At 66.7% G+C, this 461373-nt stretch carries 348 protein-coding genes, 8 tRNA genes and 4 pseudogenes (1 of these 360 running past the window's edge); 144 read left to right on the top strand and 216 right to left on the bottom strand.

The genetic code is table 11. From position 1 onward, the window contains the following. Positions 1-1431 (top strand): hypothetical protein (locus tag ABEA50_RS02030; RefSeq protein WP_425577503.1); only part of this gene is annotated, 1431 nt, incomplete at its 5' end. Between the two features lie 51 nt (positions 1432-1482). Here the strand turns inward: ABEA50_RS02030 and ABEA50_RS02035 are convergent. From ABEA50_RS02035 to ABEA50_RS02045, 3 genes are all read right to left on the bottom strand, one after another. Continuing rightward, the gene (locus tag ABEA50_RS02035; RefSeq protein ID WP_345493256.1) at positions 1483-3561 is read right to left on the bottom strand and encodes an NB-ARC domain-containing protein; all 2079 of its coding nucleotides are present in this window, start codon (positions 3559-3561) and stop codon (positions 1483-1485) included. Between the two features lie 163 nt (positions 3562-3724). Further along, on the bottom strand, positions 3725-4912 hold the full coding sequence (locus tag ABEA50_RS02040) for an aminoglycoside phosphotransferase family protein (protein WP_345493257.1): 1188 nt from the start codon (positions 4910-4912) through the stop codon (positions 3725-3727). 166 nt (positions 4913-5078) lie between these two features. Beyond that, the gene (locus ABEA50_RS02045; protein WP_345493258.1) at positions 5079-6332 is read right to left on the bottom strand and encodes a cytochrome P450 family protein; all 1254 of its coding nucleotides are present in this window, start codon (positions 6330-6332) and stop codon (positions 5079-5081) included. A gap of 374 nt (positions 6333-6706) precedes the next feature. Between ABEA50_RS02045 and ABEA50_RS02050 the strand changes: the two genes are divergently transcribed. From ABEA50_RS02050 to ABEA50_RS02065, 4 genes are all read left to right on the top strand, one after another. Further along, complete coding sequence (locus tag ABEA50_RS02050) at positions 6707-7771, top strand: threonine aldolase family protein (protein WP_345493259.1); 1065 nt, start codon at positions 6707-6709, stop codon at positions 7769-7771. 135 nt (positions 7772-7906) lie between these two features. Continuing rightward, positions 7907-9385 (top strand): ABC transporter substrate-binding protein/permease, encoded by a 1479-nt coding sequence (locus tag ABEA50_RS02055; protein ID WP_345493260.1) that lies wholly within the window; start codon positions 7907-7909, stop codon positions 9383-9385. Next, positions 9382-10167, top strand: a complete 786-nt coding sequence (locus ABEA50_RS02060; RefSeq protein WP_345493261.1) for an amino acid ABC transporter ATP-binding protein — start codon at positions 9382-9384, stop codon at positions 10165-10167. The genes ABEA50_RS02055 and ABEA50_RS02060 overlap by 4 nt, the downstream gene beginning before the upstream one ends. 109 nt (positions 10168-10276) lie before the next feature. Continuing rightward, positions 10277-11404, top strand: a complete 1128-nt coding sequence (locus ABEA50_RS02065) for an NADH:flavin oxidoreductase (protein WP_345493262.1) — start codon at positions 10277-10279, stop codon at positions 11402-11404. A 101-nt stretch (positions 11405-11505) separates the two neighbouring features. Here ABEA50_RS02065 and ABEA50_RS02070 read toward each other — a convergent pair whose 3' ends face one another. After that, positions 11506-12276: an AraC family transcriptional regulator gene (locus tag ABEA50_RS02070; RefSeq protein ID WP_345493263.1), complete on the bottom strand. Its 771-nt coding sequence runs from the start codon at positions 12274-12276 to the stop codon at positions 11506-11508. A gap of 66 nt (positions 12277-12342) precedes the next feature. Here ABEA50_RS02070 and ABEA50_RS02075 point away from each other — a divergent pair, with 66 nt between their 5' ends. Further along, the gene (locus tag ABEA50_RS02075) at positions 12343-13203 is read left to right on the top strand and encodes an alpha/beta fold hydrolase (RefSeq protein WP_345493264.1); all 861 of its coding nucleotides are present in this window, start codon (positions 12343-12345) and stop codon (positions 13201-13203) included. Positions 13204-13370: 167 nt separating this feature from the next. Here the strand turns inward: ABEA50_RS02075 and ABEA50_RS02080 are convergent, their stop codons facing one another. Then, on the bottom strand, positions 13371-14015 hold the full coding sequence (locus ABEA50_RS02080; protein ID WP_345493265.1) for a TetR/AcrR family transcriptional regulator: 645 nt from the start codon (positions 14013-14015) through the stop codon (positions 13371-13373). Between the two features lie 87 nt (positions 14016-14102). Between ABEA50_RS02080 and ABEA50_RS02085 the strand changes: the two genes are divergently transcribed. Beyond that, on the top strand, positions 14103-15209 hold the full coding sequence (locus tag ABEA50_RS02085) for an epoxide hydrolase family protein (RefSeq protein ID WP_345493266.1): 1107 nt from the start codon (positions 14103-14105) through the stop codon (positions 15207-15209). A 1039-nt stretch (positions 15210-16248) separates the two neighbouring features. Here the strand turns inward: ABEA50_RS02085 and ABEA50_RS02090 are convergent. The 11 genes from ABEA50_RS02090 to ABEA50_RS02140 form a co-directional block, all read right to left on the bottom strand. Further along, positions 16249-17541, bottom strand: a complete 1293-nt coding sequence (locus tag ABEA50_RS02090) for a M24 family metallopeptidase (protein ID WP_345493267.1) — start codon at positions 17539-17541, stop codon at positions 16249-16251. Positions 17542-17615: 74 nt separating this feature from the next. After that, positions 17616-18182, bottom strand: coding sequence for a TetR/AcrR family transcriptional regulator (locus ABEA50_RS02095; protein ID WP_345493268.1), 567 nt, complete (start codon positions 18180-18182; stop codon positions 17616-17618). Continuing rightward, entirely contained in the window at positions 18179-19162 is a 984-nt protein-coding gene (locus ABEA50_RS02100) for an SDR family NAD(P)-dependent oxidoreductase (RefSeq protein ID WP_345493269.1), read from the bottom strand. The genes ABEA50_RS02095 and ABEA50_RS02100 overlap by 4 nt, the downstream gene beginning before the upstream one ends. Before the next feature lie 234 nt (positions 19163-19396). After that, positions 19397-19470, bottom strand: a tRNA-Leu gene (locus ABEA50_RS02105). 174 nt (positions 19471-19644) lie between these two features. Beyond that, a complete protein-coding gene (locus tag ABEA50_RS02110; protein ID WP_345493270.1) occupies positions 19645-20568 on the bottom strand; it encodes a ribonuclease Z in 924 nt (307 codons plus the stop codon). A 28-nt stretch (positions 20569-20596) separates the two neighbouring features. Then, on the bottom strand, positions 20597-22042 hold the full coding sequence (locus ABEA50_RS02115; RefSeq protein WP_345494612.1) for an amino acid permease: 1446 nt from the start codon (positions 22040-22042) through the stop codon (positions 20597-20599). A gap of 211 nt (positions 22043-22253) precedes the next feature. Further along, a complete protein-coding gene (locus ABEA50_RS02120; RefSeq protein ID WP_345493271.1) occupies positions 22254-23201 on the bottom strand; it encodes a Ppx/GppA phosphatase family protein in 948 nt (315 codons plus the stop codon). After that, positions 23198-23731 (bottom strand): DUF501 domain-containing protein, encoded by a 534-nt coding sequence (locus ABEA50_RS02125; protein WP_345493272.1) that lies wholly within the window; start codon positions 23729-23731, stop codon positions 23198-23200. Before ABEA50_RS02125 ends, ABEA50_RS02120 begins: the two co-directional genes overlap by 4 nt. Continuing rightward, on the bottom strand, positions 23728-24396 hold the full coding sequence (locus ABEA50_RS02130; RefSeq protein ID WP_345493273.1) for an FtsB family cell division protein: 669 nt from the start codon (positions 24394-24396) through the stop codon (positions 23728-23730). The genes ABEA50_RS02125 and ABEA50_RS02130 overlap by 4 nt, the downstream gene beginning before the upstream one ends. A gap of 28 nt (positions 24397-24424) precedes the next feature. After that, a complete protein-coding gene (gene eno / locus ABEA50_RS02135) occupies positions 24425-25711 on the bottom strand; it encodes a phosphopyruvate hydratase (RefSeq protein WP_345493274.1) in 1287 nt (428 codons plus the stop codon). Between the two features lie 137 nt (positions 25712-25848). Further along, positions 25849-26571, bottom strand: a complete 723-nt coding sequence (locus ABEA50_RS02140) for a lytic transglycosylase domain-containing protein (RefSeq protein WP_345493275.1) — start codon at positions 26569-26571, stop codon at positions 25849-25851. 669 nt (positions 26572-27240) lie between these two features. Between ABEA50_RS02140 and ABEA50_RS02145 the strand changes: the two genes are divergently transcribed. Genes ABEA50_RS02145 through ABEA50_RS02165 form a run of 5 tightly spaced genes read left to right on the top strand, consistent with a single transcriptional unit; the run spans position 27241 to position 33309 of the window. Further along, positions 27241-28452 carry a TauD/TfdA family dioxygenase gene (locus ABEA50_RS02145; RefSeq protein WP_345493276.1) on the top strand — a complete coding sequence of 404 codons (1212 nt, stop codon included), beginning with the start codon at positions 27241-27243 and terminating at the stop codon, positions 28450-28452. Next, complete coding sequence (locus ABEA50_RS02150) at positions 28424-29434, top strand: ornithine cyclodeaminase family protein (RefSeq protein WP_345493277.1); 1011 nt, start codon at positions 28424-28426, stop codon at positions 29432-29434. Before ABEA50_RS02145 ends, ABEA50_RS02150 begins: the two co-directional genes overlap by 29 nt. Further along, positions 29425-30837, top strand: coding sequence for an alanine racemase (locus ABEA50_RS02155; protein WP_345493279.1), 1413 nt, complete (start codon positions 29425-29427; stop codon positions 30835-30837). Before ABEA50_RS02150 ends, ABEA50_RS02155 begins: the two co-directional genes overlap by 10 nt. A 34-nt stretch (positions 30838-30871) precedes the next feature. After that, positions 30872-31909, top strand: a complete 1038-nt coding sequence (locus ABEA50_RS02160; protein WP_345493280.1) for a PLP-dependent cysteine synthase family protein — start codon at positions 30872-30874, stop codon at positions 31907-31909. Further along, positions 31906-33309 (top strand): MATE family efflux transporter, encoded by a 1404-nt coding sequence (locus ABEA50_RS02165; protein ID WP_345493281.1) that lies wholly within the window; start codon positions 31906-31908, stop codon positions 33307-33309. The genes ABEA50_RS02160 and ABEA50_RS02165 overlap by 4 nt, the downstream gene beginning before the upstream one ends. 19 nt (positions 33310-33328) lie before the next feature. Here the strand turns inward: ABEA50_RS02165 and ABEA50_RS02170 are convergent, their stop codons facing one another. The 6 genes from ABEA50_RS02170 to ABEA50_RS02195 form a co-directional block, all read right to left on the bottom strand. Beyond that, positions 33329-33904 (bottom strand): TerD family protein, encoded by a 576-nt coding sequence (locus ABEA50_RS02170; RefSeq protein WP_345493282.1) that lies wholly within the window; start codon positions 33902-33904, stop codon positions 33329-33331. An 84-nt stretch (positions 33905-33988) separates the two neighbouring features. Next, positions 33989-34468 carry a hypothetical protein gene (locus ABEA50_RS02175; RefSeq protein ID WP_345493283.1) on the bottom strand — a complete coding sequence of 160 codons (480 nt, stop codon included), beginning with the start codon at positions 34466-34468 and terminating at the stop codon, positions 33989-33991. 175 nt (positions 34469-34643) lie between these two features. Continuing rightward, positions 34644-35384 carry a nucleoside triphosphate pyrophosphohydrolase gene (locus ABEA50_RS02180; RefSeq protein WP_425577504.1) on the bottom strand — a complete coding sequence of 247 codons (741 nt, stop codon included), beginning with the start codon at positions 35382-35384 and terminating at the stop codon, positions 34644-34646. Then, positions 35381-39004, bottom strand: coding sequence for a transcription-repair coupling factor (gene mfd / locus ABEA50_RS02185; protein WP_345493284.1), 3624 nt, complete (start codon positions 39002-39004; stop codon positions 35381-35383). Before mfd ends, ABEA50_RS02180 begins: the two co-directional genes overlap by 4 nt. 181 nt (positions 39005-39185) lie before the next feature. Beyond that, a complete protein-coding gene (locus tag ABEA50_RS02190) occupies positions 39186-39833 on the bottom strand; it encodes a TetR/AcrR family transcriptional regulator (RefSeq protein WP_345493285.1) in 648 nt (215 codons plus the stop codon). A 182-nt stretch (positions 39834-40015) separates the two neighbouring features. Further along, complete coding sequence (locus tag ABEA50_RS02195; RefSeq protein WP_345494614.1) at positions 40016-40630, bottom strand: TetR/AcrR family transcriptional regulator; 615 nt, start codon at positions 40628-40630, stop codon at positions 40016-40018. A 310-nt stretch (positions 40631-40940) separates the two neighbouring features. On the opposite strand from ABEA50_RS02195, the gene ABEA50_RS02200 reads away from it, so the two are divergent. The 6 genes from ABEA50_RS02200 to ABEA50_RS02225 all read left to right on the top strand — a co-directional run bounded on the left by ABEA50_RS02200 (position 40941) and on the right by ABEA50_RS02225 (position 45696). Continuing rightward, positions 40941-41014, top strand: a tRNA-Gln gene (locus tag ABEA50_RS02200). A 91-nt stretch (positions 41015-41105) separates the two neighbouring features. Further along, positions 41106-42626: a bifunctional UDP-N-acetylglucosamine diphosphorylase/glucosamine-1-phosphate N-acetyltransferase GlmU gene (gene glmU / locus ABEA50_RS02205; RefSeq protein WP_345493286.1), complete on the top strand. Its 1521-nt coding sequence runs from the start codon at positions 41106-41108 to the stop codon at positions 42624-42626. A gap of 2 nt (positions 42627-42628) precedes the next feature. Further along, entirely contained in the window at positions 42629-43609 is a 981-nt protein-coding gene (locus ABEA50_RS02210) for a ribose-phosphate diphosphokinase (RefSeq protein ID WP_345493287.1), read from the top strand. A 100-nt stretch (positions 43610-43709) separates the two neighbouring features. Then, the gene (locus tag ABEA50_RS02215; RefSeq protein ID WP_345493288.1) at positions 43710-44033 is read left to right on the top strand and encodes a hypothetical protein; all 324 of its coding nucleotides are present in this window, start codon (positions 43710-43712) and stop codon (positions 44031-44033) included. Positions 44034-44262: 229 nt separating this feature from the next. Beyond that, positions 44263-45030, top strand: coding sequence for a hypothetical protein (locus ABEA50_RS02220; protein WP_345493289.1), 768 nt, complete (start codon positions 44263-44265; stop codon positions 45028-45030). 18 nt (positions 45031-45048) lie between these two features. Beyond that, a complete protein-coding gene (locus ABEA50_RS02225) occupies positions 45049-45696 on the top strand; it encodes a DUF2461 domain-containing protein (protein WP_345493290.1) in 648 nt (215 codons plus the stop codon). A gap of 52 nt (positions 45697-45748) precedes the next feature. Here ABEA50_RS02225 and egtD read toward each other — a convergent pair whose 3' ends face one another. The 4 genes from egtD to egtA form a co-directional block, all read right to left on the bottom strand. Further along, complete coding sequence (gene egtD, locus ABEA50_RS02230) at positions 45749-46717, bottom strand: L-histidine N(alpha)-methyltransferase (RefSeq protein WP_345493291.1); 969 nt, start codon at positions 46715-46717, stop codon at positions 45749-45751. Positions 46718-46820: 103 nt separating this feature from the next. Further along, positions 46821-47645, bottom strand: a complete 825-nt coding sequence (gene egtC / locus ABEA50_RS02235; RefSeq protein ID WP_345493292.1) for an ergothioneine biosynthesis protein EgtC — start codon at positions 47643-47645, stop codon at positions 46821-46823. A 30-nt stretch (positions 47646-47675) separates the two neighbouring features. Beyond that, the gene (egtB, locus tag ABEA50_RS02240) at positions 47676-49007 is read right to left on the bottom strand and encodes an ergothioneine biosynthesis protein EgtB (protein WP_345493293.1); all 1332 of its coding nucleotides are present in this window, start codon (positions 49005-49007) and stop codon (positions 47676-47678) included. 69 nt (positions 49008-49076) lie between these two features. Then, positions 49077-50390, bottom strand: coding sequence for an ergothioneine biosynthesis glutamate--cysteine ligase EgtA (gene egtA / locus ABEA50_RS02245; protein WP_345493294.1), 1314 nt, complete (start codon positions 50388-50390; stop codon positions 49077-49079). 234 nt (positions 50391-50624) lie between these two features. Between egtA and ABEA50_RS02250 the strand changes: the two genes are divergently transcribed. Beyond that, positions 50625-51809: an aminotransferase class V-fold PLP-dependent enzyme gene (locus ABEA50_RS02250; RefSeq protein WP_345493295.1), complete on the top strand. Its 1185-nt coding sequence runs from the start codon at positions 50625-50627 to the stop codon at positions 51807-51809. 439 nt (positions 51810-52248) lie between these two features. Beyond that, positions 52249-53901, top strand: a complete 1653-nt coding sequence (locus ABEA50_RS02255; protein ID WP_345493296.1) for a fatty acyl-AMP ligase — start codon at positions 52249-52251, stop codon at positions 53899-53901. A gap of 239 nt (positions 53902-54140) precedes the next feature. On the opposite strand, the gene pth is transcribed toward ABEA50_RS02255, so the two are convergent. After that, complete coding sequence (gene pth / locus ABEA50_RS02260) at positions 54141-54722, bottom strand: aminoacyl-tRNA hydrolase (protein WP_345493297.1); 582 nt, start codon at positions 54720-54722, stop codon at positions 54141-54143. Positions 54723-54751: 29 nt separating this feature from the next. Beyond that, positions 54752-55351, bottom strand: coding sequence for a 50S ribosomal protein L25/general stress protein Ctc (locus ABEA50_RS02265; protein ID WP_345493298.1), 600 nt, complete (start codon positions 55349-55351; stop codon positions 54752-54754). A gap of 369 nt (positions 55352-55720) precedes the next feature. Here ABEA50_RS02265 and ABEA50_RS02270 point away from each other — a divergent pair, with 369 nt between their 5' ends. After that, a complete protein-coding gene (locus ABEA50_RS02270) occupies positions 55721-57307 on the top strand; it encodes a peptide chain release factor 3 (protein ID WP_425577560.1) in 1587 nt (528 codons plus the stop codon). Positions 57308-57316: 9 nt separating this feature from the next. Here the strand turns inward: ABEA50_RS02270 and ABEA50_RS02275 are convergent, their stop codons facing one another. Next, positions 57317-57874 (bottom strand): nuclear transport factor 2 family protein, encoded by a 558-nt coding sequence (locus ABEA50_RS02275; RefSeq protein ID WP_345494615.1) that lies wholly within the window; start codon positions 57872-57874, stop codon positions 57317-57319. A gap of 353 nt (positions 57875-58227) precedes the next feature. Then, positions 58228-59103 carry an Abi-alpha family protein gene (locus tag ABEA50_RS02280; protein ID WP_345493300.1) on the bottom strand — a complete coding sequence of 292 codons (876 nt, stop codon included), beginning with the start codon at positions 59101-59103 and terminating at the stop codon, positions 58228-58230. Between the two features lie 174 nt (positions 59104-59277). Here ABEA50_RS02280 and ABEA50_RS02285 point away from each other — a divergent pair, with 174 nt between their 5' ends. Together ABEA50_RS02285 and ABEA50_RS02290 are read left to right on the top strand one after the other, a co-directional pair. Then, complete coding sequence (locus ABEA50_RS02285) at positions 59278-60600, top strand: hypothetical protein (RefSeq protein ID WP_345493301.1); 1323 nt, start codon at positions 59278-59280, stop codon at positions 60598-60600. After that, positions 60591-61466 (top strand): Abi-alpha family protein, encoded by an 876-nt coding sequence (locus tag ABEA50_RS02290; RefSeq protein ID WP_345493303.1) that lies wholly within the window; start codon positions 60591-60593, stop codon positions 61464-61466. The genes ABEA50_RS02285 and ABEA50_RS02290 overlap by 10 nt, the downstream gene beginning before the upstream one ends. Here the strand turns inward: ABEA50_RS02290 and ABEA50_RS02295 are convergent. The 3 genes from ABEA50_RS02295 to ABEA50_RS02305 all read right to left on the bottom strand — a co-directional run bounded on the left by ABEA50_RS02295 (position 61463) and on the right by ABEA50_RS02305 (position 64686). Next, a complete protein-coding gene (locus ABEA50_RS02295; RefSeq protein ID WP_345493304.1) occupies positions 61463-63280 on the bottom strand; it encodes an ABC-F family ATP-binding cassette domain-containing protein in 1818 nt (605 codons plus the stop codon). The genes ABEA50_RS02290 and ABEA50_RS02295 overlap by 4 nt on opposite strands. A gap of 306 nt (positions 63281-63586) precedes the next feature. Then, entirely contained in the window at positions 63587-64480 is an 894-nt protein-coding gene (locus ABEA50_RS02300; protein ID WP_345493305.1) for a hypothetical protein, read from the bottom strand. Next, positions 64480-64686 carry a heavy-metal-associated domain-containing protein gene (locus ABEA50_RS02305; RefSeq protein WP_345493306.1) on the bottom strand — a complete coding sequence of 69 codons (207 nt, stop codon included), beginning with the start codon at positions 64684-64686 and terminating at the stop codon, positions 64480-64482. The genes ABEA50_RS02300 and ABEA50_RS02305 overlap by 1 nt, the downstream gene beginning before the upstream one ends. 472 nt (positions 64687-65158) lie before the next feature. Between ABEA50_RS02305 and ABEA50_RS02310 the strand changes: the two genes are divergently transcribed. After that, a complete protein-coding gene (locus tag ABEA50_RS02310) occupies positions 65159-66115 on the top strand; it encodes a 4-(cytidine 5'-diphospho)-2-C-methyl-D-erythritol kinase (protein WP_345493307.1) in 957 nt (318 codons plus the stop codon). 252 nt (positions 66116-66367) lie between these two features. On the opposite strand, the gene rsmA is transcribed toward ABEA50_RS02310, so the two are convergent. The 3 genes from rsmA to ABEA50_RS02325 form a co-directional block, all read right to left on the bottom strand. Then, positions 66368-67249 (bottom strand): 16S rRNA (adenine(1518)-N(6)/adenine(1519)-N(6))-dimethyltransferase RsmA, encoded by an 882-nt coding sequence (rsmA, locus tag ABEA50_RS02315; RefSeq protein ID WP_345493308.1) that lies wholly within the window; start codon positions 67247-67249, stop codon positions 66368-66370. 42 nt (positions 67250-67291) lie between these two features. Continuing rightward, on the bottom strand, positions 67292-68380 hold the full coding sequence (locus ABEA50_RS02320) for a transglycosylase family protein (RefSeq protein ID WP_425577506.1): 1089 nt from the start codon (positions 68378-68380) through the stop codon (positions 67292-67294). Between the two features lie 234 nt (positions 68381-68614). Continuing rightward, positions 68615-69442, bottom strand: coding sequence for a TatD family hydrolase (locus ABEA50_RS02325; protein WP_345493311.1), 828 nt, complete (start codon positions 69440-69442; stop codon positions 68615-68617). A 26-nt stretch (positions 69443-69468) separates the two neighbouring features. On the opposite strand from ABEA50_RS02325, the gene metG reads away from it, so the two are divergent. Together metG and ABEA50_RS02335 are read left to right on the top strand one after the other, a co-directional pair. Further along, the gene (gene metG, locus ABEA50_RS02330; RefSeq protein ID WP_345493312.1) at positions 69469-71067 is read left to right on the top strand and encodes a methionine--tRNA ligase; all 1599 of its coding nucleotides are present in this window, start codon (positions 69469-69471) and stop codon (positions 71065-71067) included. Between the two features lie 117 nt (positions 71068-71184). Then, positions 71185-71865: a TetR/AcrR family transcriptional regulator gene (locus tag ABEA50_RS02335; RefSeq protein ID WP_345493313.1), complete on the top strand. Its 681-nt coding sequence runs from the start codon at positions 71185-71187 to the stop codon at positions 71863-71865. A 238-nt stretch (positions 71866-72103) separates the two neighbouring features. Here ABEA50_RS02335 and ABEA50_RS02340 read toward each other — a convergent pair whose 3' ends face one another. Next, a complete protein-coding gene (locus ABEA50_RS02340; protein WP_345493314.1) occupies positions 72104-72856 on the bottom strand; it encodes an isocitrate lyase/PEP mutase family protein in 753 nt (250 codons plus the stop codon). 225 nt (positions 72857-73081) lie between these two features. Next, a complete protein-coding gene (gene rsmI / locus ABEA50_RS02345) occupies positions 73082-73891 on the bottom strand; it encodes a 16S rRNA (cytidine(1402)-2'-O)-methyltransferase (protein WP_425577561.1) in 810 nt (269 codons plus the stop codon). 210 nt (positions 73892-74101) lie between these two features. Here rsmI and ABEA50_RS02350 point away from each other — a divergent pair, with 210 nt between their 5' ends. Next, entirely contained in the window at positions 74102-75757 is a 1656-nt protein-coding gene (locus ABEA50_RS02350) for a dolichyl-phosphate-mannose--protein mannosyltransferase (RefSeq protein WP_425577507.1), read from the top strand. Between the two features lies 1 nt (position 75758). Here the strand turns inward: ABEA50_RS02350 and ABEA50_RS02355 are convergent, their stop codons facing one another. Both ABEA50_RS02355 and ABEA50_RS02360 read right to left on the bottom strand, forming a co-directional pair. Beyond that, entirely contained in the window at positions 75759-76118 is a 360-nt protein-coding gene (locus ABEA50_RS02355) for a GntR family transcriptional regulator (RefSeq protein ID WP_345494617.1), read from the bottom strand. 2 nt (positions 76119-76120) lie between these two features. Next, the gene (locus ABEA50_RS02360; protein WP_345493316.1) at positions 76121-77380 is read right to left on the bottom strand and encodes an arginine deiminase; all 1260 of its coding nucleotides are present in this window, start codon (positions 77378-77380) and stop codon (positions 76121-76123) included. 128 nt (positions 77381-77508) lie between these two features. On the opposite strand from ABEA50_RS02360, the gene soxR reads away from it, so the two are divergent. Next, positions 77509-77994, top strand: coding sequence for a redox-sensitive transcriptional activator SoxR (gene soxR / locus ABEA50_RS02365; RefSeq protein WP_345493317.1), 486 nt, complete (start codon positions 77509-77511; stop codon positions 77992-77994). Here the strand turns inward: soxR and ABEA50_RS02370 are convergent. The 7 genes from ABEA50_RS02370 to ABEA50_RS02400 all read right to left on the bottom strand — a co-directional run bounded on the left by ABEA50_RS02370 (position 77963) and on the right by ABEA50_RS02400 (position 86225). Beyond that, on the bottom strand, positions 77963-78844 hold the full coding sequence (locus tag ABEA50_RS02370) for an SDR family oxidoreductase (protein WP_425577508.1): 882 nt from the start codon (positions 78842-78844) through the stop codon (positions 77963-77965). The genes soxR and ABEA50_RS02370 overlap by 32 nt on opposite strands. A gap of 216 nt (positions 78845-79060) precedes the next feature. After that, positions 79061-80188: a glycosyltransferase gene (locus tag ABEA50_RS02375; RefSeq protein ID WP_345493318.1), complete on the bottom strand. Its 1128-nt coding sequence runs from the start codon at positions 80186-80188 to the stop codon at positions 79061-79063. Positions 80189-80290: 102 nt separating this feature from the next. Next, positions 80291-82132 carry a putative bifunctional diguanylate cyclase/phosphodiesterase gene (locus ABEA50_RS02380; RefSeq protein WP_345493319.1) on the bottom strand — a complete coding sequence of 614 codons (1842 nt, stop codon included), beginning with the start codon at positions 82130-82132 and terminating at the stop codon, positions 80291-80293. A 43-nt stretch (positions 82133-82175) separates the two neighbouring features. After that, positions 82176-84326, bottom strand: coding sequence for an Rv1355c family protein (locus tag ABEA50_RS02385; RefSeq protein ID WP_345493320.1), 2151 nt, complete (start codon positions 84324-84326; stop codon positions 82176-82178). Further along, the gene (locus ABEA50_RS02390; RefSeq protein ID WP_345493321.1) at positions 84319-85089 is read right to left on the bottom strand and encodes a hypothetical protein; all 771 of its coding nucleotides are present in this window, start codon (positions 85087-85089) and stop codon (positions 84319-84321) included. Before ABEA50_RS02390 ends, ABEA50_RS02385 begins: the two co-directional genes overlap by 8 nt. A gap of 261 nt (positions 85090-85350) precedes the next feature. Next, positions 85351-85785, bottom strand: a complete 435-nt coding sequence (locus ABEA50_RS02395) for an effector binding domain-containing protein (protein WP_345493322.1) — start codon at positions 85783-85785, stop codon at positions 85351-85353. Beyond that, complete coding sequence (locus ABEA50_RS02400) at positions 85782-86225, bottom strand: GyrI-like domain-containing protein (RefSeq protein ID WP_345493323.1); 444 nt, start codon at positions 86223-86225, stop codon at positions 85782-85784. The genes ABEA50_RS02395 and ABEA50_RS02400 overlap by 4 nt, the downstream gene beginning before the upstream one ends. A 271-nt stretch (positions 86226-86496) precedes the next feature. Between ABEA50_RS02400 and ABEA50_RS02405 the strand changes: the two genes are divergently transcribed. Then, on the top strand, positions 86497-87237 hold the full coding sequence (locus ABEA50_RS02405; protein ID WP_425577562.1) for a uracil-DNA glycosylase: 741 nt from the start codon (positions 86497-86499) through the stop codon (positions 87235-87237). A 116-nt stretch (positions 87238-87353) separates the two neighbouring features. On the opposite strand, the gene ABEA50_RS02410 is transcribed toward ABEA50_RS02405, so the two are convergent. Then, positions 87354-87719 carry a DUF4345 family protein gene (locus ABEA50_RS02410; protein ID WP_345494620.1) on the bottom strand — a complete coding sequence of 122 codons (366 nt, stop codon included), beginning with the start codon at positions 87717-87719 and terminating at the stop codon, positions 87354-87356. Positions 87720-88344: 625 nt separating this feature from the next. Here ABEA50_RS02410 and ABEA50_RS02415 point away from each other — a divergent pair. The 7 genes from ABEA50_RS02415 to ABEA50_RS02445 all read left to right on the top strand — a co-directional run bounded on the left by ABEA50_RS02415 (position 88345) and on the right by ABEA50_RS02445 (position 102447). Continuing rightward, positions 88345-88758: a YbaB/EbfC family nucleoid-associated protein gene (locus ABEA50_RS02415; RefSeq protein ID WP_345493325.1), complete on the top strand. Its 414-nt coding sequence runs from the start codon at positions 88345-88347 to the stop codon at positions 88756-88758. A 98-nt stretch (positions 88759-88856) separates the two neighbouring features. After that, positions 88857-90512, top strand: coding sequence for a hypothetical protein (locus ABEA50_RS02420; protein ID WP_345493326.1), 1656 nt, complete (start codon positions 88857-88859; stop codon positions 90510-90512). A 16-nt stretch (positions 90513-90528) separates the two neighbouring features. Next, a complete protein-coding gene (locus ABEA50_RS02425) occupies positions 90529-96936 on the top strand; it encodes an MFS transporter (protein WP_345493327.1) in 6408 nt (2135 codons plus the stop codon). A 142-nt stretch (positions 96937-97078) separates the two neighbouring features. Next, complete coding sequence (locus tag ABEA50_RS02430; RefSeq protein ID WP_345493328.1) at positions 97079-97468, top strand: hypothetical protein; 390 nt, start codon at positions 97079-97081, stop codon at positions 97466-97468. Positions 97469-97496: 28 nt separating this feature from the next. Continuing rightward, positions 97497-99386, top strand: a complete 1890-nt coding sequence (locus tag ABEA50_RS02435; protein ID WP_345493329.1) for a type VII secretion target — start codon at positions 97497-97499, stop codon at positions 99384-99386. 11 nt (positions 99387-99397) lie between these two features. Continuing rightward, on the top strand, positions 99398-101350 hold the full coding sequence (locus ABEA50_RS02440; RefSeq protein ID WP_345493330.1) for a hypothetical protein: 1953 nt from the start codon (positions 99398-99400) through the stop codon (positions 101348-101350). 2 nt (positions 101351-101352) lie between these two features. Continuing rightward, complete coding sequence (locus ABEA50_RS02445) at positions 101353-102447, top strand: hypothetical protein (protein WP_345493332.1); 1095 nt, start codon at positions 101353-101355, stop codon at positions 102445-102447. Here ABEA50_RS02445 and ABEA50_RS02450 read toward each other — a convergent pair. From ABEA50_RS02450 to ABEA50_RS02460, 3 genes are all read right to left on the bottom strand, one after another. Then, positions 102389-103453, bottom strand: coding sequence for a hypothetical protein (locus ABEA50_RS02450; protein ID WP_345493334.1), 1065 nt, complete (start codon positions 103451-103453; stop codon positions 102389-102391). The two genes, ABEA50_RS02445 and ABEA50_RS02450, sit on opposite strands and share 59 nt — an antisense overlap. A 37-nt stretch (positions 103454-103490) precedes the next feature. Beyond that, the gene (locus ABEA50_RS02455; RefSeq protein ID WP_345493335.1) at positions 103491-104252 is read right to left on the bottom strand and encodes a bestrophin-like domain; all 762 of its coding nucleotides are present in this window, start codon (positions 104250-104252) and stop codon (positions 103491-103493) included. A 453-nt stretch (positions 104253-104705) separates the two neighbouring features. Continuing rightward, entirely contained in the window at positions 104706-105728 is a 1023-nt protein-coding gene (locus ABEA50_RS02460) for an Lrp/AsnC family transcriptional regulator (RefSeq protein ID WP_345493336.1), read from the bottom strand. Positions 105729-105826: 98 nt separating this feature from the next. Here ABEA50_RS02460 and ABEA50_RS02465 point away from each other — a divergent pair, with 98 nt between their 5' ends. The 3 genes from ABEA50_RS02465 (at position 105827) to ABEA50_RS02475 (ending at position 108152) form a co-directional block, all read left to right on the top strand. Further along, entirely contained in the window at positions 105827-107233 is a 1407-nt protein-coding gene (locus ABEA50_RS02465; protein WP_345493337.1) for an MFS transporter, read from the top strand. 91 nt (positions 107234-107324) lie between these two features. Beyond that, positions 107325-107480, top strand: a complete 156-nt coding sequence (locus ABEA50_RS02470; RefSeq protein WP_345493338.1) for a hypothetical protein — start codon at positions 107325-107327, stop codon at positions 107478-107480. Positions 107481-107519: 39 nt separating this feature from the next. After that, positions 107520-108152: a hypothetical protein gene (locus ABEA50_RS02475; RefSeq protein WP_345493339.1), complete on the top strand. Its 633-nt coding sequence runs from the start codon at positions 107520-107522 to the stop codon at positions 108150-108152. Between the two features lie 244 nt (positions 108153-108396). Here ABEA50_RS02475 and ABEA50_RS02480 read toward each other — a convergent pair whose 3' ends face one another. Continuing rightward, positions 108397-108948 (bottom strand): helix-turn-helix domain-containing protein, encoded by a 552-nt coding sequence (locus ABEA50_RS02480; protein WP_345493341.1) that lies wholly within the window; start codon positions 108946-108948, stop codon positions 108397-108399. A 176-nt stretch (positions 108949-109124) separates the two neighbouring features. Between ABEA50_RS02480 and ABEA50_RS02485 the strand changes: the two genes are divergently transcribed. After that, the gene (locus ABEA50_RS02485) at positions 109125-110384 is read left to right on the top strand and encodes an MFS transporter (RefSeq protein ID WP_345493342.1); all 1260 of its coding nucleotides are present in this window, start codon (positions 109125-109127) and stop codon (positions 110382-110384) included. Between the two features lie 417 nt (positions 110385-110801). On the opposite strand, the gene ABEA50_RS02490 is transcribed toward ABEA50_RS02485, so the two are convergent. From ABEA50_RS02490 to ABEA50_RS02510, 5 genes are all read right to left on the bottom strand, one after another. Further along, positions 110802-110874, bottom strand: a tRNA-Ala gene (locus ABEA50_RS02490). 99 nt (positions 110875-110973) lie between these two features. Next, entirely contained in the window at positions 110974-112143 is a 1170-nt protein-coding gene (sepX, locus tag ABEA50_RS02495; RefSeq protein ID WP_345493343.1) for a divisome protein SepX/GlpR, read from the bottom strand. Between the two features lie 269 nt (positions 112144-112412). Beyond that, positions 112413-113063, bottom strand: a complete 651-nt coding sequence (locus ABEA50_RS02500) for a GNAT family N-acetyltransferase (RefSeq protein WP_345493344.1) — start codon at positions 113061-113063, stop codon at positions 112413-112415. Between the two features lie 22 nt (positions 113064-113085). After that, positions 113086-114345, bottom strand: coding sequence for a molybdotransferase-like divisome protein Glp (gene glp, locus ABEA50_RS02505; RefSeq protein WP_345493345.1), 1260 nt, complete (start codon positions 114343-114345; stop codon positions 113086-113088). 159 nt (positions 114346-114504) lie between these two features. After that, a complete protein-coding gene (locus tag ABEA50_RS02510) occupies positions 114505-115461 on the bottom strand; it encodes a UTP--glucose-1-phosphate uridylyltransferase (protein ID WP_345493346.1) in 957 nt (318 codons plus the stop codon). A gap of 81 nt (positions 115462-115542) precedes the next feature. Between ABEA50_RS02510 and ABEA50_RS02515 the strand changes: the two genes are divergently transcribed. The 3 genes from ABEA50_RS02515 (at position 115543) to ABEA50_RS02525 (ending at position 117317) form a co-directional block, all read left to right on the top strand. After that, complete coding sequence (locus tag ABEA50_RS02515) at positions 115543-116130, top strand: 5-formyltetrahydrofolate cyclo-ligase (protein ID WP_345493347.1); 588 nt, start codon at positions 115543-115545, stop codon at positions 116128-116130. 70 nt (positions 116131-116200) lie between these two features. Beyond that, positions 116201-116551, top strand: coding sequence for an FmdB family zinc ribbon protein (locus ABEA50_RS02520; protein WP_345493348.1), 351 nt, complete (start codon positions 116201-116203; stop codon positions 116549-116551). Positions 116552-116648: 97 nt separating this feature from the next. Next, entirely contained in the window at positions 116649-117317 is a 669-nt protein-coding gene (locus tag ABEA50_RS02525) for an SAF domain-containing protein (protein WP_345493349.1), read from the top strand. A 177-nt stretch (positions 117318-117494) separates the two neighbouring features. Here the strand turns inward: ABEA50_RS02525 and ABEA50_RS02530 are convergent, their stop codons facing one another. The 6 genes from ABEA50_RS02530 to ABEA50_RS02555 form a co-directional block, all read right to left on the bottom strand. Continuing rightward, the gene (locus ABEA50_RS02530) at positions 117495-118166 is read right to left on the bottom strand and encodes an MspA family porin (RefSeq protein WP_345493350.1); all 672 of its coding nucleotides are present in this window, start codon (positions 118164-118166) and stop codon (positions 117495-117497) included. Between the two features lie 64 nt (positions 118167-118230). Next, a complete protein-coding gene (locus ABEA50_RS02535; RefSeq protein WP_345493351.1) occupies positions 118231-118905 on the bottom strand; it encodes an MspA family porin in 675 nt (224 codons plus the stop codon). A 764-nt stretch (positions 118906-119669) separates the two neighbouring features. After that, positions 119670-120164, bottom strand: a complete 495-nt coding sequence (locus ABEA50_RS02540) for a MogA/MoaB family molybdenum cofactor biosynthesis protein (RefSeq protein WP_345494621.1) — start codon at positions 120162-120164, stop codon at positions 119670-119672. Between the two features lie 86 nt (positions 120165-120250). After that, entirely contained in the window at positions 120251-121621 is a 1371-nt protein-coding gene (locus tag ABEA50_RS02545; RefSeq protein ID WP_345494622.1) for a S1C family serine protease, read from the bottom strand. A 634-nt stretch (positions 121622-122255) separates the two neighbouring features. Next, positions 122256-123734: a HAMP domain-containing sensor histidine kinase gene (locus tag ABEA50_RS02550; RefSeq protein WP_345493352.1), complete on the bottom strand. Its 1479-nt coding sequence runs from the start codon at positions 123732-123734 to the stop codon at positions 122256-122258. A gap of 13 nt (positions 123735-123747) precedes the next feature. Continuing rightward, positions 123748-124434: a response regulator transcription factor gene (locus ABEA50_RS02555; RefSeq protein ID WP_345493353.1), complete on the bottom strand. Its 687-nt coding sequence runs from the start codon at positions 124432-124434 to the stop codon at positions 123748-123750. 360 nt (positions 124435-124794) lie between these two features. Here ABEA50_RS02555 and ABEA50_RS02560 point away from each other — a divergent pair, with 360 nt between their 5' ends. The 6 genes and pseudogenes from ABEA50_RS02560 to ABEA50_RS02585 all read left to right on the top strand — a co-directional run bounded on the left by ABEA50_RS02560 (position 124795) and on the right by ABEA50_RS02585 (position 130579). Continuing rightward, entirely contained in the window at positions 124795-127692 is a 2898-nt protein-coding gene (locus ABEA50_RS02560; protein WP_345493354.1) for an ATP-binding protein, read from the top strand. Next, complete coding sequence (locus ABEA50_RS02565; RefSeq protein ID WP_345493355.1) at positions 127689-128096, top strand: roadblock/LC7 domain-containing protein; 408 nt, start codon at positions 127689-127691, stop codon at positions 128094-128096. Before ABEA50_RS02560 ends, ABEA50_RS02565 begins: the two co-directional genes overlap by 4 nt. Positions 128097-128103: 7 nt before the next feature. Continuing rightward, positions 128104-128475, top strand: a complete 372-nt coding sequence (locus tag ABEA50_RS02570) for a DUF742 domain-containing protein (RefSeq protein ID WP_345493356.1) — start codon at positions 128104-128106, stop codon at positions 128473-128475. A 112-nt stretch (positions 128476-128587) separates the two neighbouring features. Further along, a pseudogene (locus ABEA50_RS02575) lies at positions 128588-129148 on the top strand (GTP-binding protein); the annotation flags it as partial. 160 nt (positions 129149-129308) lie between these two features. Beyond that, positions 129309-130109 (top strand): MHYT domain-containing protein, encoded by an 801-nt coding sequence (locus ABEA50_RS02580; protein ID WP_345493357.1) that lies wholly within the window; start codon positions 129309-129311, stop codon positions 130107-130109. 71 nt (positions 130110-130180) lie between these two features. Further along, entirely contained in the window at positions 130181-130579 is a 399-nt protein-coding gene (locus tag ABEA50_RS02585; protein WP_345493358.1) for a hypothetical protein, read from the top strand. Between the two features lie 412 nt (positions 130580-130991). Here ABEA50_RS02585 and rpmF read toward each other — a convergent pair whose 3' ends face one another. Genes rpmF through mrf form a run of 3 tightly spaced genes read right to left on the bottom strand, consistent with a single transcriptional unit; the run spans position 130992 to position 132770 of the window. Then, positions 130992-131165 carry a 50S ribosomal protein L32 gene (gene rpmF, locus ABEA50_RS02590; RefSeq protein WP_345493359.1) on the bottom strand — a complete coding sequence of 58 codons (174 nt, stop codon included), beginning with the start codon at positions 131163-131165 and terminating at the stop codon, positions 130992-130994. 1 nt (position 131166) lies between these two features. Continuing rightward, complete coding sequence (locus tag ABEA50_RS02595; RefSeq protein WP_345493360.1) at positions 131167-131430, bottom strand: type B 50S ribosomal protein L31; 264 nt, start codon at positions 131428-131430, stop codon at positions 131167-131169. After that, positions 131427-132770: a ribosome hibernation factor-recruiting GTPase MRF gene (gene mrf, locus ABEA50_RS02600; RefSeq protein WP_425577509.1), complete on the bottom strand. Its 1344-nt coding sequence runs from the start codon at positions 132768-132770 to the stop codon at positions 131427-131429. Before mrf ends, ABEA50_RS02595 begins: the two co-directional genes overlap by 4 nt. A gap of 100 nt (positions 132771-132870) precedes the next feature. Here mrf and rpmB point away from each other — a divergent pair, with 100 nt between their 5' ends. From rpmB to ABEA50_RS02625, 5 genes are all read left to right on the top strand, one after another. Beyond that, positions 132871-133107 carry a 50S ribosomal protein L28 gene (rpmB, locus tag ABEA50_RS02605; protein WP_345493362.1) on the top strand — a complete coding sequence of 79 codons (237 nt, stop codon included), beginning with the start codon at positions 132871-132873 and terminating at the stop codon, positions 133105-133107. Positions 133108-133134: 27 nt separating this feature from the next. After that, complete coding sequence (gene rpmG, locus ABEA50_RS02610; RefSeq protein WP_011211511.1) at positions 133135-133305, top strand: 50S ribosomal protein L33; 171 nt, start codon at positions 133135-133137, stop codon at positions 133303-133305. 9 nt (positions 133306-133314) lie between these two features. Further along, the gene (rpsN, locus tag ABEA50_RS02615; protein WP_345493363.1) at positions 133315-133620 is read left to right on the top strand and encodes a 30S ribosomal protein S14; all 306 of its coding nucleotides are present in this window, start codon (positions 133315-133317) and stop codon (positions 133618-133620) included. A 34-nt stretch (positions 133621-133654) separates the two neighbouring features. Next, on the top strand, positions 133655-133909 hold the full coding sequence (rpsR, locus tag ABEA50_RS02620) for a 30S ribosomal protein S18 (protein WP_345493364.1): 255 nt from the start codon (positions 133655-133657) through the stop codon (positions 133907-133909). 127 nt (positions 133910-134036) lie between these two features. Continuing rightward, positions 134037-134498, top strand: a complete 462-nt coding sequence (locus ABEA50_RS02625; protein WP_345493365.1) for a hypothetical protein — start codon at positions 134037-134039, stop codon at positions 134496-134498. A gap of 406 nt (positions 134499-134904) precedes the next feature. On the opposite strand, the gene purH is transcribed toward ABEA50_RS02625, so the two are convergent. From purH to sucC, 6 genes are all read right to left on the bottom strand, one after another. Further along, positions 134905-136491 carry a bifunctional phosphoribosylaminoimidazolecarboxamide formyltransferase/IMP cyclohydrolase gene (gene purH / locus ABEA50_RS02630; RefSeq protein ID WP_345493366.1) on the bottom strand — a complete coding sequence of 529 codons (1587 nt, stop codon included), beginning with the start codon at positions 136489-136491 and terminating at the stop codon, positions 134905-134907. Then, positions 136488-137144: a phosphoribosylglycinamide formyltransferase gene (gene purN, locus ABEA50_RS02635; protein WP_345493367.1), complete on the bottom strand. Its 657-nt coding sequence runs from the start codon at positions 137142-137144 to the stop codon at positions 136488-136490. Before purN ends, purH begins: the two co-directional genes overlap by 4 nt. A 60-nt stretch (positions 137145-137204) precedes the next feature. Beyond that, positions 137205-138815, bottom strand: coding sequence for a cell division protein PerM (locus tag ABEA50_RS02640; RefSeq protein ID WP_345493368.1), 1611 nt, complete (start codon positions 138813-138815; stop codon positions 137205-137207). Between the two features lie 99 nt (positions 138816-138914). Beyond that, entirely contained in the window at positions 138915-140057 is a 1143-nt protein-coding gene (locus tag ABEA50_RS02645; protein WP_345493369.1) for a DUF5336 domain-containing protein, read from the bottom strand. A 207-nt stretch (positions 140058-140264) separates the two neighbouring features. Further along, complete coding sequence (sucD, locus tag ABEA50_RS02650) at positions 140265-141179, bottom strand: succinate--CoA ligase subunit alpha (RefSeq protein WP_345493370.1); 915 nt, start codon at positions 141177-141179, stop codon at positions 140265-140267. A gap of 12 nt (positions 141180-141191) precedes the next feature. Beyond that, the gene (gene sucC, locus ABEA50_RS02655) at positions 141192-142358 is read right to left on the bottom strand and encodes an ADP-forming succinate--CoA ligase subunit beta (RefSeq protein WP_345493371.1); all 1167 of its coding nucleotides are present in this window, start codon (positions 142356-142358) and stop codon (positions 141192-141194) included. A gap of 584 nt (positions 142359-142942) precedes the next feature. Here sucC and ABEA50_RS02660 point away from each other — a divergent pair. Next, positions 142943-144154, top strand: coding sequence for a M23 family metallopeptidase (locus tag ABEA50_RS02660; protein ID WP_345493372.1), 1212 nt, complete (start codon positions 142943-142945; stop codon positions 144152-144154). A 206-nt stretch (positions 144155-144360) separates the two neighbouring features. Here the strand turns inward: ABEA50_RS02660 and ABEA50_RS02665 are convergent, their stop codons facing one another. Then, entirely contained in the window at positions 144361-146925 is a 2565-nt protein-coding gene (locus ABEA50_RS02665; RefSeq protein ID WP_425577510.1) for a UvrD-helicase domain-containing protein, read from the bottom strand. Between the two features lie 346 nt (positions 146926-147271). Here ABEA50_RS02665 and ABEA50_RS02670 point away from each other — a divergent pair, with 346 nt between their 5' ends. Beyond that, positions 147272-147571, top strand: coding sequence for a chorismate mutase (locus tag ABEA50_RS02670; protein ID WP_345493374.1), 300 nt, complete (start codon positions 147272-147274; stop codon positions 147569-147571). A gap of 163 nt (positions 147572-147734) precedes the next feature. On the opposite strand, the gene ABEA50_RS02675 is transcribed toward ABEA50_RS02670, so the two are convergent. Then, on the bottom strand, positions 147735-149189 hold the full coding sequence (locus ABEA50_RS02675; RefSeq protein ID WP_345493375.1) for an NAD-dependent succinate-semialdehyde dehydrogenase: 1455 nt from the start codon (positions 149187-149189) through the stop codon (positions 147735-147737). Positions 149190-149318: 129 nt separating this feature from the next. Between ABEA50_RS02675 and pgi the strand changes: the two genes are divergently transcribed. Then, complete coding sequence (gene pgi / locus ABEA50_RS02680; RefSeq protein ID WP_345493376.1) at positions 149319-150956, top strand: glucose-6-phosphate isomerase; 1638 nt, start codon at positions 149319-149321, stop codon at positions 150954-150956. A 4-nt stretch (positions 150957-150960) separates the two neighbouring features. Here the strand turns inward: pgi and ABEA50_RS02685 are convergent, their stop codons facing one another. The 4 genes from ABEA50_RS02685 to ABEA50_RS02700 form a co-directional block, all read right to left on the bottom strand. Continuing rightward, entirely contained in the window at positions 150961-151476 is a 516-nt protein-coding gene (locus ABEA50_RS02685) for a potassium channel family protein (RefSeq protein WP_345493377.1), read from the bottom strand. Positions 151477-151523: 47 nt separating this feature from the next. Beyond that, positions 151524-152261, bottom strand: coding sequence for a nucleoside/nucleotide kinase family protein (locus tag ABEA50_RS02690; RefSeq protein ID WP_345493378.1), 738 nt, complete (start codon positions 152259-152261; stop codon positions 151524-151526). A 119-nt stretch (positions 152262-152380) separates the two neighbouring features. Beyond that, entirely contained in the window at positions 152381-154000 is a 1620-nt protein-coding gene (locus tag ABEA50_RS02695; protein WP_345493379.1) for an acyl-CoA dehydrogenase family protein, read from the bottom strand. Further along, positions 153987-154610, bottom strand: a complete 624-nt coding sequence (locus ABEA50_RS02700) for a TetR/AcrR family transcriptional regulator (protein WP_345493380.1) — start codon at positions 154608-154610, stop codon at positions 153987-153989. The genes ABEA50_RS02695 and ABEA50_RS02700 overlap by 14 nt, the downstream gene beginning before the upstream one ends. Positions 154611-154664: 54 nt before the next feature. Between ABEA50_RS02700 and ABEA50_RS02705 the strand changes: the two genes are divergently transcribed. Together ABEA50_RS02705 and ABEA50_RS02710 are read left to right on the top strand one after the other, a co-directional pair. Next, positions 154665-155429: a crotonase/enoyl-CoA hydratase family protein gene (locus tag ABEA50_RS02705; RefSeq protein ID WP_345493381.1), complete on the top strand. Its 765-nt coding sequence runs from the start codon at positions 154665-154667 to the stop codon at positions 155427-155429. After that, positions 155426-157141, top strand: a complete 1716-nt coding sequence (locus tag ABEA50_RS02710) for a hypothetical protein (protein WP_345493382.1) — start codon at positions 155426-155428, stop codon at positions 157139-157141. The genes ABEA50_RS02705 and ABEA50_RS02710 overlap by 4 nt, the downstream gene beginning before the upstream one ends. An 18-nt stretch (positions 157142-157159) precedes the next feature. Here ABEA50_RS02710 and ABEA50_RS02715 read toward each other — a convergent pair whose 3' ends face one another. Continuing rightward, the gene (locus ABEA50_RS02715) at positions 157160-157837 is read right to left on the bottom strand and encodes a pyridoxamine 5'-phosphate oxidase family protein (RefSeq protein WP_345493383.1); all 678 of its coding nucleotides are present in this window, start codon (positions 157835-157837) and stop codon (positions 157160-157162) included. Between the two features lie 90 nt (positions 157838-157927). On the opposite strand from ABEA50_RS02715, the gene pdxR reads away from it, so the two are divergent. Together pdxR and ABEA50_RS02725 are read left to right on the top strand one after the other, a co-directional pair. Continuing rightward, entirely contained in the window at positions 157928-159313 is a 1386-nt protein-coding gene (gene pdxR, locus ABEA50_RS02720) for a MocR-like pyridoxine biosynthesis transcription factor PdxR (RefSeq protein WP_345493384.1), read from the top strand. Between the two features lie 5 nt (positions 159314-159318). Further along, positions 159319-159564 (top strand): DUF2630 family protein, encoded by a 246-nt coding sequence (locus ABEA50_RS02725; protein WP_345493385.1) that lies wholly within the window; start codon positions 159319-159321, stop codon positions 159562-159564. 88 nt (positions 159565-159652) lie between these two features. Here ABEA50_RS02725 and ABEA50_RS02730 read toward each other — a convergent pair whose 3' ends face one another. Genes ABEA50_RS02730 through ABEA50_RS02740 form a run of 3 tightly spaced genes read right to left on the bottom strand, consistent with a single transcriptional unit; the run spans position 159653 to position 166370 of the window. Continuing rightward, positions 159653-164074, bottom strand: coding sequence for an amino acid adenylation domain-containing protein (locus ABEA50_RS02730; protein WP_425577511.1), 4422 nt, complete (start codon positions 164072-164074; stop codon positions 159653-159655). Further along, on the bottom strand, positions 164074-165015 hold the full coding sequence (locus ABEA50_RS02735; protein WP_345493387.1) for a methionyl-tRNA formyltransferase: 942 nt from the start codon (positions 165013-165015) through the stop codon (positions 164074-164076). The genes ABEA50_RS02730 and ABEA50_RS02735 overlap by 1 nt, the downstream gene beginning before the upstream one ends. A 59-nt stretch (positions 165016-165074) precedes the next feature. Further along, positions 165075-166370, bottom strand: a complete 1296-nt coding sequence (locus ABEA50_RS02740; RefSeq protein ID WP_345493388.1) for a SidA/IucD/PvdA family monooxygenase — start codon at positions 166368-166370, stop codon at positions 165075-165077. Positions 166371-166525: 155 nt separating this feature from the next. On the opposite strand from ABEA50_RS02740, the gene ABEA50_RS02745 reads away from it, so the two are divergent. From ABEA50_RS02745 to ABEA50_RS02760, 4 genes are all read left to right on the top strand, one after another. Beyond that, positions 166526-167455, top strand: coding sequence for an RluA family pseudouridine synthase (locus ABEA50_RS02745; RefSeq protein ID WP_345493389.1), 930 nt, complete (start codon positions 166526-166528; stop codon positions 167453-167455). A gap of 58 nt (positions 167456-167513) precedes the next feature. Then, the gene (locus ABEA50_RS02750; protein WP_345493390.1) at positions 167514-168257 is read left to right on the top strand and encodes a CPBP family intramembrane glutamic endopeptidase; all 744 of its coding nucleotides are present in this window, start codon (positions 167514-167516) and stop codon (positions 168255-168257) included. 217 nt (positions 168258-168474) lie between these two features. Further along, positions 168475-171276, top strand: coding sequence for a hypothetical protein (locus tag ABEA50_RS02755; RefSeq protein ID WP_345493391.1), 2802 nt, complete (start codon positions 168475-168477; stop codon positions 171274-171276). A gap of 396 nt (positions 171277-171672) precedes the next feature. Beyond that, a complete protein-coding gene (locus ABEA50_RS02760; RefSeq protein ID WP_345493392.1) occupies positions 171673-172110 on the top strand; it encodes a hypothetical protein in 438 nt (145 codons plus the stop codon). A 622-nt stretch (positions 172111-172732) separates the two neighbouring features. Here ABEA50_RS02760 and rpsQ read toward each other — a convergent pair. Genes rpsQ through rpsJ form a run of 11 tightly spaced genes read right to left on the bottom strand, consistent with a single transcriptional unit; the run spans position 172733 to position 178015 of the window. Further along, positions 172733-173017, bottom strand: a complete 285-nt coding sequence (rpsQ, locus tag ABEA50_RS02765) for a 30S ribosomal protein S17 (protein ID WP_345493393.1) — start codon at positions 173015-173017, stop codon at positions 172733-172735. Further along, entirely contained in the window at positions 173014-173253 is a 240-nt protein-coding gene (gene rpmC / locus ABEA50_RS02770) for a 50S ribosomal protein L29 (protein WP_345493394.1), read from the bottom strand. The genes rpsQ and rpmC overlap by 4 nt, the downstream gene beginning before the upstream one ends. Beyond that, positions 173253-173669, bottom strand: a complete 417-nt coding sequence (gene rplP, locus ABEA50_RS02775) for a 50S ribosomal protein L16 (RefSeq protein WP_345493395.1) — start codon at positions 173667-173669, stop codon at positions 173253-173255. The genes rpmC and rplP overlap by 1 nt, the downstream gene beginning before the upstream one ends. A gap of 3 nt (positions 173670-173672) precedes the next feature. After that, positions 173673-174467, bottom strand: a complete 795-nt coding sequence (rpsC, locus tag ABEA50_RS02780; protein ID WP_345493397.1) for a 30S ribosomal protein S3 — start codon at positions 174465-174467, stop codon at positions 173673-173675. Beyond that, positions 174468-174878 (bottom strand): 50S ribosomal protein L22, encoded by a 411-nt coding sequence (gene rplV, locus ABEA50_RS02785; protein ID WP_345493399.1) that lies wholly within the window; start codon positions 174876-174878, stop codon positions 174468-174470. It abuts the gene before it with no gap. Continuing rightward, entirely contained in the window at positions 174875-175156 is a 282-nt protein-coding gene (gene rpsS / locus ABEA50_RS02790; protein WP_345493400.1) for a 30S ribosomal protein S19, read from the bottom strand. The genes rplV and rpsS overlap by 4 nt, the downstream gene beginning before the upstream one ends. Positions 175157-175171: 15 nt before the next feature. Continuing rightward, positions 175172-176011 (bottom strand): 50S ribosomal protein L2, encoded by an 840-nt coding sequence (gene rplB, locus ABEA50_RS02795; RefSeq protein WP_345493401.1) that lies wholly within the window; start codon positions 176009-176011, stop codon positions 175172-175174. A 33-nt stretch (positions 176012-176044) separates the two neighbouring features. Next, positions 176045-176350: a 50S ribosomal protein L23 gene (gene rplW, locus ABEA50_RS02800; RefSeq protein WP_345493402.1), complete on the bottom strand. Its 306-nt coding sequence runs from the start codon at positions 176348-176350 to the stop codon at positions 176045-176047. Next, positions 176347-177033: a 50S ribosomal protein L4 gene (gene rplD / locus ABEA50_RS02805; RefSeq protein ID WP_345493403.1), complete on the bottom strand. Its 687-nt coding sequence runs from the start codon at positions 177031-177033 to the stop codon at positions 176347-176349. Before rplD ends, rplW begins: the two co-directional genes overlap by 4 nt. After that, the gene (rplC, locus tag ABEA50_RS02810; RefSeq protein WP_345493404.1) at positions 177030-177695 is read right to left on the bottom strand and encodes a 50S ribosomal protein L3; all 666 of its coding nucleotides are present in this window, start codon (positions 177693-177695) and stop codon (positions 177030-177032) included. The genes rplD and rplC overlap by 4 nt, the downstream gene beginning before the upstream one ends. 14 nt (positions 177696-177709) lie before the next feature. Continuing rightward, entirely contained in the window at positions 177710-178015 is a 306-nt protein-coding gene (rpsJ, locus tag ABEA50_RS02815; RefSeq protein WP_003938093.1) for a 30S ribosomal protein S10, read from the bottom strand. Between the two features lie 527 nt (positions 178016-178542). Between rpsJ and ABEA50_RS02820 the strand changes: the two genes are divergently transcribed. After that, a complete protein-coding gene (locus tag ABEA50_RS02820) occupies positions 178543-179019 on the top strand; it encodes a hotdog fold domain-containing protein (protein ID WP_345493405.1) in 477 nt (158 codons plus the stop codon). Positions 179020-179053: 34 nt separating this feature from the next. Here ABEA50_RS02820 and ABEA50_RS02825 read toward each other — a convergent pair whose 3' ends face one another. Continuing rightward, entirely contained in the window at positions 179054-179914 is an 861-nt protein-coding gene (locus ABEA50_RS02825) for an esterase/lipase family protein (RefSeq protein WP_345493406.1), read from the bottom strand. Positions 179915-179980: 66 nt separating this feature from the next. Beyond that, positions 179981-181009: an alpha/beta hydrolase gene (locus ABEA50_RS02830; protein ID WP_425577512.1), complete on the bottom strand. Its 1029-nt coding sequence runs from the start codon at positions 181007-181009 to the stop codon at positions 179981-179983. Positions 181010-181218: 209 nt separating this feature from the next. On the opposite strand from ABEA50_RS02830, the gene ABEA50_RS02835 reads away from it, so the two are divergent. After that, complete coding sequence (locus tag ABEA50_RS02835) at positions 181219-182451, top strand: lycopene cyclase family protein (RefSeq protein WP_345493408.1); 1233 nt, start codon at positions 181219-181221, stop codon at positions 182449-182451. Positions 182452-182545: 94 nt separating this feature from the next. Here the strand turns inward: ABEA50_RS02835 and ABEA50_RS02840 are convergent, their stop codons facing one another. Genes ABEA50_RS02840 through ABEA50_RS02850 form a run of 3 tightly spaced genes read right to left on the bottom strand, consistent with a single transcriptional unit; the run spans position 182546 to position 185219 of the window. Continuing rightward, positions 182546-183409: an ABC transporter permease gene (locus tag ABEA50_RS02840; protein WP_425577513.1), complete on the bottom strand. Its 864-nt coding sequence runs from the start codon at positions 183407-183409 to the stop codon at positions 182546-182548. Continuing rightward, positions 183406-184239, bottom strand: a complete 834-nt coding sequence (locus tag ABEA50_RS02845; RefSeq protein ID WP_425577514.1) for an ABC transporter permease — start codon at positions 184237-184239, stop codon at positions 183406-183408. The genes ABEA50_RS02840 and ABEA50_RS02845 overlap by 4 nt, the downstream gene beginning before the upstream one ends. Beyond that, complete coding sequence (locus ABEA50_RS02850) at positions 184236-185219, bottom strand: ATP-binding cassette domain-containing protein (RefSeq protein WP_345493409.1); 984 nt, start codon at positions 185217-185219, stop codon at positions 184236-184238. Before ABEA50_RS02850 ends, ABEA50_RS02845 begins: the two co-directional genes overlap by 4 nt. A 362-nt stretch (positions 185220-185581) precedes the next feature. Here ABEA50_RS02850 and ABEA50_RS02855 point away from each other — a divergent pair, with 362 nt between their 5' ends. Then, the gene (locus ABEA50_RS02855; protein WP_345493410.1) at positions 185582-187108 is read left to right on the top strand and encodes an aldehyde dehydrogenase family protein; all 1527 of its coding nucleotides are present in this window, start codon (positions 185582-185584) and stop codon (positions 187106-187108) included. A gap of 260 nt (positions 187109-187368) precedes the next feature. Here the strand turns inward: ABEA50_RS02855 and ABEA50_RS02860 are convergent, their stop codons facing one another. Next, positions 187369-188598 (bottom strand): TetR/AcrR family transcriptional regulator, encoded by a 1230-nt coding sequence (locus ABEA50_RS02860; RefSeq protein ID WP_345494626.1) that lies wholly within the window; start codon positions 188596-188598, stop codon positions 187369-187371. Between the two features lie 422 nt (positions 188599-189020). Between ABEA50_RS02860 and ABEA50_RS02865 the strand changes: the two genes are divergently transcribed. Then, positions 189021-189842, top strand: a complete 822-nt coding sequence (locus tag ABEA50_RS02865) for an enoyl-CoA hydratase-related protein (RefSeq protein WP_345493411.1) — start codon at positions 189021-189023, stop codon at positions 189840-189842. Positions 189843-189914: 72 nt separating this feature from the next. On the opposite strand, the gene ABEA50_RS02870 is transcribed toward ABEA50_RS02865, so the two are convergent. The 7 genes from ABEA50_RS02870 to ABEA50_RS02900 form a co-directional block, all read right to left on the bottom strand. Further along, the gene (locus tag ABEA50_RS02870) at positions 189915-191162 is read right to left on the bottom strand and encodes an Nramp family divalent metal transporter (RefSeq protein ID WP_345493412.1); all 1248 of its coding nucleotides are present in this window, start codon (positions 191160-191162) and stop codon (positions 189915-189917) included. 117 nt (positions 191163-191279) lie between these two features. Further along, positions 191280-192269 (bottom strand): alpha/beta hydrolase, encoded by a 990-nt coding sequence (locus ABEA50_RS02875; RefSeq protein ID WP_345494627.1) that lies wholly within the window; start codon positions 192267-192269, stop codon positions 191280-191282. 234 nt (positions 192270-192503) lie between these two features. After that, positions 192504-206135, bottom strand: coding sequence for an amino acid adenylation domain-containing protein (locus ABEA50_RS02880; protein WP_345493413.1), 13632 nt, complete (start codon positions 206133-206135; stop codon positions 192504-192506). A 248-nt stretch (positions 206136-206383) separates the two neighbouring features. Next, positions 206384-218923 carry an amino acid adenylation domain-containing protein gene (locus ABEA50_RS02885; RefSeq protein WP_345493414.1) on the bottom strand — a complete coding sequence of 4180 codons (12540 nt, stop codon included), beginning with the start codon at positions 218921-218923 and terminating at the stop codon, positions 206384-206386. A gap of 178 nt (positions 218924-219101) precedes the next feature. Next, positions 219102-226442 (bottom strand): amino acid adenylation domain-containing protein, encoded by a 7341-nt coding sequence (locus ABEA50_RS02890; RefSeq protein WP_345493415.1) that lies wholly within the window; start codon positions 226440-226442, stop codon positions 219102-219104. A 319-nt stretch (positions 226443-226761) separates the two neighbouring features. Continuing rightward, positions 226762-227745 carry a LuxR C-terminal-related transcriptional regulator gene (locus ABEA50_RS02895; RefSeq protein WP_345493416.1) on the bottom strand — a complete coding sequence of 328 codons (984 nt, stop codon included), beginning with the start codon at positions 227743-227745 and terminating at the stop codon, positions 226762-226764. 187 nt (positions 227746-227932) lie between these two features. After that, complete coding sequence (locus ABEA50_RS02900; protein WP_345493417.1) at positions 227933-228814, bottom strand: M23 family metallopeptidase; 882 nt, start codon at positions 228812-228814, stop codon at positions 227933-227935. A gap of 267 nt (positions 228815-229081) precedes the next feature. Here ABEA50_RS02900 and ABEA50_RS02905 point away from each other — a divergent pair, with 267 nt between their 5' ends. Both ABEA50_RS02905 and ABEA50_RS02910 read left to right on the top strand, forming a co-directional pair. After that, a complete protein-coding gene (locus ABEA50_RS02905) occupies positions 229082-230128 on the top strand; it encodes a nitronate monooxygenase (protein ID WP_345493418.1) in 1047 nt (348 codons plus the stop codon). A gap of 79 nt (positions 230129-230207) precedes the next feature. After that, entirely contained in the window at positions 230208-230600 is a 393-nt protein-coding gene (locus ABEA50_RS02910; protein ID WP_345493419.1) for an SCO5389 family protein, read from the top strand. A 92-nt stretch (positions 230601-230692) separates the two neighbouring features. On the opposite strand, the gene ABEA50_RS02915 is transcribed toward ABEA50_RS02910, so the two are convergent. After that, on the bottom strand, positions 230693-232330 hold the full coding sequence (locus tag ABEA50_RS02915) for a long-chain fatty acid--CoA ligase (protein ID WP_345493420.1): 1638 nt from the start codon (positions 232328-232330) through the stop codon (positions 230693-230695). A 1172-nt stretch (positions 232331-233502) separates the two neighbouring features. Here ABEA50_RS02915 and ABEA50_RS02920 point away from each other — a divergent pair. Next, complete coding sequence (locus ABEA50_RS02920) at positions 233503-235014, top strand: carboxylesterase/lipase family protein (protein WP_345493421.1); 1512 nt, start codon at positions 233503-233505, stop codon at positions 235012-235014. On the opposite strand, the gene ABEA50_RS02925 is transcribed toward ABEA50_RS02920, so the two are convergent. Then, the gene (locus tag ABEA50_RS02925) at positions 235015-235884 is read right to left on the bottom strand and encodes an Fpg/Nei family DNA glycosylase (RefSeq protein WP_345493422.1); all 870 of its coding nucleotides are present in this window, start codon (positions 235882-235884) and stop codon (positions 235015-235017) included. Between the two features lie 37 nt (positions 235885-235921). Beyond that, positions 235922-236659, bottom strand: a complete 738-nt coding sequence (gene cobF / locus ABEA50_RS02930; protein WP_345493423.1) for a precorrin-6A synthase (deacetylating) — start codon at positions 236657-236659, stop codon at positions 235922-235924. A 64-nt stretch (positions 236660-236723) separates the two neighbouring features. Between cobF and ABEA50_RS02935 the strand changes: the two genes are divergently transcribed. The 7 genes from ABEA50_RS02935 to ABEA50_RS02965 all read left to right on the top strand — a co-directional run bounded on the left by ABEA50_RS02935 (position 236724) and on the right by ABEA50_RS02965 (position 242714). Beyond that, a complete protein-coding gene (locus ABEA50_RS02935; RefSeq protein WP_345494628.1) occupies positions 236724-237524 on the top strand; it encodes a thymidylate synthase in 801 nt (266 codons plus the stop codon). Positions 237525-237547: 23 nt separating this feature from the next. Continuing rightward, positions 237548-238030, top strand: a complete 483-nt coding sequence (locus ABEA50_RS02940; RefSeq protein WP_345494629.1) for a dihydrofolate reductase — start codon at positions 237548-237550, stop codon at positions 238028-238030. Positions 238031-238207: 177 nt separating this feature from the next. Then, the gene (locus ABEA50_RS02945; protein WP_345493424.1) at positions 238208-238534 is read left to right on the top strand and encodes a cupin domain-containing protein; all 327 of its coding nucleotides are present in this window, start codon (positions 238208-238210) and stop codon (positions 238532-238534) included. 84 nt (positions 238535-238618) lie between these two features. Continuing rightward, positions 238619-239671 (top strand): Dyp-type peroxidase, encoded by a 1053-nt coding sequence (locus tag ABEA50_RS02950; protein ID WP_345493425.1) that lies wholly within the window; start codon positions 238619-238621, stop codon positions 239669-239671. 2 nt (positions 239672-239673) lie between these two features. Next, positions 239674-240474, top strand: a complete 801-nt coding sequence (locus ABEA50_RS02955) for a family 1 encapsulin nanocompartment shell protein (RefSeq protein ID WP_345493426.1) — start codon at positions 239674-239676, stop codon at positions 240472-240474. A gap of 86 nt (positions 240475-240560) precedes the next feature. Continuing rightward, complete coding sequence (locus ABEA50_RS02960) at positions 240561-241094, top strand: hypothetical protein (protein ID WP_345493427.1); 534 nt, start codon at positions 240561-240563, stop codon at positions 241092-241094. A 66-nt stretch (positions 241095-241160) separates the two neighbouring features. After that, complete coding sequence (locus ABEA50_RS02965) at positions 241161-242714, top strand: TerD family protein (protein ID WP_345494631.1); 1554 nt, start codon at positions 241161-241163, stop codon at positions 242712-242714. 92 nt (positions 242715-242806) lie between these two features. Here ABEA50_RS02965 and ABEA50_RS02970 read toward each other — a convergent pair whose 3' ends face one another. From ABEA50_RS02970 to ABEA50_RS03000, 7 genes and pseudogenes are all read right to left on the bottom strand, one after another. After that, positions 242807-243382, bottom strand: a complete 576-nt coding sequence (locus tag ABEA50_RS02970; protein ID WP_345493428.1) for a Uma2 family endonuclease — start codon at positions 243380-243382, stop codon at positions 242807-242809. Between the two features lie 138 nt (positions 243383-243520). After that, positions 243521-288205 carry a non-ribosomal peptide synthase/polyketide synthase gene (locus ABEA50_RS02975; protein WP_345493430.1) on the bottom strand — a complete coding sequence of 14895 codons (44685 nt, stop codon included), beginning with the start codon at positions 288203-288205 and terminating at the stop codon, positions 243521-243523. A gap of 365 nt (positions 288206-288570) precedes the next feature. Continuing rightward, positions 288571-289320: a precorrin-4 C(11)-methyltransferase gene (cobM, locus tag ABEA50_RS02980; RefSeq protein WP_345493431.1), complete on the bottom strand. Its 750-nt coding sequence runs from the start codon at positions 289318-289320 to the stop codon at positions 288571-288573. A 90-nt stretch (positions 289321-289410) separates the two neighbouring features. Then, positions 289411-289590: pseudogene (locus tag ABEA50_RS02985) on the bottom strand (VOC family protein); the annotation flags it as partial. A 150-nt stretch (positions 289591-289740) separates the two neighbouring features. Further along, positions 289741-290166, bottom strand: coding sequence for a PPOX class F420-dependent oxidoreductase (locus ABEA50_RS02990; RefSeq protein ID WP_345493432.1), 426 nt, complete (start codon positions 290164-290166; stop codon positions 289741-289743). A 24-nt stretch (positions 290167-290190) separates the two neighbouring features. Continuing rightward, the gene (locus ABEA50_RS02995; RefSeq protein WP_345493433.1) at positions 290191-290808 is read right to left on the bottom strand and encodes a response regulator transcription factor; all 618 of its coding nucleotides are present in this window, start codon (positions 290806-290808) and stop codon (positions 290191-290193) included. A 254-nt stretch (positions 290809-291062) separates the two neighbouring features. Beyond that, positions 291063-292208, bottom strand: a pseudogene (locus ABEA50_RS03000) (sensor histidine kinase); the annotation flags it as partial. A 130-nt stretch (positions 292209-292338) separates the two neighbouring features. On the opposite strand from ABEA50_RS03000, the gene ABEA50_RS03005 reads away from it, so the two are divergent. The 5 genes from ABEA50_RS03005 to ABEA50_RS03025 all read left to right on the top strand — a co-directional run bounded on the left by ABEA50_RS03005 (position 292339) and on the right by ABEA50_RS03025 (position 296743). Then, positions 292339-293397 carry an ABC transporter permease gene (locus tag ABEA50_RS03005; RefSeq protein WP_345493434.1) on the top strand — a complete coding sequence of 353 codons (1059 nt, stop codon included), beginning with the start codon at positions 292339-292341 and terminating at the stop codon, positions 293395-293397. A gap of 38 nt (positions 293398-293435) precedes the next feature. Then, positions 293436-294182, top strand: coding sequence for an ABC transporter ATP-binding protein (locus ABEA50_RS03010; protein ID WP_345493435.1), 747 nt, complete (start codon positions 293436-293438; stop codon positions 294180-294182). Positions 294183-294643: 461 nt separating this feature from the next. Then, positions 294644-295330 carry a hypothetical protein gene (locus tag ABEA50_RS03015; protein WP_345493436.1) on the top strand — a complete coding sequence of 229 codons (687 nt, stop codon included), beginning with the start codon at positions 294644-294646 and terminating at the stop codon, positions 295328-295330. 88 nt (positions 295331-295418) lie between these two features. Then, a complete protein-coding gene (locus ABEA50_RS03020) occupies positions 295419-295991 on the top strand; it encodes a TetR/AcrR family transcriptional regulator (protein WP_345493437.1) in 573 nt (190 codons plus the stop codon). A 116-nt stretch (positions 295992-296107) separates the two neighbouring features. Next, entirely contained in the window at positions 296108-296743 is a 636-nt protein-coding gene (locus tag ABEA50_RS03025) for a type IV toxin-antitoxin system AbiEi family antitoxin domain-containing protein (RefSeq protein ID WP_345493438.1), read from the top strand. A gap of 194 nt (positions 296744-296937) precedes the next feature. Here ABEA50_RS03025 and ABEA50_RS03030 read toward each other — a convergent pair whose 3' ends face one another. Continuing rightward, complete coding sequence (locus tag ABEA50_RS03030; RefSeq protein ID WP_345493439.1) at positions 296938-297678, bottom strand: SDR family oxidoreductase; 741 nt, start codon at positions 297676-297678, stop codon at positions 296938-296940. 90 nt (positions 297679-297768) lie between these two features. On the opposite strand from ABEA50_RS03030, the gene ABEA50_RS03035 reads away from it, so the two are divergent. Continuing rightward, positions 297769-298320, top strand: coding sequence for a TetR/AcrR family transcriptional regulator (locus ABEA50_RS03035; RefSeq protein WP_345493440.1), 552 nt, complete (start codon positions 297769-297771; stop codon positions 298318-298320). A gap of 31 nt (positions 298321-298351) precedes the next feature. Here the strand turns inward: ABEA50_RS03035 and ABEA50_RS03040 are convergent, their stop codons facing one another. Continuing rightward, positions 298352-299275 carry a LysR family transcriptional regulator gene (locus ABEA50_RS03040; RefSeq protein WP_345493441.1) on the bottom strand — a complete coding sequence of 308 codons (924 nt, stop codon included), beginning with the start codon at positions 299273-299275 and terminating at the stop codon, positions 298352-298354. Positions 299276-299413: 138 nt separating this feature from the next. Between ABEA50_RS03040 and ABEA50_RS03045 the strand changes: the two genes are divergently transcribed. Further along, positions 299414-300826, top strand: coding sequence for an MFS transporter (locus ABEA50_RS03045; protein WP_345493442.1), 1413 nt, complete (start codon positions 299414-299416; stop codon positions 300824-300826). Positions 300827-301103: 277 nt separating this feature from the next. Then, positions 301104-301850 carry a 3-hydroxybutyrate dehydrogenase gene (locus ABEA50_RS03050; protein ID WP_345493443.1) on the top strand — a complete coding sequence of 249 codons (747 nt, stop codon included), beginning with the start codon at positions 301104-301106 and terminating at the stop codon, positions 301848-301850. A gap of 17 nt (positions 301851-301867) precedes the next feature. Here the strand turns inward: ABEA50_RS03050 and ABEA50_RS03055 are convergent, their stop codons facing one another. Then, the gene (locus tag ABEA50_RS03055) at positions 301868-302461 is read right to left on the bottom strand and encodes an SACE_7040 family transcriptional regulator (protein ID WP_345493444.1); all 594 of its coding nucleotides are present in this window, start codon (positions 302459-302461) and stop codon (positions 301868-301870) included. A 94-nt stretch (positions 302462-302555) separates the two neighbouring features. Between ABEA50_RS03055 and ABEA50_RS03060 the strand changes: the two genes are divergently transcribed. Both ABEA50_RS03060 and ABEA50_RS03065 read left to right on the top strand, forming a co-directional pair. After that, positions 302556-304160: a carboxyl transferase domain-containing protein gene (locus ABEA50_RS03060; RefSeq protein ID WP_345493445.1), complete on the top strand. Its 1605-nt coding sequence runs from the start codon at positions 302556-302558 to the stop codon at positions 304158-304160. A gap of 5 nt (positions 304161-304165) precedes the next feature. Next, positions 304166-306277 carry an ATP-binding protein gene (locus ABEA50_RS03065; protein ID WP_345493446.1) on the top strand — a complete coding sequence of 704 codons (2112 nt, stop codon included), beginning with the start codon at positions 304166-304168 and terminating at the stop codon, positions 306275-306277. On the opposite strand, the gene ABEA50_RS03070 is transcribed toward ABEA50_RS03065, so the two are convergent. Further along, positions 306222-307418 carry an RNA-guided endonuclease InsQ/TnpB family protein gene (locus ABEA50_RS03070; protein WP_345493447.1) on the bottom strand — a complete coding sequence of 399 codons (1197 nt, stop codon included), beginning with the start codon at positions 307416-307418 and terminating at the stop codon, positions 306222-306224. The genes ABEA50_RS03065 and ABEA50_RS03070 overlap by 56 nt on opposite strands. Before the next feature lie 10 nt (positions 307419-307428). Here ABEA50_RS03070 and ABEA50_RS03075 point away from each other — a divergent pair. The 7 genes and pseudogenes from ABEA50_RS03075 to ABEA50_RS03105 all read left to right on the top strand — a co-directional run. Beyond that, positions 307429-307621, top strand: a pseudogene (locus tag ABEA50_RS03075) (IS200/IS605 family transposase); the annotation flags it as partial. A 51-nt stretch (positions 307622-307672) separates the two neighbouring features. After that, positions 307673-308833 carry an acyl-CoA dehydrogenase family protein gene (locus tag ABEA50_RS03080; protein WP_345493448.1) on the top strand — a complete coding sequence of 387 codons (1161 nt, stop codon included), beginning with the start codon at positions 307673-307675 and terminating at the stop codon, positions 308831-308833. Beyond that, positions 308830-309330 (top strand): MaoC family dehydratase, encoded by a 501-nt coding sequence (locus ABEA50_RS03085; protein ID WP_345493449.1) that lies wholly within the window; start codon positions 308830-308832, stop codon positions 309328-309330. Before ABEA50_RS03080 ends, ABEA50_RS03085 begins: the two co-directional genes overlap by 4 nt. Then, entirely contained in the window at positions 309327-310139 is an 813-nt protein-coding gene (locus tag ABEA50_RS03090; protein WP_345493450.1) for an HpcH/HpaI aldolase/citrate lyase family protein, read from the top strand. Before ABEA50_RS03085 ends, ABEA50_RS03090 begins: the two co-directional genes overlap by 4 nt. A gap of 33 nt (positions 310140-310172) precedes the next feature. Further along, positions 310173-312158, top strand: a complete 1986-nt coding sequence (locus tag ABEA50_RS03095; RefSeq protein WP_345493451.1) for an acetoacetate--CoA ligase — start codon at positions 310173-310175, stop codon at positions 312156-312158. 89 nt (positions 312159-312247) lie between these two features. Next, positions 312248-313597 carry a cytochrome P450 gene (locus ABEA50_RS03100; RefSeq protein WP_345493452.1) on the top strand — a complete coding sequence of 450 codons (1350 nt, stop codon included), beginning with the start codon at positions 312248-312250 and terminating at the stop codon, positions 313595-313597. A gap of 59 nt (positions 313598-313656) precedes the next feature. Beyond that, complete coding sequence (locus tag ABEA50_RS03105) at positions 313657-314892, top strand: TetR/AcrR family transcriptional regulator (RefSeq protein ID WP_345493453.1); 1236 nt, start codon at positions 313657-313659, stop codon at positions 314890-314892. A gap of 4 nt (positions 314893-314896) precedes the next feature. On the opposite strand, the gene ABEA50_RS30875 is transcribed toward ABEA50_RS03105, so the two are convergent. From ABEA50_RS30875 to mftA, 5 genes are all read right to left on the bottom strand, one after another. Then, positions 314897-315208, bottom strand: coding sequence for an MbtH family protein (locus ABEA50_RS30875; RefSeq protein WP_425577516.1), 312 nt, complete (start codon positions 315206-315208; stop codon positions 314897-314899). A gap of 859 nt (positions 315209-316067) precedes the next feature. Continuing rightward, on the bottom strand, positions 316068-317603 hold the full coding sequence (mftG, locus tag ABEA50_RS03115; protein ID WP_345493454.1) for a mycofactocin dehydrogenase MftG: 1536 nt from the start codon (positions 317601-317603) through the stop codon (positions 316068-316070). An 11-nt stretch (positions 317604-317614) separates the two neighbouring features. Beyond that, entirely contained in the window at positions 317615-319015 is a 1401-nt protein-coding gene (gene mftF / locus ABEA50_RS03120; protein ID WP_345493455.1) for a mycofactocin biosynthesis glycosyltransferase MftF, read from the bottom strand. A gap of 220 nt (positions 319016-319235) precedes the next feature. Beyond that, complete coding sequence (gene mftC, locus ABEA50_RS03125) at positions 319236-320783, bottom strand: mycofactocin radical SAM maturase (RefSeq protein WP_345494632.1); 1548 nt, start codon at positions 320781-320783, stop codon at positions 319236-319238. Between the two features lie 16 nt (positions 320784-320799). Beyond that, positions 320800-320889, bottom strand: coding sequence for a mycofactocin precursor MftA (gene mftA / locus ABEA50_RS30880; protein WP_425577563.1), 90 nt, complete (start codon positions 320887-320889; stop codon positions 320800-320802). 402 nt (positions 320890-321291) lie between these two features. Between mftA and mftR2 the strand changes: the two genes are divergently transcribed. Together mftR2 and ABEA50_RS03140 are read left to right on the top strand one after the other, a co-directional pair. Continuing rightward, a complete protein-coding gene (gene mftR2, locus ABEA50_RS03135; RefSeq protein WP_345493457.1) occupies positions 321292-321930 on the top strand; it encodes a mycofactocin system transcriptional regulator MftR2 in 639 nt (212 codons plus the stop codon). 52 nt (positions 321931-321982) lie between these two features. Next, a complete protein-coding gene (locus tag ABEA50_RS03140) occupies positions 321983-323038 on the top strand; it encodes a ferredoxin--NADP reductase (RefSeq protein ID WP_345493458.1) in 1056 nt (351 codons plus the stop codon). Positions 323039-323171: 133 nt separating this feature from the next. Here the strand turns inward: ABEA50_RS03140 and ABEA50_RS03145 are convergent, their stop codons facing one another. The 11 genes from ABEA50_RS03145 to hppD form a co-directional block, all read right to left on the bottom strand. After that, positions 323172-323927, bottom strand: coding sequence for a glutamate racemase (locus tag ABEA50_RS03145; protein WP_345493459.1), 756 nt, complete (start codon positions 323925-323927; stop codon positions 323172-323174). 13 nt (positions 323928-323940) lie between these two features. After that, entirely contained in the window at positions 323941-325173 is a 1233-nt protein-coding gene (locus tag ABEA50_RS03150; protein ID WP_345493460.1) for an NAD(P)/FAD-dependent oxidoreductase, read from the bottom strand. 103 nt (positions 325174-325276) lie between these two features. Next, positions 325277-325846 carry a Fic/DOC family protein gene (locus tag ABEA50_RS03155; protein ID WP_345493461.1) on the bottom strand — a complete coding sequence of 190 codons (570 nt, stop codon included), beginning with the start codon at positions 325844-325846 and terminating at the stop codon, positions 325277-325279. Further along, on the bottom strand, positions 325843-326205 hold the full coding sequence (locus ABEA50_RS03160) for an antitoxin VbhA family protein (protein ID WP_345493462.1): 363 nt from the start codon (positions 326203-326205) through the stop codon (positions 325843-325845). Before ABEA50_RS03160 ends, ABEA50_RS03155 begins: the two co-directional genes overlap by 4 nt. An 87-nt stretch (positions 326206-326292) precedes the next feature. Then, complete coding sequence (gene tuf / locus ABEA50_RS03165; RefSeq protein ID WP_345493463.1) at positions 326293-327483, bottom strand: elongation factor Tu; 1191 nt, start codon at positions 327481-327483, stop codon at positions 326293-326295. 83 nt (positions 327484-327566) lie between these two features. Further along, positions 327567-329669 (bottom strand): elongation factor G, encoded by a 2103-nt coding sequence (gene fusA / locus ABEA50_RS03170; protein ID WP_345493464.1) that lies wholly within the window; start codon positions 329667-329669, stop codon positions 327567-327569. 161 nt (positions 329670-329830) lie between these two features. After that, a complete protein-coding gene (gene rpsG, locus ABEA50_RS03175; RefSeq protein ID WP_033246943.1) occupies positions 329831-330301 on the bottom strand; it encodes a 30S ribosomal protein S7 in 471 nt (156 codons plus the stop codon). A 1-nt stretch (position 330302) separates the two neighbouring features. Then, complete coding sequence (gene rpsL / locus ABEA50_RS03180) at positions 330303-330677, bottom strand: 30S ribosomal protein S12 (RefSeq protein ID WP_014353064.1); 375 nt, start codon at positions 330675-330677, stop codon at positions 330303-330305. Between the two features lie 242 nt (positions 330678-330919). Further along, positions 330920-331471 (bottom strand): DUF3558 domain-containing protein, encoded by a 552-nt coding sequence (locus ABEA50_RS03185; RefSeq protein WP_345493465.1) that lies wholly within the window; start codon positions 331469-331471, stop codon positions 330920-330922. A gap of 5 nt (positions 331472-331476) precedes the next feature. Continuing rightward, a complete protein-coding gene (locus ABEA50_RS03190) occupies positions 331477-332010 on the bottom strand; it encodes a DUF3558 domain-containing protein (RefSeq protein ID WP_345493466.1) in 534 nt (177 codons plus the stop codon). Positions 332011-332075: 65 nt separating this feature from the next. Next, the gene (gene hppD, locus ABEA50_RS03195; RefSeq protein ID WP_345493467.1) at positions 332076-333317 is read right to left on the bottom strand and encodes a 4-hydroxyphenylpyruvate dioxygenase; all 1242 of its coding nucleotides are present in this window, start codon (positions 333315-333317) and stop codon (positions 332076-332078) included. Positions 333318-333477: 160 nt separating this feature from the next. On the opposite strand from hppD, the gene ABEA50_RS03200 reads away from it, so the two are divergent. Next, positions 333478-334002, top strand: a complete 525-nt coding sequence (locus tag ABEA50_RS03200) for an Lrp/AsnC family transcriptional regulator (RefSeq protein WP_345493468.1) — start codon at positions 333478-333480, stop codon at positions 334000-334002. A 116-nt stretch (positions 334003-334118) separates the two neighbouring features. Here the strand turns inward: ABEA50_RS03200 and ABEA50_RS03205 are convergent, their stop codons facing one another. Beyond that, complete coding sequence (locus ABEA50_RS03205) at positions 334119-335093, bottom strand: NADPH:quinone oxidoreductase family protein (RefSeq protein WP_345493469.1); 975 nt, start codon at positions 335091-335093, stop codon at positions 334119-334121. A 141-nt stretch (positions 335094-335234) separates the two neighbouring features. Here ABEA50_RS03205 and ABEA50_RS03210 point away from each other — a divergent pair, with 141 nt between their 5' ends. The 3 genes from ABEA50_RS03210 to ABEA50_RS03220 all read left to right on the top strand — a co-directional run bounded on the left by ABEA50_RS03210 (position 335235) and on the right by ABEA50_RS03220 (position 337668). Beyond that, positions 335235-335576, top strand: coding sequence for a type VII secretion target (locus ABEA50_RS03210; protein WP_345493470.1), 342 nt, complete (start codon positions 335235-335237; stop codon positions 335574-335576). Next, positions 335573-336712 (top strand): transglycosylase SLT domain-containing protein, encoded by a 1140-nt coding sequence (locus ABEA50_RS03215; RefSeq protein WP_345493471.1) that lies wholly within the window; start codon positions 335573-335575, stop codon positions 336710-336712. Before ABEA50_RS03210 ends, ABEA50_RS03215 begins: the two co-directional genes overlap by 4 nt. Before the next feature lie 152 nt (positions 336713-336864). Beyond that, complete coding sequence (locus ABEA50_RS03220; protein ID WP_345493472.1) at positions 336865-337668, top strand: acyl-[acyl-carrier-protein] thioesterase; 804 nt, start codon at positions 336865-336867, stop codon at positions 337666-337668. A 99-nt stretch (positions 337669-337767) separates the two neighbouring features. Here the strand turns inward: ABEA50_RS03220 and ABEA50_RS03225 are convergent, their stop codons facing one another. Further along, on the bottom strand, positions 337768-339438 hold the full coding sequence (locus ABEA50_RS03225; RefSeq protein ID WP_345493473.1) for an FAD-dependent oxidoreductase: 1671 nt from the start codon (positions 339436-339438) through the stop codon (positions 337768-337770). A 148-nt stretch (positions 339439-339586) separates the two neighbouring features. On the opposite strand from ABEA50_RS03225, the gene ABEA50_RS03230 reads away from it, so the two are divergent. Continuing rightward, complete coding sequence (locus ABEA50_RS03230) at positions 339587-340078, top strand: SixA phosphatase family protein (RefSeq protein ID WP_345493474.1); 492 nt, start codon at positions 339587-339589, stop codon at positions 340076-340078. An 11-nt stretch (positions 340079-340089) separates the two neighbouring features. Here the strand turns inward: ABEA50_RS03230 and ABEA50_RS03235 are convergent, their stop codons facing one another. Beyond that, a complete protein-coding gene (locus ABEA50_RS03235) occupies positions 340090-340293 on the bottom strand; it encodes a hypothetical protein (protein WP_345493475.1) in 204 nt (67 codons plus the stop codon). Positions 340294-340351: 58 nt separating this feature from the next. Between ABEA50_RS03235 and ABEA50_RS03240 the strand changes: the two genes are divergently transcribed. From ABEA50_RS03240 to ABEA50_RS03255, 4 genes are all read left to right on the top strand, one after another. Next, on the top strand, positions 340352-340720 hold the full coding sequence (locus tag ABEA50_RS03240) for a glyoxalase superfamily protein (protein ID WP_345493476.1): 369 nt from the start codon (positions 340352-340354) through the stop codon (positions 340718-340720). A gap of 124 nt (positions 340721-340844) precedes the next feature. Continuing rightward, positions 340845-341354, top strand: a complete 510-nt coding sequence (locus tag ABEA50_RS03245) for a MerR family transcriptional regulator (protein WP_345493477.1) — start codon at positions 340845-340847, stop codon at positions 341352-341354. A 511-nt stretch (positions 341355-341865) separates the two neighbouring features. After that, positions 341866-342186 (top strand): GNAT family N-acetyltransferase, encoded by a 321-nt coding sequence (locus tag ABEA50_RS03250; protein WP_345493478.1) that lies wholly within the window; start codon positions 341866-341868, stop codon positions 342184-342186. Beyond that, entirely contained in the window at positions 342179-343168 is a 990-nt protein-coding gene (locus ABEA50_RS03255) for a pirin family protein (protein WP_345493479.1), read from the top strand. The genes ABEA50_RS03250 and ABEA50_RS03255 overlap by 8 nt, the downstream gene beginning before the upstream one ends. A gap of 69 nt (positions 343169-343237) precedes the next feature. On the opposite strand, the gene ABEA50_RS03260 is transcribed toward ABEA50_RS03255, so the two are convergent. From ABEA50_RS03260 to ABEA50_RS03275, 4 genes are all read right to left on the bottom strand, one after another. After that, complete coding sequence (locus tag ABEA50_RS03260) at positions 343238-343720, bottom strand: SRPBCC family protein (protein ID WP_345493481.1); 483 nt, start codon at positions 343718-343720, stop codon at positions 343238-343240. Then, positions 343698-344048, bottom strand: coding sequence for an ArsR/SmtB family transcription factor (locus tag ABEA50_RS03265; RefSeq protein ID WP_345493482.1), 351 nt, complete (start codon positions 344046-344048; stop codon positions 343698-343700). The genes ABEA50_RS03260 and ABEA50_RS03265 overlap by 23 nt, the downstream gene beginning before the upstream one ends. Before the next feature lie 273 nt (positions 344049-344321). After that, positions 344322-344504 carry a hypothetical protein gene (locus ABEA50_RS03270; RefSeq protein WP_345493483.1) on the bottom strand — a complete coding sequence of 61 codons (183 nt, stop codon included), beginning with the start codon at positions 344502-344504 and terminating at the stop codon, positions 344322-344324. A 348-nt stretch (positions 344505-344852) separates the two neighbouring features. Beyond that, on the bottom strand, positions 344853-345698 hold the full coding sequence (locus ABEA50_RS03275) for a helix-turn-helix transcriptional regulator (RefSeq protein WP_345493484.1): 846 nt from the start codon (positions 345696-345698) through the stop codon (positions 344853-344855). A 101-nt stretch (positions 345699-345799) separates the two neighbouring features. Here ABEA50_RS03275 and ABEA50_RS03280 point away from each other — a divergent pair, with 101 nt between their 5' ends. After that, positions 345800-346810, top strand: coding sequence for an aldo/keto reductase (locus ABEA50_RS03280; RefSeq protein ID WP_345493485.1), 1011 nt, complete (start codon positions 345800-345802; stop codon positions 346808-346810). 223 nt (positions 346811-347033) lie between these two features. Here the strand turns inward: ABEA50_RS03280 and ABEA50_RS03285 are convergent, their stop codons facing one another. Then, positions 347034-348092 (bottom strand): glycerophosphodiester phosphodiesterase family protein, encoded by a 1059-nt coding sequence (locus ABEA50_RS03285; RefSeq protein WP_345493487.1) that lies wholly within the window; start codon positions 348090-348092, stop codon positions 347034-347036. 102 nt (positions 348093-348194) lie between these two features. Here ABEA50_RS03285 and ABEA50_RS30885 point away from each other — a divergent pair, with 102 nt between their 5' ends. Then, a complete protein-coding gene (locus tag ABEA50_RS30885; RefSeq protein ID WP_425577564.1) occupies positions 348195-348512 on the top strand; it encodes an LpqN/LpqT family lipoprotein in 318 nt (105 codons plus the stop codon). Between the two features lie 245 nt (positions 348513-348757). Here the strand turns inward: ABEA50_RS30885 and ABEA50_RS03290 are convergent, their stop codons facing one another. The 26 genes from ABEA50_RS03290 to ABEA50_RS03415 all read right to left on the bottom strand — a co-directional run bounded on the left by ABEA50_RS03290 (position 348758) and on the right by ABEA50_RS03415 (position 376380). Continuing rightward, complete coding sequence (locus ABEA50_RS03290) at positions 348758-352711, bottom strand: DNA-directed RNA polymerase subunit beta' (protein ID WP_345493488.1); 3954 nt, start codon at positions 352709-352711, stop codon at positions 348758-348760. 105 nt (positions 352712-352816) lie between these two features. Next, entirely contained in the window at positions 352817-356323 is a 3507-nt protein-coding gene (gene rpoB, locus ABEA50_RS03295; RefSeq protein WP_345493489.1) for a DNA-directed RNA polymerase subunit beta, read from the bottom strand. 541 nt (positions 356324-356864) lie between these two features. Further along, a complete protein-coding gene (locus tag ABEA50_RS03300) occupies positions 356865-357335 on the bottom strand; it encodes a hypothetical protein (protein ID WP_345493490.1) in 471 nt (156 codons plus the stop codon). Positions 357336-357718: 383 nt separating this feature from the next. Further along, positions 357719-358549 (bottom strand): hypothetical protein, encoded by an 831-nt coding sequence (locus ABEA50_RS03305; RefSeq protein ID WP_345493491.1) that lies wholly within the window; start codon positions 358547-358549, stop codon positions 357719-357721. A gap of 29 nt (positions 358550-358578) precedes the next feature. Continuing rightward, positions 358579-359820, bottom strand: a complete 1242-nt coding sequence (locus ABEA50_RS03310) for an MCE family protein (protein WP_345493492.1) — start codon at positions 359818-359820, stop codon at positions 358579-358581. After that, positions 359817-361088, bottom strand: coding sequence for an MCE family protein (locus ABEA50_RS03315; RefSeq protein WP_345493493.1), 1272 nt, complete (start codon positions 361086-361088; stop codon positions 359817-359819). The genes ABEA50_RS03310 and ABEA50_RS03315 overlap by 4 nt, the downstream gene beginning before the upstream one ends. Next, positions 361085-362605, bottom strand: a complete 1521-nt coding sequence (locus tag ABEA50_RS03320) for an MCE family protein (RefSeq protein WP_345493495.1) — start codon at positions 362603-362605, stop codon at positions 361085-361087. Before ABEA50_RS03320 ends, ABEA50_RS03315 begins: the two co-directional genes overlap by 4 nt. A 1-nt stretch (position 362606) precedes the next feature. Beyond that, the gene (locus ABEA50_RS03325; RefSeq protein ID WP_345493496.1) at positions 362607-363617 is read right to left on the bottom strand and encodes an MCE family protein; all 1011 of its coding nucleotides are present in this window, start codon (positions 363615-363617) and stop codon (positions 362607-362609) included. Then, the gene (locus ABEA50_RS03330) at positions 363617-364693 is read right to left on the bottom strand and encodes an MCE family protein (RefSeq protein WP_345493497.1); all 1077 of its coding nucleotides are present in this window, start codon (positions 364691-364693) and stop codon (positions 363617-363619) included. The genes ABEA50_RS03325 and ABEA50_RS03330 overlap by 1 nt, the downstream gene beginning before the upstream one ends. Then, positions 364690-366042, bottom strand: a complete 1353-nt coding sequence (locus ABEA50_RS03335; protein ID WP_345493498.1) for an MCE family protein — start codon at positions 366040-366042, stop codon at positions 364690-364692. The genes ABEA50_RS03330 and ABEA50_RS03335 overlap by 4 nt, the downstream gene beginning before the upstream one ends. 22 nt (positions 366043-366064) lie before the next feature. Next, positions 366065-366931: an MlaE family ABC transporter permease gene (locus tag ABEA50_RS03340; RefSeq protein ID WP_345493499.1), complete on the bottom strand. Its 867-nt coding sequence runs from the start codon at positions 366929-366931 to the stop codon at positions 366065-366067. 4 nt (positions 366932-366935) lie between these two features. Further along, positions 366936-367730 carry an MlaE family ABC transporter permease gene (locus ABEA50_RS03345; RefSeq protein ID WP_345493500.1) on the bottom strand — a complete coding sequence of 265 codons (795 nt, stop codon included), beginning with the start codon at positions 367728-367730 and terminating at the stop codon, positions 366936-366938. 11 nt (positions 367731-367741) lie between these two features. After that, complete coding sequence (locus tag ABEA50_RS03350; RefSeq protein ID WP_345494633.1) at positions 367742-368818, bottom strand: ABC transporter ATP-binding protein; 1077 nt, start codon at positions 368816-368818, stop codon at positions 367742-367744. Between the two features lie 237 nt (positions 368819-369055). Beyond that, positions 369056-369436 (bottom strand): 50S ribosomal protein L7/L12, encoded by a 381-nt coding sequence (rplL, locus tag ABEA50_RS03355; protein WP_345493501.1) that lies wholly within the window; start codon positions 369434-369436, stop codon positions 369056-369058. Between the two features lie 65 nt (positions 369437-369501). After that, a complete protein-coding gene (gene rplJ / locus ABEA50_RS03360) occupies positions 369502-370044 on the bottom strand; it encodes a 50S ribosomal protein L10 (protein ID WP_345493503.1) in 543 nt (180 codons plus the stop codon). Positions 370045-370531: 487 nt separating this feature from the next. Further along, the gene (locus ABEA50_RS03365) at positions 370532-371068 is read right to left on the bottom strand and encodes an NADPH-dependent FMN reductase (RefSeq protein WP_345493504.1); all 537 of its coding nucleotides are present in this window, start codon (positions 371066-371068) and stop codon (positions 370532-370534) included. A 219-nt stretch (positions 371069-371287) separates the two neighbouring features. Further along, complete coding sequence (rplA, locus tag ABEA50_RS03370; protein ID WP_345493505.1) at positions 371288-372001, bottom strand: 50S ribosomal protein L1; 714 nt, start codon at positions 371999-372001, stop codon at positions 371288-371290. Between the two features lie 87 nt (positions 372002-372088). Next, positions 372089-372523: a 50S ribosomal protein L11 gene (rplK, locus tag ABEA50_RS03375; RefSeq protein ID WP_345493506.1), complete on the bottom strand. Its 435-nt coding sequence runs from the start codon at positions 372521-372523 to the stop codon at positions 372089-372091. Positions 372524-372585: 62 nt separating this feature from the next. Next, positions 372586-373455 carry a transcription termination/antitermination protein NusG gene (gene nusG, locus ABEA50_RS03380; RefSeq protein WP_345494634.1) on the bottom strand — a complete coding sequence of 290 codons (870 nt, stop codon included), beginning with the start codon at positions 373453-373455 and terminating at the stop codon, positions 372586-372588. A gap of 118 nt (positions 373456-373573) precedes the next feature. Next, on the bottom strand, positions 373574-374002 hold the full coding sequence (secE, locus tag ABEA50_RS03385) for a preprotein translocase subunit SecE (protein ID WP_345493507.1): 429 nt from the start codon (positions 374000-374002) through the stop codon (positions 373574-373576). 31 nt (positions 374003-374033) lie between these two features. Continuing rightward, positions 374034-374106 (bottom strand) — tRNA-Trp (locus ABEA50_RS03390). A gap of 242 nt (positions 374107-374348) precedes the next feature. Next, positions 374349-375425, bottom strand: coding sequence for a fused (3R)-hydroxyacyl-ACP dehydratase subunits HadA/HadB (locus tag ABEA50_RS03395; protein ID WP_345493508.1), 1077 nt, complete (start codon positions 375423-375425; stop codon positions 374349-374351). A gap of 174 nt (positions 375426-375599) precedes the next feature. After that, positions 375600-375770, bottom strand: a complete 171-nt coding sequence (rpmG, locus tag ABEA50_RS03400; protein ID WP_011211653.1) for a 50S ribosomal protein L33 — start codon at positions 375768-375770, stop codon at positions 375600-375602. A 44-nt stretch (positions 375771-375814) separates the two neighbouring features. Then, a tRNA-Met gene (locus ABEA50_RS03405) sits at positions 375815-375890 on the bottom strand. Positions 375891-375980: 90 nt separating this feature from the next. Continuing rightward, positions 375981-376053 (bottom strand) — tRNA-Thr (locus ABEA50_RS03410). 244 nt (positions 376054-376297) lie between these two features. Continuing rightward, positions 376298-376380: transfer RNA gene (locus tag ABEA50_RS03415), tRNA-Tyr, on the bottom strand. Positions 376381-376646: 266 nt separating this feature from the next. Here ABEA50_RS03415 and ABEA50_RS03420 point away from each other — a divergent pair. Further along, on the top strand, positions 376647-377138 hold the full coding sequence (locus ABEA50_RS03420) for a YajQ family cyclic di-GMP-binding protein (RefSeq protein WP_345493515.1): 492 nt from the start codon (positions 376647-376649) through the stop codon (positions 377136-377138). Here ABEA50_RS03420 and htpX read toward each other — a convergent pair. Both htpX and ABEA50_RS03430 read right to left on the bottom strand, forming a co-directional pair. Next, entirely contained in the window at positions 377129-378016 is an 888-nt protein-coding gene (gene htpX, locus ABEA50_RS03425) for a zinc metalloprotease HtpX (RefSeq protein ID WP_345493517.1), read from the bottom strand. The genes ABEA50_RS03420 and htpX overlap by 10 nt on opposite strands. A gap of 103 nt (positions 378017-378119) precedes the next feature. After that, entirely contained in the window at positions 378120-379142 is a 1023-nt protein-coding gene (locus ABEA50_RS03430) for a polyprenyl synthetase family protein (RefSeq protein ID WP_345493518.1), read from the bottom strand. Positions 379143-379337: 195 nt separating this feature from the next. On the opposite strand from ABEA50_RS03430, the gene ABEA50_RS03435 reads away from it, so the two are divergent. From ABEA50_RS03435 to ABEA50_RS03455, 5 genes are all read left to right on the top strand, one after another. Then, positions 379338-380606 (top strand): geranylgeranyl reductase family protein, encoded by a 1269-nt coding sequence (locus ABEA50_RS03435; RefSeq protein ID WP_345493519.1) that lies wholly within the window; start codon positions 379338-379340, stop codon positions 380604-380606. Between the two features lie 666 nt (positions 380607-381272). Continuing rightward, the gene (locus ABEA50_RS03440; protein ID WP_345494635.1) at positions 381273-381692 is read left to right on the top strand and encodes a DUF3592 domain-containing protein; all 420 of its coding nucleotides are present in this window, start codon (positions 381273-381275) and stop codon (positions 381690-381692) included. A 460-nt stretch (positions 381693-382152) separates the two neighbouring features. After that, positions 382153-383301, top strand: a complete 1149-nt coding sequence (locus tag ABEA50_RS03445; RefSeq protein WP_345493521.1) for a glycosyltransferase family 4 protein — start codon at positions 382153-382155, stop codon at positions 383299-383301. A gap of 60 nt (positions 383302-383361) precedes the next feature. Beyond that, the gene (locus ABEA50_RS03450; RefSeq protein WP_345493522.1) at positions 383362-384066 is read left to right on the top strand and encodes a demethylmenaquinone methyltransferase; all 705 of its coding nucleotides are present in this window, start codon (positions 383362-383364) and stop codon (positions 384064-384066) included. Positions 384067-384181: 115 nt separating this feature from the next. After that, positions 384182-388411, top strand: a complete 4230-nt coding sequence (locus ABEA50_RS03455) for a bifunctional nitrate reductase/sulfite reductase flavoprotein subunit alpha (RefSeq protein WP_345493524.1) — start codon at positions 384182-384184, stop codon at positions 388409-388411. Positions 388412-388509: 98 nt separating this feature from the next. Here the strand turns inward: ABEA50_RS03455 and ABEA50_RS03460 are convergent, their stop codons facing one another. Then, a complete protein-coding gene (locus tag ABEA50_RS03460) occupies positions 388510-389544 on the bottom strand; it encodes an aldo/keto reductase (protein WP_345493525.1) in 1035 nt (344 codons plus the stop codon). 82 nt (positions 389545-389626) lie between these two features. Between ABEA50_RS03460 and ABEA50_RS03465 the strand changes: the two genes are divergently transcribed. Together ABEA50_RS03465 and ABEA50_RS03470 are read left to right on the top strand one after the other, a co-directional pair. After that, positions 389627-390244 carry a TetR/AcrR family transcriptional regulator gene (locus ABEA50_RS03465; protein ID WP_345493526.1) on the top strand — a complete coding sequence of 206 codons (618 nt, stop codon included), beginning with the start codon at positions 389627-389629 and terminating at the stop codon, positions 390242-390244. Between the two features lie 547 nt (positions 390245-390791). Then, positions 390792-391052, top strand: coding sequence for a hypothetical protein (locus ABEA50_RS03470; RefSeq protein WP_345493528.1), 261 nt, complete (start codon positions 390792-390794; stop codon positions 391050-391052). Between the two features lie 128 nt (positions 391053-391180). Here ABEA50_RS03470 and menD read toward each other — a convergent pair whose 3' ends face one another. The 3 genes from menD to ABEA50_RS03485 form a co-directional block, all read right to left on the bottom strand. Then, the gene (gene menD / locus ABEA50_RS03475; RefSeq protein ID WP_345493529.1) at positions 391181-392815 is read right to left on the bottom strand and encodes a 2-succinyl-5-enolpyruvyl-6-hydroxy-3-cyclohexene-1-carboxylic-acid synthase; all 1635 of its coding nucleotides are present in this window, start codon (positions 392813-392815) and stop codon (positions 391181-391183) included. A gap of 139 nt (positions 392816-392954) precedes the next feature. Further along, on the bottom strand, positions 392955-393401 hold the full coding sequence (locus tag ABEA50_RS03480) for a DUF6918 family protein (RefSeq protein ID WP_345493530.1): 447 nt from the start codon (positions 393399-393401) through the stop codon (positions 392955-392957). An 84-nt stretch (positions 393402-393485) separates the two neighbouring features. Beyond that, positions 393486-394142 carry a PaaI family thioesterase gene (locus tag ABEA50_RS03485; RefSeq protein ID WP_425577517.1) on the bottom strand — a complete coding sequence of 219 codons (657 nt, stop codon included), beginning with the start codon at positions 394140-394142 and terminating at the stop codon, positions 393486-393488. Positions 394143-394197: 55 nt separating this feature from the next. Here ABEA50_RS03485 and ABEA50_RS03490 point away from each other — a divergent pair, with 55 nt between their 5' ends. The 5 genes from ABEA50_RS03490 (at position 394198) to ABEA50_RS03510 (ending at position 399463) form a co-directional block, all read left to right on the top strand. Continuing rightward, a complete protein-coding gene (locus ABEA50_RS03490) occupies positions 394198-395142 on the top strand; it encodes a 1,4-dihydroxy-2-naphthoyl-CoA synthase (protein WP_345493531.1) in 945 nt (314 codons plus the stop codon). A gap of 50 nt (positions 395143-395192) precedes the next feature. Next, entirely contained in the window at positions 395193-395585 is a 393-nt protein-coding gene (locus tag ABEA50_RS03495) for a VOC family protein (protein WP_345493532.1), read from the top strand. Positions 395586-395927: 342 nt separating this feature from the next. Next, a complete protein-coding gene (gene menE, locus ABEA50_RS03500) occupies positions 395928-397088 on the top strand; it encodes an o-succinylbenzoate--CoA ligase (RefSeq protein ID WP_345493533.1) in 1161 nt (386 codons plus the stop codon). Between the two features lie 540 nt (positions 397089-397628). After that, a complete protein-coding gene (locus tag ABEA50_RS03505) occupies positions 397629-398618 on the top strand; it encodes an ATP-binding cassette domain-containing protein (RefSeq protein WP_345493534.1) in 990 nt (329 codons plus the stop codon). Next, positions 398615-399463 carry an ABC transporter permease gene (locus ABEA50_RS03510; protein WP_345493535.1) on the top strand — a complete coding sequence of 283 codons (849 nt, stop codon included), beginning with the start codon at positions 398615-398617 and terminating at the stop codon, positions 399461-399463. Before ABEA50_RS03505 ends, ABEA50_RS03510 begins: the two co-directional genes overlap by 4 nt. 67 nt (positions 399464-399530) lie before the next feature. Here the strand turns inward: ABEA50_RS03510 and ABEA50_RS03515 are convergent, their stop codons facing one another. After that, complete coding sequence (locus tag ABEA50_RS03515; protein ID WP_345493536.1) at positions 399531-402947, bottom strand: AfsR/SARP family transcriptional regulator; 3417 nt, start codon at positions 402945-402947, stop codon at positions 399531-399533. A gap of 485 nt (positions 402948-403432) precedes the next feature. On the opposite strand from ABEA50_RS03515, the gene ABEA50_RS03520 reads away from it, so the two are divergent. Then, positions 403433-404302 carry a 1,4-dihydroxy-2-naphthoate polyprenyltransferase gene (locus tag ABEA50_RS03520; protein ID WP_345493537.1) on the top strand — a complete coding sequence of 290 codons (870 nt, stop codon included), beginning with the start codon at positions 403433-403435 and terminating at the stop codon, positions 404300-404302. A gap of 228 nt (positions 404303-404530) precedes the next feature. Here ABEA50_RS03520 and ABEA50_RS03525 read toward each other — a convergent pair whose 3' ends face one another. From ABEA50_RS03525 to ABEA50_RS03535, 3 genes are all read right to left on the bottom strand, one after another. Beyond that, the gene (locus ABEA50_RS03525; RefSeq protein ID WP_345493538.1) at positions 404531-404914 is read right to left on the bottom strand and encodes a phage holin family protein; all 384 of its coding nucleotides are present in this window, start codon (positions 404912-404914) and stop codon (positions 404531-404533) included. A gap of 209 nt (positions 404915-405123) precedes the next feature. Beyond that, entirely contained in the window at positions 405124-406209 is a 1086-nt protein-coding gene (gene cds1, locus ABEA50_RS03530) for an L-cysteine desulfhydrase Cds1 (protein WP_345493539.1), read from the bottom strand. After that, on the bottom strand, positions 406206-406670 hold the full coding sequence (locus tag ABEA50_RS03535; RefSeq protein ID WP_425577518.1) for a DUF4229 domain-containing protein: 465 nt from the start codon (positions 406668-406670) through the stop codon (positions 406206-406208). The genes cds1 and ABEA50_RS03535 overlap by 4 nt, the downstream gene beginning before the upstream one ends. Before the next feature lie 183 nt (positions 406671-406853). Here ABEA50_RS03535 and ABEA50_RS03540 point away from each other — a divergent pair, with 183 nt between their 5' ends. From ABEA50_RS03540 to ABEA50_RS03550, 3 genes are all read left to right on the top strand, one after another. Next, a complete protein-coding gene (locus ABEA50_RS03540) occupies positions 406854-407063 on the top strand; it encodes a BldC family transcriptional regulator (RefSeq protein WP_327110406.1) in 210 nt (69 codons plus the stop codon). Between the two features lie 151 nt (positions 407064-407214). Continuing rightward, positions 407215-407454, top strand: a complete 240-nt coding sequence (locus ABEA50_RS03545) for a hypothetical protein (RefSeq protein WP_345493541.1) — start codon at positions 407215-407217, stop codon at positions 407452-407454. Between the two features lie 227 nt (positions 407455-407681). After that, positions 407682-407891, top strand: a complete 210-nt coding sequence (locus tag ABEA50_RS03550) for a hypothetical protein (protein WP_345493543.1) — start codon at positions 407682-407684, stop codon at positions 407889-407891. Between the two features lie 173 nt (positions 407892-408064). Here the strand turns inward: ABEA50_RS03550 and ABEA50_RS03555 are convergent, their stop codons facing one another. After that, the gene (locus ABEA50_RS03555) at positions 408065-408796 is read right to left on the bottom strand and encodes a hypothetical protein (RefSeq protein ID WP_345493544.1); all 732 of its coding nucleotides are present in this window, start codon (positions 408794-408796) and stop codon (positions 408065-408067) included. A 338-nt stretch (positions 408797-409134) separates the two neighbouring features. On the opposite strand from ABEA50_RS03555, the gene lppU reads away from it, so the two are divergent. Beyond that, positions 409135-409797, top strand: a complete 663-nt coding sequence (gene lppU, locus ABEA50_RS03560; protein WP_345493545.1) for an LppU family putative lipoprotein — start codon at positions 409135-409137, stop codon at positions 409795-409797. Positions 409798-410126: 329 nt separating this feature from the next. Here lppU and ABEA50_RS03565 read toward each other — a convergent pair whose 3' ends face one another. Both ABEA50_RS03565 and ABEA50_RS03570 read right to left on the bottom strand, forming a co-directional pair. Next, complete coding sequence (locus ABEA50_RS03565; RefSeq protein ID WP_345493546.1) at positions 410127-410759, bottom strand: CPBP family intramembrane glutamic endopeptidase; 633 nt, start codon at positions 410757-410759, stop codon at positions 410127-410129. Continuing rightward, a complete protein-coding gene (locus ABEA50_RS03570) occupies positions 410756-412510 on the bottom strand; it encodes an alpha/beta hydrolase (protein ID WP_425577519.1) in 1755 nt (584 codons plus the stop codon). Before ABEA50_RS03570 ends, ABEA50_RS03565 begins: the two co-directional genes overlap by 4 nt. Positions 412511-412820: 310 nt before the next feature. Between ABEA50_RS03570 and ABEA50_RS03575 the strand changes: the two genes are divergently transcribed. After that, on the top strand, positions 412821-413045 hold the full coding sequence (locus ABEA50_RS03575; protein ID WP_345493547.1) for a hypothetical protein: 225 nt from the start codon (positions 412821-412823) through the stop codon (positions 413043-413045). Between the two features lie 92 nt (positions 413046-413137). Here ABEA50_RS03575 and purL read toward each other — a convergent pair whose 3' ends face one another. Further along, positions 413138-415462, bottom strand: a complete 2325-nt coding sequence (gene purL, locus ABEA50_RS03580) for a phosphoribosylformylglycinamidine synthase subunit PurL (protein WP_345493548.1) — start codon at positions 415460-415462, stop codon at positions 413138-413140. Between the two features lie 143 nt (positions 415463-415605). Here purL and ABEA50_RS03585 point away from each other — a divergent pair, with 143 nt between their 5' ends. Then, a complete protein-coding gene (locus ABEA50_RS03585) occupies positions 415606-416895 on the top strand; it encodes a glycosyltransferase 87 family protein (RefSeq protein ID WP_345493549.1) in 1290 nt (429 codons plus the stop codon). Here the strand turns inward: ABEA50_RS03585 and ABEA50_RS03590 are convergent. Genes ABEA50_RS03590 through purS form a run of 3 tightly spaced genes read right to left on the bottom strand, consistent with a single transcriptional unit; the run spans position 416844 to position 419085 of the window. Beyond that, positions 416844-418148: a M18 family aminopeptidase gene (locus tag ABEA50_RS03590; RefSeq protein WP_345493550.1), complete on the bottom strand. Its 1305-nt coding sequence runs from the start codon at positions 418146-418148 to the stop codon at positions 416844-416846. The genes ABEA50_RS03585 and ABEA50_RS03590 overlap by 52 nt on opposite strands. Before the next feature lie 23 nt (positions 418149-418171). Next, positions 418172-418852, bottom strand: coding sequence for a phosphoribosylformylglycinamidine synthase subunit PurQ (purQ, locus tag ABEA50_RS03595; protein WP_345493551.1), 681 nt, complete (start codon positions 418850-418852; stop codon positions 418172-418174). Then, the gene (gene purS / locus ABEA50_RS03600; RefSeq protein WP_345493552.1) at positions 418849-419085 is read right to left on the bottom strand and encodes a phosphoribosylformylglycinamidine synthase subunit PurS; all 237 of its coding nucleotides are present in this window, start codon (positions 419083-419085) and stop codon (positions 418849-418851) included. Before purS ends, purQ begins: the two co-directional genes overlap by 4 nt. Before the next feature lie 111 nt (positions 419086-419196). Between purS and ABEA50_RS03605 the strand changes: the two genes are divergently transcribed. Beyond that, the gene (locus tag ABEA50_RS03605; RefSeq protein WP_345493553.1) at positions 419197-419841 is read left to right on the top strand and encodes an MBL fold metallo-hydrolase; all 645 of its coding nucleotides are present in this window, start codon (positions 419197-419199) and stop codon (positions 419839-419841) included. Positions 419842-419845: 4 nt separating this feature from the next. Here the strand turns inward: ABEA50_RS03605 and ABEA50_RS03610 are convergent, their stop codons facing one another. Then, positions 419846-421201 (bottom strand): dipeptidase, encoded by a 1356-nt coding sequence (locus ABEA50_RS03610; RefSeq protein WP_345493554.1) that lies wholly within the window; start codon positions 421199-421201, stop codon positions 419846-419848. Positions 421202-421489: 288 nt separating this feature from the next. Between ABEA50_RS03610 and ABEA50_RS03615 the strand changes: the two genes are divergently transcribed. Beyond that, positions 421490-422872 (top strand): glutamate decarboxylase, encoded by a 1383-nt coding sequence (locus tag ABEA50_RS03615; RefSeq protein WP_345493555.1) that lies wholly within the window; start codon positions 421490-421492, stop codon positions 422870-422872. A 116-nt stretch (positions 422873-422988) separates the two neighbouring features. Here ABEA50_RS03615 and ABEA50_RS03620 read toward each other — a convergent pair whose 3' ends face one another. The 4 genes from ABEA50_RS03620 to ABEA50_RS03635 all read right to left on the bottom strand — a co-directional run bounded on the left by ABEA50_RS03620 (position 422989) and on the right by ABEA50_RS03635 (position 427597). Then, a complete protein-coding gene (locus tag ABEA50_RS03620) occupies positions 422989-423690 on the bottom strand; it encodes a DUF2334 domain-containing protein (RefSeq protein ID WP_345493556.1) in 702 nt (233 codons plus the stop codon). A 73-nt stretch (positions 423691-423763) separates the two neighbouring features. Next, positions 423764-425926 (bottom strand): S9 family peptidase, encoded by a 2163-nt coding sequence (locus tag ABEA50_RS03625; protein ID WP_345493557.1) that lies wholly within the window; start codon positions 425924-425926, stop codon positions 423764-423766. Between the two features lie 123 nt (positions 425927-426049). Further along, complete coding sequence (locus ABEA50_RS03630; RefSeq protein ID WP_345493558.1) at positions 426050-427024, bottom strand: alpha/beta hydrolase; 975 nt, start codon at positions 427022-427024, stop codon at positions 426050-426052. Positions 427025-427174: 150 nt separating this feature from the next. Continuing rightward, positions 427175-427597 (bottom strand): HIT family protein, encoded by a 423-nt coding sequence (locus ABEA50_RS03635; protein ID WP_345493559.1) that lies wholly within the window; start codon positions 427595-427597, stop codon positions 427175-427177. 249 nt (positions 427598-427846) lie between these two features. Between ABEA50_RS03635 and ABEA50_RS03640 the strand changes: the two genes are divergently transcribed. Continuing rightward, positions 427847-428464, top strand: coding sequence for a hypothetical protein (locus tag ABEA50_RS03640; RefSeq protein ID WP_345493560.1), 618 nt, complete (start codon positions 427847-427849; stop codon positions 428462-428464). Positions 428465-428642: 178 nt separating this feature from the next. Here the strand turns inward: ABEA50_RS03640 and purB are convergent, their stop codons facing one another. The 3 genes from purB to ABEA50_RS03655 form a co-directional block, all read right to left on the bottom strand. Next, entirely contained in the window at positions 428643-430064 is a 1422-nt protein-coding gene (gene purB, locus ABEA50_RS03645) for an adenylosuccinate lyase (protein ID WP_345493561.1), read from the bottom strand. Between the two features lie 6 nt (positions 430065-430070). Next, positions 430071-430709, bottom strand: a complete 639-nt coding sequence (locus tag ABEA50_RS03650) for a TetR/AcrR family transcriptional regulator (RefSeq protein ID WP_345493562.1) — start codon at positions 430707-430709, stop codon at positions 430071-430073. Positions 430710-430856: 147 nt separating this feature from the next. Beyond that, positions 430857-432026 (bottom strand): pyridoxal phosphate-dependent aminotransferase, encoded by a 1170-nt coding sequence (locus ABEA50_RS03655; RefSeq protein ID WP_345493563.1) that lies wholly within the window; start codon positions 432024-432026, stop codon positions 430857-430859. Between the two features lie 53 nt (positions 432027-432079). Here ABEA50_RS03655 and ABEA50_RS03660 point away from each other — a divergent pair, with 53 nt between their 5' ends. Further along, entirely contained in the window at positions 432080-433045 is a 966-nt protein-coding gene (locus ABEA50_RS03660; protein ID WP_345493565.1) for a M23 family metallopeptidase, read from the top strand. A gap of 463 nt (positions 433046-433508) precedes the next feature. On the opposite strand, the gene purD is transcribed toward ABEA50_RS03660, so the two are convergent. Continuing rightward, entirely contained in the window at positions 433509-434777 is a 1269-nt protein-coding gene (gene purD, locus ABEA50_RS03665; RefSeq protein ID WP_345493566.1) for a phosphoribosylamine--glycine ligase, read from the bottom strand. 265 nt (positions 434778-435042) lie between these two features. Here purD and ABEA50_RS03670 point away from each other — a divergent pair, with 265 nt between their 5' ends. After that, entirely contained in the window at positions 435043-435420 is a 378-nt protein-coding gene (locus ABEA50_RS03670) for a PH domain-containing protein (protein WP_345493567.1), read from the top strand. A 218-nt stretch (positions 435421-435638) separates the two neighbouring features. Continuing rightward, complete coding sequence (locus ABEA50_RS03675; RefSeq protein WP_345493568.1) at positions 435639-436064, top strand: HIT family protein; 426 nt, start codon at positions 435639-435641, stop codon at positions 436062-436064. A 35-nt stretch (positions 436065-436099) separates the two neighbouring features. Here the strand turns inward: ABEA50_RS03675 and ABEA50_RS03680 are convergent, their stop codons facing one another. Together ABEA50_RS03680 and ABEA50_RS03685 are read right to left on the bottom strand one after the other, a co-directional pair. Then, entirely contained in the window at positions 436100-436624 is a 525-nt protein-coding gene (locus ABEA50_RS03680; protein ID WP_345493569.1) for a peptidoglycan recognition protein family protein, read from the bottom strand. 32 nt (positions 436625-436656) lie between these two features. Then, entirely contained in the window at positions 436657-437289 is a 633-nt protein-coding gene (locus ABEA50_RS03685; RefSeq protein WP_345493570.1) for a DUF1906 domain-containing protein, read from the bottom strand. Between the two features lie 428 nt (positions 437290-437717). Here ABEA50_RS03685 and ABEA50_RS03690 point away from each other — a divergent pair, with 428 nt between their 5' ends. Continuing rightward, on the top strand, positions 437718-437930 hold the full coding sequence (locus ABEA50_RS03690; protein ID WP_345493571.1) for a hypothetical protein: 213 nt from the start codon (positions 437718-437720) through the stop codon (positions 437928-437930). Then, complete coding sequence (locus ABEA50_RS03695) at positions 437927-438376, top strand: hypothetical protein (RefSeq protein ID WP_345493572.1); 450 nt, start codon at positions 437927-437929, stop codon at positions 438374-438376. The genes ABEA50_RS03690 and ABEA50_RS03695 overlap by 4 nt, the downstream gene beginning before the upstream one ends. 147 nt (positions 438377-438523) lie before the next feature. On the opposite strand, the gene ABEA50_RS03700 is transcribed toward ABEA50_RS03695, so the two are convergent. Beyond that, the gene (locus tag ABEA50_RS03700; protein ID WP_345493573.1) at positions 438524-438874 is read right to left on the bottom strand and encodes a hypothetical protein; all 351 of its coding nucleotides are present in this window, start codon (positions 438872-438874) and stop codon (positions 438524-438526) included. Continuing rightward, positions 438871-439176, bottom strand: a complete 306-nt coding sequence (locus ABEA50_RS03705) for a hypothetical protein (RefSeq protein ID WP_345493574.1) — start codon at positions 439174-439176, stop codon at positions 438871-438873. The genes ABEA50_RS03700 and ABEA50_RS03705 overlap by 4 nt, the downstream gene beginning before the upstream one ends. Before the next feature lie 188 nt (positions 439177-439364). On the opposite strand from ABEA50_RS03705, the gene ABEA50_RS03710 reads away from it, so the two are divergent. Both ABEA50_RS03710 and ABEA50_RS03715 read left to right on the top strand, forming a co-directional pair. Then, complete coding sequence (locus tag ABEA50_RS03710; protein ID WP_345493575.1) at positions 439365-440594, top strand: helix-turn-helix domain-containing protein; 1230 nt, start codon at positions 439365-439367, stop codon at positions 440592-440594. Between the two features lie 273 nt (positions 440595-440867). Further along, a complete protein-coding gene (locus ABEA50_RS03715; RefSeq protein ID WP_345493576.1) occupies positions 440868-441212 on the top strand; it encodes a hypothetical protein in 345 nt (114 codons plus the stop codon). 183 nt (positions 441213-441395) lie between these two features. Here ABEA50_RS03715 and ABEA50_RS03720 read toward each other — a convergent pair whose 3' ends face one another. The 4 genes from ABEA50_RS03720 to ABEA50_RS03735 form a co-directional block, all read right to left on the bottom strand. Continuing rightward, positions 441396-442346: a DUF3800 domain-containing protein gene (locus tag ABEA50_RS03720; protein WP_345493577.1), complete on the bottom strand. Its 951-nt coding sequence runs from the start codon at positions 442344-442346 to the stop codon at positions 441396-441398. 167 nt (positions 442347-442513) lie between these two features. Beyond that, a tRNA-Thr gene (locus ABEA50_RS03725) sits at positions 442514-442585 on the bottom strand. A 120-nt stretch (positions 442586-442705) separates the two neighbouring features. Further along, on the bottom strand, positions 442706-442945 hold the full coding sequence (locus ABEA50_RS03730) for an MbtH family protein (RefSeq protein ID WP_345493578.1): 240 nt from the start codon (positions 442943-442945) through the stop codon (positions 442706-442708). A 214-nt stretch (positions 442946-443159) separates the two neighbouring features. Continuing rightward, positions 443160-443993 carry an alpha/beta fold hydrolase gene (locus ABEA50_RS03735; protein WP_345493579.1) on the bottom strand — a complete coding sequence of 278 codons (834 nt, stop codon included), beginning with the start codon at positions 443991-443993 and terminating at the stop codon, positions 443160-443162. A gap of 168 nt (positions 443994-444161) precedes the next feature. Here ABEA50_RS03735 and ABEA50_RS03740 point away from each other — a divergent pair, with 168 nt between their 5' ends. The 4 genes from ABEA50_RS03740 (at position 444162) to ABEA50_RS03755 (ending at position 448389) form a co-directional block, all read left to right on the top strand. Beyond that, on the top strand, positions 444162-444332 hold the full coding sequence (locus tag ABEA50_RS03740; protein ID WP_345493580.1) for a hypothetical protein: 171 nt from the start codon (positions 444162-444164) through the stop codon (positions 444330-444332). 155 nt (positions 444333-444487) lie between these two features. Continuing rightward, on the top strand, positions 444488-446095 hold the full coding sequence (locus ABEA50_RS03745; RefSeq protein WP_345494638.1) for an alpha,alpha-trehalose-phosphate synthase (UDP-forming): 1608 nt from the start codon (positions 444488-444490) through the stop codon (positions 446093-446095). A 78-nt stretch (positions 446096-446173) separates the two neighbouring features. Further along, positions 446174-446908, top strand: coding sequence for a response regulator transcription factor (locus ABEA50_RS03750; protein WP_345493581.1), 735 nt, complete (start codon positions 446174-446176; stop codon positions 446906-446908). Beyond that, on the top strand, positions 446905-448389 hold the full coding sequence (locus tag ABEA50_RS03755) for a sensor histidine kinase (RefSeq protein ID WP_345493582.1): 1485 nt from the start codon (positions 446905-446907) through the stop codon (positions 448387-448389). The genes ABEA50_RS03750 and ABEA50_RS03755 overlap by 4 nt, the downstream gene beginning before the upstream one ends. A gap of 6 nt (positions 448390-448395) precedes the next feature. On the opposite strand, the gene ABEA50_RS03760 is transcribed toward ABEA50_RS03755, so the two are convergent. The 12 genes from ABEA50_RS03760 to ABEA50_RS03815 form a co-directional block, all read right to left on the bottom strand. Further along, on the bottom strand, positions 448396-448899 hold the full coding sequence (locus tag ABEA50_RS03760) for a h domain protein (protein ID WP_345493583.1): 504 nt from the start codon (positions 448897-448899) through the stop codon (positions 448396-448398). Continuing rightward, positions 448896-449765, bottom strand: coding sequence for a hypothetical protein (locus ABEA50_RS03765; RefSeq protein ID WP_345493584.1), 870 nt, complete (start codon positions 449763-449765; stop codon positions 448896-448898). The genes ABEA50_RS03760 and ABEA50_RS03765 overlap by 4 nt, the downstream gene beginning before the upstream one ends. Beyond that, positions 449762-451171 (bottom strand): MlaD family protein, encoded by a 1410-nt coding sequence (locus ABEA50_RS03770; protein ID WP_345493585.1) that lies wholly within the window; start codon positions 451169-451171, stop codon positions 449762-449764. The genes ABEA50_RS03765 and ABEA50_RS03770 overlap by 4 nt, the downstream gene beginning before the upstream one ends. Beyond that, entirely contained in the window at positions 451168-452421 is a 1254-nt protein-coding gene (locus tag ABEA50_RS03775) for an MCE family protein (protein WP_425577520.1), read from the bottom strand. The genes ABEA50_RS03770 and ABEA50_RS03775 overlap by 4 nt, the downstream gene beginning before the upstream one ends. Continuing rightward, positions 452418-453728: a virulence factor Mce family protein gene (locus tag ABEA50_RS03780; RefSeq protein WP_345493586.1), complete on the bottom strand. Its 1311-nt coding sequence runs from the start codon at positions 453726-453728 to the stop codon at positions 452418-452420. Before ABEA50_RS03780 ends, ABEA50_RS03775 begins: the two co-directional genes overlap by 4 nt. Continuing rightward, the gene (locus ABEA50_RS03785; RefSeq protein ID WP_345493588.1) at positions 453725-454792 is read right to left on the bottom strand and encodes an MCE family protein; all 1068 of its coding nucleotides are present in this window, start codon (positions 454790-454792) and stop codon (positions 453725-453727) included. Before ABEA50_RS03785 ends, ABEA50_RS03780 begins: the two co-directional genes overlap by 4 nt. After that, positions 454789-455817, bottom strand: a complete 1029-nt coding sequence (locus ABEA50_RS03790) for an MCE family protein (RefSeq protein WP_345493590.1) — start codon at positions 455815-455817, stop codon at positions 454789-454791. Before ABEA50_RS03790 ends, ABEA50_RS03785 begins: the two co-directional genes overlap by 4 nt. A 3-nt stretch (positions 455818-455820) precedes the next feature. Further along, complete coding sequence (locus ABEA50_RS03795) at positions 455821-456948, bottom strand: MCE family protein (RefSeq protein WP_345494640.1); 1128 nt, start codon at positions 456946-456948, stop codon at positions 455821-455823. An 85-nt stretch (positions 456949-457033) separates the two neighbouring features. Continuing rightward, positions 457034-457885 (bottom strand): MlaE family ABC transporter permease, encoded by an 852-nt coding sequence (locus tag ABEA50_RS03800; RefSeq protein ID WP_345493591.1) that lies wholly within the window; start codon positions 457883-457885, stop codon positions 457034-457036. Positions 457886-457889: 4 nt separating this feature from the next. Continuing rightward, positions 457890-458654 (bottom strand): MlaE family ABC transporter permease, encoded by a 765-nt coding sequence (locus ABEA50_RS03805; protein WP_345493592.1) that lies wholly within the window; start codon positions 458652-458654, stop codon positions 457890-457892. Positions 458655-459035: 381 nt separating this feature from the next. After that, entirely contained in the window at positions 459036-459941 is a 906-nt protein-coding gene (locus ABEA50_RS03810) for a 3-oxoacyl-ACP reductase (RefSeq protein WP_345493593.1), read from the bottom strand. A 119-nt stretch (positions 459942-460060) separates the two neighbouring features. Next, a complete protein-coding gene (locus tag ABEA50_RS03815) occupies positions 460061-460249 on the bottom strand; it encodes a ferredoxin (RefSeq protein WP_345493594.1) in 189 nt (62 codons plus the stop codon). A gap of 205 nt (positions 460250-460454) precedes the next feature. Here ABEA50_RS03815 and ABEA50_RS03820 point away from each other — a divergent pair, with 205 nt between their 5' ends. Continuing rightward, positions 460455-461373, top strand: partial view of an acyl-CoA dehydrogenase family protein gene (locus tag ABEA50_RS03820; protein ID WP_345493595.1) — the 5' portion only. It continues 275 nt past the right edge of the window; the window shows 919 of its 1194 coding nt (coding positions 1-919); it begins with the start codon at positions 460455-460457; its stop codon lies off the right edge, out of view.

Consider the following 461373-nt stretch of genomic DNA (forward strand, 5'->3'; position numbering starts at 1 on the left):
GACCGGAGACCGGAGACCGGAGACCGGAGACCGGAGACCGGAGACCGGAGACCGGAGACCGGAGACCGGAGACCGGAGACCGGAGACCGGAGACCGGAGACCGGAGACCGGAGACCGGAGACCGGAGACCGGAGCGTATTCGGTCTCGCGCCGGAATGGTTGCTTTACAACGGGGCTCCAGTCGCCGACACACTGATCCTCGGCCACGAGAACGAGCGCACTCGTCTGGCCTACATCGCTCCCGCGGCCGCACACATCGGTGTAGTAGCGGGTGACCCCGCCTACGACCGCATGCTGCTCAGCAGACATCTGCGCATGCGATACCGGCAGGAACTCGGCGTAGCCCCCGGCCAGATTCTCGTGACCCTCTGCACCACCTGGTCGCATCGCTCTCTGTTCGGTAGCTGGCCCAGCCTGTTTCGTGAAACGCTCGCCTGCCTACCACGCGACCGATACCGAGTCGCCGGATTGATCCACCCGAACACCTCGCACGGCCACGGCGAATGGCAGGTGGGCACCTGGCACGCCGACGCACTCAGGGCCGGATTACTGCTGACCGGCCCGGCCGAAGGATGGCAGGCAACACTCATCGCTTCCGATCTCGTCATCGGCGACCACGGTGCCACCACTTGTTATGGCGCCGCCCTGGACTTACCGGTGCTACTCGCCGCATTCCCGGATACGGACGTGGCACGGGGATCGGTCGGGGCGATACTCGGCGCAACCGCACCGAGGCTCCATCGATTCGAGTCGCTGGCTACGCAAATACACCGTACCATCGCCGAATACGAGCACGGAACCTTCGACGAGTTGCGGGCGCTGATGAGTTCACACCCTGGCGAAGCGATCCTACGTCTGCGGGCCGAGTGCTACTCCCACCTCGGCCTGAGCGTTCCCGGCACTCCACCTGTCACGCCGGTGATACCGCCACATTTTCTCGGCGCCGGGCAGCGCACGCACACCCGCGAGTGCGCGGCACACACTGACTACGCGGTGTGTACCCCGCTCAGCCGTGACGCAGTGGCGATCGACCGCTACCCCGCTGGTGTAGACGTAGACCGCTCGGAGGCCACGTACCTGGATGATGCCTTCCTGGTGGCACACGAGAACCATCCGTGGCACGCGCTGACCGAACTGGCTCCCGTGGTGATCACCGACGAACCCGCCGTCGGCCAGGACGCACGCGAGCTGCTGGACGAGACGCTGCGTAGATTCCCCTCGGCGCAGGTGGTCGCCACGAATATCGGCGAAACGTGCCTTGTTCGCACACGAACGCAAATAACGATCACCATTTCGACCGCCGACGCGGGGATCGCGGCCATCGTCGTTTACAGCAGACTGATCAAAGGCCAAACGGCCCAGGGAGAAGTAGCTGTTCAGCTCGGATCAGCTCATACTTCGTTGTTCCTCAAGGGTTTTCATAGTGGCTGATGCCATAGGCTCGAAATACACTGCTGGTCAGTCTCTCTGATGATCACCGAACTAGGCGCCGGTGCCCAATGCCGACGAGCCACGCCCGCCCAACTCACCGAAAAGTGCTGCGGCCCTGGCTTTGAGCTCTCGTCCTTCTGCGCCTCGGCCGAGCCGTAGCAGCACCGCACCCAGCGCCTCGCAGCTATCGGCCAACCACGTATCCAGACCCAGCGCCTGCTCCAACTCGACAGCCTCGGACAGCAGTTCGACCGCTTCGTCGTCGTGCGACCCGCCGAGACGCGCGAGCGTACCCCCGAGGTTGGCCACCGATTTCGCGTAGTTGTGGCGCTCCGCGTCCGGACGAAAATACTCCACCGCGCTACGGCCGAGAGCAATCGCCTCGTCGTGGCGTCCGATCGCGGCCAGCATCGGCCCACTGTTCATATCGAGCATCCGATGCTCCCGCTCACGGATGCGCGCGGGGAATGCCGGATCGTCCACCAGCGCCCGTGACTTCGCAATCGCGCGGACCGCTGCCGAGTACTCGTCATGTCGCTGATGAACGAAGGCCTGCCATGCGAAAGTCTTGGCCAGACTCGCCACCGACACCTCGTCACGCAGTCCGGTCGCCAGTTCTTCGGCGTTCCGGAACTCGCGCATCGCCGCATCATGCTCACGCACCGCGAAATACGCCGTACCCAGTTCGATACACATCCGCAGCTGCGGACGCGCGTCACCGGTATCAGCAGTGATCCACTGCGCCGACGCCGATCCGACGCGGTAGGCGGCGATAGCGTCGGCGTAGAGGTCTCGCTGAAAATAGAAGGTGAACAACGCTTCACACAGCTGCCAGGCAAGCTCGTGGAAGCCCTCGTCAGCGGCGGTGCTCAATGCCCGACGCAGGTTCGCGCGCTCCAATTCGAGATCAGCGATCGCCCGTTGATAGGCCTCGGGTCCCGTGTACGCCAACGGAATCCGGCCATCGAAGAGTTCGCCGAATCGGATACGGCCGCTGAGCACTTGCTCACGCGCCACCGCGAATTCCAAGTACCACCGAACCATCCGTCGCAGTGCGGCGCGGCAATCCGCAGGATGCAGCGTCGCCGTGGCCAAACCCCTGGCGTGCAAGTGAACTAGCGAATGGAGCTCGAAACGACCGTCATCGATATCGGTCAATAGGCACGCCGACTTCAATGCGTACAGATCGTCGTCCAACTCGCCCGCGTAGTCCGGCCCGAGCAGAGCGGCCGCGACCGCGGCATCGAACTGCCTGCCGGCGTGCAGGCCGAGCAGTCGATACAGCATGCGCTGATCGTCGGAAAGCTCCTGGTAGGCAACCTCGTAAACATTTTCCACCAGCCGCTGGTTCTCGATACGGAACTCCGCGAGCCGCGACTTCGCCGCACGTAGCCGATCGACATACCCGGCGACACCTCGATGTCTGGTCAACAGATGCGCCCTCGCGATTCCGAGCGCCAAGGGCAGCCACCCACACAACTCGGCGACCTCACCCAGTGGCCGATCCTCGGCGGCGGCACGGACGGGATCCATGCCGCGACTCAACAACTCCTTCGCGTGGTCGGGAGTGAATACGCCCACCGGAAAGACGTCGAATCCCAGATGTTCGAATCCTTCCGAGTACCGACGACTTGTCGCGATCACCACACTGCGGGCAGCGCCCGGCAACAACGCGTTGAGCTGCTCCGCTGAGGCCACGTCATCGAGCAGGATCAGCGACGAGCGGTCGGCCAGCGCGGCACGATAGGCCGCGACCATACCGTCTGTGGTCGTCGGCAACGATGACACACCCAGCGCGGGTAGGAAGATCGTCATCGCGTCCTCAACCGACAACGCACGGGCTGAAGCGCCCATACTCACATGCAAGACGACATCGAACCGGGCGCCCGCCCCGACAACCTCCGTCGGTGCGGCGGGTTCGCCAGCCCCGGACAATAATTCGTGCGCGCACCACAGGGCCAACGACGTCTTGCCGACGCCGGGCATCCCCGTGAGCACGAAAACCCCCGCGGTTCGGGCAGCCCATTGCGCACCGATCCGCCCGATGATCGAGTTCCGCTCGTCGTCCCGGTCGACGAGAATCCGAGGTCGCGACGGCACCAGGCATACAGCCGTCGGTGTCTCACTCATGCAGCACCCCCCTGCGTTAGGATCGGCCCAGTCAATCCTAGCGCTACACAGTAGGGTTCGGGCCAAGCAAGATCGGTTTCGCGCCGTTTCAAGTCGTGACTTTCGGACATCTGAGCGCAGGTCGGAAACCCCGCGACACCACCGGGTGTGTCGCGGGCCGGGGTCATTCCTCGTTCAACGCGTCCAACGACTCCAGGTCGGCGACCGCCTGCATGATGCGTTCGACGTTGGCGAGGCTGATGTCGCGGGGCTGCATTTCCGGCTGCATCCGGCCCTGCCCGAGCGTGCCGATCCAGGAGAACACGCCGTGAAAAGTCTGCTGGCGGTACTGCAACCATGCCGCGTTGAAATCCGGTGCGTCGCCGCCCGCGGCCTGCAACCGGTCCAAATACAGCTCGAGCAGTTCACGCTCCCACGCCCGCCGGTCCTCGATGGTCAGACCCGACATGATCGAGTACGCGAAATCGAGTGCCCAGTTGCCGCGCAGGGTGCACTGCCAGTCGTAGAGGCCCATACGGCCGTCGCCGGTGACATACCAGTTGCCCGCGTGCACGTCCGCGTGCACCAGGGTGCTGGGTGTGCGCGCGTGCAGCTCCATCGAACGAAAGAGGCCGGGCCACAATTCGTCCCGCCGCGCGAACAACTCCGGCGGAATGACCTCTTCGCCGAGCGTGACGCCGTTGCGAAACATCTTGCCCGTATTGATCATGTTGTTCATCGTGGTGTGCCAATCCAAACCGGTGAGCAGCCAGTCGAATTCGCCGGTCAACCGTGGACTGTCCCAGAACGCACCGTGGAAGAGCGCGAGTTGGCTCACCATGTCCTCGGCCATCGCCTTGTCGAGCACCCTGGTGAGCGGATTACCGAAGGTGGCACCCTTGGTCTGCGCGACGTTCTCCAATACGAACATCGAACGGAACGACCGAGGATCGAAGACCGTGTGATAGCCGATCGGCGCTTCCATCGCCAACTCGGGTCGGATCCTGCTGTAGAAACCCGACTCGTTCTCCAACAGATGACACAGGCCACAGACGATCCGCATCGTCAGTGCCGTAGTCGATTTGGTGAACAGCTCGGTCGGCAATCCGGCCGCCGTCCCCGCCTCGTTGTACTCCACCACGAGACCGCGCCGCGACGAAGTGCCGTCACTGCCACCGGTGAGCCGCAGCGACTCCACCCTGGCGCCCGCGTGTTCCGCGCACAAGGCGGCGGTCAGCCATTCCGGCGTCAACGCGTTCGGTGCCGCGGGCACCGCGCCGACCTCGGCCCGCGCCGCACCACCGACCCGATCACGCAGATAATGTCCCGCGATTCGCGCCGTGAGCGCCGCCGCCCGCCTCTTCTCGCGCATCGACACAGCCGATCACCTTCGCCTCTCCCGCTCGAACATCGAGAATGCAGGCTACGGCCATCGCCGCGCCGAGTACTCCCACCCATGGCGACGGTCGCGCATGATCGAGCGAGTCGAAGGTTACCGCAATCCGAGGCTGAAAAATGTTGCCCTGGTTGAATGTTCGTTACAGCGGTAAGTTGATCGGCGCGGAGGGCGGAAACGATACCGGCAGCGCGGCGAGACTACGGTTGAACGGCCCCGGCCGCCAGAGCAACTCCTCGGCCGACCCGTCGAGACCGATCTCGGGCAAGGCGTCGAGCAACTGGTCGATGGCGTCCTGAGCGATCAGGTACGCGGGCGACTTCGCCGGACACGCATGCGGGCCGACGCTCCACGCGAGATGCGAACGGTTGTCGGTGTATTCGCCGACACTGATCGCCGGATCGTTGTTGCACCCGGTAATACTGATCACCACGGGTTGATGCGCGGGCAACCACGCGCCCTCGATGAGAATCGGCTGCCTCGGGAAGGTCACCGAATAATTCGCCATCGGCGGATCGGTGAACAACACCTCCTCCAGCGCGTCCCGCGTCGAAAGGCTCCCACCGAGAATGCCACTGCCGAACCGATCATCGGTGAGCATCACCCGCAAGGTGTTGACGATCAGATTCTGCGTCGGCTCGATACCCGCGCCGTAGAACAGCAGAACCTGCTGGATCAACTCCTCCTCGTCCAAGTTCGACGCATGCCCCAGTAGACGAGTCACCACGTCGTGGCCCGGCTCGGAACGCTTGAGCGCCACCAGATCCGCCATCGCCTGCCACAACATCCGATTGCCCGCATCGGCGTCGACGCCGTCGAACATCGCCGCCATCCCCGCCGCCGCGCGCTGCCCGATATCCTGCGGACAACCGAGCATCGCGTTGATCACCGTGAAGGTGAGCGGAAACGCGTACTGGCTGATCAGGTCGGCCGTGCCGGACGCGCAGAAGCTGTTGATCAGCGGAATCGCGATCTGCTCCACCGTGCCGTGCAGCGCGAACAGGTCGACCCCGTCGAGACCGGCGACCACCGCCTGCCGATACCTGGTGTGCGCCTGGCCCGTCGAACGGATCGCGGCCGGGCGCCATTCGAGCATCGGCAGGATCGGACAATCCTTCGGAATATCCTGTTGCCACACACGCGAATCCGGCGCGAAATGATCAGGATCGTTCAGAATGCGCAGCGCCGTGTGGTACCCGACCACCAACGTCGCCGGAACACCTGGCGCCAGTTCGACCGGCACCAAAGACCCGAATTCGCGGCGCATTTCGCGATAGGCGCGGTGCGGATCCGCGGCGAATTCCTCGGAATACAGCGCGACCCTCGGACCGCCGGTGTCGACCGGCGAACCATACGAGACGGGGGCAACGGTGGCGGCATGCTGTGGCGAGGTCAAAGACGGAACTCCAGTCGAGGGAACAGGAAGGATCGACGGCGGCCGGGACGAGGCGACAACCTCGCCTCATGAGCGTCGGATGGGGGGTGGCGCTGCCGACCGCACTGCCGCTGCCCGGCAGCTGATTTCGACGACAGTGGAGGAGAATGTAGCAGCTTTAGCCCGGCGTCAGGACCCGATAGCCACCAAACCTGAATCATCGCCGACAGCTATCGAAATCGGCGCCGACAAACCCACTCCGAAACAGCGCGCATCCACCGCATATCGTCGAGGCGGACCAAGCGCACCCAGACGGATCACGAGCGGCGGTAGCAAATGCACGATATCTCCCGATCGCACCCCCCAGCACCTCCCCGACCACACGGTGCGGCGGCATGACCACCGACGCGGTACGCAAACACGACCCCGCCGCGCGCGGATTCGCCAGCGACAACACCGCCGGGGTACATCCCGAGATCCTGGCCGCACTCGCCGTGGCCAACGGCGGCCACCAACCCGCCTACGGGGCAGACGAATACACCGTCCACCTCCAGCAGATCTTCGGCCGACACTTCGGCGAAAAGGCCGTCGCGTACCCGGTATTCGGCGGAACCGGCGCGAATACCGTTGCTCTGCAAGCCTTGCTGCCGAGATGGGGTGCGGTGATTCTCGCCGACACCGCGCACGTGCACGCCGACGAATGTGGTGCGCCCGAGAAGATGGCGGGAATCAAGACCTACGCCGTCCCCACCACCGACGGCAAACTCACCCCCGAACTGATCGACCGCCAAGCGTGGGGATGGGGCAACGAGCACAGGGCCCAGCCCACGGCGGTGTCGTTCGCGCAGACCACCGAACTCGGCACCTGCTATACACCGGAGGAAATCCGCGCGATCTGCGCGCACGCCCACGAACTCGGCATGCTCACCCACATCGATGGGGCCCGGCTGGCCAATGCCGCAGCCACTCTCGGGGTGTCGATGCGCGAATTCACCAGCGACGTCGGCGTGGACGTGGTGTCGTTCGGCGGCACCAAGAACGGCCTACTGTTCGGTGAGGCGGTGCTGGTGCTCGCGCCCGAAAAAGTCACCGACATCGCCTATCTGCGGATGATGTCGATGCAGCTGGCCTCGAAGATGCGGTTTCTCTCGGTGCAATTCGAAGCGCTGCTCGCCGGAGACCTCTGGTTACGCAACGCCACCCACGCCAATGCCATGGCCACCCGACTCGCCGACGCCGTCCGCGAGACCGACGGCGTACGAATCCTTCGACCCGTGCAGGCCAACGTGGTGTTCGCGGTGATCGCGCCCGACGTCACCGAACGCCTGCGGCAGCGCTACCCGTTCCACGTCTGGAACCAACGCACCGGCGAGGTCCGATGGATGTGCGCATTCGACACCACTCCCGAGGATGTGGACGGATTCGCCGCAGCGATCGCCGAGGAGATGCGCCGACACTGAACCCGAGGCAGGCGGGTCTTCACATCTTGTTGAGGGCGCAGCGCACCTGAGAACGCACGGCGAACGACCGCTCGCACTATTGTCCTTCCAGAACACCGGGTTTGCGAAGAACCGGCCATACCGAAAGGGTCGCTCATGCGACGTGTGCTCAGCGGCCTGATGCTGTTGTTGGTGTCGTTGATCGCCATCCTCGCCCAGGCGGGCGCGGCGACCGCGCAAGATGCCACACCGCCGGTCGTCCAGGTCGGCACCGAAGGCACGTATCCGCCGTTCTCCTTCCACGACCCGAAAACGCAAAGCCTCACCGGCTACGACGTCGAGGTGATCGAAGCGATCGCCGCCAAGACGGGCTGGCAGCTCGACTTCGTCGAAACCACCTGGGACGCGGTCTTTCCCGCCTTGGACGCCGGCCGCGTCGACGTCATCGCCAACCAGGTCTCCGTCAACGAGGAACGCACCGCCAAATACGGCCTGTCCGACCCCTACACCTATTCCCGCGGCGTGATCGTCCGCCGCACCGGCGACGACAGCATCAAGACCCTCGCCGACCTCAAAGGCAAGACCACCGCACAGTCCAGCACCAGCAACTGGGGCAAGATCGCCAGGGACGCCGGGGCGAAAGTCGAAGCCGTAGAAGGGTTCACGCAGGCAGCGGCGCTGCTGGCGCAGGGCAGGGTCGACGCCATCGTCAACGACAACATCGCCGTCCTCGACTACCTGAACACCACGGGGTCCGACGCCGTCGAAATCGCCGGGGAGGCCGGTGCCGAAACAAGCGAACAGGCACTCACCTTCCGTAAGGACGACCGAGCACGACTCGACCAGGCGAACAAGGCGATCGCGGAACTGCGCGCCGACGGAACCCTCACCGAGATCTCGCAGAAGTACTTCAAAGCCGACGTGTCGGTGGCCGAAGGCGGCGAGGCGGACCTGTCGGGCGGGCGTGGTCACCGCGACACCCTGACCGTGCTGCGTGAAACGGCATGGCCGATGTTCGTCGGCTTGGTGAAGGTGACCATCCCGCTCACCGCGCTGAGCTTCGCGATCGGACTCGCACTCGCACTCGTCGTCGCCCTCGCCAGAATCTCCTCCTACCGGGTGCTTTCGGGCCTGTCGCGCGCGTTCATCTCGATCATTCGCGGCACACCCCTGCTGTTGCAGTTGTTCATCGTCTTCTATGGGCTCCCGCAGATCGGGCTGAAATTCGCGCCGTTCACCGCCGCGGTGATCGCGTTCAGCCTCAATGTGGCGGGGTACGCGGCGGAGGTCGTGCGCTCGGCGATCCTGGCCGTCCCGAAGGGGCAGTCCGAGGCCGCGGCGACGGTCGGGCTCAACTACACGCAGACCCTGCGGCGAATCATCCTGCCGCAGGCCACGCGCACCGCGGTGCCGCCGTTGTCGAACACGCTGCTGTCGCTGCTCAAAGACACCTCCCTCGGTTCGGTGGTCCTGCTCACCGAACTGTTCCGCGAAGCGCAGCTCGCGGCCGCCGAAAGCAATGAATTCCTCGCCCTGTACGCCTTCGCCGGGTTGTATTACTGGGTGATCTGCGCCGCCTTGTCGGCCGTGCAGAAGAGACTCGAGACCCGACTCGACAGGTATGTGGCCAAATGACCGAAGCACACGACGCCGAACCCACCCGCATCCGCGTACGCGACCTGGCGATATCGTTCGGCGACCAGCAGGTTCTGCGCGGAATCGACTTCGAGTCCCAGCGCGGCACCTCCACCGTGCTACTCGGCCCCTCCGGATCGGGTAAGACCACGGTGCTGCGCTCACTCAATGCCCTGGAAATCCCCGACCGCGGGGTGATCGGCATCGACGACGTCGAGATCGATTTCGCCGACCTGCCGCCGAACAAGGCCGGACGCAAACAGGCGGCGCGGCTGCGGGCACAGAGCGGGATGGTGTTTCAGTCGCACAATCTGTTTCCACACCGCACCGTGCTGGAAAACATCATCGAAGGGCCGGTGATCGCGCAACAACGCCCACGCGAGGAAGCGATCGCCGACGCGAAAACCCTGCTCGACCAGGTCGGTCTCGGCGAGCGCGCCGACGCGTACCCGTTTCAGCTCTCCGGCGGTCAGCAGCAGCGTGTCGGCATCGCGCGTGCACTCGCGCTGAAACCGAGGGTGGTGTTGTTCGACGAACCGACCTCGGCGCTGGACCCCGAACTCGTTGGCGAAGTACTCGCGGTGATCACCGACCTCGCCGCGCAGGGGTGGACGATGGTGATCGTCACCCACGAGATCCGCTTCGCCGAGCAGGTCGCCGATCAAGTGCTTTTCCTGGACGAAGGCGTCATCGTCGAGCGCGGCAGCAGCGCCGAGGTGATCGGCGCGCCGAAACAGCAACGGACGCGCCGATTCCTCGAACGGATCCTTTCTCCGGGTTGATCAGGAGTTTCGCGCGGTCGGCCTCGGGTGCCGATGCGTGGCGGGGCGGGCCGGTCGGGAAAGTCACACGACGGAATAGTGATCGGCTGGGCCGGTGTTCTACCCGCTCGTGACCGATACTTCGCTGCCCGTGGACGGACTCTTCGAACCGTTCGACGTGAAATCGCTACACCTGCGCAATCGATTCGCCATGGCGCCGATGACCCGAATGTTCTCGCCCGAGGGCATCCCCGGTGCGGACGTCGCCGAGTATTACCGTCGCCGCGCGGCCGGCGGTGTCGGACTGATCATCACCGAAGGCACCTACATCCCCGACCCCGCTGCCGGGCCCGACACCTCGGTGCCGCGCCACTACGGCGACGCGAGCCTCAGCGGATGGAAGGCCGTAGTCGAGGCCGTGCACGGCGCGGGCGGTCAGATCATTCCGCAGCTGTGGCACCTCGGTGTCGGCCGCGGTGACAAGCCGACACTCAATCCGGACGTCGCCTCCGTCAGCCCATCCGGGCTGGCCCTCGACGGCACCGAATCCGGCCGCGCACTGAGCGCCCCCGATCTCGAAGCTTTGCGTGACTCGTGGGTCAGCGCCGCCGTGAACGCGAAGGCCACCGGCTTCGATGGCATCGAGTTGCACGGCGCGCACGGCTACCTGCTCGACCAATTCTTCTGGGAGCGCACCAATCTGCGCACCGACGGCTACGGCGGCTCACTCGAGGCTCGCGTGCGTTTCCCCGCCGAGGTCGTCGCGGCCATCCGCGAGGCCGTCGGCCCCGACTTCGCGATCGTGTATCGCTATTCGCAGTGGAAGGCCAGCGACTACCAAGCGCGCATCGCCTCGACCCCCAACGAACTCACCCGCATCCTCACCCCGCTGGTCGAAGCAGGCGTCGACGTATTACACCCCTCCACCCGCAGGCACTGGCAACCGGCCTTCCCCGAATTGTCCGGCACCGACGGCGAATTGGGCCTCGCGGGCTGGACCAAGAAGGTCTCCGGTCTGCCTGCCATCACCGTCGGCTCCGTCGGCCTCGACAAGGAATTCACCCCCGGCGCGGGCCGAGGCGACTCCGGCGTCGCAGGCATCGACCGCCTCCTGAAACAACACGCCAACGGCGAATTCGACGTAGTCGCAGTAGGCCGCGCCCTACTGGCCGACCCGGAATGGGTTCAAAAACTCCACGAGGGCCGCAGCACCGACCACATCCCCTTCCGCCAGGAGCACACGCAGAACCTGGTGTAAACCAGCACAGATTAATCCAGCGACCCGCTGTCGGCGGTATCCCAGTGTCGAAGGTCGTCATCACCGAACGCCGGTGCTGGAGACAGTGCACGACGTCCCGGTCAGCGGTCCATGATGTGAAGGTCGCTGCCCACCGTGGTGAAGGCGGAGGGGGTGAGGCCGAACATGCTGCGGAAGGTGTCGCTGAAATGGGAGGGTGAGGCGAAGCCCGAGTCGACGGCGGCTCGGGTGAGATCGTGGCCCGCGGCGAATTCTTTTGCTACCCGCAGCATTCGGGCCCACTGCACGTAGCGGCGGAAACTGGTGCCGGTTTGCGCGGCGAAGGTGCGCAGGAAATAGGAGGTGGAAAGTCCTGCGGCGGCGGCTCTTTCCGAAGCACGTTGTGGCAGTTCTGGTTCCGCGCGGATCGCGGCCGCGATAGCCGCGATGCGGGGGTCGCGGATGTCGGGAACCGGCATGCTCGCGAGGTCGAGCAGGCGTTCGACGTCGATCTCGGGGCCGGAGCACAGGTCGATCAATTCGCCTTCGTCACTGTGCGCGATCGCGAAGCCGTCCACTGTGCGGGTCATCGCGCCGAGTGCGCGCTGGACGCGGGTGGAGGTCGGGTCGAAGAAGCAGAACAGCATTCGCCCTTCACTGTGCACCACATGGTGAACAACCCTGGGTCGGAACAGGAAACTACGCGCGGTGATGTCCGGCGCGCCCACGGTGCGCACCCGAAAGGGCGCATCGATCCCGACACCGAGCGACGCGATAGCCGTGGAGTGCGCCGCCAACCCGAGACTCGGCCCCAGGTAGACGGCGTGCCCGAGCCGTAACCACAGCTGCGCGAGGTCGAGAGCGCACGTTTGCGGAAGTGCCGTCCGTGTCATGCGGGCGAGGATACCGGTGCGGAACGCGCTGCCGAGCGCTTCGACCACCACCACCGAGGAGACGCGATGACACCCCCTACCGCACCGGTCCCGCACCTGAAGGAAACCACGGTGGACGGCGCGACACTGCGCTACGCCGAGCGCGGCGAAGGCGACCCCCTCGTCCTGCTACACGGGTGGCCGGAAAGCCATCTGGCGTGGGAACACCAGCTCGGACCGCTGTCGGCGAACCGGCGGGTGATCGCCCCCGACCTGCTCGGCTGGGGCGCATCGGACCGCGACCTCGCACTGAGTCACGACTACGACACCGAAGTCGACCGGATCGCGCGCATGCTGGACGCGCTCGGTCTGGATCGGGTGGACTTGGCGGCGCACGACTACGGCGGATTCCTCGGCGTGGGATTCGTGCAGCGCTACCCCCATCGCGTGCGGCGCTTCGCGATTCTCAATTCCCGCGGGCACAGCGTCCTCGCCGCCCCGTACTACCAGCTGTTCGGAATCTTCACCACCGCCGCCCGCCACCGCGTGACCCGGCCGTTGCTCACCACGCCGCTGATCCACCTCGTGCACCGGCTGGGTATGCGCAAGTACGTCCGCAATGGAACCTTCGAAGCCGACCGACTCGACCACTACCTCTCGGTACTGCGCACCCGTGCGGGCCGCCGCTGGTACGCCCACTTCTGGTCCGGCTACCAGGTGCGGGTGCGCCGCGAACTCGCGGCGGGCTTACCCGCCATCACCTGCCCGACCACCGTGATCTGGGGCACCCACGACCCCGGCATCCGATTCCGGACAGCACTCGAACTCACCCGCGCCATCCCCACCGCCCAACTCGTGCGCATCGACGGCGACCACTTCATCATGGAGCAACGCCCCGACGAGGTCACCGAGGCACTATTGGACTGGCTCGACCGGCCCGCCGACTGAACCGCGCCACTCCCGTGCGCCGGGCACTTCGATCAAGGAAAGAAACACCGGAACAACGTTGGGCGCACGGATAATCGGTGCCCGCGCAGGCCGATCGTGACGCGGCGGCCGACGATGAACTCAGGAATCAGCCGCTGCGGAGATGGCCTGGTGACCGTAATGGTGGGTCAGGGGCGTTCCCAGCGCCAGGCGAATTCGCCGGGTTGTGGGGGTGGGCCGGGGAGGGGTGTGTCGGAGGTCAGGCCGGCGATCAGGAGGGCCAGGACGCGGCGGCGGAGTTCGGCGGCGCGGGTGGGGGCGGGGGAGGTGATGGCGGCGCAGGATTCGAGGATCAGGCCGATGTCGAGGTGGTTCGCTTCCTCGCGCAGGCGACCGGTGGCGTGGGCGCGGCGAACGAGCTCCTCGGTCACTACGCCGGAGTGGTCGACATCGGGCACCATCGACTCGTCGGGGGTGAAGGTACCGGCCAGGTGCACGGTGAGGGCGTGGACGTCGGCGTCGACCACGCGTTCCAGGAATCCGACGAGACCGTCCCAGCCGTCCGAATCCTCCAGTGCCGCATCGGCTTCCGCATTATATCGACGGATCCCATCGTGGCAGAGCGTGCGCAGGAGGACTTCCTTACTCGGGTAGCGCCGGTACAGCGCGCTGATCCCCACCCCGGCTTTCTCGGCGACGGCCGAGATCGGCGCGCTCGCGTCGGCCAGGAACACCGCGCGGGCGGCGTCCAGGATGATCCCGTTGTTGCGCGCGGCTTGCGCCTTGCGCCCGGATAACGGCTTCTGAGCTGGTGTTTCTGATTTCTTCGGCATGAAGACAGCCTAGCACTTGAAACGGAATGATCCGTTCTGCTACTGTTCAAACAGAACGAAACATTCCGTTTCAAAAAGGAGAACGACATGGCCGCCATCAAGCCCTTCCGGATCGACGTCCCCCAGGCCCAGCTCGACGATCTGGCCGACCGGTTGCGCCGGGCACTGTGGCCGAACGAGCTTCCCGGCGTCGGCGACACCTACGGCGTGCCGAACGGCCGGGTCCGCGAACTCGCCGAGCACTGGCTGGAGCGCTTCGACTGGCGTGCCCTCGAGGCGAAGTTGAACTCCTACCCGCAATTCACCGCCGAGATCGACGGTGAGGAGATCCACTTCTTGCACATCGAGTCGCCTCGGGCAGACGCGACTCCCGTGGTCCTCACGCACGGCTGGCCGGGGTCGATCCTGGAATATCTCGAGGTCATCACCCCGCTCACCGAGCCGGAATCGGCCGACGCACCGGCATTTCACCTGGTCATTCCGTCACTGCCCGGCTTCGGTTTCTCCGGTCCGACCCGCAGCACCGGCTGGAGCCGCTACCGCACCGCGCGGGCCTGGGTGACGCTGATGGATCAGCTCGGCTACCAGCGGTACGGCACGATCGGCAACGACGGGGGCTCGATGGTCGCGGTCGAGATGGCCAAGATCGCGCCGGAGCAGCTGATCGGAGCCCATGTGACGCAACTGTTCTCGTTCCCCTCGGGCGACCCCACCGAATTCGAAGGGCTCTCCGACGAGGACATGGCCGCCCTGCAACACCTCCAGTGGTTCCACGAGAACAAGATGTCGTTCAATATTCTGCACAGCCAGCAACCGCAGACGCTGGCCTTCGCGCTGGCCGATTCACCGGTCGGCCTGCTCGGCTGGAATGCGCAGCTGTTCGACCCGAGCCTGGACCCCGACTTCGTGGTGGGCAACGTTGCGCTCTACTGGCTCACCGGCACCGCGGGTTCTTCCCTCCGCTTCTATTACGAGGACGCACACGCGGGTGAGCAGTCGCAAGAACCGACGACCGTGCCGATCGCACTGGCGATGTTCCAGGGCGATTTCCAGTCGATCCGCCGCTTCGCCGAGCGCGACCACAAGAACATCGTGCGCTGGAACTCCTACGACGGGGGCGGACACTACGCCGCGCACGAGGCGACCGACACCCTGGTCGACGACATCGGGGCGTTCTTCACCGAGGTGAGGTAAACCGTGTCGACGGCCCGGTCCGGGCCGTCGACACCTGTTCTCCCCCAACCGCGTTCGGAATCTCCGAGCGCGGTTTACCCCTCGCGTGGGGGTTCGGCGCCCGGTCGGTTGTCGCGCCCTTCAGCGTTTGGCACCGAATCCTGCGGGGATGAGACGTCGCCGTCCCACGCCCCTGCGTCTGGCTGCCCGGCGTGCGCATGACGGGTTTCGAACCCGCTCCCTCCTGCCCGTCGACATCGCCGCAGACCGACCTGCCGTCACCGTAATGCGGCGCACGCGGTTGCGGAGCGCACCGTCCAACTCACGGAAGGATTCGACGGGAACCGATCGGCGACCAGTCACGTCCAATCAGAGTGCAGGACGATCCTGAGTTCTTCTCGACCTTGATGTCACGGCAGGAACACCGCGGTTCATCGGAACCGCTGTCCGAGCCGTCTGCTGTTTTCGTGTGCTGAATCCACCAGGAAAGGTTCACTATGCCGCAAGATCGTGTCGACAACGGTGACGAAGCGAATACGTCACAGGAGACGAAACATTCTGAGATAGCACGGAATACGACATTCCACCAACCCGATCGGGACCGCAGCGCCGATCGGCGTCGAGCCGCACGTTACCCGAGTAACACTGGGAGGTACCGCCCGAAACAATGCGCCGAGCAACTGGCTTTCCCCTTCGAAGTGCAACGGAACAGCCTCGGCCGCAAGGACTCTGAGCAACCAGAACGCCCGGTCGAGACCAATAACGGGCACCCCTGCCGCGCGCCACGGTCCTACCGACCGCACCGGGGCTAACGGGCGGCCCCTGCCGCAGTGAGCGCCGCACTGTCGCCGCTCACCATTTCGTTGATTCCTTCCTTCGGGAAGGTCGAAATACGCCGGGGAGGGCGACGAGGACACGGTACGGGTTTTCCGTACCGTCCAAGTCGCGCAACAGGTTCGGTCGCTGATCACCGACGTGAGCGCCCGTCGCGGGCGTCAACTCGCCGGTCATCGTGCTGTCCAGCGAACACGCGACGTCGCGGTGACGCACGGTGGTTCGGTTATCGGCGCAGGGGAACGCTCAGGGCAGACGGCCCATCTCCCGCCGCACGCAGTAGTCGGGTCGAGTACGGGTTGAGCTCCAGCGGCTCGTCCGCGCCGACGACCACCGTACCTCCGAGATGGACGAGGTGACGCCCGAAGGCGTAGTTCGGCTCGAAGGCGAAGCTCATGCCAGCCACCAGTTCCATGTCGGGAAGAAAGGTGGGGTGGTCGGGTACACGGGGATATTCCTCGGCGCCGCGGAGGCGACTGAAGAGCCCTCGGCCCTTGCCCACCGACAGCCCGGGGTTGAGCGAATGCACCGCGATCAAGAACGGCCAACCGTCGGCCGCATCGATCGGCTCGTGCATCGCATCGACGAGTTCGCCGAAGGTTCGACCGGGGCGCAACGCTCGCAGGCCCGCGTCGTAGGCGGCACGGGCGACCTGTGCGGCACGGTGGAAGTCCTCGTGCACGTCGCCGACGGTGATGGTCACCTGGTTTTGGGTGTGCCGCCCGCCGAAGTTGGAGAACACCTCGGCGTAGATGACGTCACCGTCGGCGAGGACGCGGGGCGCCTGCGGGCGGTAACCCCACGCCGGTGGTCCCGCCGCGACCACATCAGCCCCCGACCACAGGTGCATCGCCGGGGGAAGTGACCCGTGGCCGTACCCCTGCGCCATCCCCGCCGCGTACACCTGGCTCTCCGGAACGCCGGGAGCGGCGGTTGCCACCATGGCCGCCACCATCGCGTCACCGATGCTGGCCGAGTGCCGGAGTACGGCAATCTCTTCCGCGCCCAGGCGCATGATGAGCTGCCCGAACGCAAGATCGACTGGCCGGAAGTCGGCCGAGGGAAAGCGGGCAAGGATTTTGCTCCAGAGACCGTACGGGATGATCCCTTCGGGGTGCCATGGCATGTGCGGCCCCAGGCCGACGACGCCGATGACCGCTTCGCCCAACCCGAGCTCTTCCAGTGTCTCGGCGACCGCGCCGGAATGGCGGGAGCCGCGCAAATCGCGCGCGGGGATCCACATGTCGTCGCCCCGGCGGGAGGATTCCAGGTGGTCGGTGACGAACATGGGACCGGGAAGCAGCGAGATGGGGTCGCCGGTTCGGGGGAAGATCACCGTCGTTCCGGCGCGTCCGTTGGTGAACCAGGTGTCGTGGGCGACCGGCGCCGGGCCCGCGTCTTCGTGCTCACCGAAGACCAGCAGCGCATCGAGGCCCTCGCGCGCCATGAAGTCCTTCGCCACCCCCCACCGACGGTCGCGCTCGCCGATCGAAAAGACCGGTACCTCTGCATCATTCATATTCTCGTGCCATTCCGAATCGATAGGTGGGTGTTGGTGGACGCTGAAGGGGTACGTGCACGACGACGCGTCACCTACCGGTTGTGCAGCAGACCGATCAGCAACCGCATGCCCGACCCGATGTCAGCCCAGCCGGACTCGGACCGGAGCCTGCCACTGGCATCGGCGTCGATCAGGCCGTGCAGGGTCGCGAATATGACGATCGCGAGAGTGCCGCTGGGCGAGGCGGGCAACTCGTCGGCCGCCTGGCAGTCTTCGACGATCTCGGCGAATACGCGCAGCGCCGCGTTGGCGGCATCAGTCAGGGGGCCGCCTCGCGCGGCGATGTCGGGACTACCGAACAGCAGACGATGACGCGCCGAATGTTCCTGACTGAAACGGATCACCACGTCGAGCGCGCTGAGCAGGCGTGCGGTCGGCTCCGAAACCGATGCCCTGATCTGCTTCCACGCCTGGGCTATCGCGAGGAAATCGGCTGTGGCCACACCCGCGAGCAGGTCATCTCGACTGGCGAAGTGCTTGTAGGGCGCGTTGTGGGAGACCCCGGTGGCGGTGGCGACTCCACGGAGGGTGACCGCCGCGTCCCCACCCTCGTCGAGCAGATTCGCGGCGGCGGCGACGAGTCGGTCGGCGGTGTTCATTTCAGTTGCGCCGGTTCTTCGGTGGCGCTCAGGTGGACGAGTTGCTTCGAGTCGTCCCACAGCTTCGCCGCGCGTCGTTTGTCGTAGGACAGCCGGGCGGATCGTGTGGAAGCAAGGGTCCCGTCGTTCGCCTGGAAGTATTCGCCGGAGTGCTCCGAATAGTCCGGAGCCGTCGCGAGCGCCGCCAGGGACGCGCCGGAAAATTCGACATCCGAGGTGGTGACGCCGATGCGCTTGGACACCCACTTCATCAGTGGCGTAGCCGAGAACCACCGGATCGGCGTTGGCATCCCGCGCAGAAACCCCGTCGCCGGCACAGAACCGGGGTCGTAGGCGATCGAGACCACCGAGCTTCCCGTCCTGCGGAGTCGGCGGTCCAGCTCGTAGGCGTACATCACCGTGCACAGCTTCGAGGTGGAGTAACGCTTTCCGGCGCTCAGCGCCTTGCCGCTGTCCTTGGCCTTGTCGCTGTTCTTCCCAATGTTCGCCAGCACCAAGGCATCCGGCTCGACAACGGCTCCGACCATCTTGCCGTCGACCGAGTCCGGGTCGTGGGTGCCGCTGGCGGTGTATACGACCCTGCCTCCCTCGGCAAGACTCGGGAGCAGGAGCTCGACGAGCAGGAAATGCCCGAGGCAATTCGTCGCGAAAGTCGTCTCATACCCGTCGGGACTGTAGGAGACCGCACCATCGAAGCGGCCGCCCGCGTTGCAGACGATGGCGATGAGCGGATCGATCCCGCCGTCCTCACGCATCGCACGCAGTCGCGCGGCGGCGGCCCGGACCGAAGCGAGTGACGATGTGTCCAGCGCCAGCGTCCGCACGACCACCCCCCATTGCGCATGCAGTTGCTCCGCGACGGATTGCATGCGCTCCGGGCTGCGCCCGGCCAGCACGATGTCGATGCCCTTCGCGGCGAGTTCCCTCGTCGCCGCGAGCCCGATGCCCGAGTGTCCGCCTGTGATCAGGATCGTGGACATAGTGGAAACCTCCTGGTTGACAGTGTCAACCTAACCCTCGAGGTTGACACTGTCAACCTCGGGGGTCGAACAGGCGTAATGACATACCCTTGGACACCGAGGGCAACCCGACCCTCGATCCCACCCCCACCGGCGCCACACGCGACACCCATTACGCCGAATTGGACCGCCGTGCAAGAGAAATCATCGACCGCTTCCTCACCACGGACCGAGTGCCGGCCCGACCTCACGCTGTGCCCCCAGTCGGACTCGAACCGACACTTGACGGATTTTAAGTCCGGTGCCTCTGCCAATTGGGCTATGGGGGCGTCCGGGACAGCTTAGCGAGTCGTACGGATGTACCGGAATCCTGTGGGTCTTCGGCGTGGTCACACGGGGTGCGGGTGAGGCTGGAGTGGGGTGGCGAAGCGACGGAGGGTGGGTGGGATGTGGTCCCTGGCAAGGAGATTCGATGCCGAACGGGGTGCGCGTCCCAGTCGACGTCAGTGGTGGCGGCGGGGCGGGAGCGGGATGCGGGTGAGGTCGGTGGCTATGTGGATTTCGCCGGTGAAATATTTCTCGGCCTCGGTGAGATGGTCGTCGAGGCTGCGGTAGCGCTGGGAGAAATGGGTGAGGACGAGGGTGTGCGCGCCGGCCTTGGCGGCTACCCGGGCGGCTTGACCAGCGGTGAGGTGGCCGTATTCGGTGGCCAGGTGGGCGTCGGCGTCGAGGAAAGTGGCCTCGATGACGAGCATGTCGGCGCCGACGGCGAGCTCGTTGACACCGTCGCACAGGCGGGTGTCCATCACGAACGCGAAGCTCTGGCCGGGGCGCGGTTCGCTGACCTCGTCGAGAGTTACCGTGCGCCCGTCGATTTCGACGCTGCCGTGGTGCTGGAGCTCGGCGATGATCGGCCCGCTGAGACCGTGCTCACGCAGACGATCGGGCAGGATGCGGCGGCCGGGTGGTTCGGTGAGGCGGTAGCCGAAGGTCTCGACGGGGTGCGACAAGGCCACCGCGCGCACCTCGAACGGGGTCCCCGACACGTCCACCACCCCCGGCCCTGCGATCGGATGCGGGCGTAGTTCGGCGCGACGGTAGTAGGAAGTGGCGTTGACGAGACGGTCGTAGTACTCGAAACCCGATGCGGGAAACCACACGTCCACCGGATGCGGCACCCGATCGAGATTGATCCGCTGCACCACCCCGGCCAAACCCAGCGAGTGATCGCCGTGGAAGTGCGTGATGGCGATGCGGGTCAGATGGGTCGCCGACACTCCGGCATAGGTCATCTGACGCTGCGTCCCCTCACCGGGGTCGAACAAAACGCCCTCGTCATCCCACCGAAGCAGATAACCGTTGTGGTTGCGCTGCTTCGTCGGCACCTGACTGGCGGTACCGAGCACAACAAGTTCCCGCTGCGACACCGTGGTCACGCTACCCCCGTCGCATCCCCTATTCGGCGGGGGTGTTGCGCAGCACGGAATGGCGTCGGCTGTAGGCGAAATAGACGACGAATCCGATGGCCATCCACACGAGGAAACGCAGCCAGGTCTCGACCGAGAGGTTCACCATCAACCACAGGCACGCCAGCACCGCGAGGATCGGGATCACGGGCACGAACGGCACCCGGAAACCACGCTCCAGATCGGGCCTGGTGCGACGCAGGATGATCACCCCGATCGACACCAGCATGAATGCGAACAGCGTGCCGATATTGACCATTTCCTCCAGCGTGCCGAAATCAACGAACCCGGCGAGCAGCGCGCACACCACACCGACGATGACGGTGATCCGAACGGGGGTGCCGTTCTTGCCGGTCCGCGACAACGCACGCGGCACGAGACCGTCGCGCGACATCGCGAACAGCACCCTGGTCTGGCCCAGGTACAGCACCATCACCACGGTGGTGAGTCCGGCGAGCGCGCCGACGGAGATGATGTTCTTCACCCAGGTGTCGCCGTGCATCGCGAAAGCTGTGGCGAGCGTGGCGTTTTTGCCGGTGAGGTCGCTGTAGTGCACCATGCCGGTGAGCACGACGGTCACCGCGACATACAGGATGGTGACGATGATCAGCGAACCGAAGATGCCGCGCGGCACCGCCTTCTGTGGGTTCTTGGTCTCCTCTGCGGTGGTCGCGACGATGTCGAATCCGATGAACGCGAAGAACACCAGGCTCGCGGCGGCGAGCAGGCCGTACCAGCCGAAGCTGCTGTGCCCGGCGCCGGTGAAATACGAGAACAGCGACTGGCGCAGTCCCTCACCCGATTCGCTCGGCTGTGACGGCGGAATGTAGGGCGAGAGGTTCTCCGCCTTGAAGTACCGCGCACCCATCACCACCACCAACAAGATGACGCCAAGCTTGATCGCCACCGCTACCGCGGACACCCGCGAGGACAGCTTCGTTCCGGACACCAGGAGCACCGCGAGCACGGCGATGAGCGCGACCGCGCCCCAGTCGAAGGTGATCGGACCGAGGTCCACCGAGGCCGACTCCATCCCGAGGAGCTCGCCGAGATACTGCGACCAACCCTTGGACACCACCGCCGCCGCCAAGGCGAATTCCAGCATCAGATCCCATCCGATCACCCAGGCGATGAACTCACCGAAGGTGGCGAACGAGAACGTGTATGCGCTTCCCGCCACCGGCACCGTCGAGGCGAACTCGGCGTAACACAGGGCGGACAACCCGCAGGCGATGGCGGCGAAGACGAAGGCCAGCGACACCGCGGGTCCCGCGACATCACCCGCGGTACGCGCGGTGAGCGTGAAGATGCCCGCGCCGACAACCACCGCGACGCCGAAGATGGTCAGGTCCCACGCGGTGAGGTCTCGGCGAAGCTTGGTGTCCGGTTCGTCGGTGTCCTTGATCGACTGCTCGACGGATTTGGTGCGGAACATCCCACCCCACCGAGACCCGGATCCCTCAGTCACATCATCGGTGTCTGGCCTGGTCACTATCTTCTCCTCACCTGGTCACGGCCGTAGTTCGCCCGGCGCGCAAGGCTAGCTGCTCAGCACGATCCCATGTCGGGCTCCGATTCGTGGCCATCTACGGCGAAATCGCCGGTGATCAAAAAGAACCAGCGCGCCGACGAGACCGGTCGCGGCGTCACACGATCGAGAGCGCGATGCCGTCCAAGATGTCGTGTTCGCTGACAACGAGTTCGGATATGCCCGCACGACGAGACAATTCGTCGGCGAGTACCTCCGCGATCACCGCGCCACCGCCGATCACATCGACACGGCCGGGGTGCATGGGGCCGAGCGCGGCGCGCTCGTCGTGGTTCATCCCGATCAGTCGGTCGCACACGGCGCGCAATCGCCCGAGGCTCAATCGGCTCAGGTGTACGCGGCTGGCATCGTATTCGGGCAGGTCGGCGGCGACGGCGGCGATCGTCGTCATCGTTCCCGCGACGCCGACCCAGGTGTGGGTCTGCTCGACGGGCACCCGCGTGAACGCCTCCGCGAGTCGGGTCGAGGCGAACTCGCGTGCGGCGGCGACCTGGTCATCGGTCGGCGGGTTGCCCGGCAGGCAGCGTTCGGTGACGCGGACGCAACCGATGTCGGCCGAGAACGCGCCGTGCACACCGTCTTCGCCGCCGACCACCAGTTCGGTGGAGCCGCCGCCGAGGTCGACGACCACGAACGGCCCCTCGGCGGTGGACAATTCGCCGATCGCGCCGGTGAACGACAGGCGTGCCTCTTCGTCGCCGGTGATCACCTCCGCTTGGGCGCCCGCCACGACGGTGCCGAGTTCGGCGCGGGTCATGGCGAAGAAATCGTCGCGGTTGGCCGCGTCCCGGGTCGCCGAGGTGGCGACCATCCTGAGCTTGGTGACACCGTGCTCGCGCATTGTCGCCGCGTAGTCCGCGAGCGCGGCCCTGGTGCGTTCGATCGCCTCCGGCGCGAAGGCACCGTTCGCGTCGACACCCTGGCCGAGACGAACGATCCGCATTTCCCGGTGCAGGTCGACCAGTCGACCGTCGGCACCCACGTCGGCGATCAACAGTCGCAGGGAATTGGTCCCGCAATCGACGGCCGCGACCCGCTCGCTCATTCGCTGTGCTCCTGTTCCCGTTCGGCGGCCGCGAAGGTGGGCCAATCCGCCGGAATCGCGGTGCCGCGCAGGCGATTGCCCGCCGCCAAAGCCACCGACTCGTCGCCGAGCGGATTGACACCCGGCCCCTTCGCCAGCGCGTGCGCGATCAGCACGTGCAGGCACTTCACCCGTTCCGGCATGCCACCGCCGCTGAAATCGGTGCCGAGCGACTCGATCTCGTCACGTTCGGCGAGGTAGCTCTCGTGCGCGCGACGGTAGGCCTCGGCCAATGCCGGGTCGGTGCCGAGCCGTTCGGTCATCGCGCGCATCACGCCCGCGGATTCCTGCCTGCTCGCCTCCGCGGTGAGACGCGGGTCGGTGAGGTAGTACAGCGTGGGGAACGGCGTGCCGTCGGGCAGCCGAGGGGCGGTCTTCACCACGGCGGGAACACCGTCGGGGGTGCGGTAGGCGACGGCGAGCACCCCACGCGGTTCCCGGCCGAGTTGTGCGGCGATGATCGCGAGATCGCGCTCGTTCGGTGCGGTCACCTCGGTCCCTCCTGATCGTGCGGTGCGTTCGGGTCCTGCGGTGCCGAGGACGGTTGCGGCTGCGCGACGCTCTGCCACAGGTCGGTGTACCACGGGTCGGGTTGCTTGGATTTGGTGGGCGCCGCGGGCGGTGCGGGCGCCTCGATGCCGGGCACCTGCACGATGTAGGGCGTCTCCCCCGGCTGCACCAGCCGTAGTCGGTCGCGCGCCTCCGACCGGATGTAGGCCGGATCTTGTTGCTGCGCACGACGATCGCGCAGCGCGGCGAGATCGGACTCCAACTCTTGACGTTCCTGACCGAGCTGCGCGGCCTCGGCCCGCTGACTGAAGTACGTGCGCATCGGCACGGCCAACGTCAAGGCCAGCGCACACACCACGGCGGCGAGGATGACCGCCTTACCGGTGGACAGGCCGAAGAAGGTGCGCTCGTGCCTGTCCTCGGCGGCCCGCTGCGCCGACGCCACGTTCTCCCGCGCGGGGATGCGCCGTGGCTGCGCCTTGCGGTCGAGGGTCCTGCGTTCGGCCTCTGGCCGACGCCGCGCCGCACGCCTGGCCGCGGCGGAATCGGCGTCCGCGGCCGCCTTCGGCCGCGAACTGGCCGCACGCGACGTGCGGCGGTCACCACGTCCCGACGGACTGGTGCCACGCGCACGTCGCTCGGTCATCCTGTGGCCTTCGTCGATGGTGAGTCGGTCAGCCCTCGAACGCGAATCGAGGGAACGCGACATCGCCCGCGTAACGGGCCGAATCGCCGAGCGCGTCCTCGATGCGCAGCAGCTGGTTGTACTTGGCGACCCGCTCACTGCGAGCCGGTGCGCCGGTCTTGATCTGTCCGCTGCCGACGGCGACGGCGAGATCGGCGATGGTGGTGTCCTCGGTCTCGCCGGACCGGTGGCTCATCATCGTCTTGTAGCCGTTGCGGTGCGCGAGTTCCACCGCGTCCAAAGTCTCGGTGAGCGTGCCGATCTGGTTCACCTTCACCAGCAGCGCGTTGGCGGCGCCCTTGGCGATGCCGTCTTCGAGGCGCTCCGGGTTGGTGACGAACAGGTCGTCGCCGACGAGTTGGACGCGGTCGCCGATCAGGTCGGTGAGTTCGACCCAACCTTCCCAGTCGTCTTCGGCCAGCGGGTCCTCGATCGACACGAGCGGGTAGGCGTCGAGCAGTCCCGCGTAGAACTGGCCGAGTTCGGCGGCGCTGCGCACGCTGCCTTCGAACTTGTAACCGCTGCCGGTGGTGTAGAACTCGGTGGCCGCGACGTCGAGCGCGAGCGCGACATCGGTGCCGAGCTCGAGACCGGTCTTGGCGATCGCGGTGCTGATCAGGTCGAGTGCTTCCTTGGTGCCCGCCACGTCGGGGGCGAAGCCGCCTTCGTCACCGAGACCCGTCGCGAGTCCCTTGGACTTCAGCACGGACTTGAGCGCGTGGTACACCTCGGTGCCCCAGCGCAGCGACTCCTTGAAGGTGGTCGCGCCGATCGGCGCGACCATGAACTCCTGCACGTCAACGCCGGTGTCGGCGTGCGCACCACCATTGAGGATGTTCATCATCGGCACGGGGAGCACGTGGGCGTTGGGTCCGCCGAGGTAGCGGAACAGCTCGAGACCCGAGGACTCCGCCGCGGCACGCGCCACCGCCAGCGAGGCGCCGAGCAGTGCGTTCGCGCCGAGGCGCGACTTGTCGGGGGTGCCGTCGAGGTCGAGCAGCACCTGGTCGACGGTGCGCTGTTCCACCGCGTCCAGCCCGATGATGGCGGGGGCGATCTCGTCGAGCACGCCCTCGACGGCCTTCTGTACGCCCTTGCCGCCGTAGCGCTCGCCGCCGTCACGCAATTCGACGGCTTCATGCTCACCGGTCGACGCACCCGAGGGCACCGCCGCCCTGGTCAAGGTGCCGTCGTCGAGGGCGATCTCGACCTCGACAGTGGGGTTTCCACGAGAATCCAGGATCTCGCGAGCTCCGACCTGTTCGATGATGGCCACGAAAACGAACTCCTTCGGCTGCAAGGCAGGGTAGGGCGCACGGCATGGGCCGTGCGCTGCGAGCCTAGCGTCCGGCCCGCGCACCGGGTAACCGGCACTCCGAGGTCGCGGTCTTTGCCGCACTCGCTCCGGTCGGGTCATACCTTGCGTCCGACGCTGTAGGCGGAGGCGCGGTAACGCACGGTGTGCAGGTAATTCGTCGACTGGTTGTAGGTGAGCATGGCCTGCTGCCATCCCTGTTGCGAGGTGAGGTCACCGCCGCTGGCACAGAGATAGCGGGCTGCGGTGAGGGCGGCGTCGTCGATGTTCTGCGGGTCGACCACGCCGTCGCCGTTGGCGTCGACACCCCAGCGCCGCCAGGTTTCCGGAATGAACTGCAACGGTCCGATGGCGCGGTCGTAGACTTGGTCGCCGTCGAGCGCGCCGCCGTCGGTGTCGGTGACGTGGGCGACGCCGGGCGCGCCGTCCAACGGGATGCCGATGATGGGTGGGTCGACCGTGCCGTCCGCGCGCAGCCGCGAACCGTCGTGGGCGCCGTGTTTGCTCTCCACGCTGCCGATGCCGGCGACCGTTGTCCACGCGATGCCGCATTCGGGTCGCGATTGCCGCATCACCGCGGCGGCGTATCCGTAGGCCTCGAGTGCGGTCGCGGGGATGGCGAGCCGGTCGGATTGTTCTTCGGCCCACGGGGCGAGCTGCACGGCACTGCGGCCGGGGGCGTCCACGTCGATGGGTGGCAGGGGCGCGCCGGGACCCGGCGGGATGCCCTCGGGCACCGGGGTGCGGTCGATCCCGCCGCAACCGGCAAGCACGAGGGTCACCAGGACGGCGGCCACGGCGCCGGTTGTCTTCGCAAGCACCTTTCCATCATCCAGATTTTCGGCGAGCGTGTTCCTGGCGTTGTCGCCGTCGGCTCAGTCCTTCCCAGCGGATCAGTTCTGGAGACCGGGTCCGTCCCCGGCTGCCTACTCGGAGCCGTTGTCGCACAACGACCGTCAGTACGGCGCGAGACCGCAAGCGTGTGAGTGATCACAGAAAGACGGCCGACGTCGCCGTGCGTTCGGTGTCGCGCGCGGCGCGCGGCGCGGTACCGTCGATCCTCGCGGGTGGCGCGCAACTTTTCAGCGATGCACCCCACAGGTAGGCAGTTGGCCCGATCGTCCGCAGTTCCCGAGCTACACCGGTCACGACTTTCGCAGCGAGAGGCGGCAAAACCCTTGTGGCAGTGTGAGATTACGAGCAGCAGGACCATATCTTCGATATCCGCGAACCGATGTTTCGGCACAGTATCGGCAACTCGCGCGCGCCACAGATCGACTTCCCAGTAACAGGGGAGGCTTGCCTAATGCTCGGCTAGACTTCGTCTACCCGATCACATTTCGGCGCCTCCCCCTGGCCGCAGCCCCTGCCACCACCCATACCAGCAGGGCTTTACCCGAGTTATGCCACTCCGCTATCTTTAGCATGCGACTTAGGTAAGCCTTGCTTAAATCTTTCTGGGCAACTAGCGTGAGTTACATACCGCCACAATGCTTTTCGGCCTGATCGCGAAGAAGGGACCCTCGGTGGAAAGCGCTCTCTCCGAACGTAGGACGCTGCACACACGCGAAGTGGAACGCCGCGCCCTGCCCATCGACGCCGGTCGCGCGGTGCGCGCGCTGGCAGCCGAGATCGCGGCCACATTGGACTCGACGCTCGATGACATCGCACGCGCCGCACGCACGTTGAACGACGCGAAGCTGATCGAGCAGATCGATGCGCGCGTCGACGAATTACCCGCGGCCGTGCGCACGGCGATGCGTCCGCCCGCCACCGACGCGGGCGCCACCATCGTGCACGCGCTCCCGCTGACCGACGACGAATTCGGGCCGACCCCACCCAGCTGGCAGGAAGCCGCCGCGTGGAGCGGTGACCGGACCAGGCGCGCCAGATCGATGCACCTCGACCTGGCCATGCTGCTGCTCGCGCGTTGCGCGGGTGAGCCGTTCGGCTGGGAAGGGCAACAGAACGGACGATTGGTCAACAACATCGTGCCCGCGAGCGGCCATGAGGACGAGCAGTCCGGCGCGAGCAGCAAGACCCTGCTCACCCCGCACACCGAGGACGCCTTCCACCCCGAGCGGGCGCACCTGCTGATGCTCGGGTGCCTGCGCAACCCCGACGAGGTCGCCACCACCGTCTCCTCGGTGCACCACGTCGAACTCACCGCCCGGCAGCGGCATCTGCTCAGCAAGCCGACCCTGCCGATCCTGCCCGATGTCTCCTACGGCGATGGGCACCAACGCTTTCCCACCCCCGCATTACCCACCCTCTGGCATCATGACGACGCCGACGCCGCGTCCGCGACCCTGCGTTACGACCCGGCCTACACCCCACTCGCCGACGCCGACGCCGAGTTCCGCGCCGCATATACCCATCTGACCAGCGAATTAGCGCGTGTGCGGATGAGCGCGTCGCTGGCACCCGGCGAAATCCTCCTGGTGGACAACGACGTCGTCGTGCACGGCAGGGTCCCGTTCACCGCACGCTACGACGGCACCGATCGCTGGCTCAAACGGGTGAACATTCGCATACCCGAACGGCCTCGCCGTTCGGCGGAGACCCGCGAGAATGGCTACGGGCAACATACGGTTACCCCGTTCCGATCGGTCGGCCCGCACTTCCCCTCGACCGGCGGTAGCGTGCCGGATCGAACAGGGCAGGACGCAACACATGATCGAGGACCCCTTGGGTATCCGTGACCGCAGCACCCCCTTACGGGTGCTCAGCCGCAGCGACCTCGCCGACGTGCCGATCACGCCGGGCGATGTGGTGCGCGCCGTGGAAGACGCCTATCTCGCACTGGCAGCCGGTGATTCGGACAATCCACGCAAGCTGAGCGTCGCGAATCCCGACGGCTGGTCGGTCTCGTACGCGATGCTCGGACGCGACGGTCGCCGCAGGGTGGTGGCGATGAAATCGTCCTACAAGTTCGACCCCGGCCACGACCGCAGCACCAAGCGCTACTACACGACCATCACGCTCTACGACGACACCACCGGTTCGCCGATCGCGATGATGGACTGCGCACGGGTCGGCGCACTGCGCACCCCCGCGGTCTCCGCGCTGCTCGTCCGCGAAACCGCACGCAAAGGCGCCGACAGCGTCCTGCTGATCGGCACCGGCACCCAGGGCCGAAACGCGTTGCCGCACCTGCTCGCGGTCAACCCGCAACTGCAACGACTGATGGTCTACGGCACCCACCCGGAAGGCTTGGCCGCGGTGCACCGCTACCTCGCCGAGACCCATCCGCACGCCAAGGTGCACACCGTCGACGACCCGCGCGCCGCCGCGGCCACCGCCGACGTCGTCCTGGCCACCGCGGGGCCCGGCACCGAGGTCGCTCTCGAATCCAGCGATCTCGCACCGGGTTCGGTGGCCGTGCTCGTCGGCTACGGGCTCGCGCCCTCGACGCTGAGCCTGGCCGACCGGGTGATCGCCACCAGCGCCGAACAAATGGCGGTGACCGGCATCGACATGGCCGACGACAACGGTGACCTGCGTCCCGTCGACGCGGAGCTACCCCAGATACTGTCTCGGCGCGCCGTCGCGCGCCGTTCGGAACAGGAACGCATCTTCGTCTACAACAGCGGCCTCGTCCTCACCGACATCGCGGTCGCGCACGCACTGGCGCAGCGCGCCATCACCGAAGGTCGCGGAACGGAGGTACCGCTGTGGGACTGAACGCCGTGGGACTGGAGATTCTCGACGCCGAACCGGCGATCAGCGCGCCGCCGGTCGCGGCGCACGTCGCCGCATGGGAACGGCACGTACTCGACGACCCGAACCTGCTGGGCGACATCGCCTTCGCCGTCGACGGGCCATTTCATCTGATGTATCCGGCACGGGTGAAGGACAACATCGACAGCTTCCGCGCCGCGTTCACGCGCGCGGGTGTCGACGGCGTCGTCTACTACGGCAAGAAGGCGAACAAGTCGGCCTGTGTCACCCGCGCCTGCGCCGAACACGGCGCCGGTGTCGACGTGTCCAGCGTGGGCGAACTCACCGCCGCACTCGCCCAGGGAATTCGCGGCAGCGAACTCATGGTGACCGGACCGGCCAAACGCGACGACCTGATCTGGCTGGCGGTACGCCACGGTGCGTTGATCGCCGTCGACGACCTCGGCGAACTGGACCGCCTTGCCGCGCTCGGCACTTCGACCGAACCGGCCAGGGTGCTGCTTCGGGTGTTGCCCACCGGTTCATCGAGCCGCTTCGGCATGACCGACGACGAGATCGACTCCGCGTTGGTCCGTTTCGGGCTGCACGAGTCGGTGCGGTTGGCGGGGTTCAGTTTCCATCTCTCCGGCTACGACCCGGTCGCGCGCGCCGAGATGGCCGACGCCATGATCGAGCGGTGCCTGCACGCGCGCACGCTCGGTCATCCCGCGGCGATCATCTCCCTCGGCGGCGGTTTCGGCGTGGACTACGTGAACCACGACGCGTGGTCGGCGTTCATCGAGCAAGCCGACCCGCGATGGTTCCACGCGGACAAGACCTTCGACTCCTACTACCCGTACCACTTCCCCACGCCCGGCGCGGCGATGCTGACCGCGATCCTCGACCACCAGGTCGGCCCCTCGGAGCGCGTGGCCAAACGGCTGCGCGACAACGACATACAACTGGCCGTCGAGCCGGGGCGCGCACTGCTGGATCACGCGGGGTTCAGCGTTTTCCCGGTGCGCGGCAGCAAGGTCCGGCACGCGCACGGTCAGCCCTACCGGCTGCTCACCGTCGACGGGAGCAGCCTGAGCCTGTCCGAACAGTGGTTCGACAGCGAATACCTGCCCGACCCCGTCCTCTGGCCGACGCGGCCCGACACCACCCCGACCCCCACCAGTGTCGGGGCCTCGACCTGCTTGGACTCCGACATGCTCAGCTGGCGACGCATCCCGCTCACACGCCCCGCCGAGGTCGGCGACCTGCTGGTCTACCCGAATACCGCCGGGTACCAAATGGATTCCAACGAATCCGCCTTCCACGAACTGCCCATCCCGCCGAAAGTCGTGCTGCACGACGCACCGAGCACCCAGGACACACCCGTTGCCGCCACCGCGCGGCTGCGCTGGGCACTCGACACCGGATAACCACCGACCGAAAACCTCACCCAGGAGACCTTCGATGCCTCTCGTCACACGCGTGACGGACCTGATCGGCCGCACTCCCCTGTTCGAACTCGCGGCCACCTCGAGCGGCACCCGACTGCTGCTCAAGCTCGAAATGTTCAACCCTACCGGCACGGCCAAGATTCGGATGGCGCGCGAGATGGTGCTCGACGCCGAACGTCAGGGTTTGCTGAAAAGTGGCGGGCATATCATCGAGTCGACATCAGGTAACACCGGACTCGGCCTCGCGGTGGTAGCCGCCGAACGCGGATACCGGTTCACCGCGGTGGTCGACCACCACGCGTGCAAGGACAAACTGCGGGCCATGCGAGCAATGGGCACCGAACTGGTCTTCGTCGCCGAGGAAGGCGATGACGAACTCGCCACCTCGGCGCGCGAGGACCTCGCCGAGGCGATGGCGGCTGCCCGCCCCGACGCCTTCTTCACCGAACAGCACAACAACGACGCCAACGCCGTCGGCTACTACTGCGTCGCCGAGGAATTACTGGAAGACCTGGAGCGCGTCGACATCCTGCTCTCGGCGGTCGGCACCGGCGGCTCACTGTTCGGCACCGCTACGCGACTGCGTCAGCTCGGCCGCCCCGCGACCGTGATCGGTGTCGAACCCGTCGGATCGATCGCCTTCGGTGGGCCCGGCGGCCCGTACTGGCAGTCCGGCACCGGCACCCCGCCCGGCGCGACCATCGGCACCGCCGTCGACTACTCGCTGCTCGATGAGGGCATGAAGGTCACCGATGTGGACGCCTTCGCCACCGCCCGCGCCATCGCGGCCGAACTCGGCCTGATGATCGGCGGCTCCGCCGGTGGTTCGGTGCACGCCGCGCTCACCAGGCTCGAGGACTTTCCGCCGGGATCCACCGTGGTGACCCTCGTCTGCGACGGCGGAGAGAAGTACCTGGACACCGTCTTCGACGACGACTGGATGCGCGAACGCGACCTGCTCGACGCCACCGCGGAAACCCAGGTACGCGAATTACTGCACCGGTTCACCCCCGCCGCGCGTGGCGCCGATCTAGCGGCGGTCGGCCCGTGAATCTGCCGGTTTTTCGCGCCGACAGCAGGCAGCTCACCGCACTCGCGACACCGATCGCGCTGACCCAGCTCGCCCAGATCGCGGTGTCGACCACCAACATCGCGCTCATGGGCACGCTCGGCATGCAACAGGTGGCGGCGGGCGGCCTCGCGATCACCCTGTTCAACCAGATCCGCACCATGTGTGTCGGACTGATCACCGGAAGCGGCAACCAGATCGCCACCGCGGTGAGCGCCGCGGGCAAACAAGGCCGATCGGCCGACCGCGAGATCCGCGACCTGCTGCGGTCGAGCTTCCTCATCGCGACCGTCGCCGGTCTCGTCGGCGGCGCGCTGCTCATCGGGCTCGGGTGGGCGCTGCGCTGGCTCGGCCAAGACGACGGCGTGCTCGCCGACGCGCGCCCGCTGATGGTCGCGCTCGCACCGGGCCTGCTGCCCTGCCTGTGGTTTCAGGTACTACGTCAGTACACCGTCGGCATGCAACGACCACAGGCCTTACTCCTGGTCACGCTCGGCTCGGTGGGCCTGAATCTGCTGCTGGCGCTCGGTTTCATCTACGGCCGAGGCGGACTGCCGAAACTCGGACTCACCGGTGTCGGCGTCTCCACCTCGCTGGTCTTCCTGATCACCTTCGCGGTGTTCTGGGCGATGGTGCGCCGCAACGCCGAACTCGGTCCGACGCTGCCCATTCGGATGTGGCCGGTACGACCGGCCACGATCTTCGCCGAATTGCGCCTCGGCGGCCCGATCGCGCTCACCTACGGCTCCGAAGCGGGCATGTTCTCGGTGCTCGCCTTGGTAATGGGACACATCGGTCCCGCGGCGCTGGCCGCGCACAACGTCGTCTACCAGATCATCTACATCGTCTTCCAGATCGCCATCGGCCTGTCCAGTGGCGCATCGATCCTGGTCAGTCACGCCGTCGCGCGTGAAGAACACGAGCACGCGCGGGCGCTGGCCTGGCTGACGCTGCGCCACGCCGCCGTGGTCGCCGCCGTCACCGGCATCGTCTACGTGCTGCTGCCCTACCGGGTACTCGGCTTGTTCCTCGACGCGGGCGACACCGAGACGATGCGAATCGCACACACCCTGCTGCTGATCGGCATCGCGCTCCAGTTCTGCGACGCCGCACAGAACATCGGTACCGGACTCCTGCGTGGGCTCAAGGACACCAATGCGGGCTTCCGACTTTCCCTGGTGGGTTACTGGGTGATCGGCCTACCCACCGCGCTGGTGTTGGCGTTCCCACTCGGGCTCGGCGCCGCGGGCGTCTGGTGGGGACTCACCGCGGGCCTGGCCGGCACCGCCGGGTTGATGCTGCGGCGCTACTTCGCCCTGATCCAGACCGAGCAGCGCGCGCAGCGTCATCAACTCCGGGAAAGCCTCAGCAGCCCAGGCTGATTCGGCTGGTTCAACCGAATCAGATGTTCACACCGTAGTCGCGAGCGATACCGGCCAGGCCGGAGGCGTAACCCTGGCCGATCGCGCGGAATTTCCACTCGTTGTTGTGCCGGTACAGCTCGCCGAACACCATGGCGGTCTCGCTGGAGGCGTCTTCGGACAGGTCGTAGCGCGTCAGCTCGACACCGGTGGTGGCGTCGACCACCCGGATGTAGGCGTTGCGGATCTGACCGAACGACTGGGCTCTCGCGTCGGCATCGTGAATGGAGACGGGGAAGAAGATATTGGTGATGGTCGGCGGGGCCGCCGAGAGGTCGACGTTGATCACCTCGTCGTCACCATCACCCTCACCGGTGAGATTGTCGCCGGTGTGCTCGATCGACCCGTCGGGCGAACGCAGGTTGTTGTAGAACACGAAATGCTGATCCGACAACACCTTCAGGCTCGTCCCGGTGGCCAGCGCGCTCGCGTCCAAGTCGTAGTCGGCACCGGTGGTGGTGCGCACGTCCCAGCCGAGACCGACCGAGACCTTGGTCAGGTTCGCCGACTGCTTGGACAGCGAGACGTTGCCGCCTTTGGCCAATGTGACGCTCATGATCCCCTCTCCACGCAGCGCTGCTTCGCGCCGCCCTTATTCCTTCGTACTACCTTGCCACGACCGTCGCACCGGTCCGTGGATTCATTTGTCGGCCCAGGCGCGCAAGGTGCTCACCCGGCCTTCCAACGCGTGCAGTTCCTGTGCGTCGAGCACCGTCCGTTCGATGCCCTGCGCCACTGCGAACGCCGACTGTCTGTGGTCATCGATGGTGTCGACATCGATGCGCACCGCGGCATAATCCGACGCATCCGGCATCGATTCGGCGACGACCGTAGCCGTGCCGCGCGCACACAGCGCGACGTTACCTCCGCCGAGGATCAACAACGCGACATCAGGCTGATCACGCAGGCGCGCCAACGAACCGCGGTCGAACTTCAAGCTCAGCAACACCTGACGATCGCCAGCACGCACCGGCCACGACACCGGGATCGCGTGCGGTGCGGGATCGGTGGTGACCAAGACCGCGATCGTCTCCTGCGGCCACTCGGGGAGCACATCCAGAACAGGATGGTCTTCGGTGGAGTGGTCTTGACGTTGTGCTGGTCTCGCTCCGGCTGCCATCTTCCCTCACCTCGTGATGGTCACGCGCGACGGGCTGTGCCGCGCTTTATGGGCAAGTCTAAGACTTTGCGGCCCTTGTTCGCTGGCGCTGCGGTGATTGCACACCCAGATCTCAGCCGACTATCAGTCCAGCGCACGCGCGTGATCGGCGACAGCGCTGTCCCACCGAGGATGCTCATGTCGGCCAATGCGCACGCCACTGCGCCGCGGTGAGCGGCGCACGCGCACCACGCGCGTGTTCGGCGGCGTCTTCGGCCGCGCGGATGTCGGCGGCGAAATCCAGTGTGGCCTGACGCAATCGCTCCTCCGCGCTGTCGGGGCCACCGAGTTGGACCGATCGCAGCGCATCCGGAATCAGATCATCCGGCAGCCCGGCGCGCGCACTGCGGGAACGGATTTTCTCCGCGAGCGCGAGCGCGGGCTGCGCCATGGCGATGCCGTCAAGACACGAACGTCGAGACTTTTCCTCGGATTTACGTTGTTCCCACGCCTTTTCCTGCGCGGCGATCTTCACCGCCCGCGTCGTGCCGGCCGCGAAATCGGCATCCACCAGGTGCGGGCTGCGGTGGACGAGCTTGTCGACCAGTGCGGACGCGACGTCATGGACCGTGAATTCCCCTGCCGCCTCGGCGATCCTGGAATGGAACAACACCTGCAACAGCAGGTCGCCGAGTTCCTCCTTGATCGTCGCCGCGTCGGCGTCACCGATCGCGTCGAGCAGTTCGTAGGTCTCCTCCAGCAGGTAGGGGCGCAACGAATCGTGGGTTTGCGTCACCTCCCAGCCACCGAAATCCCAGAGCCGGTCCATCACCTCGACCGCACCGGCCAAACCCGCGGCGACCAGGGCGGTATCGGCCGCGACCGACCCCGGTTCCGCCACCGAATCCGACCCCGACCCGAACTCCGACGACGTCATCGAGCCCCGGAATGCTCGGAATGCTCGGTCGCCACCGTGAGGTCGACCGCCCCCTGCGCCTTTCCGTCCAGAGCCAGCAGCAGATCGGCGACGTACTGCAACAACACCACGTCACGCACCCGGTGCGCGCCAACACTGTCCTCCACCCTCGGCAACGGCAACTGCACCACATTGGAGGTGGGGCGATAGGTGGCACTCGGATAGATGCGCTTGAGCCGCAGCTGTTTGGAGTCGGGCAGGCGCAGTGGCGAGATCTTCAATGTCGTCCCGGTAACCGCGATCTCGGTGATCTCGTACTCGCGAGCCAGCAGCCGCAACTTCGCCACCGAGACCAACCGGCCGACCTCGACCGGCAGCGGACCATACCGGTCGACCAGCTCCTCCACCACCAGGGCCAGCGCCGAATCCTCCTGCGCGGCGGCGAGTTTGCGGTAGGCCTCCAGGCGAAGCCGATCGCTGGCGATGTAGTCAGGGGGAATATGCGCGTCGACGGGCAGGTCGATGCGCACCTCCTTGACCTCCTCGGTCACCACCGGCTTGCCGTCGGCGGCGGCGCGATAGGCCTCCACCGCCTCACCGACCAGCCGCACATACAGATCGAACCCGACCCCCGCCACGTGACCGGACTGCTCGGCACCGAGCACATTGCCCGCACCGCGAATCTCCAAGTCCTTCATCGCCACCGCCATACCGGCACCGAGATCGGAATTCTGCGCGATGGTGGCGAGCCGGTCATAGGCGGTCTCGGTGAGCGGCTTCTCCGGCGGATACAGGAAGTAGGCGTAACCACGCTCGCGGCTGCGTCCCACCCGGCCTCGCAACTGATGCAACTGCGAAAGACCAAGCGCGTCGCCGCGTTCCACGATCAAGGTGTTCGCGTTCGAGATATCCAGACCCGTCTCGATGATCGTCGTACACATCAGCACGTCGAACTCGCGCTGCCAGAAACCCTGCACCGTGGATTCCAACGCGTCCTCGTTCATCTGACCGTGCGCGACCGCGACCCGAGCCTCCGGCACCAGATCACGAATCCGCTTGGCGGCCTTGTCGATCGAGGACACCCGATTGTGCACGTAGAAGACCTGGCCGTCGCGCAACAACTCACGTCGGATCGCGGCGGTCACCTGCTTGTCGTTGTAGCCACCCACGTAGGTGAGCACGGGGTGGCGCTCCTCCGGCGGGGTGAGAATGGTCGACATCTCACGGATGCCGGCCAAACTCATCTCCAGGGTGCGCGGAATCGGCGTCGCCGACATGGTCAACACGTCGACGTGGGTGCGCAACGCCTTGATGTGTTCCTTGTGCTCCACCCCGAAACGCTGCTCCTCGTCGACGATGACCAGGCCGAGATCCTTCCAGCGCACACCGGTTTGCAGCAGCCGGTGGGTACCGACGACGATGTCGACCGAACCGTCGGCCATCCCCGCCATCACCGCGCGCGATTCGCCCGGGTCGGTGAAGCGCGACAGGCCCTTCACCGTGACAGGGAATCCGGCGACCCGCTCGGCGAAGGTTTGCAGATGTTGCTGTGCCAGCAGGGTTGTCGGCACCAAGACCACGACCTGCTTGCCGTCTTGCACCGCCTTGAACGCGGCGCGCACCGCGATCTCGGTCTTGCCGTACCCGACATCGCCGCACACCACCCGGTCCATCGGGACCGCTTTCTCCATGTCCGACTTCACCTCGGCGATGGCGGTCATCTGATCGACCGTCTCGGTGAAGGCGAACGCGTCCTCCATCTCCTGCTGCCACGGCGAGTCCGGCGCGAAGGCGTGGCCTGGCGCGGCCTGACGTGCGGCATACAGCTGCACCAGTTCGCCCGCGATCTCCCGAACCGCCTTGCGCGCCTTACGTTTTGTGTTCGACCAGTCCGAGCCGCCGAGCTTCGACAAGCTCGGCATCTCGCCACCGACATAGCGGGAGAGCTGATCCAACGATTCCATCGGCACGAACAAACGGTCGCCCGGCTGACCGCGTTTACCGGGCGCGTACTCGATCACCAGGTACTCCCGGCGCGCGCCGCCGACGGTGCGTTCGATCATCTCGACGAACTTGCCGATGCCGTGCTGGTCGTGCACCACCATGTCACCGGCGTGCAGTGCGAGCGGGTCGACCTGATTGCGGCGCTTGGCGGGCAGCCGCCTGCCCTCGGTGGGCGCGGTGACCCGGTTGCCGGTGAGGTCGGACTCGGAGACCACCACCAAACCGGCCGAATCGAAAACCAACCCGTCGTGCAGCGAACCACACAGCACGCCGACCACACCGGGACTCGGTTCGGCACCCGCCGCCAGCAACGCCGCGGGCACCTCGGCGTCGCCGAGCCGTTCCATGGTGCGTTGCGCCGTGCCGTGACCCGCGACAACGACCACCGCTTTGCCGCCGGTGGTGACGTGCGCACGCAGGGTGGCGAAGATGGTGGCGACGAGTTCGTCGGAACCACGCGCGGTCGGACCGGCCAGGATCGGGAGCACGACTTCGGCGGGGTCACCCGAGGTGAGCTGGCTCAGCGTCCACCACGGCAGATCGTTGCGGTCGGCGCTGGCACGGATCTCCGAAAGCGGCCGGTAACCCGAGGCTCCCAGGTCGAGCCCGTTGCCCCCCAAGGGTGCGTCGGCGCCGAAGGAGGCCGCCGTCCATGACGCCTCCAAGAACTCCTCGCCGGTACGGACCAGATCGGCGGCGCGGGTACGGATCTTCTCCGGATCACACAGCAGCACATGGGTTCCCGAGGGCAAAACCTCGCTGAGCATGCGCAATTGCCCCGGCCGCAGGACCGGAAGCAGCGCCTCCATACCGTCGACGGGAACTCCGGCGGCCAGCTTCTCCAACATCTCGACCAGGGACGCGTCGGCGGCATGCGTCTGCGCGACCGCCTGCGCGCGCTCGCGCACCTCGGTGGTGAGCAGCAGCTCGCGACACGGCGGCGCGACCACGACCTCGATGTTCACCTCGCCGATCGAGCGCTGATCGGCGACCGAGAACGCGCGCAACTCGCTCACCTCGTCGCCCCAGAACTCCACGCGCACCGGATGATCCGCGGTCGGCGCGAACAGGTCGAGGATGCCGCCGCGCACCGCGAACTCGCCGCGCTTACCGACCATGTCCACCCGCGTGTACGCGAATTCGACCAGGCGAGTGAGTAATTCGTCGAAGTCGTGTTCGGTGCCCACGCGCAGCACGACCGGCTCGATATCGCCGAGACCCGCCGACATCGGCTGCATCAGCGAGCGGACGGTAGTCACCACCACCCGCAGCGGGACCGGGAACACCGAGTCTTCGGGGTGCGCGAGCCTGCGCAGCACCTCCAGCCTGCGTCCGACCGTGTCCGGACCGGGCGAAAGCCGTTCGTGCGGCAACGTCTCCCACGAGGGGAATTGCGCGACCGCGGCGCCGAGTATTTCCTCCAACTCGACCGTCAGATCGTCGGCCTCACGCCCCGTCGCCGTGACCACGACCAGCGGCTTCGCCGCCGCCACCGTCGCGGCCACGAACGGACGCACCGCGGCGGGCGCCACCAACTCGACCGCCGTCTTCCCGACAAGTTCGGCAACGGTCCGCAACGCCGCGTCGGCGTCAGCCGCCGCCGCCAGCCCGGCCAGCGGTGGACGATGGGTCGACATGAACAACTCCTGAGCTGCGAACGGGGAGGCCTAGGACCGACCAACCGAGTCTAATCACGCCCCCCGACACCCAACCCCTCGCCCACCGAACCACCGCGAACCAAGATCAACCAGGACACGCCGACGGCTACCTCCCGACGATCCCCGGACCACGCCTCTGGTGACCCTCGGGGTTCGGGAGCTAGGGGACGTAGCGGCGGAGCCTGCGGGCCGCGAATTCTCGGAAGTAGCCGAGCTTTTCGGGCGGGACCAGGGAGGGGAGCAGGAAGTACCAGGCGCGTTCCATCCTGGCGGCCATTTGGTCGACGGTTTCGGTGCCGACCGCGGTGATGTGTACGCCTGCGGTCATCTCCTGCAAGAGCATTCCGATGACGTCGGCGTCCAGGTCCTCGGCGAGGTCGCCCTGGGCGATGGCGCGTTCGGCTAGGCCGTTGTAGGTCTTGCTCCATGCCGCGGCGATATTGTTGCCGTTGGCGCCGCGATAATCACCGATCTGGTAGGTCAGCTTCAGCATCGCGCCGACCATCGGATCGTTCATCGTCAGATCGGCGACCACGTAGGTGATGCCGATGCAGGCCTCCAGCGCGGGAACCCGCGAGTCGAAGAAGCCGCGACACTCACTGATCATTCGCTCGTTGCCCTGGTCGACCACGGCGCGCGCCAGCTCTTCCTTCGAGCCGAAATGAAAGTACAAGGCGCCCTTGGTCACATTGGACTGCGAGATGATCTCGCTGAGGCTCGCGTTCGCGTAGCCCAAGCGCAGAAAGACATCGGCAGCGCCCGCCAGAACGGAGTCGCGGGTGATCTCCGCGCGCGCTTGCCTAGCCATCAGATCCGCCTGTCATCCTAAAAACCAGCCATCCTGAAGTAGACCGACATCACGAAGTAGACCGACTTACCGCCCGAACAGCACCCAAAGGATGGGTGAACCGTACCACCAGGCGGGCGTCCGGCAACTAATTCGGGCAGACGCTCAGCGTCTGCGCGCAATTCACTGGTTAACAACCTGAGTCACTCCCGTGCCTCGGGTACCGCTTCGGAAGTCAGACGCGGCGTGGCATCGAGGTGACTCAACCCGTTCCAACACAGGTTCACCAGATGCGCCGCGACAACCTCTTTCGACGGCTCGCGCTCGTCCAGCCACCAGGTCGCCGCCGTCGATACCTGCCCGACCAGCGCCTGCGCGTACAGCGTGGCGAGACTGGTATCGAATCCACGCCGCTGAAAATCTCCCGCGAGGATGTGTGCCACCTGATTCACGGCCTCGTTGAGCAGGCTCGAGTACCGACCGTCGGCGGTCGCCGCCGGTTGATCGCGAATCAGGATGCGGAAACCATCGGTGCGCTCCTCGATATAGGTCAGCAGCGCGAGCGCCACACGTTCCAAACGGATGCGCGAACGATGATGGGTCAGCGAGGACGTGATCATGTCCAGCAGCATCGACATCTCACGGTCGACGACTACCGCGTACAGCCCCTCTTTACCACCGAAATGCTCGTACACCACCGGTTTCGAGACCTGAGCCCGTTGCGCGATCTCCTCGATGGAGGTCGCGTCGTACCCACGCTCGGCGAACAATGCCCGACCGATCTCGATCAACTGCTGCCTGCGTTGGGTGCCCGTCATGCGCGGCCGGGACACCCGATGTGACTCATTGGAAGACAACTCCGCCTCCTAGCCCCAGCGCCTGACTTATCACCGGCATCAACTGTTCCAGACAGCTTCACCGCGCTGCCCGCCGCCCCAGGGGCACGACATCCGATTGTCACGGACACCGCGACCGATCTCAGCGGGAACCGCGAACTTCGCCGCGCCACGCCGCACCGACTCCCGAGGAACCCCGGGGAAGAATTGGCCGAGTGGCGGATCGGTGTGCGAGTATCTTTTCCGTGCCGTGGCACAGCGGCGGGGGTTTCGCCAACCGCCGATGTGGCAATCCGCCGTGGTGTAATGGCAGCACCTCTGATTTTGGTTCAGATAGTTCAGGTTCGAGTCCTGGCGGCGGAGCCAACGGGGCACACTCACGATCGTTGGGCCCCGCGCATTTCGCCGACCGACCACGACGACAGCCACGCACGTGACAGGCAGCCGAGGGAGATCCATGCCACAGCAGACCGCGGTTGTCGTTCTCGCCGCCGGCGCCGGAACACGGATGCGGTCGAAAACACCCAAAGTCCTGCATTCGTTGGCTGGCCAGAGCATGCTCGCGCACGCGCTGCATGCGGCGAACGAGATCGACCCCACCTACCTCATCACCGTCATCGGCCACGACCGCGACCAGGTGGGATCCGCGGTCACCGAGGTCGCCGACGAACTCGGCCGCGAGATCACCCCGGCCATTCAGGAACAACAACTCGGCACCGGCCACGCGGTGCAGTGCGCTCTGCTCGCACTGCCCGCCGGTTTCAGTGGTGACCTGCTGGTCACCTCCGCCGACGTGCCACTGCTGGACGGGCACACCCTGTCCGCGCTGTTGGACGAGCACCGCAGTTACGGTGATCGCTCCGCGGTCACCGTGCTCACCTTCGTCCCCGACGACCCCAACGGCTACGGCCGCATAGTCCGCGACGAGAGCGGACAGGTCATCGAGATCGTCGAGCACGCGGACGCCACCCCGGAACAGGCGGCGATCCACGAGGTCAACTCCGGTGTGTACGCCTTCGACACCTCGGTGCTGCGCACCATGATCAGCCGGCTGTCCACCGCGAACGCCCAACACGAGTTGTATCTCACCGACGTGCTGCGCCTGGCCCGCGAAGGCGGACATCCGGTGCACGGCGCCCGACTCGTCGACGCCGCCAAGGTCACCGGCGTGAACGATCGCGTGCAACTGGCCGCGGCGACGAGCACACTCAACCGCTACATTCTCGAACGCCACATGCGCGCGGGCGTCACCATCATCGACCCCGCCACGACCTGGGTGGACGCGCAGGTGAAGATCGGCAGGGACGCGGTGCTGCGCCCCGGCGTGCAACTGCTCGGCGAGACCGTCATCGGCGAGGACGCCGAGGTCGGACCCGATTGCACACTCACCGATGTCCTGGTCGGCGACGGCGCCACGGTGGTACGCACCCACGGCGAAGGCGCGACCGTCGGGCCCGGCGCCACCATCGGACCCTTCAGTTACCTGCGACCCGGCACGGTGCTCGGGCATTCCGGCAAACTCGGCGCCTTCGTCGAGACGAAGAACGCCTCGATCGGCGCGCACTCCAAAGTGCCGCACCTGACCTATGTCGGCGACGCGACGATCGGCGAACACAGCAATATCGGCGCCTCCAGCGTTTTCGTCAACTACGACGGCGTACGCAAGCACCACACCACCGTCGGCTCGCATGTGCGGACCGGCAGCGACACCATGTTCATCGCCCCGGTGACGGTGGGTGACGGCGCCTACACGGCGGCGGGTACTGTGCTGCGCAGTAGCGTTCCGCCCGGAGCATTGGCCGTTTCCGGTGGGCCCCAGAAGAACATCGAAGATTGGGTGCAACGGCGTCGACCAGGGACGGACGCGGCTAAAGCGGCGGCGGCAGCGGCCGAGGCCAGCGAGGCCGCCATCAACAAGGACATCGCGGACGAACAAGACCTGTCCGGTCAGGCAATCGAACAAAAGGATGGCAAATAGCAGTGACCGCGTCATGGACGGACAACCAGAAGAACCTGATGCTCTTCTCGGGCCGCGCACATCCTGAGCTGTCTGAGCAGGTCGCCAAGGAACTCGACGTCCACGTCACGCCGCAGACCGCGCGCGACTTCGCCAACGGCGAGATCTTCGTCCGGTTCGAGGAGTCGGTACGCGGTTCGGATGCCTTCGTGTTGCAGAGCTTCCCCGCTCCGCTGAACACCTGGTTGATGGAACAGCTGATCATGATCGACGCGCTCAAGCGTGGGTCGGCCAAGCGGATCACCGCGGTGCTGCCGTTCTACCCGTACGCACGTCAGGACAAGAAGCACCGTGGCCGCGAGCCGATCTCCGCGCGCCTGGTCGCCGACCTGCTGAAGACCGCGGGCGCGGACCGCATCATCACCGTCGACCTGCACACCGATCAGATCCAGGGCTTCTTCGACGGCCCGGTCGATCACATGCACGCGCAGGTGCAACTCGCGGAGTACGTGCGCAACAACTACAGCCTCGAGCACATCACCGTGGTCTCGCCGGACTCCGGCCGCGTCCGCGTCGCCGAGAAGTGGGCGGACTCGCTGGGTGGCTCGCCGCTGGCGTTCATCCACAAGACCCGTGACCCGCTGGTGCCCAATCAGGTGAAGTCCAACCGGGTCGTCGGTGACGTCGAGGGCCGCACCTGCATCCTGATCGACGACATGATCGACACCGGTGGCACGATCGCGGGTGCGGTCAGCGTGCTGAAGGACGCCGGTGCCGGCGACGTGGTGATCGCCGCGACGCACGGTGTGCTGAGCGCGCCCGCCGCCGAGCGCCTCGCTTCCTGCGGCGCGAAGGAGGTCGTGGTGACCAATACGCTGCCGATCAGCGAGGACAAGAAGTTCGCGCAGCTGACCGTGCTCTCCATCGCACCGCTGCTGGCTCGCACGATTCGTGAGGTTTTCGAGAACGGCTCGGTGACCGGCCTTTTCAACGGCAACGCCTGACCGATTTCTCGCGCGGTGGCCCCGACCTGACGGTCGGGGCCACCGTTTTTTGTCTCCGGGTTCGGTGTTTGTCCGCGTGATCGCGAGGAACACTGGGTGCATGGACCGTGACCCGTGGGACTCGGAGCTGGAGTCGGAAGTGAACTCGGACGCGACCTCGGATCAGGAATCTCCCGACCCTGATACCGATCTCGGCGACGACGAGCAGGAAGACGAGATCCGCGCCTATCAGCGCACCGTCGAGGACCCGCCTGCCGACCTGCGCATCCGTTATCACGAGGACGACGATGACGGCAGACTCGGTATCTCCGAGGAACTGTCGCAGGAGTGGACACCGCACGAGCAGGCGGTCGAGGACGCCGAGGAGGACGATCGTCCGGCCGAGGCGGCTGCGGTCGATATCGTCGAAGACACCGACCTGTAGGGCGGCGATCCATGCTGGGGAGCGCGACAGCTCTCCACACCGCGCAAGTGTGGCAATCTTTTAGCTAACACACTTGCTCGTGCGCGCCACGATAGAGCTACCCGGCGTGACACGTCAGCGGTGGACAGTACTCGCGCGCGGGACCGGCGTCACAGACCCGGAACCGTCGCACACCCGGGAAACGGTCGACAACGGCAATCGGCAGGTCGATGACGGACAGGAGAGCGCGATGAGCACACCCCGAGATCCGCGATCCGATGACACTGGGCCAGACGCGCCGAAGTCGGACAATGCGGCGCCCAGCGAGCCGACCGGGGCGGACGAGAAGCGCACACCGAGGGAATCCGACGCCACCACGAACACACCGGGCCAGACGGACGCGGGGGCGGACGGAACGCCTCCCGTCACACCGTCCGCCCCAACCGACACGACAACGCCCACACCACCCTCCGGGCAACCGACACCACCCAGGGAGCGGGAGCCGCGGCCGACTGGGCAACCGGTCGGCGAATGGTGGCAGCAGGCCGAGATATCCGAGGGCATACCGCCCTACCCGAATGCTTCGCAGCCGCAAAGGCCGGGACCGTTCGGCGACCCACGATGGGACACAACACAAAACGATCCGGGTAACCAGACGCCCGGCACACCCCCACCGCAACAGTCGTATCCGCACTACCCACACAGCGGCTATCCACCGGCGGGCGCAGCACAGGGGCAAGGCTTTCCCCCGACCGGCGGGCAGCCGCCGTATGAACCGTTCGGCCCCACACCCACACCCAAACAGTCGGGCAAGGTGTATTCGATCCTCGGATTCGTCTGCGCGGTGATCGCGATCCTGTTCTGCCCCATCCTGTTCGGGCCCGCAGGGATCATCCTCGGCGTGGTCGGGCACAACAACGGCGAACCGCTCGGCAAGTGGGCGGCCATCGCCGCGGGCGTCGGCATGGTGCTCGGCTTCGTGCTCGAGTTCCTCGTGTTTCGCGGTGACCTGAACTGACCACGTAGATTCCCTGCCATGAGCGAATTCGGCGGATTTCCGTTGGCCGGCCTGGATTTCTACGAAGACCTGGAAGCCGACAACTCGAAGACCTTCTGGAATGCGCACAAGGACACCTACCAGCAGGCGGTACGCGCGCCGATGACCGCACTGGCCGCCGACCTCGAGGCAGATTTCGCCGCGGTGAAGATCTTCCGGCCGTATCGCGACGTCCGTTTCGCCAAGGACAAGACGCCCTACAAGACCGCGCAGGGCGCGGTGGCGATCGTGGCGCCCGGCGTCGGCTGGTACCTGCAGCTCGGTGCCCCCGGCCTCCACGTCGGCGGCGGCTTCTACCGAGGAACCCCCGGCCAGCTCGCCCAGTTACGCGCGACCATCGACAACAAGGTCCGTGGCGCCGAGCTCGCCGCTATTCTCGCCGACCTCACCGCCGCCGGTTACACCATCGACGGCGAGCAACTCAAAACCAAGCCGAGGGGCTACCCCGCCGACCACCCCCGCATCGAGCTCCTGCGCCACAAGTCCCTCATAGCCAACAAAGACTTCGGCACCCCGCCCTGGCTGACCACGCCCGCCGCCGCCACCCACGTCCGCACCGCGTGGGAAACCTTTCGCCCGCTGGTCGAATGGTTGGCAGCGGTACTCGCAGGCGCGGACGACACCTAGACCACGATCATCCGAACCCCGCAGCACGACCCCGGCTTACCGAACCACCGGTTCACCGCCCGGCCAACACCAACGCGAACCGCTGATCATCATCGGTCCACACCTGCTCGGTGCGGAAACCCGCCGCCGCCAACTCGCTGGCCAACCCCTCGGCACGGAATTTGGCGGAGATCTCGGTGCGCAGGTGCTCACCGCGCGCGAAGTGCACGGTGCGGCCGAGGTCGGCGACGGTGACGGTCATGTCCTCGGTCGCCGCGAGGCGCATCTCGATCCACTCGTTGGCCGCATCCCAGACCGCCAGATGTTCGAACTTCTCCGGTGCGAAGTCGGCGCGCAATCGAGAGTTGAGTACGTGCAGGACATTTCGGTTGAACTCCGCGGTGACCCCGGCCGCGTCCGCGTAGGCGGGTACGAGGGCCTCGGGATCGATCACCAGGCCGACACCGAGCAGGAGGTGCTCGCCCGGTTCGAGGACGTGGTGGATCTCGGCGAGGAATTCCGCACGGTCGGCGGGTACCAGGTTGCCGAGGGTGCCGCCGAGGAAGGCGATCATCCTGCGTCCGCCGCGTGGCAGGTTACGGAGGGTGTCGGTGAAGTCGCTGACCACACCGTGCACCGCGAGGCCGGGAAATTCGGTCGACACCTCTTCGGCGGCGCCACGCAGCGCAGAGGAGGAGACATCCTGCGGCACATAGGTTTTCAAAGGCCCTTCGGTGCTGAGCGCGCTCAACAACAGCCTGGTCTTGGCGGCGGATCCCGCGCCGAGCTCCACCAACACCTCGGCCTGCGCACTGCGCGCGATCTCGCCGACCACCCGCTCGAGCAGGGCGCGCTCGGTGCGGGTGGGGTAATACTCGGGCAGCTGGGTGATCTGTTCGAACAACTCACTGCCGCGCGCGTCGTAGAACCACTTGGGCGGCAACCATTTCGGGTCGGCGGTGAGACCGAGCTCCGCGTCGGCACGCAGTGCCGAGGTGAGGTCGTCGTCGGAGAGGTGGACTTCCAGGGTCGGAGAGTTCATCGCAGGCCTTTCGGAAGTGGCGATCGACTGGGTCGCGGCGTCATAAGGGTCTGAGCGTTATTGGGGCACAGTGTTATTGGGTAACGAGAGGTAGGAAGCAGCGTCATAGCAGGTTCTCGACCGTCAACGTTCCCGGCGCGGCGATCACCAGGCTGCGGTCGGGAATCGACTGCCAGCGCGGGTCGTTGTCGAACGGTTCGGAGGCGAGAATCGCGAAGGTTTCGGTGACCAGCGCCGACAGCGAGTGATAGCAGGTCGTCGCCCAGAGTTGGGCGCCGTCACCGAGCAGAAGGTTCAGCCTCGCCTCCGGGGAATGGGCGAGTACGGCCGAGACGAGCAGCCGCAATGCCGCGGGGGCGGCCGACCATTCGCCGTCCGGCGACCCGGTGGCGAGCAGTCCGCGCAGCAACACCCACAGCGTCGCCGCGTCGGTGGTCGACTCGGCCGCCAGCAGGCCCTCGGCATCGAACAGCCCCTCGACACCGAGTTCTGCCGCCGTATCCGCGAATTCGGCGGCGACGGCGGTGAGCGCGCGACGCCAGTCCGGCACCGAGCCGTTGTGACTGAACGCCCACCGGCCGCGGGTGAACGGCGCGCACGCCGCGCGCTCCACCGGCATCCCGACCGTCGCCGAACGCACCGAACCGAGCACACCCCACGACTCCAGTTGCGGCAGAACCTCGTCGACGGCGGGATCGGTCCAGATGGGGTCGGCGTTGCGGTAACGGCTGACGGTGATCTGCGCATCGGGGTCACCCGACCCGTCCGCGTCCCGCCACCAGGCCACCCCGAAACCGTCGGCGTTGATCGTGCCGCCACCGCGCATCTGCTCGGGCGCCCACGCCTGTGTGCGCAGCGAATGGCTGCCGAGGGTGAGCATGTCGCCGACGCGAACCCGTGGACCGAGATAACCGAGATGCCTACACATCGGCATCGCCCCCGCTCAGGTGGGAAACCCTCACTCGCCCTCGCCCTTTCGCAGATCACGCGCCAGCCGGAAACCGGCGAATATTTGTCGGCGAATCGGATGATCCCAGTTGCGGAAGGTGCCACGGCAGGCAACCTGATCGGTACCGAACGAACCACCGCGCAGCACCCGGTAGTCGCCGCCGAAGAACACCTCGGAGTACTCCCGGTACGGGAACGCGTGGAAGCCGGGGTAGGGCTCGAAACCCGAGGCGGTCCACTCCCACACGTCGCCGACGAGCTGATGCACCCCGGTCGCGGACACACCGGCGGGGTAGGCACCCACCTCGGCGGGCTCCAAATGGACCTGGCCGAGATTGGCGGTATCGGTGTCGGGTTCGCGATCGCCCCAAGGGAATCGGCGCGAAACGCCGGTATTCGGGTCGAAGCGTGCCGCCTTCTCCCACTCCGCCTCGGTGGGCAGTCGTTTGCCCGCCCAGTTCGCGTACGCCTGCGCCTCGAACCAGCACACGTGCACCACGGGTTGTCTCGGCCGCAGCGGCGTCATCACCCCGAACACCCGTCGCCACCAGCGCCCCGCCGGATCGCGTTCCCAGAATTGCGGCGCGACCAGGCCCGCTTCCTTCCGGTGCGCCCAACCGCGCTCGGACCACAGTTCCTCGCGTTCGTAGCCGCCGTCGTCGAGGAAGGCCAGGTACTGCTCGTTGGTAACGGGCGCGGCGTCGATCGCGAAGCCAGGCACCGTGACTCGGTGCGCGGGACGCTCGTTGTCGAGCGCCCACGGGTCGGTGGAGGTGCCCATGGTGAATTCGCCGGCGGCGATCACCACCTCGCCGGTCACCGGGGCCGCGACGGTGGGTGCGGCCGCGGCCGAGAGCACAGGCGCGCCGGTGCGCAGCTGGTGGGTGGCGAGCATGGTCTCGTCGTGTTGCTGCTCGTGCTGGGCGATCATCCCGAACGCGAACCCACCCTTGGTCAACGACGAGCCTTCGAATGGCGTGCGCGCCAGGACATCCCAGACCTTCTCGCGCACGGTGGCGACATAACCGCGCGCCTGCGTCGGGTCGAGCAACGGCAGCGTCGGACGGTTGGCTCGCGCGTGTTTGAAGGCGTCGTAGAGCTGGTCGATATCGGCGCGAACCGGCTCGCGGCCGCCGACGTCACGCACCAACCAGAGCTCCTCCTGATTGCCGATGTGCGCGAGGTCCCACACCAGCGGGCTCATCAGCCGGGAATGCTGGGCAACCAGCTCGGCCTCGTCGATGCCGTCGGTGAGCACACCGGTGCGTGCGCGGGAGCGGGTGAGCACGTCGGCGATGTGGTCGCGTAGCCCTTCGGGGTGTTCGGCATGCTGCATGGTCATGGGATTCTCCGAGCCTCATTCGTGGTGATCCTCCGGCGGCGGCGCCGGATCTCGTTCAGTGACTTGGGTTCACGCGACGGCACCGTGCGCCGACCGCCCGTCGTCGCGCTCCTCGGTGGGTGTGCGCCCGTCGCGGCACCGTCGCACCGCCGCCGCGATCTGGGCGGCCGCCTCCTGACTCGCCGCATGCGCGCCCGCCAACTCCAGCAGCGCGACCGCGGCACCGCGTACCTGCGGGTCGGCCAGTCCGCAGCGTGCGGCGACCAGCCAGTGGCCCGCCGTCGATGCGGCGAGCGCGGTCGCTTCCGCCACCACGGCTTCGCTCGACATGAGCGCGTCGAACACGTGGATCGGGACGGTCCACCCGTCGCCGGGCTGCGCGTCGAGGTAGCGCACCTCGAGATGACCGGAGGCGCGGACCGGGGGAAACAGCGTGGTGAGGTGATAGTCCAGGTCGACAAGATCGGGGCGCCTGCCGACCTCGTCGTCCAAGGCACCCGAGAGCCAATCCGCGAAACTGGCACCCGGCGGGGCGGCCCAGTCCGTTTCACCGCGACCATTGCGCAGGCACAGCATGGGGACGTCGAGCGCCCACCTGCTGTATGCGGCGATCGGATCGGCCCAATCCATCACCGGGGGCCTGGTTCGCGCGTGATCCAGGCGCAGCCAGGTGCGCATCCGCTGCGAGGCCCACGCGCCTTCGGGGGCGCCGCGCAGCGTCGGCGAGCAGGCGAACGCCGCGGTGAGCGCAGGGCCGACGGCATACAGCGCCGTCCACCGCGCGACCACCTGCGCCTTGTCGGCCCCGGCGTCGATGCTGACCTGCGCCGCCGCGGTATTGCACATCATCAGCTTGCCGAAGGGGCCGATACCGCCGAAGCACTGCTCCATCGCCCGATAGCGCGGCAGCTGGAGCAGCCGCTCGGGTTCGCGGTCGGTGTCGGCCGCCGCGGGAACGATGTGGATGGCGTGGGTCGCGAGCAGATCGCGTAGTCGGAGAGTGTCGTCACGCAGGCTGGTGGTGAGTTGCGTGGCATCAGCGAAGGGAGCGCTGGAGAGTTCGATTTGGCCACCGGGTTCCAGGGTGACCGTGCTGCCGCCGGGCAGTGGCTGTTGCGGCGAATCGGGAACGAGCGAACGTGGAGTGTGGACTCCGAGGGCATCCGCGAAATCGGTCAGTCGCGGACGCGGGGCGGCCGTTCGGCCTGACGGCGGACACTCCCCGCTGACGGTGAGCCACTCGAGTTCCGCGCCGATCAGCGCCGGTGGCCCGAGCTTGAAACACACGCCGCCGACATAGGCCTCCGCCGCCGCCCGCGAGGAAAAATCGCCTTGTTGGAGCGCACGACCGACCGACTCGCGCTGTTCCAGTGTGACCGCCATGCCAAAACCTCCACTGGTGAACCGAATCGCCGCCGGGTTGCCGGGCTCGCTTCGGATATCGCCGCTGTGCCGAGTGGTGTTGCTGTGCTGTTGGTGCCGAAATGTCGTTCGCGAGTGGTTCGCGCCGTCTCCTCGGGCGGCGCTGCCCCGCTTGGCGTCATTTCAGCGTAGCGAGAACCACCGACAAGAAATCGGCAAGTGAAGCAATTCCACGGACCGGATAGGGTCGCCACCATGCTGGACAACGACCTGATAAGGGCGGATACGCCCGGATGCGCGCGCGATGACGAATCTGTGACGGTCTTCCTCGACAGCGCCGGTTCCTCGCTACCGCCGCGCATCGTCACCGACACCGTCATCGCGCATCTGCTGCGCGAGTCGCAGGTCGGCGGCTACCGCGCCGCGACGGAGCGCCTCGACGACCGGGCGCGGGTGCGCACCGAGATCGCGGCATTGATCAACGCGGCACCGTCCACCCTCGCGCTCAGCGACAGCGCCTCCCGCTCGTGGGCCGATTTCTTCTATTCGGTCCCGCTCAGCGCGGGCGACCGCATCCTGATCAGCGGCTCGGACTACGCGAGCAACGCCATCGCGGCGCTGCAGCGAGCCCGCGCGACGGGGGCGAGCGTGGAACCCATCCCCAGCGACAGCTCCGGCCAGATCGATCTCGAGGCCTTGCGCGCGATGGTCGACGAGCGGGTGAAACTGGTCTCGCTGCTGCACGTCCCCACCAACGGCGGGTTGATCAACCCCGCGCGCGAAGCCACGCAGATCGCGCACTCGGTGGGCGCACTCGTGCTGCTCGACGCGTGCCAGTCCATCGGCCAGATCTCGATCGACGTCACCGAACTCGGTGTCGACGCGCTCTCGGCCACGGGGCGCAAGTGGCTGCGCGGCCCACGCGGCACCGGATTCCTCTATCTGCGTCGGGAATTGGCCGAATCGTTGGAACCGACCCGCCTGGATCTGCACGGTGCGCGGTGGTCGGGTCCTGATCGCTACCAGCTCGCCGAGGACGCGACCCGCTTCGAGTTCTGGGAGCACGACGTGGCGGCGCGCCTCGGACTCGGTGCCGCGGTGCGGTACCTGCTCGATCTCGGACCGCAGAACGTCTTCGACGCGATCGCCGAACGCGCGGCTCACCTGCGGGCCGCCTTACCGAAGCTCCCGCGAGTCACGGTGCGCGACATCGGCACTCGGCACAGCGGGATCGTCTCGTTCACCGTCGACGGCGTCGAGCCGATGGCCGTGCGCGAGCGACTGGCCGAGCAGGGCATCACCGTCACGGTCAGCCACGCCAGTTCTACGCTGCTGGACATGACCGACCGTGGCCTGCCCGCCGTCGTCCGCGCTTCACCGCACTGCTTCGTGAGCTATCCCGAACTGGACCGGTTCGTCGCGGCGGTCGCCGCACTCTGAACGACACGCGTCGGTACTCACCCGCGACAGCACCGCCCCGAAGCATCGGTGAATATCCCGCAATCGCTTGTGTGTAACACCCCGTACACCGGTACTCGGCGGTAATTCCTTCTCGCACAGTGGCGTTCGATACGCGCAGGGGCCGCGTCGGCGCTCGCTCGGGCATCCGCCACGCACCCATCGGCGTGACCAGCGACGATCGGATATCCGCCGGGTTGCGGCACCGGTCGACTACCGATCACACCGCGACGCCGACTACGATTCGACCTCGACCGCAACGCGGGGAGGTCGTCGGCGACGACACCGACCGGCGCGACAACCTCGAGGCGAGGCACGCGGGAAGCTGGTTAACGCCGCGCGACGAGAAACGACAGTGCGACGGAAGAAGTTCAAGGCGGTTCCACACACGACAGTTTGTTTGTGCAGAGGGAGTTGGACGTTGAGCAGATTCACCGACGAGATGTACGCGACCGGTCAGACCTGCGCGCGCGGGTTGATAGCCGGCGAGCCCTCGGCACCTCTGCGCCAGACCTGGATCGAGATCCATCGCCTCGCCCGCAGGATGGCGGGTGGCCTCGCCGAGGCGGGCATCGCGCACGGTGACGCGGTCGGCGTGCTCGCCGGGTTGCCCGTCGACATCGCGCCCGCCTGTCAGGCCATCTGGATGCGCGGCGCCTCGATCACCATGTTGCACCAGCCGACACCGCGCACCGACCTCGCGGTATGGGCCCGCGACACCGAGACCGTGCTGACGATGATCGAGGCGCGTGCGGTGGTGCTCGGCTCGCCGTTCGAGGCGGCGGAGTCGTTGCTGCGCGAACGCGGCATCACCGTGGTGCGCGTCGAGGAATTGGCCGAAGGCGCCGACACCGAGCCGCTGCCGACCGCCGAGGCCGATATCGCGTTGCAGCAGTTGACCTCCGGCTCCACCGGTTCACCGAAAGCCGTTCGGATCACCCACGGCAACCTGTTCACCAACGCCAACGCCATGTTCAACCGGGTGAAGTTCCAGCCAGAACACGACGTGATGGTCAGCTGGTTGCCGCTGTTTCACGACATGGGGATGGTCGGATTCCTCACCGCGCCCATGCAATTCGGTGCGGAAGTGGCGTGCGTGACCCCGATGGACTTCCTCACCCGACCATTGCTGTGGGCCGAACTGATCGACAAGTATCGTGGAACCGTCACCGCGGCACCGAATTTCGCCTACTCCCTACTGGCACGCAGACTACGCCAGGCCGATGACGCGAGCCTCGACCTCAGCAGCGTGCGCTACATGTGGAACGGCGCGGAACCGGTTGATCCGGAAACCATGGAGAAACTCGCGGACGCGGGCGAACGATTCGGCCTCAACCCCGCCGCGCTCACCCCGGTCTACGGAATGGCCGAAACCACACTCGCGGTGTCGCTTCCCGATCCGGGCAAGGGCCAGGTACTCGACATCGTCGACGCCGACCTGCTCGAAGCGATCGGCAAAGCCGTTCCCGCACTGGACGAACACGGTCATCCCGGCAAGATCCGGCGCCTGCCCACCCTCGGCCACCTGGTCGACAATCTCGAAGGCCGAGTGGTCGACGCGGAGCGCCAGCCGCTGGGATCACGCTCGGTCGGTGTCATCGAATTACGCGGTCCCGCAGTGACTTCGGGTTATGTGACGGTCGACGGTTTCCGCCAAGCACAGGACGCCGACGGCTGGTTGGACACCGGCGACATCGGCTACTTCACCGATGAGGGCCTCATCGTGGTGTGCGGGCGAATCAAGGACGTCATCATCATGGGCGGACGCAATATCTACCCCACCGATATCGAACGCGCGGCGACCAGGGTGGTCGGCGTGCGGGCGGGTAACGCGGTCGCGGTCCGACTGGACGCCGGGGACAAACGGGAGAGCTTCGCCGTGGTGGTGGAAAGCGGCAACCATGAGGACCCCGACGAGGTGAAGCGAATCGAACGCGAGATCGTGCACGCGGTGTTCTCCGAGGTAGGCGCGCGTCCGCGCACCGTCGCCGTTCTCGGACCGGGCTCGCTACCGAAGACCTCCTCGGGCAAACTGCGCCGCGCTGCCACCGCCGCGCATCTCCCGCAACGCTGATCCCCGAACAGCGGCAACGGAATTCACGCCCCACCCCGTTACACACTTACTGGATGCGGAACGGACTGGGACGACATTTCCGCGACGCCGGTGACTGGCACAGGCGGAAGACACTCGAGGCGGAGACACTTCATGCGGTGATCACTCCGGTGCGGTGATCACTCCGTGCGATGATCACTCCGTGCGATAGTCACCCCGCGCATGGCCACCCGCGCGATAGTCACCCCGCACAGATAAACTCAGTGCAGCTGGTTCTGCGCTGATTCCAACCCGACACGCAGCCACAACTCCACGGCGTCGGCGGCCTGCTCCACGATCACCGGCACTTCCTTGCGCTCCTGCGTCGCGAACGGCTTGAGCACATAGTCGGCGGGGTCTTGCCGGCCGGGCGGGCGGCCGATGCCGATCCTGGTGCGGACATAGTCCTTGGTGGTCAGCGAACTCGAGATGGACCGCAGCCCATTGTGGCCGCCTTCACCGCCGCCGATCTTGAGTTTGATACTGCCGAAAGGCAAGTCGAGTTCGTCGTGCACCACGATCACCCGGTCCGGTGCGACGGAGAAGAAGCGCGCGAGCGCGGCCACCGGGCGGCCGGACAGATTCATGAACGAACGCGGCTTGGCGAGCAACACCTGACGTCCGTCCAAGCGTGCCTGCAACAGGTCGGCGCCGGACTTCTTGTGCACGGCAAAACGGCCGCCGACGCGCTCAGCGAGCACATCGGCGACCAGAAAACCGACATTGTGCCGGGTGCGCTCGTAGCTCGGACCTGGATTTCCCAGGCCGACCACGAGCACGGGACCGGCAGCGGACTCGGTCATTTATGCACAGATTCCGCGGCGGCGGCCGATTATTCGGACGCCTCGGCCTCGGCCGCATCCTCGGCCTCGTCGTCACTCGACGGGGCGGGCGACTCGATGACGTTCACGATCAAGGTGTCCGCGTCGACGTTCAACGTGACACCGGCGGGCAGGTTCAAGTCACCCGCGGTGATCTGAGTGCCGGCCTCGACGTTCTCCACCGAGACCTCGATGGACTCGGGCAGCTTCAGCGCGTCCGCCTCGATGGAGACGGTGGTGGCGTCCTGGGTGACCAGGGTGCCCGCGGCGGGGTTGCCACTGACGATGACGTTGACGTCGGCGGTGACCTTCTCGCCGCGCTTGATCACCAGCAGGTCGGCGTGCTCGATGTAACGGCGGATCGGGTGCACCACAACGGATTTGGTCAGCGCGAGCTGCTTCTTGCCGTCGATGACGAGGTTGAGCACAGCGTTCGTGCCGTGCTCGCGGAGAATCGCGGCGAAGGCCAGCGCGTCGACCGACAGGTGCTGCGGGTCGGCCTGGTGGCCATAGAGCACCGCGGGAACGTTCCCCGCGCGACGGGTGCGGCGGGCGGCTCCCTTGCCGAACTCGGTGCGTACGGCGGCTTCGAGAACGTTGGCGTCGGACATGACTGGATCTACTCCCTACGGCTGTTCCGGGCTGGTCAACTGGTCGCCAGGGAATCCCCCTGGCTCGGTTGGTCTACTCGTCGGGCGAAGAACGAACGAGGACGGCCGGAAGCCGAGCCGCGTCGATCACGGTGAGCGCAAACTGGTCTGCGGTCACCCTCGCCGAGACAACCCGGAAACCATATCGCAGTGGTTATACGCACTGTGAATCGGGTGTCCGGAGCACGGTCGTGTCGCAGTCGTTTCGCTCCAGTACGCTGGACGGGTTATCGGTTCGTCGTCGGTCGAAAGGGTGTTTCGGTGAGCGCCTCCACAGGTGAGCGCAATGAGGGCTCCTCAGCATCCGCCACACGCGGTCTTCCCGCCGAGGTGGCCAGGAGGCGGACCTTCGCGGTGATCTCCCATCCCGACGCGGGCAAGTCGACGCTCACCGAGGCACTCGCGCTGCACGCGCGGATGATCTCCGAGGCGGGCGCCATCCACGGCAAGGCGGGACGTCGTTCCACCGTGTCGGACTGGATGGAGATGGAGAAGGCGCGCGGGATCTCGGTCAGTTCGACCGCGCTGCAATTCAACTATCGCGCCGAGGGCGCCACCAGCGACAACGTCATCAATCTTGTCGACACCCCCGGCCACTCCGATTTCTCCGAGGACACCTACCGGGTGCTCACCGCCGTCGACGCGGCCGTGATGCTCATCGACGCGGCCAAGGGCCTCGAACCACAGACCTTGAAGCTGTTCCAGGTGTGCCGCCATCGCGGTATCCCGGTCGTCACCGTGATCAACAAGTGGGACCGGCCGGGCCAGGCCCCGCTGGAATTGCTCGACGAGATCAGCGAACGCATCGGCCTCACCCCGACGCCACTGTTCATCCCGGTCGGCATCGCGGGCGATTTCCGCGGCCTGCTGCGTCGCGGCGAGAACGGCGACCCCACCGAATACATCCACTTCACCAGGACAGCGGGCGGCGCGACGATCGCACCCGAGGAGTCCCTGACTCCCGAGCAGGCGCGCGAGCGCGAGGACGAGGCGTGGACGACCGCCGTCGAAGAGAGCGAACTGCTCTCGGCGACCGGTCAGGACCACGATCAGGAAATGTTCCTCGCCGGACAGACCTCCCCGGTGATCTACGCCTCGGCGATGCTGAATTTCGGTGTCCGCCAACTTTTGGAAACCTTGGTCGCGCTGGCCCCCGCGCCAGGACCTCGCCCCGACGTCGGCGGCGCGGAACGCGAAACCACCGATCCGTTCAGCGCGGTGGTGTTCAAGGTGCAGGCGGGCATGGACACCGCCCACCGCGACCGGTTGGCGTTCATGCGGATCGTGTCCGGCGAATTCGAGCGCGGCATGGTGGTGACCCACGCGCAGACCGGTCGGCCGTTCGCCACCAAATACGCGCTCACGGTGTTCGGCCGCGAACGCGCCACCGTCGACACCGCCTACCCCGGCGACGTGGTCGGCCTGGTGAACGCGACAGCGCTGGCGCCAGGCCACACCCTGTTCGTCGACAAGAAGGTGGAGTTCGCGCCGATCCCCTCGTTCGCGCCGGAGCACTTCGCGGTGCTGCGCGCCGAGAGCGCGGGCAAATACAAGCAGTTCCGCAAGGCCATCGACCAGCTCGACTCCGAGGGGGTGGTCCAGGTGTTGCGCAACGACATCCGCGGCGACGCCTCCCCCGTGCTCGCTGCCGTCGGCCCGATGCAGTTCGAAGTGGTCACCGCGCGCATGCGGGCGGAGTTCACGGTGGAGACGAAGATCGAGCACCTCGGCTACACCCTGGCTCGCCGCACCGACCCGGAGTCGGTCGCGGAGTTGGATCGTCAGCGCGGGGTCGAGGTGTTCACCCGCAGCGACGGCGCGTTGCTCGCGTTGTTCAGCGACAAGTGGCGGCTGCAATACATCGAGAAGGAACTGCCGCAGCTGACCCTGGAACCATTGGTCGCCGCGGCCGACTGACCCCCGAAGTCATTCGGGTCGAGCGTCGGGATCCAATCCGGCGTCGGTGTCCAATTCCGCGTCGGTCTCGGTGGGCGCGGCATTGGGTTCGCGTTCGACCGAGGAGAAGGTGCCTTCGTCGTCGGCGAACAACCCCCATTTGCTGGAGGTCAGGCGCAGGCTGGGTAGGTCGCTGAGCGAGAGCACGACCTCGTAGGTGCGTTCGTAACCGGTGTGCGAGATCCGCCAGTGGCCGTCGGCGCACCGCACATAGTGGTCGGTATAGAAGGCGGCGCCGCGCAGCAGCATGTTGTTTCCGGGAATCAGGACGGTGTCGGCCAGATACCAGGTGCCGGTCGCGGTATCGCGGTCGATGTCGATCTCGGGATGCTCGCACCGATGCTCGGTGATGACGTGCGGGCCGAGCGTGTTCTGCATAAAGGCGAGGAACGCTTCGCGGGACTCGAATTGCAGGTACTCGCTGTAGGTGGCGGTGGCCTCGGGGATCATCGTGTCGGCGAACTCGTCCCACGATTTGGTGTCGAGGCTGCGCAGGTACCGGAACTTGAGGCGGCTGATCGCCGCGATGTCGTCGACCGACGAGACCGACGAGGGGGTCGGGCGCGCGTCCGGCGCGGCACTCGGCACCGAAGGCCCGGTGGCCCCCGCGGTCTCCGGCTCGGGCCCCGCACCGTCGGGCCCCGCACCGTCGGAACCCACGACGCCACCCTCGTCCGTCGAGTCGGCAGGCTCGACCGGGTCCGATGCCCCGCTCTCCCGCTGCCGCTCGTCGACACCCGGCTTAGGATCGCCGCGCCCGGTTCCCTGATCCATACCTCAACAATCCCATCCGAAGCCAGCTGTCTTCATGGATTGGGAGATTTGTATCAGATTGCTATCACCAGGTGCGGGAGATCGCACCCAAGATCAACTCGCGGCGATCAATCGTCGATCGGGAAACACGTGCGGCAGAAATCCTGGCCGAATTCGGTGAGCCGGAGACTTTTGCGCACGATCTTCGGCGCCCGGCCCGCCTCCTTCAGCGCCGCCTCGACCACCGGCTGCACCTCGAGCACCATGTAGCGGTTCAGCATCACCGGATCGTCGGAGGTGTGCATCAGGCCGAGTCGATTGAGGTTGATCAGATATGACCGTGCGCGCTCGACGTAGCGCACACTCGCCTGCTCCGGCACCGAGGTGAGATCGCCACGCACCAGAACCGACCCGATTCCCAACGGGCGATTCGTGCGCACATCCACCAGCGGTTGCGGCCCCTCCTGCGCCATGAAACGCAGGATGCGCGCCTCGTCGGCGGAGAGCTGATCGAGGATGTGGTCGTAGGCGGGATGCACGTCCTCGGTGAAATTCACATCCGCCGACCGGCGCAGCAACGCCTTGCCTCGCCGTTGCAGATCGGCGACCGTCACCGACGGCACGTAGGGGGCGCCGTACTGGGCGTGGTTCCCGGTCCCGTTCGAGCCGGGGGCGTAACTGACTATCTCGCGCACCGACCCCTCGGTGACACCCAGCGCACTACGGGCGATGGACCGCAACGCATTTCCGGTCCGCTCGGCGATATCGGCCGAGGACTCCCCCTCCAACGCGGCGGTGGTGATCTCCCTCGTCACCTCGTAGGTGGTGCCGACGGCCCACTGTCCACTGCGCACCACGCTGCCCGCCGCGAGGCCGGCCGCGCGGAAGACGCCGCGAATCATCCTCGCCTCGTTGCTGATCTGCCGCTGTTCGACATCCGAGCTGCGCTCAACGGCGCGGGAACCGGCTCGGGTGATGTCCTTTCCGGCCCTGTCGTCTGCCACGTATTACTCCGATATCGCCAGGTGAAGGGGTCGCCCCATAGATTACTTCCGAAGTCGCCCGACGCACTGGCGAGCAGGACCGGTTTCCCCGCTCACAATAGGGCGCGGCGGGCGCGAGGTGCTACTTTGGGGGCCCGGTGGGGCGACGATCACCGTGTGTCGGCAGGAGGTGTCGTGTTAGAGAGTGGTTTCGGAATCCACCCCACCATTCTGCTGGAATTGCTGACCATACCCCTTTTCACAGGCATTATCGGGTATATCACCAACTGGACCGGCATCCTCATGCTGTTTCGTCCCATCGCCTTCCACGGCATCCGCATGCCGGGTCTGCGCACGGTATACCCGTTCCTGCCCAGGCGAATTCAGGTCTTGCCGCTGCTGAGCTACGACGGCAGGATCGGCTGGCAGGGCATCGTCCCCTCCCGCGCGGACAAGATGGCGAGCATCGCCGTCGACAAGGGCCTTTCCAAGCTCGGTAGCGTCAGCGACTTCTATCGCGAACTGGAACCGGAGAAGCTCGCCGAGCACCTTGCCAGCATCGCCGACGCACAGATCAGAGACATCGTCGAAGACATTCTGCGCCGCGACCATCCGCAACTCTGGTACAACCTGCCCGCCCAGGTGCGCGAGATGGTGCACGCGCGGGTGCGCCAGCAGTTGCCCGAGATCCTGCACGAACTCACCCAGGAACTCGGCGACAACATCGAACAGCTGCTCGACGTGAAGCAGATGATGATCCGCTACTTCCAGGCTCGTCCGCACCTGCTGAACACACTGTTCCAGACCCTCGGCGCCAAGGAACTGCGGTTCATGCAGAACTTCGGTTTCTACTTCGGTGCGCCGATGGGCGTCGTCCTGGTCGCCATCCTGCACCTGACCGGCCTGTCCACCCTCCTCGTGCTGCCGCTGGGCGGGATCGCCATCGGCTGGGTGGTGAACTGGGTCGGACTCAATATGATCTTCGCGCCCGCATACCCCAAGTGGTGGTGCCCGTGGCGGCAGGGTCTGCTCATCAAACGCCAGTCCGAAATCACCGACGGCTACGCCGAATTGGTCTCCCGCGAGGTGATCACACTCGCCAATATCGGTGACGAGTTGCTCAACGGACCGCGCTCGGACCGCACGATGCAGATACTGGAAGACACCCTGCGTCCCGCCGCCGACCGCGCGTTCGGTCCGGCACGCTCGGCGGTGAAGTTCGTGCTCGGCAGCCGCGAATACGACTCGTTGCAGGACACTTTCACCAACGAGGCGATGACGATCGCACCGATCGCCTTCGCCGACCCCGAGTTCAACGCGCGCCAGGGCAGGCGGATCCACAACTACATCGCCAAACAGATGTCCGCGCTGCGGCCCCCGGATCTGGTCGAAATGCTACGCGCGGCAATCAAACAGGACGAGTGGCTTCTTTTTCTGCATGGCGGCGTATTGGGATTGTTCGCCGGATACGCTCATATCCTGATCTTCGGAACGGGAGTAGCGACGACATGGCTGTAGTGGAATCCGGTCCCGGTGACGACGGCGAAACCTCCGCCGAAGCGGTAGCCGACGCGACGGTGGCCCGGCGGCCGGACGCACAGGTGGTGCGCGCGAAGCGGGTTCCCGCTCCGCTGGCCACGGTGCGGGCGGCGAGCGGGGTGGCGCGGGTCGCGTGGAGCGCGGTCTCGGAGGTGACCTCGTGGAGTGTCGGCACCGCCGTCGAGGTGACCTCCACCGTGGTGCAACGCAGCATCGAAGGCACGCCCCCGCGAGAAGTGCTGGCGGAGGCCGAAACCGAGGTGCGCGCCGCGCTGCGTCGTGCGCTCGGCATGCCGGTGCCGCGCACCACGGATACCGAGGCCGCGCCGGGAACGCTGCGGGAGCGTGGCGCCGCGCTGCTTCGCATGTCGGCGAGCAGCGCGCACGACGACGATCAGGACCATCCCGCCTTCGCTGGCATGCTCGCCGAACTGACCCCCGACGAGGCGCGGATCCTGCGGTTCCTGCACCTGGACGGCCCGCAACCGTCGATCGATATTCGTACCGGTCGCCCGCGGGCCCTGGGGTCCGAACGGCTCGGCGCCATGCTCACCATGATCGGCGAGCACGCCGGATTGCGATTCCCGAACCGGATCCAGCAGTACCTCACCAACCTGCGCAGGCTCGGGCTGATCGAGCACACCCGCGAACCGGTCGGCAACCCGAACCGGTATCAGGTGCTGGAGGCGCAGAGCTCCGTGCGAGAGGTGTTGAAGCGCTCGGGATTCGGCACCAAGGTGATCTATCGCAGTGTCGTACTCACCGGCTTCGGCGCCGAGTTCGTGCTGCGGTGCCTTTCGGTCGCCCTCGATGCCGAGGACGGCCGCGCGGCGGGCAGCAGCTAGACCTCCTCGGCCAACTCCAGCCACCGCAGCTCGGCGGTCTCCTTCTCCGCGAGTACCTGTTTGAGTTCCGCGCCGAGGCTCACCAGCTTGTCCGGTTCGGTGGCGGCGTCGGCGAGCGCGGTGTGCAGGCGTTGCTCGCGGTCGGTGAGCTTGTCGACAGTGCGCTCGAGCCGCGACAGTTCCTTACGCGCCGCGCGGTGGGCGGCGGCGTCGGTCGGCGGCTTGGCGTCGGATTTCCTGGCGTCGGATTTCCTGGCTTCCGTTGCGGTAGCGCCGCTTCGGGCCGCGCGCTGACGCAGGTATTCCTCGATGCCACCGGGCAGGTTGGTGAGCTTGCCGTCACCGAACAGCGCCCAGGTCGAGTCGCAGACTCGCTCGATCAGGTAGCGATCGTGACTGATCACCACCATCGTGCCCGCCCAGTTGTCGAGCAGATCCTCCAGCTGCTGGAGGGTGTCGATATCCAGGTCGTTGGTCGGCTCGTCGAGCAGCAACACATTCGGCTCGTCCATCAGGATGCGCGTGAGTTGCAGGCGTCTGCGCTCACCACCGGAGAGGTCACCGACGGGGGTGCGCTGGCGCGCGGGGGTGAAGCCGAGACGCTCGGCGAGCTGCCCCGCCGATATTTCCTTGTCCCCGAGCATGATTCGCTGCGCCACCTGCTGAACCGCTTCCAGCACACGCAGATCGGTCGGTAGATCATCGAGCTCCTGGCGCAGCCAGCCGATCCGCACGGTTTGGCCCTGAATGCGTTTACCCGCAGCGGGTTCGACGGCACCGGCGAGTGTGCGCAGCAGAGTGGTCTTGCCCGAACCGTTCACCCCGACCAGGCCGACGCGCTCGCCGGGCGCGAGCCGCCAGGTGAGATCGTGCACCAATTCCCGATCGTCCGGGGTGGTGAGCGTGGTGTCTTCCAGCTCGATCACCACCCGCCCCAGGCGTTTTCGCGCGAAAGCGGCCAACGAGACGCTGTCGCGCGGTGGCGGCACATCGGAGATCAGCGCTTCGGCCGCCTCCACGCGGTACTTCGGTTTCGAGCTACGCGCCTGCGGACCGCGCCGCAACCAGGCCAATTCCTTGCGCGCGAGGTTGCGCCTGCGCGCCTCGCTGGCGTCGGACTGCCTGGCGCGCTCGGCACGGGCGAAGATCCAGTCGCCGTAACCGCCCTCGTAGTTCTCGACCTTGCCGCCGACCACTTCCCAGGTGTTGGTGGCCACGGTGTCGAGGAACCAGCGATCGTGCGTGACCACCACCAACGAGCTGCGCCGACGCAGCAGATGCTCGGCCAGCCACTGCACCCCTTCGACATCGAGGTGGTTGGTCGGCTCGTCGAGCACCAAAAGGTCCAGCTCGCGAACCAGGGCGGCGGCGAGCGCGACCCTGCGGCGTTCCCCACCGGACAGGTTGTCGACCTCGGCATCCAAGCCGAGGTCGGCGATGCCGATGCCTTCCAGCACCGACCGGATACGCGGGTTGGCGGCCCACTCGTACTCGGCGACACCGTCGAGCGCGCCGTCTTCCACCGATCCGTCCTCGATCAACCCCGCGAGCACGACGGAGCCCACCGTCGCACCCTCCGGCAGTACCCCGCGCTGGGTGACGACCGCCAGCCGCAGCCCACCGACCCTGCTGACCCGCCCGCTGTCGGGCGGTTCCAGCCCGGTGAGCACTTCGAGCAGGGTGGTCTTACCCCCACCGTTGAGACCGACGACCCCGATCCGTTCCCCGGCGTGCACGCCGAGCGACACGGTGTCCAGCAGTGGCTTGATCCCGAAACTCTTGGAGACCTGTTCGAGGTTGATCAGGTTGGACATGAATCCTTCCGCATCCTCCGCCGACCAGTCCGGCCCGCGCTAACCCACCCAGCCTACTGACCCGCGAACAAGCCCCCACCAGCCTCTCCCCCGGACGGGACCGAGGTCACCGGGCTCCCCCCGCACACCACCCCGCACTCCTCGGCCCAGCAACGCGCCCACCACGGGCACGCACCACCGGCACATCATCGCGCACCAGTCGAACTATCCCGAAAAACAAGCTGAGCAGCACAAACGGAACAATTGCCCGGCCAATCGCCGCGCATCCGCAGTGACCTCGCACGACCGCGAGCTGTAGCGGCGCACTTACCCTTCGTGCTGGTGACGGCCGGACGACTGCCGCACGGCAGGAGACTCGGCGTGCGCGGTGAACTCGGCGGTGTGCACCGTGCCGCCGTGCGAGAAGTCGAGGTAGAGGCGGTACGCGGCGGGGCCGGGGGCCTGCGCGTGGAAGGCGACTTCGGGACCGGCGGGCGTGCTGCCGACCGCACCTTCGGGGTGAACGTGCAGGTAGGCGAGGTCGTCGACGCGTAGCGCGACCAAGTGCGCGTAGGCGCCGAGATAGGGGCTCAGGTCGGTGACGGGTGCGCCGTCACGGCTGACGGTGAAGGTGAGCTCACTACCCGCCGTACTCAGGTCGCCGACGAGCGAAACCTGGTATCCGTCCACCGTCGCGGTCCGCGAGGGCGCCGGAATCGGTTGCGGCGTGGCGGTTCCCGCCACTTCGACGGTCCGGCTGAGCACGAGTTCGCCGGGGTTTTCCGTCACCGAGTCCGGCGCGAAGTCCGCGTAGACCCGGTAGGTACCCGGCTGCGCCCACGTCCAGTCGAGCGACCAGGTGCCCTCGGCGTCCATCGTGGGGTGCACGTGCCGGAATTCGGTGGTGTCGGTGCGCACGACGATCAGGTGCAGCTGCTTGTCGTGCAGGGTGTCGAATCGGGTGACGGGCTCGCCGCCCGGCCCGGTGATTCGGAATTGCATGCGGCCCAGCTGGTTCGGTGCGCTCGGCGCGGTCAGGTCGGCGAGGGTGTAGCCGGACTCGGACTGCGCGAGCCCGTGGTGCGCGTCACCCATCGAGGGCATCGCGGTGTCTGGTGCGCGCTCACCGTGGTCGCCCACCAGGGTGCCGATGCCGAGTGCCACCCCGAACAGGACGACCAGTGCCCCACCGAACGCGAGGAACCTGAGCCGGTCTCGCATCAGGCAGTAACCTCGTAGCCCGCTTCGTCGACGGCGGCGGTGACGGCGGAATCGTCGATCGGCGCGGTGCTGTCGACCTTGACCGCGCCGCTGTCGAGATCCACCTCGACGCCGGTGACCCCGTCGATCTTGCCGATTTCCTCCTTGACCGCGCTGACGCAGTGTCCGCAGGTCATCCCGGTGACGGTGTAGGTGCTGGAGGGCATGTCGACTCCTTCGGCTGTGCTGGTCACGCTGCGCTCGAATACTGGCCGGGGGTATACCCCAGCCACCCGAAAGATACCCCCTACCGGTACATGAACGCAAGCTATGGGAGCTCGAGCCGTGCAGGAACCCGACAGAGGCGAACTCGATTGCGGCACAGTCACACCGAGTACTACCAGACAGACAGGTCCCCGTCGGACCGCAACGTCATCGGCCCGACGAACCCTGGCCCGCCGCAGGAAAGGGGATCGCCAGCCGGACGCATCGATTGTCGAGCATCACCGTCGATGGGAATTACCTCGCACCCGATCCATCGCCGCGTCACCGACCCCTTGGCGAGCGATCCGCGTGCTCGAACGATCGGACCGTTCCGGTTGCCACGCACGCTACGACCCTCGACCGAATGTAAACAACAGCCGAAAGGCTGGTCGTGAGCGCAGCGACCGACGCCACCACCGGATAGGCTGGGCAACCGTGCTGTCAGTTGTGCCGAGCCCGATTACCGTGCGTGCGCCGTCGAAGGTGAACCTCTTTCTCGGCGTCGGCGATCTACGCCAGGACGGCTACCACGACCTGACCACGGTTTTCCAAGCCCTTTCGCTCGGCGACGACGTCTCGATCACCCCATCGACCTCGCTGTCTGTGCGCGTGAGCGGCGAAAGCGCCGCCGACGTACCCACCGACCGCACCAACCTGGTGTGGCAGGCGGCGGTCGCGATGGCGCATCGGGCGGGTAGGGCGCCGCTGGTGGAGATCGCCATCGCCAAAGGCATCCCCGTCGCGGGCGGCATGGCCGGTGGCAGCGCGGACGCCGCGGCGGCCCTGGTCGGCCTGAATGTATTGTGGGAGCTCGGACTCAGCAGAGATGAGCTCGCCGCGGTGGGCGCCGAACTCGGCAGCGATGTGCCTTTCGCGCTGCACGGCGGCACCGCACTCGGCACCGGTCGCGGCGAAAAACTCCTTCCGGTGTTGTCCCGCAGCACCTTTCATTGGGTACTCGCCTTGGCCAAGGGTGGTTTGTCGACGCCGGGAGTGTACGGCGAACTCGATCGACTGCGGGAAAACGGCACACCGCCGCGCCTGGAGGAACCCCAGGAACTGTTGCAGGCCTTGGCTTCCGGCGACCCTGAGCTGCTCGCGCCGTTACTCGGCAACGATCTTCAGGCGGCGGCGGTGTCGTTGCGACCCGAACTGCGGCGCACGTTGCGCGCCGGGGTGACCGCGGGCGCATTGGCGGGATTGGTCTCCGGTTCCGGGCCTACGTGCGCGTTCCTTTGCGCGAGTGCGGAATCGGCGGTTTCCGTTGCTGCGGAGTTGGCGGGCGCCGGGGTGTGTCGGAGCGTGCGTACGGCCAGTGGGCCGGTGCCTGGGGCCAGAATCCTCGGTGGTGGTGACGGACCGGCGCCGGTGCCGCCGGACGAGCGGGCCTGAGGGGTCGCTGGGTGAGTTGTGGGGATGGTGTCGGCGCGGGCGCGGAACGCGAGGAACGCGGGTGAGGGACAGAGAACCGGGCAAGGGGCGAGGCGCTTGGGCATCTAGGTGCTTGGGTGGGTTTTGCTGGGGTGGTGAGGGTTTCACGGTCACGCAGGGGGCGTGAACTCGCCAGAACCAGTACGCGGTCGAAATGGTGCGCGAAGGTCTACTGGCAGCTTTACCGCCATCTCGGGGTCGGTCGGCGACGGGTTATTCCTGGGCGGCCAGTCGGACGTAAGCGGCAGTGTCCAGGGTCTCACCTCTGGCGGTAGGCGAGATATCCGCGGCCAGGAGTTTACGTTCGGCTTCGGCGGGAGTGCCCGCCCAGGAAGCCAACGCCGCGCGGAGGGTTTTGCGGCGTTGAGCGAAGGCGGCGTCGACGACGGCGAAGACGCGGCGGCGGTGTTCGGCGTCCGTCGGCCACGGCGGGTCGACGTAACGGTCGATGCGGACGAGACCGGAATCGACGCGGGGTGCCGGCCAGAACACCTGGGTGCCGACGGCGCCCGCGCGGCGGACGGTGCCGAAGAAACCCGCCTTCACGCTGGGCACGCCATAGACACGTCCGCCCGGCGAGGCAGCGAGGCGGTCGGCGACCTCAGCCTGCACCATCACCAAAGCGACTGTGATGCTGGGGAATTCCGCCATCAGATGCAGCAGCACCGGCACCGCGACGTTGTAGGGCAGATTCGCCACCAACGCGGTGGGGCGCAGCGGCAGGTCCGCCGAACCCACCCGCAGCGCATCGGCTTCGACCACCCGCAGCTGGTCTGCCAACTCCGGCGCACGCCGCTCGACGGTCGACGGAAGTTGTCGCGCCAGAACGGGATCGATCTCGACGGCAACCACGGAGTCGACCACGTCCAGCAGCGCGAGCGTCAATGACCCAAGGCCGGGACCCACCTCGAGCACGGTATCGCTACGCCCGACTCCCGCCGCCGCGACGATCCGGCGGACGGTGTTCGCGTCGTGCACGAAGTTCTGGCCGAGCTGCTTGGTCGGGCGCACACCGAGTCGCTGAGCCAGGTCCCGCACTTCGGCGGGCCCGAGGAGAGCGGCACTGCCGCGCGCGGCGACTTCCGGTTCGGACACCAGGAGAACCTACCAACACCACCGCGGGCCAGCTGGCAGCGCTCAGCTGAGGCCGAGCTGGCTGGTGCACGCGGGCCATGCACCCCACCCTTGGCGTTGCCGGGTGACCTCGGCGATGGCGATCTGCTCCTCGCGAGTGGCGAGGTCGGCGCGCTCCGCGTACTTCAGCCCGCCCTGGCGCTCCCACGTGTTCTGGTCGAACTGGATACCGCCGAAGAAACCGTTGCCGTTGTTGATCGACCAGTTGCCGGTCGATTCGCACTTGGCCAACGCGTCCCAGGTCGACCCTTCCCGCACCTCGGGCACCTCGGTGCCGGGTTTGGCACCCTTGCGCACCTTCTTGGGGACCGCGTTCACCTTCACGGTCGAGTCGACCTGCTGTCGGTCGACTTCCTCGCCGTTGACCATGGTGACCGCGTAGGTGACGTCCTGGACGCCGGGAGTCCCCTCGGTCTCCACCACGGTGCGGCTCATGTTCAGCTCGGGGTCCTCGACGACCTCTTCGGGCGGGTCGAGCGGTGCCTCCTCGACGCGGTTCTCGGTCCGCTTACGCGTGACCGTGATGCTCAGGTTTTCGGTGAGCGGCGTCGACGCGGCAGGTTCCACGGTGTCCTGCTGGATCAGGGGGATGCCCGCGACCTCGAGGAATTCGCCGACCGTCGGAGCGGCCAGCCGCACATCGACCGGCGAGCCGATGCCGTCGAGCAACTTCACATTGCGCGGGCTCGCGATCTTCAGCGTGCCACCGACAAGCGGCAGCGGCTGGTCGCGTGCGGGCGAGACGTAGGCCTCCTTGGGGATCTGCAACTGCTGCAACGCTTCCCCCGCGGTCTCGCCGGTGGTCCACACCTTCTGCGTCATGCCGTCGACGGACAGTTCGACCTCGCGCGCCCGATTCAGCGTGACGGTGCCGCCATCGGCGACCGACGCACTCGGATCCGGGGAGACCCGATCCCGGTCTCCGACGGGGTATCCGGCGGACTTCAACACGCCATCCACGTCGACCGACATCGTGGTCTGCGACAGCTCTTCGCCGTCGATGACGACGGTCACCGTCTTGTGGTGCACGATCGCCATGCTGGCGCCTGCGATCAGAGTGACCAGCAGCGCACCGACCGCGATGTAGAGCATCGGCGATCGTGACTGGTTGACCCTCACGATGGGTGACGAGAAAGCGGACATTATCACGGCACGATAACGAACAGATCCGAGGCCGACAACCGCTGGAGGCGTACCTGGGCGCTTTCTCTATCACGAATTGATATAGATACCGCTGGTTGATCACAAAACACGCCGACGTCAGTGAGGTGTGTCACATAGCCGTATATGGGTTCCCCACCTTGGGAAGTCGCGCGGGATCGAAATTCAGATCCCGTATACCCGGCGCGCGTTCGCGGTGGTGATCTTCGCCAACTCCTCGGGATCCTCCTCGCGCAACGCGGCGAGCGCGCGCACGGTGTAGGGCAGGCAATACGGCTCGTTCGGTGCACCGCGGAACGGGTGCGGTGTCAGGTACGGCGCATCGGTCTCGACCAGGATCTGCTCGCGCGGCACCAGTTTCGCCGCCTCGTGCAGCTCACGCGCGTTCTTGAAACTCACTGTCCCGGAGAAGCTGAGGATGTAGCCCTCCGCGACGCACGACAGCGCCATGGTGGCATCGGAGGAGAAGCAGTGGAAGATCACCGTTTTCGGCGCACCCTCGTCCAACAGCACGGTCAGCAGGTCGTGATCGGCTTCCCGGTTGTGGATCATCAGCGGCTTGTCGAGTCGCTTGGCCAGGTCGATATGCCAACGGAAGCCCTCGATCTGGGTTTCGACCTCCGCACATCCCTCTAGCTTGCCCGGCCAGTAGTAATCCAGGCCGGTCTCGCCGACGGCCACCACGCGCGAGTCCGCAGCGAGGCGCTCCAGTTCGATCTTCGCGGCCTCGTCGAGGGCATTGGCGCGCGTGGGATGCAAGGCCACCGCCGCGTACACCCGTTGGTCCCAGTGCGCCGCGCGCACCGCCCACTGGGCGGCGGCCTGGTCGTCGGCCACCGTCACCACCTGGCCGACCCCCACCGACGCGGCACGATCGAGGACGACGGCGGTCGAGGCGGCATCGGTCGCCCCGCAGGCGTCGAGGTGGGTGTGCGCATCGATGATCGGCGCGAGCGGCTCGGGCAGATCGGGCGCCTCGCGCTTGCCGCTCACCGGAAACGCCTGACGGGGATATTCGGGTGAAAGTCGAAAAGCACGCGCATTACAGTAGACGCACCATGAGCGAAGCTGAGCGTCCCGCCTTCTACCTGACCACGGCCATCGCCTACCCGAACGGCGTGCCGCATATCGGCCATGCCTACGAGTACATCTCGGCCGACACCCTCGCGCGCTTCAAGCGCCTCGACGGCTACGACGTGTTCTTCATGACCGGCACCGACGAGCACGGCCAGAAGGTGCAGCAGACCGCCGCCGCCGAGGGTATCCCCGTCGAGGAATTGGCCGCGCGCAACTCCGATGTCTTCGAAGCGCTCGACCGTGCCCTCGACGTCTCCTTCGACCGGTTCATCCGCACCACCGACGCCGACCACAAGGCCGCAAGCGTCGCGCTCTGGGAACGGATGCACGCCAACGGCGATATCTACCTCGGTAACTACTCCGGCTGGTACTCGGTGCGCGACGAAGCGTTCTACACCGAGGAGGAGACGACGCTGCTCGAGGACGGCAGCCGCATCTCCACCGAGACCAACACCCCGGTCACCTGGACCGAGGAGTCGAACTTCTTCTTCAAACTTTCGGCCTACCAGGACAAGCTGCTCGCCCTCTACGAGGACCACCCCGAGTTCATCGCCCCCGCGACGCGGCGCAACGAGATCGTGAGCTACGTCAAGGCCGGGCTGAAGGATCTCTCGATCTCACGCACCACCTTCGACTGGGGTGTTCCCGTCCCCGGCCACCCCGATCACGTGATGTACGTGTGGGTGGACGCGCTCACCAACTACCTCACCGGCGCGGGCTTCCCGGACACCGAATCGGCTGCTTTCCAACGATTTTGGCCCGCCGACGTGCACATCATCGGCAAAGACATCACCCGTTTCCACACGGTGTACTGGCCCGCGTTCCTGCTCTCGGCGGGTATCGAGTTGCCGAAACGCGTGTTCGTGCACGGGTTCTTGTACAACAAGGGCGAGAAGATGTCGAAGTCGGTCGGCAATGTCGTTGACCCGATCGCGCTCATCGACGCCTACGGTCTCGACGCGCTGCGCTTCTTCCTGCTGCGCGAGATCTCCTACGGCCAGGACGGCAATTACAGCCACGAGGCGATCGTGGGCAGGATCAACAGCGACCTGGCCAACGAGTTCGGCAACCTGGTGCAGCGCAGCACCAAGATGGTGGTGCGCGACTGCGGCGGTGTCGTGCCGACCCCCGGCGAGTTCACCGAGGAAGACCGTGCGCTGCTCGACCTCGCGAACGGGCTGCTCGAACGCTGCCGCGCCGAATTCGACGTGCAGCACATCCATCTCGCGCTCGAGGCCATCTGGCTCACGCTCGGCGAGACCAACAGGTACTTCTCCGCGCAGGCGCCGTGGGCGCTGGCCAAGTCCGGCACCGAGGCGGATCTGGCGCGCGAGGCGACGGTGCTGTATGTGACGCTCGAGGTGCTGCGGATCGTCGCGATCCTGGTGCAGCCGGTGATGCCGGGTTCGGCGAGCAAGATTCTCGACCAACTCGGCCAGCAGGCACGAACATTCGCGGATATCGCGACGCCCATTGTGCCCGGCGTAACACTGCCGGCACCGGAACCGGTGTACCCCAAGTACATCGAGCCGAAGAACTGACCGGTCGCCGCTCGACTCCTGGCGCACGCTCCATCACCGCCTGAAACCGACCGGCCCCGTTGCTTACGGTGCGCGGGTCCATACTGGCCTGCGGGAGACGAGCGGAAAGGGGCATTCATGCGTCAGGAGGGTGCGACGCCGGTGGTACACACCAGCTTCGCGGAACGACACCGGGCGGCACGCGACGCCGTGCTGGCATCGCAGCGGGGACGGCTACTGGAGGCGATGGTCGGCTGTGTCTCCGAGAAGGGTTACGCGGCAACGACTCTCACCGATATCGTCGGGATTGCCCGGGTGTCGCGCAGCACCTTCTACGAGCACTTCGCGAACAAGGAGGACTGCTTCGTCGCGGCGGTGCGCACGGCCGTCGAGGTGATGACCGCACGCGCGGGCGAGGAGATCGCCCAGCTACCCGCCGATGCCGACGCGGTCACCGCGTTGGAGACGATCATCGTCACCTACTGCGAAACCGTTGCCACCGAGCCGGATTTCGCCCGCCTGGCACTGGTCGAGGCATTCACGGTGAACCAGGCCGCCATCGAGTATCACGATCTCGCCGCCGACCAGTTCGCCGCGCTGTATCGCTACTACTTCGAGCAGGCCCGCGCCGCCGACCCCACGCTGCCCTCGGCGTCGGCGGAACTGATCGCGCTGATCCCCGACGCACTCGCCGAACGCACCCGCCGCGTGCTGACCAGCGAGGGTGCGGCGGCCGTTCCCGCGTTGGCGCCGGTGTTCATCCAGCTGGTGACCAGCGTTCTCGGCGTACGCAGGGGCGAAACAGTGCCCGCCACTTGAGATTCGCGCGACGCCCAGCTGTCTCGATCGTGGTGCGCCGGGAGAGCAGCTCGATCGGCTGAACATCCGAGACCGTAGCGCCCGCGTGCGCGACCCGGTGCTCGGTAGCGAGTTCGGAGATGAGTGGCGCGCGGCTGTTCGGGAGACCCGCTTCCGCCCGCGCGGGGTCGGCGCCGCGCGCTCGGTGAGAAGTGTTCGGCGCCAGCCGATCCCGACGCCGAACACCAGCAGGTCAGCGTTACTTCCAGCGTCCGAGCAGCCGCTGAGTTTCGGCGGTGAGCGCGAACTGGAGGAACGGTCCGAAGCTGATCCTGGCCAGGCCCTGCGCGGCCAGCGCCGCCTTCTCCGACTGACCGGGGTTGCCGACATTGCTCACCGGCAACGGCAATTCCGCGGTGAGCCTGCGCTGGGTTTCCTCGGAGTGCCCGCCCACCGGAAACAGCACGTCCGCGCCAGCCTCGGCGGCCAGCCGCATGCGATCGATGGCGCGGTCGACCCTGGTCGACTCCTCGCCGTCCTGGCGAAGGAACAGGTCGGTGCGCGCGTTGACCACCACGTGCACTCCGGCCGCGTCGGCGGACTCGCGCAAACCGTGCACCAGATCAGCGTGCTCCTGCGGCTCACGCAGGCGCTTGTCCTCGCTGTGCACGCTGTCCTCGATGTTCAGGCCGACGACGCCGACCTCGAGCAGGCCCTCGATCAACTCGGCGGGCCGCCGACCGTACCCGGATTCGATGTCCACCGACACCGGTACGTCGACGGCCTCGGTGATCTGCTTGACCCTGGTCAGCAACTCGGTGAAGGTCATCCCCTCACCGTCGGCGCGGCCGATCGAATCGGCGACCGGGTGACTGCCCACGGTCAGGGCCGAGAACCCCGCCTCGACAACGGTATTGGCCGACCAGGCATCCCATACGGTCGGCAGCACCACCGGATCACCTGGGCGGTGCAGTGCGAGAAACTCGACGGCCTTGCTCTCCAGAGAAGTCATAGGGCCGATCATGCCCGACCCGCCCGACATCCGCGCACAGGTCCCCACGAACGTGCCCGTACCGCGCCGCCGGTTGTCCACCCCGCTGCGTTGTCCACCCGCTCCACCCTGTTGCCCCGCCGCGTTGTCCACCTACCGCGTTATCGATCAACAACGTTGCTCTACCGCCGCACACCCAGCTGGGAAAGACGCCGCGATGGTGCCGCGCGAGCGGTGGCCTTCGCCTCAGTCCTCGTCCTCGCGGCGCGCGCCGACCACCGCGTCGTAGAGTTCGCGCCGCGAAACACCATGATCGGCAGCCACTTCCGCGCAGGCGTCCTTGAGTCGCAACCCGGCACCGATCCGCGCTTCCACCTCGTCCACCAGATCGGCCGGGTCGGCCGCTTCGGGCCGAGCGCCAGCCAACACCACGGTGATCTCGCCGCGCGCACCCTCGACCGCCCAGTCGGCGAGTTCGGCGAGGGTGCCGCGCACCACCTGCTCGTAGGTCTTGGTGAGCTCACGACAGACCGCGGCGCGACGATCGGGGCCGAGCACCTCGACCGCGTCGCCGAGGCAGTCGGCGAGTCGATGCGGCGACTCGAAGAACACGCACGCGCGCGGCTCAGCGAGCAACGTACGCAACCACGTTCGACGTTGGCCCGACTTGCGCGGCGCGAAACCGTCGAAGCAGAACCGCTCCATCGGCAACGCCGACAACGCCAGTGCCGTCGTCACCGCCGAGGGACCAGGCAAACAGGTGACCGGCAGGTCACGTTCGACACACGCCGCGACCATGCGGTATCCGGGATCGCTGACCGAGGGCATCCCGGCGTCGGTCACCAACAGCACGGTGCGGCCCGCCTCGATCTCGCCGAGCAGCACCGGGATTCGCGCGGTCTCCACGTGATCGTAGAAGCTCACCACCCGCCCGCCTATGGTCACCTCCAAAGCCCTGGCCAGGGCTTTGGTGCGCCGGGTGTCCTCGGCGGCCACGATGTCGGCCGAACGCAACGCCACGCGCAGCCGCTGCGACGCATCGCCGACGTCACCCATCGGCGTCGCCGCGAGCACCAACCTGCCCGCGCCCGAAGGCTCGTCCACCTCGTCTGCCACACCGCTCCCGTCTCGCTCGCCGCGACCGGCGGATCCACCGGACATCCGGGCAGCCTATCCGCCGTCGAACCCTCGGCAACGATTCCGCACGCACCCCGCGCACACTCACCGACACACAGCCCGGCCTCGGGCACAGCATACGATCGGTGCGTGACTCAGGTGACCGACCAGCGTTCGCCCGCACCGTTCGGGCTCGTGCCGCCCTGGTCGAGCCCAGGACCGCTGCGGCCATCGCCCGACTTCGGGCCGACCGACACCGTCCGCGGTTGGGTGGTCACGGCATTCCTCACGGTGATCGCCGCCGTCACCCGGTTCACCATGCTGAACTACCCCACCGACGCGGGCACCCCCACCTTCGACGAGAAGCACTACGCGCCACAGGCCTGGCAGATCTTGACCGGCGGCGGCGTCGAGGACAACCCCGGCTACGGCCTGGTCGTGCACCCGCCGGTGGCCAAGCAACTGATCGCGATCGGCGAGGCGATCTTCGGCTACAACGGATGGGGTTGGCGCTTCGCCCCCGCGGTCGCGGGCACCATCCTGATCCTGCTGGTGATCAGAATCACCCGCAGGATGGCACGTTCGACGCTGATAGGTGCGATCGCGGGCATCCTGCTGATCGCCGACGGGCTCACCTTCGTCCCCTCGCGTATCGGCATGATCGATATCTTCCTGGCACTGTTCATCACCGCGGCCTTCGGCTGTTTGATCGTCGACCGCGATCAGGTACGCGCCGCGATCGCGCGCGCCGACTACGAAGGACGGGTGGACGCGAGTCCGTGGGGACCGAGGCTCGGCGTGCGCTGGTGGCGTTTCGGCGCGGGTGTCCTGCTCGGATTGGCGTGCGGGACAAAGTGGTCGGGCCTGTATTTCATGGCGGCGTTCGGGCTGCTCAGCGTGGCTTTCGACCTCGCGGCGCGACGCGCGTACAAGGTGCGGCGACCGTGGACCGGTACCGCGATCCGCGATATCGGTCCGGCGCTGTACGCGCTGGTGCTGATTCCGCTCGCGGTGTATCTGGGCACCTATTGGGCCTGGTTCGCCAGTGAGACCGGGGTGAACAGGTACATGGCGGGCAACCCGTCGGCGGCGAAGGACGGGATCGGGGTCGGCGGATTCTGGTCACATGTGGCACCGGACGCGCTGCGCTCGCTCTGGTACTACAGCGCGCGAGCGATGGAATTCCACACCGAGCTGACCAATTCGGCGGGCAATCATCACCCCTGGGAATCCAAGCCGTGGACCTGGCCGATGGGCTTGCGTCCGATGCTCTACCACTACGCCGACAGCGGCGTCGGCGGCTGCGGCCAAACCCAGTGCGTGAAGGCCCAGATGCTGGTCGGCAGCCCCGCCGTCTACTGGATCGCGCTCCCGGTACTCGCGTGGATGCTGTGGCGCACACTCACCCAACGCGATTGGCGCTACGGCGCGGTACTGGTGGGCTACGGTGCCGGGCTGCTGCCCTGGTTCCTCACCCTCGACCGACAGATGTACTACTTCTACGCGGTCGCGCTCGCACCGTTCTACGTGATGGGTCTGGCGCTGGTACTCGGCGAAATACTCGGGCCGATCCGGCGCATGCCGGTGGCGCACAATCGAGTCGGCAGATTCCTCGCGCCGACGGGTACCGAACGCCGCCGCCTGGAGCGACAGGGCAGCGAACGACGCGGACTCGGACTGTTACTGGTCTGCCTGTATCTGGGACTCGTCGTGGCCAACTTCATCTGGCTGTGGCCGATCCTCACCGCGATGCCGATCACCCCGGCCAACTGGAACAACCACCTCTGGCTGCCCAGCTGGCGTTGAGTCAGTTCTCCAACGCGGTCTTCACATAACGCAACGCCGCCGCGTCGTCGAGGCCGAGGCGGCGCACGGTCGCCACATAGGCGGTGGCCGCGCGCCCGGCGACATCACGGGTCGGATCACCTGAGGACGCGATGAACGAGCCCTGCCTGCCACGGGTTTCGACCACCCCGTCGGATTCCAGCTCGCGGTAGGCGCGCGCGACGGTATTGGGCGCGAGGCCGAGGTGGGCGGCGAGCGCGCGCACCGTGGGAATCTTGGTCCCCGCCGTCAGCTGTCCGGCGCGGACCTTCGCGATCACGCCGAGGCGCAACTGCTCGTAGGGGGCGACGGTCGACTCGTGGGAAATGTTGATGTTGAACATGCTCACCCGTCATCTCTGGACAGCGGACAGGACAGACACCGCGGTCCGCCACGGCCGGACCCCAATTCGGAGCCAGGAATTCGCAGCACCTCGATGCCCGCGTCTTCCAGTCGCGCGTTGGTCATCTCGTTGCGTTCGTAGGCCGCCACCACGCCGGGCGCCAGCGCCAAGGTGTTGTTGCCATCGTCCCACTGTTCGCGTTCGGCCGTGACTCCGTCGAGGCCGGTATCGATCACCCGCAGCTTGCCGATGCCCATCGCCTCGGCGGCGGCGGGCAGGAACGGGTCGGGACCGCGCATGCTCACCGTGCCACCGTCGGCGCGCCCGCCGTAATCGTCTTCCTTGTGAATCGTGAACGCGCACAGCGAGTCACGCACGGCCGGATACATCACCACCGCGTCGCTGTCGACCATCGTGCACACGGTGTCCAGGTGCATGGTCGCGCGGTTCTGCGCGATCGGGACCACGAGCACGGTGTGTGCGAGGTCGTCGTCGAACAGGCTGCGCGCCAGCGCTTCCGCACCGGCCGGCGAGGTTCGTTCGCCGACACCGACGGCGAGCACGCCGGGCCCGAGCAACAGCACGTCGCCGCCCTCGATCGGCGCGGTATGCGACTCGTAGGCGCGCCGAACGCCGAGAAAGCGCGGGTGGAACGCGTAGACGAGGTCGGTCAGCGAGGTCTCGCGCGTCCTGGCGGGCAGCGCGAGCGAGGTGATCGCGACCCTCGGTCCGACCCAGAACGAGGAATCCCTGGTGAACAGCAGATTCGGCAAAGGATCGATGACGAAGTCGGCGCCGTGGTGCATCCTGCGCACCAGGGAGGCGGCATTCGGACCGAAGGGCAATTCGTCGAAGGTCATACCGGCCATCAGCAGCTCGGCCAGTTCCGACGCTGGCACCCCGCGCAGGTAGGCGGCGAGTTCGTCGGCCAAGGCGTGGCCGAGTCGCCGGGTGTCGACGGCGGCGGAGATACCCTGCACCCGCGCGGCGCCGCTGACCGCGAGCGTCTCGGTGAGCAGATCGGCCAGCAGCAGCACCTCGGTGCCGTGTTCGCGCAACACGTCGGCGAACACGTCGTGTTCCTGCTGAGCGCGTTCCACCCAGGGAATAGCGTCGAACAGCAGTTGATCGTTATTGCGCGGGGTCAGCCGACGCAATTCGCCACCGGGCCGGTGCAGCAGCACCGTGCGCAAGGTGGCGACCTCGGAGGTCACCGACAGTCCGTTCGCCGAATGCCCTCCGGCCACCGCATCTGCTCCCATGCTCAGACCGTAGTTCGCCGAGGCCGCCGGAGCACGTCAATCGTCGTGGGGATATCGCGGTGGTCACGGTTCTTCCCCACGCGGCACAGAACCTCAAGTATTGTTTAGGTGAGTGTGAAGGAGGGCGAATGTCGACAGCCGATTGGCGTGCGAAGGAACTGACACCCGGTCAGTTGTCCGAGCGTAGTGGAGTCGCGGTATCCGCGTTGCACTTCTACGAACGCGAGGGTCTGATCAACAGTCGGCGAACCAGCGGCAACCAGCGCAGATACAACCGCGAAACGCTGCGCCGCGTCGCCTTCATCCGCATCTCGCAACGAGTCGGCATACCGCTCAGCGAGATTCGCCACGCCCTCGATCAGCTCCCCGAAGGCCGCAACCCGACCCGGCGCGACTGGGAGTCACTCTCGACGCTGTGGCGCACCGACCTCGACGACCGCATCACCCAACTGATTCGCTTGCGCGACAATCTCACCGGCTGCATCGGCTGCGGATGCCTGTCACTGGGCAGCTGCCGCATCGTCAACAATCAGGACCATCTCGGCGACGACGGCCCCGGTGCGCGCGTGCTCGACGTGCAGCTCAACTGCTCTTCGACACAAGCAACCTGCTGAACTGCGCGCTGGCCCGGCGGATGACGAACTCGTACGGAAACGCGAACTTCCGCTTCCACCAGTAGCCGAAGCGGATATCGAACGAGGTGTAGATCAGGAACCGCTTGCGGGCAACGCCACGCAGAATCGCGGTGGCGACCCGTTCCGGCGGGATCGCGTGCTTGGTGAACGCGTGCGTGAGCCGCTGGATCTTGGGATCTTCCTTGTCGACGCCGACCAGTTCGAAACTGTGCACCAACGGTGTGTTCACCGCACCGGGCACCACCACGTGCACCGAAATGCCGTGGCGCTCCAGGTCGAAACGCAGCACCTCGGACACGCCACGAATGCCGTACTTGCCCGCGCTGTAGGCGGCATGCCACGGCAGGGCAAGCAGTCCCGCCGCCGACGACACATTCACCAGCGCGCCACCACGTCCCGCGCGGACCATCGGCGGGACGAAGTTCTCGATCACGTGGATCGGCCCCATCAGGTTCACCTCGACCATGTGCCGCCAGTGCCGATGCTCGAGATTCTCCACCGTGCCCCACGCCGAGGTCCCCGCGATGTTCATCACCACGTCCATGCTGCCCAGCGCGGTGTGCACGTCCGCGGCGAAGGCGGTCACCGCGTCGTAATCGGTGATGTCCAACGCCCGCGACACCGAGACGACACCGCCGGTCTCCTTGATCGCGGCCACCGTCTTGTCCAGGCCCGACTCATCGATGTCGGTGAGCACCAGTTCGGCGCCCTCGGCGGCCGCCGCCTCGGCCGTCGCCCGACCTATTCCGCTGGCCGCACCTGTCACCAGCACTTTCGCGCCCCGCACCGTGGTCGTGCGGCCTACTCGCCCGCGCCCCAAAACTCGCACTGCGCATCCCATCTCGATTCGGCCGTCCGACACCAAGCAGGGTACTGGTGCGTCCCCGCGCTCGACGGCGACGAGCCCGAAGAATCGCGATCGAATCCACGAGCGGCGCTCGCCGCGCGCCGAGCGGTTCGGCGCCTGACCACCATTCGACCCCGCCACCATTCGACCAAGCGACGATCGTCGGCGTCGCGATTCGACACGGTCGTGCTCGGATCGTCACCGACCGAGCACGGCTAGCATGCCCGCCACCGCGCGCGGCCAGGTGAATTGTTCGGCCCGCGTACGCGCGGCCACCCTGCGCGCCGCCGTCGGCAGCGCGAGCACGTCGGTGACCGCACGCGCGAAAGCGGAGGGATCGTCGGCGGCGACCGCACCACAGTCGGTGGTGACGATATCGGCCAGTGCCGACGACCGGCTCGCCACCACCGGAGTGCCCGCCGCCAACGCTTCCAGCGCGGCGAGTCCGAAGGTCTCGTGCGGGCCAGGCGCGAGCGAAACATCCGCGGTGGCCAGCAGTTTCGCCACCATCGTGCGCTCGGAGATGAACCCGGCGAAGTGCACAGCCGGCATGCCACCCGGCAACCGGGGCAGCGTGCGCGCCCTGCGTTGCAATGCCTCGCGGCGCGGCCCGTCGCCCGCCACCACCAGCCGCGCCCGCACCCCCTCGGCATGCAGCGCGCCGACCGCCTCGATGCTGCGATCCACTCGCTTCTCGACCGAGAGCCTGCCGCAGTGCACCAGCAACGGATGACCAGGCATGCCCAGGTCCGCGCGCAAGCCACCGTCGCGGCGGCCGGGACTGAACAACTCCAAATCCACACCCAACGGCACCAATTCGACATTGTTCGCGGCGATGCGCTGGAACTCCTGCCTGGCGAACTCGGTGGTGCACACGACCATGTCGAAATCCGAGGCGGTGCGCCGATTGGCGACATCCGCGCAGCGTCGCGCCGCCGAGCCGGGCATGAACTGGCCGAGCAAACGGTCCAGTCGCTCGTGGGAGATCATCACGCTCGCGACCTCACGCTCGCGCGCCCACCGACCGAACCCACGCAGGGTCAACCGATCCGACACCTCGAGCACGTCCGGGCGCAGCCCGGCAAGCACATCGGCCACCCGACGCGGATTCGCCGCGCGGTATCCGCCGGTCCACGGGATCGCCAAGGCGGGCAGGGTGATCCGCACGGCGCCACTGGGCAGCATCTCCTCGGCCCTGCGCGGGCCAGGCACGATCAACACCACCTCGTGGCCCTCGGCCACATACCCGGCACCCAGATGATGCAGCGCGGTACGCAGGCCGCCCGAACGCGGTCCGTAGAAATTGGCCAGCTGCACGATGCGCACGCCGCCGATCGTGGCGCGACTCGGGTTGGTTTCGGAACCACTGCGCCCAACTTCGTGTGAACAACCGCGAAAGAAGCGGCCAACCACCACGGCCGACGACGGTTACGGTGCGGGCAGGCCCCGCCCGGCCTTCGGCAGATCGAGATCCAGTGGAATCCGGCCGACCGCCAGATGCGCCTCCACCTCGTCGGCCGGGATCGGGCGCGCGATCAGAAAGCCCTGCGCCCGATAGCATCCGAGCCCGACCAGGGTGCGCGCGGCCACCGCGGTCTCCACCCCTTCACCAACGACGCCGAGCCCGAACGACCCGGCCAGGCCGATGATCGACTTCACGATCGCCAGGTCGTCGGTGCTCGCGCCGAGCCGCTGCACGAATCCTCGGTCGATCTTCACCGCATCCACCGGCAGCGCCTTGAGGTGCGACAGCGAGCTGTAGCCTGTGCCGAAATCGTCGATGGCGATCTGCACACCCATCCGCTTGAGCCCGCGCAGAGTGACCTGGGTGCGAGCCAGATCCTGGACGACGACGTGCTCGGTGATCTCCAGGCAGATCGAACTGCCCTCGATACTGAACAGCCGCAGCATGTCCTCGATGCGCTCGACGAAGTCGAGGCTCACCAATTGCACCGGCGACACATTGATCCGCATCACCATGTCGGTGGCCAGACCGCGGCGCCGCCACTCGGCGAACTGCGCGCACGCCGACCGGATCACCCATCGTCCCAGTTCACCGGCGAGATTGGTGGCCTCGGCCACCGTGACGAACGCGCCGGGCGGTAGCAGTCCCCTGGTCGGGTGCAGCCACCGCACCAACGCCTCCAGCGCGACGATCCTGCCGGTGCGTAGGTCGACCTCGGGTTGGTAGTGCAGCAGCAGCGAGCCGTCGGAGACCGCGCCGCGCAGGTTGAGTTCGACATCGTCCTGCAATTCGAACTGCGCGCGCATCGCGTCGGTGAACACCGCGACGCCGTTGCCGCCACCCGATTTCGCGGAGAGCAGGGCGTGATCGGCGCGGCGCAACACGTCGGCGACCGTCGTTTCGCCCGGTATTCCGAGCGCGACGCCCACGCTGGCCCCCCGGCTCACCGACTCGCCACCCACGGTGACCCTGCGCCCGATCAACTGCTGAATCCTGGTCGCCTCCAGTTCGGCGGCTACCGAATCCATCGGCTTGGCCGGGACGATCACGAACTCGTCGCCGCCGAGGCGCGCGATCATGTCGGTGGGGTCGAGGTGCTCACGCAGCCGCGACGACAGCGTGCGAATGAAGTTGTCGCCCGCCGTGTGCCCGAGGAAGTCGTTGAGCGCCTTCAACCGGTCCAGGTCGAGAAAGAACGCCGCCACCGGGCCCGGGCTGCCCGCACGCAGTCGTTCCTCCATGTGTTCCAGCAGCGCGCGGCGATTGGCCAGGCCGGTGAGATCGTCGTGCAGCGCGATGTAGCGCAGCCGTTCCTCGGCAACCACCCGCGCTTGCAGCTGCGCGAACAAGGCGGCGATCGCGCGCAACACATTGAGTTCGCGCGGGGTCCATTGCCGATCGCCCTGCTTGACGAAACCGAGCACCCCGGTGGACTCACCGCGCGAGATCAGCGGCACCGCCGCCGAGGTCACCTGCGGGATTCCCGACCCACGCCGGATGGTGTCCTGATAATCGGAGAATTCCGGAGTCGGGCGCGCGACCATTGGTTCCACCGCGTGTTCCAACGCTTGAAAGACGGCGTCCGCACTTTCGAAATACACCACACCGAGCGGATCGGGGTCCGGCACGTGCTGGCGGTGCGGCCACTCCGCGATCAGGATGGTTGCTCGACGTTCGCGGTCGGTGTGTCGGACGTAGCTGAAGTCGACGTCGAAGTAGTCGACCAGATGTGCGAGGACCCGCTCTGTCGCGGCCACCATCGTCGTAGCGTCCACACCCATCAGCTCTGCGGCGACCTCAGTCACCAGTGAGTCGAGTGTCCGCCGAGGCACGTTGTCTCCGATCGCGCTAACTGCTGGTGCCCGCGTGGGACACCGGTCGCCGCCTGCTACGGACCGTGGCCGCCGCGGCATAGCTGAGGCGAAGCACCAAGGCCATGGTCTCATGCTCAGGTACTCCGAGCAGCTCGAGCAAACCGCCCTGAAGTGACGCTAGTGTATCTGCGAAGTCGGGAGAAATCGCGGTAAGTTCGCCACGAGTTCGGGCATAGAGGAAAACCGGCGATATCGGCTGCACCGCCAGACCGCGCTGTTCGGCCTGAATCCATACCCGTTGCACGGCCGCTCCCGCACGCGCATACCTCGACAATTCGCAATTGGTCAAGACCGGAAAAGTAATGGCGACAATGGCCGAGCTCGACCGCACCCGATCGCCGGTGTATTTGCCCAGCGCGGCCCCCGCCGACCAGGCACGAAGCAGCGACATGACGTCGGTCCGCGCGCCGATGCGATAGGCGGCGGACTCCGCGGCCGTCAGTTCGAGGCTGCGCGCGTCGATGCCGGTGTCCTGGTCGGCGTCGTCGGGCCAGCGCACCTCGGCGAGCATCTCGGCGTGCAGGCGTGGCGTCAGGTATCGCACGCGATCGGATTCGCCGAGCAGCGATGCGGCGCGGGCGAGATCGTCCATGGCGGTGACGGCGTGCAGCCGCGCGCCTTCGGCTTCGGCCACGGATGTGAGCGCGGCGAGCACGTCCGCGGCGAGCGGTTTCCCGGTGCCGAGCTGACGGTTGGTCTCGCGCCGCAGCACGTGCGGGTAGTCGGCGGCCAGATCCGGGTCGGCGCCCGTGCCGAGGCGCAGCGTCGCCGTCAAACCCGCTGCGCCTGCCCCATCGGTGAATTCGTGCGCACCGAGGACGCCGTGCGCCGCGGCCGTGACGCGCGCGTTGTGCACCGCGGCGCCGAAAGCGACCGCGCTGCCACGGAATCCGACGTCCAGCCCGGCCGCGTAGTCGGGTGCGAGTTCGAACTGGACGGCGCTGTCACCGACGGCGGGCGCATCCGACACCACCCGCACCGACCACGGCTGCGTATTGCCACCGGAAGGCGCGCGGCGCGCGGACTCGAGCACACGGCCGATCGGGCTCGCCGCGGCGGATTCGTCTTCCGTTGCCGCCCAGACCGGTTCGGGTTCGACGACGGGATCGACGAGTTCGTCCAGATGCTGGTCGACGTCGATCCTGATCCGACCGGAGGCCAGCGGCAGTCCGCCACCGATCCTGCGCACCGCGGCCACCACACTCGCGGCGCCGAGCATGACGTCACTGCCCAATTGCGGCCAACTCGACACCGTCTCACCGACCTCGACCATGCTGGCGGCCATGCGCGCCGAAAGCCCGTCGGCACCGAAGATCCGCACCACGAACGGCGCCTTCTCCCGTGCGGTCAACCCGCGCAGATCGGCGGATCGGATGCCGCCGAGCAGCCCGTGGAACGGGGGCCGATCGGGTTCGAGATCGAAGCGCTCGACATCGAGCAACCCGCGGTCGCTGGTCTCCATGAGTAGCGGAATGCGGTGTTCGGCGGCCGCCTCGCGCAGGACGAGCTTGATGTCGAGCGAGTCACACTCCTCCACCACGATCGAGAGCCCGTCGAGGAACTCGTGCACCGAATTCTCGTCGACACCGGCGCTGAAGATCTCCACCGGCAGGTAGGGATCGAGTTCAGCAATTCGACGCGCGGTGACCACCGCCTTGTTCTGCCCGACATCGAGCACGGTTCCCGGCACCCGATTGAGATTGGACAGTTCGATTTCGTCGAGGTCGGCCAGGCGGAGTCGGCCACACACTCCTTCCATGGCCAGGGCGTAGGCGACCGAATGGCCGACACTCTGGCCGACGACACCGATTGTCGCCGCGCGCAATCGTTCCTGTTCGGCACCGGTGAGTTTGTTGCGGTTGCGGTCGAGGCGAATGGCACGAAACGCACTGGCACCGGGTAAACCGACCACCAATCTGCGCCACGGGTAGTGGATCCACCGTTCGGATTCGGGTGTGTCGACGACGGCGTCTTCGGCGAGCAATTGCGCGGATTCCGCGCGCAGCAATTCGCGAAGATCGAGGAATTCGACCCGCGGGTCGGCGCGAAGTTCGGTGAGTGTCGCGATATCTCGTTGGTCGTTCTCGTCCAGAATTTCCGGGCGATGCCGGTGCTGTTCACCCATCGCGGTGCCTGGTCCGCATGCCGAACGAGCGGCGGCGGCACGGCTGTGGCCTGCGAGTGGGCGGCAGCCCCAACGCGCGCTGCTCGGAGCGAATCAATTGGCGCTGCGACGGTTCGGCAAACGTGCGGTATGTCCTGGTGTCCCACCACACGGGGACCGTTTGATAGCGCTCGTCGGGGTAGGGCACGGCGGGGGCGGCGGCGTCGCGCCTGCCGCCGCTGGCCCGGTGCCGCTCGACGGTGAACGACCCCACCGTGGCGAATCCGTATCGCGCGCCGAGTAATCGGGTGCCGTGCAGCGCGATCCGCGAGATCGCCGCGCTCAAGGCGGAGCGGTGCGGTGCGTCGCGCGCGACCCACGCACCCTTGGCCTCGACCACACCCGCCGGTATCCGGTTGGCTATCACCAGACGAAGGTCGGTCGCGCCCGCGAATCCCTGCCACGCCGACAGCTCGTGCACCTGGTTCACCGAGGTATACGGGCCCTGTGAGCGAACACCGGCGACCATCTCCCCCGAGGGATCTATCGCGGTGAAGAACAACGGCGTCGAGCCGCCGTCACGAACCGCGTCGTAGCGCAGTGCGGATTCGACACCGAAATGCCGGTAAACTCCCAGCGCACCGTCCAAATATCGCTTCCAGAGCGCTGGTTGGGCGCGCGGGCCGGCAACGAGAAATGTGCATCCGGATTGTTCGTTGTGATATCGCAGGAGACCCCTGCCTGGTGAATCCTCCGGTACGACTGTCAGCACTTCCACAGTCATGGGTTGTCAACTCCGTCGCTGCGCCGGCCACACGCTTGGTCGAGCCTTCATGATGCAGCGCACCTACCCGGGGTCACAGGGCGGGGCACATAGGGCAGTATGTGCCATCCGCGAAGAATTGACCAGACCGCTGGCTACCTTCAAGAAACCTTTCAGCCGATGGCCGAAAATCACCAGTTCACACCATATTTCACGGAAATTGTCCACAAGAGTGGAGACCGGTTGGTACCAATTTGGCTAACTGTCAGCGATCCGAAGTGGCTACACCAGGATCGAGATGAACAGCTCAACGGCACCCGGCCCCTGCCACACCTCGATCTCCTCGCGATAGGCGCGCGTGATCTCCGCGGAGACGGTGGCGTCGTCGACCTGAGCCCACACATCCTCGGCCGCGTCGTGATAGTCGCCGTTGGGCACGAAACGCGCGTAGATCCCCTTGGGCACCCGCACCAGCACGTCACCGATCGGCACCGCCGCCGACTCGCGATAATCGAGACAGACCAGGGCGTTGTAATTGCCTGCGGGGTCGGGAACATACACCGTCTGCATCGGGTAACCGGTGCCGTCGCGATCGAAGAGTCGGTCCTTCAGGAACTCGATCAGCTCACTGTTGCTGACCTTGAAGCTCGGCTGCGCGCCCGGCACGACGAGCCCACCGTAAACGGCCTCTTCGCGGACCGCGATCGTGTAACTCATCGGGGATCGACCGCCAGGTAGAGATCGATCTTGTACGCGTGCGGATAGCACTCGAAATCACCGGTGTAGGTCCGGCTGATCTGGTTGTGTTCCTCGGCGAACGAGATCTGTGTCCACAGATCGGTCATCACCTGCGGGAAATTTCCGACCGAGGAGAAGCGCGCGTAGGTACCTCGTGGCAACCTCGCGACGATGTGGCCGCGCACCACCTTCTCGAACGACGCGCACTGATAGCCGACGATCTGCGTGTTGTAGGTGCCGAGCTCGCCGGTGAAGTCGGTATACGCGCTGGCGAGCGGCCCACCGAGCTCCTGGTGCAGCACCGCCGCCCACGCCGTCTCGAGATCTCGGTCCCGCAGTTCTCCGAGCGGACGTTTCGGACTGCGTACCGGGAGCCCGGCGACCCACGTCTCGTCCCGCTCGACGATTTCAAACTGCATGAACAAACTCTTTCGCGAGATACACCGGGCCGGCCGCTTCCGGCCGGCTGGAAAGGCCATGCTATCAACTCCGACCGATCGGTACCGATCGCGCGACCGTGTCGGAGCTTACGGCTGGCGGACGGCCTGAACTGGACAAACGTCCTTGTCGAGGGGGCTGACGTCGGCGCGTCCGCTCGGGCGTGCTTCGACCCGCCGCGCACGCCGTGCGCGGTCACGACGAGGCATCGAATCGGCCGGCCCGCCGATCGGCCCGCCGCCGTGTGATTGGCTGGCCGCCATGTGCCGTTCCATCGCCGAACTCGACGGCGAGGTCGCCGAATGCCGGGCATGTCCGCGCCTTGTCGCTTGGCGCGAACGCGTCGCACAGGACAAGCGTGCCGCCTTCCGCGACGAAACCTATTGGGGTCGAGCGGTTCCAGGGTTCGGCCCGGACAATGCCCGGTTGCTGCTCGTCGGCCTTGCCCCCGCCGCGCACGGCGGTAACCGCACCGGGCGCATGTTCACCGGCGACCGCAGCGGCGACGTGTTGTTCGCGGCGCTGCACGCCGTCGGCCTCGCCAATCAACCCACCGCGACCAGCCGCGACGACGGCCTGCGATTGTTCGGCGTCCGCGTCACCGCGCCGGTGCACTGCGCGCCGCCCGACAACAAGCCGACACCGCAGGAACGCGACCGCTGCCGACACTGGCTCACCACCGAGCTGTCCCTGCTCGACAGCACGCTGCGGGCCGTGGTCGTTCTGGGCGGATTCGGTTGGCAAGCATTGTTTCCCGTCCTCGCCGAGGCAGGCTGGGCGGTGGGTCGCCCTCGGCCGAAGTTCGGCCACGGCGCGCACGTGGAGCTGGCCGCGAACAACCCGGACGGCACCCCGCTGCATGTTTTCGGCTGCTATCACGTCAGCCAGCAGAACACCTTCACCGGACGACTCACCCCGCCGATGATCGAGGCGGTACTGCACGAGGCGGCTACGACCGCGGGTCTGCCGGTGCGCGCGCCCGCCCGCGAGTAAACGAACTCGCCTGGCGCCCGACCCCGCAGCTCGCCTCGGGACAGGACCAGCGCGGCACCAGAACCTCGCCCGCACCCTCGCCGAACGGAACGGCGCCGGGCTCACGGCCACTTCGCTCACGCGACGCCGATCAGCAATGCCGCACCGGCGGCCTCGACCAGGAAATAGAACCAGATCGGATAGAACGAGGTCGCCGCATCGAACGCCCGCGAGACCACCCGCCCGAAAGCCATGCCCCCCAACGCGACTCCCACCGCGAACACGATTCCGGCACCGAACTCCCCAGCACCGAACACCGCCCACCACAGCATTCCCGCCACCGCGACCCCGAAGCCGCCGTACACCGCACGTACCTCCGACCGCCCGCGCGCCGTAGGAACCTCCAGGTCGAACGGCCGCACCAGCGCCGACGGCGCCACCAACGCGAACACCCCCATCCCGAAGAAGAACACCCCGGCCAACCCGACCACCCAGTCCCGCATACCCACCACCGACCTCCTGACGACTACCGACACCTCATCCTGCAAGCTGGCCAACCCCGAGCACTTCCAGAAACCTGTCCTGACGCGGCGACCGCCGGCCGGACGGTGGTTACTCGCGACGCGAAAGCCGGATTCGAGCCCCTGCCCCGGTTCGACTGCCTCGTCGTCCAGTGACCGAAAGCCCCATCGTTCCCCCGCGTCGCAGACGTTTCCCAGCAGTGGCGTTATCGGTGCACGCCGGTTTCGTCATGATGTGTGGGTCTCGTTGGTGTGGGTGCTGAGGAGGGTGTGTGGCGGAGGGGTTGGACGGGGACAGGCCCGACTGTCGCGCCACCCGTACCGGTGCTCGAGCAGCGCGTCATCGCCCTGGTTCACGACTACCTCGCCGGGCGAAACCTCGACACCACCTGCTGCCCGTCGACGGAGCTCGCCGCACCCCGAATCGGCGCGGGTGGTTGGTCTATGAACCTGTCTCCCAACGATTCAACGCCATCGTCCGGGCGATACTCCGCGGCGCCGTCGAGCAGTCGAACCCCACGATCGCGCCAACCACCTACCGCGCGGACTTCGAAGAACGCCGCGCAGCGCAAGGCGGCTCGACCACATGAGTGCGGAAGGATCACCGATGGATCAGTGGGAACGCGACGGGTTGCTCTCGGCCAATTACGGCATGCGCAACCAGGTCGATCACATCATGGACGGGGTCGCCGAACAACGCGACCAGCTCGCCGCCGTGCACGCCGCACTGGCCGAGGTGCGCGCGACGGCCTCCTCCTCGGACGCCGCGGTCACGGTGACAGTGGATGGTTCCGGGATCCTCACCGGGGTGGAATTCGCGCCGAAGGCATTGCAGCGCAAGCCAGAAGAGCTGGCCAAGTCCGTCACCGAGGCGGGTCAGGCGGCGGCGCGCGCGGCACGGGAGCGCACCGAGTCGATCATCGCACCGATCGCCGCCCTCACCGACGCGTTGCCCGACCTCCCCGATCTCGTCCCCGGCGCACCGAGTCTGCGCCACGAGCCGGATCGATGCGGCGACTGAGCCCCGCTCCCCACAGGGGGGAACAGCATGAGCTGCCGTGCGCTCCCGCCGTCTATGGTGTTCCATGAATTCACCACGCGCACTGAGGAATACAGCGAATGAAGCAATCGCTGCGAGTCGATACCGACCGGCTTCGCGAGCAGGCTCCCGAGCTGAGTTCCCTTGCCGACGAGGTACGCCGACAGCTATCGACGTTGGAATCGGCACTCACCGAATCCGGTGAATTCTGGGGTCGTGACGAGCCGGGCAAGCTCTTCGCCGAGAGCTACGCACCCGGCGCCGAGAACGACCTCGCCGGGCTCAGGAATCTCGGCGATCACTTGCAACGGATGAGCGAAGCACTCACCGGCACCGCGAACGCCTTCGAGTATCGCGATCAGGAAAACGCGACAACCATCGACGATTCCGCGCACCAGGGGTTCACACAGGCGCCTGCCCCGGCCGATTTCGCTCCCGACTCGACTCACCGCACCCCTGATCCCGCACCACCCGCGACCACTCCGGCGGGTCAGGAGTCCGGGGCCGGTACAGCTCGGGGCGCGCAGGGCCCCGGCGATTCGTCGCCCCTGACAGGTGCCGATCGACCCGCATTCGCGGGCCAACCTGACGGCTCCGCCCAGCCAGTGGGACCTGTTCACTCGGCACCCACAGCCGACTCGCCCCCCGCTTTCGCACACCAACCCGGCCGCGCCGGACAAGCCGTGTCACCCGATATCACGCAACCGCCCATGTCGGCGCCCGGCGGCGGTCCCGCGCAGGGAGCACAGCGCGCGCCGGCATCTTCGATGGCAGCCGACAAGGAAAAGCACTCCACCACACCGTCTTCCGGTACGCCGTGGGCCCGCTCCGCATCGCCGCGACCGTCTCCCGCCGCGACACCGTGGCCCCGATCCGCCGTGAGCCCGGCGCCGAGGCGAATTCTCTCGCCGGGGCGCGAAGCAGTTCCACCCGGTGTCGCGGCCCCGAGAAAAAATGAACATCCCGGCCGCGCCCCGAAGACCGCACCGCCTAAGAAAACCCCCGCCAAGACCGCACGACCGCAACGGAAGCGGTCGGACACGCAGACCGATGCGGCCGCCATGGCTACCGCGCGCGCACTCGCCGCGCGCCACGGACTACAGATCGTCGGCTTCGAGAATTCGGGTATCGGGCAACCGGCGGTCGCCGAGCTCGCCACCGCGATCGATGACGCCTTCGACATCTACCCCTTCATCACCCTCGACGGCCTCGCGATTGCCGATCTCGGCGCGCACACGACCTCACTGGTCACCTGGCATCGACCCGATGGCGAGCCAGGTACGTGGATCACGCTCGATCGTCATGCGGTGGCCGACCCCGCGGTCATGACCGAGCGGATTCGCGCGATGGTGCGCGACAGCGCGATGGTCGCCGATGCCGTTGAACGGCCGATGTATTCGGTGATCAGCCACGACCTGGGCCGAATCGTCGTCGCCGAGGTTCCGCAGACGCGTCAACGGGCACAACGAGCCCTGATCACCGAATACCACCGGATCAGCGGGCCATGGGATGCAAGCACAACCTTGGCCGAAGTCGTTGTCGGCTACCGACATTGGCGCGACCGATTGAACTGGGGCACGCGGACGCACTGGGACTCCGGCGCGGGACTGATCGCGGGATTCGCGGAGGTACGGATACGCGGCACCGCCGCATGCGCTCCCGCGAGGACTTTGCACCGCATAGTGGTAGAGGCCGCACGCACGCGGTCGGACGCCCGCCACGGCCGCAATGCTTGATTTACTGCACTCAGGAGTGTCGGACCTGCTCGTCGGCCATATCCCCGAGGCCGACCTGCCCGCCATGCAACGCGCGGGGGACGGGTGGTCGGATGCGGCGAACGACATGGAGCGCACCGTGTCACGGCTCGAGGAATTGGCACGGGAGCCCGGGGTCGACAGCGAGTTCGCCGGCGAGGCCGTCGCCGCCGACTATGCCGCGGCGCTCACCGAGGCGCGGGCACAGATCTACCGCCTCAACGAACGCGCACGCCAGGTGTACGAGGCACGCAACGCGTTCGAGTTGGAAATCTACGTGGTGCGGGGCATCCTCCTGCTGCTCGCCGCACAGATCGCGTGGAACGTGCTGGTACCGCCACCGACCGGTCCGCTGAAGACCGTGGCCGACAGGGCCGAAGCTCAGGTGTCGATGGGGTTGGCGCGCGAGAGCACCTTACGTTTCCTCGCCCAGCAGATGGGACGGTTCAGCGTCAACCATCCCGGTTTGGCCATGGCGGCCAAGGGAATCGCGTTCGGCGCGGTCGCCGGCGGCGGTGTGCCGTATGTGGCCATGCGGGCGCAGATGGCGCAAGACGCGCGCGGACACCGGGAGTCGATGGATTGGCGGCAGGTCCGCATCGGCACCGGGGCGGGCATGGCGGGCGGGATCGCGGGTGCGGTCGCCGGGCATTTCGTCGGCTCCAGGCTCGCCACCCTGGGTGCGAATTCGGTGTCGCGCGGAGTTCGGGCCGGCGGACGGGTGGCGGCAAGCGTCACGGCGGGCGGGATCGCCGGTGTCGCAGGCGGTGTGGCGGGTGGGTTCACCGCCTCCGTCATGTCGGGTGGCGAGCTGCGCGGCAAGGACCTGGCGCACATGATGTGGGCGGGCATGGCCATGGGTGTGGCCAGCGGCATCGGATCGACTATTCGCGCGGGGCGGGCGGCCGCCGGTGTTGTGTCCGAAAACCCAGTGCCACGACATGACGTTCCCGAGCCGCCGCGCTCGGTGGCTCGAGCCTCCGCCGACGACACCCCGATCACGCACTCGACCAACGAAACCCGAACGGCTCCCACGGCCGATGACGGACACGGGGCCAAACCGAAATCCGCGACACCGGAAACGATGGGCGCCAAGACGGTCAAGGAGCAGGTCGATGATCTGGGCCGAGAACTGAGCGGCAAGCTGCACCGCAACGACTTTCACGGCGAACAAGCACGGAATGCGGCCACCGACTTCCTGACCGAACCGGCGCAGCCACCCGCACGGTCGCACGAAGCCCGTCCCGCCGAGGCGGGGGCTCCGGAACCATCCCCTCCGGCGGCCGCCGATCCGATCCCGCGAGCTCGACAACCCCAGGAACCCGAGAGCCCCTCCCGCACCGAAGAATCACGCCCGGTCGAGGACGAATTCCTGCGCATCCTCAAAGCGGAGGGCATGTGGAACGGGCCCGAAGAATCCGGCGGCCATGGTGGGCCGTGGTCATCGAAACCCGCTGGGCCACCGGCTGGTTCACCGCAGGGACCGAACGGGCGACCCACCGGATCGTCACCGTGGGGTACGGAACCAACGCATGGCGGCGCAAGCACGGTCACGCTCGCGCCGCCGCCACCGCCACCGCTGAGCGGCACCACCACGGCAAGACCGGAAAGCAGCATCGCCGCCGCCGAACCGGCCGCCTACGCCCCGTCCGCGAGCCGCAATACGGCGGTGAATGGCGCCGCGTGGCGCGAACCAGGCATCGCGGAGTTGCAACAGCTTGCCCACGCCGAAGCCATGGGCACTTTGCGTCAACAGCCCCACATAGCCACGGCGACCGCGCATCCCGCCGACCTCGCGACCCCGGTGCCGATCAGGCCCTCGGCCGCGAGCGCCCCGCCCACACCTGAGCTACCACCACCCACGGACGCTTCGGGCGTAGCGCGGGCCCCGACCACCGAGACCACCCCCGGCGCGCAGCATGCACTCGAAACCCATTCCAAGAGAGCCGATCCCGAATCAGCCGCGGGCGACCCGACGCACCACACGCCGCAGCACGAACCCACCGCGCCGAGCGATCCTGTCGAATCGCCACAGCGGCATGCGCCCGCCACGCACAGCGCCACACCCCACACCGGAGAACACGCCGCCACCACCGAACCCACCACGAGCAACGCGACGCCACACCCGAGGGAGCGCGCCTCAACCAGCGATTCCCCCTCGACACCCACGCCCGCGACAACACCCGAAAGCGCCACAACACCCGGGCGCGCGGGAGCAGCTGAGCGCGCTGAAACACCCCGGAACGCCGTAACACCCGAAAACACTGCGCCGGGCGGGAGTAACCCCGCCGGTGCTACCCGTCCCCGCGAAAACGCCGCATCCGCCGGGGCACACACGCACGACAACAGCACCGAGTCAGCATCACCAGCAAGCAGCGCCACACCCGATCCGATCGCCGCACCCACCAAGGGATCACCGTATCCCGCTACGGCACAACCGTCTTCGACCAGCAACCCGAACCTCACCCCACGACCCGCCACTGCGCCGAATACCACTGCCTCGTCGACAGACTTGAACATCGCCGCACCATCGCAGTTCCCCCTTGCGGGCGAGTCGAGCCGGATACCCACCCGAGCCACGGCACCGACGCATGCTCCGTCCAGCCCGCTCACCGGGTGGCAAGCCGCATTCAGCACCTCCGGCGCGCACACACCGCCGATCGCCACAACTCGCTCCGACACCGACGACGACGCCGATCCGGAGGAGTTCCCCGTCCTACCCGGCACCACCGTCACCGACCCGCGCGAACACAGCGTTCAGCGCGATCCCCGCGACCACAATGTCTGGCAGGACCCGCGCGACCACAGCATCCAGAAAACCCCGCCGGGCGACCACATCACCATCCCCGGCGTCGACTATCCCCTCGACAACGACCCACCCGCCGACGCCGTCCCCATCCTCCCGCAGCTACCCGCCCACACCCCGATCACCCTGCCCGCCGATACCGCTCTCCGTACACCGACGGCCCTGAACCCCGCCGATCCCGCACCCGCGGCGGCCCGCCCACCCGAAGTTGTTCCACTACGCCGTGATTCAGCCTCGTTGTCGTCCCACCCCGACGCGGTCCCCGAAAAGCCCGACACCCCGGTCCTGCCCGGGAAATACGCCACGGCGCCGAACCCCGAGACACCCGGCGCTCCGCACAAACCCGCTGCCCCGCAACTGAATCCGCACAGCCTCGAATACCAGCACCAGGACACGGGAGTCCCCGGCATTTCGGCGCCCCCGCACCTGCAACCCGCCAATCCCGCCGTCCCACAGGTGGAACACAGGCGCCTGCCACCCCAAGCCATGGCAACCATGGACGAAGATCCGAACGAGCATCCCCAACGCCGTAAACGGCAGACGCTTTCACCTACCACCCCGCCGCCGACCACTTCCGCTGAACAGCCCGGCGCCATCCTGCCACCAGCCGCGTCCGCGCGACCCGGTAAGCCGACGACCGACAAGGCCGTCACACAACGCGAGACGGAATTATTGCGATACCGCGGGTATACCTACGTGGGCGATCGGCCCCGCGACTCCCCCGGCGAGCTGACCGGCGCGGCATGGACCAACAGCAAGGAACGCTTCGCCTGGGAACGTGATTGGCTGACCAGAAACGGCACCCGCCTCGGTGCGCTCGGCGCATTCACGCTGGCCGCGCTGGAGGCGGAAATTCGGCTCGGCCTGCCCAATACGGCAGCCAAACCGCTGTTGATCGTGCAAAGCCGCCAGATACTGCCCGGCAAGATGTTGCCCATCTGGAAGACTCGCAGCCTTCCCGGTACCGATCCGAAACTCACCAGCGCTATCGGGTTGCCCGCCCGCGCGTTCTCCCTCGATGAACTGCCACAGTATTCCTACCTTTCGCTGGTGGGGGCGCGGCCACTGCTCGACCACGACATCGAGTTGACGCTGGCCGGCCTCACCAGGAAAGAGCAGGCGCAATTTCTTGTCGTCCGCCGCGACGGTGTTTACACGATGCAGTATCCCGGTTGTCGCGTGTCGGTGAACCCGTCGCCGGAATACCTACGAACCCGGTTCCTCGCCGATGTGCTGCTCGAGCCTTTTGCTTCCAGGACGTTCTACGAATACATGATGTCGGATGTGGTCGAGTCTTATCAGCGTCGCGAGGCTCAACGGTTCGTCGAGAGTTACTCCGACCGCGCGTTGTCCGCCGAAGATCGCATCGGCCGGTGGTTCGCGACCACCGTGCAAAAAATGTTGGACGCACCCCCGAACGACGCGCCGGAACTTCTCCGCGAAGCGCTCCTGGCCCCCGCCGGAGCGAAAAACCTCGACGGTCGGGCGGTAAAGCGCTTCGCGTCCACCGTCGACACATTGTTGGCAGGCCACACCGATTTCGGTAGCTACCTGCGCCACCGCAAACTGCCGGGTACCCGGTCGATGGTCCGGGATATCCGCGCCGCGGTCGCGAGCAGACACCCACCAGGCACCGCGGAACAAGTCCCCTTCATCGGCTCCGTGCTCACGGCTACCCGTGCGAGCCCACATCGTCCCGGGAGCACGCGACATCGTGGCGGCTCGTCACTCGCCTCTCCCTGTGCGGTCGAGCAGTCGGCGGAGCGCTCCACTCCGTGGAGCTCAGCCACGCCGAGCGGCGACATTGTCGGAGGCGCACCGATCGCGCACACGCCGGCGTCACCGTGGAGCAGGACTCCCGCCGAACCCGCGATCCTCGGTGCCGACGGCCGAGCCATCGACGTGCTGGGAACCCCGATCCGCGAGGCACGGAATCCGCGCCGACAGCAAAACCCGCTGCGAGAAAGAGCCATCGCATTTCATCACGCCCCGGACGATGAGCCGAACCCCCGAGGTTGGGACGACAAGCCTCCGGCCACCCCACCCGAACAACCGGTCGACCCAGTGCAGGACGTCACGCCCACGACCGAGCGCCGAGTGTTGTTCTGGCGCAAGCAAAAGCCGTCGACCGCCGATCCGGCCCGTACCCAAGATGTTGAGCCTGCCGCGAACGACCCTGCGGCCGTGACGATTCCGGAGCTTTTTCGCTCCAACAAGAATTACCGACTGATGTTCACCTCGAACGGCATCGCCATGTTCGGCGACTCACTCCAGCAGGTGGCGGTACCGCTCGTCGCCGCACATCAGGGCTACTCGGTGTGGGAAATGGGTCTGCTCACCACCGCCAGCACCGGATCACGGGTTCTGCTCGCCCTACCCGCCGGCTACATAGCGGACTTCTGGTCACGTCGGAAGGTCATGCTCGTCGCGCAGTCGGTCACACTGGCATCCACCGTCGGCGCGGGCACTGCCGTTGCGCTCGACATTCCGAATCTCCCCGTGGCACTGCTGGGTACGACGATCGTCAGCGGCGTTTCGGCCAAGATCTACCAGAGCAGTCTCGGGCGCTTCGTGCTCGACCTGGCCGCCCCAGAGCAGCGCGCGAGCGCCAACCGCCTCTCGGTCGTCGAAGGATATGTGGCCGGTGCCGGCGGACGTGCCTTCGCTCCGGTGGCGTTGGGCCTCGGTAACGCGGTGCCCTTCGCGATCGCGTTGATCGGCGCCGCGAACCTCCGGGCTATCGCCAAGCTCCGCGACGCGTTCCCCGCGCATACCCCGCAGGGCCACCGCTTCGGCGATTTCGTCCGGGAAATCCGACAGAGCGCACGTGCCGTTCGCGGGGATTCCTACCTGCCCGTCTATATCGGCTCCACCGCGGTCACGAATGCCGCCATCGCCGTGCTCAACCTGCGTGCCACGGTCATCGCGGACGGCTCGACGCTGCCCGAGTGGGCGGTAGGTGCCGTGGTCTCCGCCGGTGCGGTCGGCGCGGTGAGCGGCGGTTTCCTGACGCCGCTCGTCAAGAAGGTCGCGACCGACAAATTCTTCCTGGCGGGCGTCACCGGTTTCGCCGGGATGGCCGGACTCCAGGCCGCGACCACCAACCCGCTGATCATCGCCATGGGCACGTTCGGGGTGGGGGTGATCGGCACCGGGCTCAACACCAAAACGGTCGGCTATGAGCAGGAAGCGTTCTCGCTGGGGATGTATGGGCGCGTGCGCGGTCTGGAAGGGAGCTTCACCGGCGCGGGAGCCGCCGCGGGCGGCATCATCGGCGGCGCCACACTGGCCATGCTCGGTGTGGACGCCGCGGGATGGGTACCCGCCGCCGCCATCGGCGCGGCAGCGGGCGGAGTAGCGATGCTGCGTCTGCGCAAGGGTATCCGTCGCATCCTCGGGTTCCCGTGGCGCCGCGCGAAGACACCGGAGCCCCTCGATCACCCCCGAGACGAACGCGACACCACCACGTCCCGGCCCCACCCCAGCCTGCCACCGCGCACCCGCCGCACCGACGAACCAGGTCCGACCCCACCTGATTTCGCCGTCGACAACTCGTTCTGGACCCGCCGCAAAGGCGAATCTCCGTGGATAGCGCCGTAGCCCCGAGTACGAGATCACTTGCCACCGATGGCAAGTCCGTGCGCATCACCTTTCACCGGCTAGCCGTAGTGTCGAGCGGCTCTCACTCACCACAGATCGACCACGAATGCGCCGCGCCGACAGCCAGGGAGGCCACCGAGCTATGCGGGAAATGCACCCCGACGTACAGGTCGCACTCGGTATGGCACGGGCATTGCGTTACCGGGTCGCCGAATTGGAGGAAGAGACCGAGCAGATCGTGGCACGGCGGCCCTCGCCGAGCGGGTTGGTCATTCCCGAGGTCGACGCGATGGGTCAGCTGCGCGACCTCTATCTGGCACCGGGGACCTGCGCCCGATTCGATAATCAGGAACTGATCGCCGACGTGATGGCCGCCATCACCGCGAGCACCGCGGACGCCCGCCAGCAGTATCACAACACCATGCACGACACCGCCGACCCGCCGCGCCCATTCGCCGAGATCGTCGGGGAGTGGCGGACCGCCCCCGAGGGGCAGCGACCGATCCCCAATTTTGGGAAGGCAGAAGAATAGTCGTCACGTCAGCGTGGGAAGGACAAACGTGCCCGGATATTTGGAGATCGATCCGGACAACCTACGCAGGACAGCCGAACAGCATCGTCGCACCGGAGCGAAGCTTCGAAAGTGGGGCGCGATCCCGCACGACTGGCTGGCCGATTTTCAGTCCTCCTACGGCACGATCGCCGACCAGGTCTTCGGCGCGTTGACCGATTACTACCAGCGTCGTTACGACTCCGCGCACCGGCAAGCCGACCGGCACGACCGCACCGCCGACGAATTGGACTCCACCGCACGCGCGATCGAGGAATCCGATCACCGCGGCAGCCGCGATGTCAGCCGGGCAGGCGCTTTCGACAACACCACCTCGGTACCGAATCCGACCCACGACCTGCCTGGGACGCCGAACGGTACCGCGGCGCCGGAGCAGAGTAGCCCGGTCGTTCCGACACCGCCATCGCCGCCGCCCACGTCCGAAGCCACACCGGCGCACGACCTGCCCACCAACTCGCATTCGCCCGGTCACGACGGCGACGACCTCGGCGAGGTCACGCGATCCCCCGCGGCCACCCCGCTGCCCGCCGTCACCACGTCACCATTCGGCGACCCCGCAGGCACCGCACCGCCACCGAATTCCCTTGCACCACCTGGTCACAACGACCCACTGCCCGCGGCGCCACCGAGTACCGTCATCGGCAGCGCACCCGCGCACCTCGAATCGCGCCCACCACCGGACGCTGCTGCGCCGCCGGTGCCGCCGGGCGGCTACGGACCAACTGCCTCGAGCGCAGGGCCACAACCCTTGCCACCGGGCCCGTTGGCATCGGTACGCGCTCAGGCCGGACGCGCAGACGCCTCGACAACCTTGACCGTCACCGAGCAGGACGATCAAGACCTCCCGCTCGCGCGCGCGTTGCTCGCCGCAACCCTTGCCGCCGTTCATCATTCGGCGCCGGACACCGAATGGGCGGTAGCCGTGCTGCGTTCCACGGCGGGACCGGTGATCTTCATGACCTCGACCGAAGGCCGCGGGTGGGTGCCGCCGGGCCTGTTCCTCCCGTCGGAGGTGATCATCCCCTGGACGTGGGACACTGTTTTCGGCGCCGCAACGCAACTGGCCATCGCGGCCGTGGAGGGGATCGACGACCCGGCCAGAATTGTCGCCGAGTTCGGTATAAGGGCCAAGCGCATCAGGGGAATTCGGATCAGCGCACTCGCCTCGTCCACCGATATTCCCGAGGGCTTACGTGCCGATCTCGGCGACGATGTGGCGATGGAGGGCCGGGTCGAGGCGGCCGAGGGGATCCTCGAGCTGACCACCGCCGCCGCCGGGCTGGTCGATCGACTGGCATTAGCCGGGTCGGCGGAGTCGATACGCGTGGTCGCGGCCGTGCCAGATTCCGGCATCCGCGATCAATGCCTCGAGCTGGCGCGCACCGCGCACGCACGAGTCGGCACCGCGCCGCAACACCAACTGCGGCAACGGATTCTCGACGCGATGCACGACGGCGTGCCCGTCCCGCCCGGTTGGTGGGCGCAGTTGCGCGCCGATTCCGCCGACACCGCGGCGGCTCTGCGGTCGCACCGGGGGCGGGTGTCACATGTACCCGTCGGGGCGCGGCTATCGATACCGAACGCGGAAGTCCTGCGCGGCATGGCTTTCCAACAGCGCGCCGATGAACTGGTACTGCTACTCGCGGAAACGCCGAATCGACAAACACTGCGCGACGCGCTGTACGCATACGGCCAGATCCTGGAGCATCCGCTGCTGCCGGAGCAGCGGCCAACGGTGCAGGTCGGTTCCGGCGCGCTGGCGGACAACGCCACGAGCCCCGGCTCCGTCAGTGTCCGCGCCGCCGCCGTCGATGAGCGCCCGCCGAGTATCGCCGCGTTCCTACCGGTTTCGTCGAGATCCGAGTCTGTCGAAGTGTGAAGGAGAGCCTGATGGGTTCGGAAGAGGTAACTGCCGCCGTCGAGCAGGTCAAGAAAGACGGGCACGCTGAGCCAGGCTTCGGTTGGGGGCCACAAGAGTACTTCGAAGGCGGCGACGCCAAATCCGCGCTCAACGCACTGGAGTCGTTGAATACGGCAGATTTCAAGGATGCCTACAAGCAGCTGAGCAGCGATGACTCTCTCGGTTATGATTTCAATTGGGCCGAACACCTCGCCGACGAGTCCGGCGATCTCGCCAAAGATCCGAAATACGCGGACATCGTCAAAGCTCTTGGCAGCGGAGAACTCGATGACTACCAAGCAGACCAGAATAAAGAGCCCAAATTTCAGGATGGGTCCGGATTCGAGTCCGACGGCAAAAAACATTTCTACAATGTGGAGCTGCCACTTCCGAAAGGGTACAGCCCGAGCCTGAAGGCGCTTGTCGACGACACCCAGTTCGTCATGCAGTGGGGCATGGACACATTGGGTGCACGGACACCGAAGGAGGCGCCCCCTCTCGCGAGCATCATGGAGGGCGACGAGGTCAAAGACGTAGCAGGCTGGTCGGACACGCGTGAAGGACACGGCAACCTGCAAAAAAGGCTGACCGAGCGAGAGTCGAAATACGAGAACGACCACACTGATGTCAAGTTCGACACCAAAGATTCAGAGATACTCAACCACGACACCTTCGGTGCGCTGAAAACAATCGCCACAGACCTCGAGCACAAACTCTCGGTCGAATTCGAGGGCGCATCCCAGAACGACGACAAGATCATCTACAGTCCAGGTTCCCCGGCCGACGGACTGCCTACGGAAACGATCTATAAAAAAGGGAAAGACGGTTTTTATCACCTGACCGCTGCGGCGGAAATGAAGTACTACGTCAAAGAGATCCGGGTGCACTCCGAGAAATGGGAGAAGGCATACGCCACGGCGACTTCCGAGTTCCAGGCCAAGGCGAAGGACATCGATGACAAGCCGGGAGACGACACCGAATCCGGGGGAAATACGGGCGACAAGGGCGACACCGGCGACAAAGGACCACAGGGAGACCCGGGCCCGACGGGCGATCCTGGCCCCAGCAATAGTCCGGCACCGTCACCGAGTCCGGCGCCGGAGACCATAGCCGCCCCGCTACCGGAGGCTGCGCCGGACCCGAATGCCCTGGAGTCGCTGCTCGGTTCGGACGACCCGACAGGGGTGAGCCTCGACACAGACGAATCGGAGCCAGCCGACACCGACGGCGTCCAACCGGAGGACGATGTAGCCGACGCGTCCGACGTGCCCATCGGACCTTCCGAAAACGATTGGTACAACGACTGGAACCCACAGCAGCCAGTCGACGGCGTCGACGGCACGACGCTGCCGTTCCCGCCCGGAGCCCTACCGCAGATCCCGCAAGTGGGACAGCAGCAACCCGGCGACAGCACCGTGCAACAGCGACAGGCGCAACTGCTGGAGCAACTGCTGCGACAGACACCCGGCACCGCTGAGCAGGCAGGATTCCCAGGGCAGTTCTCGGGTTACCCCGCCGACCCCGGTATCGATGCGCCGCCGCCCAACGGCACCGGTTACACGATGCCGAACATCGCCACCGAAGCGGTGACCGCGCAACCGAGCGATGTCGGCGACCCTGGCGCCGCGTTCGCGGGCAGCCCCGGCGCGCCAGACCCCGGCACCACCTGGCCCACGACCGATCTCGATAGCCCGACCGGGGACACGGTCGCCTCGGACGCGGACGAGCAAACGACCGCGAGCGGCGCGCCAGACCCCGGTCCTCGCATCGCTTTCGACGATGTTCGCGGTGACGGCACATTCGTCGGTTACCGCCAACCCTCCGACCCCGAACTGGCCACCACCCTGGATTCGGTGGGCCCGCATATTTCCTCGATCGAAGCGACGCCGGCGCCCACCCTCGCCACACCCACGTCGGCCGAAGTGCCACCCACCGAAGTCTGACGATGCGACCGATCGACGCTGCCGGGCTGTTCCTGGCCGACCTGTCCGAGCGGATGATGCCGGGGGCGGATTCGACTCGGGCTCGCGCCGTGCTCGACCGTGCCTGCGGTGGGCAATTGGCCGCGCGGGCGAAAGACGGGCGTCCGGCCAGTGCGCTCACGGTGTCCGGAATCCCGCTGGAGGCCAGCGTGTCCGGTGGTTCGGGTCAGTTCACTCCTGCGGTGCGCTACGCCACCGAAGCCGGCACGCAGGAGTTGGATTCGAGCGTCCGGTTCGCCGAATATCACGCGGCGATCCGGGATCTGACCGCATGGTTACCCGAGCGGGTCGACCCCACCGGCGCCGCCGAGATGTTGTCGTCGTTCGTCGCGACACTACTGCCCGACCCGACGAAACTCGCCGCGCGACACCGCTCCGCCGCATGCCTCGGCATTGTGCACCATGCGCTCGACCCGGGCCACCTCGCGCGGCTCAAGGTATACGGGCTGTTCATCGATCCAGGAGCAACCGATCGGGTGCGAGCGGCATGGCCGTCTTTCGCTCCGCTCGGTGGTGTCCCCGACAACGAGACAATGATCAGACCGCTCGGTGCGGCACTAGAACTCGACGCTCGCGGCGAATTGACGCACAAGGTCTATCTGCGTGTGCGACACAACGATCCCGCCGCGCCGATGAAACTGGTCCGCCATTTCGGCGACGCCGCATGGGAGGTACTGGCCGAGCTCGACCGGTGCGGTGTCGATACCGCCACGCTGCACCGGCACACGCTGTTCGTGTGCTGCGCACGGCGCGGCAGCGCTCCTGCCTCCTTCGCGCTCTATGTCGGCGCGCGCGGGCAGGAAAATTTTCCCGACTCGATCACCGAACTCGCCACTCGACACCATGGCGGCACCGACGCGGTCGACACGCTCACGCTCGCCGCCGAATCCGCAGGCGCACAATGGCATTGGGGCGGATTCGGTATCGGCTTCGCACCCACCCGCGGCGTCGACAAGTTCGGTGTCTACGGCACACCCGTGTGGAACGCCACCGGGGTCCTCAGCGCCGCGCCGAGGAACGACCGCGGCGGCGTGAAATTCGTCCACGTGCCGTCGTGAGCACAGCTATCACCATCACGGTGATCAGTTGCAGCAGGTTCCATGCCACCCGACGACTCTCCGGCGCCGCCAACGATCGTTGATATACCCGCAGTGGCGCGGTGACGGTCGGAGTTCGCGCCTCGGGCGGCGGTGGTGCGGGCGCTGGCGCGGCGGGCGGCGGTGCGGGAATCGGCCCGGGCGGCGGCTGCGCCGGTGACGGAGGTCCTGGTGGCGGCGGGAATCGCAGGGGTAGAAAGGGATTCGGGGGCGTCACGTTTGGCAGCAAGAGTAGGCAGGTCAGCACGCCGCTGCCGGTGGCGGCGCTGCCCACCGCCGCGCTCCCCGTCGCCGCACTACCCGATACCGCACTGCCGATACCCGCACTCCCCAACCCAGCACTGCCGACTGCCGCACTACCTGTACCCGCATTCCCCACCGCCGCACTACCCACGCCCGCACTACCGACAGCCGCGCTGCCGGTGACCGATCCGGTAGCCAGCAACGCACTGCCCGCCGCGGCACCACCCGCGCTACCCACTCCCGCGCTACCCAATCCAGCGCTACCGCTTGAACCACCCACTCCCACACTGCCGGTGGCCGATCCGGTGGCCAGCAACCCGCTGCCCGTCGCGGCACTACCCACGCACGCGGTCAGAACGCTGCCCGAATCGAGGCCGAGATCGTCGCTCGAGCTCACCGGCGTGGTGTCCTGCGCACCGTCCGCCGGGCCGAGACTCAGTGGGTTACTTTCCACTTCTTCGATCGAATCCTGCTGCGGCACAGAGCTTCCAGCCGACGGCATAACGAATGTGGGAGGCGGAGTCAACGCCAGTTCAGGAAGACTTGGCTCCGCGCCGATAGGCGGTGGCGCCTCACCTGCCGCACTGCCGGAGAAGAGATCGCCGATCGACGGCAACGGATCCGCCGAGGCCCCGGGCGCGGCCAACGCGGCCGCGGCGACCGGAAGGAGCGCGACTCCCGCTGCGGCCCTGCGTATTCGCGTGAACCGGGTCGGTAATCCCATCTGCGCACACCCTGCCTGTCTCGTGCTCGAGCCCTGGTCACCCACGGTGCTGGAACTGGGTCAACGCGAGTTCGAAGGCGTCCGCCGGTACCACGCTGCCGCCGGCGAACGGCCGGTCGAGGTTGTAGATCGCCAGAATCACCCAACCCACCACCACACCGAGCACCGCCGTCACGAACATCCGGCGCCGGGTGACGGGTTTGCCGCTGCCCACGAGCACCATGCCGAGCAACAGCAGCGCGGTCCCGAGCCACAGTGCGGCGTAGAGGAACCCCGGCATCGACAGGTCCGCATCCAGCGCGCGGTCGTAGCGGGCCTTCTCGACGCCGTCGACCCCGGTCAGCACGTTGGCGCGCGCGTCGTCGTCCGCGATGTCGGGCAGCGCGAAGGCCGCGGTACGCAACTCGTCGAACGTCTGTTGCGTCGCGTCACTCAGCCGACGCTTCTCGGCCATCGCCGGCCAGTCGTCGTCAACCACCCGCGCGGTGTACTCGCGCACGAGCCCCTGCAGTTGATCGCGCTGCCCGTCGGGCAATTGGTCGGCGGCCGAATACACTTCGGTCAGCGCTTTGGATTCGTCCACGGTGTGGGCGCGTGCGTTGTCGTAGTTCTGCCAGCCGATCACCACCACCAACGCGACCACCGCGGCGAAGAACGTATTGATGATGTCGAGCGCGATCCCGTCGTCGTGTTCTTCCTCGCTCCCGCGTGCGGCCTTGGGGCGCAGCCGATTTGTCAGCACCAGGGCCGACACCGCGACGGCCGCGAACAGAACGAGCAGGGGTACTTGCGCAATCATGTGATGCTCCAGTTCTCGAACAAGCCGTCTTCGACGCACATGATCGCGACTTGTGTTGCCGGACAACAGATAACAGCGATCACGCGGCGGTGAGAATCCGCCGACGGGTAGACAGCGGCAGGCGCCGAAGCCCCGTTCTCAGATATCGGGGACGACGTGTGGCATGACTCGACCTCGGATCACGGACCCGAATTCGATGACAGCGGCGAAAGAGCGCGGGCGACTACCGCCCAAGCACCGCTAGCAGGACACCCCCGCCTCGACAGGCGAACCGGAAAGAACGTTGCGACATACGATCACGCTCCCCATTTCGTACGATCGGACACCGACCCGACACTGCGCCAACAAGATTGGTTCGGTACGCACAGTGTGACACCGGTCAGCCGCGGACACGCCGAAAACAAGTCACCGAATTCGTGGGCCGGTCCACGGGCGAGCAGGCCGCAGCCGAATTCACCGCACCGGCGAAACCCGAGCGCTATCCAGCAACGTCTGCGCCTGTTTGAGTACCCGTAACGACGGTGTCACCTCGAGACCGGTGATCCCGTCGAACGCGCCGAGACTCTCGGTGACATACCGATACAGGTCGGTGATGTCACGGCAGATGATCGACGCCATCACATTGGTCGGCCCCGTTGTCGCCGCCACGAAAGCGATCTCGGGGTGGGTCGCCATCCCACGACCGACCGCGTCCAGATCCGAAGGCCGCACCTGCAACCACAGGGCGCCCCGCACGCCATAGCCCATGCGCTCGGTCGCGAAGTCCAGATCGAAATACAACACACCCGCCCGCACCAACTCGGCCATGCGGCGAGCGACCTTCGTTGCGGTACTGCCGATTTCATTCGCGATCTGCGCGTACGGCGCGCGCCCGTCGCGTCCGAGCGCGGCCAGCATCGCCTCGTCCTCGCCGGACAGGTCCACCTGCACCTCCGGCCCGGCCACCTCCTGCCGGTTCAACGGTGGACCGAGCGCGCGGAGTTGGTCGGCGGTGAACAGCCTGCGATAGCGCGGCCATTCCTCGTCGGCCATGAAGTGCCGCATCACCTCGTGCGCGGTCACGTCGACCACCTGGCTGGCCCTCGGCAAGGTGTGCAACAGCAGCGCATCGCGCCGTTCGATCGAACGCGGCCGACTCACGCAGGTCACTTCGGACCCGGTGGACAGCAGGGTGACCCAGCTCAGATCCGGGAACCTGGACAGGGATTCGGCCAGGCGCAAGGCCCTGTCCGGGGTCGATTTGATCCGCAGAATCCACCGTGCGTGCCCGAGCGGCACCGCGTTCACCTGCCCCGACACGTGCATGATGCCCCGCTCGCGAAGTGCCCGATATCGACGCGCCACGGTCTGTTCGGAGACTCCGAGTACACCGCCGAGCTTGGTGAACGGGATTCTGGCGTCATTCACCAGCGCGTGCAGAATCTGCTTGTCCAACACCCCCAACTCGGAGGAGTCATGACTACTCGCGCCTGACACAGGAGGAATCTAGCGCAAAACTGGTTGTGGCTAGGTGGATATCGTCACGTGCCGCACGCTGGGCGTCATCTCGTTCGAACCCGCCCAGGAGGCACTTGATGAGGAAATGGCTCCCCCTGTTCGCCGCGTGTCTCGGCACGTTCATGCTGCTCATCGACGTCACGATCGTGAACGTCGCGCTCCCCGACATCGCCGCCGACCTACATACCGGACTATCGGGACTGCAATGGGTCGTCGACGGTTACGCCCTCGCACTGGCCGCACTCCTGCTGGTCCTCGGCTCGCTCGCCGATCGGCTCGGGGCGAAGCGGGTGTATCTCGTCGGGCTGGCGGTGTTCACCCTCGCGTCGCTCGCCTGCGGACTCGCCGAATCCGCCGCGGTACTGATCGCGGCACGCGCCGTGCAAGGCATCGGCGGCGCGGCCATGTTCGCGACCACCTTGTCGTTGCTGCACGCGACCTACACCGGTCGGGCGCGCGGCGTCGCCTTCGGCGTATGGGGTGCGGTCTCCGGTGCGGCCGCGGGCGTCGGGGTCGTGCTCGGCGGCGTGCTCACCGAAGCGCTGTCGTGGCGATGGATCTTCCTGGTCAATCTGCCGATAGCACTGCTGACCATCGGGTTGACCGTCGTTGTGTTCGCACCCTCACAACGGCGAGCCGATCGCGCCGTCGATGTTCCAGGCATGCTGGCTTTCGCCATCGCGGCCACGGCGCTGACCTACGGTGTGATCCGCGGCGGTGAGCAGGGCTGGTTCGAAGGGCTCGCGGTGGTGGCACTGATCCTCGGCGCCACCTCGATCGCGGCGTTCGGGTGGATCGAATCCCGCTGTGCCACACCGATGTTCCCGCTGACACTGCTACACAACCGCGATTTCTGCGCCACCTTGCTCAGCGCGTTCGGCCAGACCTTCGCGGCGTTCGCGAGCACCCCGCTGATCTCACTCTGGCTGCAACAACAACTGGACCTGTCACCGTTGCACGCTGGTCTCGCGCTGCTACCGATGTCCGCGACCGCCTTTCTGGTAGCGGGGATCTTCGGACGCCTGCTGGACGATGTCGGCGCCCGATGGACAATCGGAGTCGGCTTGGCCGCCGTGGGGGTCGGTACCGGATTGCTCACCGTCGTCGATGCCGGATCATCCTGGGTGGCGCTGATTCCCGGATTGGTGGTGATCGGGGCTGGCATCGGCGTCAACGCACCGGCGCTGGTATCGGTAGGGATGGCGGCGGTGTCGCCGCAGCAGGGTGGCACGGCGGCGGGCGCGGTGAACACCGCGCGACAGCTCGGACTCGCATTGGGAGTCGCGGTGCTCGGCACCGTCTTTCGGAGCGTCGCGGGTAGCGAAGGCTCGATGACGCTGTCGCGGTTCGCCGACGGACTCGACGCGGCATTCACGGTGGCCGCCGCGGTGGGCATCGCGTTGGGACTGATCGCGTTCACTCTGTTCCACCGTGCGCCCACCCTCCGCGCGCCCGAACAGAGCGAACAATCCGCCGCGGTCTGAATGGAAGGATTGAAATCGTGATGATTTCAACGAATTCACCCGAACCCCGAATTCACATCCGAGGAAAAGCCCCTATTCAAAATCATCCTGATTGACAATCGGCCTGGTCAGCACGGCGACGACCAGCTTCAACAGCCCGTTCAACCTGAGACGAAGGCTCGGGTCACTGGACCTCGTCTCGCGCGGTCACGCAGGGTGGAACGTCGGCACCACCGGTGACGCGGGCACCGCCCGCAACTACGAATAGAGTGAGGCCTTCCGCTCGCGGTTCAGAGAGAAGGTCGACATGGCCGTGCCGGGGTTTTCGCCGGATACGTTGGATGATGAAGGAACGCCGCTGTGGATCAGTGGGCTGGCGGACGCGGATCCGAATCACAGTGTGCACGTGGTTCGAGGGCTGGAGCCCGCCGCGGCGTTGGCGACGCTGGGAGCCAAGCCGCGGCTGTTTCGCCCATGGGAACTGCCGGATGAGCTGACCTGGCTGTCGCCGGGGGTCGTCGGGATCGAGCCGGACTTCTCCGCGATTTTGCTGGCGGGGCAGGTCGGCGAGTGGACATTCGTCTATGACAATTTCGGAGCCACCACGCACGATCAGACGCCGGACTTGGCGGCCGACGGCAGGACTGCGGCCACGAGCTACCTGTCGATCAATGCCGATGCGAGCATGACGTACTGCGTCGATAGAGCCGAGCTGGCCTGGATCAATGTCGACGATCTGGATCTCGAGCAGGACCTGGCCGATATGCCGGACGAATTGCGTGCGGCCGTCGGAGCGGCCGGCACCTTCGACGTCGACTATCTCGAGCCGGGGGAACCCGATTATTCGATCTGCATGCGTGCGGTCAGCGCGCTGGCGGGTATCCGCCACACCCTCAATGATCTGCGCCGAGTTCCGTTGCTGGTCACACCCTTCGGCTGAACCGGGCGCCCGGTGTGGGTTCGCCTCAAAGGTCCCTGGCCCGTGTCGGCCGACACCTTGATGTCGATCCCACCACCGTGCTTACCAAATGGGCATCCCTACGCGTGATGCCCACGGACGACCACGCGGATGATCGCAGCACCTATCGACACAGACGAACGGATGTCGCAGGTTGGCCGCTTCGGCGCAACGCGCCGTGAATCGACCGGCGGATGGCTGCGTTCTGCCGATGGTTCGAATTGCCTCAATTCGCCCGTGTTGTGATCAGCAAGACTTCAGCGGGTTGGTTGTCGATGCCGCGGAGACTATGGGGGGCGTGGGACGGGAAGTGTACGGCGTCACCAGGTTCCAGTGTGAGAGTGGTGGCGCCGATGGCGACTTGGACCATCCCGGTGAGGACGTAGAGCCATTCCTCGCCAACGTGCTGAGCCGTTGGGGCTTCCGCGGAAGCGAGGATCGTGAGGTGAACGGCTTCCAGCCCGGGATACCTTCCGCTCAGCGGCGTGAGGATGCCGTTGGCTGTATTGCGTGGTTTCCGTTCCGCGAGCCGGAAGACTTGAAAAGGAGATGCTCGCTCCTCGTCCGCGACGAGTTCGCTCAAACTTACCCCGAACGCGCGGGCGATCTCGATCAGAGTCCCCACCGACGCCTGGCGAGTTCCCGACTCGATTCGCGAGAGCTGGGTGCTCGACAGGCCGACTTTGTCACCCAGTGCGGCCAACGTCCAGCCTCGCTCGCGGCGCAGTCGTGCGATCCGGCGACCGATCCAGCTGTGATCATCTTGTGTCTCCGGCACGCACGGCACCCTACCCTGGAAAATTCTCGATAGACCTGTGAGGTTAGTCATCTTGCCTTAGGGGTCACTTTTCGCGAATGTGAACTGCGGCCGTCACCGGGGCATGCCGGTGTGGATGAGCGTGAGCACACTCGGCCGCCAAACCTTCGGGCCGGTGGAAGTAAGGAGGTCCAGCGATGACTGATACCCCATTGCGACAGTCGGAGCCGACGTCGGCAGCGAAAGTTGACACCAACGCGGATCTGCGTGCATTGCGGGCGGTCGGGACCGGGCTCGCGGTTGTTGCCGTTGTCCTGTTGGGGCTGAATATGCGGCTGGTCTTCGGTAGTGCCTCGGCGGTACTGGCCGAGATCCGCCGGGCCTACGGTCTCGGCTCGGGAAGCGCCGCGCTACTGACTACGGGTCCCGTGGTGTGTCTGGGGCTTTTCGGGCCGTTGGCGGTCAGGGCCATCACCCGTTGGACTGTCCCGGTGGTTTTGACCGGATGCTTGATTCTGGTCACGGCGGGGACCGCGCTGCGCAGCGCACCACTATGGCCGCTGCTGCTGCTGGGTACTCTCCTTGCCGGAATCGGGATCGCTGTTGCCAACGTGCTCGGGCCAGTGTTGGTTCGGCTGCTGTTCCCACATCGTGTCGGCATTATGACCGGACTGCTGACCGCACTCGTGAGCGCCAGCGCCGGCATTGCCTCCGGGGCCACTGTGCCACTTGACACGGGGGTGATACACAGCTGGCGTTTGACGTTGCTCGCGTGGGCGGCGCCTGCAGTCCTGGCTGGGATTGCCATCGGGATCGTCGCGGCCCGCCACCACCGATTCCATCGCTCCGTCGGCGCCGCGTCCCATGCTGCGCCGCAGTGGCGGCCCATTGTGCTGCGCTCATCGATCACGTGGGCGATAACCGGCTTTATGGGACTCCAATCGCTGCTGGCTTACGCCATGATCGCCTGGCTTCCCACCGTCTACCGCGACCGCGGGCTCAGTGCCGAGCAGGCCGGCTTGGTGCTCACGGCCCTGAGCATCTCAAGCATCATCACTGCCCTGACCGTACCGATTATCGCGAGCCGAATGCATCGACAGAGCGTGCTTGCGGTCACCGTGGTGAGCCTGTCGGTGGTCGGGCTCCTCGGCGTGATTACCGTTGGAACCAGCGGCGCGGTGGTATTCGCTGTCCTGCTGGGCCTTGGGCAAGGCGGGCAATTGTCGCTCGCGCTCACGTTGGTCAACCTTCGTGCCGCCTCAGCCTCAATCACCACAAGCCTATCGACCGTTGCCCAGTCCATCGGGTATCTGATAGCCGCGATCGGCCCCATCGCCACCGGAATTCTGCACAGCGTCAGCAGATCCTGGACCACCCCGCTGCTGGTACTGCTTGTCCTGATGTTCCCTCTGGCCATTTGCGGCTGGATCGCTGGCAGACCTACGTCCAAGGTGTGACAGACGGGTCGAAGCAAACAACTGCTACAAATGTGACCGGATTGACCTGGAGGGGAACTGAGTGGGATCAGTCGCAATTGTCGGTTGCGACACAGACGGCCGCACCTTTGGCTGCAACCCGCGCGATATGGCGCGGGGAGGATATCGACCGTGTCCTGTTGATCGGCCTCAGATTGCCTGGGTCGGGCAGGGCGTTCGACCGACACCTGCGGACCTCGGTCCTGAAATTCCACGGGGCCGTCGGCTCATCCACCTTGCTGGCCGTCGAAACACCATCAGGCTCCTGACCCAATCAATTCCAAGCCCAGATATGACGCCCTTGGAGGAGATCGGGCTTAACTTACGCCGACCAGCCGCCTCAGTATCGCACTGCAACGAAGCCGAAACGGTTCCTCATTGCAGGTCCAAATCTATGAGTGGAGCTAGGGAGAATCGAACTCCCGACCTTCTCGATGCGAACGAGACGCGCTACCAACTGCGCTATAGCCCCGTGCGGCTCCGGAGAACCGCGCTGTGTCACTTTAGCAAAGGATTGCTACAGACTCCGAATCGTAGGCCTGATCTGCGGTTTTACCCCGAACAAGCGCACTCAGGCGCCTGCTGCCCTGCGCAGGTCGGTTCCGGTGCGGGTCCGCAACGCACGCGCCGCCGCTGGATCGAAGGCGTCGAGGTTCTCGAACATCGGGTCCTCGTCGTCGACCTCGAGCAGGGTGGAACGGCGCCGCAACCGCCGGGCGGTATCGCGGTCCATCCCCGCCTGACGGGCAGCCTCGGACTCCACTCGACGCGGTTGCTGATATTCGGGGTGCTGCTGACCTCGGGTAAGTCGCGCGGCCCTGCGGCGGCGGATGTCTTCCTCCATCCGCACCTGCTTGCGCAGGTAGGCGAGATAGCCAACGAACGCCACGACGGCTAGGCCGGAGGCGAACCAGAACTGCGCCGCGACCGCGATACCCAGCCCACCACACAGCACCGCGGCGAGCACCAGCGCGAGCACCGTGCGCTGCCGGAAGGTGTAGCGCGCGGCGCGGGCGATGGCGTCGGCTTCCGGATCGAACCCACCGCGCCCCCGGCGGGTCGGCACGAAATCAGGGTCGAGCGAATCGGTTTCCGGCTGCGCGCTCTCGTAGGTGGGCGCCGCGTCGCGCGCGGCGGGAATCCAGGCCGAGCTCGAGCCGGTGGGCTGTTCGACCCGCTCGTCGTCATCGATCGTCGCGGGGTGGTTCCCCGCGACCTCGGTCTCGAACTCGCCCGAATCCTCGGCGAATTCGCCGTCGTCGAAGGTTGTTTCCTCGGCGTCGCCGCGCTGCGCGAATTCGTCGTCGCGCTCGGCGAAACCCTCGTCGGTCGACTCGGTCTCGGAGACCGCCTCGGCAACGCCGTCCTCGGTGTCGGCGTCCCCGGCGTCGACCAATTCGGCGTCAGCGATTTCGGTGTCGATCGCGACGGGCAGCCGCACCTGCGCGTGCGTCTGCTCGTCGGTGTCGGTGACGGGCTCGTCGGCCGGTGTCGTCATCCGGTCCTCCGCATCATCGCTGTGGAAATACTTTCTCTGCACCCGGCGCGGGCGCCAGTTCGGGTCGGTTTCATGTCCCGCACCACTTTTCGGGCGACGCTTGGCGCCACCGCGATGCAAAACCCTGGTGGCCAGTGCGGTATCGGTGGTCCGGCGGATTCGTGGGTGCCGGTCAGCGAGTATCGGGAAAAGGACGAAGACCCAGAGCACAACCAGGCCGATCCACAAGATGGAATTCGGCATCTCGGTCTACACCTCCGTCCTCGCGTGAATTGGTCGTTTCGGCCCAGCGAGCGGTGCGTTGTCCGCGCCTCGCGCGCCCGGTTCGACCCGACATTCGATGCCGAAACCGGCCGCCTCGCAGGCTCCGTGCCGAGGGTGCGGGACGCACCTCCGACGTCCGTAGGTTAATTCCGCCGCACGGGAAGACACGGCAGGCGCGCCGAAACATCCGCCACACCTGTCACATTTCGCACATTTCCACCGCGATTTTCCGCGCCGACACGCAGATATCAGTTGCTAGTCGCGCGCCCCTCACGAATCAGCCGGTCCAGCACCGTTCCCGCCACTTCATCGACGGTAATCCCGACGAGAAGATGGTCACGCCACGCGCCGTCCACGTCGAGATACCGACGAAGCATGCCCTCTTCCCGAAAGCCGACATTACGTAGAACTGCCTGGCTGGCAAGGTTTTCCGGGCGCACCGTCGCCTCGACTCGGTGCAACCCGACCGGGCCGAAACAATGGTCGACCCCGAGCGCGAGCGCCGCCGTCGCGACGCCCGCGCCACCCAGTTCCTTCGACACCCAATAACCGATCCACGCCGACCGCAGAGCGCCGCGCACGATGTTCCCGACGGTCAACTGACCGCCGAATTCCCCGTTGACCTCGATCACCATCGGGATCATGACGCCCTTACGGCCCTCGGCCTTCAGGCTCGACCACAACGAAGGCCAATTCGACGCGTGATTGCGCGCTTCCCAGGAACCACGGCCGGTCGGCTCCCACGGCTCGAGGTGATCCCTGTCCCGCAGCCGAATCCGACTCCATGCCGAGGCATCACGCAACCGCACCGGCCGCAGCGACACCGCGCCCGCGGCGACGCGCACCGGCCCGAGACGCGCGGGCCAGCCCGGATGCTGTGCGCCGCGAAAGATATTCATCGACTCCACGTATTTCTCAGCCTCACCCACGCTGCGCGAGGAACGCGACCTGAACCTCGTCACCGGTACGAATCTCGGTGTCGTCGGGGTCGGTCACGATCAGGCTGTTCGCCTCGGCCAAGGTGGCGAGCAGATAGGAAGACGCACCGGCACTGACACCGAGTGGTTGTACAAGGTAGTCGCCGGTCGCCTCGTCGCGCATCAGTTGTGCGCGCAAATATCCCTTGCGGCCCGCCATCGAGCTGATCGGGGTGATGGTGCGCGCTCGAATGATCCTGCGCATCGGCTGCCTTCGGCCCAGCGCGATGCGGATCAACGGGCGAACCATCACCTCGAAGACCACCAGCGCGCCGACCGGATTCGACGGCAACAGAAAGGTGGGCACCTCGTCACGGCCGAGCCTTCCGAAACCCTGCACCGAACCGGGATGCATGGCCACACGGGAGATTTCCAGCTCGCCGAGCCCCTCCAGGGCCTCGCGGACCTGCTCGGAGGCCCACCCGCCGACCGCACCCGCGACGACGACGACCTCCGAACGCACCAACTGCCCCTCGACCACATCGCGCAGTCGGCGTGGATCATTGCTGACGATGCCGACCCGGTTCACATCCGCGCCCGCGTCCCGCGCGGCGGCCGCAAGGGCATAGGAATTCACGTCGTAGACCTGGCCGGGACCCGGCGTTCGATCGATATCGATCAACTCGCCGCCGACCGAGATCACCGAAAGTCGCGGCCGAGGATGCACCAGCACCTTGTCGTGGCCGACAGCCGCCAGCAGACCCACCTGCGCGGCACCGATGATCGTGCCAGCGCGGACCGCGACGTCGCCAGGTTGCACGTCGTCGCCGATGTGCCGCACGTAGTCGCTGGACCGGACTGCCTCGTACACCTTGATCCTGGCTCGCCCGCCATCGGTGAAATCAAGGGGCAGTACGGCATCCGCGAGTGTCGGCATCGGCGCACCGGTATCGACGCGCACGGTCTGACGCGGCTGCAACCTGGTCGGCTGCCGCGATCCCGCGAGCACCTCACCGACCACGGGCAGCGTCAGGTCGACGAGTTCACCGTCTTCGTTGCGGATATCGGTGCCCGCCGAGGCCACGTCGACACTGCGCACCGCATAGCCGTCGATCGCCGCCTGGTCGAAACCCGGCAGCGGCCGTTCGGTGATCACATCTTCCGCACACAGCAGTCCCTGCGCCTCGGAGATCGCGACCCGGACCGGCCGAGGCGCGACCGCAGCGGCGGTCACCTTGATCTGCTGATCCTCAACCGAGCGCATCCAGCCCTTCCTGATTCTCTCCGCACTCCACTCGATTTCGCTCGTCGCGAGATCGTGTTCGCGCGCGATGTCGCTTCGGCGCAACGGCATTGGTGTGCGCGAGGCGAACCGTCCTTCGTACCCGACGGTTTCATTATCGCGAAGCCCGACCGAACCTGTTCAGTCGGAGGTCGTCAGCTGCGGGTCCCAGTCGGGACCCAACCGATGCTGCAACCACTCCCGCAGCGCGGGGCCGTATTCGGGACGTTCCAAAGCGAAATCGACCGCAGCACGAAGATAGCCGCCGGGGTTGCCCAAATCGTGTCGCGACCCACGGTGAACCACGACATGAACCGGATGCCCCTGCGCGATCAGCAGCGCGATCGCGTCGGTGAGCTGCAATTCACCACCGGCACCCGGCTCGATCCTGCGCAGCGCGTCGAAGATGGCCCGGTCCAACAGGTACCGTCCCGCGGCCGCGAAGGTCGAGGGCGCCTCGTCGAGCGCGGGCTTCTCCACCATGCCGTTGACTCGAAGCACATTCGGGTTCACCGCATCCGGCACCGTTGCCACGTCGAAGACGCCGTAGGCGCTGACCAGGTCTTTAGGCACATCGATGGCGCAAAGCACGGACCCGCCGCGCTTGCGCCGCACCCTGCTCATCACATCGAGCACGCCGCGCGGCAGTACCAGATCGTCAGGCAGCAGCACCGCGATGGCGTCCTCGTCGTCGCCGAGCGCCTGCTCGGCTTGGGCCACCGCGTGCCCGAGGCCCAGCGGCTCCTCCTGCACCACCGACGTGACATCCAGTAGTCCAGGCGCCTTGCGGACCTTCTCCAAGAGCTGGAATTTGCCGCGCTCGGCAAGGGTGCCCTCCAGCACCAAGTCCTCGACGAAGTGCGCGACCACCCCGTCCTTGCCGGGCGAGGTGACGATCACCAGTTGTTCGGCACCGGATTCGGCCGCCTCCGCGGCGACCAACTCGATCCCCGGTGTGTCCACCACCGGCAGCAGCTCCTTGGGCACCGTCTTGGTCGCGGGCAGGAACCGTGTTCCGAGCCCGGCCGCAGGCACCACGGCCGTGCGGAAGCACGACGCGACCGTGGCGTCACCGGGCTGTCCGGCCTTTGCTGTCATACGCATACCCTATCCATCCATGGCATCGCCGAACCGCTCGTGACGAGCGTCCGGCATTCCGGTGAGCTTATGGTGATCGCCATGGAGATGCCCCACGAGCGCGACAAGCATGCGTGGCGCACCGAAATTCTCGCCAGACGAGCGCAGATCACACCGCAGCGCCGCGCGCGGGAGGCCGCGGCGCTGGCCGCGGCCGTCGAGGAGGTCGAGCTTCCCGAGGTCGTGTGCGCATACGTACCCACCTCGGACGAGCCGGGATCGATCGCGTTATTGGACACTCTTCGCCGGAGCGCGCGGGTATTGGTGCCGGTGACCGGTCCGCCCGGCCCCTTGGACTGGGCCGAGTTCACCGGGACCGACCACCTGCGGCGTGGACGGTTCGGATTGCTGGAGCCGACGGGGTCCGCGCTGGGCCCAGCGCAGATCGCGCGAGCGGGGTTGGTCCTGGTTCCCGCCCTCGCGGTGGACCGATACGGGGTTCGACTCGGGCGTGGCGCGGGGTACTACGACCGCACACTCGCGGCGATGCGCCCCGACGCGCGGTCGGTCGCGGTGGTTCGCGACGACGAACTGGTGGAACGGTTGCCGTGCGAGCCACATGACCTGCGGATGGGCTGGGCTCTGACCCCCGGTGCCGGGATGCGGCGCTTGCTGACGCCGAGGGAATGAACGCCCGATTGGTAGTGTTGGCACTGTCGGCTGTAGAGTGCCAGTTTGACTAAGCCTTGCGGAGGATACTGTGCCAACCTATTCGTACGCGTGCACCCAGTGTGACAACCGCTTCGACATTGTTCAGTCCTTCACCGACGACTCACTGAGCGAATGCCCGGAGTGCGCCGGGAAGCTGCGCAAACTGTTCAACTCGGTCGGCATCGTCTTCAAGGGCAGCGGCTTCTACCGCACCGACAGCCGCAACGGCGGCTCCAGCGCGAGCGATCCCGCGAAATCCGACTCCGGCTCGAAGTCCGAAGGCGCCGCCAAGTCCGACAGCGCGCCCGCCAAGTCCGAATCCAGCTCGAGTAGCAGCAGTTCGGATTCCGGGTCGTCGAGCGGCGGCTCTTCCTCCGCAAGCACCGCTGTGGCCAGCTGATTCGATAGTTTTCCCCAACCGTTTTCGTTATCCACAGCAGGATTTTTCGGCCAGGTCGACGCGCCTAGTGCGCGGCCAGCGTTCGTATATTCGGTCCATGACCCGAACATTCGCCGATCTCGGCCGAGGCACAAGCCTCCGATTCTCCGCATGGAATCGCCCCGCCTGGGCCGACAATCTTTTGGCACGTCGCGTGCTCGCCGGGGCGTTGGTCGCCGTGGCCGCCGTGCTCACGCTGCGCGGCGATCCGGATGCCGCACAGACACCGGTGCTGGTCGCCGCACACGACCTGGCGCCGGGCCACCCGCTGACCGCCGAGGATGTGCGGTCGACGCCGCACGGGTCGACCACGCTGCCCGCGAATGTGTTCACCGATGCGACGACACTCGTCGGCGCGACCGCCGCGGGGGCAATGCGCGCCGGTGAGGTGTTCACCGATCTCCGTGTGGTCGGCCCGCGCCTTGCCGCGGCGGCCGCGGGCACCGAGGACGCGAGAATCGTGCCTATTCGGCTCGCTGACAACGCGGTCGCCGACATTCTGCGGCAAGGCGACCGCGTCGATGTGATCGGCGCCGAGGAGCAGCAGGGCCTCCAGTCGCGCCCTGGGCGCACCTTGGCCACCGACGCCGCCGTCATCCTCGTCTCCGGCGCGGAAACCGGCGGCAGGGCACAGGAACGAGTGGTACTGGTAGCGATGGACGCGGGGCACGCCGCCTCGGTCGCGGCAGCGTCGCTACGCACCGCGCTGACCGTTGTCTTCCACTGAGACCGGGCCTTTGAGACCAAGCCTTCATAAGACCGAGCCTTCATAAGACCGAGTCCTTCACCAGGTCTTCCACTGGGCCGGATCCTGCACTGAGACAGAGCCTGTCGAGGCGGACACAGAAAATGGGCCCAGCGCCGAAGCGAAGGACCCATTTCCGTTGTGCGGTGGAATCTCCGATCAGCCGAGGCTGAACGGCTGACCCCACAGCGTGACCCAGGTGATCACGTTGTCGGTCTCCACCTCGACGCTCACGAACGCGCGCGCCTGGGCGTAGCCGCCACAGCCGTTCAGTCCGATCGTCTCGTCCGCCCAGGTCACCGAACCACTCTCACCCGAGAACTTGTTGCGCTTCTTGTGCGACTCGTTGCCGTAGTCGTCGGCCTGCTCCAGGTCCAGCACGTAGAACGACTGGGACTGGCCGGGACCGAGGGTCAGGTTGCCACCGCTGTCGGCACCGACACCCGGCTTGACGTTCTCGCCGTCGCTCCAATCCAGCGAGCCGTCGACACCACCCTCGACACCGCCGCCGTCGATGTTCACCTGGCAGCCCACCGTGTAGCCGGGGAAGATCGCTCCACCTTCGGCACCGGCGACATCGACCTGCGCACTACCGGAGACCCACGCGTTCCGGTGTACCGGAGTGGATCCCAGCGACGGGTTGATGTTCGCCGACTCTCCCACCAACCGAACCGTCACCACGGTTCCGTCGGACAACGTCTTGGTCAACTCGCCACCGGGCAGCGGAACGAAGGTGTCCGCATTCGCCGCACCGGTGGAAAACAAGCCAATGGCCATGGTCGCAGCGGCACCGACACCGGCCAGCCGCGCCAAATACTTACGATCGAACATGTTGTGTTACACCTCTAGGTCTGAGTTCGCTTCGGCGAGCAAGGATTTCGGGAATCGACCGCGATCAGCCGATGCTGAATGGCGCACCGTAGAGCGTGGTCTTGGAGTAGTGGTCACCGATGATCTCGACCACGGTGTAGGCACGCGCCTGGGCGTAGCCCGCGCAGCCCTGGATCTCCATCTCCGCATCCTGATACTCGACCGAGTACACACCCGGCTTCGTGATGTCCTTGGAGTCGATGCTCACGAATTTCACGTCACCGGGGCCGAGGTTGAGGCCGATCGAACCTCCGATGTTGCCGCCGTCCAGGGTGATTCCGCCGGAAACACCCGCCGAGATGGCGTCGTCGGCGATGCTCACCTGGCAGCCGACGATGTAGCCGGTGCTCAGAGCGGAGACGCCGTGCGTCGAAGAGTTGTTGGTACCCGGCGCGTTGGCCGCGCCGTTGTTGGGACCAGCCTCGCCTTCGGGGGTGACCGCCACATCGGCGATCGCGTTGCCCGACACCCACACCACGCGACCCGCGCCATTGGCGGCGAGCGACGGGGAAATCAGTGCGTGTTCACCCGTGCGGGAGATCGTGACGTCAGGTCCAGCCTTCTGGCCGTCCGGCAACGGCACGAAGGTGTCTGCGTTGGCGGCGCCGGTGGATAGCAAGCCAATGGCCACGGTGGCGGCGCCTGCGACGCCCGCCAACCGGGCGATTCGGCGCAGACCGGCGATGCGGTTCTCGCTCATACTTCCCCTCATCATCAAGCAGTCAACCTCGACCATCGAGGTTGGACAGTGGTCCTCTCAGGCCCAGCTCAGTGTGTCTCTCCTTTGTTGCCGCTGCGTAACCGACGGTTATCGATTCGCGACAAACAGACAAACGGGCGGAAGCAGAGCCGTGCTCCACCGCTCGAAGGGCAGTTGTCACTCAGGGCCGGTGAGGACCAGTTTTTCGGTGGCTCGTGGCGAAGAATAAACGGGAGTAATGGCTCGGTAAATCCGGTTTTCATAAAGTTCACAGTGCTGTAAGTCACAGTTGGTCGAATGTCCACATGCCGTGACGTGCATGGATGCCGACGGATCCTGACGCCCAGCGTCCCCGGGCGCGCGGGCGCTTACTTTCGAATACGGAGACCTGCCGTAAAACAAACACGTAATCACGAGTGTTTATTTGGCAAATTACAGGTGAATTACGACAATTCGGGAGCAATGCTACGTAGCTGCTACGTAGCATTGTGCTCAAACCGGGTGTCTACTCAGGTACTGCGGCGGAACTCGAATGCGCTGTGGCGCGACTCAGCCGTGATGCGGCGGGACCTGCGACCGCAGCCATGCCTCCGAGGACCCCTGGTCCTCGGGATCGTGCACGCGCTCATCGCGCGTCGTCTCGGGCAGGGCCTCCCCGAAAATCCTTGCCAGACGCGCCGATTCCCTCGCTCTGCGGATCGCGGAGCGAGGGTCGTCGGCGTCGGAATCGTCGGAGGCCCGGCCCACCGGACGGGAATCGGAAATTATTCGTCCAACCCGGACAGCTCGCCGATCACCCGGCTCGCCAGCGGCCCCAATGTCGCCATGCCGTCCCGCACGGCCGCGCGGCTGCCAGGCAGATTGACCACCAATGTGCTGCCGGAAACGCCGGCGACACCACGCGAGAGCACCGCGTCGAGCGAACCGGCCACCCGCCCGGAAGAGCGCAATGCCTCACTGATTCCCGGCAGTTCGCGATCGAGCACCGGCGACGTCGCCTCCGGGGTCACATCGCGCGGCGACATTCCCGTACCGCCGACCGAGATGACCAGGTCGACGCCACCGATCACCGCGGTGTTGAGGGCGTTGCGAATCGCGACCTCGTCGGCCTGCACCGACACCGACGCGTCAACGAGAAAACCTGCCTCGGTGAGCAACTCGGTGACCAACGGGCCGAGCGAGTCAATACCGCCGTGCGCCGTTCGATCGTCGACGACAACGACCAGTGCGCGCCCCGCCACAGGAGCATCGATTTCCATGGTGCTCACCGTAGCGCCTAGGCCGAAGAGGTCGGCGTCGGCTCCGGATGACCCGTCCGCGCTCATGCCTCCCGGCAACAGCCGCATCATCTTTCACCGTCCTGGGGTGCGGCCGAAAGGGTCACCTCGGCGGTCTGTGGATTGCTGCCCTGATCGTCTGTGTAGGTGATCTTCACCTTGTCTCCCGGTTGATGTGAGCGGACCGCGGCGACAAGCGCGTCCCCGGAATCGATCGGTCGATCATCCAATTTGGTTACGACCGCGCCGGTCGGGATGCCCGCCTTGGCGGCAGGGCCGTCGGGGGTCGCTTCCATCACCCGCGCGCCGGAGACCGTGTCCTGTTGCGCGGGGATCTTGATCCCGATCTGGGCGTAGGTCGCGTGCCCGGTCCGCACCAGTTCATCGGCGACCCTGCGTGCCTGGTCGACCGGGATCGCGAAGCCGAGACCGATCGAGCCGCTCTGCTGACCACCGCCCATCTGGTCGGCGCCGAGGCTCGCGATCGCGGTGTTGATGCCGATCAGCTTGCCCGAGCCGTCGACGAGCGCGCCGCCGGAGTTACCCGGATTGATCGCGGCATCGGTCTGCACGGCGTCGATCACCGGTTGCGTGCCCGCCTGGCTCTGCGGCCCCTCGCCGACGGTGGAGACCGGACGATTCAAGGCCGAGACGATGCCGGTGGTGACCGTGCCAGCGAGGCCGAGTGGCGAACCGATCGCGATCACCGGTTGCCCCACCTGGAGGTCGCCGGAGCTCCCCAATTCGATCGGCGTGAGGTTTGTCTTACCCGTCGCCTTGATGACCGCGAGATCCGACACCGGATCGGCACCGACCACCGTGGCGGGTGTGGTGGTTCCGTCCGAGAACGACACCTCCATCTTGGTGTTGGCGCCGCCGCCCGCCGCGACATGGTTGTTGGTGAGAATGAGGCCGTCGGAGGAGAGAACGACGCCGGAACCCTCGCCCTCGGCGGTTCTGCTCGCGACCTTGATCATCACCACGCTCGGCAAGACCTTCTGCGCCACCGCTTGCGTGGACCCCGCCGGCGCGTTCGCGACATTGCTGACGCTCGGCTTCGGCGCGTCCAGGGCATTGCTCACAGGAGCGCCGGCACCGTCGCGGGTGGCGACGGCACCGACCGCGCCGCCGATACCTCCGCTGACCAGGGCAAGGGCTACCGCGCCCGCGATGAGCCCGGTACGCACCGGCCGACGCTGCGGTGCCGGCTGCGCGCCGTATGGTCCGGTCGGCGCGCCGCCTCGCGGTGGTTGCTGCTGATAGGACTGCGCCGCGAATTCGGTGCCGTACTCCTGCCCGGGAAACGGCTGACCGTACTGCGCCCCCGGCTGCTCGATCGACTGTGTCGAATGCGGGCCGGTCTGCTGACCCATTCGCGGCGGCTGGTAACCGCCCTCCGTGGCATGCTGCGCCGAATACGGCCCCGGCTGCTGCTGCATCGGCTGCGCCGAATGCGGCCCACCCTGCGGCTGGTAACCGCCTGGTGGATGCGGTTCGTTCTGCGGACCTACCGGTTGCGTTGGATGCGACCCGGTTTGCTGGCCCTCCGGCGGCGCCGAATGCGATCCGACCTGCCGACCTTCCGGCCGCGCCGCATGCGGCCCACCCTGGTGGCCCTCCGGCCGCGCCGAAGCCGGTCCGCCCTGCTGACCTGCTGGTTGCGGCCCCGGCTGCCGCTGGAAGCCGCCCTGCGGAGTGTGCTGCGTCCCGCCGAACGGTGCGCTCGCCTGGTGGGACGGCGCCGAATCGCCCTGCGCCGGTGCGCCGGGTGCGGGGGCACCGGATACCGGTCGGCCGAACGTGGTCTCGCTCGGCTGCTCGGTCGACGCGCGCTCCGGTTCGTTTCCCGCAGCCTGCGCGTCCTCCCGCCGGTCCTTCGAATCCTCGGTCATGGACTCCTCGTTTCTCCGTCACGTCTGCGACAAGCCTGACGATGACGACTGAGAGCGGACTGAGACCCTGCTTTCAGTTCCCGGTGAGCTGCGAAACGACCACGTTCCCCTCCCTCACGATACGCAGCGGCGCCCACCGCGTCCCGGAGTTGGCGAGTGCACGACGGCGCCGCGGTGCGGATCACTCCGAGCCGAGGTCGTCCGAAGGGGAATCGGGCAGCAACGTCGGCGTGCCGGGCAAAACGATACGCACCAGCGCGCCACCGCGTTCGGAGGTGTCGATGCCGATCGTGCCGCCGTGCTTGGTCACCACCTGCTTGACGATGGCGAGCCCGAGACCGGAACCGGGCATCGACCGCGAGGCCGTGGTGCGATAGAACCGCTCGAACACCAACTCACGTTCGGAGACCGAGATGCCCGGCCCGGCGTCGTCGACCACGAGCTCCAGTAGTCCCGGGCCGGTCTCGCGCATCGCGGCGTGCACCGTCGCACCGGTGGGACTCCATTTCGCCGCATTGTCGAGCACGTTCAGCACCGCGCGTTCCAGCCCGGCCTCGTGGCCGTAAACGAACCACGGCCGCAATTCGGCGACGAACTCGATGCCGGTGCGGCGCCGTCGAGCCCGTTCCAGCGCACGCTCGGCGACCTCGCCGAGATCGACCGGCTCGTACACGGTGTCGGGGGCGTCCTCGCGCGCCAGGTCGACGAGGTCGCCGACCAGCGTGGAGAGCTCCTCGATCTGCGCCATCACATCCGCGCGCAGTTCGGCCATGTCGGAGTCGGGCAGGCTCGGCGCACCGGGACGACTGGAGGCGATCAGCAATTCCATATTGGTGCGCAACGAGGTGAGCGGCGTGCGCAATTCGTGCCCGGCGTCCGCGACGAGGCGCCGCTGCCGATCGCGGGATTCCGCGAGGGCACGCAGCATCGAGTTGAAACTCTCGGTGAGCCGCGCCAGTTCGTCGTCACCGGTGACCGGGATCGGGGTCAGCACATCGGTTCGCGCGATGCGTTCGGTGGCGGCGGTCAACCGCACGACCGGCCGCAAACCGGTGCGGCCGACGGCGGTTCCGGTGGCCGCCGCGGTGATGACGCCGCATCCACCGACGACGAACAGCAGCCAGGACAACCGGTCGAGCACCTCCCGCGTCGGCTCCAGCCGCTGCGAGATCACCACCGTGACACCCGAGTTCGTATTGACCGCGAGCATCCGTTGATTCGCCACGGTGCGCAGCGAAGACGGCTGTTCACCACGCGCGACGGCGAATTCCTGCGCGCCGGTCGGCGGGATGGTCTGCTGCGGCGGCGAATACGGCCGATCGTCGGAAGGGAAAATCAGTGCGATTCCCGAATCGGTATAGAAGGAGGCGGCCACCATCAGGTTCATCGGATTGAATCCGTAGGCGTTGCTCGCGATCACCGCGTCGGCACGCTCACGCAACTGCTGGTCGACATCCGCGTACAACGCCCGCGCCACCAGGGCGTACGCGGCAATGGAGGTGACAGCGACGGCGATCGCCACGACCGACGCGGCCAGCAGCGTCACCCGCCAGCGCAACGACACCGAGCGAGTCAGCGGCGACGGCGGACGCATATCGGCCGGGGCAAGCTGTCGAGGTCGTAGCGGCGCGACCTCGGGGCGCTTCGAGTTTCTCGACATCATCGCCATCTGCCTACGGCGGCGTTTCACGAAGCACGTAGCCGACGCCGCGGACCGTGTGAATCAAACGTGTCTCACCTTCGGCCTCGGTCTTTCGGCGCAGGTATCCGATGTAGACCTCCAGCGCGTTGCCCGAGGTCGGAAAATCGTAGCCCCATACCTCTTCGAGGATTCGACTCCTGGTGAGCACGCGGCGCGGATTCGCCATCAACATTTCCAACAGTGAGAACTCGGTACGGGTGAGGCTGATCCCGCGCTCGCCGCGCGAAACCTCACGGGTGACCGGATCCAAGGAAAGATCGGCGAAGTTCATCGCCTCCGAGATCTCGTCGGGATCAACGGTGGTGCGCCGCAACAATGCGCGCAAACGCGCGAGTAATTCCTCCAACGCGAAGGGCTTCGGCAAATAGTCGTCGGCGCCGGCATCGAGACCGGCTACTCGCTCCGACACCGAATCACGCGCGGTCAGCACGAGTATGGGCAGGTCGTCACCAGTACTGCGCAGACGTCGGCAAACCTCCAGCCCGTCCATCCTCGGCATCATCACATCCAGCACCAACGCGTCGGGCCGCTGGCTGGTCGCCTTGTCCAACGCGTCGACACCGTCCACCGCGAGGTCGACGGTGTAGCCGTTGAAGGTGAGCGATCGACGCAGCGATTCACGAACGGCGCGATCGTCGTCGACTACCAGAATGCGCATGCCACCAGTTTGACCGCATCGACTGAGAGTCGACTGAGAGGCCACCCCCGACACGCCGCGCGACGCTGGACCAGGTATTGCGACACAGCACCCCCTCAGCTATCACTGGTGACCAGCGGCGTCATGCGCACACCAGGAGCCGGGCTACGTCGGAAACCTCGAGGTGCTGAAACCCGTTCCGAGTAGCCATTTTCCGGGAACATCACCCTCGAAGCCCCGGATTGCCGTTGATCACGCCGCGCGGTAAGTTCGCTGCGGTAAAAAGAAGACCTCTTGTTGGTTCTCGGCAGGTTCGATCAACACGGGAACGGCCACGTGCAACCCGGGGTCACACTGGCGAAGCGGAGGCTACAGAAGCGGATGGAAGCTGTACCGCGGGCTTGGCAATTCAGCCTGTCCAACTGGTCGGTGACCCGCAAGGTCGGCATCGTTCTCGTGCTGCCGGTCATTTTGGCCATGGTCTTCGCGGTCCTTCGCATCAGTAACGAACTCCGAACCATGACGCAACTCGACGCGGCCACCGAACAAGCGATCATCATTCGACCCATCGTCAAATTCGGTTCCGCCACCGAACAACTCGGAGTCACCGCGACGGCGGCATGGGGAAATACCGCCGACCCGCAGACCGACGCCGCGCTCACCAAATTCGATCAGGCACTCGCCGACCTGGAAACCGGAATGCGTGACGCCGATGTCGATGAGCGGGTCACCACCGAACTCGCCTCGGCCCTCGCCACCGGCACCACGATGCGCAACAGCTTGCGTAACGGTTCGCCCGCGATGGTCGGCGAGCAGGCCGACGAGATCATGGTCCGCATCGGCAACGCGCTCGCATTGGCCCCCTCGGTCGATGACCTGGTGATTCAGCGCTACTTCCTCCAGTTGGCCACCGTACAGACCGCGCGCAGGCTGCTCACTCAGCAGCGCATGCTGGTCGGCGCTCCCGACGCGGGCCGCAATCCGAGCATGCGGCCCAGGGTGCTGATCGCGGCGGGCGCCGAAGTCACCATGGTTTATCAGTACGCCCAGATCCTCCCGGACAACGCGGCCAATATGCGCCCGCTGCTCGACGCGGTGCAGACCAGGCTCGGCACCTTCAGCCAGAATTCCGCCGACCCGGCCAACAATCCGGCGGTGCTGGATTCGTTGCAGGTCAGCGCCGATACCTTCGACAAGACCACGGCCGAGCTGATCGACACCATCGACGCGGCGCTGGCGGCGCGTACCAGGGCGGCACAGATCAGTGCGTTGCGCGAGACCACGATCGTGGTGTCCATCCTGCTCGCCGGGCTCGTGCTCGCGCTGTCGGTGGCGCGTACCCTCGTCGTCCCGGTGCGCCGGTTGCGCCGCGACGCACTGGAAGTCGCGCACGTGAAGTTGCCCGACGAACTCGCGGTCGTGCGCGCGGGCGGGGTCACCCCGGAGATCACACCGGTCGCGGTGCACACCACCGACGAGATCGGTCAGCTGGCCCGTGCCGTCGACGAAATCCACGAGCAGGCCCTGAATCTCGCCGCCGATCAGGCGCGATTGCGCTTGCAGATCGGGAACATGTTCGAAACCCTCTCGCGCCGAAGCCAGTCGCTGGTCGAGCAGCAGCTGACCTTGATCGAGGATCTCGAGCACGACGAGGACAACACCGAGCGGTTGCAGAGCCTGTTCCGGCTCGACCACCTGGCCACCAGGATGCGCCGCAACGGCGACAATCTGCTCGTGCTCGCCGGCACCGCGTTACGCAGGGGCATGCTGCACCCCGTCGGTCTCTCGGACATGTTGTGGAGTGCGGTTTCCCAGGTCGAGGACTATCAGCGGGTCGAGATCGGCACGGTGCCCGAGGGTGTCGTCGCCGGCGAGCCCGCCGTGGACATCGAGCATCTGCTCGCCGAGTTGATCGACAACGCGCTGCGCTATTCGCCGCCGACCACACCGGTCGCGGTGACGGTGGCTCGCGCGGCCGACCGCAGCTATCTGATCGAGGTCACCGACCGTGGGCTCGGGATGTCGGCGGAGGATTTGCAGACCACCAACGAGCGGCTCGCCTCCGGCGGTGAGGTCACGATCGAAACCGCCCGCAGGATGGGCTTGTTCGTGGTGGGTCGACTCGCCAAGCGGCACGCCGTGACCGTCAGTCTGCGCAGGACGACCTCGATGTCGCAGCAGCCGGGCATCACCGCGACCGTGCAGCTGCCGAGCCACCTGGTCACACCGCCGACCGAGTTCACCGACCCCGACGGTCGCCGCCTCGACACGGGCGCGTGGGGCGATTCCGCCGCGCTGCCCGCCGATTCCACCGCGACGCGCACGCTGGTTCCGGTACCGAATCTGCCGCAGCGCGAACCGGCGTCGGGGCCGACGCAGCGCGAAAGCAGCGAGCTCGGGGTGACGAGTTCGGGTCTGCCGCAACGCAGGCCGACCATCCGGATCGCCGATCCCGCCGAGACCGCCGACCCGAACGGACCACACACCCAGCCGTGGCCCGCACCGAGCGCGGCGCAGGTCACCGACGTCTATCGGAAGGCAGTGTCCGACAAAACGTCCGACAAAACGTCCGACAACAGGTCCGGCGCGAACGCCACACCGCGCACCGACATGTTCGCCGAGATCGAGGACGACGCCGCGGTCGCATCGAGCGCCGCGGCACCCTCGACCGCGAGCACCGCCGACGCGAAAACCACCGGGACGACCGAAGATCGCCGAGATATCCGGGATAACCACCCCATTCCGGGCACCCATGAGGGATCATCGGCAGCACCGAACGAGGCCACACCACCACGGACAACGGGCTCCGGCCTGCCTATCCGGCGACCGGCTGCCTCGGCGCCGCCGACCGAGACGACACGATCGGACCCGGCCGAGCAGACGGCGCAGGACACAACAGCAGAACCCACCACGACCACCGCACCCCGACCACAGCCGGTCGCGGGTGAAATCCCCACCCCTATCTACCAACGCATGGTGTCGGAATGGCTGGTCGAGCCCTCGACCGAGAACGCGTCGGACAGCGCGTGGAGCTCACCCGCCGCCGACGAGGGCTGGCTGGCCGCCGAGGATGCCAGCCATCCGACCACCAGTTCCACTACCTCCGGTGGCCTGCCCATTCGCAGGCCGGGCGCGCAACTGGTGCCGGGTGGCCTGGCACAGGCGGAGGAATCGGAGCCACGGGACCCGGACCAGATCCGCAGCAATCTGACCAGGCATCTGAGTGGGGTCCGTAGCGGTCGGGCCAATGCGCAGTACAACGACGGAGGGCTTGGATGACCAACGAAGACAACACGACCGACGAGAATCTGAACTGGCTGGTGGCCCGCTTCACCAGGGATGTGCCAGGCGTTTCGCATGCGGTGTTGGTGTCGGCGGATGGCCTGTTACAGGCCACGAGTCCGCACCTGCCCGCCGATCGGGCCGAGCAGCTGGCGGCCGTCACCGCGGGCCTGGCCAGCCTGTCGATGGGCGCGGCGCAGCTGTTCGACGGCGGCAAGGTGATGCAGTCGATCGTGGAGATGCAGCGCGGCTATCTGCTGGTGATGAGCGTCGGTAATGGTTCACACCTAGCGGTGCTGGCCAACAAGTCGCACGATATCGGCAGGATCGGCTACGAGATGGCACTACTGGTCGACCGGGTCGGCACGGCGGTCAGCGCGACCGCACGTTCCGCTGTTTGAGCGTGCGATGTCCAACCCCTACGGACCAGGACCGCGGCCGGCGACCCGCGTGCGCCCCTACGCCCTGACCTCTGGGCGCACGGTTCCCGCGATCGACCTGCCACTGGAGGCGGTCGTCGAAACATTGTCGTACACTTCACATCTCGACTGGCCGTCCGGCGATATCCGTATCGAAATCCTGCGTATCGGCACGCACCGTCTTTCGGTCGCCGAGATCGCCGCGCACTTGGATCGTCCGTTGGGCCTGATCCGGGTGGTGATCGGCGATCTCGTTGTCGATGGCAGCATGCGTGTGCATTCGACTTTGACCGAAGAGGCGAGCTTCGATGAACGCCGTTCCCTGATGGAGAGGACATTGCGTGGACTCCGAGCACTATAGGAATCCGGCGCCACAAGGGACGGCGCCGGGCACCACCCCGGCTCCCCCGGTGGAGGTCGCGGCGGGCGGTAACCCCGACCCCGCGCCGCCGAGCGCGGATCCGACGGCGCCCGTGGCGGACCCGAATCGCGTCGCCTCGACCAAGATCGTCGTGGCGGGTGGTTTCGGCGCCGGCAAAACCACGTTCGTCGGCGCGGTCTCGGAGATCGTCCCGCTGCGCACCGAGGCGATGGTGACCCGCTTCTCCGACGGTATCGACGATCTCGCCGACACCCCGGAGAAGGAAACCACCACCGTAGCGATGGATTTCGGCAGGATCATCCTGCCGGGCAACCTGGTGCTGTATCTGTTCGGCACACCTGGTCAGCGACGTTTCTGGTTCATGTGGGACGACCTGATCCGCGGCGCGATCGGCGCGGTGGTGCTCATCGATACCCGACGGCTGGAAGACAGCTTCGCCGCGGTGGACTTCTTCGAGGCACGCAACCTGCCGTTCCTGATCGCGGTGAACCGTTTCCCCAACGCACCGCGCTTCCCCATCGCCGAACTGCGCGAGGCGCTTTCGGTGCGCGAGGGGGTGCCGATCGTCGATATCGACGCGCGCAGCGCGCAGGAGGTCCGCCAGGCCCTCGCCGCCGTCACCGAGTACGCGATCGCGCAGTTGAAGGCGGCGCAATCGCCCGCGGCGACCGCACAGGAATCGGGAGCGCAGGAGACGGAGTCGACGGATTCGGATTCCGCGCAGGCGTCGTCGGAGGCGTCGTCGGAGGCGTCGTCGGAGGCGTCGTCGGAGGCGTCGTCGGAGGCGTCGAAACTCGAGGAATCCCCGCAGCATGCGTGAGTACGAACTCTCGGCCGCCGGGCAGACGTCGGTGGATCAGTTCGCCATGGGGTACTGGGTGATCGGATTGTCGGTGGGCATCTCGATCCTCGGCGCCGTGGTGGGTTTGGCGTGCCTCGTGCATGCCGGACGTTCGGCACGTTTTCGACTGATCTGGTTGGCCTCGGCCGCGGTGTCGATCGGTGGGATCGGCATCTGGTTGTCGACCTCGTTGGCCATGCTCGGACTGGCGATCCCCGGCAGCCCGGTGCGCTACGCGCCGCTGAATCTGGTGTTGGCGATGCTGGCTTCGCCGTTGGTGACCTTCGCGGCGCTGCTGCTCGTCGGTCGCACGTTCCGGCCGCCGTTTCTGCTGGCCGGCGGCCTGGTGATGGGTTTGGGCATCGGGTTGACCCATTTTCTCGGGGTCGAGGCGGTGCATGTGCAGGGCGCCGTGCGGGTTTCGGTGTGGCTGGCGATCGCCGCGACGGTGATCGGGGTGGTCACGGCGGTCGCGACGCTGTGGTCGTTCCATACGCAGCGTTCGGTTCTCGCGCGCGCGATCACGGTGGTGTTGTTCGGACTCGGCGTTGCCGCGACGTTCTATACCGCGTTGGCGGGCTTGCAGTTCGACGTCGATCGTGCCGCGAAGGCACCGACGGGGATCGAGTTGTTCGACTTCGTCTTCCCGACTTTCGTGCTGGGCTCGATGGCCCTCGCCGTGCCGATCTCGGCGGTCTTGATCGCGCCGGATCGCCGCGAGATCGCCGCGTTGGAGGGCACCCGCGCCACCAAGATGGAACCCGCGCTCTGACCGTTTCGAATCCGGTGGGGCCGGTGCGGATCTCACCGATACCCGCACCGCCAGCGTTAGGAGGATTCGGCGTGACGCCGGAACAAGAGGCCGTGCTGCGCGACATCCAGGTTCAGTTGCGCGGCCCAGGCTTGTCCGGTTGGCCGGAGCTCGGCGCCGACACCGAGGGCCAGGCCCGTGGGCTGGTAGAGGGTTTGTCGGCCGCGTTGGCCAAGATCGGCGAGTTGGCCGACGAGTCGACGTCGTTGCGTGCGCAGGTGGGTGAATTGCGCACGGAGATCAGCGAGTTGGAGGCGACGACGGCCGATCTGGTTGCGCAGGTGCGCCACCAGCCACACCTGCCGTGGCCGTTCAGTCTGCTCGTCGAGGGCATCGAAGGCGTAGCGGAGCTGGTCGCACAGCAGGTGAGCCGCGTAGAAGCGGTGCTGACGGCATTGCTGCCGGAAGGTTCGGAGAAAGACCGAAACTGATTCGCCGCTCTCGCCGCAACCGGTGGCATGGTTTCCGCACCACGGGGGCGAATGATCTTGGCGATGAGCGGGTTCTCCCAGGAACCGGAAGAACCCGCCCTCTCGAATGAGGGTACCGGCCTGTGAGGGTGAATTCATCAATTCACAAGGACTTTTACGCACCCCAAAAACCAACTTGCAGTACGCAATTCGCCGGTCAGCTACCGGTTCGCAATCCGTAATGATCTGAAATTACCATGATTACCAACAATTTATGATTGCCAACTGGTAACCACAGCCGGCATGCACTCGCGCGCCCAGAACATATCAACTATCTGCGCGGGCCCACACCGCGACGGCGCGCAAAAGCGCGTGCGCGGTGCGGCGATGAACCACCCGCCCACCTACGCACCGCGCACCAAAAGACCTTCGGTCAGAGCTTGTTCACATCGACCAACCCGCGCCGCACCGCGGCTACCAGCCTGCGCGGCACCCGATAGGTCACTCCCGACACCGTCACCGACACCAGGTCGGGCGCGGTCGCCTTCCACTGCGCACGCCGACTGCGCGTGTTGGACCGCGACATCCTCCGCTTGGGCACCGCCATGTCAGGCCTTCCCTCGTGGCACCCGGGTGCCGTACTTACGCTGGAACTTCTCCACCCGACCCTGGGTGTCCAGGATGCGCTGCGCGCCGGTCCAGAACGGATGCGAGTCGGAGGTCACGTCGACCACGAGCAACGGGTAGGTGTTGCCGTCCTCCCACTCGACCGTGCGTGTGCCCGTCGCGGTCGAGCGGGTGAGAAACCGCCTGCCCGTACTCGAATCCTCGAACACCACCGGGTGGTAGTCGGGATGGATACCTGCCTTCATTTCGCTTCTCCTCCTGGGTTGTTCGGCGCACCCGCCGCGTCCTCGACGGGATGTTCGGAATCGCCGGAATCGGCGCACGGGTCCTCGTGCCACTCACCGAACGGGTCGTTCCAGCGCGCGACCAACTCCGGTTGCCGCTCGACCATGCGCAGTTCGTCGTCTTCGACCAGCGCCCAGTGCAGCGCTTCGCGAATCTCGGCGGGGTCGCCGTCATGGACGAGGATGACCAGGGAGATATCGCGGTCACCGAAGCGCTCGTCCCAGCGCAACCCGGCCAGCGCCACCCGGTCCTGATCCTGGAGCGCCAGTTCGGCTTCGGTCATCTGCGCCAGCCAGCGACCAGCGCTGCCGACGCGCAAACCGCCACCGGCGGACTCCAGCCAGACGACCTCGTCCGGTTGCGTAGCCAACCAGACGCGACCGCGCGCGGTGACCACACCGTCGAGCAAAACGTCCAACGCCTCGTGCAATCGTTCGGGATGAAACGGCCTTCCCGCGGCGAATTCCATGAGCACAACACCGAAGTCGCTGGTCAGCGGGGGCTGTCCGCGCAGCAGCGGCGAGTGTGCGTCGAACACTCTCCCCCGGCGCGCGTGCGCGGGGATACGCGCGAGCAGCGCCTCTACTTCTCCGGCACCGAGCGCGCCCGGCTGCTCCACCCACGCGACGGGCGCGTCGGGAGTGAGCCTGGCCAACACCGCACCGAGCCGGCCCCGATCGGCGACGCCGTCACCCGCCGCGCCGAGCGCGAGCACGGCATCGGCGAATTCGACCTGCCCCACCGCGAGTTGCGCCACGGTCCGGTCGTCCTCGGCGTGCACGAGGCCGCGCTCGGCGAGCGTTTCCTCGCCGGTGGCGTCGGTGAGCCATTCGGCGGCGTCGAGGCTGGTGAGCACGGCATGCACGCGTACGTCACGGCGGGCGGGCCCGTCGAGGCGACCGACGACACCCGCGACGACGACGTGCTCGATCGCATGACACACCGCCTCCGCCTCGAACGCCGGATCGAGCGCGAGCACGATCCGGTCGACGGATTCGCGGGCCGCGAGCGTGCACAGCAGCGGAAGCAGATCCATCCGCAGCGTGCACGAGACGCAACCGTGCGCCAGTTCGAGCACCGCGGAGTTCTCGTTGGTCGCGGTACTGGTCGTTCGGTGGACGATGCCCTCGGACAGCTGGCTCAGATCATGGCGGACGACGACGGTTCCCGGCGCCTCGCGCAGCGCCTCGGCCGCGCGATCCACGCCGTCCTCGGCGAGTCCGGCGAAACCGGCGAGCACCACGACGGGCGTTCTCCGGTCGTGCGGTTCCCCGTGCGATAGCAGGGCGGGATCGGACACGACACCCCTTTCGATAACGATTTTCATTTGCTGCTTCGCAACGGTACATTGCGGAATAGCCGTTGTCGAAAATCGTTGTCATCTACCGGAAGGAGTCGGCATGTCGGCCCACTGCCAGGTCACCGGGCGCAAACCCGGATTCGGCAAGTCCGTGTCGCACTCACACAAGCGCACCAACCGGCGCTGGAACCCCAATATCCAGCGCAAGACCTACTACCTGCCCAGCGAAGACCGCCGGATCACGCTCACCGTGTCCACCAAGGGCATCAAGACCATCGACCGCGACGGAATCGAGGCTGTCGTGGCCCGCATCCGCGCCCGCGGCGACAAGATCTGACGCCGGGCACCGAAGGAGTACCGAACCATGGCATCCAAATCGACCGAACTGCGGCCGATCGTGAAACTGAAGTCCACCGCGGGCACCGGATACACCTACGTCACCCGCAAGAACCGCCGCAACGACCCGGACCGGATGGTGCTGCGCAAATACGACCCCGTCGTGCGCAAGCACGTCGACTTCCGCGAGGAACGGTGATCTGAGGCAATGGCGAAGAAATCCAAGATCGCGCGCAACGAACAGCGCAAAGAGGTCGTCGAGCGCTACAGCGCGCGCAGGGCCGAGCTCAAAGAGCTGATCCGCAAACCCACCGCCTCCGACGACGACCGGGCCGCCGCCCAGCTCGCCTTACAGCGCCTGCCGCGAAACGCCAGTCCGGTACGATTGCGCAATCGGGACGCCGCAGACGGACGACCGCGCGGTCACCTCAGAAAGTTCGGACTTTCCCGCGTGCGTGTGCGCGAGATGGCCCACCGGGGTGAGTTGCCCGGAGTGCACAAATCGAGCTGGTAAAAAACCACAGATCTCGTTGAAGTAAGGACCGCATATGGCAGTCAAACGAGCACCGTCGAACAAGGTTCGCGCCGAGCAGGCCCGCAAGCCCAAGAAGAATCCGCTGATCTCCGCGGGCATCGAGACGGTCGACTACAAAGACGTCAACCTGCTGCGCACGTTCATCTCCGACCGGGGAAAGATTCGCAGCCGCAGGGTCACCGGGCTCACACCACAGCAACAGCGTCAGGTGGCGATCGCGGTGAAGAACGCCCGCGAAATGGCCCTGCTGCCGTTCACCAGCCGCTAGGTCGACCTCACCCATCCCGACCCGATCCCCGGTGCCAGCGCACCGGGGATCTCTCGTCGCCCCGAGGCCCGCGCAACCGTCATGCGCCACAGCCGGTGACGACGCGCACAACGGCTAAGGTGGCGCCATGGATCGGATGTCGGGCGCACGCGCCGCCGCAGCACTCGCCGTTGTCTTCGCTTGTCTCGCCGCCGCAGGTTGCGGAAACTCCGACGACGCTGCGGCACAAGAGAATACGACGACCGCGAGCACGCAGGCACCGATCCCACCGATCGAGGACCCGAAAGGCAATACCGGCCAACAGTTCACCGCCGACCCGAGCATCGTCGGCGCGCATCCCATCCACTTCACCTCGTGGACGAAGGTCGGCGAGGACAGGATCGCGGTGAATTTCGAAACCGGGTCCCCCGAGTGCTACGGCGTCGACGTGAGCGCCGAGGAAACCGACAGCACCGTCACCGTCGAACTGCGCTCCGGTTCGCGTGCCGACGCGGTGGGCCGAATGTGCACGATGATCGCGGTCTTCGGCACCGTTGAGGTGCCGTTGCGGTCGCCGCTCGGCGATCGCGAGGTGCGCAGCGCGGCCTGAGCACAGCGCGATATTCCGGCACCGGAAAAGCGCCGCGCTCGCCGCGACTCGGCGACCGCGAAGGTGCGCGGTGCGGACTATCCGAGGGAGCAACCGCAGCTCGAGCGCAGCACCGCGGCGGGAACGACAGGGCCAGGAACACCGCGCGACCCGAACACAGCGGCGGCCCGAGAACTCGCACCTGAGCACAGCGGGCCTGAGCACAGGTGCAGAGCTGCGCATCACCAGGCCGAACCACCACGCATGACCCCAGCAGCCACGCGAACCCGCAGCACTACCGAACACGAACGCCACGCCGAACTCGGTTCGACGTGGCGTTCGTGTACTGGACTACTGAACTACTGAACCCAGAGCTACCGCGAGCGGAGTCACTGCCCGTTGCGCGACCGCGCCCAGCGCACCGAATCTAGTGCGCGAAGTGGCGAGAACCCGTGAGGTACAAGGTAACTCCCGCTTCACGTGCGATATCGATGGTCTCCTGATCGCGCACCGAACCACCCGGCTGCACGATCGCGCGCACACCGGCGGTGATCAGCGTCTGCGGGCCGTCGGGGAACGGGAAGTAGGCGTCCGACGCGGCCACCGACCCCTTGGCGCGATCACCGGCACGCTGTACCGCGAGGCCCACCGCGTCGACCCGGTTCACCTGCCCCATGCCGACACCGACCGAAGCGCCGTCGTGCGCGAGCAAAATCGCATTGGACTTCACGGCACGGCAAGCGCGCCAAGCGAATTGGAGATCCGCGAGGGTCTGCGCGTCCGCGGCCGCACCCGCGGCCAAGGTCCAATTGGCCGGGTCGTCGCCGTCGGCGTCGAGGATGTCACGCTGCTGCACCAGGGCACCACCGCTGATCTGTCGCAGTTCGACACCGGCACGGCGCGGCGGCTCGGCGATCAGGATGCGGACATTCTTCTTGCGCTGCAACACCTCCACCGCACCATCGGCATACGACGGCGCGACGATCACCTCGGTGAAGATCTCCGCGACCTGCTGTGCCATCTCCACCGTGATCGGACGGTTCGCCGCGATCACGCCGCCGAATGCGCTCACCGGATCGCACGCGTGCGCCTTGCGGTGCGCTTGCGCGATATCGGCACCGAAGGCGATGCCACAGGGGTTGGCGTGCTTGATGATCGCCACCGTGGGCGCCTCGTGATCGTGCGCGGCGCGCCACGCGGCATCGGCGTCGACGTAGTTGTTGTACGACATCTCCTTGCCGTGCAACTGCTGCGCCTGCGCGATGCCGACGGCACCGTCATCGGCGGTGTAGAGCGCGGCCGCCTGGTGCGGGTTCTCGCCGTAACGCAGCACCGCATCGCGCGTCCATGTTCCGCCAACCCAGTCCGGGAAGTGTTGCCCGGCAGGATCTTCGGCGCTTTCCTGCGTCTCGATACCAGGGACGAGCACCGCGGCCAGCCAACCAGCAACGGCCACATCGTAATTGGCAGTGTGCTGAAACGCCTTGGCCGCGAGCTTGGTTCGCTCCGCGAGGGTGAATCCGCCGGATTTCACAGCGGTGAGCACCTCGTCGTAGTCTGCGGTATCGACCACAACACCCACCGAAGGGTGGTTCTTCGCGGCGGCACGCACCATCGACGGTCCGCCGATATCGATCTGCTCCACACACTCATCCGGGGCGGCCCCATTGGCCACGGTCTCGGAGAACGGGTACAGATTCACCACCACCAGCTCGAACGCCGCAACGCCCAGCTGCTCGAGTTGGTCGAGATGCTGCTGTTTGCGCGTGTCGGCGAGGATGCCGGCGTGCACCTTCGGGTGCAGCGTCTTCACCCGACCGTCGAGGGTTTCCGGGAAGCCCGTGAGATCCTCGACCTTGGTCACCGGAACACCGGCGTCGGCGATCTTGGCCGCGGTCGACCCGGTCGAGACCAACTCGACGCCAGCGGCGTGCAGGCCGGTCGCCAACTCGACGAGACCGGCCTTGTCGTAGACGCTCACCAGCGCCCTGCTGATCGGCTTGCGGTCACTCACGAGGAAACTCGCTCATCTGGGATAACTGCCTTTCGTCCGTCGGAAACAATGCCTCGCGTCGCGACGGCGGCGACAACCTCCGCCAGCAACCGTCGTTCGACAATCTTGATGCGCTCGTGCAGCGACGCCTCGTCATCGTCGGGGAGGATCGCGACCGGCTCCTGCGCGAGGATCGGGCCGGTGTCGACGCCGTCGTCGACCAGGTGCACGGTCGATCCGGTAATCCGAACCCCGTAGGCGAGCGCGTCACGCACCCCGTGCGCACCGGGGAAGGCGGGCAGCAACGCGGGGTGGGTGTTGATGATCCTGCCGCCGAAGCGTGCGAGAAACGCGGGGCCGAGGATCTTCATGAAGCCTGCCGACACCACCAGGTCCGGAGAGTATTCGGCCACCGAGGCGGTGAGCGCGGTATCCCAGGCGGCGCGATCGGGAAAGTCGGCGAGGGGGTGACGGAAATGCGGGATACCCGCAGCGTCCGCGTGCGTGGTGGCCCCGCACGCACGGTCGACACCGACCGCGACGATGCGAGCCGGAAAGCCCTCGACGCGGCTGGCGGCCAGGAGCGCATCCAGCAAAGAGCCGGCGCCCGAGGCCAGCACCACGACGGTCGCAGGGTCTGCGGCGGGCTTCCACGAGGTGTGCGCAGAACTCACCGCTGTTACTCCTGCCGTCGATCGGGGTGGCGGGCGAAGCGGGCGCCGCCGCACTAAAGCCTAACGACCATCCATCCGGTCACTTTCCGGCAGGTCCGCCTCGACCACCTCGGCATCGATGATCTCGGGTGTGCTATCGCCGTGCCTCGGGCGCACCGTCGGGATCGCAGCCTGGTCGTCGACCAACTCGCCTTCCAGGGCGGTGCTCACCTCGGGTTCGGTGTAGTCGATGTGCTGTTCCTCGGTGTCGGCGCCGTGGTCGCCACCCTCGTAGTTCTCGTCCTCGGCGTATTCGCCGTCGCCGACGTAGTCGTAGTCGTCGTAGTCGTCGTAGTAGTCGGGGTGGTCGGCAGCGCCGCCGGGATAACTCTCCAGCTGGTAACCGTCTGTGTGGTAACCATCTTCGGCATAGGCGGCCTCGGACGCGTCATGGGCGTCCAGGTAACCGGATGGGGGCGCACCGACGGGGACGACGAACAAGCGGGCGAACACCAGCCCGAGGTAACCGGCGATGGCGAGCCAACCGAAGGTGATCAACGCGAAGATCGGCAGGTCCAGCCCGACCGCACCGAAGGTGCCGAGCTCGCCGCCCGCGACACCATCGAGGAGCACCAACACCAGCGTGGCCAGCGCCGCCGAGGTCACCGTCGCCCATGGGGCGGCGATGCGGTCGGTGGACATGCGCGCGTTGTCCAGCCCGCCGAGCACACCGACACCCGCGGGAATCACCAACAACACCGACCACCACACGGCCGCGGCGCCGGTGGGTACCGCGAGCGTCAGCGGCACCGCGGGAACCGGGCCGCCCACCACGGAGAACACACCGAAGGATGCCGCACCGATCTGCGCGCTCGCGCCCACAAGCACACCCACCGCGTGGACAACCAGATTCGGCAGATAGGCCAGCGACAACACCGTCAGGCCGAGGACGCCCGCGACATTGCCCGCCGAACGATAGGTCGCACCGATCGCGGTGATGTGCGCGAAGAACGAGATCAGCACCACAACGGTGGCGCAGCCGAGCAGTCGCAGTACGGTCCGGCCCGCGCCGTACACGCCGGAAACCACCCAGTCCGGTAGCCCGGGGAGGGCGAACAGGCGCCGCCGCAGCCGGATCACCACCGCGGCGAGCACAGCGATCAGATGCAGCGCGAGGACCCAGCCGAAAGCGGCCAGTGGGTTCGGCGGTTGTAGTGCGACAACGCCGGAAGCGTCGTCGGCAACGGCCAGGCAGATCGCGGTGACCAGCAGCGGCCCGACCAACGCCGCGCCGGCGACCCAGGCGAGATCGGCACGCCCGCAATCGGGTTCGATCGCGCGAGCACCGTCACGCACCGCGAGCCAGAGCAGCAGGCCGGTCGGCAGGAGCGGAAGCAGCCCCAGGGTGGTCGTGCCGATCAGCAGCGGAACCTGATGCACCCCAAGCCATCCCGCCGCGATCGCGCCGGAGAGTCCGGCCAGATCACCGCCGGAGAAAAGCAGCGTGGCCAGAATCAGTACGGCGATCACGGTGAGGGCGAGTGCCGAGGGACGCGCGGCGACGAGCAACAGAACGCGGGCTCGCTCCGGGCTCAGCGAAAGGAACCCCGACTCCTCCCCTTCGGGGCGGGGCTCCGCGACCGCGCGTTGGCGTGGGGTTCGCCGCGCGAGAGAGTTTCTGGAGGAGCTCATGACGATTCAGCGTGGCAGCTTCCCCCGCGCCGATCAGGCAGGCGCGCCGCAGGACTCATGACGCGAGGGAAGCCGCTTGTCACCGACTTGTTGTGCCGCTTACTTGTTGTCGTCGGAGGGACGGAACGCCGTGGTGGCGTTCGACGACGGGTCGCCGCTCTGCTCGCCGCCGAACGGCTGGCTCGGCTGGCTCGGCGGGTTGCTCTGTCCCTGCGGCGCGGCGGCCTGCTGGCCCTGCTGGCCGAAGTTCGGCGCACCGTAGGGCTGCTGGCCGGCGAAGTTCTGCGTGGCGGCCTCGGCCTGCTGCGCGGCACTCGGTGTGCCGTACGGCGAGGGCGAACCCTGTTGCCCCGCACCGTAAGCGGGCTGCTGACCGTAGGGCGATGGCTGCTGCTGTGGCTGACCGTAAGGCTGCTGGGCCTGCTGCGGCTGACCGTAAGGCTGCTGCCCCTGCTGACCGTAGGACGGCTGCTGACCCGGGTACTGCTGCGCGCCGTACCCCTGGCCGTAGACGGGCTGAGACGGCTGGCTCTGCTGGGCCGCCTGCTGCGACTGACCGTAGGGCGACTGCTGCGCCTGCTGGCCCTGCTGCGCCTGCTGGCCACCCTGGTTGGCGCTGAACGCCGAGAACGGCGTCGACTGCTGGTAGCTGTTCTGCTGCTGCTGTTGCTGCTGACCGTAATTGGGCCCGTTCGACGGGCTGGCCGGACGTGCCTCGGGGGCCTTCACCACACCGGACTCGAACAGCACGACCGCCACGGCGAGCGCCGCCTGCACGAACGACAGCACCAGCAGGGCGTAGGCACCCCACTTCAGCTCGGTGCCCTCGACGCTGAACGACTCGCTCAGCAGCGCGAAGAAGCTGGCTGCCGAGGTCGCGGCGGCGATACCGGCCCAATTCTGTTTGGGCAGCAAGGAAATCGCGGCGGCCAGACCGGCCAACAGCAGCAGGCCGACGAGCGCGGCACCCGAGGGCACCATGCCGAACAGCTTGATGGTCTCGTCGCCACCGACCGTGGTGCCACCGACCTCGACCGGCTTGGAACCGAAGTACGGGGCGAAACCGAGCAGGAAGTTGATCACACCGAGCGCGGCCACACCGACCAACAGGTACAACGACAGCCCAGCACCCGACGCGGGCGTACTCGAACCTGAACTAGCACCACCTGCCGAGGAATCGAGGCTGGATGGGCTGGCAGGCGCGGGTGCGTTGTACCCGGTGCCCCCGGTCGGGTATGACATGGTGTCGTCTCCTAGGTCGAGTCATACAGATGTAGCGGCTGGATCTGCCCCCGACGCTACTGCACTCGCCCGCCGAGGTCATCCTCGCCCGAGCAGCCAACCCGTGGAATTCACCCGCTCGCGCCCGAGTCGTTGGGCACCAGGTCGGCCGGCGACGCGAAAGGCCGCCGCCCGGCGTTACGGGAGACGGCCTTCCGAACGTTCGGATCAGGCTGTGATGCTTGCCTTCTCCAGGATTTCGCGAGCCAGCGCCGCGGTCTCGGACGGCGTCTTGCCGACCTTGACGCCCGCCGCTTCCAGCGCGTCCTTCTTCGCCTGCGCGGTACCGGCCGAACCGGAAACGATCGCGCCCGCGTGACCCATCGTCTTGCCTTCCGGCGCGGTGAATCCCGCGACGTAGCCGACGACCGGCTTGGTGACGTTGGCCTGGATGTAGGCGGCCGCACGCTCTTCGGCGTCGCCGCCGATCTCACCGATCATCACGATCAGCTTGGTCTCGGGGTCCTTCTCGAACGCCTCGATGGCGTCGATGTGGGTGGTGCCGATGACCGGGTCGCCGCCGATGCCGATGGAGGTGGAGAAGCCGAAATCGCGCAGCTCGTACATCATTTGGTAGGTCAAGGTGCCGGACTTGGACACCAGGCCGACCGGGCCCTTGCCGGTGATGTTGGCCGGGGTGATCCCGACCAGCGACTCACCCGGGGTGATGATGCCGGGGCAGTTCGGGCCGATGATCCTGGTCTTGCTGCCCTTTTCGACGTTGTAGGCCCACGCGTACGCGGTGTCCTGCACCGGGATGCCCTCGGTGATGACGACCAGCAGCGGGATCTCCGCGTCGATCGCCTCGATGATGGCGTCCTTGGCGAACTTCGGCGGCACGAACGCGATCGAGACGTCCGCGCCGGTCTTCTCGATGGCCTCGGCCACGGTGCCGAACACCGGCAGCTCGACGTCGGCGCCTGCTTTGTCCTTGTGCGCGACCGTGGTTCCGGCCTTGCGCGCGTTGACGCCACCCACGATCTGGGTGCCCGCCTTCAGCATCAGCGCGGTGTGCTTGGTGCCTTCACCGCCGGTGATGCCCTGGACGATGACCTTGGAGTCCTTGTTCAGGAAGATAGACATGTCTTCGAGTCCTTACTTGGCCGCAGCCAGTTCAGCCGCTTTATCCGCGCCTTCATCCATTGTCTGCGCAAGCGTCACCAACGGATGCGCGGCGTCGTCGAGGATCTTGCGTCCCTCTTCGACCTTGTTGCCGTCCAAGCGGACCACCAGGGGCTTGTTGGCCTCGTCACCGAGGATCTCCAGCGCCTTGACGATGCCGTTGGCGACCGCGTCACAGGCGGTGATGCCACCGAAGACGTTCACGAAAACGCTCTTGACCTGCGAGTCACCCAGGATGACGTCCAGGCCGGCCGCCATTACCTCGGCCGAGGCGCCACCGCCGATGTCGAGGAAGTTGGCGGGCTTCACATTGCTGTGCGCTTCGCCCGCGTAGGCGACGACGTCGAGGGTCGACATGACCAGACCCGCGCCGTTGCCGATGATGCCGACCTCGCCGTCGAGCTTGACGTAGTTGAGGTCGTTCTCCTTGGCCTTGAGCTCCAGCGGGTCCGTCGCGTCCCGGTCGGCGAATTCCGCATGGTCGGGGTGGCGGAACGCGGCGTTCTCGTCGAGGGTGACCTTGCCGTCGAGCGCGAGGATCTCGTCGCTGGGCGTACGGACCAGCGGGTTGACCTCGACCAGGGTCGCGTCCTCGCCGACGAACACCTCCCACAGCTTCTGAATGGTCACGGCTGCGGCGTCGAGCACGTCGGCGGGCAGGTGGCCCTGTTCGGCGATCGAGCGAGCGAACGCGAGGTCGACACCCTTGACCGCGTCGACCGGAATCTTCGCCAGGCGCTCGGGCTTGGTGGCGGCGACCTCTTCGATCTCCATGCCGCCTTCCACCGAGCACATGGCCAGGTAGGTGCGGTTGGAACGGTCGAGCAGGAAGGAGATGTAGTACTCCTCCGCGATGTCCTTGGCCTCGGCGACCAGGATCTTCTTGGTGATGTGGCCCTTGATGTCGAGGCCGAGGATGTTCTGCGCGTGGGTGTCCGCGTCGTCCGGGGTCGCGGCGAACTTGACGCCACCGGCCTTGCCACGCCCACCGGCTTTGACCTGGGCCTTGATCATTACCGGCTTGCCGATTTCGGTCGCGATCGCGCGGGCTTGTTCGACCGTGTCCGTGACGCGGCCTTCGGACGAAGGCACTCCGTGCTTAACGAAGAGCTCCTTCGCCTGGTATTCGAAGAGATCCATGTATTCACCGTCTCGTCTGCGTTGTGATGACAACGTCTTTGCCTTGGCCCGACGTCGGAGCGGGTCGGGTCGGACTCTAATCAGTCACACAGAGGGGCAATCGGCCACGTACATCCTAAGTGGCCCAGGTCACGGGCGACCGTGACGAGCAGGAAAACCGCTGGCCAACACTACTGGCGAGTAGGTTGCTGGCGCCACGCCAGGTAGAGCGGAAGAACCCGAAACCGACACCGCCGAACCACCGCAATCTACTACGCGGTGTCGTCGGAAATCTCGCACACGTGCCCACTGTGCCGACGAATATTCCGGGGCGCTACGGTGATCAATGTCACATGACCCCCAAGAAATGGCGGCAGCGCTTGCGGACCTCGCAATCGTTTCGTTACCGTATTTCCGGTCGATGTCACAACCCGGTCACGACTAGGAGGACGGCAAGCCTTGACGCAGCACAGCACTCCGCGCGTGGAGCGCCGTTGTTCCGGAGTCTCTCCGACGACATCGCAGATCAGCTCGTATTTCCGTAGCGAAATCAGCTCGGCGACACCCGGTTCGGTCCTGCCGTACCGCATGCCATGGCACCGCCGATGAACCCCACGACTGCTCTCGCTCCCGAATATCGCGCACGGACCGGTCATCGTTATCGCGACGACGACGAGAGTTTCGGCGCTGCCCCACAGGTCGACTATTTCTCCCCCGCCCAGCAGGGTGGCTTCGAGAAGGCCGGGCACGCCGACACCGAGGTGCACGCCGACAACTTCTGGGCCGCCAACAACGCGTGGGCCAGTCCCGAGCCGCAGAACCAGGGTCCGGCCGAGCCCGCTACCGCAGCGACCCAAGACTTCTGGACGCAACGTGACAGCTGGGCTGAAGGCGCCGCATGGAACGACGGCGGCGCATGGGACGAAGACCCGTGGACGCCGGACAACGACGGCGAATGGCGCCAGGACGAAACCTGGGGCGCCGAACCGGAGCAACCGGCAGCGCAAGACAAGCCCGCCACGCGGTCGAACGCGTCACCGGCCATGCTCGCCGCACTGCGTGATGCCAAGCGCGGTGGCGCGCACCGGGTTCCGACGCCGCCGAGCGCGCTCAAGGGTCGCGCCGCCGTCGTAGCGGTCGCCGCGGGCGCCGTGGTCGCCGCGGGCCAGGCCGCGTTCGCCGATACGGGACAGCAGCCGACGCAGAGCGTCGATTACCAGGCCGCCGGCCAGGTGCAGCCCGTCGCCGCGCAGTCGATGATGGCCGACCCCGCCGCAGCGGCACCCGATTCACCGGACTCCCCGCAGATGCTCGGCGCCGCGGCACCGACGGCCCTCGGCGATTTCAGCGACATGATCGAGAACGGTCAGAAGTTCGCGGAGAACCTGGCCGCCCAGGAAAACGCGAAACTACGGCCGCTGTTCCACACCTTCGCCTCCGGCACTTTCACCTCCGGCTTCGGCGCGCGTTGGGGCGTACAGCATCTCGGCGTCGATATCGCCGGTCCGATCGGAACCCCGATCTACGCGGTCGCCGACGGCGACGTGATCGACGCGGGCCCCGCCTCCGGATTCGGCATGTGGGTGCGGGTGCAACACGACGACGGCACGATCACCGTCTACGGCCACGTCGACACCACCACGGTGTCGGTCGGCGAACGCGTCCTGGCGGGCGACCAGATCGCCACGATCGGCAACCGCGGCTTCTCCACCGGCCCGCACTGCCACTTCGAGGTCTGGCTCAACGGCGCCGACAAGATCGACCCGCTCCCCTGGCTGGCCACCCGCGGCATCAGCCTCGGGGTTCAGCGCGACTGACCCGAGGTCGCCGGTACCCACGCGACAAGAGACCAGCGTTCGTCCGGCACGTCCAGCCGCAGACCGACCGCTGCGCGCCCACCTCTCGAGCCCGCCCCGCGTGAATTGCACGACCTACCGACTCGGCATGGTGCGGTCAGCTGCCGCCGTGAAGACCGGGACCGAAACCCAGAGCAACTCGGTAAAGTTCCGCCGCACAGCAGATTTCAGAGCTTGGTCAGGGTCTTGCTGTATTGCGGGATGAGCCGGATCTTGCCCGCGGTACCGAAATCGATGGTGACGGTGGCCAGCGGGCCGACGCCCTCGGCGGCGACGACGCGGCCGAGACCGTACTTGTCGTCGGTGACCCGGTCGCCCACGGCGAGAACGATATTCGTGTTGTTTCTGTTCGCGCCCGGAGCCGGACGACGAGGACCGCCACGCATGCCGGGACGCTGCTGAGCCGACCACCCGTCGTCGAAGGACCAATCGGGCTCGGAGTCACCTCGGCGGCGTCCTCCCCTGTTCACCGTTGGCGCGACCGGCTCGAGCCGCCGCCAATCGATCAGATGGTTCGGAACCTCCTGGAGGAACCGCGATTCCGGGTTCGTCATCGGCTGCCCCCACGCGGAGCGAACCACCGCGCGACTCACATACAGTCGCTGGCGCGCCCTGGTGATCCCCACGTACGCGAGGCGCCGCTCCTCGGCCAGCTCGGCCGGATCGCCCAGTGCCCGCATGTGCGGGAACTGACCGTCCTCCCAACCGGTCACGAACACCACGGGGAACTCGAGCCCCTTGGCGGTGTGCAGCGTCATCATGGTCACCACGCCCGAGCCCTCGTCCGGGATCTGATCGGTGTCGGCGACCAACGAAACCCGTTCGAGGAACGCGGCCAACGACCCCGGCTCCGGCTCGCCTTCGGCGGCCGCGCTCGCGGCGTCGCGCACCAGGCCCTCTTCCATCGCGGCCTGCACATCGTTGAGCGCCTCGGAGCTGAATTCCCGTGCGACGCTGACCAGTTCGTTGAGGTTATCGAGCCTGGCACCGTCCTGCGGGTCGTCGGAGGACTCCAACTCACCCCGGTAGCCGGTCCGTTCGAGCACCGCGTCGACGATATTGCCGACATCGGGGAAATCCGACTCGGCTTGCTCGCCCGCCGCCCGAATCTCGTCGAGCAAATCCAGGAAACCCGTAATCGCGCGCTGCGCGCGGGTATTGAGCAGCGCCACCTTTCCCGCAGCCGCGTCGCGCAATGCCGCCGCGAACCCGATACCACGTTGCTCGGCGTGCACGGCGACACACGCTTCGGCGCGATCGCCGATACCGCGACGCGGCGTGTTGAGAATGCGCCGCATGCTCACCGCGTCATCGGGATTCGCGAGCACTCGAAGGTAGGCGACGATATCGCGCACCTCCTTGCGCTCGTAGAACCGCACCCCGCCGACCACCTTGTAGGGCATCCCCATTCGGATGAAGATTTCCTCCAGCGCACGGGAATTGTTGTTGGTGCGGTAGAACACCGCGACATCGTTGTAGTTGGCGTCGCCGTCGTCGACGAGCCGGTCGATCTCGCGCGCGACGAACGAGGCCTCGTCGTGTTCGTTGTCGGCGACGTATCCGGTGATCAGTTCGCCCTCGCCGGAATCAGTCCACAGCTTCTTGTCCCTGCGGTTCTCGTTGCGCGCGATCACCGCATTGGCGGCGCTGAGAATGGTCTGGGTCGAACGGTAGTTCTGTTCGAGCAGAATGGTTTCGGCGTCGGGAAAATCGCGTTCGAATTCCTCGATATTGCGAATGGTCGCACCACGGAAGGCGTAGATCGACTGGTCGGCGTCACCCACGACGCACAGTTCGCTCGGCGGCACTCCGTCAGCGGCCTCGGCGCCGGATCCCCCTGCGCCGGATTCCTCTGCGCCGGATCCCTCGGGGACCTCGTGGTGGCCGACCAGCTCCCGTACCAGCACGTACTGCGCGTGGTTGGTGTCCTGATACTCGTCGACGAGAACGTGCCGGAAGCGCCGGCGGTAGTACTCGGCGACCTGTGGGTGCTGTTGCAGCAGGGCCACCGTCTCACCGATGAGATCGTCGAAGTCCAGCGCGTTCGCCGCACGCAGCCGCCGCTGGTATTCGGCGTAGACGCGTGCGACGAGGGCGGACAGATCGTTGTCGTCGGTTTCTGCCTCGGTCGCCGCGCGCTCCGGTCCGATCAGTTCGTTCTTCAGATTGGAAATGGCGCTCGACAGCAGACGCGCGGTGTATTTCTTGGTGTCGAGTTCGAAATCGCGACTGATCATGGTGATCAAGCGACGCGAATCGTCGGCATCGTAGATGGAGAAGTTGGAATTCAGCCCGGGCAGCAGGGCCGCCTGCATCCGCAGAATCCGCACACAACTGGAGTGGAACGTAGACACCCACATGTTGTTGGCGCGCGGGCCCACCAACCCGATCACCCGTTCGCGCATCTCCGCGGCGGCCTTGTTGGTGAAGGTGATCGCGAGTACCTGTCCCGGTGTCACGCCGCGCGCAGCCAGCAGATAGGCGATACGGCGGGTGAGCACGGCGGTCTTGCCCGACCCCGCGCCCGCGACGATCAACAGCGGAGGACCCGCGTGCACGACGGCGCTGCGTTGCTGCGGGTTCAGCCCGTCGAGCAGCTGTTCGGCCTGCTCCGTGCGCTCCTTGTCGCGCGCGAGCCGACGCTGCTCGCGCTCGTCGACCTTCGCCTGCCATCCGCCCGCCGCAGTGGAGCTGTCGGACGACGGGTTCTGGGGCGAGGTGCGCGAGGACATCGAACCATCGTGCGGTATCGGCCGACCGGCCTGAGCGTGGGGAGCCACCGTTGTGTCCATCGTTCATCCACGCTACCGGCGGGCACCGACAGACTCGCACCCCGCTGGGGTTCGGGTGAACAATCGTTTTGCATACCTACCGGCCCGTGGCAGACTGGCCACATGATCAGTTCCCGTCCGATAGCCGCGATGCGCGCCGCGTTCGGCTATCACGATCGCGGAACCTGTCCCTGAGCGCACAATCTGGGGGGACGGAAGCTACGACCCGCCAGGTCTGTTTCACAGTGAAGGAACCGATCGGTAACGAGTTGGATCGAGTGACCGATCCAGGTTCTGACACGAGGAGATGAATATGAGTACCCCTGCGACGAGAACCGGGTCCGATTCGGCGCTGCCTCGCACCGAGGCGGAAATCGACACACTCCGCAAGGAAATCGACAGACTCGACGCCGAGATCCTCAACGCGGTCAAACGTCGGACCGAGGTCTCCAGAATCATCGGCCGCACGCGGATGGCCTCCGGCGGCCCCCGCCTGGTGCACAGCCGCGAGATGAAGGTGCTGGAACGCTTCAGCGAACTCGGCCAGGAAGGCCACACCCTCGCGATGCTGCTACTGCGCCTCGGTCGCGGTCGCCTCGGTCACTGAGTTCGACCGAAACGTTCGACCGAAAACGTTCGACCGAGAACCACCCCGCCGACAACCCACGGCCTCCTGCTGCGCGGCGATCGAAAGACCGCCGCTTTCCCAAGGCCGCCCCAGGTGTTCACACCCCTGGGGCGGTCGTTTTACTTTCCGGTGGGCAGCGCGCTCAGGTGAGCGCGATGTACTTGGTGGACAGGTACTCCTCGATCCCCTCCGTGCCGCCCTCACGACCGAACCCGGAGGCCTTGACGCCACCGAACGGCGCCGCCGGATCCGAGATCACGCCACGGTTGACCCCGACCATCCCCGACTCCAAACCTTCGGCGACGCGAAGCGCGCGGTCGAGGTCACGGGTGTAGACGTAGCTGACCAGACCGAACTGGGTGTCGTTCGCCGCGGCCACCCCTTCTTCCTCGGTGTCGAAGCCGATCACGGGGGCGACAGGACCGAAGACCTCCTCGCGCAGAATCCGCGCTTCCTGCGGCACGTCGCTGAGCACGGTCGCCGGATAGAACCAGCCGGGGCCGTCATGTGCCTTGCCGCCGAGGCGAACTCGCGCGCCGAGTGCCACGGCGTCATCGACCAGTTCACGCACTATGTTCACCTGCTCCTCGTTGATCAGCGGGCCGAGTGTGGTGTCCGGATCGCTGCCCGGCCCGAGCTTCACCTGCTCGGTCATCGCCGCGACGAGCTTGTCGGTGAATTCCGCGAGTACGTCGTTGTGCACATGGAACCGGTTGGCCGCGGTGCACGCCTCGCCACCATTGCGCAGCTTCGCCAGCAGGGCGCCTTCGACGGCCGCGTCGATATCGGCGTCGTCGAACACCACGAACGGCGCGTTGCCGCCCAGTTCCATCGAGGTGCGCAGCAGGCCGTTGGCCGATTTCTCCACCAGGGACTTGCCGACCTCGGTGGACCCGGTGAAGGTGAGCTTGCGCAGGCGCGGATCGTCGAGCAGCGGCTGGGTCACCGCCCCGGACTTGCTGGAGGTGATCACCGAGAGCACACCGTCGGGCAGCCCGGCCTCGCCGCACACCTGCGCGAGCAGCAGCATGGTCAACGGTGTCGCCGACGCGGGTTTGACGATCATCGTGCACCCGGCCGCGAGCGCGGGGCCGATCTTGCGCGTGCCCATGGCGAGCGGGAAATTCCACGGTGTGATCGCCAGGCACGGGCCGACCGGCTGCTTGTGCACCATGATCCGACCCGAGCCGGACGGAGCGTGCAGGAACCGGCCGTGGATCCGCACGGCCTCCTCGCTGAACCACCGGAAGAACTCGGCACCGTAGCGCACCTCGTTGCGGCTCTCCGGCAGCGCCTTGCCCATTTCCAGGGTCATCAAGAGGGCGAATTCCTCGGCGCGGGCGGTGATTCGATCGAAGACCGCGCGCAGGATCTCGCCGCGTTCGCGTGCGGGCGTCGCGGCCCAATCGGCCTGCGCCGCCACCGCCGCGTCGAGGGCACGCACCGCGTCCTGCGGTGTCGCATCGGCCACCTCCACGAGCACCTTGCCGGTGGCGGGGTCGTAGACGGGGAAGGTCGCCGCGCCCGTAGCCTCGACCGGCCCGCCGATCCACAGTTTCGTAGGTACGGATTCGAGAACTTCTCTTTCGGACACCATGCGGCCAGCCTAGGCCGCTTTCCCGTACCGGCACCGCTGCTCAGACATTTCGATTTCGGCTCGAGCCCGCCGCACCGCCCGGCGCGGATCACGTGCGCGGCCGGTGGCCTGCTTGTACTGTCGGCGAACGTGAGCAGCGACATCACCGAGACGGTGGCATGGCGGAACCTGCGCGATCACCACGCCACAATCCAAACCCGGCACCTCAGGGAATTCTTCGCCGACGACCCCGCGCGCGGTCACGAGCTGACCGTCGAACTCGGCGACCTGCACATCGACTACAGCAAGCATCGCGTGACCCGCGAAACCCTGCGGCTGCTCGTCGAATTGGCGCGCGCGGCGGGGGTCGCCGAACGCAGGGACGCGATGTTTCGCGGCGACCACATCAATACCTCGGAGGATCGCGCGGTCGGGCACATCGCGCTGCGCGCGCCGCGAGGTGAGCAAGTGCTCATCGACGGCGTCGACGCCGGGGCCGATGTGCACGAGGTATTGGCACGGATGGGCGAGTTCACCGACGCGCTGCGCTCGGGCTCGTGGCGCGGTGCGACCGGCGAACCGATCAGCACGGTGGTCAACATTGGCATCGGTGGCTCGGATCTCGGTCCGGTCATGGTGTATCAGGCGTTGCGGCACTACGCCGACGCTGGCATCGGCGCGCGCTTCGTCTCGAATGTCGATCCCGCCGATCTGGTGGCCGCGCTCGACGGACTCGATCCCGCGACAACACTTTTCATCGTGGCCTCGAAGACCTTCTCCACGTTGGAGACGCTGACCAACGCCACCGCGGCCAGGCGCTGGCTGGTGTCGGCGCTCGGCGAAGGCGCCGTGGCACAACACTTCGTCGCGGTCTCGACGAACACCGAACGGGTCGCGGAGTTCGGTATCGACACCGCGAACATGTTCGGCTTCTGGGATTGGGTCGGCGGACGCTATTCGGTGGATTCGGCGATCGGCCTGGCGGTGATGGCGGCGATCGGCAAGGAACGCTTCGCGGAATTCTTGGCCGGAATGCACGCGGTGGACCAGCATTTCGCGACCGAGCCGCTGGAGCGCAACGCTCCGGTACTGCTGGGCATGCTCGGCGTGTGGTACTCGAATTTCTTCGACGCCCAGTCGCGCGCGGTGCTGCCCTATGCCAACGACCTGGCCAGGTTCCCCGCGTATCTCCAGCAGTTGACCATGGAATCCAATGGCAAATCGGTGCGTGCGGACGGTAGCCCGGTCACCACCTCGACCGGCGAGATCTTCTGGGGTGAGCCGGGAACCAATGGTCAGCACGCCTTCTATCAATTGCTGCACCAGGGCACCAGGCTGATCCCCGCCGACTTCCTCGGTTTCGCCCGACCCACCGATGACCTGCCCACCCGCGACGGCAACGGCAGCATGCACGACATCCTGATGAGCAATCTGTTCGCGCAAACCAAGGTGTTGGCGTTCGGCAAGACGGCCGAGGAAATCGCGGCCGAGGGCACCGACCCGAAGGTGATACCGCACAAGGTGATGCCGGGCAACCGACCCAGCACCACGATCCTCGCGCCGTTGCTCACCCCGTCGGCGGTGGGACAGCTCATCGCGCTCTACGAGCACCAGGTGTTCGTCGAGGGCACCATCTGGGGCATCGACAGCTACGACCAGTGGGGTGTCGAGCTCGGCAAGCAGCAGGCACTCGCGCTCGCACCCTTGCTTACCGACGCCGAAGAACCCGCCTCGCAGGGCGACTCGTCCACCGACGCGTTGATCGGCTGGTACCGCGAGCACCGCTGAGTGGTCAGTCGGCGCTTCGACGTGCCGCGACGCGTTCGGCGACTACGGCGGTCGAGATGGCGAAGAGCGTGCCGATCACGATGAGGTCGAAGGCGACCTGCACCATGGTCGCGATTCGGGCCGCCTGACCGGCGGCGTGCACGTCGCCGTAGCCGATGGTCGCCAGCGTGATCATGCTGTAATACAGTGCGTCCGTCCTTGTTTCGATCCCGTCGAATTGTCCTGGCCGGTGCAGCGCCAGCTGGTGGTAGAACAACGCGAAGAACGTCACCGACACACAGAGCACGAACAAGAGGTCACCCGCGCGGCTGCCGCTCTCGCGCACCGCGTGGCGGATGCGTCGCACCGAAAGCCAGACCAGTCCGAGCACGCCCGGCACGAACGCGACAATGCCGAAGCCATGCCAATTCTCGGCATCGAGGTCGAGCGGAAGGCCGTAGTAGAACAACAGCGCGCAGGCGGCCGCGACCGTGCCGTGCCACACACCAGCAGGTCGGATACCGCGCCGGGACACCGTCATCGCACCATGATCGACCATCACGCCTGGGAGCCGGGGTACGCACCGACCTACCGCGCGTCGGCACCGCCGACGAGCTGATACCCACCCTGGCAGCCACGCAGAATGAGATCCGCGTGGTGGCGCGTGGCGGCGATGAGTTGGGCGTTGCGCAGGTCGCTCTGGCGTACCTTCGCCAGCGCGGCCTCGGGGGTCCTTCCGCCGCGCACGTGCCGGTGGAACAGCCGTTCTTCGATCGCCTCGCGCGCGGCGTCGAGGTACCACGCCTGTGAGAGCAGGCCGCGCACCGAGGACCATTTCTTCCCGGCGAAGTCGTCGAGCAGCAGGTAATTGCCCTCGGTGATCACGATCCGCTGCCTGGCGAATACCACACCGGCGGGGATCGGGTCGTCCACGGCGCGGTCGAAGGTCGGCCACGGCACCGGGTTACCCAACGACGTTGTCCGCAGGCGCAGCAGGCTGTCCAGGTAAGCGGCGGTATCGAAGGTGTCGGGTTCCCCTTTGCGCGCGAGGGTGCCCTTCGTGCGCAGCATGGCATTGGTGAGGTGGTAGCCGTCCATGGGGGCGATCTCGGCGATCGGCCGCCGCACGCCCGTGGCCAGGGTTTCGGCCTCGTTCAGCGCATCCCGTAGCGCGAGGGCGAGTGTGGTCTTGCCCGCGCCGGGCGGACCGGCGATACCGAGCAGGAACCGGCCGTGGTTCGCGTCCGCACTCGCGCGCACCCGCGCGACGAGCGCGCCCATGGAGAGGAATCCGGGGTCGCCCGGTGTGTCGTACCGCCCAGTCACCACGCCAAGATACCGGTGTGCCGGTGGCGGCATAGCCGAATCAGGGTGAACACGAAAAGTGTTCGGGCAAAAGGAAACTCGACGACACGTCAACACCCGCCCCGGCGGCCGCCCCGACCTCAGACGAAGGCGCGCTCGATGATCGCACCGGTATCGACACCCGTCGGTAAGGTGCCGAACGCGATGCCCCAGTCCGCACCGAGCCGGGCCGCGCAGAACGCGTCGGCCACCGCGGGATGACCGTGGCGCACCAACTGCGCGCCCTGCAGCACCAATGCCATCAGTTCGACCACACGGCGCGCGCGATATTCGATATCGGTGAGGTCGGCGAGTTCCTTACCGACACGGGCGATGGCGTCGTCCAGGCGCGGATCCGCGCCCGCCGCCAACGCGACCTCGGCGAAGTACGCCTCGACCGTCTCCGGTTGCCGCCCCATGGCCCGCAGCGCGTCCAGGGCCGCGACATTGCCCGACCCCTCCCAAATCGACATCAGCGGCGCTTCCCGGTAGAGCCTCGGCATGCCGGACTCCTCCACGTAACCGTTGCCGCCAAGGCATTCCAGCGCCTCCGCCGCGTGCGCGGGAGCGCGCTTGCACACCCAGTACTTGGTGATGGCCAGGGCGATCCTGCGCAGCGCGGCTTCGGCGGGGTCACCGCTCGCGCGGTCGGTAGCTCCGGCGAGACGCATCATCACCGTCGTGGCGGCATCGGATTCGATCACCAGGTCGGCGAGCACATTGCGCATGGCGGGTTGGTCGATCAGCTTGCGGCCGAAGACTTCTCGGTGCCTGGCGTGGTGCACGGCATTGACCACGCCGAGGCGCATGCCCGTCGCCGAGCCGATCACACAATCGAGCCTGGTCATGTTCACCATCTCGATGATGGTCTTGACGCCGGCGCCCTCCGCGCCGACCAACCAGCCGGTGGCGTTGTCGTATTCGATCTCCGAGGACGCGTTGGACTTGTTGCCGAGCTTGTCCTTGAGTCGTTGCAGCCGAAGGGCATTGCGTGTGCCGTCGGGCAGCACACGGGGCAGCAGGAAGCAGGATAGCCCGCCCGGCGCCTTGGCCAGGGTGAGGAACATGTCCGACATCGGCGCGGAGGTGAACCACTTGTGCCCGACGATCCGGTAGGAGCCGTCGGGTTGTGGTGTCGCCGTGGTGGTATTGGCGCGAACGTCGGAGCCGCCCTGCTTCTCCGTCATCGACATGCCCGCGATGAGCCCGGCCTTGCTCGCGGGTTCACGGAGGCCGAAATCGTAGGTGCGTGAACCGAGTAGCGGTTCGTAACGGTCGGCGAGTTCGCGATTGTGGCGCAGCGCGGGAACCACCGCGTAGGTCATCGAGATCGGACACATGTGCCCGGCGTCCGCGGCACCCCAGGTGTAGAACTTCGCGGCGCGCGCGGTGTGCGCACCCGGAGTGTCCGCCAACCACGGTGCGGCGTGTACGCCGTGCGCGACAGCGACTTTCATGAGTTCGTGCCAGTGCGGGTGGAATTCCACCTCGTCGATGCGGTGGCCGTAGCGATCGTGGGTACGCAGGACCGGCGGGTGCTCGGAGGCGAGCCGACCCCATTCCTGCACCTCGAAGCTGCCCGCGAGCGCACCGAGTTCGCGGATTTCCGGTTCGGCCCAGCCCGCGCCCTCGCGGTGCAGGCCCTCCAGCAGAGCCGGATTGCGTGACATGTCGAACGGGACCAGATCGGGGACCTGATTGAAGACCTCATGTGTCGGCATCGAATGCTCCTGGTTCTGCGCGCACACCGAGCGCGCGTAGCGCGAAGGCCACGAGTTGGGGGACAACGGTTTCCGCGGGCGGCGCGGTCGTCAGCGGGCCGACCAACACCTCCCCGATAGCACCGACCAGCGCGCTCGCGCTGACACCGGCGTCTTGTGCTGGCAGGTCGCCACGCGAAACTCCTTCGGCCACCGCGGATTCGAAGATTTCGGCGAACGCACGTCGAAAACGCAGGCGTTCGACATCGACTTCGGCGTCTACCGGCTCCGCGAGCAGCACATAGGCGAGTTTCGGGTTCTTCAACGCGCGCCCGGCGAAAGTCTCCACCGCGACGCTCACCCGCTCGACCGCGCCGCCTTCGGCGCACGCGGCCGCCACCGCGTCGACCTCGTGGGCGACCACCCGGCGAAAGACCGCGCGCACCAGTTCGGTTTTACCGCGAAAGTTCTTGTAGACGGTGCCCGTGGCCACGCCAGCCGCCGCGGCGACCGCCGCCATGGACAGTCCCGCGTACCCCGCATCGGACAACACCGCGGTGGCGGCGCGCACGATCAGCCCGGCCTGCGCGTCGAGGCGCGCCTGCACGGCGGAGGTTCTGCGGTAAGCCACCCAAGAAGTGAACCACGGATTCATTTCTTCACACAAGGGCGCCGACGCGGGCGTATGGTCACGAGCGTGGATGTACGTATCGAACGGTCCGGGCCGGTGACCACGGTGATCTTGCACCGCCCACAGGCCCGCAATGCCGTGGACGGGCCGACCGCGACCGCACTCGCCGACGCCTTTCGCGCCTTCGACGCCGACCCCGACGCGGCGGTGGCCGTGCTCTGGGGCGACGGCGGCACCTTCTGCGCGGGCGCGGACCTCAAGGGTCTCGGTACCGAGCGATCCAATCAGGTCACCGAGGACGGTGACGGCCCGATGGGCCCGACCAGGATGCGACTGTCCAAGCCGGTGATCGCCGCCGTCTCCGGCCACGCTGTCGCGGGCGGACTCGAACTCGCGCTGTGGTGCGATCTGCGCGTTGCCGAGCGCGACAGCGTGTTCGGCGTCTTCTGCCGACGCTGGGGCGTGCCGCTGATCGACGGAGGCACCGTGCGACTGCCGCGCGTCGTCGGCACCGGCCGTGCCATGGACATGGTGCTCACCGGCCGTCCCGTCGACGCGAACGAAGCCTTGGACATGGGCTTGGTGAATCGTGTCGTGCCGACCGGCGAAGCACGCGCGGCTGCCGAGCGGTGGGCCGCCGAACTCGCCGCGCTCCCGCAGACGTGCATGCGCTCGGATCGCCTGTCGCTGCTCGAACAAGAGGCCATGGATACCGAGGCAGCGCTACGCAATGAGCTGCGGCACGGGATGGGCGCGCTCTCGGAAGGACTCGCGGGCGCACAACGCTTCGCCTCGGGCGCGGGTCGGCACGGCGCGTGAACGACGGGTGCGGCGAGCGGCTCAGCGTCGTCGACGAGATCTTCCTGCGCACCCACCGTGGACTCGGTACGCCGATCGCGATACAAGGGCTGTGGCGTACCGAAAGCACCGTCGACCATGCGCTGCTCCACGAGGTACACACCGTACTGGCCGCTGGACCATTGGGGCGCAGGGTAATTCGCCCCCAGGTCCCCGGCGCACGCCGCGCATGGCAGCGCACGGTCCGTGCGCATCCACTCGCCTGCGCCGAACAGCCCCTTACCCTCGCGGGGCTACCGCTGTGGGCCGACGCCCAGGGCGCGGACCTGGACCCGGAATTCTTTCCGGCATGGCGACTTTCGGTTGCCGACCTGGTCGACGGCGGGTCGGCGGTCGCACTCACCTGCTCGCACGTGGTGGCCGACGGCCGCGCCCTGATCCTCGCCGCGGACGCCGCGCTGCGCGCACACGCGGCGGCAACCGGCGCGACGATGACCGGACCCGAACCAGCGGAACGAAAGCCGCGGTCGCTTCCAGGCTGGCGGCCCGCTCGGGCGGGCCAGGCTCCGCCGAACGGGCCGACGCCGAGTACGGCGACCGCAGACGAACCCGCACCGCGCGGCAGGCACGCACCGGCGCCTGCGATCGAGACATCAACGACGCCGGATGTAGGTCCACCGCCCGAAACACCAGTCGCACCGAGCAGGCCCGCACAACCCGGTGAGCACCCGATTTCAGCGGCTCGGTCTCGGTCGAACGAGCAAGGGCCGCCTCGCGACTCGACGCCGACTGTCGGGTGGACGCGGGCGAACGAGCACGGCGCGCCCGACGAGTCGGCTCCGGCTACCCCCGGCGCAGCGCGAGGGGCCGACGACTCGTCGACGGGGCCGGTCACCGACGAAGACTGGAAGGCTACTGGCAGGCACTCGGATTGGTCCGACGCGAGGCGGCAGTGGCAGATCGTTGCCCTCGGTACCGCGCGAGCCTTGCACGCCAGGATGGTCGAGCATCCGCGACCGAGAAGGCGGCCACCGAATCCTCGTTCGACCGTCGAGTTCGCCGGGAAAGTCGGCGCGGAGCCCTCGGGCTCGGCGACGGTACACAGCGCGATCATTCGGTTCGGGGCGTGCGCTTGGGACGGCGCCGCCGCCGCGTGCGGTGGTACCGCCAACAGCTTGTTCATCACGGTCGTCGCGAATCTACTGTGGGACTGCGGGTTCGCCGCTCCAACCTTGTCCGCCAGTCTGCCCGTCGATACCCGAGCCGAACCACGCGTCGACAATGACCTCGCGATGACCGAGATCACCGTCACCCGCGCCGACACCCCTGCCACCGTGCGCGACAAGGCACGTCGCGCCTACGAGCACCGCATGTCCAGTCCCGGTGGCCTGCCGGAGGAAATACTCCAGGTGGTGCCGGATCGCGTCGCCTACGCGCTGGCCAAGGGCGCGGGCGAACGCGACATCCTGTGCTCGAACCTCGGCACCCTCCCCGAAACCCTGAGCGCACTCGGTCCCCACCGCTGCACCGGCGTCGCCGCGCGCGCGATCCACCCGAGGCTCACCACCGCCCAACTCCCCCGCACCCGCCTGTCCGGCTACCTGTGCCGCACCGGGGACGACTACACGCTGTCCCTGGTCGGCCTGCACCGTACGGTCGAATCACCCACCGCCCTCACATCTTTGGCACTCACCACCCTCTTCCGCTTCGGGATACCGGCACACTCGTGGTGAGCACGTACTTGTCTGGGCTCAGCCGAGTGGTTCACGGTCGTGAACGCTTGCGGGTGTGGGGACCTCGGGGTCGAGGTCCGCGGCGGCGATCGGGGTGTCCCATACGCGCCGCAACGGCAGGACGCCGGACCAGACGCCGCCGCGTGCGATGTCGTCGGGTTCGTCGTTCGGTCCTCCGGTGCGCACCTTCACCGACGCCTCGGTGAGGTCCAGCGCCAGCACCATGGTGGCGGCGAGTTCCTTCTTGTTCGGCTGCCGCGCACGGTCCCAGGTGCCGGGGGCCGCGTGCTCGGTGATCACCCGCAGGGCGTGCAGGCGTGTGGCGTGGTCGGTGACGAGTTCGGCGCGGCCGTGCACCACCGCGCTGCGGTAGTTCATCGAGCAGTGCATGGCAGAGCGCGCGTAGACGACGCCGTCGACCAGTGTGACGGCCACCGAGATATCGCCGAGCATGGCCGCACGCAGGTTGCCCGCACCGGTGGAACCGTGCAGGTAGAGAGTGTCGCCGTCGCGACCGTAGATGGTCGGCAGCACCGAGGGCGTGCCGTGCAGCAGGACCCCGATATGACAGAGCACCTCGGCATCCAGGACCGCGTCCAAGTCGGCGCGGTCGGTACGAACGCGGTCGGCTTCGCGATGCGGCGTGCTGCGTTCGGTCGGCGAAAGCGGGGTCCTGACGAGGGCTGATTCGGTCATGTATCCAGCATCGGAGGATAAGTGGCATCATGAAAGTGCCAATTCAACGGAATTTATCCATGCCAATTAGGTCCGATCGCGAGGTGCCCGGTGCTCGATGAACTCCCGCTCGCGCTCGACCGCACCCTGGCGCAACCGCTCTCGGCGCAGATCGCCGACGGTCTTCGTGCCGCCGCCGCACAGGGCGCGCTGCGCGGCGGCGACCGACTGCCCTCGTCACGGGCGTTGGCACACCGGCTCGGGGTGAGCCGAACCGTGGTCGCCTCCGCCTACGACCAGTTGCACGCCGAAGGCTGGCTGACCGGTCGGCGCGGATCCGGCACCTACCTGACCACCGCACCCGCCGCGACACCGACGCCCGCCGAACCGCCGACCGCGCGACAACCCGCCACCGAGCACTTCGACCTACGACCAGGAGCGCCGTGCGCGGAGGCGATCGACCTCGCCGCATGGCGACGCGCGTGGCGTGCCGCCGCCGACCACCCACCCCTGGTGCACAAGGATCGCGGCGGCGAACCGGCGTTCCGCGCGGCCGTCACCGACCACCTGCTTCGTCATCGCGGACTCGGCGCGCACACCGAAACAACCGTCCTCGCCACCGCCGGAACCAGCTCAGCCGTAGGCGAACTCGCGCACGCGCTGTTTCGGCCCGGCGATACGGTCGCGGTGGAGAATCCCGGTTACCAGCGCGCGGTGGGCGCTTTTCGGGCGGCCGGACTGCGCGTACTCCCGATACCGGTCGATGATTTCGGCCTGCGCGTCGATCAGCTACCCGACGGCGTCAAGGCTGTGTATTGCACACCGGCGCACCAGTTTCCGCTCGGGGCGCGGATGCCCGCCGCACGCAGGGTCGAGCTGGTCGAATTCGCGCGTCGCACAGGAGCGATCCTGATCGAGGACGACTACGACGGCGAATTGCGGTATGACACCGCCCCTTTGCCGCTGCTGGCCGCACTGGCACCGGATGTGGTGGTACACCTCGGCACAACGAGCAAGATCCTCTCACCCAGCCTCGGTATCGGCTGGTTGGTGGCCACACCCGCTATCGCGGACGCGCTGCTCGATCACCGCGTCCGCACCGGCACCGGACCCGCGCCGATGGGCCAGCAGGTCTTCACCGCCTTCGCCGCACACGGTGACCTGGCCAGGCACCTACGCAGGCTGCGGCGCGTATTGCCGCCGCGACGTGCCCTTGTGGTGAACGCGTTGCGCGCGGTGGGAGCCGCGATCGTCGGCGAGGACGCGGGCTCACACCTCGTCGTCCCCTTGACCAGCGCCGCTGCGGAACAACGCGTCCTCGAGTCCGGCCTTACCATGGCTCTCGCCATCGACGGCCTGGCGCGCCATCACCTGGACCAGGACCGCCGACACTTCGGCGTCGCGATCGGCTACACCGCGTTGCCATGGAAAGACCTGGTAGCGGCCGTTCCGATCGCCGCGGACTGCCTCGCCGACGCGCGCGCGTCCGTAGCATGATCGGCATGACCGAACATGACGTGCTCACCCGCATTCAGGATCTGGTCGACCAAGAACATCGCCTGCGCGAGCAGACCACCAACGGACAGCTCGACCCGCAAACCGAACGTCAGCGCCTCGCCGAAATCGAGGTCCTCCTCGACCAAGCCTGGGACCTCCTGCGCCAACGCCGCGCACGCCTGGACTCCGGCGAACCCGCCGAAGCCGCCCAATCCAACCCCGCCGCCCAGGTCGAGGGCTATTTGCAATAGCCGCCCCTGCTCTGAGTCGGGCGGCGTAGCCGTGTGCGCGGCGCTCGTGGCAGTACGACAACAAACCCCATCGAGCGCGGGAATTCCGTCAGTCCGCTTCCTCGATGCTGTCCAGCAGGATGAGCCAGCCGTCCGGGGTCCACCAGGCTCGGTCGCCGGTGCGGTGGAGCTGGGTGTCCGCGATGACGGGGTCGGTGATGCGGCTGTCGGTAGGGGCTTCGGGGTGCGGGTGTAGGGCCGCGCCGCCGACGTAGATGTCGCCGACGACACCGGGGGTGACCGGCTGTCGATCCGCGTCGAGCACCAGTACCCGTGCACCGGGAATGGGGCGGGTGCGAGCGGTGCCGTCGAGGGGGCCGCGCGCGACCGGGCCGAGGTAGGCCGGTGGTGTGTAGGCGATGGTCGACACCGATTCCGGCGACACCGCGAGCAATCGATCCGCCAGCCCGGCGGCGGGACGGCGGCCGGTGAGGTCCCAGCGTCGAACGGCGGCCAATGCCGCACCCTCGCCAGCGGCCCGCGCTACCGCCGCCGCTGTGTCGGGGTCTGCGACGAGGTGGGTTACCGCGTGCGTGCGCATCAGGTCGGCCAGTAGAGCGGGGTCGGCGAGCTCGGCGGCTGTCGCGATGAGGAGGGTGGCACCGTCGGCGAGCGCGGCGAACAGCTCGACGGCAACCCCTCGGTCGCCCCACGGCGCGGCGATGAGCCGCACATCCGCCGAGCCGAGCGCGGGATCGACGCAACCGCCACGACATTCGGCGGCCACCGCGCGCCGGTCGGCGACGGCGGCGGTGAGCGCGGCTTCGGCCACCGTCTGCGCGAGTCCCGCACGATCACGACCGGGTCCACCCAGCCGAGCGAGCAGGGCGACGACCCCTTCCAGCGACGCCGAATCCTCGGCACCCGAGCCGCGCTGCCTCGAGGCACCCGCCTCGAGGCAGCGTGTCGCCCGGTCCCGTAGTCCACCACCGCTGCGGCGCCGCGCGCCGGTAGCCCGCACAACCGCATCGCCGAGCGCCGCCTCCGCGGCGCTCGCGCCTGCGACAGTGCTACCAAACCCCTTGCGGGGGAACATCTCACCGCAGAAATCATCGAACGCGGCGAAGAGCCTCCCGTAGGTGAGCGAGTCTCCGCCGCACCGAACGGCGGGGCGGATACCCGGCACGGTCCTGCCGCGACGGACCAGCACGTCGACGGCGGATACCTCACTGAGCTCGACACCACTGGACCACTCGCCGAGCAGCCGCTCCCGCTCGTCGGCCGTCATCGTCGCGCGCGTCAACACCGGTGTCGCCTCCACGAGCGTGGCCAGGTCCGCGACGGTCGGCGCGTCGAACACCGCCCGAACGTCCAGCTCGACACCGAATTCGTCCTGAATCCACGGCAGTAGTCGATTGGCCAACAAAGAATGTCCTCCCAGTTCGAAAAACGAGTCCTGCGCACCGACGACAGCTACGCCGAGGATCTCCTCGAAGCGCTCGGCGATCCGCGCCTCGACCTCGGTGGCCGGCTCACGGAACGTGCTCGCCGGCCCACGCACCGGCGCGGGCAGTGCCGCGCGGTCGAGTTTTCCGTTGCCGGTCAACGGAATACGGTCGAGCACCGAATAGGCGGACGGCCGCATGTATTCCGGCAATAGTTTCGCCGCGTGCGCGCGCACCCCGTCGAGATCGGTGGGTTCCCCTGTCCCGGTGGGCACCAGATAGGCGGCAAGCATCGTGCCGACGGCGGCGTCGTCCACGGCGATCACCGCGACATCGGCGACGCCGGGGTGCCCCGACAGCACCGAACGCACCTCGCCGAGTTCGACCCGGTACCCGCGCACCTTGACCTGATCGTCGGCGCGGCCGATGAATTCGAGCCCACCGTCAGCGCAGCGCCGAGCGAGATCGCCGGTGCGATACAACCGCTGGCCCCGCCCGAAGGGGTCGGCGACGAAGCTGTGCGCGGACAGGCCGCGGCGATTCAGATAACCGCGCGCCACTTGGTTTCCGCCCACATAGATTTCACCAATCACCCCGTCGGCCACCGGGTGCAGTCGCGCATCGAGCAGATAGACACACACATTTCGGTTCGGTACCCCGATCGAGACGACACCTGCCCCCTGTGGACCCTCCACGATGCGATGCGTCGCGGCGACCACCGCTTCGGTCGGGCCGTAATAGTTGCGCAGCTCCGCGTCGAAGGTGCGCGCGAAGCGGTCCGCCAACTCGCCGAGCAGAGCCTCCCCACCTACCGGCACGTAACGCAGTCGCCGCCACTCACTGACCTCGGGCAGGAGCAGCAGGGTGCTGAGGGTCGAAGGAACCATGTGCAAGACCGTGACGCCGAGCCGCGCGACCAGATCGGCGACATAGCGCAGATCGCCGAAGGCTCCCGGTTTCGGAATCACCAGTCGCGCACCGACTGTCAGCGTGACGAACAGGTCCAACAGTGCGGCGTCGAATCCCACCGGCACCGACTGCACCAGGGTGTCGGACGCGAGAATTCCGCCCTCGACACCGAAACCGAGCACATGCTCGGCGATCGCGGCATGCGCGACCTGGACGCCTTTCGGTCGCCCGGTGGACCCGGAGGTGTAGATGACGTAGGCGAGGTTGCCTGGCCGCAGCGGTCGGACCCGCTCCTCGTCGGCGAGGTAGGTGTCCGACAGTGTGCGCGCCGCGTGCTCGGCGGCGGCGAGGGTATCCGGGTCGAACAGCAGTGTGGGCTCGGCGTCGCGATCGAGTTCGCGGCGTCGTTCGTGGGGATCGTTCGGGTCGACCGGCAGGTAGGCCGCACCCGATTTCAGTACGGCCAACACCGCGACCACGAATTCGAGCGAGTTGTCCAGGCGCAAGGCCACCAGGTCTTCGGTGCCGATGCCGCAACCGATCAGCCAGCGCGCCAAACGATTCGCGCGTCGGTGGAGTTGGCCGTAGGTGACCGCGAGATCCGCTCCCGCTTCGGTACCGGCGGGCACCAGTATCGCGACCGCGTCGGGTGCGTCCGTTGCCCGCTGTTGCAGCAGCGCGGTCAGTGTTGTCGGTGGCGTATCGACGAGTTCACCGTGCGAGCGACCCATGATCCTGGCTCGCTCTTCGGCATCGAAGAGGTCGAGATCGCCGATGCGGCAATCGGAGCCGCTCAACGCGTGCGTCAACAACCGTTCATAGTGTGCCAGCAGGCGCTCGACCAGCCGGTCATCCAGGCGATCACCCCGGTACTTCGCCTCCAATCGCGTACCGCGCGCGCCCGTGACCACGGTGAGCGTGAGCGCAACGGCCGAGGCCGGGCCGCCGAGTTCGATCGGCTCGGCGGTGATCGCACCGTCGGACAGCGTGCGTCCGTGTGGTTCGTCGCGGACGGCGAACCCGACACGCACCAACTGTTCCAACCCGTCGCGTCCGGCGAACCGATGGGGATTCACCTCGTGCACCACGCGATCGATGCCGACCGACCGGTGGGCGAAGGCGTCATGCCAACTCTCGGCGACCGTGGCCGCGAAGGTGGCGAAGGAATCGTTCGGTCGTACTCGCGCACGCACCAGCAGAGTGTTGCCGAAGTAGCCGATGACCGAATCCGATTCCGGCGCACGGGTACTCACCGGCACCGCGACCAAAAAGTCCACTGCGCCGGTGTACCGGTGAATCACCGCTTGAAAGGCACTGAGCAGCACCGACATCGGTGTGCCCGCCTGCGCGGCGGCGAAGGCGCGCACTCGATCGACCAGCGGCGAAGGCAATTCGCGGACACACCGCTCGGTGCGCGCGGGTGCCGACACCGGGGCGCCGGGCAACTCCAATAATTCCGGCAGCGGGCGCACCGCGCGCCGCCAGTACTCCACGGCCGCCTCGTCGGGTTCGTCGACGAGTGAGGCCACTTCATGGAACTGTGCCGGGCTGTCCGAGGACAGGGCCAGCCCACCTCGGTAGGCGGCGGCGAGCTCGTCACCGAACAGCACCGAGGAATGCTCGTCCCAGCAGATCGTGTGCACCACCATGAGGAACACGAATTCCCCTGCGCCCGTGTGAACCAGGGTGAAGCGCAGCGGAGTTTCGGCGTTCAGGCGAAACGGCCGAGCCAGCTCCCTGCGAGCCAAGACCTCCAGCCTGCGCGCGCGGCTGCCCTCGGCGAGCTCGGTGAGATCGTATTCCTGCCACGCCGGTGCGGTGTCGTCGGCGACGAGCTGACGCGGGTCGCCGTCGGAGGCCAGGTCGTAGGTGGTGCGCAGGATCTCGTGGCGGGCGATCACCGTGGTGACGGCCCCGCGTAACCGCTCGGTGTCGAGATCCCCGGAGATCCGATATGCCACACCGTGATTCAAGGTCACATCGGCGGGATCACGACTCTGCAGGAACCAAGCTCGGCGCTGCCCGTGCGAGAGCATGTGCCCTCGGGATGCGTCGTGCCGTCGGCCGCTGGGTTCGGTGCCCAACACGCGTTCTGCGTCACTTGCGGTCCTCGACATGGCGTTCCTCGAGCTCGGTTCGATCGTCCCGGCCTCGGCGTAGCGCCGAAGCCGTACCATTACTGCGGTGTATCCGTGAGATACCCTCCGCGCGTGAAGAACTCGGCGGCGGAGTGCGCTACGCCGTCGGCGGCGCGCACGCGCGTGAGCACCAGCCCGTTCTCGACGCCACGATGAGCGTCCGGTCCACACACCACCACTGCGCCGCCTTCCTGCACGATCACCCGCCCCGCGGTGCCGCCGTAGCGCGCCTCGGAGATGCGTGCGGTCAAGATCTCGACCTTCTCGCCCCGGTAATAACTGAACGCGCGCGGATAGGGCGCCGAGAGCGCGCGCACGAATCGCTCGGTTTCCACGGCCGACAGGCGCCAGTCGACGCGACTGTCACGTTCGGAGCGCTTGTGGAAATACGTGCGCTGCGACTTGTCCTGCGGCCGCCACTGCGCGGTGCCGGAATCGATGGCCGCCAACGCTTCTCGCACCGCGCCGGGAATCAGCTCGATCCCGGCCAGCACGAGATCCGTGCCGGTATCGGTGGGCCCGATCGGCAGCGAGTGCTGCACCAGGATGTCGCCGGTGTCGAGTTGCTCGTCCATCCGATGCACGGTGAGCCCGAACTCGGTGGCGCCGCTGATCAACGCCCACAGCACCGGCGAGAACCCGGTGAACTTCGGCAGCAGCGAATCGTGCAGGTTCAGCGTGCCGTGGGTGGGCATGGTGTACAGCTCCGGCGGCATCCAGGTGTACCAACTGTTGACCACGATGACGTCGGGTTCGGCGCGCTCGACCAGATCGATGGTGGCCGCGTCGGCGCGTTCGGTGAGGTGCACGGGGATGCCGCGTTCGCGCGCGAGCTCTTCGACCGAGTCCGACCAGATGGCTTTGTAGGATTGGGCGCTGGCGGGATGCGTGACCGCGAGCACGACCTCATGCCCCGAATCGAGCAGTGCTTCCAGCGTCTTGCGACCCCAGGTCTGGAAGCCGAACGACACGATACGCATGGGAACCGAACCTTCATCTGTAAGTCGACTGCAACAAGCTTTCCGAAACTAAGCCTAGCCTAACTATCGGGTTGCGCGACGGCCACCCGCACACTCGCCGAGGAACGTGAAACGGTCGAGGAGAGCACCCGATCCGAGAGTTCGCCCAGGCAGCTGAGATTCGGGAATCCCGGCCCCTGCGCGAGGCCCGCCAGATTCGGCAGATACAACTTCGCCCCGAGCCCGGACACCGCCAGATCGTGGCCGATCGCCGTCTCCACCCGCTGCTGGGTCACCGGGCCGCCCAGCGCCAGCTCCAGCAGATCGGTCGCGTCGTCGTCGAACAGGTCCATGAACCACAACGGCTGACCACCGGTGGCATCCACCACCAGGTCGAACGCGTGCACCTGATCCGGGCGCGAGTCGTTACGCAGCGTGAGCGCGACCCCCTCGCCCTGCCCGGACACCCGCACCACGCGGCCTTGCAGATGATGCGCACGGGCATCGCCCAGCAGGCTCTCCTGCACCCGCACCGAGAACACGCCACGATCGGTGCGCCGCACCACATCTCGCCGTTCCTGCACGCTCAATGCCTGCCATTTGGCCGGGTCGCTGAACAGCGAGTTCTCGAAATAGCTCTCGCCGCGGGTGTAGATCGTCGCGGAGGGGGAGATCACCGAGATCGTCAGCACGTCATGGCGGACCAACTCGTCCATCGCCGAACCCGCCGTCTCCCCGCCGCCGATGACCGCCGCACGCGAGGACGCGGGCAGCATGCGCTTATCGGCGAGATCCCAGAAATCCGCGATGCTCAGCATCCTCGGATGCCGCGCCAACGCGTGCGTGCTGCGGCCGGGGCCGGTGATCAACAACCGGTCGGCCTCGAGCGTGCTGGTGGCGCCCTCCCGATCGCACACCGACACCAACCACCCCTGCCCGGAGTCACCCCCCGGTGAAATTGCTCGCACTTCGGCCGACACCACCTCGACGCCGGTCTTCTCGGCGACCCATTGCAGATACCGCGCCCACATATTGTGCGGCGGACTCTGCCGACCCCGGTCGACCCAATCGGCGTAGCCGCCGCGTTCGATCAGGAACGACGTCCAACTGAAAGCGGCCATCGCCTCGTTGATCGCGGGATTGTGACCGCGCGCCCAGGTGGAGTGATAGGGAAATCCGACGTCCTTCTCCGGGCTCGTGCCGAGCCGATGCCGTCCATCCGTCCAACCCCCCGTTGGCAGCCAATTGCCGCCCACCACTTGGGCTTCCACGACGACAACCTGTGGCGTCGGCAAACCCAACGCACGGAGGACATGCGCCTTCGCCGCGACCGCCATGGCCTTCGGACCAGCACCGAGCACCAAAAGTCTGTCCACCGGCAATCCAACTCTCCGAGCCGTCTCCACAGCAGTCCGTGCGCCTACTGGGCGGCCACCCCCTCACTTCATACTCGACTTAGGTAAGCCTTAGCAATATCGCCGGGGAATTCGAGGGGATTTCCACACTCCCGACTCGACTACTGTCGACACCGATGCGAAGGCGACAGCAACCGCCGTTGCCGAAGCGGCACGGCCTCGACCCGGCCCGACTACGGCTGCCGGAACTGGGGCAATGGACGACCATCCGCGACCACCTCGTCGAACGACTGCCGAGGGTGCCCGCCGCGCGGATCGATGAACTACTCGACGCGGGCGAGATCGTCGACCTCGACGGCCCGATCGCCCCGAACGCCGCCTACGTGCCAGGCGGTGCCGTCTGGTTCCACCGCGACCTTCCCGAAGAGACACCCGTCCCCTTCGACATCACCGTGGTCCATCGCGACGAGAGCCTGCTCGTCGTGGACAAGCCACACTTCCTCGCGACCATCCCGCGCGGACAGCACATCCTGGAAACCGCGCTCGTCCGGTTACGCCGCGACCTCGACCTCCCCGACCTCGTCCCCGCACACCGCCTCGACCGCGTCACCGCGGGACTGATCATGTTCATCGTCGACCCGGCGGCGCGTGGCGCCTACCAGACCATGTTCCACCGCCGCGCGGTGCGCAAGGAATACGAGGCGATCGCACCCGTGCGCGACGACCTCACCCTGCCGTGCACGGTGCGCAGCAGGATCATCAAGGAAAAGCAGATCCTCGCCGCCCAGGAAGTCCCCGGCGAACCCAATGCCGAGACCGAGGTCGAACTCCTCGAACACCGCGACGGACTCGGACGCTATCTGCTGCGCCCACACACCGGCAGGACCCATCAGCTACGGCTGCACATGAGCAGCCTCGGCGTCCCCATCCTCGGCGACGACTTCTATCCCGAATTCACCGACAAATCGGTGCACGACTTCACCAGGCCGCTGCAACTACTCGCCGCGACGCTGGAATTCACCGATCCGATCACCCGCCTCCCGCGCCGCTTCGAGACCACCCGCACCCTGCGCGCATGGACCGATCCCGTCGGCTGGGCGGGCTGAGCACACCCCGCCCCACCAGCGAGAACACCGGCCGCGTCGGGCCCGTAGACTGGGCCGGATGTTCGACCAGGCTCCGCAATCACCCCCTCGGCCGCGACACCTACTCCACGCTTATATCGACGTCGCGGTAGTGGTCGCCGTACTGGTGGGCACCAACCTGATCGCGCACTTCACCACCGTGTGGGCCAATATCGTCACCGTCCCGATCGCCGCGGCCGCGCTGCTGGTCTTGATGCGCCGACGCGGACTCGGCTGGGCCGAACTCGGACTGTCACCGCGGCACTGGCGACGGGGATCGCGCTACGGGCTCGCGGCCGTGGGGGTGGTGTTGGCGGTGGTCGCCATCGGCGCGCTGCTGCCGATCACCCGACCGTTCCTCCTGGCCGACCGTTATGCCACGGTCTCGGGTGCGCTCATCGCCTCGATGATCGTGATCCCACTGCAAACCGTCATCCCGGAAGAGCTCGCCTTCCGCGGCGTCCTGCACGGCACCCTCGACCGCGTCTATGGTGCCCGCGGTGTCTTCGCGGCGGGCTCACTGCTTTTCGGGATGTGGCACATCGCGTCCTCGCTCGGACTCACCGCGGGTAATCGCGGCCTCACCGAGCTCGTCGGCGGCGGGGTGGCCGGGCAGATCGCGGGCATCGCGCTCGCCGTGGTCGTCACCGCGGGCGCGGGCGTCGTGTTCACCTGGTTGCGTCGACGCAGCGGCAGCCTGCTCGCGCCGATCGCACTGCACTGGTCGGTGAACGGCGCTGGCGCGCTCACGGCGGCGCTGCTCTGGCACAGCACTCTGGCTTGATTCGGCATCCGTGCCTCGATATGGCACGGGCAGCGCCCTATGTATCGCACAGGTTTTCGAGCGTTCGCATTGACCTCGTCCACATCGCGGTTTAGTCTCACAGCGATCACACATATGTTCGAGCAAGCATGCCGACGCCACCACGCCGGTATGACACCTGCTTGTGGGAAGGCTCGCGATGCCCGACGAATCGTCGAACGATCGTATGCAGACCTCCGTGGCGTCCGATCCGGCCGGAATTCACGAGAACGCTGAATTCGGCGGGGTCACCACACCGTTCGGATTCGACGGTCATTCCGAGCGAGACCGTCTTTGCGCGCCCGGCAGCAACGGACACGATGGCCACCCGGCGGACTCCACCGAGATCGGGAACGTCCCGACCGACGATTTCCCCTCGGCCGCCGAGTATTCCGAGTTCGCCAAGGACTTTCCGTCCTTCGACGATGACCGCGACCGGCCGCGAATCGTTTCGGCCGCCGAACTCGCGCACCCCGACGCACCGCGCCGCGGCGACCGTCCGACCGGCATCGACGAGATAGCCGCGCTCGAACAACAGGTCCGCACCGCGCGCGGCAAACTGCCATTGCAGCACGACGCCGCCCTCTTCGAGGTGCTCTCCGAGAAGGAGATCGCCGAGGAACGCGCGCTCGCGGAATGGATTCGCGGTCAGCGGCGCAAGCAACGCCGCCGTGCGGTCGAAGAGGAACTCGCCGTCGAAGCGCGAGACCGTAAGACCGCGGCGGTGATTCAGCGCGCCGACGAGGCCGACGCACGCTGGCATCGCCGCGCCCTCGCCGCCCGACGCCGGGTCTCCAGCGAGGACGCGCGCCTAGCGCAATTGTTTCGTCGCGCCGAATGGTCCTCGCGTGCACTGATTTCGGTGGTCGTGCTCGGCATGGTCTGGGCCGGCGTGAACGTCCAGCACAATCTGGTGCCCAGCGGCGACATGACCGATCCGCTGTATTGGTTGAGTTACGGCATCGAGGCGATGATCTCGATCCCCATCATCACCATCATGGTGGCGGCGACCACCGCGGCGCGTTGGGGTCGCGAACTCGCCCGCGGCAAGGTGCTGTTCTTCGAAGCCGCCCTGCTCGGCACCACGATCGCGCTCAACGCGGGCCCACACCTCGCCTCCGGCGAACTCGGCCGCGCCGCCGAATACGCCATCGCCCCGGTGATGGTGGGCGTCGTGATCTGGTTGCACGCCTGGGTTTCGGCCCGCTACGCGCTGTTGATCGACGGCGCGCCGGTCGTCGACCGCGGCGCGGAGCCGGGACGGGTGGCCAGCCGACGCGTCGACGCGAACCCGAGCACCGGGGTCGTGTCGCCCACGCAGCACCATGCGCTCGAGCGCGGCACGGGGGACGACCGCCGTTTCGCGACCCACGCGATGCCCGACCGTTCGGAAGCCACCGGTAGCAACGGCGCCGATACCTTCGGCGAGCCGAAACCCGCGGCTACCCATGGGCACTCGCGGCCCCACGCACCCAACGGCGCCGATGATTCGAGCACCCGGCTGCCGCGCAACGGGTACACGCCGGACACACCGGTCGTCGATCGACCCGCCGCGACCAGGACCTATCCGAACGGCCACGCACCCAGCTCGAACACCCGGCCACTGATCAACGGATTCCCGCTGAACACGCCGATCGTCGACCGCCGCGCCGAGCGCAGCGGACACGCCGCCAGCGCCGACGGGGACCACACCAACGGATTCGCGCCGCGCAACGGGACGCTCGACTCGCTCTCGAAACCAGGCCATCCCGGCACCCACAACCACCCCGGATCCAACGGCCACCGACCGACCGAGCGGACCAACGGACGCGAGGCCACGACAAGCGCACCCGAGACCCGCGATGGCCACCGCAGTTACACCGATAGCGCGCCGTCGAGCACCGATTACGCCACGGCTCCCCACCGAACTGCGAACGGCCACAACCACACACGCACGCCGAACGGCATCCATCAGCCGGAAGCCGACCACACCCCACGCAACGGCCACAACGCACAACCCGACCCCAACGACCAGCATTCCAGCCCGTCAGCTGAAGACAGCCGCAGCGCGACAACACCCGAATCGACGGCGAGCCCGGCGCCGCCTATCGACGGGAACGCGGACGCCATCGACCTCGCCCCGTCCGATCACCTCGCGAACCACACTTCCCGCAAGCACCACAGCGGGCACCTCGATGCGAGCGCGCGCAAAAACCGCGAAACCAACAGCCACACAACGGCAATCGACGACGCCGCCGCGAGCGCGTCAGGCGTCGCACACGGGTCGGACGCCGCGCCGGAGCCCACCGACTACGAGCACTCCGCATCGCATGGCGACGCGCCGACGCACCATTCGATCGGCGACGAGAAGCCGGAATTCGGCGTCGCGCGCGACGCACGTGTGGCACCACAGACGCCCAACGGCGCGCGGCAGTTCGCCAACGGCCATGACGCCGACTTGTTCGCCGACGACTCCGAACCTCGGCACACCACGAACACGGTCGATGACACGGGCGCCACCTCCACGCTGCGCACAAGTCCCGAGCCCACCACCGCGGCGACACCGATCAGCACCGAAAAGCCCGGCCCCGATGCTTCCGCACACACCGAACGCGTCACCGACATCCGCACTGCCACAACGAGTTCGAACAGCCCGCGTGGCATGACCATCCCGGAACAACTCGTCTTCGAGGAGCCCGTCGAGCCGCCGCGACCGCGACCCGTACCGATCCGCAGCGCACCATCGTTGCCCACTGTCGACGACGAGGTGCACGACGTGGAGGACGAAGACGATCTCGACGACGACACCGAGGTGACCTCACTCGCCAGGGAAATCGCGCGCAAGCGGCTGTCGAATCTTCCCATCGAGCAGCTGAAGGAAATACTCTTGCTCGCCGACGAATCCTGGCCGCCGCCCGGCATCGCCAACGAGGTCGGTGTCTCGCGGTCCGCAGTGGTGCGCGCGCTGGAATCCGCGCTCAAACTGCGCGGGCCCTGGCTGAACTCAGCCATCAGCGGCTGAACTCAGCTACCCCCACCACCGCAACTACTGCCGCCACCGCAACTGCTCCCACCGCCACAGCTGCTACCGCCACCGGAATCACTGCCCGAATCACCACCGTGGTGGTCGTGGTGACCGCCCCCGTCACCGGCGTACCAGCCCCCGGCGCTACCCGCGGACCAACCGCCGCGACGCGCATTGCGACCGCGGTTGTTTCCACCGACCTTCATCCGATACAACACTGCGCCGATCAACAGGAGCCCGACCAATACCCCGAACGCCAGAAACACTCCCATGCCCCGCACAGTAGCGCGCGGTAGGCGACACTCGCCGGGTATCGGAGGTGCCCGGTACTCGCCGCTGCGACAGGTGAATTCGGGGCTACCGCGTCACCGAGCAGATCGGTACCGTCCACCCATGCGCCGATCCCTCGCCAGAGTCGCCTTCCCCGTCGCTGCCGTCGCCGCACTCGCGGTCGGTCTGGCAGCGCCCGCCCAGGCGGCCAACACCGAATTCGCGGTCACCACCCTCACTTCGGGTCCCTGCGTCATCCAACAGACTGTCCGCGTCGGTTACGCCGACCCGAACTATCCCGGTGCCGTCTCGTTCGCCCTCCCACAGCCGAACCTCACCCTCGGCATCCCGATCAATTGCGGCGCCACCATCACCGTGCGCTGGCACAACGAGACCACTGGCGCCTCCGGGGCCCACTCCACCACCGTCAACCTGCCGTCGGGCTGCGACGTCCCCATCTGCTCCGCGTACTCGGTCCCCACCGGCCCCGGCCGAGTCACCGCCGAACTCTCCTCGAACTTCATCCATCAGCAGGGCGAGATCACCATCGACGTGCCCTGAGCAACACTCGACAGCGCCCACTTCCCCGCAGAAGCGGGCCTTCAGTGTCTTGGCCCGCTAGGGCGGCGCGGATTCGGTGTACTGGACAGAGCACTCGAGCGCGGCGACCGGCTGGCCACCATCGATGGCGGCTACGTGGGAACGGAGTCGCCGCCATCGCCTAGCTCGCGGACCTCGCTTCTTACTCACCCTAGGACAAGAGCGCTCCCACGCAGACGAGTAGAACCAAGATCATCAGGACATCATGGCAGCGCTACCCGAGTGAGCCCGCCAGGATGTACTGCTGACCTTGCAGGTGGGGGCGGCCGATTTCCGCACGGCCGTGGTAGACGTCGCCCAGGTCATCGTCGCCCCGGTGTCGAAGTCAGTCGACTTCGACCGGGTGCTCGCCCCGGCCGTCGCAAGATCGGGGAGAGCGTCAACGGCTACCTGCCGTCACAGCGAGAGTTGCTCTTCGACTACTTCGACCGTGCCGCCGAAGCCTTCCTGGCATCCACCGAGGAGATCCGCGCGGTCGCACCGCCGACCTACTGAATCACGGACGGGTCTGAAACGACCGCACCGACGAAAAAGGCCCGCTTCCTGAAAAGGAAGCGGGCCTTGAACTTTCGGCGGGGAAGCCTTACTTGGCCTTCTCCAGCACCTCGACCAGACGCCAGCGCTTGGTGGCCGACTGCGGACGGGTTTCCATCAGCTGGACGCGGTCGCCGACACCGGCGGTCTCGTCCTCGTCGTGCGCCTTCACCTTGGAGGTGGTGCGGATGATCTTGCCGTAGAGCTTGTGCCGGTTACGGTCTTCCAGCTCGACGACGATCGTCTTGTTCATCTTGTCCGAGACGACGTAACCGACGCGCACCTTGCGGCTGCTGCGCTCTTCGGTCGTCGTCACCTTCTCTTCGCTGCTCATGCCGCATCTCCCTTGTCCGCGGGTGCCGAGGCCAGACCGAGCTCCCGCTCACGCATGACCGTGTAGACGCGCGCGATCTCGTGACGAACGACGCGCAGCCGACGGTTGTTGTCCAGCTGACCCGTCGCCATCTGGAAGCGCAGGTTGAAAAGCTCTTCCTTCGACTCACGCAGGCGGGCGACGAGCTCGTCTTCGGTGAGCTCGCGCAGCTCGGCGGCCGGTGTTCCGGTAGCCATCAGAACTGCTCCTCCCTGGTCACGATCCTGCACTTCATCGGGAGCTTGTGCATCGCGCGGCGCAGGGCCTCGCGAGCGGTCTGCTCGTTCGGGTAACTCATCTCGAACATCACCCGACCCGGCTTGACGTTCGCGACCCACCACTCGGGCGAACCCTTACCGGAACCCATGCGGGTCTCGGCGGGCTTCTTGGTGAGCGGGCGATCGGGGTAGATGTTGATCCAGATCTTGCCGCCACGCTTGATGTGGCGGGTCATCGCGATACGCGCCGACTCGATCTGCCGGTTGGTGACGTAGGCCGGTTCCAGTGCCTGGATGCCGAATTCGCCGAACGCCACCGAGGTGCCGCCCTTGGCCATGCCTGAGCGGCCAGGGTGATGCTGCTTGCGGTGCTTCACCTTTCGAGGCATCAGCATGCGTCAGCCCTCCTGTTTTTCTGCCGGAGCGTCGGCCACCGCGGTGGCGGCGCGTCCGGCCTCGGTGCTGGTCGCGGTGGTGCCCGCGGACCCGGACCGACGCGGGCGGCTCGGCCGCTCCCGGCGCGGACGCTCGGGTGCGGTCGACGCGGCGGTGAGCTCACGCTTGCCACCGACGATGTCGCCCTTGTAGATCCAGACCTTCACGCCGATGCGACCGAAGGTGGTCTTGGCCTCGTAGAGGCCGTAGTCGATGTCGGCGCGCAGCGTGTGCAGCGGCACGCGACCTTCGCGGTAGAACTCCGAGCGCGACATCTCGGCGCCACCGAGGCGGCCCGAGCACTGCACCCGAATGCCCTTGACGTTCGACGAACGCATGGCCGACTGGATGGCCTTACGCATCGCACGACGGAACGCCACACGGTTGGACAGCTGCTCGGCGACCGCCTGGGCCACCAGCTGCGCATCCGATTCGGGGTTCTTGACCTCGAGGATGTTCAGCTGCACCTGCTTGCCGGTGAGCTTCTCCAGTTCCGCGCGGATCCGGTCGGCCTCGGCGCCGCGGCGACCGATGACGATGCCGGGACGCGCGGTGTGGATGTCGACACGCACACGGTCACGAGTGCGCTCGATCTCGACCTTGGAGATGCCGGCGCGCTCCATGCCGGTGGACAGCAGCTTGCGGATCGCGACGTCTTCCTTGACGTAATCCGCGTACTGCTTGTCGGCGTACCAGCGCGACTTCCAGTCTGTGGTGATGCCGAGGCGGAAGCCATGGGGGTTGATTTTCTGTCCCATTTACTTTGCCCCTCCCTTCCGACGGTTGCGAGTGGTTCCACCGGCGGTGGGGATGCTCTCGACCTCGATGGTGATGTGGCTGGTGCGCTTACGGATGCGGAACGCACGGCCCTGGGCACGCGGCTGGAACCGCTTCATGGTGGCGCCCTCGTCGACGTAAGCCGTCGAGATGACCAGCGTCGCCGGGTTCAGGCCGAGGTTGTTCTCGGCGTTGGCCGCGGCACTCGCGACGACCTTGGCGACCGGTTCGCTCGCGGCCTGCGGCGCGAACTTCAGGATCGCCAGTGCGTCCTCGACTCGCTTGCCGCGGACCAGGTCCACGACACGACGAGCCTTCATCGGGGTCACGCGGACATGCTTGGCGGTCGCGCGTGCGGTCTGGTTAACCGTGGCTGTGTTTGATTCGCTCATCGCCGCTTGCTCTTCCGGTCTTCCTTGACGTGGCTCCTGAACGTCCTGGTCGGCGCGAACTCACCGAGCTTGTGCCCGACCATGTTCTCCGAAACGAACACCGGAACGTGCTTGCGGCCGTCGTGCACCGCGAACGTGTGTCCGATGAAGTCAGGGATGATGGTCGAACGGCGCGACCAGGTCTTGATGACCTGCTTGCTGTTCTTCTCGTTCTGGACGTCCACCTTCGCGAGGAGGTGGTCGTCGACGAACGGGCCTTTCTTGAGGCTGCGTGGCATTTCTTACCTCCTCCTTCAGCGCTTGTTCTTGCCGGTACGACGCCGGCGGACGATGAGTTTGTCGCTAGGACGGTTGGGCTTGCGGGTGCGGCCTTCCGGCTGACCCCACGGCGAGACTGGGTGGCGACCACCGGAGGTCTTGCCTTCACCACCACCGTGCGGGTGGTCGACCGGGTTCATGACGACACCACGGACGGTAGGGCGCTTGCCCTTCCAGCGCATGCGACCGGCCTTGCCCCAGTTGATGTTCGACTGTTCGGCATTGCCGACCTCGCCGACGGTGGCGCGGCAGCGCACGTCGACACGGCGGATTTCGCCGGAAGGCATACGCAGCGTGGCGTAGCTACCTTCCTTACCGAGCAGCTGGATGCTGGATCCGGCCGAACGGGCCATCTTCGCGCCGCCGCCGGGACGCAGCTCCACCGCGTGGATCGTGGTACCGGTGGGGATGTTGCGCAGCGGCAGGTTGTTACCCGGCTTGATGTCGGCCGTGGGGCCGGACTCGATCGGGGTGCCCTGCGCGATGCCCTTGGGCGCGATGATGTAGCGCTTCTCGCCGTCGCGGTAGTGCAGCAACGCGATGTTCGCGGTCCGGTTGGGGTCGTACTCGATGTGCGCGACCTTGGCCGGCACGCCGTCCTTGTCCAACCGACGGAAGTCGATCAGGCGGTAGGCGCGCTTGTGGCCGCCACCGCGGTGGCGAGTGGTGATGCGACCGTGTGCGTTGCGGCCACCCTTGCTGTGCAGCGGGCGGATCAGCGACTTCTCGGGAGTCGACCGGGTGATCTCGGCGAAGTCCGAAACGGACGACCCTCGGCGACCCGGGGTCGTCGGCTTGTACTTACGAATTGCCATGAGTTCTTCTCTGCTTTCTGGAATCCCGCCCGCTTACGCGACCGGGCCTCCGAAGATCTCGATGGGCTTGCTGTCGGCCGAGATGGTCACGAGCGCGCGCTTGGTGTCCTTGCGCTTGCCGTAACCGAAGCGGGTCCGCTTGCGCTTGCCCTGACGGTTGGCGGTGTTGACGCTGGTGACCTTCACACCGAAAACCTTCTCGACGGCGATCTTGATCTGCGTCTTGTTGGTGTCCGGGTGCACGAGGAACGTGTAGGTGCCTTCCTCGATCAGTCCGTAGGACTTCTCGGAGATGACCGGCGCCAACAGAATGTCGCGTGGGTCGGCGATGGTGGTCACTTGCTCTCCTCCTGTGCTGATTCGGCGGGGCCGTGCACAAAGGTGTTCAAGGCCTCCACGCTGAACACCACTTCGTCGCTGTTGAGCACGTCGTAGGTGTTGAGCTGGTCCGGCGCGATCGCCAGCACATGCTGGAGGTTCGCCACGCTCTTCCATGCGGCGATGTCCTCGCGGCCGACGACGACCAGGAACTTCTTGCGGTCGGAAAGCTCCGCGAGGAAGGTCTTGGCGGTCTTGGTCGACGGAGCCTGTCCGGCGACGAGCTCGGTGATCACGTGCACGCGCTCGTTACGCACCCGGTCCGACAGGGCGCCACGCAGTGCGGCGGCCTTCATCTTCTTCGGGGTCCGCTGCGAGTAGTCACGCGGCTGCGGGCCGTGCACGGTGCCACCGCCGACGAACTGCGGCGCGCGGGTCGAGCCCTGACGGGCGCGGCCGGTGCCCTTCTGCCGGTACGGCTTCTTGCCACCACCGGCGACCTGGCCACGCGTCTTGGTCGCGTGGGTGCCCTGACGGGCCGCGGCCAGCTGCGCGGTGACGACCTGGTGCAGCAGAGCGATGTTCGCGGGCGCGTCGAAGATCTCGGCGGGGAGATCGACGGTGCCGTTGCTCTTGCCGCCCAGCGCCTTCACCGGCAGGGTCAGGTTCGCGGACTTCTTGTCCGTTGTCACTGCGCTGCTCATGCGTGCGCACCACCCTTCACGGCGCTCTTGACGATCACGACGCCACCCTTGCGACCAGGGATCGCGCCCTTGATCAGCAGCAGGCCGTTCTCGGCGTCCACCTTGTGGACCGAGAGGTTCTGCGTGGTGACACGGTCGTTGCCCATGCGGCCCGACATGCGCATGCCCTTGAACACGCGGCCGGGGGTGGCGCAACCACCGATGGAACCGGGACGACGGTGCACAGCCTGCGCACCGTGCGAGGCACCCTGGCCACTGAAGCCGTGGCGCTTCATGGTGCCGGCGAAGCCCTTGCCCTTGCTGGTGCCGGTCACGTCGACGTAGGCGCCTTCTTCGAACACCTCGGCGGTCAGTTCCTGACCGACCTCGAAGGTCGAGGCGTCGGCGACGCGGATCTCGACGATGTGGCGACGCGGTGTGACGCCCGCCTTGGTGAACTGGCCGGTGACCGGCTTGTTCACCTTGCGAGGGTCGATCGCACCGAAGGCGACCTGCACGGCGCTGTAGCCGTCGGTGTCCTGGGTGCGGATCTGGGTCACTACGTTCGGTCCGGCCTTGATGACGGTCACGGGAACGACGCGGTTCTTCTCGTCGAACACCTGGGTCATCCCGAGCTTGGTGCCCAGAATGCCCGCCGCTGGCCTGTTCTTGTTGTCAGTCATAGCTCGGATCCCCGTCACTGAATGTTGACGTCGACGCTGGCCGGGAGGTCGATGCGCATGAGCGCGTCGACCGTCTTCGGCGTCGGGTCGAGGATGTCGATAAGCCGCTTGTGCGTACGCATCTCGAAGTGCTCGCGCGAGTCCTTGTACTTGTGCGGCGAACGGATGACGCAGTACACGTTCTTCTCGGTCGGCAACGGCACCGGGCCGACCACACGGGCCCCAGTGCGGGTCACCGTCTCCACGATCTTGCGCGCGGACGCGTCGATCGCCTCGTGGTCATAGGCCTTGAGCCTGATGCGGATCTTTTGTCCCGCCACGCTAAGTGTCCTTTTCTCCGCTTTCCTTTGTGATTCCAAGCCGGCAAAGCCAACTGTCTGGATCACCTCGATTTGCATAGCCCATTGAGACTCTCAGTCGAGACCGCGACCGGGCACACCCGATCCTCGCCGCTGTTCATCTGTCATGGTTCTCCGGTCCACGCGGTCGGGCGTGTCGCCTTTCCGCTCATTCCTCGGCCCCGGCATCAACTACCGTCCCCGGCCCTGGAATGACTGTCCCGGACGCACCCACACCGGAATCCGGTGGAGTACAAGATTGGGTACTGCTCGCCTCGACCGACTCCGCCGTTTCCTCCGCTTTCACGGTAAAACAGGCGTGGCCCGGATCAAGGCAACCCGAACAGTATGCCCGACGTGCCCCGAGCACTTCAAATCCGCCCCCACCCAACTGACAACGAGGCACGAAAGGCCAGTTCAGAGCGGTTCCCCGGCAGACTACCAAGAGCACGAGACACAGTTGACGCACCCTCGACCCCGTGAACTTACTTCAGAGTAAGGTAAGCCGCATGAGCGCTGAGACCGCGACCTACCGTGGCTGGAAGAAGTTGCCGAACAATCGGCTCGGGCACGCACTGTTCTCCCTCGGCATGGTGGCGAAAGTCCCGTATTTCGGGACGGTGTTGCCCCAGGTCGTGCGATTGGAGCCGGGGCGATGCGAGGTCACCTCGCCGAAATGGTTCGGTATCCACAACCATCTCGGCACCTACCACGCGATCGCCGCGTGCAACCTCGCCGAGGTGGCGATGGGCATGCTCAGTGAGGCGACGGTCCCCAGGACCCACCGCTGGATTCCCAAGGCGATGAACGTGCGATACCTGGCCAAAGCGGAGACCGGCCTGCGCGCGGTCGCCGAACTGCCCGAACTGCCCGACTTCGCGGCGATCACCGAAGGGGTGGAGCTGGTGGTGCCGGTGTCGATCTACGACAAGCACGGCGTCGAGGTCGTGCACGCCGACATCACCACCTGGGTCTCCCCCGCCTGACCGCACCGAAACCTGTGCGGCCGAGGGGGTTTCCTCAGCAAGGCAGCGGACGCTGATCGTCGGCCAGCGCGCTGAGCACCGCGGCGGAGGCGCGCGGATCGATCAACAAACCGTTGTGATCAGCGGTGTCGGTGGGACAACCGTCCTGCAACATCACATTGCGATCCCCCGCCGACGGTGCCGCCAACTGCGCGGTGTCCTGCGGCGTGATCACCCCGTCGTAACGCGAGGCGATGGCGGAGTACCGGACGCCGGGCACGGTCTCGCCGGTCGCGTTGAGTCGGTGCAGCAGCGGCGAATCCGCGACCTGCTGCTTGCCCGGCGCACCGAATACCTGGCTCGCGATCTGCGCGTCGGTCAAACCGAGCGACGCCAAATCCGGGTAGAGCGCGGCCAGCCCGGCCCATGTCGTGCCTCGATACGGCGTCCCCATGGTCACCACCTGGGCGACCGCCGCCGCGCCCGCACGCCGCAGATACTGCCGGATCACGTTGCCTCCGGTGGAATGCCCGACCATCGCGACCCGCTCGGCGCCGGTAGTCCGACGGACTTCGGCGACCACGTCCGCGAGTTCGACCGCCATGCTCTCGATCTCACGCACCCCGTAGATCGGCCGGCCGAGCAGCGCGGCGCCGACCGAACCCACACCGGGTAGCGTCCTGCCGCTCACCACCTCCCCCGCGCTCGGCGCGGCACCGAGGTTCCCGGCGAAGACGCAGTAGCCCTCGGCACGCAGGCGCGGCGCGAGTACCGCGAAGCTGCGGCTGATCTCGGTCCCCGAGCCGTGCACGAGAACTACCGGCGGGCGCCCGGCGGTGGGTTCGCACGACCAGTCGTTGGCACCGTCCAGCGCGGCGAATCCCGGTGCCGCCCCGGCGCTGGGCGCATACGTCACCGTGACGACAAGCGCGGCGAACAGTAGTGAGAGGACGCGCGCTATGCGTTTCCGACAAGCCACGGCTCACAGCCCCAGCGAGTCGGCTAGGACGGGCCACGAATCCCGCAGCGCGTCTTCCCAATAACCCCACGAATGGGTACCGGCGCCGGGGAAGTGATAGCTGGCGGGGATGCCCAAAGAGTCCAGGCGCGTTCGCATGTTCTGCGTGCAGTAGTTGACCGCCGCCTCGATCACCCCGCCGAGCACGAGTTGGTCGGCGTAGCCGAAAGGGCCCTCCAGCGAGTACTCGCCGTTGTAGGTGTCATGGGCGCCGGGCAGTCCGTTGCCGCTGGAAAGGTAGATCGCCTTGCCGCGCAGGCCCTCCGCCTGTACGTAGGGATCGTTGAGCGCCCACTGCGGATCGTCGGCGCGACCCCACATGTTCTCGGCGTTCGACAGCCCCCATTGGTCGACGACCAGGTGCACGAACTGCTGCCCGATCGGATCACTGGTCTGCACGCAGCCGCTGTACGCGGCGACGCCGGAGTAGAGGTCACCGGTGGTGGCCGCCAACGACAGTGTCGCGGTTGCCGACATCGAATATCCTGCGATCGCATTGCGGCCGTCGGTGCCGAGATAGGCATTGATCAGTGGCGGCAATTCAGTGGTCAGAAACGTTTTCCACTTTTGCCTGCCCAGCCTCGGGTCGTCACGCTCCCAATCGGTGTAATAACTGAACATTCCACCGATCGGCGTGACCACGTTCACATTTTTGTCGGCGAGGAATTCCATCGCGTGCGTATTCGTGGCCCAGGTGACACCGTCGACGCCACCGGCGGCACCGAGCAACAGATACAGCACCGGCCGTGGCACGCCGGTATCGGCCGGGCGCTGCACCTCGACCGGGATATCCAGCCCCATCGCCGCGGAATGCACTGTCAGGGTGAGGTTTCGCGCGTCGTGTTCGCGCACCGAGACAATGCCGGGGCCGGTCGGGGGTGCGGCATGCGCGGTGCCTGAAACGACCGTCGAAGTGGTCACACCGACCACCACGCCGAGTACTGCCGCGAATGCGGCGAGACAACACAGAACCCGGCGATTTTCGCCTCGCATATCCAGCCTTTCCCCTGCCGAGAAGTAACCCCGACGCTGAGCTCAGAGTATGTTGCGCCGCAACACTTCTCACGACTCGAAATCCGGGGCCAACGGTTTTGGGGGCATGACGGAAACACGAGGAATTGCGTTGTTCGCGATGTATCTCACGCCCGCGCGAACATGCGGATGGTTGCGCCGACGCGACACCAGCGGATTGAATTGCCGCCATGAGCGACAACGCGGTCGGTGACAACTCGAACAATGGCGTGCCGCCCTCGGGGGCGCCGAACACGACCGCCGACATCTGCGTCGTCGGACTCGGGCCCACCGGTCGCGCGCTCGCGCACCGTGCGATGCGTGCCGGGCTGCGCGTGCTCGCTGTCGATCCGCGTCCCGACCGGATCTGGGCGCCCACCTTCTCCTGCTGGGTCGATGAACTGCCCGACTGGCTGCCCGCGACGGCGATCGCCAGCACCATCGGCGCGCCGACCGTATGGACCGACGTCGAACGCCGCATCCAACGGCCGTACTGCGTACTGTCGAAACCCGGCCTGCGCGACGCGCTTCCACTCGACGACGCCACCGTCATCGCGGCGCGAGCGACCCGTGTCGCCGCCGACGAGGTCGACCTCGCCGACGGGACGACGCTCACCGCCTCAGCCGTCTTCGACACCAGAGGCCTGCCGCCCCTGGGCCGACGCAGAGCGGCGAGCGCGCACGGGATCTTCGTCGACGCCGCGACGGCGGCGCCCATGGTCACCGAAGGTGAGGGCCTGCTGCTGGACTGGCGCCCCGAGAACGGTGCCGGCCCCGATGAGCCGCCGTCGTTTCTCTACTCGGTACCGCTCGGCGACGGCACGGTGATCTTCGAGGAAACCAGCCTCGGCCTGCGCGGTGGTATGCCCCAACACGAACTACGCAAGCGCACCCTGCATCGCCTCGCCGCCCACGGGATCCGGCTCACCGGCGAGGAACCGCACGAGGCCGCACACTATCCGTTGGCTCAACCTCCGCCGAAACCTGGTGTGGCACAGCCGGTCCCCTTCGGTTCGCGGGGCGGGATGATGCACCCCTGTACCGGCTACAGTGTCGCCGATTCGCTGGCCCTCGTCGACACCGCCGTCAACGCATTACTCGCGGGCGATGACCCGATCGCACGCCTGTGGCCACGGCGAGCCCGGCTGGTGTACTGGATGCGCATGCGCGGCCTCTACGGCCTCGGCCGACTCACCACCGAGCAGTCGACGGCGATGTTCGACGCCTTCTTCACCGCCTCGCCCCGCGGCCAACGCGCCTTACTCTCCGCGCACGCCGACTACGCCCCGTTGGCCGCGGTGCTGTTCAACACCGTCGCCGACACCTGGCCGTTCCACTGGCGCTACGACCTGGTCGGCTGGCGCAATCGCGACCGTTGGCTGGACTACCCGTTCGAGCCGACGACCGCTCCGGCGGATTCTTGAAGCCGACGCTTTCCCGGACGCGGCCCGCTGCCGCCCGCTCAGGTGAGCACGCGATGTTCTGCGGCGAGTTCGGCACGAATTGACCGGCCTTCGATCAGGAGCTGGTCTCCGCCGCGCGCCGGTAGCCGCGCACCGCGGGGTACCCGAAGACGACGATGATGCCGACCACCCAGGCCACGGTCTTCAGGAGCGGATCGGCGACCGGGCCGCCATAGGACAGGCCGCGCATCGCTTCGATGGCGCAACTCATCGGCTGGTTCGCGACCGTCGACTGCAGCCATCGCGGGTAGAAGAACGCCGGCACGAAACCGGTGTTGAAGAACATCAGCAATGTATTGAAGATCGCGATCGAGCTGACCAGCACGACGCCTTCGGTGAGTGTCGCCAGCGCGGTGACAAGCACCGCGAAGCCGATGGTGAACAGCACGGGAATGCCGATCAACGCCACCGCCGCCAGCGGCCCCTGCCCGAATCGGAAACCGAGACCGAGACCGACCGCGACCACGAACAAGGTGGTGACCAGTACCCGAATGGCCTCGGCCAACAGCCGTCCGACGATCCCGGCAGCGCGGTTCATCGGCAACGTCCAGAAACGCGCGAGCAGGCCGGTGCTCTTCTCGTTCTTGAAGCCGAGCGCACTCACCACCGCACCCGACATCGCCGCGACCAACGCGATCATGGCGACTTGGCCATAGATCACCGGCACACCGGCGGCATTGCTGATCGCCTTGCCGAGCACGATATTGAACATCAGCAGGGTGAGCGCCGGGTAGGCGAGCGTCTGAATGGTCGTCGCGGGATCGCGCGCCCACACCAACAGCAGCCGCTTGCACTGGATCAGTGTGTGCACCACCAAGCTGTGCACGGAACCTTCGGGATGGCCTGCGACCTCGGGCAGCGGGGTTCGCCCCTCGACGGTCCCGAGCGCAGTGTTCGCGGTCTTGCTCACTGAAGTCACGACCGCCTCACGCTCGCCCAGATCGCGAGTGGCACAAGCACGATCGCCAGTCCACCCAACCACACCAACGGCACCCACAGGACCTGCCAGCTGACCCCGTCCGCGGTCATGTCACGCAACGCGAAGGAGAACTGGGAGATCGGCTGGTTACGGACGAAGGGCCGAATCCACTCCGGGAAGTTGCGTTCCGGGACGAATCCGCACGAAAGCATGCCGAAGATCAGCGTGGGCAGCGTCAGCGCCTGACTCAGTGATTCCGGGCTCTTGGTCAGGCTGCCCAGTGCGTCGGCGCCGATCGCGAGCACGGTGCCCACCGCGAGCGCGAACGCGCAGAAGGCCACGGCTTGCCCGAATCCCGCGACGAAGCGAAACCCGATGAGGTAGCCGAAAACCAGCGCCGCCACGAGCGAGGTGACCGATCGGACCAGTCCCGCCGCGATCCGTGCCGAGAGTGGAACCAGCGCGCCGATCGGCATGGTCTGTAAGCGGGTGCTGAATCCGGTCAATGCCTCGAACGCGGCCAGCTGCGCGTTCGACATCATGGTGAAGGCCATCGTTTGCAGCACGATGATCGGCATGACGAACTGCGCGTAATCCACGCCTTGGAACTTCATCACGAACCGCAGCGGCAAATAGAACCCGAGGGTGAAGACCAGCGGCGTGATCACCGCGACGATCAGCTCACCCTTGGTCGCCATGGTCCGCACGATGCGTCCCGACAGTGCGCGCCATTGCCGGAAGTTCGACGGGTGCGCGCTCGGTAGTTCGGCGAACAAAGTCGCAGCGGCACCGGGATGGGCGCGCGGGGCCGAGTCCGTCGGCGCACTCACGCCGGGCCGCCCGTGCGGTCGGTGAGCGAAAGGAAAACGTCGTCCAGCGAGGGGCGGCGCAATCCGATGTCGGCCAGCGCGATTCCCGCCGCGTCCAACCTGCGCAACGCCTCGGACAGGGTGGCGGCACCATCCGGGGCGGGGATCGACAACCGGTCCTGCTCGCCGAAACGCTCGGCTACGCCGGCGGGGACCAGATCACCCAGCGCGGTGACGGCGTCGCGGACACGCGAGGTGTCGATCGGGACCACTTCGCAGTAGCTGCCGCCGATTTTCTCCTTGAGTTCGTCGGCGCTGCCTTCGGCGATCACGGTGCCTTTGTCGATGACGATGATGTTGTCGCTGAGGAAGTCGGCCTCTTCCAGGTACTGCGTGGTGAGCAGCACCGTAATGCCCTGGGTTTTCAGCATGTTCACCAGATCCCAAACACCCTGGCGGCTGCGCGGGTCGAGGCCGGTGGTCGGCTCGTCGAGGAACACCACCTCGGGGCGGACCACGAGGCCGCAGGCGATATCGACGCGGCGGCGCATGCCACCGGAGTAGTTGTGCACGGGGCGGCGGCCCGCGCTCACCAGATCGAACTCCTCCAGCAACGTATCGGCGCGCTTGCGGGCGGCGGACTTGCTCAAACCCATCAGCCGCGCGAACAGTTCGAGATTCTCGCGGCCGGAGAGGTTCTCGTCCAGTGCCGCGTACTGGCCGGTCATCATGATCGAACGCCGCACGGCCGCTGCATCTTTCACCACGTCGTGACCGGCGACGGTGGCCGTGCCGGAATCCGGGCGCAGCAGCGTGGACAGCACCTTCACCATGGTCGTCTTGCCCGCGCCGTTCGGGCCGAGAACACCGAGCACCCGTGCACGTTCGGCGACGAAGCTGACGCCACGCAGCGCATGCACGTCACCGAACGACTTGCGGACATCCGCGACGCGGACCGCAGGCTCCTCGGCATGCGAATCTGCTTGTTCCAAGCTCGGCATCAACTCTCCACTATCGGCCGGTGCGGCGACCGGGTTGCCAGGACGCACGGTGATTTCGTTCGGTTGGGTGATCCTTCGGGCTCGGCGTGATGTTACCGGCCGTGCAATCCTCGGCCCCTTCGCGCGCGCATTACCCGACTACCCGACGCCTTCCTGTGTCGTTACTCACATTCCCGACACATGTTCTATTGCAAATGGAAATCGGCACTGGGAAGGCAGCGAAAAGGCAGCACACGCACCTTGTCGGCCCGCCACGGTCGGCAATAGTCTGCTCCTCGGGAGGAATTCCGCTCCCGCCCGCGCCGGTTCGCCAGATCATGCGGCCAGCCGCGCCTTGTTGTTTCACACCGCGAGAGGTGACCATGGCCGAGTCCGCGCAGTCACAGGTGGCGGCGCATCCGGGAGGATCGAGCCGTCCGAATGTAGTCACGTCCTACGACCCACGCACCGGGGAGATCGTCGGCAGCTACGCCGTGCAGAACGCGAGCGCGGTCCGCCTCGCCGTGAGCGAGGCACGTTCGGCCGAAATATGGTGGGCAGAACTAGGGTTCAGCGGTCGCAAGCGTTGGTTGCTCGAATGGAAGCGTGATATCACCCGCCGCGCAAGCGAATTGGTGGACCTGCTGTGTGAGGAAACCGGTAAGCCCGAGGCGGACGCGGCGATCGAGGTGATGCTCACCATCGAGAACCTGGACTGGGCCGCCCGCAACGCCGCACGCACCCTCGGACGCCGCAAACTCGGCGCCACCTGGCTTTCCCGTCATCAGAGCGCCACCGTCGGCTATCTCCCGCTCGGCGTGATCGGTGTGCTCGGCTCGTGGAACAACCCGGTCTTCACACCGATGGGATCGATCTCCTACGCGATGGCCGCGGGCAACGCGGTGGTGTTCAAGCCGCACGAACTGACCACCGGCGTCGGCGTGTGGCTGGCCGACAGCTGGCGCCGCCTCGCCCCGAATCATCCGGTGCTGCAAGCGATCACCGGCGACGCGTCGACCGGTGCCGCACTGTGTACCGCCAGGGTCGACAAGATCGCCTATGCCGGGCCCGATGCCGGTGCGCGCGAGGTGATCGAACTGTGCGCACCGACGATGACACCGGTGGTGGTGGAACGCAGCGGCAAGGGCAGCATGGTGGTGCACGTCGACGCTGAACTCGAGGACGCGGCGCAGGCGGCGGTCTTCGGCGCCATGTCGAACGCGGGCCAGAACGCCACCGGAATCCAACGCGCCTACGTCGCGGAATCGGTGTACGACCGGTTCCTCGAACTGGTCACCGAGCGGGCCGGCGCGTTGCGGCCGGGGGCCGACAAACGCGCCACCTACGGCCCGATGATCATGGAATCGCAGATCGCGGTGGTGGGTAAGCAGATTCGGGACGCGCTGGCGCGCGGCGGACGCACCGTCGTCGGCGGGATGGACTCGATCCGCGACCCGTATATCGAACCGATCGTCCTCGCGGAGGTGCCCGAGGACAGTCTGGCCATCACCGGCGAGGGCATCGGCCCCGTTCTGGTTGTCAACAAGGTGACGAGCATGGACGAAGCGGCCGAGCGGATCAACGCCGTCGGCGCCGATGTGGCTGTCGCGGTGTTCACCAGGGATGTGCAGGAGATCGAGACCTTCGCCGAACGATTGCGGGTGGGTGTGGTGACGATCAATTCCTCGGCCGCCTACGCCGGGATCCCCGCGTTGCCGTTCGGTGGGGTCGGCGAGTACGGGCGCGGCCACAGTCACGGCGCGCAGGGCCTCCAGGAGTTCAGCAGGACCCTCGCGGTGGCGCGCAGGCGGTATCGAACCCGGTTGAACCTCTCCACTTTCGAGCACCGCCCCGGCCTGTTGCGCTTGCTGCGTGCGGGTTTCCGGCTGCGCCACGGTCGCCGCGGTTGACCGATGTTGCCGACTCATGCCGATGGCACCGGCGCGTCACCGCCATGCAACCGAACGTCACGCCCACTCGAACCGCACGGCCTGAGTCGTTCGCCTGCGTGGCCGTTCACGTGCCCGGCCCTTCACACACCCAGTCCTTCACGTGCCCGACACGTCACCTGCCCGGCCCTCCACACACCCAGTCCTCCGCGTGCCCGACACGTCACCTGCCCGGCCCTCCACACACCCAGTCCTTCACGTGCCCTGGCGCCTACGCGCCCCTAGTCCTGCACGCCCGCAGCGGATTCACCGTTGCCGAACAGCACAGCCAGCATCAACGCGATCACTCGATCGAGGTGCTCGGGCCTGGTGTCGAACCGAATGAGGCGACCGAGATCGATGACCTGACCGATGGCGGCGTGCACCCGAAAGCGGGACTCCACGGGGTCGCCGTCGAGCAGATTGGCCCACTCCAGGATGTTCTGGCGTTGGATCGCGCGCAGCTTGTGCTGCTCGGCCTGCGGCAGATTGGTGAATTCCGCGTAGTAGACCGGCATGATCTCCGGAGTGGCGAAGCTCAGCTTCGCGTAGCGCTCGGCGATCCGACGGGCGGCGTCGGCCCTGCTGGTCGCTTCGGCGAGCGACTCGGTGATCGCGATGGCCAGCCGGTCGCCTGTGCGGTGGAAAGCGGCGGCGAGCAGGTCCGCCTTGCTGGGAAAGTAGCGGTAGACGCTGGAAGCGTTGATGCCGACGGCGGCGCCGATCTCCTCGATACTCGCCTCGTGGTAGCCCTGCCTCCCGAAGATCTTGATCGCCTCGGTGAGCAACTGTTCGCGCTTGGAGGTGACCGGGATACCGCGCCTGGGCGCACCGGGCTCGGGCCCCCTCGGCGCGGGCGGCAGCGTCACATGGACCACGGCGGAAGCCATGTCGTGTTGCAGCGGAAGCAGTTTCGCACTCGACAGCGTGGTGCGGTGCGCGGAGATGCTGGCGATCACGCTCAACACACCCGCGGCACGCAGCGCGACGTCCGCCTCGGCGGCCTCCGGTCGCACCTGTGCGATCGGCGCCGCGAAGGCGGCGTTGAGGTCGTCGTAGATTTTCCTGATCCGCACCCGGTCGGCCCGCTCGAGGTAACGCCGCTCCCAGCGATACAGGCCCGCCTCGCGGCGGATCTCGATGGTGTACTCGGCGACACCCTTGATCAACGCCGCCAAACGTGGGTCCGGGTCCAGCGTGGGATCGTCCGCGTTGTGTGCCACTTCGGCAAGGTGGCGCGCGCCTTCTTCGGCCGCGGCGACCAGCAGCGCGTACTTGTTACGGAAGTGTCGGTAGAGCGCCGGTCCGGAGATTCCGACCTCGGCGGCGATCTCGTCCACGCCTACCGGGTAGTACCCGCGTTCGCTGAACGCGCGCGCGGCGGCACGAATGATCTGCACCTTGCGGTCCTTGGGCCTGCGCCGCACCGACGACCCGCCGCCGCTGACCGTCCTCGCGCTCGTCGCGCGCACTCGTCGTCCTCCTCGGTCGCCGGTCGCGGGCGTGTCCGACGCGGCCGCATGACTGTCTACCACCGCGTCACCGGACCCACCGTCGCCGGGAACGGTCTCGGCTCCGCCGCGCGAAGGAGCCTCGGCGGACGAACCGGACTGTTGTTTCCGCCCATTCTCACCGCGCGCTGTCGGGGAACCGTGGTGTGCACCGTTACCGTCCGCGACGGTTTCGCCACGCTCGCGGTGCCCGTTTGCGGTGCTGTCGCGGGGCCGCGCGGCGGCGAGGTCGGCCTCGCTGCGGTCGGCGACCATGCGGTGCTCCTTCGGCGGCGGCGCTGTTGACAGCGGTGGACAGTGGACCTTAAGTTAACCACAATTCGCAAAGTTAATCGCTATTCATGGCACCGTCCCCGCCGGATTCCAGCGTAGGAGCAGCACACATGACCGATACCGACTCCACCGCCAACGCCGATTCACCGGCGCAGGCGCCCAGCTTCTCCGCGATCCACGACGGCAAGATCCTCCGGGTCACCATCACCAAGCCGCGCCGCAAGAACGCGCTGGACTACGACACGATGGTCGCGCTCGGTGACACGTTCGTCGCCGCGGCGACGGATGCCTCGGTCCGGGTGATCGTACTGACCGGCGAGGGCGGCGACTTCTGCACCGGCGCAGACCTTTCCACCACCGCCGCGGAGCAGGGGCGCGGCATCACCTCGGAGATGGTGATGGACGCGGCCGCACGCCTGGTGCGCGCGATCGTCGACGCGCCGGTCCCGGTCATCACCCGCGTCAAGGGCGCGACCGCGGGCGTCGGGGTCGGGATCGCGCTGGCGGGCGACCTGGTCTACGCGAGCACAGATTCCTATCTACTGCTCGCCTTCGTCAATATCGGCCTGATGCCCGACGGTGGCGCGGCGGCCCTGGTCGCCGCGTCCGCGGGCCGCGCCTTCGCCGGCGAGCTGGCTCTACTGGGGGAACGGTTACCCGCACCGGAAGCCAAGCAGGCCGGCCTGTTCACCGCCGTCCTCGCCGACGACGAACTCGACGCGAAAGTCGAGGCCGCCGCGGCAAAACTGGCCGCCGGCCCACGCCGCGCACTAGAACTCACCAAGCGCGCACTCAACCACGCGACACTCACCGCACTCGACACCGCACTAGCGGACGAAAAGACCGGACAGATAGAACTACTACACTCCGCAGACTTCCTAGAAGGCGCCACAGCGATGCTAACCAAACGCAACCCCGTCTTCGCGGACTGAGCCATAACTTTCATGATCAACAGGACGCTATTGCGACGTCCCGCTTTAAAATCCGCTGTGATGTCCTGTTGATCATGGCGCGGTGAGGGTTAGGTAGATGAGGGCCACGTTTAGGGTTGAGATGATCGTGGCGACTGTCCAGGCCATGGCGGTGGTTAGGGGGCGGTTGGTGTCGGGGCCCATCAGGGTTTGGTCGCTGGTGAAGCGTACTAGGGGGATCAGGGCGAAGGGGATGCCGAAGGAGAGGACTACCTGCGAGACGATTAGCGCGCGGGTGGGGTCGACGCCGGTCGCGAGGACCGCCAGCGCGGGGATCAGGGTGATCAATCGGCGCAACAGCAACGGCGTGCGGCGGTGCAGGAGACCCTGCATGATCATCGCGCCCGCGTAGGAACCGACCGAGGTGGAGGCCAGGCCGGAGGCTAGCAATCCGATCGCAAGCAGCAGGGCGGCGACCGGACCCAGCGTGTCACCGATCGCGGAATGCGCCTGTTCGATGGTTTCGATATCCCTGCCGCGCAAGGTGCTCGCCGCCAGCAACAGCATCGCCAGATTGACCGCGCCCGCAAGCAGCATCGCCAGGCCGACATCGACCTTGGTGATCCGCAAGAGTCGTGCGCGCAACGGCCCCACCTCGAGGTGGCCGTGCCGATCGCGGGCCAGGCCGGAGTGCAGATACACCGCGTGCGGCATCACCGTCGCACCGATCATCGCCGCCGCGAGCAACACGCTCTCGGCGCCCTCGAAGCGTGGCACCAGCCCGCCGACGGTCTCGGAAGCCGAAGGGGGCGAGAGGAACACGCTCGCGAGAAAACCGATCGCGATGATCGCGAGCAATCCGGTGATCACCCGCTCGAACGGCTGTTGCCCGCGCCGATCCTGCACCAGCAGCAGCCCCATCGACACCACACCGGTGATCACGCCGCCGACCAGCAGTGGAAGCCCGAACAGCAGGTTGAGCGCGATCGCACCGCCGACCACCTCGGCCAGATCGGTGGCGATGGCGACGACCTCGGCCTGGCCCCAATAGGCGAGCCGAACCGATCGGCCGGCGCGCTCGCGCACCGCCTCCGGCAGCGACATCCCGGTGACCAATCCCAGTTTGGCGGAAAGGAACTGGACCAACCCCGCCATCACGTTCGCCAGCACGATCACCCACACCAGCAGATAGCCGAACTGCGCACCCGCGCTGATATTCGAGGCGACGTTGCCAGGGTCGACGTAGGCGATGGCGGCGACGAACGCTGGCCCGAGCAGGATGCTCGCCGACCGTGCCCGCTTGCTGGCGGACCGGGCCGACGCGCCGAACGTAGTACTCACAAAACATGATTTTACGGGTAACCGAACTTTTTGGTTAGCCCCACCTATAAAAGAATGCCCGCTCGCACGTGGCGTGCGAGCGGGCATTCGATTGTCCTTCAGACGTGGCCTCGTCGACTAGAGCTCGAGCCCCTTGGCCAACACCGGCCAGGAGTTCTGCAACTCGTCGCGCCAGTAACCCCACGAGTGGGTTCCGGTGGGACGGAAATTGTAGGTCGCGGGGATACCCAACTCGTTGAGCCGGTTCTGCAGGTTGTGCGAGCAGTAGTTGGTGCCGGCCTCGATCACGCCGCCGATCACCAACTGGTTGGCGAGGCCACCCGAACCGGGCAGCGCGTATTCGCCGTCCAAGGTGTCGTACTGGCCGGGAATGCCGCTGCCACTGGAGATGTAGAGATCGGTGCCGCGCAGCGCCTCCGCGTGCACGTACGGGTCGTTCGCGGCCCACTCGGGCGATCCCGGTGGCCCCCACATGTTATCGGCGTCGCCGCCACCCCAGGTGTTGACCACGAGGCGCACGAACTCCGAGCCGACCGGGTCACTGGTCTGCGCGCAACCGCTGTAGGCGGCCGCGGCCCGGAACAGGCCGGGCTTGGCGATCGGAAGCGCGAGCACCGTGGTGCCCGACGTGGAAAGGCCGGCGATGGCGTTGATGCCGTTGGTGCCGAGCGCGCCGTCCACCAGCGGAGGCAGCTCCTCGGTGAAGAAGGTCTTCCACTTGTTACGCCCGAGCACCGGGTCGTCGTTGATCCAGTCGGTGTAGTAGCTCCACTTGCCGCCGACCGGCTGAATGATGTTGGCGTTCTTGTCCGAGAGGAACTCCAGCGCGTCGGTCTGCGCCTGCCAGGACGCGGAGTCCTCGCCGCCACCCGCGCCGTTGAGCAGGTACAGGCTCGGCCTCGGCACCGAGGCGTCGGCGGGGCGCTGCACGTCGACGATGATCTTCTCGTTCATCGCCGCCGAGAACACATACAACCGAATGTGGCGGTCGTCCTTGTATTCCGCCTTCTCGATCCGCGAACCATCCGGCGCGGTGGGATCACCCAGCAGAGTCTTGGACTCGATGATGGGGTCTGCGGACGCACTCGGCGCGCCGAGACCGGTCAACACTCCCGCGAGAACCGTCGTGGCCGCGATCGCTGCCGCGGCACGCCAACCGCTGCGCCGGGTCTGTCGACGTATCAATTTCGCACCTTCGCTTCGTCTCGACATTCGAACTGTCTGCCCCGCGCGCCGGGGTAATGGATGACGCCGGGGGTGGATGCCCTTGACGATCACGCCAGACCATACGGCCTATGTAGTCGTGGGAATAGTCGGCATCGTTACCTCGACATCGACCTATCATGCCCGACCGGCGTCGATCTGATCATGACCGACCCGCCCCGATACCGATTCCCGCGCCGCGTTTTCCCACAGCGCCGACAACGCGGGCCCGATTCGCGCCAACGCGGACTCCGCGAGGAGTTGGCCGCCTGGCACGCCGATCGGATGGTCGTCGACGATGCCGTCCACGAATGACCGCCAACGCCGCGCCCCCGACTCGTCGCCTTCGGCGCTGAAGTAGTCCAACCTGCCGTGGAACACCCTCGGGCGGTGGCGCGCGGCGAGTTCCGCGCAGTGCACGGTGCTGTGGTACATCCGGCGGACCCGGTCCTGGGTGAGCACGGCCATGTCCGGCGGGATGGTGGCGTGCAGTTCGACGAGTGCGGCCTCGCTCAGCTCGTGGACGTCACCGTCGCCGGGGAGCAGGGTGTCGACGCCGATGCCGAGCTCGGCCAGACCCGCGCGCACGACGGACCGGAAATCGGTGACGTCGACCTCCGGGTTCGCACCGAGCAACACCAGGGGGGCGACTTGTTGTCCAGCGCTTTGCAATTCGGTGGCTACCGCGTGGGCGAGCACGCCACCGAGCGACCAGCCGAGCAGCCGGTAGGGGCCCTCGGGTTGGACGGCCATGATCTCCTCGACGTAGCGCCGCGCCATCTCGTCGAGCGACTCCGGCAGGTAGCCGTCGTCGGTCATGGCGGGCGATTGCAGCCCATAGATCGGCCGGGCCGAGGGGACATACCTGACCAGACCGGCGTAACACCAGGACAGCCCGTACATCGGGTGCAGGCAGAACAGCGGTTCGGCCGCGGCCGTATCGCGCGGCACCCTGGTGCGGATCGGCAGCAGCACCTCGAGTGCGGCGTTGGAATCCAGGTCGTAATCGCAGTGGTCGGCCAGGGCGGTGACGATCCGCGCGGACAGCGCCGAGGGGGTCGCGTCGGTGAACAACCAACGCACCCGAACTCGCGCTCCGGTGAGGGTGCGGAGCCTGCGCACCGCACGGGTGGCGATCAGCGAGTTACCGCCGAGGTCGAAGAAGTCGTCGTCCATGCTGACCCGCGTGGTGTCGGCGCCGAGGCCGATGCCGAGTACCTCGGCGAAGACATCGGTCACGGCGCGTTCGACCGGTGTGGTCGGCGCGCGATACGGCCTGGTCGCCAGCCGGGGCGCTGGCAGCGCGGCGCGATCGAGACTCCCGTGCGCGGTCCGCGGCAGCGCGTCCAGGCGCACTATCGCCGAAGGTACCGGTGCCGCACTCGAATACGGTTCGGCGGTGCGTACGGCACGGGCGTGCCGCAGGAGCAGGTGTTCGTCGAATTCTGCGCCCGGTTCGGTCACCACGTAGCCGATCAGGCGTTGGCCCACGGCGCCCGGCAGCACCGCGGCGGCGGCGCGGCGCACCGATTCGTGGCTGAGCAGGGCGGATTCGATATCGGCTAGTTCGAGGCGCTGACCACGCAGTGTCGCCATGGCGTCGGCACGACCGCGATGCTCCAGGGTGCCCGCATCGTGCCAGCGCACGATTTCGCCGGTGCGGTAGAGCCGGACGCCGCCGTGGTGTGCGACGAAACGCCGCGCGGTGTCGGCGGCGCCGAGCAGGTAGCCACGCGCCAACTGTGCGCTTTCCACATAGAGTTCGCCTTCCGCGCCGAGCGGTACCGGACGAAGCTGGCGATCGAGGACGTGCACCCGCACACCGCCCGCCGCGGCGCCGATCGGAATCGGCGCATGCGTCGACCCCGCCACCACCGGTGGTTCCCGCGTCGCGTTCGTCGCGGGTACCGAATACGCCGTGGCCACCGAGGTTTCCGCGGTCATGTACCAGTTGATCAGCTCGGCATCGGGCAGCATGTCGGCGCACATCGTGGCGAGGGCGGCGGTCACGGGCTCGCCCGCGACGAACACCCGCCGCAGCGCCGGGTAGGTCGATGCGACGGTGGCCGAATCCTCGGGATCGTCGGCCACCGCGCGATCGAGGAAGTCCGTCAGCGCCGACGGCACGAAGTGGACGGTGGTGACCGAGTTCTCGACGGCCCCCCGCACGGAGTCGTCCTCGCCACCGCCCGTGGTCGCGACGACGACGCGGGCGCCGGTGTGCAGCGGGAGGAACAGCTCCATCGGCGCGGCCGGTGCGCTGATCGAATTGCCGAGCAGCACAACGTCGTCGGCATCGTATTCGTACGCCCGTGCGGCCCAGCGCAGCCGACCGACCAGCTGCCGGTGGGTGACCATCGTGCCCCGTGCGCCGGTGCCGACACCGCCGTAGCCGACGAACGCGACATTGTCGGGTCGTACACCGGTGGGTGCTCCGGTCGCGCCCGGCGCGAGGAACAAGGTGTCGACCGCGACCACGGGCACGTCGACGTCGGTGTCGAACCGGTCATCGGAGAGGGTGAGCGCACACACGGGATCGGCGGCGACCAGCACGGATTCGATGTGTTCGAGCGGATCGTCCGGATCGAGGGGCAGGTAGGCGGCGCCCGCGCGCAACACGCCGTAGATCGCGACGAACGCCTCGATCCCGCCGCGCATGACCACGGCCACCAAGGACTCCGATTCCACCCCCCAACGCGTCAATTCGGCCGCGAGCGCGCGCGAACGCATATCGAGTTGGCTGTAGGTGAGGGTGAGGCCGCCGTGCCGGATCGCCGGTTGGGTCGGCGTGCGCGCGACCTGGGCGTCGAACAACGAGAGCAGGGTCGCCTCGTCGTCCTCCGGCTCCTCGGGTGCGTGCCCGGCGGCCAGCGCGGCGCGTTCGCTGTCGAGCAACACGTCGATCTGCGCGACGGTGGCCTGCGGGGTCGCGACGAAGCGGTCGATGATCGCCGAAAGCCGTTGGGCCAGCGCCTGTGCCGCCGCCTCGTCGTAGACCTCGCCCAGGTACTGGACCGACACACGCAACTGACTGTCCAACACCACGAGCACGGTGAGCGGGTAGTGCGTGGTGTGCGCCGCCTCGATCCCGGTGACGGTCATCCCGTCGACCGCATTGTCGGCACCGAAGCCCTCGCGATCCACCGGTAGCGACTCGAACACCACCAGCGAGTCGAAAAGCCCTGCCACACCGATGGTGTCCTGAATATCGGCGAGCCCGAGGTAGTGGTGTTCGAGCAGGGCCTCCTGCTCGGCCTGCAACTGCCGCAGCAATCCGCCGAGCGTCTCGGTGGCGCCGAGGCGCACCCGTACCGGGATGGCGTTGCGGAACAGGCCGACCATGGCCTGCACCTGGTCGAGCTGTGCGGGCCGTCCGGAGACGGTGGCGCCGAACACCACGTCGTCGCGATCGATCCCGCGCCCGATCAGCAATCCCCATGCCGCCTGCACCACGGTGTGCACCGAAACGCCGAGGCCGGAGGCGAGTCGGGTCAGTGCGGTGGTGTCGGCCGTCGACAGCTCGAATCCGACCTCGCCGACGCCCGCCGATATCTCGCGGGCGCGGTCGGTGGGCCGCAGCGTCGTCGGCTCGGTGATGCCGGAGAGCGCCTCGGCCCAGGCATGGCGCGCGGCCTCGGTGTCGCGGGTGTTCAACCAGGCCAGATAGTCGTGGTAGGGCGCGACTTTGGGCAGGTGCCTGGTCGCGCCACCGACCGCGTAGGCGGTCAGCAGATCCTTCAACAGCAGCGGCATCGACCAGCTGTCGAGCAGAATGTGATGACTGGTGGTGACCAGGTGGCACGTCTCGGGCCCGGTGCGCACCAGCGCGAGGCGAAGCAGCGGCGCCGTGCGCATGTCGAAGTGCGTGCTCAGGTCGGCGGACTGGATCCGCGCCAGTTCGGCGGTGGCGGCCTCGGGGGCGAGTTGGTCGAGCTCGAGCACCCGCCACGGCACCTCGACCGAATCCTGCACCACCTGAACGGGATTGCCTTCGGCGTCCTCGGTGAACGCGACCCGCAGGTTGTCGTGCCGGTCGAGCACGGCCTGCGCGGCGGCGCGCATGCGGTCCTGATCGACGGCACCGCTGAGTTCCAGCGTGAACTGGGTGGTGTAGACATCGACCGACGACTCGGCCAGCAGCGCGTGGAACAGCATCCCGGATTGCTGCGGGGTGACCGGCCAGATATCACTGAGGTCGGGGTAGCGCTTGCCGAAGCGGTCGATATCGGGTTGTTTGAGTCGCACCAGTGGAAAGTCCGACGGCGTGAAGCCGCCGACGTCGGATCGAAGGCCGTGTTCGGCGAGCCCACCGAGTGCGCGAATCCAGTGCTCGGCATAGGTTTTCACGGCATCGGCAGTGAACGCGACCGCGGCGTAGTCGAATCGGACGAGCAGACCGTCGTCGGTGGCGTCGACGGTGAGGTCGAGCAGCAGGTCGTCCGACGGGGTGTCGGTGTGCACCCTGGCGGGTCGAACGTCGCGATAACGCAACGCGAACCGGCCCCGGCCCAGATCACGCAGTCGCGCCGCGGTGTCGGGGTTCAGGTGCCGAAGCAGTCCGTAGCCGACGCCGTGCGAGGGCACCGCGCGACGCAATTCCTTGATCTGCGCGATCGCGATACCCGCAGCGGGCCCTCCGACCAGTGCGTCTTCCAGGTCGATCCTGGTCAGCCGCAACGGAAGTGGGTATTCGGTGCTGAACCCACCGACCATGCTCTCCTCGGCGTCGGTGGCCTTCCTTCCGTCGGCGGTGAGCCGAATCACCGAGCCGATCGCCCGCGTGACGATCTCCCCGCCGGAGGTCTGCGAGGCCAGCGCGCACGCGGTGAGCAGCACGTCGTCGACGCCGGTGTGGTAGGCCGCCGCGGCCTCGGCCACGGCGGCGGCACCTTCGGCGGTGATCGTCAGCGAAACCCTGCTGCGCGCACGCAGGTCGCGCTTCTCGGCGAGAATGCCCTCGGGTACGGCACCGAGGGTGCGCTCCCACCAGATCATTTCGGCACGGGTCGCGGGTTCCTCGGCCTTCGCGGCCAGCGTGCGAATGAGGGCACCGAGTCCGGATTCCGGCCCCGCGGGTGCGGCGTGCCTGCCTCTGCTCCACGCGACGGTGAGCTGGTCGACGATGGTGCGCCACGAGATATCGTCCACCACAAGGCCGTTGGCCACCACGATGAGGGTCTCGCGCCCCTGCGGTCCGCCGGTGAGCACGAAGTGGATATTGCGCCCCTGCTCGGGATCGAGTGCGGCGGCGGCCGCGCGCACCACGTCGTCGATCGGCAGCATGGTCTCGCCGCGTGCGGGATCGAGGCGGCGGAACGCCTCGCCCGTGCGGTCGGCGGCGGCGGGGATACGCAGCACGGGGTCCGAGGTGCGATCCAGCACAACCCACAGCATCGGATGTTGTTCGAGAACGGTCGCCACGGCCGAGCGCACGGTCTCGGCGGGGCAGGATTGCGGGATGTCCAGCGCGATCGCGCGGACCTCCAGGTCGGTGTCGAGACCGCGTGCGGCCTTCGGAGTCAGCGGCAACTCCCCCGATTCGTCGTCGGTGTCACCCTCGACCACCGAGGCACGCGCCAGCCGCGCCGCCGTCGGGTGCGCGAAAATATCTCGTGGCGTGAGGGTTACGCCGCGTTCACTGACGCGGGTGGCCAGCAGGACCGCGCCGATGCTCTCGCCGCCGATGGCGAAGAAGTCGTCGTCGCTGGCTACCTCGTCGAGGCCGAGTAGTTCGCTGATCGCGGTGGTGATGACCTGCTCGGCCAGCACGCGCGCCGCGGACTCCGTGGTGTCCTGCGTGCCGGGTTCGGTGGGTTCCGGTAGTGCGCGCGGGTCGAGTTCGCCGGTCTCCGTAACCGGAATGCGTTCGAGCACAATGATTTCGGCAGGCACGAGGTGCTGCGGCAATGCCGCCCGTAGTCGCCCGGTCAGTGTCGAGGCGTCGACGGTGGCATGCTCGGCGAGCGACACATACGAGACGGGCACGGTGCCCCGCTTCGCCGTCCAGCCGACCGTGAGCGCGGCCGCCACCTCCGGCTCGGCGCGCAACGCGGCGTCCACGCGCACGGGGTCGACGCGCAGGCCGTCGACGTAGAACCGAGCGTCGTTGCGGCCGAGATACTCCAGCGCGGGGTCGTCGAGCGCCCTGCTCCACCGCACCACATCGCCGGTGCGGTAGAGACGTTCGCCGGGGTGGTAGGGGTCGGCGACGAAGCGAGCAGCGGTATGCCCGGGTCGGCGGTGATATCCGCGCGCGAGGGGACGGCCACCCAGATACAGCTCACCCGCGACGCCTTCGGGCACCGGTCGCAGCCTGCGGTCCAATACCAAGGCACGCAGACCACGCAGGGGGCCACCCACGGTGACCCGCTCGCCCGGCCGCAACGGCTCGCCGACGGTGGCCAGCAATGTCGCCTCCAGCCTGCCGTACCCGTGGAACACGTCGCGGGTCTCGGAGGCGCCCGCGAGCACGGCCTCGTCGGGTGCGGTTTCACAGCCCACACCGATCACCGTGGGGTACGCGCCAGCCACCGGGACGGCCGACGCCGAGGACGTGCGGAACATGTGCGTGCCAGCGGCGGCCGACATCGATTGCGCGCCTTGTCCTTCGGGTGGACCGAGGACGAGTGCGCCCGCCGACCCGAGTGCGAGCAGCACCTCGAGCAGCCACACCGGCGAGGACGGTGCCGCCAGTGCGGCGACGCGGCTCGGGGTGTCGATCGAGTAGCGCCGCGCCAGTTCGGCACACAGATTCGCCACCGCGGCATGGGTGAGCGCAACGCCCTCGTCATCGGATCCGTAGCCGAGGTAGGCGAGTTGATCGGGGTGGGTGAGGCCGCTCAGCTCCGTCGCGGCGAGCGGACGGTCCGAGCGCGCCGCGACGTCGACGGTGAAGTCCGGGTCATCCAGTACGATCCACGAAATCCCCTCCCGCACCGGAAGTTCGGGCCGCTCGGCAACCAACGTCACCCCGAGCCGCGCACCGCAATCGTCAAGGATCCCGGCGAGGTAACGGTCCGGGTCGGCAGGGTCGATCGCCACCACCGGTGCGCCGGTGCGCGCGACGGCCCACAGCGCGAGCACGAACTCCACCGACCGTCCGATCGCCAGCACCACCGGCGCCTCGGGACCGGCACCACGCGCGATCAACGCGCGCGCCAATTGCGCGGAGGCGGCGTCGAGTTCGCGGTAACCGAAGACGCGGTCGTCGGCGATCAACGCGGTGGCCGTGGGGTTGCCGGCCGCGGCGGAGGTCATCAGTTCACCGAGCGTCTGTGCCGCGTTGGGCTCGGCACCGGTCCGCGCGATCAGATCGGCGTGTTCGGAATCGTCGAGGATGTCGAGCTCACCGACCGCGCGCGCGATCGAGGATGTCGCGGCCTCACGGGCCACCTCGGTGAGCAGGCGGCGCAGCCGACGACCGAATTCGACGACCGTTTCCTCATCGAAAAGATCACGTGCATAACTGAATTCGGCGGCAAGGCCGGCCGGATCGCCGGTCTCGGTGCGCTGCTCGCGCACGGTGAGGCGCAGATCGAATTCGGCCGTGTCGGCTGCGGGATCGAGCGCGGCGAAGCTCAGTCCCGGCAGGTCGAGGCTGGTGACCGGATGGTTCTCGAACGAAAGCACCACCTGGAACAGCGGATGCCGCGCAGGCGAACGCGGCGGATCGAGCACCTCGACCAAACGCTCGAACGGCAGATCCGCGTTGGCGAAGGCACGCAGATCGGTCTCGCGGTTGGCGGCGAGTAGTTCGGCGAAGCCGAGCTCCGGCGAGACCTTGGTTCGCAACACGAGCGTATTGGCGAAAAGGCCGATCAGGTCGTCGAGTTCGGCGCGCCCCCGACCGGCGACCGGGGTGCCGATGGCGATGTCCTCGGTGCCCGACATCCGCGCGAGGAACACCGCGAACGCGGTGTGCACCACCATGAACAAGGTGGCGTTGTGCCGTTCGGCGAGCGCGAGCAACGCGGCGTGCACCGCGGGGTCGATCACGAATTCCGTGGCGGCGCCGGCATAGGACGGTTGCCGAGGGCGCGGCCGATCGGCCGGCAGGCTCAGCTCGTCCGGCACACCGGCGAGCTGCCCGCACCAGTAGTCGAGTTGGCTGTGCGACAACGACCGAGGATCGTCTTCGGACCCGAGCAGTTCGCGCTGCCACATCGTGTAATCGGCGTACTGGATCGGCAGCGGCGACCAGGACGGGGTCTCACCGCCGCTGCGCGCGGCGTAGGCGAGCATCAGATCGCGCGTCAGCGGTCCGATCGACCACGCGTCGACACTGATCCGATGCGCCACCAGCACGAGAACGTATTCGCTTCCGGCGAGCTGGAACAGCTGCGCGCGCAACGGCACGTCGGCCTCGACATCGAAGGCGGCGGCGACCACACCGCGCACATCGTGACCGACCCGCTCCTCGCCGATCTGCGCGGGAACCAACTCGATCGGCACCAGGTGCGGCGGCAGAATGCGCTGCACCGGCCCGTCGGGGGTTTCCGGGTAGCTGGTGCGCAGGATCTCGTGCCGGGCGACCAGGTCGGCGACCGCACGACGCAACGCAGCCACGTCGAGCACGCCGGACAATCGGATCGCGGCGGGCGTGTGATAGACGGAGGTCGTGTTGTCGTAGCGGTTGCGAAACCACATGCGCCGCTGCGCGTACGACAGCGGTAGCGGTTCCTGACGGCGCACGGCGGCCAGTGGCACCGGGTCGCGGTCGAGATGTTCGACGCCGACGGCGAGACCGGTCACGGTCGCCGTCTCGAACAGCGTGCGCACCGGCACCGGCGCATCCAGGGCCTTACCGATCCGGTCGGCGGCCTCGAGGGCGAGCAGCGAGTTCCCGCCGAGTACGAAGAAGTCGTCGTCGGCACCGACCCGCTCGACACCGAGCACCCGCGCGAACGCCGAGGCCACGATCTCCTCGACCGGCGTCGAGGGAGCACGAAATACCGGCACCTCGAATTCCGGTTCCGGCAAAGCCTTTCGGTCCACCTTGCCGTGCACGTTCAGCGGCAGCGCGTCCAGCACCACGAAGGTGGACGGCACCATGTAGGAGGGAAGCCGCGCGCTCAACGCCGATTTCACCCTGGCGGCGCCGACACCGATCACCGCGTCGGCGGCCACCAGGTAGCCCACCAACCGTTCGCCGCTGTTCGGGTCGGCCTGGGCGATCACCGCCGCCTGGGCGACACCGGGCAGTGCGAGCATCGCCGCCTCGATCTCCCCCGGCTCGATCCGGAAACCGCGAATCTTCAGCTGGGCGTCGGCCCTGCCTCGATACCCCAGCTCGCCGCTATGGTGCCAGGCACCGAGATCGCCGGTGCGGTACATGCGCGCACCGCGCTGGAACGGATCGGCGACGAAGCGCTCGGCGGTCAGGTCGCCTCTGCCGACATAACCGCGCGCGAGTTGCGCACCGGTCAAATACAGTTCGCCCGCCACGCCGACGGGCACCGGCCGCAGCCTGCCGTCGAGCACGTAGACCCCGCTGTTCCACTCGGGGATACCGATCGGCACCGATGCCTCGTCGGCTTCGGTCACCCGGTGGCTGGTCACCGACACCGCCGCCTCGGCGGGCCCATACAGGTTGTACAGCGCCACCTCGGGATAGGCCGCGGCGAAGCGGCGCGCCACCGCCGCGGGCAGCGTCGCGCCGATGGCGAGTACCCGCCGCAGCGCCGAATGCGCGGCGACACTGTGCACCAGCAGGGCGTCGACCATCGAAGGAACCACGTGCAGCGTGGTCACGGACTCGCGAACGAGTAGATCGTTCAGATACGAGGGGTCGCGGTGCCCCTCGGGCGCGGCGAGCACCAACCGGCCAGCGCATGCCACCGCCGACCAGGACTCCCACACCGAGAGGTCGAAGGTCGCCGCGGTCTTCAGCAACATCACCTCGTCCGAGGAGAGCGCGAACTGCGCTGCCTTCCACAGCAATTGGTTGACGATCGCGGCGTGCGGAACCGCGACGCCCTTGGGGCTGCCGGTGGAGCCGGAGGTGAAGATCACATAGGCCGTGTTCTCCGGTCGCAGCGGCGATACCCGTTCGCCATCCTCGATCGGCGCGCCGGACGCGCGGTCGGGCGCCGTCAGCTCGTCGAGTCGGATGACGGGTGCGATATCGGTGTCGAATCCCGCGGTCGCGTCGGTGAGTACGCACGCCGGTGCCGCCGTGCTCAGGATGTGCTGGGTGCGTTCGACCGCCTGCGCCGGATCTACCGGCACATAGGCGCCACCCGCCTCGACCACCGCGTAGCTGGCGACGATCAGTTCGACCGACCGGTGCAGCGCGAGCGCGACCAGCGACCCCGGGCCGACGCCCATCGAAATGAGATGGCGGGCAAGATGATTCACCTGCTTGCCGAGTTCGCGGTAGGTGAGCTCGCGGCGGCGCTCCCCTTCGGGCGGATCCTGGACGAGCGCCACCGCGTCGGGCTCCTCCGCCACCGCGCGGCGCAGCAGGGTGGCGAGGGTGGCGTGCGGGTCGACGATATGGGCGGTGTCGTTCCAGGTCGTCAGCACCGAACTGCGTTCGGCAGGGGTGAGAATGTCGATATCGCCGACCACCGCGTCGGCATCCGCCGAGATCGCGGCGAGGATGCGTTCGAATCGCTCGGCGAATCCGCGCGCGGTCGCGGGGTCGAAAAGATCGGTGGCGTAGGTGAATACCGCGTCGATACCGGCGGGTTCGGCCGCGCCGTCATGGTTTTCGGCGACCGAAAGGTGCAGATCCCATGCGCAGCTCTTGTTCTCGGCGGCCATCCTGCGTACCGAGAGGCCGGGTAGTTCGACCGCGATATCGGTGCGATCACGTCGGCCGAAACCCGCCTGGAACAGCGGATGGCGCGCGGTGGATCTGGTCGGTTCCAGCGCCGCCACCAGCGATTCGAACGGCAGGTCGGCGTTAGCGAAGGCGCGCGGGTCGATCTCGCGTTGGCGCGAAAGCACACTGGTGAACGTCTCGCCCTCGGCCATCCTGGTGCGCAGGACGACGGTGTTGACGAACACGCCGACCATGTCGTCGAGCCGATGCTCGCCGCGCACACCCCTGCCGCTGACCTGCGTGCCGACTGCGATGTCGCCGCTGCCGGACAGCCGAGCCAGCAATACCGCGTACGCGGTGTGCAGCACCGTGAACACCGAGGTGTCGTGAGCCCGAGCGATTTCGGTGAGACGCGCGTGCGTGCTGGCGGCGATCTCGAGGTCGAAAGTCGCCGCGCGCAGCGACGCCACGGCGGGGCGCGGCCGGTCGGTCGGTAATTCCACCAGGTCGGGCAGGTCGGCCAACTGCGCACGCCAGTACCGAAGTTGCGTGGCGGCCACCGATTCCTGGTCGGCAGCCTCGCCGAGCGCATCCCGCTGCCACAGGACGTAGTCGGCGAAGTGCGAGCTCGGTGTCGGTAGTCCTCGTGTCGCACCGTTTCGACGGGAAAGCAAAGCGCGCAGCAGGTCTCGAACCAGGGGCGGCAACGAGGACTGGTCGGCGGCGATGCGATGGACTACCAGCGCGAGCACGTGGTCGTCGGGGGCGAGCTCGGCGAGCGCGAGCCGAACGGGCACCGCGCGGGTGAGCTCGAATCCGGGGCGCACCACCGCGTCCAGCCAGTCCGCGAGTTCACCTTCGGCGAGCGGCACGGGGACTGTATCGGCACGGTCCCGGTCGACGGGCACAATCTCCTGGTAGCCGGTGCCGTCGGTGGCCGGATACCAGGTGCGTAGCGCCTCGTGCCGTTCGAGCACGTCCGCCACCGCCGCGCGCACAACGGCGATGGGCAGCGCACCGGACAATCGCAACACGAAGGGGAGGTTGTAGGCCGAGGAATCCGGGTCGAAGTGGTGCAGAAACCACATCCGCTGCTGCGCCGAGGTCAACGGGATCGGTTCGCGGCGTGCGGGTTCCGCGCTGACGTGGACTCCGGTGCCGCGTAACTCGTCGACGTGCGCCGCGAGGTCGGCGACCGTCGGCGTTCGGCTGATCGAGTCGTCCGGGGGACGCACCCCGACCGCCGCCGCGATACCGGCCACGACCTGTCGCGCGAGCTCGTCGGTGCCACCGAGTGCGAAGAAGTCGTCGTCGGCACCGATCGGCCCGTGACCGAGTGCGTCGCCGTACAACTCGGCGACCAGGCGTTGCGTCGAACCGACCGGTGCGCGGAACGCGGCGGTCCGCAGCCGGGGAATCGGAAGTTCGGCGCGGTCGGGAGTGCCATGCTGGGTCAACGGGATCCGGTCGAGCACCATCACGGCGGTCGGCACCAGCTCCTCCGGCAGGCGTCGTGCGACGAAGGCCGCCAGGATGGCCGCATCCACTGTCGCACCGGGGTTCGGTTCCACGTAGGAGATGAGAACCTTTGCACCACTGTCTATTTCGTGGTCGAGGGTCACCGAGTACGCCACCGAGGAATGCGCGATGAACGCGGCATCGATGGTTGCCAGGCGCTCGTCGACGGGCTCGGCGGCCGCAACGGTGCCGATAGCGGTGGCGAGGACCAACGCCCCCGTATCGTCGCGCCGCACCTGATCGCCGGTGCGCAGCATGCGAGAACCGCCGGTACCGAACGGATCCGCGACGAACCGCGTGGCCGTCGCACCGGGACGGTCGTGATAGCCGCGCGCCACCTGCGCTCCGGCGACATACAACTCACCGGTGTCCCCGTCGGACACCGCCGCCAGCCACCGATCCAGCACGCGTTCGGTGACCCCGCGCAGCGCGGTGCCGAGTCGCACCGGCGCGGCTGCCTCGTCCTGCCGCACCGCGATATGCGTGGTCATGGTGGTCTCGGTGCGGCCGTATACGAGGCCCAATTCGCCGAGTCGACCCCGGGATATCGTGCGCGCCCAGCGTTGCGAGAGCTCCGGCGGGCAGGCGAGCGCATCGAGAATCACCACGCGCAGCTCGTCGAGTTCCTCGGGGTCGAGCTCCGCCGCCGCCGCGTGCGTCAGGTAGGCATGCGTCACCGCTTCCCTGCGCAACAGTGCGGCCAACGACTCGGCCTCCGTGTCCGGCACGATCAGCAAACTCGCCGAACCACTCAGCGCAAGCAGCGCTTCCAGCACCGCGGCGTCGGTGCCCTGCGCGGCGAAATGCAGCACTCGCGACCCGGCATGCACCCGGTACCGCACGCGCTGCTCGTCGCAGAGGCTCGCGAGCCCGGCCTGGGTCACCACGACGCCACACGGCGCTCCTGACGCCGACGCGTCGGCCACCGGCGGGTACAGCACATAGGCGGGATGTTCGGCGCGCAGCGGTCGGACGCGATCGGTGTAGGTGACCGGGTCGGCGGGATACGCGCCGAGCCTGCGCGCACACTCGGCGGTGTCGACGGCCAACCATTCGATCCCCCCGGCCATCGCGGCCAATCCGGCCCGGTGACCGAGTGCGGTCAGGCCGAACACCGGTGCCGCGTCCGCGAGTACCCGCTCGATCCACTCGGGTCGGCCGTTCGGATCGACCGGCAGGAATCCCGCACCCGCCTTGGCCACCGCCCACGTGGCGACCACCGATTCCACCGAGCGCCCGATCGCGACCGCCACCAGATCCTCGGGACCGATACCTCGATCGATCAGCAGCCGCGCCAACCGGCTCGACAGATCGTCGAGTCCCGCATAGGTCAATCGCGCGCGCGTCCCGGTGCCGTCGACCACGGCCACGGCGGTGCTGCCCGGATCGGCCTCGACCGCCGTCGCCATCAGGTGCGCCAGCGTCGTGACCCTGGCGCGCCGGGTGCGCGGCGACCTGGTCGGCCGGATTCGCGTCGGGCGGGTCATCCGCGCGCCGCTTCCGTCAGCCTGTCGCGGCGCTGCCCGACCACCCGAACCATGGAGATGCTCACCCTGCCTGTTGTCACCACACGCGCGCACCACCGTCCCGGCCCAGGTCAGCGGGTATGCGCATGCCGATCGTCGCGTTCACCGACACCACTTCGGCCCGGCCGTGCTGCCGGGTCGAGGTGGTGGCTGGGGATGATTATTCCCTGCCGCCTTCGGATTGGGGCGGTCACCGTGGCAACCGCCGATTACCCCAGGTCGTCGAGGAGCTCCGCCAGCTGCGGACCGATCTCGGCAAACGCCTCCGGCGAGGCCATCAGCGCGTGGATCACCCCGATCGGCCGGTCGATCACCGCGCCCGAGACGAACGGCTCCCAGTTGCGTGCCGAGGCGGGCAACTCGTCGGAAGGGTCGGTGACGGCGGCGCTGAAATACGCCACGCTGCCGTCGAATACCTCCGGCCGGTACGCGGCGATCAACTCCGCCGACCGTACCGCGCCGCGATACATCGTGCGCAACCGTTGCGGCGTCACCGCGACGAGCTCCGGTGGGATCAGCGCGTGCAGTGTGGCCAGCGCGTCGTCGGTCAGGTCGGCGATATCGTCGTCGGCGGCGATCACGTCCGCGCCGAGGCCGAGTTCGGCCAGCGCGCCGCGCACCGCGCCACGGAAACCGACCACGTCGGGATCCGGATGGCTGTCGAGCATCGCGAGCAATTCGACCCGCTCACCCTCGGCCTGCACGATCGTCGCGATGGCGTGCGCGAGCACACCGCCCAGCGACCAGCCGAGCAACCGATACGGCCCGTGCGGCTGCACCGACCTGATCTCGGCGACATAGCGCGCGGCCAGCTCCGCCAGCGTCGCGGGCAGTTCACCGTCTTCGGACAGTGCAGGCGATTGCAGGCCATAGATCGGCTGTTCGGGCCGAACGTACTGCGCGAGACCGGCATACGACCAGGCCAGGCCGTACATCGGGTGCACGCAGAACAGTGGCGCCATGCCCTCGCCCGGCCGGATCGGCAGCAGGACGTTGAGCGCGTCGTCGGCGGCGGCGACCCCATCCGCATGCGCCTGGCCCTCGATCCGCGCGGCCAGTCCCGCGACGGTGGTGTCGGTGAACAGCCACGGCACGCTCACCGCGGCACCGGTCGCCTCGCGCAGCCGCCCGACAGCCTGCGCGGCGAGCAGCGAGTTACCGCCGAGGGAGAAGAAATCGTCGTCGAGGCCGACTCGCCGCACACCGAGCAGATCGGCGAACGCCTCGGCCACCGCGCGTTGCACCGGCGACTCGGGTGCGCGGAATGCCACCGCGGTGCCGAATTCCGGCGCGGGCAGGGCCTTTCGGTCCAGTTTCCCGTTCGGGGTGAGCGGTAACGCGTCCAGCACCAGCACGGCGTCCGGGACCATATAACCGGTCAAGAATCCGCCGACGTCGGCACGCACGGTGGACGGCTCGAGGTCGGCGGCCCCCTCGGCCACCACATAGCCGACCAGGCGATCGCCAGCACGGGAGTCCGTGCGCACCACCGCCGCGGCCTGACCGACCCCGGCGCAGCGGGTGAGCGCCGCCTCGATCTCGCCGAGTTCGATACGGAAGCCACGCAGTTGCACCTGTTGATCACTGCGGCCCGCGTATTCGAGCGCGCCGCGTGCACTCCAGCGCCCGACGTCGCCGGTGCGGTACATCCGCGCCCCTTCGGCACCGAACGGATCGGCGACGAAGCGGGTCGCGGTGAGTCCCGGCTTGCCGAGATAGCCGCGCGAGAGTTGAGCACCGACCACGTGCACCTCGCCGGCCACCCCGACCGGCGTCGGATGCAAGCGCCGGTCCAGCACATGGGCGTCGAGGCCGGGGATGGCCCGCCCGATGACGCTGGCCGATCCCCGCGCGTCCTCGGGCGCCATGGGCAGGAAGCTCACGTGCACCGTGGTCTCGGTGATGCCGTACATATTCACCAAACGCACGGTGTCGCCGTGGTTTTCATACCATCGGCCGAGCTTGCGCGGGTCGAGCGCCTCACCACCGAAGATCACATACCGCAGGGCCGTCTCGCCCGCTTCGGCAAGGCGGTCGGCCGCGATCAACTGATAGAACGCCGACGGAGTCTGGTTGAGCACCGTGACGCGCTCTTGCGCGAGCAATGCGCGGAATTGTTCCGGCGACCGTGAGGTGAGGTAGTCGACCACCACCACCGAGCCGCCGGTGGCCAACGCGCACCACAGTTCCCACACCGAGAAGTCGAACGCGAAGGAGTGGAACAGCGTCCACACGTCGGTCTCGCCGAAGCCGAACAGCGGCTGGGTATTGGCGAAAAGTTCCACCACATTGCGGTGCGCGACACCGACGCCCTTGGGTACACCGGTCGAACCGGAGGTGTAGATAACGTAGGCAAGGTTGTCGGGACGCAGCGGGGCGATGCGATCGGCGTCGCTGACCGGAGCGTCAGCGAATTTCGTTGCGCCGCTGCGCAACACCTCGTCGAGCAGGATGACGGGCAGCTCACCCGTCGGCACCGCGGTGCGTTCGTCGGCGGTGGTGAGCACGCATACCGGCGCGGCGTCGGTGAGCATGTACTCCAGCCGTCGCACCGGATAGGTGGCGTCGATCGGCAGGTAGGCGGCACCCGAGGTGAGCACGCCGAGCAGCGCGACGGGCAGGTCCTCGGTCCGCGAAACCGCTACGGCTACCAGCGATTCCGGTCCCGCGCCCTGGGCGATCAGCGCGCGAGCGACCCGGTTGGCGCGGCGCTGCAGCTCGGCGAAGGTGAGCGTGCGGTCGCCGAATCGGATCGCGGTCGCGTTCGGCCGTCGCCACGCCTGTTCGGCGACGAGCTGCGCCAGGGTCGCGCCGGGAACCCATGCGCCGGGCGAATTCCATTCGCGCAGCACCAGTTCGCGCTCGCCGGGAGCGAAGACATCGATGTCGCCGACGGGTGCGCTCGCCTCGGCGGCCACCGCGTCGAGCGTGCGACGCAGTCGATCGGCGAACTCGCGGATAGTCGCGGCGTCGAACAGGTCGGTGGCGTAGGTGAGCACCGCCGACATGCCCTTGGTGTCGCGCGCCTGCGCGAGGGTCAGTTGCAGATCGAACTTGGCGGGCTGGATCTGCGGGTCTATCCCTGCCACGGTGAGCCCTGGCAGCTCCAACGCGACCTCGGCCAGGTTCTGGAACACCAGCATCACCTGGAACAGCGGATGGCGTGCCGCCGACCGGGGCGGGTCGAGTACCTCCACCAGCCGCTCGAACGGAATGTCGGCGTGACCGAAGGCCGCGACATCGATCGCGCGAACCTGGGCGAGCAGGTCGGTGAACGAAACGCCGGGATCGATCTCGGTCCGCAGCACGAGGGTGTTGACGAACATGCCGATCAGGTCGTCGAGTTCGGCTTCGCCGCGTCCGGCCACCGGGGTGCCGACCACGATGTCGGAGCTGCCCGACAGCCGCGACAGCACCGCTGCCAGCGCGGCGTGCACCACCATGAACAACGTCGAATTGTGTTGCTCGGCCACCGCGTCGAGGGCTGTGTGCAACTGTGGATCAATCTCGAAGGTGAGCGTGTCGCCCCGGTAGGTCGATTGCGCGGGCCGCGCGCGATCGACGGGCAGCGTGATCTCGTCGGGCAGTCCGGCCAGCGTGGTGCGCCAGTACTCGGTCTGCGTGGTGAGCAGGCTCGTCGGGTCGTCCTCGGCGCCGAGGACCTCGCGCTGCCAGATGCTGTAGTCGGCGTACTGCACCGGCAAGGGCGCGAGAGCGGGCGCTTCGCCGCCGCTGCGCGCCGCGTAGGCGAGCATGAGATCCCTGGTCAGCGGCCCCATGGACCAGCCGTCGGTGCTGATGTGATGCGCGACGAACACCATGATGTATTCGGGCACGTCGGGATCGGCGGCGTCGGTGATGCGCAGTAGCCGCGCACGGAACGGCAACTCGGTGGTGACGTCGAAACCCGCCGCCACGATGCGGTAGACCGCACCGGCCATCTCGGCCGAGGCGATCCCGTCGGGGGTGACCTCGATCGGCACTTCGCTGGCCGGAAGGATCTGTTGCACAGGGCCGTCGGCGGTCTGTGGATAAATCGTGCGCAGGATCTCGTGCCTGGCGACCAGATCGGCGACGGCCAGCGCCAATGCCTCGGTGTCGAGGGTCCCGGTGAGCCGGATCGCGGCGGGGATGTTGTACACGGCCGAGTTCGTGTCGAATTGGTTGAGGAACCACATCCGCTGCTGCGCCAACGACAACGGCACCGACTCCGGGCGCGGACCCGCCACCAACGCCCGACGACCAGACACCGCATGCTGCTCGACCTTCAACGCCAAACCAGCAACAGTCGACGCCTCGAACACCACACGCACAGGAACACGCGAATCCAACTCGGCACCGATCCGCGCAGCCACCTGAGTCGCCACCAACGAGTTACCGCCGAGGGCAAAGAAATCATCGTCGGCACCCACACGCTCGACACCGAGCACCTCGGCGAACACCGACGCCACGATCTCCTCGATCGGCGTCGACGGCGCACGAAACACCCGCGCCTCGAACTCCGGCTCCGGCAAAGCCTTCCGATCGATCTTGCCGTTGATATTCAACGGCAACGCGTCCAACACCACGAACACCGACGGCACCATGTACGACGGCAATGCCGCCGACAACGCGGATTTCACCCGCGCCACATCGACACGCATAGCCGAAGCATCCACATCCGTCCCCACACGGGTCCGCGCGCTCGCATCGGTCACCGCTGGCGCGGCAACGGCCGAATTCTCGACCACGCCCGACTCGGGAGCCGAAGCCGAATTCGCCAACGCCGCAGCCTCGCTCGGCGAGTGAGCCGCGGCATGATTCGCTGACCCGACCAGGTAACCGACCAAACGATCACCAGTCCTCGAATCCGACTTCGCGACCACCACCGCCTGTGAAACCTCAGGCAACGCTGTCAACGCCGCCTCGATCTCACCCAACTCGATACGGAAACCACGAACCTTCACCTGGAAATCCGTACGACCCCGATACTCGAGCTCACCATCGGCGGTCCACGCGACGAGGTCACCCGTGCGATACACCCGCTCCCCCACAGCGAACGGATCAGCAACGAAACGATCCGAGGTCAGATCCGCGCGACCGAAGTAACCGCGAGCCAACTGCGCACCCGCCAAATACAACTCACCCGACACACCAGCAGGCACCGGGCGAAAACGCCCATCCAGCACATACACCCGACTGTTCCACTCCGGCGCACCGATCGACACCGACACCACATCAGCAGTGGTGACCCGATGGTTGGTGATCGACACCGCAGCCTCGGTCGGACCATAAAGATTGAACAACTCCGTACGCGGGTGATCACGCAGGAACCGCTGCGCCAAATACCCCGGCAACGCCTCACCGATCGCCAACACACGCCACAACGAACCAGGGAAATCAGCCGACGCCGTCAACGCATCCAACATCGACGGCACCACATGCAACGTGGTCACCCACTCACGGGCCATCAACTCATTCAAATACGCCGGATCACGGTGTCCTTCAGCAGAAGCGATCACCAAACGACCACCACACACCGCCGCCGACCAGAACTCCCACACCGACAGATCGAACGTCGCCGCAGTCTTCAACAAGACAGCATCGGCAGCATCCAAACCGAATTCAGTGACCTTCCACCGCAACTGATTCGCAATCGCCGAATGCGACACCGCCACACCCTTCGGGCGCCCCGTCGAACCCGACGTGAAAATCACATAGGCGGTGTTACCCGACCGCAGCGGTGCGACTCGCTCGGCGTCGGTGACCGGAGCAGCACTCGAACCCGCCAGATCGAGTTCATCCACATTCAGCACAGGCACGATCTCGGTCGCGAACGCGGTTTCCGCGTTGGTCAATACACAGACCGGTCCCGCGGTTTCGAGAATGTAATCCGTACGCTCCGCCGCCTGATCAGGGTCGATCGGCACATACGCACCACCGGACTTCGCCACCGCATACATCGCGACAACCAAGTCGACAGAACGACGAATACCCAAGGCGACCCGCGACTCCGGACCAACACCCACCGAAACCAAATACCGCGCAAGACGATTCACCCGCGCATCCAACTCGGCGTAGGTGAGAGCCGACCCGTCGTCGGTCACCAACGCGGCATCCTTCGGGCCCGCGGCCACGGTCGCATCCAGCAGCGACACCAAGGTCGCCGACGAATCCACCGGGTGGTCGGTGGCATTGCGTGCGGACACCAGTTCCTGGCGCTCGGCAGCTTCCAACAACTCGATATCGCCCACGGCCACACCGGCATCGGCGACCACGGCCGCGAGGATGCGCGAGAATCGCTCGGCGAATCCGCGCACGGTCGCGGCGTCGAAGAGGTCGGTGGCGTAGGTGAGGAAACCGCCGAGACCCGCGGGCGCGCCCGCGTCGTCGTAGGCGTCGCCGATGATCAGGTGCAGGTCGAACTGCGACACATCCAGTTCGGCGTCGATGCCGGAGACGGTGAGCCCCGGCAGTTCCAGCGCCGTGCGCGCGATGTTCTGGAACGACAATCCGACCTGGAACAGCGGGTGGTGTGCGGTGGAGCGCGGCGGGTTGAGCACCTCGACCAGGCGCTCGAACGGAATGTCGGCGTTCGCGAACGCGCGCAGGTCCGATTCCCGTTGTCTGGCCAGCAGATCGGCGAACGACTCACCCGAATCCAGCCGGGTGCGGAAGACCACGGTGTTGACGAACATGCCGATCAGGTCATCGAGTTCGCGTTCACCGCGCCCGGCGACCGGGGTGCCGACCGCGATGTCGTCGGTACCCGACAGCCGCGCCAGCAGCACCGCGAACGCGGTGTGCACCACCATGAACAGGGTGGCACCGTGCGTCCTGCCGAGTGCCACCAATCCGGCGTGCGTCGCCGCGTCGACGGCGATCTCCGTCCTGCTGCCCGCGAGCGTCGACAGCGCGGGGCGCGGACGATCGTTCGGCAGTTCCAACACATCGGGCAGTCCGGCGAGATGTTCGCGCCAGTAGGCGATCTGTTGGGCGGCAATCGATTCCGCATCGTCCTCGGCACCGAGCACCGCGCGCTGCCAGAGCGCGTAATCGGCGTACTGCACCCGCAGCGGCGCCCAGCCCGGCGCCGCACCCTCGGTGCGCGCGGCATAGGCGATCATCACATCGCGCGCCAACGGCCCCATGGAGGATGCGTCGGCCGCGATGTGATGCACGACCACGGCGAGCACGTAATCGGCACCGCCGGTGCGCTCCTCGGTGCCTTCGGTGACGTGCGCCGTACCGTCGGTCTCGGCCGCGGCCGTCGCGGCGGCGCCGCGCTGCTCCTCGCGCGTGCCCTCGACCCGCAGCAGTGCCACCCGCAACGGCACCTCGGTGGTCACGTCGAACGGCGTGGCGGCCAGTTCGTATACCGCGCCCACCACAGCGTCCACGGCGGTCGGCCGAGCGGCCACATCCCATGCCACCTCATTCGGCGCCAGTATCACCTGCACCGGACCGTCCTCGGTCTCCGGGTACACCGTGCGCAACACCTCGTGGCGCACCAACACGTCGTGCAGCGCCGCACCGAGCGCGTCTACATCGAGCGCGCCGCTCAGCCGCAGCGCGAACGGCAGGTTGTAGGCGGCCGAACCCACCGAATCCGTTGTCGCGTCCTCGGAGCGGTCGAAACGGTTGAGGAACCACATCCGCCGCTGCGCGAGTGACAACGGCAGTTTCTCCGGCCGCTCGACGCTGCCGAGTTCGACACCCCGGCGTCGGTGCACCGAGGATTCGATCGCCCCGGCCAGCGCCGTCACGGTCGGCGCCTCGAACAAGGTCCGTACCGCGACTCGCGAACCTACGGCGGCGCCGAGCCTGGCCACCACCTGCGTCGCGATCAGCGAGTTGCCACCCAGCGCGAAGAAGTCGTCGTCGGCGCCGACCGTGTGCACGCCGAGTACGTCAGCGAATACCCCGGCGACGATCTCCTCGACCGGTGTCGAAGGCGCACGGAACTCGCGCGTCTCGAAAGTCGGCTCCGGCAACGCTTTACGGTCCAGCTTGCCGCTGGAATTGAGCGGAAAGGCGTCCAACACGACGATCGAGGACGGAATCATATACGCGGGAAGGCTTTCGCCGAGCGCGGTACGCAGCGCGGCGGGGTCGATCGTCGCGCCGGGTGCCGCCACCGCGTAGCCGACGAGCTGATCCCCCAGCGCCGAGGACACCACCTGCGCCGTGGCTTGACTCACCGAAGGCTGTGCCAGCAGCGCGGTTTCGATCTCCCCCAACTCGATCCGCTGGCCACGGAACTTCACCTGGAAGTCGGTGCGGCCCAGGTAGTCGAGCACCGTGTCACCGTCGTCGACGGCACCGTCGGGGCCCGGTTCCTTGCGCCACAGAACCAGGTCCCCGGTGCGGTACATCCGTTCGCCGGTGCCGAAGGGGTTGGCCACGAAGCGATCCGAGGTCAGGTCGGGTCGGCCCTTGTACCCCCGCGCCAACTGATCGCCCGCGAGGTACAGCTCACCCGCGACACCCGCCGGCACCGGTCGCAGCCGAGAATCCAACACATAGACCTGGGTGTTCCACTGCGGCAACCCGATCGGGACGGTCCGCTCGGATTCCGGGTCGGCGGGCCAATAGGTCACCGAAACAGCGGCTTCGGTCGGTCCGTACAGATTGTGCACGGTCGCATCGGAGATGGCGGCGAAGGCGGTCACGGTCTCCGGCGGCAACGCCTCGCCGATCACGAACACTTCACGCAGGCAAGTACACGAGCCCGCGGTGGTGTGCGCGGCGAACACCGTCAGCATCGAAGGAACGAAGTCGGTGACGGTAACCCCCTGCGCGGCAATCGTTTCCGCCACATAGCCGGGATCGCGGTGGCCATCCGGTGTCGCGATTACCAGCTTGGCGCCCACCCGCAACGGCAGGAAGAAGCCCCACAGCGATACGTCGAAGGTCGTCGCCGTCTTCTGGAAGTACACATCGTCGCCGCGCAGCGGGTACTCCGCGAGCATCCACTCGACCTGATTGTTGATCGCGGCGTGCGAGACAACCACACCCTTCGGGCGTCCGGTCGACCCCGAGGTGAAGATGACGTAGGCGGGATTCGTGGGATGCACCGGGCGCCGCAGCTCGTCGGCGCGCACCGGGGAGCCGTCGAACTCGGCGAGTGCGAATCGGTCGATCTCCAAGGCCGTCACCGTGTCGGGCAGCACGACATCCGAGGTGGTCACCACACTGTTGGGCCGCGCGGTTTCCAGGATGTGCGCGATCCGTTCCCTGGGATGATCCGGGTCCAGCGGCACATACGCACCACCGGCGGTGATGATCGCGTACATGCCGACAACCAGGTCGACCGAACGCCGAATTGCCAAGCCCACCAACGATTCCGCGCCGACCCCGTCGGCGATCAGCAGCCGAGCGAGCTGATTGACCTTGGCATCGAACTCCGCGTAGGTCAGCTCGACGCCCTCGTAGGACACCGCGATCGCGTCCGGGTGCGCCGCCACCGTCCTGCGATACCCATCGAGCAGTAACTCCTGGGGCACCGGAGTGTGCGTGTCGTTCCACTCGTGCAGGATTCGGTCCCGCTCGACCAGCGCGAGCAGATCGATATCGCCGACCGCCCGATCGGGATCGGCGGCGACAGCGCGCAGTACCCTGCGCAGCCGGGCGGCGAAGTCCGCGACGGTGGTCTCGTCGAAAAGGTCGACGGCGTAGGTGAACATGGCCGAAAGACCGGCATCGGTGTCCTCGACCGGAACCACGGTCAGCTGCAGGTCGAATTTCGCTACGGCACCGTCGAATTCGACGGCCTGCGCGGACAAGCCCGGCAGCTCGAGCTCGGCGGTCGCCATGTTCTGGAAGAACAACGCCACCTGGAACAGCGGGTGGTGCGCCTGCGAACGCACCGGGTCGAGCACCTCGACCAGTCGCTCGAACGGCAGCTCGGCATGCGAGAAGGCAGCGAGGTCGGTTTCCTTCGTCGCCGCGAGCAGCTCACCGAAGGTGGCGGCGGGATCGACCGGCGTGCGCAACACCAGTGTGTTGACGAACATGCCGACCAGGTCGTCCAATTCGGCCTCGCCGCGACCGGCGATCGGGGTGCCGATGGTGAGGTCGGTGGCGTCGGCGAGCCGGGCCAGCAGCACCGCGAAGGCGCTGTGCACCACCATGAACAGCGAGGCGCCGTGCGCCGTCGCGATCGCTTCCAGTCCGCGTCGCGTCTCGGCGTCGATCTCGAAGGTGAACACCGCGCCGACACCGCTGGCCACGGCCGGACGCGGCCGATCGGCGGGCAGCTCCAGCCGGTCCGGGATATCCGCGAGAGTCGTGCGCCAGAAGGCAATTTGGGTGGCCGCGATCGACTCGGGATCGGACTCCTCACCCAGCACATCGCGCTGCCACAACGTGTAGTCGGCATACTGCACCGGCAGCGGCGCCCACTGCGGTGCCGCGCCCGCCGTGCGGGCGAAATAGGCGGTCATCAGGTCGCGCACCAGGGGCGCGATGGAGGTGCCGTCGGCCGCGATGTGGTGCACGACCACCGCGAGCAGATAGTCCTCGGCACCGAGTCGAGCAAGGGCGATCCGCAGCGGCACCTCGTCCGCGACATCGAATCCGGCCAGCGCGAATCCGCGCAACCAGCCCTCGACTCCCTCGGCGGTCAGCTCGTTCGGGGTCAGTTCAGGTGTGGTCGCGGGCAGAATCACCTGGTGACCGGTGCCGTCGACAGACGGATACACGGTGCGCAACGATTCGTGCCGCTCGATCACGTCGCCGATCGCCGCGCGCAGCGCCGTCACATCGAGGGCGCCCGACAGCCGGATCGCGAACGGGATGTTGTTGGCCGCGGACGCGGTGTCGAACTGGTTGAGAAACCACATGCGCTGCTGCGCCAGCGACAACGGGATCCGGTCGGGGCGCGGCATGGGTGCCAGCTCGTGGCGCTTGCGCCCGCCCTCGAATTCGGGCAGCCTGGCCGCCAGCGCCGCGACCGTCGAGGCCTCGAACACCGTGCGCGCGGGAATCCTGCCACCCACCGACGCACCCAGCCGCGCCGCGACCTGCGTCGCGATCAGCGAATTGCCGCCGAGTTCGAAGAAGTCGTCGTCGGCGCCGATCGCGTCACCGGTGCCGAGCAGCGTCGCGAACACCTCGGCGACCAGCGTTTCGGATTCACCGGCGGGTGCGCGAAACTCCTTGGCCTGCAAGCGAGGAGCGGGCAATGCGCGTCGATCCAGCTTGCCGACCGGCGTGAGCGGTATCTCTTCGAGCACGGTGAGGCTGGTGGGGATCATGTGCGCGGGCAGATGGTCACCCGCATGCGCGAGCAGGGCGTCCTGGTCGACGACATCCGCTCCGGGCGCCGCGTGCACGTAGGCGGCGAGAATCGTGGCGCCACTGTCGAGTTCGTGGCCGACGGTGACCGCGAAATCGATCGACTCGTGTGCGGCGAGCACCGCGTCGATCTCCCCGAGCTCGATCCGGAAGCCACGGATCTTCACCTGGAAGTCGTTGCGGCCCAGGTACTCCAGCGCACCATCCGAGCCGCGACGGACAAGGTCGCCGGTGCGATAGAGCCTGGGGTGCTCGGTGTCGAACGGGTTCGCCACAAAGCGTGCGGCACTCAACGCGGGACGCCGGTGGTAGCCGCGGGCCAGTTGCGCACCGGTGATGTACAGCTCGCCCACCGCGCCGACCGGGACCGGGACCAGCCGCTCGTCGAGGACGTATTCGCTGATCGCACGGATCGGCGCACCGATGGTCACCAGCTGCCCCGGCGTGAGCGGGGCACTGATATTGGTCATAATCGTGGTCTCGGTCGGACCGTACCCGTTATAGAACTCCCTGACCGTCTGCGCGGGTGCTCCCGCCTCGGTCGAATCGGCGCTGAGCGCGATCACCCAGCGCCGCACCAACTCCGGCGGGCACGCCTCGCCACCGGCCACCACCACCCGCAGGTCGTCCAAACCCTTCGGATCCACCGACGCCAGCGCCGCCGGAGTGATGAACGCGTGCGTCACCCGCTCGCGACGCAGCAATCCCGCGAGCTCGTCACCGCCGTACACGGTCGGCGCGACCACCACCATCGTGGCCGAACCCCCCAGCGCCAGCAGCAGTTCCAGCACCGAGGCGTCGAACGACGGCGAGGCGAAGTGCAACGTGCGCGCGCTGCTGGTGACCCGATACCGGTCGCGTTGCTCGTCGCAGAAGCTCGACAACCCCGCCTGGGTGACGACAACACCCTTCGGCATGCCGGTCGAACCCGAGGTGTAGATCACGTAGGCCGGGTGCTCGGCACGCAACTGCCGCAAGCGATCCGCGTAGGTCACCGGCTCGGCCGAGTGCTCTTCCAGCGTCGCCGCGACATCGGCGGAATCGATGACCACCCACCGCACCGCGTCCGGCAGTTCCTCGGCCACCGCGTCGACGGTCAGGCCGAGCACCGCACCGGAATCGCGCACCATGTGCGCGACCCGGTCGGTCGGATAGTTCGGGTCGACCGGCACGAAACCCGCTCCGGTCTTGGCCACCGCCCACACCGCGACGACCGAGTCGATCGAACGTGGAATGCCCACCGCGACAAGATCTTCCGGCCCGACGCCCCGATCGATCAGCAGTCGGGCAAGCCGGGAGGACCTGGTGTCGAGTTCGGCGTAGTCGAGACGCCCGAGCGAGCCGGTGGCATCGGCGAACTCGACAGCCACACCGTGCGGATTCGCCTCCACCGCCGTCGTCATCAGCTGCGGCAGGGTGGTGACCCTCGGCCGTCGTGTGCGGGTCGGCCGCACCCGTGCCGGGCGCGTCACGCGGACACCAACTCGCCGTCGCGCCCGGACCTCGAGCCGCTGTCTCCCGCCGCAACGCCAACCATCAAAACCCCGCTACATCCTGTCCGTCGCACACCGATAGCGCGCATGCGCCATTGCCGTTTCCCTCGAGCCGAACCCAGCCCCGGGGCCGAGTGGCTCACGCGCCCGAGGCGCCTCACTTCCGGTCGAGCAGGTCGGCCAGCTCGATCACTACGCCCACCTCGGACCAGCCACCCGCCGGTGCCGACGCGACGCCATCGAGCAGCACCGCCCGCAAGTCCTCCAACGCCGAGGGATCGAGCGCGGCGAGACCGGACTCGTCGGCGAACAGATGGGTGATCCACTCGTCGGCGAGCGCCTCGGTCGAACCGCCGTCGGCGACCACCACGGACCCGCCGGCACAGCCGACACCCACCACCTCGACCAGCGCGGCGAAGCTCTCCGGTCGACCGGAGTGGAAACTGCGTGCCTCATAGGTCAATTCGGTGCGCGCACGCAACCGATCGGCGACCGCCGCCACCTCGTCGTAGCTGACCGTGTCCGCGCCGACGAACGCGGGATCGGCACCGCGCAGCGCGCGAATGCGATGCGCGTAGGTCACCGGCCGCGCCGACTCGCCCGCGATCTCCGCCGACACCGCGGCGTCACCGAGCACAAGCCAATCCACCGACCCGCTGGCCGATGCCGCGTCGGCGGTCAGTCCGACCTTCACCTCGAGTTCGGTGGGCAGCACCGAGGTGGGCGTGTCCACCGCAACCACCGCCGCACCGGACTTGAGCACAGCCCACTGCGCGACCACCGCGTCGACGCCGCGATCCAACCGCACCGCGACACCATTGCCTGGTCCGACACCGCGGCCGATCAGCACGCGCGCCAGCCGCGAGGAGCGGGCATCGAGATCCTGATACGACACCGCGTCCTCGCCGAAGACCACCGCGGGGCCGTCGGGATCGTCTTCGACCGCCGCGGCCAGTGCCTGTGTCAATGCCGTACCCGGTGTTGCCGCGAGAGTTTCGGTGCCACGCGCCGGTTCGGCCGCGGCGCCGATACGCTCCCGCTCGTCGGCGTCGAGAATGTCGATATCGCCGACCAGGATCCGCGCGTCGGCGGCCACGGCCCGCAGGATGCGCTCCAGCCTGCCCGCGATGGCGCGCACCGTCGACTCGTCGTAGATATCGGTCGCGTAGGTGATCACCGTGTTCAGTTCGCCGGTCGAACCGTCGGCCTCGTGCTGCGGCAACACATTCACCTGGAGGTCGAACTTGGCGGCCACGGTGTCGGTGTCCAGCGCCGACACCGTCAGACCCGGCAGTTCCAGGGTGGGCTGCTCATTGTTCTGGAACGACAGCATCACGTCGAACAGCGGATTGTTGGTGGTGGCTCGTCCCGGCGCCACCACCTCGACCACCCGCTCGAACGGCAGATCGGCGTTCGCGAATGCCGAGAGGTCGGTCTCGCGCGCCTGCTCGACCAGCTCCGCGAAGCTGGTCTGCCCGCGCACCGGCAGCCGCAGCGTCAGCGTGTTGACGAACATGCCGACCAGGTCATCGAGCGCGCGCTCCCCACGTCCGGCGATCGGCGTGCCGATGGCGATGTCGGAATCGCCCGACAGCCGGGCCAGCAAGACCGCCAGCGCGGCGTGGACCACCATGAACAGTGTCGAATTATGCTCACGCGCAAGATGATTCAAATCGTCGTGCACATCGGCCGAAAGGCTGAACCCGGTACTCGCGCCGGTCAGGCTCGGCACCTCGGGACGCGGACGGTCCAACGGCAGCTCCAATTCGCCGCTGAGCCCGTCGAGCTGGCCGCGCCAGTAGGCCAATTGCCGTGCGGCGACCGAATTCTCGTCGTCATCGGTGCCGATCACCTCGCGCTGCCAGATCGCGAAGTCCGCGTACTGCACCTCCAGCGGCGACCACCTCGGCGAATTGCCGCCGATCCGCGCGAAGTACGCGGTCATCAGGTCACGCGCCAGCGGCGCCATCGACGCGCCATCGGCCACGATGTGATGGGCGACCAAGGCAAGCAGATACTCGTCGGGACCGATCTCCAACACCATCGCCCGCACCGGAACCTCGCGGGTGACATCGAATCCCGCGGACATCAACGCGGTCACCTTGGCGATCGGATCCTCGGTCTCGATGACCTCCAACCCGTTCGGCAACGTAGTGCGCACCGAGCAGATCTCCTGGTGCGGCCGGCCATCCGGACCATCGGCCGGATACCTGGTCCGCAAGGACTCGTGCCGCTCCAACACATCCGCCATGGCGTAGCGCAGGGCCGACACGTCGAGCGCGCCGACGAGCCGGATCGCCATCGGAATGTTGTAGGCGGGCGATTCGGGATCGAACTGATTGATCACCCACATCCGCTGCTGCGCCAACGACAACGGCACCGGGCCGTCCCGCTCCGCGCGCTTCAGCGGCTTACGCGCCGTCGCGCCCCGCGCCGCACCAGGCACCACCCTGGTGGCCAGCGCGGCCACACTCGGCGCCTCGAACAGCTCGCGCACCATCACGTTCGCGTCCAGTGCCTCGTTGATCCGCGCGATCACCCTGGTCGCCAACAGCGAGTTGCCGCCGAGGGAGAAGAAGTCGTCGTCGAGACCGACCTCGCCCGCGCCGAGCAACTCGGCGTACACGTCGGCCACGGCCTGCTCGACCGGTGAACTCGGCGCGCGATAGGCCGCGCTGCCCACGAATTCCGGTGCGGGAAGGGCCCTTCGGTCCAGCTTCCCGTTGGCGGTCAGCGGCAGCGCATCCACAACGACCACCGCGTCGGGGACCATGTACCCGGTGAGAAATTCCCCCACCTGCTCGCGCAGCGAGGTCGACTCCAACCGCACGCCCGTATCACCGACGACGTAGCCGACCAGCCGATCGCCCGCCTGCTCATCGGCGCGGACGGCGACAACGGCGCGGCTCACGCCGGTGCAATTCAGCAGCGCCGACTCGATCTCACCGAGTTCGATACGGAAGCCGCGCAACTGCACCTGCTGGTCGCCGCGGCCCGCGTACTCCAGCGTCGGCTGCGCGCCGATGCCGACCCAACGGCCGATATCACCGGTGCGATACATCCGAGAACCGCCGGGGCCGAACGGGTTCGGCACGAAACGGCCCGCGCTCATCCCCGGCTTGCCGAGGTAACCGCGCGAGAGCTGCGCGCCAGCCACATAGATCTCCCCCGCGACACCGACCGGCGCGGGATTCAGTCGGTCATCGAGCACGTAGGCGTCCAGGCCGGGCAACGCGCGTCCGATCACCGACGCCGCGTTGTCGATCATCTGCTCCTCCAACGCGAGGAACGACACGTGCACCGTGGTCTCGGTGATGCCGTACATGTTCACCAGCCAGGGCGCGTCCACCGCGTGGCGCTCGTACCACCGTCGCAGCTGCCGCAGATCCAGTGCCTCACCGCCGAAGACGACGTAACGCAACGCGAGACCGTCCTCGTCCGCCGGCGCGGCACGGTCGGCCTCGGCCAGCTGATAGAACGCCGATGGCGTCTGGTTGAGCACGGTCACCTGCTCGCGCACCAAAAGTTCACGGAACTGTTCGGGCGAACGCGAGGTGAGGTAGTCGACCACGACGACGGTGCCGCCGTTGGCCAGCGCGCACCACAGCTCCCACACCGAGAAGTCGAAGGCGAACGAGTGGAACAGCGTCCACACATCGCTCTCATCGAAGTCGAAGCGCGACTGGGTATTCGCGAACAGCTGCACCACATTGCGATGAGCCACCCCGACACCCTTGGGCACACCGGTGGAGCCCGAGGTGTAGATGACGTAGGCCAAATCATCGGGACGCAGCGGCGTCACCCGATCACGGTTGCGCACCCTGGCATCCGACAGCCCGTGGGTGTCCTCCAGCAGGACGACCGGAACCTGGCCCACGGGAACGGATTCCAGTTCGCTGCCGGTGGTCAGGACGCACGCGGGTGCGGCATCCGACAGCAAGAACTCCAACCGCTGCTGCGGGTAGGTGGTGTCGATCGGCAGGTAGGCGGCGCCCGCGATGAGCACGCCGAGCAACGCGACCGGCAGCTCCTCGGTGCGCCCCAGCGCCACCGCGACCACCGATTCCGGTCCGACACCGCGTTCGATCAGCGCACGAGCGACCCGGTTGGACCGGCGCTGCAACTCATCGAAGCTCAGCGTGGTGTCGCCGAACCGGATCGCTGCCGCGTCGGGGCGACTGCGCGCCTGCGCGCCGATCAGGTCGACCATGGTCACCTCGGGTACCTCGGCACCCGGCGTATTCCATTCGTGCAATACCAGATCGCGTTCGCCGGGGGCGAGCACATCGATGTCGCCGACGATCACCGAGGGATCCTCGGTGACCGCATGCAGAATTCGCTGGAAACGGTCGGCGAAGTCGATCACGGTCGCCTCGTCGAACAGATCGGTGGCGTAGGTGAACGCCGCGCCGATCCCCTCGGGAGCACCGTGCTCGTCGGCCTGCTCGACCACGGCCAACTGGAGGTCGAACTTCGCCAGCGCCACCTCGAGATCAACGCCGGACACCGAGAGACCTGGCAGTTCCAGTTCGGTGCGCGGAGTGTTCTGGAAGGTCAACATCACCTGGAACAGCGGGTGACGCGCGGCCGAACGCACCGGGTCGAGCAATTCCACCAGCCGCTCGAACGGCACGTCGGCGTGGCCGAAGGCCTCGACATCCGAGCGCCGCACTTCGGTGAGCAGGTCCGCGAAGCTCAGCGAGGAATCCAGCTCGGTGCGCAGCACGAGCGTGTTGACGAACATGCCGATCAGGTCGTCGAGCGCGGCCTCACCGCGACCGGCGACCGGGGTGCCCACGGCGATATCGCGGGTACCGGACAAGCGGGCGAGCAGGACCGTCAGCGCCGCGTGCACGACCATGAAGACGGTCGAATTATGGCTTTGCGCAACCCGATTCAGCGCCTTGTGCACCTCGGCGTCGATCGCGAAGTCCACCGTGGCGCCGAGGTTCGTGGCGACCGCGGGCCGAGGACGGTCGGCGGGCAGGTCCAATTGTTCTGGCAGCCCCGACAATTCCGCACGCCAGTACGAGATCTGTTGGGCGAGCAACGAATCGGGGTCGTTCTCGTTACCGAGAATTTCGCGCTGCCACAGCGTGTAGTCGGCGTATTGCACCTCGAGCGCAGGCCATTCCGGGTCGCCGCCGCGCAGGCGTTCCAGATAGGCCGTCATCAGATCACGCGTAAACGGACCCATCGAGACACCGTCACCGGCGATGTGGTGCACCACGCACACCAACACGTGCTCGGTCTCGTCGAGCTCGAGCACCCGCACCCGCAGCGGCGGCGCCGCGGTCACATCGAAACCGGCGATCACCGTCTCGAGGACCAACGCGGGCAACTCGGCCTCGGTGGCGGACTCGACCGCGAGTTCGGGTACCGCGGCGGGATCGCCGTGCGGCAGGATCAGCTGATAACCCGCACCGTCGACCTCGGGGTACCTGGTACGCAACACCTCGTGGCGTCCAACGAGATCGCGCACCGCCGCACGCAACGCGTCCAGATCGAGCGCACCGGACAGGCGCACCGCAGCCGGAATATTGTTGACCCCGCTGGTGGGATCGAAGCGATTGAGGAACCACATCCGCTGCTGCGCGTAGGACAGCGGCACCCGCTCCGGGCGCGGCATCGCGTGCAGCGCCTGCCCCGCCGCCGAACCCGCGTGCTGCTGCACCCGCTCGGCCAACCCGGCCACCGTCGTCGCCTCGAACACCAACTGCACGGGAACACGCAGATCCAACGCGGCGCCGATCCTGGCCGCGGCCTGCGCGGCCAGCAGCGAGTTACCACCCAGCTCGAAGAAATCGTCGTCCGCGCCGACGCGCGCCTCGTCACCGGCGATCAACAGCGCCGCGAAAACGTCGGCGACGACCTCTTCCATCGGCGTCGATGGTGCGCGGAACGCGCGCGCGGTGAAAACCGGATCCGGCAGCACCGCGCGGTCCAGCTTGCCCACCGGGGTCAGCGGGATCTCGTCCAGCACCATGATGGCGGTAGGAATCATGTACGCGGGCAACGACTCCCCGATGAACGCCGCCAGCTCGCCGGTGTCGACCGTCGCGCCATCCCTCGGCAGCACATACGACACCAACGCCGTCGCGCCGGAGGGCATCTGCTTGCCGAGGGTCGCGGTGAAGTCGATGTCGGGGTGCGCGGTCATCGCGTTGTCGATCTCGCCGAGTTCGATGCGGAACCCACGCACCTTGAGCTGGAAATCGGTACGCCCGATGTACTCGATGACGTTGCTGCCCTGGAAATCCACCCGCCGCACCAGGTCACCGGTGCGATACATCCGCGTGCCCTGCGCACCGGTCTCCTCGCCGAACGGGCTGGCCACGAAACGTCCCGACGACAACCCCGGTCGTCCGAGATACCCCTGCGCCAGGGCGGGACCGGACAGATACAGCTCGCCGAGCACACCGGCGGGGACAGGGCGCAACCGCGCGTCGAGCACGAACGCGCCGATACCCGGCAGTGCGGCACCGATATTGATCAGTTCGCCCGGCACCAACGGCGGCGTCCCGGTCGCGACGATCGTGGCCTCGGTGGGGCCGTAGGCGTTGTAGAACTCGTGGTCGGCCGCCCAGCGCGCGACCAGCTCCGGGCCGAAGCGGTCGCCGATCACCATCACGACCCGCAGCTCATCGAGGCCGGTCGGATCCACCGATTCCAGTGCACCGGGCGTGATCAGCATGTGCGTGGCGTGCTCGCGCTTGATCAGGTCGGCGAGTTCGAATCCGCCGAACACCGACGGCGGCGCGATCACCATGGTCGCGCCGGTCGAGAAGGTCAGCAGCAGTTCGAGCACCGAGACATCGAAGTTCGGCGAACACACGTGCAGCACACGCGAATCCGCGGTGACGCCGTAATGCTCGCGCTCGGCGGCCACCAGCGCGGCCAGACCCGAGTGGGTGACGACAACACCCTTCGGCCGCCCGGTCGAACCGGAGGTGTAGATGACATAGGCGGGATGGCGCTCGTCGAGCGGACGCACGCGGTCGGCGTAGGAGATGGGGTGCGCCGGTCGGTCGGCGATCCGCGCGGCCTGTACCTGGTCGTCGAGTTCCATCCAGTAGATCGCGGTGCCGAGCACGGGACGGTGCGCCGAGGTGGTCAGCCCGAGGACGGCGCCGGAATCGGTCGCCATATGGCTGATGCGCTCGAGCGGATAGGTCGGGTCGATCGGCACATACGCGGCACCGGTCTTCGCGATCGCCCAGACCGCGAGCACCGATTCGACACCGCGCGCGATACCGATCGCGACCACGTCGCCCGGTCCGACACCACGCTCGATCAGCTCCCTCGCCAATCGCGAAGACCGCGCGTCGAGTTCGGCGTAGGTGAGTTCGCGCTGATCGGCGGGCTCGCCGGTCGGGTTGAACCGGATCGCTACTTCGTCGGCAGCTGATTCCACCGCACCGGTCAGCAGCTGTCCGAACAGCGCGCTTCCCGACCTACGGCGACGGCTACCACGCGCGGAACGACGGACGGTTTCCATTCGAGTGCTAACACCTCTCGCGTCGAGCTGAGACCCGGCCCAGCCCACCTCGAGGGCAGCCCTGTGCGACCGGGACCGGCGCGGTCCGAGCAATCATATCGGCCCATGCTCGGTTGCCACGCGCGTCTGTATCGGATTGCCACGGTTACCGCCTGCCGCGGCCCGTGCCGTGTTCTCGGCTCCTTCTCTACTCACCATTCACCGTGTACTGGTCGGACGCCCCCGCCGTCACACGAAACGGTGTCGCGAGCGGTTACCAGCCGGTATATCGGTGTGGGGCCGATCGTGTTGCAGTACACCCCCGAGTGGGTGAAGTAGGTCACAGCCAGCCGCGACGCGTGGCCTGTACCCCGGCCTGGAATCGGGTGCTCGCACCGAGTCGTTCCAGCAGTCGGGCGGTGCGGCGGACCACGGTACGCCGGGACATGCCGAGCCTGCGCGCGATGGTGTCATCGGTCGCGCCGAGGCCCATCAGGGTGAGGATCGCGCGATCGCGCTCGTCCAGCGCTTCCGCGGTCGGGTTGACCGAGATGGGCGCGGCCATCGACCACAACACTTCGAAGGTGTTGATCAGCAGCTCCAACGCGGGCGACCCGGTGATCCGCAGGCCCATCGGGTCGGGACGGCGCTCGTCGGCGTGCAGCACGAGGCAGCCGCGATCGTCGTCACCGACGATCATCTTGAACGGCGGCTCCGGCAACGTCCGCGCGTGCGCTCCCCCCGCGTTGGCCGCCAAGGCGTGCCGCAATCGTTGCGCATCCTGGTAGACGGTGTCCTGGTAGAGCGTCTGGTAGCGCAGGCCAGCACCGAGGCGGGCGCGCTTGAGCAGGAACTGTTGACGCTCGCGTTCGAGATCGCTGAGGAACGGTGCGCGTTCGATGATCTTGACGCCGGTGCGCGCGCCGTTCTGGATCTCCTCGAAGTCGGCCAGCATCTCCATGCGTTCGAACACCGGCACGATGGCACCGTTGTGCCGCGGCGAGCGACGCACCGAACGGAATGTCTCGCTCAACCGTGCGGCGGCGGTGTGCATCTGGTTGATCTCGTGCTGCCTGCGTCGAGCTTCGGCCTCCGACAACGATTCCGGCGCGTGCGCGTCCCAAACCTTTTCGCCCTCAGGCGTTTCGGTAGGAGCCACGGCTCGCAGCCGCACGAGTACCTCCACCGACGCCGCGGCATCCTGCTGCGAAACACCCAGATACTGCGCGATTTCGGCGAGGCTCGATCGCGGATGATGCACCAGCGCGGCATAGGTTCTGCCGTGCGGTGATCCAGGCTCGAAGATATCGCCCAGCTCGGTCACCGTCCGAGCCTAACGACTGGTCGGTGCGGGAGCGGGTCGATGAGTGATAATCCCAGAGCTCTCACCAGGCGGTAGTGGCAGAATTCCAGAGTTTCACAATGGATTCGGCCGCGGGGACCAGGATGGGAGCGCACCCGATGTGGCGCGCGGGGTGATCGAGTCAGCGTCACGGTGGTGAGGTTTCCGCTCAGTGTCCGGTCGGGCCCCACTCCAGCGGGACACCTTTGGCGAGGAGATAGGGCATCGGATCGACCTTGGTGCCGCCCTGGTCCCAGATCTCCAGGTGCAGGTGCGGCCCGGTGGACTGGCCACGATTGCCGACGGTCGCGATCACCTCGCCCGCCCGCACCTGCTGCCCCGCGCTGACGAACATCTCGTTGACGTGGCCGTACACCGCCGTGGTGCCGTCCTCCTGCGCCACCCGCACCCACAGGCCGAAGCCGGAAGCGGGTCCCGCCTCGATCACGGTGCCGTTGCTGACCGAGTGAATCGGCGTTCCGAGCTGGTCGGCGAAGTCGATGCCGTTGTGTGCGGTACCCCAGCGGCTGCCGAATCCGGAGCTGATCGGCCCGGCAACCGGACGAACGGCCGTCGGCGGCGCGACCTGACGCTGGAGGTCCTGCAACGCGTCCTCGGCCTGACCGAGCGGGCCGGAGATCTCGGGAGGCAGGTTGGGAATCCCGAACGGGGCCGCGACCGGGGCGGCCACCTCGGCCGCCTGCTTGACGGGCGCGGGCGCCTGCGCGCTCGGCGCGGCCTGCGCGGCACTGGCGGCCAACGCCTCGGGCACCCCGACGGCCTCGCTCTGGTCCGCCACCGGCTCGGCGACCTCGTTGACGCTGTTGTCCTGCGGAGTCGGATACAGCGGGGTCGCGGCGGCGAGGGCGGGGCCGACCTGGGCGACGACACCGATGATGGCGCCCGCGGCGACAGCGGCACCCGCGGCGGCACGGACCCGTTCGGCGGCCGACGCGTCGGCGCGGTGGCGGACCGGCCCTGACAACCCTGCACCGTCACCGAGCAGACTGGTGACGGTGATCGAACTGGGGCCTACACGGTGCTGAGACAACGCATCGTCCTTCCGAAAAGCAGGGTCGAACAGCTGCACAACCAGGCGTTTTCGGCTAAAGTAACGATCCGGCAACGTTGGTTTAGATAACGGTTTGGCATCTGTTGTGATGGGAACTCTACATTGTCGTGACCATTCCGCAACCTTCTGCTTGAAAGTGGCCCCCTGGGCGGCGAATACCGCGCCGAACAGCGATGCGAGGCGAGAGTGCGCACGTCGAGCGCGCCCCGCGGGCACTGAATCCCGCCGCGGGGTAAGAGTGGAATCGTGATCATCGACGAGCTGAACGTCCCGATCCTGCTGGCCCCCATGGCGGGCGGTCCATCGACACCCGAACTCACCGTCGCCGTGACCGAGGCGGGCGGATTCGGCCAACTGGCCGCCGGATATCTCACCGCGAAGGACATCGCGACCAGGATCCTGGCCACCCGCGCCGCGACCGACGCACCGTTCGGGGTGAACCTCTTCGCGCCCGGCCCCGCCACACCCGCCGATCGGATCGCGGCCTACCTCGCCGAACTCGGTCGCGAGCACGAACTGGGCGAAGCCCGCCACAACACCGACGACTGGGACGCGAAACTCGATCTACTCACCACCGACCCCGTCGCGGTGGCCTCGTTCACCTTCGGCTGCCCGTCCACCGAGGACATCGCGCGACTGCACGCCGTCGGCTCCGAGGCGTGGGTGACCGTGACCTCGCCCGCCGAGGCCGACCTCGCGATCGCGGCGGGCGCCGATGTACTCATCGCCCAGGGCTCCGAAGCGGGTGGACACCGCGCGAGCTTCATCGACGACCCCACCGACGACCCCACCGATCCGCTCACCCTGCTCGCCCTGTTGCAACTGCTGCGCGCACGCACCGACCGCCCGATAGTGGCCAGCGGCGGACTCGCCACCGGAGCGGGAATCGCCGCGGTACTCGCGGCGGGCGCCGCGGCGGCACAACTGGGAACCGCGTTCCTGCGCTGCCGGGAGGCCGGCACCAATCCGGTGCACCGCGCGGCGCTGCCCACCGACACCCCGACCATGCTCACGCGCGCGTTCACCGGCAGGCGTGCACGCGGCCTGCGCAACCGGTTCCTCGATGAGCACACCGCGGGCGCACCCGCCGCCTACCCGGAAATCCACTACGCCACAGCGCCTTTGCGTGCCGCCGCGCGCTCGGCGGGCAACACCGACGAGGTCAACCTGTGGGCAGGCCAGACCCATGCCCTCACCGACGAGCTACCGGCGGGTGAACTCGTGCATCGGTTGGCCGCCGAAACGAAAAGCGCACTGGAATCGGCACTTTCACGCCGAATCAAGGTTTGTTGACAACGACTTTCGTTTACAATCAAGAGGGCATCGCTTCACCAGCCACCTGCTTCAGCCATCCATTACGGAGGAGAGCGCTATGTCCCTCGATGTCCCTGCCGCAGTATTGGAACGCGCCGAACGCGGCGAAGTGGACGACGCGGATTTCGTCGCCGTCGTTCGCGACTCCCTGCCCTACGCGTGGGAGGTCGTCAGCCGAGTCGCCGATGATCTCCAGTCCGGCGGCGAGGAATACGCCGACAACACCATCGCACCGCCCGACGAGGTCGCACGCGGTCAACTACTGCGCGCCATGGCTTCCGACGCGATTCGCGGTGGACTGGAGCGCCACTTCGGAATCAAGATCGCCTTCCAGAACTGCCACCGGGTGGCCGCGTTCCCGCTGTCCTCGGTGGGCGGCGACACCTACTCCACCTTCATCGGCACCCGCGCACAGCTGCTGAACCAGAGCCCGGAACTGCGCAACTGCTAGACGTTCTCGGGCGGTTCACCGACCGAATACCACGGCGCCACCTCGACACTGTCGAGGTGGCGTCGCCCGCGGTTTCGATCAGAACAACTAGGTCAGGACAGCGTGATCACCGTCAGCTCTCCGTCGGAATAGCTGGCACGCAACCGCTTCTTGTCGAACTTGCCGACACTGGTCTTGGGCACCTCGTCGATGAACGTCCAGTACTCCGGCAGCTGCCATTTGGCGAACTTGTCGGCGAGGAACTCACGCAGCTGCGCCGCCTCGGCCTTCGCCGACTCGGCGAGCACGATCGCGACCAGCGGACGCTCATCCCATTTCGGGTCGGGCACACCGATCACCGCCGCCTCCGACACGGCGGGGTGTCCCATTACCGCGTTCTCCAGATCCACCGAGGAGATCCACTCGCCGCCGGACTTGATCACGTCCTTCGAACGGTCGACCAGGGTGAGGAAGCCGTCCCGGCTGATCTTGCCGACGTCGCCGGTGCGCAGCCAACCGTCGTCGAACTTGTCCGGATCGACCGGGCTACCGTCGGGTGAGTAGTAAGACCCGGTAATCCACGGACCACGAACTTCCAACTCGCCCACGGCTTCTCCGTCATTGGGCAGCACGGTGCCGTCGTCGGCGACCAGTCGCGCCTGCACCGACGCGGGGAAGCGGCCCTGGGTGAAGCGGTACTCCCATTCGTCCTCACCGGTCACGCCGGCGGGCGGATGCGAAACGCTACCCAGCGGCGAGGTTTCGGTCATGCCCCATGCGTGGATGATCCGCACGCCGTGCTTGTCCTGGAACGCGCGCATCATCGACGGCGGCACCGCCGCACCACCCACGACCACCGAACGCAGGTGGCTGATGTCCTGGGGATTGGCTTCGAGCCCGGCGAGCACGCCACCCCAGATGGTGGGGACGGCCGCGGCGAAGGTCGGCTGCTGCGCCGCCATGATCTCCAACAGCGGACCCGGTTGCAGGAACCGGTCGGGCATCAGCACATTCGCGCCGGACATCAGCGCCGCGTAGGGCAGTCCCCACGCGTTGGCATGGAACAGCGGCACGATCGCGAGCGCGGTGTCGGCGCCGGAGAAATCCATGCCACCCGGCGAACACACGTGCATCGCGTGCAGCCAGTTGGACCGGTGCGAGTAAACGACGCCCTTGGGGTCGCCGGTGGTGCCCGAGGTGTAACACATCGCGGCGGCGGAGCGTTCGTCGATCACCGGAAAATCGAAGGTATCCGATTGCGCGGCAAGCAGTTCCGCGTAGTCGTGCACCTGGACACCCTCGGGCGCCGAGAGCGCGGTGACGTCACCGTTCACCACGATGACGTGCCGCACCGTCTGCAAATTCGGCAGATACTTGGCGAACATCGGCAGCAACGAACCGTCGACCAGCACCACCTGGTCCTCGGCATGATTGGCCACGAACACCAACTGCTCGGGGAACAGCCGGATGTTGAGCGCGTGCAGTACCGCACCCATCGCGGGGATCGCGATGTAGGACATCATGTGCTCGTAGTTGTTCCACATGAAGGTGGCCACTCGGTCGCCGACGCCGATCCCGAAGCCCTGCAACGCATTCGCCAGCCGCGCGGAGTCCTCGCCGAGATCACCGAAGGTCTTGGTCCGCACGTCGGTTCCGGTCCAGGTGCTGATCGTGGCGTCGCCACCGAACGTCGATGCGTAGCGCAGCAACGTCGCCAGGGACAGGGGCTCGTCCTGCATGGTGCTCAACATCGATAGGTACTCCTTATTCCTTCGGCCACAGCACACACTCGGAACGCTCCGACCATGAGCCACATCACACCGCGAATGCTACCCAAGGGTAGGTCACACCGGACAGGGTGAACCGAAAATTCGGACATCACCGGATGAGTGGGCACGCGTCGTCAGTTGCCGCAGGTCACCGCACTGTCCAGCGCGCTGTCCGCATAGGAAAAGCGCCACACGGGCATTCGTTTTTCGGACGGTCACACCGAGCGTCCCTCACCCGCCCCCGGTGCGCGCTGAGCACCCCCAGTTCACCTCCGACACAACCGGTGATCACCAGGACACCGGCGTCGCCCCTACTCCCAGAATTCCCCGCTCTTGTCCTGGTGACCCTGCGGCGCGGGAGCGCGGGAGCGCGGGAGCGCGGGAGCGCGGGAGCGCGGGAGCGCGGGAGCGCGGGAGCGCGGGAGCGGGAGCGCGGGAGCGCGGGAGCGGGAGCGGGAGCGGGAGCGCCGGGGGAGGGGAATCTCTCGGCCGGTCTGGGTTCACTGTCGTCGTGTTCGCATCGACCGCTCGAATCGTCCTGCCGCCGGATCTCTGGAATCCAACTGACTGGGACAGCTGCCGAGGAGGGTCGACAGTGGAGAAAGAGTCGCACCGAGCCGGCGTGTCGACGACAACCCCCTGCATAGCCGTGGACACACCGATCGGCCACGGTGCGACAGCTAGCTTTTCTAGTCGCGGCTCAGCACACGCGCCAGTTGGCAAGCCTCGCATCACCCGAATGTGATGAACCACTTCTCGACGATCTGGGACGGGCGCGAACCCCCGTCCCCGAGGGGCCTTGCTGACCTGCGCCGATTTGCGCGGCACCGCGACCGCCACCGTGGGAACGATGTACGAACAGGTGCACGTGCATCGGCGCTGATCTCGACGAAACGGGCAGCAGAAGACCGTCGATTGCCGTCAGGAAAGGGGCCTTGCGCGGGGATGATCGGTACGGGACGTGGGTAGCTGGACCGTGGCGGAAGGCGCCGCGCACGGCGCGCGAACCAGGTGCGTCGATCACGTGACCCCCGACGAAGGCGCGGAGCGGAGCGCCCGGCAACCCGGTGGCACTCAGTGCCGCTCTATGGACGAAGGCGAGAGTTGCCGATTGTCTCTATCGGCGAAGGACGGCGCTTGGCTACCATCACTTGATGGTGGCAACGATAGATATCACGACCATGGACGGTGCTGTCCGCGGTCGACTCGGGCGCCGCGTCTCGCGCTGGCGATCCATCCCGTACGCGGCACCCCCCGTGGGAGAACTGCGGTTTCGAGCACCACAGCCGGTGCACCCGTGGTCGGGCGTGCACGACGCGACCGAGTTCGGACTTGCCGCCGTGCAACGCCGACAGGGTGCGCGCACCGGCGCGAGGAGCTACCAACCGACCGGCGAGGACGCTTTGACACTCAATGTCACAGCGCCCGTCGCACCCGCCTCCGCATTGCGTCCGGTCCTGGTGTTCATTCACGGCGGCGGGTACCTGTTCGGCACCTCGTCACTGTCGCTGTACTCCGGCGCAGGACTTGCCGCCTACGGCGACGTGATCGTCGTCTCGATGAATTACCGCCTCGGCGGCTTCGGCTACGTCGACTTCGGCGAATTCGGTACCGCCGAGCAGCCGTTCGAGTCGAACCTCGGACTGCGCGACCAGGTCGCCGCGCTGGAATGGGTGCGAGCCAATATCGCCGCGTTCGGTGGCGACCCTGGCAACGTCACCATTTTCGGGGAGTCCGCTGGCGCCAACGCCGTGCTCACCCTGCTGGCGACGCCGGCCGCGAAGGGCCTTTTCCACCAGGCCATTTCGCAGAGCGCCCCGGCAGACTGGTCGCTGACCGCCGACGACGCGCGCGCCTTCGCCCATCGCTGCGTCGAACGACTCGGCGCGACACCCGACACCGCCGCCGCGGTACTGCGCACCGCACCGGGCAAGGAGATCGGTCGCGCCGTCGACCGCGCGGTCGGTGCGGTCTTGCGCGAGCACCCCGGCCGATTCACCGCGGTCCCCGTCGTCGACGGCGATTACCTGCCGCGGGCACCGCTCGAGGCGATCATCGATGGCACGGCGCATTCGGTACCGCTGATCATCGGCACCAACCGCGACGAGGGCACGTTGTTCTCCCGCTTCGAGGACTCGCTGCCCACCACCGCCGACCGGCTACGCAAGGCACTCGCACGCTCGGGCGAGAACCTGGAATCGCGCGTGGCGGCGGCCTATCCCGGCTATCCCGAGGCGAAGGCCGCGGTACGCGCGGGCGGCGACTACGTGTTCTGGCGGTCTTCGCTCTTGGCGATGGAAGGCCACAGTCGGCACGCTCCCACCTACGCCTACCGCTACGACTTCGCCCCGCGCGCACTGCGACTCGCGGGTTTCGGCGCCACCCACGCCTCCGATCTGATCCCCGTCTTCGGGGCGGCGGACTCCCCGTTCGGTCGCGTCGTCACGGCGATCGGCGGACGCGGCGGCCTGCGCGCGGTACAGAGCCAGTTCCAGGACAACTGGTTGGCCTTCGCGCGCACCGGCTCACCGCTGGCGTCATGGACGCGCTATACCGAAACCCGTCGCAGCACACTGATCATCGACGCACCGACCCGATTGGAAGACGACCCCGATCGAGCGAAACGTCTTGCCTGGCAAGGGGTTCGGGTAGCGAGTCTGACCTGATCACTTGAGCAGGCGCGACATCCTGCGATCGGCGAGGATCTTGCCGCCGGTCTGACAGGTCGGGCAATACTGGAAGGAACGGTCGACGTAGGACACCTCCCGCACGGTATCGCCGCAGACCGGGCAGGTCATTCCGGTACGGGCGTGTACCCGTAGGCCGGAACGCTTTTCGCTCTTGAGCCGGGCGGCGTCCTGCCCGACCGACCTGTCGATCGCATAGACGAGTACCGAGCGCATCGCCGCGTACAACTGCTCGACCTTCTCGGCGGGCATGGTCTTGGTGTTGGCGAACGGCGAGATCTTGGCGGTGTGCAGGATCTCGTCGGAATAGGCATTGCCTATTCCCGCGAGGAGGGTCTGGTCGACGATCGCGGTCTTGATCCGCTGCGAGGTGCCGCGCAGGATCTCGGCAAACTCCGGTTCGGACACCGCCAACGCGTCGGGGCCGAGCCTTGCGATACCGGGCACCTGGTCCGGGTCGGTGACGACGTACACCGAGAGTCGCTTCTTGGTGCCCGCCTCGGTGAGATCGAACGCCGGAGTATCGGCTTCCGGAGTGAACAGGTGCACACGCAAAGCCAGCGGACTCTTACCACCCGGCCTCGGCGGCGTCGGCGATGGCTCGTCGAGCCACCGCAGCCAACCACCGCGCGACAGATGCGTGATCAGCCACAGACCGTCGCACTCGAGGCCGAGGAACTTTCCCCAGCGGCCCGCCGCGGTCACATCGCGACCCGACAGCGCGGTCACCTCAGGATCGAAGGTCTTGACGGCACTCAACGCCGCGACATCCACACGCCCGACTACCGCACCGACCGCGTGTTCGCGTAGGAACTGCGCCAGCGCCTCGACCTCGGGTAACTCGGGCACGGATTCAGATTACCCGGGCACACCGACACTTCCCGGCTCAACGACGCAGCAGGTAGATGTCCATGATCCAGCCCTTGTCGGCACGCAGCTTCGTGCGCCGTCGCACGATCTCCTCGGCGACATCGCCGAGGGGACCTTCGATCAGAGTCTCGTCCGGCATTCCCAGGTAGGCACCCCACCAGATGTGCACATCCTCCTGCGGGACCTGTGTGAACGCGCACTCACCGTCGAGCATCACCAACGTCGACCCATCGCCGAGACCTTCCTCGCGCAACCGGCGCCCCGTCGTGACATGCACCGGCTCGCCGACCCGGTGCAACACCATCCGATGCCGCGCAGCCAGCGCCTGCGCACTGGTCACTCCAGGAATCACCTGGTAGTCGAAGCGCACCAGACCACGCGCGAGCACACGGTCGACGACCCGCAATGTGCTGTCGTACAGGGAAGGATCGCCCCACACCAGAATCGCGCCGACCCCGTCGACCCTCGCGAACTCGGCCTCCAACAGCTCCGACCGCGCGTCGTGCCAGTCCCCCACCACCCCCGAGTAATCGGTGGGTGTGCGCTCGCGCGGCGGGTCGGCGATCTCCACGATTCGATACGGCCGGTCCAGGAACTCCTCGAGGATGCCGGTGCGCACATCGACCAGTTCCTGTTTCTCGGCGCCCTTGCCGATCACGAAGAAGGTGTCGACCTTCCGCATCGCCTTGATCGCCTGCACCGTCACCTGCTGGGGATCGCCCGCGCCGATGCCGATCACGTAGAGCTCACGCATGTCCGAGAGCTTGCCAGGTGGCGCGACGCCGCCACCGATCACCTGGGCAGTAAAGTCGACGACCGTGGCGACGGATACCCAGTACGAGGATCTGCTCCGACTGGTGCTCGAGTCGGGCAAACACAAGGCCGACCGCACCGGTACCGGAACTCGCAGCATCTTCGGTCACCAGTTGCGCTACGACCTGGCGGCCGGATTCCCGCTGATCACCACCAAGAAGGTGCACCTGCGGTCGATCGTCTACGAATTGCTGTGGTTCCTGCGCGGCGAGACCAATGTGGACTGGCTGCACGAACACAAGGTCTCCATCTGGGACGAATGGGCCGACGACGAGGGCGAACTCGGGCCGGTCTACGGCGCGCAGTGGCGTTCGTGGCCGACCCCCGACGGCACCCACGTCGACCAGATCTCGGAGGTCTTGCGGACGCTGCGCACCGACCCCGATTCGCGCAGGATGATCGTCTCCGCATGGAACGTCGCCGACCTGGGCAAGATGGCGTTGGCCCCCTGTCACGCGCTGTTCCAGTTCTATGTGGCCGACGGGAAGCTCTCCTGCCAGCTGTATCAGCGCAGCGCCGACCTGTTCCTCGGAGTGCCGTTCAATATCGCCAGCTACGCGTTGCTCACCTACATGGTCGCGCAGCAAACCGAGCTGGAGCCAGGCGATTTCGTGTGGACCGGTGGCGACTGCCACATCTATGACAATCACCACGCGCAGGTCACCGAGCAGCTCGGGCGCGACCCGTTTCCGTTCCCCCAGCTGCGCCTTCGCCCGGCGCCGACCCTGTTCGATTACGCCTTCGAGGACGTGGAAATGCTGGACTACCAGCATCATCCGGCCATCAAGGCGCCGGTGGCGGTGTGAACGCACCCGCGCGCGAGATCGGCATGATCTGGGCGCAGACCCTCGACGGTGTGATCGGCGCCGACAACGCCATCCCGTGGCGGATTCCCGAAGACATGGCGCACTTCAAGGAGACGACCTCGGGCCACCCCGTGGTGATGGGTCGACGCACCTGGGATTCGATTCCGCCGCGCTTTCGACCGTTGCCCGGCCGCCGCAGCATCGTGGTGACCAGGCAGCCGGACTGGGCCGCCGAGGGCGCCGAACGCGCCGGGTCGGTGCACGAGGCACTCGAACTCAGCGCACCCGATCCGGTGTGGATCGCCGGTGGTGCCGAAATCTACCGTGCGGCAATGTCTTTCGCGACACTGCTGTGTGTGACCGAGATAGACAGCCCCCTCGAAGGTGACGCGCACGCACCGGAGATCGGGCCACAGTGGCGCGAAGAAGCCGCCGTCGCACAGCCACAGTGGCACACCTCCACCTCCGGATTGCGTTTCCGCACCCGCTGGTACGCCCGCGGTTAGCGCCACCGGCCTCGATCGACCGACCCGACATCACCGGCGGGCGCGCTCCGATCGTGCGGCGCGCATTCGCGGCCCCCACCGCGCGGCGTCGGGGCATACTCGGCCATATACGCCGCGGGCGGGTCCGTGCGACCGTACGCACGGCCACCGCGCCGCCTCGGCCCGCGAAAGGTGCTCATGGACAAGAAATCGCTCACCGCGGTCGCTCGCCAGCAACTGAAGGCGGCGGCCGACGCCAGTAGCGGGCGCAGCTCACTGACCCTCTACGGCGGACACGTGAACTCGCTGCGCCAGACCGTGATCGGCCTGTGCGCCGGGCAGAGTCTCGCCGAGCACAACAACCCAGGAGAGGCGACCCTGCAGGTGCTCAGCGGCACCTTGACCTTGCGCAGTGGCGACAACGAATGGAAGGGCTCGGCCGGCGACCTGCTGGTGATCCCGCAGGCCCGACACAGTGTGCATGCCGTGGACGACGTGGCGTTCTTGCTCACTGTCGCGAAGTGAGCGCACGAACGACCCGGCGGGTGAGCCGACCGAGCGACATACGGAGTGGTCGATGGAGCCCCTCGAGGCGTTAGTCTGTCGATTATGAGCGAGCCGCAGCCGATTCTCGATCCGCTCTCCCTGGCCGCGATCTTTCTCGTCGTCACCATCGACGAGGGCGGGGAGGCGCAGGTGCGTGACCTGCTCGCCGATATGCCCGGTCTGCGCCGCTCGGTGGGATTTCGCCTGCCCGGCCGTGACCTGACGTGTGTCACCTCGATCGGCTCCTCGGCGTGGGACCGCCTCTTCAGTGGTCCACGGCCTGCCGAACTGCACGAGTTCCCCGGATACGTCGGCGCCGTGCACGAAGCGCCCGCCACTCCCGGCGACCTCTTGTTCCACATCAAGGCGCAAACCCAGGACGGGTGCTTCGAACTCGCGATGGTGATCGGCGACCGTCTCGCCGGTGCGGGCAAGATCATCGACCAGACCGTCGGCTTCCGCTACTTCGAACAACGCGACCTGCTCGGCTTCGTCGACGGCACCGAGAACCCCGAAGGTAAGGAAGCGGTGGCCTCGGCGCTGATCGGCGACGAGGACCCCGATTTCCGCGACGGCAGCTACGTCATCGTGCAGAAGTACACCCATCCGCTCGACGAGTGGCGCGCGCTGAGCACCGAGGAGCAGGAACGGGTGATCGGCAGAACCAAGCTCGATGATTTCGAGCTGTCGGACGCGGAGAAACCGGCGAATTCGCACGTCGCGGTGAATACCATCGAGGAAGCCGACGGCACCGAGCGCAAGATCCTGCGCGCCAACATGCCCTTCGGTAGCGTCAAGGACGGTGAATTCGGCACCTACTACGTGGCATACGCGGCGACACCGAGCGTCACCGAGTTGATGCTGCAGCGGATGTTCGTCGGCACCGAGGAAGCCGCCTACGACCGGATTCTCGATTTCTCGGTCGCGGTCACCGGCACCTCGTTCTTCACACCGGCCAACGACTTCTTCGACGAACTGCCCCCACCACCCGAGCAAGCCAGCACGGCGGCGGGGGAATCGCCGGAATCCTCGGGCGTTGAAACAACAGGGATGTCAGCACCATTCGAGACCGGACATGGCTCACTCGGCATCGGCACGTTGAAAAGGAGCAGGTAGTTATGAACAACCTCCATCGCGAACTCGCGCCGATCACCTCCGAGGCATGGGCGGAAATCGGCGAAGAAGCCACCCGCACCTTCAAGCGGCACATCGCCGGCCGCAGGGTGGTCGACCTGTCCGGTCCGCACGGCAGCGACTACGCGGCCGTCGGCACCGGACACACCACCCCGATCGCCGCACCCGACGAGGGCGTGCTCGCCCGGCAGCGCGTGGTGGCGCCGCTGGTGGAACTGCGGGTGCCGTTCCGGCTGTCCAGGGAGGAACTCGACAATGTCGAGCGCGGCTCCAAGGACGTCGACCTCGACCCGGTCAAGGACGCCGCCCGGCGGATCGCCTTCGCCGAGGACCGCGCCATCTTCGAGGGCTACCCGGCCGCGAATATCACCGGTATTCGGGGAAGTTCGTCGAACAAGCCGATCCCCGTGCCGGGTGATCCGCGCCTGGTGCCCGAGGCGATCGCGCAGGCGTTGAGCGAGCTGCGGCTCGCTGGCGTCGACGGCCCCTACTCGGTGTTGTTGAGCGCGGAACTGTTCACCGCGGTCAGTGAGACCTCCGATCACGGACACCCGATCCGCACCCATATCGAGCGGCTCATCCCCGAAGGGGAGATCGTCTGGGCGCCCGCCATCGACGGCGCGTTCGTGCTCACCACGCGCGGCGGCGACTTCGATCTGCGGCTCGGCCAGGACCTGTCGATCGGTTATCTGTCACACGACGCCGAGACGGTGCAGCTGTACTTCCAGCAGAGCCTGACCTTCCTCGCGTACACCGCGGAGGCGGCCGTCGCGCTGGGCGGCTGAGACCAGAGCACAACCCCCGAGCAGCCGTGTTCGCGCCCGGTACGGTGGATTCGCGAGACCGGCCAGGTGCGAATACGGAGGCGAGAGTGACAACGGTGCGTGCGGGCGTCGTTCCCGGCAAGCGCGTAGGCGTCTACAGTGCGATCGCCGTGGTGGTGGTCGCGGCCATCGTCGGTGGATTCGTCGGCGCGTTCGGCATCAACCGCGTGTTCACCGGGCTGCTGGTCGGGGTGGTGGTCGCGGTCGCGCTCCTGGTGGCACTGTTCACCAGGGACACCATCGTGCTGAGTGACGAGGCGATCTACCGGCGCACACCCCTGAGCGAGACGAGTATCGACTGGGAGCGCGTGGTCGCGGGACGGTTCACGCTCGACGAACAGGCGCGCTGGTCGCTGGCATTGGACCTGGTCGGCGGCGACGAACGCCACGGCGAATTGGTGTTGATGTCGATCCCTCCGGTCGTTCGGCCGGTCGCCGGTGCCTACGACCTGCGCAAGCGCGAGCAGGTCAACGAGATTCGCGCGCTGCTGCGGGAGAAGCGGATTCCGGTGACGGTGCTGCCCGAGATCGCGGGTGCGTTGCAAGAGCACTGGCAGATCGCGCCGCCGACCACCAAGTGAGTTCGGTGTGCGCACTGACCGTGTGGGACAGAACCGGACCTTTCGGATACGTTGGCAGTTGTGTCGATGACGAAGGGCGCCAACGTACCGGTGCAGATTCCCGCGGTTCGGATAGAGCTCGGCTGGCAGGCGGGACCGGGTGGTCTCGATGCCGACGCGTCGGCACTGTTGCTCGTGGCGGGAAAGGTCCGCTCCGACAACGACTTCGTCTTCTACAACCAGGCGGCGCACCCTTCCGGCGCGATCCGACACGAAGGCAAGCAGCGCGGCGCGACCGTGCTCGATGTGCTGACGGCGGACCTGTCGCAGGTCGAGTCGCAGATCGAGACCATCGTGATCGCGGCATCCTCCGACGGCGCCACCTTCGGTGAGTTCACCGGACTGTATGTGCGGATCGTCGATGCGGGCAGCGGCGCCGAGGTCGCGCGGTTCGACAGCGTCGGCGCGACGACGGAGACGGCGTTCGTGCTCGGCGAACTGTATCGACGCCAGGGCGGATGGAAGTTCCGCGCGGTCGGGCAGGGGTATGCGAGCGGGTTGGCCGGTTTAGCAACGGATTTCGGTATCTCGGTCGATGACGAGCAGCCGCAGGCCCCGGAATTCGCGCCACCGCCTCCGCCCGTCCCATCGCAGCAACAGCATCCGGCACCTCCCATGCCACCGCAAGGGCAGTTCGCACCACCGCCCGGCCAGCACCCGGCGCCTCCTATGCCACCACAGGGTGGATTCCCGGTGCCGCAACCCGCGCCCGTACCACCACCGGGGCAGTATCCACCGCCTCCCGGCCAATATCCGCCGCCTCCCGGACCGGACAGCTACGGACAACCCGGCTCCCAGCAAGGCCAATTCCCGCCAGCACCGGGCCAGTTCGCCGCACCCCCGGGACAGTACACACCACCTACCGGACCGGGCAGCCACGGACAACCCGGCTTTCAACAAGGCCAATTCGCGTCTTCTCCGGCTCAGCCCCCGCCGCCGTCCGGCCAGCCGGTCAACCTGAACAAGATCTCACTCACCAAGGAAGCACCGTCGGTCTCGCTCACCAAGCAGGGCGCCACCGGTGGCATCATGCGGATCAACCTGAACTGGACCGCTCCGCCGGCGACCAAAGGACTGTTCAGCCGCAAGGGCGGCGCGCTCGACCTGGACCTGTGCTGCTTCTGGGAACTCACCGACGGCAGCAAGGGCGATATCCGCGCGGTCGGCAATTTCGGTGGCCTGCACGCACCCCCGTTCATCCAACTGGACAAGGACGACCGCTCCGGCACGGCGGTCAACGGCGAGAACCTCGACATCAACCTCGATCACACCGCACAGTTCCGCCGAATCCTGGTGTTCGCGACGCTCTGGGAGGGCGCGAAGGATTTCCGCGGCGTCCATGCCACCGCCACGCTGTACCCCGTCAACTCCCCGCCGATCGAGATGACCGTCGGCGGCTGCGTCGACAATTCTCGCGACATGGTGCTCGCGCTGATCGAGAACATCAACGGCGAATTGGTCGTTCGCCGCGAGGGCCGCTTCGTTCCCCCACCCTTCGGCAAGCCACGGTGGGGCGTCGCGGAGATCGACAAGGCCTACGGCTGGGGCTTGAACTGGGCGCCGGGCAAGGGCAAGTCCTGACCGGAGTTCGGCGTCGAGTCCGCGCCACGCGCACTGTGCATGTCACAGCCTTCGCACTGATCGTGCTGCGCACCACGCGGCCCCGCGAGTTGTCAGGGCAATAACGAACCGGGGTCGATAGCGAACTCGAAAGGCGCACGCAGGGTGACGGTCTCACCCGCCGCCACCCTGTGTGTCTGCGCGTAGACACCGTCGGCGCCGAGCTCGTGGGCGAACAGGACAGGGAGAACCTCACCGGGTAGCTGCCCCTTGAAGGCGTTTGGTTCGATTCGCCAGTAGTTCGGTATCCCCGCCTCGGCGTAGACGACCGGCTTGACCATACGGTCTTGCAACGTCGTGGACTTCGAGACCACCTCGACCACCAGACACACTTGATCCGCCGGGATACCTCGATCGTCCCACCCGATCGGACCGTTTGCGACAACTAGGTCGGGTATCGGCTCGTCGTCACCGATCAGCACTCCGACGCCGTCAAGTGCGACATATTCCGCGGGGAGCACCGCATCGACAGCAGTGGTCAATCGCTTGATCAACCACTGGTGTCGGGGCTTGGGGGCGGCGTTCACAACGAGCTGGCCATTCAGTACCTCGTAACGCAATCCGTCATCGGGCATGTGATCGAGGTCCGCAGCCGTCCAGGAACCAGTATGGGGAACCGGCATCGCCATCAGCACCACCTCCAACCTCACTGAGCGGCAACGAACGATATCCGCTGACTGGATCGAGTCTAATCGACTTCCCGGACTGTACCGCCTGGCCACGAAGCGCTTCGGACTTCGTGGCCAGGCGGGCCCACTATCGTTCGATCAGGCGGGCGGGACGATGCGGATTTCGGTGTCTGCTTCGTCCGTGGACTCACCGGGGTTGGTGAACCAGTGGGTGACTTCGTCGTTGGCGAGGTCGTCGGCTACGGGGCCGGGGCCGGGCAGGACCGAGAGGGCTCCCGCGGTGGCGGCGGCGAGGAATTCGTTGATCGCCGCGGGGCCGGAGGAGGCGGTGGTGTACGTGGTCGACTCGTAGTCGATGCCGTACTCCTCGCGTAACCGCTCGGCTTCGGCCAAGGCTTCGGCCTGTGTGAGCCTGCCTTCGGGGGTGATGAAGGCGGGATGTTCTTCGCCGAGGGGACGCACGCGGTCGGCGTAGCTGACCGGGTGGGTTGCGGCCGAGGACAATTCGGCTCGGACGTCCGCGTCGGACAGGTCGATCCAGCGGATCGAATCGTCGGTGCGGGGCTCGAGCGCGATGCCGAAGGTCGCACCGGCGGATGCCGTTTCGGCGGCATCGAGGTCACCGGCGAACAGGGTGGCCGCACCCGCCTTCTGCACCGCCCAGGTCGCGACGACGGCGTCCACCGAACGAGACAGCGCCACCGCGACGATGTCGCCGGGACCCGCACCTCGGTCGATGAGCACCCTGGCCAGCTGCGCCGAGCGCCGATCCAACTCGTGGAAGGCGATTTCGGCGTCGTCGACCAGCAGGGCAGGTGCCTGCGGATCCTCCTCGACCACCTCGGCCAAGACCGTCGCCACCGTGCGCGCACCGACCCGCGCCACCGGTTCCTGCGTGGAACCCGTTGCGGTGATCCCGGATTCGACCAACAGCTGCGCACGCTCGTCGGCATCGAGAATGTCGATGTCGCCGACGATCCCGTCGGTGGCACCGAGCAGCGCCTCCAGCACCCGCAGCAACCGCGTGGAGAAGGTGCGCACCTCGTCCTCGGTGAAGCGGCTCTCCAGGTACTTGAAGGTGATCTCGATGCTGGCCTCGGCCGTCACCAGGATCGTCAACGGGTAGTGCGTCGCATCGTTGGTACCGACGCCGGTGACCGAAACACCGTCGATGGAGCTGGCCTCGGCGAGCGCGTCCTTGTCCATCGGATACGACTCGAAGATCAGCAGGGTGTCGAATGCCGCACCGGCACCGGCGATTCCGAGGATGTCGGTAAGTCCGATGTAGTGGTGTTCGAGCAGATCCGCCTGATCGTGCTGCAGACCGGTCAGCGTCGCACCGACGCTCTTGCTGTCGTCGACGCGCAACCGCACGGGCAGGGTGTTGATGAACAGGCCGACCATCGATTCCACGCCGGGCAGATCGGCGGGCCGACCCGACACCGTGGCGCCGAACACCACATCGCTGCGCCCGGTGAGCCGCCCGAGCAGGATGCCGAGGGCCGCCTGCATCATCGTGTTCAACGTGACACCTAGCTCGGCGGCACGCGCGGTGAACCGCTTGGTGTGCTCGGCGTCGATCTCCGACACCAGCTTGCCGATGCGGAAGTCTTCTTCCGAATGCGGTTGCGGCGCCAGCGTTGTCGGCTCGGTGACACCTTCGAGCGCATGCGACCATGCGCGCAGCGAGGCGGCGCGGTCGCGTCCGGCCAGCCACGCGAGGAAGCTGCGGTAGGGGGTGACCCTCGGCAGCACGCTGGCGTCGCCGCGCACGGCGTAGAGCACCATGACATCGCGCATGAGCAGCGGCATCGACCAACCGTCCAGCAGGATGTGGTGGGTGGTGATGACCAAGTGGTGGGCGTCGGTGTCGGTGCGGAACAGGGTGAACCGCATCAGCGGTGCCACCGACATGTCGAAGTGCTCGGCCTGTTCGACCGCCACCAGCCTGCGCAGTTCGGCATTGCGGTCCTCGGCGGGCAGGTGCGTGAGGTCGACCTCGCGCCACGGCACCTCGACCCGGTCGAGCACCACCTGAACGGGGTTGCCGTCGGCATCGTTGACGAACGCGGTCCGCAAATTCGGGTACCGGTCGATGATGCCCTGGGCCGCGGTCCGCAACCGAGCGATATCCAGGTCGCCGCTGAGATCGATGATCGCCTGCATCGTGTAGACGTCGACGGTCGATTGGCTCATCAGTGCCTGGAACAACAGGCCGGATTGTAGCGGCGAAAGCGGCCACGCCTCCGCCAGTGCCGGGTAATCCCGTTCCCACACCGCGATATCGGACTGCTTCACCGCGACCAACGGCATGTCCGACGGGGTGAGACCACCGGCGTCGGGGCGCTGCGCGTGCGTGGCCAACGCGGTGAGCGCGGCGACGAACAGGTCGGCGAACTCCTGCACCCGTTCGCGGGTGAGCAACCCGGTCGGGAAGGCGAATGCCGCACCCAGTTGGGGTCCCTCGTCGCCGTCGCTGACGATCGCGTTGATATCGATCGTCGCGTTGGCGGGCATGTCCCGATCCATGTCGGCGTCGAGCGTCCCGAGGTCGGAGACCGGCACCCAGCCGATGTCGGCCAGCTGAGCGGGGATCTCCCCGGTCGACATGCGGCCCAGGTAGTTGAAGCTGACCTGTCCCGCATCGCGCAGGCGCGGCGCGGTCTCGGTGTTGAGGTGGCGCAGCAGACCGTAGCCGACCCCCTTGTCCGGCACCGCGAGCAACTGTTCCTTCACCGACTTGACGATCGCGCCGAGCGCGGCGCCACCGGCGAAGGCGTCGTCGAGGTCATTGCCGTCCAGGTCGAGAAGCACCGGATAGGCGCTGGTGAACCAGCCGACGGTGCGCGAGAGGTCGGCGCCTGGCACGACGTCTTCCTCGCGGCCGTGGCCTTCGAGTTTCACCAGTGCGGTACCGCCGGTGGATTCGCCGCGCCACTTGGCGAGGGTCATCGCGAGTGCGGAAAGCAGCCCGTCGTTGACGCCCCCGCGATACAGGCCGGGGATCGCGGTGAGCACCGCGTCGGTGACCTCCGCCGAGAGACTGACCTCGACCCGTTCCACGGTGGCGAAGGTGTCGATGGCGGGATCGAAGGCGCGTGCGCCGAGCAACGGATCCGTGGTGTGCGAAACCTGTTGCCAGAACGGCAGTTCCGCGACGCGCTCGGCCGAGGTCGCGGCCTCCACCAGGCTGTGTGCCCAGCGGCGCATCGAGGTGCCGTTCTCCGGCAGCGCGACCTGCTGGCCTGCCGACAGCTGTCCCCATGCCACGGCGAAGTCCGGGATCAGGATGCGCCAGGACACGCCGTCGACCACGAAGTGGTGTGCGACCACGAGCAGCACGTCACCGCGTTCGGGGCCGTCGAAGGCGAACCAGAGGAACTGCGCCATCACGGCATTCGCGGGATCGAGGCGTCCGAGCGCCGCGTCCAGCGCCTCGGTGCCGACGCGCTGGAGTTCGGCGTCGTCCACATCGGCGGCCAGCTCGACCCGGTGCACCATGGCGTCCACGTCGACCGCGCCGGGTCCGAGCGCCTCGAACGACCACTGCTCGTCGTCGCGACGCAGCCGCGAGCGCAACACGTCGTGGTGGTCGAACACCGCGGCGATCGTGGAAACCAGCAACTCGCGCTCGACGCCCTCGGGCAGTCGCAGCGGCATGGTCTGGGAGAACCGCTGATACGACGATCCCGAGCCGAGGATCTGCGTCATGATCGGCGTCAACGGAATGTCGCCGACACCGCCACCCGGCAGTTCCTCCAGCTTGACCTGCGCCTCGCCGCCGAACGTGGCGACCTCGGCCAAGGCGGCGACGCTGCGCCGTTCGAATACCTCACGCGGACTGAAGACCACGCCGCGCGCTTTGGCGCGGGAGACCAACTGGATCGACAGGATGCTGTCGCCGCCGAGCGCGAAGAACGAGTCGTCGACGCCGATCTCCGCGACGCCGAGCACTTCGGCGAACACCTCGGCGATGACGGTCTCGATTTCGGTGCTCGGCGCGCGGAATTCGCGTGCCGCCAGCACCGGTTCCGGCAGCGCCCTGCGGTCGAGCTTGCCGACCGGGGTCAGCGGGATCTCGTCGAGCACCACGATCGCCGAGGGCACCATGTGCGGCGGCAGACTGCGCGCCGCCGACTCGGTGAGCCGCTCGGTGTCGATCTCGTGACCGTCGGCTGCCAGCACGTAGGACACGAGAATCGTGGCACCGGCGTCGGTTTCGCGGCCGAGGGTGAAGGAGAACTCCACCTCGTCGTGTCCGGCGAGAACGGTATCGATCTCGCCGAGTTCGATACGGAAGCCGCGAATCTTCACCTGGAAGTCCGAGCGGCCGACGTAGTCGAGCTCCCACGCCACCTCGGGCACCGCGGCATTGCCCGCACGCTCGCCGGGCTCGGCGAACCAGCGCACCACGTCGCCGGTGCGGTACATCCGCGCGCCCTCGTCGCTCCACGGGTTGGCCACGAAACGTTCCGCCGTGAGATCGGGACGGTTGTGGTAACCGCGAGCCAGCGCACCACCGGCGAGGTAGAGCTCACCCGCGACACCCGGCGGCACCGGGTTGAGGCGGTGGTCGAGCACGAGCGCGGACATGCCGCGCACCGGTCGACCGATGGTGATGTGCTTGCCGGGGGTGAGACGCGCGTAGGAGGAGATGATCGTCGTCTCGGTGGGACCGTAGGCGTTGAAGTACTTGCGGCCCGGTGACCACTTGGCCAGCAGCTCCGGCGTGGTGACATCGCCACCGACAGAGGCGACTTCCAGCGCCTCCATGCCTTCGGTGCCGATCGTGCCGAGCACGGCCGGCGTGATGATGGTGTGCGTCACCCGCTCTTCGCGCAACAGCTGCGCGAGATCGGGTCCACCGATGATGCCGGAAGGCACGATCACCAGCGTCGCGCCGGTGTAGGCGGCACAGAGCCATTCCAGCACCGACGGGTCGAAGCTCGGCGAGCAGATGTGCAGGAACTTGTGCTGCGGCTCGAGGTGGTAGAGATCGGCCGCGACACCGACGAGTCCACCCATGCCCTGGTGGGTGACGGTGACGCCCTTGGGCATACCGGTGGACCCGGAGGTGTAGATGACGTAGACCGGGTCACGCATGGACAGCGGCTGGGTGCGTTCGGCGTCGAGCACCGGCGCGGGCGACTGGCTCGCGACCAGTGCGTCGAACTCGGGGTCGTCGATGCGCAGCCACTCGACCTCGCGCGGCAGTCCGTCGACGTATTCACCCGCGGTGATACCGAGTACGGCGCCGGAGTCGTTGATCATGTGCCGCTGGCGGTCCTCGGGGTAGTTCGGGTCGACCGGCACGTGCGCGCCGCCCGCCTTCGCGACCGCCCAGAACGCGGCGACCATCGCATACGAACGCGGGAACGACAGCGCCACAATGCGTTCCGGTCCGACACCCCGACCGATCAGTACGCGAGCCAGTCGCGAGGAGTACTCGTCGAGTTCCCGGTAGCTGATCGAACGACCCTGGTAGCGGATCGCGGTCTGCTCGGGGTCCAAGCGCGCGCCGCGAGCGAACAGGTCGGGCAGCAGGCCGGTGGCCATGACGTCCTCGCCGTGCACGTGGGTGAGGTAGTCGAACTCGTCGGCATCCAGCAACGGCAGGTCGCCGACGGGGGTTTCCCGGTCGGTGACGATCGCGGTGAGCAGTCGGGTGAACCGCTCGGCGAATACACCCACCGTGTCTTCATCGAAAAGGTCACGGGCGAAGGAGAACTCGGCGTACATGCCGGGTTCGTCCGTGCTTCCCGGTTCGGCGCTCGGCTGTGCCGCTTCCCGAATGGTCAGCGACAGATCGAATTTCGCGGTGTCGACATCGAAATCGACGGCGCCGACCTGCAAGCCCGGCAGCTCGAAGCTGGTGTTGGGCAGGTTCTCGAACGAGAGCGCCACCTGGAACAGCGGGTGGCGCGCGGTCGAGCGCTCGGGGGCGAGCAGATCGACCAGCCGCTCGAACGGGATGTCGGCGTTCGCGAACGCCTGTAGGTCGGTTTCCTTGGTGCGTGCCAGCAGCTGTCCGAAGGTGAGGTCGCCTTCGACGTGCGAGCGCAGCACCAGGGTGTTGACGAACATGCCGATCACGTCGTCGAGTTCGGCCTCGCCGCGACCGGCGATGGGGGTGCCGATGGCGATGTCGTCGGTGCCCGACATGCGTGCCAGGAACAGCGCGAGCGCGGTGTGCACCACCATGAACATGGTCGCGTTGTGTTCCTTGGCGATGGCGGCGAGCTGGCGATGCAGCGCACCCTCGATCGGGAACAGCACGCGCCCACCCTGGAACGACTGGATGGTCGGGCGGGTGCGGTCGGCGGGCAGGTTCAGCTCGTCGGGCAGTCCGGCCAGCGCGGTGCGCCAGTAGTCGGCCTGCTGGGTGATGAGGCTTTCCGGGTCGCTTTCGGCACCGAGCACCTCGCGCTGCCAGATGCTGAAATCGGCGTACTGCACCGGCAGTGGCGCCCAGCCGGGTTCGACGCCCGCCGAGCGGGCGGCGTAGGCGAGCATCACGTCGCGGGTCAGCGGCCCCATGGACCAACCGTCGGCGCTGATGTGATGCGCGACGAGGACCATGACGTATTCGTCGGTGTCGGTTCCGGCGATACGGAACAGGTGTGCCCGCAACGGCACCTCGACGGTGACGTCGAATCCGGCGGCGACGATTCCGATAATGCGATCCCGAATGTCTTCGGGGGCAATTGTTTCCGGCGTCAGGTCGGGGATCGCCTGCTCGGTCGGCAGGATCACCTGGTGTGCGATGCCGTCTTGTTCCGGGTACACCGTGCGCAGGGTTTCGTGCCTGGCGATGACGTCGCCGACCGCGTATTGCAGTGCGGTCGTGTCGAGTTCGCCGGTGAGCCGCACGGCCACCGGGATGTTGTTGACGGCGGAGGCGGTGTCGAACTGGTTGAGGAACCACATCCGCTGCTGCGCCAACGACAACGGCACTACGGCGGGACGTTCACCGGCCACCAACGCCTTGCGCCCAGCGTCCGCGTGCCGCTCGACCTTCACCGCGAGTTCCGCCACCGTCGGCGCCTCGAACAGCAACCGCACCGGCACCCGCGAATCGAGCCTCGCACCGATCCGTGCCGCGACCTGCGTGGCCACCAACGAGTTACCACCGAGTGCGAAGAAGTCGTCATCGGCGCCGACCTGTTGGATCCCCAGGACTTCGGCGTACACCGAGGCCACGATCTCCTCGATCGGGGTCGATGGCGCACGGAACGTCCGCGCTTCGAACTCGGGATCGGGCAGCGCCTTTCGATCGACCTTGCCGTTCACATTCAACGGCAACGCGTCCAGCACCACGAACGCCGAGGGCACCATGTATGAGGGCAGACTTGCCGCCAACACCGACTTCACGTGCGCCACATCGATATTCGACGCGGACGTGGCGGAGCTACCGAGCACCCCCGGTTCCGTCGCGGCATCGGACGCTGCCGCCTCCGTTGTCTCGGGCGCCGCCGTCGAACCATCCACATTCGTGTCGGCCCCGAGGGTCGGCTCTGCCGGTGCGTGACCGCCAGGGCCTGCCTCTCCCGCGTTTTCGATCGCCGCAGCGTCCGCACCGTCGACGGCGGCGGTCTGGGATGCCGCCGCGGCCGCGCCGATGAGATAGCCCACCAGTCGGTCGCCGGTCATCGGGTCGGACTTGGCGACCACGACCGCCTGAGCGACCTCGGGCAGCGCCGTCAACGCCGCCTCGATCTCACCGAGCTCGATGCGGAAACCGCGGATCTTCACCTGGAAGTCCGTGCGGCCCCGGTATTCGAGTTCACCCGCGCCGTTCCACGCCACCAGGTCACCGGTGCGGTACATCCGCGCGCCCTCGGCGAACGGATCGGCCACGAAACGATCCGACGTCAGGTCCGCGCGTCCGAAGTACCCGCGCGCCAGCTGTGCACCGGCGAGATACAACTCGCCACCGACTCCGGCTGGCACCGGACGCAACCTCGCGTCCAGCACGTACACCCGACTGTTCCACTCCGGCGCACCGATGGACACCGAAACATGGTCGTCGGTCGTCACCCGGTGGCTGGTGATCGACACCGCCGCCTCGGTCGGCCCGTACAGGTTGAACAACTCCGTACGCGGGTGTTCGCGCAGGAACCGCTGCGCCAGATGCCCGGGCAATGCTTCACCGATCGCGAGCACACGCCACAGCGAATCGGGGAACTCCGCCGAAGCCGTCAACGCGTCCAACATCGAGGGCACCACGTGCAGCGTGGTGACCCACTCGCGACTGATCAGCTCGTTCAGGTAACCGGGGTCACGATGGCCTTCCGGCGACGCGATCACCAACCGACCACCGCACACCGCCGCCGACCAGAACTCCCACACCGAGAGGTCGAACGTCGCCGCGGTCTTCAACAGAATCGCGTCCGCCGCATCCAACCCGAATTCGGCTGTCTTCCATTGCAACTGGTTCGCGATCGCGGAATGCGAGACCGCGACGCCCTTCGGCCGGCCCGTCGAACCCGATGTGAAGATCACATACGCCGTGTTGCTCGGCAGCAGCGGTGTCCGGCGGTCATCGTCGGTCACCGACTCGGCGCTCACCGCGCCCAAGTCGAGTTCATCCACATTCATCACGGGCGCGATAGCCGTGGTGAAACCGGTGTCGGTGTTGGTCAATACACAGACCGGTCCCGCGGTTTCGAGGATGTAATCGGTTCGTTCGGCGGCCTGATCGGGATCGATCGGCACATACGCGCCGCCCGACTTCGCCACGGCGTACATCGCGACGATCAGATCGACCGAGCGACGCATGCCGAGCGCCACCAGGGATTCCGCTCCCACGCCGATCGAAATCAGGTGCCGCGCGAGACGATTCACCCGCGCATCCAACTCCGCGTAGGTGATCGACGTACCGTCGTCGGTCACCAACGCGGTGTCCTTCGGACCCGCCGCCACCGTCGCGTCCAACAGCGACACCAACGTGGCCGACGAATCCACCGGGTATTCGGTCGCATTGCGCTCGGACACCAACGCTCGACGCTCGGCGGCCTCCAGCAACTCGATGTCACCCACGGCGGTACGCGGCGCGGCGATGACCGCTCGCAGCAGGCGCGCGAACCGGTCGACGAAGTCCTGCACCGTGTCCCGATCGAACAGGTCGGTGGCGTAGGTGAAGAACCCGGTGATGCCCTGCGGATCGCCCGTGCCGCTGTAGCGGTCGGTGGCGATCAGGTGCAGGTCGAATTGGGACAGCTGCGTGTCGATGTCAAGACCCGCCACGGTGAGCCCCGGCAGGTCCAGGGTGGACTGGCTCAGGTTCTGGAACGAAAGCCCCACCTGGAACAGCGGGTGACGCGCGGTGGAACGCACCGGGTTCAGCACCTCGACCAGGCGCTCGAACGGCACGTCGGCATTGGCGAAGGCCTGGATATCGGTCTCGCGCTGGCGAGCCAGCAACGCGGAGAAGCTCTCCCCCGCATCCACCTCGGTGCGGAAGACGAGGGTATTGACGAACATGCCGATCAGATCGTCGAGCACCGCCTCGCCGCGCCCGGCCATCGGAGTGCCGATGGCGATGTCCTCGGTGCCCGACAGGCGTGCCAGCAACACGGCCAGTGCGGTGTGCACCACCATGAACAGCGTCGCACCCTCGGTGCGGGCGAGTTCGATCAGCGCGCGATGAGTTTCGGCGTCGACCTGGAGTTCGACCTTGCCACCGGCGAACGACTGCGTCGCCGGACGCGGCCGGTCCGAGGGCAGATCCAGTTGGTCGGGCAGCTCGGCCAGCGCGTGGCGCCAGTAGTCGACCTGCTTGGCGGCCAACGATTCCTGGTCGTTCTCGTCGCCGAGCAGCTCGCGCTGCCAGATGCTGTAGTCCGCGTACTGCACCTCGAGCGGTGCCCAGTTCGGGGCCTCGCCCGCCGAGCGCGCGGCGTAGGCGACCATCAGGTCGCGGGTGAGCGGACCCACCGACGAGCCGTCACCGGAAATGTGGTGCACGACCATGGCGAGCACGTACTCCGCGCTGTGGGATTCGCCCTCGGTGTCGGCCGTGGTGGACGAGGGGTCGTTGATCTGGAACAGCGCGACCCGCATCGGCACCTCGACGGTGACGTCGAAGAGCGTCGAAACCACTGCCACGACGGCGGATTCGATCTCCGAAGGCGTGAGCACCGTGACCTCGAGCCGGGGCACGGACTGGGTCGGCGGCAGGATCACCTGTGCGGGACCGTGCTCGGTCTGCGGGTAGATGGTGCGCAGGATCTCGTGCCTGCTCACCAGGTCCGCGATGGCCGCACGCAGCGCTGGCACGTCGAGCGCGCCGGTCAACCGCACGGCGATCGGCACGTTGTAGGCGGCCGACTGGGTGTCGAAGCGGTTGAGGAACCACATGCGCTGCTGCGCCAGCGACAGCGGAATGTGCTCAGGGCGTGGCCGCGCGGTCAGCGCCGTGCGGCCGCCGAGCTCGGTCTGCTGCTCGACGCGCACGGCCAGTGCCGCGACGGTGGGTGCCTCGAACAGCAACCGCACCGGAACACGGGTATTGAGCGCCTCGCCCAGGCGCGCGGCGACTTGCGTCGCCAGCAGTGAGTTGCCGCCCCAGGCGAAGAAGTCGTCGTCGAGACCGATGCGGTTCGAGCGCTGCGGTTGCGGCGCTGTCTGCTCGGTCGCGGCGCTGTCGTCGGACTGCTCGATCGTGGGAGCGGCTTCGCCGCGTTGGTCGATGCGCAGCACCTCGGCGAAGGTGTTCGCCACGATCTGCTCGATCGGGGTGACCGGCGCGCGGAACACCGCCTTCTCGAAGGTGGGGTGCGGCAATGCCTTTCGGTCGAGTTTGCCGTTCGCGTTGAGCGGCAGCTCGTCGAGTCGCACGACCACCGAGGGCACCATGTAGGAGGGCAGCTCACCGGCGAGGGTGGTTTGCAACTGCCGCTGGTCGATGTCGGCCGGTTCGTCGGCGCCGGCCGCGACCACGTAGGCCACCAGGCGGTCGCCGATATTCGGGTCGTTGTGCGCGACCACGGTGGCCGAGCCGATCGACGGCTGACGCAGCAGCGCGGCCTCGATCTCGCCGAGTTCGATACGGAAACCGCGAATCTTCACCTGGAAGTCGGTGCGACCACGGTACTCGAGCTCGCCGTGACCGTTCCATGCCACGAGGTCACCGGTGCGATACATGCGCGCGCCCCGGGAAGGGTCGGCGCCGAAGGGATCGGCCACGAACCGGTCCGAGGTCAGATCGCCTCGACCGAAGTACCCGCGCGCCAACTGCGCACCCGCCAGATACAGCTCGCCCGAAACACCCGACGGCACCGGACGCAGCCGCGCATCCAGCACGTAGACCTTGCTGTTCCATTCCGGCGCGCCGATCGGCACCGACACCTGGTCGGCCTCGGTGACGGCGTGGCTGGTGATCGATACCGCCGCCTCGGTGGGGCCGTAGAGGTTGAACAGCTCGGCGGTGGTGCCACGCAGGAAGCGCTGCGCGGTGGCACCTGGCAGCGCTTCACCGATGGCGAGCACGCGCAGCAGCGAATCCGGCAGGTGCCCGTCGGATTCGGCGAGCAACGCGTCCAGCATCGACGGCACCACGTGCAGGGTGGTGACCTCGGTGTCCTGCATGAGGTCGTTGAGGTAGGCGGGGTCGCGGTGACCGTCGACGGCGGCGATCACCAGGCGCGCACCCGACACCGCGGCGGTCCAGAACTCCCAGACCGAGAGGTCGAAGGTGGCCGCGGTCTTCAACAACACCGCGTCGTCCGCGCCGATGCCGAAGGTCGTTGTCTCCCAGTGCAACTGGTTGACGATCGCGGCGTGCTCCACCGCGACGCCCTTGGGCTTGCCGGTGGAACCCGAGGTGAAGATGACGTAGGCGGTGTTGGCCGCGGTCAGCGGGCGCACCCGTTCGGCGTCGTCGATCGGGCCGTCGACGAACCCGTCGAGGTCGAGCAGGTCGATCGCCACCGGCTCGGTATCGGCCGAGGTGAAACCGTCCCTACCGGTGCTGAGCACGACGGCGGGAGCCGCGGCGCCGAGGATGTACTCGGTGCGCTCGGCGGGCTGGTCGGGATCGATCGGCACGTACGCCGCACCGGATTTCGCCACCGCGTACATGGCGATCACCAGATCGGCGCTGCGCCGGATCGCCAAGGCCACCCGGTCTTCGGTGCCGACACCGCGACCGATCAGGTAGCGGGCCAGGCGGTTGGCCGCGCTGTCGAGCTCGCCGTAGGTGAGCTCGTGTCGGCCGGTGGGCGCATCGGCGACCAATGCCACCGCGTCGGGCGTGGCGGCGACCGTGGCGGCCAGTAGGTCGCCCAAGGTCGAAGTGGCACCGGAGAATTCGTGCTCGGTGGCATTCCACTCGGTGAGGATGCGTGCGCTCTCTTCGGCGGCGAGCAGGTCGATCTCACCGACCGGCACGGTCGCGTCCGCGACCACCGCGTCCAGCACCCTGATGAACCGGTCAGCGAAACTCTGCACCGTCTGCTGATCGAAAAGATCAGTGGCGTAACCGAATTCGGTAACGATCTCGGCGGGTGTTCCGTCCTCGGTGTAGCGATCGTAGAGCGTGACGTGCAGGTCGGTCTTGGCCAGCTGCGAATCGAAGTTGACCGCGCTCACCGTCAGGCCCGGCAGCTCGAAGGTGGTCTCGGCCAGGTTCTGGAACGAAAGACCCACCTGGAACAGCGGATTGCGCGCGGTGGAGCGCACGGGGTTGAGCACCTCGACCAGCCGCTCGAACGGCACGTCAGCGTTGGCGAACGCCTCGAGGTCGCGCTCCTTGATATCACCGAGCAGATCGGTGAACCGGTCGCCGGGTGCCACCTTGGTGCGGAAGACGAGGGTGTTGACGAACATGCCGATCAGGTCGTCGAGCTCGCGCTCGCCACGACCTGCGATCGGCGTGCCGACCGCGATGTCGTCGGTGCCCGACAGGCGCGCCAGCAAGACCGCCAGCGCGGCGTGCACGACCATGAACAGCGACGCGTGGTTGGCGCGCGCCAGTTCGTGCAGCTTGGCATGGGTTTCGGGATCGATCTCGAAGCGAATCGCCTTGCCGTGGAACGACTGCGCGGGCGGGCGTGGCCGGTCGGCGGGCAGCTCCAGCTGATCGGGCAGGTCCGCGAGCGCGTTCTTCCAGTAGCCGACCTGCTTGGCGGCCAACGATTCCGGATCGTCCTCGTCGCCGAGCACGCTGCGCTGCCACAGCGCGTAGTCGGCGTACTGGACCGGAAGCGGCTGCCAGCGCGGCACGTCACCGTTGGTGCGCGCCACGTAGGCGGCCATCAGGTCGCGGGCCAGCGGCCCCATCGAGGAACCGTCGGCGGCCACATGGTGCACCGTGAACGCGAGCACATACTCCTCGGTCTCGGTGGTTTCGCTGGTCTCGCCCTCGGGAACGACGCGGAACAGGGCCACCGCGAGCGGCACCTGCTCGGTCACGTCGAAAGTGGTCACCGCGAAGCGGATCACGGCCTCGAGCAGACCGGCCTCGGTGACCTCGATCCTGGTCAGCGCCGCCGAGTCGGCCACGGTTTCGGACGCGGGCAGGATCACCTGGTGCGGGCCGTCGGCCGAACGCGGGTAGACCGTCCGCAGAACCTCGTGCCTGGTGAACACGTCGGCCGCCGCACGCTCCAGCGCCGCGACATCGAGCTTGCCGGACAGTCGCACGGCCAGCGGGATGTTGTCCACGGCGGAGGTGGTGGTGTCGAACTGGTTGAGGAACCAGTACCGCTGCTGCGCCGGGGACAACGGAATCCGGTCCGGGCGTTCACCGGCCGTGAGCACGGGCCTGCGGCCGGAACCGGCATTGTGCTCCACCCGCGCGGCCAGCGCGGCCACCGAGGACGCCTCGAACAGGTCACGCACCGCGAGCTGGGTATCCAGTGCCGCACCGAGACGCGCGGTCACCTGGGTGGCGACCAACGAGTTGCCGCCGAGCTCGAAGAAGTCGTCATCGAGACCGACCCTGCTCACCCCGAGCACCTCGGCGAAGGTGCTCGCGACCATCTCCTCCACCGGAGTGGCCGGGGCGCGGAAGACCTTCGCCTCGAAGACCGGTGCGGGCAACGCCCTGCGGTCCAACTTGCCGGAGGCGTTGAGCGGGAAGACCTCGAGCTCCACGAACGCCGAAGGCACCATGTAGCCGGGCAGCTCGGCGGCCAGCCCGCCACGCAAAGTGTCCACGTCGATCGAATGCTCTCGCGCGGCAACAACGTAGGCGACAAGTTGATCGCCGAGGCGCGCGTCCGAACGCACCACGGCCACGGCCTGCGCCACGGACTCATGTGCGGCGAGCGCGGATTCGATCTCGCCGAGCTCGATACGCAGACCACGCAACTTCACCTGGAAGTCGGTGCGGCCCAGGTATTCCAGTTCCCCTCCGCGCCAGGCGACCAGGTCACCGGTGCGATACATGCGCGCGCCGTCGACGCCGAACGGGTTGGCCACGAAACGATCCGCGGTCAGATCGGTGCGCCCGATGTAACCGCGCGCCAACTGCGCACCCGCCAGATACAGCTCGCCCGCCACGCCCTCCGGCACCGGGTGCATGCGCGAATCCAGCACGTACACCTGCGTGTTGAACACCGGGGCGCCGATCGGGACACCCACGGTGTCGGCGTCGGTGACCTCGTGGAAGGTCACGTCGACCGCCGCCTCGGTCGGCCCGTACAGGTTGTGCAGGCGCGCGCCGGTGAGTTCACGCAAGCGTTGCGCGGTCACCGAGGGCAGGGCCTCGCCGGAGGCGAATACCGCACGCAGACCGGTGCATTCCTCGATGCCCGGCTCGGCGACGAATACCGAAAGCATGGACGGCACGAAGTGCACGGTGCTGACGCGCTGCTCGATGATGGTGTCGATCAGGTACTTCGGGTCGCGGTGGCCGTCGGGCTTGGCCACCACCAACCGCGCACCCACCTGCAACGGCCAGAAGAACTCCCACACCGACACATCGAACGTCGCCGGCGTCTTCTGCAACACCACATCATCCGCAGCCAACCCATACACCGACTGCATCCACACCAAACGATTCACAATCGCCCCGTGCGACACCGCCACACCCTTCGGACGACCCGTCGAACCCGACGTGAAAATCACATACGCGGTGCTGGCCGGTGTGAGACCGGTGCGGCGCTCGGCGTCGGTGACCGGTGCGTCGGAGTACTCCGACAGCTCCAGCGTGTCGAGGTGGATCGCCTCGCGGCCACCGGTATCGAACTCGTCGGTGGAGGTGCTGAGCACCCGGATCGGGCTGGCGATATCGAGCACGTAATGGCTGCGCTCGGCCGGGTGATCCGGGTCGAGCGGCACATAGGCGCCACCGGCGACCGTGACGGCGTACATGCCGACCACCAGATCCAGCGAACGGCGCATGCCGAGCGCGACCAGGGTATCGGGGCCGACCCCGAGTGAGATCAGGTGGCGGGCAAGGCGATTGACCCGCGACTCGAACTCCGCGTAGGACAAATTTGTCCCCTCGAAGGTCAGCGCGATGGCCTCGGGCGTGCGCCGTGCCTGCTCCTGGAACAGCGAAGCCAGCGTCGCGGTGGGGTCCACCTCGTGTGCGGTGTCGTTGCGCGCCACGACGAGTTCGACGCGTTCCGTGGCGTCGAGCAGCTCGACATCACCCACGGCGCGTTCGGGATCGGCGGTCACCGCGCGCAGCAGCGTCACCAGTCGCTCGGCCACCCGCTCGATCGTTTCGGCGTCGAACATGTCGGTGGCGTAGGCGAATTCGGCGGCCATCCCGTCGAGGGCACCGTTGGCGTCGCGCCGGTCGGCCAGGTTCAGGTGCAGATCGAACTTCGCCGTGATCACGTCGAGCGGGATGCCCGCGACCTCGAGATCGGGGAGCTCGAACGACGTCTCACCGGTGTTCTGGAACGACAGCATCACCTGGAACAACGGATGCCGTGCCTGTGAACGGGCGGGGTTCAAGATCTCCACCAACCGCTCGAACGGCAGGTCGGCCTGGCCGAAGGCGGCGAGATCGGTGTCCTTGGTGCGCGCGACCAACTCGGCGAACGACCCGGCGGCCTCGACCGTGCTGCGCAGCACCAGGGTGTTGACGAACATGCCGATCGCGTCGTCGAGCACGGCCTCACCACGCCCGGCGACGGCGGTGCCGATGACAACGTCGTCGCTGCCGGACAGTCGCGAAAGCAGCGCCGCGAACGCCGCGTGCACCACCATGAACAGGCTGGCGCTGTTGGCGCGGGCCAGTGCGTTCAGCTCGCGCAACAGTTCGGCGTCGATCCCGAAGTGGTGTACCCCGCCACGGTTGGAGGCGACCGCGGGGCGCGGGCGGTCGGTGGGCAGGTCGAGCTGGTCTGGCAGCCCGGCCAGGTGCGTGGACCAGAACGCGACCTGCTGGGCGATCAGCGAAGTCGGGTCGTCCTCGGAGCCGAGTGTCTCTCGCTGCCAGAGCGCGAAATCGGCGTACTGCACCGGAAGTGGTTGCCAGGTGGGCACTTCGCCACGCGAGCGCGCCGCGTAGGCGATCATCACGTCGCGCGCCAGCGGGCCGACCGACCAGCCGTCGCCGGAGATGTGGTGCACCACGAACACCAGCACGTGGGTGTCGGGTTGTGAGCCGTCCATCGAACCGGCGACCCGCAGCAACGCGGCGCGCACCGGAACCTCGGTGGTCACGTCGAAACCGGTGAGGATCAGCGCGCCGACCCGCTCGGCGATCTCGGACTCCGACACCTCGATCGGGGTCAGATCCACGATCTGCTCGCCGACCGGCGCCACCACCTGCACGCCGTGACCCTCCGCGGTCTGCGGGTAGGTCGTGCGCAGCACCTCGTGCCGGTCGATGACGTCGGTGACGGCTTGGCCGAGCGCGTCGGCGTCCAGCGATCCGGTGAGCCGGACCGCGAGCGGGATGTTGTTCACCGCGGTCTTGTTGTCGAACCGGTTGAGGAACCACATCCGCTGCTGGGCCAGCGACAACGGGATCTGCGCCGGGCGGGGGCCCGCGACGAGTTCACGTCGGCCACCGCTGCCGCGATGGGCTTCCAGCCGCACGGCCAGTGCGGCCACGGTCGGCGCCTCGAACAGCGCGCGCACCGGCACTCGGGTGTCGAGCGCGGCGCCGAGCCTGGCCACCACCTGGGTGGCGATCAGCGAGTTGCCGCCGAGTTCGAAGAAGTCGTCGTCCGCGCCGACAGGACGCTGCCCTTCGGGGGCGACGAGGCCGAGCACGTCCGCGAAGGTGTCGGCGACGATCTCCTCGATCGGTGTCGAGGGCGCGCGGAATTCCCTTGCCTCGAAGGCGGGTTCGGGCAGTGCGCGCCGATCGAGCTTGCCGTTGGGGCTCAACGGCATGGCGTCGAGCACCACGATCGCCGAGGGCACCATGTAGGAAGGCAGGCGCCCGGCGAGGCTCGTGCGCAGGCTGTCGGTGTCGATCCGCGCGCCGGTCTCCGGCACGACATAGCCGACGAGCCGGTCGCCGGCATGCGCGTCCGAGCGCACCACGGCGACCGACTGCGCGACGGAATCGTCTGCCGCCAAAGCGGTTTCGATCTCACCGAGCTCGATCCGCAGACCACGCAACTTCACCTGGAAGTCGGTGCGGCCGAGGTAGCGGATCGCGCCGGAGCGATCGCGGGTCACCAGGTCACCGGTGCGGTACATGCGCGCGCCGCCGGGAGTGAACGGGTTGGCCACGAAGCGATCCGCGGTCAGGTCCGTGCGGCCGAAGTAGCCGCGCGCCAGCTGCGCACCCGCGAGATACAGCTCACCGGCGACACCGGTCGGGACCGGATGCAGCCGCGAATCCAGTACGTAGGCTTGCGCGTTCCACACCGGAAGACCGATCGGCACCGCGCCGTCGACCTCGTCGGCGACGGGTCCGTGCGTGGCGTGCACGGTGAACTCGGTGGGGCCGTAGAGGTTGTACAGCGCCGCCGAGCTGACCTTGCGAATCGCGGTCACGGCCTCGGCGGTGAACGCCTCACCCGCGACGAACAAGGCCCGCAGCGAATCCAATGCCGATGCGGTACCGGCAGATTCGGTGTGCGCTACGCCGTTCGTCCGCGCAGCGGCCTCGGAGCTCGCCTGGAAGTTCGCCTCGACACCACGATCGGCTGCGGCACTTTCGTCGCCGGAGCGCCCGTTGACGCCAGCGTCAGCAGCGTTTTCCGCGGTGGAGCGGTCGGTGCCGACGACGGTCGAGACACGGTCGGAGTCCGTCGCGCTTTCGGCGTCGGCGACACCCCCGAGGTCGTCGGGGCCAGCGCCAGCGGACTTCCCGTCGACGACACGGCTCTCGGTGCGGCCACCATCATCTACAGCGTCGGAGGCGCGGTCGACATCGGTAGCACCGTCGGCGTCCGAGACGTCGCCGTCGGCAGCACGGGCAGAGCCAGCGGGCTTTTCGTCAACGCCGTGGTTTTCGTCGGTGTGGCGACCACGGGTGGCGTGCACAGCGGTCGTGCCGTCCTCGGCGTCGCGTGCGGCCACGGCGGCGCTGCCGGCGCTGCCTGCCGCTCCGGTCGCCGCGAACACCGTCAACATCGATGGCACGAACGAGGTGAGCGTGACGCGCTCGGCCGCGATCACCTCGGCGAGGTAGTGCGGATCGCGGTGGCCGTCCGGCGTGGCGACCACGATGCGGCCACCGGTGCTCATCGGTCCGAACAGCTCCCACACCGATACGTCGAAGGTGGCGGGGGTCTTGAACAGCACCACGTCATCGGCGTCGATGCCGTATTCGCCGGTGATCCAACGGATCTGGTTCACCACGGCGGAATGCGGTACGGCCACGCCCTTCGGGCGGCCGGTCGAACCGGACGTGAAGATCACGTACGCCGGATGCTGCGGGCGCAGCTGCGCGTTGCGCTCGGCGTCGGTGACGGGGGCGTCGGAGTACTCGCCGAGATCGAGCTCGTCCAGCACCAGGGTGCCCGGCCGGTCGAGGCCGAATTCATCGCGCGCCGTGGTCAATACACAGATCGGGTCGGCGGAGTCGAGGACGTAGTTCACCCGATCGGTGGGCTGGTCGAGGTCGAGCGGCACATAACCGCCACCGGCCTCCTGCACCGCGTAGATCGCGGTCACCAGGTCCACCGACCTGCGCACGGCCAGTGCGACCAGCGTCTCCGGCCCGACGCCGGTCTCGATGAGCTTGCGAGCAAGCCGGTGCACGTCGGCGGCGAACTCGGCGTAGGTGAGCGTGCTGCCCTCGGCCGGGTCGACGATCGCCACCGCATCCGGCGTGGCGCGCACCTGCGCGGCGAACTGGTCCACCAGGGTGCTGGCGGCGCCGAGGTGGCGCACGGTGGCGTTGTAGCCGAGCAGTTCCTGCTCGGTCTCTTGTCCGTCCAGCAGATCGATCTCGCCGACGGCCCGATCCGGCTCGGCCACAATGGCTTTCAGCAGCCGATCGAAACGCGCCGCGAACCGCACCATGGTGTCGTGATCGAACAGGTCGGTGGCGTAGATCAGCTCGGCGGCGATCCCGGCGGCCGAGACACCCGCGGCGTTGGCGGCGCCGCCCTCGACGGGCGCGTGCTCCGACAAGACCACCTGGAGGTCGAACTTGGCGACATTGATATCGAGATCGACCGCGCTGACCGTCAATCCGGGCAGCTCGAGCGAGTTCTGACCGAGGTTCTGGAAGGCAAGCATCACCTGGAACAGCGGGTGGCGAGCCTGCGAACGCGTCGGGTTGAGGATCTCCACCAGCCGCTCGAACGGCAGATCGGCGTGTCCGAACGCGGCGATGTCGTTGCCGCGCACGGTCCGCAGCAGGTCGGTGAACGAGGTCTGCGCCTCGACCGGTGTACGCAACACCAGCGTGTTGACGAACATGCCGATCAGGTCGTCGAGCGCACGCTCACCACGGCCCGCGACCGGGGTGCCGATGGCGATGTCGTCGGTACCCGAGAGCCGCGCCAGCAGTACCGCGAGCGCGCTGTGGGCGACCATGAACAGCGTGGTGCCGCGGGCACGCGCGAGTTCGGTGAGCTTGCCGTGGGTTTCGGCGTCGATCTCGAAGGCGTAGCTCGCGCCGCGCCCGGAGGCGACGGCCGGACGCGGCCGATCGGCGGGCAGGTCGAGTTGCTGTGGCAGACCACGCAGTGCCTGCGACCAGTAGGCGATCTGACCGGCGATCACCGATTCCGGATCGTCCTCGGCGCCGAGCACGGCGCGCTGCCACAGCGCGAAGTCGGCGTACTGCACCTCGAGCGGGCGCCACGCGGGTTCGCTGCCGTCGACGCGGGCCGCGTACGCGGTCATCACGTCCCTGGTGAGCGGTCCCATCGAGAAGCCGTCGGCCGAAATATGGTGCACCACAAGGGCGAGCACGTGTTCGGTGGGGCTGATCTCGAACAGTCGCGCGCGGAAAGGCACCGCGGCGGTGACGTCGAAGGCGGTGAGCACGATCTGCGCCAACTGTTGCGGCAGTTCGTCTTCGGTGACGTCAACCGGCGAGAGATCAGGGATCACCTTGGCGGTCGGCACGGTCTGCTGGTACGGGGTGCCGTCGATCTCCGGGTAGAAACTGCGCAGCGACTCGTGCCGCGCCAACACATCGGCGACCGCCACCTGCAATGCCTGCCGATCGAGCAGACCCGACATCCGCACCGCGGCGGGAATGTTGTCGACGGCCGATTCCGGGTCGAAGCGGTTGAGGAACCACATCCGCTGCTGGGCCAGCGACAGCGGCACCTGCTCCGGCCGCTGTTGCGCCACCAGCGCAGCACGGGCACGCGCGCCGGTTCCGGTTTCCGCGCGGGCGGCCAATGCCGACACCGACGAGGCCTCGAACAGTTCGCGGACGCCGATATCGGTGTCCAGCGCGGCCGAGAGCCTGGCCGCGACCTGGGTGGCCGAGAGCGAGTTGCCGCCGAGCGCGAAGAAGTCGTCGTCGAGACCGACGCGTTCGACGCCGAGCACCTCGGCGAAGGTGCTCGCGACTATCTCCTCCACCGGTGTGGTGGGCGCGCGGTACACCGCGGCCTCGAACACCGGCGCTGGCAACGCCTTTCGATCCAGCTTGCCCGAGGCATTGAGCGGAAGCGCGTCGAGCACGATGATCAGCGCGGGCACCATGTAGGCGGGCAGTTGCTTACCGATGTCCTCGCGCATCAGCTCGGTGTCGACCGGAACGCCCGGCGCGGCAACCACATACGCGACCAGCTGATCACCCGTGTGCTGATCGCCGCGCACCACGACCACCGACTGAGCGACCTCGTCCAGGCCGGTCAGCGCGGATTCGATCTCGCCGAGCTCGATGCGCAGACCACGCAACTTCACCTGGAAGTCGGTGCGGCCCAGGTATTCCAGCTCACCGTCGCCGGTCCAGGCGACGAGGTCGCCGGTGCGGTACATCCGCGCACCGTCGACGCCGAACGGGTTGGCCACGAAACGATCCGCGGTGAGGTCGGCCCGTGCCACATAGCCGCTGGCCAGCTGGGCGCCCGCGAGATACAGCTCACCCGCGACACCCACCGGCACCGGCCGCAGCCGGGCGTCGAGCACGTAGACCTGGGTGTTGTACACCGGAGCGCCGATCGGCACGGTCTCGGTGTCGGCGTCGGTGACCTCGTGGAAGGTGACGTCGACCGCGGCCTCGGTGGGTCCGTACAGGTTGTGCACAGTGGCACCGGTGAGCTCGCGCAGCCGGTGCGCGGGCTTCGGCGCGAGCGCCTCACCGGAGGCGAACACCATGCGCAGCGAAGTGCACTGTGCCGCAGCGCCATCGGCGACGAACACGGCCAGCATCGAGGGGACGAAGTGGGTGACGGTGACGCCGCTGGCGCCGATGATCTCGGCGAGGTAGGCGGGGTCGCGGTGGCCGTCGGGCTTGGCCACCACCAACCGCGCACCCACCTGCAACGGCCAGAAGAACTCCCACACCGACACATCGAACGTCGCAGGCGTCTTCTGCAACACCACATCATCCGCAGCCAACCCATACACCGACTGCATCCACACCAAACGATTCACAATCGCCCCGTGCGACACCGCCACACCCTTCGGACGACCCGTCGAACCCGACGTGAAAATCACATACGCGGTACTCGACGCCACCAGCGGCACCCGCCGATCCGCGTCGGTGACCGCGGTATCCGACAGTCCGCTCAGGTCGAGCAGATCGATGCGCACCTGCGCGGTGTCGATGTCGAGGTCGGTGCCCGAGGTGAGCACACACACCGGATCGGCCGTCGCCAGAATGTATTCCGTGCGCTCGGCCGGATGATCGGGATCCAGCGGCACGTACGCGCCACCGGCGACGCTCACCGCGTACATGCCGACGACCAGGTCGATGGAGCGCCGCATACCAAGCGCCACATACGACTCCGCGCCGACACCGCGCGCGATGAGCCAGCGCGCCAGCTGGTTCACCCGCTCGGCGAACTCGGCGTAGGACAGAACTGTCCCCTCGAACTCGACCGCGGGTGCTTCCGGCGTCGCCGCCACCTGGCGGTCGTACATCGACACCAGCGTCAGTTCGCTGGTCTCGGCGTCGGCGCCGAGCAATGCGGCGGGTTCGAGCGCGTGCGCGGTGTCGTTCCACCCGGTGACGACCTGCGCGCGTTCGGCGGTATCGAGCAGTTCGATATCACCCACCGGCGCTTCCGGTTCGGCGATGAGCGCGTCGAGTACCCGAATCAGGCGGTCGGCGATGCGGCGCACCGTCTGCTCGTCGAACAGGTCGCGCAGGTATCCGGCGCGGATGCGCAGTTGCGAATCCAGTTGCGCGATCAGCGTCAGCGGATAGTGCGTTGCGTCGGCCGCGTCGAGCCCGATCACGGCCATGCCGTCGATGTCGGCCGCCTGCTGGCGCAGACCATCGGCGTCCACCGGGTAGGACTCGAACACCACGAGGGTGTCGAACAGGCCACCGACACCGGCCGCGGCCTGGATATCGGCGAGCCCGACGTAGTGGTGATCGAGCAGGTCGGCCTGCTCGCCCTGGGTCCTGGTCAGCAGTGAGCGTGCCGACTCCGCCGGGTCGAAACGCACCCGGACCGGCACGGTGTTGATGAAGAGACCGACCATCGATTCGACGCCGGACAGCTGGGCGGGACGGCCGGAGACGGTGGTACCGAACAGCACATCGTCGCGGCCGGTCATCCGGCCGACCAGAATGCCCCACGCGGTCTGCAACACGGTGTTCGGCGTGACACCGAGCGAGCTGGCCAGCGCGGTCATCCGCGCGGTGGCCGTCTCGTCGAGCTCGAACAGGTATTCACCCGACAGCGCGGTGATTTCGCGGCCCGCATCGGGGCGGGTGAGCAACGTCGGCTCCCCCACGCCATGCAAGGCCTTCCGCCATGCCGCGACCGAGGCCGCGTGATCCTGGCGCGCGGTCCACTCCAGGAAGTGCCTGTAGGAGCGGACGGCGGGCAGGGCCGAGGTGTCGGCGTGCGTGGCGTACAGCACCAGCAGGTCGCGCATCAGCAGCGGCATCGACCAGCCGTCGAGCAGGATGTGGTGGTTGGCCACCACGAACTGCCAGCGGTCGGCGGCGACCTTGATCAGTGTGAAACGGATCAGCGGCGGCTGCGCGAGGTCGAAGCTGGTGGTGCGGTCGGCCGCGATCAGGTCCGCGGCGTCGCCGTCTTCGGTCCTGTCGTGCTCGGCCCATGCCACGCGCACGCTGTCGAGCACCACCTGCACGGGGTTGCCCTCGGCGTCGGTGACGAACGCGGTGCGCAGGTTCTCGTAGCGGTCCACCAAAGTCTGTGCGGCCGAACGCAACCGGTCGGCGTCCACGCGACCGGTGAGGGTGAGCACGGCTTGCGCGGTGTACACGTCGACCGAGCCCGCGGCCAGCCGTGCGTGGAACAACAGGCCACCCTGCAGGGCCGACAGCGGCCACACGTCGACCAGTGCGGGCAGGCGGCGTTCCCAGGTGTCGATATCGCGCTGGGTGGTGCGTACCAAACCGAAGTCCGACGGGGTGTGCCCGCCCGCGCCGGTCGAGTTCGCGTGCCGGGCAACGGCTTCCAACGCCGCCACCCACAGGTCGCCGAATTCGCGCACCTGATCGGCGTCCAGCAGCGTCGACGGGTAGCCGATGTTCGCGGTCAGCTTGTCGCCGGTGACGATGGCGTTGACATCCAGCGGTGCCATCGCGGGCATGTCCGCGTCGTAGGCACCACCGAGCGCAGCGAGCTCGGGCGCCGGAATCCAGCCGAAGCCGCGCAGGGCATCCGGCACATTGCCATCGGTAACCCTGCCGAGGTAGTTGAAGCTGACCTGGCCGGGCAGCTCGGTGGGCAATTCGGCCGCGGTCTCGTCGTTGAGGTAGCGCAGCAATCCGTAGCCGACACCCTTGTCCGGCACCGCGAGCAACTGTTCCTTGATGGCCTTGAGGGCGGCGCCGAGCGCGGGGCCGCCGGTGAGCGCGGCGTCGATATCGATGCCGGAGAGGTCGAAACGCACCGGGAAGATCGCGGTGAACCAGCCGACGGTGCGTGAGAGGTCGGCGCCTGGCACGACCTCTTCCTCACGGCCGTGACCCTCGAGCCGGATCAGCAGCGAGTCTTCGCCCCTGGTTCCCGCTCCGCGCGCACGCCACTTCGCGGTGGCCAGCGCGAGCGCGGTGAGCAGACCGTCGTTGACGCCGCCGTGGAACAGCGCGGGCACCGTGGTCAGCAGGGCCTTGGTGACCTCGGCGGACACCTCGACCTGATGCTTCTCGATCACGCCGGAGGTGTCGACGGCCGGGTCCATCGGCCGCTCGGTGAGCAGCGGGTCGGCCGCGTCGACGACCGAACGCCAGTAGTCGAGTTCGCCGACGCGGGTCGGGCGCAGGGCTTCGCGTTCGAGCGCCTGGGCCCATGCCCGCATCGAGGTGGCGGGGGCGACCAGTTCGGGGGTTTGTCCTGCTGTGCGCTGACCCCATGCCGCGACGAAGTCGGGAACCAGGATGCGCCAGGAGACACCGTCGACCACCAGATGGTGCGCGACGACGATCAAGCGACCGGCGCGCTGTTCGTCGTCGGGGTCGAGCCACACGAAGCGGACGACGACACCGTGCTCGGGGTCGAGCAGGTCGAGGGTGGAATCCAGGGCGGCGGCGGCGATCTCGAGCAGGCGCTCGTCGTCGGCATCGGCATCGAACGCGGTGCGGTCGATCAACGCGTCCACGTCGATGGCCCCGGCGGGCGCGGTTTCCAGCACCCACTGACCGTCGAGTTCGCGCAGGCTGGCGCGCAGCATGTCGTGGCGGTCGATGACCGCGCCGACCGTCGCCGCGATTCCCGCGCGGTCGATACCGACCGGCAGTTCGAGCGCCATGCTCTGGTTGAACCGGCCGAACCGGCCACGCCGCTGCGCCATGAACCGCACCACCGGTGTCAACGGCATGCTGCCGACCCCGCCCCCGTCGGGCTCGACCAGCACCGCGACGGAAGCCTGTGCGGCTTCGCCGGTTTCGGCGACGGAGGCCAGTCCGGCCACGGTGCGTTGCTCGAACACGTGCCGCGGGGTGAACACCACGCCACGCGCCTTGGCTCGCGACACCAACTGGATGGAGACGATGCTGTCGCCGCCGAGGGCGAAGAACGAATCGTCGACACCGACGCGTTCCACGCCGAGTACCTCGGCGAAGATCTCCGCGATGGTCTGCTCGACCGCGTCGCGCGGCGCACGGAACACGACCTCGGTCGCGAATACCGGTTCCGGCAAGGCTTTTCGGTCCAGCTTGCCGACCGGGGTGAGCGGAACCCTGTCGATCACCATCACCGACGAGGGCACCATGTAGGCGGGCAGGCGTTGTTCGACGTGCGCGGTGAGCGCGGCGACATCCACGGCCCTGCCCGGCGCCGACACCACATACGACACCAGTGATTGCGCACCCGTCGTGCCCCGGTGGCCGAGGGTGACCGCGAAGTCGACGTCGTCGTGCGCGGCGAGGGCGGCGTCGATCTCGCCGAGTTCGATGCGGAAACCGCGCAACTTGACCTGGAAGTCGGAGCGGCCGACGTACTCGACGACCAGCGATTCCACGCCCGCCCCGGACGCGGAGCCTGCGGAGTGTCCGACCACACCCTCAGGCGCGGAGCCTACGGAGTGCCCCGCGCGAGTCCAGCGCACGACGTCGCCGGTGCGGTACATCCGCGCCCCCGGCACGTACGGATTGGGGACGAAGCGTTCGGCGGTCAGGCCAGGCCGTGCGTGATAGCCGCGAGCCAATTGGATGCCCGACAGATACAGCTCACCCGCGACACCCACCGGAACCGGACGCAGTTCGGCGTCCAGGATCAGCGACTGCATGCCACGAATCGGCGCACCGATGGTGACCGTCTCACCGACGGTCAGCGGATCGCTGATATTGGTCATGATGGTGGTCTCGGTGGGCCCGTAACCATTGTGGAAGTGCCGCTGTTCACCGGTATCACCCAGCGCCACAGCCCATTTCGCGACCAGCTCGGGCGGGCATGCCTCACCACCGGCGACCACGACACGCAGGGTGTCCAGGCCGCTCGGGTCGAAGGTCGCCAGCGCGGCGGGCGTGATGAACGCGTGCGTGACCCGCTCGGTGCGGATCAGTTCCGACAGTTCCTCGCCGCCGTAGACGCCCGGCGCCACCACGACCAGCGTGCCACCCGCGCCGACCGCCAGCAGCAACTCCAACACCGAGGCGTCGAAGCTGGGCGAGGCGAAATGCAGTGCGCGCGAATCGGAATCGAGCTGGTAGCGCTCGATCTGTTCGGCACGGAAGTTGGCGAGCCCGGCGTGGGTGACCACAACACCCTTGGGGACGCCGGTCGAGCCGGAGGTGTAGATGACATAGGCGGGGTGGTCGGGACGGGGCGTCGCGACCCGCTCGGCGTCGGTGATCGCGCCGCCGTCGAAGGCGTCGCTCGCGAGGTCTTCGAGCACCAGCCAGCGGGTCGATTCCGGCAGGTCCGCGCGCACCGAGGCGACGGTGAGTCCGAGGGCGGAGCCGGAGTCGGTGACCATGTGCGCGATGCGGTCGGCCGGGTAGTTCGGGTCGACCGGAACGAACGCGGCACCGGTCTTGGTGACCGCCCATTCCGCGAAGTACGAATCCGCCGAGCGCGGTACGGCCACCGCGACCAGGTCGTCGGGGCCGATGCCTTCGGCGATCAGCAAGCGCGCCAGGCGGTTCGAGCGCTCATCCAGCTCGCCATAAGACAGAGTTGTCCCCTGGAACACCACCGCGGGTGCGGCGGGGTCGATCGCGACGGCGTCGGCGAGCAGTTCCGCCAGGGTCCGCGCGGGCACGGCAGGACCGCCGGTGCGCGTGGTGAGGTCGGCGTATTCGGCCGCGTCGAGGACATCGATCGCGCCGATCGCCGTACCAGGATCGGCCGCGATGGCCTCCAGCACGCGCTGCCAGCGCACCGCGATCTTGGTCGCGGTGTCCTCGTCGAACAGTTCCGTGGCGTAGGTGAGCGCCAAACTCATACCGGCAGCACCGGATTCGCCCTTGTCGGCGAGCGTGAACTGGAGGTCGAAGCGCGCGACACTCTCGTCGAGATCCAGCGCCGAGACGGTGAGTCCCGGCAATTCCAGGCTGGTGCGCTCCAGGTTCTGGAACGCCAACATCACCTGGAACAGCGGGTTACGCGCCTGTGAGCGCTCCGGCGCGAGCAGCTCGACCAACCGCTCGAACGGAACGTCGGCATTGCCGTAGGCGTCGAGGTCGGTGCGCCGCACCCGATCCAGCAGGTCGGTGAAGCTCTCGCTGGAATCGATGCCGGTGCGCAACACCAGGGTGTTGACGAACATGCCGACCAGGTCGTCGAGCGCCTGCTCGCCGCGGCCGGCGATCGGCGTACCCACCGCGATGTCGTCACCGCCCGACAGCCGAGCCAGCAGCACCGCGAGGGCGCCGTGCATCAGCATGAACAGCGAGGCGCCATTGCGGCGCGCGATGTCCTCGAGCGCCGTCACCAAGTCACCGGACAGCTCCCGGTGCACGGTCGCTCCGCGCAGCGAGGCGACGGCAGGGCGTGGACGGTCGGTCGGCAAGGCCAGCTCGTCGGGGACCCCGTCGAGTGCGCCCTTCCAGTACGCGACCTGCTTGGCCAGCAACGACTCCGGATCGTCCTCGGCGCCGAGGACCTCGCGCTGCCACACCGCGAAGTCCGCGTACTGCACCGCCAGCGGTGCCCACCCCGGCGCGCTGTCGAGGGTGCGCGCGGTGTAGGCGACCATCACATCGCGCGCCAGCGGGCCCATCGAGAAACCGTCGGCGGCGATGTGGTGCACCACCACCACGAGCATGTGCTCGTTCTCGTCCACCGAGTACAGTCGCGCACGCAACGGAACCTGTTCGGCCACATCGAATCCCGCGGTGGCGAACTCGGTGACCACGGTCAGCAGCTGGTCGCGTTCCACCGTGACCGGACGCAGATCCAATGCCACGTTCTCGGCGGGAACGATCACCTGCACCGGTGTGCCGCCGTGCTCCGGGTAGCGGGTGCGCAGCGACTCGTGCCTGCGCACCACATCGGCCACCGCCAAGGCCAGCGCCTCGGTGTCCAGTGTTCCGGTCAGGCGCAGGGCCGCGGGCAGGTTGTAGGCGGCGGAGGTGGTGTCGTACTTGTTCAGGAACCACATGCGCTGCTGGGCATACGACAGCGGAAGCAGTTCGTCGGCCTCGCGCGGACGTGCGACCAGGCGAGCCCGCTGGGCGCCGTCGGCACGCGATTCCACCCGTGCCGCGAGCGCGGCCACGGTGGAAGCCTCGAACAGGGCGCGCACCTCGACCGTCGTACCGAGCGCGGCACCGATTCGTGCGGCCACCCTGGTGGCGATGAGCGAGTTGCCGCCGAGTTCGAAGAAGTCGTCGTCGACACCGACTCGCTCCACATCAAGCACCTCGGCGAACACCGAGGCCACGGTCTCCTGCACCGGGGTCACCGGCGCGCGGAAGGCGCGCGCGGCCACCGTCGGCGCCGGCAGCGCCTTGCGGTCGAGCTTTCCGTTGACGGTCAACGGAATCCATTCCAGCCGCACCATGCCCGAGGGCACCATGTAGGCGGGCAGCCGTTCGGCGGCGCCGTCGCGGATCACGTCGAGCGCCGGAGTGACCTCCGGCTCGGCGACCACGTAGGCGACGATGCGCTGATCGCCCGGCTGATCCTCGCGCACGATCACCGCGGCCTGCGCGACACCGGGCTGTGCCAGGATCGCGGACTCGATCTCGCCGAGCTCGATGCGGAAACCGCGCACCTTCACCTGGTCGTCGGCGCGACCGAGGTATTCGAGTTCGCCGAAACGGTTCCAGCGCGCGAGGTCACCCGAGCGGTACAACCGGCCACCGGTCGCGTCGCCGACAGCCAACGGGTCGGCCACGAACCTGGTGGCGCTCAAGTCAGGACGGCCGAGGTAGCCGCGCGCCAATTGTGGCCCGGAGATGTACATTTCGCCCGCGGTGCCCACCGGGACCGGGCGCAACCGGTCGTCGAGGACATAGACACGCAGACCGGCCACGGCGCGACCGACCACGCTGCCGGAGGCGGCCGCGATGGTCGCGGCGTCCAGCGCGCGGAACGAGACGTGCACCGTGGTCTCGGTGATGCCGTACATGTTCACCAACAGCGGTGCGGTCGGCGTCGCGCCGGTCGCCCTGGCCTCGGTGCCGTCACCGTGCCTGGCCACCCAGTCCGCGAGCCTGCGCAGTTCGAGTGCCTCGCCACCGAACACCACGTAGCGCAGCGCCAGCGGCGGTGCCTGCGGTGCCGCGTTGCGGTCGGCCTCGGCGAGTTGGTAGAACGCCGACGGCGTCTGGTTGAGCACCGTGACCTGGTGTGCGCGCAGCAGTTCCAGGAACTGCTCGGGCGAACGCGAGGTGTAGTAGTCGACCACGACCACACTGCCGCCGAACAGCAGCGGGCCCCACAGCTCCCACACCGAGAAGTCGAAGGCGTAGGAGTGGAACAGCGTCCACACGTCGTCGGGGCCGAAACCGAAGTCGCGATCGGTGTTGGCGAACAGCCGCACCACATTCCGGTGCGCCACGGCGACGCCCTTCGGGCGGCCGGTGGAGCCGGAGGTGTAGATCACGTACGCGACATGGTCTTTGCTCAATGCGCGCAGGCGGTCGGCGTCGGTGACGGGGGCGTCATCGGCGTCTTCGATGTTGCCGGTCTCCACCGCGAAGCCGTCGAGGACCACCGCGGGCAGGTGTTCGGGCACCGTCACCTGGACGGTCGAATCGAGGATCACGCCGGTCGGCTCGGCGTCCTCGAGCACGAACGCGATCCGCTCGGCCGGGTAGGTCGGGTCGACCGGCACATAACCGGCGCCGGTCTTCACGACCGCGACCAGCGCGACGATCAGGTCCAACGAACGCGGCAGGATCACCGCGACCAAGGCTTCCGGTCCCGCGCCATCGGCGATCAGCCTGCGCGCCAACACATTCGCGCGCCGATCCAGTTCCGCGTAGGTCAGTGTCTCCACACCGAAGCGCGCCGCGGTGCGGTCGGGGTGCGCGGCGACCATCTCGTCGAACAACCCGACGAGGGTGACCTCGGAGTCGGCGAATCGACCCGTCGTGGTGTCGGCGCCGGAGCTGACCCAGCGCTGCGACACGTCGAGGCGTTCGCTCTCGCCGAGCAGGTCGATATCGCCGACGGCGATGGTGGGTTCCTCGGCGACCGTGCGCAGGATCCGCACCAACCGGTCGGCGAAGGCCGCGACCGTCGGCGGATCGAACAGTTCCGTTGCGTAGTTCCATGCCAGCGACAAGCCGCCGTCGGCCGATTCGCCCACGGTCAGCTGCACATCGAATTTCGCTGTGCCCGCGTCGAATTCGAGCACATTCACATCGAGGCCGGGCAGCTCGACGGTGCCGACATCGGTCGGTGAGGCCGCCTCGAAGGTCAATGCCACCTGGAACAGTGGGTGATGCGCCTGCGAACGCACCGGGCTGAGCACGTCGACCAGTCGCTCGAACGGCACGTCGGCGTTCGCGAAGGCCGCGAGGTCGGTGCGGCGCACCTGCGCGAGCAATTCGGTGAACGACGCGGCGGAATCGACCGCACTGCGCAACACCAGCGTGTTGACGAACATGCCGACCAGGTCGTCGACGGCACGCTCACCGCGACCGGCGATCGGTGCGCCGATGGCGATGTCGGTACTACCCGACAGCCGGCCCGCCCAGGTGGCGAGCGCGGCGTGCACGACCATGAACAGCGTTGTCCCGTGCGCGCGTGCCAGATCCGACAGCGCGGTGTGCAGCTCGGCGTCGATCGAGAAGCCATGCGTACCACCGGCATTGCTGGCGATCTCGGGGCGGGGACGGTCGGCGGGCAGCTCGATCTGATCGGGCAGATCGCGCAGCTGCTTGCTCCAGTAGTCGATCTGCGCGGCCGCGACCGACTCGGGGTCGTCTTCGCTGCCGAGCACCTCGCGCTGCCACAGCGCGTAATCCGCGTACTGCACCGACAGCGGCGCCCACCCGGGCGTCTCGCCGCGCGCACGCTCGGAGTAGGCGATCACCACATCGCGCAGCAGTGGACGCAGCGAGAAACCGTCGCCGCTGATGTGATGCATGACCAGCACCGCGACGTACTCGCGCGCACCGAGATCGAGCAGGGTGGCGCGGAAGGCGATTTCGCTGGTGACGTCGAAGTGCACGCTGGCGAGTTCGACGATCTTCGCGGGCAGTTCCGCCGCGGTCACCGAGTGCCGCGCCAGTTCGATGTCGATCTCCGCCATCGACAGAATGCGCTGGTAGCCAACGCCGTCGACCTCGGGGTAGACGGTGCGCAGCGATTCGTGCCGTGCCACCACGTCACCGATCGCGGCACGCAGGGCGTCGGGGTCCAGCTCGCCGGACAGCCGCACGGCGACCGGAATGTTGTTGACGGCGGTGTGGCGGTCGAACCGGTTGAGGAACCACATCCGCTGCTGAGCCAGCGACAACGGAATCAGTTCCGGCCGCTGCCGCGCCACCAGCGGCAGCCGCGCGCCGACACCCTCGACGGATTCGGCCCTGGCCGCGAGCGCGGCGACGGTCGACGCCTCGAACAGCACGCGGACCGGGATCTGCGTGTTCAGTGCCGCGCCGAGGCGCGCGGTGAGCTGGGTGGCGACCAGCGAGTTGCCACCGAGGGAGAAGAAGTCGTCGTCCAAGCCGACCCGCTCGACGCCGAGTAGTTCGGCGAAGGTCGCGGCCACGATCTCTTCGATCGGCGTGACCGGTGCACGGAACACCTTCGCGGCGAAAACTGGCTCCGGCAGGGCCTTTCGGTCCAGCTTGCCGGAGGAATTCAGCGGGAACGCATCGAGCAGCACATACGCCGTCGGCACCATGTAGGCCGGAAGCCGTTGCCCCACCTCAATTTTCACATCATCGGTGGTGATCTCACGGTTCGGCTCGGTGATCAGGTAGGCGACGAGTTGGTCACCGGTGTGCTCATCGGTGCGCACCACGACCACAGCTTGAGCCACCGCGTCCAGTGCGGTGAGCGCGGCTTCGATCTCGCCGAGCTCGATGCGCAGACCACGCAACTTCACCTGGAAGTCGGTGCGGCCCAGGTATTCCAGCTCGCCGTCACCGGTCCAGCTGACCAGGTCGCCGGTGCGGTACATCCGCTGACCGTCCGCGAACGGGTTCGCGATGAACCGCTCGATGGTCAGGTCCGGCCGTGCGACGTAGCCGTGCGCCAGCTGTGCGCCGGCCAGGTACAGCTCACCCGGCACGCCCGCCGGAACCGGCCGCAGCCGCGAATCCAGCACGTAGACCTGGGTGTTGAATACCGGAGCACCGATCGGCACGGTGGCGGTGTCGGCGTCGGTGACCTCGTGGAAGGTGACGTCGACGGCGGCCTCGGTGGGTCCGTACAGATTGTGCAGTCGCGCACCGGTGAGCTCCCGCAGCCGCTGCGCGGTACTCGCGGGCAGCGCCTCGCCGGAGGCGAAAACATTACGGAGACTGTGGCATTCGGCCACCCTCGGCTCGGCGACGAACACCGAGAGCATGGAGGGCACGAAGTGCGCGGTGGTGATGGCCTCGTCGATGATCAGTTCGGCGAGGTAGGTCGGATCGCGATGTCCGTCCGGTCGCGCCAGCACCAAACGAGCGCCGACCTGCAAGGGCCAGAAGAACTCCCATACCGAGACGTCGAAGGTCGCGGGAGTCTTCTGCAACACCACGTCCGAGGCGGCGAGGCCGTATTCGGCGTGCATCCACACCAGGCGGTTGACGATCGCCGCGTGCGAGACCGCGACACCCTTGGGTTTACCGGTCGAACCGGAAGTGAAGATGACGTAGGCGGTATCGGCCGGGCGCAGCGGACGGTGCCGGTCGGCGTCGGTCAACGGTCCGGTGGCGAACCCGGACAGGTCGAGCTTGTCGATACGCACCTGTCGCGAGAGCTTGGTGCTCAGGTCGGTGCCGGAGGTGAGCACGCAGACCGGTCGCGCGACATCGAGGATGTAATCGGTGCGCTCGGTGGGATGGTCCGGGTCCAGCGGGACGTAGGCGCCACCGGCGGCCGTCACCGCGTACATCGCGACGACCAGGTCTACCGAACGTCGAATGCCCAGTGCCACATAGGATTCCGGACCTACTCCGTTGTCGACCAGCCAACGTCCCAGCTGGTGCACTCGTCCGGCGAACTCCGCATATGTCAACGTCGCGTAGCGGCCCGACGCGGGGTGGTGGTCGGGCGACGGGTGGGCCGGACTTGTCCCCTCGAAGGTGATCGCGTCCGCGCCGGGCGTGCGTGCCGCCTGCGCCTCGAACAGCGACACCAGCGTCGCGGCGGCATCGCCGACCGGCGAGGTGAGCGCGGCGTTTACCGGGAACTCCGTGGCATTCCAGCGCTCGAGCACCCGCAGGCGCTCCGCGTCATCGAGCAGATCGAAATCACCGAGCACACCGGTGGGTTCGGCCACCACGGCGCGCAGCACGCGCACGAACCGTTCGGCGAATTCCCGCGCGAACACCTCATCGAACAGATCGGTGGCGTAGATCAACTCCGCGGCCATCGCCGTTTCGGTACCTGCGGTGGCCTCACTCAGCGTGAGTTGCAGGTCGAATTTCGCGGTCGGCTGGTCGACACCCAGTTCGGACACGGTGAGTCCGGGCAGCTCCAGCGCGGTACGCCCGAGGTTCTGGAACGAGAGCATCACCTGGAACAGCGGGTGCCGCGACTGCGAACGCGCAGGGTTGAGCACCTCGACCAGCCGCTCGAACGGCACATCGGCATGCGCGAACGCCGCGAGGTCATGTTCGCGGACCCGCGCGAGCAGATCGGTGAACGACCCGGTGATGTCCACCCGCGAACGCAGCACCAGGGTGTTGACGAACATGCCGACCAGGTCGTCGAGCGCCTGCTGGCCGCGACCGGCCACCGGGATGCCGATGGCGATGTCGTCGGAACCGCTCATCCGCGCGAGCAAGGTGGCGAACGCGCTGTGCACCACCATGAACAGCGTGGTGCCGCGCGCGTGCGCGATCCGGTTGAGTTCCTCGATCAGTTCGCCCGCGATCGAGAAGCGGTGTGTCCGAGCCTGATACGTGGCAACGGCGGGCCTCGGCCGCGCGGACAGGCGCAGTTCGTCCGGCAACCCCGCGAGCTCGTCGCGCCAGAAGCCGAGCTGCTCGGCGAGCAGCGAGGTGGGATCATCCTCCGAGCCGAGCGTATCCCGTTGCCACAGCGCGAAATCCACGTACTGAACCGACAGCGGCGGCCAGCCCGGCTCGCTCGCCGAGGTGCGCGCCACATAGGCGGTCATCAGATCGCGGACAAGGGGACGCATCGAGAAACCGTCGGCGGCGATGTGGTGGACGACCACCGCGAGCACATAATCGTTCTCGCCGAGCGCGTACGCGCGCAGCCGCACGGGCGGCAAGTCGGTCACATCGAACCCACGCACCACGAATTCGTGCAGATCGCCGAGCAATTCGCCCTCGGCGACGGTGACCACATCCAGCTCGGGGATCGCCTTGTTCGCGGGAAGCACCCGCTGGTAGGCGACACCGTCACGCGAGGGGTACACCGTGCGCAACGACTCGTGCCTGGACACCACATCGGCGATCGCGCCACGCAGCGCGTCCAGATCCAGTGCGCCCTCCAAACGCACCGCGGCCGGGATGTTGTCGGCCGCGGAGTCGCCGTCGAAGCGGTTGAGGAACCACATGCGCTGCTGCGCCAACGACAGCGGCGGGAACTCGGGACGAGTCTGCTGGGTCAGCGCCTTGCGCGCGCCGGAACCGGCGTGCGATTCCACCCGTGCGGCGAGCGCGGCGACGGTCGGCGCCTCGAACAGCAGGCGCACACCCACTTCGGTGCGCAACGCGGTGCTCAGCCGTGCCACCACCTGCGTGGCGATCAGCGAGTTGCCGCCCAGTTCGAAGAAGTCGTCATCGACGCCGACGCGTTCGATGTCGAGCACCTCGGCGAAGGTCTCGGCGACAATCTCCTCGATCGGGGTCGAGGGCGCGCGGAACGCCTTGGCCTCGAAGGCCGGTTCGGGCAACGCGCGCCGATCCAACTTGCCGTTGGGGCTCAACGGCATGGCGTCGAGCACCATCAGCGCCGAGGGCACCATGTAGGAGGGCAAGCGCGCGGCCAGCCCCGCGCGCAGCGCGTCGAGGTCTACCGTCGCGCCGCTCGCGGGCACCACATAACCGACGAGTCGATCACCCGCGCGCGCGTCCGAGCGCACCACGGCCACCGACTGGGCGACGGAATCATCTGCCGCCAAAGCGGTTTCGATCTCACCGAGCTCGATCCGCAGACCACGCAACTTCACCTGGAAGTCGGTGCGGCCGAGGTAGCGGATCGCACCGGTGGCGTCCCTGCTCACCAGGTCACCGGTGCGGTACATGCGCGCACCGCCGGTGGCGAACGGGTTGGCCACGAAACGATCGGAGCTCAGGTCGCTGCGCCCGTGATAGCCGCGCGCCAGCTGCGCACCGGCCAGATACAACTCGCCGGCGACACCCGAAGGCACCGGGTGCAACCGCGAATCCAGCACGTACGCCTGCGAATTCCACACCGGGAGGCCGATCGGCACCGCGCCGACAACGTCATCGGCGGCGCGACCGTGCACGGCGTGCACGGTGAACTCGGTAGGGCCGTAGAGGTTGTAGAGCGCGACCGAACTGACGCGGCGTACCGCGGCGACGGTCTCCGCGGTGAACGCCTCACCGGCCACCAGCAGCGCACGCAGCGACGACAGCGCACCGGCGGCGACGGACTCGGCGTCGAAATTACCGGCGAACACCGTCAGCATCGACGGCACGAACGAGGTGATCGTCACCCGATGTTCGGCGATGACCTCGGCCAAGTACCTCGGGTCGCGGTGCCCGTCGGGCGTCGCGACCACGACCCGGCCACCGGTCGTCAGCGGGCCGAACATCTCCCAGACCGACACATCGAAGGTCGCGGGGGTCTTGAACAGCACGACGTCGTCGGTGCCGATGCCGTATTCGTCGGTGATCCAACGGATCTGGTTGAGCACCGCGGCGTGCGCCACCGCGACACCCTTGGGCCGACCGGTCGAACCGGAGGTGAAGATGACATACGCCGGGTGCTGCGGGCGCAGCGGCGCGATCCGCTCGGCATCGGCGACCGGCGCCGCCGAGTAGTCGGCCAGCGCGGCCTCGTCGATGATCAGTGTTTCGCGACCCTCGGCCGTGAATTCGTCGGCGGCCGTGGTGAGTACACAGACCGGGTCGGCGGAATCCAGCACATAGTTCACCCGATCGGCGGGCTGATCGAGATCCAGCGGCACATACCCGCCACCGGCCTCGTGCACCGCGTACGCGGCCACCAGCAGATCGACAGACCTGCGCATACCGAGCGCGACAAGTCGCTCCGGCCCGACACCCGCTTCGATCAAGTGCCGCGCCAAACGCCTTGCGCGCGCCGCGAATTCGGCGTAGGTCAGCGAGGTCCCGGTAGCCGGATCGACCACGGCCACGGCGTCGGGGGTCGCGGCCACCTGTGCGGCGAACGCGGCGACCACCGTGGTCTCGTCCCCGATGGGGTGCGCGGTGTCGTTGTATCCGTGCACAGCGAGCTCGGTCTCGTGCTCGTCGAGCAACGCGATATCGCCGACCGGGATATCCGGATTCTCGGTGATCGCGGCGAGCAGCCGATCCAGTCGCCGGGCGAAGTCCTTGATCGATGACTCGTCGAAAAGGTCGAGGGCATAGGAGATCTCGGCCGACATACCGGCCGATCCACCGTCGGCGCCCTGCGCCTCCGAGAGGGTCAGCTGGAGATCGAACTTGGCGAGGCCGGGGTCGTAATCGATCCCGTTCACCGAAAGACCCGGCAGTTCGAGGCTGGCCTGCCTGATGTTCTGGAAGGTCAGCATCACCTGGAACAGCGGGTGCCGCGCCTGCGAGCGCGCGGGATTGAGCACCTCGACCAGCCGCTCGAACGGCACATCCGCGTGCGCGAACGCGTGCAGGTCGGTCTCGCGGGCCTGACCGAGCATGTCGGCGAAACTCGCACCGGTCTCGACGTCGGTACGCAGGACCAAGGTATTGACGAACATGCCGATCAGATCGTCGAGCGCGGCCTCACCACGTCCTGCGACCGGGGTGCCGACGGCGATATCCGTTGTGCCGCTTGCGCGTGCGAGCAATACCGCCAGCGCGCTGTGCATCACCATGAACAGCGACGCGTTGTAGCGACGACCGAGATCGGTCAGTGCCTGCTGGGTTTCGGCGGAGATCACGAACGGGTAGGTGCCGCCACGATAGGACGGCACCGCGGGACGCGGCCGATCCGAGGGGAGCACCAGTTCGTCGGGCAGATCGGCGAGTTCGCGCGTCCAGTACCGAATCTGACTGGAGATCAACGAACTCGGATCACCCTCGTCGCCGAGTACCTCGCGCTGCCACAGCGAATAATCCGCGTACTGCACGGGCAACTCGGCCCACGCCGGTGCCTCCCACGAGGTGCGTGCGGCGTAGGCCACCATCACATCGCGCGCCAGCGGTCCCATCGACCAGCCGTCGGCCGAGATGTGGTGGACCACCATGCCGAGCACGTACTCGGTCTCGCTGATCTCGAAAAGCCGTGCGTGCACCGGCACTTCGCTGGTCACGTCGAAGGCCATCGACGCCAGCTGCACCAGGTGCTCGATCAGGTTGTGCTCGGTCACCGGGACGGGGGTCAGGTCGGGCACGATCTGGGCGGCGTCGAGTACCACCTGCACCGGGCCGGTCTTGGTCTCCGGGAACACCGTTCGCAGCGACTCGTGCCTGTCGATCACGTCGATCACCGCGACCTGCAACGCGGCCACATCGAGCTCACCGGTCAGCCGGATCGCGACCGGGATGTTGTTCACCGCCGAGGTGGTGTCGAACCGGTTGAGGAACCACATCCGCTGCTGCGCCAACGACAGCGGAACCTCGTCGGGCCTGGTCCTGGCCACGAGCGCCTTGCGGGCGCCCTCACCGGCATGCGATTCCACCCGCGCGGCCAGCGCGGCCACGGTGGACGCCTCGAACAGCGTGCGCACCGGCACCCTGGTGTCCAAGGCGATACCGATGCGCGAGGCCACCTGGGTGGCGATCAGCGAGTTACCGCCGAGATCGAAGAAGTCGTCATCGACACCGACCCGGTCGACATTCAGCACCTCACTGAAGACCTGCGCGACGATCTCTTCGATCGGCGTTGTCGGAGCACGGAATTCGCGCGCTTCGAAGGCGGGCGCCGGAAGGGCCTTGCGGTCCAGCTTGCCCGAGGGGTTCAGCGGCAGCGCCTCCAGCACCACCGTCGCCGAGGGCACCATGTACGCGGGCAGGGTGCGGTGCAGGGAATTCTTGACCGCGTCCACGTCGACCGGACCCGCGGTCGGCACGAGGTAGGCGACCAACTGGTCGCCGGTCACCGTGTCGAGCACGAGTACCGCGGCCTGCGACACCGAGGGATGATCCAGCAGCGCGGCCTCGATCTCACCGAGCTCGATGCGCTGACCACGGAACTTCACCTGGAAGTCGGTGCGCCCGATGTACTCCAGCACCCCGTCGGTGCCGACCTCGGGATCGTCGGGCACCGACCAGCGCACCAGGTCACCGGTGCGGTAGAGCCGCGATCCCGGCGGGCCGAACGGGTCGGCCACGAAACGTTCCGCGGTGAGGTCCGGACGACCGTAGTAGCCGCGCGCGGTCTGCGCGCCACCGAGATACAGCTCACCGGGCACCCCGACCGGCACCGGGGACAAGCCTTGGTCCAGCACATAGGTGCGCGCGTTCCACACCGGACGACCGATCGGCACCGTGCTCGGCGCGATCGCGTTGAGCTGCCAGGCCGTGGCGTGCACGGTGAATTCCGTCGGCCCGTACAGGTTGTGCACGGCGGCGGTGCAGAACTGCCGGAACGCGGTCACCGTCGCGGGCGGTAGCGCCTCACCTGCCACCAGAACCGCACGCAGCGAAGCGCACTCGGCCGAAATAGCGGTTCCGGCGAAGACCGAGAGCATCGAGGGAACGAACGAAGTCATGGTGACCTTGTGCCGACCGATGATCTCCGACAGGTAGATCGGATCGCGGTGACCATCGGGCGCGGCGATCAGCATGCGCGCACCGACAGTGAGCGTCGCGAACAGCTCCCACGCCGAGACGTCGAAGGTGACCGGTGTTTTCTGCAAGATCACATCGGTCGGATTGATCCGGTATTCGGCACTGATCCAGGCGATCTGGTTCACCAGGGCCGAATGCGCGACCGCGACGCCCTTGGGGCGACCGGTGGAACCGGAGGTGTAGAGCACGTAGGCGGTGTCGGCGCCGCGCAACGGCGCCGCGCGATCGGCGTCGGTGACCGGCGCGTCATCGAACGCGTCGAGAGCGAGGGTGTCGAGTTCGAGCACCGCGCAGTCGGCGGAATCGACGCCGTCGCGCGAGGTGGTCAACAGGCACACCGGCTTCGAGCTATCGAGCACGTATTCGGTGCGATCGGCCGGATGATCCGGATCGATCGGCACGTACCCACCGCCGGCGGTCATGGTGGCGTAGATGGCGACAAGCATGTCGACCGAGCGTCGAATACCCACGGCGACAAGCGTTTCCGGGCCGACACCGAGGTCGATGAGCTTGCGCGCCAGCTGATTGACCCTGCGCCCGAACTCGGCGTAGGTCAATTCCACCGCTGGTCCGAACTCCTCGGTGCGCGAACCACCGTCGAACACGACGGCGATCTCGTCGGGCCGCAGCCGCACCTGCCGCTCGAACAGCGCGAGGACGGTATCGGCGGGCACCTCGTGCTCGGTGCGGTTCCATTCGGTCAGCACGACCGCGCGCTCGTCCGCGTCGAGCACATCGATCTCGCGCACCGCGGATCGCGGTGCGGCGACCACGGATTCGAGCACCCGCAGGTACCGCTCGGTGAACGCGGTGACCGTCGCGGCATCGAACAGATCGGTGGCGAACGACACCACCGCGGCCATCCCGGCGAGCTCGCCGCCAGCGCCGCGCTCCTCGGTGATCGTCCATTGCAGGTCGAACTTCGCGATGTCGACTTCCAACTCGTCGGCGGTCACCGAGAGCCCCGGCAGTTCCAGCGTCGCGTGCGACATCTCCTGGAACGACAGCATCACCTGGAACAGCGGGTGCCGCGCCTGCGAGCGGGTCGGGTTGAGCACCTCGACCAGGCGCTCGAAAGGCACATCGGCGTAGGCGAACGCCGCGAGATCGTGTTCCCTTGTCCGCGTAAGGAAGTCGGTGAACGACTCGCCGCCGTCCACCTCCGAACGCAGCACAAGCGTGTTGACGAACATGCCGATCAGGTCATCGAGCGCCTGCTCACCACGCCCCGCGACCGGCGTACCGATCGCGATGTCGGTGGTACCCGACAGCTGAGCCAGCAGCACGGCCAACGAGGCATGCATGACCATGAACAGCGTGACACCGTTGGCGCGGGCCAGATCCGCGAGCTGCCTGTGCAACTCGGCGTCGATCTCGAAACTCACCCGGCTGCCGTGGAAGCTCTGCACCGAGGGGCGCGAACGGTCCGACGGCAGGTCGAGCTGATCCGGCAATCCGGCCAAAGCCGAACGCCAGTAACCGATCTCGCGCGCCGCCATGGACTCGGGGTCGGCCTCGTCGCCGAGCAACTCACGCTGCCAGACACTGAAGTCGCGATACTGCACCGGCAGCGGCGTCCAACTCGGCGCCACACCCTGCGCGCGGGCCAGATACGCCGCGGCGATGTCGCGGGAGAGCGGGCCGAAGGAGAAACCGTCGGCCGCGATGTGATGCACCACGAAGGCGACCGCGTAATCGCCGGTGCCGTTGCCGAGGCCACCCACCGCGAAAACCCTTGCCCGAATGGGCAACTCCTGGGTGACATCGAAACCGGTCGCCGCGAATCCGACGAGCGCCTCGCGCAATCGCGCCTCGTCGATCGGCCGGACCTCGATGCCGCCCGGATCGATCTGCTCGATCGGCAGCACCTGCTGATAGCCCCCGCCGTCCTCGGACTCGGGGAAGATCGTGCGCAACGACTGCTGCCTGGTGATCACGTCCAGCAGCGCCGCGCGCAACACATCCAGGTCCACCTGACCGCGCAGCCTGACCACGAACGGCAGGTTGTAGGTCGGCACCGTCGGGTCGAACTGGTTGATGAACCACATGCGCTGCTGCGCCAACGACAACGGCACGCGATCCGGCAGGCTTTGCGCGACCAGCGGCGGGCGATCGGCGCCGCCGGGCTGGGTCTCGGCGCTCTCGACCTGCGCCGCGACCCCCGCCACCGTCGGGGTCTCGAACAGCGCGCGCACCCCGATCCTGGTGTCGAACGCGGCATTGATCCGCGACATCACCTGGGTGGCGACCAGCGAGTTACCGCCGAGGTCGAAGAAGCTGTCGTCGATGCCGATGCGTTCCTGACTCAACACGTCGGCGAAAACGTCGGCCACGATGCGCTCGGTCTGCGAGCGCGGTGCCCGGAACTCGGTCTCGGTGGCGCTGAACTCCGGCGCTGGCAACGCTTTTCGATCCAGCTTGCCACTGGTGTTCAGTGGCAGCTCGTCGAGCACCAGCACCGAAGCAGGCACCATGTAGCTCGGCAGCTGCTCCGCCGCGAACCTGGTCAATGTCAGCGGATCCACCGAATGTCCCGGCGCGGCAACCACATACGCCACCAGCTGCTGACCGGTGGCGGTGTCGACCACGAGCACGACGGCCTGGCTCACCGCGGGATGAGCGAGCAGGTCGGTCTCGATCTCGCCGAGCTCGATGCGCTGACCACGGAACTTCACCTGGAAGTCGGTGCGGCCCAGATAATCCAGCGTGCCGGCGGGAGTCCACCGCACCAGATCGCCGGTGCGGTACATCCGCTCGCCGGCACTGGAGAACGGGTTGGCCACGAAGCGGTCGGAGGTGAGATCCGGCCTGCCCCGGTAGCCGCGCGCGAGCTGACGGCCCGCGAGGTACAGCTCACCCGGTGCATCGATCGCCGAGGGCCGCAGCCACGAATCCAGAACGTAGGCTTGAACATTCCACTCCGGAATACCGATCGGCACCGAGCTGGTATCGGCGGCGGTCGCCGCCCAGTAGGTCACCGAGACCGCGGCCTCGGTCGGGCCGTACAGGTTGTGCAGACCGGCGGGCGCGCTACGACCACGCGCCTGCGCGGTGAGCGCGCGGAACTGCGCGGCGGTCTCCGGCGGTAACGCCTCCCCGATCACGAAAACCGCACGCAGCGAAGCACACTGGTCCGCGGTGGCATTGGCGGTGAACACCGTGAGCATCGAGGGCACGAAGTCGGTGACGGTGACCTGGTGCGCGGCGATCAGATCGGCGATATACAACGGATCGCGATGCCCGTCGGGCGAGGCGACCACGAGCTTCGCACCCACCAGCAACGGCAGGAAGAATCCCCACAGCGACACGTCGAACGTGGTCGCCGTCTTCTGGAGGTAGACGTCGTCGCCGGTCAGGCCGTATTCGTCGAGCATCCACAGCTGCTGGTTGACGATCGCGGAATGCGTGACCGCGACACCCTTGGGACGACCCGTCGAACCCGAGGTGTAGATGACGTAGGCGGCGTTGCTCGAACGCAGCGGCGCCAGGCGATCCGCGTCGGTCACCGGCTGCGCGGAGAACTCCGCCAGATCGAGGGTGTCGATACGCAGCTGTCGCACCGAATCCGGTAGCGGCGTCTGTGACTTCTCGGACTGCTCGGGCGTTCCCGCCGTGAGCACACACACCGGGTCGGCGCTGTCGAGAATGTAGGCGGTGCGCTCGGCCGGATGGTCGGGATCGATCGGCACATACGCGCCACCGGCCTTCAACACGGCATGCATGCCGATGACCAGCTCCAGCGAACGCCGCATCCCCAGCGCCACCAGCGATTCCGGGCCGACACCGTCGGCGATCAGGTACCTGGCCAACCGGTTGACCCGAGCGTCGAACTCCGCGTAGGTGAGCGTCGCGCCCTCGAAATCGAGCGCGATCCGCTCCGGCGACACCGTGGCCTGCGCGTCCAGCAGCGCGGCCAGCGTGGTGTCGGGTACTTCGTACTCGGAGTCGTTCCACTCCACCAACGTGCGCGTGCGCTCGTCGCCCGCGACGAGATCGAGATTCCACACCGACTCGTCGGTGTCGTCGGCGAGGAAGCGCGCGAAGAATTCGAGGAAGCGTTCGTGATGACGCCGCGTCTCGTCCTCGCTGTAGAGGTTCGGGTTGGTCTCGAAGTCGATGTGGGTACGGGTGCCCTTGACCGACTGGTAGAAGTTGACGCCGAGATCCTCGATGCTGCCGGTGGTCAGCACGTGCATCTTGCCGACCGAAGGGCCGAAGACGATCTCGTTCTGGAACAACATGATGTTGACCCACGGACCGAAGAACTCGGTGGTGACCACACCATCGCCCGCGGCGTCGCGGCGGATGTCCTCGTGCCGGTAACGCTGATGACGCAGCGCGCCAGACACTTCCAGCGTCGCCTGCTTCATCAGATCGGCGACGGTCGTGTCGTGCCCGACGTGCAACCGCAACGGCACGATATTCGAGGAAACACCACCGGAGCGGCGCATTTGCGCGGTGGTACGCGCGGTGACAGGCAGGCTGAGGATGATGTCTTCGAGACCGCGATACTGCGCGAGATAGGTGCCGAACGCGGCGAGCAGGAGCACGGCGGGCGAGGTGTCGTAGCGCTCGACGGCGGCTTCCAGCAACGCGTCCTGCGCCTCGGACAGCGCGGCGCTGGAGAGTCGGTTGATCGCGGCGGGCGGCGCCGAACGGCCGGTGAGGGTGGTGCCCTCCTCCAACCCGACGACGCGCTCGGCCCAGTGCTCCTTGTCGGAAGCGAAGCGGCTGCTGTCGCGGTAGGCGATTTCCTGGTCGTAGAGCGTGCGCAGCTCGGCCGGTTTCGCCGGTGGCTTCTCTTTGCCCTCGTACCAGGCCGAGTAGATATCGGCGCAGCGCTTGAGCATGGTCGTCGCGCCGAAACCGTCGGCGACGATGTGGTGACCACGGGTGTACCAGTAGCAATGGGTGTCGGTGAGCTGAAGCACGGCGCTGATCGCCAGACGATCGGTCAGCATGTCCAGCGGCTTGCTGTACTCCGCGCGCATCCAGGCCATCGCGGCGGCCTCGGGATCGGAGTCGTCGCGGAAGTCTACGAAGTGGACCCGATCGTTCTTGATGATCTCGTAGTCCACGCACTGCATCGGCTCGCCGTCGCGCTCGATGATGCGCAGCAGACCGGTGCCCATCTCGGTCGTGGTCTCGACGTTGGCCTTGTGCAGCAGTTCGAAATCGAGCTCGCCCTCGAACTCGATGTACATCGCGATAGTGATCGGCACCTGCGGGTCGAGGTGCTGCGCGTACCAGATGCCCAGCTGCGCAGGCGACAGCGGAAAGTAGTCCGGAGCAGTCTGTGCCCGTTCGCTACCAGTTTCGCCGTTTCCGCCGAAATCCAGCCGGTCCAACCGTAACCTCGCTTCCGGAACACCACGCAAGCGCTCCCCGACAACCCCAAACGACGCTCACCTAGCCCAGCGTGGCGCCGCGAAATGGGTGTTCACTTCTCGTATCAATCAGACAAAAATATTCACTGGCACTATCTGTCGGCCAGGTCGATCTCGTTACATGGGCTCGGCGACCACGCCCGTTGCCCACCGACCGGCCGTGCCGGGAATTTCGTCGCTGATCACCGAATCAATCTACCGTCGCGACCCGCGCTCGACCAACCAACCGCCATAGCGGCCATGCATTGGCACAGGCAGCCAGCTCAGCTTGGTCCGCTGCGGTCAACCGCAGCCGGTGGACACCGCGATATTCGACGCGGTTCGCCTCACCGAGAACGCACCCGACCCGGGTCGTAGAGGTGAGATTCGACGCAGGCGAGGGTGCTCGACAGCGCACGACCGACGATGATCACCGCCGCCTGACGAAGCCCCGCCGCCTCGACGCGTTCCGCGATGTCGGCGAGTGTGCCGTGCAGCACGATCTGCTCGGGCTGGCTGGCCCGATACACCACCGCGACCGGGCAATCCGCGCCGTACTCGCCCGCCAACTCTTCGGCGATGCCACGCACACGGGTGATCGCCAGATGTAAGACCAGCGTCGCGCGAGTGCGCGCGAACTCGGCCAGCGCCTCACTGTCGGGCATCCTGGTCGATCTGGCCTGCGTCCGGGTCAACACCACCGACTGCGCCACCTCGGGCACGGTGAGTTCGGTACCGAGCACCGCGGCGGCCGCGGCGTACGCGGGCACACCCGGCGTCACATCCCATGCCACGCCGCGCGCGTCCAACCGGCGGGTCTGCTCGGTGAGCGCCGAATACAACGACGGATCCCCCGAACACAACCGCGCCACCTCTTTACCCTCGACATCAGCGCGCACCATGTGCTCGGTGATCTCGTCGAGATCGAGGTGCTGGGTATCGATCAATTCGGCCTCCGGCGCGCAGTGCGCGAGCACCTCGGGATCGAGATAGGTACCCGCATACATACAGACCCGCGCCGCCCCGAGCAGCCGCACCGCGCGCACGGTGAGCAGATCAGCCGCGCCAGGACCAGCTCCGATGAAGTGCACCGTCATGCGCGTGAGTGTAGGCAGCGCCCGGCCGGTTCGAGACCGCCGTGTGGCTCTGGCCCCCGCCGACACCGCACGGGCGCGGCGTCAGCGGGGCTATTCCGGTCGATGGCACATCGCCTCGACGTTGTTGCCGTCGAGATCGCGCACGAACGCGCCGTAATGCTCCGGCCACAACCGAGGTTCGTGCGCAACCTCGGCACCGACTTCCCTCGCCGCCGCGAAGAAGGCACGCACCGCCACGCGGACCGCGGCGACGAAAGCGATGTGTGATTCACCGAAGCCGTGCCGCGTCGACAGGCCCTACCCAGAAATCGGCGTGAACGGGGCGAGCGCCCAGTCATAGCAGGCGACGCTCGCCGCGAGGTCGCCTGGCTTGAATCGCGAGGTGATCGAGCATCCGAGAACCTCCATAAACCCGTTCGCTCAGGCCGTCGCGTCGAAGGCGGCGAGCACCTTGCTCGCCCGCACTCGGACGACGAGTTCGCCGGGCACGCCGTTGCGCTTGCCGAATTCCTCGGCGCGATCGGCGCCCATATATCTGCGGGCGATCTCGGTGGCGGTGCGCAGCAATTCGGCGGGGTCTTCGGAGACCGTCACGGTGCCTTGTACCTGCACCGAGCCGTAGGGCGGTTCCTGCAGGTCCACCGAGAGCGCGATGCGGGGGTCGCGGGCGATGGCTTTGCCTTTGGCGGTGGTCTTGCCGGTATTGAAGACCACGTCGTCGCCGTCGAGGATGAACCAGACCGGGGTCACGATCGGGCGACCGTCGGAGGCGACGAACGCCACCTTCGCGGTTCGCGTTCCGTGGGAGAGAAATTCACGCACCTGAGGATCGGAGAGTGATGTCATGGGCTCGAGCCTAAGCGCGCGTGCTCAGATCGCTCCTTGTTTACGCGCGAATGCCACCGCTGCCGTGCGCGAGCGCACGCCGAGCTTCGCGTAGACATGCACAAGATGCGACTTCACCGTGGTCTCGCTGAGAAACAGTTGCTTGGCGATCTCCCGATTGGAACGACCGTCGGCGACCAGGCGCAGCACTTCGATCTCGCGGTGACTCAACGTCGTGTCGGCGCGGCGCACCCTGGTCATCAGTTTGGAGGCGACCGTCGGCGAGAGCACGCTCTCCCCCGCCGCGGCAGAGCGCACGGCCGCGAGCAATTCCGTCGGCGGGGTGTCCTTCAGGATGTACCCGCAGGCACCCGCCTCGATGGCACCGAGGATGTCGGCATCGGTGTCATAGTTGGTGACCACCAAGACATTCGGCGGTTGCGCCAGCGCGCGCAACTCGGCTGTCGCCGCAGCCCCGGAACGGCCTGGCCCGAAACTCAGGTCCATCAAGACCAGGTCGACCGGTGTAGTGGCGCAGAACGCGACCGCGGCCTCGGCGCTCGGGACGTCGCCGACGACGGTGATATCGCCGTCGCTGTCGAGCAAGGCGCGTAACCCCGCACGCACGATGGCGTGGTCGTCGGCGAGGAGAAGGCGGATCATCCACGATCCTCGGTGCGACCCGGCCCGCGAGACTCCGGGCCGGGGTGCGGGGTGTCACTCGTCGGCGCAACGGCGTTACCACCGCCCCGCATGCCACCGCCGACCGAGTGACCGGAGTCGGTGACCAGCACGGTCGTGTGCGCGTTCCGCGCGCCCGCGCGATTACCCGAGTTGTCCCCGGAGTCCTCGTTACCGGGCTGTCGATCGTTCGACGACGAGCTTTCCGCCGAATAGGGCGGCGCGGCAACGGATGCCACGGGAAAGGACACCGTGACCGCGGTATGTCCGGGCTCCGATTCCATCGTCACGGCACCACCCTGTTCCTCGGCACGTTGGCGCATCGCGTGCAAACCGAACGATCCCGACGGCGGCCGGTCCAGCACCACCGGGTCGACACCGACTCCGTCGTCGACAACGTCCAGGTACACCTCGGAATCGGAATAGGTGAGGGTCAACCGCATCCGAACAGCATGCGCGTGCCGCACGACATTCGAAACCGCACCCTGCGCGATACGGACCAGCGCTGCCTCGACCGGCATCGGCAAGCCGACCGGAGTTCCCTCGACGGCCAACTTGGTGCTCAGTCCAGGGGCGGCCGCACGCGCGCAGATTCGTTCCAGCGCCTGCGCCAACGACTGCCCTTCCAACGCGGCGGGCGTCAATTCGGCGATCAGCGTTCGGGTTTCGGCGAGATTCTCCGCGGCCGTCTCGCGAGCGAGTCGAATCTGTTGCAGCGAAGGATGGTTCGGAGACGTTTGCTCGACGGCATGCAACAGCAACTGAATACTGCTCAACCCCTGCGCCACCGTGTCGTGGATCTCCTTGGCCAGCCGTTCTCGCTCGGCCAGTTTTCCCGCCGTACGCTCGCGCTCGGCCAAGACCGCCCTGGTGCTGACGAGCTCATCGATCAGGCGCTGCCGCTCGGCCGACTCACGGAACAACGCCTGGTAACCGAGTCCGATACCGACCGCGACCCCCGCGCCGAGCACCGGCCCGATCACTCCCGCGACGGCCCAGCCACGATGCGCACCGAAACCCAGCACGGCGACCGCCGTCGCCGCCGCGACCGCGAGCAGATTCCACGGGCGCCGCAACAGATGCAGATACAGAAAGAACAGGCCGAACGCCAGATACCCCGCATCCGGCGCGAGCGCGACCAAACCCAGCCAGCACAGCGTGAGCGCGGTCAACCACGCCGGCATTCCGCCCCTGCGGCCCATCAGCACGGCACCGGCGAAGTAGACGATCAGGAAGACCACCATCAGCGCCACGACCGCGCCGGGATGCGGCGCTCCCGGTAGCAGCGCGCGCACGATCACCACCACCGCCAACGCGGTCACCAGCACATGCAGGCCGAGCCGCAATGTGGTGAAGACCGGGGTCAGGGGCGAGGAGTGCACGCCGTCAGCTTATGCGTGGCTATCCGGAAGGCATCCATCGAAAGGTGTAAAACACCACCCCACCTTCGATCGTCGCCGCTTCCTCCGCACGCGCGATGGAATCGGAGGCGAGGCCCGCGAGGGTGGAATCATGTTCGTAGCACTCAGAGACCTCATGGCCGCACGCGGCCGCTTCCTGCTCATAACCCTGGTCGTGACCATGGTGGCGCTGCTCGTCAGCTTCCTCAGCGGACTCACCGCCGGGCTGGCGCACCAGAATGTCTCGGCTGTCGAATCATTCCCCGGTGACACAGTCGTGTTCTCCGAGACCGGCGCCGACCCTTCGTTCGACAGTTCGACACTCAGCACCGAACAGATCGCCGCATGGCGCGATGGCGCGGGTGGGTCGGCGACCGTCGACCCGATCGGCATCAGCCACGGCAAGGCCGAGCGCGCCGGTTCCGCACCGACACAGGCCGCGCTGTTCGGCAGCGACGCCGCGACATTCGGCAACCGGTCCGCTACCGAACCGGGTTCGGTGGTGCTCAGCACCGGTGCCGCCAAGGACCTCGGGGCGGCGGCGGGCGACACCGTCGACATCGGCGCACAGCATTTCCGGGTGACCGATGTGCGGGGCGACGACTGGTACAGCCACACCCCTGTCATCTGGATGACGCTCGCCGACTGGCAAGCCGCGAGCCCGCGCGCGGGTGCAGCAACCGTGCTCGCCGTGTCCGGTGTCGCCGATCAGGGCGCGGTGAACGCCAGCGCGAACACCCAGACCACCCCCACCTCGGACGCGCTGTCGGCGATCGGCTCCTACGAGGCCGAGAACGGCTCCCTGACCCTGATGACAGTGCTGTTGTTCGCGATCTCCGCCTTGGTGATCGGCGCGTTCTTCACCGTGTGGACCATCCAGCGCATGCCCGATATCGCCACCCTCAAAGCACTCGGCGCCACCTCGGGGTCGCTGGTGCGTGACGCACTCGCCCAGGCGGCGATCGTGCTCGCCGCAGGTGTCGCCGTCGGACTCGGAATCACCGTGGCCGCAGCGGCTTTGCTCGGTGACGCACTGCCCTTCGTTCTCGGCCTTTCCACCACGGTTGTGCCCGCCCTCGCACTGATCGTGCTCGGGCTGCTCGGCGCCGCGTTCGCCCTGCGCTTCCTGTTCACCACCGACCCATTGACCGCGCTCGGCGCGGGACGCTGACGCCACCCACCGACACCCACGAACCAGGAGGTTCACCGATGAGCACCGCAGTCCACACCACCACCTGCCTCACCGTCGATGACGTCACGCTCACCTACCCCGACGGCGCAGGACGCCTCACCGCCTTGGATCACGTCAATCTGCGCGTCGAGGGCGGCACCGTAGCGGCCATCACTGGCCCGTCCGGCTCGGGAAAATCCAGCCTGCTCGCCGTCGTCTCCACCTTGATCGGCCCGGACTCCGGTCGAGTCGACCTCGAAACACCCTCTGGTGAGACAGATCTCGCCAGCCTCGATCGCAGAGCGGCCGCGGCGCTTCGCCGCTCGTCGATCGGCATCGTCTTCCAGCAACCCAACCTCATCCCGGCCCTCACCGCCGTCGAACAACTGGAGGCCATGGCCCACCTCGGCCAACGCCTCCGCACCCCACGTCGCCAACGCCACGAAACCCACGCCAAGGCCATGGCACTGCTCGACTCCGTCGGCCTCGCCGACCAACACGCCAAGCGCCCCGCCCAGCTCTCCGGCGGCCAGCGCCAACGCATCAATATCGCCCGCGCCCTGATGAACGACCCGTCGTTGCTCGTCATCGACGAGCCCACCAGCGCACTGGATTCCGAACGCGGCGCCGCCATCATCGACCTCATCCTCGACGTGGTGCACACCCACCAGGCCGCCACCCTGCTCGTCACCCACGACAACACCCACCTACACCGAATGAACGCCGTCTACACCATGACCGACGGCCACCTCGAACCCCGCTCCGCACGCGTCCCCACCCACTGACTCGGGCCATCCGACCACGAAGACACCTGCGCCGCAGCGTCATCGCTACGACGCAGCGGCCTCGACGCACGCGGCTATCGAACACATGACGAACGCGTGTCGCAATCCGCTAGAGCCGAGGAAGGAGCAATGATCACCCACACACCGAGCAAGCTCGCCCGCAGGACTCGAGGATGTCGGTGGCGACTGGTAAACACAAAGTGCCTTGGTCGCCGAACAGCGAATGAGGTGTGGATAATGAACACCGATGGCCAACGGAGCAGGGAGGACGATTCAACAGTGACTGTCACAGTTGAACGTGCGACGTCCACGGAACTTCACCGCCGCCATGCGAACATCCTCCAACGTCTAGGAATGACACGAGACGAAATCGGCGAGCTCGCAGCCCAGTACGCACTGACTCCCGAAGAGTTGGCCGCGTGGGACGAACTGCGATCGGTCGAGTTCCTCCTCGAGGATGAGTGATCGCCCCGACTGACCTCGAGGACCAGGCCAGTAGTTTTGCTCTCGACGTCTCGACTCGCGTCTTGATGTGCCTCGAGGGCTCCCCGGCAGCCGACGAACTCAGGGTCGAAGCATCACCAAAGGGCGGCCGTTACGCCTTCGCCTACCAACAGAGCATTCACGCGAACCGCCAAGGCCGAAGCATCGGCGCGGTCAAGATCGAGTTCGGTCTGACGCTCGACCGCTCGAAGCGCCACCTAGCAGTACACAAATCCAGCTTCCAATTGCTGGAACGGCGTGGCCAGAAGCCAATCGTACGAATCGAGTACGTTCGCGACGCGCGCGGCGTGCCGTGCTCGCACATCCACGCCCACGCCGAGAGTGGACTCTTTACCCATCTCCTCGCACAGGCTGGACATCCGACACCCGCGGCTGTTCAGTCCATCCATCTTCCCACCGGCGGTGACCGCTTCCGACCGTGCGTCGAGGACTTCCTCGAGTTCCTGATCCGCGATTGTCGCATCGCTGCCCGTGAAGGGTGGGAGGAAGAAGTCGCCGCGGGCCGAGAAGATTGGCGGCGGAAGCAGACAGCAGCGGCCGTGCGAGATCGACCTGACGTAGCTATCGCTGAACTGCGCAAACTCGGGATCACCATCCTCGGGGTGCCGACGGAAGAGCGACCACCCGCGCGAGATCGCTTCTGATTCGGCGGCATCGATTCGGGATCTTTACCCACAAGCAGTCGCACCTCGCCCGATAAATTTGTAGTTAGTAACTTGTAACCTGATGAGCATGGCTGGACGTATGAGCGGGACCGAACGGCGAGCTCAGCTCTTGCGGATCGCCGGAGACGAGTTCGCCGACCACGGGTTGCACGGTGCGTCGGTCGAGGCGATCGCCCGCGAGGCCGGGATCACGCAGGCGTATGTGTTTCGGATGTTCGGGACCAAGAAGGCGCTGTTCCTCGAACTGGTGGGCGCGGCATTCGATCGTTTCAACGAGGGCGTGGCCACCGCTGCCGCCGAGACCGTCGGCCGCGACGCGCTGGCCCCGATGGGTGCGAAGTACTACGACCTGCTCTCGGAACGGACCACCTTGCTGCTGCAACTGCAAGGCTTCGCCGCCTGCGGCGACGCCGAGGTCCGCGACCTCGTCCGCACCCGCTTCGCCCACATGTGGCACACCGTCGCCGACACCACCGACCTGGACCCCGTCACCGTGAAGTCCTTCCTCGCCTACGGCATGCTCCTCAACAACGTTGCCGCCCTGGACATCACGGAACTCGACGAACCGTGGGCCCGGGGCGTACGCACCCGAATCCACCCCGGATTGTTCGACCACATCACCACCGAAACCAACCGATGATCTCAACGGTGCTTATTAACGGCTAAAACCCGCTACTGAACGTCATAAATACTAATGGCTACGTCAAAAATACTTCCCTTGATTATTTTTGACGTAGCGGGTGCTATTTTTGACGAATGCGCAGTGATGACGTCGACCTCCAGATCGCCGAGCTTGCGGCGTCTCAGTGGGGTTTGATCACCACCGCGCAGGCGGCAAATATCGGCGCCACTGCGCAACGGCTCAAATACCGCGCGGACAAGATGCTGCTGGTGCGGCTTCGACAAGGGGTGTACCGGCTGGCTGGCGCGGTGGAATCGCCGCAGGAGCCGATCCGAGCCCAGTGGCTTGCGCTCGAACCACAACGGCCAGCCGAAGACCGACTACGTGACCCTGCGCCCTTCGGCGTCGTGTCGTACCGATCGGCGGCACACTTGCTACAGCTAGGCGACCTCGACGCCGACATCCATGAATTCACGGTGCCGCGCCGACGCGACAGCCGTGCCTCTGATGTCCGGCTGCATGTCGCCGCACTCACTCCCGAGGACTGGCAAGTGGTGTCCGGATTACCGGTTACCCGGGCGGCACACACGGTCGCAGATCTCGCTGCCGCACACACCGACGGCGGCCACCTAGCAACGATCGTTCGCGACGCGATCACTACCCGAGCGGCCACATCTACCGAGTTGAAACGCGCTTTACGCCCCTACGCCCATCACTATGGGGTCCCGATCGGCGCCAGCGCGCTACTCGTGGAGCAATTCATCCGATAGATCGGCACCGCCCGAAGTGATCCGGATTCGACCGCGCACCAGGCAAGACCGATCTCCGGTGAAATCGGGATTCCCAGCGCAAGTGCGCACTCCGAAGACCTCCTGATCGACCGGGTGCTGCAGCGACGCCCCGGGACCCGTGAGTACCGACTTGCTCCTTCGCGTTCCCGCACGGCTGTGTCTCGCGCCTCTGGTCAGCCCTGCACCGTCGGGCGAATGGTGAGGTCGCCGATCTCCACGTCGTGGGGTTGATCGATGGCGAACGCTATTGCGCGGGCTACGGATTCGGCAGAGATTCCGAAATCGGCCATGGATTTCGAGAGTTGATCGCGCACCGCTTGGTCATCGATGGGTTCGGTGAATTCGGTGCGGACGAAACCGGGCGAGATCGAGGTGGTGCGCAGGACGCCGTCGGTGGATTCCTGACGCAGGCCCTCCATGATGGTGCGCACCGCGTTCTTGGTTCCCGCGTAGACCGACTGCGTGGGAACGATTTTCAGACCCGAGGTCGACACGGTGGTGACGAGATGACCCACACCTTGTCGACGGAAGACCGGCATGGCGGCGGCGATGCCGTTGAGTACGCCGCGCACGTTGACGTCGATCATCGCCGTCCAGCCGTCGACATCGAGATCCGCCACGGCGCTGATCTTGCCGACACCCGCATTGTTGACCAGCACGTCGAGTCGGCCGAATTCGGCGACCGCACGCTCGACCATGTGCTCCAGATCTTCGCGGCGGGTGACATCGACCTGGCAGGCGATCGCGCGCCCACCCTGCTCGCGAAGGTCCGCGACAATCGATTCGAGTCGATCCGTACGACGGGCGGCGAGCACGACGGCGTCACCACGCTCGCCCAACAGTCGGGCGGTGGCGGCACCGATACCGCTGCTTGCACCGGTGATGGCGACAACTTTCGCTTCGGTGGTTGGCATGAATTCCCTTTCGAGCGATAAAGTGGACACGCGTCCGCTTACTCGACACAGCGTAGCGGACATGTGTCCGTTTAGTCGAGCAGAGGACAAATGACCACACCCCGCCGCCGCGCGGACGCGGTCGACAACCGCGACCGCATCATCAAGGCCGCGCGCGCCGCGCTCGCCAATTCCGACGAGTTGCGTCTCAACGCCGTCGCCAAAGCGGCGGGAGTCGGCCAAGGCACGCTCTACCGCCACTTCCCGACCAGGGAGGACCTACTCGCCGAGGTCTACCGCCGTGACGTCGACGCACTGGTCGACGCGGCCGCGACACTGGCCGCCGAGCACGATCCACTCACCGCCCTCGCACGCTGGTTCGACCGAATCGCCGACTACGCACGGGTCAAACGCGGAGTGCTTTCCGCCGTGGACGCCGGTGTGTGGCAGGGGCTTTCGGCAGACAGCCACGGCCCGATCGGTGACGCCATGACCGCACTGCTCGACGCGGGCAAAGCGGAGGGAACCCTCCGCGCCGACGCCGACGCCCGCGACGTCATGTTGCTCATGACCGGCCTGACCCGCCTGACGGCCGCGGAGTGGGAGCCGCGCGCGGGACGCCTGCTGGACATTCTGCTCGATGGCCTGCGCACCAAGCCGTAAGCGACTGTCACACAGCGTGATCCAGCAGCACTCAACCGGCTCCGCCGAGCAGCATCGCCCGATGCTCGTGCACGCGGGTGCGTAGCGCGTCGACGAAGACCGCCACTTCCGGCCGACGCAGGGTCTCCGCGCGGGTGACGAGCCAATAGCCGAGGGTGACGGTCACCTCGTCGGGCAGGACACGAACCAAGTCGTCGTGCCGATCAGCCATGAAGCACGGCAGCAGGCCCAGGCCCGCGGCGGCCCGAGTGGCCTCGACGTGCACGAAGACATTGGTGGAGGTCACCGACTCGCGCATGGCGGGGACGAAGCTGGAGGCGAGGTCGAGATCGTCGACCTGGAGCATGGTGTCGATGAAATACACCAGCGGATAGCGGCTCAGCTCCCCGAGCGTGCGCGGAGTCCCGTTCTCCCGCAAATACTCTCGGGAACCATACAGCCCCAGGCAGTAATCGGAGAGCCGGAAGGCGCTCGCCCGGTGCACCTGCGGCTCACCGACCACCACTTCGATATCCATACCGGAACGGCGCTGGGAAGCCCTGCGGGTGGTGGCGACGATCTCGACGGCGATCTTCGGATGTCGCCGCTGTACCTGCGCCGCGGCCGGTGCCGCGAGATAGGCGCTGAAACCGTCGGTCGCCGAGACCCGCACAACCCCTTCCAGTTCCCGGCGCCCCGACGCGCCCGCCGCGATCGAGCGCACCGCCGTATCCACCGCCTCCGCCGCGACCAGCGCTTCGCGCCCGAGATCCGTCAGCTCCCAGCCACCGACCACCCTGGTGAGCACCCTGCCGCCGAGCGTGCGCTCCAAGGCGGTGATGCGGCGCGAGATGGTGGTGTGGTTGATCCCGAGTTCCTCGGCGGCGGAGACGAAGCGACCGGAGCGGCCCACCGCGAGCAGAACCAGCAGGTCATCCGCGCTCGGTCGGCGCGCCGACCCGGAAGACGCCGTCATTGCTGCATTCTCGCAGATACATCGTGCGGTTCTGGGCATTGCGGACATTGCTATCTGCACGAATAATCAGTGCAGCTAAAAATTGTGAGGGCGATCACAAGCTTGTCGGAACGTGGGCCCGCACACGAAGGAGAAGCGATGAGCGTGCGCAGCGCAGTGTGGCCCAAGGGCGAATCCCCGACCGGGCTGAAACGGGTGGTCGCAGCGTCGATGGCGGGCACGGTCGTCGAGTGGTACGAATTCTTCCTCTACGGCACCGCGGCCACGTTGGTCTTCAGCAAGGTCTTCTTCGCCGAATCCACCAGCGACCTGGACGCCATCCTCGCGGCATTCGTCACCTACGCGGTCGGCTTTGCCGCGCGCCCGCTCGGCGGCGTGGTCTTCGGCCACTTCGGGGACAAGTACGGCCGCAAGAAGCTGCTGCAATTCAGCCTCGTGTTGGTGGGCGCCTCCACCTTCCTGATGGGTTGCCTGCCGACCTTCGGTCAGATCGGTTACTGGGCGCCGAGCCTGCTTGTCGCACTGCGCTTCATTCAAGGATTCGCGGTCGGCGGCGAATGGGGTGGCGCCGTCTTGCTTGTCGCCGAACACAGCCCGAGTCGCAATCGCGGGTTCTGGGCGAGCTGGCCGCAGGCGGGCGTGCCTGCGGGAAACCTGCTCGCCACCGTGGTGCTGTTGGTCTTGACCTCGACACTGACGGACGCGGCATTCCTCAGCTGGGGCTGGCGAGTGGCGTTCTGGCTGTCGGCGGTGGTGGTGCTGATCGGCTACTACATTCGCACCAAGGTCACCGACGCGCCGATTTTCGTCGCGGCGCGACAGGATGCCGAGAAGATCGCGGCCACCTCGCTGAATGTCGTGGAGGTGCTTCGGCGCTATCCGCGCGGCGTGCTCACCGCGATGGGGCTGCGCTTCGGCGAGAACGTCATGTACTACCTGGTGGTCACGTTCACCATCACCTATCTCAAGGTGCAGGTGGAACTCGATACCAAGGTGATCCTGTGGTGGCTGCTCGTCGCGCACGCCGTGCACTTCGTCGCAATCCCGGTGGTAGGCAATCTCTCCGACCACTTCGGGCGACGCCCGGTGTATCTGGTCGGCGCCCTCGCCGCGGGAACGTGGGGTTTCTTCGCCTTTCCGATGATGGACAGCGGCCACAACCTGGTAATCCTCTCGGCCATCATCATCGGTCTGCTGTTTCACGCGCTGATGTACTCCGGTCAGCCCGCGATCATGGCGGAGATGTTCCCGACGCGGATGCGGTATTCCGGTGTGTCCCTGGGGTATCAGGTCACCTCGATCGTGGCGGGGTCGCTGGCGCCGATCATCGCGGTGCGCCTGCTCGACGCCTACGACTCGGCGGTGCCGATCGCGGTGTATCTGGCGATCACCTGCGCGATCACCGCCGTCGCCGTCCTCGTCGCCAAGGAGACCGTGGGGGCGACGCTGGAGAGCATCGACCGCGCCGACTATGCCGCGACTTCGGGGAGCACCGGCACACCGGCCAGCGGTCCCGACAACACCGACCCGACACCGGTCGCCGCCGAATGACCGGTCTGGCCGGGCGCCACGCCCGGATCACCGGCCGATCCGTCCAGAATGAGGAGCGCACCGACATGACCGAACACCACTGCGTGCCCCCCGGGCGACGGAGCGGAACCGATGCGCGCCGAGTGTGGCACGTACGACGACAGCGTCCCTCCGAACCAGCAACAGCTGCGATGACCGACCGCAAAGCACGTCGTGCCCGAGCCACCTACGACACCGCGGGTGCATTCGAGCTGGTCGTGTACGGCGACGACACGCACCGGAGCACGAGGTGCGCCCGATGACCGACCTGACCGGACGTAGCGCCTTGATCACCGGTGGTGCCAGCGGAATCGGCGCCGCGTGCGCGCGCGAGCTGGCCGCGCGCGGTGCCGTGGTCACCCTCGCCGACATCGACGGCGATGGGGCGGCGGCCTTGGCCGAAGAACTCGGTGGAAAGTCTTGGACGGTGGACCTTTTGACGGTGGCCGACCTCGAGCAGCTGGCGTTGGAAACCGACATCCTGGTGAACAACGCGGGTATCCAGCGCGTCAACCCGATCGAGGAATTCGCGCCGCGACATTTCCGCGACCTGCTCACCCTGATGGTCGAGGCGCCGTTCCTGCTGACCCGCGCCGCACTGCCACACATGTATCGCCAGGGGTTCGGCCGCATCGTGAACATCTCGTCGGTGCACGGATTGCGCGCCTCCGCCTACAAGGTGGCCTACGTGACGGCCAAGCACGGGCTGGAGGGGCTGTCCAAGGTGACCGCGCTCGAAGGCGGCCCGCACGGCGTCACCAGCAACTGCGTCAATCCGGGCTATGTGCGAACACCGTTGGTGGACAAGCAGATCGCCGATCAGGCGAAGGTGCACGACATTCCGGAGCAGCAGGTGCTCGAGCGAATCCTGTTGACCGAGAGCGCGATCAAGCGCCTGGTCGAACCGAGCGAGGTGGCCTCGCTGGTCGGCTGGCTGACCTCGACCGACGCGGGGATGGTCACCGGCGCGTCGTACACCATGGACGGCGGTTGGAGCGCCCGATGAACCACAGTCGACCCGGATCAGCGCAGCGCCGCCAACGCCATATCGCGCAGGATCGGACGTGCGTGCGTTGCGGTCTTGGCGGGCGCGCTGTGCGGGGTGGAGTTGATCAACCCGAAGACGGCGTGCGCCCGCACGCGCGCGGCGTCCTCGGCGAGACCCGGGTGCGCCTCGCGCAGCACGCCGACCCACACTTCCACGTATTGCCGCTGGCAGCGCCGAATTTCGCGGCGCGAGGCGGCGGGGACGTTCTCCAGGTCGCGATCCTGGATGCGGATGAGTTCCGGCTCACCGAAGGCGAAATCCAGATGGAAATCGATCAGACCGGGCAAGACTTGCGCCGAGGACGCGGTGCTGGCCACCACCGCTTTTCCACCGTCGAGCAGCCTGCGACTGACTCCGACGAGCAGTTCGACCAGCAACGCCTCCTTGTTGGGGAAATGCCGGTAGACGGCGGGGCCGCTGATCCCGACGGCCGCGCCGAGGTCGTCGAGGCGCATGCCGAGGAAGCCTCGGTCGGCGATGAGCCGAGCACCCGCGTCGAGCAACTGTTGGCGGCGCTGCGCCTTCAGCTGCCCACGCCGGGTTACCGCGGCGGGCTCTGTGCTTGTCATCCGCGCTTACCTCACCATCTCTGGACATCTCGGTTAGTCAAGATTAACCTGAATTCCAGTTATCGGTGACTAACTCAAGCGACAGGATGGCGATATGCCCGTGATCGAAGAGGTCGTGACCAATCGTGACGCGCACACCGCGCTGGTCGACGACCTACGCGCCAGGCTCACCGCAACGGCGCTCGGCGGCTCGGCCAAGTCACGCGAACGCCACCTGGCGCGCGGCAAGCTGCTCCCCCGCCAACGCGTCGACCACCTGCTCGACCCAGGCAGCCCCTTCCTGGAACTGTCCCCCCTCGCGGCCAACGGACTCTACGACGACGAATGTCCCGGTGCGGGCATCATCACCGGCATCGGCCGGGTATCCGGTCGCGAATGCGTGATCGTGGCCAACGACGCGACCGTCAAGGGCGGCACCTACTACCCGATGACGGCGAAGAAGCATCTGCGCGCGCAGGAGATCGCCGAGCAGAACGGGCTGCCGTGCGTGTATCTCGTCGATTCCGGCGGTGCCTACCTGCCGCGTCAGGACGAGGTGTTCCCCGACCGCGACCACTTCGGCCGCATCTTCTACAACCAGGCGACCATGAGCGCCAAGGGCATCGCGCAGATCGCGGCCGTACTCGGCTCCTGCACGGCGGGCGGCGCGTATGTCCCCGCGATGAGTGACGAGGCGGTGATCGTCCGCGATCAGGGCACGATCTTCCTCGGTGGCCCGCCGCTGGTCCAGGCGGCGACCGGCGAGGTGGTCACCGCGGAGGAACTCGGCGGCGGCGCGTTGCATTCGCGCACCTCGGGCGTCACCGATCATCTGGCCGACGACGACCTGGACGCGTTGCGGATCGTGCGCCGCATCGTCGGCACGCTCGGTCCGCGCCGCGACAGCCCGTGGCAGGTGCGGGAGGCCATCGCACCGGCCGCCGCGCAGGACGAGCTCTACGACGTGGTCCCGGTGGACCCGCGAACCCCGTACGACGTGCGCGAGGTGATCACCCGCTTGGTCGACGGAAACCAGGAGGGCGACACCGGTTTTCACGAGTTCAAGGCCGAGTACGGCAAGACCCTGGTGACCGGGTTCGCGCATATCCACGGCCACCCGGTCGGCATCGTCGCCAACAACGGTGTGCTGTTCAGCGAATCCGCCATGAAGGGCGCGCATTTCATCGAATTGTGTGACAAGCGCAAGATCCCCCTGTTGTTCCTGCAGAACATCTCCGGCTTCATGGTTGGTCGCGACTACGAGGCGGGCGGCATCGCCAAACACGGCGCCAAAATGGTCACCGCGGTGGCCTGCGCGCGGGTGCCGAAGCTGACGGTGGTGATCGGCGGTTCGTATGGCGCGGGCAACTATTCGATGTGCGGGCGGGCGTACTCGCCACGCTTTCTGTGGATGTGGCCCAATGCCAGGATCTCGGTGATGGGCGGCGAGCAGGCCGCCGCCGTGCTGTCCACCGTGCGCGGTGACCGGCTCGCGGCGCAAGCGCACACGCCGGAGGAGATCGCCGCCGACGAGGAGGCGTTCAAGGCCCCCATCCGCGAACAATATGAGCGCCAAGGCAATCCCTACTATTCGACAGCGCGGCTGTGGGACGACGGCGTGATCGACCCCCGCGACACCAGAACCGTGCTCGGCCTTGCCCTTTCAGTGTGCGCGCAAGCGCCGCTCGAGCCGGTTTCCTACGGCGTTTTCCGGATGTGAGGACGATGACGACGAAACCGCAAGGCACGGTTGCCGAGTTCGACACGATCCTGGTCGCCAATCGCGGCGAGATCGCGGTACGAGTGATCCGCACGTTGCGCACCATGGGAATTCGTTCCGTCGCGGTGTACAGCGACGCCGACGCCGAGGCCAGGCATGTGCGCGAGGCCGACACCGCCGTGCGCCTCGGCCCCGCCCCGGCCAGGGACAGCTACCTCGCCATCGACAAGGTGGTTGACGCGGCAGTACGCAGTGGGGCGCAGGCGGTTCATCCCGGCTACGGATTCCTTTCGGAGAACGCGCGATTCGCCGCCGCATTGGCCGAGGCGAACATCGTGTTCCTCGGCCCATCGGCCCGCGCGATCGAGGTGATGGGCGACAAGATCACCGCCAAGAAGACCGTGGCGGCGTTCGGCGTGCCGACCGTCCCCGGCCTCGCCGAGCCAGGGCTCACCGACGCGGCACTGATCACGGCCGCCACCGAAGTCGGCTACCCCGTGCTGGTGAAGCCCTCGGCGGGCGGTGGCGGAAAGGGCATGCGCCGCGTCGACGATCCCGCCGACCTGCCCGCCGCACTCGTCAGCGCCCGCCGCGAAGCCGCGGCGTCCTTCGGCGACGACACCCTGTTTCTCGAGCGCTTCGTCAGCAGGCCGCGCCACATCGAGGTACAGGTCCTCGCCGACGGCTTCGGCAATGTCATCCACCTCGGCGAACGCGAGTGCAGCTTGCAGCGACGGCACCAGAAGGTGATCGAGGAGGCGCCGTCGCCGCTGTTGGACGCGGCGACCCGGCAGCGCATCGGCACAGCGGCCTGCGACACCGCGCGCAGCGTCGACTACGTGGGCGTCGGCACCGTCGAGTTCATCGTCTCCGCCGACCGGCCGACGGAATTCTTCTTCATGGAGATGAATACCCGATTGCAGGTGGAACACCCGGTGACCGAACTGGTGACCGGAATCGACCTGGTGCAAGCCCAGGTTCGGGTGGCCGCGGGGCAGAAGCTGACGCTGGACCAAGACGACATTCGCATGGTCGGGCACGCCATCGAGGCCAGGGTGTATGCCGAGGACCCCGGCACGGGGTTCCTGCCCACCGGTGGCACCGTGGCAGCCCTGTCGGAGCCGGAAGGCGAAGGTGTACGCGTGGATTCGGGTCTGCTCGTCGGCACCGTCGTCGGTAGCGACTACGACCCGATGCTGTCGAAGATCATCGCGCACGCGGACGATCGCGACGCCGCACTCGCGAAACTCGATCGGGCGCTGGCCGACACCCTACTGCTCGGTGTCGGCAGCAATATCGACTTTCTGCGGTTTCTGCTTGCCGATACGGATGTCGCCGCAGGCCGCCTCGACACCGGATTACTCGACCGCCTCGTCACCGATTTCGTTCCGCACGTCGTCGACGCGGCGGAATTCTTCGCCGCCGCCACCTACCGTTGGCTGCGCAATTGGTCGCGACCGCGGCAAGGACCGTGGGATGTCCCGTCCGGGTGGCGTGTCGGCGCACCGGCACCCACCGTGCTCCGTCTGGCCGCAGGAGATCGGATCGAGCACGTGTACTCGACCGGCACCCCCGACGACGCGATCGTGCGCCTCGCTGACGGCGAAAATCACACCGTCCGTGCGTCTTTCGAGGGTCAGGCCCTGAACCTCACGCTCGACGGCGTTCTTCGGCGGTACCTGGTGCTCGAATCCGAAGGCCAACTGTGGGTAGCGGGCCCTCGTGGCATCGCCACCCTGCGCGAACTGCGCGAGGTAAACACCCTGCGCGCGTCCGAACACCTCGGCGACGCCGAAATCCGCAGTCCCATGCCGGGTTCGGTCATCGCACTGCCCGCGGCAGACAGCACGGTCGTCGCAGCGGGCGCCGTGGTGGCCGTGGTGGAGGCGATGAAGATGGAGCATTCGCTCACCGCGCCGTTCGCGGGTGTCGTCGAACTGCTCGTGCGCCAGGGCGCCCAGGTTCGACTCGACCAACCGCTGGTCCGTGTGCTCGCCGAAACACCACCCGCCGACGACACCTCGAAAACCGCCGACCGACCCCCCGAGAAGGACTCTCGACTTAACCCTTCCCCGCGGATAATTCCGGGGGATTTCCAGCTCGGACCGCGCCACTAACCGCCCCGGAGGGAGGCCAGCGATGTCTTACGTCGTCAACACTGACACGGTCGAGTTCTACCGTGGCCGCCAAAATCACTCTGGCAGCGTTACGATCTCGGTCCTCGGTGTGGCCACACTCGGCACACTCGAAGACACGCACATCCAGTTCGAGCCGCTGCTTGGCTCTCGCACCACAGCTCGAACAGGTCATCGTCGTATAGGCGGGCGCAACCAGCACCACCTTCCGGCCCGCCCGCGTAGCGCGCTCGATCAGCTCTCGTTTCGCGGCACCGATCGCGGCGTCGGCCGCTTTCCTGGCCATCGTGGATTTCGCCAGGAACTTCGGTTTGAAGTCCTCGACCGCAAGGGTGTGGTGGTCGGCGACTACACGACGCGCCCACACGCGGGCGGCGTGCGTGTTCTGCCGGGCCGCCTTCTTGGAGATCTTCGCCGCCTGTCGGCGTGCACACTGGTAGCCCGCACTCGGAGCTTGCCCACGTGCACGACGTCGGCGTGCCATCTTCCGTTGCGCGCGAGCCAATTCGGCCGCACACCGTTTCCGATGCCCACCGTAGGGCAGGTCATACAAGGGGTCGGTGGTGGTGGCCGTTGTGGACACACCCCAGTCGATACCGATACCACCGGTCGCGGCAGGAACACTGGTGCCGATCTCGCGGCGCACCACGAACGACGCGTACCAGTGGCTGAGCGAATCCTGGTAAACGCGAACCGAAGTCGGCTCGGAGAGAAACTCCCGCGACCACACAATCGGCACGACGACCTTACCGGGCAGGCGCAGACGACCGGCCTTGATCGAGAATCCGCGCGTCGTGTACTCCAGGGACGGCAGAGACTTCTTGCGGGACTTCACGGCCGGGCAGCCGCGCCCTTTCACCGTGAACGAGTGGTCGAGCGCCCGGGAGTAGGTACGCAGTGTTTGTTGTTGCGCGACCTGAGAACCCGCACGCAACCATGCGGTTCGACCGCGAGCTTCGGTGAGCATTTTCGACAGTTGTCCGAAAACCGGTCTCTGTCCGGAACGCTGCCGGTGGACGGCTTCGTTCCACAAAAACCGGCAACGACGCCATTCGGATTCGAGCGCGCGCACCGCTTGCGCGCCGGGGCGCAAGCGGTAGGTGTAACGCACAACCTCGACCATACGTTCGACTATAGATCCACAGTTCGGGATCACCGACTGGTCAAGCAGATCAAGGGCAGCCCCCGCGTGTGCTGTGGGCGGAGTTCCCGTCGCTCACATCCCGGCTGCCCACTTTATGAACCAACTCGTACTTCGTCGCCACACTCGGCGGCGCGACCCTGGAGGTAGTGAAACGTTATGTCGAGAATCAGAAAAATGCTTGACCCCGATTCCTCCCCACGCCTGAAGGCGGGGGTTTCCACGGGGCCCACCCAATGACCGACTTCCTGTCCACCGGCACCCTGCCGCAGGAGTACCGGGACCTGGCCATGACCGTCCGCGATTTCGCGCGCACCGTCGTCGCTCCCGTCGCCGCGGAACACGATGCCAACCACACCTTTCCCTACGAGGTGGTGGCGGGCATGGCGGAGATGGGCCTGTTCGGCCTGCCGTTCCCCGAGGAGTACGGCGGCATGGGCGGCGACTACTTCGCGCTGTGCCTCGCACTGGAGGAACTCGGCAAGGTCGACCAGAGTGTGGCGATCACCCTGGAGGCAGGCGTCTCACTCGGCGCCATGCCGGTATACCGCTTCGGCAACGACAAGCAGCGTCAGGAATGGCTGCCGCGCTTGACCAGTGGGCGATCGCTGGCCGCCTTCGGTCTCACCGAACCCGGCGCGGGCAGCGACGCGGGAGGCACCCGCACAACCGCCGTCGCCGACGGGGGATCGTGGATCATCAACGGCAGCAAGCAATTCATCACCAACTCCGGCACCGACATCACCGAACTGGTGACGGTGACCGCGGTAACCGGTGCCTCCGGCGGCAAGAAGGAGATCTCCACGATCCTCGTTCCGGCCGATACCGAAGGATTCGTCGCCGAGCCCGCCTACAACAAGGTCGGCTGGAACGCCTCCGACACCCATCCACTCAGCTTCACCGACGTGCGGGTGCCCGAGGAGAACCTGCTCGGCGAACGCGGCCGCGGGTACGCCAACTTCCTGCGGATTCTCGACGAGGGTCGCATCGCGATCGCCGCGCTCTCGGTCGGCGCCGCGCAGGGCTGCGTCGACGAGAGCGTGCGCTACGCCGGTGAGCGCGAGGCATTCGGCCGCACGATCGGCCGTAATCAGGCCATCGCGTTCAAGATCGCCCGCATGGAGGCGCGCGCGCAGGCCGCCCGCGCCACCTACTACGACGCCGCTGCGCTGATGCTCGCGGGCAAGCCCTTCAAGAAGCAGGCCGCGATCGCGAAGCTGGTCGCCAGCGAGGCGGCGATGGACAATGCCAGGGACGCCACGCAGGTCTTCGGCGGCTACGGGTTCATGAACGAGTACACCGTGGCGCGCCACTACCGCGACAGCAAGATCCTGGAGGTCGGCGAGGGCACCACGGAGGTTCAGCTGATGCTGATCGGACGGGAGTTGGGTTTATGAGCGACACACCGGCACCCACCCGGCGGGCCGTCGTGCAGCGCGGGTTGTGGTTCGAGGAGTTCGACCCCGACGTGGTCTACGAGCACCGACCGGGCCGCACCATCACCGAGGCCGACAACGTCCTGTTCACCACGCTGACGATGAATACCCAGGCGCTGCACCTGGACGCGGCGGCCAGCGAGCAGTTGGCGCCGTTCCATCAGCGCCTGGTGAATTCGATGTTCACCCTGTCGACGCTGATCGGGCTCTCGGTCGCCCAGCTCACCCAGGGCACGATCCTGGCCAACCTCGGCTTCGAGGAGGTCACCTTCCCGAAACCGCTGTTCCACGGCGACACCATGTACGCCGAAACGGTGGTCACCGCGAAACGGAAATCGGCAAGCCGCCCCGGCACCGGCATCGTCACCTTCGCGCACACGGCGCGCAATCAGCACGGTGACGTGGTCGCGACCGCGGTACGTCAGACGATGGTGCGCACACGACCGGAGGAATCATGAGTTGGACGATGCCGGGGCCCGCCTGGTTGTTCTGCCCGGCGGATCGACCCGAGCGATACGCCAAGGCCGCCGCTGCGGCGGATGTGGTGATCCTCGACCTGGAGGACGGCGTGGCCGCCGCGGACAAGGTGGACGCACGCGCGGCTCTGCTCGAGCATCCCCTGGACCCGGAGACCACCGTGGTCCGGGTGAACGCCGCGGACACCGAAGACCAAGCGCTCGACCTCGCCGCGCTCGCACGCACCGATTACTGCCGGGTGATGTTACCGAAATGCGAGTCGGCGCAACAGGTTACGGCACTGGGTGCGCTCGAGGTGATCGTGCTCGTGGAATCTCCGCTCGGCGCGCTCACGGTGAGCACGGCGGTGACCGCACCCAACGCCATCGGCGTGATGTGGGGCGCCGAAGACCTGGTCGCCGCGCTCGGTGGCACCTCGAGTAGGAACGCCGAGGGCGGCTACCGGGACGTGGCGCGGCACGTGCGCTCCACCGCCTTGCTCGCGGCCAAGGCACACGGCAGGTTCGCGCTGGATTCGGTGTATCTCGACATCCACGATCTGGACGGACTGCGCGCCGAGGCCGTGGACGCGGTAGCGGTCGGCTTCGACGCCAAGGTGGCGATCCATCCAGGTCAGGTACCGGTCCTGCGCGCAGCCTACGCACCGTCGGACCGGGAGATCGATTGGGCGCGAAGGGTACTCGACGAGGTGCCCAAGCATCGCGGCGTCTTCGCATTCGAGGGTCGGATGGTCGACGGGCCGCTGCTGCGCCACGCCGAACAGATCGTGCGCCGCGCCGAACACGGATAAGTAAACAATCGCCAATAGTCAGGAGGACCACCGGTGCAACCACAATGGGCGCCGAACCCACGCGAGATCGCCGAGGCCAGAATCACCGACTTCGCGACCTACGTCGAGGGACGCACGGGCACCGCCGTGGCGGATTACCACGCGTTGTGGCAGTGGTCGGTCGAGGATCTGCGCGGCTTCTGGCTCGCGGTCTGGGACTACTTCCGCCTCGACGACATCGCCGACGGCGTGCCCGACGGCGGCATCTCCCCCGACGGGGTGCTCGCCGAGGAGACGATGCCCGGCGCGCGGTGGTTTCCCGGCATCCGGCTGAACTACGTCGACCAGGTCGCGCGGCACGCACGCACCGATCGGCCCGCCATCGTGCAGGCCGCCGAGGACGGCGGGGTACGCGAGGTGTCCTGGGCCGAATTGCTCGACAGCACGGCCGCGTTCGCGCAGGCCCTGCGTGCGAGCGGGGTGCGCCGCGGCGACCGGGTGGCCGGGTATCTGCCGAATATCGCCGAGTCGGTGATCGCGTTCCTCGCCACCGCGAGCATCGGCGCCGTCTGGAGTGCGTGCGGCCAGGACTACTCGGCCAAGGCCGCCCTGGATCGACTCGGTCAGCTCGAACCCACCGTGCTCGTCACCGCCGACGGCTACCGATACGGCGGCAAGGAGCACGACAAGCGCGCCGATATCGCCGCGTTGCGCGCGGGACTCGACTCGGTGCGTGCCACCTTCACCGTCTCGCAGCTCGGACTGGAGGTACCCGGCACCACGCCGTGGCAGGAGGCGATCACCGCGCATTCGACGGCCGTATTACGCACGGAGCCGGTCGAATTCGAGCACCCGCTGTGGATCGTGTTCTCCTCCGGCACCACTGGCCTGCCGAAGGGCATCATGCACGGCCACGGCGGTGTTCTGCTCGAACATCTCAAAGCCGTGGGGTTGCAGAACGATCTCGGCCCCGACGACACCTTCTTCTGGTACACCAGCCCGAGCTGGATGATGTGGAATTTCCTGGTCGGCGGCCTGCTCGGCGGCTCGACCATCGTCTGCTACGACGGCAGCCCCACCTACCCCGGCCCGGACGCGTTGTGGCGCATCACCGCCCAGGTGCGCGCGACCGCGCTCGGCACCAGCCCCGGCTATGTGCTGGCCTGCATCAAGGCCGGTGCGGTCCCCAAGGACGAGCACGATCTGTCGGCGCTGCGCGTCGTGGGAATCAGCGGCTCCGCGCTGCCCGCCGCGTCGTCGGTGTGGTTGAACGAGAACGCGGGCGATCGCGTCCCCGTCGCCTCGCTCAGCGGCGGCACCGACGTGGTCTCCGCTTTCGTCGGCGGTGCGCGCACCGTCCCGGTGTGGCCGGGTGAACTCTCGGCACGCTATCTCGGTACGGCGATGGAGGCGTTCGACCCCGAGGGTCGCCCGGTGCGCGACGAGGTCGGCGAGCTGGTGATCACCAGGCCGATGCCGTCCATGCCGATCGGCTTCTGGGGTGATACCGACGGAAAGCGTTACCACGACGCCTATTTCGACACCTACCCCGGGATTTGGCGCCACGGCGACTGGATCACCATCACCGACCGCGACAGTGTCGTGGTGCACGGCCGTTCCGACTCCACCCTCAACCGCCACGGCATCCGCATGGGCAGCGCCGACATATACCAGTGCGTCGAAGCGTTCCCCGAGGTCGCGGAGGCCCTCGTCATCGGCGCCGAACAACCCGACGGTGGCTACTGGATGCCACTGTTTCTGGTACTCGCACCGGGGCAGACGCTCTCCGACGACCTGACCCGCCGGATCGCCACCGCCATCCGCACCGAGGTCTCCCCCCGCCACGTCCCCGACGAAATCCTGCTCGCCCCAGGCATTCCGCACACCCGCACCGGCAAGAAACTCGAGGTACCCATCAAGAAACTGTTCCAGGGTCACGACCCCGAAGGGATCGTGGAACGCAGCGCGGTCGACAACCCCGATCTGCTCGATTGGTACCGCACGATCCGCCCCGCCGAGCCGGGCGTTGGCACGAGATAGCACAAACTGGCCACACCGTCGGCATAGACCGCAGCAGCCGATTCTCTTAGCGTGGTGAACGAACATGTCGAGACACGGTGGAGGTGGCCATGGCCATTCGAGACATTCGAGCGCACGGCCGAACTACGGACGAGGTCACGCGGACGCCGCCGGGTTCGCGGTTGCCCGCGCTGCTGCAAACCGTGCTGTTCCAACGGGATCGGGTGAAGTTCCTCACCGCGCAGGCCGCGCGCCACGGCGAGGTGTTCGCGCTGCGCATTCCGCCGTTCTCCGATTATTCGGTGGTGTTCTCCCGACCCGAGGACATCAAGGAGATCTTCGCTGGCGACCCGCGGGACCTGCACGCGGGCGAAGGCAACCAGATCCTCGGCGATGTCATGGGTCGGCACTCGCTGCTGCTGACCGACGAGGACACCCACGCGCGGGCGCGGCGACTGCTGATGCCCGCGTTCAACGGCCAAGCGCTGCGCGGTTATCGCGCGCTGGTCGCCGAGATCGCTGCCGCCGAGGCCGAGCGCTGGCCCGACGCCGCCACGGTGACCACCCTCGACCGGATGAACGCGCTCACCCTCGAGGTGATCGTGCGGGTGGTCTTCGGTGTCACCGACGCGCACACCTATGACCGGCTCGCACCGGGGTTGCGCCGCATCGTGCAGCTCAACCCGCTGGTGTTCCTCGGCGCACGCAACGCGCGGCTGCGCAGGTTCGGACCGTGGAAACGCTTCGCCGACAATCTGACCGCCGTCGACGATCTGCTCTACAGCGAGATCGCCGCTCGCAGAGTCGCACCCGACCTCGCCGAACGCACCGACGTCCTGTCCAAGTTGTTGCAGGTCGGCGCGACCGACGCCGATCAAGCGCTCACCGACGCCGAGCTGCGCGACCAACTGATCACACTGTTGCTCGCCGGGCACGAGACCACCGCGTCGGCGCTGGCGTGGACGCTGCACGAGCTTGCCGCGCACCCCGAGATCCACCGCGCCGCCGCCGCGGCCGCCGAACGCGGCGACGAGAAGTTCCTCGAGGCGGTGCTCAAGGAGGGGATGCGGCTGCACACCGTGATCAACGGCACCAACCGCAAACTGACCAGGGACATGACGATCGGTGGGTGGTCGTTACCCGCTGGCACGGTGGTCAACACCTCGATCGTGCTCGCCCACCACCGCGACGGCAACTACGACGATGTGGCCGCCTTCCGCCCCGAGCGCTTTCTCGACGGCGCGGTGGCACCGAATACCTGGCTGCCGTTCGGTGGCGGGGTTCGCCGGTGCATCGGCGCCGGTTTCTCGCTGATGGAGGGCACCGCGGTGCTCAGGGAAATACTTGTCCGCCACAGCCTTTCACTGCCGGAGGGGACTGGAGCGGAGACCCCACGCACCAGAAACATCACCACGGTGCCGCGCGGAAAGGCTCCGATCACCGTCACCCGGCTGCGCTGACCCCGCGATGGTGACCAGCCGGGACCCACCACCGAGTCCTGATCGTTACCATGACAGGCATGACTGTCGACAATCGCCATCCGGCGCGTAGTGCGACCAGCGGCGAGTCGGCACCACGGGAGGTCCGGCGCAGACCGAAGAACCGGCGCGCGCAGATCGCCGCCGCCTCGGCCGCCGCGTTCGGTTCACACGGCTATCACGGCGTGAGCATGGAGGGCATCGCCGCCGAGCTCGGCATCAGTTCGGCGGCACTGTATCGCCATTATCCCAGCAAATACTCGCTGTTTCGGGAAGAACTGCTGCGGGTGGGCACGGCGATGTCGGCCTCGGCGCACCTGCCGGAGGCGGCGCAGAATTGGTCACCGCGACAGCGACTGTGGCACATCCTCGACACGCTCATCGCGACCGCGATCGACAACCGCGCCACCCTCACCCTGGTGCGCTGGGAAGTGCGCTACCTCGACCCCGCCGACCTGGCCACGCTGATCGACGAGCAGAAAACGCTCACCGTCGCACTCGAAACCCACCTCGGCGATATCCGCCCCGAGCTGTCGCGCGCCGACCTACGGGTGCTGCGCGCCTCGGTGCTCAGTGTGGTCACCAGTATCGCCGACCACCGCGCCACGCTCCCCACCAAATCGCTTGCCGCACTACTCAATGCGGCCTGCGCGGCGATTGTCACCGCCGAACTTCCCGATCCGCGCCCCGACGAGGCGACGGTGGCGTCGGTCGAGATTCCCGACTCGTTCAAACACGAACTTTTACTGCACAAATCGGCGGAGTTGTTCCATGAACACGGTTATCCGAACGTCAGCATGGACGACATCGCAACGGCCGCAGGGCTTTCCGCCGCGTCGGCGGTCTACCGGTTTTATCGCGGCAAGAGCGATCTACTCGCCGCGGCGTTCCGGCGTGGCGCCGAGATGGTCTCCGGCGCGATTCGCGCGGCCGTCGCCGACTCGACCGACGCCGAGGTCACGCTGACCACACTGATCGAACACTATGTCGCGCGGTCGTTCGCCGAGCGCGCGCTCAGCTTCGTGTATTACACGGAGTTCCAACATGTTCCGGTCGACGAACGGACCGTGCTGCGCAATATCCAGCGACTCAGTGTCGAAGAATGGGCGAGGCTGTTACGCGAGGTGCGCCCGGAACTGTCGCCCGTACAGGCGCGTATTCATATCCACGCCGCCTTCGCCATGGTGGTGGATCTGGGACGCGCCTTCGGCAATCGTCCGACGGCTTCACAGGAACGGGTGCGCTGGCTGATGCGCCAGGTACTGTTCGGCGTATAGCCGCTCAGGCCTCGGCCTCGCTGGGCACCGCGGTATCCGCCACCCGTCCCGGCACGGTCGGGCTGCTGATCGCCGCGCTGAGCACGGGCGAATCGGTCGCGACCCGCAGACCGGAACGTTCTTCGATCAGCGAGGTCGGCCGCATGTCCTGCCAATGCACCTCGACGTAGTGCAGGCACGATTTCCGGTCGGCCGCACCGTAAGCGACGGTCCAGCCGCCGGGGACAGCACCGAAGATCGGCCACAAACAGTGCTCGCCGTCCCGATTGACCAGCACGTAGAACTTGGCGCTGTCATCATCGAAGGGATTGGTCATGGCGCTGTTCCTACTTTCGTTTTCCGCCCGGTGTCGGGACATGGTGTGCGAATCGTCGCCCGGCGACGAAGCCTGTTCGGCACGGGTATTCGACCGAGGCGCAAGAGATTTCGGCGGTATCGCGGCACGAGAACGGCGGCGGCGAGTGCCGGGTGATCAGGAAAATGGGGAATGCGCGAAATCAGCTCCACGGCAGTGGGATCGCCAGTCGAGTGTGCTGCGCATCCCCGCCGGTGCCGGACCTTCCCCGAGTCCGGCACCGGCGAAGCATGTGGTGGCAACGCGTTCGCGATCGAACCCGGCCACTCCGGTCCCAGGGTACCGCTGACCACTACTTTGTCAGCCGCTTCGACACCGATTGATTTCGCGTCGTCACGACGGTGCCCGAGAATCCACCGGAAACCGGACCGGTAATCACGGCAGAACCGTCGGGATCCCACCTCGAAAATTGGATCAAAGCTGTTGCACGACAACATATATCGATCATGCATCACACCGCACTCGGCGGCTGGATACCTCCGTGCCTGACCCGTGGGATTCTGCGCGAAGTCCGACACGCGCGGCGGCGAGTTCGGACACCGTTGCGACGGTGGATAATTCGTGATGCCGGTATCCGCCACTAGCAAACCCCCCGGTGTCATGACCTGTCCTCGACCACGCGGCGCGCAAACGCGCGACCTACATCACCGACAAGTATGCCCACCATGAATAAAAACGCCACACTTCACTCTCGATACCTGGCGGTCCCGCCGCATCGGCTCGGTCCGAGAATACCGACGACGAACCTCGGCGCACCCACGTTGTGAGCTTCCGCTCGATTCACCTCGGACTGCTATCGGTACGAGGATGCCGTCGCGCCTTACCAACCCTGTTCGCGCACACCGACTGCGGCTCGCTCCGCGACCATTACCGTCGTCGCGAAAGGCCCTCGGCTCAATGGCACCGGAAAAATACTCCCGTCGACAATGGACAATCCGGATATTCCACGCACACGACAGTATTCGTCCACCACCGCGCGCTCGTCATCCTCGGTTCCCATCCGGCAAGTCCCCGACAAATGCTGGGACGTGGATAAATTCGCACGCAACCACCGATCGGCCGCGCTCGATCGCACGGGAACCGGGTCGCTTGCCCACGACCCCGCCATCGCGTCCACCACCCCGCGCGCGAGGCCAACGGCCGAACGCAACCGGCCACGATCACCCTCATCCGCGAGATATCGATGCTCGAGAACCGGCGCCACCGCGGGATCCGCCGACCGCAAACGCAGCATCCCCGTCGACTCAGGACGCATCAGCCCGACGCCCAGACGCCGCAGACCCGGCGCGAACGACACCGTGTACGGACGGAATTCGACGTCGTCGCGTTCGAGCACATACTCGAGCACCACGCTGCGCTGCATCGGCCCCGCCAGCCGATAGTCGATCCCGATCTCGGGATGATCGGTGAATCCGACACCCACCTGCGCCGAGCACACCACCGCGATCCCCAACGCGCGCAACTGCGCGACCGGGCCCACCCCTGAGCGCAACAGCAGAGCCGCGGACTCCACCGCACCGGCACACACCACCACCCGATCCGCGAACGCTGTCCCGGTATGCCCGGCACGCTCGAAATCCACCCCGACCGCGCGAGTACCCGCGAACCGAACGCGCGTCACCGAAGTCGCACCGGCCACCGTCAGATTCGGTCGCGACATCGCGGGCAACAGGTGACTGAGCGCGGTGCTCACCCGCACATCGTCGACCACATTGCACGGCACCGGCCCGACACCCTCGCTCACCCCGTGGCCTGACGCCGGATTCAGATCCGCCACCTCGGGGAAACCGAGCGCCACGCAGGCCGAGGCGAACGCGCCGCTGAGCGCGACCGGATTCGCCGTGCGCCGCACCGGGATCGGGCCGTCACCGCCGTGCCAGCTCCGGTCACCGAAGTCCAGATCCCGCTCGACACGGCGATAATGCGGCAGCACCGAATGCCACGACCAGGTCGGGCTACCACCGAGTTCCGCACGCCACGCGGCGTGATCGGACTCGGTCGCCCGAACGAAATAGCCCCCGTTGATCGCGCCGGATCCGCCGAGCACGCTGCCGCGCACCAAGCCGCCGACAACGCCTCGGACCGCCTCGGTGGCACGCTCGGCATCCACTTCCGCGCCATCGGCTACCTCGCCACCAGCTACCTCGGCCAAGGTTGTCGCGTACTGCCGGTTCCACGGTGATCGCGACTCGACGGGTAAACCGGTCGCGTCGAGCAGTGGCGCAGGAATCCGCGCGCGCCCTGACCACACCGGCCCCGCCTCCAGCACCACCACCTCGTGCTCGGCGTCCTCGCTCAGTCGCGCGGCGAGCACACACCCGGCGCTGCCCGCACCGACGATCAGCGTGCGCGTCATCCGGTCCCGCGCTACCGCATCGGCATGGTGGGCTTCAACGAGGCCAGACTGCGCGCCCGAAAAGCACCGAGCCACAGGCCGGTCCCGTAGGCGATGTCATCGAGCCGCTTGTAGGCCACATAGCGCACAGGGTCCAAGCCGCCGGAATCGCGGTGGGTGAACCAGTCGGCGAGACCGTCGGCGGCGGCCATGGTGAGCGCGATCCGTCGGACCCGCCGCGAGGCGAGCATCGCGATCAACGTCACCGGCCAATAGTGCCGACACATCGCCGAGGACAACCGCCACAAGCCGGCGAAGAACCCGCGCGCCAGATAGATGGCCGCGATCCTGGTCGGATTGTCCAGTCCCCCGAATACCCGACGTAGTCGAGTCAACGCGGTGCCCATGGTGAGCAGCCCACCCAGCAGACCCCACTTGGTGCAGGTCCCGAACAGAACCACCGCCAACACCGTCCACGAGGGCACCGACAACGGCGGCACCGCACCGGGGTGACGCTCACTCAGCGCGGCGGCACCCGTGCCGTAGAACAGCTTTCGTCCGAACCACGATCCGAAGGCGACACGATGGTCGTGGGCGACATGCGCCGCGGGTTCATAGCGCAACCGCCAGCCCGCGCGCTCGAGTCGCCAGCACAGGTCGACATCCTCCGCGACCTGCATGGATTCGTCGAACCCCTCCTCAGCCATCAGCGCGCGACGCCGAACCAACAGCGCCGCGCTCGGCACATAGGTGACCGACCCCTGCGACTGCACCGCCGCCTCCCGTCGTCCCAGATCCAACGACGAACGGGTGTGCTCGTACCTGGCCAGCGCATTGGTCTCCGGATCGAGCGCGACGATCCTCGGCGCGACCAAGGCCACCTCGGGATCGCTGAAGTGCCCGAGCATCACCTCGAGCCACCCACTGCGCGGCACCACATCGGAGTCCAGGAACGCGACGAAGTCGGTTGCCGCCGCCCGCAATCCGGCATTGCGCGCGGCAGCGGGCCCCTGCTTGCGATCGTGGCGCAGCACGGTGACCCGAGACCTCGTCGCCTTGTTCGACGGGATCTGCACGGGAACATCGGAGCCGTCGTCGACCACGATGACGGTGTGCCCGCGCAATGCCGCCAGCAGTCTGGCCAGCCCATCGGGGTTGTTGTGTAGCGGTACGACCACGGTGACCTCGTCCGGTGACGGCAGCAACCGCGGACGCGGATTGGCCACACCGGAGTCGAGCAGCCGTCGAGCAACGACAGCGGACTTCGGGTCGGTCACCTCCAGGTACCCGTCGCCGATCATCTCGGCGGCCTCCGGGGCAAGTCGCAGCAACCGGGCGGGCGAACCGCCGATCAGCACACGACCACCAGAGTATGCGCGTACCCGTGGATCGATCCGCACCCCGAATCCGTCGGGCAGGCGATCATGGCGCATTCCTGGCATGTTAGGTGGAGATTCGCGCGCTGGCATCAGCAGTGGGTAAAAAAGGAAGGAAATACACACGAATGCGTCCTCGCGCCTCTTCCGCCATCCCGCAAAGTGTTGCTGCGAACCGGATTACACACTCCAGCAACCCGACGGCAATCGGCAATGGCAAGCCGAAGGACGCGTGTCGCACACCGACGACAACGCGTCCACGGCTACCATCTCGAACTCACGCGAGCGGGTTCTCATCACACGCGCGCGCCGGTGGACGCTCCGGCGAAAGCACCTCGGTGGGTCGCCCGACCGTCAAGGTCAGCGGCACCGGTCCCGGCTTACGGGAACGAGCCCGAGGCGTGGCCTTCCTCGAATGATCCACCGAGGAGCGCGGCACCATCCGGCTCGGATCCGCCAGCGCGGCCTCGCCGTAACCCTGCACGCACTCCGGATCGGGGCCGTCGGCGGGCAACCCGGTGAAGAACTTCGCCGCCATGCAACCGCCTCGGCAGCTGTCGTAGTGACTGCACGAGGCGCAGGCGCCGGCACCGGTGGGTTCGCGCAATTCGCCGAACAGTTCCGAGTGTTCCCACACCTCACGGAATCCACCATCGGTCACCACGTTTCCGGCACGGAACCGGTCGTGGATCGCGAACGGACACGCGTACACGTCGCCGAGCGGATCCACCAGGCAGACCACCCGACCCGCGCCGCACATGTTCAGTCCCGGCAGTGCCGAGCCGAACGCGGACAGGTGGAAGAACGAGTCACCGGTGAGCACGCCTTCGCCGTTGCGCACCAACCAGTCGTAGAGCACGCGCTGCTGATCGGCGGTGGGGTGCAGCTCATCCCACACATCCGCGCCGCGACCCGATGGCCGCAACCTGGTCAATCGCAGCGTGGCGCCGTACTTCTCGGCGATCGCGCGGAACTCGTCGAGCTGACCGATATTGTGCCTGGTCGCCACGACCGAGAGCTTCGCGTCCTTGAACCCCGCGGCGGCGAGATTCTCCAGCGCGCGAATCGCCGTGTCGTAGGAGCCCGCACCGCGGACGGCGTCGTTGACCTCCGCGTCGGCACCGTCGAGCGAGATCTGCACGTCCACGTAGTCGCTGACGGCAAGGCGGGCGGCGACCTCCGGGGTGATCCGAACCCCGTTGGTGGAGAACTTGACTCCGACGTGGTGGGCGGTGGCGTAATCGACCAACTCCCAGAAGTCCGGGCGCACGGTCGGTTCACCACCGCCGATATTGACGTAGAACACCTGCATACGCTCGAACTCGTCGATCAGCGCCTTGCACTGTTCGGTGCTCAGCTCCCTCGGATCGCGGCGACCCGAGGACGAAAGGCAGTGCACGCAAGACAGGTTGCAGGCGTAGGTGAGTTCCCAGGTGAGACAGATCGGTGCGGCCAAACCGGATTCGAACCGGTCGACCAGACGCACCGCGCGGTCACCCCCGTTGGCGTTCGATCCGGCGAACGCGCGAACCGACTCCGGCGCGAGGCTCGGCGCGTCGTCGGGCGCGGCGACCAGCATGTCCGAATCGACAAGCTGGTGCAGCGCTTTCACGTACTGATCGGTGTTGTCCTCGGCGATCCCCGCGGCGCGGACCGCGGCGCGCGCCGTGGGGTGGCTCGGCAGCGAGCGCACGATCTCGACGATCCGAGGACTCTTCAGGAAGGACAGCTTACGGGTGCCGAAGTGGTAGAGCAGCGCGCCGAACGGCTCCGGCCGCAACGCCACCCTCGGATGCAGCTGCCATCGGGTATCGAGATCGAGCATCATCGCAGATCACCTATCAGTAGACGCCGCACATGCCGTCGATGGACACCTCTTCGATGAGGGTCTCCTCGACCAGCGGTGCGTCCTCGTTGGTGCGGGATTCCACCGTCGAGACCGGTCCGGTCTTGTCGGTGTCGACGGATGTGTGGGAGCCGAGTTCCGGCATGGCTACCTCCCTGGGAGCGTTCGAATGGGCGGCCGTCGAATGTTGCCGCCGTCACACACGATAACGTCATCAGCTGACAAAATGGGAGGGTTTCGCGGAGATGATCCCGAACACGCTGGTCAACGCCGCAAGATCGCCTCGCGGCGAACCAGGACCGCGAGTCACACACAGGCCGCCCCCTCCCGGTGATCGCCCTCTAGACTTCGGATGGAAAAACGCTGAACAGAATGCGACGGGCAGTTGGCGCCCGCGGTGGTAGAGGTGGCATGGGAGTCGGACGAATGCAGGGGCACGGGGGCAGTAACACCCCGCGAGGCGAACTAGCGGCCCGGAGGCGACACCTTGCGTAACCACGCGGGACCGGGGGGTTCCCCGAATGGCACACTCTCGGAATCCGAGATCGTCGAGGCCGCGTTGCGGGTGGTGCGCCAGGACGGTGTGGAGAAGCTCTCGATGCGGCGCCTGTCGCGCGAGCTCGGGGTATCGCCGATGGCGCCGTACTACTACGTCGCCGACAAGCGCGAACTGCTCGACCTCGTGGCCAGTGCGGCGCTGATCGGCGTGCGGACTCCCCCCGCGGAATCCGGCACCTGGCAGCAGCGCCTGCGCGAACTGATCGATCAGATCGACGACAAGTTGCGGCGCCACCCCGGCCTCGGCGACATCCTGATCGAGCAGATGCTCGGCAAACAGCTCGACCTGATCGCCGCCGTCATGGCGATCCTCGCCGACGCGGGATTCAACGACCGCAACGTGCTGGCCGCCTACGCCACCATCCACACCTACCTGTTCGGCCGCAGCAGGGTGAACCCGCGTGATCGATCCGCACCCGCCGATGTCACGCTGCCCGACACGGTCGCGCGCGCTACCCGCTACATCGCGGACCTGCGAGGAAAGTACTCCTATGACTTCGGCATGGAGGTACTGATCGCCGGCCTGGAAGCCCAGCTTGTCCAGCAGTCGACTCTCGACGTACGATAAAACTGAAACACGTTCTAGTTTTGGATTTTGCAGCCGGGTTCGAGAGGACACCATGAGCACAGTCGAGGTTCCGCACGGTTCACGTTCGGTCATCCTGCGGGTGGCCTCGGTCATCGCCGAGACCGCGGATACCCGCTCGCTGGTCTTCGACGTGCCCGAAGAGCTGGCCGACAAGGTGCGCTACCAACCGGGACAATTCCTCACCCTGCGCATCCCCAGCGACCGCACCGGCTCGGTGGCACGCTGCTACTCGCTGGCCAGCTCACCGTTCACCGACGACCGCCCCAAGGTCACCGTCAAGCGCACCGAGGGCGGCTACGGCTCCAACTGGGTCTGCGACAACGTGCAGGCGGGCGACTCGATCGAGGTGCTCCCGCCCTCGGGCCTGTTCACCCCCAAGGACCTCGACGAGGACCTGCTGCTTTTCGCCGCGGGCAGCGGCATCACGCCGGTGATGTCCATCCTCAAGTCCGCGCTCGCCAGGGGCAGCGGCCGCGTGGTCCTGCTCTACGCCAACCGCGACCACAAATCGGTGATCTTCGCCGAAGAACTGCGCGCGCTCGCCGACAAGAACCCGCAGCGGCTCACCGTGGTGCACTGGCTGGAATACCTCCAGGGCCTGCCCACCGCGGACGCGCTCGCCACCCTCGTCGCGCCGTACGCGGCCTACAGCGCCTTCATGTGCGGACCGCGCCCCTTCATGGATTGCGTGCACGACGCGCTCGAGCAAGCGGGACTCCCCCGCGAACGCACCCACGCCGAAGTGTTCAACTCCCTGTCCGGCGACCCCTTCGCCGATCAGGCGCCCGTCGAGGTCACCGACGCCGACGCCGCCGACGCGGCGACAGTCGAAGTGGAACTCGACGGTGAGGTGCACGAACTGTCCTGGCCACGCAAGCAGACCCTGGTCGACATCATGCTCGCCAAGGGCATCGACGTGCCCTACTCCTGCCAGGAAGGTGAATGCGGCTCCTGCGCGTGCACCGTACTGTCGGGCAAGGTCGAGATGGACAACGCCGAAATCCTCGACCCCGAGGACATCGAGAGCGGCTACATCCTCGGCTGCCAGGCGCACCCGGTCACCGATCACCTGAAAATCCAGTTCTGACACCGTATTTCAGGTTCGGCGTACACCGATCGCCGGACGGCGCCACCGCGACGAGCGACCTCGACGCTGTCACTGCGCGACCACCGGCACGGCCTGCGCATGGCGTCGACGGAAACACGGTCGCTCGCTACGACTATGCGCTGAGCACCAAACCGGACTCGAAAGCAGCCGCGCTGGCGGGTAATTCGCCGGGACGGCCACTGTTGAACACTCGGACGACACCCTCGCCGGTACTCGGCCTACCCAAGGCGTCGATCCGCCGAATCGTCTGCGCGGCAACGGCTTGCGCACTGTCGAAGAGGCGGACACCGTCGGGCAACGCCGCCAGGATCGCATCCGTCACCAACGGGTAATGCGTACAGCCGAGCACGACACCCTGCACGCCGGCCGGGGTCCGCTCGGCCGCCTTGTCGATCGCCGCGTGCGCCGCCGCGAGATCACCGCGGTCGATCGCGTCCGCCAAACCATGGCAGGCGATACCCACGATCTCGGCCTCCGCGCCGAACTCGGCGATCAGATTCGCCTGATAGCTGCTCGCCGTGGTCGCCGCCGTCGCCCACACCGCCACCGACTTACACGCCGCCGCGGCTGGCTTGATCGCGGGCACCGTGCCCACCACCGGTACGCCGGGACCCACTTCGGCCCGCACGTGCGACAACGCCGTCACGCTCGCCGTATTGCACGGCAACACAATCACTTCCGCGCCCAACTCCACCGACGTGCGCGCCGCGTCGAGCACCCGATCGATCACCCACTGCTCCGGCTTGGGTCCCCACGGCGCGCCGTCCGGGTCCAAGCGCAGCAACAAATCCACATCCGGCCGTAGCTTGCGCAGCCATGCGGAAGTCGGCAACAATCCCAAACCCGAGTCGATGAGCGCGACGATCACATCGTCAACCGTATTACAGCAGCTCCGCGACCGGGACACCCGCTGCGATCTGCGCCCGCGACCGCATCACCCTGCCCGTCATCCCCGCGCCGACGACACCGGTCACCGCACCGTCCTTGGCGTAGAAGGCGAGGAACTTACGGCCGTCGTCTGCGGCGATCTTCACATCGTCGCCCGCGCTCGGCGTGCCGAGCGCCTGAATCTTCAGGCCGTACTGATCGCTCCAGAAATAGGGCACCTGCGCGGCGGTCGACTTCGGCGCGACGCCAAGCAACGCGGCGGCGAGCACCTGCGCCTGCTCACCGGCATTCGTCCAGTGCTCCACCCGTTTACGCTCGCCCGTCCCGTGCAACCACGCCGCGACGTCACCCAGCGCCCACACGTCCTCGGTGCCCGTGCGGCCCACCTCGTCGGCGAGCACCCCACCACCGGCCGACGGTTCGGCCAACGCGATACCAGAATCCGCGAGCCAATCGGTCGCGGGCCGCGACCCCACGCCGACCACCACCAGGTCCGCCGCCACCTCACTACCGTCCGACAATTGGGCGCCGCGCACCCGGCCCGCGTCATCGGACAACAACGCCCCCACCCCGATGCCGCACCTCAGGTCCACGCCCTGCTCCCGGTGCATCCGCGCCACCAACGCACCCACCTGCTCACCGAGCACCGAGGCCAGCGGTGTCGGTTGCGGTTCCACCAGCACCACCGGCAGTTCACCGGCACGGAAACTCGCCGCCACCTCACAGCCGATGAACCCGGCGCCGATCACCAACGCGCTTGTCGCCGTCGCGAGATCGGCGCGCAACGCGGTCGCGTCGGCATGACCGCGCAACACGTGCACGCCCGCGAGATCGGGGAATCCGGGAATGCGACGCGGATGCAGCCCGGTCGCGATGATCAACGCGCCGTACTCGACCGACGACCCGTCGGCCAGCCGTACCCGATGCGCGTCGGTCTCCACCCCGACCACCTCGGCATCGACCCGCAGATCGATGCGCTGCTCGTCGAAGAACTCCTTCGGCCGCAACGTGGTGTCGTCCGTCTCGCCCCGCACGAACTGCTTGGACAGCGGCGGACGATCGTAGGGCAGATGCGGCTCATCGCCCAGCAGGATCAACGCACCGTCGTACTCGGCCCGTCGCAACTCCTCGGCGGCCCGCAACCCCGCCAGACCCGCACCGACAATCACGATCGGCCCTGCACTACGCCCCGCACCCACGGCGGCCTCATTCTCAGAAGGTGACACGCAGCTCACCCTAACTTCGCGCACACATCAATCGCTGTGTGCTGCGTCACTTCCGGAGACATGAGCGCTGACAACTACATTGCCCATCCCGGCATCGACCCGATCAAGTGATCAAAGAAGAAAGCAGAGCTTCCAACGAACGGTTATCACCACGTAACGACGCCATAGACGCCTCCGCGTTGCTCCCCCGGTCGAGCGAGGCCCAGTCCAGATTCCATCCTGCCGCACGGCCGAGTTGCCGGAAGAACGCCCGTTGCGCACGTCCGTTCCCTTCCCGAAACGGGTGGATCGCATTGACTTCAGCGAAATAGTGCGCCAGCCGCTCGATGAAAACCTCACGCGGGCATCCCCGCAGATACTGCTCTTTCGCGAGCTCACCGAATACCTGTTCGGCATAGGTTTCGATATGCCTTGGCAGGCAAAACATATCGGACTTCGCAATTCCCACAGTCCGAACCTGGCCTGCCCAGCCATACAGGTCACCGAAAATCTCTCGGTGAAACGCCCGCAGATGCGCCAGATCATAGCCGCCCGGCAGAACTCGAGTTCCGAGGTCCGCCAACGCCGCTAGGCTCAGGTCTGCCTCAACCTGCCGTAGCACCTCAGCATCTTTGATCCCCAAACGATTCCGCAGCACACCCGAATCAGGATCAACATACGGATCATCAATCACGACAAACCATGCAAATGCCGCATATTCTCACGCATTTGCGCCGTACTGATCTCCCCTTGCTCCCACTGTTGCAGAATCACGTCGGCGCCCGAACTAGGCGAAAGCCCCTCCGCCCGGACCGAAGCCGCCGCTTGGCGCGCGGACTGAGCCCGCTCTGCGGTCAACTCCTCGAAAACTTCGACCGAGACTACGACAGCTTCGGTTCGACGATGCGAACCAAAGCCCACCGGAGTGCGGTCACCGCGGCGGAACCGCTCCAGTACTCCGGACAGTTGCTCACGAGCCTCGCGCACCGACAATGTTTCAATCAACATAACAATAGTGTACTCGAATGTGTACACATTTGCGTACGCCGTCACCGCCGATGCATAGGCCCAGTGGCATCGAAAACAGAAGCGGCGCCGTCCCTTTCGGGGCGGCGCCGCTTCGGCAGCGATTCTAGCGAATCACTTGATGATCTTCGTGACGCGACCGGCGCCGACGGTGCGGCCACCCTCACGAATCGCGAAGCGCAGGCCCTCGTCCATGGCGACCGGCTGGATCAGCTTGACGGACATCTCGGTGTTGTCACCGGGCATGACCATCTCGGTGCCCTCGGGGAGGGTCACAACGCCCGTCACGTCAGTCGTACGGAAGTAGAACTGCGGACGGTAGTTGTTGAAGAACGGGGTGTGGCGGCCACCCTCGTCCTTCGACAGGATGTAGGCCTGACCCTCGAACTCGGTGTGCGGGGTGGTGGTACCCGGCTTCACGACAACCTGGCCACGCTCGACATCTTCGCGCTTGATACCACGAACCAGCAGACCGACGTTGTCACCGGCCTGGCCCTGGTCGAGCAGCTTGCGGAACATCTCGATACCGGTGACCGTGGTCTTGGTCTTGTCCGGACGGATGCCGACGATCTCGACTTCCTCGTTCACGTTGACCACGCCACGCTCGACGCGACCGGTGACGACGGTGCCACGACCGGTGATCGTGAAAACGTCCTCGACCGGCATCAGGAACGGCTTGTCGGTCTCACGAACCGGGTCGGGGATCGAGTCGTCGACGGCCTGCATCAGCTCGACGATCGACTCGGTCCACTTCGGGTCGCCCTCGAGCGCCTTCAGACCGGAAACGCGCACGACGGGGGCATCCTCGTCGAACTCCTGGCTGGCCAGCAGCTCACGAACCTCGAGCTCGACCAGTTCGAGGATTTCCTCGTCATCGACCATGTCGGACTTGTTCAGCGCGACCAAGATGTAAGGAACGCCGACCTGACGGCCGAGCAGCACGTGCTCACGAGTCTGTGGCATCGGGCCGTCGGTCGCGGCGACCACGAGGATGGCGCCGTCCATCTGCGCCGCACCCGTGATCATGTTCTTGATGTAGTCCGCGTGACCGGGGGCGTCGACGTGCGCGTAGTGACGCTTCTCGGTCTGGTACTCGACGTGCGAGATGTTGATCGTGATACCACGCGCCTTCTCTTCCGGCGCCTTGTCGATCTGGTCGAACGCGAAGCTCTCGTTCAGCTCCGGGTACTTCTCCGCCAGCACCTTCGTGATCGCTGCGGTCAGCGTGGTCTTGCCGTGGTCGACGTGACCGATGGTGCCGATGTTGACGTGCGGCTTCGTCCGCTCGAACTTCGCCTTCGCCACTGTGGTGTCCTCCTGGACTTGTTGGTGCGTGCGTTTGCAGCAGTGCGGTTATTACTGGGGGTCGTGCATGACTCCCGGCGGAATTACTCGCCGGTCGCCTTGGCGATGATCTCCTTCGACACGTTGGCAGGAACCTCCGCGTACGAATCGAACACCATGGAGTAGTTCGCCCGGCCCTGGGTCTTCGACCGCAGGTCACCGATGTAACCGAACATCTCCGAGAGCGGAACCAGCGCCTTGACGACACGGGCACCACTGCGTTCCTCCATGGCCTGAATTTGGCCACGGCGGGAGTTCAGGTCGCCGATCACTTCGCCCATGTAATCCTCGGGCGTGATGACCTCGACCGCCATCAGCGGCTCGAGAATCACCGGACCGGCCTTACGGGCCGCTTCCTTCAGTGCCTGCGAACCGGCGATCTTGAACGCCATCTCCGAGGAGTCGACGTCATGGTAAGCGCCGTCGAGCAGGCTGACCTTCAGGTTGACCAGCGGGTAGCCAGCGAGGACACCGTACTGCATGGCGTCCTGTGCACCGGCGTCCACCGATGGGATGTATTCGCGCGGAACACGACCACCGGAGACCTTGTTCTCGAACTCGTAGGTCGCGCCGTCTTCGCCGAGGAACGGCTCGAGGGCAATGATGACCTTCGCGAACTGGCCCGAGCCACCCGTCTGCTTCTTGTGGGTGAACTCGTGCTTCTCGACCTTCTTGGTGATGGTCTCGCGGTAAGCCACCTGCGGCTTGCCGACGTTCGCCTCGACCTTGAATTCGCGCTTCATCCGGTCGACCAGGATGTCCAGGTGCAGCTCGCCCATACCGCCGATGACGGTCTGGCCGGTCTCGGCGTCCAGCTTCACCGTGAAGGTGGGGTCTTCTTCGGCGAGCTTCTGAATCGCCGTGCCCATCTTCTCCTGGTCGGACTTGGTCTTGGGCTCGATGGAGACCTCGATGACCGGGTCCGGGAAGGTCATCGACTCCAGCACGACCTGGTTGTTCGGGTCGGACAGGGTGTCGCCGGTGGTGGTGTCCTTCAGACCGATGACCGCGAAGATGTTGCCGGCGCTGGCCTGCGGCACCGGGTTCTCCTTGTTGGAGTGCATCTGGAACAGCTTGCCCAGACGCTCCTTCTTGCCCTTGGTCGCGTTGATGACCTGGGCGCCGGAATCGACCTTGCCGGAGTACACACGGATGTAGGTGAGCTTGCCGAAGAACGGGTGCACGGCGACCTTGAACGCCAGCGCGGCGAACGGCTCGTCGGCACTCGGCTTCCGGGTGATGATCTCGTCTTCTTTGTTCGGCACGTGCCCCTGCACGGACTCGATGTCCAGCGGCGAGGGCAGGTAGTCGACGACGGCGTCGAGCATGGGCTGCACGCCCTTGTTCTTGAACGCCGAGCCGCACAGCACCGGGTACAGCTCCGAGGCGACGGTCATCTTGCGGATGGCGCCCTTGACCTCGGCGATCGTGAGCTCTTCACCACCGAAGAACTTCTCGAGCAGCTCCTCGTCGGATTCCGCGACCGTCTCCAGCAGTTCCTGCCGGTACTGCTCGGCCTGCTCGACCAGATCCGCCGGGATGTCGCGCAACTCGTACTTCTCGCCGAGCTTGGTTTCGCCCGTCCAGACCTTCGCCTTCATCTCGACCAGGTCGACGATGCCCTCGAAGGCGTCCTCCGCACCGATGGGCAGCTGAATGACCAGCGGCTTGGCGCCGAGACGGTCCTTGATGGTCTGCACGGTGAAGTAGAAATCCGCACCGAGCTTGTCCATCTTGTTGACGAAGCAGATCCGCGGCACGTCGTACTTGTCGGCCTGACGCCACACCTGCTCGGACTGCGGCTCCACACCCTCTTTGCCGTCGAAGACGGCAACGGCGCCATCGAGCACACGCAGGCTGCGCTCCACCTCAGCGGTGAAGTCGACGTGGCCGGGTGTGTCGATGATGTTGATCTGGTTGTTGTCCCAGAAGCACGTCACCGCCGCCGAGGTGATGGTGATGCCGCGCTCTTGCTCCTGCTCCATCCAGTCGGTGGTCGACGCGCCGTCGTGCGTTTCGCCGATCTTGTAGTTCACACCGGTGTAGAAGAGGATGCGTTCAGTTGTGGTCGTCTTGCCCGCGTCGATGTGGGCCATGATGCCGATGTTGCGGACCCTGTTGAGGTCGGTGAGCACGTCCTGTGCCACGGAAATCTTCCCCGCTCTGCGTTGTAGCGATCAGCTAGTTGGGATTCTCGGGGACGACCGGAAGACACTGCTGTGGTCGTCTCTTATGTCAACGTCCGAAATGATAGGTAAGTGCCATCCCGGACTGGCCTCCCGACCCAAAACGACAGGTCGGGCAGACATCACCAGCGGTAGTGCGCGAAGGCCCTGTTGGACTCGGCCATCTTGTGCGTGTCCTCGCGACGCTTGACCGAGGCACCGAGACCGTTGCTGGCGTCGAGCAGTTCGTTGGCGAGACGCTCGACCATGGTCTTCTCACGACGTGCGCGCGAGTAGTTGACCAGCCACCGCAGCGCCAAGGTGTTGGAGCGGCCCGGCCGCACCTCGACCGGCACCTGGTAGGTGGCGCCACCGACGCGGCGGGGCTTCACCTCCAGTGCGGGCTTGACGTTGTCGAGCGCACGCTTGAGGGTGACGACCGGGTCGGTACCGGTCTTCTCGCGTGCCTGTTCCATGGCGCCGTAGACGATGCGCTCCGCAGTGGACTTCTTGCCGTCCAGCAGAATCTTGTTGACCAGCTGAGTGACCAGCGGCGACCCGTAAACCGGGTCGTTGATCAGCGGACGCTTGGGAGCGGGGCCCTTGCGTGGCATATCAGCTCTTCTCCTTCTTGGCGCCGTAACGGCTGCGGGCCTGCTTGCGGTTCTTCACGCCTTGAGTGTCGAGCGAGCCACGAATGATCTTGTAGCGGACACCTGGGAGGTCCTTCACACGACCGCCACGCACGAGCACCATCGAGTGCTCCTGGAGGTTGTGGCCCTCACCCGGGATGTAGGCCGTGACCTCGACCGCGCTGGTCAGGCGAACGCGCGCGACCTTACGCAGCGCCGAGTTCGGCTTCTTCGGGGTCGTGGTGTACACGCGGGTGCACACGCCACGACGCTGCGGGCTCCCCTTGAGGGCCGCGGTCTTGGTCTTGGCGACCTTGTCGCGGCGACCCTTGCGGACCAGCTGGTTGATGGTTGGCATAGACCGGCTTTCGTTATCGGTTATCGCGGTGTCTTGATCTTCTTTTACGTTCGGCGCCTGGCCACGTCTCTCGCGCCCCGAGGTCGGGTGTGTCGCGCGCGGCGCAGGGCCCGAATTACGGGCACGCTGGAATGTTCAGCCGCTTTCGCTGGCCTACGGTCACGCACAAACTCGCCCGCGAGCTTTCGGGCACAGCCGACCACGATACGCGCGAGTCGGACACGCGGTCAAAGCGGGGTCGTTCACCTCGCTAGATTCAACGTCAGCTCGGTGAGTTTGCGGGCGGCTTCGCACGGATCCGGGTGCCCGGAACCGGGATGATAATTGACCCAGAAACCGATCACGCCCTGATCCGCGGCGGCCGCGCTGACGCCACAGGAATCCGGATCGTTCGGACGGCGGGTCTGGATCGCGCGCCGACCCTCCACCGTCACGTTCTCGGTGGAATAACCGAGCCTGTCGTTATTGGTCTTCTCGTTGTTCAGCGTGCTGATCTCGTACCAGTTCAAGGTGACCATGGCATTGCCACCGGGCGCGCCCTCGAGATCCCACATGCACACCGCGCCGTAGAACGACGGCGTGACGTAGGCGTCCTTGCCGACCACATCCGCGATCTGCTGGGTGGTCACCACCTCGCACTCGCGCAGGAGCTTGTCGAAGTCGGTGTTGACGCTGTCACCACTGGGTGAACCGCCCGCGGGGAACGCCGTACCCCCGACGGTCTGACCGCAACCGGCCGTGAGCGCCAACAAGGCTGTCGCGGCGAGCATTCCGCGCACACCTCGCGCGCGCATGCCGCTCACCCCAACCTCTGCACGGTCAGCTCGGCGAGCTTGTGCATCCGGTCGCACGGGTTGGTTCCGTCGCTTCCGAAGATGCCGTAGGACATCGACCACTCGAAGAAATCGTCGTCCAATTGCACCGCGAGATCGCAGACCTGCCCGCTGGGCTCCAACGCCTGGAATCCCGGCCGCCCGCCGACGTCGATCGTCTGCGGATTGCGGCCCTGCGTGGTGACCCACGCCTTCTCCCTGTCGATCGGACTGCCACGGTAGGACGCGAAAGTGACGCTGGTCGAACCGTATCCGGCCGCATCCCAATTGCAGCCGACCGAATTCTTCACGGCCTGGGAAATCTGCGGCAAACCGGCGTTGGCGCGCACCTCGTCGTCGGTGACGTGCCCGCACTCGCCGACGAAAGGACCGATCGTGGCGACCCTCGGTGGTGGACGCAACGGCGGCGCGTCCTCGTCGGAGTCACCGCCGCCGGAACCACACGCGGTCAGCAATAACGACAGCGCGGCCGCGCAGCCGACCCAGGCCCCAATCCGCATAGCTGCACTCTACCCACGCGCCGCAAACCAGCAGGCGCGACAATCGATCACGCGGATTCGCCGCCCTACAGGTTGCCGCGAGCCTGCTGCTCGCGCTCGATCGCTTGGAACAGCGCCTTGAAGTTGCCCTTGCCGAAGCCGAGCGAGCCGTGGCGCTCGATGAGTTCGAAGAAGACGGTCGGCCGATCGCCGAGCGGACGGGTGAAGATCTGCAGCAGGTACCCGTCCTCGTCGCGGTCGACCAGGATGCCGCGACGACGTAACTGCTCGACCGGAACCCGCACCTGGCCGATGCGCGCGCGCAATTCGGGATCGTCGTAGTAGGCGTCCGGGGTGTCGAGGAATTCGACCCCCTCGCGGCGCAGCGCGTCGACGCAACCGAGAATGTCGTCGGTGGCCAACGCGATGTGCTGCACACCGGGGCCGCGATAGAACTCGAGATACTCGTCGATCTGCGAACGCTTCTTCCCGGCCGCGGGCTCGTTGAGCGGGAATTTCACCCGATGATTGCCGTTGGCCACGACCTTGCTCATCAACGCCGAGTACTCGGTGGCGATATCGTCGCCGACGAATTCCGCCATATTCGTGAAACCCATGACGCGCCGGTAGAACTCGACCCACTCGTCCATGCGGCCGAGCTCGACATTGCCCACCACGTGGTCGATCGCCCGAATCGGTGAACCTTCGGCGTGTGTGCTCGCACGAAACGCGGATTGCCGCGCGACGAACCCCGGCAGATACGGTCCCTCGTATCGAGAACGGTCCACCAAGGTGTGCCTGGTGTCGCCATAGGCCGCCAGCGCGGCGCTGCGCACCGTGCCGAATTCGTCGGTGTCGTCGTGTGGTTCGACGAGTACGGTCGCGCCCTGCGCACGCGCCCACGCCACACAGCGATCGACATCGGGGACTTCCAGCGCGACATCGACGATGCCGTCGCCGTGCCGATCATGGTGGGCGATCAGCGGACTGTCCGGGTCGACCGCGCCGATGATCACGAATCGTGCGTCGCCGCTGCGCAATACGAACGCCTTGTGGTCCCGATTGCCGGTCTCGGGTCCGGAGTACGCCTCCCTGCGCATCCCGTAGGCCGACTCGAGGAAGTGCGCGGTCTGGGTCGCGTTGCCGACCACCCACACCAGCGCGTCCCACCCGATGACAGGGAAGGGATCGCGGCTGGTGTCGTAGTCGACAAGGCCGACGAGGGTGCGCAGATCGCCCTCGGTCGGCAGTGTTGGCTCTGCTGTCCGCGCCGTCTCCGGCGTTCCCGCTGCCGCCTGGTCCGTGGGGTGCACATGCTCGATGGTCATGGAACCAGGAAATCGCCGCGCACCGTGGTAGGCAACAGCCTCGATTCTCGGTAGACAGTGTGGCGAATCCGCCTAGCGATTCCGTCGCAATGCTGGACAATTTGAATACCGCGACGCTCGTATCCGCCGATCCACCCGTCAAGGAAAACGGAGACCGTCTATGCCGCGCACACCGCCGAGACTCGACGAGCTCGACCTCGCCATCCTCGCCGCGATGCACGCCTATCAGAAGGCGGGCATCCTCGAACTGTCACGCAGGACCAGGGTCGCGCGGGCGACGGTGCAATCGAGGATCAGCCGGATGGAGCAGGCCGGGGTCATCCGCTCCTACGATCCGCACATCGACGTCACCGCAGCGGGTTTCGAGGTGCAGGCCTTCGTGACGCTGGAGATCGCGCAGGGGGCGTTGGAAGCGGTGGCCACCGAATTGACCGCGATCCCCGGCGTGCTCGAGGCGTACGCGACCACGGGGACCGGCGACGTGTGGTGCAAGATCGGCGCGGACTCGCACGCCGGGTTGCAGGAGGTGCTGCTGAGTATCGACCGGACCAGCCCGGTGGTGCGCTCACACAGCGTCATCGTGCTGTCGACCGTGGTGGCGCCGCGTACATTGCCGTTGCTGCACACCCTCGACCCGGCGGGCACCAGCAAGGCCCCCGCCTACCGCGAGAGTCGAGAGCGGTGAGCAGCACTGGGTACTGGCCAGCGCGGTCTCGATCACCGCGGGATCGAGACCCTGCCCTGATCGAGACCCGTCGGTGCTGTAGACACCACGCGACCTCGATCACCACAGCGTCTTGATCACCGCAGCGTGACGACGACCTTGCCCTTGGCGGTGCGATTCTCCAACGACGCCACCGCCTCGGCCGCACGCTCCAGCGGATACAGCTCCGGTCGCGGCGCGGCGATCGCACCGGAGGCGAGCAGCGGCGCCACCTCCGCCCACTGTTCGGCGAGGTAACCAGGATGCGTTCGCACCCACTCGCCCCATCCGGCGCCGACGACCTCGACGTTCTTGAGCAGCAACCGATTCACCTTGACCGTGGGGATGTCGCCGCCCGTGAACCCGACCACCAGCAGTCGGCCGCCGGAAGCCAGCGCGCGCACGCTGTCGGTGAAACGGTCACCGCCCACCGGGTCGAGCACGACATCGACGCCGCGCTGTTCGGTCAGCTCCTTCACCGCGGCCAACCAGCTTTCGGCGAGCACCACATCGGTGGCGCCGTTGTCCCGCGCGACCTGAACCTTCTCCTCGGTGCTCACCACCGCGATCACCCGGCCTGCGCCGAGTGCCCGCGCCATGCGCAGGGTCGAGGTGCCGATGCCACCCGCGGCGCCGTGCACGAGCACGGTCTCCCCCTCGGCGAGCCTGCCGCGGTTACGCAGGCAGAAGTGCACGGTGAGGTCGTTGAACAGCACACCGGCACCCGCTTCGAGCGAAACATTGTCCGGCAGTGCGAAAACCATTTCCTTCGGCAGCACCGCCACTTCGGCGAGCGCGTTGCCCAGCAGCGTCAGCGCGACCACCCGATCGCCTGGCCGCACGTGCGCGTCTTCCGGTGCCGAGCGCACCACACCGGCCACCTCGCCGCCGACGACGAACGGCAGCTCCGGCTTGATCTGATACAGGCCGCGCGACATCAGCACATCGGGAAAAGCGACACCCGCCGCGTGCACATCGATGACGACACCGTCCCCCGACGATGACGGCTCCGGGATGTCGACGATCTCGACCGATTCCGGTCCCTCCAGCTTGCTGACCTGGGCTGCGCGCATGTGTCGACCTTTCTGCTCCGCGTCGGCGCTTCCTCGCCGGCCGACGCCACACCCTCAACCTAACGGCGTGCGCGGACCCGTGTCGTCAGGAGTCGGTTTTGCTATGCTGACCGCGACCGCTGGTCGGAAGGGGGATATTCCATGGCGGAGAACACGCCACCGCCGAATCAGGCACCGGCACAACAAATGCACGTCGATCCCGAGGCCCTGCGCGCGTTCGCGACCGCGCTCGGCACCGAGGCGTCGACGATCACGGGGCTCGATTCCGGCGACAGCTTCACCGCGATCGCCACCGCGCTGCCCGGCACCGAATTCGGCCCCGTCGCCGCGCACGCGGCCGACGCGGCGCATCGCTGCCTGCGACGCATCGGCGAGCGGCTCACGGCCATCGCCGACAGCACCCACGACGCTGCGGGCAAATACGAACTCGCCGAGGCCGATTTCGCGGCGAATCTGCGCTCGATCGGACTCCAACTGCCATGACACTCACCATCCCCGACGTCGAAGCGTGGCAGCCCGACCAACTCACCACCGCGGGCGAGCACGCGGCGAGCGTCTCGCGCGATCTCGATACCGCGGTCGGCAAGGGCCACACCGATACCACGGCGCTCACCGACGGCAAGAAGTGGTCCGGCACAGCGGGTTCGGCGGCCACCACACGCATGGACACCGAGAAGACCCGCGCCTCCTCGGTCAGCTCCGCCCTGATCGCGCTGGAATCGGCGCTGAAACTGCACGTGACGAACCTCGTGAACACCAAGTCGCGGGTATTGCAGTTGCGCGACGACGCGCTCAACCAGTCCCCGGCGTTCGGGGTGTCGCCCGACGGCACGGTCGACGCGAAAGCGCGCACCGATTACTACCGTTCACACGAGGACAAGGCCAATGTCGACGGCCTGATCTTCCGTGACGCGCTGCTGGCCGCCTCGCGGACATGGGAATTGACCAATGCGCTGAAAGCGGCCGAAGACGCGGCGAACCAGGCGAAGACCGTCGTGCAGGACGCCGCGGACAAGCTCGAGCAGGCCTACGCCGAACTCGGTGAACCGCGCGCCGCCCTCGTGCCACCCACAGCACCGCCTGCGACCACACCGGCGAGTACGAACTCGGGTCATCCGCAGCCCGTCAGCAGTCCTGGCAGCTCGAATCACTCCGGCAATTCCGGGAATTCGACGGGCGGCACGCACAGCGACACCGGTGGTTCGACCAGCACCCCGCATCAAGGCCCCGGCTCGCACGCCCCCAGCGGTCCGATGCCCTCCGGCGATATGGCGCAGTGGATCGCGGAGGCCAAGAAGGAGCTGATCGCGATGGGCTACGACCCGAAGGACATCGACGAACGCGCGATAGCCATGATCATCGAGCACGAGTCCGCGGGTAACCCACACGCGGAGAACCTGTGGGACAGCAACTATTTGGCCGGCCACCCGTCGAAGGGTCTGATGCAGACCATCGACAGCACCTTCAACTCCTACAAGGCGCCCGGCCACGACGACATCTGGAACCCGGTGGACAACATCATCGCTGGCGTGCGCTACTCGATGGATCGCTACGGCTCGCTCGGCAGCGTCCCCGGCGTCGCCGCGGTGAATTCCGGCGGCGCCTACCAGGGGTACTGACCCGACTCACCGGCATGCGACGACCTCGGTGCCCGTGCGCACGGGCGAATACGCGCCAACCTCGCGGGTGGGTGATCTTCGCCCCGTAAAGTCGTATCGAGGAACAACCGCACGAAGAACACGCGGCACACCGTGCAGCACGAGGAGCACAAGTGTCACTCGATCAGCCACTGACCCCACCTCCGCCCCGGGGCGTGGGTTTCGCGTCGGCATGGCCGGTCCGAGCCGGTGACGTCGATCCCTACGATCGGCTGCGTTTCGACGCGGTCGCTCGCTATCTCCAGGACATCGCCTGGGAAAACCTGCACCAGACGACGCTGGCGCGCACCGATCCGAACTGGATCGTGCGACGCACAGTGATCGACGTCGTCCGACCGATTCTCTGGCCGGACGAGGTGAGCTTGCTGCGCTGGTGCTCAGCCACCTCGACCAGGTGGACCAATATGCGGGTGAGCATCCGAGGCGCGCACGGTGGGCTCATCGAGACCGAGGGCTTCTGGATCAATATCAGCGAGTCGACCGGTATGCCGTCCAGAATCAGCGACGAGGGCCTGGCCTATCTAGCGCGAACAACGGCCGAGAACCGACTACGGTGGCGGCCCTATCTCACCGACGCCACCCCGCCGGAATCCGATACCGATCTCCCGTTTCCGGTGCGCGTCACCGATATCGATCAGTACAACCACGTCAACAACGCCTGCTACTGGCAGGCGGTCGAACAGTTCCTCGTCGACTACCCGAAGTTGCTGGCCGGACCGCATCGCGCGGTGATCGAATACGTGGCCCCGGTCCTCGCCCGCCAGCATGTGAGTGTGCGCAGCCGCTATGAGGCGGGCGATCGCACCGGAGCGCCGGTGTTGCGGCTGTGGTTCGTGGTCGGCGGGGTCACCACCACGCTGGTGCGGATCATGCCGCTGAGCGCGGTCGCCGAAGCACACTCACCCAGCGCCGACTGAGGCGAAACCCGCCTCGCCCGCAATCGGATTCGCTTCGACGACCCGCCCTGCCCGGTACCGGTGTCGGCCGACTGAAACGCCCGACACCGGTCAGGCGGTTCAGCCGCGTGCCGCCTTCAACAGGTCGTCGCGGTTGGTGAGCTTCACCCGTGGCCTGCCCACCGACTTGCCCGCCGTGCGCTCGGCCTGATCGATCGCCTTCCAGCCGGCGCGATCCACCAGATCGGCCTGCCGCTCGGCCAGCAACGCCCGCAGCGCCGCACGATCGTGGTGCGGGTTGGCGAGCTTGCCCGAGGTGAAATCGTCGAGCAGTTGCTGCACGGTCTCCTCGGCATCCACGCGGTTGGAACCGATGACACCGCGCGGCCCACGCTTGATCCAGCCGCTCACATACACCCCAGGCTCCGGGGTGCCCGCCTCGGCGAGCACCCGGCCGTGCTCGTTCGGGACGACGCCGCGTCGGTCATCGAACGGCAGCCCCTGCACCGGCTCGCCGCGATAGCCCACCGAACGCAGCACCATCGACGCGTCCAGCCGCTCGGTGGTCTCGGTCGCCCGCGCGACAATGGCGCCGTCTTCCTCGAGCAGTTCGTTGTGCGCGAACTCCACCGACTCGGCCCGCTCGACGCCACCGATCTCGGTCGGCGAGGCGAGGTAGCGGAACACGATGCGCTTGTTGTTCGGGTCGGTGCTCGCCCCCGCGTATTCCTTGGCGAGGTCGTACTTCAGCCGCAGCGCTGGCTCGACCTCGGGATCATCGAGCAGCGCCTGACTGGCCGGGTCGAGCGTCAGCTCTTGTTCGTCGATGATGACGTCGACGCCCTTCAGGTGCCCGAGGGCGAGGAATTCCGGCGAGCTGTAGGCCGCCTGCACCGGTCCGCGCCTGCCGAGCACGACGACCTCGCGAATGTTGCTCGCGCGCAGCGCGTCGAGGGCGTGGTCGGCGATGTCGGTCTTGGCCAACTCGTCGGGGTGGACGGTCAGCACCCTGGCGACGTCGAGGGCGACATTGCCGTTGCCCACGATCACCGCGCGCTCACCGGACAGGTCGAACTCGCGGTCGGCGTAGTCGGGGTGGCCGTTGTACCAGGCGACGAACTCGGTGGCCGAGTGGCTGCCCGGCAGATCCTCGCCGGGGACTCCCAGTCGGCGATCGGTCTTCGCGCCGACCGCGTAGATCACGGCGTGATGATGGCTGAGCAGTTCCTCGTGCGAGATGTGCTGACCCACCTCGACGTTCAGATAGAACTGGAAGGTTTCGCGACGGAACGCCGACTCGAACATTCCGGCCACCATCTTCGTGCCGGGATGGTCGGGTGCCACACCCGCGCGGACCAGGCCCCACGGTGTCGGCAGCCGGTCGAACATCTCGACCTCGACATCGGCGCGGCGCAACAGCTCGTCGGCCGCGTAGCAGGCCGCGGGTCCGGCACCCACGATCGCGACGCGCAACGTGCCGAGGTCCTTCGGCGGACGCGGCGGTGTCACGATCGGGTCGAAGTTCGACTCCAAGGGGTGGCGCTGGAAGAACTCGGCGTTGATGTCCTGGAACCGGGCCAGCGATGCGGTCAGGTCGTCCTCGGAGAAGATGGCCTCCACCGGACACGCGTCCACACACGCACCACAGTCGATGCAGGTGTCCGGGTCGATGTGGAGCATCTCGGCCGTCGCGAACTCCGGTTGGTCCGGGGTCGGGCGAATGCAATCGACCGGGCACTCGGGGACACAGCTGGCGTCGTTGCAACAACGCTGCGTGATTACGTAGGCCATATGTGCAAATCCTCGAAGATGTACGTGGGCAGTCGGCGGCGGCCACGATGCCCACACGGTGTCCGCACGGGTGTCGTAATGTGACGCCGCTTTCAGTTTGCCTCGAGTGGGATGCAGAACTCACCCCCGGCGGGCTTACGGTGTCTGCATGGCCAGGTCAGTGATCCTCATGCGGCACGGAAAATCGGCGTATCCGGACGGCGTCGCCGATCATGAGCGTCCGCTCGCGCCACGCGGCCTGCGCGAGGCGGGGCTGGCGGGACAGTGGCTGCGCGAGGTCGTCGCACCGATCGACACCATCCGCTGTTCCACCGCGCTGCGCACCAGGCAGACCCTCGAGGCGACCGGTCTGTCGGCCCCGGTGGAGTTCGACGCGGACATCTACGAGGGGACGCCCGCCTCGCTGATCGAGCTCATCCAGCTCACCGACGACACCGTCGAGACCTTGCTGATCGTCGGCCACGCCCCCGGAATGCCGTGGACATCATGGGAATTGGCGAGCAACCGGGATTCCACGCAGGCGACCGAGCTCAGCAGGAAATTCCCCACCTCGGCGCTGGCGGTGCTCGAATTCGACCGCCCGTGGGCCGAGATCGACCACGGCACGGGCGAGCTGGTGCACTTTCACGTCGCCAGATGATCGATCGCGCGTCAGTTCAACAGCTTTCCGCCGACCACCACCACGACGCCGAGAATGATCAGCAGCACAAAGGCGGCGAAGCCGTTGAGCAGCCACCACACGAGGCCGAGTACTACGACGAAGGGCGCCACCGCGATAGCGGTGATCACCGGGCTCTCTTTGACCGTGGCCCAAGCCGAACGAGCTCTGACGCGGTCGATGTCCTTACCAGGCATGAACCAAGGGTAAGCCGGAATTCGGAAGTTTGTCGGTGCTCGGTGCGATGCTCATCACATGGACTGGAAAATCGAACTGATCTCGATCCCGGTGACCGACGTCGACCGAGCCAAGGACTTCTACACCAGCATCGGTTTTGTCGCCGATCACGACCACCGGGTGCACGAGAGCCTGCGTTTCGTGCAGCTCACCCCGCCGGGTTCTGGTTGTTCGATTTGCCTGGGCGAGGGCATCACCGACGCGGCGCCCGGCAGCGTCCAAGGGGTGCAGATCGTGGTGTCGAGCGCCGATGAGGCGTACCGGGAGTTGGTGGCGGCCGGGGTCGAGGCGACGCCGGTCGAGGAGTTGCCGTGGGGGCGGTTCACCTACTTCGCCGATCCCGACGGGAACAAGTGGGCGATCCAGGAATTCCCGCGCCGGGGTTGAGCCCGAGACCGTGCACGGCGCAGAATTGGTTTGCTTGGAGTGCACTCCAAGTGACTAGCGTGGTCGTTGCGCGACGGAAGGCAGGGCACGTGGGAAAACAGCAGGCCGGAGCAGGGGTAAAGGCATGAAAGAGATCGTGCGAACCGATCCCACCGACGAATGGGAGCTACCGCGCTACTCGATCGGTGCCGCCGCCGAGCGCTCCGGCCTCAGCCGCGACACCCTGCGCTGGTACGAACGCATCGGGCTGATGGATTACATCGGCCGCGACCACACCGGCAGGCGCAGGTTCAGCGACCGCGACCTGGAATGGCTCACGCTCATCGGCAGGCTGCGTACCACCGGCATGACGGTGGCCGACATGGTCCGCTACGCCGAATTGGTCCGCACGGGCGATTCCACCTACCCGGAGCGGCTGGCGATGTTCCAGAAGACCCGCACCGAGGTACTCGCCAAGATCGACGAACTGCGCCAAACCGTGGCCGTGCTGGATTACAAGATCGACCTCTACGCCGAGTGCATCGGGCAAGGTGTTTCGGACGGACCATGCTCGGTCGAAGCGCGGCGCGCCGAGGACGAACCCACCGAGCAGGACGTGATCGTCGCGCTCGACAACGAAGGCGTCACAGTCTGAAGTATCTGAAGTACCCGCACCCCCGCCGGCAATTTCACGACTCCCCCGGGGCCGCAACTCGGACCACACCACGCACCCCACGCCCACGCCCACGCCCGCTCACTCGCCTCGTACCCGTGCCCCCACACACCCGGTGAAGCCGCCCGAGCCGCCCGAGCCGCCCGAACAGCTCATTCCGAGCGAAAGGGGGCTGCCTCGAATCTGGTGCGGTCCCCAGCGAGACCCGCCAGCCGCGAACCACGCGCCGCCAGCCGCCAAAAACACAGCGAGGGGGTCCTCGTCCCGCCTACAACCCGCAACTCCGACCGACCCGCATCCACCCCACACCCGGACTACCCCCACGCATAGCTGCGCGCCTGGCACCGCACCCACACTCGACGGCTCGCCCACACACCTCCCAGCCCTACCGAGCCCACCCTGACGCGCCGTAACCACACCCCGTAAGCATCGCCAGCCAGGCACAATGATCCACGGACACTGTTGCTCCCAAACTACGCAGAGGAGTAGAGCCATGACCGAGTCGGTCCACAACGAGGACTCCAAGGTCGTTCGCAACGACGGGCAGCACCGCTACGAGGTCTACTACGGTGACGATCTGGCCGGTTTCGCCGAGTACGAAGAACGCGGCGACGAAACGGTGTTCGTCCACACCGAGGTCGACCCTTCCTTCGGCGGCAAGGGACTCGGCAGCGTGCTGGCCGAGCGCGCGCTCGACGACACCGTCGAGCGCGGCAAGGTGATTCGGCCGATCTGCCCGTTCATCCGGGCCTATGTGGACAAGCACTCGAAGTTCGACCCGCATGTGGTCGGCAAGGGCATCAACCGTGAGTGATCTCGACCCACACCCCGACGAATCGGTGTGTACGCCCTCGTCGGGCGAGGGGCCGTGTGCGCAGTTCTACCCGGCACGCGAGGTACCGCTCGGCGGCGTGCGCGGTGTTTTCGTGGAACGAGTACTGCCGCAACGGGATCTACCGACCGTCGGCGCGTGGTGCTTTCTCGACCATTTCGGCTCGTCGACGGTGCGCGACACCGGGGCGCCGCCGGACATCGACCCGCATCCGCATATCGGCCTCCAGACGGTGACCTGGCCGTTCGAGGGGGCGATCCGGCATCGCGATTCGGTCGGTTCCGATGTGCTGATCCGGCCGGGACAGTTGAACCTGATGACCTCGGGTCGCGGCATCGCACACTCGGAATACACCGTCGAGGGCGAGCCAGCGGGCCAGGGCCTGCAACTGTGGATCGCGTTGCCCGGCAACCGAACCGGCCTCGACCCGCATTTCGAGCAACACCGTGAGCTGCCGGTGCACGAGGTCGACGGCCTGCGCGCCACCGTGCTCATCGGATCCCTCGCCGGGGCCAGCTCCCCCGCCACCGCGTACACGCCGATCGTCGGCGCCGACGTGCGGCTGGCACCGCACACCGACGTCGAACTTCCCGTCGATCCCGATTTCGAGCACGCGATGTTGGTACTCGACGGCACCGTGAACGTCGACGGCACCGAGGTCACCCCCGGACCGCTGCTGTATCTGGGCACGGGCCGGAAAGCGTTGCCGCTCACCAGCACCGAAGGCACGCACTTCGCGTTGATCGGTGGCGCACCGTTCGACGAGGAACTGGTGATGTGGTGGAACTTCGTCGGCCGCAGCCACGAAGACATCGTGAGCGCCAGAGACGACTGGGAGGATCGTCGCCTCGATCGATTCGCGAATATCGCGGGACACCCTGCGGAGCAACGTATTCCGGCGCCACCGCTGCCCGCCGTCACCTTGCGGCCCCGCCGTCGACGCCCCGGTTCGGGCGCACGATAATTCATCTGTCCCACAACATGATTCGACCCCGCTATCGATAAAAGCGTTGGGGCCGAACCATATCGACGCTCAGGAAGAACGGGCGAGCAGCGCGTCCAGCGCGCGGTAGCTCGCCTCGATGCCCTCTCCCATACCCGACTGCAACATGCCGTCGCGCTCCTCGGGGGTGTGGAACCGACTCTCGGTCACCACTTTCGTCCTGCCGTCGCCGAGGTCGGTGAGGGTGCACGTGTCGATGGCGACGTGCGCGGGCATGCCATCCCATTCGAAGGATTGCACGATGCGCTCTTTCGGGCTGACCTCACGAAAGCGGCCCTCGAAGCCGTGCGCCTCACCGTCGGCATGCTCGACGAATCGCCAGTGCCCGCCGACGCGGAACTCCCACCGTTCCACCTCCACCCGATTACCGCGCCCCCACCACTGAACCAACTGCTCGAGCCTGCTGTAGGCATCCCACACCCGGTCTCTCGGCGCGTCGAAGACGCGCTCGACCCGAATGCCCTGCTCACCTGTCGGCTCAACGGTGGCCTCATTGCCTGTCTTTGTGCTCATTGCCCGGCTCCGTTCGTTCGAGGAATTCTCCGAGACGGTCCATCCGGCCTTCCATCATCCGCCGGTAGCCCTGCATCCAGGCCATTTCCCGGTCGAGAGCGTTCGCTCCGAGCTCACACCAGCGCACGCGCCCGCGCTTGTTGGTCGCGACCATGCCCGCGTCCTCCAACAGTTTGATGTGTTTCTTGATACCGGTGAGGGTCATCTCGAAACGCTCGGCCAGCGCACTGACCGTGGCGGGCCCTCGGCCGAGGTGCTCCAGGATCCCACGTCGAGTGGGATCCGCAAGCGCCCCGAACGAGGCATCCAGAAAGTCATACTGAACCATCTAGTTCAGTATTTATCGCGCAAGGCGCTACGTCAACCCCGAGTTGAAATCACTCCGGGAGTTGAACCGGCCGGAGCCTGACCTGAATGCTGGTCCGCCCATGAAGCGAGTGCGGCCCGATGCGAAGAATCGCGACTGCCATCGAGAGGACGGTACCCATCTGCGGCCAATCCGCGGGATCCCGAGGCAAGTCGAGTAGATCCACGAAACCTTCAGCCACCGAATCGATGTCCACGAACAATCCGGCCCTCCCCGGTCCCCAAGGGAGAGCAGTCACAGTTCCCGACACACGCGCCCCACCGGCAGCGGACCGGTGTCGTATCGACTGAAGTGACGGTGCCGAAGCGCGGCTGTCCACGCTTGCTCGAACACCGCGCGTTCGACAGCCACCATCCCCGCCGAGGTGTCGACAAACCCCTCCGCCATGACGCCATAGACGGCCTCATAGAACTGCACACCAGACAATCCGAACCGCTCGTGCACCCGGGCGAGATGTCGGCCGACGCCGCAACAGACGCGCCACCGACAACACCGTCGAGATGCGGGCGACGCGGATCGAGCACCGGATCGGGCAGCACGGCCACGAACACGGCATGCCGCAGCGCCCGCCCGTCAACATCCACCTCGAGCCAGTGCCACGCCCCTTCCTCAGGGTGATGAACACGCGACCACCGCAGCACGGGGCCGCGGCTACACCATTCTCAACGCGGCCATATCACCAGTGCCGAGCCGACCCCGCCAGCTGCGCCCACAACGACGTCCACATTGAAAATGATTGCAGCATCGACTGTTCCGGACGAAATGCTAGGTCGATCCCGTCATCGTCTGTGTCCCGATCACGCGCAGCAACTCCAGTTTCTCCGCGGCGTCGGTGCCTGGCAGCGGCGTAAACACAAGTAGCCGTTGGGCCGCGTTCGGTGTCAGCAACGTCTCGCAGCGAACATCGATCTGCCCTACCTCGGGGTGCAACATTCGCTTGGTATCCGAAAGACGCACCGCGACTTCATGTTCGCCCCAGAGTCTGGCGAATTCCGCGCTCTCGGAATTCAGCCGGTCGATGAGCTCGACGACATCGGCGTCACCCGACCTGCGCGCGGCGGTGGCGCGCAGGTCGGCGACGTGCTGTCGGCCGAGCCGAGCCCAGTCTGCTTCGGGGGCTCTCGCGCGTGCCGCGAGATCGGTGAACCAGCGGTAAGGCACGTACCTCGACAGGCCCTGGTAGCCGCTGTAATCGCCGACCAACAGCTCGCTCATCCTGTTCTGCACCAATGCCTCGCCGAGGTCGGTGATCACCAACGCCGGGGTGTCGTCCAGCTTGGCGAGCAGATGCATCAGGCCGGGCCCGACATGCGTATCGGAACGAGCGCGCCCAGGCGCGCCGTGGCCGCACAGGCGATAGAGGTAATCGCATTCGTCGTCGCTGTAGCGCAACGCGCGCGCCAACGACGCGAGGACCTGGACGGAGGGCCGGGGACCGCGCGCCTGCTCCAGCCGGGTGTAGTAGTCGGTGGATATCCCCGCGAGCGCGGCGACCTCGTCGCGACGCAGCCCCGGCGTGCGCCGCCGCGCGCCGGGCGGCACGCCGACATCCGACGGCGTCAGCTGCTCACGGCGGCGACGCAGGAAATCGGCGAGCTCGGGTCGGTCCATGCCTCCACTTTTCCTCGAGTCCGCCAGTTCATCCAGGGATCGCCACTCCCCCGATAAACGGTCTCTGCCTCTGGCTCGACAGAGCGAGCAAAGTGGTCGCTATGACCACTTCGAAGATCACAGCAGCTCAGTTGGGCAAGACCGGGCCGACGGTCAGTCGCATCGGCCTCGGCGGGATGGGCATGTCCGGCGCCTACGGTGCCGCGGACGAAGCCGAATCGACGGCCACCATCCACGCCGCGCTCGATTCCGGCATCGACCTCATCGACACCGGCGATTTCTACGGCGCGGGCCACAACGAAATGCTGATCGGCAAGGCCATTGCCGAACGTACCCGCGAAGACCTCGTACTCAGCGTGAAATTCGGCGGACTACGCGGCCCCGACGGCGCCTTCGTCGGATTCGACAATCGACCGAAGGCGGTGAAGAACTTCCTGGCCTACAGCCTGCAACGCCTCGGGGTCGACTACATCGATGTTTACCGTCCCGCCCGGCTCGACCCGGAGGTACCGATCGAGGACACCGTCGGCGCGCTCGCCGAACTCGTCGAACAGGGCTACATCCGCCACATCGGATTGTCCGAAGTCGGTGCCGAGACCCTGCGCAAGGCCGCCGCGGTACACCCGATCGCCGACCTCCAGATCGAATACTCGGTGCTCTCGCGCGGCATCGAGGCCGACATTCTGCCGACCGCCCGTGCACTCGGCATCGGCATCACCGCCTACGGTGTGCTCTCGCGCGGGTTGCTCAGCGATACCTTTCGGGCGGGCGGCGAATTCGCACCGGGCGACTTCCGTGCGCACAGCCCACGATTCCAGGGCACGAATCTCACCGACAATGTGCGGCTGGTGGACGCGCTGGCCGAAATCGCCGCCGCCAAGGGTGTTTCGGTAGCCCAGCTGGCCATCGCCTGGGTGCTCGCCAAGGGTTCCGACATCATCCCGGTCATCGGCGCACGGCGACGCGAACGGCTGCCGGAGATCCTGGGCACGCTCGATATCTCGCTCTCGGCCGAAGAGTTGGCCACCATCGAGGCAGCGGCGCCACCCGAGCGGGTAGCGGGCGACCGCTACGAGGCTGGACAGATGGCGATCCTCGACAGCGAACGCTGACCACCGGTCAACTGCCGCACCAGAGCGTGGCGATCGGATCCGACCTCGCGAATCTCGATGAAATATGGTGCGCCCACCACATTGACGCGGCGGGTGAGCGTGGTGGGTGTGAGTCCAGCACCCATACCCACCACCGAGCCTGGTTATCGATGCCGGAGTGGCACCGTTGCCGCACGCAACGGACCGCTTCGCCGTGCGCGTTACCCGTCTCCGAGGTCGAAAGCTATTGCCGCCGATAAGGCTTCGGCAGCTGATAGCCGTAATCGCTCAGTACGCCGCGCAGGATGTCTGGCCGGTCGGTAATGATCCCGTCGACACCGAGGTCGAGCAGCGCGGCCATCGTGTCCGCGTCGTCGACGGTCCACGGCACCACACGCAGGCCGCGCGCGTGTGCGGCGCTCACCAGATCCGCGTTCGTAAACGGCACATACCCCGGATCGGTGACGGCGCCGTCCTGCGGATCGCCGTGCACCGGCGACACCGCCGCCACGCCCAAAGACGCTGCGGCGGCCACTAATTTCTGCTGCGTCGTGCCGCTGAAGTCATCGATATCCAGCCCGCCCAGCCACGGTGAGGCGCCGGGCTCACCCTCTTGCAGCACGTCCTGCCCACTGGTCAGGGCGACCAATTCCAGCTCCGGCGCGATTTCGTGGGTCAACACCAGCGAAGACCAGGCGAAGCTCTGGATGGTGACCTGCGAAGTCAGGCCCGCGCGCCGCACCTCGTCGACGATCGTGCGGACGAACTGTTCCTGCGGCGCCGTCTGCTCCGGCGCGTCCGCCTCCACCTTTGTTTCCACGTTCAGCCTCACGTCCTCGGCACGGTAGGCGTGCACGAGGTCGAACACCTCCGACAGCAATGGCATTCGCGCGCCCGGCGCGGTGCGCTGCTCGGGAAACTCCGTGAGCTGCTTGGACCCACAGTCGATCGTGCGGACCTGCGCCAGCGTCAGATCCTTGATGAACTTCTCGCCGGGAACATACGGAAATTCCGGGTCGCCGAGAAACGCGGGCAGCGTGTCGAGGCACTTGTCCTCGCTCGGATCGCGGTCGTGGGTGACCACCGCGAACCCGTCCTCGGTGATCTGCACATCCAATTCCAGTGTGCTCACCCCGAGTTCGAGCGCGTTCGCGAACGCGGGCAGCGTGTTCTCCACAACGATCCCCAGCCCACCGCGGTGGGCTTGCAGGTCGAATGTCCGCCCCGGCCCATCCGCCACAGCGACACCCGAGGCAGGCACGCCGACCACCAGCAACGCCACCACCACACAGATTCCACGCATGGCCACATCTTGGTTGTCCACAGCCACCACCGGGTGAAAAGCGAGTGAACCGCACACGCACAAAACGGGCTCTCTCGTAGCGAATCGAGGAGTTGAGAAATGATGCCAGCGTCAGAAGTTCCTCGGTCTGCCGATTCTCTCAGCTTCCGTCACGAACTCTCCTGTCGAACCCGGATCTGTAAGTCGCCGATTGTCGATATCCGCGTACCGTCCGGCTGGCGGGGGCTGTCACGAACGATGTTTCCAGGCAGCTACGGAGTATGGGTGGAACCGTCCGAGGACGGTTCAGAGTGGGCAGACAACGCCGTACTCACGGTCGGGCGAATATCTAATCGTATAAACGTAGTGGAATTATTACGCCACGCTTTCATGGATTCTCGTCGGGCGGCAGTGGCTGAAAACCAGCGCCGAGGTTTCTGAATTCGACGGATTCCCCTCCGCTGCAACCATCGGAACTTACACGATTGGCGTCTTCAGCTTCTGGGCGCATAGGGCAGGTAGTTCCGCAACCCTGCCCTCGGGCACTGCTGCGCCGTTGCTCGCCATGAGCACAGATCCTGAGCTGATCTGTCAGGGCAGAGGCAACCCTGCGAGTGAACCACACACACGAAACGGCCCCCGACTCGAAACGAGTCGGGGGCCGAATAGCGTTGGCTACTAACCGTTTACCGGTAGTCGCTGAAACCGTAATCGTCCAACGGCACCGCGGCACCGGTGGTCTGACCGAAGCTGTCCGGGCTGTAGTAGGTGTCGTCGTAGGACGGCACCGCGTACGCGGCAGCACGGGCTTCTTCGGTCGGCTGCACCTGGATGTTGCGGTACCGGTTGATGCCAGTACCCGCCGGGATCAGCTTGCCGATGATCACGTTCTCCTTGAGACCGATCAGCTGATCGGAGCGGCAATTGATCGCCGCGTCCGTCAGCACACGAGTGGTCTCCTGGAACGACGCCGCCGACAGCCACGAATCGGTGGCCAACGACGCCTTGGTGATACCCATCAGCACCGGACGACCGGCCGCAGGCTCGCCACCCTCGGCGACGACGCGACGGTTGGACGCCTCGAACTCGGCACGCTCGGTCAGCGAACCAGGCAGGAACTCGGTGGCACCCGAGTCGATGATCGTCACACGACGCAGCATCTGGCGAACGATCGTCTCGATGTGCTTGTCGTGGATCGACACACCCTGGCTCCGGTACACCTCCTGGACCTCGTGGACCAGGTGGATCTGCACCTGGCGGGGGCCCATCACGCGCAACACCTCGTGCGGATCGGCCGCGCCTTCCAGCAACTGCTGGCCGACCTCGACGTGGTCACCGTCGGACAGCAGACGCTCGGAGCCGTCGTCGTGCTTGAACACACGCAGACGCTGACGCTTCGAGAGCTTGTCGTAGACGACATCCTCGCCACCGTCATCCGGGATGATGGTGATCTTGTAGAAGCGGTCGTCGTCCTCCATCCGAATGCGGCCGGAAACCTCCGCGATCGGCGCCTTGCCCTTCGGCACGCGGGCCTCGAACAGCTCCTGCACACGCGGCAGACCACCGGTGATGTCATCACCCGCGACACCACCCTGGTGGAAGGTACGCATGGTCAGCTGAGTACCCGGCTCACCGATGGACTGCGCGGCGACGATACCGACGGCCTCACCGATGTCGACCAGCTTGCCGGTCGCCATCGAGCGGCCGTAGCAGGTCGCGCAGACTCCGGTACCCGTGGTGCAGGTCAGCACGGAGCGAACCTTCACCTCGGTGACACCGGCGGCGAGCAACGCCTCGATGGCAGGGTCGCCGAGGTCGGCGCCCTTTCCGATCACGACGTCGCCGTTGCTGTTCACCGCGTCCGAGGCCAGGGTCCGCGCGTAGGCGGAGGTCTCGACGTGCGCGTCCCGGATCAGCGTGCCGTCGGCCTGCTTCTCCGCGATCGGCACCACGATGCCGCGTTCGGTGCCACAGTCGGTCTCGCGCACGATGACGTCCTGCGAAACGTCCACCAGACGACGGGTCAGGTAACCCGAGTCGGCGGTACGAAGCGCGGTGTCGGCCAGACCCTTTCGAGCACCGTGGGTGTTGATGAAGTACTCCAGCACGGTCAGGCCCTCACGGAAGGAGGACTTGATCGGGCGCGGAATGAACTCACCCTTCGGGTTGGTCACCAGACCCTTCATGCCCGCGAGGGTACGAGTCTGGGTGAAGTTACCCGTGGCGCCCGAGTCGATGATCGTGATGATCGGGTTGTCCGGCGGGTAGTACGTACGCAGCGCCTTACCGACTTCTTCGGTCGCTTCCTGCCAGATCTTCACCAGCGCGTTGTTGCGCTCCTGGTGATCGAGCGCACCACGCTGGTACTTCTTCTCGATCTGATCGGACTGCGCCTCGTAGCGCTCCATGATCTCGGCCTTCTCCGGCGGCACGAGCACGTCGGACATCGAGACCGTCACACCGGAACGCGTGGCCCAGTAGAAGCCCGCGTCCTTCATCTTGTCGACGGTCTGCGCGACCACGATCATGGGGTAGCGCTCGGCCAGGTCGTTGATGATCGTGGCCTGACGCTTCTTCGGCATCTGCTCGTTGATGAACGCGTAATCCGCGGGAAGCAGATCGTTGAAAAGCACGCGCCCCAGGGTGGTCTCGGCGATCCAGGAGTCGCCGTGGCGCCAACCGTCCGGGAAACGCTCCGCCTCGATGTCCTTCGGCGGACGCTGGTCGTTCAATCGAACCTTGATCAGCGACCGCACCGTCAGCTCGTTGCGGTCCACCGCCATCTGCGCCTCGGCGGGCGAGGAGTAGACGCCGAATTCGGCCGAATCCTTGGTCGAGGCCCGGTATTCACCCTTCGCGCCCTCTTCGAGGCGGGTCAGGTAGTACAGGCCGGTCACCATGTCCAGACGCGGCATGGCCAGCGGTCGACCCGACGCGGGCGACAGGATGTTGTTCGACGACAGCATCAGGATGCGCGCCTCGGCCTGCGCCTCCGCCGACAGCGGAAGGTGCACGGCCATCTGGTCACCGTCGAAGTCGGCGTTGAACGCCTCACACACCAACGGGTGCAGCTGGATGGCCTTGCCTTCCACCAGCTGCGGCTCGAAGGCCTGGATACCGAGGCGGTGCAGCGTCGGCGCGCGGTTGAGCAGCACGGGGTGCTCGGCGATGACCTCTTCGAGGACGTCCCACACCTGGGGCCGCTGCCGCTCCACCATCCGCTTGGCGGACTTGATGTTCTGCGCGTGGTTCAGGTCGACCAGACGCTTCATCACGAACGGCTTGAACAGCTCCAGCGCCATCAACTTCGGCAGACCGCACTGGTGCAGCTTCAGCTGCGGACCGACGACGATCACCGAACGGCCGGAGTAGTCGACACGCTTGCCGAGCAGGTTCTGCCGGAAGCGACCCTGCTTGCCCTTGAGCAGATCCGACAGCGACTTCAGCGGACGGTTACCCGGTCCGGTGACCGGGCGACCGCGACGGCCGTTGTCGAACAGCGCGTCGACGGACTCCTGCAACATCCGCTTCTCGTTGTTGACGATGATCTCGGGGGCACCGAGGTCGATCAGTCGCTTGAGGCGGTTGTTGCGGTTGATCACGCGACGGTAGAGGTCGTTCAGGTCCGAGGTGGCGAAGCGGCCACCGTCGAGCTGAACCATCGGACGCAGCTCCGGCGGGATCACCGGAACGGCGTCGAGCACCATGCCCATCGGCGAGTTGCCGTTGGTCTGGAACGCCGCGACGACCTTGAGCCGCTTGAGCGCGCGCAGCTTCTTCTGGCCCTTGCCGCTGCGGATGGTCTCGCGCAGGTTCTCGGCCTCGGCCGCGATGTCGAAGTTCTCCATCAGCTTCTGGATGGACTCCGCGCCCATCGCGCCGGTGAAGTATTCGCCGTAGCGGTCGATCAGTTCGCGGTAGAGCAGTTCGTCGACGATGAGCTGCTTGACCGAGAGCTTGGTGAAGGTGGTCCAGATCTCGTCGAGCCGGTCCAGCTCGCGCTGGGCACGGTCGCGCAGCTGACGCATTTCGCGCTCGCCGCCGTCCTTGACCTTGCGACGCACGTCGGACTTGGCGCCTTCGGCCTCCAGCTCCGCGATGTCGGCTTCCAGCTTCTGCGCGCGGGCCTCGAGGTCGGCGTCACGCTGATCGGCGACGGCCTTCTTCTCGACCTCCATCTCCGCTTCCAGCGTGGACAGTTCGTTGTGCCGTAGTTCCTCGTCGACGCCGACGATGACGTAGGCGGCGAAGTAGATGATCTTTTCCAGATCCTTCGGCGCCAGGTCGAGCAGGTAGCCCAGGCGCGAGGGCACGCCCTTGAAGTACCAGATGTGGGTGACCGGTGCGGCCAGCTCGATGTGGCCCATCCGCTCACGACGCACCTTGGCGCGAGTCACCTCGACGCCACAGCGCTCACAGATGATGCCCTTGAACCGGACGCGCTTGTACTTACCGCAGTAGCACTCCCAGTCGCGGGTGGGGCCGAAGATCTTCTCGCAGAACAGGCCGTCCTTTTCCGGCTTGAGCGTGCGGTAGTTGATGGTCTCCGGCTTCTTCACCTCTCCGTAAGACCACTGGCGGATGTCTTCGGCGGTGGCAAGGCCGATCCGGAGTTCATCGAAGAAGTTGACGTCTAGCACGTAACTTCCTTTCCCCTATGCGGGTCGAATTCGAGCAAAAGTTCACTAGTGGTGGAAACGCTGCCGGTGTGGATGTCGCCGATGGGCGACATCCACACCAACCGCCTAGTTCGCCAAATCGTCGACGGTCGCCGCTTCGTTCCTGGACAGGTTGATGCCCAGGTTGGCGGCCGCACGCTCCAGGTCCTCGTCGTCGCCGTCGCGCATCTCGATCGCGGCGCCGTCCGAAGACAGCACCTCGACGTTGAGGCACAGCGATTGGAGTTCCTTGAGCAACACCTTGAACGATTCCGGGATGCCCGGCTCGGGAATGTTCTCGCCCTTGACGATCGCCTCGTAGACCTTCACACGACCGACGACATCGTCGGACTTGATCGTGAGTAGCTCCTGCAAGGTGTATGCCGCGCCGTAGGCCTGCATGGCCCAGCACTCCATCTCACCGAAGCGCTGACCACCGAACTGTGCCTTACCACCCAACGGCTGCTGCGTGATCATCGAGTACGGACCCGTCGAACGCGCGTGGATCTTGTCGTCCACCAGGTGGTGCAGCTTCAGGATGTACATGTAGCCGACCGACACCGGGTACGGGAACGGTTCGCCGGAGCGTCCGTCGAACAGCACCGACTTGCCGTTGTCGTCGACCATGCGCTCACCGTCACGGTTGGGCAGGGTCGAGGCGAGCAGACCGGTGAGTTCCTCTTCCCGCGCACCATCGAACACCGGGGTCGCGATATTGGAATCCGAAGGCGCGCCGAGCATTTCGTCCGGGAGGGCCTTCGCCCAGTCCGGCCTGGTGCCGTCGGTGGCGACGTCGACGTTCCAACCCGCTTTACCGATCCAGCCCAAATGGGTTTCCAGGATCTGGCCGATATTCATACGACGCGGCACACCGTGCGTGTTCAGAATGATGTCGACCGGAGTGCCATCAGGCATGAACGGCATATCCTCGGTCGCGAGGATCTTGCCGATGACACCCTTGTTGCCGTGGCGACCGGCGAGCTTGTCACCGTCCTGAATCTTGCGCTTCTGTGCCACATACACACGCACGAGTTCGTTGACACCGGGAGGCAGATCGTCGTCGTCCTCGCGGGAGAACACCCGGATGCCGATGACCTTGCCCGACTCACCGTGGGGCACCTTCAGCGAGGTGTCGCGGACTTCGCGGGCCTTCTCACCGAAGATCGCACGCAGCAACCGCTCTTCCGGCGTCAGCTCGGTCTCACCCTTCGGAGTGACCTTGCCGACCAGGATGTCACCGTCACGAACCTCGGCACCGATCCGCACGATGCCACGCTCATCGAGGTCGGCGAGAACCTCATCAGAAACATTCGGGATGTCCCTGGTGATCTCCTCGGCACCCAACTTCGTGTCACGCGCATCGATCTCGTGCTCCTCGATATGAATCGAGGTGAGGACGTCTTCTTCCACGAGACGCTGCGACAGGATGATCGCGTCCTCGTAGTTGTGACCCTCCCACGGCATGATCGCCACGAGCAGGTTCTTACCGAGCGCCATCTCACCGTTCTCGGTGCACGGGCCGTCAGCCAGAACCTGACCGAACTCGACACGCTGACCCTCGTCCACGATCGGACGCTGGTTGGCACACGTGCCCTGGTTCGACCGCGCGAACTTCCGCATCCGGTAGCTCTTGCGCGAACCGTCATCAGCCATCACGGTCACGTAATCAGCCGAAACCTCTTCGACCACACCGGGCTTCTCGTTGACCACGACGTCACCGGCATCGACAGCGGCACGAAGTTCCATACCCGTACCGACAACCGGTGACTCCGAACGAATCAACGGCACCGCCTGACGCTGCATATTCGCACCCATCAAGGCACGGTTCGCATCATCATGCTCGAGGAACGGAATCATCGCCGTCGCCACCGACACCATCTGACGCGGCGAGACGTCCATGAAATCGACATCGACCGCGGCGACGAGCTCGTTCTCCTCGTTGCCGCGACGGCACAGCACCCGGTCTTCGAGGAAGTTGCCTTCGGAGTCGACCACCGAGTTCGCCTGGGCCCGCACGTGGCGGTCCTCTTCATCGGCGGTCAGGTAGTGGACCTCGTCGGTCACCTTTCCGTTGACGACCTTGCGGTACGGGGTTTCGATGAAACCGAACGGGTTGACCCGCGCGTACACCGACAGCGAACCGATCAGGCCGATGTTCGGGCCTTCCGGGGTCTCGATCGGACACATGCGGCCGTAGTGCGACGGGTGGACGTCACGCACTTCCAGTCCGGCGCGCTCACGCGAAAGACCACCGGGTCCCAGCGCCGAAAGACGACGCTTGTGGGTAAGCCCCGACAGCGGGTTGTTCTGGTCCATGAACTGCGAGAGCTGGGAGGTTCCGAAGAACTCCTTGATCGCGGCGACCACGGGACGGATGTTGATCAGGGTCTGCGGCGTGATCGCCTCGACGTCCTGGGTCGTCATCCGCTCGCGCACCACGCGCTCCATCCGGGAAAGACCGACCCGGATCTGGTTCTGGATCAGCTCACCGACGGTGCGCAGGCGACGGTTACCGAAGTGGTCGATGTCGTCGACCTCGACGGGAACTTCGCTGCCGCCGGGCACGGTCATGTTGCGGTCGCCCGCGTGCAGCCGGACCAGGTATTCGATCGTGCTGACGATGTCTTCCCTGGTGAGCACCGAGCCGACAACCTGCTCGCCGACGTTGATGCCCAGCTTCTTGTTGATCTTGTAGCGGCCGACGCGCGCCAGGTCGTAGCGCTTCTCCTTGAAGAACAGGTTCTCCAACAGGGTCTGCGCCGACTCCTTGGTCGGCGGCTCGCCCGGACGCAGCTTGCGGTAGATGTCCAACAGCGCCTCGTCCTGACCGGCGGTGTTGTCCTTCTCCATCGTCGACATCATGATCTCGGAGAAACCGAAACGCTCGTGGATCTCCTCGGCCGTCAAGCCGAGCGCCTTCAGCAGCACCGTCACCGGCTGGCGACGCTTGCGGTCGATGCGGACGCCGACGGTGTCGCGCTTGTCGACGTCGAATTCCAGCCACGCACCGCGCGAGGGAATCACGCGAACGCTGTGCAGGTCCTTCTCCGTGGCCTTGTCGACCGAAGAATCGAAATACACGCCCGGCGAGCGCACGAGCTGCGAGACGACGACGCGCTCGGTGCCGTTGATGATGAACGTGCCCTTGTCGGTCATCATCGGGAAATCACCCATGAAGACCGTCTGGCTCTTGATCTCACCGGTGTTGTTGTTGATGAACTCCGCGGTGACGAACAACGGCGCCGCGTAGGTCATGTCCTTGTCTTTGCACTCGTCGATGGAGGCCTTGACCTCTTCGAAGCGAGGGTCGGAGAACGACAGGGACATCGACCCGGAGAAATCCTCGATCGGCGAGAGCTCCTCGAGCACCTCCTCGAGTCCCCCGGCTAGCCCGACGTCGCCGCGAGCGGCGACCTTTTCACGCCAAGATGGCGAACCGATCAGCCATGCAAATGAGTCCGTTTGTAGATCGAGAAGTCCGGGCACCTCCAAGGGTTCACGGATCTTCGCGAAAGACACCCGCAATGGGGCTCCGGGGATTCCGGCAACTGCCTTGGTCTGGGTGGAGACTGCCAAGATGCGTCCTTCCAGCACCTCACGCGCGCCGCGTGGTGGTCCGCGACCGTCGCTTACCTGCTACGTCTGTTGAGATTCTCGCTGGTCACGACCCGAACGAACCCGAACAGGCAACGACGGAAGTAACACCGGAAGGTGGAAACTTACGTGTGCGAATCGAGGAGTGGACAGGAGGCAGCCAGCGCAACGTCCAAACCTACACCTGTCTACACGGAGGCGTCAACCTACCACCCGTGCGAACACTCACGCGGCTGCCGCGCCGTGTCCGATTCGCTGGCTGCGTCGGGGACCACGGGGCGTATCCAACCGCCGTCAACAGCTCTCGCTGTTGTGAATAGCGTGACGGCTTCCCGGAGACTCGTCAAGTGCCAGGACCGACCGAAATGACTCCGAGATCGCCTGCCGCGCTGTGTTATCGCAGGGTCGCGCTAGCAAGATCATCCGTTGGGGGCGGCCACGATCCTCGATGGATTGTCGCCGAAACGACACCGTCACCAGCGGGTCGACGCCCGCGATGGGCGCGTGCGGGCGCGCCCCACCCGGTCGCGTACAACGCGCCTTACTGGTCGACGATGTCGCTGGCCAGCCAGTGTCCGTCCACCCGCTGCATGTGCAGCACCACGGGTCCCGCGACGCTCTGCTGTGCCACGCCGTCCTTGGTCGCGCTCACCACGAGATTGACCAACAGCTCCGCGCGGTCGCCGTCCAACAGCGTCACCGAGAGGGGATCGGCCTTCGCCTCGGCACTGGTCTGTGCCTGCTTCACCGCCGAAATGGTGGTCTCGGCGAACTTGTCGAGATCGGCGAGCATCTTCCCGGTGACCACCCCGCGCGCGGCGTCCCGATAGCCGTCGATGCTGTTGACGTCGTAGGCATAGATTGTGGTCAATGCGTGTTCGGCGGCCGCACGGACTTCCTGCGTCGCCCCGTTGTCCACATAGGCCTGATTCGACGCGTCCACGCCCGGTTTTCCCGCGGCGACGGCGGCGAAACCACCCAGCAACAGCGCGGCGATCAAGCAGCCGACCACGGCTCGCCAGGAGGAACGCCCCGACCGCGACTTGTCGGCTTTCTCGGACCGCTCGGCCTTCGGTGACTTCTCAGGCTTCCCCGGCTTCCCCGACTTCCCCGGCTTCCCCGGCTTCTCAGCCCTCCCCGATCTCCCGGACCTGCCGAGAACCCCGGATCCGAGCGAACCCACCTTTTGCTCGGCCCGGCGAAAGCCGTGGACCGCATCGACGGGCGCAGCGGTATCGGCTGTCGCCCCCGATGTGGACCCCGAGTAGCGCGACGCACCCGCCACCTTAGGCTTCCGGCTCGTGGTCCGGGTGGGCTGCTCGGCGCCCCCCGGCTTGCGCTTGGAGGTGACCCGGTTGACCGGTCTACGCGACGACGTCATGTGATCGGTACTCCTTACGAACCCGGTTGCGGTGCGGCGGGCTGCTGTTCGGGTGCTTGGTCGCTATCGGCGGGCGCCTGCGGCCCTTCCTGCGCTCCTGGCGCGGCCTGCGCGCCACCGCTCAACAGCACCGGCTGACCGAGCGAGGAGATCTGCTCGGCCTTCCAGATGTCGCCTTCCTTGGTGACGTCGATGTCCCAGGTGTAGCGATAGTCGGCGGGCGGCTTGTCCCTGCCCGTCTCGGTCACCTGCAACACCACCAGCGCCGAGGCCTTGTCCCGCTCGCTGTCGAGCGAGGTGAGACCGCCGCCGAGCACCTTGGCCTGCATGTTGGTGGCCGACTCGGTGGCCAGCTTCGCGGACTGGTCCTTGTTCTTGTTCGCCGAGTCCAGCAATGCCCCGGTCATCGAGGACCGCGCCAACGCGAGCGATCCGGGGACGTCGTCGACGTTCATCGAGGTCAGGTTCAACGCGGCTTGACGCGCGGCATCGAGCGCGGTGTCACGGGCATCCGCCCTCGGGCCGTCGGTGAACGCGGCACGCACCCATGCGGTGCCGAACCAGCCTGCGGCGACGAGCGCGAGAACCACCAGCACGATCGACGCGGCGAGCGCGATCCTGGCGAGCAGACTTCGACCCGGCTCGGGCTCTTGCTCCGACGCGGGTGGCTGCGCGAGCGACGGCGCCTCGGTGTCGGCAGACACGGTCTCGGCAGTGTCGGCAGATACGGTCTCGGCAAGCACCGTGTCGGAAGAAGTGGCGGCCGCACCGGAGGCTTCGGTGTCGGGATCGGGCGATTCCAGCGGCTGCGCCGCCTCGGCCTTCTTGCCAGTTTCTACGCTCACGCGACACACCCTAACGTCGTCGGTCCTGGTCACCGCTTCGGCGTAACCCCGAGCAGGGTGGCCATCTGTACGGCGATCGGATTCAGGTTCAACTTGTCCGGATCGGTTTTGGGGGTGGAGTCCCACGGCTGCACGACGGTGGGATCGGCGAGATCCGCACGCGCACCGCCGCGCACCGAGGTCGGATTACCGAACGGCACAGTACATTTGGCGTCTTTGTTGAACGGGAAGTCGTCGCGCGTGTCGTCGAAATCCGGGTTCTGCGCCTTCATCTGGTCGAGAATCTGCTGTGTCCCCTCGTAGCCGACCGTACAGGGGGGCGGGTTGTTGGTTTCCAGCACGAGACCGAAGTGCGTGGTCCCGTCGCCGGGAGCGGTCGAGGAGGCACCCACCGAAAGCCCAGGCAGCATCTGCAACAGCGGCCGCAGCGCGTAGAACTTCGGTGACGCCGCCTGCAATACCGCGCGCAGGTTCGTCAGATCCTGGGTCAGCGGCGCGCCGCTCTCGTCCAACAGCGCGCCGATCTGCTGACCGGCCTCGTTCCCCGTGCCGATCAAACGGCGAACATCCGGGTCGCTGGAACGCAATTGGGCGGTCAACTGGTTCAGACCGGCACTGAATTGCAGGATGGCGTCGGACTGTTCGGCCTGCGTGCCCAGGGCGACCCTGGCGTCACGGATCAGTCGAATGGTTTCCGGCAGTGTCTTGTCGAAGGTATCGGTGAACAGGTTCAGCGAGTCGATGAAGACCTGCAGATCGTCACCCTTGCCGTCGAGCGCCTTGCCCAGCTCCACCACCGTGGTGTTGAGCGCCTGCACGTCGACCGAACGGGTGAAAGTGTCGACGCTGCCGAGTAATTCCTCCACCGGCACCGGCGTCGTCGCCGAGGGGATCACCGAGTTCTCACTCAGGAACGGGCCCTGGTCGCTGTCGGGTTGGAGGTCGACGTACTGCTCACCGATCGCCGATCGGTTGGCGACCACGGCCTTCGCCGAGGCGGGAATGCGCGGCGCGCTGTTGTCGATCACCAGGTTCAACACCACACCGTCGTCGGTGAGCTCGGGAGCTCCCACTCGCCCGACCGGCACACCGCGGTAGCTCACCTCGGCACCCTTGTACACACCGCCGGTCTGGGCGGACTGCACCTTCACCGTGTACTGGTTGAAGCCGAGCAGGTGATCGAGGCGAATGTACTTGGCGCCCACGTACACCACGCCGAGCACCGCCACCAGGACGAACGCGATCAGCTGCCATCGAACCAGCCGGCTCATCGCCCACCACCCTCTTGTTGCGGCGTGATATCGATCCCGAACTGTTCGAGAACCCCACCCAGCGGATCCGACGGGCCACCCTGCGCCGGTGGCGGCGCGGGCAACGGCAAGACCGAAGACGGCAGCGGCAGCAGCGACACCGTCGGCCATCCCGGCCTCGGGCCGTTGCCGTTGTAGTACGGGTTGGTCGGATTCACCGGCACGGGCGGACCGACCGGCGGAATGTAGGTCGGATCCGGTTTGCCGACACCGAGATTGCTCAGCGTGGTACCGATCTCCAGATCCGCCGTCAACCAGGTGTTCACCTGCCCACCGAAGGCACTCTCCAACACGGCATCCGGGAACGGATAGGTGGGGATCAGCGGCGCCGCCGTCACCAGATCCGGTGCGGCCCTTCCCAATTCCTGCAAGGTCGGGCGCAGTGCGGTCAGGTCGCGAATCAGGTCGTCCTTCGAGGTGTTGAGCACATCGAAGCCCGCCTGACCAACGCGATCGAGCTGGGCGAGCAAGCCGATCAGCTGCGGACGCTGCTGCTGCAAGATCCTGATGCCTTGCGGCAGTTCATCCAGGATCTTGCCGATCTGTTCGGTCTGCCCACTCACCCGCGCGCTCAACGTCGCCAGGCCATCGATCGACCTCGTGATGTCGTCGACCTGGTCGTCGAGGCCCTTGACGAGGGTATCGGCCTGCTCCAACAGCGAACGCGTGCGATCCTCCCGACCACCGAGGGTCTTGTTCAGCTCCGAGATGATCGGCTGCAGCTGCGCGACGCCACCGCCGTTGAGCAATAACGACAACGCGCCGAGCACCTGCTCCACCTCGGTGGCGTGCCTGCTTCGGCTCAGCGGGATCACCGAACCGTTGGCGAGCTTGCCCTGCTCGGGTTCGGAGGTCGGCCTGGACAGCTCGATGAACTTCTCGCCGAGCAGATTCGACTGCCGCACCTCCGCGCGCGCGTTGGCGGGCAGTTGCACCGAGGAATTCACCAGGGTGCGCACCTGCGCGGTCCATTTGTCCGCGCCGAGCCCGATCGAATCCACCCGACCGACCGGAACACCGTCGACCTTCACCGCCGACTGCGGCACCAGATCGAGCACATCGTCGAACTCGATATCGACGTGCAGCGGTTGCGAACCGACGTTCGCACCACCGGGGAGCGGGACGCTGTAGATGCCGTCGGAAGCACACGAGCTGATCAGCGCACCGGTCAACGCCACCGCGAGCGCGGCGCCGACGCGGCGGGTGAACGAGGGGATTCGCACTCTCATCGTTGCCCTTCCTGCGACGGCGGCAGCTGGTTGGACGGCGTGCCGGGCACCGTTCCAGGAACCGGGGCCTGCTGCTGGTTCTCACCACTGAGGATGCCGAAGGGCAGGACCAACGTCGGGGTTTGCACGCCGGCGGTGAGCTGGTCGGTGATCTCCTTGCAGTGATCGAGCACCGGCCGCATCTGCTTGCCGAGTGCCTCGAATTGCGGGTCCCCCGGCCGCAATTTCGACACATCCAGCAACTTGCACACCACACCGAACGGGTCTTGCAAGTCGGTGAAGTTGGGCCGCATGTCCAGCGTTCCCGACTCGGCGTTGTGGATATTGATCAGGTTGCTCAGCGCGACGGGCAGCACCGGAAGCGCGGCGGCAAGATCATCGCGCTGATCGGCGAGCGTCTGGGTCAACGTGACGAGACTGTTGGCGTTTTGGGCTACCAGGCTGCGGTTCTGATCGATGAATCGCGCGACATCGCCCAGCGCCACCGACAGCAGATTCAGCGCCGCGCCAAGGTTCTGCCGTTCACCGGCGAGGAAGCTCGACAGATCGGCGAGCTGGGTGTTGAAGTCGCGCACCTGCTGATCGTTGCGCGCCAACATGCTCACGAACGTTTGCAGGTTCTTCACCGTGTCGAAGATGTCGCCGCGACTATCGGAGAGGTATCTCGTCGCCTTCGACAGCTGAGTCAAGCTGTTGGCCAACGCTTCTCCGTTGCCGGCGAGGTTCGCCGCACCGGTACGCACCAGGTCGTTGACGGCACCGTCGGCATTGGCGCCATTGGGGCCCAACGCCTTCGACAGGTCGGTGATGCTGGCGTACAGCTGGTCGACCTCCACCGGCGTGGCGGTGCGCTCGCGCGGGATCGTCGCGGTGCGCGCCATCTTCTCGCCGCCGTTGTAGACCGGGGTGAGCTGGATGTAGCGGTCGGACACGATCGAGGGCGTGATCTGCACGGCGCGCGCGTCGGCGGGCACGTCGTAACTACGGTCCAGACTCAGCACCACCTTGACCTGGTCACCCAGCGGCTGCACCGAATCGACCGAACCGACCGGAACACCGAGCACGCGCACGTCCGAGCCCTGGTAAATGCCGACCGAACGATCGAAGTACGCGGTGATCGTCGTGGTGTTGAGTCGATCGAAGACCCACCAGAGCACTCCGGCCACCACGACGGCACCGATCACCACCAGGGAGACAAAGATCTTGGTGATCCGATTCCAGCGCAACGGCGCGAAGCCGTGCTCGTCGGGTTCCTGATCGCCGGACTGCTCGGGCGCCTCCGCATCGACGTGCTCGAACTGCTCGGTCGGCTCGTTCGATGGATCGGCATCGGTCCGCTCGGCGTCGATCTGCTCGAATTGCTCGGTCGGCTCGTTCGATGGGTCGGCACCGGACTGCTCGTCCGGTGGCCGCGCAGCTGCCGAGGCGTTCGGCAGATCGGCCTCGGTCCGCTCGTTCGGCAGATCCGAACCTGTCGGCTCGTTGTTCTTCTTACGCCCGAATCCGAAGCGCGCCATGTCAGTTACCTCCCATGGTGCGCGAGGGTGGCCGATTACCGGGAATCTCCGGCAACGCGGGCGGGATCAGGTTGGTGATCACCGCGTCGAACCAACGACCGTTACCGGTCACATTCGCGTAGAGGCCATAGAAGGGCGCCGCCAACTCGAGCGTCCTGGAAATGTTCTGCTGGTTCTGGTTGAGCAGGTCGATCGCGCCGCGCAGGTTGGTCAACGCGGGCCCCATCTGTTCCTCGTTGTCGTGTACCAGTGCGCTCAACTCACGCGAGACCGTCTGAGCTCCCGTCAACAACTGCTTGATCGACTGCTGGCGAATGTTCAGCTCCGCCAACAGCTGACCTCCGGAGCTGAGCAACCGCTCGAACTCGGCATTCCGGTCGGCGAGCACCTTGGTGGTCTGTTTGGTCGCGGCGAACAACTTCTTCAATTCCTGGTCCCGCTTGGCCACGGTGTTCGACAGCCGCGCGACTCCGTCGATCGAGGCACGGATCTCCGGCGGGGTCGTCTCGAACGCCTCCGAGAGCACCCGCATGCTGTCGGCCAACTGCGTGGTGTCGATGTCGTCGATGGTCCGTGCCGCATCCGAGAACGCGTCGATGACGTCGTAAGGGGCAACGGTGTGCGACAACGGAATCCGCTGACCGGGATCGGCGGGGTCGCTGCCCTTCGGATCGAGCGCAAGATACTTCTTGCCCAGCACGGTCTTGATCTGGATCGACGCGGTGGTGTCGTCGCCGATCCACGCGTCCTTGGTGCGGAAATCCACCAGCACCTTGTTTCCTTCGAGGCGCACGTCGGAAACCGCGCCCACCTTGACACCCGCGATACGCACCTCGTCGGCCTTCTTCAGCCCTGCGGCCTCAGAAAATTCGGCGGTGTACTTGGTGCTCGCACCGATGATCGGGAGACGATCGACGAAGAACGCCGACACCGTCACCAGCAGCACGATGGCCAGACCGAGCGCCCCGAGAAACTGCGGACTGCGCTTGCCGAGCAAAACCCTGTCGTTCATCAGCGCGCCTTCCCACTGCACCGCGGGGCGGGGTTGGTGTAGAGCGGCTGATTGATCGTCGGCAGCGCGGCGGGGAGGTTGAGCTGCGGTGCGTCCTGCGCACCCGGCCCTGCCACGAGATCGATACCGCACAGGTAGAACTGGAACCAGGAGCCGTAACTACCTGCCCTGCCGAGCTTCTCCATCTTGTTCGGCAGGTTCTGCAACGTCTGGTTCACCTCGTCCGAACGGTCGACGAGGGTGCCGGTCAACTGGCTCAACCCGGCGATCGAACCCTGCAGGGTCGGCCGAGTCGGCACGAGCAGATCGGCGGTGGCCGAGGTCAGGTCGGCCAGCGAACTCACCGAACGTCCGATGGTGTCGCGGTCCTGGGACAACCCACTGACCAACGCCTCGGTGTTCACGATGAGCTGGTCGAACTGGTCCGAGCGCTTGTTGACCGTGTCGAGCACGCTGGTGAGGTTGCGCACCAGTTCACCGATCACCGCATCCTTGTCGGCCACCCTGTTGGTCAGGTCGGCGGTGGTGGACACCAGGTCGTGGATCGTGCCCTGCTCACCCTGGAACACCTGGATGATCTCGGCCGAGAGCTTGTTCACATCGTCGGCGCTGAGCGTGCGGAACAACGGACGGAAACCGTTGAACAGAGTGGTGAGGTTCAGCGCGGGATGTGTCTGCTCCACCGGGATGGTGTCACCCTTGTTCAGTCGCAGCCCCTGCTCGCCGCTGCCCTGCTCCAAGGCGATGTAGCGCTGGCCGACCAGGTTTCGGTATTTGATCGTCGCCGTGGTCGAGGCGGGCAGCCAATCGCGGTCGGTCAGCTCGAATTCCACCTCGGCCATCCGCTTGTCCACGATCGACACCTCGGTCACCTTGCCGATCCGCACACCGGCGACGCGTATCTCGTCACCCTTGTTCAGCGAGGTGACGTCGGTGAAGCGGGCGCGGAAACTCGTGCCTCCGCCGCTGTAGTTGGCAATGGAAAGGCCGAGCATCGTCGTGAGGAACAGCGTGACGACCACGAAGATCACCAGTTTGGTCAGCGTCGAGCCGAGACCGTCGAAGTACTTTCTCATCGCACGCTCACCTCGCTGCCGCGAAACGCGGGCGCACCGGCCATGGTGACCCATCCGGGCACCTCTCCCGGCGAGATCCCCTGTGCCGCACCGTAGATCGCGCCGAGCGATTGCTGCTCCGCCGGCGACCCCGCGATGGTCGCGACCGCACCCGCCGGGTACACGCCGAACTGCGGCGGGCTCAGCTTGCCGATCTCCTGATCACCGGGATTGCGGGTGGGTGGCTGGTAGGAGCCGTCGTTGATGGAACCACCGGGATACTGGCCGGGGTCGACACCCAACGGCGCCTCGGGAACACACCACGGCCCCCTGGTATCCAGAAAGCGCGGCTCGTCCTGGTTGGGCAGATACCTGCCGCGGGTGTTGGTCAGTTCGATATTCACCCTGGTACCGGGCCGGTCGGTGCCCTTGCCGAACAGTTCATCGATCCGCGGCTTCATCTTCGCGAAGTTCGCCAACGCGCAGGCATAACTGGGCGAGTAGGTCGCGAGCAGTTCCAGCGCGGGCCGCGAGTCGGCGGCGATATCGATGATGTTGTCCCGGTTGGCCGTGAGGAAATCGGCCGTACTCGAGGCGGTGGGTGTGAGCACCGCGTACAACGCGTCGATGTCGGTTTTGCGCTGCACGATCGTCGCGTTGGTGGTGCGGAGGTTGTCGAAGGCCTCGATCAACTGCGGCGCGGCCTCGGAATAGGTGGCCGCCACATCGGCGAAGCTGCGTAGGTCCTCTTGTAGGTCCGGCATCACGCCGTTGACCTCGTGAAAGATCCTGTCCAACTTGTCGATACTCGCACCGAGCGCCTCACCACGGCCCGATAGCGCCTGCGACAACGCCCCCAGCGTCGCGGCGAGATCCTGCGGCGGAATCGCCTGCAGCAACGGCAGCACGTCATCGAGCAGCCTGCTCACTTCGATCGCGTTGCCGCTGGTGTCCTGATACAGCGTCACACCGTTGGTGAGCGAGGTGTCGACCCGATCCCGCGGGATCATCAGCGCCACATACCGTTCACCGAACAGCGTCTTGGGGAGCAACCGCGCGGTGGCGTTCGACGGAATCTGGTCGGCCTTGTCCGGTTGAATCGCCAAATGCAGGGTTACCCGCCCGTCCTGCGAGGAACTCGAACGCACCTCACCCACCGGGACGCCGCGCACCTTCACATCGGCGTTGCGGGTCAACGAGTTGCCCACGCTGTCGGTAATCAGATCCACGTCGACGGTCTTGACGAACTGCTTGTTGTAGATCGCGATGGTCGACCACAGAAACAAGGCGGCGACCACGAAGAAAACGATCCCCATCACTCGGATTCGCGCCTTTTCGGTCGAGCGCCACAACTGCACTCCACGGCTCATGACAGTGCCTCGCCCCGCCCGCTCATCCCGCCACTCGCACGGTGGTCGAGGTGCCCCAAATCGCCAGGCTGAGGAAGAAATCGAGCACGTTCACCAGCACGATCGCCGCGCGCACCGCGCGACCGACGGCGAGTCCGACGCCAGCGGGACCGCCGGTGGCGGTGAACCCGTAATAGCAATGCACCATGATGATCACGAACGCGAAGATCAACACCTTGAGGAACGAATAGAGCACGTCCTCGGGTGGTAGGAACAGGCTGAAATAGTGGTCGTAGGACCCGCTGGATTGCCCGTTGAACCAGATACTGATCAGGCGCGAGGCGACGAAGGTGCCGAGCAGACCCACCACGTACAGCGGAATCACCGCGACGAATCCGGCGATAACCCGCGTGGTCACCAGGAACGGGATCCCCGGCACAGCCATCACTTCCAGCGCGTCGATCTCCTCGGAGATTCGCATCGCACCCAACTGCGCGGTGAAACCACACCCCACCGTCGCCGACAACGCCAGCGCGGCAACCAGTGGCGCGATCTCGCGGGTGTTGATGTAGGCGGTGAGGAAGCCGGTGAGCACCGAACTACCCAGCGAGTCGAGCGCTTTGAAGCCCTGCAAGCCGACGACGACACCGACCGAGCCGGACATGAAGATGATCACGCCGATCGTGCCACCGATCACAGCAAGCGCACCGCTACCGAAGGTCACCTCGGCGAGCAGCCGGGTGACCTCCTTGCGGTAGTGCACGGCGGTACGCGGAATCCATGCGATCGCACGCGAATAGAACAACATTTGCTCGCCCGCGCGGTCGACGACGCGCACCGGAACCCGGGCGACGTCGTTCGCTCTGCGCAGGGTCTTCGCCACCAGCGGGTTGCGATAGGAGGTTGCCATCGACTCACGCACCCTTGGCTGGGACGACCTGCAGATACACCAGCGTCATCACGAGATTCACAAAGAACAGGACCAGGAACGTGATCACCACCGACTGGTTCACCGCTTCGCCGACACCCTTCGGGCCGCCTTTGGGATGCAAACCCTTGTAGGCGGCGATAACCCCGGCGATCAGACCGAACACGAGCGCCTTCAGCTCACCCACCCACAGGTCCGGGAGCTGGGCCAACGCGGAGAACGACGAGAGATAGGCGCCTGGCGTTCCGCCCTGCAACAGCACATTGAAGAAGTACCCGCCCGCGATACCCACCACGGAGACAAGGCCGTTGAGCAGCAGCGCCACCAGCGTCATGCCGAGCACGCGCGGAACAACCAGCTTCTGAATCGGATCGACGCCGAGCACCTCGAGCGCGTCGATCTCCTCACGGATGGTGCGTGAGCCGAGATCGGCGGCGACCGCCGACCCCGCCGCACCGGCGATGATCAACGAGGTCACCACCGGCGCCGCTTGCTGGACGGTAGCGAGCACACTTGTTGCGCCCGTGAAGGATTCAGCTCCGAGTTGCTTGATCAGCGAACCGGTTTGCAACGCGACAACCGCGCCGAACGGGATCGCGACCAATGCGCTTGGCAGGATCGACACACTTGCGATGAACCAGGTTTGCTGGATGAACTCTCGCCATTCGAACGGCGGACGGAAAGCTTTACGCAAAACGTCGACGAACAGCGCAAATATGTTGCCTGCCTGGGCAAAAGCCGACTCCAGTGGAGTGCGTATCCGCGCCAGGGTTTGGGTCACGGATGCAGATGTTACCCGTTAGTTGTGTTGTGTCTAACCGTCGTGTCGTACGCGCCGCCTTCGTAACTGGCCAAGTCGGCATTGTTATAAGCCAAGACCTGCGTGTCGTCGTTTTCGGCGAGTGATTCGCGGATCGCGACCTGCGCGGCGTGCGGCAGGGTGTGCATGGTCTCGCGGACGCGTTCCTTGCGACGAGCGACGGCCTGGCGGTACGGCATTCCCGGGGTGGCCCGCATCTGCGGAATGATGCCCTCGATTTCCTGACCACTACCGTCGTGGTGACCAGCTTCGAACATCGCCTGCTCGCGCGCCGCCTGCGCTTCGTCCTTCTCCTCGGACATGCCGATCGGGCCCTGCATGCTGCCGTTGAGGAACTGCTTGACCACCGGCTCCTCGCTGGTGAGCAGCACCTCGCGCGGGCCGAACATCACCAGCTGCCGACGGAAGAGCATGCCGATGTTGTCGGGCACGGTGCGCGCCAGGTTGATGTTGTGCGTCACGATCAAGATCGTCGCGTCGATCTGCGCGTTGATATCGATCAACAACTGGCTGATGTAGGAGGTACGTACCGGGTCGAGGCCGGAGTCCGGCTCGTCGACGAGAATGATTTGTGGGTCGAGAACCAGGGCGCGCGCAAGTCCCGCACGTTTACGCATACCGCCGGAGATCTCGCCGGGGAGCTTGTCTTCGGCGCCGAGCAGACCCGTCAGGTCCAGCTTCTCCATGACGATCTTGCGGATATCGGATTCCGACTTCTTCGTGTGCTCGCGCAGTGGGAACGCCACATTATCGAAGAGGTTCATCGAGCCGAACAGCGCGCCATCCTGAAACAGCACACCGAACAGCTTGCGGATCTCGTAGAGATCCTTGTTGGAGCACGTGACAATGTTGGTGCCGTCGACATAGATCGCGCCCCGCTCCGGGCGCAACAGACCGATCAACGACTTCAAGAAGACGGATTTACCCGTACCCGAAGGACCGAGCAGTGCGCTGACCTCTCCCGGCGGCAAGGTCAGTGAAACGTCTTGCCAAATACGCTGTGAACCAAAGGACTTGGTTACACCCTCGGTCCTGACCTCGACGCCCACGCCAACCTCCACATTTCTCAGCGAGCAACCCACCGGCTCCTCGCGCACTCGGTCTTGCCGCAAATCGCATCACAGTGGGTTCGGTCACTGTATCCCATGATCGAGACGGGGCACACCTTTATCTGACCGAACGGTAACCCCGATTTCTTGGGAAATACCACTATCCGACTGCCCTGAACAGCGAAACGGACGGTCCCCCACGGGGAACCGTCCGTCGCACGAACTCGGTCGTCGAAATTACTTGACCGAAACCTTGGCGCCAGCCTCTTCGAGCTTGGTCTTGGCGGCCTCGGCGGCGTCCTTGGCGATCTTCTCCAGGATCGGCTTCGGGGCACCCTCGACCAGGTCCTTGGCTTCCTTCAGGCCCAGGCCCGACACCAGCTCGCGGACCACCTTGATGACCTGGATCTTCTTGTCGCCCGCGCTCTCGAGCACGACATCGAACTCGTCCTGCTCTTCGGCGGCCTCGGCCGGAGCGGCAGCGCCACCCGCGGCGGCGACGGCGACCGGAGCAGCGGCGGTGACCTCGAACTTGTCCTCGAACTTCTTGACGAAGTCCGACAGCTCGAGCAGGGTCATGCTGCCGAAGGTCTCCAGCAGTTCGTCAACGTTGGCCATGATGTTGTTCCTTTCGGTAGGTGTTGGCTATGGGGGCGAGCCGCACGCGATTGCCCCGCATGGGGTTATTCCGCGGCAGCTTCGCTACCGGATTCGGCCTGCTTCTTTTCCTGCAGCGCCGCGGCGAGGCGGGCCACCTGGGAAGCGGGCGCGTTGAACAGCGCGGCAGCCTTGCTCAGGTTGCCCTTCATCGCGCCGGCCAGCTTGGCAAGCAGCACCTCACGCGACTCGAGGTCGGCAATGCGCTCGACCTCGGAAACGGACAGCGGCGCACCGTCCATGTAGCCGCCCTTGATCACGAGGGACTTGTGGTCCTTCGCGAACGTCTTGAGCGCCTTGGCCGCGTTCACCGGCTCGCCACTGACGAAGGTGATCGCGGTGGGACCGACGAACAGCTCGTCGAGGCCCTCCACGCCCGCCTCGGCGGCAGCACGCTTGACCAGGGTGTTCTTGGCGACGGAGTACGTGGCGTCGGCGCCGAGCGCGCGTCGCAGCTGGGTCAGGTTACCGACGGAAAGACCACGGTATTCCGTGATCACAGTGGCCGTCGAGCTCTTGAACTGCTCCGCGATCTCTTCCACCGCGGTGACCTTCTCGGGTTTTGCCATGCTTCGCCTCCTCTCTGATGTCGGTTCATAAACGGACTACCGACAGGAGGCTGGCGAAAAGACTGACGCCCCGGACGCAGGGCGTTCCGGGGCGCACAAGAGACAATTCGGGATAACCCGAATCGCATCCCGACCTCGGCTCTCCCTGCGTGGGCCGCCGGCATTGTGCCGGACCTTCGACCGAACCCCTAGAGGAACGGCGACCAACGGTCTTCGGTAGAACGGATTGGGTAGCGATCGAACAAGTCGATGACTGATGACCACTATAACTTGGACCGGTACCGCGCACCAAAACGGCCCCCCGCTGGTCCGCAGCGCGATCACCCGGAAGCGGACTACCGCGACATCGGCCCGCGAGAACCGCATCGCCGCGCCGGCGAATACGGTCGACGAACGAACGCCGTGGACGTGAATTCCTCGCTCGCCGCGAGCTTGGCACAGCGCCGCCGAGTAGGCGAGCCTGCCGCCGCGACCGAGCGGGTTCTCCTCAACCGACGACCCGAACCGACTGCCGCACAAGCTTATTCAATGCCGCAAGGGCACCGGTTCGAAACTCCGTCGATGTCACGAGCCCGTCGTCGCCGATGCCATCGCGCGGCACGGGAAGTCGAGGACAATTTTCGCGATCGACCTCCGCGCCGACATACCCGAGCACCATCGACAGCGTCGCGATTGCGCCCTCGCCACGTCCCGGCGCCGCGACGGTGATCCACGCGGCCGGCTTGCCGTAGAGGTCGCCGGTGCCCACCGTCCAGTCCAACAAGTTCTTCAGGCTGCCCGGCAGGGTTCCCGCGTACTCCGGAGTGCACAACAGCACGGCGTCTGCCCACGAAAGCCGTTCACGCAAGGCGATAACCGCAGCGGGTAGGTTGTCTTCACCGGGGATGAAAGCGGGCAGATCGACCAACCCGTCGTAGTGCTCGACCTCGATACCGGGGGGCGCGAGTATCCCGACGGTCCGTAGTGCGGCGGAGTTGGTCGAGGCAGCCCTGGTGCTCCCCGAGATCAGCAAGACGGTCGTCACCTCGGGACCAACGCCGTGCCTCCCCGTAATAGTCCGAGCACGGACGCACGGACGCACGGACGCACGGACGCACGGACGCACGGACGCACGGACGCACGGACGCACGGACGCACGGACGCACGGACGCACGGACGAGCACACCATGTGTGTGAAAGCCGAACGGCGGGGACGCTGTTCGCGTCCCCGCCGTTCGGTGGTTCGTACTTACCCAGGTACTGCTTACGCGTCCTCGTCCAAGAGGTTGCGGGTGCGGTTCGGGTCCACCGGGATGCCCGGTCCGGTGTTCGTCGAGACCGTCACCTTCTTCACGTAGCGGCCCTTGGCCGTCGAAGGCTTCACACGCAGGATCTCATCCAGCGCCGCGCCGTAGTTCTCCACCAGCTTGGCGTCGTCGAACGAGGCCTTGCCGATGACGAAGTGCAGGTTGGCCTGCTTGTCGACGCGGAAATTGATCTTGCCGCCCTTGATGTCCGCGACGGCCTTGGTCACATCGGTGGTGACCGTGCCCGTCTTCGGGTTAGGCATCAGGCCACGCGGTCCGAGGACACGCGCGATCCGGCCGACCTTGGCCATCTGGTCCGGGGTGGCGATCGCGGCGTCGAAATCCAGCCAGCCGCCCTGGATGCGCTCGATCAGATCCTCGGCGCCAACGACATCCGCGCCCGCGGCCTCGGCCTCGGCGGCCTTCTCACCGGCGGCGAACACGATGACACGCGCGGTCTTACCGGTGCCGTGCGGCAGGTTGACGGTGCCGCGCACCATCTGGTCGGCCTTGCGGGGGTCAACGCCCAGCCGCACCGCGACCTCGACGGTCGCGTCGGTCTTGGTGCTGGAAGTGTCCTTGGCCAGCCGCGTCGCCGACAGCGGCGAGTACAGCCGATCGCGGTCGACCTTCTCGGCCGCGGCGAGATACGCCTTGCTTCGTTTTGCCATGTTTGTCTGTCCTCGTTCGTTGGTTCAGATGTGGTTTTCGGGCCTGGCCGGCCCTCCCACCTGGGTCACTGCTCGTTGCGCGGCAGCTCAGGCCTCGACGGTGATACCCATCGAGCGCGCGGTGCCCGCGATGATCTTCGCCGCCTGATCGATGTCGTTGGCGTTGAGATCTTCCTGCTTGGTCTTGGCGATCTCCTTGACCTGATCCCAGGTGACCTTCGCGACCTTGTCGCGGTGCGGCTCCGCCGAACCCTTCTGCACGCCAGCGGCTTTCAGCAGCAGCTTGGCGGCGGGCGGGGTCTTCAGCTTGAAGTCGAACGACCGGTCCTCGTACACCGAGATCTCGACCGGAATGACGTTGCCACGCTGCGACTCGGTCGCGGCGTTGTACGCCTTGCAGAACTCCATGATGTTGACGCCGTGCTGACCGAGCGCGGGACCCACCGGCGGAGCCGGGTTCGCCTGACCGGCCTGGATCTGCAACTTGATGATCCCGGCGAGCTTCTTCTTCTTGGGGGGCATCTTTCTTTCCTAGGGTCTGGTTTTCCTTGCTCTTTGCAAGTCGTTGGAGCGGCTCGAACGGCCTAGATCTTCGAGACCTGGGTGAACGCCAACTCGACCGGAGTCTCGCGACCGAAGATCGACACGAGCACCTTGAGCTTCTGCTGCTCGGCGTTGACCTCGGAGATGCTGGCGGGCAACGTCGCGAACGGACCGTCCATCACGGTCACCGACTCGCCGACCTCGAAATCGACCTCGATGACCGGCTTGGGCGCGGTCTCGGTGGCGCCATCGCCGTTCGTGGCGGCCGCGGGCTTCTTCTGCTGCTGGCTGGCCGGGACGAGGAACTTCACCACGTCGTCGATGGTCAGCGGGGAGGGACGCGAGGTAGCGCCGACGAAACCGGTGACGCCTGGCGTATTACGGACCGCGCCCCACGACTCGTCGTTGAGATCCATCCGAACCAGGATGTAGCCGGGCAGCACCTTGCGGTTGACGTGCTTGCGCTGACCGTTCTTGATCTCGGTGACCTCTTCGGTCGGCACCTCGACCTGGAAGATGTAGTCCTCGAGATCGAGGTTCTGCACACGGGTCTCGAGGTTGGCCTTCACCTTGTTCTCGTAGCCGGCGTAGGAGTGGATGACATACCAGTCGCCCGGTGCGCGACGCAGTGCCTTCTTCATCTCGGCGACGGGGTCGGCGGGCTCTTCGTCGATCGGCGCGGCTTCGTCGGCTACCGCTTCTTCGTCGGCTACTGCTTCTTCGTCGGTCGCCGCGGCATCGGTGGCAGCGTCGGCGGGTGCCTCGTCGGCATCGGCGGAACCGGTCGCGTCGTCACCGGATGCCGCGGCGACGGAATCGTCGGTCGCGGAGTCCTCGACGGAGTCGGTGGACTCGGCCACCGCGTCGTCGACCGGGAACTCGTCGTTTGTGGGGTTCTCCGGGGTGCTCACTGGGGCACTCGCTTCCTGTGTCGTCACGTACATCCTCTGCGTGCCGGGCCGGGCGCGCGGCGGAACCACTCCGCCCGTGTCCGCCCCGGGGCCGGCTTCCGGCTTCGGCGTCGTTCAGCTAGCCGAACAGCCAGTCGACACCCTTGACGAACGCCAGATCCAATCCGCTGATGAACGCGACCATAAAGATCACGAACACCAGAACAACGCTCGTGTAGGTGATCATCTGCTTGCGATTGGGCCAGATCACCTTGCGCAGTTCGGCGATGACCTGACGCAAGAACTTGATCAGGTTCTTGATCGGATTGCGCGAGGGGCGCTCGTCCCGATCGGCCTTGGCTGACTTGCGCGTCGAAGGACGCTCCAGCGTGGCGAGCGAGCCCGTATCCGAAGACCCTGAAGTCCCGGAGACCGAACCACGACCACGTCGCGCGGAACGCTTACCGCTCGGTCGATTCGACACGGCGGTGTCATCGCCGTAGTCGGCCGCATCTTCGGGCTCGTCGTCGCCCGCATGCGCACCGTGGCGAATATCCCGCTCGCTCACGTCGATCCTCTCTCGTCGCTGGCATCCAGGGCAGGGGCGACAGGACTTGAACCTGCAACCTGCGGTTTTGGAGACCGCTGCTCTGCCAGTTGAGCTACGCCCCTTCGGCTGGACGGGATGGAGATTGTCCAGCCACTGTGAAAAAAGTTCGAATATGAAGTTGGAAGTTTTCCTCCGGCGTTACACAACACGCGCGCCGCTCCGGCAGTTCCGGGCCCCGTCGACTCGTCCTCGCGGACCAGCCTGGAACCAGGCCTACAGAGCAGCGCGCAACAGCTGGTAACCCCAGATTCCTAAGTCTACGTTACCGCGCGCGGCATTAGCCAATCAGGCCCACCCAACGCGGTCAGGCCAGCTGTACCGTCGCCGTCGCGCGACCGAAGATCTTGCGGCCGGCCGACCTCGCGACGAGGGCGATCACCGCGGTGCGCGCCTGCTCGTCCACCGACTTCACCTTGCCGGTGAACTCGATCGCCGCGGGCGCCTCGGTGCCCACGTAGGCGGGGCTACTGAAGCGAACGTTGTATTCCTTGACCGCGCCGGGATCGCCGAGCCACGAGGTGACGAAGCCACCGCCGAGTCCCATGGTGAGCATGCCGTGGGCGACCACATTGTCCAGCCCGACCTTGCTCGCCACCTGATCACTCCAGTGGATCGGGTTCGCATCACCGGAGACACCGGCGTAGTTCACCAGATCGCCTCGGGTCAATCGGACCGTGCGCGGGGGTAGCTCGTCGCCGGGCGAGACGTCATCGAAGTTGCGCGCGTGCTTGCTCGCGGCCAGCTGCGGCGGGGCGACCGGGGTACTCGGCGTGCCCGTGCCGATCGCCAGCGCGGTGCGCGGGTGATGATCGGGAACGTCGGCACCGACACCGTGCATGAGCACGCTGTCGACCGCGTCACTGAGACCGGGGTCGATGTCCACACCGCTGCGCCCGATCAGTGTGGTGTAGGTGGTCAGCACCAGTTCGTCGTTCTGCGCGGTGACGATGTTCTTGGTGACCATGATGTCGCCGCCGAACGCCTGCCGGAACGAGTGCAGGTACACGTCACAGGTCAGCTGGTCACCGACCCTGATCGGCCGATGGAACTCCAGCACCTGATCGGTCTGCATGATCTGACTGAGGTCGTAGCCGGTGACGACTTCCTCGAACAGCTTGCGCTGCGCCAGGATTCCGACGAGCGAGATGAAGGTCAGCGGTGCGAGCAGACCATCGTGGCCGTACTCGTTGGCGACGCTCTCATCCCAGTGCACCGGATGGTAGTCCTGTACCGCACGTGCGTACTCACGCACCTTCTCGCGTCCGACCTCGTAGTAGTCGTCGACACGGTAGTGATGCCCCACCATGACGGCCGCATTGGTCGCCGGGTTGGCACCTTCGCTCTGCTCGACCACATTTTCGGTATCGGTGTTGAGTGTCACGGTAAAACTGTACCTATCTGATCCCGAGCCCGGGATCGCGGAGCGCTCGCCACCGCACTCTGGGCAACGGTGGAACGCACCTGTGTACAGCGAAGAACGACACCGCTCAGGCGCCCCGAACTCACCGCTGACCCCATCGCGTATTGCCGCGTGCGGCAGCTTCGCGGGTGGAAGCTAGCGGGACTCGCGATGCGCCCGGTGTGTGCCGCAGTTCGGGCAGAACTTCTTCAGTTCCAGCCGATCCGGGTCATTGCGCCGGTTCTTCTTGGTGATGTAGTTACGATGCTTGCACTGCTCGCAGGCCAAGGTGATCTTTGGCCGGACATCGGTGGACTTCGCGGCCACGACATTCCTTCTTTCGGGTCAACCAGATTGACTGATCGGTCTGTTGGTAGCGATGGCCGGACTTGAACCGGCGACACAACGATTATGAGTCGTTTGCTCTACCGACTGAGCTACACCGCCACGAGTCGCATTGCCATGGTGCCGCACCCAGCCCCACAACATTCGGGAACGATAAGCGATGCCGAGTCGGTCACCACCGGCAATCCGGCGAGCCCCCTAACGGAATCGAACCGTTGACCTTTTCCTTACCATGGAAACGCTCTGCCGACTGAGCTAAGGGGGCGTGACTTATTGTCGCGCCGAAATCAGAACTGCTTCGACTCCGGCGCGGCGAAGTCTTGAACGAGGTTACACACTGTGCGGTCCCACCACCAAACCGGATGGTCAGAGCCACTTTCCCGACCCTGGGGAGCCACGCGCGACGGCAGCGGACGCAGACCGAGCCCGCCGGTGGCCGTCCACCAATCACGTAGTGCCACAACGACAAAGCCCCCGCGAACCGATGAACGATCCGCGGGGGCTTGACGTGGCGGGCGTAGGATTCGAACCTACGTAGGCTTTCACCGACAGATTTACAGTCTGCTCCCATTGGCCGCTCGGGCAGCCCGCCGTTGCGCCACGTTTCTACCTTCACGACGCGGAGAGCAGAATACAACGGACCCCGGCCCCGAATGCAAACCGGCTGGCCATGGGCACCGCGAACGCACCAGCGTCGCCGCTACCGAAGCGGGTTGTCGACATCGTTGTCCAAGAAGATCCACCGGTACCGGTCGCCCGAATAGATCCGGCGCGGATCATCCGGGTAGAACTGACGGGTGCCGACGCCATCGGCGCGGCAGTGAGTCCCCGTCCGGTCGTGAGGAACAGGAGCGCAGTGTGGCCGATTCGTCTTTCGACGTCGTCAGCAAGGTCGACCGACAGGAGGTCGACAACGCTCTGCATCAGGCGGAGAAGGAACTGAACACCCGCTACGACTTCCGCGGAACAGGCGCGAGCATCGAATGGTCCGGCGAGGAGAGCATCGTGCTCACCGCCGAGGCCGAAGAGCGCGTCAAGGCGGCGCTGGAGGTGTTCAAGGAGAAGCTGATTCGCCGCGACATCTCGCTCAAGGCCTTCGAAACCGGTGAGCCCGCCGCATCGGGCAAGACCTACAAGATCACCGGCACCCTGGTCCAGGGCATCGACACCGAGCACGCGAAGAAGATCTCCAAGAAGATCCGCGACGAGGGCCCCAAGGGCATCAAGGCGCAGATCCAGGGTGATGAGCTACGCGTGACCAGCAAGAAGCGTGACGATCTGCAAGCGGTGATCTCGCTACTCAAGGGCGAGGACTTCGGGATCGCACTGCAATTCGTGAACTACCGCTGATCCGGCGGCCCACCCGCCATCTGTTCGAGCCGCGCGATGCGCTCGGCCATCGGCGGGTGGGTGGAAAACCAGCGCGCCGCCCGATCGCCGACCCGGAACGGGTTGGCGATCATCAGGTGCGACTGCGCGGTGAGATCCGGCTGCGGGGGTAGCGGGGCCGCCTGGGTCCCGCGCTCCAGCTTGCGCAACGCCGAGGCCAGCGCCAGCGGGTCACCGGTCAGCTCGGCGCCGGACTGATCGGCCTGGAACTCGCGCGAACGCGACACCGCCAGCTTCACCAAGGTCGCCGCGATCGGCCCGAGCAGGCTGATCAACAGCACACCCAGAATGTTCGGCCCCTCACCGTTGCGATTGCCGCCGCCGAACATGGACGCGAAGAACGCCAGGTTCGCCAGACCCGAGATCACCGAGGCCAGCGCACCGGCGATCGAGGAGATCAGGATGTCGCGGTTGTAGACGTGCGATAGCTCGTGGCCGAGCACGGCACGCAACTCGCGTTCATCGATCAATTGCAGAATGCCGCTGGTACAGCACACCGCGGCGTGCCGGGGGCTGCGGCCGGTGGCGAACGCGTTGGGCGCGTTGGTGGGGCTGATGTAGAGCCGGGGCATCGGCTGCCTGGCCATGGTCGCGAGCTCGCGCACGATCCCGTAGATGACCGGCGCCTCCAGCTCGCTGACCGGCTGCGCGTGCATGGCCTTCAACGCGATCTTGTCGCTGTTGAAGTACGCGTACGCGTTCATCCCCACGGCGAGCACGATCGCGATGATCAGGATCGTGGGGCTGCGAAACAGCGCACCCGCGAACACGATCAACGCCGACAAGCCGACCATGAGTCCGAACGTCTTCACACCATTCGCGTACCCGTGCCCGTGCATACGCCCGCTCCCTTGCCACTCCCCCGTTCGTTGAGTGCCTGACAGAAGATCAACGACGGAGGTAGCGGGCAAAGTTCCTGCGCACCGACACCGGTTGGCGGCTTCAGCCCACCCGTTCGATGGTGTAGCGAACCAGCCGCTCCAACGCGTCGTTGGCCGGGCCGGGCGGCAACGCCGACAACTCGGCGTACGCGGAATCGGCGTAGGTCTGCAATTTCTGTTTCGCCTGCGTCATACCCGCCGAATCGGCCAGCAACGCCAGCGCCTCAGCGACCTCTTCGTCGGTCTCCAAGGGGCGGGCCAGCAGCTTGCGCAGGCGCTCGCCGGTCTCGTCGTCGCCGCGCAACGCGTAGAGCACCGGCAGCGTGTGCACGCCTTCACGCAGGTCGGTGCCGGGGGTTTTGCCGGATTGTTCGGCGGCCGAGGAGATATCGATGATGTCGTCGGAGATCTGGAACGCGGTGCCGACGATGTCGCCGAGGCGCGCGAGTCGCTCGACGTGTTCGGCGCCGGCGCCGGAGAAGGACCCGCCGAAACGGCCGGACGCGGAGATCAGCGAACCGGTCTTCTCCCAGACCACCCGCAGGTAGTGCTCGACCGGGTCCTGTGTATCGCGTGGGCCCATGGTCTCGCGCATCTGCCCGGTCACCAGCTCGGCGAAGGTCTCGGCGATGATGCGCACCGCGTCGGGGCCGAGGGTGGAGGTGAGCCGGGAGGCGTGCGCGAACAGGTAGTCGCCCGCGAGGATGGCGACGCTGTTTCCCCAGCGAGAATTCACGCTCGGCGCTCCCCTGCGCATGGATGCCTCGTCCATCACATCGTCGTGATAGAGCGTGGCCAGGTGCACGAGTTCGATGACCGTGCCCGCGGTGACCAACGCCGGGTCACCGGGGCGAGGGCCGAGCTGTCCGGTGAGGATGGTGAACAACGGACGGAATCGCTTGCCACCGGCCTTCGCCAGGTGCAGCGCGGCCTCCTGCAAGAAGAGTTCACCGTCGGAAAGCTCGTCGACCAGGAGCTTTTCGACCGATTCCAGGCCAGTGCGCACCGTGGCGGCGAGCTCGGTATCACCGAGATCGACCCCGGCGACCACCGTGCTCTCCGCACTCACAGCCGATGTGCTCATTTCTTCTCCCAGCGATGCGTCCGACCCCACGGTAGAGAACCTATCTTGTCGCGGTCCGATGGCCCATGAACACCGTCACTCTGTGGCGTATCGAGGACTCTCGCACGCCATTTTCCGCCGCCGCCGCTCGGCGGGCGAAACCCGGCGCGCGCCCACCTTCGACAGGAATCCGGTCGTGCTGCGATTATTGAGCGCATGGGTTCACCGGAAGTCACCGACGACGCCGCTGCGCAGGCATTACCCACCCGTGCCGAAGTGCTCGTCGTCGGAGCGGGACCCGCCGGTTCGGCGTCGGCGGCGTGGGCCGCGCGCGCAGGACGCGATGTGGTGCTGTTGGATTCGGCGGTCTTCCCGCGCGACAAGACCTGCGGTGACGGGCTCACCCCGCGCGCCACCGCCGAACTCGAACACCTCGGCCTCGGCGATTGGGTACGCGAGCACACCGTCAATCACGGTCTCCGCATGACCGGTTTCGGCCGTGAAGCCCTTCTGACCTGGCCACAAGGATCGTTTCCCGCCTATGGAAGTGCCGTTCCCCGAACCGAACTCGACAACAAGCTGCGCGAGACGGCGGTGGCGTCCGGGGCGCGGATGTTCGACGGCGCGAAAGTGCTCGAACTCACTCGCGAGGGTGACCGCGTCAGTGGCGCCGTCGTCAAGACCGCGCACGGAACGCACACGATCGTCTGCACGACGCTGATCGTCGCCGACGGTGTGCGCTCACCGATCGGCCGCCAACTCGGCAGGACATGGCATCGCCGCTACGCCTACGGCACCGCCGCGCGTGCCTACATCAAGTCCGCGCGCAGCGCCGATCCGTGGATCACCTCACACCTCGAGCTGCGCGATGCCGACGGCGAGCTCGTTCCCGGCTACGGCTGGGTGTTCCCACTCGGCAACGGCGAGGTCAATATCGGCGTGGGGTCGCTGGCGACCGAGCGGCGGCCCTCGCACATCGCCTTGAAGCCATTGCTCGAGCATTACACGCGATTGCGCAGCGACGAATGGGAGTTCGAGGGGTCGTTGCGCGCCGTGGCCTCGGCGCTGTTGCCGATGGGCGGCGCGGTTTCGCATGTGGCCGGACGCAATTGGGCGCTGGTCGGCGACGCGGCGGGGTGTGTGAATCCGCTCAACGGTGAAGGCATCGATTACGGGCTGGAGGGCGGGCGCATGCTGGCTCGGCTGCTCGACGAGCCCGACCTCACCCAGGTGTGGCCGCGAACGTTGCGGGATCGCTACGGGCGCACCTTCTCGGTCGCGCGCCGCATCGCGGGCCTGGCAACCCATCCACGGATGGTGCCGATCGGCGGGCCTCCGGTGCTGCGATCGAAATACTTGCAGCGCACCGCGGTTCGCGTGATGGGGAATCTGGTGACCGAAGAGGACGTCGATTTCACCGCACGGGCTTGGCGCGTGGCCGGAATGGCCTCTATGCGCTTGGACGAACTCGCACCGTTCACCTGAGGTCTCGACCAGGCCGGCGGCGTTCGCGGGTACCGATCTCGGGTGCCACAGGCCGCCGGCATCGGCCGTGATTCGCGAGCGCGCCCTGTCACGCGCGCGATCGGATCGGGTTGTGCTCGAACCGATTCGGGCCGAGAGGAAGGCTCTGGCCAGTCGGTCCGGAGGGACGGGGAGCTGCCGCGCGCACGAAATCCACCGCAAGATGTCGGTTCCGACAGGCGAGACACTCCGTCCAGCGAGGATCTCAGGTCATCGGGCAGCGTTTCGAAGACATTGCTCATGCTGTCGACGGCGTCGGCCAGCTGCTTCTTGTCCGTTGCCTCGAGGCGCGCGGTCAGCTGGTTCAAGGACTCGGTCAGGTCGAACCCGGATGTTGTTCGGCTCAAACGCCGTCCAGCGGCATGGCCGGGTAGCCGTGCGCGTTCGCCCAGACACCGGTCAGGTGCGTAACCGCGGGTGAAGGGTCCCGCCTCGACCGACACCGGCCGAGCGGCAGCTACTCGGGACGACTGTGCGGGGCTGCCATTGTCGGCGTGCGGAGTAGGGGCGCGATAGCGCGGCGAGCAGCTCGGTAGCCTGTTGGGCGTGTCGGAATCCAGTCAGTCCACCCGGTGGCCGAACTGCGTGCGCCAGGTCCCGCAGGCGGACGGACTGCGGCGGGCGCGGATGGGCATCCTGATCACGGCAGTCGCGATCAGCGTGCTCATGGTGCTGCTGGTGTTCGCCGCGTGGCGCGATGATTACCTGATCAGTTCCGACAAGGGCATGGCCACCGCCGAGGTGCTGTCCGCAGGTCGGCTGCGCTCGGCGGTGATGTATGTCACCCCCGATGGCGAGACGCACAATCCGAAGGTCGGTGTCCTCTACCCGACGAATCTCACCGCCAACGAACGCATCCGCGTCGAGTACAGCCGCAGCGACCCCGACCTGGTGCGGGTCGAGGGTCGCGATGCCAGCGTCGCGATCCTGCCAGCGCTCTCGGTGATCGTCGTGGCCTGGTTGTTGGCGATCCCCGCGTTGTGGGCGCTGCTGCGCGCCGATCGACGCAAGACGCTGACACGGTCGCTACCACAGCCGCAGGGCTAGCGGCGGGTCGACTTCGCGTCGAACGGTGCCGCACACCACCGGGAGTAGCAACGACCGGGCAGCGCACAGCCGCCGTCGCGTCCGACACCCGACACCTCTGCACGGGATCCGGCGCCTGCCGAAGGATTACCTCGGTCGCTCCGCATCCACCGCGCCGCTGTCCTGGTGACCTTGTACGCGCGGGCGCTGTCACCCGGTGAAACCGCCACCGTGCGTACACCACTCAGCCGCTCGGCCAGCCGCCGAACACCTCGTCCCGAGCGATGCGAGAACGGCACAGTCAGTTCGCGGCCGTCTCGCTTTCGTGCACTCGAACGGGCGCCACGATCGGCCGACCGCGCCCGGATTCGGCGTCGGGAGCTCGACGCCTCGACGCGCGAAGCCAGTAGTTCGCCGGAACTTTCCGTGCCCTTCACGCCCATGTGGCGACGCGGCGCGCTGCGGCGGTCACCCTGGGGTAGTGCGTGTAGCGATCGTTGCGGAGTCGTTTCTGCCGTCGATGAACGGCGTCGTCAACTCCGTGCTGCGGGTGCTGGAGCACCTGGACCGGCACGGACACGACGCGCTGATCATCGCCCCCGACACACCGAGAGGTTTGCCGCCCGCGCCGCATTGGCACGGCCGCTTCCGCGTGCACCGCGTTCCCGCGGTGATGGTGCCGAAGATCAGCTCGCTGCCGGTGGGCTTGCCGCAGCCGGGGATCGTCTCGGCCATCGCCGATTTCGACGCCGACGTAGTGCACCTGGCCTCGCCGTTCCTGCTCGGCGCCGGTGGACTCGGCGCCGCACTGCGGTTGGATCTGCCCGCCGTCGCGGTATACCAGACCGATGTGGCGGGGTTCGCCAAGAGCTACGGCCTCGGGCTGACGGCGAAGGCGGCCTGGGGCTGGACGCGGCGCGTGCACGAGGGCGCGACCAGGACACTGGCACCTTCGACGGCGGCGATGGATGACCTGGTGCGCCACGGCGTTCCGCGCGTGCACAGGTGGGGTCGCGGTGTCGATATCGCGCGCTTCGACCCGTCGGCGCGACGCGCGAGCCAGCGCACGGCATGGCTGGGCGACACCGACCGGCTGATCGTGGGATTCGTCGGGCGGCTGGCACCGGAGAAGCACGTGGAGCGCCTGGCGGTACTCGCCGACGACCAGGACATCCAGTTGGTGATCGTGGGTGACGGACCCGATCGCGCCCGTTTGGCGCGGATCATGCCGACGGCGGTCTTCACCGGCGAACTGGGCGGCGACGAATTGGCTCGGGCCTACGCCAGCCTGGATGTGATGGTGCACGCGGGCGAGCACGAAACGTTCTGCCAAGGGGTGCAGGAGGCATTGGCCTCGGGTGTCCCGGTGATCGGGCCCGACGCGGGTGGACCCAAGGATCTGATCGCGCACTGCCGCAACGGGTACCTGCTCCCGGTCGACCGATTCGGCGAACTGTTACCGAGCGCGGTTGCGGCACTGCACGATCCGGCCTTGCGCGCCCGATTCGCCCAGGCCGCACGCAAGTCGGTGCTGCCGCGTACCTGGCCGGCGATCTGCGCCGAACTGATCGGCCACTACGAGGCCGTGACCGGAACCGGCGGCCGAATCCAGCTGCCGCACACCGCCTGACCTCGCGCTGCGAGGGACCGGAGGTAGGTACCTGACCGATTCGGCGTTAGGGTCGATGCCGTGGCGAAAACACAATCGAACCGGGCCTCACTGGACAAGCAGCCCCGTGAGGTCGCGTCGATGTTCGACGGTGTCGCTCGGCGCTACGACCTGACCAATACGGTGATCGCCGCGGGACAGGATCGGTACTGGCGCTGGGCGATGCGGCAGGCGCTCGCACCGCGCCCCGGTGAGCGGTTGCTGGATCTCGCCGCGGGCACGGGAGTCTCGACGCTGGAGTTGCAGAAGTCCGGTGCATGGAGTCTCGCCGCCGACTTCTCCCTCGGCATGCTCGCGGCGGGCCGCTTCCGTCAGGTACCGATGGTGGCGGCGGACGCGATGGCCTTGCCGTTCGCCGACGAATCGTTCGACGGGGTGACCATCTCGTTCGGTCTGCGCAATGTCGCCGATATCGACCTGGCCATGCGCGAGATGCTGCGGGTGACCAAGCCGGGCGGACGGCTGGTGATCTCCGAGTTCTCCACACCCGTCATCCCTGGGTTTCGCACCCTGTACATGGAGTACCTGATGAAGGCGCTACCGAAGGTGGCGCGCGCGGTGAGCAGCAACCCGGACGCCTACGTGTACCTGGCCGAGTCGATTCGGGAGTGGCCCAATCAGCGCCGGCTGGCCGAGCGGGTGGCCGAGGCCGGCTGGTCTTCGGTGAAATGGCGCAACCTCACCGGTGGCGTCGTTGCCTTGCATCGCGGCTACAAGCTGGGCTGATTCCGACATTTCGGCGCCGACCTCACCGCGGTGATTTCGTGCGGTGCGGCGGAATGTGACCTCCCGATAACGCGGGGTAAATCGGGCGCAACCGGGCTTGCGCATCATCGGTGGCATGCCGGACGCGCACCTGCCAGTACTCGCGGCGGGCACCACCCGAACCGCGTGTTCGTACTGTGGTGTCGGCTGCGGAATCACCGTGCGCACCGAGGACGGTGCCCAAGGATCCCCGGTGATCGCCAAGGTCAGCGGCGACAAACTGCATCCGACCAACGCGGGCAAGCTGTGCACCAAGGGCGCGACGCACGCGGAGATGATGCGCGCCGACGGCAGGATGGACACCGCCTACCGTCGGCCCGAACGCGGCCAGGCGCCGTTGCCGCTGCCGGTGGACGAGGCGGTAGGCGAGGTGGCGGCCCGACTGCGGGCGATCCTGGACGAGCACGGGCCGGACGCGATCGCGGTGTATGTCTCCGGGCAGATGTCGATGGAGGCGCAATACCTGGCCACGAAACTGGCCAAGGGCTATCTGCGGACGGTGCATATCGAGGCGAATTCGCGGCTGTGCATGGCCAGCGCCGGCACCGGATACAAGCAATCGCTCGGCGCCGACGGACCGCCCGGCTCCTACGACGATTTCGAGCACGCGGGCGTGTTCTTCGTGATCGGCGCGAACATGGCCGACTGTCATCCGATCCTGTTCCTGCGCATGGCCGATCGACTCAGGGCGGGGGCGAGACTGATCGTGGTCGACCCGCGACGCACCGACACCGCGGCACGCGCCGACCTGTTTCTCCAGATCGCACCCGGCACGGATCTCGCGCTGTTGAACGGCTTGCTGCACCTGCTCGTCGCCAACGGCGCTATCGATACCGACTTCATCACCGCACACACCGAAGGGTGGGCGGCGATGCCGGAGTTCCTCGCGGACTATCCGCCCGATCGCGTCGCCGAGATCACCGGGATCGCCGAGTCGGATATCCGTACCGCGGCGGAATGGATCGGGTCCGCTGGCGAATGGATGTCGCTGTGGACGATGGGACTCAACCAGTCCACGCATGGAACCTGGAATACGAACGCCCTGTGCAATCTGCACTTGGCGACGGGCGCGATCTGTCGGCCGGGCAGCGGACCGTTCTCGCTCACCGGTCAACCCAACGCGATGGGCGGGCGCGAAATGGGCTATATGGGTCCCGGTCTGCCCGGTCAACGCAGCCTGCTCTCGGCAAAGGACCGCACCTTCGTGGAAACGCAGTGGGAGTTGGCGCCCGACACGCTTCGCACCGAGTCGGGCCCTGGCACGATCGCGATGTTCCGCCAACTCGCCGAGGGAAACATCAAGGCGGCGTGGATCATCTGCACCAATCCGGTGGCGACGGTGTCGAATCGCAAGACGGTGATCGCGGGGCTGGAAGCGGCCGAATTCGTGGTCGCCCAGGACGCGTACACCGAGACGGCCACCAATGCATACGCCGACGTGCTACTGCCCGCGACCCTGTGGGCCGAGGCCGACGCCGTCATGGTGAATTCCGAACGCACGGTGACGCTGCTGAACCAGTCGGTCGCCCCGAAGGGGGACGCGCGCCCGGATTGGCGGCTGATCGCCGATGTCGCGACGGCCATGGGGTTCCCCGGCTTCGAGTACGCCAGCGGCGCCGAGATCTTCGCGGAGATCCAACGCTTCAGCAACCCGGCGACGGGCTACGACCTGCGCGGCATGAGCTACGCACGCCTGCGGGAAGGTCCGATGCAGTGGCCTTGCTCGGATGCCGAACGGGCGCGCAATCCGATCAGATACCGCAATGACGGTGTCGCGCAGACCCTGTTCGTCGACGAGGACGGGCATCGGCCGGAGTTGGCGTTCCCGACACCGAGTCGACGAGCGGTCTTCTGGCCGCGTCCACACCTTCCGCCGCACGAGATGCCCGACGACGACTACCCGTTCCTGCTCAATACCGGTCGGCTGCAGCATCAATGGCACACCATGACCAAGACCGGCAAGGTGGACAAGCTGGTGAAGGCGACCGGTGCGCCGTTCGTGGAGATTCATCCCGCCGACGCCGAGGCACTGGGTGTCGGCGCGGGCGATCAGCTCGAAATCGCCTCGCGGCGTGGGCGCGCGGTGTTGCCGGTGCGCGTCAGCGATCGGGTGCGCCACGGCGATTGCTTCGCGCCGTTTCATTGGAACGACGAGCAGGGCGAATATCTCACGATCAACGCCGTGACCAATGACGCGGTGGATCCGGATTCGCTGCAACCGGAGTTCAAGCAGTGCGCGGTGGCGCTGCGTCGGGTTGCCGCGCTGCCGAAACAACAGGAGCTACCGGTCGATAACGGCCACCCGTTGGCCGCCATGCTCGGATTGCCGACCGGTGCGCCGACGCTCACCGCGACCGAGCAGATCTATCTCGGCGGGTATCTCGCGGCCTTGCACGAGCTTCCGGTCCGTGGTCAGCCGGTGCTTCCCGCGTCCGCGCCGCTGTCGGAGCGCGCCAGGATATGGATCGACGGGCTGCTCGCGGGCATGTACGCGCGCGATGCCTCGGTCGCATCCGAGGAACCCGAGCGGGTTTCGGGGCATGCGGTGACGGTGCTGTGGTCGTCGCAGACGGGTACCGCGGAGGAATTCGCCGCCGCGGCGGCCACGCGACTCGCCGATGCCGGGTTCGTGGTGTCGGTGTCGGACATGGATTCCTGTGAGCTGAGTGCGCTTTCCGGCGATATCTTGGTGGTGACCAGTACTTTCGGTGACGGTGGGCCGCCGGACAACGGCGCCGATTTCTGGGATCGGTTATCCGCGAGCGCGGTGCGATTGACCGGCACGCGCTTCGCGGTCTTCGCGCTCGGCGACTCCTCCTTCGACGACTTCTGCGGGCACGGGCGCAAACTCGACGCACTCCTTGCCGAACGCGGTGCGACACGGTTGCTCGCGCGGGTGGACAACGAACCCGACTACGAGGACGCCGGTGCGCGGTGGCTCGATGCGGTCGTCACCGTGCTCGAGGGCGCGTCGGCACCGGACAGTGCCGTGCCGGCGGCCGCCACGGCGTCGAGCGCGACGGCGACGGCGAACGGTCCTGGGTCGTCGACGAATCTCGATGCGGTCGCGATTGATTCGACAGCGATTGCGCCGACGCACGGCGGCACCGGCGGACCGGCTTCGCGTACCGCGACCATCACCCGCCCCCGCACCGACGGATCGGGTTCGCCGTCCCCGAACCGAGCCGCTCCCTTCACCCGCAACGCTCCGCTGCGGGCTCCGCTGCTGCGCAACGAGGCACTGTCGCACCCCGACTCCGCGAAAGAGGTACGCCGCGTCGGCTTCGACCTGCGCGATCTGGGGGCGCACTACGAAGCGGGTGACGCGCTGGGTGTCTGGCCGTCCAACGATCCCGCGCTGATCGACCAGTGGCTAGCGGTGACCGGGCTCGACGGCCGCATGAGCATCGAACTCGACGGCCGCGAACTACCGCTGACCGAGGCCCTGCGCACCGGCTACGACATCACCAAGGTGAACCCGGCCCTCCTGGGTTTCCTCGCCGAACGAAACCCCGACGTTCGGCTCGCCAAGCTGTTGCGCCGCGACAATCGCCACGAACTCGACAGCTATCTGTGGGACCGCACCGCCGCCGACGTGCTCGCCGACTTCCCCGTCCGCGCCGGACTGGTCGACTGGTTGGACGTGCTCAAACGGCTACAGCCGCGCCAGTATTCGATCTCCTCCAGCCCGCTGGTCGACCCCGACGAAGTGCAACTGACCGTCGGAGTTGTGCGCTACGGCGACCGGTCGACTCAGCGTGGCGGGGTGTGTTCGACCTTCCTCGCCGATCGGGTGGACGGCCAGCCGGTCCCGATCTTCTTGCAGCGAGCGCCGCACTTTCGTCCACCGGTCGACCACACGGCGCCGATGATCATGATCGGACCCGGTACCGGCATCGCACCGTTTCGCGGGTTCCTGTACGAGCGACGCGCCCTCGGCGCCACCGGCCGCAACTGGCTGCTGTTCGGCGACCAGCACGCGGCACAACATTTCTACTACCGCACCGAGCTGGAGGACATGTTCCGCTCCGGCTTCCTCACCCGCCTCGATGTGGCCTTCTCCCGCGATCAGCGGGAACGAATCTACGTGCAGCACCGCATGATCGAGCACGGCGCGCAGCTGTGGTCGTGGCTGCGCGACGGCGCCCACCTGTATGTGTGCGGCGACGCCGCGCGCATGGCCAAGGATGTCGACGACACGCTGCTGCGTATCGCTCGCGTGCACGGCAACCTCGACGACGACGGTGCCCGCGCCTTCAAGAAACAGCTCACGACCGAGAAGCGCTACCTGCGCGACGTGTACTGACCGTCGCCGTCTCGGCCCGTGCACCGCGCGTTGGGCGCGGACTGTCGCGACACCACGTGATCGGGCCGGATCCAGAGCAGACACCACGCGGTATCCGATTACACCGCAGGCGGATTCAGCCGGGCGAAGTCGGGAAACAGGTGGTAGGGGTAGTAGGGATACGGCGGGGTACGCGCGCTCGCGGCGTCGAGTCGGGCGACTTGGTCGTCGTCCAATCGCCAGCCGACGGCGCCGAGGTTCTGGCGCAGCTGCCGCTCGTCGCGAGCACCGACAATGACCGTGGCGACGGTCGGCCGACGCAGCAACCAGTTCAGGGCGATCTGCGGCACGGTTTTGCCGGTCTCCTCGGCAATCTCATCGAGCACCTCCACCACGTCGTAGAGTTTCTCGTCATCGACCGGTGGTCCAGCCTGGGCGGTGCGGTGCAGGCGACTTCCGTCCGGAAGTGGTTGTCCTCGGCGGATTTTGCCGGTGAGCCTGCCCCAGCCCAATGGGCTCCACACCACGGCGCCGACACCCTGATCGAGCCCGAGTGGCATCAGCTCCCACTCGTAGTCGCGTCCGACCAGCGAGTAGTACACCTGGTGCGCGACGTACCTGGTCCAGCCGTTGCGGTCGGCCACGGCCAGCGATTTCATCAGTTGCCAGCCCGCGAAGTTGGAGGCACCGAGGTAGCGGATCTTGCCCGCGTGCACCAGGCCGTCCAGTGCGGCGACGGTTTCCTCGATCGGGGTCGCCGCGTCGAAGGCGTGTAGCTGGAACAGATCGATGTAGTCGGTGTCGAGCCTGCGCAGTGCGTCCTCGACCACGCGAATCAGCCTGGCGCGCCCCGATCCCGCGTCGTTCGGGCCGTCCCCGATCGGCAGGCTCGCCTTGGTCGAGAGCAGCACGCGGTCACGCCTGCCTTTGAGCGCTGCGCCCAGGATTTCCTCGGACGCGCCCTCGGAATAGACGTCGGCGGAGTCGAACATCGTGACGCCCGCGTCCAGGCTGATGTCGATCAGTCGTCGGGCCTGCTCGACATCGGTATCGCCCCAGGCACTGAACATCTCGCCGCGTCCGCCGAAGGTGCCCGCGCCGAAGCTCAATACCGGAACGGACAGACCCGAGGCGCCGAGTCGCCGGTACTCCATGAGAACTCCTAAAGGGACTATAGTTCCGTTAACGATCTGCACATTACACCCACGCGACACTAAATGAAACTGGAGTCCCATTATGAGTCCCGCTGAGCCAGCCGCACCCGGCTCCGTCCGCTCCGGCGGCCGCACCGCACGCGTCCGCGCGGCGGTGCTGCGCGCGGCGGGCGACCAACTCGCCGAACACGGCTTCGCCGCCCTCGATCTCGCCCGTGTGGCTGCGGCAGCCGAAGTCGGCAAGACCACGGTCTATCGACGCTGGCGCACGCCCGCGGGACTGATCACCGACCTGTTCATCGACATGGCCGAGCAATCGCTGCCGCACGCCGACACCGGCTCACTGCTCGGCGACCTCACCGCCAACGCCCGACTTGTCACCAAGACCCTCACCGACCCGCGCCAAGGCAAACTGTTCGCCGCCGCGATAGCCGCCGCCACCTGCGACGATTCCGCCGCCACCGCCCTGCGCCACTTCTTCGACACCCGACTCACCGAATGGTCGGCCTGCGTCCACGCCGCCGTCGAACGCGGCGAAGCCCCCGCGGGCACCGACCCCCGCGCCGTACTCTCCGCCGTCTCCGCCCCCCTCTACTACCGCATGCTCCTCAGCGGCGACCCCCTCGACGACACCGCCGCGACCATGTCCGCCCATGCCGCCGTAACCGCCGTCAGCGCAGGCACATTCGTGCGGAACTAAGCCGTCTTCGCACCAGGTACCTGCCACGACGGGACAATCCACCGAAACCGTGTCCAACAACGGCGAGTGTCCAACAACGGTGATTGGTGAAGTAACCCGTCCATGCCAAAACCACCGGCAATCGCCGGGGCCGCCAATACGCGACGACCCACCTGAACCTCGCACTATTCGTGAGCTTGGCCGCGGAATTCCAGGGGTTTTGCAGGGACTTGCACGACGACGCGACAATCGCGATCGCGGCCAGTTGGGCACCAGGGCACGATGGGCGAATCCCTGTGGTTCTCAACGCGCTGATCCGTGCGCGAAAACTCGATGTCGGGACCGCCGCTCCCAGCGTCCTGGGCACAGATCGAAGGCACCGATGAGCCGGTTGCCGGGCTCTCTCGCGAGAACGATCTCCAACTCGCGTCTGCCTGATCGGCAACTCGATCACTTCGCTTGCCGGTTCGCCGGACGCGGAGGATGCTCGACAGGGTTGGACTGTTGTCCGCTCCGGTCGAGGCTGACGAGCGATAGCCGAGTCGGGGCCCGAGCAGAGGAGCCAACGATGGTTGATCGCGATACTTCCCGCACGCTCGACGCGATTCCCGAGGCGGATCTGGCCGAGCAAGCCGCACTGGCGTACCCGGACGACCCCGCGGATCCGCGCGTCGAACCCGACGACAGCGAATACGAGCCACGCACCGCACACCGAGACGAGTGGGACGCCGACCCGGCGGACGTGGCCGACCAAGCCGTCCCGGTCCCGTTCGACGACGAAGACGAGGACGCGCAGGACGACGATTCGGCGGACGACCTCGTCGGATAATGATCTTGGCGCCTAGTTACCTCGGCGTCGACCGGCGATGGTCGCCAACGGGTAGTTCTCGATTCCGCCGATGTGACAAACCGTGGTGACCGAGTCGTGGGTCCACCACGCGGTGACCCGATCCCGCCCTACAGCACGATCCCGTCCCGCACCGCCGCGTGCAATTCGCGCAGACTGGAACGCTCGGTAGCCACCTCGAGCACGCGGGTGCCGTGCGCGTGCCCGGCCAATTCCTCGGCCAAGCGCTCCGGATCGACCTGGCGGTGCGGGATGCGGTAGGCGGCGCACAGGGCGGCCAGGTCCATGCCGTGCGGGGTGCCGAACACCCGCTCGAACACCCCCGCGTATTGCGGGTCGCCCTGTTCGAGCAGTTCGAAGATGCCGCCGCCGTCGTCGTTGGCGACCACGATGGTCAGGTCGTTCGGCCGTGGCTCGCCCGGCCCGATCAGCAGTCCGGACGCGTCGTGCAGGAAGGTCAGGTCGCCGATCAACGCGATTGTGCGGCCCTCGTGATGCAGCGCGGCGCCGACCGCCGAGGAAACCGTGCCGTCGATGCCGGCGACACCGCGATTGGACAGCACCTTGACGCCGGGGCGCGGATGCGAGACCAAGGCCGCGTCGCGCACCGGATTCGAGGCACCCAGCAGCAATTGGTCGCCGTCGCGCAAGGCATCCATCACCACGGCGGCCACATGCAGGCCGGTGGGTTTCGGGTGCCGGTCGAGTTCGTCGCGCACCACCTGACACGCCTTCGTGTCCCGCTCGCGGCAGTCCTGGAGCCATTGCGCGCGGGGCGCACCCGTGATCACCGCGCGGGTTCCGGTGGCGACAACATTGCCGGACACGTCCGGCCAGCGTGGGCCCGTGGTCAGCGCGAACACGGTCACATCCGGGTCGGCGAGCACCTTCGACACCTGCCGGTGCAGCGTCGGGCGCCCGGTGATGACGGCCTGCTTCGGTTTCATCAGCGGCAACACCAGCGGATGCAACGCAGGACCGTGCATGGGCGCGGTCGGCTCGGCGACGGTGGGCAGGTGCGCCAACTCGGGACGCAGGCCAGCACCGTGGCCCGAGATGACGACGGTATCGGCGGTCAGATCCAGATCCAACGGAACGTCGAGGGTGGCGTTGCGCGAACGCGTCCACGCGTGATCGTCGGCGCGACCCTGCGGCGCGACCTCACCGGGCGCCAAATCGGGCACCAGCGGCTCACGCAGGGGAATGTCGAAATGCACGGGACCCGCATTGCCGGAGCGCGTCCCGCGCGCGGCGGCCAGCACCCGGCAGACCGCCGAACGCCACTGACTGTTCTGCTGGCCGTAGGGCAGCTCGCCGCTCTCGGTCTCCGCCAGACCGAGACTGATATTCGCACGCACCTGACTGCCGAAAAGCCCGAACTGCTCGACGGTCTGATTGGCACCTGACCCGAGCATCTCGTAGGGCCGATTGGCACTGAGCACCACCAACGGAACCCGTGCGTAGTTCGCTTCGAGCACCGCGGGCCCCAAATTCGCCACGGCGGTACCGGAAGTCATCACCACAGGAACCGGCAGCCGACTCGACAGCGCGAGACCGATCGCCAGAAACCCCGCGGTGCGTTCGTCGACACGCATGTGCAGCCGTAGCCGTCCCGCCGCATCGGCGGCCTCCAGGGCGAACGCGAGCGGCGCGTTGCGCGAGCCTGGACAGAGCACCACGTCGCGCACCCCACCCCTGGCGAGTTCGTCGACGACGACCTGCGCTTGCGCTGTAGACGGATTCACAGGTTCAGCCTTCCAGACAATGCCCCCCGCATCAGCGTCACACTACTCACACCGCGCGCCGCGGCTCGCGCCCCGCAATAGAAAACGCCGCCCGGTTCGAAGATCGAACCGAGCGGCGTTGTCCGCGAGATCACAGGGTCTACTGTGCGTGCTTCTGCACCAGGTCGCCAACGCGAGGCAGCGCCTCGATGACGTTCTTCTTGGCCGAAGACCGCATCGACGAGTAGACCTTCTTGAGCGCGGGCCGCGTCGAGCCTTCGGCACGCTCGTCGGTCACCGCGAGCAGTGCCTCGGCAACCTCGTCGGGCTTGCTGGCCAGCAGGTCGGCGAAGGTGCCGGTGCCGGACGCGGCGAATTCCTGCCAGAACGGCTCGAGCTGGGTCAGCAGTTTGGGCGCCAACGACTCCAGCGCGTCGGGCACGATCGTTGGGCTGATCTTCTTGACCGCCGCGTAGCCACCCTTCACCGCAAGGCCGGACGCTCCGCCCTTGTCCGAGACCTCGGCGTCGAGAACCTCGACGGCATCGGCGAGGAAGGCCGGACGCTTGGCATCGTCGAGCAGGGATTCGGACAGTGCTGCAACCACTTTCGGTTCCTTCGGATCGAGTTCGATGAACGAGCGAGGGCAACTATACGCACCGATGTCCGAGTTATCACAGCTCTCACCCGACTACGGCTGCCACGGCAGCAACTGCACCATCAATCCTTCGCAGTCGGCGAGCAGATTTTCCTGCTCATCGAGCAGTTCCGCCGTGACAAACGTTTTGCGACCCTCGATTCGATCGACTCGCCCGCGCACCCGCAGCGGCGTCTCCAACGGCGTGATCTTGCGGTAGTTCACATGCAGATAGGCAGTGCGGCTGATCGGTCGACCCGCGTAATGCACGATCATCCCGAACAGGTCGTCGAACAGCAGCGGGAGCACACCGCCGTGCGCGGCGCCGTTGCCACCGAGGTGGTATCGGCGGAATTCGCCGGTCATCCGAATGCCGTTCGGTCCGGCCTCGACGACCTGCCACGGCAACATCAAAAGGCTGCCACGCCCTGGCAATTCGGGGACCCGCCCGGCCGGGCCGTGCAGTTCCGGCGCGCGGTAGGGCTCGAGAATGTCGATGAGTTCGCGCGCCTTGGTCAGCGCGTCACCGAAGACGTCTTCCGGTGCGTCCGCGCTGACGGCGAGGTCTTGCAGCGTCCGCATGGCCTCGACGAACGGAGCGAAGTTCGGACCCGCCTCTGCGGGTTTGATCTTCGGAAAACCACCGTGCTCCTCGTAGCGGGATTCGTCCACCGCGCTCAGGTCGATCATCGGCTCCACTTGCTCGCTCATCCCTGCACGGTATCGCGTGGTTTTACACCGTCAAACCGGACAATGGGAATTGCCGATGACCGAACACCCACACGGCGCCGAGCACCTGCACGTGATAATCACCGGTGTGACGTTCACCCCGACGCTGTGGCGACCCGTTCCAGGGTTCGAGAATCTGACCGACATCACCTACCACCGACACATCGAGCAGGGCACCGTGCGAGTCGCTTTCGACCGCCCCGAGGTGCGCAACGCATTTCGACCGCACACCGTCGACGAGCTGTATCGCGTGCTGGATCACGCCAGGATGAGCTCCGACGTCGGCGCGGTGCTGCTCACCGGCAACGGGCCGAGCCCCAAGGACGGCGGCTGGGCGTTCTGCTCGGGCGGCGACCAACGCATCAGGGGCCGCAGCGGCTACCAGTACGCCGACGGCGAGAGCGCCGACACCGTCGACCAGGGCCGAGCAGGTCGGCTGCACATTCTCGAGGTGCAGCGACTGATCAGGATGATGCCGAAGGTGGTGCTCGCGTTGGTGAACGGGTGGGCCGCCGGTGGCGGACACAGCCTGCACGTGGTGTGCGATCTCACATTGGCCAGTCGGGAGCACGCCAGGTTCAAACAGACCGACGCCGACGTCGGCAGCTTCGACGGCGGCTACGGCAGCGCCTACCTGGCGAAGATGGTCGGCCAGAAGTTCGCCCGCGAGATCTTCTTCCTCGGCGAGGCATACACCGCCGAGCAGATGCACCACATGGGTGCGGTGAACCGGGTCGTCGATCACGACGAGTTGGAGAACGTCGCACTGGAATGGACCGCGAAGATCAACGGCAAATCGCCGCAGGCGCAACGCATGTTGAAGTACGCGTTCAACCTCACCGACGACGGCCTGGTCGGCCAGCAATTGTTCGCCGGCGAGGCGACCAGGTTGGCGTATCTCACCGACGAGGCGGTCGAGGGCAGGGACGCGTTCCTGGAGAAGCGCGCGCCCGACTGGTCGCCCTACCCATGGCACTTCTGACCGCGTGGCATGCCTGACCCCATGGCACTTCTGACGGATTGGCACTTCTGATGGATATCCTCAGCAGCCGAATCATCCTGCGCCCCGGAGATTACCGCACCACGCTGGCGTTTTACCGCGACCTGCTCGGGCTCGCGATCGCACGCGAATATCCGGGCGGCACCGTATTTTTCGCCGGACAGTCCCTCGTGGAGGTGGCCGCGCACGGCGGGTCGGACGGGTCACGCTCGTTCGACGGTGCGCTCTGGCTTCAGGTGCGCGATATCGGCGACGCCGCGGCCGAACTCACCCTTGCGGGCGTCGCGATCGACCGTGCGCCCGTACAGGAGCCGTGGGGATTGCACGAGATGTGGATTCACGACCCCGACGGCGTACCGATCGTCCTGGTCGAGATCCCACCCGAGCACCCGATCCGCCGGGATGGGCGCAGGCCACAGGACTAGGTCCGCGCCAGGCGATGCTTCGTGACGCTTGCTTCGATTTGCCGAAGCAAGCCTCGGCGACAACTATGACGTTCGAGGACGCACCCGCCCGGTCAGCGCTGATCGGGCGGGGTAGCGTGCCTTTCCGAACGAGTGAATCGCAGTCTCGATGCCCGGCGTACCCACCTGCTTCCGTCCCCTCGACCACCACCAGCGCGGTCGGCCCCGCGAGGCCGACCCCTCCCCCGGGTGGCGGGGCGGCGGTGACACGAGCACTGTCGTGCGTCGGGACGGTCGCGTGACCGTTGACCCGACACCGGTCCGCGGAGTGCGACCAGGAGTGTCGAGGGGTTGGGTCAGGTCATGAGCAAAACGTTGCGGTTACTGCCGATGCCGACCGGGTCGAGCACCTGCGAGGCGCTGCCGCACCTGCGCGCCGCCCTGGACGGTGACGGCCCCGCGTGGCTGCCGATGCCGGTCAGCGACCGACGTGAGCAGCAGCGCCTGAGCCAGGCGTTGTCACCCGGCGAGACCATCGACGACGAGGTGGCGCTGGTAATGACCACCTCGGGCAGCACGGGCGTGCCGAAGGGCGCGATGTTGAGCGCCGCCGCGCTGCGTGCCAGTGGCAACGCCACCCACGATCGGCTCGGCGGGCCGGGCACCTGGTTGTTGGCGCTGCCCACCCACCACGTGGCGGGTGTTCAGGTGCTGTTGCGCAGCATTCTCGCGGAGACCGAACCCTCGGTGCTCGATGTCTCCGACGGCTTCCTACCCGAGGCATTGGCCGAGGTGATCGGTGGTATGCGCGGCGAACGGCGCTACACCTCGCTGGTGCCGACCCAGCTCGTCAAGTCGTTGCGATCGCCGACCGCCACGGCCGCGCTCGCCGACCTCGACGGTGTGCTCATCGGCGGCGCCGCCACGCCAGCCTCGGTGTCCGCGCAGGCAAAAGCGGCCGGTATCACCATCGTTCGCACCTACGGAATGAGCGAGACCTGCGGCGGCTGCGTCTACGACGGGGTGCCACTGGACGGTACGACCGTGCGCATCGAGGACGGCAGGGTGCTACTCGGCGGCCCGACCATCGCCTCCGGATATCGCGGCATACCCGAACATCCCGCGTTCGCCGAGCCCGGCTGGTTTCGCACCGAGGACGCCGGCGTCTTCGCCGACGGTGTGCTGCGCATCGAGGGCCGCCTCGACGACGCGATTCTCAGCGGCGGTCTGCTCGTGCGCCCGCAGGTCGTGGAGGCCGTGCTCGTCGATCACCCCTCGATCGCCGAGGCCGTGGTCGTCGGCCTACCCGACGAGCGGCTCGGACAACGCGTTGCCGTCGTGGTGGTCCCCACCCCCGGCGCGACACCGACGCTGGAGCAACTGCGCGTCCACGTCACGGCCGAACTCGACCAGTTCGCCGCACCGAGGGAATTGGTACTGGTGGAAGAGATTCCGCTGCGTGGCCCCGGCAAGCCGGATCGCATCAAGGTCCGCGAACACTTCGCCACCGAATCGACGCACTGACCAACGCCGGATTCCACTGGCTAGCACGGTAACTGGCCAGCACACGATCACTTCGTCAGCGGTGTCGTTGACCTCCGCCATCACATTCCATGCGGTCCACGCGCCGGGCGCCAGCTGAATCTGCGCGGTGGGAAATAACGAGATCATGTTGCCCTGCTTCACCGAACCGACCGCGTCCTTCATGGTCGCCGGCAGTACGTGGACCGCATCCACGGATCACCCTCTCGCCCCGCCCCGTCTCGGTCGGTAAACAGACAGGCGCTGTCGCTCCACGACGCGGCAGCGGGCCATGCTCCGAGAACGGTGCCCGCGACCACCATGCACGCTGGCGCCAACGAGGCGCCGCCCTGGATCACTTTTCGTAGTTCCTTCATCGCCGGAAGGTCGATGCGACGTGCGCGGAGGGATTAGGCCGCCATCGCTTCGGGCGCACCGCGGCGGGCACGACGACGATCCTCAGTACCACGATGACAGCCCGCGCAAGCGGCCGAGACATCGGCGCGCAAGCCGGATGCAAGAGGCGGGCCGCAGTCTTGTCGCATGACAACTTTCGCACCCACTTCATCGCTCGCCGTCGAGGCGACCGACCTGGTCAAGGTGTTCGGGGAACAGCGCGCGGTCGACGGGGTGAGCCTCGCGGTTCCGCGTGGCTCGGTATACGGCGTGCTCGGACCCAACGGCGCGGGGAAGACCACCACCATCCGCATGCTGGCCACCCTGCTTCGCCCCGATGGCGGCAGCGGCAGGATCTTCGGTCACGACGTGGTCGCCGAGCCGACGGCCGTGCGCTCGCTGATCGGCGTCACCGGGCAATACGCCTCGGTCGACGAGGATCTCAGCGCCACCGAGAACCTGATCCTGTTCTCCCGCTTGCTCGGGCTCGGTCGCGGCGAGGCCCGCCGCAAAACCGCCGACCTGCTGGCCGAATTCGACCTCGCCGAGGCCGCGGACAAGCCGCTGCGGAATTTCTCCGGCGGCATGCGCCGGCGCCTCGACCTGGCGGCCAGCCTGATCGCGACACCCCCGTTGCTGTTTCTCGACGAGCCGACCACCGGTCTCGACCCACGCACCCGCGCCCAGATGTGGGACACCATCCGGCGCCTGGTCAGCGAGGGCACCACGGTGCTGCTCACCACGCAGTACCTGGACGAGGCCGATCAACTCGCCGACCGCATCGCGGTGATCGACCACGGCAAGGTGATCGCCGAGGGCACCGCCGACCAGCTCAAAGCCTCGGTCGGTGGCTCGTCGGTGCATCTGACCGTGGTCGACGGTGATCTGCTCGACCAGGCGCGCAGCGTGGTCGGCGACTTCCTCGGCGCCGAGATCCAGGTGTCGCGGGCGACCAACCAGATCACCGCGCCATTGCCCGACGCCGACGCCACCGCCGACCTGTTGATTCGCCTGCGCGAGCGCCGGATCGCGATCGAGGAGATCACCGTCAGCAAACCGAGCCTCGACGAGGTCTTCCTCACCATCACCGGCCACCCGGCCGACACCGACAACGACACCGAACGGAGCGCGGCATGAGCACCATTACCGCGACGGCTGCCGAGCAGTCGATACCCAAGCATGCGGCGGTGGCCCCGATTCCCGAGGCCAGCAACCGAATTCCGCTCACCCAGACCGTGGCGAACTCGCTCAGCATGGCCTACCGCGGTCTGCTGAAGCTCAAGCACAATCCTGAGCAATTGTTCGATGTGACCGTCCAGCCGATCCTGTTCACCGCGATGTTCGCCTTCATCTTCGGTGGCGCCATCGGCGGCAGCGTGCAGGACTATCTGCCGATCCTGATCCCGGGAATCCTGGTACAGACGGTGATCATCACCTCGGTCGCGACCGGCACCCAACTGCGCGAGGACATGGACAAGGGTGTCTTCGATCGATTCAAATCCCTTCCGATCGCCCGCATCTCGGCCCTGGCTGGCGCGCTGCTCGCCGACATGGTGCGTTACGTCATCGCGACTGTGCTCACCATCATCGTCGGCCTGTGCATCGGTTACCGGCCCGAAGGCGGCTTCCTCGGCGTTCTGGTGGCCAGCCTGGTCGTTGTGGTGTGTTCGTTCGCGGTGAGCTGGATCTGGGCGCTGGTCGGCGTGACCGGCAAGAGCGCGGCGGGCGTGCAGGGCATCTCGATGATGATCATGTTCCCGCTCACCTTCATGTCCGGCGCGTTCGCGCTGGTGAGCACCATGCCGGGCTGGATGCAGGCGATCAATCACGCCAACCCGGTGTACTACATGGTGAATGCGTGCCGCGCACTGATGAACGGAGCGGGGTACGGCAGCGACCTCGCCTACTCGTTGATCGGCGCCGTGGTGGTTGTCGCGATCTTCGCGCCACTGACCGTCAAGGCGTACATGCGCAGGGCGTGAGCCGAAGTGGTTGCGCGCCAACCAGAACCGGTCCGTCAGCCGGGTGGGAACACTTCCCGCCCGGCTGTCACGCTGTGGTGGCCGGATTGTTCAACGCACGCAGGATCGCCATGATTCGATCCACACCGTGGCGGCGGCGCATCCGAGCCGAGCCCGCGAGCGCCGCCGCCATTCGGTCCGCACCCAGTGCTGTCGCGGCCAGCTCCCGGTGCCGATCCCACTGCGTCGAGGGAAAGTCCTGGCGGGCAACGGCCTTCGGTGCGAGAGCGAGCAGTTCCACCCCCGTCGTCGGATCGGCGCCGGAGGCGATCAGATAGCTGCCCACCGCGCACGCGACCGCGCCTATCTGCGGAATGTCCTGGTACTTGCCGAATTCCACGACCGATTCCGCGATCAACTCGGTCACCAGTTGGGCGACCTCACCCGCTCGTCCGTACAGCACGTAGGCATCCACGGTGGACGCGGCGGTCATTCGACGGCCGGGATCGGGACGCGCCAGCTCGGTGCCGGGCCACCCGGACAGTTCCAGCGCCCTGCGGTGCCCGAGCAAGCCCTGCTCCACCGCGCCTTCGGCGAGCACCAACTCGGCGGCGGTGTGCTCGATCGCGGACAGCAATTCGTTGTATTGACTACCTGGATCGTCACCGACCGGGTCGACAGATCCCGTGACGATCGCCATCTCCCGACGCGCCTCGGCGAGCGCACCGCAACCGATCAACGCCGCCACCAAGGAGCACCGCGTCTCCACGGTGTCCTCGTAGGCGCCGAGCGCATGCAACTTGTCGAGCGCGAATCGGTAGTGCGCTACGGCTCCCGGGTAATCGGCCACCTGACTGCGCACCATCCCGAGGTGCCTGCGGACCATGGCCACGCTCCACACTTTGCCGGTACCGACGATGCCGAGCACGAGGTCCGCGTCGTGGGTGGAGCCGTACACATCGCCGGTGTTCTCCCGAATGTTCGCCCGCATCAGCAGCGCGCTGGAACGAGTTTCCGGGTCGCCGGAGTGCGCGCCGTTCGCGAGCAGCCGCGCCACCCCCGTGCCGTCCACCCTGGAGAGCAGGATTCGCGCGACCAGCAGCGCCGATTCGCTGAGATCGCCACGCACGGCGAGCAATCGACGTAGGCGCACACGCATCGCCGCGATCGCGCGGAGATTGGCGATGCCGCCCAGGTACATCAGGTGCAGACACGCCACCACACAGCCGAGCACAACCAGGTCGGGCACGGTGCGGCGTAGTTCCGGCTCGGTGAGCTCCAACGCGACAACTCTGGTGGCCCAGGTGATCACCTCGGTATGCGAGCCGCGCATCACCCACAGCGCGCCGAGCACGGGAAACACGGTGTAGGCGGCCACGGCGTCCTCGCGGTCCAGCGCACAGCGCAGGGCCGCGATCAGGTTGTCGACTTCCTCGCCGATCGCCAGCACCAGCCGCATCTGATCGTCGGTGCTGTGCCGTTCCGCGACTTCCGTACAGAAACCCTTGGCCCACAACAGCATTCGGTCGTCGACGGCCTCGGATTCGATGCGGTCGGCGTCGAGCTTCTCTTCGCCGTACTCCCGGACGGTCTCCAGCATGCGGTAGCGCGTCCCGAGAATTTCGTCGTCGAACATGGTCAACAGCGATTGGTTCACCAGGCCGTCGACCGCGGCGGCCACATCGACTATCCGCGGACCTTCGGCGACGATCTCGGCGGCCGCCAGGGTGAATCCGGCCGGGAAACGGCACAGTCGGCACAGGGCGAGCTGCTGCGCGGGTTCGAGGAGGTCCCAGCTCCAGTCGATCACCGCGTGCAGGGTGCGGTGTCGCTCGGGCGAGCTGCGGTCACCGTGGCGCAGCAGCGAGAACCGGTCGCCGAGGCGGCGATTGATCTCCTCGACACTCATCGTGCGCACCCGCGCGGCGGCCAACTCGATCGCCAGGGGCAGCCCGTCGAGGGTCCGGCACAGCTCGGCGACGATGCCGGGATCCAGCCGCACGCCGGGACGCACGGCTCTGGCGCGCGCATCGAACAGTTCGGTGGCCGGTGATCCGCCTTCCTCGATACCCAAAGGCGCCAACGGGTACACCGTCTCCGCGGTGATCATCAGCGGGCTGCGACTGGTGGTGAGGACGGTCAGCCGATCGGCCGCGGCGATGGCGTCGGCGACGACCACCGCCACCTCGTCGATCAGATGTTCACAGTTGTCCAGGATCAACAGCATCGAGCGCGCCGACAACGCGTCGCGCAGCCGCTGCCGAAAGTCCACGCTCTGCCCCGTGCGCAATGCCTGCGAATCGAATGGCACCTCGCTGACACCGAGTGCGGCGCCGAGGGCACCTTCGACTCCGGCCCTGGCGTCGCCGCCTCGGCCGCCGCCACGCACCGAGGCCAGCTCTACCAGCACCACCGGTAGGCGTCGGGCCCGCGCACCGGCGGCGTGCGCGACGCGTGTCTTTCCGACCCCGCCGGGCCCGAGCACGGTGACCACGCGGGCGGTGCGCAGCAATTCCTCGATCCTGTCCAGGTCCGCGCCGCGTCCGAGCAACGCGTTGGGCTCGGAGCGCAGTCCGATCCTGACGTTCGACACCGCGGCGGATTGCGCCGCGGGCTGCGTGGCAGCGCTCGCCTCGGCGGAGGTGCTGCTGCTGTCCCGTTCGACCGGCGTCGCGCCCGAACCGGGTACGGCCGCGACACCGTTGGCGCGCAAGGGTTCTCCGCGCAGAATCGCGGTGTTCAAATCGATCAGCGCTCGGCCGGGGTCCGCGCCGAGTTGGTCGGCGAGCCTGGCGCGGAACGTCGCGAACGATTCCAGTGCTTCGTTGGGCCGCCCCGCCGTGGCGAGCAACCGCATCAGTGTCTGTTGTGCGGGTTCGTTCAACGGGTCGGCCTCGGCGCGCCGGTGTGCCAGGGGCAGAGCCGCGCCGAGATCACCACTGACTTCGCGGACCGCCAGTTCGAGCACGTCCAGCTCGGCGGATCTTGTCTCGGCCGCGCCGCGGAGTTCGTCGGCGATCACACCGGAGGGCAGGTCGGCGCCGGGTTCGCCGCGCCATAGTGCGCGTGCCCGCTCGATCAGTTCCAGGCACCCCGCCAGGTCGCCGAGCGCTCGACGTTCGCGTGCGCGGTGGGTGAGTACGGTCACCGCGGTGAGATCGACCTGCTCGACGGGCAGGGTCAGCCGGTAGCCCGCCGGTCCGATCTCGAGCGCGCCCTCCGGCAGTGCGGAGCGCAGTCGGGAGACCTGGGTGTGCAGCGCGTTCATCGGGGCGCGTGGCGGCTGCTGCGCCCACACGTCATCGATCAGCGTCTGCGCGCTGCGGCTGCGCCCCGGAGCCAGTGCGAGGGCGGCGAGCAGCAACCGCGCGCGGGCGCCGGGAAGCGCGCTGAGCGCACCGTCGCGGCGTAGCGCGATTTCCCCCAGCAGCCCGACGAGGACCGAGCCTGCTGGGGCCGTCAGCACTGGATTGTGGCCGTTATGGCCGTTGTGGTCGGCGATCATCCCGCCCTCATCGTAGGCGAGCGCGACCGACGAGCCGACACCATTTATTTCCGACCTGCCCCGCCTCGCCTCGCCTGGCCCTTGGGGAAAGACCGAGCCGCAACGCTGGGCGCCGCGATGCCGAAACCCGAGGCGGCCTCTCCTGCCAGCGCGCTTCGAGACTCCACACCGAAACTCGTGGCCCATCAACACTGGGACTCGGGCCGCCGCACCCCCGCGCCGCGGCACCGGGACCCATCAACACTCGGACTCGGGCACGGGCCGCTACGCGTCGGCACGCTTGGGCATCTCCCCTTCTCTCCGCTTCCCGGGCGCGGGAGTCTTTCCACCGGAACGCCGACGGCCTCGTCGCGGCCCGCTGAGTGCGCGCCAGACCGCTGAGGACTCGCGACCGGAGCTGGGTCGCATACCGGAAACCGGTACCGGTACGGCCGCCGAACCGGTCGGCGGCCGACAACCCGCTCGGCGCGGTTTAGGCTGCGCACATGGCTACTGCTGCGCAATGGATCGAAGGCACGCGCCCTCGAACTCTGCCCAACGCGATCGCTCCCGTGCTGGCAGGCACCGGCGCCGCCGCTTCCCTCGACGGCGCCGTGTGGTGGAAAGCGATTCTGGCGCTGCTTGTTTCGCTGGCGCTGATCATCGGCGTCAATTTCGCCAACGACTACTCCGACGGCGTGCGCGGCACCGACGACGAGCGGGTCGGCCCGATCCGGCTGGTCGGCCAGCGTTTGGCCTCGGCGGCGGCGGTGCGCAACGCCGCGGTCGCCAGCCTGGTGCTCGCGGCGGTGATCGGGCTGGTGCTCGCGGCGCTCACGGCGTGGTGGTTGATCCTGATCGGCGCGGTGTGCCTTGCCGGCGCGTGGTTCTACACCGGCGGCAAGAAGCCCTACGGCTACAACGGATTCGGCGAGATCGCGGTGTTCGTGTTCTTCGGCCTCATCGCGGTGCTCGGCACCCAGTTCGTGCAGGCCGAGCGGATCGACTGGGTGGGTGCGCTGCTCGCGGTTTCGGTGGGCGCGTTCTCCAGCGCGGTGCTGGTGGCCAACAACCTGCGCGACATCCCCACCGACACCGCATCCGGGAAGGTCACCCTCGCGGTGAAACTCGGCGACACCCGCACCCGCACCCTGCATCTCGTGCTGCTCGCGGCGCCGTTCGTCGTCACCCTTGTCCTCATCGCGCGGACACCGTTCGCGCTGGTCGGCCTGTTGGCCCTGCCGTTGGCCATTCGCGCCAACGCACCCGTACGCACGGGTAAGCACGGCCTGGATTTGATCGTCGCCCTGCGGGATTCGGGTCTTGCCCTGCTGGTCTGGGCCGCGGCGACCGGACTCGCGGTCGGGCTCACCTGAGCGCGGAACCGCGCGATATCGGCGCGTAGACCGGCGAAGGGGCGACACCGTGGTGTCGCCCCTTCGCTCATTGTGCCCGCGTCAGTCCCTGTCGGACGACAGCTACCGCGCACGCCGTCGACAACGTCGACGATCACCGCGGTCAACCGCCCCCGTGGCGCGCAACCGAGTTTCTCGGTCCGGCTTCCGCGGAGCAGTTCTCGGTGTCATCCCTCCGATATGCCCACCTCAGTCGTTGTCCGGCACCAGGATGCCCAGCACCCAGTTGACGACGCCGACGATGATGCCGCCGATCACCGCGGCCCACACGCTGCCGACACGAAGACCGTAATCGGTGAACTCGGTGATCCAGGCGGTCAGCCACAACATCAGCGCGTTGATCACCAGCAGGAACAGCCCGAGCGTCACGATCACCAGCGGTAGCGACAGCAGTTTCACAATCGGCTTCACCACCGCGTTCACCAAGGTGAACACGATCGCGACGGCGATGAGGACGATGATCTTGGCGCCGTTGCCCTTGTCCGCGGGGCTGACGATCTCCAGGTTGGTGACGAGAACCGTGGCCACCCAGATGGAGACCGCGGTAATGATCAACCGAATCAGATGCTGCATTCGCCAATGCTAAGCATGCTCGACCGTTGCGCGCTGACCCAAACCGGGAATATGGGATGCGACCGGGCGCGCGACCCGATGCGCACACGGCACGATCGGGCAACGCATGCACTCGAACGCGCAGGTCCTCGGCACGGTCGTCGTCGCCGAACAGCCGTTCGGTAGCGACGTTGGGCGCGCACAGTTCGGCGGGCGATACGTGCCCTCCGCTACCCGCGCCACTCCCCGGTCCGCACGAACTCCGCCAACACCGCGCCCGGCTCCCCCAACTCGAACCCGCGCGACCGAACCCAGTCGTCGTCGAAATACGTGCCCGCGTAACGATCCCCGCCGTCACACAGCAATGTCACCACGCTCCCGGCCCGCCCTTCGGCGAGCATGTCGGCGACGAGCGAGAACGCGCCCCACAGGTTGGTCCCGGTGGAGCCGCCGACTCGGCGCCCGAGTTGGTCGCTGGCATGCCGGGCGGTAGCGATCGAGGCGGCATCGGGCACCACCATCATGCGGTCGACGACGTGCGGAACGAAGGACGGCTCCACCCTCGGTCGGCCGATTCCCTCGATGCGCGAGGGCATTCCGGTGCTGTAGTCGGCGAGTCCGGTCTCGTAACCGCCGTAGAACGCGGAGTTCTCCGGGTCGACGACGGCGAGTTTCGTAGGATGTCTGCGGTAACGGATATAGCGGCCGATGGTGGCGCTGGTTCCACCGGTACCCGCGCCGACGACGATCCATTCCGGCACCGGGTGCGACTCCAAAGTCAGCTGTTCGAAGATGGATTCGGCGATATTGTTGTTTCCGCGCCAGTCGGTGGCGCGCTCGGCATTCGTGAACTGGTCGAGATAGTGCCCGTCGCATTCGGCGGCCAGCCGCGCGGCCTCGCTATACATATCGGGCGCGCGTTCCACGAAATGACAACGGCCACCTTGTCTTTCGATCAGCGCGATTTTCTGCGGCGAGGTGCTCGCAGGCATCACCGCGACGAAATCCAGGCCGAGGAGTTTCGCGAAATACGCCTCACTCACGGCGGTCGACCCCGAGGACGCCTCCACCACAGTTGTCCCTTCGGTGATCCACCCGTTGCAGATCGCGTACAGGAACAGCGAGCGCGCGAGTCGATGCTTGAGACTGCCGGTGATGTGGGTGGATTCGTCTTTCAGATACAGCCGCACATTCCATTCCGGCGGCAGAGGGTAGCGCAGCAGGTGGGTGTCGGCACTGCGTTGGGTGTCGGCGTCGATCAGGCGAACCGCGTTGTCGACCCACTCTCTCGGGGTACTGCGGTCACAGGATTTCATCGGGCCTCGCCGCGGCCTTCTTCGGGCGAGGGCGGATCGGATTTCCGTTCGCCCGTCGCGGCGTCCTCGGCAGCCGGGTCACCGGGTGCGGCGTCCGCGGCCGGTGCGGGATGCGCGGAGTCCGCGCCGCGCCCGTCGGCACCGCGCAGCCGTGCACGCAATTGCGCCTTGTCCCTGCGGCGACGCTCGTCGACCACCGCGATGTCCTCGTTGACTCGCGTGCGCATGCGCTTGAACAACGTCATCGACAACGGCATGGCGATCAGCAGCGCGAACAGTGCCGCGACCACGAGCGGAATCCGCACCGATACCAGGTGGGCGAGCAGCATGATCACCGCGGCGATCACGATCACCAGGCCGATTCTGGCGAGGGTGTAAATGCCCAGATCGCGGGCAAGTCGCCGACCGGCGCCTTGGGTTCGCTGGCCGGTAGCACCTTCCGGTGCGGGTGCGTCACTCACGGCGTTCAGCCTATGCGACGCTGAAGTCGGCCCTGGGTTCGACGGCCGCGCGAGGCCGGGTTTCACATCCGATTTGTCTATTACCTCCCCTTTACCAACTGTAGGTGGTTCGAGTACCTAGGGGTTCGGGTGCGACGATGACGCCATCTGATGAGGGAACTGTCGAGAACGGAGAGGTTTGCTATGACTGCGATCACCGTCGGCGGCCAGGACACCCTGCTGACCCCGGGTCAGGTTGCTGCCCTGTTCCACGTCGATCCGAAGACTGTCACCCGGTGGGCGCATGCCGGGCGTCTCGGTTCGCTGCGCACACCTGGCGGTCATCGCCGGTTTCGGGAGTCCGAGGTACTCCAATTGCTCCAGTCGCTGACCACAGAGGCGACCGCGCACTGAGGACCGCCGGTTGGTGCTGCGGGATTCGTAGCACCAACCCACTGTCACGTCCCCGACACACCACATAACGTCTCGGCCCTGCGCCGATTCCGTCGCCACGGTGTGCGGGAGCCGCTACCACGACTACCCTCGTGGCCAGGAGGTGAGCGACGTGACATACCTGTTGGCACTCATCGCGATCGTGGCGATCGCGGTGCTGTGCTGGAAAGCGTTCGGTCCGCAGCGAGTGGGCGGAACGCGAGAACCTTCCCGTTCACCGCTGCGTAAGCGCGACCGCCGCGTACTCGGCCCGGACGACGACCCGGAGTTCCTCTGGGGCCTTTCCCACCAGAACGGCGACTCCCACCAGAACCGCGACGGAGAACCCGGCTCGGGGCCTAAAGAGCACTGATTTTCCTCGGGTGACCACCCGGCTGCGCCGGCGGTATCGACCGCGGCGAGCCGCTCCTGACGTGCGGGCGAACGCGCGATCAAGATCATCCGGAATCCCTTGTGCCACACGTTGATCCGCCGGTGGCGCACATCACCGTGCCGTCTGTGGGCTACCCGGTGTCCTGCATACATCCGATGCGTGCGCGACGACGCACCACTGACGTGATGTGTGAGGAGAACAGACCGGTGGACAACGACTATTTCACCCGGATCCCGACCGTGGGCACCGACAGCGACGAAGGACTGGTAGAGCAGCTCAGCGACGACGCACTACGCCGACTGGCGCGTGCCGCGAGCGGGCTGTCGATCGAGAGCCAGCAATACCTCGCCGATCTTGCCCAGCGCCTGCGGGTCACCGAGGGCTTGGCGCCGCGCGAGCAGGTCACCGAGCTGTGACATTGGTCGCATAGTTCACCGGCCGACCCACCGAGAACGGGTAAAAACATGCCTCGAGGGGCGGGCGCGCTGTGGTGTGCCCGCCCCTCGAGGACGTAAAGCAAGTGGACCGTGGACAGGCCCTGCCTGTGGAAAGCGTTACTCGGCGACTCGAGAACCGCTGAGTCGCGCGGTCACGGCTGACCGGTGAGCACCGCGGTGACGGCGTCGATGAACGGTTGCCCGCCCATAGCCAGACCACCAGCGATCGCACCGACAACGAGGCCGATCGGACCGGTGATGATGCTGAAGAAGCCGACACCGATGATGGTGCCGATCAGGCCACCGATCAGACCACCGGCGACAATGCCGACGACGTTCTTGTTGAGCTCGACCATCAGCCGGTCCATCGAGTTGATGGGCTGCATCTCGCCGACGTCCTTGGCGTTCATGGTCGGGGTGAGCGCGAGACTCTTGCCGTCGTCGCTGATCTGTTGCGCGACAGCGAGATTACGACCGGAGACCTGAAAGGTGAGCGGCACCTCGGCGACGAAATCACCCGCGTCCGAGCGCAGCGTGACCTTGCTGCGGTCCTCGGCCAACTCGAATCGGCCGCCGTCGACCGAGGTGCTGATGACCTTGGCGCTCTGCACGATCTCTGGGTCGGTGACCTCAGGTGCCGCCGTCGTTGTCGGAGCCTGCGAAACCTCGGCCTCGGCTCCTTCGGCTTGATCGTCCGCGACCGGCCGATCGGAAAGTACGGTGTGGTAGCTGACGCCTTGCTCAACGCCGGACGCCGAAACTTCCTTGGCTGCTTGCTGCGTCGGTTCTGCGTGCTGGGTCGGCTGTGCATTCACAGTGCCCGCAGCGATTCCCACAGCAGCGACAGCCATGAGAGTGGTGGCGGCAATCTTGCCGATTCTCATTACTCGATTCCTTCTCACGGGTCATCCGACTTGACGCGGCCGGACGGCGTGACTGTACAGCGCATTGGCGATTTTTCCAGATGTGGAAATTCGTACACGAGCGCAGCAGTCTGTTGCCCGATTGTGATGTCAGCCGGCGCACGGGAGCAGACCTGCGGAAACACCGTATGGACCGGAATGTTTTGGCGCGCAAGGATTCGACGCACATGCGCCACATAGGGTAAGCATGGCGTGACTTTCACTATCAGTTCCAACTTCGATCTCGTCGCCGGGGGACCGAAGCGTTACAGCTCGGGAGGCTGTCCGTGTCGCGCCAACGCGTTCGTGCAGGTGTCACCTTGGCAGGGTTCATCGGTATCGCCGCGCTCGCAGCCGTCATCGTCGCCGGGTTGGCGATCACGATGTCGGATTCCGAGACGACCGACAACCAGGCCAAGGTCACTGACACCACGACCACCACCCCGGAGACCACCGACTCCGATGACTCCAATGGTGCGCCAACCACTTCCGTCATCACCCTGTCGACCACCCCGGAACTGCCGCCACCGCCACCACCGGAAACCTCCGCGATTCAGGGTGGGGTGAACAAGGACGCGACGGCGGTGCAAATGAACGTCGGTGACTGCGTGAGCCTCGCCGGCGGCGGTGCCACCATCGACAAGACCACCTGCGGCAGTTCGAGTTCCACCTACAAGGTGGTCGACAAGGCTCCCGCCGACAGTCAATGTCCCAGCGACGTCGACCACACCTTCGACGGCACCCTGCGCGGCGCCGACCATGCCGCACTGTGCCTGGACATCGACTGGGTGATCGGCAGCTGTATGGAACTCACCCCCGGCAACCCGCAACGCGTCGACTGTGGCACCCAGGGCATCAGCAATGGCGTTCGGATCGTGGAGATTCGGCGCGACACCACGAATATCTACGACTGCGGCACAGCCAATGACCGCGGGATCGTCTACCAACAACGCCGATTCGTGGTGTGTGCGGCGCAGCTGTAGACCCCGCTACCCGCGCTTCGCCTGACGAGGCAGTCCGCCGAGTTGCGAGACGTTGCCGTCGCGGGTCGTTGCCTGCTGAGCACGAGGTACCGAGCCGTCGGGTCCGTTCAGGCAGTGCCCATTCGGTGCTGTACATCGGCTACTGAACACGAGCTTCATCGACACGAGCGGAGCCGAGCAAAAGTCAGGCACGGCTCGCGATTTCCCGAAGAACCCGGTATCAGTGGCCGTTCGGTGCCGTACATCCGTTACTGAACACGAGCTTCATCGACCCGAGCGGAGCCGAGCAAAGGCCAGGCACGACTCGGCGAGTTCCAAAGCACCCGGTGTCAGCGCGTGGTCGATAGCCGACGAGCGAGCACCGGCGCCACCGCACCGCCCGTATTGAGGGTGAAGTGCGCCGCCGCGGGCGCGGTCACGCTGTCGCCACGACGGCGGAGCCAGCCGAATACCAGTCCGGCGGCCGTGGTGGCGAGTACGGTGCCGAGCACACTGTCGCCAGCCACACGCGCGGGATGTATGTGCCACAGACCGAAGGCGAACGCACCGAAGACGGCACCGATCCGGGTACCGAATGCCCTGTCCAGCAGCGGATTCAGCGTGCCACGGAAGATCAGTTCCTCGCCGTGAACGGTGCCGATCGGAATGTGCACGGCCACCCACTCCACCGTGCTCACCTCGGCCGAGCGATCGGTGATCGTCGCGATCTTGCCGCGCACCGGCGCCACGGCGAGGGCGCCACCGTATCCCGCCGCCACCACCGTGGCCGCACCGAGCCCAACGCGTAACCCCCTGGTCGACAACCAATTCGGTGCGCCGCGAAAAATCAGCGCGTACCCGCACGCGAAACACACACTCGCGAGCGTTCGCCCGCGCAGGCCGAGGCCGAGACGCGGCAGGACGGCATTGCTCCACACCACCGGAACCCCGAAGGCCACCAGCGCTTTCGCTCGCTCGCTCACTTCACGTCCCGCTCGAGGTCCTCGGCGACTTCGATCGCCGCACGCACCCGCTCGGCGCGCTCGGCGTTCCAGTCCCGAGGTGCCGCGATCGCCACCCACCCGTCGAGCACCAGGCTGCCGTAACGGTGTCCATGTCCATCGGTAACCGCCTGCGCGTTGGTGAGGTCGGCGGCAACCTGCCAGAAGGTCACGAACGGCCACCAGCGCATCTGGGTCGATACGTCGGCACCGCGCGGTTCCGATAGCCAATCCGGTTGCGAGAAGATGAGATCGGGTGACCACCAGATGATCGGGTCCGAGGCGTGCTGGAGGTAGGCGATGCGCGGTGCTCGCCATTCGGTCGAGGGGCGCGCCAGCGCGGCACGGTCGGCGGCGAAACGAACAACCAGTCCGTCGGCGTATACCGGGGCGATCTCGGGGGAACCCGGATCGCGCCGCGAAATGAACTGATTCCACAGTCGATTGGAGTTCGGCGGCCCCACCCACAACGCACCGTCGACTTTCGAACGCAGGTCGGCGAGGCCGTCGAAAGCCGCCTCCGAACCCTCCGAGCCCAAGCTCTCGCCGTACACCAGCAGCTTGGGGCGCGACTGCGCCGGGCGGGCGATCCAATGCTGGTAGACCGCGTCGAACATCTCCTTGCCCGCGGTCAACGCCTTGCCTCGGTCGGCGAGAAATGAGAGCACACTGGGCAGATAGGAATACTGCGAGGCAAGGATCGCGGTATCACCGCCGTACATGTACTCGATCGCGTCGGCGGCCATCGAATTCACCCATCCCGTGCCAGTGGTCGTGGCCACCACCAACACCTTGCGGTCGAACGCACCGGTACGTTCCAGTTCCGCCGCGGCGAGTTCGGCTGGTTTCCGCTCCGACGCACCCGATTCGAGACCGACGTAGGCCCGGATCGGTTCGCGAGCGGGCTCGCCGGTGACCTCCTGAATCCGGCTCGCACTCGGCCCGTGCGAGACGAACCACCGGCCCTCGAAACCGAGGGTGTCCCACTTCGCCAGCGACGCGGGGCTGCCGGATCGTTCGGGCGATATCGGCTGTAGCGCCTCGGGCGAGGTGCGATCGTTGCGCACACTGAACGCCGAGTTCGCCACCGCGAAGAACGCACGGGAGGCGACACCGTTGAAAGTGGTCACCGCGAGCACGACCAGAACGAGACAGCCTGCGGCGGGCGCCAATTCACGCGGCACCCGAACCCACTGATTGAGCAGCCTGGCCAGGAACAAGATGAGCTCGCGCACGGTGCGGTAGACCGCAACCACGGCGGCGGCGACGGCGACGCTCAGCAATCCGGTACGCAGGTAGGCGGGTGTCGTGGTGCCGGTCATGCCCATCAGCGCGGTGATTTCGCGCTGCCAGCGCGCCGATTGCACCAGCATCAGCCCCGCGCTCACCCCCGCGGTGAACAGGATCGCCGATTTCACCGCGTACCGCACCCAGGTCGGCGGGGAGGGGACGGGCAGTTTTTTGCGCAGCCAGGGGCGGATCCACAGGCGAAACAACCATTCCAGGACGCAGCCGACCCCGTAGCCGAGCGCGGCGTTGATGCCGCTGATCAAGCCCTGGAACAGCCAGTCGCGCGGCAGCAGCGACGGCGTCACCGACAGCGCGAAGAAGATCGTCGCGATGACCAGCCCGACGTAGTTGAGATCGATGATGGCTTCGGCCCTGTGCACGACGGCGACACCGCGCGTGCGCAGCCGCGTCATTCTCGTCGGGGTCACCACCATCGTGGACATGCGCGCCTCAGCCACCCACCGGCGAACGACGCACCCGCGGCCGGGCCACCCACGGCCTCGACGCGTCCGTAACGATCTTCATCCGACCAGTATGGCGCCGAGTGCGCTCGTGCGCGGCGATCGGTGCACCGCGCGGCGCAGCCGAGCGCGCTGCGAAAAGCGGAGCCGTCAGCCTTACGCCGCGCCTCGATCCACCGCCGAGTGCGGATTACCCACGCGCAGCGGCATTTACGACGACCGGCAACTACCCATGCCGCTCGAGTAGTTGTACGCGGTCCCCACGCACTGTGAGCGACAAGACTTTCTGCCTATGAGCACAACACCCAACGCACCACCGAGCATGGTCTCGGGCTTCGCCGCCGTCGCGGCGACCGCGTTCGGCGTCAGCTCCCTCGGGGCGGGCGTCGGAAGCTGCTGTCGGCCATCGGCCGTACGACATCGCGACGTTCGCACCACACCGGTGATGAAGGCACGCGACCGAGCGTGGCCGGACGGGCCATGCGCCGAGCACGACACCGCGCGCAGGCCCGCCTGAGCCACACCGGTCGTGGCGGGTCATGCAGGAGGGGTCATGACCCGCCCGGACAGGCGCGCTGCCATGCACTTTCGGACGAGCGCGAGCAGGAACTATCGCGCGATCGCGCCGAACAGGGCGGGCAGCGTGCCTTCGTGCGCCGCACGCAATTCGGTCAACGGCACCGAGAATTGGCCTTGCACCTCGACCGAGTCGGCGCCCTGGTCGACAACACCGATCCGCACCCACGGCAATCCGCGCGCGGTGCACATCTTGGTGAACCTGGTCTCCTCCGAGCGCGGCACCGCAACCAGCACGCGGCCGGCGGATTCGGAGAACAACGTGACGAACGGGTCGCTGTCCTCGGGAAGCAGGATGCGGCAGCCGGTTTCACCGGCCAGCGCGGCCTCCACGACGGTTTGGGCGAGGCCGCCCTCCGAAAGGTCGTGCGCGGCACTGATCATGCCGTCGCGCGAGCCAGCGGTGAGCACCTCGGCGAGCAGTTGCTCGCGCGCGAAATCCACCGTCGGTGGCACACCGCCGAGGTGATCGTGGACCACCTGCGACCAGATGGATCCACCGAATTCGTCGCGGGTATCGCCGAGCAGGATCAGCGTCTCGCCCGGTTCGAGACCCAGGCCGCTGGGGATACGGCGATGCACATCGTCGAGCACGCCGAGCACGCCGACCACCGGGGTCGGCAGGATCGCGGTCTTGCCGGTCTGGTTGTAGAAGCTCACGTTGCCGCCGGTCACCGGAATGCCGAGCGCCACACAGCCGTCGGCGAGTCCCCGGACCGCCTGCTGGAACTGCCACATCACGCCGGGATCCTCCGGCGAGCCGAAGTTCAGACAGTTGGTGACCGCCTTCGGCGTCGCACCCGTGGTGGCGACATTGCGGTAGGCCTCGGCCAGCGCCAGTTGCGCACCCGTGTACGGGTCGAGCTTGGTGTAGCGCCCCGAGGCATCGGTGGCCAGCGCGATACCGCGGCCGGTCCGCTCGTCGACGCGCACGACACCGGCGTCGGCGTGCTCGGCGAGCACGGTGTTGCCGCGCACGTAGCGGTCGTACTGTTCGGTGATCCAGCCGCGGCTGCACAGCTGCGGGCTCGCGATCATCCGCAGCAGCGTCTCGCGCAGTTCGTCGGCGGTCTTGGGTCGCGGCAACTCGTCGGGGGTCGCGGCGATCAGTGCGTCCTGATCGGCGGGACGCCGCACGGGCCGCTCATAGACCGGTCCTTCGTGGGCGACGGTGCGCGGCGGCACGTCGACCACGGTCTCACCGTGCCAGGTGACCACGAGGCGCTCACCGTCGGTGACCTCGCCGATCACCGTGGCCAGCACGTCCCATTTGCGGCAGACCTCGAGGAACGCCTCGACGTTGTCCGGGGTGACGACCGCGCACATCCGCTCCTGCGACTCGCTGGAAAGCACCTCGGCGGGCGTCATTCCGGTGGCGCGCAACGGCACACGATCCAGCTCGATGTGCATGCCACCGTCTCCGGCAGCGGCGAGTTCGGAAGTGGCGCATGACAATCCAGCGCCACCGAGGTCTTGGATGCCGACCACCAGCTTGGCGGCATACAGCTCGAGACAGCACTCGATGAGCACCTTCTCGGTGAACGGGTCGCCCACCTGCACGCTCGGCAGCTTCTTGCGGCTGCGCTGGTGCCCGGAACCGCCCTCGGCGTCGTCGGACTCCGCGTCACCGGCGAACGAGTCCGAGGCGAGCACCGATACGCCGCCGATACCGTCGAGCCCGGTGCGCGCGCCGAACAAGATGATCTTGTTACCCGCGCCGGAGGCGAAGGCAAGATGCAGATCCTCGGTACGCATCACCCCGGCGCACAGCGCGTTCACCAAGGGGTTGCCCTGGTAAGAGGCATCGAAGACCGTCTCGCCACCGACATTCGGCAGGCCGAGCGAATTGCCGTACCCGCCGACACCGCGCACCACGCCGTCGACCACGCGTCGGGTATCAGCCGCGTCCGCCGCACCGAAGCGCAGCTGATCCATCACCGCCACCGGGCGCGCGCCCATCGCCATGATGTCGCGCACGATGCCACCGACACCGGTGGCCGCACCCTGGTACGGCTCCACGTAGGACGGGTGATTGTGGCTTTCCACCTTGAAGGTCACCGCCCAGCCGTCGCCGATGTCGACCACACCCGCGTTCTCGCCGATGCCGGCCAGCATCGACGCGCGCATCTCGTCGGTGGTGGTCTCGCCGAAGTACCGCAGATGCACCTTCGACGACTTGTAGGAGCAGTGCTCGCTCCACATCACCGAATACATCGCCAACTCGGCGTCGGTCGGCCTGCGGCCGAGGATCTCCTTGATCCTGGCGTACTCGTCGTCTTTGAGTCCCAGCTCCTTGTACGGCTGCGCCACAGCATCTGCGGCTGCGGCGGCGCTCACGGTATCGACCTGCGGAGTCACGGAGTACAGGGTCCTTTCGGCCAGGCATGGTGCAGCGACGACGGTTGTCACTGATTGCGGCGATATGCCTGCCGACAAGTCTAGAGGCAGGCACTTGCGCGGCAGCCGGTGAGGTGGGCCGGCGCGACGGCTAATCTGAGTCCGTGACCGACAGATCGGGGTTTGCCCGGCCGACCGAGCAACGCGCCGATGCCGTTGACCACCGCGCTGCCCACCGGGTATCGCCGCCCGATTCCCCGTACCCGATTCGCTGGCTGATTGCCGCACTCGCGCTGTTCGCGGCGTCGGCCGCACTGTCGCTGCTGTTGCACTGGTGGAACGGCTTCATCGATCTCGAGGTCTATCGCAACGGCGCCGAGGCATGGCTGAAAGACCGTGCGGTGTACGGCCCCATGCCGCCCGTACAGGGCACAGGCCTGCCGTTCACCTACCCGCCGCCCGCCGCCCTGTTCTTCATCCCACTCGCGGTGACGCCGCTGGGTGGCGCCCAAACTCTGCTGCTGGCCACCTCGGTGGGTTGCCTGGCGATCACGCTGTGGCTGGTACTCGGGCGCATTCGGCCCGGACTGTCGCGCGCCACCATGGTGATCCTCGTCATCGGCGCTGTCGCGCTGACCCAAACCTTGGAGCCGGTGCGCCAAACCTTCAGCTACGGCCAGATCAATCTGGTGCTCATGGCCGCCGTGACGCTGGACTGCCTGGTACGCAAGCCGGTCTGGCCGCGCGGACTGCTGGTCGGGCTCGCCACCTCGGTGAAACTGATCCCCGGCGGATTCCTGCTGTATTTCGTCCTTCGCAAGGACTGGAAGGCCGCGGCGACCACGGTGCTCGCCACCGCGGCCGCCTTCGGCGCCGCGTTCCTGATCATGCCCGACGACTCGGCCGAATACTGGTCGAAAACCCTCAGTAACACCGACCGCATCGGTGCGCCCTACTACGCGGGCAATCAGTCGATCAAAGGCGCGGTCTTCCGACTAGGCGTCTCCGACTCGACCGCCACCATCCTGTGGCTGACGCTGTCGCTGGTGACGGTGACACTCGCGGCGATCTGGATGCGTCGCCTACTCGACGCCGACGCGCCCGTGGCCGCCCTACTGGTGAACGCGGCCGCACTGCTGCTGATCTCGCCGATCTCCTGGTCGCACCACTGGGTGTGGGTCGCGCCGGCGCTGGTGTTCGTCGTCGACCGCATCGCGCGCGGCAAGCGCGACCCGCGCGTCGTCGGCGTGGTGGTCGCCGCGGCGTTGGTGCTGCTGACGGCTCCGCAGTGGTGGCTCCCGAATTCCGAGGATCGCGAACTCGGCTGGGCGTGGTGGCAGCAGATCATCGGCAGCGGCTACGTGCTCGCGACCTTCGCCATGTTCGTCGTCGCGGTCGCGGTTTACCGGCCAGCATTGACCGGGGTGAGGAAGGCCGCGAGCGCCGCCGCGTAGGCGGGAACGTCGGCGGCGCCCATCATTTCGCGCGCCGAGTGCATCGCCAACTGGGGCGCGCCCACATCGGCGGTCGGGATTCCGGTGCCTGCCGCGGTCATCGGGCCGATAGTCGACCCGCAGGGCAGATCGGCGCGATGGACGTAGCGCTGCAAGGGAACTCGCGCCTGCTCACACGCCAACGCGAAGGCACCGGCACCCACGGCGTCGGTGGCGTAGCGCAGATTTTGATTCACCTTCAGCACCGGGCCACCGTTCACCTCGATTCGGTGCGCGGGCTCGTGCCGTTCCGGATAGTTGGGGTGGGTGGCATGCGCCATATCGCCGGAGGCACACACCGAACCGGCAAGCGTCGCGAGGAATTCGGCGCGACCGCCGCCACGGGAGAGCACAATGCGCTCCAGCACCGTCGAGAGCAGATCCGACTGCGCGCCACGATCGGACTGACTGCCGACCTCTTCGTGATCGAACATCGCCAGCACCGGGACGGCCGCACCTGGCTCGGCGACCGCGGCGACGAACGCCTCCAGCCCCGCGTAGCAGGTGCCTTGGTTGTCCAGTCGGGGCGCGCTCACCAGATCGCGGTCGCGGCCGAAGACGCGACTCGGGGTGAGGTCGTGGGTCATCAGTTCCCAGCCGAGCACCGCGTTCGCGTCCACCTTCGCGTGTTCGGCGACGAAACCGAGGAACGAGCGCGGCTCCCTGCCGACACCCCACACCGCGTTCACATGCCGCTGCGGGTCGAGGGTGACGCCGCGACGATCCTCCGACAGGTGAATCGCCAGCTGCGGCACCCGCAGGATCGGGTCGTCGATGCGAATCAGCAAGCCACGCACCGAGTTCCCGTCACGCACGGTCAACCGACCCGAGATACCGAGCTCCCGGTCCAGCCAGGAATTCAGCAACGCGCCGCCATACGGCTCCAACCCGACCAGTTGCCACCCGGCGACCGCCAGGTCCGGGTATTGCTTGACCCGCAGATTCGGGCTGTCGGTATGCGCACCGACCACCCGGAACGGTGTCGTCGCGTGCTGTCCGGCCTGCGCACCCGCCCAGGCGACCAACGATCCGCCGCGCACCACATAGTGGTTGCCGGTCGCCTCCGAGGGCCACGTGTCGGACTCCGCCAGTCTGGTGAATCCGAGCGCGTCCAATTTCGCCGCGGCGGTATGGCAGACGTGAAACGGCGAGGGGGACGCGTCGACGAACGCACAGAGTCCGTCGGCCGAGGCGGCAGTGGTCGAAACGGGCATGCCCGCGATCCTATGCCGCCCGATCAGGCCGAGACCAGTGCGTCCAACGCCGAGAGAAACAGGCCGAGACCATCGTCACTCGGGCCGGTCAACGGCTCGGTGGCGTGCTCGGGGTGCGGCATCAGTCCGACGACGCGCCCGTTGGCCGACGCGATGCCCGCGATACCGCGCTGCGACCCGTTCGGGTTCTCGCCCACGTAGCGGAACACCACCCGGCCTTCGCCCTCCAGCTCGTCCAGCACCTCGGCGGAAGCTTGGAAGCGACCCTCCCCCGACTTCAGCGGGACCAGGATCTGGGCGCCCTGCTCGTAGCGAGAGGTCCACAGGGTCGAGGTGGACTCGACGCGCAACCACTCGTCACGGCAGAGGAAATGCAGGCCTTCGTTGCGGGTGAGCGCGCCCGGCAGCAGCCCGGCCTCACACAACACCTGAAAACCGTTGCAGATACCGAGAACCGGCAGACCCGCCGTGCTCGCCGCGCGCACGACCTCGCCCATCACCGGCGCGAACCGCGCGATGGCGCCCGCGCGCAGGTAATCGCCGTAGGAGAAGCCGCCGGGCACGACGACCGCGTCGACCTGCTTGAGGTCGGCGTCGGCGTGCCACAGGCTGACCGCCTCGGCACCGGCCAGCCGGACCGCCCGCGCCGCGTCGACGTCGTCGAGCGTGCCAGGGAACGTGATCACCCCGATGCGCGCGGTCATGGCAGCCGAACGACCTTCCACTCCTCGATCACCGTGTTGCACAGCAGTGATTCGGCGATCTGTTCCAACTCGGCGTCACCGATGTTGTCATCGACGTCGAGTTCGAACCGCTTGCCCTGGCGAACATCCGAGATGCCCTCGAATCCCAGGCGCGGGAGTGCACCGACGATGGCCTGGCCCTGCGGATCCAGGATCTCGGCCTTCGGCATCACCTCGACCACGACTCGTGCCACCGTTGCTCCTCATGTGGTGTGGGGGGTTACGCAGGCAGCTTAGTTGTGCCGGTCGCCGACAGCGGCTGCGGGGTCGGCGAGAATTCACCGGTCGAGCAATAACATGGACGCATGCGCATAGCTCACTTCGGCCACTCCTGTCTGCTCGTCGAGCTGCACGGCAAACGCGTCCTTTTCGACCCCGGCACCTTCTCGCACGGGTTCGAGGGCATCACCGGCCTGGACGCCATCGCCGTCACCCACCAGCACCCCGACCACATCGACCCCCAGCGCATCGAGGCACTGATCGAGGCCAACCCGCAGGCACGGCTGCTCTCGGATCCGCAGACCGCCGAGCAGCGCGGCGAGGGGTGGGAGGCGGTGCACGCGGGCAACACGCTGTCGCTGGGCGAGCTGCACATCACCGGCGGTGGCGGCAGGCACGCGGTGATCCACCCCGAACTCCCGGTGATCGACAACACGGTTTTCCAGCTCGGCACCCCCGAGGATCCCGCGCAACTGGTGCACCCCGGCGACTCGCTGTGGGTGCCACCCGTGCGAGTCGGCGTGCTCGCCACCCCCACGGTCGCACCGTGGATGAAGCTCAGCGAGGCCGTCGACTACCTGCGTGCGGTGAATCCGCGCACCGCGCTGCCCATCCACTTCGGACTGATCCGCGAGGAAGCCCAAGGCGTGTATTTCGGTCGGCTCACCGAAATGGCGCCCGAGGGAACCGAATTCCGCGTCGTGCGCGAGGAGGATTCCGTGCAGCTGTGACCACTCACTTGCGATAGGACGCGAGAAACAGCGCTTCGGCCAACGCGATACGTTCGATCTCGCGCGGATCGACGCTCTCGTTGGGCGCGTGGATCAGGCATTGTGGCTCCTCCACCCCCAGCAGCATGATCTCCGCCTCCGGGTAGGTGTCGGCGAAGGTGTTGCACAGCGGGATCGAACCGCCTTGCCCCTGGGTGGTCACTTCTTGCTCGTAGGCGGCCGACAGTGCCGCCTCCATCGCGGCACGCGCTGGCCCGGACCTACCGGAACGAAAAGGGGCGCCGGTGGATTCGAGTTCGATGGTGAGCTTCGCGCCCCATGGCGTCTCGGCCTCCAGGTGCTCGACCAGCGCCCTGTGCGCCTGCCTCGGATCGGTGCCGGGCGGAATGCGCAGATTGAGCCGAGCACGCGCGGCGGGCTGAATGGCCGCCGAGGACCCGACCACCGGCGGCACGTCGATGCCGAGCACCGTCAACGCCGGTCGCGCCCACAGCATGTCGGCGACACTGCCGCTGCCGATGAGCTCGACATCGGTGAGCACGCCCGCGTCCGCGGCGAACTGTTCCTTCGGATACCGCACACCCTGCCACACCTGATCGTTGGCAAGACCGGCGATGGTGGTGTCGCCGCGCTCGTCGCGCAGCGTCGAGAGCAGCTGGATCAGCGCCGCCAACGCATCCGGCGCCGGTCCCCCGAACATGCCCGAATGCACCGGCCCGGCAAGGGTTTCCACGCTGACGACCACGTTGACATTGCCGCGCAGCGTCTCGGTGAGCGTCGGAACACCCCTGGCGAAGTTCCCGCTGTCACACACCAGGATGGCGTCGGCGCGCAACAGCCCGGGATTCGCCTCGACGAACCGCTCCAGGCCACCGGTGCCCTGCTCCTCCGACCCCTCTGCGACCAAGGTGACCCCGATCGGCAGGTCGGGACCGAGCGCACGCAACGCGGTCAGGTGCATGACGATATTGCCCTTGCAGTCCGCGCTACCCCGGCCGTACCAGCGGCCGTTGCGCTCGGTGAGCTGCCACACCGGCACCCGCCACGCGGCATCGTCCAGCGGAGGTTGCACGTCGTAGTGGCAGTACAGCAGCACCGTCGGTGCGCCGGCGGGTGCCGGTCGGCTCGCGATCACCGCCCTGCTGCCGTCGGGAGTTTCGTGCAGTCCGACCTTGCGCAGCCCCGCCGCGACGAAGGCGTCGGCGACCCATTGCGCGGTGCGGTGACATTCCTCCGGCGGGAATTGTCGTGGGTCGGCCACGGACTTGAACGAGACCAGTTGCGCCAGATCCGTTTTCGCCTGCGGCATCAGCGCGGCGACGGCGGTGCGGAGTTCCTCGACCCGCCCGAGCCCATTCATCTGGATCGACCCGTCAGCACACCGCCCGCAAGCACAGCAGTCGCCGCCATTCGCACTCCTCGTCGAGACATTGTCGTCGGTTAGTCGTCGGATACTTCGATCGGCTCGTGAGCTCCCCCACCCGCAGTACGGCTCACTCTGGCATGAAAACGCCACCCGAGGCAGAAAAATACGGCACCAGCGCGCACCCGGTTTCTCGGGTGCCCCTTATCGACCACAGATAGAATTCAGCCACGGTTGTGCTGCTCGGCAAATATCACGCGACTCGATACCCGGAAGGCGATTTCGATGTCCGACACCGCAGACTCCGACGACCTGTTCGCCCTACCAGGGCTGGACCACGCCGCACCCAAGGCCGGTTTCCCGCCACAGGAACTCTTCGCGCAGGTCGCCTACGAGGTGGTGCACGACGAGTTGCTGCTCGACGGCGTCTCCAGGATGAATCTGGCGACGTTCTGCACCACCTGGCTCGACGATTCCGCGCGTCGGCTGATGAACGAATCGTTGGACAAGAACATCGTCGACAAGGACGAGTACCCGCAAACCGCCGAATTGGAGAAGCGCTGTGTGCGGATGATCGCCGATCTGTGGCACGCGCCCGACGCGGCGAACACCCTCGGCACCTCGACCACCGGGTCGAGTGAGGCGGCGATGCTCGGCGGTCTCGCGGCCAAGTTTCGGTGGCGCGCACGCGGCGGGAGCGGGACACCCAATTTCGTGTGCGGACCCGTTCAGGTGTGCTGGGAGAAATTCGCGCGGTATTTCGACATCGAGATCCGCCAGATTCCGCTGCGCGCCGACCGCCTGACCATGCACCCCGACGATGTGGTCGCGCACTGCGACGCGAACACCATCATGGTGGTCGCCACCTTCGGCCAGACCTTCACCGGACTGTTCGAGGACGTCGCGGGCGTCAGCGCGGCATTGGATCGGCTGCACGCGGGCGGTGGCCCGGATATCCCCGTGCACGTGGACGCGGCCAGCGGTGGCTTTCTCGCGCCGTTCACCGCACCGGAGGTGGAATGGGACTTCCGGTTGCCACGGGTGCGATCGATCAACGCCTCCGGCCACAAGACCGGTCTCGCTCCCCTGGGTGCGGGCTGGGCGATCTGGCGGGAGAAATCCGATCTACCCGCCGAACTGATCTTCGACGTGGACTATCTCGGCGGCAGCATGCCCACCTTCAACCTGAATTTCTCCAGGCCGGGTGGGCAGGTGATCACCCAGTACTACTGGTTCATCCGGCTCGGCCGCACCGGCTACACCAGGGTGCAATCGGCGATCTACGAGGTCACCCGCCACCTCGCCGAGGGATTGTCCCGACTGGGCCCGTTCGAGATGATGCACGACGGGCGCCCCGAACGCGGCATTACCGCCGTGTGCTGGCGGCTGCGGGGTGAGCAGGGGTTCAATCTCTACGACCTGTCGGATCGGCTGCGCGGCCGTGGCTGGTTGATCGCGGCGTATCCGCTGCCCGAGGGACGGGAGAACGAGACGATCATGCGCGCGGTGATCCGCCACGGCTTCACCCACGACATGGCCGATCTCTTGCTCGCCGATGTGCAGCGCTGCGTGAATCAGCTGGAACGCCATCCCTTTTCGACGTCACTCACGCGCGCCGAGTCCGGCGGGTTCACCCACAGCGCCAAGCCCGCGGTGCCGAACGCCTGACGCAGCGCCAGGCGGTGTGCACGGTCGGAGGGTGCGCCGCCGCTCGTTGTTCGCCGTTGTCGAGCGGCGGCGCCCCGATCAGCCGGGCGGGGTGGGTCGCACCCCGCCACGGACGTTCACGCCGCGCGTGCGAAAGTGACCGGCTCCCAGCCGTATACCGTGCCGGTGGCACCGTGCAACAGGGCCAGGTCGATCGCGTCCAGCATCGCCTGGTGCGGCCCCGACCGCGCCAGCTGAGCCGCCGAGACGGCAAGCCGAAGCACACCGCCGCGACGCGCCGTGCGCGCGGCGCCCATCACCAACGCGCGACACCACCACGGCTCGGCGCGAAACCCCTCGCCGATCCCGTACACCCTGGTCTTCTGCGCCACGTTTCGCTCGAGATCCAGAATCGAGGTGAGCCCGAGCGCCACCCGAAACCCGACCTCGGGCAACGCTTCCACCGCACCGGAGGACACATCCCAGCGCGGCGCGGCGAACAGTCGCGTGCGCAGCTCGGCCTGTTCCAGCACCCGATCCGCGGCGGTGAGCCGAAGCAACGCCTCATGCCTGGGCAGGGTCGCGAACTCGGCCCTGCGCCGTTTGGTCGCGGCCTGGTCGTAGCCGTGCAGCACGATCGCGTCACCGCGGGCCCTGCGTCCGCGCAACCACGCCTGGGTGGCGGGATCCTCGGCCAGCCGGTACTTGCCCTTCAACCTGGGCGCGACGAGCAACGACAGCGGCACACCCCGGCGATCGAGTTCCTCGGCGAATTCGATCGCCGTGTCCCGCGTGGTATCCCGGATTCCGGAAATCGAGACGAGCAGCTCACCGTTCATGCCTCCACCGTGCCAGGTGGACGTGTCCGTGACGTGCAGCCGGGATGACTACCCGACGAACACTCCTGCGGCCTTACCGGTCGGCGAGCCCGACGGTGTCGAGCAACCAGGCGAACTCGAACGCCACTTCCTTCCACTTCTCGTAGCGTCCGCTCACCCCGCCGTGGCCTGCCGACATCTCCGTCTTCAGCAGCAACGGCGCGTCATCGGTCTTGGTGGCGCGCAGCTTGGCGACCCACTTGGCCGGCTCCACATACAGCACCCTGGTGTCGTTGAGGCTGGTGCTGGCCAGAATCGCGGGGTAGGGCTTGGCCTCGATGTTCTCGTACGGCGAGTACGACTTCATGTAGGCGTAGACGTCCTTGTCCGCCAACGGATTTCCCCATTCGTCCCACTCGATGACCGTCAGTGGAAGCGAAGGGTCGAGGATCGAGGTGAGCGGGTCGACGAACGGAACGTTGGTGAGAATACCGGCGAACAGTTCCGGAGCGAGGTTGGCCACCGCGCCGACCAGCAGCCCGCCCGCGCTGCCACCGTCGGCGACGAGACCCTCCGCCGTCGTCACCCCGGCATCGATGAGATGCTGTGCGCAGGAGACGAAGTCGGTGAAGGTGTTCTTCTTGGTGAGCGTCTTGCCGTTGTCGTACCAGAGCCTGCCCATCTCGCCACCACCGCGCACGTGCGCGACCGCGAACACCATGCCGCGCTCCAGCAGCGACAGTCGTGCGACCGAGAACGACGGGTCCATGCTCGCCTCGTAGGAGCCATAGCCGTACAGCAGTAAGGGTTTCGGGCCGACCGCCGCCGCGTCGCGCTTCCAGACCAACGAGATCGGGATCCGGGTGCCGTCCGCCGCCGTCGCCCAATCACGCTGCTGTACATAGTCTTCGACGTCATAGCCGCCGAGCACCGGCTGCTCCCTGCGCAACAGCAACTCGCCGGTGGCCGGGACGTAATCGAAGACCTGCACCGGGGAGATGAACGAGGTCAGCCCGATGCGCAGCGTCGGCTGCTCCCATTCCGGATTGGCGCCCGCGCCGACCGCGAACAGTTCCAGATCGAATTCCAGTTCGTGGCGCTGGCCGTACCCGGATTCGGTCAACGGCCAGATCGCGATCCTGGTCAGCGCCTCGCGCCGGTAGCTGAGCACCAAATGGTCCGCGAAGGCGTCGACGTCCTCCAACCGCACGTCGTCGCGGTGACCGATCAGCAACGTCAGGTTCGTCGGGTCGCTCGCCGGTGCGTCGGCGAGGACGAAATTCTCCGCCTTCACTCCGTCGACGACATCGTTGTGCAGGATCAGGAACCGGTCTTCCCCGGCGACCACGGCGTGTTCGGCCGAGTACTCCACACCCTCTCTCCGCGGCAGCAGCGCACGGAATTCGCCTTCGGGAGTGGCGGATTCGAGCACACGGCACTCCGAGGTGATCTTGGAGCCGATCCAGATCATCAGGTACTTCTCCGAGCGGGTGGTGCCGATGCTCACCCAGTAACGCTCGTCGGGCTCGTGGAAGACCTGCACGTCGTCCTCGGTGCTGCCGAGGCGGTGGCGCCACACGGTGTCGGGCCGCCACGACTCGTCCACCGTCTGATAGAAGACGTGCGTGCCATCCAGCGACCAGGTAGCGCCCGGCGCGGTGCCACTGACCTCGTCGGCAAGCAGTTCGCCTGTCCGTAAGTCCTTGAACCGCAACACATAGCGTTCGTCGCCGACGGTGTCCACCGAGTAGGCCAGCAGCGCGCCGTCCTGGGTCACCGAGAACGCGCCCAGCGCGAAGAAATCGTGGTCGGCGGCGAGTTCATTGCTGTCGAGCAGCACCTGCTCGCCGGACACCTCGGTGTCGGCTTCCAGCCGGGGCGGGGTCCACGCGTCGATCCCCTCGGCGCTCGCGTCGATCGGGCACCGGCACTGCACCGCGTACTGCTTGCCCTCGAAACTGCGTGAGTAGTACCAGAAGTCGCCGCTGCGGGTGGGCACCGACAGGTCGGTCTCCTGCGTGCGGGCCTTGATCTCGTCGAAGATCCGTCCGCGCAGGCTCTCCAGGTGCGCGGTCTTCGCCTCGGTGTAGACGTTCTCCGCCTCGAGGTAACCGATGACCTCGGGGTTGTCCTTGTCGCGCAGCCATTCGTATTCGTCGACGAACACGTCACCGTGGTGTTCTCGCCGTGTCGGCACCTTTTTCGCGATCGGCGCGTCGAGGTTCGAGACCGTTTCGGTACCACTGTCGAATGCCATGCGGTCCACCGTAGCGGCGTGCCCGCCACCGGCGACGCACTACCCGATAAAGCCGCTGATCAGCATCGAGACGCCTCGAGCGAGAGCCGCCCAGAACGCGAGCGAGGCGCTGGGAACCGGTGGTTACGCGCCGATCGCCGCGCGCAGCATCGGCCAGGACTTGTGCAGATCGTCTTTCCAGTACGACCAGGAGTGCGTGCCGACCGGGCTGTAATCGATCCGCGCGGGGATGCCCAGCGCGCGCAGCCGCTGATCGAAGGCGACGGTGCAGGTGTTGACACCCATTTCGACCGGGCCGCCGAGGACGATGTTCTCCGCGAGTTGCGGTTTGATCTCCGTCTCGTGCTGGCCGGGAATTCCGGTGCCGGTGGACAGGTAGAGCGTCTTGCCGCGCAGGCGCTCGGCCATCAGCGCGGGATCGTGTTCGGCCCAGGCGGGACTTCCGGCCGGACCCCACATGTTCAGCGGATTACCGCCGCGGTTGGCGATGGAGAACATCACCGCGCCCGCGGCCATGCCACTGTCTGGGCAGGCGCTGTAGCCCGCGACAGCCTGATACAACTCCGGATTTCGGGCGGCAAGGATGTAGGCCGCGTTGCCGCCCATGGATAGGCCGCCGATCGCGTTGACTCCGTTGCCGTCGAAGCTCGCGTCGATCAGCGGTGGTAGCTCCTCGGTGAGGAAGGTTTCCCACATGTAGCGCCCGAAGTGCGGGTCGTCGTGCTGCCAGTCGGTGTAGTAGCTGGCCTGGCCGCCGATCGGGAGCACCACATTGACGTTGGACCCCGCGAACAGCTGCTCGGCGTCGGTGGCGTTGGTCCAGGTGCTTTGCCCGACGCCGGGGTCGAGACCGTCGAGCAGGTAGTAGGCCGGGCGCGCTCCCCCGCCCGCCGGGTGCAATACCTGCACCTGGATGGTCTGCCCCATGGCCGGCGAGTCCACGAAGACCGCGGATTTGGTGGGGCTCAGCTCGTCGACCCGCGCGATACGCGCCGCCGAGGCGGTCGCCGGATGCACCGCGGGCAACCCCACCGCGGCAAGCACAAAGGTCAGCACTGCAACAGCAATCGGTGTTCGCCGCACGGTCACTACCTCCATCACACCACGATAAAACCGGTCAAGGGCGGCTCAAACCTAGCTCAGCGCACCCCTTCGAGCGGAATTTTCGGCATTACCGTTTCGCTATAGCAAACTCTTCGTTGCGCAACAGATTTCACTCCAGCCTCACAGGTCACAGGCGTCATCGACTCAGCTGTCCAGCGCACCCCGGATCGACCCGGCCAGATAGTCCAGGTCGGCACGCTGCGGATGGGTCGGTCGACCCCGCAGTCCGAAGCCGTCACCCGCCGTCCGCGGGATCACATGCAGGTGCACATGGAACACCTCCTGCCCTGCGGTGACCCCGTCGGCGAGAAAGAGATTCACCCCGTCACACCCGATGACGCTGCCCCGCAACGCCGCCGCCAACCGCTGCCCCACCTGGAACAACTTCCCCCCGACCTCGGGATCGAGCTCCGCGAGACTGCGCGCGGCCACCTTCGGTATCACCAACAGATGCCCCGGCGTGAACGGCCGAATATCCATGAACGCCAACACATCCGCGTCCTCGTATACCTTGCTGGCAGGCGCACGCCCCGCGACAATTTCCCCAAACACCGTGTACGGATCCACATCCCGCACCCTAGACCCGCACGAGCGACCTGATCGCGCTACCCGCAAGCCGCACCATCGCACCGCCGACGATGCCACACCCCTACACCACTTTGGGACACTGAAACACACACGCACCCAACATGAACCATCAGCAATAGACGATGCACATGAGCCACACGAGGCGCTCTAGGATCGATCGATCGATGCGATTCGATGCGGCCCGAGGCCATCATCGTGGCCGATGCCTACCGCCGAACCAAGGCACCGGTGGCCTATCTGGACGAGTCGTACCAGACTCATAATCGAGACATCCATCCCACGCAGACGTTCTACGTCTTCACAGCTGTAGTTGTGCGCCAACCGGATATGTGTGAGCTGAGGGTCGGGTTGCGAGAGATCGTCGGTGGCGATTACTGGCACTCCACCGAGGCGCTGCAACATCACGATGGCAGGTCGGCGATGAGAGACATGCTGGAATTCCTTGCCGAGGGGTCCGAACCCTGTGTAATCGCCCACCGAGTACCTGTGGCAGCCGACGACCGTGACGGCGAGGCCGCACGTCGCGCATGCTATCGAGGCATCGCCATGGAACTCACAGTCGGCGGCGACGGCCTATGCGAGCCAGTGGAACTACTGGTACTCGAAGAACGCAATCAGCAGAACTTCCGAAACAAGGATCGCGCCAACCACAGAGAACTCGTAGCTCAGCACTCGCACCTTCGGAACGTCCGACTGCTGCAAACTTCACCGAAGTTCGAGCACTTGCTCTGGCTTCCGGGTGTGGTGTCGTCTGCCTACAGACGGAGCATCACACACCATGACATCACCGCACGGCTGTTCGGCATCATCGAACACCGAGTACATCTTGTGAAGCCGATGGAGTGAAGTTTCTTCCCAGGAAAATGGAGCAGCCCCCGGCTGCCGTAGCTACACCGAGGGCCAGACCGACTGTCGAGGCATACGCCCGGAGAGCCAGTTCCTTGCTCTGAATCGAGATTAGCACGGAAACCGTGCGTCTGAGCCGCACGTTCGACCCAACCTGGCACCGGTCACGCGAGGGGTCCTACAAGATCGGTGACGGCGTGTATTTCGCCGCGTCGGGATACTGCTCGACGAGGGTGTTCACCCGTGCGACGACCGCGTCGACCTGGCTTTCCGCGGCGCCGATGAAGGCGGCCTTGTCGGCGAGGGCGGCGTCGAGGGCGGCGCGGTCCAGGGGGAGGCGGGGGTCGTCGGCGAGGCGGTCGAGCAGGTTGGGCTCGATGCCCTGCTCGCGCATCGCGAGGGCGACGGCGACGGCGTGCTCCTTGATCGCCTCGTGGGCGCTCTCCCGCCCTACTCCGCCGCGCACCGCGGCCATCAGGATGCGGGTGGTGGCGAGGAAGGGCAGGTAGCGGTCGAGTTCGCGCGCGACCACCGCGGGGTAGGCGCCGAATTCCTCCAGCACCGTGAGGAAGGTTTCCATCATGCCGTCGATCGCGAAGAAGGCGTCGGGCAGCGCGACCCTGCGCACCACCGAGCAGAACACGTCACCTTCGTTCCACTGGGCGCCCGCCAGTTCCGCCGTCATCGAGGCGTAGCCACGCAACACCACCTGCAAGCCGTTGACCCGTTCACACGAGCGGGTGTTCATCTTGTGCGGCATCGCCGAACTGCCGACCTGACCCGGCTGGAACCCCTCGGTGACCAGCTCGTTTCCCGCCATCAACCGAATCGTGTGCGCGAACGACGACGGTCCCGCTCCCACCTGCACCAGTGCGGAGAGCACGTCGTGGTCGAGCGAGCGCGGATACACCTGCCCGACGCTGGTGAGCACGTCCGCGAAACCGAGGTGCCCGGCCACCTGCCGTTCCAGCGTGGCGAGCGCCGCGTGATCGCCGCCGAGCAGGTCGAGCATGTCCTGCGCGGTGCCCATCGGCCCCTTGATGCCGCGCAGCGGGTAGCGGTCGATCAGCTCACGCAATCGGGTGAGCGCGAACAGCAATTCGTCTGCGGCCGAAGCGAATCGCTTGCCGAGCGTGGTGGCCTGTGCGGCGACATTGTGCGAACGACCCGCCATCACCAAGGTCTGATATTGCGCGGCGCGCTCGGCCAACCGAGCGGCGATCGCGACACCGTGCGCGTGCACATGTTCGAGCGAGAGCCGAACCTGGAGTTGTTCGACATTCTCGGTGAGGTCACGACTGGTCATGCCCTTGTGCACGTGCTCGTGTCCGGCGAGCGCGTTGAACTCCTCGATCCGCGCCTTCACATCGTGGCGGGTGACGCGCTCACGCTCGGCGATGGAGGCGAGGTCGACCTGCTCGAGCACGCGGGCGTAGTCGTCGATCACCCCCGCTGGCACCGTGACGCCGAGCTCTGATTGCGCACGCAACACCTCCAACCAGAGGCGGCGTTCGAGCACGATCTTGTTCTCCGGCGACCACAGCCGAACCAATTCGGGGCTGGCGTAACGGGTGGCGAGGACGTTCGGGACAAGGCTCACGTTCGGTCAGTCTAGTGTGCGCATCCGGTCGGCCTGCTGCGGCGTCGGTGGGGCGACGATGTCGATGACCTCCAATAACGCCGCACGCGCGATCCGACGCGGGTCGGGGTCCATCTCGGTGATCGCTCCGACCGCGGCGCCGTCCACCACCGCGACCAGCCGGCGCAGCTGTTCGGGGCGCACCATCCGGTCCGAACGGCGCAGTACATCGGCGAGCAGTTCGTCGAGCTGACTGCGTAATCGCAGCTGCACCTCGCGCAGTTCGGGATGCCGCGCCGAAGCCACCGAGCGCTCGTAGCGCGCGATCAGCTGCTCACGCGCGCTTTCGTCGTGGGTGCCGGTACCGACCAACAGGTCGAGGACAAGTTCCACGGTCGCATCGGCGGCGCGGCGGCGATGACTCACCTCGCCGACCCTGCGCCGCATCGCGTCCAATTCGCTGTTGCCGCCGAACTCGACGGCACGCGCGATCAGGTCGTCGAGGGATTCGAAGTAGTAGGTGGTGGAAGCCAGGGGGAGGTCGGCACGAGTCGCGACAGACCGATGCCGCACCGCCTCGAAACCACCTTCGAGGAGTAGTTCAGCGGCGGCGGCCACCAAAGCTTGGCGACGCCGTTCACCTTTCGGGGTCGTCGCGGTAATCACCGTGCCATCGTGCCAGTCGTCATCAGTTCTTCCGAGGGAATTGGGTGAGGAAAAGCAACCAAAATTGTTTTTACCGCATCCGCGCGTCCATGGTGCCGGACTGCGGAAAGTTGTTGCCGTACTTCATGATCAATCCGAGGCTCTCGATCATGCCCGCAGATATCGAGCAAGTCGAACCAGAGCCGTTTCAATATCGGCCGTCGCACCCGCGAATGAGAAACGTACCGTGCGATGCCCATTCGCGGTATCGAAATCGATGCCCGGCGCCAGTGCGACACCGGTGCCGTCGAGCACCTCGGCGCACCACTGCCGGGAATCATCGGTGAGATGACCGATATCAGCGTAAGCATAGAAGGCGCCGTCGGCGGGCGCCAGGTCGGTGATACCCAGTTTCGGCAATCCGTCCAGCAGCAGTCGCCGATTCAACGCGTAACGCCGAACATGGTCGTCCAGTTCCGTTTTCGCCTCGGCGTCGAACGCGTGTACCGCGGCGAACTGTGAGATCGCGGGCGGGCAGACGGTCAGATTCGAGGCCAGTCGTTGCAGTGCGGGACGCAGCTGCTCCGGCACCAGCATCCAGCCCAGCCGCCACCCGGTCATCGAGAAGTATTTCGAGACCGACCCGATCACCACCGCCTCCCGCGAGGTCTCCCACGCCGAGGCGGTAGGACTGTCACCGTCCCGTTCGCCATAGGTGATGCCGTGGTAGATCTCGTCGGAGATGAGCAAGGTGCCGTTCGCCTCGCACCACCGCGCTACCGCGGCCAATTCGTCCGGCGCGATCATGGTGCCGGTCGGATTGGCCGGACTCGCCACCACCAAGCCCGCGGGCGGCTGCGGCAAGGCTTCCAGCATCGCGACCGTCGGCTGAAACCTGGTCTCGGCGCCGCATTCGAGCTCGAGCACTCGACAACCGAGCGCGGTCAAGGTGTTTCGATACGCGGGGTAGCCGGGACGCGCCACCACAACCGTGTCGCCGGGGTCGAAGGCGGCGAGAAACAGCAGCGAGAACGCGCCGGAGGACCCGGTCGTCACGACCACCTCGTCCGGGTCGACCGGGTACCCGTAGGTCGCGGCGTGATGTTCGGCGATCGCGGCACGCAGCGCCAGGATGCCGAACGTCTCCGTGTAGCCGAACAGCTCGTCGTCGATCGCCGCCCTGGTCGCGCGCAGCACCGGTGCGGGAGCGGGCGTCGAAGGCTGTCCCGCGGCGAGAACGAGCACGTCACCGTGGGTTCGCGCGCGCTGCGCCGCGGCCTTCCACACGTCCATCACGTAGAAGGGCGGGATCGTCGACCGGTGAGATTGTCGTGGCACCCGACCGACGGTAGAGCACCGCCGCACGCACGGTCCGAGATATGGTCGGCCCAATGCTCGAGGAAGTGGATCGACCAGGGCTCGACCGGGCCAGGACAGCGGGTGGCATCGGGGTCATTCCGCGAGGTCCGCGCGCCTTCCTGCGCGAACGCCGTTCGTGGCGAGGACGTGTCGACTGGTCGAAGGTGCGCGCGTCGGCCCACCCCCTGTCCGTATGGCATCGGCTCGACCTGCCGGGACGCTGGAACAACCGACCCGATCGCGACGAACTGGTCGCCGTCCTGCGCGCGCACCGGGTACTGATCGCCGCCCTCGTGGCGGTCGCCGCGCTCACGGCCGGTGACACCACCTTCGGCGGCCTGACCACCGATCGCACTCCGTTACCCGGTGCGGCGCAACGCGTCGCGGTCACCCATCCGCTGCTGGTGGCGTCCACACCGTCGTCGGTGCGCCGATACCTGAACGCCATCGCCACCGGCGAACATCTGCGCGAACAAGGCGTCGTCACCGATGCGGCCCGCGCCACCCTGGAACGCGCCAAAGCCGAGGCCGCCGCGGCGATCTCGGGCCAGCAGCAGCCGTGGCTCTCGGCGGGTGGCGCTACCGGCCCCGGCTCGATCCCGCCGGGCGTCGGCGGCTACGTGCTGCCCGCGATCGGCACCTTCACCTCCGGGTTCGGTTCCCGCTGGGGTACTTTCCACGCGGGCATCGACATCGCGGGCCCGATCGGCACGCCGATCTACGCCGTCGCCAACGGCACCGTCATCGACGCGGGTCCGGCACAGGGTTTCGGACTGTGGGTACGCATCCGCCACGACGACGGCAGCATCACCGTCTACGGCCACATGTATGACTTCTTCGTCTCGGTCGGCGAACGCGTGCCCGCGGGTCTGCAAATCGCGCGCGTCGGCAACCGGGGCGACTCCACCGGCCCGCACCTGCATTTCGAGGTCGTCCTCAACGGCGAGCACGTCGACCCGCAACGCTGGCTCGCGCTACACGGGCTCAACCTCGGCTGATCGTGGGTGCCGGAGTACCCGCGAACGAGGCCACGCCAGCGAGTAGACCGCCTTCAGGCGCCAGCGGCGCGCGTGGGGCGGCTCGCGGTCATGGATCGCGCCGGCGGGGCGAGTACCGTTTCGCCAGCATGGCCCAGCTCCGCTATGGCACACAGGGATTCGTCGGTGCGGGCAGGCGTCGCGCGCGGCCCGAGAAGTGCGAGCGCACGGCGTGCGGACACGAATGCCGATCGACCGGCTTCGCATCGTCGAGCCCACCAACCGCAGCTTCTCGCGGCGAGACCCACCCGAGTACTACGCGATCCGGTCGGGGGTTGCGGCCCGCGAGACCAGCCAACCAGCGAAACCCTCGGCGCCCACGGGAACGGCACCGCGCGCCTTCTCGATCCCTCGGCGGCGTGCCCGCTAGCGACCGTGGCAGCGCACGGCCACGAAAAGACCTACGTGACAGTCTGATTCGTGACTATACGCTGATGTCGTTCGACACCGCCGCGAGCGCGATGTCGGTGCGGAAGTGGCTGCCGGGCAGCTTGATCGTCGCGAGACGGTCGTAGGCGTGCGCGCGGGCCTCGGCGAGATCGGCGCCGGTCGCCACCACATTGAGCACCCGGCCACCCGAGGAGACCAGCGCGCCGTCGCGCGCGGCGGTTCCCGCGTGCAGAACTGTCGCCGCATCGCTCGACGAGCCGTCGCCCGTCCCCGAGATCACGTCGCCGAGGCGCGGCGCGCCGGGATAGTTCTCCGCCGCGAGCACCACGGTCACCGCAGCACCGTCACGCCAGCGCGGCGCGTCGAGCTCGGCGAGGGTGCCCTTGGCCGTGGCGTCGAGCAGTTCGCCGAGCGGGCTTTCCAGCAGCGCGAGCACCGCCTGGGTCTCGGGATCACCGAAACGACAATTGAATTCGATGACCGCGGGGCCTTCCTCACCGACCGCGAGGCCCGCGTACAGCAGCCCGGAGAATCCGTTGTCACGGCGCACCAACTCGGCCGCGACCGGACGCACCACCTGCTCGACGATGTCGGTGAGCACGGTTTCCGGCAGCCACGGCAGCGGCGCGTAGGCACCCATTCCGCCGGTGTTCGGCCCGGTGTCACCGTCACCGACGCGCTTGTGATCTTGCGCGGGCAGCAGTGGCACCACGGTCGCGCCGTCGACCAGGCAGAACAGCGAAACCTCCGGACCGTCGAGGAACGATTCCAGCAGCACGGGGTGCCCCTGTTCCAGCAGGTCCGCAGCATGCACGCGGGCTGCGGAACGATCCTTGGTCACCACGACGCCCTTGCCAGCGGCGAGGCCATCGTCCTTCACCACCCAGGTCGGGCCGAAGCGGTCCAATGCCGCGTCCAATTCGGCGGGATTGTCGACGATCTCGCTGTGTGCGGTTTTCACCCCGGCGGCCGACATCACGTCCTTGGCGAATGCCTTGGAGCCTTCGATCCGCGCCGCGGCGGCCGACGGCCCGAAGCAGGCGAATCCCGCGTCGCGGACAGCGTCGGCGACGCCGAGCACCAACGGCACCTCGGGGCCGATCACCACCAGGTCGGCGGCGACCTTCTTGGCGACCGCGACCACCGACTCCCCCGAGGTCGGATCCACCGCCTCCAGCTGCGCCAGTTGACCGATCCCTGGATTGCCGGGAGCGGCGAACACTTCCCGCACCGAAGGATCCCGACGCAGGGCAGCGACCAGGGCATGTTCACGGGCTCCAGCACCGATGACGAGTACGCGCACGCGCAACAGCCTAAAGCGCCTGCGATCGCCACGAGAATTTAGCCCGGTTTAGTCAACTCCCCGACAGGTGGTGTTCAGATTCGACGCCCGAGACGGGAAATCCCACGCCCGAAATGACGCGTACGTACCGATCTCGAAATGTGTTGTCGCTGGCGGCCTGTCCGGCTTCGGCGGAGGATGATGGTAGGCGACAGCGGTGTTGGCGCGGGCGAACACGGCCACGCGCCGACCCAGCGCCGAACCACCCGAAGGATGTGGGGCGAGGATGAGTCTGATCAACGGGATGATGGGCAACGCCGGGCGGATCGAACCCGCCGCGGCACAGCGGGAATACGCCAAGCTGCTTGGCAACGGCGAACAGATCTACGCCGCCTACCTGCTGGTCCGCGACGCCATGCTCTTCACGAACCGACGACTGATCCTGGTCGACAAGCAGGGCGTCACCGGCCGCAAGGTCAGCTATCACAGCGTCCCCTACCGGGCGATTACCCACTTCTCGGTGGAAACCGCGGGCACCTTCGACCTCGACGCCGAACTCGCCATCTGGATCTCCGGCACCGAGGAGCCGTTGCAGAAGCGCTTCAACCGGCAGGTGGATATCTACGAGGTGCAGGGCATTCTGTCGCACTTCGTCGCGGTCTGAACCGCAATCGTCCGGCGGCGAATGGAAGGACACGACGTTCGTCACCCGCCGGGTCGGCGTTCATTCGCCGCGAGCCGTCGGGCAAAGTATCGACGGCACCGGGCCTTCGCGGCCTCGAGCGAAGCCGGAGCGCGTCCGGATTCCTCGCGGTTCGTCGACGAGCCGCCGTAGCTCGGCGCAGGTGTAGGCCACGCCGCGCGCCGACTACTCTGCGGGGCATGGCTTCCGTATTCAGCGCGATCATCGCAGGTCAGATTCCCGGCCGATTCGTGTGGGAGGACGAGGAATTCGTCGGCTTCCTCACCATCGCACCGGTCACCCCCGGGCACACACTCATCGTGCCGCGCGCGGAGATCGACCAGTGGCAGGACGTCGATCCCGGTGTATTCGCCAGGATCAACGGCGTCGCCCAGAAGGTCGGCCGCGCCGTGCGCTCCGCGTGGGAGGCCCCGCGTGCCGGTCTGCTGATCGCGGGCCTGGAAGTGCCACACCTGCACGTCCACGTGTTCCCCGCGTTCACCATGGGCAATTTCGATATCTCGGGGGCCGACACCGAGCCGTCGCCGGAATCTCTCGACGAGGCGCAATCCAAGATCAAAACAGCATTGCGCGAACTCGGTTACGGCGCGAACGTTCCTGATTAAACACTAACGTTTCACAACAGATGTCGCCGCGCGAATTACGGCGCGAAATCAGCGACGTCGGCACCGAATACGTCCCAGGGGAAATTCGGGCCGACATCGACGTGTGTTCCGATACCGAGACATTCGGTGACGTACTTGTGATCGGTGATGCCCTCGCGTCGCTCATACGGCGGCGCGATCACATCGGTGGCGAAACCGTATTTCCCGGCATCCTGTACCGCGATCCATGCGGCGATGCGAATATCATCGCGAATGTTCAACCATTCGTCTCGACTCCACGCCGAACGGCTGCCCGCGAAACATAGGTTGATGGTGTACGGATTCGCGTCCAGCACAGACCAACTCGCCAGGTCGGTATCGACGACGTCCACCACCACGGCACCAGCGAGCGTGTAGTGATAGCTCACGCCGTTGTCCGGATTGTTGAGGTAGTCCGCCAGGCTCTCCGCCGTCCCGTTGCCCTCCTGGGTATGGATGACGAAGTTCGTGACCCGGGTACCGCCTCGGCCGGAGGCGGAGTTTCCCATGCGTTCGATCTCTGTGTAGTTCGGCTTGTCCACGACGTACCTCCGAAGCTCGCTCGATCCGAGAGTCACTGCTGTGCCACTCCTTTCGACCACTGTCCGTAGTCCTCGCGCAATACGGTGTCGACGTCGATGCCGACGCCGTCGATCTGGTCGTCGTCCACCCGGATCTGATGCAGGTGGGCGGCAGGATGGTCGCCGTTGAGCGCGGGATCACCCGACCAGTTGTGCTGCCAGAACCAGCGGGCGACACCGTCTTCCACCGCCCAGTCGATGCACCTGGCGTTCGCGTATACCCCCACCCACTCCGGGCCGACCACCGAAGCCCATCCGCGCAGAAACGGTGCGATCAGCGAATTCCATTGCTCCAACGTGGGATTGGCATCCACCGGGGCATACAGCGGTCTGCACTCGGGTCCACCCGCCGCACGGTGATAGTCCACCGCGGTTCGCGCGTGCCGCACCCCCGCGTCATAACCACCCATCCAGTCGGCGGTGTCACCCTTGCCGTACTGGTAGTTCGACACCACTTCCAGCCCGATCGCACGGAGCCGATCGCAGTAATCCTTACGCAATGGCTTCGCCCCGAAGTTCGACCCCGGCCGCGAATCACTGAAATACCCGATGACTCCGACGTATCCGGCATCCTTGATCGCCTGTGGTTCGATCAGCGCTGCGGAAAAATCGACAAGCTCAGTCATCACACCCCCTATTGATCCTCGCGTCGACTTGGCCCCGACGCCCGCTCGCACCGCTACCCCGGTGCGAGCGTCGCCGCAGGAGGCCGACACGCCTGTCGATGAGGTCCCTCCCCGGCAAATGCCAGACAATGCTCATCTCAACAACTTTCGTCGCACAACCATCGGACGCCGCGACAAGCCGTCCACCCGCCGCGGACCGGCGAGCAGCAGACTTCACGACCTATCTGGTATTCGGAGCCGCTTGTCACCAGGATGCCCCCTGCGCAAGGAATTCACACTCATCCCCAAGTGAACTCCATAGCGCCACAACCACTCTCCTGAGCAAGATCACGTATCCCCCAGTGCATCAGTCTTTTTCGACCCCGAATCTCCCACCAACGTGCCCGCTCTTCCCGGCGAGCCCAGGGCAGAGGTCCATAACAAACTCTGTGACGAAGCGCAGGGACATCATCAAGACGATCCGTGACGCAGCCAAGAAGCAAGGGCTCGCTACTGAGGTCACGGAGAGCGGGAACCACACCATCGTGATCGTTGACGGTATGAAAATCCCCCTACCTCGACATAATGAGGTTCGCGAGATGACGACCCGCGGCATCTACAAGCAAGCTGCCGAGAAACTCGGAGAGGACTGGTGGAGATGAGCACCTATACCGCACGGGTTACCCGCGACCAAGATGCCTGGATGGTGACGGTACCCGAGGTCAACCGGGTCACACAGGCACTCAACCTGCGCCAGGTCGAAGGCATGGCAAGAGATCTCGTCGCAGTCATGACCGACTCCGAGCCGGACTCGTTCGATCTCGTCATCGAATGGCCCGACCATATCGCTGGAGCACTCGACGCATATCAGGCCGCTGGAATAGAAGCCGACCAGGCGGCCGAACGAGCGACGAAGGCACGACGCGATACAGCTGCCATGTTGCAGGCCGAAGGCGCGACCGTGCGCGATATCGGCGCGCTGATGGGCGTTTCATTCCAGCGTGCGCAGCAGATTATCGAGTCCGGTCGCGAACGCGAGCAAGGACGGCGCACGAAGTCGGTGCGATCCAAGAAGGCCACGAAGAGACATCGTGCGACAGCGAACTGAGCCCGAACCGTCGACCTCACCCGCACAACTCGCGAGCGGAGTTAGCCGGACGCGCCAACACATCGCCGTCACGTGCGGCAATAGCGTAGGTGCGTCCGGTTCGTCCAGCCGAGTCGTAACGTGACAACTTCGGGCGGAATACCAGTTTCACATTTCCGACGGTGACTTGCCCCGGTACGGGACCTCGTAGGCGTCGAATGTCCGCTCCGGATACAGCGTCGTCACCCCATCTATCTCGGCAAGCAGAGCACGCACCACCGCCGCTGGTAAGTGCTCGAGCGTCGGGATGAACACCGCCACCGCGTTCATCCGACGTATCAAGTCGAACAGGTGCGCGGTGCGATTCGGTGTGCTCGAGGTATGTGTGAGGATCAACGCCATGTGGTAGCCGTACCGAGTTGCCAACGCGGACAACCATTTCGCATCCCACTGGCGCCTCTCGCCGGACAGGTCGGTACGGAGGTAGCCGATGGCCACGAGAGATTCGTCTTCGCTCATCGCTCGACCCGCGCATCGGGAGTCGCGTGTCCGGCGTCGACCATCGTCCAGAACGCCGCGTATTTGTCCGGGCACGTCGCGATATCGCAGTTGATCCGAACCTGCATCACCCGGTGCGCCTGCTCGACCGTGTACGGAACCTGCGGCGCCGCATGGCACGTGCGGTTCAAGATCTCGGCCACCGGCACAGCACCCGGCACCTCGGTCGGGCGATCGAGTAGCCACGGCAACACCCAGAACACCGTCACCAACAGCACAAGCGTCCCGAAAACCACGATCACGGTGACACCGAACTCACCCATCTTCACCCCTTTGTCCCCTGCCGATTGGTAGGCACTCGACGCCAAGAGCCAACGTCGGAGAAAACGGGCTCACTCCGGCGGCGAGTGCGAATTGCACGCTATGACCAGCGGATTGGGCGATCGGGTACATTCCGTACCCCGTGCATTTACGGTTACGCTTGAAGTGACGGACCGGCGGGAGGGTTGCTGTGACTCACGATCCCAACGAGGACGAACCCATCGGCGCGCGCATCAAGAGGCACCGTGAACGTGCTGGCATGTCGCGCCCAGTCCTGGCTGGACTGGTGGGAAGGTCGGCCGAGTGGGTGAAAGCCGTGGAGAACGGTCGCCTGCGCTCGCCCCGGTTACCCATGTTGTTGCGCATCGCACGGGCGGTCGACATCGCGGACTTGGCGGTGTTGACCGGCAATGGTCACGCCGTTCCGGTCTCGGTCTTCGCGGGCGAACGACATTCGGCGCTGTTCTCCGTGCGATCGGCACTCACTGATTTCCGTATCGCCCCGCCCAGCCGTCCGCCGAGCATCGAACACCTGGCGGTCCGTCTGCAACAGGCATGGCATGTGCGCCACGCGAGCCCGGACCATCGCACCCAATTGGGCGCGCTGCTGCCGGGTCTGATCAGGGATGCGCAAGGAGCGGCCCGTGCGGTCGGCGCCGATCGTCGAACGGCGCGGAAGGTCCTGGCGGGCGTGTACCAACTCACCGACTTCTATGTCGCCTATCAGCCCGCACCAGAGCTGGTTTGGTTGGTCGCCGACCGAGGACTGAACGAAGGCTACGAAGCCGACGACCCGTACGTGATCGCCTGCGGGGCATGGGCAATGACCCAGGCACTGCGAGATTCGGGCCGATGGGAGGAGGCGATCGACCTGTCCCGCTCCTCGATAACCCGACTCGCCCCATACCTCGAACGTGACGAGACCTCAGACGACTGGCGCGGTATCGCGGGTGCGTTGGAAGCCGAGATCGCCTACGTGCACGCACGTCGTGGCCGTCACGGCGAGGCGTGGGAATCATGGGAACGTGCCGACGCCACCGCCAAGAAACTCGGACCGTCCTACCGCCACATCCAAACATCGTTCTCGACCTCGGTAATGGCCGCGCACGCAACCACATTGGGCGTGGAGCTGCACCGAGCCGGAGAGGCATTGCGCTCGGCAGCGACGTTCGACGCCGATCAGATCGTGTCACTACCCCGACGGAGTCGGCACTTCATCGAGGTTGCCCGCGCCCACTCTCAACGCGGCGAGTCAGTAGCGACATTGGCATTGCTGACAAAGTCCGAACGCACAGCCCCCGAAACCATCAAATACAACGGCTACGCTCGCGACATGCTGCTCAAACTCTCCCAGCGACCCCCATCGGGGATGCGGAGCGACGTCAACGACCTCTGCCACCGCGTCGGCATCGCGAGCTGATCCGGCGACGGATTGGGGGGACGACGACATGTGACTGGGTCGCGTCGGCCCGCACACCAGGCGACCGCGAATACGGGCAGACCGCCACGGGCGTCGCGCGAACCCGTCGCGTGGCGCAGCGCCGGATCTCGACCACAAGGCAGGGACTACCGCTCGTAGACCTCTTCGGTTCGTTGTCAAGCTGCCCACAGATCAATTCTGCGCGGTCCTTTTTGTGCGACAATGCACGTAGATCGTGGTTTATCAGTCCACGGGCTCGAAAGGAGACAGAGGATGCTGCGGACTACGAAAGACCTGCGCGGCAAGCTGATGCTGCTTCGGGTCGTGGCTTTGCTCGAAGATGGCTCGGTGAGGTTGGACGACCCCGCTGTCGCGGAAAGCCTTGAAGGCCTCAAACGTGAGGTGACCGGGCCCAGCATGTGGAACAGTGTCGAGCTCTGGGAACGTTGGATCAGGACCAAGGACCGCGCCGCGATCATTGCCCTGCAAGAGCGCGACGATGAGACCTCGATTCGTCTGCGGAACCTCTCGCCACTGAATGTCTTGCTCAGCGAGAACGACCGCATCGAGATCCTACGAGAGGTGCACGGTCCCGCTCGGGCACTATTGAGTGCGTGAATCGCGACCAACTGGACCTGGCGGTCCGCGCCGCATGCGCTCACCTGAACGAACCGTACGTGGTGGTGTTCGGCTCGCAGTCGATCCTAGGCACCTATGAAGACTGGGTCGGTCGGTGACCATTGCTCACGGAGGGCTTCGGGGCTGACTCCGGGTGATTCGCATCGAATCACCCGGGCTGGTCTATGAACCTTCCGACGTCGGTTGCAGTGGTGTACCGACAAGGGTCTGTTGTTGTAGCGCCGTCACACGACTCTCCAACAGATCCCTACGCACGGCATCGAACGGGCAGTCCTTGTACAGCCGCAAAGACGGCTGGTTGTTGAGGTTGTCCCGAACCACGATCCCGCCAGCATGACGCCCGTTCGGCCCTGCGTACCGATGCTCTAAGAGGCGCAGCTTCGGCCCGAATCGCTCCCGGACCTCGCCATAGCTTTCGTTGAGATGGATGTTGTTGATCAGCCCCTGTGAGTAGGCGAAACACGCCATCGGGAACAGCAAAGCGGACGCCAGCAAATCAGCTATCTGGAGCGCCACATGCGCATCGGAGTGGCCGAAGACAGGGCTCTCGACCAAGCTAGGGTATGGATTACCTCCCGCCCGAAAACGCGCCGTGGTCATACGGTGCACCGACGGTACGTTCTTGGACTTGGTTCGAGCGTCCAAGATCATGGCGCCCGAGGTGTTGGCGGCTCTCAGCTGAGCTTCGAACTGCTCAGCGATATGCGCGACGGTGTCCGAATAGACCCACCGCGTCAGCGGGGTCGTGCCCTTGACATGAACCTCGCCTACGATCTTGGCATTGCTGTCCTCGAGAAGACAGAGCGTTTCTTCTACCAGTCGGTACACAGCACGTCGAGCGTTCCGACCGCCATCCCTGACGTTTTTTCGCAGGTCTGAGCCCTTCACCTCATGCGTGATCAGATCGCTCAGCTTGACCGAGGGCTTCGCGAGGGCCGGGTGAAATTTCTTCTTGAGCTGCAAAAAGTTGTAAACCATGCCATGAACGCGCGCGCGGCTGACAACGATCCCAGCGATGACGAGTACCGGCGGATCCGTCGGTGTTCGTAATGCCTGTTCGTCGCCTGATTCATCGAGGTAGCACAGAAGCACCGAGTAATAGTTGCTGAACATGATGGGCGGGCACAACTAAGGCCACCCCAATGGGGTGGCCTTAGGATCTGCCGCACGGTGTGCGACGGTTGCTTTTGCACCTCCATGATGGCAAGTGCGGAGCAAAACCGCAACCAACGCTTCGGCCCCGTCGGCCTGCGGTTCTCGGCCGGGCCAGAGCCCATTTGAGCCCCCTGTCAGGATTGAACTGACGACCTTTCGCTTACAAGGCGAGTGCTCTACCACTGAGCTAAGGAGGCGAGGGTTGTGATCGTAGCTGGGGCACACCTACTGCGTGACACCGGGTTTGGTGCCACGCAGTAGTGGAGTTCATCCAGCGGTCCCGCCGGTGAGCCGGGGCTCACGACAGGAGGGACGGCTCAGGACTGGGAAGCGCGGGCCGCGTCGTCGGCCGCCATCGCATCGCGCAGGCTCTTGGGACGCATATCGGTCCAGTTCTTGTCGACGTACTCGACGCAGGCCGCCCGGCTGTCTTCGCCGAAGACAACGCGCCAGCCGGCAGGGACCTCCGCGAAGGCGGGCCACAGCGAGTGCTGCTCTTCGTCGTTGACCAGGACGAAGAACCGGCCGTCTTCATCATCGAACGGATTGGTGCTCATTTCACCTCACTGGTATACGGGCACTGTGTTGGGATACGCACTGTCTGTGTTCGGGGGTGCTCCTCGCCCCGACCGACACCCGTTGGTGAACAACGGGGCAGGTACCGAACCGCGAGCGCTGTTCGACCCCGCGAGTTAGTTCGACCTTAGCAATCGAGACGTTACGAGTAATCACGACGTTACGCGACAGCGGTCGCCTTCGGCTAGCGGCGGATCAGCTGGCGAAGAAGTCGAGCAGGATCTTGTTGACCGCCTCCGGGCGCTCCAGGTAACCGAAGTGTCCGGCGTCGGGCACCTCCTGGTAGCGCCCTCCGGGGATGACGTCGGCGACTTCCCTGGTCAGGTAGGGCGGAATCATCCGATCGTCGGCGAACCCGACCGCGAGCGAGGGCACCTTGATGCCCCGGTACGCCTGCACCCTGTCGAAGTCGCGATCCATCTTGCGTTGCGCACGAATACCGGGGGTGACGGGACCGCCGGTGAACTCGAACAGGTCCAGCCAGTCCCGGGCGGTGTTGTGGTCGGCCAGGGTCGCCGGTGAGAGATTCAGCACGGCGGTGAGCGCGGCGTCGTACTTCGGCGGGAGCTTGGTGCCCGCCGCGTCGAGCTCGCGCTCGCCGAGCGACAACGTCTTCTGGAACAGGTCGAAACGACCGTGTCCCGCCATGAACACCGCCTTACGCACCAATTCCGGCCTGGTCAATGCCAATTCCTGGGTCACCCGCGCACCCATGGATGTGCCCGCCACCAGCGCGGGACCCTCGTCGAGGAATTCGATCAGCGCCGCGGTGTCGGCGACGAGTTGATCGATGGTCATGCCGTCGGCGGCCTCGAACGAGGGCGCGATGCCACGATTGTCGAAGGTGCACACGCGGTAACCCGCGGCGACCAGCGCGGGAACCTGATGCAGTTCCCACACCCGGCCGGGACTTCCCGTGCCCATGATCAACACGACGAGCGGCCCGCCACCCTTGGTGTCGGTGCCCTTGGCCCGATCTCCCTTGATCTGATAGTTCAGGGATATACCGTTCACCGTGGCCAGCGGCATCGTCGACCCTTTCCGTAGAGTTGGTGCTGCGTCTCCACGGTATAGGGGCGCTGGCGGCCCGAACATCGGGCCTTCAGGAATGGGATGCGGGTGCCAGCGGCTCCCGGCCGTGCCAGATACCATTATTTTTTCGCACGTACGAGCGTACCGAGCCGGGAGGACTTGAAGATGGCCGCGAAGGGCAGCGCGAACGACATCGCGGACGACGATCTGGAACCACTCGCCGACGAGACCGCGCGGCAGGCGCAGCGCGTCGTCGCCGCCTACGCCGAGGACGCCGACGAGTGCCGGATGCTGTTGTCGATGCTCGGCATCGGGCCGAGCGTGCGCGTGGAATGAGCTGGGACGCGGTGCGGTCTCCCGCCCACCGCGATCGCAGCGCTCAACACGCCTGAAAAGAGGCACTCGGTCGCCTCGACCGCACAGACGCCAATGGCGACGTCGACTGCACAACTCCAGCGGGAACCAGCGCAAAGGATGCGTGAGTGGACCAGATGAATTCGTCCGATGCCGCCGACAACACCGCCGAAATCCCGGCCTCCGCCCAGGCAGCAGACAGCGCGGACTCCGTGGAGCACACGGAAGACACGGCATACGGTGCGAGCACCGGTCCCGCCGAATCGGGTTCGGGCTTCGTCGTGGTCGCCAACCGGCTGCCCGTCGACCTGGAAACTCTCCCGGACGGCACGCGGCGCTGGAAACGCAGTCCCGGCGGCCTGGTCACCGCGCTGGAACCGGTGTTGCGCAACAACAAGGGCTCGTGGGTCGGCTGGGCCGGGGTTCCCGATGTGGAGGTCGACCCGATCATCGAAGACGGGCTCGAGCTGCACCCCGTGCCGCTGACCGCGCGTGAGGTCGGCGACTACTACGAGGGTTTCTCCAACGGCACCCTGTGGCCGCTGTATCACGACGTGATCGTGCGCCCGGTGTACGACCGCAACTGGTGGTCGGCATACGTGACGGTGAATCGGCGCTTCGCCGAGGCGACCGCGAAGGTTGCCGCCGAGGGCGCCACGGTATGGGTGCAGGACTACCAGTTGCAGCTGGTGCCGAAGATGCTTCGCATGTTGCGGCCCGACTTGACCATCGGCTTCTTCCTGCATATCCCGTTTCCCCCGGTCGAGCTGTTCATGCAGATGCCGTGGCGCACGGAGATCGTGGAGGGTCTGCTCGGTGCCGACCTGATCGGCTTCCATTTGCCGGGTGGCGCGCAGAATTTTCTGTACCTGGCCAGACGACTGGCCGGGCAGCCGACCTCACGCGGGACCATCGGGGTGCGCTCGAAGATGGGCGTCGTGCAGGTGGGTTTCCGCAAGGTGCGCGTCGGCGCGTTCCCGATCTCGATCGCCTCGGCGCATCTGGACGAACAGGCCAGGCGCAAGTCGATCCGCGAACGCGCCGCCAAGATTCGCGCCGAGTTGGGGAATCCGAAGAACATCCTGCTGGGCGTCGACCGGCTCGACTACACCAAGGGCATCGACATCCGGCTCAACGCGCTGGAGGAGTTGCTGCTGGACGGTCGGGTGGACCCGGCCGAGACCGTGATGGTCCAGCTGGCGACGCCGAGCCGCGAGCGCGTGGAAAGCTACATCCAGATGCGTGGCGACATCGAACGCCAGGTGGGTCGGATCAACGGCGAGTTCGCGCGGGTCGGTTTCCCGGTGGTGCATTACCTACACCGCCCCATCCACCGTGACGAGTTGATCGCCTTCTTCGTCGCCGCCGACGTGATGCTGGTGACCCCGCTGCGTGACGGTATGAACCTGGTCGCCAAGGAATACGTCGCCTGCCGCAGCGGCCTCAACGGCGCACTGGTACTGAGTGAATTCACCGGCGCCGCAGCCGAATTGCGTCAGTCCTATCTCTGCAATCCACACGATCTCGACAGCGTGAAGGACGCGATCGCCTCCGCACTGGAGGACGACACCGATACCAAGCGCCGCCGCATGCGTGCTCTGCGCCGCCAAGTATTGGCCCACGACGTCGATCGATGGGCGCGCGCCTTCCTCGACGCCCTGGCCCAGGACCAGGTGTCGGGCAACACCCTGCTCGGTGACGGCGACAACCACGAGAGCCCGGACGACCGGCCGACCTCGCGCTGAGCCGCACCGCAGCATGTTCACAGGAATCACCCAGGATCGGTGCAGCCGGTTCGCAGGAGATTGACCGACGATGGACCCATGAGTGGTGCGCCGGTGGATCCCCCCGAGGCTCGGGTCCTCGTTGTCGACGACGAGCCGATGATCGTCGAGTTGCTGTCGGTGAGCCTGCGCTACCAGGGCTTCGAGGTCGATACCGCGGTCGACGGCGCGCAGGCGCTGGACAAGGCGCGTAGCTTCCGGCCGCAGGCGCTGATCGTCGACGTGATGATGCCGGGCATGGACGGTTTCGGGTTGCTGCGGCGCCTGCGAGCCGACGGTATCGATGCGCCCGTGCTGTTCCTCACCGCCCGCGACGAGGTGCAGGACAAGGTCACCGGACTCACGCTCGGCGCCGACGACTACGTCACCAAGCCGTTCAGCCTGGAAGAAGTGGTCGCTCGACTGCGGGTGATTCTGCGGCGTGCCGGTCACACCACCCAGCAGCGCGACCCCACCCGCCTGCGGTTCGAGGACATCGAACTCGATGACGACACCCATGAGGTGTGGAAGGCGGGCGAGCCGATCGCGTTGTCGCCCACCGAGTTCACGCTGTTGCGGTATTTCATGGTGAACGCGGGCACGGTGCTGAGCAAGCCGCGCATTCTCGATCATGTGTGGCGTTACGACTTCGGCGGCGAGGTCGGCGTGGTCGAGACCTACGTGTCCTACCTGCGTAAGAAGGTCGACACCGGCGACGAGCGGTTGATTCACACGCTGCGCGGTGTCGGTTACGTGATGCGTTCACCGAATCGCGGTCGGTCGGCGAGCAGATGAGCGGCTCGCGCCTGGCCTCGGCTCGTGCCACGCTGTGGGGTCTGCCGTCGGCGATTCCGCTGCGGGTGACATTGATGGTGGTGTTGGTGGCCACCGCGGCGGCGGGATTGTTGATCTCCGGGATCGCGGTCACCTCGGCGATGGAAGCGTCGCTGACCAATCGGACCGACCAGCAATTGCACGATGTGGCGGTGGAATGGGCGCGACGGGTCGAGATGCCGCCGCCTCCGCCGCCGATCCAGCAGCAGGAGCAATCGCATCCGCCAGGTCGGTACTTCGTGCGCGCCGAATCCGACCGTCCCGCAGGCAATCACTCCGTGTACTACGACAACGTCTTCGGCGTCGACACCACCCCGCAGCTGCCCGATGCACCGGGAAAGGGACCCGAGACGGTCGGGTCCGTCAACGATTCGTCGACCGAATGGCGGGTGCTCACCCTGCGCACCCCGACCTCGACGACAACGGTCGGCTTGCCGCTGACCGAGAATCGCGAGGTGGTGCGGAAGCTGATCGTGTTGCAGCTGAGCGTGGGCGCGATCGTGTTGACGGCCTTGGCGATCGTGGCCTATTTCGTGATTCGCCGCAGCTTGCAGCCGCTGCGCCGGGTGGAGAACACCGCCGCCGCGATCGCGCGTGGTGACCTGTATCGCCGAGTTCCCGTGCACGGCACCAATACCGAGGTGGATCGGCTGTCACGGTCGTTGAACGGCATGCTCGCCCAGATTCAGCGCGCGTTCGCCGCGACCGAGGAGTCCGAAGCCGCGGCGCGCCAATCGGAGACGCGGATGCGTCGGTTCGTCGCCGATGCCAGTCACGAGTTGCGTACTCCGCTCACCACGATCAAAGGGTTCGCGGAGCTGTATCGGCAAGGCGCCCACGGTGAGGCCGACCGGTTCATGGACCGGATCGAGCGGGAATCGCGTCGAATGGGACTGCTGGTGGAGGATCTGTTGATGCTCGCGCGCCTGGACGCGCAGCGTCCGCTGGAGCGTAAGCCGGTCGACCTGCTCACGCTGGCCAGCGACGCGGTGCACAATGCGCGCACGGTGTCCTCCGCCGCACACCCGGACGGGCCGCAACGCCCGATCGATCTCGAGATCCGTTCCGGCGAAGGCACGTTGGAGGTGGTCGGTGACGAGGCCAGATTGCGGCAAATCCTGGCGAATCTGGTGAACAACGCGATCATTCACACCCCGCTGGACGCCTCGGTCACCGTGCGACTGACCCCGCGCGCGGACGAGGTGCTGCTCGAGGTGGCCGACACCGGTCTCGGCCTACCCGCCGAGCAGGCCGAGCGGGTATTCGAGCGCTTCTACCGCGCTGACGATTCCCGCAGCCGCGACAGCGGGGGCACCGGTCTCGGGTTGTCGATTGTGCAGGCGTTGGTCGCCGCGCACGGCGGCACGATCAGCGTGTCGACCGCGCCGGGCGAAGGAACGGTATTCGAGGTGCTTTTGCCGCGCGAGCGCGCGGCCGAGTGAACGGGTCTAGATCGGCGTGACGGAATCGACGAGCCAGTGCGAATCCTGCTTGTCCAGCACGACGCGCACTCGACTGGCGGTGGTGTTGCCCTGCGGCGAATCCTTGCTGGTGGTCACCTGATTCAGAAACAGCATGACGGTGGCGCTGGCATCGTCGGCCGCGATCACGCCGCCCGCTTGCACGGTGGCCTGCACGGTGAGCTGCTTTTCCTTCGCGCCGGGGGCGATCGCCTGGTTCACCAGTTTCAGGTAGTCGTCGCGGAAGCTCTCGGTGAGGTTCTGCGCCGACTGTTGCAGCACGGTGTCGACGTTTTCCGGGGTGTAGGTGAACATGTCGGTGACCGCGTGCCCCGCGGCCGCCACCGCCTCGGTACGCGCGTCTTCGCTCTGCCGGTCGTTCCAGTACCGGTAGCCGTTGATCGCGCCGACGACCAGTGCGGCGATCGCGACGAGGCCGACCGCGCCGAACAGGATCTTGCCCTTGACTGTGCTTGGTGCGAGCGTGCTCATGCCACGAACTCCACTTTCGACGCTTTGGGTCCGTCGTCGGTTTTGATGATGGTGACGCGGAACCGGTAGAGCCTGGTCTGTTCCTGCGGCTCACCGGCATTGGTCAGGGTCTGTTTGGCCGCGACGAGCACCCGCGCGGAGTTCTCGTCGTCGCCCTCCACCGCGGCGTCGACGACCTCGCCGGTGGAGACGATATTGACCTGTTTGACGATGTCGGTGAACGGGTTGACCCGGCCGTCGAATTCGGTTTTGAACTCGCCGGTGGCCACCGAGAGGATGCGGTCGATGTCGTCCTTGGCCGAATCAGCCCTGATGGTGGTGAGGTTGACGATCGCCTGCCGCGCGGTTTGCACGTATTCGGCTCGGCGGGCGTCGCGTTCGTCCACCGAGCGCACCGCGAAGACCGAAAGGGTGGCACCGGCGACGAGGGCGAGCACCACGATGACGGCGGCGGCGTAGACGGCGATCTTGCCGACGCCGATCCCCGCCTTGTGCTCGGCCACCTGGTCGTCGGTATCGGTCTCGCCCGGTGCGACCGCGCCCGGGGTGGCAGCGGAGTCCTCAGCGAGCGCGCCGTCCGAAGCGGCACCATGCGCCACCGCGCCCGAGTCGACGGCGGTGGCGTTAGAGGCCGCGGCGTCGACGGGGGTGGTGGCAGTGTCCTTGGTTTCGTCGTCCTTGGTTTCGTCGGCCGCGGGTTTGTCCACAGCTGTGTCGGCGCCGGACGGTGTGTTGACCGCACCACTCTTGGGCACGGCGACGGTGACCGCGCCGGACGTGGTCGCGTCGGCCTCGGCGGGCGGCGGGCCCACCGTGCGCACCGCGCGACGGCGGTTGCGCGGGGATTCTGTGTTGTTCTCACTCATCGTTGCTGCTCCTCGAGCATCGACTGCCAGCTCGACGGTACCGTCGCCGAACCATCCGGTCCGATATCACCTTGACGGTACGTCCTGCCGTCGGTGCCGATGTAGACGCCGGTGGACGGGTCGTACGAGCGTGCCGCCGCCGGGGTGGCCGCGCCGTTGCCCGCGGTCGGATCCAACGGTGCCGAGGCCGGGGCGACCGGCTGCGGCGGACCGAACGGTGGGTTCGTTCCTTCGGGAACATAGCCGGTGCGACACAGTTCCGGGGTAGGCGCCCGTACCCCCGGCACTTCCGCGCACGGGGTGTTGCGAATACCGCGCACCGCTTCCGGCGCGTCCTGGGCCACCTTGCAGTAGAGGTCGGCGGGCGTATCGGGGGACCCGGATTCGGCGGGCGAGCGCCGCTGATCCGGCGGCAGGAAGCCGGTGGTGCACGCGGGTGGGTCATTGAGCACGGTCATGAAGTCCACCAGCGCGCCGTATTCGAGCGGGCCTCGGATCGCGGTGAGCAGCGAGGCGACCAGCGGCGGGTAGACCACCAGAATCTGTTCCAGCCCCGCGTGATACGTGACGCCGACCTGGCCGACACTGGTGAGATTCGCCAGCAGCAGCGGCAGGGTCGGCTTCAGGTCGTTGAACAGTCCGGTCACCGATTCCATCGCCGAAGGTGCCTTCTCCAGCACACCGCGCAGCGAAGGATCGTGTGCGCGTAGCTGATCGGTGACGGTGGCGAGATCGCTTGTCCAGGAACGGATCGCCGAATCCGAGCGGGTCTGGGTGTCCAGCAGCGGGCCGATTTGATCGATCAGCTGCTTGGTGGGCTCGGCGTTGTTCTGCGCCTCCTGTACCAACAAAGAGGCGGAGTCGATGAAGCGTTGCAGGTCGGGACCGGCACCGTTGAACGCGCGGAAGGCTTCGTCGATGACCTGCCGTAGCCGAGTGTCGGCGATGCTGGACAACAGCCGGTCGGACTGGTCGAGCAGCGCGCCGACGTCCTGCGGCAGTTTGGTGCGGCCCTGCGGAATCACCGCGCCAGCACCGAGATTTCGGCTCGACGGGTCCTGCGGTGGAATGAGGTCGACGTACTGTTCACCGATCGCCGAGACGCTGCGCACCCACGCGTCCACGTCCGAGGGGATCTTGTAGTCGCTGTCGATCGACAGTTTCGCCTCGACACCGTCGGTGGTGAGCACAACATCGTCGACCACCCCGATATTGGTGCCTCGGTAGGCGACATTCGAGTGCGGGTACAACCCACCGGTCGCCTCGAGTCGCACGGTGACCGCGTAGCGCCCGATGCCGAGCATCGCCGGCACCTGCACATAGACCCCACCCATCACGACGAGGCCGATCACGGTGAGTACCGAGAAGATGATCAGCTGGGTGCGAACGAATCTGGTGAGCGTCACCGGCCCTGCCCTCCTTGCCCCTGGGGAGGCAGCGGCACGGTGAGCCCGGGGATCGCGGGAATACCGGGGATCGGCGGCAGGCCGGGGATGGTCGGCGCGGGTTGCGCGTCCGGCGGCGGCGGTGGCGGTTGCAGGGGGTCGGTCGCCGGGTTGCCGCCCTGGGTCGCGGTGTCGGGGGCGAAGGTGCCGAGCGCGCCCTCGACTCCGCCGAAACGTCCGCCGAGCGGGGTGCCGGTGAGGAAGTTGGAGTCCAGGCGCTTGCCGGTGACATCGACGGTCATGAACAGGTTCAGGTAGTCGCCCTTGATGGCGTGGTCGAGGTTCTTCATCGGGAACGGGAAGGTCAGCATGATCTTCAGCGCCTCGGTGAGGTCGCTTCCGGTGTCGGCGAGGGTTTGCAGCACCGGCTGCAAGCTGGCCAGGTTCGCTTTGAGGTTGTCGCCGCTGGCCGCGATGATCCTGCTGGTGACGTCGCTGAGGTCGCCGAGCGCGGTGATCGCGGTGGTGATGTTGGCGCGCCGGTCGGCGAGCACGGTGAGCGCGGGATGGATGCGCTCGATAGCGGCGGCGACCACGTCGCGCTGCTGGGCGAATTGCGAACTCACCCGGTCCAGGCCAGCCATCGCGTTGATGATGTCGCCGGTCTGGGCATTGAGGTTGGTGGTGAGCGTGTTCAGCTGGGGCAGCAGGTCGCGAATCGCGTCCTCGCGTCCGGACAGCGCCGAGTTGAGTTCGCGGGTAATGGTTTCCAGTTGCGCGACGCCACCGCCGTTGAGCACCACCGACAGCGACGAGAGGACCTGCTCGGTGGTCGGGTAGGCCCCCGCGCGATCGAGGGGGATCACGTCGTCGTTGTTCAACCGTCCCACCGGCGCGGTGCCGGTGGGTGCGGCGAGCTCGACGTGGTTACTGCCGAGCAGGCTGGTCTGGCCGATCTTGGCGGTGGCGTTCGCGGGTAGTCGCACGTCGCGGTTGAGCGACACGGTCACCAGCGCGTGCCAGCCTTCCACCTCGATGCCGGTGACCGTGCCGACGTCCACATCGTCGACGCGGACCGGCGAATTCCTGGTCAGCGTGGTCACATTCGGCATCTGAATGCGCACCTCGTACGCGTCGGCGCCGGTGCCCTCCGAGCCGGGCATAGGCAGACTGTTGAGCCCGTCCCATTCACAGCCGGTGACGCCGAGCAGCACGACGGCGCCGAGCGCGCAGGCCATCGCCGTGCGTAAACCCTTGCGCCGCAGCTTCATCGCCCACCTCCCGGCAATGTCAGCCCTGGAATCGCCAGTCCGGCAATACCGTTGGGGATGCTCACCGGGGCGGGAGCAGGAGCGGGCGGTGGTGGCGCGTTGGCGTCGTCGGTCTGCTCGGCCAGGCCAGGCTCGGTGTAGTTGAGCTGATTCGGGAACGCGGTCACCCCGGAGGCCGGATTCAGCAGCATCGGCGGGTAGTTCATCGCCAACGAATTGATCACCGGCGCGAGATATTGCGCGCACAGCTGAGAGCTGCGATCGGAGTTGGCCGTCTCCAGCGCCTCCACCGAACCACACAGGAAGCTCAGCGGGTCGCCGGTGTTGTTCAGTGCGATCGCGCCGGTCAGCGTGCCCTGGGCGGGTTTGTAGATCTGGTAGAAGTTCACCAGAGCCGTTGGCCCCGAGTGCAAGACGCGTTCCACTTCCGGCCGCTTGTCGACCAGGATCTGGGTGGCGTCCGACAATTTCCGCACACTGTCGGTGAGCACGGCGCCGTTGCCGTCGATGAAGCGGCGCACGTCGGCCACGGCCGAATCCAGATTGTCCAGACCCTGACCGAGGTCGTCGGAGGCTCCGGCGAGCACCTGCGAGACCGACGCCAGCCTGCCGCCGAACTGCACGATCTGCTCGTTGCTCTTGGACAGCACGTCGACGAACTGTTGCAGGTTGCGGATGGTGCCGAACAGATCGGTTCGGCCGTCGGACAGGGTATTCAGCGTCGAGGACAGCTCGTGCAACGTCTCGCGAAACTTGTCACCGTTGCCGTCGAGGTTGTTGGCCGCGGTGTCGATGGCACGGCCGAAGGAGCCCTGTTCGTCGTCGCCGACCGGACCCAAAGCCGTGGAGAGCTTGGACAATTCGGCCTTGATGTCGTCCCACTCCACCGGGACCGCGGTGCGCTCGAGCGGAATCTGCGCGCCGTCCGCCATTTTCGGTCCACCGTCGTAGGCCGGGGCGAGTTGGATGAATCGCGCCGAGACCAGCGAGGGCGCGACCAGCACCGCACGGGCGTCGGCGGGAATGTCGACGCCACGGTCGACGGTCATGTGCACGGTGGCGTGCTCCTTGCCCGGCTCGATCGAGTCGATCCTGCCGATCTTCACGCCCAATACCCGCACGTCGTCGCCCGCGTACAGCCCGGCGGTCGAGGTGAAGTAGGCGGTGACGGCGGTCTTGCCGATCGTGGCGACCCCGCGCCAGACACCGGTCGCCACGATGGCCACGATCAACACGGCCGCGACCACCAGCGCCCAACGGGGTAGTCGCCGCAGCTTTTTCAGCTCGAACCCTTTCAGCTTGATCATCGTGGCGGCTCCTGGGTCGCGGGACCGATCGAGGGCGGATTCGGCTCCAACAGGTAGGAGCGCAACGATTCCGGCAGGTTCTGTGGCCATACCAGCGAATCGACCAGCGGTTGAAGTACCTTGCTGCTGGCGTTCACGACGTAGGCCTGGAAGTACGGGCCACTGCCCACCTCCTCACCGAGCGCGGCGGCGAACGGTCCGAGCCCGTCGAGCGCGTCGGAGATGTTCTGCCGGTTGCGTTGCAAGAGGTCAAGCACCGAATTGAGTTTGTCCAGCGCCGGTTTCAGCTGGGCCTCGTTGTCGGCGACCAGGCCGGACAATTGTTGTGCCAGGTTGTTGACATTGACGATGAGCTGCCCGAGCGCGGCCTTGCGTGCCTCCAGTTCGCCGAGCAGATTGTTGCCGTCGAGCAGCAGGGCGTTGATCTGGTTGCCCCGCTCGGCCAGGATCTTGGTGACGTTCTGCGCGCGGTGGAGCAGATCGGTCAGCGCCTGGTCTCGGGTGTTGATGCTGCGCGAGAGTGCGGTAACACCGTCGAGGGCCGAACGCAGCGGTGCCGGGGTGTCGGCGAAAGTCGTCGAGAGCGCATCCAAGGTCTCGTCGACGCGGTTGAGGTCGATCCCGTTCACCGTGCCCGCGAGGTCGCCGAGCGCTTCGTTGAGCGAGTACGGCGAGGTGGTGCGTTCCAGCGGAATGGTGTCGTCGGCGTGCAGCGCGCCGCCGCCGGTGGGAACCAGTTCCAGACTCTTGCGGCCGAGCACCGTGTTCGTCTTGATCGCCGCGGAGCTCTTCTCGCCCAACACGATCGACTCGTTGAGGGTGAAGCGGACAAGCACCTTCGCGTGGTCGAGTGAGACCTCCTCCACCTTGCCCGAGCGCACCCCGGCGACCTGCACCTGATCACCGGCGAGCAGGCCGCCCGCGTCGGCGAAGAAGGCGGTGTAGGTGGCGCCGGATCGGATGAACGGCAGCCGGTCGAACTGGAGCGCCGACAAGGCGACGGCCACCGCGACGACCAAGCCGACGATGCCGATGGTGACTGGGGTCGATCGCTGTTTTCTCATCGGTCGTCCGCACACCTTCCGGTCACCTGCTGGCCGGGCATATTGATGTGCATGGGCTGGCCGTTCGGTCCGTCGATGATGAAGTTCGTCTGGCAGACATAGAGCTGGAGGAACGAACCGTAGGAGCCGATCCTGGTCAGCTTCTTGTAGGTCTCCGGCAGGTTGTCGAGCACCCACTGGATGGTGTCGGAACCGTTGTCGAGGTTGGTCGCCAGGCGGCCGGTCTGTTCGATGGTGCCGCGCAGGTCGGGACGGGCCTGGGCGAGTAGGTCGGTGAGGTCGCCGGTGGCTCCCGCGATGCGCGGTACCGCGTCGGCGATCGGGTCACGGTCGGCGGCCAATCCGCTGACCAGCCGCTGCAATTCGTCGATGGTGGTCTTGAATTGATCGCCGCGCTCGTCGATGGTCTGCAATACGGAATTCAGGTTGTTGATCACGCTGCCGATCAGCTGGTCGCGGTCGGCGAGGGTTTTGCTGAACGAGCCCCCGCTGTTGAGCAGCGAGACCAGGGTGCCGCCTTGGCCTTGGAAGATCTGCAGCAACGCGTTGGTGAGGTCGTTGACCTGTCCGGGGTCGAGCCCGCGCAGCAGCGGCTTGAAGCCGCCGAGCAGCATGTCCAGGTCGAGTGCCGGTGCGGTCTGTTCGGTGTCGATGGTGCCGTTGTTCGGCAGCGTTTGCGCCGAACCGGGTCCTTCGAGCAGTTCCAGATACCGGTCGCCGACGAGGTTTTCGTAGCGCACGGTCGCGCGGGTGCTGCGCAGCAGGGCGTACTTGCGGTCGACGTCGAAGTCGACGTGGGCGCGATTGTCCTTGCCGACCTGTACCGATTTCACCGAACCCACCGGAACGCCCGCGATGCGCACCTTCGAGCCCGGCAGCATCCCGGAGGCGGTGGTGAACACCGCGTGATAGCCGTTGGCGCTGGAGAACCGCATCTGGCTGAAAACGATGGCGAGCCCGGCGAAGATCAACGCCATCACGAGGGTGAAGATGGCCAGTTTGATGGTGGTCGCAGTATTCTTCACGCCTCAGCCCACCCCTGGAAGTCCGGCGAACAGCAGCTGGAACACTTTGGGCGCGTTGAACTTCAGCTTGGTCGACGGCGCGTAGACGTGGCCCTGCGAGGTGTCGGTGACGACGTAGTCGGAGTGACTGTCGGGAACACGGTCGAGCAGGCCGCCGCATTGCGGTCCACCGGTGGCATTCACCTTCGGCAGGTCTTTCGGGTATTCGTACGGATCAGCGCCATACATGAAGCTCGTATTCAGCGCGACACCTTCCTGTAGACCACCGAACACCGCTTCGCCGAGCGGCAACGCCTTGGAAATGCCGCCGATCAGGCATGACAGTGCGGGCGCGTATTCCTGGAGCAGCGAGGTCGTCGGGCGCAAGAGGTCGAGGGTGGAGTTCAGTTGATTCTCGTTCTCCCGCAATACCGAGCCGGTGGTGTCGGCCAGGCCGATCAGGTTCACCAGCATGTTGTCGAGATTGCCTTGCTCGTCGACCAGCGTCTGGCTGGTGACGGTGGCGTTGTCCACGGTGCGCAGCAGGTCGCCCGCGGTGTCGCCGTAGAGGTTGGTGACATCCGCCGTCTTGGCGAGGTCATCGCGCAGAGTGGGCAGGTAGGGGTTGATGTCGCGCAGGTAGTCGTCGCTGCGCACGAGCAGGTCGCCGAGCTTCTCGCCGCGGCCGTCGAGCGCGGTGCTCAGCGCCGTGAGGGTGGCGTTGAGTTTTTCCGGCTGCACCTTGTCGAGCACGTCGGTGAGGTGCTGGAAGATGGTGTTGAATTCGACGGTCACGTGTTCTGCGGCGACGGTCGCGCCCGCCTGCAATGAATTCGCCGAAGGCTGTTGCGGTACAACGAAATTGATGTACTTCGCGCCGAATACCGTGGTGGATCGAATATCTACCGTCGCATTGGCGGGAACGAGTTTCAGCTGCTGCGGATTCAACGCCAGCCGCAGTTTCACCCGGTCGCCGACGCGATTCACCGCCTCGACCCTGCCGATCTGCACCCCGCGCACCTTGACCTTCGCGTCCGGGTCGAGGACGAGTCCGCTGCGCGGTGCGTCGATGGTCACCGTGGAGGTCGAGGTGAATCCGCCGAAGAACATCACCATCGCGACGACAACGACCGCCGCGAGCCCGAGCACCATCGCGGCGCCAGCCAGCTTCAGGCCGAGTCCGCCGCGTAGCGCCCGGACGAATGCGTTGTCGGAAAATTTCGATGTCGCCATGCCGCTATCCGGAGAGGTTGAAGTTGCCGGAGGTGCCGTAGATGGCCAGCGAGATCAGCAGGGTCACCGAGACCACCGCGACCAACGAGGTCCGCACCGCGTTGCCCACCGCGATCCCGACGCCGACCGGCCCGCCCGCGGCGGTGTAGCCGTAGTAGGTGTGGATCAGCATCACCGCGAGTGCCATGAAGATCGCCTGCGCGAATGACCACAGGATGTCACTGGGGATCAGGAAGGTGGAGAAGTAGTGGTCGTAGACGCCCGCCGACTGCCCGTAGATGACCACGGTGGCGAAGCGGCTGGCCAGGAACGAGGCGATCACCGCGAGGGCGTACAGCGGGACGATCGCGATCATCCCGGCGAGCACCCTGGTGCCGACCAGGTAGGGCACCGGCCGGATCGCCATCGATTCGAGCGCGTCGATTTCCTCGGCTACCCGCATCGCGCCGAGTTGCGCGGTGGAGCCCGCGCCGATGGTCGCGGCCAGACCGATTCCGGAAATAACGGGCGCGGCAATTCGGACATTGATGAATGCGGCGAAGAATCCGGTGAGCGCCTCGACACCGATATTGCCCAGCGAGCTGTAACCCTGCACCGCGATGGTGCCGCCCGCGAACAATGTCAGGAAGCCGACGATCACCACGGTGCCGCCGATTACCGCCAATGCGCCTGAGCCCATGCTGATTTCGGCGATCAGTCGAATGGTTTCGGTACGGTAGTTCATCAGTGCTCGCGGTACCGCGGCCAACGCTCGCGCATAGAAAACCGCCTGCCTACCAACCGAATCCATCGATTCCGACAATCGCCGCACGCGTCGAACCGTACGCGGGAATCGGGATTCGATCACGAATGCCATCCGGTCACCGCACCGTGAACTTGATGCCGACCGCGGTGACCACGACGTTCACCACGAACAGCGCCATAAACGCGAACACGACGGTCTGATTGACCGCATCACCGACACTCTTGGGACCGCCTCGAACATTCAGGCCCAGATAACATGCGACGAGTCCGGCGATCAGCCCGAACAGGCCAGCCTTTACCTCGGAGATGATCAGCTCGGGCAGGTGGGTGAGCAGCGTGATTCCGTTGACGAAGGCGCCGGGATTCACGTCTTGGAGATATACGGAGAAGGCGAAACCACCGGCGATACCAATCGTGCATACCAGGCTGTTGAGCATCAGCGCGACGAACATCGAGGCGAGCACACGGGGGACGACAAGTCGATGAATGGGGTCGATTCCGAGCACACGCATCGCGTCGATCTCTTCGCGAATAGTGCGTGCACCGAGGTCGGCGCAGATAGCGGTGGCGCCAGCACCGGCGACAATCAGCACGGTCACGATCGGGCCGACCTGGGTGACCGATCCGAATGCCGCACCGGCGCCGCTGAGGTCGGCCGCGCCGATTTCTCGCAAAAGGATGTTCAGGGTGAAGCTCACCAGAACGGTGAACGGAATCGCGACCAACAGCGTCGGAACGATCGAAACCCGTGCGACAAACCAGGATTGGTCGATGAACTCGCGCCATTGAAACGGTCGGCGCACACTCGCACGTGCGACATCCGCCGCGAGTTCGAAAAACCCACCTACTGCACGCAATGGCACGGCAAGGACCTGGTTCATCCGCGATCCTCCTTGCTCGATCGGCGCATACAACTCACGGCGCAATCCTCCTCCGTGGCAGCTTCGCCGCGACAATTAGAACATGTTCACCGCTTTGCCGAAAGGGAATTCGACAAGTTGGGAGGGCACTTCTTCGGGAAACAGTCATTTAAATCTGGAACATGTGTCAGCTCTGAGAGCCGAAACGAATATGTGAGGGCGCACACCACGACACACATGTCTACCAAGTGCTGGACCCATGATCAACGATCCGCTCACCCCTCGTCGCGCAACGGTAAGCACCCCCACCGAACCGCAGCCGTTCCGAGACAACTCGGCCGGACCGCACCCGGGCCGGACGAACCGACCCGTAGCGGACCCCTGTTGTCGATCGGCCTGAATCTAGCCCAGATCGATCAGCGCCGACGCGGAAAACGTCCGCTCGGCGGGACGCTCGGCGAAGTAGCCGCCCAGCGTCGAAGCCAGCCCCTCGGGCGACCATTGACCGTCTTCGGCATCGAACCGTTGCTCGACGACCGGCGCCGCCATCAACGCCACCATCCCCCCGTAGACCACGAACAGCTGACCATTCACCGTCTCGGCGGCGGGCGAGGCGAGATAGGCGACCAGCCTGGCCACGTGATCGGGCGAGAGCGGATCCACCGCGCCCTCGGGTGCCGCGTGGAAGACCGCCTCGGTCATCGCGGTGCGCGCACGCGGCGCGATCGCGTTCGCGCGCACGCCATATCGGGAAAGCGCCCGCGCGGCCGACAAGGTCAGCGCCGTGATGCCCGCCTTGGCCGCACCGTAGTTGGCCTGTCCCTCCGGACCGAGCAGTCCCGCTTCCGAGGAGGTGTTGACCAAGCGGCCGTACACCGGCGCACCCGCGGCCTTCGACTTACCTCGCCAATAGGCCGCGGCGTTGCGCGCGAGCAGGAAGTGCCCGCGCAGGTGCACCGCGAGCACCGCGTCGAAGTCCTCGTCGGACATGTTGAACAGCATGCGGTCGCGCGTAATGCCCGCGTTGTTCACCACGATGTCGACGGCGCCGAAGTTCTGCTCGGCGCTACTGATCAGCGCGTCGGCCGTGGCGCGTTCGGCGACACTGCCCGCGACGAACGCGGATTTCACACCGAGCGCATCGATCTCGGCGAGGGTTTCGGCCACCGCCTCCGATTCGGCCAGGTCGTTGATCACCACGTTCGCACCGGCGCCGGCCAGCGCGAGCGCTTCGGCTCGACCGAGCCCCGCACCTGCCCCGGTCACGATCGCCACCCGGCCCGCGAGACTCACCTCGGCGTTACTCACCACTGCACCTCACCGAATACCGCCGCCGACGAGCCGTTTGCCGCTCGCGACCGCACTGCTGACATTTGCACAACCACGCGCCGACTCTAGAACGTGTTCCAGTTAACGGCAAGCATCCGTTACTGCAACCGCAGCGCCGCCTTCGGGCACTGCGTCACCGCCGACTCCATCTCGGTGACCCGCCCCTCGGGCACGTCGGCCTCCGCAATGTGCAGAATGTCCTCATCGTCGAGTTCGAACACGTCGGGAGCGATTCCGACGCAGATCCCATTCGCCTCGCACTGGTCGAGATCAACACCGATCTTCATGACAACTCCTTTACCGCGCATGTCGCCGGGCTGTGGCGAACGCTGAGAAGACGATACGGCCTCTCTGTCCGTCTTCCACCCGATTCGGCAGCAATACTGGAACATGTTTCAGTCTATATGCAATGATCGGGAAGACCGAGATGCTCGCGGCGCCACCCGCCGCGCATCCGATCCCGCCCACGAATCGAAGGCATGAGGTTCTGCCATGCGCATTGCGTACACGCCGCAGCAGCAACAGCTACGGAACGAGCTGCGCGAGTACTTCGCCCAACTCATCACCCCGGAACGTCGCGCCGCGCTCAGCGCGCAGACCGGCGAGTACGGGCACGGCACCGTGTACCGCGACGTCGTGCGAGAGATGGGCCGCGACGGCTGGCTGACCCTCGCGTGGCCGAAGGAATTCGGTGGTCAAGACCGCTCGACAATGGACCAGCTGATCTTCACCGACGAGGCCGCCATCGCGGGCGCACCGGTGCCGTTCCTGACCATCAACTCGGTCGCGCCGACCATCATGCATTACGGCAGCGACGAGCAGAAGCGCTTCTTCCTGCCCAAGATCGCCGCCGGTGAACTGCACTTCTCGATCGGCTACTCCGAACCCGAAGCCGGTACCGACCTGGCGAGCCTGCGCACCAGCGCCGTGCGCGACGGCGACGACTACGTGATCAACGGCCAGAAGATGTGGACAAGCCTCATCCCCTACGCCGACTACGTGTGGCTCGCGGTGCGCACCGACCCCACCGCCAAGAAGCACAAGGGCATCAGCATGCTGATCGTGCCGACCACCGCCGAGGGCTTCTCCTGGACACCGGTGCACACCATGGCCGGGCCCGACACCAGCGCCACGTACTACCAGGACGTCCGCGTGCCGACCACGGCCTTGGTCGGCAAGGAGAACGCGGGCTGGTCGCTGGTCACCAACCAGCTCAACCACGAACGCGTCGCGCTCACCTCCGCCGCACCGCTGGCACTCGCGCTGAGCCAGACCGTCGAGTGGGCCACCACCACCAAGGCGGCCGACGGGTCGGCCGTTTCCGACCGCGAATGGGTGCGACTGAACCTGGCCAGGGTGCACGCCAAGGTCGAATACCTGAAGCTGATGAACTGGGAGATCGCCAGCAGGG

This window comes from Nocardia callitridis (assembly GCF_039543305.1).
Lineage (GTDB): Bacteria > Actinomycetota > Actinomycetes > Mycobacteriales > Mycobacteriaceae > Nocardia > Nocardia callitridis.

What these genes read in the sequence shown, in the direction of transcription:
- ABEA50_RS02035 (WP_345493256.1), bottom strand. Translation starts at nt 3,561, where the DNA reads ATGAGTGAGACACCGACGGCTGTATGCCTGGTGCCGTCGCGACCTCGG.
- ABEA50_RS02040 (WP_345493257.1), bottom strand. Translation starts at nt 4,912, where the DNA reads ATGCGCGAGAAGAGGCGGGCGGCGGCGCTCACGGCGCGAATCGCGGGA.
- ABEA50_RS02050 (WP_345493259.1), top strand. Translation starts at nt 6,707, where the DNA reads ATGACCACCGACGCGGTACGCAAACACGACCCCGCCGCGCGCGGATTC.
- ABEA50_RS02055 (WP_345493260.1), top strand. Translation starts at nt 7,907, where the DNA reads ATGCGACGTGTGCTCAGCGGCCTGATGCTGTTGTTGGTGTCGTTGATC.
- ABEA50_RS02060 (WP_345493261.1), top strand. Translation starts at nt 9,382, where the DNA reads ATGACCGAAGCACACGACGCCGAACCCACCCGCATCCGCGTACGCGAC.
- ABEA50_RS02070 (WP_345493263.1), bottom strand. Translation starts at nt 12,276, where the DNA reads ATGACACGGACGGCACTTCCGCAAACGTGCGCTCTCGACCTCGCGCAG.
- ABEA50_RS02075 (WP_345493264.1), top strand. Translation starts at nt 12,343, where the DNA reads ATGACACCCCCTACCGCACCGGTCCCGCACCTGAAGGAAACCACGGTG.
- ABEA50_RS02080 (WP_345493265.1), bottom strand. Translation starts at nt 14,015, where the DNA reads ATGCCGAAGAAATCAGAAACACCAGCTCAGAAGCCGTTATCCGGGCGC.
- ABEA50_RS02085 (WP_345493266.1), top strand. Translation starts at nt 14,103, where the DNA reads ATGGCCGCCATCAAGCCCTTCCGGATCGACGTCCCCCAGGCCCAGCTC.
- ABEA50_RS02090 (WP_345493267.1), bottom strand. Translation starts at nt 17,541, where the DNA reads ATGAATGATGCAGAGGTACCGGTCTTTTCGATCGGCGAGCGCGACCGT.
- ABEA50_RS02095 (WP_345493268.1), bottom strand. Translation starts at nt 18,182, where the DNA reads ATGAACACCGCCGACCGACTCGTCGCCGCCGCCGCGAATCTGCTCGAC.
- ABEA50_RS02100 (WP_345493269.1), bottom strand. Translation starts at nt 19,162, where the DNA reads ATGTCCACGATCCTGATCACAGGCGGACACTCGGGCATCGGGCTCGCG.
- ABEA50_RS02115 (WP_345494612.1), bottom strand. Translation starts at nt 22,042, where the DNA reads ATGTTCCGCACCAAATCCGTCGAGCAGTCGATCAAGGACACCGACGAA.
- ABEA50_RS02120 (WP_345493271.1), bottom strand. Translation starts at nt 23,201, where the DNA reads ATGAGCGAGCGGGTCGCGGCCGTCGATTGCGGGACCAATTCCCTGCGA.
- ABEA50_RS02130 (WP_345493273.1), bottom strand. Translation starts at nt 24,396, where the DNA reads ATGACCGAGCGACGTGCGCGTGGCACCAGTCCGTCGGGACGTGGTGAC.
- ABEA50_RS02145 (WP_345493276.1), top strand. Translation starts at nt 27,241, where the DNA reads ATGCTTTTCGGCCTGATCGCGAAGAAGGGACCCTCGGTGGAAAGCGCT.
- ABEA50_RS02150 (WP_345493277.1), top strand. Translation starts at nt 28,424, where the DNA reads ATGATCGAGGACCCCTTGGGTATCCGTGACCGCAGCACCCCCTTACGG.
- ABEA50_RS02160 (WP_345493280.1), top strand. Translation starts at nt 30,872, where the DNA reads ATGCCTCTCGTCACACGCGTGACGGACCTGATCGGCCGCACTCCCCTG.
- ABEA50_RS02170 (WP_345493282.1), bottom strand. Translation starts at nt 33,904, where the DNA reads ATGAGCGTCACATTGGCCAAAGGCGGCAACGTCTCGCTGTCCAAGCAG.
- ABEA50_RS02175 (WP_345493283.1), bottom strand. Translation starts at nt 34,468, where the DNA reads ATGGCAGCCGGAGCGAGACCAGCACAACGTCAAGACCACTCCACCGAA.
- ABEA50_RS02180 (WP_425577504.1), bottom strand. Translation starts at nt 35,384, where the DNA reads ATGACGTCGTCGGAGTTCGGGTCGGGGTCGGATTCGGTGGCGGAACCG.
- mfd (WP_345493284.1), bottom strand. Translation starts at nt 39,004, where the DNA reads ATGTCGACCCATCGTCCACCGCTGGCCGGGCTGGCGGCGGCGGCTGAC.
- ABEA50_RS02190 (WP_345493285.1), bottom strand. Translation starts at nt 39,833, where the DNA reads ATGGCTAGGCAAGCGCGCGCGGAGATCACCCGCGACTCCGTTCTGGCG.
- ABEA50_RS02195 (WP_345494614.1), bottom strand. Translation starts at nt 40,630, where the DNA reads ATGACGGGCACCCAACGCAGGCAGCAGTTGATCGAGATCGGTCGGGCA.
- glmU (WP_345493286.1), top strand. Translation starts at nt 41,106, where the DNA reads ATGCCACAGCAGACCGCGGTTGTCGTTCTCGCCGCCGGCGCCGGAACA.
- ABEA50_RS02215 (WP_345493288.1), top strand. Translation starts at nt 43,710, where the DNA reads ATGGACCGTGACCCGTGGGACTCGGAGCTGGAGTCGGAAGTGAACTCG.
- ABEA50_RS02220 (WP_345493289.1), top strand. Translation starts at nt 44,263, where the DNA reads ATGAGCACACCCCGAGATCCGCGATCCGATGACACTGGGCCAGACGCG.
- ABEA50_RS02225 (WP_345493290.1), top strand. Translation starts at nt 45,049, where the DNA reads ATGAGCGAATTCGGCGGATTTCCGTTGGCCGGCCTGGATTTCTACGAA.
- egtD (WP_345493291.1), bottom strand. Translation starts at nt 46,717, where the DNA reads ATGAACTCTCCGACCCTGGAAGTCCACCTCTCCGACGACGACCTCACC.
- egtC (WP_345493292.1), bottom strand. Translation starts at nt 47,645, where the DNA reads ATGTGTAGGCATCTCGGTTATCTCGGTCCACGGGTTCGCGTCGGCGAC.
- egtB (WP_345493293.1), bottom strand. Translation starts at nt 49,007, where the DNA reads ATGACCATGCAGCATGCCGAACACCCCGAAGGGCTACGCGACCACATC.
- egtA (WP_345493294.1), bottom strand. Translation starts at nt 50,390, where the DNA reads ATGGCGGTCACACTGGAACAGCGCGAGTCGGTCGGTCGTGCGCTCCAA.
- ABEA50_RS02250 (WP_345493295.1), top strand. Translation starts at nt 50,625, where the DNA reads ATGCTGGACAACGACCTGATAAGGGCGGATACGCCCGGATGCGCGCGC.
- pth (WP_345493297.1), bottom strand. Translation starts at nt 54,722, where the DNA reads ATGACCGAGTCCGCTGCCGGTCCCGTGCTCGTGGTCGGCCTGGGAAAT.
- ABEA50_RS02265 (WP_345493298.1), bottom strand. Translation starts at nt 55,351, where the DNA reads ATGTCCGACGCCAACGTTCTCGAAGCCGCCGTACGCACCGAGTTCGGC.
- ABEA50_RS02290 (WP_345493303.1), top strand. Translation starts at nt 60,591, where the DNA reads ATGGCTGTAGTGGAATCCGGTCCCGGTGACGACGGCGAAACCTCCGCC.
- ABEA50_RS02295 (WP_345493304.1), bottom strand. Translation starts at nt 63,280, where the DNA reads ATGTCCAACCTGATCAACCTCGAACAGGTCTCCAAGAGTTTCGGGATC.
- ABEA50_RS02300 (WP_345493305.1), bottom strand. Translation starts at nt 64,480, where the DNA reads ATGCGAGACCGGCTCAGGTTCCTCGCGTTCGGTGGGGCACTGGTCGTC.
- ABEA50_RS02305 (WP_345493306.1), bottom strand. Translation starts at nt 64,686, where the DNA reads ATGCCCTCCAGCACCTACACCGTCACCGGGATGACCTGCGGACACTGC.
- ABEA50_RS02320 (WP_425577506.1), bottom strand. Translation starts at nt 68,380, where the DNA reads ATGCTCTACATCGCGGTCGGTGCGCTGCTGGTCACTCTGATCGCAGGC.
- ABEA50_RS02335 (WP_345493313.1), top strand. Translation starts at nt 71,185, where the DNA reads ATGCGTCAGGAGGGTGCGACGCCGGTGGTACACACCAGCTTCGCGGAA.
- ABEA50_RS02340 (WP_345493314.1), bottom strand. Translation starts at nt 72,856, where the DNA reads ATGACTTCTCTGGAGAGCAAGGCCGTCGAGTTTCTCGCACTGCACCGC.
- rsmI (WP_425577561.1), bottom strand. Translation starts at nt 73,891, where the DNA reads ATGGGTGACGTCGGCGATGCGTCGCAGCGGCTGCGCGTGGCGTTGCGT.
- ABEA50_RS02355 (WP_345494617.1), bottom strand. Translation starts at nt 76,118, where the DNA reads ATGTTCAACATCAACATTTCCCACGAGTCGACCGTCGCCCCCTACGAG.
- ABEA50_RS02360 (WP_345493316.1), bottom strand. Translation starts at nt 77,380, where the DNA reads ATGGGAGCAGATGCGGTGGCCGGAGGGCATTCGGCGAACGGACTGTCG.
- soxR (WP_345493317.1), top strand. Translation starts at nt 77,509, where the DNA reads ATGTCGACAGCCGATTGGCGTGCGAAGGAACTGACACCCGGTCAGTTG.
- ABEA50_RS02385 (WP_345493320.1), bottom strand. Translation starts at nt 84,326, where the DNA reads ATGGGTGAACAGCACCGGCATCGCCCGGAAATTCTGGACGAGAACGAC.
- ABEA50_RS02390 (WP_345493321.1), bottom strand. Translation starts at nt 85,089, where the DNA reads ATGACTGTGGAAGTGCTGACAGTCGTACCGGAGGATTCACCAGGCAGG.
- ABEA50_RS02395 (WP_345493322.1), bottom strand. Translation starts at nt 85,785, where the DNA reads ATGAGTTACACGATCGCGGTCCGCGAAGAGGCCGTTTACGGTGGGCTC.
- ABEA50_RS02400 (WP_345493323.1), bottom strand. Translation starts at nt 86,225, where the DNA reads ATGCAGTTTGAAATCGTCGAGCGGGACGAGACGTGGGTCGCCGGGCTC.
- ABEA50_RS02410 (WP_345494620.1), bottom strand. Translation starts at nt 87,719, where the DNA reads ATGCGGGACTGGGTGGTCGGGTTGGCCGGGGTGTTCTTCTTCGGGATG.
- ABEA50_RS02415 (WP_345493325.1), top strand. Translation starts at nt 88,345, where the DNA reads ATGGATCAGTGGGAACGCGACGGGTTGCTCTCGGCCAATTACGGCATG.
- ABEA50_RS02420 (WP_345493326.1), top strand. Translation starts at nt 88,857, where the DNA reads ATGAAGCAATCGCTGCGAGTCGATACCGACCGGCTTCGCGAGCAGGCT.
- ABEA50_RS02430 (WP_345493328.1), top strand. Translation starts at nt 97,079, where the DNA reads ATGCGGGAAATGCACCCCGACGTACAGGTCGCACTCGGTATGGCACGG.
- ABEA50_RS02440 (WP_345493330.1), top strand. Translation starts at nt 99,398, where the DNA reads ATGGGTTCGGAAGAGGTAACTGCCGCCGTCGAGCAGGTCAAGAAAGAC.
- ABEA50_RS02445 (WP_345493332.1), top strand. Translation starts at nt 101,353, where the DNA reads ATGCGACCGATCGACGCTGCCGGGCTGTTCCTGGCCGACCTGTCCGAG.
- ABEA50_RS02450 (WP_345493334.1), bottom strand. Translation starts at nt 103,453, where the DNA reads ATGGGATTACCGACCCGGTTCACGCGAATACGCAGGGCCGCAGCGGGA.
- ABEA50_RS02455 (WP_345493335.1), bottom strand. Translation starts at nt 104,252, where the DNA reads ATGATTGCGCAAGTACCCCTGCTCGTTCTGTTCGCGGCCGTCGCGGTG.
- ABEA50_RS02465 (WP_345493337.1), top strand. Translation starts at nt 105,827, where the DNA reads ATGAGGAAATGGCTCCCCCTGTTCGCCGCGTGTCTCGGCACGTTCATG.
- ABEA50_RS02475 (WP_345493339.1), top strand. Translation starts at nt 107,520, where the DNA reads ATGGCCGTGCCGGGGTTTTCGCCGGATACGTTGGATGATGAAGGAACG.
- ABEA50_RS02485 (WP_345493342.1), top strand. Translation starts at nt 109,125, where the DNA reads ATGACTGATACCCCATTGCGACAGTCGGAGCCGACGTCGGCAGCGAAA.
- sepX (WP_345493343.1), bottom strand. Translation starts at nt 112,143, where the DNA reads ATGCCGAATTCCATCTTGTGGATCGGCCTGGTTGTGCTCTGGGTCTTC.
- ABEA50_RS02500 (WP_345493344.1), bottom strand. Translation starts at nt 113,063, where the DNA reads ATGAATATCTTTCGCGGCGCACAGCATCCGGGCTGGCCCGCGCGTCTC.
- glp (WP_345493345.1), bottom strand. Translation starts at nt 114,345, where the DNA reads ATGCGCTCGGTTGAGGATCAGCAGATCAAGGTGACCGCCGCTGCGGTC.
- ABEA50_RS02510 (WP_345493346.1), bottom strand. Translation starts at nt 115,461, where the DNA reads ATGACAGCAAAGGCCGGACAGCCCGGTGACGCCACGGTCGCGTCGTGC.
- ABEA50_RS02515 (WP_345493347.1), top strand. Translation starts at nt 115,543, where the DNA reads ATGGAGATGCCCCACGAGCGCGACAAGCATGCGTGGCGCACCGAAATT.
- ABEA50_RS02525 (WP_345493349.1), top strand. Translation starts at nt 116,649, where the DNA reads ATGACCCGAACATTCGCCGATCTCGGCCGAGGCACAAGCCTCCGATTC.
- ABEA50_RS02530 (WP_345493350.1), bottom strand. Translation starts at nt 118,166, where the DNA reads ATGTTCGATCGTAAGTATTTGGCGCGGCTGGCCGGTGTCGGTGCCGCT.
- ABEA50_RS02535 (WP_345493351.1), bottom strand. Translation starts at nt 118,905, where the DNA reads ATGAGCGAGAACCGCATCGCCGGTCTGCGCCGAATCGCCCGGTTGGCG.
- ABEA50_RS02540 (WP_345494621.1), bottom strand. Translation starts at nt 120,164, where the DNA reads ATGGAAATCGATGCTCCTGTGGCGGGGCGCGCACTGGTCGTTGTCGTC.
- ABEA50_RS02545 (WP_345494622.1), bottom strand. Translation starts at nt 121,621, where the DNA reads ATGCAGCAGCAGCCGGGGCCGTATTCGGCGCAGCATGCCACGGAGGGC.
- ABEA50_RS02550 (WP_345493352.1), bottom strand. Translation starts at nt 123,734, where the DNA reads ATGTCGAGAAACTCGAAGCGCCCCGAGGTCGCGCCGCTACGACCTCGA.
- ABEA50_RS02555 (WP_345493353.1), bottom strand. Translation starts at nt 124,434, where the DNA reads ATGCGCATTCTGGTAGTCGACGACGATCGCGCCGTTCGTGAATCGCTG.
- ABEA50_RS02560 (WP_345493354.1), top strand. Translation starts at nt 124,795, where the DNA reads ATGGAAGCTGTACCGCGGGCTTGGCAATTCAGCCTGTCCAACTGGTCG.
- ABEA50_RS02565 (WP_345493355.1), top strand. Translation starts at nt 127,689, where the DNA reads ATGACCAACGAAGACAACACGACCGACGAGAATCTGAACTGGCTGGTG.
- ABEA50_RS02570 (WP_345493356.1), top strand. Translation starts at nt 128,104, where the DNA reads ATGTCCAACCCCTACGGACCAGGACCGCGGCCGGCGACCCGCGTGCGC.
- ABEA50_RS02580 (WP_345493357.1), top strand. Translation starts at nt 129,309, where the DNA reads ATGCGTGAGTACGAACTCTCGGCCGCCGGGCAGACGTCGGTGGATCAG.
- rpmF (WP_345493359.1), bottom strand. Translation starts at nt 131,165, where the DNA reads ATGGCGGTGCCCAAGCGGAGGATGTCGCGGTCCAACACGCGCAGTCGG.
- ABEA50_RS02595 (WP_345493360.1), bottom strand. Translation starts at nt 131,430, where the DNA reads ATGAAGGCAGGTATCCATCCCGACTACCACCCGGTGGTGTTCGAGGAT.
- rpmB (WP_345493362.1), top strand. Translation starts at nt 132,871, where the DNA reads ATGTCGGCCCACTGCCAGGTCACCGGGCGCAAACCCGGATTCGGCAAG.
- rpmG (WP_011211511.1), top strand. Translation starts at nt 133,135, where the DNA reads ATGGCATCCAAATCGACCGAACTGCGGCCGATCGTGAAACTGAAGTCC.
- rpsN (WP_345493363.1), top strand. Translation starts at nt 133,315, where the DNA reads ATGGCGAAGAAATCCAAGATCGCGCGCAACGAACAGCGCAAAGAGGTC.
- rpsR (WP_345493364.1), top strand. Translation starts at nt 133,655, where the DNA reads ATGGCAGTCAAACGAGCACCGTCGAACAAGGTTCGCGCCGAGCAGGCC.
- ABEA50_RS02625 (WP_345493365.1), top strand. Translation starts at nt 134,037, where the DNA reads ATGGATCGGATGTCGGGCGCACGCGCCGCCGCAGCACTCGCCGTTGTC.
- ABEA50_RS02640 (WP_345493368.1), bottom strand. Translation starts at nt 138,815, where the DNA reads ATGAGCTCCTCCAGAAACTCTCTCGCGCGGCGAACCCCACGCCAACGC.
- ABEA50_RS02645 (WP_345493369.1), bottom strand. Translation starts at nt 140,057, where the DNA reads ATGTCATACCCGACCGGGGGCACCGGGTACAACGCACCCGCGCCTGCC.
- sucD (WP_345493370.1), bottom strand. Translation starts at nt 141,179, where the DNA reads ATGTCTATCTTCCTGAACAAGGACTCCAAGGTCATCGTCCAGGGCATC.
- sucC (WP_345493371.1), bottom strand. Translation starts at nt 142,358, where the DNA reads ATGGATCTCTTCGAATACCAGGCGAAGGAGCTCTTCGTTAAGCACGGA.
- ABEA50_RS02660 (WP_345493372.1), top strand. Translation starts at nt 142,943, where the DNA reads ATGAACCCCACGACTGCTCTCGCTCCCGAATATCGCGCACGGACCGGT.
- ABEA50_RS02665 (WP_425577510.1), bottom strand. Translation starts at nt 146,925, where the DNA reads ATGTCCTCGCGCACCTCGCCCCAGAACCCGTCGTCCGACAGCTCCACT.
- ABEA50_RS02670 (WP_345493374.1), top strand. Translation starts at nt 147,272, where the DNA reads ATGAATATGAGTACCCCTGCGACGAGAACCGGGTCCGATTCGGCGCTG.
- ABEA50_RS02675 (WP_345493375.1), bottom strand. Translation starts at nt 149,189, where the DNA reads ATGGTGTCCGAAAGAGAAGTTCTCGAATCCGTACCTACGAAACTGTGG.
- ABEA50_RS02685 (WP_345493377.1), bottom strand. Translation starts at nt 151,476, where the DNA reads ATGACGGTGTCCCGGCGCGGTATCCGACCTGCTGGTGTGTGGCACGGC.
- ABEA50_RS02695 (WP_345493379.1), bottom strand. Translation starts at nt 154,000, where the DNA reads ATGCCGACACATGAGGTCTTCAATCAGGTCCCCGATCTGGTCCCGTTC.
- ABEA50_RS02705 (WP_345493381.1), top strand. Translation starts at nt 154,665, where the DNA reads ATGGTCACGAGCGTGGATGTACGTATCGAACGGTCCGGGCCGGTGACC.
- ABEA50_RS02715 (WP_345493383.1), bottom strand. Translation starts at nt 157,837, where the DNA reads ATGACCGAATCAGCCCTCGTCAGGACCCCGCTTTCGCCGACCGAACGC.
- ABEA50_RS02725 (WP_345493385.1), top strand. Translation starts at nt 159,319, where the DNA reads ATGACCGAACATGACGTGCTCACCCGCATTCAGGATCTGGTCGACCAA.
- ABEA50_RS02730 (WP_425577511.1), bottom strand. Translation starts at nt 164,074, where the DNA reads ATGGTACGGCTTCGGCGCTACGCCGAGGCCGGGACGATCGAACCGAGC.
- ABEA50_RS02735 (WP_345493387.1), bottom strand. Translation starts at nt 165,015, where the DNA reads ATGCGTATCGTGTCGTTCGGCTTCCAGACCTGGGGTCGCAAGACGCTG.
- ABEA50_RS02745 (WP_345493389.1), top strand. Translation starts at nt 166,526, where the DNA reads ATGCGAAGGCGACAGCAACCGCCGTTGCCGAAGCGGCACGGCCTCGAC.
- ABEA50_RS02750 (WP_345493390.1), top strand. Translation starts at nt 167,514, where the DNA reads ATGTTCGACCAGGCTCCGCAATCACCCCCTCGGCCGCGACACCTACTC.
- ABEA50_RS02760 (WP_345493392.1), top strand. Translation starts at nt 171,673, where the DNA reads ATGCGCCGATCCCTCGCCAGAGTCGCCTTCCCCGTCGCTGCCGTCGCC.
- rpsQ (WP_345493393.1), bottom strand. Translation starts at nt 173,017, where the DNA reads ATGAGCAGCGAAGAGAAGGTGACGACGACCGAAGAGCGCAGCAGCCGC.
- rpmC (WP_345493394.1), bottom strand. Translation starts at nt 173,253, where the DNA reads ATGGCTACCGGAACACCGGCCGCCGAGCTGCGCGAGCTCACCGAAGAC.
- rplP (WP_345493395.1), bottom strand. Translation starts at nt 173,669, where the DNA reads ATGCTGATGCCTCGAAAGGTGAAGCACCGCAAGCAGCATCACCCTGGC.
- rpsC (WP_345493397.1), bottom strand. Translation starts at nt 174,467, where the DNA reads ATGGGACAGAAAATCAACCCCCATGGCTTCCGCCTCGGCATCACCACA.
- rplV (WP_345493399.1), bottom strand. Translation starts at nt 174,878, where the DNA reads ATGAGCGAATCAAACACAGCCACGGTTAACCAGACCGCACGCGCGACC.
- rpsS (WP_345493400.1), bottom strand. Translation starts at nt 175,156, where the DNA reads ATGCCACGCAGCCTCAAGAAAGGCCCGTTCGTCGACGACCACCTCCTC.
- rplB (WP_345493401.1), bottom strand. Translation starts at nt 176,011, where the DNA reads ATGGCAATTCGTAAGTACAAGCCGACGACCCCGGGTCGCCGAGGGTCG.
- rplD (WP_345493403.1), bottom strand. Translation starts at nt 177,033, where the DNA reads ATGAGCAGCGCAGTGACAACGGACAAGAAGTCCGCGAACCTGACCCTG.
- rplC (WP_345493404.1), bottom strand. Translation starts at nt 177,695, where the DNA reads ATGACTGACAACAAGAACAGGCCAGCGGCGGGCATTCTGGGCACCAAG.
- ABEA50_RS02820 (WP_345493405.1), top strand. Translation starts at nt 178,543, where the DNA reads ATGAGCGCTGAGACCGCGACCTACCGTGGCTGGAAGAAGTTGCCGAAC.
- ABEA50_RS02830 (WP_425577512.1), bottom strand. Translation starts at nt 181,009, where the DNA reads ATGCGAGGCGAAAATCGCCGGGTTCTGTGTTGTCTCGCCGCATTCGCG.
- ABEA50_RS02835 (WP_345493408.1), top strand. Translation starts at nt 181,219, where the DNA reads ATGAGCGACAACGCGGTCGGTGACAACTCGAACAATGGCGTGCCGCCC.
- ABEA50_RS02850 (WP_345493409.1), bottom strand. Translation starts at nt 185,219, where the DNA reads ATGCCGAGCTTGGAACAAGCAGATTCGCATGCCGAGGAGCCTGCGGTC.
- ABEA50_RS02855 (WP_345493410.1), top strand. Translation starts at nt 185,582, where the DNA reads ATGGCCGAGTCCGCGCAGTCACAGGTGGCGGCGCATCCGGGAGGATCG.
- ABEA50_RS02865 (WP_345493411.1), top strand. Translation starts at nt 189,021, where the DNA reads ATGACCGATACCGACTCCACCGCCAACGCCGATTCACCGGCGCAGGCG.
- ABEA50_RS02880 (WP_345493413.1), bottom strand. Translation starts at nt 206,135, where the DNA reads ATGACCCGCCCGACGCGAATCCGGCCGACCAGGTCGCCGCGCACCCGG.
- ABEA50_RS02890 (WP_345493415.1), bottom strand. Translation starts at nt 226,442, where the DNA reads ATGGAAACCGTCCGTCGTTCCGCGCGTGGTAGCCGTCGCCGTAGGTCG.
- ABEA50_RS02910 (WP_345493419.1), top strand. Translation starts at nt 230,208, where the DNA reads ATGTCCCTCGATGTCCCTGCCGCAGTATTGGAACGCGCCGAACGCGGC.
- ABEA50_RS02915 (WP_345493420.1), bottom strand. Translation starts at nt 232,330, where the DNA reads ATGTTGAGCACCATGCAGGACGAGCCCCTGTCCCTGGCGACGTTGCTG.
- ABEA50_RS02920 (WP_345493421.1), top strand. Translation starts at nt 233,503, where the DNA reads ATGGTGGCAACGATAGATATCACGACCATGGACGGTGCTGTCCGCGGT.
- cobF (WP_345493423.1), bottom strand. Translation starts at nt 236,659, where the DNA reads ATGCGTGAGCTCTACGTGATCGGCATCGGCGCGGGCGATCCCCAGCAG.
- ABEA50_RS02940 (WP_345494629.1), top strand. Translation starts at nt 237,548, where the DNA reads ATGATCTGGGCGCAGACCCTCGACGGTGTGATCGGCGCCGACAACGCC.
- ABEA50_RS02945 (WP_345493424.1), top strand. Translation starts at nt 238,208, where the DNA reads ATGGACAAGAAATCGCTCACCGCGGTCGCTCGCCAGCAACTGAAGGCG.
- ABEA50_RS02950 (WP_345493425.1), top strand. Translation starts at nt 238,619, where the DNA reads ATGAGCGAGCCGCAGCCGATTCTCGATCCGCTCTCCCTGGCCGCGATC.
- ABEA50_RS02955 (WP_345493426.1), top strand. Translation starts at nt 239,674, where the DNA reads ATGAACAACCTCCATCGCGAACTCGCGCCGATCACCTCCGAGGCATGG.
- ABEA50_RS02965 (WP_345494631.1), top strand. Translation starts at nt 241,161, where the DNA reads ATGACGAAGGGCGCCAACGTACCGGTGCAGATTCCCGCGGTTCGGATA.
- ABEA50_RS02970 (WP_345493428.1), bottom strand. Translation starts at nt 243,382, where the DNA reads ATGGCGATGCCGGTTCCCCATACTGGTTCCTGGACGGCTGCGGACCTC.
- cobM (WP_345493431.1), bottom strand. Translation starts at nt 289,320, where the DNA reads ATGACGGTGCACTTCATCGGAGCTGGTCCTGGCGCGGCTGATCTGCTC.
- ABEA50_RS02990 (WP_345493432.1), bottom strand. Translation starts at nt 290,166, where the DNA reads ATGACATCACTCTCCGATCCTCAGGTGCGTGAATTTCTCTCCCACGGA.
- ABEA50_RS02995 (WP_345493433.1), bottom strand. Translation starts at nt 290,808, where the DNA reads ATGATCCGCCTTCTCCTCGCCGACGACCACGCCATCGTGCGTGCGGGG.
- ABEA50_RS03005 (WP_345493434.1), top strand. Translation starts at nt 292,339, where the DNA reads ATGTTCGTAGCACTCAGAGACCTCATGGCCGCACGCGGCCGCTTCCTG.
- ABEA50_RS03010 (WP_345493435.1), top strand. Translation starts at nt 293,436, where the DNA reads ATGAGCACCGCAGTCCACACCACCACCTGCCTCACCGTCGATGACGTC.
- ABEA50_RS03020 (WP_345493437.1), top strand. Translation starts at nt 295,419, where the DNA reads ATGGCTGGACGTATGAGCGGGACCGAACGGCGAGCTCAGCTCTTGCGG.
- ABEA50_RS03025 (WP_345493438.1), top strand. Translation starts at nt 296,108, where the DNA reads ATGCGCAGTGATGACGTCGACCTCCAGATCGCCGAGCTTGCGGCGTCT.
- ABEA50_RS03030 (WP_345493439.1), bottom strand. Translation starts at nt 297,678, where the DNA reads ATGCCAACCACCGAAGCGAAAGTTGTCGCCATCACCGGTGCAAGCAGC.
- ABEA50_RS03035 (WP_345493440.1), top strand. Translation starts at nt 297,769, where the DNA reads ATGACCACACCCCGCCGCCGCGCGGACGCGGTCGACAACCGCGACCGC.
- ABEA50_RS03040 (WP_345493441.1), bottom strand. Translation starts at nt 299,275, where the DNA reads ATGACGGCGTCTTCCGGGTCGGCGCGCCGACCGAGCGCGGATGACCTG.
- ABEA50_RS03045 (WP_345493442.1), top strand. Translation starts at nt 299,414, where the DNA reads ATGAGCGTGCGCAGCGCAGTGTGGCCCAAGGGCGAATCCCCGACCGGG.
- ABEA50_RS03050 (WP_345493443.1), top strand. Translation starts at nt 301,104, where the DNA reads ATGACCGACCTGACCGGACGTAGCGCCTTGATCACCGGTGGTGCCAGC.
- ABEA50_RS03055 (WP_345493444.1), bottom strand. Translation starts at nt 302,461, where the DNA reads ATGACAAGCACAGAGCCCGCCGCGGTAACCCGGCGTGGGCAGCTGAAG.
- ABEA50_RS03060 (WP_345493445.1), top strand. Translation starts at nt 302,556, where the DNA reads ATGCCCGTGATCGAAGAGGTCGTGACCAATCGTGACGCGCACACCGCG.
- ABEA50_RS03065 (WP_345493446.1), top strand. Translation starts at nt 304,166, where the DNA reads ATGACGACGAAACCGCAAGGCACGGTTGCCGAGTTCGACACGATCCTG.
- ABEA50_RS03070 (WP_345493447.1), bottom strand. Translation starts at nt 307,418, where the DNA reads ATGGTCGAGGTTGTGCGTTACACCTACCGCTTGCGCCCCGGCGCGCAA.
- ABEA50_RS03080 (WP_345493448.1), top strand. Translation starts at nt 307,673, where the DNA reads ATGACCGACTTCCTGTCCACCGGCACCCTGCCGCAGGAGTACCGGGAC.
- ABEA50_RS03085 (WP_345493449.1), top strand. Translation starts at nt 308,830, where the DNA reads ATGAGCGACACACCGGCACCCACCCGGCGGGCCGTCGTGCAGCGCGGG.
- ABEA50_RS03090 (WP_345493450.1), top strand. Translation starts at nt 309,327, where the DNA reads ATGAGTTGGACGATGCCGGGGCCCGCCTGGTTGTTCTGCCCGGCGGAT.
- ABEA50_RS03100 (WP_345493452.1), top strand. Translation starts at nt 312,248, where the DNA reads ATGGCCATTCGAGACATTCGAGCGCACGGCCGAACTACGGACGAGGTC.
- ABEA50_RS03105 (WP_345493453.1), top strand. Translation starts at nt 313,657, where the DNA reads ATGACTGTCGACAATCGCCATCCGGCGCGTAGTGCGACCAGCGGCGAG.
- ABEA50_RS30875 (WP_425577516.1), bottom strand. Translation starts at nt 315,208, where the DNA reads ATGACCAATCCCTTCGATGATGACAGCGCCAAGTTCTACGTGCTGGTC.
- mftG (WP_345493454.1), bottom strand. Translation starts at nt 317,603, where the DNA reads ATGACGCGCACGCTGATCGTCGGTGCGGGCAGCGCCGGGTGTGTGCTC.
- mftF (WP_345493455.1), bottom strand. Translation starts at nt 319,015, where the DNA reads ATGCGCCATGATCGCCTGCCCGACGGATTCGGGGTGCGGATCGATCCA.
- mftC (WP_345494632.1), bottom strand. Translation starts at nt 320,783, where the DNA reads ATGCTCGATCTCGATACCCGATGGCAGCTGCATCCGAGGGTGGCGTTG.
- ABEA50_RS03140 (WP_345493458.1), top strand. Translation starts at nt 321,983, where the DNA reads ATGAGCACAGTCGAGGTTCCGCACGGTTCACGTTCGGTCATCCTGCGG.
- rpsG (WP_033246943.1), bottom strand. Translation starts at nt 330,301, where the DNA reads ATGCCACGCAAGGGCCCCGCTCCCAAGCGTCCGCTGATCAACGACCCG.
- rpsL (WP_014353064.1), bottom strand. Translation starts at nt 330,677, where the DNA reads ATGCCAACCATCAACCAGCTGGTCCGCAAGGGTCGCCGCGACAAGGTC.
- ABEA50_RS03185 (WP_345493465.1), bottom strand. Translation starts at nt 331,471, where the DNA reads ATGCGCGCGCGAGGTGTGCGCGGAATGCTCGCCGCGACAGCCTTGTTG.
- ABEA50_RS03190 (WP_345493466.1), bottom strand. Translation starts at nt 332,010, where the DNA reads ATGCGGATTGGGGCCTGGGTCGGCTGCGCGGCCGCGCTGTCGTTATTG.
- hppD (WP_345493467.1), bottom strand. Translation starts at nt 333,317, where the DNA reads ATGACCATCGAGCATGTGCACCCCACGGACCAGGCGGCAGCGGGAACG.
- ABEA50_RS03200 (WP_345493468.1), top strand. Translation starts at nt 333,478, where the DNA reads ATGCCGCGCACACCGCCGAGACTCGACGAGCTCGACCTCGCCATCCTC.
- ABEA50_RS03205 (WP_345493469.1), bottom strand. Translation starts at nt 335,093, where the DNA reads ATGCGCGCAGCCCAGGTCAGCAAGCTGGAGGGACCGGAATCGGTCGAG.
- ABEA50_RS03210 (WP_345493470.1), top strand. Translation starts at nt 335,235, where the DNA reads ATGGCGGAGAACACGCCACCGCCGAATCAGGCACCGGCACAACAAATG.
- ABEA50_RS03215 (WP_345493471.1), top strand. Translation starts at nt 335,573, where the DNA reads ATGACACTCACCATCCCCGACGTCGAAGCGTGGCAGCCCGACCAACTC.
- ABEA50_RS03225 (WP_345493473.1), bottom strand. Translation starts at nt 339,438, where the DNA reads ATGGCCTACGTAATCACGCAGCGTTGTTGCAACGACGCCAGCTGTGTC.
- ABEA50_RS03230 (WP_345493474.1), top strand. Translation starts at nt 339,587, where the DNA reads ATGGCCAGGTCAGTGATCCTCATGCGGCACGGAAAATCGGCGTATCCG.
- ABEA50_RS03235 (WP_345493475.1), bottom strand. Translation starts at nt 340,293, where the DNA reads ATGCCTGGTAAGGACATCGACCGCGTCAGAGCTCGTTCGGCTTGGGCC.
- ABEA50_RS03240 (WP_345493476.1), top strand. Translation starts at nt 340,352, where the DNA reads ATGGACTGGAAAATCGAACTGATCTCGATCCCGGTGACCGACGTCGAC.
- ABEA50_RS03245 (WP_345493477.1), top strand. Translation starts at nt 340,845, where the DNA reads ATGAAAGAGATCGTGCGAACCGATCCCACCGACGAATGGGAGCTACCG.
- ABEA50_RS03250 (WP_345493478.1), top strand. Translation starts at nt 341,866, where the DNA reads ATGACCGAGTCGGTCCACAACGAGGACTCCAAGGTCGTTCGCAACGAC.
- ABEA50_RS03260 (WP_345493481.1), bottom strand. Translation starts at nt 343,720, where the DNA reads ATGAGCACAAAGACAGGCAATGAGGCCACCGTTGAGCCGACAGGTGAG.
- ABEA50_RS03265 (WP_345493482.1), bottom strand. Translation starts at nt 344,048, where the DNA reads ATGGTTCAGTATGACTTTCTGGATGCCTCGTTCGGGGCGCTTGCGGAT.
- ABEA50_RS03275 (WP_345493484.1), bottom strand. Translation starts at nt 345,698, where the DNA reads ATGGACCGACCCGAGCTCGCCGATTTCCTGCGTCGCCGCCGTGAGCAG.
- ABEA50_RS03280 (WP_345493485.1), top strand. Translation starts at nt 345,800, where the DNA reads ATGACCACTTCGAAGATCACAGCAGCTCAGTTGGGCAAGACCGGGCCG.
- ABEA50_RS03285 (WP_345493487.1), bottom strand. Translation starts at nt 348,092, where the DNA reads ATGCGTGGAATCTGTGTGGTGGTGGCGTTGCTGGTGGTCGGCGTGCCT.
- ABEA50_RS30885 (WP_425577564.1), top strand. Translation starts at nt 348,195, where the DNA reads ATGCCAGCGTCAGAAGTTCCTCGGTCTGCCGATTCTCTCAGCTTCCGT.
- ABEA50_RS03310 (WP_345493492.1), bottom strand. Translation starts at nt 359,820, where the DNA reads ATGAGCCGGCTGGTTCGATGGCAGCTGATCGCGTTCGTCCTGGTGGCG.
- ABEA50_RS03315 (WP_345493493.1), bottom strand. Translation starts at nt 361,088, where the DNA reads ATGAGAGTGCGAATCCCCTCGTTCACCCGCCGCGTCGGCGCCGCGCTC.
- ABEA50_RS03320 (WP_345493495.1), bottom strand. Translation starts at nt 362,605, where the DNA reads ATGGCGCGCTTCGGATTCGGGCGTAAGAAGAACAACGAGCCGACAGGT.
- ABEA50_RS03325 (WP_345493496.1), bottom strand. Translation starts at nt 363,617, where the DNA reads ATGAACGACAGGGTTTTGCTCGGCAAGCGCAGTCCGCAGTTTCTCGGG.
- ABEA50_RS03330 (WP_345493497.1), bottom strand. Translation starts at nt 364,693, where the DNA reads ATGAGAAAGTACTTCGACGGTCTCGGCTCGACGCTGACCAAACTGGTG.
- ABEA50_RS03335 (WP_345493498.1), bottom strand. Translation starts at nt 366,042, where the DNA reads ATGAGCCGTGGAGTGCAGTTGTGGCGCTCGACCGAAAAGGCGCGAATC.
- ABEA50_RS03340 (WP_345493499.1), bottom strand. Translation starts at nt 366,931, where the DNA reads ATGGCAACCTCCTATCGCAACCCGCTGGTGGCGAAGACCCTGCGCAGA.
- rplL (WP_345493501.1), bottom strand. Translation starts at nt 369,436, where the DNA reads ATGGCCAACGTTGACGAACTGCTGGAGACCTTCGGCAGCATGACCCTG.
- rplJ (WP_345493503.1), bottom strand. Translation starts at nt 370,044, where the DNA reads ATGGCAAAACCCGAGAAGGTCACCGCGGTGGAAGAGATCGCGGAGCAG.
- rplA (WP_345493505.1), bottom strand. Translation starts at nt 372,001, where the DNA reads ATGGCAAAACGAAGCAAGGCGTATCTCGCCGCGGCCGAGAAGGTCGAC.
- rplK (WP_345493506.1), bottom strand. Translation starts at nt 372,523, where the DNA reads ATGCCCCCCAAGAAGAAGAAGCTCGCCGGGATCATCAAGTTGCAGATC.
- htpX (WP_345493517.1), bottom strand. Translation starts at nt 378,016, where the DNA reads ATGCACGGGCACGGGTACGCGAATGGTGTGAAGACGTTCGGACTCATG.
- ABEA50_RS03430 (WP_345493518.1), bottom strand. Translation starts at nt 379,142, where the DNA reads ATGAGCACATCGGCTGTGAGTGCGGAGAGCACGGTGGTCGCCGGGGTC.
- ABEA50_RS03435 (WP_345493519.1), top strand. Translation starts at nt 379,338, where the DNA reads ATGGGTTCACCGGAAGTCACCGACGACGCCGCTGCGCAGGCATTACCC.
- ABEA50_RS03440 (WP_345494635.1), top strand. Translation starts at nt 381,273, where the DNA reads ATGGGCATCCTGATCACGGCAGTCGCGATCAGCGTGCTCATGGTGCTG.
- ABEA50_RS03455 (WP_345493524.1), top strand. Translation starts at nt 384,182, where the DNA reads ATGCCGGACGCGCACCTGCCAGTACTCGCGGCGGGCACCACCCGAACC.
- ABEA50_RS03460 (WP_345493525.1), bottom strand. Translation starts at nt 389,544, where the DNA reads ATGGAGTACCGGCGACTCGGCGCCTCGGGTCTGTCCGTTCCGGTATTG.
- ABEA50_RS03465 (WP_345493526.1), top strand. Translation starts at nt 389,627, where the DNA reads ATGAGTCCCGCTGAGCCAGCCGCACCCGGCTCCGTCCGCTCCGGCGGC.
- ABEA50_RS03470 (WP_345493528.1), top strand. Translation starts at nt 390,792, where the DNA reads ATGGTTGATCGCGATACTTCCCGCACGCTCGACGCGATTCCCGAGGCG.
- ABEA50_RS03485 (WP_425577517.1), bottom strand. Translation starts at nt 394,142, where the DNA reads ATGAGCGAGCAAGTGGAGCCGATGATCGACCTGAGCGCGGTGGACGAA.
- ABEA50_RS03490 (WP_345493531.1), top strand. Translation starts at nt 394,198, where the DNA reads ATGACCGAACACCCACACGGCGCCGAGCACCTGCACGTGATAATCACC.
- ABEA50_RS03495 (WP_345493532.1), top strand. Translation starts at nt 395,193, where the DNA reads ATGGATATCCTCAGCAGCCGAATCATCCTGCGCCCCGGAGATTACCGC.
- menE (WP_345493533.1), top strand. Translation starts at nt 395,928, where the DNA reads ATGAGCAAAACGTTGCGGTTACTGCCGATGCCGACCGGGTCGAGCACC.
- ABEA50_RS03505 (WP_345493534.1), top strand. Translation starts at nt 397,629, where the DNA reads ATGACAACTTTCGCACCCACTTCATCGCTCGCCGTCGAGGCGACCGAC.
- ABEA50_RS03510 (WP_345493535.1), top strand. Translation starts at nt 398,615, where the DNA reads ATGAGCACCATTACCGCGACGGCTGCCGAGCAGTCGATACCCAAGCAT.
- ABEA50_RS03515 (WP_345493536.1), bottom strand. Translation starts at nt 402,947, where the DNA reads ATGATCGCCGACCACAACGGCCATAACGGCCACAATCCAGTGCTGACG.
- ABEA50_RS03520 (WP_345493537.1), top strand. Translation starts at nt 403,433, where the DNA reads ATGGCTACTGCTGCGCAATGGATCGAAGGCACGCGCCCTCGAACTCTG.
- ABEA50_RS03525 (WP_345493538.1), bottom strand. Translation starts at nt 404,914, where the DNA reads ATGCAGCATCTGATTCGGTTGATCATTACCGCGGTCTCCATCTGGGTG.
- cds1 (WP_345493539.1), bottom strand. Translation starts at nt 406,209, where the DNA reads ATGAAATCCTGTGACCGCAGTACCCCGAGAGAGTGGGTCGACAACGCG.
- ABEA50_RS03540 (WP_327110406.1), top strand. Translation starts at nt 406,854, where the DNA reads ATGACTGCGATCACCGTCGGCGGCCAGGACACCCTGCTGACCCCGGGT.
- ABEA50_RS03555 (WP_345493544.1), bottom strand. Translation starts at nt 408,796, where the DNA reads ATGAGAATCGGCAAGATTGCCGCCACCACTCTCATGGCTGTCGCTGCT.
- ABEA50_RS03570 (WP_425577519.1), bottom strand. Translation starts at nt 412,510, where the DNA reads ATGTCCACGATGGTGGTGACCCCGACGAGAATGACGCGGCTGCGCACG.
- ABEA50_RS03575 (WP_345493547.1), top strand. Translation starts at nt 412,821, where the DNA reads ATGAGCACAACACCCAACGCACCACCGAGCATGGTCTCGGGCTTCGCC.
- ABEA50_RS03590 (WP_345493550.1), bottom strand. Translation starts at nt 418,148, where the DNA reads ATGCCCGTTTCGACCACTGCCGCCTCGGCCGACGGACTCTGTGCGTTC.
- purQ (WP_345493551.1), bottom strand. Translation starts at nt 418,852, where the DNA reads ATGACCGCGCGCATCGGGGTGATCACGTTCCCTGGCACGCTCGACGAC.
- ABEA50_RS03605 (WP_345493553.1), top strand. Translation starts at nt 419,197, where the DNA reads ATGCGCATAGCTCACTTCGGCCACTCCTGTCTGCTCGTCGAGCTGCAC.
- ABEA50_RS03610 (WP_345493554.1), bottom strand. Translation starts at nt 421,201, where the DNA reads ATGAATGGGCTCGGGCGGGTCGAGGAACTCCGCACCGCCGTCGCCGCG.
- ABEA50_RS03615 (WP_345493555.1), top strand. Translation starts at nt 421,490, where the DNA reads ATGTCCGACACCGCAGACTCCGACGACCTGTTCGCCCTACCAGGGCTG.
- ABEA50_RS03620 (WP_345493556.1), bottom strand. Translation starts at nt 423,690, where the DNA reads ATGAACGGTGAGCTGCTCGTCTCGATTTCCGGAATCCGGGATACCACG.
- ABEA50_RS03625 (WP_345493557.1), bottom strand. Translation starts at nt 425,926, where the DNA reads ATGGCATTCGACAGTGGTACCGAAACGGTCTCGAACCTCGACGCGCCG.
- ABEA50_RS03630 (WP_345493558.1), bottom strand. Translation starts at nt 427,024, where the DNA reads ATGGAGGTAGTGACCGTGCGGCGAACACCGATTGCTGTTGCAGTGCTG.
- ABEA50_RS03660 (WP_345493565.1), top strand. Translation starts at nt 432,080, where the DNA reads ATGCTCGAGGAAGTGGATCGACCAGGGCTCGACCGGGCCAGGACAGCG.
- ABEA50_RS03670 (WP_345493567.1), top strand. Translation starts at nt 435,043, where the DNA reads ATGAGTCTGATCAACGGGATGATGGGCAACGCCGGGCGGATCGAACCC.
- ABEA50_RS03675 (WP_345493568.1), top strand. Translation starts at nt 435,639, where the DNA reads ATGGCTTCCGTATTCAGCGCGATCATCGCAGGTCAGATTCCCGGCCGA.
- ABEA50_RS03685 (WP_345493570.1), bottom strand. Translation starts at nt 437,289, where the DNA reads ATGACTGAGCTTGTCGATTTTTCCGCAGCGCTGATCGAACCACAGGCG.
- ABEA50_RS03695 (WP_345493572.1), top strand. Translation starts at nt 437,927, where the DNA reads ATGAGCACCTATACCGCACGGGTTACCCGCGACCAAGATGCCTGGATG.
- ABEA50_RS03700 (WP_345493573.1), bottom strand. Translation starts at nt 438,874, where the DNA reads ATGAGCGAAGACGAATCTCTCGTGGCCATCGGCTACCTCCGTACCGAC.
- ABEA50_RS03705 (WP_345493574.1), bottom strand. Translation starts at nt 439,176, where the DNA reads ATGGGTGAGTTCGGTGTCACCGTGATCGTGGTTTTCGGGACGCTTGTG.
- ABEA50_RS03715 (WP_345493576.1), top strand. Translation starts at nt 440,868, where the DNA reads ATGCTGCGGACTACGAAAGACCTGCGCGGCAAGCTGATGCTGCTTCGG.
- ABEA50_RS03720 (WP_345493577.1), bottom strand. Translation starts at nt 442,346, where the DNA reads ATGTTCAGCAACTATTACTCGGTGCTTCTGTGCTACCTCGATGAATCA.
- ABEA50_RS03730 (WP_345493578.1), bottom strand. Translation starts at nt 442,945, where the DNA reads ATGAGCACCAATCCGTTCGATGATGAAGACGGCCGGTTCTTCGTCCTG.
- ABEA50_RS03735 (WP_345493579.1), bottom strand. Translation starts at nt 443,993, where the DNA reads ATGCCGCTGGCCACGGTGAACGGTATATCCCTGAACTATCAGATCAAG.
- ABEA50_RS03740 (WP_345493580.1), top strand. Translation starts at nt 444,162, where the DNA reads ATGGCCGCGAAGGGCAGCGCGAACGACATCGCGGACGACGATCTGGAA.
- ABEA50_RS03745 (WP_345494638.1), top strand. Translation starts at nt 444,488, where the DNA reads ATGAATTCGTCCGATGCCGCCGACAACACCGCCGAAATCCCGGCCTCC.
- ABEA50_RS03750 (WP_345493581.1), top strand. Translation starts at nt 446,174, where the DNA reads ATGAGTGGTGCGCCGGTGGATCCCCCCGAGGCTCGGGTCCTCGTTGTC.
- ABEA50_RS03755 (WP_345493582.1), top strand. Translation starts at nt 446,905, where the DNA reads ATGAGCGGCTCGCGCCTGGCCTCGGCTCGTGCCACGCTGTGGGGTCTG.
- ABEA50_RS03760 (WP_345493583.1), bottom strand. Translation starts at nt 448,899, where the DNA reads ATGAGCACGCTCGCACCAAGCACAGTCAAGGGCAAGATCCTGTTCGGC.
- ABEA50_RS03765 (WP_345493584.1), bottom strand. Translation starts at nt 449,765, where the DNA reads ATGAGTGAGAACAACACAGAATCCCCGCGCAACCGCCGTCGCGCGGTG.
- ABEA50_RS03775 (WP_425577520.1), bottom strand. Translation starts at nt 452,421, where the DNA reads ATGAAGCTGCGGCGCAAGGGTTTACGCACGGCGATGGCCTGCGCGCTC.
- ABEA50_RS03780 (WP_345493586.1), bottom strand. Translation starts at nt 453,728, where the DNA reads ATGATCAAGCTGAAAGGGTTCGAGCTGAAAAAGCTGCGGCGACTACCC.
- ABEA50_RS03785 (WP_345493588.1), bottom strand. Translation starts at nt 454,792, where the DNA reads ATGAGAAAACAGCGATCGACCCCAGTCACCATCGGCATCGTCGGCTTG.
- ABEA50_RS03795 (WP_345494640.1), bottom strand. Translation starts at nt 456,948, where the DNA reads ATGGTGCTCGGGCTCGCGGCGGTCGTTGTCGTCGCGATGGTGATGTTC.
- ABEA50_RS03800 (WP_345493591.1), bottom strand. Translation starts at nt 457,885, where the DNA reads ATGGCATTCGTGATCGAATCCCGATTCCCGCGTACGGTTCGACGCGTG.
- ABEA50_RS03805 (WP_345493592.1), bottom strand. Translation starts at nt 458,654, where the DNA reads ATGAACCAGGTCCTTGCCGTGCCATTGCGTGCAGTAGGTGGGTTTTTC.
- ABEA50_RS03815 (WP_345493594.1), bottom strand. Translation starts at nt 460,249, where the DNA reads ATGAAGATCGGTGTTGATCTCGACCAGTGCGAGGCGAATGGGATCTGC.